This window comes from Blautia sp. JLR.GB0024, assembly GCF_037000545.1.
GTDB lineage: Bacteria > Bacillota > Clostridia > Lachnospirales > Lachnospiraceae > Blautia > Blautia celeris.
This window is the reverse complement of sequence record NZ_JBANBF010000001.1, coordinates 288,357-749,729: the sequence shown is the minus strand read 5'-3', so window position 1 is coordinate 749,729 and position 461,373 is coordinate 288,357. Positions and strand designations below refer to the sequence as shown.

General features: G+C 45.9%; 418 protein-coding genes, 1 tRNA gene, 1 other RNA gene, 10 pseudogenes, 2 riboswitches and 3 other annotated features (2 of these 435 running past the window's edge). Of the genes and pseudogenes, 95 read left to right on the top strand and 335 right to left on the bottom strand.

All coding sequences use genetic code 11. From position 1 onward, the window contains the following. Positions 1-2,447, bottom strand: the 5' portion of a protein-coding gene (locus V8Q34_RS03390; protein WP_335834801.1) for a hypothetical protein. It extends 265 nt beyond the left edge of the window; 2,447 of the gene's 2,712 nt are visible here — the first part of the coding sequence; the start codon lies at positions 2,445-2,447; its stop codon lies off the left edge, out of view. Then, complete coding sequence (locus V8Q34_RS03385) at positions 2,444-4,561, bottom strand: efflux RND transporter permease subunit (protein ID WP_335834800.1); 2,118 nt, start codon at positions 4,559-4,561, stop codon at positions 2,444-2,446. Before V8Q34_RS03385 ends, V8Q34_RS03390 begins: the two co-directional genes overlap by 4 nt. 241 nt (positions 4,562-4,802) lie before the next feature. Between V8Q34_RS03385 and V8Q34_RS03380 the strand changes: the two genes are divergently transcribed. Continuing rightward, a complete protein-coding gene (locus V8Q34_RS03380; RefSeq protein ID WP_033143403.1) occupies positions 4,803-5,405 on the top strand; it encodes a TetR/AcrR family transcriptional regulator in 603 nt (200 codons plus the stop codon). 67 nt (positions 5,406-5,472) lie between these two features. Here the strand turns inward: V8Q34_RS03380 and V8Q34_RS03375 are convergent, their stop codons facing one another. The 9 genes from V8Q34_RS03375 to V8Q34_RS03335 all read right to left on the bottom strand — a co-directional run bounded on the left by V8Q34_RS03375 (position 5,473) and on the right by V8Q34_RS03335 (position 13,584). Beyond that, positions 5,473-6,252, bottom strand: coding sequence for a GNAT family N-acetyltransferase (locus V8Q34_RS03375; protein WP_335834799.1), 780 nt, complete (start codon positions 6,250-6,252; stop codon positions 5,473-5,475). Between the two features lie 20 nt (positions 6,253-6,272). Then, positions 6,273-6,977 carry a 3'-5' exonuclease gene (locus V8Q34_RS03370; protein ID WP_227243166.1) on the bottom strand — a complete coding sequence of 235 codons (705 nt, stop codon included), beginning with the start codon at positions 6,975-6,977 and terminating at the stop codon, positions 6,273-6,275. A gap of 53 nt (positions 6,978-7,030) precedes the next feature. After that, entirely contained in the window at positions 7,031-7,501 is a 471-nt protein-coding gene (locus V8Q34_RS03365) for a hypothetical protein (protein ID WP_054353632.1), read from the bottom strand. 42 nt (positions 7,502-7,543) lie between these two features. Beyond that, complete coding sequence (locus V8Q34_RS03360; RefSeq protein ID WP_227210918.1) at positions 7,544-8,140, bottom strand: sce7726 family protein; 597 nt, start codon at positions 8,138-8,140, stop codon at positions 7,544-7,546. Between the two features lie 2 nt (positions 8,141-8,142). Next, entirely contained in the window at positions 8,143-9,132 is a 990-nt protein-coding gene (locus tag V8Q34_RS03355; protein ID WP_033143407.1) for a DUF4003 family protein, read from the bottom strand. Further along, complete coding sequence (locus V8Q34_RS03350; protein WP_225305326.1) at positions 9,129-10,031, bottom strand: damage-control phosphatase ARMT1 family protein; 903 nt, start codon at positions 10,029-10,031, stop codon at positions 9,129-9,131. The genes V8Q34_RS03355 and V8Q34_RS03350 overlap by 4 nt, the downstream gene beginning before the upstream one ends. Before the next feature lie 379 nt (positions 10,032-10,410). Next, positions 10,411-11,136 (bottom strand): alpha/beta fold hydrolase, encoded by a 726-nt coding sequence (locus tag V8Q34_RS03345; protein ID WP_227243172.1) that lies wholly within the window; start codon positions 11,134-11,136, stop codon positions 10,411-10,413. Between the two features lie 42 nt (positions 11,137-11,178). After that, the gene (locus tag V8Q34_RS03340) at positions 11,179-13,191 is read right to left on the bottom strand and encodes a M56 family metallopeptidase (protein WP_335834798.1); all 2,013 of its coding nucleotides are present in this window, start codon (positions 13,189-13,191) and stop codon (positions 11,179-11,181) included. A gap of 3 nt (positions 13,192-13,194) precedes the next feature. Then, positions 13,195-13,584 (bottom strand): BlaI/MecI/CopY family transcriptional regulator, encoded by a 390-nt coding sequence (locus V8Q34_RS03335; RefSeq protein ID WP_033140284.1) that lies wholly within the window; start codon positions 13,582-13,584, stop codon positions 13,195-13,197. 536 nt (positions 13,585-14,120) lie between these two features. Here V8Q34_RS03335 and V8Q34_RS03330 point away from each other — a divergent pair. After that, positions 14,121-15,488, top strand: a complete 1,368-nt coding sequence (locus tag V8Q34_RS03330; RefSeq protein ID WP_335834910.1) for an MATE family efflux transporter — start codon at positions 14,121-14,123, stop codon at positions 15,486-15,488. 145 nt (positions 15,489-15,633) lie between these two features. Here V8Q34_RS03330 and V8Q34_RS03325 read toward each other — a convergent pair whose 3' ends face one another. The 4 genes and pseudogenes from V8Q34_RS03325 to V8Q34_RS03310 form a co-directional block, all read right to left on the bottom strand. Continuing rightward, positions 15,634-16,275 (bottom strand): diphthine--ammonia ligase, encoded by a 642-nt coding sequence (locus tag V8Q34_RS03325; RefSeq protein WP_335834797.1) that lies wholly within the window; start codon positions 16,273-16,275, stop codon positions 15,634-15,636. Positions 16,276-16,606: 331 nt separating this feature from the next. Continuing rightward, positions 16,607-16,807 (bottom strand): annotated as a pseudogene (locus tag V8Q34_RS03320) (helix-turn-helix domain-containing protein); the annotation flags it as partial. A gap of 11 nt (positions 16,808-16,818) precedes the next feature. Continuing rightward, entirely contained in the window at positions 16,819-17,298 is a 480-nt protein-coding gene (locus V8Q34_RS03315; RefSeq protein WP_033140286.1) for a hypothetical protein, read from the bottom strand. A 259-nt stretch (positions 17,299-17,557) separates the two neighbouring features. Further along, entirely contained in the window at positions 17,558-18,082 is a 525-nt protein-coding gene (locus V8Q34_RS03310) for a DUF3877 family protein (protein ID WP_335834796.1), read from the bottom strand. Positions 18,083-18,413: 331 nt separating this feature from the next. Here V8Q34_RS03310 and dapA point away from each other — a divergent pair, with 331 nt between their 5' ends. The 3 genes from dapA (at position 18,414) to V8Q34_RS03295 (ending at position 21,144) form a co-directional block, all read left to right on the top strand. Beyond that, positions 18,414-19,376, top strand: a complete 963-nt coding sequence (dapA, locus tag V8Q34_RS03305) for a 4-hydroxy-tetrahydrodipicolinate synthase (RefSeq protein ID WP_335834795.1) — start codon at positions 18,414-18,416, stop codon at positions 19,374-19,376. Between the two features lie 29 nt (positions 19,377-19,405). After that, positions 19,406-19,684 (top strand): hypothetical protein, encoded by a 279-nt coding sequence (locus V8Q34_RS03300; protein ID WP_335834794.1) that lies wholly within the window; start codon positions 19,406-19,408, stop codon positions 19,682-19,684. A gap of 341 nt (positions 19,685-20,025) precedes the next feature. After that, positions 20,026-21,144 carry a winged helix DNA-binding domain-containing protein gene (locus tag V8Q34_RS03295; protein WP_335834793.1) on the top strand — a complete coding sequence of 373 codons (1,119 nt, stop codon included), beginning with the start codon at positions 20,026-20,028 and terminating at the stop codon, positions 21,142-21,144. Positions 21,145-21,149: 5 nt separating this feature from the next. On the opposite strand, the gene V8Q34_RS03290 is transcribed toward V8Q34_RS03295, so the two are convergent. From V8Q34_RS03290 to V8Q34_RS03170, 25 genes are all read right to left on the bottom strand, one after another. After that, the gene (locus V8Q34_RS03290) at positions 21,150-21,830 is read right to left on the bottom strand and encodes a YjjG family noncanonical pyrimidine nucleotidase (RefSeq protein ID WP_335834792.1); all 681 of its coding nucleotides are present in this window, start codon (positions 21,828-21,830) and stop codon (positions 21,150-21,152) included. A gap of 30 nt (positions 21,831-21,860) precedes the next feature. After that, positions 21,861-22,739 carry a carbon-nitrogen hydrolase family protein gene (locus tag V8Q34_RS03285; RefSeq protein WP_335834791.1) on the bottom strand — a complete coding sequence of 293 codons (879 nt, stop codon included), beginning with the start codon at positions 22,737-22,739 and terminating at the stop codon, positions 21,861-21,863. 33 nt (positions 22,740-22,772) lie between these two features. Next, positions 22,773-24,104, bottom strand: a complete 1,332-nt coding sequence (locus V8Q34_RS03280; RefSeq protein ID WP_335834790.1) for a sensor domain-containing diguanylate cyclase — start codon at positions 24,102-24,104, stop codon at positions 22,773-22,775. Between the two features lie 63 nt (positions 24,105-24,167). Continuing rightward, the gene (locus V8Q34_RS03275; protein WP_335834789.1) at positions 24,168-25,421 is read right to left on the bottom strand and encodes a hypothetical protein; all 1,254 of its coding nucleotides are present in this window, start codon (positions 25,419-25,421) and stop codon (positions 24,168-24,170) included. Between the two features lie 206 nt (positions 25,422-25,627). Next, positions 25,628-26,107: a 23S rRNA (pseudouridine(1915)-N(3))-methyltransferase RlmH gene (rlmH, locus tag V8Q34_RS03270; RefSeq protein ID WP_033140295.1), complete on the bottom strand. Its 480-nt coding sequence runs from the start codon at positions 26,105-26,107 to the stop codon at positions 25,628-25,630. Continuing rightward, positions 26,104-26,820, bottom strand: a complete 717-nt coding sequence (locus V8Q34_RS03265; protein ID WP_335834788.1) for a DNA alkylation repair protein — start codon at positions 26,818-26,820, stop codon at positions 26,104-26,106. Before V8Q34_RS03265 ends, rlmH begins: the two co-directional genes overlap by 4 nt. Positions 26,821-26,881: 61 nt before the next feature. Next, positions 26,882-28,276 (bottom strand): NADPH-dependent glutamate synthase, encoded by a 1,395-nt coding sequence (gene gltA, locus V8Q34_RS03260; RefSeq protein ID WP_103732720.1) that lies wholly within the window; start codon positions 28,274-28,276, stop codon positions 26,882-26,884. Further along, entirely contained in the window at positions 28,276-29,163 is an 888-nt protein-coding gene (locus V8Q34_RS03255; RefSeq protein ID WP_033140297.1) for a sulfide/dihydroorotate dehydrogenase-like FAD/NAD-binding protein, read from the bottom strand. The genes gltA and V8Q34_RS03255 overlap by 1 nt, the downstream gene beginning before the upstream one ends. A gap of 122 nt (positions 29,164-29,285) precedes the next feature. Continuing rightward, positions 29,286-30,413, bottom strand: a complete 1,128-nt coding sequence (locus tag V8Q34_RS03250; RefSeq protein ID WP_033140298.1) for a chitobiase/beta-hexosaminidase C-terminal domain-containing protein — start codon at positions 30,411-30,413, stop codon at positions 29,286-29,288. A gap of 33 nt (positions 30,414-30,446) precedes the next feature. Beyond that, positions 30,447-32,981 (bottom strand): FtsK/SpoIIIE family DNA translocase, encoded by a 2,535-nt coding sequence (locus V8Q34_RS03245; protein WP_033140299.1) that lies wholly within the window; start codon positions 32,979-32,981, stop codon positions 30,447-30,449. 36 nt (positions 32,982-33,017) lie between these two features. Then, complete coding sequence (locus V8Q34_RS03240; RefSeq protein ID WP_033140300.1) at positions 33,018-33,893, bottom strand: undecaprenyl-diphosphate phosphatase; 876 nt, start codon at positions 33,891-33,893, stop codon at positions 33,018-33,020. 147 nt (positions 33,894-34,040) lie between these two features. After that, positions 34,041-34,745, bottom strand: coding sequence for a ClpP family protease (locus V8Q34_RS03235; protein WP_033140301.1), 705 nt, complete (start codon positions 34,743-34,745; stop codon positions 34,041-34,043). A 122-nt stretch (positions 34,746-34,867) separates the two neighbouring features. Then, complete coding sequence (locus tag V8Q34_RS03230) at positions 34,868-35,446, bottom strand: hypothetical protein (protein WP_148391461.1); 579 nt, start codon at positions 35,444-35,446, stop codon at positions 34,868-34,870. Between the two features lie 527 nt (positions 35,447-35,973). Further along, a complete protein-coding gene (locus V8Q34_RS03225; protein WP_033140304.1) occupies positions 35,974-36,702 on the bottom strand; it encodes a YebC/PmpR family DNA-binding transcriptional regulator in 729 nt (242 codons plus the stop codon). After that, a complete protein-coding gene (locus V8Q34_RS03220; protein ID WP_033140305.1) occupies positions 36,672-38,051 on the bottom strand; it encodes a hemolysin family protein in 1,380 nt (459 codons plus the stop codon). The genes V8Q34_RS03225 and V8Q34_RS03220 overlap by 31 nt, the downstream gene beginning before the upstream one ends. Positions 38,052-38,168: 117 nt before the next feature. After that, entirely contained in the window at positions 38,169-39,401 is a 1,233-nt protein-coding gene (locus V8Q34_RS03215) for a hypothetical protein (protein WP_335834787.1), read from the bottom strand. 100 nt (positions 39,402-39,501) lie between these two features. Continuing rightward, on the bottom strand, positions 39,502-40,719 hold the full coding sequence (locus tag V8Q34_RS03210; RefSeq protein ID WP_118594088.1) for a helix-turn-helix transcriptional regulator: 1,218 nt from the start codon (positions 40,717-40,719) through the stop codon (positions 39,502-39,504). Positions 40,720-40,857: 138 nt separating this feature from the next. Continuing rightward, entirely contained in the window at positions 40,858-42,474 is a 1,617-nt protein-coding gene (locus V8Q34_RS03205) for a recombinase family protein (RefSeq protein ID WP_335834786.1), read from the bottom strand. A gap of 111 nt (positions 42,475-42,585) precedes the next feature. Then, positions 42,586-42,765, bottom strand: coding sequence for a transposon-encoded TnpW family protein (locus tag V8Q34_RS03200; protein ID WP_335834785.1), 180 nt, complete (start codon positions 42,763-42,765; stop codon positions 42,586-42,588). Further along, positions 42,762-43,616, bottom strand: coding sequence for an ATP-binding protein (locus tag V8Q34_RS03195; RefSeq protein ID WP_335834784.1), 855 nt, complete (start codon positions 43,614-43,616; stop codon positions 42,762-42,764). The genes V8Q34_RS03200 and V8Q34_RS03195 overlap by 4 nt, the downstream gene beginning before the upstream one ends. Then, on the bottom strand, positions 43,613-44,341 hold the full coding sequence (locus V8Q34_RS03190; protein ID WP_442893845.1) for a replication initiator protein A: 729 nt from the start codon (positions 44,339-44,341) through the stop codon (positions 43,613-43,615). Before V8Q34_RS03190 ends, V8Q34_RS03195 begins: the two co-directional genes overlap by 4 nt. Positions 44,342-44,345: 4 nt before the next feature. Continuing rightward, positions 44,346-44,546, bottom strand: coding sequence for a hypothetical protein (locus tag V8Q34_RS03185; protein WP_335834782.1), 201 nt, complete (start codon positions 44,544-44,546; stop codon positions 44,346-44,348). Positions 44,547-44,752: 206 nt separating this feature from the next. Beyond that, positions 44,753-46,378, bottom strand: coding sequence for a relaxase/mobilization nuclease domain-containing protein (locus V8Q34_RS03180; protein WP_335834781.1), 1,626 nt, complete (start codon positions 46,376-46,378; stop codon positions 44,753-44,755). Further along, positions 46,350-46,748 (bottom strand): plasmid mobilization protein, encoded by a 399-nt coding sequence (locus V8Q34_RS03175; protein WP_178806054.1) that lies wholly within the window; start codon positions 46,746-46,748, stop codon positions 46,350-46,352. Before V8Q34_RS03175 ends, V8Q34_RS03180 begins: the two co-directional genes overlap by 29 nt. A 739-nt stretch (positions 46,749-47,487) precedes the next feature. Continuing rightward, on the bottom strand, positions 47,488-48,372 hold the full coding sequence (locus V8Q34_RS03170) for a LysR family transcriptional regulator (RefSeq protein WP_087224612.1): 885 nt from the start codon (positions 48,370-48,372) through the stop codon (positions 47,488-47,490). A 114-nt stretch (positions 48,373-48,486) separates the two neighbouring features. Between V8Q34_RS03170 and V8Q34_RS03165 the strand changes: the two genes are divergently transcribed. Continuing rightward, positions 48,487-49,341: a DMT family transporter gene (locus V8Q34_RS03165; RefSeq protein ID WP_087224609.1), complete on the top strand. Its 855-nt coding sequence runs from the start codon at positions 48,487-48,489 to the stop codon at positions 49,339-49,341. 323 nt (positions 49,342-49,664) lie between these two features. Beyond that, positions 49,665-50,636 carry a uroporphyrinogen decarboxylase family protein gene (locus V8Q34_RS03160; protein ID WP_158587324.1) on the top strand — a complete coding sequence of 324 codons (972 nt, stop codon included), beginning with the start codon at positions 49,665-49,667 and terminating at the stop codon, positions 50,634-50,636. Here the strand turns inward: V8Q34_RS03160 and V8Q34_RS03155 are convergent. The 4 genes from V8Q34_RS03155 to V8Q34_RS03140 all read right to left on the bottom strand — a co-directional run bounded on the left by V8Q34_RS03155 (position 50,629) and on the right by V8Q34_RS03140 (position 54,511). Then, a complete protein-coding gene (locus V8Q34_RS03155; RefSeq protein WP_018594007.1) occupies positions 50,629-50,979 on the bottom strand; it encodes a type II toxin-antitoxin system PemK/MazF family toxin in 351 nt (116 codons plus the stop codon). The genes V8Q34_RS03160 and V8Q34_RS03155 overlap by 8 nt on opposite strands. Before the next feature lie 152 nt (positions 50,980-51,131). Further along, positions 51,132-52,268 (bottom strand): alanine racemase, encoded by a 1,137-nt coding sequence (alr, locus tag V8Q34_RS03150; protein ID WP_033140309.1) that lies wholly within the window; start codon positions 52,266-52,268, stop codon positions 51,132-51,134. After that, positions 52,265-53,767: an NAD(P)H-hydrate dehydratase gene (locus V8Q34_RS03145; RefSeq protein WP_335834780.1), complete on the bottom strand. Its 1,503-nt coding sequence runs from the start codon at positions 53,765-53,767 to the stop codon at positions 52,265-52,267. Before V8Q34_RS03145 ends, alr begins: the two co-directional genes overlap by 4 nt. 99 nt (positions 53,768-53,866) lie before the next feature. Next, positions 53,867-54,511 (bottom strand): redox-sensing transcriptional repressor Rex, encoded by a 645-nt coding sequence (locus V8Q34_RS03140; protein WP_033140311.1) that lies wholly within the window; start codon positions 54,509-54,511, stop codon positions 53,867-53,869. A 172-nt stretch (positions 54,512-54,683) separates the two neighbouring features. Here V8Q34_RS03140 and abc-f point away from each other — a divergent pair, with 172 nt between their 5' ends. Next, positions 54,684-56,591 carry a ribosomal protection-like ABC-F family protein gene (gene abc-f / locus V8Q34_RS03135; RefSeq protein ID WP_335834779.1) on the top strand — a complete coding sequence of 636 codons (1,908 nt, stop codon included), beginning with the start codon at positions 54,684-54,686 and terminating at the stop codon, positions 56,589-56,591. Positions 56,592-56,654: 63 nt separating this feature from the next. Here abc-f and V8Q34_RS03130 read toward each other — a convergent pair whose 3' ends face one another. From V8Q34_RS03130 to V8Q34_RS03100, 7 genes are all read right to left on the bottom strand, one after another. After that, positions 56,655-57,452 (bottom strand): ABC transporter permease subunit, encoded by a 798-nt coding sequence (locus tag V8Q34_RS03130; protein WP_181014383.1) that lies wholly within the window; start codon positions 57,450-57,452, stop codon positions 56,655-56,657. Next, on the bottom strand, positions 57,449-58,348 hold the full coding sequence (locus V8Q34_RS03125) for an ABC transporter ATP-binding protein (protein WP_033140314.1): 900 nt from the start codon (positions 58,346-58,348) through the stop codon (positions 57,449-57,451). Before V8Q34_RS03125 ends, V8Q34_RS03130 begins: the two co-directional genes overlap by 4 nt. Continuing rightward, the gene (locus V8Q34_RS03120; RefSeq protein WP_052099203.1) at positions 58,335-58,994 is read right to left on the bottom strand and encodes a TetR/AcrR family transcriptional regulator; all 660 of its coding nucleotides are present in this window, start codon (positions 58,992-58,994) and stop codon (positions 58,335-58,337) included. The genes V8Q34_RS03125 and V8Q34_RS03120 overlap by 14 nt, the downstream gene beginning before the upstream one ends. 168 nt (positions 58,995-59,162) lie before the next feature. Further along, a complete protein-coding gene (locus V8Q34_RS03115) occupies positions 59,163-60,374 on the bottom strand; it encodes an NADP-dependent isocitrate dehydrogenase (RefSeq protein WP_148391466.1) in 1,212 nt (403 codons plus the stop codon). Beyond that, positions 60,361-61,059, bottom strand: coding sequence for a GntR family transcriptional regulator (locus V8Q34_RS03110; RefSeq protein WP_033140576.1), 699 nt, complete (start codon positions 61,057-61,059; stop codon positions 60,361-60,363). Before V8Q34_RS03110 ends, V8Q34_RS03115 begins: the two co-directional genes overlap by 14 nt. 28 nt (positions 61,060-61,087) lie before the next feature. After that, positions 61,088-62,476: a 2-isopropylmalate synthase gene (locus V8Q34_RS03105; RefSeq protein ID WP_033140316.1), complete on the bottom strand. Its 1,389-nt coding sequence runs from the start codon at positions 62,474-62,476 to the stop codon at positions 61,088-61,090. A gap of 126 nt (positions 62,477-62,602) precedes the next feature. Then, positions 62,603-63,445: a S8 family peptidase gene (locus V8Q34_RS03100; RefSeq protein ID WP_033140317.1), complete on the bottom strand. Its 843-nt coding sequence runs from the start codon at positions 63,443-63,445 to the stop codon at positions 62,603-62,605. A gap of 117 nt (positions 63,446-63,562) precedes the next feature. Between V8Q34_RS03100 and V8Q34_RS03095 the strand changes: the two genes are divergently transcribed. Then, positions 63,563-65,257, top strand: a complete 1,695-nt coding sequence (locus V8Q34_RS03095; RefSeq protein WP_033140318.1) for a S8 family peptidase — start codon at positions 63,563-63,565, stop codon at positions 65,255-65,257. Positions 65,258-65,338: 81 nt separating this feature from the next. Continuing rightward, a complete protein-coding gene (locus V8Q34_RS03090; RefSeq protein ID WP_033140319.1) occupies positions 65,339-65,596 on the top strand; it encodes a hypothetical protein in 258 nt (85 codons plus the stop codon). Between the two features lie 149 nt (positions 65,597-65,745). Here the strand turns inward: V8Q34_RS03090 and V8Q34_RS03085 are convergent, their stop codons facing one another. Continuing rightward, the gene (locus tag V8Q34_RS03085) at positions 65,746-65,904 is read right to left on the bottom strand and encodes a hypothetical protein (RefSeq protein ID WP_156120822.1); all 159 of its coding nucleotides are present in this window, start codon (positions 65,902-65,904) and stop codon (positions 65,746-65,748) included. Positions 65,905-66,012: 108 nt separating this feature from the next. Here V8Q34_RS03085 and V8Q34_RS03080 point away from each other — a divergent pair, with 108 nt between their 5' ends. Then, a complete protein-coding gene (locus tag V8Q34_RS03080) occupies positions 66,013-66,345 on the top strand; it encodes a hypothetical protein (protein ID WP_335834778.1) in 333 nt (110 codons plus the stop codon). A gap of 245 nt (positions 66,346-66,590) precedes the next feature. Here the strand turns inward: V8Q34_RS03080 and V8Q34_RS03075 are convergent, their stop codons facing one another. Then, entirely contained in the window at positions 66,591-67,040 is a 450-nt protein-coding gene (locus V8Q34_RS03075) for a hypothetical protein (RefSeq protein ID WP_156120823.1), read from the bottom strand. Between the two features lie 42 nt (positions 67,041-67,082). Between V8Q34_RS03075 and V8Q34_RS03070 the strand changes: the two genes are divergently transcribed. Beyond that, positions 67,083-67,346 (top strand): hypothetical protein, encoded by a 264-nt coding sequence (locus tag V8Q34_RS03070; RefSeq protein ID WP_033140577.1) that lies wholly within the window; start codon positions 67,083-67,085, stop codon positions 67,344-67,346. Between the two features lie 59 nt (positions 67,347-67,405). Here V8Q34_RS03070 and V8Q34_RS03065 read toward each other — a convergent pair whose 3' ends face one another. From V8Q34_RS03065 to V8Q34_RS03035, 7 genes are all read right to left on the bottom strand, one after another. Beyond that, on the bottom strand, positions 67,406-68,689 hold the full coding sequence (locus V8Q34_RS03065; protein ID WP_033140321.1) for a competence/damage-inducible protein A: 1,284 nt from the start codon (positions 68,687-68,689) through the stop codon (positions 67,406-67,408). Between the two features lie 43 nt (positions 68,690-68,732). Continuing rightward, complete coding sequence (gene pgsA / locus V8Q34_RS03060; protein ID WP_033140322.1) at positions 68,733-69,275, bottom strand: CDP-diacylglycerol--glycerol-3-phosphate 3-phosphatidyltransferase; 543 nt, start codon at positions 69,273-69,275, stop codon at positions 68,733-68,735. Further along, the gene (gene rimO / locus V8Q34_RS03055; protein WP_148391469.1) at positions 69,259-70,599 is read right to left on the bottom strand and encodes a 30S ribosomal protein S12 methylthiotransferase RimO; all 1,341 of its coding nucleotides are present in this window, start codon (positions 70,597-70,599) and stop codon (positions 69,259-69,261) included. The genes pgsA and rimO overlap by 17 nt, the downstream gene beginning before the upstream one ends. 62 nt (positions 70,600-70,661) lie before the next feature. Continuing rightward, on the bottom strand, positions 70,662-70,922 hold the full coding sequence (gene rpoZ, locus V8Q34_RS03050) for a DNA-directed RNA polymerase subunit omega (protein ID WP_033140324.1): 261 nt from the start codon (positions 70,920-70,922) through the stop codon (positions 70,662-70,664). 3 nt (positions 70,923-70,925) lie between these two features. Further along, positions 70,926-71,558, bottom strand: a complete 633-nt coding sequence (gene gmk / locus V8Q34_RS03045) for a guanylate kinase (protein WP_033140325.1) — start codon at positions 71,556-71,558, stop codon at positions 70,926-70,928. Beyond that, positions 71,551-71,823, bottom strand: a complete 273-nt coding sequence (locus tag V8Q34_RS03040) for a DUF370 domain-containing protein (RefSeq protein WP_033140326.1) — start codon at positions 71,821-71,823, stop codon at positions 71,551-71,553. The genes gmk and V8Q34_RS03040 overlap by 8 nt, the downstream gene beginning before the upstream one ends. 13 nt (positions 71,824-71,836) lie before the next feature. Continuing rightward, positions 71,837-72,715 carry a YicC/YloC family endoribonuclease gene (locus V8Q34_RS03035; RefSeq protein WP_033140578.1) on the bottom strand — a complete coding sequence of 293 codons (879 nt, stop codon included), beginning with the start codon at positions 72,713-72,715 and terminating at the stop codon, positions 71,837-71,839. A gap of 207 nt (positions 72,716-72,922) precedes the next feature. Here V8Q34_RS03035 and V8Q34_RS03030 point away from each other — a divergent pair, with 207 nt between their 5' ends. Continuing rightward, the gene (locus tag V8Q34_RS03030) at positions 72,923-74,671 is read left to right on the top strand and encodes an Rqc2 family fibronectin-binding protein (RefSeq protein ID WP_054351223.1); all 1,749 of its coding nucleotides are present in this window, start codon (positions 72,923-72,925) and stop codon (positions 74,669-74,671) included. A gap of 57 nt (positions 74,672-74,728) precedes the next feature. On the opposite strand, the gene V8Q34_RS03025 is transcribed toward V8Q34_RS03030, so the two are convergent. The 17 genes from V8Q34_RS03025 to V8Q34_RS02945 all read right to left on the bottom strand — a co-directional run bounded on the left by V8Q34_RS03025 (position 74,729) and on the right by V8Q34_RS02945 (position 98,310). Further along, positions 74,729-76,351: an amidohydrolase gene (locus V8Q34_RS03025; protein ID WP_335834777.1), complete on the bottom strand. Its 1,623-nt coding sequence runs from the start codon at positions 76,349-76,351 to the stop codon at positions 74,729-74,731. Between the two features lie 16 nt (positions 76,352-76,367). Then, on the bottom strand, positions 76,368-78,062 hold the full coding sequence (locus V8Q34_RS03020) for a molecular chaperone HscC (protein ID WP_227243221.1): 1,695 nt from the start codon (positions 78,060-78,062) through the stop codon (positions 76,368-76,370). Positions 78,063-78,083: 21 nt separating this feature from the next. Next, the gene (locus V8Q34_RS03015; protein ID WP_335834776.1) at positions 78,084-81,380 is read right to left on the bottom strand and encodes a J domain-containing protein; all 3,297 of its coding nucleotides are present in this window, start codon (positions 81,378-81,380) and stop codon (positions 78,084-78,086) included. A gap of 19 nt (positions 81,381-81,399) precedes the next feature. Beyond that, positions 81,400-83,112 carry a GGDEF domain-containing protein gene (locus V8Q34_RS03010; RefSeq protein ID WP_335834775.1) on the bottom strand — a complete coding sequence of 571 codons (1,713 nt, stop codon included), beginning with the start codon at positions 83,110-83,112 and terminating at the stop codon, positions 81,400-81,402. Positions 83,113-83,268: 156 nt separating this feature from the next. Further along, entirely contained in the window at positions 83,269-83,721 is a 453-nt protein-coding gene (locus V8Q34_RS03005; protein WP_335834774.1) for a chemotaxis protein CheW, read from the bottom strand. Further along, positions 83,708-85,759 carry a chemotaxis protein CheA gene (locus tag V8Q34_RS03000; protein ID WP_335834773.1) on the bottom strand — a complete coding sequence of 684 codons (2,052 nt, stop codon included), beginning with the start codon at positions 85,757-85,759 and terminating at the stop codon, positions 83,708-83,710. Before V8Q34_RS03000 ends, V8Q34_RS03005 begins: the two co-directional genes overlap by 14 nt. Positions 85,760-85,772: 13 nt before the next feature. Next, on the bottom strand, positions 85,773-86,714 hold the full coding sequence (locus tag V8Q34_RS02995; RefSeq protein ID WP_103730953.1) for a GGDEF domain-containing response regulator: 942 nt from the start codon (positions 86,712-86,714) through the stop codon (positions 85,773-85,775). Between the two features lie 26 nt (positions 86,715-86,740). Beyond that, positions 86,741-87,217 (bottom strand): chemotaxis protein CheD, encoded by a 477-nt coding sequence (locus V8Q34_RS02990; RefSeq protein ID WP_054351218.1) that lies wholly within the window; start codon positions 87,215-87,217, stop codon positions 86,741-86,743. A gap of 1 nt (position 87,218) precedes the next feature. Continuing rightward, positions 87,219-87,833, bottom strand: a complete 615-nt coding sequence (locus tag V8Q34_RS02985; RefSeq protein WP_033140336.1) for a chemotaxis protein CheC — start codon at positions 87,831-87,833, stop codon at positions 87,219-87,221. A gap of 18 nt (positions 87,834-87,851) precedes the next feature. Beyond that, positions 87,852-89,528, bottom strand: coding sequence for a methyl-accepting chemotaxis protein (locus V8Q34_RS02980; RefSeq protein ID WP_054351240.1), 1,677 nt, complete (start codon positions 89,526-89,528; stop codon positions 87,852-87,854). A 14-nt stretch (positions 89,529-89,542) separates the two neighbouring features. After that, on the bottom strand, positions 89,543-89,914 hold the full coding sequence (locus V8Q34_RS02975) for a response regulator (RefSeq protein WP_033140337.1): 372 nt from the start codon (positions 89,912-89,914) through the stop codon (positions 89,543-89,545). Positions 89,915-89,918: 4 nt separating this feature from the next. Further along, positions 89,919-90,743 carry a CheR family methyltransferase gene (locus V8Q34_RS02970; RefSeq protein WP_033140338.1) on the bottom strand — a complete coding sequence of 275 codons (825 nt, stop codon included), beginning with the start codon at positions 90,741-90,743 and terminating at the stop codon, positions 89,919-89,921. Further along, the gene (locus tag V8Q34_RS02965; RefSeq protein ID WP_033140339.1) at positions 90,736-91,056 is read right to left on the bottom strand and encodes a hypothetical protein; all 321 of its coding nucleotides are present in this window, start codon (positions 91,054-91,056) and stop codon (positions 90,736-90,738) included. The genes V8Q34_RS02970 and V8Q34_RS02965 overlap by 8 nt, the downstream gene beginning before the upstream one ends. Further along, positions 91,044-91,439 carry a chemotaxis protein CheW gene (locus V8Q34_RS02960; protein WP_227210173.1) on the bottom strand — a complete coding sequence of 132 codons (396 nt, stop codon included), beginning with the start codon at positions 91,437-91,439 and terminating at the stop codon, positions 91,044-91,046. Before V8Q34_RS02960 ends, V8Q34_RS02965 begins: the two co-directional genes overlap by 13 nt. A gap of 233 nt (positions 91,440-91,672) precedes the next feature. Next, positions 91,673-94,087 (bottom strand): leucine--tRNA ligase, encoded by a 2,415-nt coding sequence (gene leuS / locus V8Q34_RS02955; RefSeq protein WP_148391476.1) that lies wholly within the window; start codon positions 94,085-94,087, stop codon positions 91,673-91,675. A 92-nt stretch (positions 94,088-94,179) separates the two neighbouring features. Further along, positions 94,180-94,410, bottom strand: a binding site (T-box leader). A 90-nt stretch (positions 94,411-94,500) separates the two neighbouring features. Continuing rightward, on the bottom strand, positions 94,501-96,093 hold the full coding sequence (locus V8Q34_RS02950) for a hypothetical protein (RefSeq protein ID WP_033140342.1): 1,593 nt from the start codon (positions 96,091-96,093) through the stop codon (positions 94,501-94,503). Positions 96,094-96,219: 126 nt separating this feature from the next. After that, positions 96,220-98,310: an elongation factor G gene (locus V8Q34_RS02945; RefSeq protein ID WP_033140343.1), complete on the bottom strand. Its 2,091-nt coding sequence runs from the start codon at positions 98,308-98,310 to the stop codon at positions 96,220-96,222. A gap of 268 nt (positions 98,311-98,578) precedes the next feature. Between V8Q34_RS02945 and V8Q34_RS02940 the strand changes: the two genes are divergently transcribed. The 4 genes from V8Q34_RS02940 (at position 98,579) to V8Q34_RS02925 (ending at position 103,458) form a co-directional block, all read left to right on the top strand. Further along, the gene (locus tag V8Q34_RS02940) at positions 98,579-99,676 is read left to right on the top strand and encodes a prephenate dehydrogenase (protein ID WP_335834772.1); all 1,098 of its coding nucleotides are present in this window, start codon (positions 98,579-98,581) and stop codon (positions 99,674-99,676) included. Between the two features lie 9 nt (positions 99,677-99,685). Further along, positions 99,686-100,957, top strand: a complete 1,272-nt coding sequence (gene aroA / locus V8Q34_RS02935) for a 3-phosphoshikimate 1-carboxyvinyltransferase (protein ID WP_335834771.1) — start codon at positions 99,686-99,688, stop codon at positions 100,955-100,957. Between the two features lie 24 nt (positions 100,958-100,981). After that, positions 100,982-101,548, top strand: a complete 567-nt coding sequence (locus V8Q34_RS02930) for a TetR/AcrR family transcriptional regulator (protein WP_033140346.1) — start codon at positions 100,982-100,984, stop codon at positions 101,546-101,548. Positions 101,549-101,688: 140 nt separating this feature from the next. Beyond that, the gene (locus V8Q34_RS02925) at positions 101,689-103,458 is read left to right on the top strand and encodes an oleate hydratase (protein ID WP_103732036.1); all 1,770 of its coding nucleotides are present in this window, start codon (positions 101,689-101,691) and stop codon (positions 103,456-103,458) included. Positions 103,459-103,519: 61 nt separating this feature from the next. Here V8Q34_RS02925 and V8Q34_RS02920 read toward each other — a convergent pair whose 3' ends face one another. Together V8Q34_RS02920 and V8Q34_RS02915 are read right to left on the bottom strand one after the other, a co-directional pair. Beyond that, on the bottom strand, positions 103,520-105,031 hold the full coding sequence (locus V8Q34_RS02920) for an HAL/PAL/TAL family ammonia-lyase (RefSeq protein ID WP_033140348.1): 1,512 nt from the start codon (positions 105,029-105,031) through the stop codon (positions 103,520-103,522). A gap of 75 nt (positions 105,032-105,106) precedes the next feature. Beyond that, positions 105,107-107,293 carry a BTAD domain-containing putative transcriptional regulator gene (locus V8Q34_RS02915; RefSeq protein ID WP_335834770.1) on the bottom strand — a complete coding sequence of 729 codons (2,187 nt, stop codon included), beginning with the start codon at positions 107,291-107,293 and terminating at the stop codon, positions 105,107-105,109. A gap of 141 nt (positions 107,294-107,434) precedes the next feature. On the opposite strand from V8Q34_RS02915, the gene V8Q34_RS02910 reads away from it, so the two are divergent. Genes V8Q34_RS02910 through V8Q34_RS02900 form a run of 3 tightly spaced genes read left to right on the top strand, consistent with a single transcriptional unit; the run spans position 107,435 to position 111,134 of the window. Beyond that, positions 107,435-107,926, top strand: a complete 492-nt coding sequence (locus V8Q34_RS02910; RefSeq protein WP_335834769.1) for a (2Fe-2S)-binding protein — start codon at positions 107,435-107,437, stop codon at positions 107,924-107,926. Continuing rightward, positions 107,913-110,159 (top strand): xanthine dehydrogenase family protein molybdopterin-binding subunit, encoded by a 2,247-nt coding sequence (locus V8Q34_RS02905; protein WP_335834768.1) that lies wholly within the window; start codon positions 107,913-107,915, stop codon positions 110,157-110,159. Before V8Q34_RS02910 ends, V8Q34_RS02905 begins: the two co-directional genes overlap by 14 nt. Positions 110,160-110,171: 12 nt before the next feature. Beyond that, positions 110,172-111,134: an FAD binding domain-containing protein gene (locus V8Q34_RS02900; protein WP_335834767.1), complete on the top strand. Its 963-nt coding sequence runs from the start codon at positions 110,172-110,174 to the stop codon at positions 111,132-111,134. 73 nt (positions 111,135-111,207) lie between these two features. Here V8Q34_RS02900 and V8Q34_RS02895 read toward each other — a convergent pair whose 3' ends face one another. Then, positions 111,208-112,617, bottom strand: a complete 1,410-nt coding sequence (locus V8Q34_RS02895) for a GntR family transcriptional regulator (RefSeq protein ID WP_335834766.1) — start codon at positions 112,615-112,617, stop codon at positions 111,208-111,210. A 107-nt stretch (positions 112,618-112,724) separates the two neighbouring features. Continuing rightward, on the bottom strand, positions 112,725-115,895 hold the full coding sequence (locus V8Q34_RS02890; protein WP_335834765.1) for a response regulator: 3,171 nt from the start codon (positions 115,893-115,895) through the stop codon (positions 112,725-112,727). A gap of 243 nt (positions 115,896-116,138) precedes the next feature. Here V8Q34_RS02890 and V8Q34_RS02885 point away from each other — a divergent pair, with 243 nt between their 5' ends. Continuing rightward, positions 116,139-117,005 (top strand): RNA polymerase sigma factor, encoded by an 867-nt coding sequence (locus V8Q34_RS02885; RefSeq protein WP_148391483.1) that lies wholly within the window; start codon positions 116,139-116,141, stop codon positions 117,003-117,005. Then, a complete protein-coding gene (locus V8Q34_RS02880; RefSeq protein WP_148391484.1) occupies positions 117,006-117,692 on the top strand; it encodes a DUF2461 domain-containing protein in 687 nt (228 codons plus the stop codon). 117 nt (positions 117,693-117,809) lie between these two features. On the opposite strand, the gene V8Q34_RS02875 is transcribed toward V8Q34_RS02880, so the two are convergent. The 7 genes from V8Q34_RS02875 to V8Q34_RS02845 form a co-directional block, all read right to left on the bottom strand. Further along, positions 117,810-121,160 carry a response regulator gene (locus V8Q34_RS02875; protein WP_335834764.1) on the bottom strand — a complete coding sequence of 1,117 codons (3,351 nt, stop codon included), beginning with the start codon at positions 121,158-121,160 and terminating at the stop codon, positions 117,810-117,812. Further along, entirely contained in the window at positions 121,157-122,431 is a 1,275-nt protein-coding gene (locus V8Q34_RS02870; RefSeq protein ID WP_335834908.1) for an ABC transporter substrate-binding protein, read from the bottom strand. Before V8Q34_RS02870 ends, V8Q34_RS02875 begins: the two co-directional genes overlap by 4 nt. A gap of 89 nt (positions 122,432-122,520) precedes the next feature. Further along, a complete protein-coding gene (locus V8Q34_RS02865; RefSeq protein WP_335834763.1) occupies positions 122,521-124,779 on the bottom strand; it encodes a diguanylate cyclase domain-containing protein in 2,259 nt (752 codons plus the stop codon). After that, positions 124,776-126,464, bottom strand: coding sequence for a bifunctional diguanylate cyclase/phosphodiesterase (locus V8Q34_RS02860; RefSeq protein WP_033140358.1), 1,689 nt, complete (start codon positions 126,462-126,464; stop codon positions 124,776-124,778). The genes V8Q34_RS02865 and V8Q34_RS02860 overlap by 4 nt, the downstream gene beginning before the upstream one ends. A 147-nt stretch (positions 126,465-126,611) precedes the next feature. Beyond that, the gene (locus tag V8Q34_RS02855; protein ID WP_335834762.1) at positions 126,612-128,366 is read right to left on the bottom strand and encodes an FAD-dependent oxidoreductase; all 1,755 of its coding nucleotides are present in this window, start codon (positions 128,364-128,366) and stop codon (positions 126,612-126,614) included. After that, on the bottom strand, positions 128,366-128,929 hold the full coding sequence (gene ahpC, locus V8Q34_RS02850; RefSeq protein ID WP_335834761.1) for an alkyl hydroperoxide reductase subunit C: 564 nt from the start codon (positions 128,927-128,929) through the stop codon (positions 128,366-128,368). Before ahpC ends, V8Q34_RS02855 begins: the two co-directional genes overlap by 1 nt. Positions 128,930-129,122: 193 nt before the next feature. Beyond that, entirely contained in the window at positions 129,123-129,704 is a 582-nt protein-coding gene (locus tag V8Q34_RS02845; protein ID WP_335834760.1) for a hypothetical protein, read from the bottom strand. A 108-nt stretch (positions 129,705-129,812) separates the two neighbouring features. On the opposite strand from V8Q34_RS02845, the gene V8Q34_RS27490 reads away from it, so the two are divergent. Continuing rightward, the gene (locus V8Q34_RS27490) at positions 129,813-129,971 is read left to right on the top strand and encodes a DUF6783 domain-containing protein (RefSeq protein ID WP_442893842.1); all 159 of its coding nucleotides are present in this window, start codon (positions 129,813-129,815) and stop codon (positions 129,969-129,971) included. Here the strand turns inward: V8Q34_RS27490 and V8Q34_RS02840 are convergent. The 5 genes from V8Q34_RS02840 to V8Q34_RS02820 all read right to left on the bottom strand — a co-directional run bounded on the left by V8Q34_RS02840 (position 129,961) and on the right by V8Q34_RS02820 (position 134,069). Beyond that, positions 129,961-130,932 (bottom strand): hypothetical protein, encoded by a 972-nt coding sequence (locus V8Q34_RS02840; protein WP_335834759.1) that lies wholly within the window; start codon positions 130,930-130,932, stop codon positions 129,961-129,963. The genes V8Q34_RS27490 and V8Q34_RS02840 overlap by 11 nt on opposite strands. Positions 130,933-131,173: 241 nt before the next feature. Then, positions 131,174-132,436, bottom strand: a complete 1,263-nt coding sequence (locus tag V8Q34_RS02835; protein ID WP_335834758.1) for a radical SAM/SPASM domain-containing protein — start codon at positions 132,434-132,436, stop codon at positions 131,174-131,176. 1 nt (position 132,437) lies between these two features. Further along, the gene (locus V8Q34_RS02830; protein WP_335834757.1) at positions 132,438-132,605 is read right to left on the bottom strand and encodes a hypothetical protein; all 168 of its coding nucleotides are present in this window, start codon (positions 132,603-132,605) and stop codon (positions 132,438-132,440) included. A 22-nt stretch (positions 132,606-132,627) separates the two neighbouring features. Beyond that, entirely contained in the window at positions 132,628-133,152 is a 525-nt protein-coding gene (locus V8Q34_RS02825) for a hypothetical protein (protein WP_335834756.1), read from the bottom strand. 23 nt (positions 133,153-133,175) lie between these two features. Next, on the bottom strand, positions 133,176-134,069 hold the full coding sequence (locus V8Q34_RS02820; protein WP_335834755.1) for a tetratricopeptide repeat protein: 894 nt from the start codon (positions 134,067-134,069) through the stop codon (positions 133,176-133,178). 307 nt (positions 134,070-134,376) lie between these two features. Between V8Q34_RS02820 and V8Q34_RS02815 the strand changes: the two genes are divergently transcribed. Then, a complete protein-coding gene (locus tag V8Q34_RS02815; protein ID WP_335834754.1) occupies positions 134,377-134,682 on the top strand; it encodes a helix-turn-helix domain-containing protein in 306 nt (101 codons plus the stop codon). Here V8Q34_RS02815 and V8Q34_RS02810 read toward each other — a convergent pair. Both V8Q34_RS02810 and V8Q34_RS02805 read right to left on the bottom strand, forming a co-directional pair. Then, on the bottom strand, positions 134,679-134,927 hold the full coding sequence (locus V8Q34_RS02810; RefSeq protein ID WP_335834753.1) for a hypothetical protein: 249 nt from the start codon (positions 134,925-134,927) through the stop codon (positions 134,679-134,681). The two genes, V8Q34_RS02815 and V8Q34_RS02810, sit on opposite strands and share 4 nt — an antisense overlap. Next, positions 134,927-135,271 (bottom strand): hypothetical protein, encoded by a 345-nt coding sequence (locus V8Q34_RS02805; RefSeq protein WP_335834752.1) that lies wholly within the window; start codon positions 135,269-135,271, stop codon positions 134,927-134,929. The genes V8Q34_RS02810 and V8Q34_RS02805 overlap by 1 nt, the downstream gene beginning before the upstream one ends. 187 nt (positions 135,272-135,458) lie before the next feature. Between V8Q34_RS02805 and V8Q34_RS02800 the strand changes: the two genes are divergently transcribed. Continuing rightward, the gene (locus V8Q34_RS02800; protein WP_335834751.1) at positions 135,459-136,508 is read left to right on the top strand and encodes a hypothetical protein; all 1,050 of its coding nucleotides are present in this window, start codon (positions 135,459-135,461) and stop codon (positions 136,506-136,508) included. 171 nt (positions 136,509-136,679) lie between these two features. Beyond that, the gene (locus tag V8Q34_RS02795; protein ID WP_033140363.1) at positions 136,680-137,894 is read left to right on the top strand and encodes an FprA family A-type flavoprotein; all 1,215 of its coding nucleotides are present in this window, start codon (positions 136,680-136,682) and stop codon (positions 137,892-137,894) included. Positions 137,895-137,939: 45 nt separating this feature from the next. Here V8Q34_RS02795 and V8Q34_RS02790 read toward each other — a convergent pair whose 3' ends face one another. The 8 genes from V8Q34_RS02790 to V8Q34_RS02755 form a co-directional block, all read right to left on the bottom strand. Next, entirely contained in the window at positions 137,940-138,605 is a 666-nt protein-coding gene (locus V8Q34_RS02790) for a helicase associated domain-containing protein (protein ID WP_227210162.1), read from the bottom strand. A 338-nt stretch (positions 138,606-138,943) separates the two neighbouring features. Continuing rightward, entirely contained in the window at positions 138,944-139,777 is an 834-nt protein-coding gene (locus tag V8Q34_RS02785) for a tyrosine-type recombinase/integrase (RefSeq protein WP_033140365.1), read from the bottom strand. 69 nt (positions 139,778-139,846) lie between these two features. Beyond that, positions 139,847-142,444, bottom strand: coding sequence for an ABC transporter permease (locus tag V8Q34_RS02780; protein WP_335834750.1), 2,598 nt, complete (start codon positions 142,442-142,444; stop codon positions 139,847-139,849). Positions 142,445-142,458: 14 nt separating this feature from the next. Then, on the bottom strand, positions 142,459-143,124 hold the full coding sequence (locus V8Q34_RS02775) for an ABC transporter ATP-binding protein (RefSeq protein ID WP_227210160.1): 666 nt from the start codon (positions 143,122-143,124) through the stop codon (positions 142,459-142,461). A gap of 117 nt (positions 143,125-143,241) precedes the next feature. Beyond that, positions 143,242-144,189 carry a sensor histidine kinase gene (locus V8Q34_RS02770; protein WP_335834749.1) on the bottom strand — a complete coding sequence of 316 codons (948 nt, stop codon included), beginning with the start codon at positions 144,187-144,189 and terminating at the stop codon, positions 143,242-143,244. Continuing rightward, positions 144,186-144,890: a response regulator transcription factor gene (locus V8Q34_RS02765; RefSeq protein ID WP_054351239.1), complete on the bottom strand. Its 705-nt coding sequence runs from the start codon at positions 144,888-144,890 to the stop codon at positions 144,186-144,188. Before V8Q34_RS02765 ends, V8Q34_RS02770 begins: the two co-directional genes overlap by 4 nt. A 16-nt stretch (positions 144,891-144,906) precedes the next feature. Then, a complete protein-coding gene (locus V8Q34_RS02760) occupies positions 144,907-146,823 on the bottom strand; it encodes a sensor domain-containing diguanylate cyclase (RefSeq protein WP_033140369.1) in 1,917 nt (638 codons plus the stop codon). Between the two features lie 76 nt (positions 146,824-146,899). After that, positions 146,900-149,302: a response regulator gene (locus V8Q34_RS02755; protein ID WP_148391496.1), complete on the bottom strand. Its 2,403-nt coding sequence runs from the start codon at positions 149,300-149,302 to the stop codon at positions 146,900-146,902. Between the two features lie 191 nt (positions 149,303-149,493). On the opposite strand from V8Q34_RS02755, the gene V8Q34_RS02750 reads away from it, so the two are divergent. Further along, complete coding sequence (locus V8Q34_RS02750; RefSeq protein ID WP_335834748.1) at positions 149,494-150,936, top strand: GntR family transcriptional regulator; 1,443 nt, start codon at positions 149,494-149,496, stop codon at positions 150,934-150,936. A 75-nt stretch (positions 150,937-151,011) separates the two neighbouring features. On the opposite strand, the gene V8Q34_RS02745 is transcribed toward V8Q34_RS02750, so the two are convergent. Next, a complete protein-coding gene (locus tag V8Q34_RS02745; RefSeq protein ID WP_054351191.1) occupies positions 151,012-151,335 on the bottom strand; it encodes a branched-chain amino acid transporter permease in 324 nt (107 codons plus the stop codon). Beyond that, positions 151,332-152,024 carry an AzlC family ABC transporter permease gene (locus V8Q34_RS02740; protein ID WP_033140372.1) on the bottom strand — a complete coding sequence of 231 codons (693 nt, stop codon included), beginning with the start codon at positions 152,022-152,024 and terminating at the stop codon, positions 151,332-151,334. The genes V8Q34_RS02745 and V8Q34_RS02740 overlap by 4 nt, the downstream gene beginning before the upstream one ends. A gap of 150 nt (positions 152,025-152,174) precedes the next feature. Between V8Q34_RS02740 and V8Q34_RS02735 the strand changes: the two genes are divergently transcribed. Continuing rightward, on the top strand, positions 152,175-152,726 hold the full coding sequence (locus tag V8Q34_RS02735) for a helix-turn-helix domain-containing protein (RefSeq protein WP_256138392.1): 552 nt from the start codon (positions 152,175-152,177) through the stop codon (positions 152,724-152,726). Positions 152,727-152,986: 260 nt separating this feature from the next. Here the strand turns inward: V8Q34_RS02735 and queA are convergent, their stop codons facing one another. The 16 genes from queA to V8Q34_RS02655 all read right to left on the bottom strand — a co-directional run bounded on the left by queA (position 152,987) and on the right by V8Q34_RS02655 (position 174,283). Further along, on the bottom strand, positions 152,987-154,012 hold the full coding sequence (gene queA / locus V8Q34_RS02730) for a tRNA preQ1(34) S-adenosylmethionine ribosyltransferase-isomerase QueA (protein WP_148391498.1): 1,026 nt from the start codon (positions 154,010-154,012) through the stop codon (positions 152,987-152,989). Between the two features lie 19 nt (positions 154,013-154,031). Then, a complete protein-coding gene (locus V8Q34_RS02725; protein WP_033140385.1) occupies positions 154,032-154,634 on the bottom strand; it encodes a histidine phosphatase family protein in 603 nt (200 codons plus the stop codon). A 41-nt stretch (positions 154,635-154,675) separates the two neighbouring features. Beyond that, positions 154,676-157,093, bottom strand: a complete 2,418-nt coding sequence (gene pheT, locus V8Q34_RS02720; protein ID WP_335834747.1) for a phenylalanine--tRNA ligase subunit beta — start codon at positions 157,091-157,093, stop codon at positions 154,676-154,678. A gap of 63 nt (positions 157,094-157,156) precedes the next feature. Beyond that, positions 157,157-158,176 carry a phenylalanine--tRNA ligase subunit alpha gene (gene pheS / locus V8Q34_RS02715; protein ID WP_033140387.1) on the bottom strand — a complete coding sequence of 340 codons (1,020 nt, stop codon included), beginning with the start codon at positions 158,174-158,176 and terminating at the stop codon, positions 157,157-157,159. A 49-nt stretch (positions 158,177-158,225) separates the two neighbouring features. Beyond that, positions 158,226-158,457, bottom strand: a binding site (T-box leader). Positions 158,458-158,501: 44 nt separating this feature from the next. Next, positions 158,502-159,464 carry a YihY/virulence factor BrkB family protein gene (locus V8Q34_RS02710; protein WP_335834746.1) on the bottom strand — a complete coding sequence of 321 codons (963 nt, stop codon included), beginning with the start codon at positions 159,462-159,464 and terminating at the stop codon, positions 158,502-158,504. Between the two features lie 71 nt (positions 159,465-159,535). Next, positions 159,536-160,993, bottom strand: coding sequence for a SpoIID/LytB domain-containing protein (locus tag V8Q34_RS02705; protein WP_335834745.1), 1,458 nt, complete (start codon positions 160,991-160,993; stop codon positions 159,536-159,538). An 84-nt stretch (positions 160,994-161,077) separates the two neighbouring features. Next, positions 161,078-162,646, bottom strand: a complete 1,569-nt coding sequence (locus V8Q34_RS02700) for a spermidine synthase (protein WP_033140388.1) — start codon at positions 162,644-162,646, stop codon at positions 161,078-161,080. 132 nt (positions 162,647-162,778) lie between these two features. Further along, positions 162,779-163,843, bottom strand: a complete 1,065-nt coding sequence (locus tag V8Q34_RS02695) for an aldose epimerase family protein (RefSeq protein ID WP_148391502.1) — start codon at positions 163,841-163,843, stop codon at positions 162,779-162,781. A 232-nt stretch (positions 163,844-164,075) separates the two neighbouring features. Further along, positions 164,076-164,257: non-coding RNA, 6S RNA (gene ssrS, locus V8Q34_RS02690), on the bottom strand. A gap of 55 nt (positions 164,258-164,312) precedes the next feature. Next, positions 164,313-165,083: an HD domain-containing protein gene (locus V8Q34_RS02685; RefSeq protein ID WP_148391503.1), complete on the bottom strand. Its 771-nt coding sequence runs from the start codon at positions 165,081-165,083 to the stop codon at positions 164,313-164,315. A 104-nt stretch (positions 165,084-165,187) separates the two neighbouring features. After that, complete coding sequence (locus tag V8Q34_RS02680) at positions 165,188-166,879, bottom strand: phosphoenolpyruvate carboxykinase (ATP) (protein ID WP_033140390.1); 1,692 nt, start codon at positions 166,877-166,879, stop codon at positions 165,188-165,190. 122 nt (positions 166,880-167,001) lie between these two features. Further along, positions 167,002-168,489, bottom strand: a complete 1,488-nt coding sequence (gene thrC / locus V8Q34_RS02675) for a threonine synthase (protein WP_033140391.1) — start codon at positions 168,487-168,489, stop codon at positions 167,002-167,004. Between the two features lie 21 nt (positions 168,490-168,510). After that, on the bottom strand, positions 168,511-169,341 hold the full coding sequence (locus V8Q34_RS02670; protein WP_081960216.1) for a cell wall hydrolase: 831 nt from the start codon (positions 169,339-169,341) through the stop codon (positions 168,511-168,513). A 251-nt stretch (positions 169,342-169,592) separates the two neighbouring features. Further along, positions 169,593-170,489, bottom strand: a complete 897-nt coding sequence (locus V8Q34_RS02665; RefSeq protein WP_335834744.1) for a hypothetical protein — start codon at positions 170,487-170,489, stop codon at positions 169,593-169,595. A 638-nt stretch (positions 170,490-171,127) separates the two neighbouring features. Next, complete coding sequence (locus tag V8Q34_RS02660) at positions 171,128-172,783, bottom strand: 2-isopropylmalate synthase (protein WP_335834743.1); 1,656 nt, start codon at positions 172,781-172,783, stop codon at positions 171,128-171,130. Positions 172,784-172,920: 137 nt separating this feature from the next. Continuing rightward, positions 172,921-173,184: a binding site (T-box leader), on the bottom strand. Positions 173,185-173,245: 61 nt separating this feature from the next. After that, positions 173,246-174,283 carry an SGNH/GDSL hydrolase family protein gene (locus V8Q34_RS02655; RefSeq protein ID WP_335834742.1) on the bottom strand — a complete coding sequence of 346 codons (1,038 nt, stop codon included), beginning with the start codon at positions 174,281-174,283 and terminating at the stop codon, positions 173,246-173,248. Between the two features lie 190 nt (positions 174,284-174,473). Here V8Q34_RS02655 and V8Q34_RS02650 point away from each other — a divergent pair, with 190 nt between their 5' ends. The 5 genes from V8Q34_RS02650 to V8Q34_RS02630 all read left to right on the top strand — a co-directional run bounded on the left by V8Q34_RS02650 (position 174,474) and on the right by V8Q34_RS02630 (position 177,563). Then, positions 174,474-174,866: a pyridoxamine 5'-phosphate oxidase family protein gene (locus V8Q34_RS02650; protein WP_033140396.1), complete on the top strand. Its 393-nt coding sequence runs from the start codon at positions 174,474-174,476 to the stop codon at positions 174,864-174,866. Between the two features lie 222 nt (positions 174,867-175,088). Further along, positions 175,089-175,162 (top strand) — tRNA-Pro (locus V8Q34_RS02645). 178 nt (positions 175,163-175,340) lie between these two features. Continuing rightward, positions 175,341-176,102, top strand: a complete 762-nt coding sequence (locus V8Q34_RS02640; RefSeq protein ID WP_227243320.1) for an AIM24 family protein — start codon at positions 175,341-175,343, stop codon at positions 176,100-176,102. Positions 176,103-176,443: 341 nt separating this feature from the next. Continuing rightward, the gene (locus tag V8Q34_RS02635) at positions 176,444-176,911 is read left to right on the top strand and encodes a TspO/MBR family protein (RefSeq protein WP_033140404.1); all 468 of its coding nucleotides are present in this window, start codon (positions 176,444-176,446) and stop codon (positions 176,909-176,911) included. Positions 176,912-176,921: 10 nt separating this feature from the next. Next, positions 176,922-177,563, top strand: a complete 642-nt coding sequence (locus tag V8Q34_RS02630) for a DUF3298 and DUF4163 domain-containing protein (RefSeq protein WP_148391510.1) — start codon at positions 176,922-176,924, stop codon at positions 177,561-177,563. Positions 177,564-177,601: 38 nt separating this feature from the next. On the opposite strand, the gene V8Q34_RS02625 is transcribed toward V8Q34_RS02630, so the two are convergent. From V8Q34_RS02625 to leuC, 4 genes are all read right to left on the bottom strand, one after another. Then, the gene (locus V8Q34_RS02625) at positions 177,602-178,006 is read right to left on the bottom strand and encodes a hypothetical protein (protein WP_335834741.1); all 405 of its coding nucleotides are present in this window, start codon (positions 178,004-178,006) and stop codon (positions 177,602-177,604) included. A gap of 16 nt (positions 178,007-178,022) precedes the next feature. After that, the gene (locus V8Q34_RS02620) at positions 178,023-178,496 is read right to left on the bottom strand and encodes an NUDIX domain-containing protein (protein ID WP_335834740.1); all 474 of its coding nucleotides are present in this window, start codon (positions 178,494-178,496) and stop codon (positions 178,023-178,025) included. Between the two features lie 173 nt (positions 178,497-178,669). Continuing rightward, positions 178,670-179,158, bottom strand: a complete 489-nt coding sequence (leuD, locus tag V8Q34_RS02615; RefSeq protein WP_033140407.1) for a 3-isopropylmalate dehydratase small subunit — start codon at positions 179,156-179,158, stop codon at positions 178,670-178,672. 12 nt (positions 179,159-179,170) lie between these two features. Then, positions 179,171-180,439 (bottom strand): 3-isopropylmalate dehydratase large subunit, encoded by a 1,269-nt coding sequence (gene leuC / locus V8Q34_RS02610; protein ID WP_033140408.1) that lies wholly within the window; start codon positions 180,437-180,439, stop codon positions 179,171-179,173. Positions 180,440-180,580: 141 nt separating this feature from the next. On the opposite strand from leuC, the gene V8Q34_RS02605 reads away from it, so the two are divergent. Further along, positions 180,581-181,477: a LysR family transcriptional regulator gene (locus V8Q34_RS02605; RefSeq protein ID WP_033140409.1), complete on the top strand. Its 897-nt coding sequence runs from the start codon at positions 180,581-180,583 to the stop codon at positions 181,475-181,477. 97 nt (positions 181,478-181,574) lie between these two features. Here V8Q34_RS02605 and ilvC read toward each other — a convergent pair whose 3' ends face one another. The 13 genes from ilvC to V8Q34_RS02540 form a co-directional block, all read right to left on the bottom strand. Beyond that, the gene (gene ilvC, locus V8Q34_RS02600; protein ID WP_033140410.1) at positions 181,575-182,588 is read right to left on the bottom strand and encodes a ketol-acid reductoisomerase; all 1,014 of its coding nucleotides are present in this window, start codon (positions 182,586-182,588) and stop codon (positions 181,575-181,577) included. A 71-nt stretch (positions 182,589-182,659) separates the two neighbouring features. Beyond that, positions 182,660-183,172 (bottom strand): acetolactate synthase small subunit, encoded by a 513-nt coding sequence (gene ilvN, locus V8Q34_RS02595; protein ID WP_033140411.1) that lies wholly within the window; start codon positions 183,170-183,172, stop codon positions 182,660-182,662. Between the two features lie 173 nt (positions 183,173-183,345). After that, positions 183,346-184,506: a DHHW family protein gene (locus V8Q34_RS02590; RefSeq protein WP_033140412.1), complete on the bottom strand. Its 1,161-nt coding sequence runs from the start codon at positions 184,504-184,506 to the stop codon at positions 183,346-183,348. A gap of 39 nt (positions 184,507-184,545) precedes the next feature. After that, entirely contained in the window at positions 184,546-185,937 is a 1,392-nt protein-coding gene (locus tag V8Q34_RS02585) for an MBOAT family O-acyltransferase (protein ID WP_335834739.1), read from the bottom strand. Positions 185,938-185,985: 48 nt separating this feature from the next. Further along, a complete protein-coding gene (locus tag V8Q34_RS02580; RefSeq protein WP_227243323.1) occupies positions 185,986-186,456 on the bottom strand; it encodes a DUF4358 domain-containing protein in 471 nt (156 codons plus the stop codon). Between the two features lies 1 nt (position 186,457). Next, a complete protein-coding gene (locus tag V8Q34_RS02575) occupies positions 186,458-187,237 on the bottom strand; it encodes a GDSL-type esterase/lipase family protein (RefSeq protein ID WP_146051707.1) in 780 nt (259 codons plus the stop codon). Between the two features lie 173 nt (positions 187,238-187,410). Continuing rightward, complete coding sequence (gene nikE / locus V8Q34_RS02570) at positions 187,411-189,021, bottom strand: ABC transporter ATP-binding protein (protein ID WP_335834738.1); 1,611 nt, start codon at positions 189,019-189,021, stop codon at positions 187,411-187,413. Positions 189,022-189,050: 29 nt separating this feature from the next. Next, positions 189,051-190,634, bottom strand: coding sequence for an ABC transporter substrate-binding protein (locus V8Q34_RS02565; RefSeq protein ID WP_335834737.1), 1,584 nt, complete (start codon positions 190,632-190,634; stop codon positions 189,051-189,053). A 70-nt stretch (positions 190,635-190,704) separates the two neighbouring features. After that, on the bottom strand, positions 190,705-191,523 hold the full coding sequence (locus V8Q34_RS02560) for an ABC transporter permease (RefSeq protein ID WP_335834736.1): 819 nt from the start codon (positions 191,521-191,523) through the stop codon (positions 190,705-190,707). Next, positions 191,520-192,512: an ABC transporter permease gene (locus V8Q34_RS02555; RefSeq protein ID WP_103732084.1), complete on the bottom strand. Its 993-nt coding sequence runs from the start codon at positions 192,510-192,512 to the stop codon at positions 191,520-191,522. Before V8Q34_RS02555 ends, V8Q34_RS02560 begins: the two co-directional genes overlap by 4 nt. A 186-nt stretch (positions 192,513-192,698) precedes the next feature. Next, positions 192,699-194,690 (bottom strand): oxidoreductase, encoded by a 1,992-nt coding sequence (locus tag V8Q34_RS02550; protein WP_335834735.1) that lies wholly within the window; start codon positions 194,688-194,690, stop codon positions 192,699-192,701. 74 nt (positions 194,691-194,764) lie between these two features. Next, a complete protein-coding gene (locus V8Q34_RS02545) occupies positions 194,765-195,643 on the bottom strand; it encodes a LysR family transcriptional regulator (RefSeq protein ID WP_033140419.1) in 879 nt (292 codons plus the stop codon). Positions 195,644-195,718: 75 nt separating this feature from the next. Beyond that, on the bottom strand, positions 195,719-196,450 hold the full coding sequence (locus tag V8Q34_RS02540) for a DUF3784 domain-containing protein (protein WP_335834734.1): 732 nt from the start codon (positions 196,448-196,450) through the stop codon (positions 195,719-195,721). Between the two features lie 231 nt (positions 196,451-196,681). On the opposite strand from V8Q34_RS02540, the gene V8Q34_RS02535 reads away from it, so the two are divergent. The 4 genes from V8Q34_RS02535 to V8Q34_RS02520 are packed head-to-tail and all read left to right on the top strand — an operon-like array spanning position 196,682 to position 199,676. Continuing rightward, the gene (locus V8Q34_RS02535) at positions 196,682-197,809 is read left to right on the top strand and encodes a helix-turn-helix domain-containing protein (protein WP_335834733.1); all 1,128 of its coding nucleotides are present in this window, start codon (positions 196,682-196,684) and stop codon (positions 197,807-197,809) included. Further along, positions 197,806-198,006, top strand: coding sequence for a PLDc N-terminal domain-containing protein (locus V8Q34_RS02530; RefSeq protein ID WP_033140422.1), 201 nt, complete (start codon positions 197,806-197,808; stop codon positions 198,004-198,006). The genes V8Q34_RS02535 and V8Q34_RS02530 overlap by 4 nt, the downstream gene beginning before the upstream one ends. Beyond that, entirely contained in the window at positions 198,007-198,909 is a 903-nt protein-coding gene (locus V8Q34_RS02525; RefSeq protein WP_033140423.1) for an ABC transporter ATP-binding protein, read from the top strand. It abuts the gene before it with no gap. Further along, positions 198,906-199,676: an ABC transporter permease gene (locus tag V8Q34_RS02520; RefSeq protein WP_335834732.1), complete on the top strand. Its 771-nt coding sequence runs from the start codon at positions 198,906-198,908 to the stop codon at positions 199,674-199,676. The genes V8Q34_RS02525 and V8Q34_RS02520 overlap by 4 nt, the downstream gene beginning before the upstream one ends. Before the next feature lie 64 nt (positions 199,677-199,740). On the opposite strand, the gene atpC is transcribed toward V8Q34_RS02520, so the two are convergent. From atpC to V8Q34_RS02475, 9 genes are all read right to left on the bottom strand, one after another. Then, on the bottom strand, positions 199,741-200,154 hold the full coding sequence (atpC, locus tag V8Q34_RS02515; protein WP_033140425.1) for an ATP synthase F1 subunit epsilon: 414 nt from the start codon (positions 200,152-200,154) through the stop codon (positions 199,741-199,743). A 27-nt stretch (positions 200,155-200,181) separates the two neighbouring features. Then, complete coding sequence (gene atpD / locus V8Q34_RS02510; RefSeq protein WP_033140426.1) at positions 200,182-201,570, bottom strand: F0F1 ATP synthase subunit beta; 1,389 nt, start codon at positions 201,568-201,570, stop codon at positions 200,182-200,184. A 44-nt stretch (positions 201,571-201,614) separates the two neighbouring features. Further along, on the bottom strand, positions 201,615-202,514 hold the full coding sequence (atpG, locus tag V8Q34_RS02505; protein WP_335834731.1) for an ATP synthase F1 subunit gamma: 900 nt from the start codon (positions 202,512-202,514) through the stop codon (positions 201,615-201,617). Positions 202,515-202,518: 4 nt separating this feature from the next. After that, complete coding sequence (atpA, locus tag V8Q34_RS02500) at positions 202,519-204,027, bottom strand: F0F1 ATP synthase subunit alpha (RefSeq protein ID WP_227210125.1); 1,509 nt, start codon at positions 204,025-204,027, stop codon at positions 202,519-202,521. 5 nt (positions 204,028-204,032) lie between these two features. Next, entirely contained in the window at positions 204,033-204,542 is a 510-nt protein-coding gene (atpH, locus tag V8Q34_RS02495) for an ATP synthase F1 subunit delta (RefSeq protein WP_335834730.1), read from the bottom strand. Continuing rightward, on the bottom strand, positions 204,517-205,014 hold the full coding sequence (atpF, locus tag V8Q34_RS02490) for a F0F1 ATP synthase subunit B (protein WP_033140429.1): 498 nt from the start codon (positions 205,012-205,014) through the stop codon (positions 204,517-204,519). Before atpF ends, atpH begins: the two co-directional genes overlap by 26 nt. Positions 205,015-205,033: 19 nt before the next feature. Continuing rightward, positions 205,034-205,249, bottom strand: a complete 216-nt coding sequence (atpE, locus tag V8Q34_RS02485) for an ATP synthase F0 subunit C (RefSeq protein WP_018594308.1) — start codon at positions 205,247-205,249, stop codon at positions 205,034-205,036. A 36-nt stretch (positions 205,250-205,285) separates the two neighbouring features. Further along, positions 205,286-205,954, bottom strand: a complete 669-nt coding sequence (locus V8Q34_RS02480) for a F0F1 ATP synthase subunit A (RefSeq protein WP_033140430.1) — start codon at positions 205,952-205,954, stop codon at positions 205,286-205,288. Positions 205,955-206,344: 390 nt separating this feature from the next. Beyond that, a complete protein-coding gene (locus V8Q34_RS02475; RefSeq protein ID WP_033140431.1) occupies positions 206,345-207,082 on the bottom strand; it encodes an SIR2 family NAD-dependent protein deacylase in 738 nt (245 codons plus the stop codon). A 163-nt stretch (positions 207,083-207,245) separates the two neighbouring features. Here V8Q34_RS02475 and V8Q34_RS02470 point away from each other — a divergent pair, with 163 nt between their 5' ends. Both V8Q34_RS02470 and trxA read left to right on the top strand, forming a co-directional pair. Next, positions 207,246-208,121, top strand: coding sequence for an NAD(P)/FAD-dependent oxidoreductase (locus V8Q34_RS02470; protein WP_033140432.1), 876 nt, complete (start codon positions 207,246-207,248; stop codon positions 208,119-208,121). A 93-nt stretch (positions 208,122-208,214) separates the two neighbouring features. Beyond that, positions 208,215-208,523 (top strand): thioredoxin, encoded by a 309-nt coding sequence (gene trxA / locus V8Q34_RS02465; RefSeq protein WP_033140433.1) that lies wholly within the window; start codon positions 208,215-208,217, stop codon positions 208,521-208,523. Positions 208,524-208,586: 63 nt separating this feature from the next. Here the strand turns inward: trxA and V8Q34_RS02460 are convergent, their stop codons facing one another. Then, positions 208,587-209,258 carry a Crp/Fnr family transcriptional regulator gene (locus V8Q34_RS02460; RefSeq protein ID WP_033140434.1) on the bottom strand — a complete coding sequence of 224 codons (672 nt, stop codon included), beginning with the start codon at positions 209,256-209,258 and terminating at the stop codon, positions 208,587-208,589. 86 nt (positions 209,259-209,344) lie between these two features. Here V8Q34_RS02460 and V8Q34_RS02455 point away from each other — a divergent pair, with 86 nt between their 5' ends. Further along, positions 209,345-210,037, top strand: a complete 693-nt coding sequence (locus V8Q34_RS02455) for a GDSL-type esterase/lipase family protein (protein ID WP_052099238.1) — start codon at positions 209,345-209,347, stop codon at positions 210,035-210,037. A 104-nt stretch (positions 210,038-210,141) separates the two neighbouring features. Here V8Q34_RS02455 and V8Q34_RS02450 read toward each other — a convergent pair whose 3' ends face one another. The 10 genes and pseudogenes from V8Q34_RS02450 to V8Q34_RS02405 form a co-directional block, all read right to left on the bottom strand. Next, entirely contained in the window at positions 210,142-211,560 is a 1,419-nt protein-coding gene (locus tag V8Q34_RS02450) for an MFS transporter (RefSeq protein ID WP_335834729.1), read from the bottom strand. 71 nt (positions 211,561-211,631) lie between these two features. Further along, a pseudogene (locus tag V8Q34_RS02445) lies at positions 211,632-213,161 on the bottom strand (carboxylesterase/lipase family protein). Between the two features lie 10 nt (positions 213,162-213,171). Continuing rightward, entirely contained in the window at positions 213,172-214,386 is a 1,215-nt protein-coding gene (locus V8Q34_RS02440) for a hypothetical protein (protein WP_335834728.1), read from the bottom strand. 430 nt (positions 214,387-214,816) lie between these two features. Beyond that, positions 214,817-217,132 (bottom strand): alpha-L-rhamnosidase-related protein, encoded by a 2,316-nt coding sequence (locus V8Q34_RS02435; RefSeq protein WP_335834727.1) that lies wholly within the window; start codon positions 217,130-217,132, stop codon positions 214,817-214,819. Positions 217,133-217,511: 379 nt separating this feature from the next. Beyond that, positions 217,512-218,723: a helix-turn-helix transcriptional regulator gene (locus V8Q34_RS02430; protein WP_335834726.1), complete on the bottom strand. Its 1,212-nt coding sequence runs from the start codon at positions 218,721-218,723 to the stop codon at positions 217,512-217,514. 60 nt (positions 218,724-218,783) lie between these two features. After that, positions 218,784-219,248, bottom strand: coding sequence for a low molecular weight protein-tyrosine-phosphatase (locus V8Q34_RS02425; protein ID WP_335834725.1), 465 nt, complete (start codon positions 219,246-219,248; stop codon positions 218,784-218,786). Between the two features lie 161 nt (positions 219,249-219,409). Continuing rightward, positions 219,410-219,622, bottom strand: a pseudogene (locus tag V8Q34_RS02420) (tyrosine-type recombinase/integrase); the annotation flags it as partial. A 127-nt stretch (positions 219,623-219,749) separates the two neighbouring features. Further along, positions 219,750-221,321, bottom strand: coding sequence for a recombinase family protein (locus V8Q34_RS02415; RefSeq protein WP_335834724.1), 1,572 nt, complete (start codon positions 221,319-221,321; stop codon positions 219,750-219,752). Beyond that, entirely contained in the window at positions 221,318-223,009 is a 1,692-nt protein-coding gene (locus V8Q34_RS02410) for a recombinase family protein (RefSeq protein WP_335834723.1), read from the bottom strand. The genes V8Q34_RS02415 and V8Q34_RS02410 overlap by 4 nt, the downstream gene beginning before the upstream one ends. Position 223,010: 1 nt before the next feature. After that, positions 223,011-224,546, bottom strand: a complete 1,536-nt coding sequence (locus tag V8Q34_RS02405; RefSeq protein ID WP_442893841.1) for a recombinase family protein — start codon at positions 224,544-224,546, stop codon at positions 223,011-223,013. A gap of 255 nt (positions 224,547-224,801) precedes the next feature. Between V8Q34_RS02405 and V8Q34_RS02400 the strand changes: the two genes are divergently transcribed. From V8Q34_RS02400 to V8Q34_RS02380, 5 genes are read left to right on the top strand one after another with little or no spacing between them, the layout of a single operon-like run. Then, a complete protein-coding gene (locus V8Q34_RS02400; protein ID WP_007037034.1) occupies positions 224,802-225,785 on the top strand; it encodes a DUF6017 domain-containing protein in 984 nt (327 codons plus the stop codon). Between the two features lie 31 nt (positions 225,786-225,816). Beyond that, on the top strand, positions 225,817-226,038 hold the full coding sequence (locus V8Q34_RS02395; RefSeq protein ID WP_002569164.1) for a DUF5348 domain-containing protein: 222 nt from the start codon (positions 225,817-225,819) through the stop codon (positions 226,036-226,038). A gap of 41 nt (positions 226,039-226,079) precedes the next feature. Continuing rightward, positions 226,080-226,556: a PcfB family protein gene (locus tag V8Q34_RS02390; RefSeq protein ID WP_007037035.1), complete on the top strand. Its 477-nt coding sequence runs from the start codon at positions 226,080-226,082 to the stop codon at positions 226,554-226,556. Next, a complete protein-coding gene (locus tag V8Q34_RS02385) occupies positions 226,553-228,361 on the top strand; it encodes a VirD4-like conjugal transfer protein, CD1115 family (RefSeq protein ID WP_007037036.1) in 1,809 nt (602 codons plus the stop codon). The genes V8Q34_RS02390 and V8Q34_RS02385 overlap by 4 nt, the downstream gene beginning before the upstream one ends. Beyond that, positions 228,348-228,518, top strand: coding sequence for a hypothetical protein (locus V8Q34_RS02380; RefSeq protein WP_002569167.1), 171 nt, complete (start codon positions 228,348-228,350; stop codon positions 228,516-228,518). Before V8Q34_RS02385 ends, V8Q34_RS02380 begins: the two co-directional genes overlap by 14 nt. Positions 228,519-228,718: 200 nt before the next feature. Here the strand turns inward: V8Q34_RS02380 and V8Q34_RS02375 are convergent, their stop codons facing one another. After that, positions 228,719-228,868: a hypothetical protein gene (locus tag V8Q34_RS02375; protein WP_004607952.1), complete on the bottom strand. Its 150-nt coding sequence runs from the start codon at positions 228,866-228,868 to the stop codon at positions 228,719-228,721. A gap of 61 nt (positions 228,869-228,929) precedes the next feature. Between V8Q34_RS02375 and V8Q34_RS02370 the strand changes: the two genes are divergently transcribed. The 9 genes from V8Q34_RS02370 to V8Q34_RS02330 all read left to right on the top strand — a co-directional run bounded on the left by V8Q34_RS02370 (position 228,930) and on the right by V8Q34_RS02330 (position 237,268). After that, positions 228,930-229,145, top strand: a complete 216-nt coding sequence (locus tag V8Q34_RS02370; RefSeq protein WP_002569168.1) for a Maff2 family mobile element protein — start codon at positions 228,930-228,932, stop codon at positions 229,143-229,145. Between the two features lie 19 nt (positions 229,146-229,164). Beyond that, positions 229,165-230,034, top strand: coding sequence for a VirB6/TrbL-like conjugal transfer protein, CD1112 family (locus V8Q34_RS02365; RefSeq protein WP_002584320.1), 870 nt, complete (start codon positions 229,165-229,167; stop codon positions 230,032-230,034). A 177-nt stretch (positions 230,035-230,211) separates the two neighbouring features. Then, a complete protein-coding gene (locus tag V8Q34_RS02360) occupies positions 230,212-230,613 on the top strand; it encodes a PrgI family protein (RefSeq protein WP_007037042.1) in 402 nt (133 codons plus the stop codon). After that, positions 230,564-233,002, top strand: coding sequence for a VirB4-like conjugal transfer ATPase, CD1110 family (locus V8Q34_RS02355; RefSeq protein WP_006876011.1), 2,439 nt, complete (start codon positions 230,564-230,566; stop codon positions 233,000-233,002). Before V8Q34_RS02360 ends, V8Q34_RS02355 begins: the two co-directional genes overlap by 50 nt. Beyond that, the gene (locus tag V8Q34_RS02350; protein WP_006876012.1) at positions 232,999-233,958 is read left to right on the top strand and encodes a DNA-methyltransferase; all 960 of its coding nucleotides are present in this window, start codon (positions 232,999-233,001) and stop codon (positions 233,956-233,958) included. The genes V8Q34_RS02355 and V8Q34_RS02350 overlap by 4 nt, the downstream gene beginning before the upstream one ends. 35 nt (positions 233,959-233,993) lie before the next feature. Continuing rightward, a complete protein-coding gene (locus tag V8Q34_RS02345; RefSeq protein WP_007037045.1) occupies positions 233,994-236,063 on the top strand; it encodes a C40 family peptidase in 2,070 nt (689 codons plus the stop codon). 38 nt (positions 236,064-236,101) lie between these two features. Further along, entirely contained in the window at positions 236,102-236,380 is a 279-nt protein-coding gene (locus tag V8Q34_RS02340) for a DUF4315 family protein (RefSeq protein ID WP_004607957.1), read from the top strand. After that, positions 236,373-237,083 carry a DUF4366 domain-containing protein gene (locus V8Q34_RS02335; RefSeq protein ID WP_004607958.1) on the top strand — a complete coding sequence of 237 codons (711 nt, stop codon included), beginning with the start codon at positions 236,373-236,375 and terminating at the stop codon, positions 237,081-237,083. Before V8Q34_RS02340 ends, V8Q34_RS02335 begins: the two co-directional genes overlap by 8 nt. Further along, positions 237,080-237,268, top strand: a complete 189-nt coding sequence (locus V8Q34_RS02330; protein WP_004607959.1) for a hypothetical protein — start codon at positions 237,080-237,082, stop codon at positions 237,266-237,268. Before V8Q34_RS02335 ends, V8Q34_RS02330 begins: the two co-directional genes overlap by 4 nt. 10 nt (positions 237,269-237,278) lie before the next feature. On the opposite strand, the gene V8Q34_RS02325 is transcribed toward V8Q34_RS02330, so the two are convergent. Beyond that, complete coding sequence (locus V8Q34_RS02325; RefSeq protein WP_004607960.1) at positions 237,279-238,031, bottom strand: Shedu anti-phage system protein SduA domain-containing protein; 753 nt, start codon at positions 238,029-238,031, stop codon at positions 237,279-237,281. A 78-nt stretch (positions 238,032-238,109) separates the two neighbouring features. Here V8Q34_RS02325 and V8Q34_RS02320 point away from each other — a divergent pair, with 78 nt between their 5' ends. The 5 genes from V8Q34_RS02320 (at position 238,110) to V8Q34_RS02300 (ending at position 245,288) form a co-directional block, all read left to right on the top strand. Continuing rightward, entirely contained in the window at positions 238,110-240,194 is a 2,085-nt protein-coding gene (locus V8Q34_RS02320) for a DNA topoisomerase 3 (protein ID WP_007037046.1), read from the top strand. A 239-nt stretch (positions 240,195-240,433) separates the two neighbouring features. Then, positions 240,434-243,760 carry an antirestriction protein ArdA gene (locus tag V8Q34_RS02315; RefSeq protein ID WP_006859298.1) on the top strand — a complete coding sequence of 1,109 codons (3,327 nt, stop codon included), beginning with the start codon at positions 240,434-240,436 and terminating at the stop codon, positions 243,758-243,760. Between the two features lie 3 nt (positions 243,761-243,763). After that, positions 243,764-244,717 (top strand): hypothetical protein, encoded by a 954-nt coding sequence (locus V8Q34_RS02310; protein WP_002585090.1) that lies wholly within the window; start codon positions 243,764-243,766, stop codon positions 244,715-244,717. Further along, complete coding sequence (locus V8Q34_RS02305) at positions 244,714-244,926, top strand: transposon-transfer assisting family protein (protein WP_004607965.1); 213 nt, start codon at positions 244,714-244,716, stop codon at positions 244,924-244,926. The genes V8Q34_RS02310 and V8Q34_RS02305 overlap by 4 nt, the downstream gene beginning before the upstream one ends. Continuing rightward, positions 244,923-245,288 (top strand): cysteine-rich VLP domain-containing protein, encoded by a 366-nt coding sequence (locus V8Q34_RS02300; protein ID WP_002585089.1) that lies wholly within the window; start codon positions 244,923-244,925, stop codon positions 245,286-245,288. The genes V8Q34_RS02305 and V8Q34_RS02300 overlap by 4 nt, the downstream gene beginning before the upstream one ends. A 177-nt stretch (positions 245,289-245,465) precedes the next feature. Here the strand turns inward: V8Q34_RS02300 and V8Q34_RS02295 are convergent, their stop codons facing one another. From V8Q34_RS02295 to V8Q34_RS02280, 4 genes are all read right to left on the bottom strand, one after another. Then, a complete protein-coding gene (locus V8Q34_RS02295) occupies positions 245,466-245,717 on the bottom strand; it encodes a helix-turn-helix domain-containing protein (RefSeq protein ID WP_002585088.1) in 252 nt (83 codons plus the stop codon). A gap of 63 nt (positions 245,718-245,780) precedes the next feature. After that, positions 245,781-247,127, bottom strand: coding sequence for a relaxase/mobilization nuclease domain-containing protein (locus tag V8Q34_RS02290; RefSeq protein WP_002585087.1), 1,347 nt, complete (start codon positions 247,125-247,127; stop codon positions 245,781-245,783). Continuing rightward, a complete protein-coding gene (locus tag V8Q34_RS02285; protein WP_002585086.1) occupies positions 247,088-247,417 on the bottom strand; it encodes a plasmid mobilization protein in 330 nt (109 codons plus the stop codon). Before V8Q34_RS02285 ends, V8Q34_RS02290 begins: the two co-directional genes overlap by 40 nt. Before the next feature lie 261 nt (positions 247,418-247,678). Beyond that, entirely contained in the window at positions 247,679-248,032 is a 354-nt protein-coding gene (locus V8Q34_RS02280) for a helix-turn-helix transcriptional regulator (protein ID WP_004607969.1), read from the bottom strand. Between the two features lie 381 nt (positions 248,033-248,413). Here V8Q34_RS02280 and V8Q34_RS02275 point away from each other — a divergent pair, with 381 nt between their 5' ends. The 6 genes from V8Q34_RS02275 to V8Q34_RS02250 all read left to right on the top strand — a co-directional run bounded on the left by V8Q34_RS02275 (position 248,414) and on the right by V8Q34_RS02250 (position 253,217). Next, positions 248,414-248,599 carry a cysteine-rich KTR domain-containing protein gene (locus V8Q34_RS02275; RefSeq protein WP_004607970.1) on the top strand — a complete coding sequence of 62 codons (186 nt, stop codon included), beginning with the start codon at positions 248,414-248,416 and terminating at the stop codon, positions 248,597-248,599. After that, positions 248,600-249,589, top strand: coding sequence for a 23S rRNA (adenine(2503)-C(2))-methyltransferase RlmN (rlmN, locus tag V8Q34_RS02270; RefSeq protein ID WP_004607971.1), 990 nt, complete (start codon positions 248,600-248,602; stop codon positions 249,587-249,589). A 536-nt stretch (positions 249,590-250,125) separates the two neighbouring features. Next, positions 250,126-250,557, top strand: coding sequence for an RNA polymerase sigma factor (locus V8Q34_RS02265; RefSeq protein ID WP_009255547.1), 432 nt, complete (start codon positions 250,126-250,128; stop codon positions 250,555-250,557). Then, entirely contained in the window at positions 250,538-250,798 is a 261-nt protein-coding gene (locus V8Q34_RS02260) for a helix-turn-helix domain-containing protein (protein ID WP_002590583.1), read from the top strand. The genes V8Q34_RS02265 and V8Q34_RS02260 overlap by 20 nt, the downstream gene beginning before the upstream one ends. Before the next feature lie 414 nt (positions 250,799-251,212). Further along, positions 251,213-251,440, top strand: coding sequence for a transposon-encoded TnpW family protein (locus V8Q34_RS02255; RefSeq protein WP_004607973.1), 228 nt, complete (start codon positions 251,213-251,215; stop codon positions 251,438-251,440). 100 nt (positions 251,441-251,540) lie between these two features. After that, positions 251,541-253,217: a recombinase family protein gene (locus V8Q34_RS02250; protein ID WP_002569190.1), complete on the top strand. Its 1,677-nt coding sequence runs from the start codon at positions 251,541-251,543 to the stop codon at positions 253,215-253,217. 63 nt (positions 253,218-253,280) lie between these two features. On the opposite strand, the pseudogene V8Q34_RS02245 reads toward V8Q34_RS02250, so the two are convergent. From V8Q34_RS02245 to V8Q34_RS02215, 7 genes and pseudogenes are all read right to left on the bottom strand, one after another. Then, positions 253,281-253,484 (bottom strand): annotated as a pseudogene (locus tag V8Q34_RS02245) (recombinase family protein); the annotation flags it as partial. 108 nt (positions 253,485-253,592) lie between these two features. Further along, a complete protein-coding gene (locus V8Q34_RS02240; RefSeq protein WP_015568866.1) occupies positions 253,593-253,841 on the bottom strand; it encodes a DUF6870 family protein in 249 nt (82 codons plus the stop codon). Further along, the gene (locus V8Q34_RS02235; protein ID WP_015568867.1) at positions 253,822-254,202 is read right to left on the bottom strand and encodes a type II toxin-antitoxin system PemK/MazF family toxin; all 381 of its coding nucleotides are present in this window, start codon (positions 254,200-254,202) and stop codon (positions 253,822-253,824) included. The genes V8Q34_RS02240 and V8Q34_RS02235 overlap by 20 nt, the downstream gene beginning before the upstream one ends. A gap of 580 nt (positions 254,203-254,782) precedes the next feature. Next, a complete protein-coding gene (locus V8Q34_RS02230; RefSeq protein WP_172677211.1) occupies positions 254,783-255,256 on the bottom strand; it encodes a sigma factor-like helix-turn-helix DNA-binding protein in 474 nt (157 codons plus the stop codon). A gap of 326 nt (positions 255,257-255,582) precedes the next feature. Then, positions 255,583-256,014 (bottom strand): hypothetical protein, encoded by a 432-nt coding sequence (locus V8Q34_RS02225; protein WP_055059653.1) that lies wholly within the window; start codon positions 256,012-256,014, stop codon positions 255,583-255,585. 4 nt (positions 256,015-256,018) lie between these two features. Further along, positions 256,019-256,231, bottom strand: a complete 213-nt coding sequence (locus tag V8Q34_RS02220; RefSeq protein ID WP_029732086.1) for a sporulation initiation factor Spo0A C-terminal domain-containing protein — start codon at positions 256,229-256,231, stop codon at positions 256,019-256,021. Positions 256,232-256,381: 150 nt separating this feature from the next. Beyond that, positions 256,382-256,699: a helix-turn-helix domain-containing protein gene (locus V8Q34_RS02215; RefSeq protein ID WP_008688152.1), complete on the bottom strand. Its 318-nt coding sequence runs from the start codon at positions 256,697-256,699 to the stop codon at positions 256,382-256,384. Positions 256,700-256,878: 179 nt separating this feature from the next. On the opposite strand from V8Q34_RS02215, the gene V8Q34_RS02210 reads away from it, so the two are divergent. Further along, the gene (locus V8Q34_RS02210; protein WP_008688150.1) at positions 256,879-257,085 is read left to right on the top strand and encodes a DUF6219 family protein; all 207 of its coding nucleotides are present in this window, start codon (positions 256,879-256,881) and stop codon (positions 257,083-257,085) included. 76 nt (positions 257,086-257,161) lie between these two features. Here the strand turns inward: V8Q34_RS02210 and V8Q34_RS02205 are convergent, their stop codons facing one another. The 5 genes from V8Q34_RS02205 to dinB all read right to left on the bottom strand — a co-directional run bounded on the left by V8Q34_RS02205 (position 257,162) and on the right by dinB (position 260,092). Beyond that, positions 257,162-257,533 (bottom strand): hypothetical protein, encoded by a 372-nt coding sequence (locus tag V8Q34_RS02205; protein ID WP_335834722.1) that lies wholly within the window; start codon positions 257,531-257,533, stop codon positions 257,162-257,164. Between the two features lie 9 nt (positions 257,534-257,542). Further along, positions 257,543-258,115, bottom strand: a complete 573-nt coding sequence (locus V8Q34_RS02200; protein WP_055222049.1) for a hypothetical protein — start codon at positions 258,113-258,115, stop codon at positions 257,543-257,545. Positions 258,116-258,365: 250 nt separating this feature from the next. Beyond that, positions 258,366-258,605, bottom strand: coding sequence for a hypothetical protein (locus V8Q34_RS02195; RefSeq protein WP_005344271.1), 240 nt, complete (start codon positions 258,603-258,605; stop codon positions 258,366-258,368). A 12-nt stretch (positions 258,606-258,617) separates the two neighbouring features. Then, entirely contained in the window at positions 258,618-258,830 is a 213-nt protein-coding gene (locus V8Q34_RS02190; RefSeq protein ID WP_005344268.1) for a DNA-binding protein, read from the bottom strand. A gap of 14 nt (positions 258,831-258,844) precedes the next feature. Continuing rightward, the gene (gene dinB / locus V8Q34_RS02185) at positions 258,845-260,092 is read right to left on the bottom strand and encodes a DNA polymerase IV (protein ID WP_055180586.1); all 1,248 of its coding nucleotides are present in this window, start codon (positions 260,090-260,092) and stop codon (positions 258,845-258,847) included. 194 nt (positions 260,093-260,286) lie between these two features. On the opposite strand from dinB, the gene V8Q34_RS02180 reads away from it, so the two are divergent. Both V8Q34_RS02180 and V8Q34_RS02175 read left to right on the top strand, forming a co-directional pair. Continuing rightward, entirely contained in the window at positions 260,287-261,018 is a 732-nt protein-coding gene (locus V8Q34_RS02180; RefSeq protein ID WP_024720754.1) for a helix-turn-helix domain-containing protein, read from the top strand. Positions 261,019-261,074: 56 nt separating this feature from the next. Next, positions 261,075-261,275: a helix-turn-helix transcriptional regulator gene (locus V8Q34_RS02175; protein WP_005344265.1), complete on the top strand. Its 201-nt coding sequence runs from the start codon at positions 261,075-261,077 to the stop codon at positions 261,273-261,275. Positions 261,276-261,332: 57 nt separating this feature from the next. Here the strand turns inward: V8Q34_RS02175 and V8Q34_RS02170 are convergent, their stop codons facing one another. After that, positions 261,333-261,767, bottom strand: coding sequence for a flavodoxin family protein (locus V8Q34_RS02170; RefSeq protein ID WP_024720755.1), 435 nt, complete (start codon positions 261,765-261,767; stop codon positions 261,333-261,335). Next, entirely contained in the window at positions 261,764-262,138 is a 375-nt protein-coding gene (locus V8Q34_RS02165) for an MmcQ/YjbR family DNA-binding protein (RefSeq protein WP_055222053.1), read from the bottom strand. The genes V8Q34_RS02170 and V8Q34_RS02165 overlap by 4 nt, the downstream gene beginning before the upstream one ends. 249 nt (positions 262,139-262,387) lie before the next feature. On the opposite strand from V8Q34_RS02165, the gene V8Q34_RS02160 reads away from it, so the two are divergent. Then, positions 262,388-262,711 carry a MobC family plasmid mobilization relaxosome protein gene (locus V8Q34_RS02160; protein ID WP_055222055.1) on the top strand — a complete coding sequence of 108 codons (324 nt, stop codon included), beginning with the start codon at positions 262,388-262,390 and terminating at the stop codon, positions 262,709-262,711. Continuing rightward, positions 262,678-264,057, top strand: coding sequence for a relaxase/mobilization nuclease domain-containing protein (locus V8Q34_RS02155; protein ID WP_055222057.1), 1,380 nt, complete (start codon positions 262,678-262,680; stop codon positions 264,055-264,057). Before V8Q34_RS02160 ends, V8Q34_RS02155 begins: the two co-directional genes overlap by 34 nt. 375 nt (positions 264,058-264,432) lie before the next feature. Here V8Q34_RS02155 and V8Q34_RS02150 read toward each other — a convergent pair whose 3' ends face one another. The 47 genes from V8Q34_RS02150 to V8Q34_RS01925 all read right to left on the bottom strand — a co-directional run bounded on the left by V8Q34_RS02150 (position 264,433) and on the right by V8Q34_RS01925 (position 333,887). After that, positions 264,433-264,801 (bottom strand): metal-dependent transcriptional regulator, encoded by a 369-nt coding sequence (locus V8Q34_RS02150; protein WP_335834721.1) that lies wholly within the window; start codon positions 264,799-264,801, stop codon positions 264,433-264,435. Between the two features lie 11 nt (positions 264,802-264,812). Continuing rightward, positions 264,813-266,561 (bottom strand): ABC transporter ATP-binding protein, encoded by a 1,749-nt coding sequence (locus tag V8Q34_RS02145; protein WP_015528447.1) that lies wholly within the window; start codon positions 266,559-266,561, stop codon positions 264,813-264,815. Next, positions 266,562-268,346 (bottom strand): ABC transporter ATP-binding protein, encoded by a 1,785-nt coding sequence (locus V8Q34_RS02140; protein WP_335834720.1) that lies wholly within the window; start codon positions 268,344-268,346, stop codon positions 266,562-266,564. Positions 268,347-268,472: 126 nt separating this feature from the next. After that, the gene (locus V8Q34_RS02135; RefSeq protein ID WP_054335617.1) at positions 268,473-269,939 is read right to left on the bottom strand and encodes an ABC transporter ATP-binding protein; all 1,467 of its coding nucleotides are present in this window, start codon (positions 269,937-269,939) and stop codon (positions 268,473-268,475) included. Beyond that, positions 269,936-270,688, bottom strand: coding sequence for an energy-coupling factor transporter transmembrane component T (locus V8Q34_RS02130; protein WP_055222061.1), 753 nt, complete (start codon positions 270,686-270,688; stop codon positions 269,936-269,938). The genes V8Q34_RS02135 and V8Q34_RS02130 overlap by 4 nt, the downstream gene beginning before the upstream one ends. Next, positions 270,688-271,284, bottom strand: coding sequence for an MptD family putative ECF transporter S component (locus tag V8Q34_RS02125; protein ID WP_055222062.1), 597 nt, complete (start codon positions 271,282-271,284; stop codon positions 270,688-270,690). The genes V8Q34_RS02130 and V8Q34_RS02125 overlap by 1 nt, the downstream gene beginning before the upstream one ends. A 130-nt stretch (positions 271,285-271,414) precedes the next feature. Then, a complete protein-coding gene (locus V8Q34_RS02120; RefSeq protein ID WP_015528443.1) occupies positions 271,415-272,380 on the bottom strand; it encodes a helix-turn-helix domain-containing protein in 966 nt (321 codons plus the stop codon). A gap of 299 nt (positions 272,381-272,679) precedes the next feature. Further along, on the bottom strand, positions 272,680-273,414 hold the full coding sequence (locus tag V8Q34_RS02115; RefSeq protein WP_055222064.1) for a class I SAM-dependent methyltransferase: 735 nt from the start codon (positions 273,412-273,414) through the stop codon (positions 272,680-272,682). Continuing rightward, positions 273,407-274,507, bottom strand: a complete 1,101-nt coding sequence (locus V8Q34_RS02110; RefSeq protein ID WP_335834719.1) for a Gfo/Idh/MocA family oxidoreductase — start codon at positions 274,505-274,507, stop codon at positions 273,407-273,409. The genes V8Q34_RS02115 and V8Q34_RS02110 overlap by 8 nt, the downstream gene beginning before the upstream one ends. Next, positions 274,504-275,529, bottom strand: a complete 1,026-nt coding sequence (locus V8Q34_RS02105) for an NmrA family NAD(P)-binding protein (protein ID WP_118721479.1) — start codon at positions 275,527-275,529, stop codon at positions 274,504-274,506. Before V8Q34_RS02105 ends, V8Q34_RS02110 begins: the two co-directional genes overlap by 4 nt. Further along, positions 275,519-279,325 carry an amino acid adenylation domain-containing protein gene (locus V8Q34_RS02100; RefSeq protein ID WP_055650117.1) on the bottom strand — a complete coding sequence of 1,269 codons (3,807 nt, stop codon included), beginning with the start codon at positions 279,323-279,325 and terminating at the stop codon, positions 275,519-275,521. The genes V8Q34_RS02105 and V8Q34_RS02100 overlap by 11 nt, the downstream gene beginning before the upstream one ends. Positions 279,326-279,328: 3 nt before the next feature. Beyond that, the gene (locus tag V8Q34_RS02095; protein ID WP_172682256.1) at positions 279,329-281,068 is read right to left on the bottom strand and encodes a non-ribosomal peptide synthetase; all 1,740 of its coding nucleotides are present in this window, start codon (positions 281,066-281,068) and stop codon (positions 279,329-279,331) included. Positions 281,069-281,087: 19 nt separating this feature from the next. Continuing rightward, positions 281,088-282,080: an alpha/beta hydrolase family protein gene (locus V8Q34_RS02090; protein ID WP_335834718.1), complete on the bottom strand. Its 993-nt coding sequence runs from the start codon at positions 282,078-282,080 to the stop codon at positions 281,088-281,090. A 13-nt stretch (positions 282,081-282,093) separates the two neighbouring features. Then, positions 282,094-283,527, bottom strand: coding sequence for a condensation domain-containing protein (locus tag V8Q34_RS02085; protein WP_335834717.1), 1,434 nt, complete (start codon positions 283,525-283,527; stop codon positions 282,094-282,096). Then, on the bottom strand, positions 283,527-291,200 hold the full coding sequence (locus V8Q34_RS02080) for an amino acid adenylation domain-containing protein (protein ID WP_335834716.1): 7,674 nt from the start codon (positions 291,198-291,200) through the stop codon (positions 283,527-283,529). Before V8Q34_RS02080 ends, V8Q34_RS02085 begins: the two co-directional genes overlap by 1 nt. Before the next feature lie 14 nt (positions 291,201-291,214). Continuing rightward, entirely contained in the window at positions 291,215-292,804 is a 1,590-nt protein-coding gene (locus tag V8Q34_RS02075; RefSeq protein WP_335834715.1) for a (2,3-dihydroxybenzoyl)adenylate synthase, read from the bottom strand. Between the two features lies 1 nt (position 292,805). Next, a complete protein-coding gene (locus V8Q34_RS02070; protein ID WP_055650137.1) occupies positions 292,806-293,492 on the bottom strand; it encodes a 4'-phosphopantetheinyl transferase family protein in 687 nt (228 codons plus the stop codon). Positions 293,493-293,502: 10 nt separating this feature from the next. Then, the gene (locus tag V8Q34_RS02065) at positions 293,503-294,222 is read right to left on the bottom strand and encodes a thioesterase II family protein (RefSeq protein WP_335834714.1); all 720 of its coding nucleotides are present in this window, start codon (positions 294,220-294,222) and stop codon (positions 293,503-293,505) included. An 89-nt stretch (positions 294,223-294,311) separates the two neighbouring features. Continuing rightward, positions 294,312-294,911 (bottom strand): accessory gene regulator ArgB-like protein, encoded by a 600-nt coding sequence (locus V8Q34_RS02060; RefSeq protein WP_055650139.1) that lies wholly within the window; start codon positions 294,909-294,911, stop codon positions 294,312-294,314. Beyond that, positions 294,911-295,069, bottom strand: a complete 159-nt coding sequence (locus V8Q34_RS02055; protein ID WP_055650140.1) for a cyclic lactone autoinducer peptide — start codon at positions 295,067-295,069, stop codon at positions 294,911-294,913. The genes V8Q34_RS02060 and V8Q34_RS02055 overlap by 1 nt, the downstream gene beginning before the upstream one ends. 101 nt (positions 295,070-295,170) lie before the next feature. After that, entirely contained in the window at positions 295,171-296,466 is a 1,296-nt protein-coding gene (locus V8Q34_RS02050) for a sensor histidine kinase (protein WP_117576643.1), read from the bottom strand. Beyond that, positions 296,463-297,200 carry a LytR/AlgR family response regulator transcription factor gene (locus V8Q34_RS02045; protein WP_008688094.1) on the bottom strand — a complete coding sequence of 246 codons (738 nt, stop codon included), beginning with the start codon at positions 297,198-297,200 and terminating at the stop codon, positions 296,463-296,465. The genes V8Q34_RS02050 and V8Q34_RS02045 overlap by 4 nt, the downstream gene beginning before the upstream one ends. A gap of 88 nt (positions 297,201-297,288) precedes the next feature. Then, positions 297,289-297,528 (bottom strand): helix-turn-helix domain-containing protein, encoded by a 240-nt coding sequence (locus V8Q34_RS02040; protein WP_008688092.1) that lies wholly within the window; start codon positions 297,526-297,528, stop codon positions 297,289-297,291. A 284-nt stretch (positions 297,529-297,812) separates the two neighbouring features. Continuing rightward, complete coding sequence (locus V8Q34_RS27485; RefSeq protein ID WP_024728263.1) at positions 297,813-298,019, bottom strand: PIN domain-containing protein; 207 nt, start codon at positions 298,017-298,019, stop codon at positions 297,813-297,815. Between the two features lie 27 nt (positions 298,020-298,046). Beyond that, positions 298,047-300,806, bottom strand: a complete 2,760-nt coding sequence (locus V8Q34_RS02035; protein ID WP_055057313.1) for a YodL domain-containing protein — start codon at positions 300,804-300,806, stop codon at positions 298,047-298,049. Between the two features lie 80 nt (positions 300,807-300,886). Continuing rightward, positions 300,887-307,954 (bottom strand): DEAD/DEAH box helicase family protein, encoded by a 7,068-nt coding sequence (locus V8Q34_RS02030; RefSeq protein WP_335834713.1) that lies wholly within the window; start codon positions 307,952-307,954, stop codon positions 300,887-300,889. 68 nt (positions 307,955-308,022) lie between these two features. Next, positions 308,023-309,111 carry a DUF5688 family protein gene (locus V8Q34_RS02025; RefSeq protein ID WP_147603094.1) on the bottom strand — a complete coding sequence of 363 codons (1,089 nt, stop codon included), beginning with the start codon at positions 309,109-309,111 and terminating at the stop codon, positions 308,023-308,025. Between the two features lie 6 nt (positions 309,112-309,117). Beyond that, positions 309,118-309,258: a hypothetical protein gene (locus tag V8Q34_RS02020; protein WP_005344203.1), complete on the bottom strand. Its 141-nt coding sequence runs from the start codon at positions 309,256-309,258 to the stop codon at positions 309,118-309,120. Positions 309,259-309,340: 82 nt separating this feature from the next. Beyond that, positions 309,341-315,634: a SpaA isopeptide-forming pilin-related protein gene (locus V8Q34_RS02015; protein ID WP_335834712.1), complete on the bottom strand. Its 6,294-nt coding sequence runs from the start codon at positions 315,632-315,634 to the stop codon at positions 309,341-309,343. 69 nt (positions 315,635-315,703) lie between these two features. Then, positions 315,704-317,776 (bottom strand): DNA topoisomerase 3, encoded by a 2,073-nt coding sequence (locus V8Q34_RS02010; RefSeq protein WP_335834711.1) that lies wholly within the window; start codon positions 317,774-317,776, stop codon positions 315,704-315,706. Between the two features lie 6 nt (positions 317,777-317,782). Further along, on the bottom strand, positions 317,783-319,207 hold the full coding sequence (locus V8Q34_RS02005) for a CD1107 family mobile element protein (protein ID WP_331490774.1): 1,425 nt from the start codon (positions 319,205-319,207) through the stop codon (positions 317,783-317,785). Continuing rightward, positions 319,161-319,463 carry a DUF4315 family protein gene (locus tag V8Q34_RS02000; RefSeq protein WP_008688068.1) on the bottom strand — a complete coding sequence of 101 codons (303 nt, stop codon included), beginning with the start codon at positions 319,461-319,463 and terminating at the stop codon, positions 319,161-319,163. Before V8Q34_RS02000 ends, V8Q34_RS02005 begins: the two co-directional genes overlap by 47 nt. A gap of 41 nt (positions 319,464-319,504) precedes the next feature. Next, complete coding sequence (locus tag V8Q34_RS01995) at positions 319,505-322,306, bottom strand: CD1108 family mobile element protein (RefSeq protein WP_335834906.1); 2,802 nt, start codon at positions 322,304-322,306, stop codon at positions 319,505-319,507. 145 nt (positions 322,307-322,451) lie between these two features. Continuing rightward, the gene (locus tag V8Q34_RS01990) at positions 322,452-324,908 is read right to left on the bottom strand and encodes a VirB4-like conjugal transfer ATPase, CD1110 family (protein ID WP_442893840.1); all 2,457 of its coding nucleotides are present in this window, start codon (positions 324,906-324,908) and stop codon (positions 322,452-322,454) included. Continuing rightward, positions 324,790-325,254, bottom strand: coding sequence for a PrgI family protein (locus V8Q34_RS01985; protein WP_092073132.1), 465 nt, complete (start codon positions 325,252-325,254; stop codon positions 324,790-324,792). The genes V8Q34_RS01990 and V8Q34_RS01985 overlap by 119 nt, the downstream gene beginning before the upstream one ends. 23 nt (positions 325,255-325,277) lie before the next feature. After that, positions 325,278-326,147, bottom strand: coding sequence for a VirB6/TrbL-like conjugal transfer protein, CD1112 family (locus tag V8Q34_RS01980; RefSeq protein WP_055057307.1), 870 nt, complete (start codon positions 326,145-326,147; stop codon positions 325,278-325,280). 12 nt (positions 326,148-326,159) lie between these two features. Beyond that, a complete protein-coding gene (locus tag V8Q34_RS27480) occupies positions 326,160-326,210 on the bottom strand; it encodes a hypothetical protein (RefSeq protein ID WP_235853306.1) in 51 nt (16 codons plus the stop codon). A gap of 122 nt (positions 326,211-326,332) precedes the next feature. Further along, complete coding sequence (locus tag V8Q34_RS01970; protein WP_005335872.1) at positions 326,333-328,003, bottom strand: recombinase family protein; 1,671 nt, start codon at positions 328,001-328,003, stop codon at positions 326,333-326,335. Continuing rightward, positions 328,004-328,201 (bottom strand): hypothetical protein, encoded by a 198-nt coding sequence (locus tag V8Q34_RS01965; protein ID WP_002595102.1) that lies wholly within the window; start codon positions 328,199-328,201, stop codon positions 328,004-328,006. 241 nt (positions 328,202-328,442) lie between these two features. Next, positions 328,443-329,780 (bottom strand): virulence-associated E family protein, encoded by a 1,338-nt coding sequence (locus V8Q34_RS01960; protein WP_117831474.1) that lies wholly within the window; start codon positions 329,778-329,780, stop codon positions 328,443-328,445. Then, positions 329,749-330,393, bottom strand: a complete 645-nt coding sequence (locus V8Q34_RS01955; RefSeq protein ID WP_002595104.1) for a CHC2 zinc finger domain-containing protein — start codon at positions 330,391-330,393, stop codon at positions 329,749-329,751. Before V8Q34_RS01955 ends, V8Q34_RS01960 begins: the two co-directional genes overlap by 32 nt. Before the next feature lie 66 nt (positions 330,394-330,459). Further along, the gene (gene mobQ / locus V8Q34_RS01950) at positions 330,460-332,034 is read right to left on the bottom strand and encodes a MobQ family relaxase (RefSeq protein ID WP_002595105.1); all 1,575 of its coding nucleotides are present in this window, start codon (positions 332,032-332,034) and stop codon (positions 330,460-330,462) included. A gap of 103 nt (positions 332,035-332,137) precedes the next feature. Next, positions 332,138-332,554 (bottom strand): hypothetical protein, encoded by a 417-nt coding sequence (locus V8Q34_RS01945; protein ID WP_002595106.1) that lies wholly within the window; start codon positions 332,552-332,554, stop codon positions 332,138-332,140. Between the two features lie 2 nt (positions 332,555-332,556). Next, on the bottom strand, positions 332,557-332,754 hold the full coding sequence (locus V8Q34_RS01940; RefSeq protein ID WP_002595107.1) for a helix-turn-helix transcriptional regulator: 198 nt from the start codon (positions 332,752-332,754) through the stop codon (positions 332,557-332,559). A gap of 317 nt (positions 332,755-333,071) precedes the next feature. Continuing rightward, a complete protein-coding gene (locus V8Q34_RS01935) occupies positions 333,072-333,368 on the bottom strand; it encodes a DUF3847 domain-containing protein (RefSeq protein ID WP_005335898.1) in 297 nt (98 codons plus the stop codon). Beyond that, positions 333,361-333,702 (bottom strand): DeoR family transcriptional regulator, encoded by a 342-nt coding sequence (locus tag V8Q34_RS01930; protein ID WP_005335900.1) that lies wholly within the window; start codon positions 333,700-333,702, stop codon positions 333,361-333,363. The genes V8Q34_RS01935 and V8Q34_RS01930 overlap by 8 nt, the downstream gene beginning before the upstream one ends. Continuing rightward, positions 333,699-333,887, bottom strand: coding sequence for a hypothetical protein (locus tag V8Q34_RS01925; RefSeq protein ID WP_002304353.1), 189 nt, complete (start codon positions 333,885-333,887; stop codon positions 333,699-333,701). Before V8Q34_RS01925 ends, V8Q34_RS01930 begins: the two co-directional genes overlap by 4 nt. Before the next feature lie 482 nt (positions 333,888-334,369). On the opposite strand from V8Q34_RS01925, the gene V8Q34_RS01920 reads away from it, so the two are divergent. Further along, the gene (locus tag V8Q34_RS01920; RefSeq protein WP_008372835.1) at positions 334,370-335,176 is read left to right on the top strand and encodes a helix-turn-helix domain-containing protein; all 807 of its coding nucleotides are present in this window, start codon (positions 334,370-334,372) and stop codon (positions 335,174-335,176) included. Positions 335,177-335,237: 61 nt separating this feature from the next. On the opposite strand, the gene V8Q34_RS01915 is transcribed toward V8Q34_RS01920, so the two are convergent. The 30 genes from V8Q34_RS01915 to V8Q34_RS01770 form a co-directional block, all read right to left on the bottom strand. Continuing rightward, positions 335,238-336,200: a DUF3658 domain-containing protein gene (locus V8Q34_RS01915; RefSeq protein ID WP_005335911.1), complete on the bottom strand. Its 963-nt coding sequence runs from the start codon at positions 336,198-336,200 to the stop codon at positions 335,238-335,240. Between the two features lie 29 nt (positions 336,201-336,229). Then, entirely contained in the window at positions 336,230-336,607 is a 378-nt protein-coding gene (locus V8Q34_RS01910; RefSeq protein ID WP_005335912.1) for a TnpV protein, read from the bottom strand. After that, positions 336,567-336,839, bottom strand: a complete 273-nt coding sequence (locus V8Q34_RS01905; RefSeq protein WP_002593556.1) for a helix-turn-helix domain-containing protein — start codon at positions 336,837-336,839, stop codon at positions 336,567-336,569. The genes V8Q34_RS01910 and V8Q34_RS01905 overlap by 41 nt, the downstream gene beginning before the upstream one ends. A 155-nt stretch (positions 336,840-336,994) precedes the next feature. Then, entirely contained in the window at positions 336,995-337,153 is a 159-nt protein-coding gene (locus tag V8Q34_RS01900; protein WP_118440657.1) for a Maff2 family mobile element protein, read from the bottom strand. A gap of 121 nt (positions 337,154-337,274) precedes the next feature. Next, positions 337,275-339,134 carry a VirD4-like conjugal transfer protein, CD1115 family gene (locus V8Q34_RS01895; protein ID WP_442893844.1) on the bottom strand — a complete coding sequence of 620 codons (1,860 nt, stop codon included), beginning with the start codon at positions 339,132-339,134 and terminating at the stop codon, positions 337,275-337,277. Positions 339,135-339,157: 23 nt separating this feature from the next. Further along, positions 339,158-339,649 carry a PcfB family protein gene (locus V8Q34_RS01890; protein WP_335834709.1) on the bottom strand — a complete coding sequence of 164 codons (492 nt, stop codon included), beginning with the start codon at positions 339,647-339,649 and terminating at the stop codon, positions 339,158-339,160. A gap of 82 nt (positions 339,650-339,731) precedes the next feature. Next, positions 339,732-340,526 carry an ATP-binding protein gene (locus tag V8Q34_RS01885; protein ID WP_335834708.1) on the bottom strand — a complete coding sequence of 265 codons (795 nt, stop codon included), beginning with the start codon at positions 340,524-340,526 and terminating at the stop codon, positions 339,732-339,734. Beyond that, entirely contained in the window at positions 340,526-341,344 is an 819-nt protein-coding gene (locus V8Q34_RS01880; RefSeq protein WP_335834707.1) for a replication initiator protein A, read from the bottom strand. Before V8Q34_RS01880 ends, V8Q34_RS01885 begins: the two co-directional genes overlap by 1 nt. A 10-nt stretch (positions 341,345-341,354) precedes the next feature. Then, the gene (locus V8Q34_RS01875) at positions 341,355-342,236 is read right to left on the bottom strand and encodes a replication initiator protein A (protein ID WP_335834706.1); all 882 of its coding nucleotides are present in this window, start codon (positions 342,234-342,236) and stop codon (positions 341,355-341,357) included. Then, entirely contained in the window at positions 342,229-342,621 is a 393-nt protein-coding gene (locus V8Q34_RS01870) for a hypothetical protein (RefSeq protein WP_335834705.1), read from the bottom strand. Before V8Q34_RS01870 ends, V8Q34_RS01875 begins: the two co-directional genes overlap by 8 nt. 13 nt (positions 342,622-342,634) lie before the next feature. Continuing rightward, entirely contained in the window at positions 342,635-343,033 is a 399-nt protein-coding gene (locus V8Q34_RS01865; RefSeq protein WP_005344165.1) for a single-stranded DNA-binding protein, read from the bottom strand. A gap of 13 nt (positions 343,034-343,046) precedes the next feature. Continuing rightward, positions 343,047-343,445, bottom strand: coding sequence for a hypothetical protein (locus V8Q34_RS01860; RefSeq protein WP_335834704.1), 399 nt, complete (start codon positions 343,443-343,445; stop codon positions 343,047-343,049). Positions 343,446-343,572: 127 nt separating this feature from the next. Further along, complete coding sequence (locus tag V8Q34_RS01855) at positions 343,573-343,884, bottom strand: DUF6050 family protein (RefSeq protein ID WP_096240028.1); 312 nt, start codon at positions 343,882-343,884, stop codon at positions 343,573-343,575. After that, positions 343,874-344,041, bottom strand: coding sequence for a hypothetical protein (locus tag V8Q34_RS01850; protein ID WP_167515502.1), 168 nt, complete (start codon positions 344,039-344,041; stop codon positions 343,874-343,876). The genes V8Q34_RS01855 and V8Q34_RS01850 overlap by 11 nt, the downstream gene beginning before the upstream one ends. A gap of 4 nt (positions 344,042-344,045) precedes the next feature. Then, positions 344,046-344,180: a hypothetical protein gene (locus tag V8Q34_RS01845; protein ID WP_262583413.1), complete on the bottom strand. Its 135-nt coding sequence runs from the start codon at positions 344,178-344,180 to the stop codon at positions 344,046-344,048. Continuing rightward, positions 344,177-345,082, bottom strand: coding sequence for a ParB/RepB/Spo0J family partition protein (locus V8Q34_RS01840; protein ID WP_195280347.1), 906 nt, complete (start codon positions 345,080-345,082; stop codon positions 344,177-344,179). The genes V8Q34_RS01845 and V8Q34_RS01840 overlap by 4 nt, the downstream gene beginning before the upstream one ends. Continuing rightward, positions 345,072-345,857 (bottom strand): ParA family protein, encoded by a 786-nt coding sequence (locus tag V8Q34_RS01835; protein WP_054337283.1) that lies wholly within the window; start codon positions 345,855-345,857, stop codon positions 345,072-345,074. Before V8Q34_RS01835 ends, V8Q34_RS01840 begins: the two co-directional genes overlap by 11 nt. 258 nt (positions 345,858-346,115) lie before the next feature. Continuing rightward, on the bottom strand, positions 346,116-347,177 hold the full coding sequence (locus V8Q34_RS01830; RefSeq protein WP_335834703.1) for a site-specific integrase: 1,062 nt from the start codon (positions 347,175-347,177) through the stop codon (positions 346,116-346,118). A 105-nt stretch (positions 347,178-347,282) separates the two neighbouring features. Continuing rightward, positions 347,283-347,513, bottom strand: a complete 231-nt coding sequence (locus V8Q34_RS01825) for an excisionase (protein ID WP_442893839.1) — start codon at positions 347,511-347,513, stop codon at positions 347,283-347,285. Between the two features lie 6 nt (positions 347,514-347,519). Then, entirely contained in the window at positions 347,520-347,729 is a 210-nt protein-coding gene (locus V8Q34_RS01820; RefSeq protein WP_335834702.1) for an LLM class flavin-dependent oxidoreductase, read from the bottom strand. Between the two features lie 237 nt (positions 347,730-347,966). Then, a complete protein-coding gene (locus V8Q34_RS01815) occupies positions 347,967-349,298 on the bottom strand; it encodes a virulence-associated E family protein (protein WP_335834901.1) in 1,332 nt (443 codons plus the stop codon). Beyond that, the gene (locus V8Q34_RS01810; protein WP_335834701.1) at positions 349,192-349,917 is read right to left on the bottom strand and encodes a CHC2 zinc finger domain-containing protein; all 726 of its coding nucleotides are present in this window, start codon (positions 349,915-349,917) and stop codon (positions 349,192-349,194) included. The genes V8Q34_RS01815 and V8Q34_RS01810 overlap by 107 nt, the downstream gene beginning before the upstream one ends. A 64-nt stretch (positions 349,918-349,981) precedes the next feature. Next, a complete protein-coding gene (locus V8Q34_RS01805) occupies positions 349,982-351,523 on the bottom strand; it encodes a serine/arginine repetitive matrix protein 2 (protein WP_335834699.1) in 1,542 nt (513 codons plus the stop codon). 153 nt (positions 351,524-351,676) lie between these two features. Then, entirely contained in the window at positions 351,677-352,066 is a 390-nt protein-coding gene (locus V8Q34_RS01800; protein WP_335834697.1) for an SMI1/KNR4 family protein, read from the bottom strand. A gap of 2 nt (positions 352,067-352,068) precedes the next feature. Further along, positions 352,069-353,280: an HNH/ENDO VII family nuclease gene (locus tag V8Q34_RS01795; protein WP_335834696.1), complete on the bottom strand. Its 1,212-nt coding sequence runs from the start codon at positions 353,278-353,280 to the stop codon at positions 352,069-352,071. Continuing rightward, the gene (locus V8Q34_RS01790; protein ID WP_335834695.1) at positions 353,277-355,175 is read right to left on the bottom strand and encodes a hypothetical protein; all 1,899 of its coding nucleotides are present in this window, start codon (positions 355,173-355,175) and stop codon (positions 353,277-353,279) included. The genes V8Q34_RS01795 and V8Q34_RS01790 overlap by 4 nt, the downstream gene beginning before the upstream one ends. A gap of 18 nt (positions 355,176-355,193) precedes the next feature. Next, entirely contained in the window at positions 355,194-356,357 is a 1,164-nt protein-coding gene (locus V8Q34_RS01785) for a GTPase (protein ID WP_335834694.1), read from the bottom strand. 2 nt (positions 356,358-356,359) lie between these two features. Next, positions 356,360-356,575, bottom strand: a complete 216-nt coding sequence (locus tag V8Q34_RS01780) for a hypothetical protein (protein ID WP_335834693.1) — start codon at positions 356,573-356,575, stop codon at positions 356,360-356,362. A 61-nt stretch (positions 356,576-356,636) separates the two neighbouring features. After that, positions 356,637-356,810 carry a hypothetical protein gene (locus V8Q34_RS01775; RefSeq protein ID WP_335834692.1) on the bottom strand — a complete coding sequence of 58 codons (174 nt, stop codon included), beginning with the start codon at positions 356,808-356,810 and terminating at the stop codon, positions 356,637-356,639. 214 nt (positions 356,811-357,024) lie between these two features. Beyond that, positions 357,025-357,315 (bottom strand): molecular chaperone, encoded by a 291-nt coding sequence (locus tag V8Q34_RS01770; protein WP_335834691.1) that lies wholly within the window; start codon positions 357,313-357,315, stop codon positions 357,025-357,027. Between the two features lie 387 nt (positions 357,316-357,702). Between V8Q34_RS01770 and V8Q34_RS01765 the strand changes: the two genes are divergently transcribed. Further along, positions 357,703-358,521, top strand: a complete 819-nt coding sequence (locus V8Q34_RS01765) for a helix-turn-helix domain-containing protein (protein WP_335834690.1) — start codon at positions 357,703-357,705, stop codon at positions 358,519-358,521. A gap of 162 nt (positions 358,522-358,683) precedes the next feature. On the opposite strand, the gene V8Q34_RS01760 is transcribed toward V8Q34_RS01765, so the two are convergent. The 16 genes and pseudogenes from V8Q34_RS01760 to V8Q34_RS27475 form a co-directional block, all read right to left on the bottom strand. Beyond that, positions 358,684-359,088, bottom strand: a complete 405-nt coding sequence (locus V8Q34_RS01760; protein ID WP_335834689.1) for a Preprotein translocase subunit SecB — start codon at positions 359,086-359,088, stop codon at positions 358,684-358,686. Positions 359,089-359,099: 11 nt separating this feature from the next. Then, positions 359,100-359,792 carry a hypothetical protein gene (locus tag V8Q34_RS01755; protein ID WP_335834688.1) on the bottom strand — a complete coding sequence of 231 codons (693 nt, stop codon included), beginning with the start codon at positions 359,790-359,792 and terminating at the stop codon, positions 359,100-359,102. After that, positions 359,782-360,234, bottom strand: a complete 453-nt coding sequence (locus tag V8Q34_RS01750) for a hypothetical protein (protein ID WP_335834687.1) — start codon at positions 360,232-360,234, stop codon at positions 359,782-359,784. Before V8Q34_RS01750 ends, V8Q34_RS01755 begins: the two co-directional genes overlap by 11 nt. Before the next feature lie 152 nt (positions 360,235-360,386). Beyond that, positions 360,387-360,758, bottom strand: a complete 372-nt coding sequence (locus tag V8Q34_RS01745; RefSeq protein WP_335834686.1) for a TnpV protein — start codon at positions 360,756-360,758, stop codon at positions 360,387-360,389. Between the two features lie 275 nt (positions 360,759-361,033). Beyond that, positions 361,034-361,228 (bottom strand): annotated as a pseudogene (locus V8Q34_RS01740) (integrase DNA-binding domain-containing protein); the annotation flags it as partial. A 124-nt stretch (positions 361,229-361,352) separates the two neighbouring features. After that, positions 361,353-361,541: an excisionase gene (locus V8Q34_RS01735; RefSeq protein ID WP_335834900.1), complete on the bottom strand. Its 189-nt coding sequence runs from the start codon at positions 361,539-361,541 to the stop codon at positions 361,353-361,355. A gap of 21 nt (positions 361,542-361,562) precedes the next feature. Then, positions 361,563-362,288, bottom strand: coding sequence for an amino acid ABC transporter ATP-binding protein (locus V8Q34_RS01730; protein ID WP_033140441.1), 726 nt, complete (start codon positions 362,286-362,288; stop codon positions 361,563-361,565). Next, complete coding sequence (locus V8Q34_RS01725) at positions 362,281-363,792, bottom strand: ABC transporter substrate-binding protein/permease (protein WP_335834685.1); 1,512 nt, start codon at positions 363,790-363,792, stop codon at positions 362,281-362,283. Before V8Q34_RS01725 ends, V8Q34_RS01730 begins: the two co-directional genes overlap by 8 nt. Before the next feature lie 61 nt (positions 363,793-363,853). Beyond that, positions 363,854-364,681, bottom strand: coding sequence for a sugar phosphate isomerase/epimerase family protein (locus V8Q34_RS01720; protein WP_033140599.1), 828 nt, complete (start codon positions 364,679-364,681; stop codon positions 363,854-363,856). A gap of 50 nt (positions 364,682-364,731) precedes the next feature. Then, positions 364,732-365,838: an SIS domain-containing protein gene (locus V8Q34_RS01715; RefSeq protein WP_335834684.1), complete on the bottom strand. Its 1,107-nt coding sequence runs from the start codon at positions 365,836-365,838 to the stop codon at positions 364,732-364,734. 22 nt (positions 365,839-365,860) lie between these two features. Beyond that, positions 365,861-366,727 carry a PfkB family carbohydrate kinase gene (locus V8Q34_RS01710; protein ID WP_335834683.1) on the bottom strand — a complete coding sequence of 289 codons (867 nt, stop codon included), beginning with the start codon at positions 366,725-366,727 and terminating at the stop codon, positions 365,861-365,863. A gap of 11 nt (positions 366,728-366,738) precedes the next feature. Then, the gene (locus V8Q34_RS01705) at positions 366,739-367,713 is read right to left on the bottom strand and encodes an SIS domain-containing protein (protein WP_103732692.1); all 975 of its coding nucleotides are present in this window, start codon (positions 367,711-367,713) and stop codon (positions 366,739-366,741) included. A 103-nt stretch (positions 367,714-367,816) separates the two neighbouring features. Beyond that, a complete protein-coding gene (locus V8Q34_RS01700) occupies positions 367,817-369,241 on the bottom strand; it encodes a YfcC family protein (RefSeq protein ID WP_103733091.1) in 1,425 nt (474 codons plus the stop codon). Between the two features lie 15 nt (positions 369,242-369,256). Next, a complete protein-coding gene (locus V8Q34_RS01695) occupies positions 369,257-370,807 on the bottom strand; it encodes an amidohydrolase (RefSeq protein WP_335834682.1) in 1,551 nt (516 codons plus the stop codon). Between the two features lie 224 nt (positions 370,808-371,031). After that, positions 371,032-371,493 (bottom strand): GntR family transcriptional regulator, encoded by a 462-nt coding sequence (locus V8Q34_RS01690; RefSeq protein ID WP_335834681.1) that lies wholly within the window; start codon positions 371,491-371,493, stop codon positions 371,032-371,034. A gap of 54 nt (positions 371,494-371,547) precedes the next feature. Beyond that, positions 371,548-371,721, bottom strand: a pseudogene (locus V8Q34_RS27475) (GntR family transcriptional regulator); the annotation flags it as partial. Positions 371,722-371,785: 64 nt separating this feature from the next. Between V8Q34_RS27475 and V8Q34_RS01685 the strand changes: the two are divergent. Beyond that, positions 371,786-371,902, top strand: a pseudogene (locus tag V8Q34_RS01685) (IS66 family transposase); the annotation flags it as partial. Between the two features lie 714 nt (positions 371,903-372,616). Here V8Q34_RS01685 and V8Q34_RS01680 read toward each other — a convergent pair. The 16 genes from V8Q34_RS01680 to V8Q34_RS01605 all read right to left on the bottom strand — a co-directional run bounded on the left by V8Q34_RS01680 (position 372,617) and on the right by V8Q34_RS01605 (position 392,209). Then, positions 372,617-373,330 (bottom strand): metallophosphoesterase family protein, encoded by a 714-nt coding sequence (locus V8Q34_RS01680; RefSeq protein ID WP_033140446.1) that lies wholly within the window; start codon positions 373,328-373,330, stop codon positions 372,617-372,619. Between the two features lie 41 nt (positions 373,331-373,371). After that, positions 373,372-373,536, bottom strand: a complete 165-nt coding sequence (locus tag V8Q34_RS01675) for a SymE family type I addiction module toxin (RefSeq protein ID WP_103732198.1) — start codon at positions 373,534-373,536, stop codon at positions 373,372-373,374. Positions 373,537-373,907: 371 nt separating this feature from the next. After that, positions 373,908-376,343 (bottom strand): restriction endonuclease-like protein, encoded by a 2,436-nt coding sequence (locus tag V8Q34_RS01670; RefSeq protein ID WP_335834899.1) that lies wholly within the window; start codon positions 376,341-376,343, stop codon positions 373,908-373,910. Continuing rightward, the gene (locus V8Q34_RS01665) at positions 376,318-378,087 is read right to left on the bottom strand and encodes an McrB family protein (RefSeq protein ID WP_052099248.1); all 1,770 of its coding nucleotides are present in this window, start codon (positions 378,085-378,087) and stop codon (positions 376,318-376,320) included. Before V8Q34_RS01665 ends, V8Q34_RS01670 begins: the two co-directional genes overlap by 26 nt. 41 nt (positions 378,088-378,128) lie before the next feature. Then, on the bottom strand, positions 378,129-378,704 hold the full coding sequence (locus V8Q34_RS01660; protein ID WP_033140448.1) for a hypothetical protein: 576 nt from the start codon (positions 378,702-378,704) through the stop codon (positions 378,129-378,131). 4 nt (positions 378,705-378,708) lie between these two features. Next, positions 378,709-381,966 carry a helicase-related protein gene (locus V8Q34_RS01655; RefSeq protein WP_335834680.1) on the bottom strand — a complete coding sequence of 1,086 codons (3,258 nt, stop codon included), beginning with the start codon at positions 381,964-381,966 and terminating at the stop codon, positions 378,709-378,711. Between the two features lie 3 nt (positions 381,967-381,969). After that, positions 381,970-382,620 carry an adenosylcobinamide amidohydrolase gene (locus tag V8Q34_RS01650; protein ID WP_033140450.1) on the bottom strand — a complete coding sequence of 217 codons (651 nt, stop codon included), beginning with the start codon at positions 382,618-382,620 and terminating at the stop codon, positions 381,970-381,972. A 3-nt stretch (positions 382,621-382,623) separates the two neighbouring features. Then, entirely contained in the window at positions 382,624-384,099 is a 1,476-nt protein-coding gene (locus V8Q34_RS01645) for an ATP-binding protein (protein WP_033140451.1), read from the bottom strand. A 172-nt stretch (positions 384,100-384,271) separates the two neighbouring features. Beyond that, a complete protein-coding gene (locus V8Q34_RS01640) occupies positions 384,272-385,819 on the bottom strand; it encodes a MutH/Sau3AI family endonuclease (protein WP_033140452.1) in 1,548 nt (515 codons plus the stop codon). A gap of 61 nt (positions 385,820-385,880) precedes the next feature. Continuing rightward, positions 385,881-387,266 (bottom strand): DNA (cytosine-5-)-methyltransferase, encoded by a 1,386-nt coding sequence (dcm, locus tag V8Q34_RS01635; protein ID WP_033140453.1) that lies wholly within the window; start codon positions 387,264-387,266, stop codon positions 385,881-385,883. Positions 387,267-387,349: 83 nt separating this feature from the next. Then, positions 387,350-388,777: a Sau3AI family type II restriction endonuclease gene (locus V8Q34_RS01630; RefSeq protein ID WP_033140454.1), complete on the bottom strand. Its 1,428-nt coding sequence runs from the start codon at positions 388,775-388,777 to the stop codon at positions 387,350-387,352. 1 nt (position 388,778) lies between these two features. After that, on the bottom strand, positions 388,779-389,261 hold the full coding sequence (locus V8Q34_RS01625; RefSeq protein ID WP_033140455.1) for a very short patch repair endonuclease: 483 nt from the start codon (positions 389,259-389,261) through the stop codon (positions 388,779-388,781). 31 nt (positions 389,262-389,292) lie between these two features. Next, positions 389,293-389,634, bottom strand: coding sequence for a nucleotide pyrophosphohydrolase (locus tag V8Q34_RS01620; protein ID WP_335834677.1), 342 nt, complete (start codon positions 389,632-389,634; stop codon positions 389,293-389,295). 21 nt (positions 389,635-389,655) lie between these two features. Further along, positions 389,656-391,239: a DNA/RNA helicase domain-containing protein gene (locus V8Q34_RS01615; protein ID WP_335834676.1), complete on the bottom strand. Its 1,584-nt coding sequence runs from the start codon at positions 391,237-391,239 to the stop codon at positions 389,656-389,658. 12 nt (positions 391,240-391,251) lie between these two features. Then, entirely contained in the window at positions 391,252-391,449 is a 198-nt protein-coding gene (locus V8Q34_RS01610) for a helix-turn-helix domain-containing protein (RefSeq protein ID WP_033140458.1), read from the bottom strand. A 103-nt stretch (positions 391,450-391,552) separates the two neighbouring features. Continuing rightward, positions 391,553-392,209, bottom strand: coding sequence for a TetR/AcrR family transcriptional regulator (locus tag V8Q34_RS01605; RefSeq protein WP_335834675.1), 657 nt, complete (start codon positions 392,207-392,209; stop codon positions 391,553-391,555). Positions 392,210-392,467: 258 nt separating this feature from the next. On the opposite strand from V8Q34_RS01605, the gene V8Q34_RS01600 reads away from it, so the two are divergent. Beyond that, complete coding sequence (locus tag V8Q34_RS01600; protein ID WP_226441941.1) at positions 392,468-393,514, top strand: alpha/beta hydrolase; 1,047 nt, start codon at positions 392,468-392,470, stop codon at positions 393,512-393,514. Positions 393,515-393,604: 90 nt separating this feature from the next. On the opposite strand, the gene V8Q34_RS01595 is transcribed toward V8Q34_RS01600, so the two are convergent. From V8Q34_RS01595 to V8Q34_RS01585, 3 genes are read right to left on the bottom strand one after another with little or no spacing between them, the layout of a single operon-like run. Next, entirely contained in the window at positions 393,605-394,492 is an 888-nt protein-coding gene (locus V8Q34_RS01595; RefSeq protein WP_442863163.1) for a nucleotidyltransferase domain-containing protein, read from the bottom strand. 16 nt (positions 394,493-394,508) lie between these two features. Next, positions 394,509-395,390, bottom strand: coding sequence for a radical SAM protein (locus tag V8Q34_RS01590; protein ID WP_335834673.1), 882 nt, complete (start codon positions 395,388-395,390; stop codon positions 394,509-394,511). A gap of 32 nt (positions 395,391-395,422) precedes the next feature. After that, positions 395,423-396,322 carry a radical SAM protein gene (locus V8Q34_RS01585; protein ID WP_335834671.1) on the bottom strand — a complete coding sequence of 300 codons (900 nt, stop codon included), beginning with the start codon at positions 396,320-396,322 and terminating at the stop codon, positions 395,423-395,425. 150 nt (positions 396,323-396,472) lie between these two features. On the opposite strand from V8Q34_RS01585, the gene V8Q34_RS01580 reads away from it, so the two are divergent. After that, positions 396,473-396,799 (top strand): winged helix-turn-helix transcriptional regulator, encoded by a 327-nt coding sequence (locus V8Q34_RS01580; RefSeq protein ID WP_227243363.1) that lies wholly within the window; start codon positions 396,473-396,475, stop codon positions 396,797-396,799. Between the two features lie 12 nt (positions 396,800-396,811). On the opposite strand, the gene V8Q34_RS01575 is transcribed toward V8Q34_RS01580, so the two are convergent. The 6 genes from V8Q34_RS01575 to V8Q34_RS01550 form a co-directional block, all read right to left on the bottom strand. Then, on the bottom strand, positions 396,812-398,143 hold the full coding sequence (locus tag V8Q34_RS01575; protein ID WP_335834670.1) for a sensor histidine kinase: 1,332 nt from the start codon (positions 398,141-398,143) through the stop codon (positions 396,812-396,814). Continuing rightward, positions 398,119-398,793, bottom strand: a complete 675-nt coding sequence (locus V8Q34_RS01570; protein WP_335834668.1) for a response regulator transcription factor — start codon at positions 398,791-398,793, stop codon at positions 398,119-398,121. Before V8Q34_RS01570 ends, V8Q34_RS01575 begins: the two co-directional genes overlap by 25 nt. Positions 398,794-398,840: 47 nt before the next feature. Further along, positions 398,841-399,572 carry a lantibiotic immunity ABC transporter MutG family permease subunit gene (locus V8Q34_RS01565; protein WP_335834667.1) on the bottom strand — a complete coding sequence of 244 codons (732 nt, stop codon included), beginning with the start codon at positions 399,570-399,572 and terminating at the stop codon, positions 398,841-398,843. Beyond that, positions 399,569-400,330, bottom strand: a complete 762-nt coding sequence (locus V8Q34_RS01560; protein ID WP_335834666.1) for a lantibiotic immunity ABC transporter MutE/EpiE family permease subunit — start codon at positions 400,328-400,330, stop codon at positions 399,569-399,571. The genes V8Q34_RS01565 and V8Q34_RS01560 overlap by 4 nt, the downstream gene beginning before the upstream one ends. Then, positions 400,330-401,034, bottom strand: a complete 705-nt coding sequence (locus V8Q34_RS01555; RefSeq protein ID WP_227211135.1) for a lantibiotic protection ABC transporter ATP-binding protein — start codon at positions 401,032-401,034, stop codon at positions 400,330-400,332. Before V8Q34_RS01555 ends, V8Q34_RS01560 begins: the two co-directional genes overlap by 1 nt. 216 nt (positions 401,035-401,250) lie before the next feature. After that, complete coding sequence (locus V8Q34_RS01550) at positions 401,251-401,775, bottom strand: cysteine hydrolase family protein (RefSeq protein ID WP_148391555.1); 525 nt, start codon at positions 401,773-401,775, stop codon at positions 401,251-401,253. A 319-nt stretch (positions 401,776-402,094) separates the two neighbouring features. Here V8Q34_RS01550 and V8Q34_RS01545 point away from each other — a divergent pair, with 319 nt between their 5' ends. From V8Q34_RS01545 to V8Q34_RS01530, 4 genes are read left to right on the top strand one after another with little or no spacing between them, the layout of a single operon-like run. Next, positions 402,095-402,691, top strand: coding sequence for a TetR/AcrR family transcriptional regulator (locus V8Q34_RS01545; RefSeq protein ID WP_033140467.1), 597 nt, complete (start codon positions 402,095-402,097; stop codon positions 402,689-402,691). Then, a complete protein-coding gene (locus V8Q34_RS01540) occupies positions 402,684-403,538 on the top strand; it encodes an ABC transporter ATP-binding protein (protein WP_335834898.1) in 855 nt (284 codons plus the stop codon). The genes V8Q34_RS01545 and V8Q34_RS01540 overlap by 8 nt, the downstream gene beginning before the upstream one ends. After that, positions 403,535-404,236, top strand: a complete 702-nt coding sequence (locus tag V8Q34_RS01535) for a fluoroquinolone export ABC transporter permease subunit (protein ID WP_335834664.1) — start codon at positions 403,535-403,537, stop codon at positions 404,234-404,236. Before V8Q34_RS01540 ends, V8Q34_RS01535 begins: the two co-directional genes overlap by 4 nt. Next, on the top strand, positions 404,233-404,940 hold the full coding sequence (locus V8Q34_RS01530) for a hypothetical protein (protein WP_335834663.1): 708 nt from the start codon (positions 404,233-404,235) through the stop codon (positions 404,938-404,940). Before V8Q34_RS01535 ends, V8Q34_RS01530 begins: the two co-directional genes overlap by 4 nt. 496 nt (positions 404,941-405,436) lie before the next feature. On the opposite strand, the pseudogene V8Q34_RS01525 reads toward V8Q34_RS01530, so the two are convergent. The 3 genes and pseudogenes from V8Q34_RS01525 to V8Q34_RS01515 form a co-directional block, all read right to left on the bottom strand. Continuing rightward, positions 405,437-405,850, bottom strand: a pseudogene (locus tag V8Q34_RS01525) (DUF3795 domain-containing protein). A gap of 49 nt (positions 405,851-405,899) precedes the next feature. Next, positions 405,900-406,856 carry an NAD-dependent epimerase/dehydratase family protein gene (locus tag V8Q34_RS01520; RefSeq protein ID WP_081960229.1) on the bottom strand — a complete coding sequence of 319 codons (957 nt, stop codon included), beginning with the start codon at positions 406,854-406,856 and terminating at the stop codon, positions 405,900-405,902. 59 nt (positions 406,857-406,915) lie between these two features. Continuing rightward, positions 406,916-407,128, bottom strand: a pseudogene (locus tag V8Q34_RS01515) (ACT domain-containing protein); the annotation flags it as partial. Between the two features lie 419 nt (positions 407,129-407,547). Between V8Q34_RS01515 and V8Q34_RS01510 the strand changes: the two are divergent. Together V8Q34_RS01510 and V8Q34_RS01505 are read left to right on the top strand one after the other, a co-directional pair. After that, positions 407,548-407,805, top strand: a complete 258-nt coding sequence (locus V8Q34_RS01510; RefSeq protein WP_227211102.1) for a hypothetical protein — start codon at positions 407,548-407,550, stop codon at positions 407,803-407,805. Positions 407,806-407,921: 116 nt separating this feature from the next. After that, the gene (locus V8Q34_RS01505) at positions 407,922-408,245 is read left to right on the top strand and encodes a DUF4368 domain-containing protein (protein ID WP_033140471.1); all 324 of its coding nucleotides are present in this window, start codon (positions 407,922-407,924) and stop codon (positions 408,243-408,245) included. Positions 408,246-408,403: 158 nt separating this feature from the next. Here V8Q34_RS01505 and V8Q34_RS01500 read toward each other — a convergent pair whose 3' ends face one another. The 9 genes from V8Q34_RS01500 to V8Q34_RS01460 form a co-directional block, all read right to left on the bottom strand. Continuing rightward, positions 408,404-409,894, bottom strand: coding sequence for an AAA family ATPase (locus V8Q34_RS01500; protein WP_335834661.1), 1,491 nt, complete (start codon positions 409,892-409,894; stop codon positions 408,404-408,406). Positions 409,895-410,095: 201 nt separating this feature from the next. After that, positions 410,096-411,355: an MFS transporter gene (locus tag V8Q34_RS01495; RefSeq protein ID WP_033140473.1), complete on the bottom strand. Its 1,260-nt coding sequence runs from the start codon at positions 411,353-411,355 to the stop codon at positions 410,096-410,098. 15 nt (positions 411,356-411,370) lie between these two features. Further along, positions 411,371-413,476: an acetate--CoA ligase family protein gene (locus tag V8Q34_RS01490; RefSeq protein ID WP_335834660.1), complete on the bottom strand. Its 2,106-nt coding sequence runs from the start codon at positions 413,474-413,476 to the stop codon at positions 411,371-411,373. A gap of 15 nt (positions 413,477-413,491) precedes the next feature. Beyond that, positions 413,492-414,034, bottom strand: a complete 543-nt coding sequence (locus V8Q34_RS01485) for a 2-oxoacid:acceptor oxidoreductase family protein (protein ID WP_033140475.1) — start codon at positions 414,032-414,034, stop codon at positions 413,492-413,494. Beyond that, positions 414,031-414,774, bottom strand: coding sequence for a thiamine pyrophosphate-dependent enzyme (locus V8Q34_RS01480; RefSeq protein WP_227211099.1), 744 nt, complete (start codon positions 414,772-414,774; stop codon positions 414,031-414,033). Before V8Q34_RS01480 ends, V8Q34_RS01485 begins: the two co-directional genes overlap by 4 nt. After that, a complete protein-coding gene (gene vorB / locus V8Q34_RS01475) occupies positions 414,775-415,842 on the bottom strand; it encodes a 3-methyl-2-oxobutanoate dehydrogenase subunit VorB (RefSeq protein ID WP_033140477.1) in 1,068 nt (355 codons plus the stop codon). A 21-nt stretch (positions 415,843-415,863) separates the two neighbouring features. Further along, positions 415,864-416,076: a 4Fe-4S dicluster domain-containing protein gene (locus V8Q34_RS01470; RefSeq protein ID WP_054351121.1), complete on the bottom strand. Its 213-nt coding sequence runs from the start codon at positions 416,074-416,076 to the stop codon at positions 415,864-415,866. 15 nt (positions 416,077-416,091) lie between these two features. Beyond that, entirely contained in the window at positions 416,092-417,066 is a 975-nt protein-coding gene (locus tag V8Q34_RS01465; protein ID WP_148391562.1) for a C-terminal binding protein, read from the bottom strand. Beyond that, on the bottom strand, positions 417,063-418,523 hold the full coding sequence (locus V8Q34_RS01460; RefSeq protein WP_148391563.1) for a sodium:solute symporter family protein: 1,461 nt from the start codon (positions 418,521-418,523) through the stop codon (positions 417,063-417,065). Before V8Q34_RS01460 ends, V8Q34_RS01465 begins: the two co-directional genes overlap by 4 nt. A gap of 266 nt (positions 418,524-418,789) precedes the next feature. Here V8Q34_RS01460 and V8Q34_RS01455 point away from each other — a divergent pair, with 266 nt between their 5' ends. From V8Q34_RS01455 to V8Q34_RS01445, 3 genes are all read left to right on the top strand, one after another. Beyond that, on the top strand, positions 418,790-419,473 hold the full coding sequence (locus tag V8Q34_RS01455) for a FadR/GntR family transcriptional regulator (RefSeq protein ID WP_335834658.1): 684 nt from the start codon (positions 418,790-418,792) through the stop codon (positions 419,471-419,473). A 290-nt stretch (positions 419,474-419,763) separates the two neighbouring features. Further along, positions 419,764-419,964 (top strand): cold-shock protein, encoded by a 201-nt coding sequence (locus tag V8Q34_RS01450; protein WP_033140482.1) that lies wholly within the window; start codon positions 419,764-419,766, stop codon positions 419,962-419,964. 319 nt (positions 419,965-420,283) lie between these two features. Beyond that, positions 420,284-420,874 carry a hypothetical protein gene (locus V8Q34_RS01445; protein WP_033140483.1) on the top strand — a complete coding sequence of 197 codons (591 nt, stop codon included), beginning with the start codon at positions 420,284-420,286 and terminating at the stop codon, positions 420,872-420,874. A gap of 73 nt (positions 420,875-420,947) precedes the next feature. Here V8Q34_RS01445 and V8Q34_RS01440 read toward each other — a convergent pair whose 3' ends face one another. From V8Q34_RS01440 to V8Q34_RS01390, 11 genes and pseudogenes are all read right to left on the bottom strand, one after another. Beyond that, a complete protein-coding gene (locus V8Q34_RS01440; RefSeq protein WP_227211096.1) occupies positions 420,948-421,844 on the bottom strand; it encodes a putative manganese transporter in 897 nt (298 codons plus the stop codon). 159 nt (positions 421,845-422,003) lie between these two features. After that, positions 422,004-422,771 (bottom strand): pyruvate formate-lyase-activating protein, encoded by a 768-nt coding sequence (pflA, locus tag V8Q34_RS01435; RefSeq protein ID WP_033140485.1) that lies wholly within the window; start codon positions 422,769-422,771, stop codon positions 422,004-422,006. Continuing rightward, a complete protein-coding gene (gene pflB / locus V8Q34_RS01430; protein WP_033140486.1) occupies positions 422,758-425,010 on the bottom strand; it encodes a formate C-acetyltransferase in 2,253 nt (750 codons plus the stop codon). Before pflB (V8Q34_RS01430) ends, pflA (V8Q34_RS01435) begins: the two co-directional genes overlap by 14 nt. A 92-nt stretch (positions 425,011-425,102) precedes the next feature. Next, positions 425,103-425,182: riboswitch (ZMP/ZTP riboswitch) on the bottom strand. A gap of 91 nt (positions 425,183-425,273) precedes the next feature. Beyond that, positions 425,274-426,083: a bifunctional hydroxymethylpyrimidine kinase/phosphomethylpyrimidine kinase gene (thiD, locus tag V8Q34_RS01425; RefSeq protein ID WP_335834656.1), complete on the bottom strand. Its 810-nt coding sequence runs from the start codon at positions 426,081-426,083 to the stop codon at positions 425,274-425,276. Further along, positions 426,080-426,730, bottom strand: a complete 651-nt coding sequence (locus V8Q34_RS01420; protein WP_054351115.1) for an HAD family hydrolase — start codon at positions 426,728-426,730, stop codon at positions 426,080-426,082. The genes thiD and V8Q34_RS01420 overlap by 4 nt, the downstream gene beginning before the upstream one ends. Then, positions 426,727-427,386 carry a thiamine phosphate synthase gene (gene thiE / locus V8Q34_RS01415; protein ID WP_335834653.1) on the bottom strand — a complete coding sequence of 220 codons (660 nt, stop codon included), beginning with the start codon at positions 427,384-427,386 and terminating at the stop codon, positions 426,727-426,729. Before thiE ends, V8Q34_RS01420 begins: the two co-directional genes overlap by 4 nt. Continuing rightward, on the bottom strand, positions 427,373-428,197 hold the full coding sequence (gene thiM, locus V8Q34_RS01410; RefSeq protein ID WP_335834652.1) for a hydroxyethylthiazole kinase: 825 nt from the start codon (positions 428,195-428,197) through the stop codon (positions 427,373-427,375). The genes thiE and thiM overlap by 14 nt, the downstream gene beginning before the upstream one ends. 66 nt (positions 428,198-428,263) lie before the next feature. Further along, positions 428,264-428,371, bottom strand: a riboswitch (TPP riboswitch). A 55-nt stretch (positions 428,372-428,426) separates the two neighbouring features. Continuing rightward, a complete protein-coding gene (locus V8Q34_RS01405) occupies positions 428,427-429,956 on the bottom strand; it encodes an ATP-binding cassette domain-containing protein (protein WP_335834651.1) in 1,530 nt (509 codons plus the stop codon). A 285-nt stretch (positions 429,957-430,241) separates the two neighbouring features. Then, a complete protein-coding gene (locus V8Q34_RS01400) occupies positions 430,242-431,483 on the bottom strand; it encodes a sensor domain-containing diguanylate cyclase (RefSeq protein WP_227211133.1) in 1,242 nt (413 codons plus the stop codon). A gap of 123 nt (positions 431,484-431,606) precedes the next feature. Next, positions 431,607-432,071, bottom strand: a pseudogene (locus V8Q34_RS01395) (YbaK/EbsC family protein); the annotation flags it as partial. Positions 432,072-432,086: 15 nt separating this feature from the next. Further along, positions 432,087-432,440: an arsenate reductase family protein gene (locus tag V8Q34_RS01390; RefSeq protein WP_033140491.1), complete on the bottom strand. Its 354-nt coding sequence runs from the start codon at positions 432,438-432,440 to the stop codon at positions 432,087-432,089. Positions 432,441-432,714: 274 nt separating this feature from the next. Between V8Q34_RS01390 and pflB (V8Q34_RS01385) the strand changes: the two genes are divergently transcribed. From pflB (V8Q34_RS01385) to V8Q34_RS01365, 5 genes are all read left to right on the top strand, one after another. Beyond that, entirely contained in the window at positions 432,715-434,940 is a 2,226-nt protein-coding gene (gene pflB, locus V8Q34_RS01385) for a formate C-acetyltransferase (RefSeq protein ID WP_335834649.1), read from the top strand. A 19-nt stretch (positions 434,941-434,959) separates the two neighbouring features. Next, positions 434,960-435,727, top strand: a complete 768-nt coding sequence (pflA, locus tag V8Q34_RS01380) for a pyruvate formate-lyase-activating protein (protein WP_335834647.1) — start codon at positions 434,960-434,962, stop codon at positions 435,725-435,727. Between the two features lie 151 nt (positions 435,728-435,878). Next, positions 435,879-437,312 carry a PucR family transcriptional regulator gene (locus tag V8Q34_RS01375; RefSeq protein WP_187370525.1) on the top strand — a complete coding sequence of 478 codons (1,434 nt, stop codon included), beginning with the start codon at positions 435,879-435,881 and terminating at the stop codon, positions 437,310-437,312. A 327-nt stretch (positions 437,313-437,639) separates the two neighbouring features. After that, positions 437,640-438,815: an MFS transporter gene (locus V8Q34_RS01370; RefSeq protein WP_052099259.1), complete on the top strand. Its 1,176-nt coding sequence runs from the start codon at positions 437,640-437,642 to the stop codon at positions 438,813-438,815. Between the two features lie 27 nt (positions 438,816-438,842). Beyond that, entirely contained in the window at positions 438,843-439,832 is a 990-nt protein-coding gene (locus V8Q34_RS01365; protein WP_227211092.1) for a uroporphyrinogen decarboxylase family protein, read from the top strand. A gap of 51 nt (positions 439,833-439,883) precedes the next feature. On the opposite strand, the gene V8Q34_RS01360 is transcribed toward V8Q34_RS01365, so the two are convergent. Next, the gene (locus tag V8Q34_RS01360) at positions 439,884-440,984 is read right to left on the bottom strand and encodes a DUF362 domain-containing protein (RefSeq protein WP_335834643.1); all 1,101 of its coding nucleotides are present in this window, start codon (positions 440,982-440,984) and stop codon (positions 439,884-439,886) included. A 180-nt stretch (positions 440,985-441,164) separates the two neighbouring features. On the opposite strand from V8Q34_RS01360, the gene V8Q34_RS01355 reads away from it, so the two are divergent. Beyond that, the gene (locus V8Q34_RS01355) at positions 441,165-441,953 is read left to right on the top strand and encodes an arylamine N-acetyltransferase family protein (RefSeq protein ID WP_335834642.1); all 789 of its coding nucleotides are present in this window, start codon (positions 441,165-441,167) and stop codon (positions 441,951-441,953) included. Here V8Q34_RS01355 and V8Q34_RS01350 read toward each other — a convergent pair. The 5 genes from V8Q34_RS01350 to V8Q34_RS01330 all read right to left on the bottom strand — a co-directional run bounded on the left by V8Q34_RS01350 (position 441,935) and on the right by V8Q34_RS01330 (position 446,055). Beyond that, on the bottom strand, positions 441,935-442,306 hold the full coding sequence (locus tag V8Q34_RS01350) for a hypothetical protein (RefSeq protein ID WP_052099265.1): 372 nt from the start codon (positions 442,304-442,306) through the stop codon (positions 441,935-441,937). The two genes, V8Q34_RS01355 and V8Q34_RS01350, sit on opposite strands and share 19 nt — an antisense overlap. Before the next feature lie 14 nt (positions 442,307-442,320). Further along, complete coding sequence (locus V8Q34_RS01345; RefSeq protein ID WP_330641548.1) at positions 442,321-443,568, bottom strand: Y-family DNA polymerase; 1,248 nt, start codon at positions 443,566-443,568, stop codon at positions 442,321-442,323. Positions 443,569-443,658: 90 nt separating this feature from the next. Next, on the bottom strand, positions 443,659-444,246 hold the full coding sequence (locus V8Q34_RS01340) for an SOS response-associated peptidase (RefSeq protein WP_033140616.1): 588 nt from the start codon (positions 444,244-444,246) through the stop codon (positions 443,659-443,661). 101 nt (positions 444,247-444,347) lie between these two features. Then, positions 444,348-444,566 carry a hypothetical protein gene (locus tag V8Q34_RS01335; RefSeq protein ID WP_033140498.1) on the bottom strand — a complete coding sequence of 73 codons (219 nt, stop codon included), beginning with the start codon at positions 444,564-444,566 and terminating at the stop codon, positions 444,348-444,350. A gap of 163 nt (positions 444,567-444,729) precedes the next feature. Beyond that, complete coding sequence (locus V8Q34_RS01330) at positions 444,730-446,055, bottom strand: replication-associated recombination protein A (RefSeq protein WP_103731691.1); 1,326 nt, start codon at positions 446,053-446,055, stop codon at positions 444,730-444,732. 168 nt (positions 446,056-446,223) lie between these two features. Here V8Q34_RS01330 and V8Q34_RS01325 point away from each other — a divergent pair, with 168 nt between their 5' ends. After that, the gene (locus V8Q34_RS01325) at positions 446,224-446,754 is read left to right on the top strand and encodes a sigma-70 family RNA polymerase sigma factor (protein ID WP_227211088.1); all 531 of its coding nucleotides are present in this window, start codon (positions 446,224-446,226) and stop codon (positions 446,752-446,754) included. Further along, positions 446,747-447,946 (top strand): DUF4179 domain-containing protein, encoded by a 1,200-nt coding sequence (locus V8Q34_RS01320; RefSeq protein ID WP_335834638.1) that lies wholly within the window; start codon positions 446,747-446,749, stop codon positions 447,944-447,946. Before V8Q34_RS01325 ends, V8Q34_RS01320 begins: the two co-directional genes overlap by 8 nt. Before the next feature lie 199 nt (positions 447,947-448,145). Here V8Q34_RS01320 and V8Q34_RS01315 read toward each other — a convergent pair whose 3' ends face one another. The 3 genes from V8Q34_RS01315 to rhaM all read right to left on the bottom strand — a co-directional run bounded on the left by V8Q34_RS01315 (position 448,146) and on the right by rhaM (position 449,843). After that, complete coding sequence (locus V8Q34_RS01315) at positions 448,146-448,979, bottom strand: alpha/beta hydrolase (RefSeq protein ID WP_244806266.1); 834 nt, start codon at positions 448,977-448,979, stop codon at positions 448,146-448,148. 111 nt (positions 448,980-449,090) lie between these two features. Continuing rightward, positions 449,091-449,441 (bottom strand): DUF2200 domain-containing protein, encoded by a 351-nt coding sequence (locus tag V8Q34_RS01310; RefSeq protein WP_148391579.1) that lies wholly within the window; start codon positions 449,439-449,441, stop codon positions 449,091-449,093. Between the two features lie 90 nt (positions 449,442-449,531). Beyond that, the gene (gene rhaM, locus V8Q34_RS01305; RefSeq protein ID WP_033140504.1) at positions 449,532-449,843 is read right to left on the bottom strand and encodes an L-rhamnose mutarotase; all 312 of its coding nucleotides are present in this window, start codon (positions 449,841-449,843) and stop codon (positions 449,532-449,534) included. Between the two features lie 239 nt (positions 449,844-450,082). Here rhaM and V8Q34_RS01300 point away from each other — a divergent pair, with 239 nt between their 5' ends. Further along, positions 450,083-451,075: an aldo/keto reductase gene (locus V8Q34_RS01300; protein ID WP_335834637.1), complete on the top strand. Its 993-nt coding sequence runs from the start codon at positions 450,083-450,085 to the stop codon at positions 451,073-451,075. Between the two features lie 91 nt (positions 451,076-451,166). On the opposite strand, the gene V8Q34_RS01295 is transcribed toward V8Q34_RS01300, so the two are convergent. From V8Q34_RS01295 to V8Q34_RS01285, 3 genes are read right to left on the bottom strand one after another with little or no spacing between them, the layout of a single operon-like run. Beyond that, positions 451,167-453,098 carry an ABC transporter ATP-binding protein gene (locus V8Q34_RS01295; protein ID WP_335834636.1) on the bottom strand — a complete coding sequence of 644 codons (1,932 nt, stop codon included), beginning with the start codon at positions 453,096-453,098 and terminating at the stop codon, positions 451,167-451,169. Continuing rightward, complete coding sequence (locus V8Q34_RS01290) at positions 453,098-454,861, bottom strand: ABC transporter ATP-binding protein (protein WP_033140505.1); 1,764 nt, start codon at positions 454,859-454,861, stop codon at positions 453,098-453,100. The genes V8Q34_RS01295 and V8Q34_RS01290 overlap by 1 nt, the downstream gene beginning before the upstream one ends. 13 nt (positions 454,862-454,874) lie before the next feature. After that, entirely contained in the window at positions 454,875-455,309 is a 435-nt protein-coding gene (locus V8Q34_RS01285; protein WP_148391582.1) for a MarR family winged helix-turn-helix transcriptional regulator, read from the bottom strand. Between the two features lie 231 nt (positions 455,310-455,540). Between V8Q34_RS01285 and V8Q34_RS01280 the strand changes: the two genes are divergently transcribed. Beyond that, positions 455,541-456,431, top strand: coding sequence for a LysR family transcriptional regulator (locus V8Q34_RS01280; RefSeq protein ID WP_033140619.1), 891 nt, complete (start codon positions 455,541-455,543; stop codon positions 456,429-456,431). Here V8Q34_RS01280 and V8Q34_RS01275 read toward each other — a convergent pair. The 4 genes from V8Q34_RS01275 to V8Q34_RS01260 all read right to left on the bottom strand — a co-directional run. Beyond that, the gene (locus tag V8Q34_RS01275; protein WP_335834634.1) at positions 456,428-457,978 is read right to left on the bottom strand and encodes a hydantoinase/oxoprolinase family protein; all 1,551 of its coding nucleotides are present in this window, start codon (positions 457,976-457,978) and stop codon (positions 456,428-456,430) included. The genes V8Q34_RS01280 and V8Q34_RS01275 overlap by 4 nt on opposite strands. Then, entirely contained in the window at positions 457,971-459,071 is a 1,101-nt protein-coding gene (locus tag V8Q34_RS01270; RefSeq protein ID WP_033140508.1) for a DUF917 domain-containing protein, read from the bottom strand. Before V8Q34_RS01270 ends, V8Q34_RS01275 begins: the two co-directional genes overlap by 8 nt. A gap of 98 nt (positions 459,072-459,169) precedes the next feature. Beyond that, on the bottom strand, positions 459,170-460,789 hold the full coding sequence (locus V8Q34_RS01265; protein WP_335834633.1) for a PucR family transcriptional regulator: 1,620 nt from the start codon (positions 460,787-460,789) through the stop codon (positions 459,170-459,172). Further along, on the bottom strand, positions 460,786-461,373 hold the 3' portion of the coding sequence (locus tag V8Q34_RS01260; protein ID WP_335834631.1) for an RluA family pseudouridine synthase. The gene runs 315 nt beyond the window's last position; only the last 588 of its 903 coding nucleotides appear in the window; its start codon lies off the right edge, out of view; it ends in the stop codon at positions 460,786-460,788. The genes V8Q34_RS01265 and V8Q34_RS01260 overlap by 4 nt, the downstream gene beginning before the upstream one ends.

Sequence of the window (461,373 nt, the reverse complement as noted above, 5' to 3'; positions counted from 1 at the left end):
TGCAGGGTGTTGCTGCCGGTCAGCAGTTCGCCGGTTCCTGAGGTAAGAACGGAAGCCCCTTCCCGCAGTGTGCCGCTGTTTGCGGAAAGCGTGGAGGCTCCGGAAGAAAGCTCTGTGCTTAACGCGTCAAGGCCCTGGCTGAGCTCTGAGGTGCCGCCCTGTAATGTTCCCACACCCTGTACCAGTATGGGAGCCTTTTCTTTCAGCTCGGCTGCGCCGTCCAAAAGCTGCCGGTTCGCGCCTCCCAAGTTCTGGAAACCGTCCAGAAGCGCCTGAATCCCTTTGCCTGCCTCGGGAAGTACGGAGGTCTTCTGATCCAGAAGATTCACACTGCCTGAGAGCTGGCCGATGCCTCCTTTTAACTGCTGCATGCCTGTGTTGAGAGCAGATACACTCTCCTTTAATGTCTGCATGGAAGCTGTGGGAATCTGGTCCTTTACGGCTGTGATGCCTTCCAGCTTCTTCTGGATCGACGGCAGTTCGGTGCCGCAGAGTTCATTTACTGTGGATTCGACTGTCTGATAAGAGCCTGCCATCTGTTCCATGGCCCCGATAATTCCGGAGGGATCAAACGCAGGAAGGTTCACCTCCACTGCAGGCGCCTGGATGTGCTGCAGTTCCTCTACATTTTCTGCGGACACGGATACATTGCCGAGCTGGCCTTTTGCTGCTTCCAGAGCACTTTTGACTGCCTCATCATCTGATGCGGCGATCTGCGCGTCCAAAGCGTCTCTTGCTGCCTGGAGCTGGGCGTTGGCAGCATCCTCCGCATTTTGGGCTGCGTTTTGTGCTGAAGACTGAAGCTGAGCGTTCTTCTCATCAATACTGCCGTTTACAGAATCCGTTATCATCTGTTCTGCCTGGGCAATGGCTTTTGCCGCCTCTGTCTGGATTGTGGTCAGATAAGACTGCAGAGAGCCGAGACCTGCCTTGAGGTTTTCGCCTGCCGCCATCATTTCACCCACCGGTTTGGCAATCTTTTCCTGCATAACAGAGGAAAGGCCCTCTGCCTCCCCAATCAGCTCCTGTCCGGTGCCTGTCATCTGGTCTATCAATGCCATCATGTCATTGATCTCTTCAGTATCCAGAGTATCCTTTAACTGCTGTGTTCCTGCGGCAAGTGTATCCGCAGCAAGGCGGATGTCATCCTTGGTGCTTCCTTTTCCGTCCAGAACACTGTTCAGTTGTTCAATGGCACCCTTGATCTCCGTCAGGCCCGATACAAGGGGTCTGAGTCCCTCTGCTCCGGCTGCAAGCTGCTTTTCTCCGCCGATATAGGCCGCTGTGCCGTCTGCAAGCTTTACTGCGCCGTCTGCATACTGCTTAACGCCATTCACCACTGTGCTGACACCATTTACATACTCTGTGACCTTGCCGGTCAGGACACCGTTGCTTCCCAGGTAAGTCTGGATCCCGTCATCCAACTGGTCTACGCCGTCGGTATAACTGCCGATTCCGTCAGCAAGCTGTGCGGCACCGCTGTCCAGTGTTTCGATTCCGCTTTTCAGGGTGTTGACACCATCATCAAATTCTTTGTATTTGTCATCCAGCGTGCCGGCCCCTTTGGAAAGCTCTGCGGAACCGTCTACCAGCTTCAGTGCGGCGTCCTCCAGATCATTTAAGGCATCCTTTAGTTTATCCATATCTGTGATGTCATCGGTTTTCAGTTCCTTCATAACATCTGTCAGCGCTATGGTAAAGGTGGGGTCCATGGAGAAATTCTTTACATCCGCGGACACTTCCAGGTTCTCCGGCAGATTTATACCTTCGCTGTCACTGTCTTTGTTCAATTTTTTGTCAAGGCCCAGGCTTTCTTTCAGGCCGGGCATGGCAATGCCGAGTACAATGTTTCGGTTGCCGTCTGAGATTACCTTGCCGTTATCGATCACAACATTTGAAAACGTCTCCTCAGGCAGGATCAGACCTGTCAGCATCACAAAGGGACTATAGAGTGTCTCTTCTTTTCCGTCCACCTTTACGGTCTGCTTTGCATGGTTTTCGTATTTGATCCTGATCTGCAGGTGGCCGCTTTTGCCGGCCAGATCCTCCGGGTTCATTTTCTTTCCGTCCAGGTAATACGTGAAGTTAACGGTTACGGGAAGGTCCTTTCCTGTTTTGCCCTGATAATAGATATCCTGCCCTTCGGTATTCCATGTGACAGAATTTCCGCTTTCGGTATAAGTCTCATCGCCCTTTACGTTTTTTATGTCTTTCAGATCCGTCCGGTCCTTTAATGTCTTCTTTGTACCTGCATTTTTCAGCCAGTTAGACACGGTCACGTTCTTTTCTTTCCCTGCAGCATCCGCGTTTACATAGACGGTTTCTTCCTTGGATACTTCTTTCTCATTTTCCCCTGCTGCGTAGACCGGCATGGCACCCATAACAGCAGCCATGCTCACGGCAAGTCCTGTCATCATCTTATTCTTCAGCTTTCTGTTCCTGTTCATTCCAATACTTCCTTTCCTGATGAGCACTGTTTTTTTGCCTTCTTTCCCAGAAATCCTATGGATGTCTTACAAATCACTTTGTCAAATATCATAAACATGGCCGGAAGGACCATGATAACTACTGCCATACTGATAAGAGCGCCTCTTGAAAGCAGTGTACAGATAGAACCAATCATATCCACCTTGGAGTAGCAGGCAACACCGAACGTAGCGGCGAAGAAACTGCATCCGCTGGTGACAATGGAGAGCATGCTGGCCTTATGGGCAATGGATATGGCCTCCTTCTTGCTGTGTCCTCTCTGGCGTTCCTTCTGGTACCGGCTGGTCATCAATATGGCATAATCCACAGTGGCACCCAATTGAATGGTACCTATGACAATACTTGCCACAAAGGGAAGGCTGGTTCCCTGATAGAACGGCACTGCCATATTCACAGCTATGGCAAACTCTATCACCGCCACCAGAATAACAGGGAGGGACAGGGACTTAAATACCAGCATGATGATAATGAAAATGGCAGCAATGGAGATAATATTTACATTGCGCAGGTCCACATCCGTTACATCCTGCAGATCCTTCATCAGCGGCGCCTCACCGATCACCATAGCGGAGCTGTCATAGGATTTTACGATCTTATCGATAGCCGCGATCTGCTTATTGACCGTAGGTGTGGCTGACTCATATTCGGAGCAGACAAAAGCCAGCTCGTACTTGTCACTCTGCAGCATCTTTTTGATATCCTTAGGTATCATGGAATCAGGAATGGACGGGCCGAACAGGGAGTTCATGCCGATGGTCCATTTGATGCCGTCCACCCGGTCAACCGCCTCCATCATGTCGCGTTTGTCTTTGCTGTCCATGTCCTTGTTCATAAGGATCATATGCATGGTACTCATATCAAAATCTTCCTGCAGCTTCTCATTTGCCACATTGCCCGGAAGGGATGCCGGCAGAGACTGGGCGATATTGTAATAGACCTTTGTATGGTTGTTTCCGTAGATGGCCGGGAAAAGCAGAACCAGAAAAACGACCAGCCACAATTTATAATGCTTTGTAATGAACCGGGAAGGTTTCTCAACATTTCGTATGAGCGGTCTGTGTCTTGTCTTCTCAATGGCCTTGTCAAAGATAAGGACCATGGACGGAAGCAGGGTGACACAGCATACCACACCGATCACAACACCCTTTGCCATGACAATGCCCAGGTCCCTGCCCAGGGTAAAGGTCATGCAGCAAAGAGCTGCAAATCCGGCAATGGTGGTAACCGAGCTGCCCACAATGGATTTGAAGGTATTGGAAATCGCATGCCCCATAGCCCTGTTTTTGTCTCCCGGAAAACGGAGTTTATTCTCCTCATAACTGTTCAGAAGGAAAATGGAATAATCCATGGTAACGCCAAGCTGCAGCACAGCGGTCAGTGCCTTGGTAATGTATGAAATCTCCCCCAGGAATATGTTGGTTCCCATATTGTATAAGATAGCGCAGCCGATGCTGAGCAGGAAAAGCACCGGAACCAGGAAGGATTCCGTGGAAAGCTCCAGGACCAGAAATGCCAGACATGTGGCAATGACCACATAGATGGGCAGCTCCTGCAGGGATATGTTCTTAATGTCTGTGACGATCCCTGTCATACCGCTGATAAAGCACTGCTCATCTGCCGCTTTTCTCATCTGCGTCACAGCTTCCATAGCCTCATCGGAGGATGTGGTGTTGTCAAAAAGCGCCAGCATCATGGTGGCATCTCCCCGGAAGAAGGCTTCCCGCAGGTCTTTTGGAATCATCTCCACCGGAAGACTGATATCTGCCACATCATCATACCAGAGCACATCTTTAACATGCGGTATCTCACTGAACTTATCCTCCAGCTTCTGCGCATCCTTCAGGTCCATATTTTCCACAACAACCATGGAAAATGCGCCCATTCCATACTCATCCACCAGAATATCCTGCCCCTTTACGGTTTCCAGGTGTTCCGGCAGATAACTGAGCAAATCGTAGTTAATTCTTGTTTTAGCCATACCTATTACGGATGGAACCAGCAGAAGGATTCCCAGCAGCAATATGAGAACCCGGTGTCTGGCTATCCACTTACCCGTTTTGACCAAAGAAATCATCCCCTATTCTGTTTATTTCTCGTTTTCATTTCAACCTTCATTATATATGAAAATGACCAATAGTCAATATTTAAAAGTCACAAGAATCTACGAAATAACAAAATGAATTTTGGTCATTTTTTAGATATTGACTTTTAGTCATTTCTATAGGATAATAAAACTAAAATCGAAATTCAGGTGTGATAAAAGCCGTAACTGCCAGGGTAGTGGACAGTTGCCGCATATGAAAGGTGAGAGAGCCATGGGAAAACTGGAGATAAACAAAAAGCAGAAAAAGAATGCACTTTTCCAGACAGCATTTGATCTGTTTACGAAAAAGGGTTTTGCCAAAACAACGATCTCTGATATTGTAAACCAGGCCGGTCTGGCAAAAGGAACATTCTATCTGTATTTTAAAGACAAATATGATTTGAGGGATAAGCTGATCGCCTACAAAGCCGGGCAGTTATTCGCAGATGCCCATAAGGCCCTGGCCACCAGGGAAGTTTCAGGCTTTGAAGATCAGATGATGTGGATGATGGACTATATCATTGAACGGTTTCAGAAGGAACATGCCCTTCTTCAGTTCATTGCAAAGAATCTCTCCTGGGGAATCTTCAAAAATGCCTTTGAAAGAACCGTGCCGGAGGAATCACAGAAATTTTATGAATACTATCTGGAAATGATGAAAAAAAGCGCAGTGACCTGTGAGGAACCTGAGCTTATGCTTTTTACTTTTATCGAACTGGTGGGGTCCACCTGTTACAACTGTATTTTATTTGAACAGCCCGTAACCATGGACAAATACCTGCCGTATCTTCACAAAGCCATCCACCAGATTTTTCTTGCCTATACAACAAGCTGATATGACAAAAGGGCCGGCGGCTGTCTGCATCAATGCAGTACATGCCTCCGGCCCTTCTGCCATGTATCTAAAGTGTACCGTACCATTCTCCGGCCCCGGATTCCGTACAGTACAGAATCCTATCCTGTCCATTCTCCTCCAAGACCCTGAAATGTACCAGACCGGAATATTGTTCTCTCAGCCTTTTCTCGATCTGAACCATACGGGAATCCCAGATCTCTTCATACGGCACCGGCTCAAAGCCTGCAAGCGCCGGATGATTCGTCAGGGTTTTCAGGATTCCGTACCCTATTTGGCTGTCCACCGCATTTTGGGGAACAGGCCGAAATCCAAAATCCAGATAGATCCTGGCAGCAACCCAGGTATTTGTCTGTGTGGGTATTTTGATGGAGGGATACCCCAGTTCTTTTAAGCGCTGCAGGGTATGGGAGATCAGGGCCTTTGCAATGCCCTTCCCCTGGTATTCCCTTTTTACCGCAACCCAGTGCAGCCATCCGGCACCGGAAAGGTCACGTGGCTCATAGAAGGCTGTGGCTGTGGCAACTTTTTCTCCGTCAGTGGTCTCCACAAAAAACATTCGGTTCTCCAGTTCTTTTTCCTTTCCGGCGTAATATCTCTTCCAGGCAGACTCTCCCTCTTCAGGAAGGATAAATTCTCTGGCGGAGGTCTCTATGGCGATCCAATCCTTTTTATCCCCCTCCCGGTAATACACATAACGGTACCCCTCAGGCAGAGGATAACAGGGAAGCTCAGCAAGACTTCTGCTCTCCAGAATCAGTTCGTAATACTTCAGACGCATATCATGGTTATCGGGTTTTAATGTGATTCGTTCTTCTCTGTTTTCCATACTCACTCCTTGTGCGGGAATCAAATGGCCTGACCGGACAAAATGCTGTCAATCAGCCTGGACGCCTCATTTCTGGTCAGAGTCTCCGGGTCAACCGCCGGCTTTACACCCTTCTGTTTTACCAGACGCATGAGAAAATCCAGCTGCTTTTTCGTGGCAGGCGGGCATTTCTTTGCGGTGCAGACCAGAGGGCACGGCTGAAAGACCTGCGGTTCCTTCTCTTCAAAATAATGTGCCATCGTCTGATACAGTTTGGCAGTAGCCAGCGCGTCATGATAAGCTCTGTGGGCCGCCGCATTATTGATCCGGTAATGCTCACACAGTTCTCCCAGACTTTTGGAGGGCAGATCCCTGTGGACCGTTCTGGCAATCTTCAGCGTGTCGATGCCATCCCTTTCAAAGGTATACCCGAGAGATTCCGCACTCCGTTTGACAAAACTGTAATCAAAGAGCACATTGTGCCCGATCAGGATATCCTGTCCGCAAAACTGCAGGAAATCAGGAATCACCTGCTCCCGGCCTCTTGCGTCTTCCACCATGTCATTGGTGATGCCGGTAATGCCGGTGATATTGGCCGGAATCGGCAGTCTGGGCTTTATAAATTCCATAAAGCGCTCCTGTACCTTTCCGTCACGCACCTTTAAGGCGCCTATCTCTATGATCTCATTTTCTTCTGGACTTAGACCGGTGGTTTCAATGTCAAAAGCTATGTACGACTTCAACATATCGCTCTGTGTCTTCCTCGCTTTCTCTTATGTTTTTTCTGTTCACAGTGCTGTCAGGCTCTGAATTTCCAGTCATAGAGGCCTTCCGTACGCACCATGGACTGCAGCATCTCCCGCAGAGACTCACTTTCATTGTAGACGGCGATACTCAGGGTTCCGCCGCTGATGCTTATCATGGAATTTTCCCTGGTCAGGAGAATATCAATCTGTCCCCTTCTTTTCAGAATGGTCTTTTTAATGAGCTTTACTATGGTATCGCAGTGTTTATCCTTCAGCCAGCCCTCTCTTGTACGTATGAGCGGAATATGCTCCTGCACATACATTTCAAAAGGATAGTAGCACAACAGCTTCAGCACTATGGCGATCACCTTGTCACAGAAGATCTGAAGCTGTTTGTCCTGCATATAATACTGTTCTGCTTCTTCAAATAAGGTTCCGGCTTCATCGGGAACCCTTCTGGGCAGAAAATCAATTACCCGGTAATCCTCATTGAAAAGCTGACTCATTTTCTCGTATCTTGTCATGTAACCCCTTGCTCCTTTCAGCTTTGTAATTGTATCTCTCCCCTATAAGTTATGCTTTTTCTGTTTTCTGTACTCCGTTATTTTCTCCTCTATGGTGGTATAATCCCGCTGGAACAATTCCTCGCTGATCTGCAGCGTCAGAATCTCCTGCGGAACCTTAAGCAGTATTTTGTCTATTACAAATGCCTTGCTTTTTTCCCTGTATTTCGGCATTTGGTTCAGCTCCTGTATATGGGCCAGTTCAGGGCGCCATAACAGGCCGAGTTTTCTTTTCATATCCACTTTCGGATTAGGTCCCGGCTCACGCAGAGTATAAAAATCCACAGTACCGCCCAGCTTCTCAGCCGTGAGAATCCCCCACCAGGCAGGCACATGGTCCTTTATATGGCGCGCGTGCGTGGAACCGACCACCACAAGGTTGGTATCATAATAACGGTTATAATCTCTTACCTGTCTCTGCAGCCTGACATACGTGTCCGCGTCACTTTTTATCTCAATGCCGGCAACGGCGTCCGGCAGAACCATCACGATATCCGCACGGGACTTTCCCATCTGTTTCTCTTCTATGATTCTGATCTTTCCGTACCGCTCTTCCAGAAAATCGAACAGCGGCTCCCGGATATCCCTGTCATATAACATGATCAGGAGCCGGAAGAGGACGCCGCCGCGGCTGCACTTGCTGCTGCCGCAGACGCGCAGATAGCAGCCTGCTGGGCAATGACCAGTGCCACCACACCGTTTAATGCCGCAGTCTGCATGGAATGCAGGTCAGGAACATAGTCACAGGATGCCATCATACCGGCATACATAAGCCTCTGCCTGGAGCCTACACCGAAGGCCCCGAAGCCTTTCTGCCCTTTCAGGAAGGCTTCCGCATCTGTGATATCCTGTATCAGTAAATTCCTGTCCACATCCAGAAGGGTCAGAACACCCAGCGTTGCCAGTTCATAGCCTGTACCGTATTTCAGTCCCCGCGCTTTCAGTGCGTCAAAGATTTCCAGGGCTTTTCTGCACTTCTGTTCCGCGGACCCCTCACCAAGTGCCAGAATATGACTCAGAGACTGCACCGAATTCCCGGAGAAAAAGTAGGGTTTCAATATGGAATAGCACTGCTCCATCTCCCTTTCGATACAGGAGTCATCCAGCTCGGACATGGCAAGAAGAGCGGCAAATGCACTGTCCTCCCCGGAAGTGAGGAAGGGATGGGCAGTTTTCATGCGGTTGTAAATACTGCTTGTTTTGTTTATGATCTCATCATATCCGGAAGGCTCTGCCATCTCCGCAATAGTGGCTGCTGCCACAGTCAGATATTCGGAGCCCCAGAAAAATTCTTTTAACTTCCCGTATAGTTCCAGCATCTGCGCCATCATAAGCCCGGCATCTGCATTAAGAGAAAGCATGGCAATGACAGCCAGCCTGGAAACACCTCTGAAATTGGAGAATACTCCGGTATTGGCCTTTAAAATATCGCGGCACTCCATCAGGCGCTGTGTATCCGCACGGACACCTCTTGCCGTCAGGATTCCGGAACACATGGGATAGACATAGGCGCTCTCCCAGGCAAATGCAGATTTTATAATATCCCTGTTTTCAACAAACAATTCACAGCGTTTTCTCAATTCTTCTCTCATGACCCATCCCTCCCAAGGCTTCTGTCATTGACAAACACACCTTTATACTGCTCCAGACCGAATCTGTTTACGAACCAGGAACATTTGCAGAGAAACATATAGTAAATATTCAGCCCGCTGTTATTCAGAGTCTCAAAATTACCCTGGCCCTTAGAAAGGATCACGTCTGCATGACGAATCAAATCTCGAGCCTCATCCGAAATATCCTTCAGGCTTGTGCCCGCTATTTTCGTGCCGTTGCCCATGACAGGCACAAGATCCGCAAGCCCGGTCATTTCGGCATCCTCTATGGTGGCATCATTGATGACCGGTTCTCCCCGCACGATGACCGTGATATGTATCTGCGGATACTTCTTCATGAGCTGTTCGATCAGAAGCTTGTCAAGAACAATCTCACCACAGTTATCTGTGAGATATACCAGGTTTTCTGCAGTTTTCATCTGCTCTGTGAAGCGGCTGTATTCAACAGGGTCCAGGGTCTCCTCCTCGGCTTTTGCTATCAGTTCCCGCAGTTTTTCATCGCTGACGCTTCCCATGGCTCCAAAATCAATGTAATTTCCCACCCTGGCATACAAAATTGCATGGTACACAGGGTCTTCTGCCTGAATGATCCGGCTGCGTATTCTTTCCTCTGCCTCCAGCATCATTTGGTTGTACTCTTTTTTCAACTGTTCAAAACTGTAGGCATGTCCGAAATATTTCTCATGGAGCACATTGATTTTTGCTATGAGAACCGGTGCAGTATCCTCCGGTCCGGCTGCGCCGATGATCTGAAACACCTCCCTCATGTAAGCGGATTTGATCTCCTCTGAAGCTGTGTCCTTAAGATTTTCCATCTGGCGTGTGATCAGACAGCTCATACACTGGGCGCTTAACTTTACATTTGTAGATATTTTCATAGTATCTCCGTTTCTATCTGCAGGATATAAATCCTTGTTGGTTTTTCATTGATATACGGTAACTATTCAGCCAGCTGAATAGTTACCGGTATTCGCCCATTAAAAATCGCTTCGCGATGGGGCGAATACCTGCCGCCACTACTCTTTTGCACGGTCAGCGCAGTAAATGCGCAGACCTGACTGAACAGTTACGACTACGTTCTTATTATACCCTATTGTATGGCGATTTCCAATAGTAAAAAGAATCCGGTTACGACGCACATGGAAAACAGAGACAAAAAAAGCAGGGCATTTTTATGCAAATGCCTCTGCTTTTTAAGAGGGAAACGGCCGCAGGCGGCTGCGCTTTGGCGGAGAGTCAGGCAGGCCGGACTCTTTGTCATGGCGCATCCGATGCTTCAAAAAATTCCAGAATATAAGAAGCAGTTGTATCCCACTGTTCCTCCCTTGAAATCTCTGCCGTGTTATCTTTTTTCTGCTCCCCGTAATTACCGAAACCTGCGTGGTTAGCTCCCTGAATTATGATCTCACTGCAGATTTCCGCGTTTTTGATGGAGTCCTTGTACTTCTCCCGGTTCAGAACTCCGTCCATGCTGCCGTAGATGGACAGGACCGGCAGGGCGGACAGGGTATCTGTGGGATAAGCAGCCAGCAGAACCAGCCCTTTTAAAGAATCCTCATGCTTCTGTGCATAGGAGGAAGCCATGGCACCGCCCAGAGAATGTCCGCCAATATACCAGCGTTCCATATCCGGAAAATCCCGGATCACCCTGTCTGCTGCGCCGGAATCAAAAACTGCCAGATGAAAAGGCATCTTTACCAGAACACAGCAGACGTCTTTCTGCGCAATTCTGTCAAGTAGCGGCGCATAGCTTTCGGCCTCCACCAGTCCGCCGGGATAAAAGATAAAACCTGTGCTGCTGTTTTTATCTCCGTATACAATGTAATCTTCTGAATCGGCAGATACTGCCTCTGCCTGATACTCCTTCGCATGGTAATAATCAGAAACATAGACAAAAAAGCATAGAACCATGAGCAGCACTGCAGTCAACAGACTGAAAAGTATTTTTTTCCATAACGGCCGGGGCCTTTTTTTATGCTGCATTTTCACTCTCCGATTTTAATAATTTTTGTTGATATGCCTAACTCAGAACGTCCAGAAGGTATTGCCCAATGCAGTGGCATCATCAAATCCTGACAGAACGATAAGTCCGCTTTGAGAACAGTCAAAGGTCAGCGTGTACTGCTGCCCGCGGAATACTGCAGTTGCGGAATCTGCCTCCTCAAAGACTGCTATATTGTCCATGAAGATCTGCTGATCCCCTTCCCCTTCTGTATATCTGTAAATGGAAAAATAAAAACTGTAGTCATTGATCCCGGTGATTTTTATGGTGGAATATTCTCCGTCGTTGGAATTTCTGTAATCTCCGTCAGCAGGCATGTATTGGGTCGTGACAGGCGCGAAGTCGCCCTGCGGCCAGTTCAGCCAGAACCACGAGCTTATGGTATCCCCTGCTATATCAAAACCTATGATTATATTTTCCGAATCAGATATGTACTCTTTGTGGTCCGGATTACTATCACCCATATTTCGGTAACCGCTCTGCAGAAGTCCGGCTTCCGCTTCCTTGTAGGGCTGCCCGCAGTAAAATCCCTCCATACTGACACTGCTGTTATTATCGCATTCGATCGTAATCGGGGTGCGGCCTCCGATTCCTTCTGTATCAGAATGCCACTCAACCTGAATGCCGTCTCCTTCATACCGCTGACCTGATTCACCAAACAGCATAGCCTGTGTTTGATGAAGTCCCAGATTCTGTGCCATGGAAGGCAGAGAATCCCGATTCATAAATCCGCTCAGTTCCGTGCGTTCCTCCTTTGTGGAAGCCGGATCCGCCGCCGGTGTTTCAGTGGTCCCTTCTTCCTGTTCGGGTTCGACAGGCGTATCTGCCTTTTCCTTTGTATCTGTGACGGGATTGACCGTACTAGTTCCCTTGACCACCTTCTCTTTTTTGTCTTTTTCCTCATTGCCGGCGGGTGTATCCTCATCCTTGTCAGCGCCGCTGTCAGTGGTGGCTTCCGTATCCGCATCTTTCTTTTTTTCACCGGAGTCTTTTAAGGAACAGCCGGTAAATACATTCGATGTAACTAAAATGATGGTAAAGCAGATAACAGGAAGGATTCCCCGTTTCATTTTTCCTGCCTTCATAATATTTACCATCCTTTTTTTGAATGTGAGAAGGCCGTCATTCAGACTGGTGGACAGCTCATAGGATGGTCTGCCCAGTGCTGCTGTCTTCAGAAGCAATTGGTTATACCGAAGCTTATCCTCACGGTTCCTGCCTTTCATGACTTTCTCATCACATATAAACTCTATATCACGCTCCGCCTCTTTTTTCATAAAGTAAACTGCCGGATTGAACCAATAAACCGTTGTTATGCATATCATGAGCAGTTTATACCACAGATCCCGGCTGCGGTAGTGGCATAGCTCATGCCGGAAGATCATTTCACATTCCTCTTTTGAATACTCCCGTACAGGGAGATAGAGAAAGGTATTCCTGATCCCTGCCAAAAGCGGCCCGGATAGCCTGCTGTTTGCCACAAGCTTCGGTGCTTTTTTCAGATGCATCTCTTTACACAGTTTATCATATTCAGCAATCCTCTCACGGTTCGTAAAAGGAATCCTCCAGCGGCGCAGGTACTGTCTTCCTGCTCTCAAAACAAACACTTTATATACCGCTGCTGTGCAAATACCCGCTCCCCAGATAATTGCCATGATCCATGCCACGGTATCCATAGTTATATTCTCCTGTCCCGTGCTGCCCTGCAGGTCTGCATTTTTGTCTGTATCCTTCTGCAGGTCACTGCTGCTGTTCGCGGTGTCTGCAGGAGACTGCAGATTCTCCGCGCCGGACGTATTCGTACTCCTGCTTGCTTCTGCCCGGACAATTTGTTTTGGTACTTCTATATTCAGTCCTGCGGCAGGAGATGGAAACCTGACCGGAATGAGAAGAAATACGGAAACAAACAGCCAGATAAGATATTTCCACCTGGAGGAATATTTCCTGTCCAGCAGTCTTGATACTGCCAGCACAATAAAAATGATGAAAGCTGACAAAACATTCACTTTAATTATGTGCAGCATAAACTCTGCCATAGACTATTCCCCCTTCCGCTCCAGTTCCTTCAGGAACTCCTCCAGTTCCTGTATATCTTCCTCGTGAATCTGTTTTCCCTGATAAAGAGACGCCACAAAGTTCTTCAGCGAATTTCCATACAATTTTTCCAGCACGCTTTTCCCTTCCTGCTGCTGGTATTCGCTCTGCGTCACAACCGCGCTGTAGAGATTTGTCTTCCCTTCCCTTTTTACAGAGACAAATTTCTTGCTTTCAAGCCGGGTGAGCATGGACAGGATCGTGGTGGGTGCCAGTTCTTTTTTCTGGTTTACAAAAGCCTCCACCTCCAGCCGGGTCATATCAGGATGACCGTTCCACAAAGCAAGCATCACATCCAGCTCCGAATCAGGCAGTTTCTGAATACGCTTTTTCATCTTATCACCTCCTGTACTGTCTGCAGATACCGAATCATTATATTCCGGTCAGGTTACAGAGTTTTTCTACAATTGTAGTACCTGATTTTATTTTACATTAGTAGTAGATAAATGTCAATCATCTTTTGGGGGATTCATATCCCGTGCGACAGAATATTGACAGTATAACCCTGACTGTTTATAATGAGGTAAAAGGATGAACAGAAAGGGTGGGCACAATGAAGTTATATGGGAAATTCTGTATTGACAACAGCTCCGAACAATTGTATATAACAAAACATTGTGCGGAGCCTGATAGAGTATTTATGATATTATAAAAGGCAGATTCCAAAACAGATTCATGATTTGGGATTTGTTTTTGTATGCGATTTGGGCAGGAGGCAATGTTTTGTCTGCTGCCTTTTGTATTTGAACTGTTATTGTCATACAAGCAGAGGGAGCACATTACCGTGGCTGCCCTCTGTTTTCTTATTATGCATGTTCCGGTGCCGGGAAAAGGCATGCCGGACTTATCTATGAAAGAAAGAAATGATTTGATGAGAAAAGAACAAGATCTGACAACGGGAAATGTCTCAAAAAAACTGATAAAGTTTGCTGTCCCCCTGCTGCTTGCCAATTTACTGCAGTCCTTTTACAGTATTGTGGATATGCTTGTTGTGGGAAGGTTTGTGGGGGAAACAGGACTTGCCGCGATCAGCAATGCGTCTATGATAAGTTTTATCATTAATTCCATATGTATCGGCGTTACAATGGGAGGTACTGTGCTGGTTGCCCAATACAAAGGGGCAGATGATGAAGAGGGACAGCGTGAAACTGTCGGGACATTATTTTCCCTCTCCTTCTTTGCCTCATTACTAGTCACAGTGTCAGGGCTGCTTGTTTACCGGCCGCTTTTTCAGATACTGCGTGTTCCTGCCGGGTCCATGCAGGACGCCTGCGATTATATGAGAATTATCTGCTGCGGAACAGTGTTCGTGTTTGGCTATAATGCTGTCTGCTCTGTTATGAAAGGATTGGGAGATTCCAAAAGTTCACTTTACTTTATCGCAGCCGCGGCAGTCGTTAATATCCTGCTGGACCTTCTTTTAGTGGGACCTTTCGGTATGGGGACTGCAGGCGCAGCTTATGCCACCGTTTTCTCACAGGGTATCTCCCTTGCAATATCCATATGCTGTCTGAGAAGGAAAACTTTTATCTTTCCGTTCAGGCTGAAAAATTTTGCTGTTCAGACTGAAAAAATGGCTGCTGTCTTAAAAGTCGGACTGCCCACAGCGGTACAAATGGCAGTTGTGAATATCTCTTATCTTATGATCACAGGCATGTTGAATCAATTCGGAGTGTCTGTTGCTGCAGCATCTGGGGTGGGACTGAAAGTCAATACCTTTGCAGGAATGCCCTGCTGGGCAGTCGGCCAGGCTGTAACCGCCATGGCCGGACAGAACATGGGCGCAGGCAGAACAGACCGGGTCAAAAAGACAACGGAAACCGGGCTGCGCTTAAACCTTTTGATCACGCTAATGGCAGTGGTTCTTGTACAACTATTTGCAGGACAGATCATCATGCTGTTTGAACCCCAAAATAAAGAGGTGATTGCAGACGGCATCCTTTATTTGAGGATCTGCTGCGGCATAAACAGTCTGGTTTACGCTGCATTGTATACCTTCGATTCCTTTGCTATCGGCATAGGCGCCGCTAACATTGCCATGGTAAATGCACTTTTGGATGCGGCTGTTGTCCGGCTGCCCGTAAGCTGGCTGTTGGCATTTACGGCAGGTATGGGATTCCCCGGTGTATATGTGGGACAGGCCCTGTCCCCTCTCCTGCCCTTCCTCGTCGGCTGGCTTTATTTTAAAAACAAGGGCTGGGAAAGCAAACGGCTGATACAGCCCGCGGATCATACATAAACGGAAAATCATGAATCAACCAAACAAGCCGATGTGAATTTCCGGCTTAAAAAGGGAGCGCTGCAGATGAAAGAATAGGTGCTGTCAGTGAATGCCGACAGCACCCTTTTTTAATTCTTCAGATTACATTTTTAAATTTGCCAATTCATCTAAGATCAATCACTGACCGCTCACCGAAATCAAGAATACTGCCTGTCTGTATTTCCAGCTTATGCCTGAAAATCGGCCCGTCCACTGCGATGGTATGGTATTCTCCGTTTTCTCCGCAGATATCAATGCCCCTTGCCGCCATTATCTCCAATGTTTCCGAATCTAACTGTTTTCCCAGGAGTTCTTTTGGCAGAAGCTGATTGTTTATGGATTTGATAATACAGCAATAGCCTTCTGAAATAATCTCCTGCACTATCTTCTCACGTCCCTGCTGCCACAGCGGGAATGCAGCTTTCAGGCCTGCCGCGCGGCACCGCTCTTCGCACCACCTGCGGTTATTTTCAATATCAATATCGCCGAAACCGGCCATCTCTGCCCCAAGTTCCATGGCTCTTTTCAGGCCTTTTTCAAATTCCAGATGATACTCGTCACCTCCGGAGGGACAGAGAAGCAAGGGAATCTCCAGTGCCTTTGAAAACTTTTCCAGCAGCCTGTGATCCGCACCGTGAAACCAGGAACGGTCCATATCTTTATTGACCATAACCAGCAGGCCCACCGGCTCATGTCCGGCTTTTATCAGTTTGTGAAGTGCAAGGGTACTGTCCTTGCCGCAGCTGTAAGACATAACAAATTTCATCTCTATACCTCTCTTTTTTTGATCGGCTCTTTCTTTTTTGCGCCGTTTTCTATATAATGATCTTGTACCCGGTGTATTTACTTTATGTTATACAGGAGTATTCTTATGGAAAAACAAACAAAAGACGATGAACATACATATACAATAGTGAGCCACGCAACATGTCCGAAGGACAGCAGTAAGGCTGCACATACTGTAACATATAAAAAGGCTACCTGCACACGTGTTGATGACATTATTTTGAATTTTTGCTGCAGTCGGGATGTGCAGTGTCAGGAATGTCAGCGGGATTATCTGTAATATTTTTTGCCCGGTACTCCGCCCCGGAAGTTCTGCGGTATTCTATAATATCTCCCGGCTGACAGTCCAGTACATCACAGATTGCTTCCAGCGTGGAAAAACGGATTGCCTTCACTTTTCCTGTCTTCAGGTTGGATAAATTGACATTTGATATCCCTACTTTTTCCGATAATTCATTCAGGGACATTTTGCGGTCAGCCATGACCCGGTCTAATCTTAATATAATCGCCATATGCTATGCTCCTAAAGGATTTTATCCATTTCTTTCTGCATTTCCAATCCTTCTTTTATCAGGCTGCTGAAAACCAGAAACAAGATGCCCAGAGTCAGCATTCTTCCATCTGCCAGTATAAAACTTCCGTACTGCATGATTGAAAAACCACTTGAATGATAAGTGGAAAAATGTGTGATGATAAACGCTCCGCATATAATCATCCATCCCATGATCAAAATGTTTTTTTGCAGGGATTGAATAAAAAATTGTTTTCTGGCGTAGATTCGGATCAGTGAAATGAAGATCATGCAGTCAAACAAATATGAAATAAGACTGTAGGCTGTAATTGTAATATTCTCTTCTTCCTGCAGCATTACCATTACACTGTAAAACCCGCAGACAGCAATCATACCTGTCAGGAAAATCGCAAGTATCAAAAGAAATTTTAATTTTTTTGAAAACTTCTTTTCCGTCACATTGACATCTGTTGTAAAATCGCTTTCACCCATATCTGCACCCTCCCATTTTCAAACTTTTCCGTCTTCTATTTCTAATTCCGTTATATCACACAGGATAGCTTCCGTCAATGTATTTTAATGTTTATCATTAAATAATATTCAATATTCATTATAAAGTTAATAAAAAAGCACCTCTGCATTCATAGTATATCAGCAGAGGTATTTTGTCTTTGTTTGAAATGCTTCCGCAAATCGGTGCATTTCCTGCGCCGGAAAATCCCATCGCCAAAGGCGATTCTGCATGGACAGATCAATAACTATCCTTTAACGCATCATAGGCCTGCCTTGTAAACCGATGATACTGCAGACCGAACGCATCCTGCTCCAGATAATACACGTAAGGATCTATTTCCGGATTTTGAAAAGAGATTCCCCATTCCTGTTCGTCAATCTTTTCTATAATAATATCCTGAGAGAAGGATTGGAATATCTTTATCATATCCTCCACAGTATTACCGGGTTTAAATATTTCCGCCAAAAAGGCTTTTAAAAATGGGCTGTCCTCCAGATTTTCATGGACATATTTTACCCCTGCGGATGGGACATGAATACAATACCGGCCTTTTTCCTCTGTCTCTTTTATGGTCAGTTTTCCAAGCTCCGGTTCTGCGGTCCTGCAAAATGCAGCAAGCGCCTCGGACAGATTTTCTTTTTCGGCAGGAAGCAGTTCCAGTAAGGATGCCTGCGGATAATATAGGTTCATATCTTCCTCCCGATAGCCGATCTTTATCTCACATTCTTTGATATTATCACAGATGTTTTTCTTTAAATCCATAATGTTGTGCTCCTGTTCTTTGATTTTCAGCGCGCTGCTGGAAGAAACGAAGGCCTTTTCCGGTTTCTGCGCAAACCTTCCGGGATTCTACAGACTGTCCACCACTTCCGCCGGATGTTATTGCAGACAATTCGTCTGTTCCCAACGGTTTTATACCGCTCACAGGCTTATTATATATGATATTGAAATGTATGACAATCGATATATTACCACAGCCGATTCTTACATTTATTGAAACTTAATGCCTCTGCCCGGAACTTCACTCCCATTTAATAACCAAACTGCTATAATTTCCATAATCTAAATTACAAAGGTTTGGGAGGATTCAAATTTGAAAAAGATAGTATTTAAAGGTGTGGGAACTGCTGTTGTCACTCCGATGAAGGAGGATTATTCGATTAACTATTCTGTCTTTGACGAGCTGCTGGATATGCAGATCGCAGGCAGCGCAGATGCCATCGTAGTTGCAGGTACAACAGGAGAAGGCTCCACCCTGACAGATGATGAGCATATAGAACTGGTACGCCGCGCAGTCAAACATGTCCGTGGGCGCGTTCCGGTCATAGCCGGGGCAGGAAGCAACAATACCGCACATGCCGTATACCTTTCAAAAGAATGCGAAAAAGCCGGGGCCGACGCGCTTCTCCATGTAACACCGTATTATAACAAGGCATCACAGCAGGGCTTGTTTCTGCATTTCAACGAATGTGCCAGGTCTACCCGTCTGCCGGTCATATTATATAATGTACCGTCTCGCACCGGGGTGAACATTTACCCGGCCACTTATAAACGGCTCAGCGAAACAGAAAATATAGTGGCTGTAAAAGAGGCAAGCGGCAACTTTTCCCAGATGGCCAAAATAGCCAGTCTGTGCAAAGAGGATTTGGCCATTTATTCCGGCAATGACGATCAGATCACATCTTCTCTGGCTCTTGGAGGAAAGGGTGTGATATCTGTTCTGTCCAATCTTGTTCCAAACGAGACCCATGCCATCTGCACTTCCTATTTCCGTGGAAACAGCGAAGAAAGCGATAATCTGCAGTTAAAATACCTGGAGCTCATTGAAGCGCTGTTTTTAGATGTAAATCCGATACCCGTAAAACAGGCGATGCGCGCCATGGGTTATGATGTAGGCCCCTGCAGGCTGCCGCTTTGTGATATGGACCGCACCATGGCAGAAAAACTGTACGCTGTACTGGAAAAATATGACCTGACGGAATCATCAAAACGCCAGAGTTCTGTCACGGTTCACATGCCGGGCAACACCGGTACGGTTCTAAAACATAATGTATGATTTTTTAAAATACCGAAAGGAGATTCCATATGAAGGACGCATATATTATTTTCAGAAGCCAGTATCCACAAACAAAGGAAGAAATCACAGATCTGATCAAAGAATTCTGTCAGAAACATGATTTAAAATATTGGGGGACGATTCTTACAGAGACTATAACAGTAAACATTGAGGGAGAGAGTTATACTGTGGATGTAAGGGAAGAGAAAGAAGATTCGGGAGATGTCTACTGGATCATTTATTGCCTGCGGAAAAAACATCTGTACCTGTTCCGGAATATTCTGGAGTCGAATCAGACAGTGTTTTAAAACGCTGGCTTGGTATTCTCTATTCTCTCTTGCGATTCACCTATTTTCAAAGATTCAAAAATTTATAGCCGTTCAGAAATGGACGGCTTTTTAGCTTCCGGACACAAAGTTATCTCTGACGGTGTTGCAGTCTATAAAGAAAAAGAGGTATAATATCCCTATCAGCTCCCCAGTATACTGCTTACACAAACTGGGCAGATTTATCGAAACTATACTGTCTGTATTTTCATAATTACACATAAATCGAAGGGAACTACTACATGGCCGAAATAAGCATTGAGCAAATAAGAAATTTCAGACTGGGTGCTCACCATCTGGATAAGGAGTATAAAAAAACGGATATGGAAAAGCTGACGGGTGCGTGCGGAATGCAGAATACACCTCCGGGCGCCTGGGAAACTGCTCTTTTTAACCGGATTCCTGACTGCAGTTTGACAGAAATGGAATATTTGCTTTATAAAGAGAAAACGCTTCTGCAGACCTGGAGCCTGCGGGGTATCCCTGTTGTATTTCCTGCTCTGGAAAGTGATGTATTTTTATCTGCGCTTATACCGCAGGAGGATGAGCCATGGATATATACTGCCGGAATTACTCTGGCACTTGATTTTCTGCAGATGGGTTTCCATGAATTATTTGAAATATTACAGCAGGTAATTCCACAGCTTGATCACTGTACCGTAATCAGCAAAACTTCCTTGGATCAGAACCTGGCAGAATGGATGCTGCCGTTGCTCCCGGAGAAAAAGCGCGCGCTATGGACACAGCCCTCCATGTATGGAAGTCCTGATAAACAGACCGTCGGCGGTGCCGTAGTGTCTTTTCTTCTGCGGCCCTGCGCCTTAAAAGGTCTGGTCGTTTTCGGCGGACGGCAGGGAACCAGCCCGGTTTTTACCTCTTACAAAAACTGGACCGGCTATTCGTTTACGCCAAACAAGGATGCCTGTAAAAAGTTAATGCAGAAATACCTGCACTGTTACGGCCCGGCAACACCGAATCATTTTGCAGCCTGGCTCGGATGTTCCGGTAAACAGGCACGGCGTATGTGGAAAACGGTTTCGGAAGAGACAGAACCTGTCATGGTTTTTGGCAAAAAAGCATATATCCTGTCCTCCGACAAGGAACGTCTTCTGTCTCCGGATTCACTGCAAAGAGAACTGCTGCTGCTCGGCGGACATGACCCCTTTCTCGACCAGAGAGACCGGGCGGTTCTGCAGCCCGACAAAACACTGCAGAAACAAATATGGAGATTTGTAAGCAACCCCGGTGCTGTCCTGTACCGCGGTGAGATCATTGGCATCTGGACAGGGAAAAAGAAAAATAAAGGGATGGAAATTAAGATCACCTTATGGAATACCGTTCCCGAAAAACAGAAGCTTCAAAATCTGGCAGAGGAATACACTGCCTTCCGGAATACGAACTTATCCGGCTTTGATATTATCCTTACTCCCGGCTCCATGTAAGATTCTCACAGAAATTCAACCTCATTCAGATCATGTATCAGGTAATCAATCTTTACATTTGTATTATTTTCCTTGTCCTCCGGATTATACCAGCAGCAGCGGATACCTGTATTATTTCCGCCCTGCATATCGCTGGTCAGGGAATCCCCTACAATGAGAACGTCATCTTTCTCATAAACACCTGTCTGTTTCCAAATGTGATCAAAAAACCGGATGTCCGGTTTTTCATATCCTATCTGGTCGGAAATAAAAATACCGTCAAACAGAACGTCAAGTCCTGAATTTTCAAGCTTGCGTTTCTGTGCCACATAAGTGCCATTTGTGACTGCGTACTGCTTTGCTTTTCCTTTCAGCCTTTCCAGAAGAGACTTGCTGTCATCATTAAAAAATATTTTATCGCCCAAACGCACCTGGTATTCATCGTTGAACTCTTTGATCTTGTCACAGCGGATATGTTCCTTTTGGAAAAATTCCGAAAATCTCTCCAGAAGTACCTGTTCTTTTGTGATCTCCCCGGCCTCCAGGCGTTTCCAATAACGTTTGTTTATTTCCGCATATCTGGAGATCATGGCATCCGTACATTCCTTCAGGTCAAATTTTGCAAAACACTGCCGCAGGGCATATTTCTCTGCTTTGTCAAAATTGAGCAGTGTTCCATCCACATCCCATAATATTACTTTAAACATATTAATTACTCCATTCCTATAACTTTTTCTCTATTTTCGATAACATTCTCTGATAAACGGTTCCTCAATTCCTTCTGAGACGAGCAGACCGTATTTACCGGGATGGCGAAATGCGTTTCCGTGGACTTCCGTTCTTCGATAGACTCTGATTTCATCTAAGGGAAAATCAGCTATATAGATTCCTTCCCGTTCGCCTGCCTCTATGATCAAAGTGTCCCTGGAACCCGGCTCACCTTCCCTGTATGCAATCCCGTCAAAGGCAGTTGAATGTCCATTGCAGTCAGGCTTTCCAAAGGGATAATTGACAGTAGCAATACCTGTCATATTTTCATACGCCCTTGCGCGAAGCTGGGAAATACGATTGATTTCCATGGGACAGGCATTTGGAACCAGAATGATCTCAGCACCTTTCAGCATGAGGATTCTTGCGCTTTCCGGAAATTCCCTGTCATAACAGATCATGGCGCCAATCTTTACCATTCCCTGTTCTGTATCCAGCTCTGCAGTATAAAAATCATCTCCCGCCGTCAGTCTGCACTCATCACCAAAGTCACAGGTATGAACCTTGGCATAGGTCAGAACTCTGCTGCCAAAACGGTCAAAAAGACAGAGTGTGTTGCGCGGCAGCGGTTCAAACGCTTCAAGGAATGTGATACCGATCGCCATACCCAATTTTTTGGCAAGCTCGCCGAAAGAACAGACAAAATCACTGTCAGAGGATACCGCATCTGTTTTTAATTCCTCTATATCTTCCGAAATTTTATATCCACTGCTCCACATTTCCGGAAACAGGGCAATATCAGCACCCATTTTCTTTGCTTTTTTACAGGCATCTACTCCCTTGGCTAAATTTTCTTCTAAAGAAATCCCCGGCATTAGCTGGAGTAATGCAATTTTAAGATTTTTCATATCCTTCTCCGTTTTATAATGAATCTGTTGACATTAATGATGAATCTGTCTCTTCTCCTCATACATCCGCTGGTCTGCCTGGCGAATCAGCGCCTCCGCATTTTCCTGTTCCTCAGGGTAGCGCGCATACCCGATACTCACATGGGGATGCAGGGTACATTCGGGCAGTATATATGGACGGCCAATCTCCTCTTTCAGTCGTTCTTTTAGTTTTTCATAGAATTCGTCGCCTTTTCCACCGGCAGCCAGTACCGTAAATTCATCTCCGCCGGTACGAAATGCTAAATCCTCTTCAGAGAGGCATTTTTGCATACGGGCTGCGGACTCTTTTAAAAACTTATCGCCGATATCGTGTCCAAAACGGTCATTGATCTGTTTAAACCTGTCCATATCCAGATAGTATAATACACAGGGACGATTCTGCAGGACGAATTCTTTTAAGCAGTTCATAAAATATCTGCCGTTATGCAGGCCCGTCAGCGGGTCCGTATTTACCAGCTTTGCCAGCTCCTTTTTTTGCTCTGCGCTGGTCAGTATGCCGTTGATGACCATGACTGCCAGAACGAGTATGAGACTGCAGACAATGGATTCTATCCATATGTATTCCATGGGAACCCATCCTTTTTTGGGAATTATGCTCAAATGCCATGTACCGTTTGGAACCTGAATCACATCCTCCACGGCATCTGTCACAGAAAAGTCCGCGTTCTGTATGATATTCTGCACCTTGTCTGTATCCGGATGGATCCGCCATATTTTATATTTGTATCCCTGTCCATTCAATGCCTTTAAATTTATCTCGTCAAATATCTCAGGCACATTGAGCACAACAATGCTGAATCCCCAGAATGTTTTCTGCCCATCCTCATCTGTCAGATATATGGGATTTCTCGCCACAATTCCCATGCCGCCCTGTGAAAGTTCATATGGGCCTGCCAAGGTCATTTTTCCTGTGTCCCTGGCATACTCTGCCTCTGTTTTCCTGTCAGGATCACTGAACAGGTCGCCGAAGGCTTCCTCGTTTCCCTCCAGGGGATATACATAGGTCACATTTCCATCCGGTGCCAGCTGCAGGCTTCTGATAGAGGCATCCTTTTCGTAAAGACTTTCAGCTGCCTTATCAAAATTTACCACCTCGCCATGGTTGCTGGTGACGATCACTTCCAGTGCTTTTGTGGTAAACAATTGGGAATCAATGGCATACTGCAGTTTACTGATTTCTCCCCTCAAAACATATCTGGCATTGCGCATGCTGCTGTTCTTCTGATACATGTACAGACATACCACCATGCAGACAGAAGCAAGCGCCAGAGTAACGGATATTCCTGTAATCATCCATCGTTTTTTCTTACTGTGTTTTTCCATCTTTTTCCCTTCTTCAAGGTGACATCCGGGCTGTTTCGTCTATTTATGAACTGTTGCCGTATACTAATTATTTTCCAGTTCAGCAAGAATCTCCTCAACCGTATAGTACGCACCAGTTTCATATCCCTGCGCTGCCTTTGACATATCATATACTTCATTTAATGCGCTGTTATAATCTTCCTCTGTCATTTCGACACCATTCCAATAATATTTGTAGATAAGATTGCCGTTCTCATCTACCTGAAGGCTGCTATTATCCTCCGCGCCGTAATTTCCTTCCGCGATCAGCGTCATCTGTCCATCAATGATACAATATACCAGATCATAATACCCATCCATCACCCCATCGGAATTACAGAGCAGATTTTCTCTTTCGATATATGTAAAATTTGTCCTGCGGAGATGTTTCTCATAGGTCTGTCCGTTGGCATAGGTGACGATTCTGCAGCCCGCAGCCTCGCAATTCCCTATGACTGCCAGTTCAGGGATATCATCATCATTTACATATATAAGCTGATAGCCGGCAACGCCTCCCTGTCCGTAGGTGTTATGGATATAATCCGCAAATGCCTGTTTCCAGGCTGTATCTGCTTGAGAATCATCCGGCTCATCTGTCTGGGGGATTTCTGCATAATCCGTGTCCTGATAAAAAAAATCTAAAATATTCTGAATCGTCTTTTCCATAACATCCACATTCACTTGTTCTGACAGACCAATATCCAGAGTAAACCGGCCCTCTGCGCTTCCGTAATATAATCTGGCTTCAGAATACACACCCTTTGTCCTGTCATCCGGCAGATAACTGCAGATAATGATAATATCGTCATAACCATCCTGGTTATAATCAGGAAAGGAGACAGCTTCCACTTTATGAAAGGTTTCCTCTTTTCTGGTATTGGACTGGTTCATTCCCGAAAGTACAGCAATAACCTGCTGGTTTTGGGACACCTTAAATTCAGCATCTCCATATGGCATCTGTGATGTATCAGGCAAATAAGAGGCAAATGTCACATTTCCAAGTGGTATTAGTTCTGTATCAAAAGTCTGCTCCTGGATCAGACGCTCTGCTTCTGGTTTTTCTTTTGGCTTTTCTGCCTTTGGAGCCGTTTTAACATCTTTTTTGTCCTCTTTCTTTTTATCTTCTGTTTTATCGGTATCCTTTTTTACAGGATTCTTTTTATCAATATCCGGTTCTTTTTCAGGTAATTCAGCGGCAGGCCGGGGTTTCTCTGATTTTTCTTCTTTTTTCTGGCCGCAGGCCGATAGGATACAACAGAATATCAGAGTGCAGAGTAACATCACTTTCTTTTTTCTCATGCGTTTGTCTCCGTTCTTTTTAATAAGAATTGCACATATCCCTGTTTGTCATTTCTTAGTCCATATTATACCCATAATCTGTATCGGAAACAACTACCATTTTTCGTATTATATAACTATCGTCCGGCCAAAAAAGTATCCAAATCTGAGAAAAGGAATAACAGACCGCTTAGTCTGCCATTCCTTATATGCTGACCGTTTAAAATTCATTTGTGATAAGGCTGCCCACTCATGATCCGGTAACTCCTGTAAATCTGTTCCAGCAATATTACCCGCATCAACTGATGCGGAAATGTCATTTTGGAAAAGCTGAGCGCAAAATCCGAGCGTTTCAGCACCTCTTTTCCAAGTCCGATGGAACCGCCTATGACAAAAGTGATATGGCTCTTCCCCTGTATTCCAAGACTCTCTATCTTTTGGGAGAGTTCAACAGAGTCCAGCATTTTTCCATTGATCTCCAGTGTAATGACGTAGGCATCTTCCCTGATGCATTTTAGAATGCGCTCGCCTTCTTTCTGGCGGATATTCTCCTCCACAGTCTCGCTGGCGGCATCCGGTGTTTTTTCGTCTGCCACTTCCAGGATTTCCAGCTTGCAGTATTTGCTCAGACGCTTTGTATATTCGGCAATGGCGTCACGATAGAATTTTTCTTTGATTTTTCCAACAGTAAGTATGGTGATCTTCATTTTCCTGTATCCTCCCGCTTCCATTTCAAAAGTCTGTCCTTTTCCTCTTTTGACACCCGGTAGGATTCCCTGATCTTCTGAATGGATTTATTGTGTGTAAAGGTATCCATGGTATCTGTCTGCAGAAATGCGGCGGTCTTCTCCGGAAACTTCACATAGCAGACAGAGACTGCCCAGGCTGCTGCCATCTGCACATAATAGGCATCACTGTCTAAATGGTTGCATATATCCAGCAGACGGTCAATATAATCCTCTGTCACAAAATGGTCAAGCATAGATACCAGAGCAAAACGAATCTCATATTCTCTTTCTGAGCTGAGATATCGCTCCAAAAAGGCGAACCAGTAAACAGAATCCTTTCTCATAAACTTATAAGTAATACAACTGCAGTCACAAATGGCCCAATTATTGATTTTGGGCACAAAACGCGCCAGTGCCTGCGTCTGCTCCTCCCGCTCCATTTTCGCATATCCGATCACAATACCCTGGAGCATCAGTTCTTCATAACAGCTATCATCCGCTTTCTCTAAAAAACCGGCATAGTCCTCCCCTGCGATCTTCTTTGCCATTTTCCGGAGCTTTGGCAGCCGGACCCCCATCATGGTCGTCAGGCCCGGTATCAGGGATTCCTGAAATTTTTTGTAGTCCTTATCAGCCGACTCTCTCAGTTCCTCTCTTATTGCTTCTATCATGATTTCCCTTGTGTTCTCCATTTTCCTCCATACAACTGAAAAAAGAGCCGCCACGTCCGGTGACGGCTCTTTGTATGTTTAATTAATTATTTTTTCCTTTGATGAATTCGTCGATTCCCTGTGCAGCGGATTTTCCTGCGCCCATGGCCAGGATAACCGTTGCGGCACCTGTCACGGCATCACCGCCGGCGTAAACACCGTCTTTGGTTGTCTTGCCATTTTCCTCATCAGCGATGATACATTTTCTCTTGTTTGTATCAAGGCCGATTGTGGTGGAAGAAATCAGCGGGTTCGGGGAAGTTCCCAGGGACATGATAACTGTATCCAGTTCCATCTCAAACTCAGAACCCGGAATCTCTACAGGACGTCTTCTTCCTGACGCATCCGGCTCGCCCAGTTCCATACGAACACACTTCATGCCTCTTACCCAGCCGTTTTCATCTGCCAGGATCTCTGTAGGATTGCACAGAAGGTCAAAGATAATTCCTTCTTCTTTTGCGTGATGTACTTCTTCCGCTCTTGCAGGAAGCTCTGCTTCACTTCTTCTGTATACAATATGTACCTCAGCTCCGAGACGAAGAGCTGTTCTTGCAGCATCCATTGCCACGTTGCCGCCGCCTACAACGGCTACTTTCTTGCCCATTTTAATAGGTGTGTCATGGTCGTCGCGGAAAGCTTTCATCAGGTTGCTTCTTGTCAGGTACTCATTGGCAGAGAATACACCGTTGCTTATCTCACCCGGAATGCCCATGAACATGGGAAGTCCTGCACCGGAACCGATGAATACAGCTTCAAAGCCTTCTTTTTCCATGAGCTCGTCGATCGTGGTGGATTTACCGATAATCACGTTCGTCTCAATCTTAACACCTAACGCTTTTACATTTTCAACTTCCATTTTAACTACTTTGTCTTTCGGAAGACGGAATTCAGGAATACCGTATACCAGTACACCGCCCGGCTGATGAAGTGCTTCAAAGATCGTTACATCGTAACCCATCTTAGCCAGATCTCCGGCGCAGGTAAGACCAGCAGGTCCGGCACCGATCACTGCAACCTTATGTCCGTTTTTCTCCTTCGGAGGTTCCGGTTTGATTCCGTTTTCTTTTGCCCAGTCAGCAACAAAACGCTCCAGCTTACCGATAGAAACCGGTTCGCCTTTGATACCGCGGATACACAGACCTTCACACTGTGTTTCCTGGGGGCAGACACGTCCGCAGACTGCCGGAAGGGCGCTGGACTGGCCGATCACTTTGAATGCTTCTTCAAAGTTGCCCTCTTTTACTTCTTTGATAAATCCGGGAATGTCAATGTTTACAGGACATCCCTTGACACATTTTGCATTTTTACAGGTTAAGCAGCGGGCTGCCTCTTCCATTGCTTCTTCTTTGTTATATCCATAGCAAACTTCTTCAAAGTTTGTTGCTCTCACCTTCGGGTCCTGTTCTCTTACAGGAACTTTCTTTAATACGTCACCCATTATTCGTCACCTCCGCAGTTTCCGCATCCGCCGTGATGGGTATCCCCCTCACGAAGTTTTAATAATGCTCTTCCTTCTTCTGTCTTGTACATCTGCTGTCTCTTCATTGCCAGATCCCAGTCAATCAGATGACCGTCAAATTCAGGACCGTCCACGCATGCGAATTTCACTTCACCGCCGACGATAACACGGCAGGCTCCGCACATACCGGTTCCGTCAACCATGACCGGATTCATGGAAACGATAGTGGGCAGATTCAGTTTCTTAGTTGTCAGGCAGCAGAATTTCATCATGATCATGGGGCCGATCGCAACACATTTTGTATAGGTCTTGCCTTCAGCAGTCAGGTCTTCAATTACTTTTGTTACCATTCCGTGACGTCCATATGTACCATCATCTGTGGTGATGTATAAATTTCCTGCTACTTCTTCCATTTCCTTTTCCAGGATGATCAGGTCTTTGGTCTTGGCACCTACAATGACATCAGCGTCAATGCCGTGCTCGTGCAGCCATTTTACCTGCGGATATACCGGTGCGGTTCCAACGCCGCCGGCTACAAATAAAAGTTTTTCTTTCTTTAACTCTTCCAGATCTTCATTTACAAATTCAGATGGACATCCTAACGGACCTACGAAATCTTCAAAGAAATCTCCTGTCTGCATTTTAGCGAATTTTTCGGTGGAAGCACCTACCGGCTGGAATACGATCGTAACAGTTCCTGCCTCTCTGTCATAATCACAGATGGTAAGCGGAATTCTCTCCCCTGCATCGTCTTTTTTCACGATGACGAACTGTCCGGGTTCACAGTGTTTTGCAACCCTTGGTGCGTCAACAACCATGAGATATACTATCTCATTGAGCTTTTCTGCTTTCAGAATCTTGTACATAATGTCCTCCTCACAACTCCAAATATGGTAATTCTATTGCTATAGTCGCTCTTTTTAGTATAGAGCAAAAGTAACAAAAATTCAATCCGAATTTTAGAAAAATTTCCAATTTACTTTATAAATCATTGATAAATGACATAAGTTGCACTTGCCGGACTGCTTATTTTTCCGTTTTCATCCACTAAGATGGCGGAAAATATATTCTCTCCCACAGGCATGGCAACCGGGCCTGTATATTCTGTGCTTTCGGTGGTAGGTGTTTCATTAAATTCATAATATGCGGTACATCCCTTCGGCACATATACTTTAATTGTCATGGAGTCCTCATACTGACCGGAGGCGGGTGTGATCCTGGGAGCGTCCGGCGCCTTGAATTCTATGGTGTAGGTCATAAGGCCGATGTCACTGGGAATGCCTTTGGCGTTATACGCCACATATTTCAGGGTATACTCTCCCTCCTCCTCCAACATGATCCCGCTGGCGGAGTCATACAGTTTGCTGGTGGTATCCGGGTCTTTGCCGTCCAGAGTATAATATATTTTGGTTCCGTCTTCAATCGCGCTGAAATCCACTTCCTCTTTGCTGTCATAGGTTCCGCCGTCCAGTGAGATAACCGGAAGGGTACTGATATAGGAAGAATAGCGTTCCTTTACCTCTGTGCTCTCACAGTCATCCATCAGCTCCTTGATCTTTTTGACCTCCCCCTGTTTCTCGTACAGGCGGAGCAGTTCCCCATAGGCACTGACACTGTCGGGAGCCTTGGCGATGGTTGCAATGAGAATCGCCAGCGCTTTCTCCTCCTCCTCATTTTTCAGATATATCTTTGCCTGCAGAATGTTGGCTTCTGTGCTGTCAGGCTGCAGATTCAGGGCACGTTCCAGGTATTTCAGAGCTGAGTCATAGTCCTTGTTGCTGAACTCAGACTCAGCCTGGGCCATCTGGAAATCAAAAGAATTGTACTGCTTCTGATAGAAGATCACACCTGCGCCCACAGCCAGCACACATACGCCGGCCACAGTAAAGCCCACAGCCATACGCCTTTTCTTTCTGCGCTTCATCTCCTGTTCCTGGCGTCTCTTTTCCCGGAGCGCATGCTCCTCTTTTTTCTTCTTCTCTTTTTCCTGTATCTCTCGCTGCTGGATAATCGTCTCCAGCGTATTATATTCCGGCACCCATTGAACTTCTTTGCCGCATACGGGGCAGAACAATATGCCATCTTCAAATTCTGTACCGCAGTTCGCACACTTCATGTAAATACCTCATTTCTCATCTATATCAATATTTTACAAATACTCTTCTATATACTGTTCAAATTCTTCCTGGGACATAAGGACTTTTCTGGGTTTGGTACCTTCCTCCTCGCCCACTACGCCGGCTTCACAGAGCTGGTCCATGATTCTTGCTGCCCGGTTAAAACCAATCTTAAATACACGCTGGAGCATACCGATGGAGGCCTTGTCCTTCTCAATGATGAACTTGCCGGCGTCGGTAAAGTAGGCATCCCGGTCATTTCCACCGGATGCCGCTCCTGCCTGATTGGCGGAAGCATCTTTGGCTGCTTCAATTTTGTCCTGGATCTCCTGGCTGTAGACATGGGCAGGATTCTGCTCCGCTAAGAATTTCACTACAGCCCCCACTTCCTGGTCACTGACAAAAGCGCCCTGTACACGGGCCGGCTTCTGGTAACCCTGCGGGTAAAATAACATGTCGCCTTTGCCCAGCAGTTTTTCCGCGCCGTTCATATCAATAATGGTCCGGGAATCCACACCGGAGGATACGGAGAACGCGATTCTGGAAGGCATGTTTGCCTTGATCAGGCCGGTGATGACATTGACGGAAGGCCGCTGTGTAGCGATGATCAGATGGATTCCCGCTGCACGGGCAAGCTGTGCCAGGCGGCAGATCGCATCCTCCACCTCACCGGGCGCTACCATCATAAGATCTGCCAGCTCGTCCACGATAATAACGATCTGCGGCATCTTTTCCGGCTTTCCTTCCTCTTCAATATCCTTAATTTTGTCAACTTTTGCATTGTATCCTTTTAAATCCCTGACATTGTACTCTGCAAATTTATTATAACGGTCTGTCATCTCCGCAACTGCCCAGTTCAGGGCACCTGCCGCTTTCTTGGGGTCAGTGACCACAGGGATCAGCAGATGGGGAATCCCGTTATACACACTCAGCTCCACAACCTTAGGATCTATCATGATCAGCCGTACCTCTTCCGGGGTGGCTTTGTAAAGGATACTCATAATCAATGTATTGATACATACGGATTTACCGGAGCCTGTGGCGCCTGCGATCAGCAGATGGGGCATCTTGGCAATATCGGCAATGACCGGCTGTCCTGCAATATCTTTTCCCGCCGCAAATGCCAGCTTGGATTTGCACGTGGAAAAAGCCTCGGACTGTATCAGTTCACGAAGCATAACTGCACTGTTTGTGGCATTGGGGACTTCGATTCCGACGGCGGCTTTGCCGGGAATGGGTGCCTCAATACGGATATCCGTTGCTGCCAGATTCAGTTTGATATCATCGGTCAGGCTGACAATTTTGCTGACTTTAACGCCCTGTTCCGGCTGCAGCTCATAACGCGTAACGGTCGGACCGCAGCTCACATTGGTCACTGTCACATTGACCCCGAAATTGTGCAGTGTCTCCTGCAGTTTTTTGGCTGTGCTGCGAAGATGCGTGTCAGAATCACCTTTTCCGCCGGTTCCCTTTTTCAGCAGTGAAACGGGAGGAATTTCGTATTCCTTTTTTATCTCCTGTTCCTTGTCCGCGATCTCACCCTTTATGTTTTCAATACCATCCTCGATCTCATCTTTTGAGGAACGCGTTTTTTTCGCGGAACCTGCTTTTCGGGGCTTTTCCTCCACAACAGGTTCTGCCGGTATATCTTCCACAATCTCTTCCACCTCTGCCGGCGCTGTGTCGGAACGGTGGATAGGGAAAGCATTTTCTGGTTTCAGAAGGATATCATCTGCAGGAATCTCCTCTGCCGGTTCCGTCAAAGCTGCCTCAGCCGCTGCTGCTTCCTTCCGGATAACACTTATATTTTCAGCAGCCGGATTGGCTGCAATGCTGTCTTCGTTCTTGTTTCTTCTTGTTTTCAATTTTAAAGGTTCGGATTCTTCGTTTTTCTCTCCGTGTTTTGCTCTTCTTCCTGTGACAGGTCTGTCTTTCTGCTCTGCCGCATACTGTTTTCTGCGGGCATGTCCTGCCTTCGCACTGCCGTACACGTGGGTGCTGCCCTTCTTAAGAAGCGCGAACATGGATTTTTGTGTGATCAGTATCAGAGCAATGATCATTGCAATGATAACGATCACATAAGTTCCGACCGTGCCAAACGCTTTTCCGAAGATATTGCAAAGAAGTCCTCCCAGAATACCTCCGCCGGTCTGGTACGTGGACGAAATTTTATAATAATCCATAATGGAAGTTCCGCCGAAATAGCCGTCCGTTAAAAGCTGCATCAATGCGCAGGCAGAAATGAACAGCAAAAGAAAGCCTGCCATTTTCCGGTAAGCTTTCGGATTTCTGTTATTTGATATGACAAAGGATACGGCAAGGAATAAAAAGATAGGGAATATGTAGGCCACCAGGCCGAACAGTCCGAAGAAGACTCCGCTGACTGTCTTTCCTACCAGGCCTCCCATGCCGAAATTGCTCAGTAACAGCAGGATAGAGCCTGCCAGTGTGATCCATAATATTATCTCAGTATACAGGCCGATGCCCTCGTCCTGTTTTTTCTTATTTCTGCTTCCAGAGCGGGTGCCCGTCTTTTTTCTTGTGTTGTTTTTTTTCGTCGCTGCCATTTTCCTGACTCCCCTTATAGTTCCTGCGGTTTGCACCTACAGGACAAAATTACACGTTACAGCAACAATTCCGATGATAAAACAGTAAATACTGAAATACCGGAATTTTTTGCGCTGTATCAGCCGCAGCATTGTTTTGATGCAGAAGTACCCCGCTGCTCCTGCAAGAACGGCTGCCGCCAGATATTCCCCAAACACGGGAAGTGTGACTCCCGAGCCGGGTATGTCCTTCAATTCCAGGACTGCTGCCCCCAACACAGCCGGAATGGACATGATAAATGAATATTTTACTGCAAATTTTCTGTTGAGACCGCAGAGCAGACAGGCTGCTATGGTCATACCGGACCTGGAGATTCCCGGAAATACGGCGATTCCCTGAAAAAAGCCGATAGCCAGCGCGATCCAAAAGGATACATCTTTCGGTATTTTGTCACCTGCCGGGAAGAAGTCCACCACCAAAAGCAGGATGCCGGTGATAAAAAGCCCAACCCCGGGTGCCAGCAGATTGCTGCCGGCTGTTTCCACAACATTCTGCAGAAGCAGTCCCACAATCGCAGTGGGAATTGTAGAAACCGTAATAAGCAGGATAAATTTACGATAATTGGAGGACACGATCTTCCTATAACGCCTGGCATCGTGTTCTCTTCTGTTGTGTGACCATATTTTAATATTCTGAATGATATCATAGATCATTCCGCAGCCGTCCAGGATCAGCTTCTTAATGTCCTTCCAGAACGCGATAAAAATAGCTGTCAGCGTTCCCAAATGTAAAATCACATCGAACAACACGCCTGTATCGGTATTGATGTTTAATAGATTCTGCATAATAGCCAGATGCCCGGAACTGCTCACCGGAAGGAATTCTGTGATTCCCTGCACCAGTCCAAGCAGAAGTGCCTGTAATAATGACATGTGGTCAACCTCTTCATATGTATTTTCTCCATCTGATTCCTGTGTACAGCGCACAGATGGAGTGATAAACTTTATCAAATGTTTATTTTATCATAAAATTGCATTTCACACAACTTAAAAGTCTTTACAAAATTTAAGAATTTTCGATCAGGCGTCTTTTTTCTTATTTTCTTCTATGAGTTCATACAGTTTTTCCAGAGACTGGGAAATACCGCCCACTTCATCTATGAGACCTTCTTTTACGGCCTCTTCGCCCTCCAGCATAGTGCCCACATCCTTGACAAGCTGGGTGGGATCCAGCATCAGTTCTTCGATACGCTCCTGGGTCATTTTGGAATGGGAAGAGACAAAGCCTGTGATACGGTCCTGTATCTTTTCTATGTTTTTATAAGACTGCATCACACCGATAAACATTCCGTTGCTCCGGACCGGATGGATCACCATGGTGGCAGAGGGCACAATAAAAGAGTAATCCGCAGATACAGCCATAGGCACACCGATGGAGTGACCGCCTCCAAGCACCAGGGAAACGGTCGGTTTGCTCAGGGACGCGATCATCTCCGCAATTGCCAGCCCTGCCTCCACATCTCCGCCTACCGTGTTCAGCAGGATCAGCAGGCCGTCCACATCCTTGCTGTCTTCAATGACAGCGAGCTTTGGAAGGACATGTTCGTATTTTGTTGTCTTACTGTTGTTCGGCAGGGATTCGTGGCCTTCCACCTCGCCTATGATGGACAGAAGATGGATGTGATACTGTTTTTCATTATCCGATAAATCAAGCTGCCCCATATCTTCTATCTGTTCATTCTGCTTTTCTGTTTTCTCCAGTTCATTTTTCTTTTCTTCAGACATAAAAGTACCTCCAAGATTTTATTCCTGGAGGTAGGATATGTAATTTGGTGATTATTATGCATAGCCCGGATCAGAGCAATGTGCTGCATTTTATTCTGTTGATATTGCAGGCTGTGGCAAAATTATTTCTTCTTTTTTCTCTTATCACGGGCCGGATCAAACCATAATCTGGAAGGATATCTTTTTAGATAGCGGTTAATACTGGGTTGGAAATTCATGATGATACAGCAGATATATGCCATTATAATAAAAAATGCTGTAAGCCATGTTGAAATCTGCATATTCGGATATAACAGTATATATTCCTTTGTGATCCAAAGCGCAAAGGCACCACCCAATGTGGTAAAAACAGTACCTCCGATTTTACTCAGTCCGCCAATATATTCGCCCATCATCACAGCAACCGGCATAATTATAGGCGTGAGAATACGTCTGTCTCTTCCGAAACGGATTGAATGATTGGTTAGGGGATAATGCATATACAGTTCAACAATACTGATTATAAAGCTGATAAGCCAGGCTATGAGAAGTATGTTCTGAAACACATTAAATACTGAAATGATCTTACAGGTTTTCTCTGAATGCAGGTCTTCAAATTCTATCTGCTTCTGTCTGTTGTACTCCTCCACCATCCGCTTGACTTCTTCCGGCTCATAGGCCAGTCTGTCTTTTAAATCCTCGGATTCCTTTTTATCCTGCATATGCTCACCTCCGTTCAACCTTTTACAAAGTTCTACCACCCCTGGCGAAGATGTTCCAGACATTTTTCATACACGTCTTTTGAATACTCAAATTCTACATAAGAGAATATGGAATCCACAAAGCAAAATATAACCAAAAGGGTTGCTATCAGTAATTCCCTGTCCTCCCAAATGGACTTTTTCTTTTTCCGCAATAGGATTATTTCTATAATATAAAAAATACTCAGACTGCCATAGAGGAAAAATACCACGTAATAGTACAATTTCCGGTTCCATAGCTGCCCGGTTTTCAAATAATAAAGAAGAATTGTCGGAGGAATGAAGAAAAGCAGCCCTACAATCCTTTTAAATATTTTTTTCTGTTTTGCTTCCATAGACTTCACCTGTCCAAAATGCCATTTACTGATTCGCCTATTCCTATATTGATATCATACCATTTCCGCACAATAAAGTCCAACAGATGTAAATACAAAAATACCCCTCTGCACAGTTCCCTGCACAAAGAGGTATTTTATATTCAGCGATTTTTACTCGTCCCAGTTATGCCATACATACTGTACGTCATCGTCATCCTCAAGCAGATCCAGTGTTCTCTGCAGGTTCTTCACATCCTGCTCATCGGAGAGTTCCACATAGGTCTGGGGGATCATGGCAACATCGGCTTCTGCCATGGGGATGCCCTCTTTTTCCAGGGCTTCGCGGACAGCACTGAAATCATCCGGAGCTGTGAGGACCTCAAAGCTGTCCTCCTCCTCGGAAAAGTCTTCTGCGCCTGCGTCCAAAGCGATCATCATCAGGTCGTCTGCGTCCATCTCACACTCTTCTTTGTCGATGATGATCTGGCCTTTTTTATCGAACATAAAGGATACGCATCCCGGTGTTCCGATATTGCCGTTTCCTTTTGTGAAAGCACTTCTCACATTGCTGGCTGTACGGTTCTTGTTGTCTGTCAGGGTCTCCACAATGACAGCCACACCGCTTGGGCCGTAGCCTTCGTAGGTGATGTATTCGTAGTTGTCCGCATTGGCATCGCCGGCTGCTTTCTTGATACCGCGGTCAATGGTATCGTTTGGCATGTTGTTTGCTTTTGCCTTTGCGATCACATCGCGGAGTTTACTGTTGTTTGCAGGGTCCGGGCCGCCCTCTTTTACGGCTACCACGATTTCCCTGCCGATTACGGTAAAGATTTTACCTTTTTTTGCATCATTTTTCTCTTTTTTATGTTTTATGTTTGCGAATTTTGAATGTCCTGACATTTCTCTTCTCCTTCTTTTTTGGGCAGTTTTTCCACCCTTACTTTTTGTATTGTATTATTTTCCACCCCAAGGATGGTAAATAAATATCCATTTGCCCTGACTTCCTTATCCTCCTGCATATTCGGTATATGCCCGAGTAAAGAGGTCAGATATCCATTTAATGTCTCATAGTCTTCATCCTCAAAATCAATGTCCAGCACCTCTCCCACCTCTTCCAGCGGAGTAAGTCCTTTCATCAGATAGGAGTCATCAAGCTGCTCCACAATAAAATGGTCGTCTTCGTCATATTCGTCCAGGATATTGCCCACAATCTCTTCCAGAATATCCTCCATGGTCACAATGCCTGAAGTCTGTCCGTATTCATCCACCACCACAGCCATGTGGATCTTCTTGGCCTGCATCCGTTTGAACAGATCATTGATGCTTCTGGTTTCCGGAATATAGGAGGCCTCCCGGATCAGATCCGGTATCTGGCCCACGGGCACATCCCCTTTGTTCTCAAAGGTCATCTGTTTCATGGCATCCTTCAGATGCAGAATGCCGATAATGTCATCAATATCCTCCCTGTATACCGGATATCTGGAATTGCTTCCGTTCAGCATATAGGAAAGCGCTTCTGCCAGAGGCGTATTTACCTCTATGGCGCTGACATTTTTCCGGTGAGTCATAATATCCTGGGCTTCCTTGTCGGAAAACTCCATGATATTCTGAATCATTTCCGCTTCATTTTCTTCAATCACACCCTGTTCATGGGCATCATCCACCATTGAAATGATCTCTTCTTCTGTCACATCTTCTTCGTTATGATGGGGATCCACACCCAGCAGGCGCACCAGTCCGTTGGACAGCTTCATAATCAAAAACGTAATCGGATAAAACAGCTTCACGATCAGCCGTACCAGTCCGGCTGTGCGGTAAACCCATTGATGGGGATTACAGGTAAACAGTTTCTTGGCGGAAATCACGCCCACAGCCACAAGCAGGATCAGCACCAACAGCACCACGATCACAACACAAATGCCGCGCAGTAAAGCGTCCGGTATGTAGGAAAATGCAGATACCCCGTTCAGTGCCGTATACATGTATGGAACAATCTCACGGATTCCCACATACCCGGCCAGGATACTGAGAAGCGTACCGACCGTAAGGATGGTATTGACCACCATAACCGGGTTGTTCACCACATCCAGGAGCCAGCGGGATTTTTTGTCACCCTCCTGCTGCCTTTTCTCCACTTCACTTTCGCTTACTTTCTGTATGGCAGAGCCAAATCCATATAAAATTCCGTTAATGATGATGAATAATAGAAAAACCATTACCGCCCATAAAGGACTACTCCCGTCATCCATATGATTAAAAAATTCCTTCTTTCTTCCCTCATATTTGCCCTTTTTGCAGGGCTGTCCTATATTAAGATACCATTTTCGTGCACAGCAGTCAAGAAAAAAAGAATCCCCCGAAGAGGTTCACATCATGAACTCTCCGGGCAATTCTTTTTCAACAAAGGCCGCGATCGCGGCTATATCCGCCCCGCTGGCTCCCTTTTCCATGTAAAGCGTATCCTCCCGGTTCACAGAAGGGCCTGCTGCGTCCAGATGGATCCAGCGCACGCCTTTTCTCAATATATTCCGCTGAAATGCAAGCGCTACGCTGAGATGCTTTTTCCGGCATTCCGGCCACGGCAGTTCATGGTAGATATGGTCCAGCGGCAGTGCGAATGCCGGCTCTCCCAATCCCTGGGCAGTAAAACGGAACCGTTCCCCCGTCTCCTTGTCATTGCTGAAAATACCTGTGACAAAATCCCCATATTCCGCTCTGCAGGCATAGGTAAGGGAGGACAGGTCGATCAGCCACACAGCGCCCATATTCTGGGCCCGAACCATGGCGTCAGCCAGCATGATCCGGCTTTTTCTCCGCGCGGCGCAGAGTTTATTTTGACGTCTGTCCCATACCCCCTCATCGGAGGCAGTTTCCGTAAAACTCAAAACCGCGATGATGTTTTTTCCTGTCTTGCTTCCGGCCAGGATCTCAAAAACAGACAGCATGTCCGCAGCTCCGCACAGGTCAAAACAGATATCCTCCTGGGCGTCGTGATAGGCATGGTACAGCTCCTCTTCTATTCCGTAAAAAATGCTTCTTCCGATCAAAGCCACAGCCCCCATACATGAGCCGCAGTTATAATGCAGGGTAACGGTACGCACCCCTGCCTCTTTGACCGAATCGCAGGGCACGCCAAGGGATTCGGCCAGCTCCTCTGCATATCGGGCCATCTTCTCAACATTGATATGCCGGAAAGGAAGGTTGCCCAGGGTTCTGGCATGACCGATACAGACAGCCTCCCTCTTTCCCTCTGTGACGGCGGACAGTAAATTTTCTGATGAAATAATATAAAAGATACCATCACCATAGTCACACAGCCTGTCCCTGCACTGATATACCGTAGCCGTTTCCAATTCTTCCAGCGCATTTTCGCAAAAATGGTAGGCGCCCTGATACAGACATCGTATGATCACCTTCACCAGCTCCCGCTTTCTCTGAAAGCTCAGACCGCCGGTATCCATAAATATGCAGTGGCAGCCCCTGCGCTTTCTTCCGAGCTGTTTAAACTGCCTGCACAGCGCCGGGATGCTGGCATATCTGGGAATGACAAAATCTTCCCAGACCGCACTTTCAGATTGCTCCATATACGTGATTTCCATCTCTTATCTCCCCGTGACTCATCCATAACCAAATATAACTCATTATATTTTCTAAACGCTTTGCAGGCAATGGACAAATCCCACATATCCGGTGGATTATTTACACAGTATCGGACTGCCGGTACTGCATGGGTGTCATTCCTGTGATTTTTTTGAACACACGGAAAAAGTAATGACAGTCTTCATACCCCACTCTCTCTGATATTTCCCTTATATGCAGATGCGTTTCCTTTAAATACTCCTTTGCCTTCTCCACACGCAGCCTGGTAATGTAATCCACCGGGGAATGGTGCATTTCCTTTTTAAAGATCGCGGAGAAATAATTGGGATTCATACCGTAGCGCTCTGACAGCAGATTGATGGATATCTCTTCACAGTAATGCTTTTTTATGTACTCCTCTGCCAAAAGGACCTTGTCTCTGGCCCTGGAATCCGAACGCCTGCGGCCGTTCTGGAATTCTGCGGCTATGTTCCAGATATAGTCAAATATCTCATCCATGGTGTACATTTTATCCAGCACATAATAGCTCTTCAGAAGCATATCCGCATCAATGGCGCCCCGGATCTCCGGTTCATAATACTGCATGAGAATGCTCAGGGTCCTTACCCATAGAATCCTGATATAGGACATGCCGTACTTCTTGACCATATCCTCGGAAAAAAGGGTGTGCAGCATTTTCCTGCTTTTCTCTGACTGCCCCTGCTCCAGATATTTCTCCAACATGTGAAACCTGACAGCGGGCAGCTTCTTTGTCCGGAAAATGTACTCATCCTCGTAAAAATATAAGTTGGAGCACCCATATGCGATTCTGCGCTCCAAAGCAATTCTGGCCTCCTCCAGATTCTGCAGGCAGACCCTGTCGGTCAGACTGCTGACACCTACAGTCAGATATACACCTTTCTGTTCTCCGAGAACGGTCTTCAGCCGGAGAAAAATCTGTTCAGTCTCCCTGCGCAGACTTCTCTTGTCTCCTCTCTCATAAAACACCGCGTAAATCTGGCTGGAACAGGTCAGGCTGTTGGCAGAAAGTATCCCACACTGCGCCGGCATCCTGGTGACAAGTTCCCTTGTGTAGTCTCTCAGTCTCCTTTCCTCTTCCCACCAGCTCTTGCTGCCGCACACTATGACACAGATGTCGAGAACCGCAAGATAAAATGCCAGGTCTTTGCCGCCGGAAGTCAGTTGGGAATATAAAGGATACTTCTGTCTGATAAAAGGACCTGTTTTGGGTTCATGAACCAGCAGGTTCACCTCCCGGTCCAGTTCAAAACCATACTCTGCACCTTTGGCTCCCGTATCTTTATGGATCGTTTTCATTTCACTCCCTCCTTCCCGCTCTTACAGTCACTTTATTCTATATCTATTTGCTGATGTGCGATAAAGAAGTAATAGAAGTGTAAAAAATTTTGCCGTTCCTATCCGGCGTTTCGCGATTACGTCGGATAGGTCGGGCGGTCATTCCGGCAAATCAATCTTGCCGACAAAGCTGTAATAAATCTCTATGTCCTGTCTGCGGGTGCCGTCCTCGTCATAGCTGCACTCATGGACGACGATTTTCTCAATCATTTCCCGCAAGAGGGTGGGGGTAAGTTCCTCAAAGGCAAGGTGCTTTCTCACAATCCCCATGAATTTCTCCGCGTTGACGGTGGCGGCCTGCGACTTGTCCAGTTCTTCCTGCAAACCGGCGGCGCGGTCTTTCAGTTCCCGCTGTTCCTGCTCGTAGTCTGCGGACAGTTCCATGAAACGCTCGTCGCTGATTTTCCCGCTTACGTTGTCCTCATAAAGCCGCTTGATAATGCGGCTGATTTCGGAAATGCGCTCCTGTACCTGTTCAAGCTGCTTGGTGGCTGCGGCGGTCTTTCTCCTGCCGCCGATTTCGTTCTGCTGGATAAGCAGCTTGACAAAGCGGCTCTCATGCTTGGCGGCGTATTCCGTCACTTGCCGGAGATTGGAGAGGACACCGGCGGTCAACAGGTCGGTGCGGATAAAGTGCGCCGTACAGTCGCGGGTGCGCTTTTTGTAGCTGCCGCAGATGTAGCAGTCCTGTTTCCGCTTGTCCGTCTGGTATCTCTGCTGATAGAGGACGCTGCCGCAGTCGGCGCAGAACAGCATACCGGAGAACAAGCCCACTTCATCATAGCGGTTGGGGCGTTTGCGCTGCTTGCGTAACTCCTGCACACGCTCCCATGTTTCCGCGTCGATAATCGGCTCATGGTGGCCGGGGAAAATCGCCTGCTTTTCAATGGGGTTCTCTACGCTGTGTTTCATCTTGTAAGATGGCTTTTCCGTCTTGAAGTTTACCAGACAGCCGGTGTACTCCCGGTTTTCAAGGATATGCACGACGGTATTGGTCGCCCACTTACATTCATAGCCGGGGTGGTAGCGGCGGGTGCTGCCCGTCCTGCGGTATTCCAGCGTTCCCGGCGTGGGGATTTGCTGCTCCGTAAGCATACGGGCAATCTTGGTCGGGCCGTTCCCCGCAAGGCAAAGCTGGTAAATCTTCTGCACAACGGGGGCGGTTTCCTCGTCCATGATGTAATTCTCGTCCTCGTCCATGAGGTAGCCGTAAACCGGCTTGCTTGTGATTGGTTTCCCACTCATGCCTTTGGCTCTCTTGACAGCCTTGATTTTCTTGCTCGTATCTCTCACCAGCCATTCGTTAAAAAGATTCCGCAGCGGGGTAAAATCGTTGTCCATGCCGCCGTTGTCACTGTCCACGTTGTCATTGACAGCGATAAACCGCACGCCCTTTTGGGGGAACAGCATTTCCGTATAAAATCCCACTTGCAAGTAGTTTCGCCCTAACCGGCTCATGTCCTTGACGATGACGGTGCCGACTTTCCCGGCCTCTATGTTCGCAAGCATGGCTTGGAAACCGGGGCGGTCAAAGTTCGCGCCGGAAAAGCCGTCGTCGGTGTACCAGCGCAGGTTGGTAAAGCCGTTCTGCTTGGCGTAGGTTTCCAAAATCCGCTTTTGGTTGGATATGGAATTGCTCTCGCCTTGCAACTCGTCCTCATGGGACAATCTCGGATAAAGGGCGGTAATGAGGTTTTGGGTGGCTCGTCTTAACATAAAATCCTCCGTTTCCGACAGCCAGCCCCACTATTCCGTACCTTGATTGTACCACATGGGGCGGCTGTCTGTATAGCGGTAAAATCGTCAAAGTTGATTCTTTATGATTTGTCACATTGACGGTCGTTGTGTAGCAGTTTCAGCTTTCAGCACTTTTTCCATTTTGTCGGCGGCGGTTTCGGTGCTGCTCTCCTTGAAAAAGCCGGACACAACAAGGACGGTGTTCCCCATGCGGATTTCCGTCACGCAGTCCGGGCGGCGGGCGGCGCGGTCTGCTTTTCGTTCTGTCATAGGCAGTTCTCCTTTCCTCCGGCTAACAGCGTTTTCAATCGTTCCAGCTTGCTCTGCGCTTTCCCTTTGCGGAAGTTCCCGCCGGTAAAGCGGACAGGCGGACACATCTCAATCAGCCGGTCATAAATCCGGGCGTGGGCGGTGTCCTTTGGGTGCTGTAATTCCTGCAAGGTTAGGTTGGTGGTAACGATTAGGGGCTTGCCACTGCGGTAGCGGCTGTCTATGACGTTGTAAACCTGCTCTAAGCCGTATTCCGTCCCGCGCTCCATGCCAAAATCGTCAATGATAAGCAGGTGGTAGCGGCAAAGGCGGGAAATGTACTCGTTCCTGCCCTCAAAGCTGGCGGAAAGGTCATTTAAGATAGCTGCAAAGTTCGTCATGTAGACGGGGATTTCTTTCTCCATGAGGGTGTTGGCGATACAGCCCGCAAGGTAGCTTTTGCCGGTGCCGACGCTCCCCCAGAACAGACAGCCCAGATTTTCCGCGTACTCCCGTTCCCATTCCTCCACATAGCGGCGGGCGGTGGCAGTCTGCGGGTTCTGGCCGTTGTCATTCTCGAATGTCCAGCCCCGCATGGTCTGGTCGGAAAAGCCCCGGCGTTTTAATTCCTCTACGGCGTCAAGGTGGCGGCGGCGTTCCTCGGCGGCCTGCCGTTCCTCCCGGATTTTCCGCTGGCAGTCGCACTCTGCCGGGTGGCGGTCACGCCCGAACAACGTCTTTCCCTCCGGGAAATAGGATTCTTTGGGCTTGCGGCACTTGCCGCAGTACAGTAAACCGTCCTCGCCGGTGTAGTCCTGCGGCTCCGGGGCGGCGGTCATGGTTTTAATCATTTCTGGATATGTGGCGTTCATAGGCTCTCTCCTTCCTCGCATGAGTAGTCCGGCAGGCCGGTTCCTGCTCCCTTTTTTTCATTGTCCGCCCATATCCGCAGGGCGGCGGCGTAGTTCTGGTAGGTTTTCCCGTTGGCGGCAAGGTAGCGGCTCATTTCCTCGATAAGCCGTTCCAGCCTGTCCGGGAAGTCGGCCTGCAACTCGGCGTACTCGGTTTCTGACAGATAGATATTTCCATAGCGGCCATAGGCGGGGGCGGGCGGCTCCCCACTCACTCCCATTGTTTGGCTCTCTGTAAGGTTGTTTATATTAGTTTGGTTAGGGTAAAGTTTTCTTTGTGTCATATCTAAAGTTTTCTTTACATCATCTGTAAAGTTTTCTTTAGGACTGATATAAAGTTTTTCATAGGTCATGGGTAAAGAAATCTTTAGGACTGGCGGCAGTTTCACATACAGCCGGTTGGGGGCGGAAAAGCCGCTCCGTTCCCGTTCTAAAAGCCCAGCCATATCCAGTTCCTTTAGTGCGCTCTGGACGGTCATGGTGCTTTTGTCCAGTATCTCCGCTATCTCCGCGACGGGATAGAACACATAAATCCTGCCCTCGTCGTCCTGCCAGCCGTTCTTCTGCGACAGGGTGGAACGGTCTAACAGCAGCGCATACAGCAGCTTGGCGGTCTGGGAGATGTCCATTTTCAGCAGGAAACGGGGATAAGGCAGGTAGGGCGGCAGCTTTGTTTCGGCTGTGATATATTCAGCGATAAGGGTCGCCCCCTTTCCCGGCGGGCGGCTTTGCCCTCTTGGAAACAAAAGGCGGACAGTCGATAATGGTCGCCCGGAAACTCTGCTTACAGGTGCGGCGGCACTTGCGGCAAAGGGGATTGTATGTGATACGGTTGCGCTCATTGAGGAAAAACGCCCATTCCTGCTTGCGTTTCTTACTCATTCTCGGCATAGCGGCTCCTTTCTGCCGTTCCTATCGTGGGTAAAATGTCATTCCTGCGGAATGACATGGATAGGCGGCATTTTGTGTATCGTTTCGGTGTCATTTTCAAGGTTTTTCTGCCCTGTATGCCCCTTGAAAAAGCCGGGTGGTATTGCGGATAGGGGAAGTACCGGCAGTCCGTTTTGTAGGTTCTCGGTATCAGTCCGGGGCGGTTTTTATCGGTCTAAATCCTGCCGTCTGCCGCGCTGCGGCTCATTCCGGCGTAACATCTGGTCGATATTGCCCTTGACGGTCTGAAAGTGGCGGACGCGCTCTTTCTGCTCCCGGTAGTCGTGATACAGCCCGTCTTTCTGGACGATAAGCCCCTCAATCTCGGCCTGCAACGCTTTCCGGGCTGGCAGCTTGGAAATGCCATGCTCCCGGAAATACCGGGCGGCTGCGTCGGCTATGATAAACTCGCTTTCGTGCGCCTGCCGGTAGGCTGCGCGGGCTTTCTCGGACTTCTGGGCTTTCAGCCCGTCCCGGACAGGCTTGGTCTTGGCAAAGGCCAGCACTTGGCGCTGCAACTCCTTTTTCCCGGCCAGCCGGGTTTCCAGCTTTTTCAGTTCCCCGGAAACCTCCCGCAGCCCCGCATGGGCGGCGGCAAGGGCTGTTTCCAGTTCTTCCGGGGAAGTAAAGCCGTACTCCTGGTAGGCGTTCAGCGTCGCTGCCATTTGTTTGAGGTTGTGCATGGTCGCCCACTTCTCATAGCCGCGTCCCTTGCCCTCGGACAGTTTCTTTTGAATGTCGATAAGCTGCTGCAAGCTGTCCTGTTCCGGGGCGGTTTTGGCGGCTTTTGTGGGCTGTGGACGGCCTTTCCCGGCGCGGAGGTATTCCGCTATGGCTGCGGGCTGTTCGGCGGCTCTGGCGGCGTTCTGTTCCAAAATGGCAAGGACGGCGGCGCGGTCAAAATCGTCCCCTAACTTCCGGGCGGTAATGGGCTTTGTCCTGTCTGGCGTGAGATAGGACAGCCGCCCCCGGCTCTCCTTGACGGTCACGCCGGTTTCCAGTAGCTTTTCGGAAAATCCCGCAAAAGAGGTGGACGCGGACAGGGCGGCGCGGAAAGCCTGCCGCAGCTTGTCCTTATCGGTTTCAAACTTGGTCTGCCGGGGCGTGATACCGTCCGCAATCATGGGGGCGTTCTTCTTATCAAGGGCAAGCTGCCCTTTCTTCCGCGCCCAGTATTCCCGGTCGGTCACTCTGGTTTTGCTGCCGTTCAAGAGGTCTATCTGGTAAAGCCCCTCCCGGTGGCACATCTCCATAACCTCGGCTTTGAAGTAGCGCATGGCAGCGTCGGTACAGCGGTGCTTACAGCCGTCTTTTGTGTCCGCCGGTCTGTCCATGTAGGGCAGGAACGGGACTTCCTCTATCCGCAGGCTGTTAATGACGATATGCACATGAATGTTGCCGCTGTGGTTATGCCCGTCCGGGTGGGTGCATACAAGGGCTTGGTGGCCGGGGAAATGCTCCCGGCAAAACTGTTCGCCTAATTCCTGCGCCCGGTCTACGGTCAAGCCGTTGTCCAGGCCGTCGCGGGGGTCAAAGCTGATGATGTAGTGGTGGCTCTTTACGTCCTCCCGCCGCAGGTTCTTCCCATAGCGGAGATTGGAACGCATACAGGCAACGGCAAAATCCTCCCCGCCGCAGTTCAGCGCAGACAGCCGGTAGTCCTCGCGGAGAATGAGCCGCCCGTTTTCGTCAAGGACGGGTTTCATGGTAAACTCGTCATGCTCGAACATAAGGTAACGCTCGGCGGCTCCGTAGTCGGCATTTTTAGAGTTGATATGCTTGAGTGTTGCCAACAGCGTCACCTACTTTCTGCAAGACTTCGTATTTGAGGGCGGCAAGGTCGGAAACGGCGGCGCGTACCTCGCCGGACAGGGCGTTGTAGGGTGCGCCGTACTCGTTGAGATACCGGGCTATCTGGTTTAGGTTGCCGCCGATCCGCCCGTACTCGGCGGCTAACTTCCCGACAGCGGCCAGCAGTTCATCATTGACCGCCGACACATGGACAACGGGGCGTATGGTTGCCCGCCGTATGGCCTGCCGGAGAAACTCGGACTGGCTGATACCGTAAGGGGCAAGCCGCTCTGTGAAGTCGGCGTATTCTTCCTCGGACAGCCGGGTTTTCACAACGCGGCTGCGGTGGGGCGTGTTGTATTTCTTTCGCATGGTCGTGACCTCCTTTCTTTACCGCATGAGCGCGGCGGGGATAAGCGGCGTAAGCCGCCATAGCAGGGTTTGGGGAAGGCACTCCCCAACAAGTTTCCCGCAGGGGCAAAATGAGCGGTAAGCGAATTTTGGTACTGTGGTAGAAACTTGCTCTAAGTAAGCCGCAGACTTCCCCTTATCCGGCACATAGCCCCGGCGCGGGGGCGGGAAACACTGATACCGGCGGGAAATATCAGGCTGCGGCGGGGCGGGGCTGCGGTGTGCCGTTTCCTTTTGCCGCTCATAAAGCGAATGGGACGGCGGTTTTTACCCGCTGTTCTTCCTTTCCGCTAAAGATACACTTTGAGAGGGCTTTTCTGCCCGCTGTTCGGGGATTTTTGTAAATTTTCTTTTGCCTTAGTAATCCAGAAAGCAGGAAATTGGCAACCGCCAGAAAGAAAATTTCCCTCACTTCCTACAACACCGGCAAAAGCAAAATGGACGGACATTTCCCCCTCTTTGTTCTCTAATACAGGAAAAAATCAAAAACGCCGAATGAGCGGAGAAATTTTCCCTACAATCCCTTACACGGACAGCCGCCGGATTTTGCCAACTGGACAATGAAAAAAGCAGCAAATCTTTTCAGACTTACTGCTTGTGTGCCGCTGTGGTGGGCGATGGGTATTTAATTTTTCAATGGGAGATTAAAGTGAAAACTGGAATTTACATCTTCCCAAAAATCTCTCAAAGTTATTTCATATCAGTTGAATACAAATATATTTGAATCTTCGACATGTTCAAGAAATTTTCTTGCCGCCAGAGACAGTGTTTTTCTGTCTTTCCAACAGATTGCAACATTACGCTTCGGTCTTTCTTTTATCGGACGTATAATTAAACCGTCATCAAAGCCTCTCAGGATGCGCTCATATAGCATAGACACCCCCAAGTCCTGACGAACCATTTCCATAACTGCATAGTCGTCATAAACTGTCAGTTTCAAATTCCGAGGTTGCACACCTGCATCTTTGAATGCCGCCAGTGGATATGAATACCCCAACTCATCCATAAGGATAAAAGGTTCCTTAGCAAGGTCTTTCACAGAAACAATATCTTTTTCTGCCAAAGGATGATTAGATGGCAATACCGCAAGCAATTCATCCTCATACAAAATATCATATTCCAAATCCTCTGCGGTATCTGTACTGATAAATCCCAAATCAGCTTCTCTTGCTCTGACTGCCGCTGCATTTACCTCATATCCACCCTGTAGCAGTTTGAACTCTACAGAAGGGTATTTCTCTTGAAAAGTTTTCATCAAGATGGGTAGATATAACCTGCTTACACTCGACCAAGCTGCAATGGATACAACACTACTTTCAAGACCTTCGATTTCTTTTTTCTTCCCGGAAAGGTTTTTTTCCGCCGCATAAATGGCTTGAATAAAGGGATAGAGATTTTCGCCATCTGACGTCAATTCCAGACGGTTTTTCTGTCGCAGGAGCAATGTTACCCCTAATTCCTCCTCAAGAGATAAAACTTTTTGGCTAACTGAACTTTGCGTATATCCTAATTCCTCCGCCGCTAAACTGAAACTGCCTAATTCAACAACACGACAAAACACCGTGTATTTTGATGTTTGGATCATTGTTGCAACCGCCCTCCTTGTATCGTGTTTTCTAATACACACATTATATCTATTGATTTTACAAATAGCAAGGGCGCAGCTATAATAAAAGAAAAACAAACAAGGAGTCTAACGATGAATAAACAAAAGGCAACATTTTTAGCGTTCACTGTACCGCTTGCATGGGGTACTTCCTATATTTTTATGGCTTATCTAATGGATGGGATTCCGCCGGTTACCATTGTTGCCCTCCGCACAGGAATCGCCTTTCTGGTCATGTTTGCTCTCTTTTTCCGCAGAGTGTGCCGCCCGGATCGTCAAACCTTAAAAGCAAGTGCAATATGCGGAGGATTACTGGCAACGGTTTTCCTGTGTCTTTTGTTGGGTGTACAATATACATCTGCCTCAGAAACAGGTTTTCTGCAAAGCACGACAGTCATTATTGTGCCTATTATCATGGCCGTTCTCCGCAAGCGTATGCCGGAAACTAAAATCGTGATTGGTGTTATTGCTGTTACAGCTGGTCTCCTCCTGCTCAGTGGCGGTGTTGGACAGTTTTCTATCGGAAGCGGTATCATGCTGTTTTCTGCTTTTGTGTATGCTGTTCATATTGTGGTCAGCAAATCCTTTGTGGAACGAGTAGACAGCATTTCCTTGGGCATCTGGCAAATGCTTTTTGCTTGTATCTATGCCACCATAGCAGCCTTCATTTTTGAAACGCCAGTTCTTCCTCAAACGGGAATCCAGTGGGCGAGTTTACTTGGTTTAACCTTGATTTGCTCTGCTTACGGTTTTGTCATGCAGGCTTATGTGCAGAAATTTGTCAGCGCTGAAACAACGGGATTTATGTTTTCTTTAGAACCTGTCTTTACTGCGGTATTTGCATTTGCTTTTCTGGGTGAGCGACTGAATCTGATGGGCTACATTGGTGCATTACTGATTCTACTCGGTGTCATGTGTGCAAATATTTGTTATAAACCTCAGAAATAACGAAATGGGTATTATATATAAGGACAATCTTTGACAGCAAATCCATATACTAATGCCCATTTTCTCTTTGTAAACCCGCAATTTGTCTTTTTGTTAGCACTAAATATCATTTATTTCAGCTAAAAAATTTAACTTACTGTTAAAAACGGAATAGTGGGGCGGTCTGTTCTTGACTTATTTATCTCTGCTTCTTTATGTAACATTAGCATTATACCATGGAATGCAGCAGAAAAAGTTCCAAAATCAAATTTTGAATAAATCATTGTTTTTATAAAATTCTGGTGTATAATGTAAGTAACCAATATTGGATGGGAGGTTTTTATATGACACCAAAAGAAAATTTCAGAAAATTTTTTCAGCACGAACGCGGTGAATGGTTTCCCAGTTTTTTTACAGACGCTAACCTGTCTGTCTTTATAACGGGAATGGATGAGCGTGCGCCCCATAACCAGTCCGGAAAAGATTTCTTCGGATGTACCTGGGTGTATGATCCTGTGGGAAATGCAGCCGTGCCTGACACCAGTGTTTTGCCGGTTCTGGATGATATCTGTGACTGGAGGGAAAAAGTAGTCTTCCCTGATTTGGACGCCGTAGACTGGGAGGCAAGCGCAAAGGCAGACAAGGTGGACCAGTATGACCCGGACAAATTCAATTATTCCATGCTTCTGGAAGGCCCCTTTGAACGTCTGCACACACTCATGGGCTTTGAAAACGCCCTCTGCGCCATGCTGACAGACCCGGAGGAGGTAAGCGCCTTTTTCGACCGGCTTACAGAGATGAAATGCAGAGAACTGGACATTCTGAAAAAGTACTACCTCACAGAAGCCGTATGCTTCCATGATGACTGGGGCACGCAGAAAAACATGTTCTTCTCCCCGGACATCTGGCGCAGCCTGATCAAACCGCAGATTAAAAAAATCGCAGCCCACTGTCACTCTCTCGGCATGTTCTTCGATATGCATTCCTGCGGCAAAATGGATCAGATCATAGCGGAGTTCCCGGAGATCGGCATAGATTCCTTCCAGGGACAGGGCATCAACGACATTGTGGGGGCAATGAAAAAGACAGGCAGAAGCCTGTCCTATAACATCACACCAAAGTATCAGGACCTGGAAGCCCAGGCGGCAGCAGGAAACCTGACAGAGGAGGAAGTCAGAAGCCATATCCGGGAAGAAGTTTTATCCTGTGCAAAGAACGGAATCTATACAACTGCCTTCGTCCCGGTAAAGACCTGGTGGTTCCCCATCGCCATGCAGGAGGCGAAAGCCTGCGAAAAGGAAATTTTCACTATGTAGTGGGAAGTTCCAGGCTCACGCACAGGGCATGATTGACTTTCTTCAGTATTTCCGCATCCAGATGGCATACCTTGTCTTTTAATCTTCGTTTATCAATTGTGCGAAGCTGCTCTAACAGGATCACGGAATCCTTCACGATCGCGTAGGAGGATGCGTCAATCTCTATATGGGTGGGCAGCTTCGCCTTGTTCATCTTCGATGTTATGGCCGCACAGATCACTGTGGGGCTGTGTTTATTTCCGATGTCATTCTGAATGATCAGCACCGGACGGATTCCGCCCTGCTCACTTCCGACCACCGGCCTTAAATCCGCGTAAAAAATATCACCTCGTTTGATAACCACACATTTCACACTCCGATTTTTTTCTGTTCAGATATAATTCTTCCCAATTCTCTCGTGTGTATTCCATGGTTTTTCTTGTTTTTTACTTTTCTGAAGCCAAAAGTCCTCCAAACAGCTGAAAAAACGGTGCGCAGGCACGTCCACACGGCCGGCTACTGCCCGGAAACGTACAGACGCGGCACACGTTTGTTGATGCAGCAGGCAAACTCATAATTGAAACGGCCGGATATCTCCCCCAGCTCCTCCATTGTGATGCACTCCTGCCCGTCTCTTCCGATCAAGGTCACTTCATCTAACTCTTCCGCTTCCGGAATATCTGTCACATCTGCCATGAACTGATCCATACAGACGCGTCCGATAATAGGCGCGCGTCTGCCTCGTATCAGCACGCTGCCCCTGCCTGACAGCCCTCTGCAGTACCCGTCCGCATACCCCACGGGAATCGTGGCCACCCTGGTCGGGCGTGTTGTGACAAAGGTACCGCCGTAACTGATCTCCACGCCGGGTTCCACTGTCTTTATGTATACAACTCTGCTTTTGAGAGCCATAACCGGTTTTAAAGGCACCGGCTCCTTTTCCACCTGGTCGGATGGATACAGGCCGTACAGAATAATGCCTGCCCTCACTGCATCCATGTTCGCCTCGGGAATACGGATGATGCCTGCGCTGTTGGAACAGTGCTTCAGAGGCACATGCAGCCCCTTCTCCTCCAGTGCATGGACAAATTTCAGGTATCTCTCAAGCTGCACATACGCCGGTTCCCTGTCCGTCTCATCGGCTCTGGCAAAATGTGTGAACAGACCTTCTACTTCAAGGCCGGGCATCTCTGCGATCTTCAGAATCTCCGGTACATCATGCTGTAAGTCGCGATAGCCGATACGGGTCATGCCTGTATCCAGCTTAATATGTATCTTTACTGTTTTGTTCAGCCGCTTTGCCGTGTCCGATAAATCCTCAGCCATCTTACCGGTAAAAACGGTTGGACGGAAATCGTTCTTGATAATCGTCTCGTAATCTTCCAGGAAGGTATATCCAAGGATCAGAACAGGCTTTTTGATGCCGCCCTCCCGAAGAGCAAGTCCCTCTTCCACACAGGCCACTGCAAATCCCCAAATATAGGGCAGTGATTCTATGTGTTCGGCAATGGGAAGCGCTCCGTGTCCATAGCCGTCCGCTTTGAGTACGGCTATGATCTTCGTGTCCTCATGGATATTCTTCTTCATATTTTCCAGATTATAGGAAACCGCATCCAAATCTATGGAAACGTAAATCCTGTTTGGTGTCTTCATAAAACTGCTCCTCTTTTCTTCAAGATCTCCGCTGTCTGTGTAATGATATCCCCGGCAATCATGCTGTACTCACCTTTTTGGGCGGCGGCCATATCCCCTGCCATACCGTGGAAATAAACGCCGAGAGCTGCCGCCTCCCTGGCTGAAAGTCCCTGGGACAAAAATCCCATGAGGATGCCAAAGAGCACGTCCCCGCTTCCCGCTGTTGCCATACCGCTGTTGCCGGAGGTGTTGATAAATATCTCCTCGCCGCCGTCGGAAATGACGGTACGTGAATCTTTACACACGACTGTCAGGTGATATTTCCCGGCAAAACGTTTTGTCAGGTAAAGAGGCGCTTCCTTCCACTCCTCCACAGATACCCCGGAGATTCTGGAAAACTCACCCAGATGCGGTGTCACAAGGACCGGTGCCGGATACTGGGACAGCACTTCCATTCTGCCGGCCAGCAGATTCAGGCCGTCCGCGTCGATCAGCAGAGGTTTTCTGCCCTCCGCCAGTATGGTATACAAAATATCTTCCGCCTGCTGTCCTGTGCCGAGTCCCGGTCCTACCCCGATCACATCAGCCCATGCAAGCCCTTCCCGGATCTGTTCTTTTCGGATCTCTTCATCGTCATAAAAGCTGTACATGGCCTCCGGCAGCATTGTGGTCAGTGCCTGACGGTTCTCTTCCCTGGTATGTACCTTTATCATGCCTGCGCCGGCCCTAAGAGCCGCACAGGCGGAGAGATATGCCGCGCCGCTTATATCCCGGCTGCCGGCTGCCAGGAATATTTTCCCGAAAGTTCCTTTGTTCCCGTCCGGCTTTCTCGCCGGAATCCGGCACAGATCCTTCTCCTCACAGCTCTGTATGGACAGTTCAAAATCATTCTGAGGCAGCCTGTAGATTCCGATATCAGCCGTCCTTACCTTGCCCGCGCAGGATGCGCCCGGGTAGAATAAAAGACCTGCCTTCTCATAAGCAAAGGTGACTGTCACATCAGACTTCACTGCGCAGCCCAGCACTTTCCCCGTATCAGCACTGATACCTGATGGAATGTCCACTGCCATGACCTTTGCCCCTGACCGGTTCAGAGCTTCGATGGTGTCCCTGTATTTTCCGCCCACTTCCCTGGACAGACCTACACCAAAGACAGCATCTACTATAGTAGTATATTCAGCAGGTACTGCATTCTTGACAAAGGATATATGATAATTTTCTGCAATTTTCACTTGCTTTCTCATTTCTTCTGTATAATGGTCCTTTTTTCCAAGTATACAGATATCTGCCGAGACACCTGTCATATGGAGCATACGGGCCACCGCTACGCCGTCCGCACCGTTATTTCCGGTACCGCAGAGCACCAGAACTCTTTTCAAAGGAAAATTTTCCTCCCGAAGTGCCTGACAGACACTCAGAGCTGCCCGCTCCATAAGTACCAGGGAGGGAATCCCAATCTCGTGGATCGTGTATTCATCCAATAGCTTCATCTGTCCGCCGGTTACGATTTGTTTCATATCATACACTCCTCTCTTATTCCGGTATGAATCAGGGACGTCTGTCAAACCTTCCTGCAGAGCAAAAGGCCGCCGCAAAAATTCCGCAGCAGCCTTTTCTTACTTTTTATGTTCGGTCACATAACAATTCAGGTTATAAGACAATCGCATGAGGCTCTCAGAAAGGTGTACATTTTCCACGATGACATCCTCCGGGACCTCCAGATCCAGATGTGCGAAATTCCAGATGGCTTTGATTCCGTTTTCCACCAGCAGGTTGGCTGTCTCCTCCGCGTTATTCTTAGGCAGAGTCAGCGCTGCGATCTGAACATCATTATCCTTCAGATACTGGGGAAGTTCATCCATCATAAGAATTTCGTTCCCACGGATAGAGATACCTTTCAGAACCGGATTCACATCAAATATACCCACCACTTTAAATCCGCGCTTTTCAAACTGTACATAATTGGCCAGTGCCTGTCCCAGATTGCCGGCTCCGATGATGATCATGTTGTGGGTCCTGTCGAGCCCCAGAATCTTGGCGATCTCTGTGTACAGGTACTGCACATTATAGCCGTATCCCTGCTGCCCGAATCCTCCGAAATTGTTCAGGTCCTGGCGGATCTGGGATGCGGTCACGCGCATCTTGCTGCTCAGCTCGTTTGAGGAAATACGTTCCACACCATCTTCCAAAAGTTCTCCTAAATATCTGTAATATCGGGGAAGTCTTCTGATGACTGCTTTCGATATGCATTTTTCGTCCACGACTTTACCCTCCTTATGTCTAAGTTTTCTGTTTCATATAGGAATATTATATATAATTGTTAAAATAAAGTCAAATACAATTCCAGTTATTGTTGTTTTTATCTGTTGTCAAATTCTGAATTTCCGATATAATAGGAAGGGTGAACCAAAAGATAAAGGAGATTCGTATAAAATGATACTGGCATGTCAAAACATTGAAAAATCGTTCGGAGGCATGAATCTGATCCATGATGCCTCCTTCCATATAGAAGAACGCGAAAAAGCCGCCCTGGTGGGCATCAACGGAGCAGGAAAATCCACACTGCTGCGCATCATCATGCAGGAGATTCCCGCGGACAGCGGAGAGGTAATCTTATCAAGGGGCAGGACCATCGGCTATCTGGCCCAGCATCAGGAGTTGGACAGCGCGCTCACCATCTATGACTCTCTGCTCCAGGTCAAACAGCATATTCTGGATATGGAGCTCCATATGCGCAGAACCGAAAAACAGATGAAGCACGCCCAAGGGGAGGAGCTGGACCGCCTGATGGAGACGTATTCCCGGCTGACCCATGAGTTTGAGATGGAGAACGGCTATGCGTATAAAAGTGAGCTTGTGGGCGTACTGAAGGGACTCGGCTTTCCGGAGAGTGACTTTGAAAAAGAAATCTCCACCCTGTCAGGAGGCCAGAAAACCCGTGTGGCCCTTGGCCGCCTGCTGCTGTCAAAACCGGATATCATCCTTCTGGATGAGCCTACCAACCATCTGGATATGGACTCTATCTCCTGGCTGGAGACGTACCTTTTGAATTATCCGGGAGCTGTCCTTATCGTATCCCACGACCGGTATTTTCTGGACAGGATCGTGACCAAGGTGATTGATATTGACAACGGAAAGGTAAGCTCCTTCAGCGGAAACTATTCCGCCTACAGTGAGAAAAAGGCCCAGCTTCGCAGAGATGCCTACCAGGCCTACCTCAATCAGCAGCAGGAGATCAAACACCAGGAGGAAGTCATTGCCAAATTAAAGCAGTTCAACCGGGAAAAGTCCATTAAGCGGGCTGAAAGCCGGGAAAAGATGCTGGATAAGATTGAAGTCATAGAAAAACCGACTGAGGTAAACGCGTCCATGCGTATTTACCTGAAGCCCCGCATAGAGAGCGGCATGGATGTGCTGACCGTGGAACATCTCTCTAAATCCTTTCCCTCCCTCCCGCTGTTTTCTGATTTGAACTTTTCCATCAAACGCGGGGAGCGTGTGGCCATCATCGGGAATAACGGAACCGGAAAAACGACGATACTCAAAATACTGAACGAGCTGGTCTCGGCCGACGCCGGCGTCTTCCATCTGGGAAGTAAAGTACACATCGGCTACTATGATCAGGAGCACCACGTGCTGCATATGGAGAAAACCATCTTCCAGGAGATTTCGGATGATTTTCCAAAGCTCACCAACACGGAGATCCGCAATCTTCTGGCTGCCTTTCTCTTTACCGGGGATGATGTCTTTAAGAAGATCGCATCCTTAAGCGGCGGGGAACGGGGTCGCGTATCCCTGGCAAAGCTCATGCTCTCAGAAGCCAATTTCCTGATCCTGGATGAGCCTACCAACCATCTTGACATTATGTCAAAGGAAATCCTGGAGGAGGCCCTGCGCAATTATACGGGTACGGTGCTGTATGTATCCCATGACCGTTACTTTATCAACCGTACCGCCACCAGGATCCTGGAGCTGACCAACCAGAGTATGGTAAACTATATCGGCAACTATGATTATTACATGGAGAAAAGGGAGGAGCTCACCCGCATCTATGCGCCGGGCCTTGAGGAGGAACAGGCTGCGGAATCCGTATCCGCCACGAAACTGGACTGGAAACAGCGCAAAGAAGAACAGGCACGCCAGAGAAAGCGTGAAAATGATCTGAAGAAGACAGAGGCAGAGATTGAACGCCTGGAAACCAGGGACAAAGAGATCGACAGTGAGATGGAAAAGCCTGAGGTTGCCGTCAATGTGGCTGAATGCGTCCGGCTTGCCAATGAAAAAGCTGAGATCGCAGAAAAGCTGGAAGAACTGTATGAAAAATGGGAAGAGCTGGCATAATGCCTGCTCCTCCCGTTTTTTATATCCGGCTGCTATCCCTTCGGCCGTCTGCGATTCCATCTCTTACAAAGGCAGATCCCGTTTGCTGAACCGTATGATCCCGATTCCCATAAGCAGGATTCCTGCCAGATATAAAATGCCGCACATGATCCACGCCTTCCCGTCACCTGCAGCCAGCCCGTCAATGTCAAAGAGGGTTATGGGGGTGGCGTATTTTACTTTCTCGAACTTATCCCCCACCTGTGATATCATCTGCAGGAGAATGGAATATACCACCACGGTTGTGCTGACCGCGGAGGAAGTCTTTGTCTCATTGCTGCAGCAGGATGCACAGAAACATGTCCCGCCGAAAAATACAAGGATACCCAATAATCCCACATTGATCCGAAGGAAGGCACCTGTCTCCATCTCTCCCGGAAAAAGCGCCTCACTGAAAGCAAGAATCAGGCAGGTCACATATACCACCATGACAACCAGGCAGGTCAGCATGAAGACACACTGAGTCAGCATGATCTTCCAGCGTTTCTGTGGTACTGCCAGCAGGTAGGCCATGGAACCGTTATCTACATATCTGGATACCAGTCTGTTGGATAGGATAATGATAAATACCCCGGGGAAGGCCACATACAGCATTCCGTATAAATATCCGGATACAAATTCCAGCAGCGTCTGGCCCACGTCAGCCATGCCGAATGCCGCAAACAAATCCGGCATACTGTCAGCCATCATTTTCAGGCTGTCTCCCATCTCGGGGTTAAACATCATGGTGATCATACTTCCGTATACACTGAGCACTGCAAGAAAAATGACGAGCAGCAGCCAGTTGGATTTGATCTCTTTTTTAAACAGTGTAGCATTCATGATTTTGCTGCCCCCTCTCCGTAAAAATGCATGAAGAACTCTTCCAGGCTCTGTGTGCGCACGTCGAAATCCGTGACCGTATAGGCGCCTGCTTTTTTGATAAAGGCATCCAGGTTTTTTCCAACCTTGGCCGTTACCGTTTTACTGCCGGGCTGATAGACTGCCTCCGGGAATGCGGCAGCGAATGCCTCTGCCATATCCGCCTCCCGGAAGGTGATATCGATCACCTTCTGCCGCCCCTCTTTCAGTTTCTCCATCTCCTCCACTGCAACCAGCCGTCCGTCTCGGATAATGGCAGCGCGGTCACAGGTGCGCTCAATTTCCTCAAACATATGGGAAGACATCAAAATGGTCTTTCCCTTTTTCTTCTCGGAAAGGATCAGCTCCACAAAACGGTTCTGCATCAGAGGGTCCAGCCCGCTGGTGGGTTCATCCAGGATCAGGATGCTGGCCAGCGGGTTCATAAAGGCACAGACGATTCCTATCTTCTGCTTCATGCCCTTTGACATTTTCTTCAGTTTGCCGGACGCGTTCAAGTCAAACATCTTCATCAGTTCCTGTGCCCGGCCCATATCTCTCATATTTTTCATTTTAGCCACAAAGCGGATAAACTCCATCCCTGTCATGGAATCAATAAAAGCGATCTCTCCCGGCAGATACCCAAGAGATGTCTGGATCTTATCCGACTCTTTGAAGCAGTCCATATCCAGAATGGACAGTCTGCCCTTATCCGGTTTGATGAATCCCATCAACTGCCGGATCGTGGTTGTCTTACCGGCACCGTTTGGTCCTAAAAACCCCAGTACCTCTCCCTGTTTTACAGAAAAACTAACATCAAAAACGCCGCGGTTCTGCCCATAGTCTTTCGTAATATGACTGATTTCAATCACGTTCATTTTTTTGCCTCCTTCCAACCATTTCGGTTAGATACTCTTCTTTGTATGCGATCCGCTTCAGCATTTCTGACCATTTTCTGAATTGACGCATCAATTCATCCGCATCCACCGTATCGGTATAAAACATTCTCTGGTGCAGATATCCGTCAGTGAGCCAGAGAAGCATGTTCAGTATTTCTTTGGGATCTATGTCCTCCCTGAATTTAGTCATATCCACATTCTTGAAATAATCCACGAACATGGTATCCATCTGGTTTTTCATAAAAGAGTTCATATCTTCCGATACGTCCTCCCTGGATGTAAAAAATGCCCGGACACTGAACTCCATAAGAAAGGGAAAACTGGAGAGGATACGGGCTTTTTTGTCTGCTGCATAGGCCAGCAGCTCAAAATAATCCGTTATTTCAAAAAAGTGCCGGTCTAAAAGGCGCGGTCCTACCTTCTCCATGACATACTCAAATATGTACATATACAGCTCTTTCTTATTTTTAAAATAGTAAAACAGCAGCCCTTTTGAGATGCCTGCCTTTGCAGCGATCAGGTCTGTGGATGCCCGTTTGTATTCATTGGTGCCAAACACTTCCAGTGCTGCATTGACAACCGCGTTCTTCTTCTCTTCTGAGAGACTGCTAAGTCTGTCCTCCATCCTGTGCCTCCTTTAATGCTTTACCGATTCGGTTAATACCCATTATAAGAAATTGACTAAATTTTTCAACCCCTGCCCGAGACTTTTTTTCACAAATAATAAGTCCATGTAAGCAGGGACTTGTTTCTCTCTCTTACATGGACTTTTAAATCAGCAGACGCTTATTTTTTACGCGTATAAAACATCCAGATTCTTCCTTACAGCCAGGATAAACTCACGGCTGTTCAATACAGAAGGATTCTTAATTGACGTGATGAGTGCAAGGTCTTTTGTCATCTCTCCCTTTTCGATAGTAGTGAGAGTGGCCTGTTCCAGCCGGTCGGCAAACAGGCAGAGGTCTGTATTTCCATCCAGCTCCCCGCGTTTTCTCAAAGATCCGGACCAGGCAAAGATGGTAGCCACGGAGTTGGTGGAAGTCTCTTCCCCTTTTAAATGTTTGTAATAGTGGCGCTGTACGGTTCCGTGTGCAGCTTCATACTCAAAATATCCGTGAGGGGATACCAGCACGGATGTCATCATAGCCAGAGAGCCGAAAGCGGAGGATACCATATCACTCATAACATCCCCGTCATAGTTCTTGCAGGCCCAGATAAAGCCGCCTTCGGCTTTCATCACACGTGCCACCGCGTCGTCGATCAGTGTATAGAAATATGTAATACCGGCCTTTTCAAAGGCATCCTTATATTCTTTCTCATAGATGTCCTGGAAAATATCCTTGAAGGTATGGTCATACTTTTTGGAAATGGTGTCCTTGGTGGAGAACCACAGATCCTGTTTTGTGGAGAGCGCATATTCAAAGCAGCTTCTGGCAAAGCTCTCAATGGAATCATTTAAGTTGTGCATTCCCTGTGCCACCCCGGCACCTGTGAAGTTATGCACCAGTTCTCTTGTCTCTGTTCCGTCAGCCGCGGTATATACAAGCTCCACCCTGCCCGGTCCGGGAATGACCATCTCTGTGTTTTTATAGACATCCCCGTAGGCATGTCTTGCCAGAGTGATGGGTTTCTTCCAGTTCTTTACACAGGGCTCGATTCCTTTTACCACAATAGGCGCCCTGAAAACCGTACCGTCCAGCATGGAACGAATGGTGCCGTTGGGACTTTTATACATTTCCTTTAAGTGATACTCGTCCATTCTGGCCGCGTTCGGGGTGATGGTGGCACATTTTACCGCTACTTTGTATTTCTTTGTGGCATTGGCCGCATCCACTGTCACCTGGTCGCCGGTCTCATTTCTGTACTCCAGTCCCAGATCATAATACTCTGTGTTCAGTTCCACATATGGCGCAAGCAGATCCTCTTTGATCATTTTCCAGAGGATCCTTGTCATCTCATCCCCATCCATTTCCACCAGAGGTGTTGTCATTTTAATTTTTTCCATTGTTGTCGTTCTCCTTTCCGTATTCTTCCCGCAGAATTTCTTCCAGATTAAAATGTTTCAGATTCTCAACTGTATTAAATATGTGTCTTGCAGCTACCTGTTCCGCCAGATCCGCGTTTTTGCTCTTTATGGCTTCCAGAATCTCTGTGTGCTCACTGCCTGATTTATTCAGACGCATGCGGTTCATAATGGATACCTGCCGCACACGCTGTACATATTGATGAAAATCAGACAGTGTGTGGGAAAGCATCCGGCTGCCGGACGCCTCATAGAGCAGCTTATGGAACTTGCCGTCCATTTCGCAGACCTGCTCATAGTGTTCTTTCTTTGCATGATAGTCTGACAGGACAATGGCCTCCTCCATGGCTTCCAGCTGTTCCGGTGTTATATTCTCCACGGCCATCCGGGCACAGAGCCCTTCCAGCCGGGAGCGGATCAAATAAATATCAGTCACATCCCTTGCGGATATCCCGTTGACAAAGGCTCCTTTGTTTGGCACCAGGCGTACCAGGCCCTCCAGTTCCAACTGCCGGATGGCTTCCCGGACCGGAGTTCTGCTGACTCCCAGCTCTTTCCCTATGGTACATTCCACCAATTCGTCTCCCTGCTGGTAACGGCCTTTCAGAATATCTGAACGGATCTTGTCAAACACCTGGCCCCTCAGGGACTTTTCTCTACCTGCCATTTTGCTTCCTTCCTCACATGTCATTGCCTTATAAGGTTATATTTAATCTTGCGCAGCTCTCCTCGATCACGGATATCAGCTCCTCATCCGTCAGGACAGTCACGCGTCCCTCCTCGTACTGGGCATCCACCCATGCCTTTACCATCTGCACCAGTTCGCTGTTCTTCTGCACCTGTTTCTCACCGGACAGGCGGTAATGATTGTTGATCCAGTGAGCAATGCCGGCAAGGCCCGAGGTGTTGGAAACAGCCACCTGCGGCGGACGGCCCAGGAATTTATCCGTATCAAAGATATTGTAGATCTCTTCATTCTTCAGAAGACCGTCTGCATGGATACCGGCTCTCGTCACATTGAACGCACTTCCCACAAACGGTGTTGTGGAGGGCACCTTGTATCCGATCTCTTTTTCATAGTACTCCGCAAGCTCTGTGATGACCCTTGTGTCCATGCCGTCCAGGGAGCCTTTGATCTGCGCGTACTCGAATACCATGGCTTCAAGGGGGGTATTGCCGGTTCTCTCACCAATGCCGAACAGGGAGCAGTTTACACCGCTTGCGCCGTAAAGCCACGCCGTCGTGGAATTGCTCACAGCCTTGTAGAAATCGTTGTGGCCATGGAATTCGATCAGCTCGGAAGGGATTCCGGCATGTGTCAGAATACCGTAAATAATGCCCGGAATGGAGCGTGGAATCACAGCACCCGGATAGTTCACGCCATATCCCATGGTATCACAGCAGCGCACCTTAATGGGAATGGAGTACTCCTCCATCAGTTTATTCAGTTCCAGACAGAAGGGGATCACATAGCCGTAGATATCCGCTCTTGTTATATCCTCCAGATGGCATCTGGGGCTGATTCCCGTCTCCAGGCATTCACGGATCACACTCAGGTAATGCTCCATGGCCTGCTTTCTGGTCATTTTCATTTTATAGAAAATATGGTAGTCGGAACAGCTCACCAGGATACCGGTCTCCTTCAGACCAATGTCCTTTACCAGTTCAAAATCCTTCTTGCTGGCACGGATCCAGCTCGTAACTTCCGGGAATTTATATCCCCGCTCCAGACATTTATATACGGCGTCTCTGTCCTTTTTACTGTAAAGGAAAAATTCGCTCTGGCGTATCCTGCCGTTTGGTCCGCCCAGTTTGTGTAAATAATCAAAGATAGTTACAATCTGCTCTGTGCTGTAAGGAGCTCTTGACTGCTGCCCGTCGCGGAACGTGGTGTCAGTGATCCAGATGTCATCCGGCATATGGTGGGGCACGATCCTGTCGTTAAACGCAATCTTGGGTACCTCTGTGTAGGGGAAAAGATTGTGAAATACATTCGGTGTCTGCACATCCACCAGGGGATACATATGCTCTTCCAGTTCCAGTAAATTTGTATGGTAATTCATTCTGACAGCTCTGTTTATCATATTCGTCACTCCTCATCTTAACTTCCGGTATGACCCGGCATCACATTTTCAATATGCTATCACTTTATCTTAATGAATTTCTTGTATTATTGTATACAATGATACATTGTTTGTCAACTATAATTTTCAAATCTTTTCATCATATAAAAAATGCTCTAACTGAAAAAGCCCCCAACCCTGCAGGTTGTGGGGATAGCCCAGATCTTTAGCTGTCTCCATCAGTCTTTTCTTGACTTCCAGATTGGACAGTGCGGGATTTTTTTCAAGAAGCAGCGCAATGCCGCCTGAGACCATAGGGGTTGACATGGATGTGCCGCTTTTCACTGCATAAGGCATGCTGCCGCTTCGGTTGGCACAGGAGACAATGGCGTTGCCGGGTGCCACAATATCCGGCTTGATAATGCAGTCGCAGGTGGGGCCTCTCCCTGAAATACCCTGATGGCGTACCAGCATATCGGCAGAACCAACGGTGATGACTTTCCGGCTGCTGCCGGGAGCTGTGATGCTGCCCTGCCCCGGTCCCATGTTGCCGGCGGCGGCTACAACAATAAATCCGTCATCCCAGGCGGATTCCACCGCATAGATCAGATCCCGGTGCGATTCCTTCTGGGTAGTGCCCACGGAGATATTGATGATCCTGATGTTGTATTTGATCCGGTTGGCCTTGATCCAGTCCAGTGCTTCGATTACCTGCTCCTTGTTGCCATTGCCGCTTTCATCCAGCACCTTCACTGCAATGATATCGCAGCCCGGCGCTACGCCTTTGTATTTTCCGTTCAGGGCAGCTCCGCTGCCGGCCAGGATTCCGGCCACATGCGTGCCGTGTCCATTGTCATCATAAGGAAGGGTTCTTCCGTGTACCATATCAAGAAAAGCACGGATTCGGCAGTCAAAATCTATATGAGGATAAATTCCGGTGTCCAGGATGGCGACACCTATATTTTTTCCGGTAAGCCATTTCTGCATCATTTCCCAAAGCTCCGTATATGAGTTCTTCTTTATGGTATTCAGAAAACAGCTTTACTGCCAATATTTCAGAGGGCTTCCTCATAGACTTATTAAAAACAGACAGTATGGAAATTTTATATGCCTACAATCAAAGAAATGATCTTGTCTGAGGATTATGCCGACTATATCCTCCCCATATATCCGCAGTTTCTGGAAGACTACCGGGAATTTGGGGCCCAGCTTTTCAACAACTATTATGGAATGATACACGGGCGCCTCCCTTCCTCTGATATCAGGGATTATTTTGCCAATGGTCTCTTCTATAATACCATTCCCAATCTCTACTCCCTTCTGGACACGGTCAGTCTGGAGGTTTCGGGAATCACTGCAGTCCAGAACCAGCCGGCGCTGAATCTGAAGGGGCGCGGTATCCTGATCGGCTTCATTGATACGGGGATTGATTACACACATCCCGCATTCAGACGGTCAGACGGGGGCAGCCGCATCTACGGGCTGTGGGACCAGACGATTCAGAGCGGCACGCCGCCCTTTGACATGCAGTACGGGACAGGATACACCCATGAGGACCTGGAGAATGCACTGGCGTCAGAAAATCCCCTGGAGCTTATCCCCTCACAGGATACCATCGGTCACGGGACTTTTCTGGCAGGCGCCGCCGCGGGAAGCAGCCTGCCGGACAATGACTTCATAGGAGCTGCCCCTTCCAGTATGCTGGCAGTCGTAAAACTGAAAGAAGCGAAAAATTACTTAAAAGAGCTTTTCTACCACACAAGCAGCAATCCTGTTTATCAGGAATCCGATATCATGATGGGAATCCGCTATCTTCTGCTCCTCTCCAATGAGCTGCAGGCTCCCCTGGTCATCTGTATTGGCCTTGGCTCCAACCAGGGGGCGCATTCAGGACAATCTGCCCTTGCATCGTCCCTGACTGTATCTGCCAATTACTGGGGAGTCTATTCCGTAGCCGCAGCCGGAAATGAAGCGGGCAAGGCCCATCATTTCTTTGCAGAAGCACCTGCGCCAAACACCAGCACAGCAGTAGAGATCCTGGTGCCGGAAAATACAAGGGGATTTACCGCGGAATTATGGGGCGCGCCCCCTGAAATCTATTCGGTTGGTTTTGAATCCCCTTTGGGCGAGGTCATACAGCGGCTGCCCACCCGGATCAATTATTCGGATACCATACAGTTTGTATTGGAAGATACAGAGATTTTTATTGCCTCGGAACTGATTCAGACCATATCCGGTGACCAGCTCATTTTCTTCCGCTTTTCCAATCCCACACCGGGCGCATGGAAGATCAATGTGTATTCCAGCAGCAACAATGCGGGGAACTTCCATATCTGGCTTCCGGTCGACGGGTTTATGGCGCCTGATGTAACTTTTCTGAGACCGGACCCCAACACCACCATCACTGCGCCCTCGGCGGCGGAGGTGTCCCTGACCACTTCTACTTTCAACGCATACAATAATAGCCTGTTCGTCAACTCCAGCAGGGGATTTACACGTACAGGTCTCATAAAGCCGGATATCGCAGCACCGGGAGTCAATGTGTTCGGCCCGGCGCCCGGAGGACGTTTCACAACCATGACCGGCTCCTCTGTGGCGGCGGCCATCACTGCCGGAGCCTGTGCTCTTGTGATCGAGTGGGGGGCAAAAAGAAATCCGCCCAAGATATTTAACAATGCAGAGCTGAAAGCCCTTTTTATCCGCGGCGCCAGAAGGACCCAGGTACAGCTTTACCCCAACCGTGAATGGGGATATGGGGCGTTGGATGTGTACCGGATTTTCTCTGTTTTCACGAATATTTAAAAATCTTTTCCGCAAACCTGCACCAATTCCTCCCCGGCACATATCATGTAAGTGTAATCAAAATTCTTTGGAGGATACAAAATGAGTGATTTAGCTGCTACAAACTGTGGTTGCGGATGCGATGATAACTGTGGAGGAGGATGTGGAGTTTCCCGTGGATTCGGCGGCGACTGCAGCTGTATCATCTGGATTCTTCTTCTGCTTTGCTGCTGTGGAAACGGAAACAGCGGCGGCGGATGTGGAAATGATTGCGGATGCGGCGGCTTCGGCGGCGACTGCAGCTGTATTATCATTATCCTGCTGCTCCTGTGCGGATGCGGCGGACACGGTTTCTGCTAATCAATAACAAAGCAAAAACAGATGAGAGGCTTTGGTAAAAGTTTGACTTTTCTCTGTTCCGCGGATATTGTCCTGTGACTGCAGGGCAGTCCCGGAACAGCAGTCTCATCAAAAAGAGCCGGGGTGATGAGCCCCGGCTTTTTACTTTGTCATGTTTCTTTTGCCCTGTTCTTTTCAAAATCAAGTCTTCTCTTTTCATCTGCTTCCATGGCTCTCTTTGCCGCCAGTTGTTTTTTCCTGATGCAGTCCATATCTATTTCATAAATGGTGTTGTCTTCCTCCACCAGTCTGATTTCATGCTGTTCCATGTGTATACACCCCTTTCCCTATTATACTATGGCAGAACTGTTTTTTCGTCATATCCTGTATAGAGGAAACATAAGGTTTAGAAAGCGGAAGTTTTGGAAGGAGCTAGAATGGAAGAACATAATATTCTGGACGAAATGATAGCGGAGGATCAGGTGGAAATTCTGAAAGCGGCCATGCCTTATCTTCCGGCCCAGGGCCAAAGGCTCATATCAGTATATGCCAAATTTCTGGAGTTATCCAATACCATACGTCTCTTCTCACAGCCGCAGGCGGATATGCAGATGCATGCCCAGGAGCAGTTTACGGCAGACCCTCTTGAAATGCTCACAGCCTGCAGCAAGGTATGCCGCGGACCTGCGAAGGAAAGAATTGACACGCTCATCAATACCATGGCCATGGTGCAGCTTTTTGAGCTGTCCCAGGATGTGCCGAAACAGTAAAAACGGAGGTAAATATGAATAATCAGAATTACAGGCAGAATCTCAGAAATCCTGCCGGAAAGCCGTCGGCAGACGAGCCGCCGCAGACACAGGCGGAAAGCCGGAAACAAGAACAGCCATCAAACTCCCGTCAGAACGGCCCGGGCCAGGGAGGATACCGTCCGGGCGGCCTCAGATTCCCCATCGGAAATCAGCAGCCCTATCACGCAGGACCACAGCCAGGCTCCCAGCAGGGTGGGCAGCCCTCACAAAATGGTCCTCAGCAGAGTGGGCAGGCCTCGCAAAATGGCCCTCAGCAGGCCGGCCAGACCCCACAAAATGCATTTCAGCAGGGTAACCAGACCTTCCAAAATGATTCCCGGCAGAACAGCCAGTCGTTCCAGAATGGCTCCCGCCAGAACACCCCGCCCTTCCGGAACGGTTCCCAGCAAGGTTCCCGACCTTTCCAGAATGGTTCTCAGCAGGGCAATCCGGCATTTCAGAACGGTTCCCAGCAGGGCAATCCCACTTTCCAGAACGGCTCTCAGCCCTTCCAGGGAAATGCACAGGGCGGAGCGCAGGGGGGCGGGCCAGGGGTTAATTCCCAGGCATATCAGTCTGACCCCCGCGGTAATACCCAGCAGTACCAGTCCGGGCCGCAGCAGACTTACGGACAGTACCAGCAGAATACGCAGCAGCAGGGAAATCCTCAGCAACAGGGGAATTTTCAGCAGCAGGGGAATTTTCAGGACAACTGGATGAATAACCCCAATCTGAAAGGCATGGACCCTGAGAAGCTGAAAATGCTCAATAACATAGCAAATCAGGGAAGCCAGAAGGGAATGAACGAACTGCTGCCCTTTCTCATGTCAGCAGTCTCTCAGAACAAAAGTCAATCCGGGGGACTTGATTTTTCGCGTCAGGAGATGGACACCATAATCGAGGTATTGAAAATGGGAAAACCGCCGGAAGAGGTAGCCCGCATCAACCGTATGATGCAGATCATCAAAATGATGCATTAGATGCATTAGACTATAACAGCCGCCCGGTATCAGGTACCGGGCGGCTGTCTGTATGGAGATCATTTACTGCTTTCATCATTACGGCGCTCAAAATTTTCCAGAATACATTCTCTTAGAAGGATCAGGGCATAAGTGGCTGCCTGTTCCCTGATTTTGCTGCGGTCTCCCCCGAAGTGGAATTCCTGCACCACTGTCTTTCCTTTTAAGCAGCACCCGATAAACACGGTTCCCACCGGCGCCTGCTCGGTACCGCCGTCCGGTCCTGCGAATCCGGTGATGGAGACTGCTGCATCGGAACCGGTCACAAAGCATCCGCCTTTTGCCATTTCCTTTGCACACTTCTCGCTGACGGCACCGTATTCTTTTAAGGTGCTTTTCTTAACCATAACGTATTTTCTCTTGGCACGGTTGGTATATGTGACGAATCCCTGTTTTAACACATCGGAAGCACCCGGAACATCTACGATCCTGGCAGACAGCGCACCGCCTGTACAGGACTCCACCGTAGTCAGGGAGATATCCTGGTTTCTGAGCAGATCCACAACTGCGCTTTCCAGGGATTTGTCCTCATCCGTGGTGTAAATATTGGCACCGAAACGCACCTTCAGCTCACGGACGACAGGCTTGATCAGCTTCCTGGCAGCCTTTTCATTTTCAGCCTTTGCCGTCACACGCAGGTGCACTTCCCCTGTCTTGGCATATGTGGCAATGGTGGGATTAGATTGTTTTTCGATGAGATCTTCAATATCTGTCTCCACCTGGCTCTCACCTAAGCCGCACACCTTTACCATCTCAGAGGCAATGACCTCCGGCTGCTTTTTCCTGAGATAGGGGTATATTTTTTCTTCAAACATGGGAATCAGCTCGTTTGGCGGACCGGGCAGCAGAATCAGCACTGTTCCCTTTTCCTCCATTATGATTCCCGGGGCAGTTCCGTTTTCATTGTCCACAGCAGCGGCACCTTCCGGCAGAAGTGCCTGTTTCCAGTTATTCTCCGTGATCCTGGTACCCGGATGGCTCTTTACATAGTTATCCATATAAGCCTGGATACGCTCTCTGGAATGCTTATCCTCTTTCAGCTTTTTTCCCATAACCTTAGCAGCCACTTCTTTTGTCAGGTCATCCTTCGTGGGGCCAAGGCCTCCGCAGAGGATCACCACGTCAGACCGGTCCGTCGCTGTCCGGATAGTCTCCTCCAGACGTTTGTCATTGTCCCCCACAATACTCTGATGATACATGGAAAGCCCAAGAGCGGCGCATTTTCTCGCCAGGTAGGCCCCATTCGTATTCACAATATTGCCCAGAAGCAACTCTGTTCCCACACATATCAATTCCGCTGTCATAAGTTTCTCTCCTTCCCAGGCAGCATAGCCATATTTTCTTCCTTTAATCCTGCATGCTTAAAACACTTTTATTCTTCAAGATGTAATCCACAAGAGAAATCAGGGTAAGTGCAACGGCAATCACCACGAAAATCTGGATCAGGATCTGGAATGCCTGATTCTGAATATCCATGATCATAAGAATGATCATGATCATCTGTGATACGGTCTTGAATTTGCCCCAGTAGCTGGCAGCGATCACGATGCCGTTGTCCGCAGCTACCAGACGGAAACCGCTGATGATAAACTCACGGGCTATGATCACAATGGTGATCCAGGCCGGCAGCTCACCCATACCGGTAAAGCAGATCAGCGCGGAGCAGACCAGAAGCTTGTCCGCCAGCGGGTCCATGAATTTGCCGAAGTTGGTCACCAGATTATCTCTCCTGGCCAGATAGCCGTCCAGGGTATCTGTCAGGCTGGCAACGATAAAGATGGCCAGCGCGATCCACTTTCCGGCACTTCCCGCAATATCATACATTAAAAAAGCCACAAAGAACGGAATCATAACGACTCTTGCGATCGTCAGTTTATTCGGTGTATTCATCTTTTAACTCTCCTATCAAATCATATTCCAGAGCGCCGGTCACATGCACCTTGCACAAATCTCCTGAGATAAGCTCCGTATCCGTATTGACGAAAATATATCCGTCCACACCCGGTGCATCTCCGTATGTGCGGCCCACATAGGCATTTTCATCTGCCACTTTCCCTTCGATCATAACCTCAACTTCAGAGTGGATCTTCTCCTGTCCCTTGTCCAAGGAGATCTCCTGCTGAAGCTCCATAAGCTCTGCCTGACGGTCCTTCTTGACTTCCTCATCGATCTGGTCCGGCATAATGGCCGCAGGGGTATCCTCCTCAGGCGAATAGGTAAAGACGCCAAGCCTGTCAAACTCCATCTCATCAATAAAGTCCATCAGCTCCTCATGCTCCTCTTGTGTCTCCCCCGGAAATCCGGTGATCAGAGTTGTCCGAAGCACAATATCGGGAATCTCTCTTCTGAGAGCTGTGATGATGTCCACAAGTTCCTGCCTGGTGGTACGTCTGCCCATGCGCTTCAGGATTCTGTCATTGCAGTGCTGTATGGGCAGGTCCAGATAATGACAGATCTTCGGTTCCTCCTTCATCACCCGGATCAGCTCCGGATAAATCTCCTCGGGATAACAGTAGAGCACGCGGATCCATGCAATGCCGGGGATGCGGCACAGCTTCTTTAAAAGCTTATGCAGGGTTTTCTCCCCGTACAGGTCACAGCCGTATATAGTGGTCTCCTGCGCCACTATGATCAGTTCTTTCACGCCCTGCTCTGCCATGTATTCTGCCTGCTTTATGAGCTTTTCCATGGGAACACTGCGGTATCTGCCTCTGAGCTTCGGGATAATACAGTAGGTGCAGTGCTTGTCACATCCCTCTGCGATCTTCAGGTATTCATAATAGCCGCCGGTGGTGATCATCCTCTTTGTCTCCACATCCGGCAGATAGGAGGTATCCTTGAACTCCAGATACCGCTCCCCTTCAAATGCCTTGTCAAGGGCCTCTATGATATCGTCAAAGCTGGTTGTCCCCAGGACAGCATCTACTTCCGGGATCTCCTCTATAATTTCCTCCTTGTACCGCTGCGCCAGACAACCGGTCACCAGCAGGACCCTGAGGGAACCTGTCTCCTTATACTTTGCCATTTCCAGAATATTGGAAATGCTCTCCTCCTTGGCATCATGGATGAAGGCACAGGTGTTGACAACAGCCACATCAGCCTCTGTCTCATCGTTTACGATGGTATACCCATGCTCCACAAGCATGCCCAGCATCTCCTCAGAATCCGCCAGGTTCTTGTCACATCCAAGAGATATAAATAAAACTTTCCTCATGCATACTCCTTGTCAGTAATGGTAGAAAGGACTGCCCGCATCTGGCGGCAGTCCCTGTAAATTTAGTTCTCTGTTGTCTCCTCTTCCTCCTGGAAATCATCCGGCAGGATTTTTACCTTGCCCTGATAAATCTCTTCCACTGCTGTGGACAGAGGTTTTTTGCCTGATGAGTGAACCATGGCCTCACGGCCTGCAATAAGCTGTCTGGCTCTCTTGCTGGTAGCCAGTACAACAGAGTAACGGCTGGTGACTAACGGTTCGTCCTCGATATTGCCCTCCTCGTTGATTGCGTCCATTAATTCTGTGTAAGACGGATGTATCATATCTCATTCTCCTTTCGCAAATACTGCTACTTCACTGGTTATTTTTTCTATAAAAGGCGCACTGTTTTTCACAGTGTTGTGCTGGCTTTGAATAATGCTGTGCATCCTGTCAACGCATTCTTCCAAATCGTCATTGATGAGCACATAATCATAGAGCGGCATTCCCTTGGCTTCCTCGGATGCCCTGCGAAGCCTGGATTCTATGACCTCAGGTGTTTCGGTCCCCCTGTCTGTCAGCCGCCGCTTCAGCTCCATGGCAGAAGGCGGTGTGACAAACATCAGCAGGGTATCCGGCATCTTTTCTTTCACCTTGAGTGCCCCCTGTATCTCAATTTCCAGGATCACATCCCTGCCTGCGGCAAGCTGCTTTTCCACGTATGCCTTTGGTGTACCGTAATAGTTTTCCACATACTGGGCATATTCAATCAATGCATCCTGGGAAATCAGCTCCTCAAACTCTTCTTTTGAATGGAAGAAATATTCTCTTCCATGCTCCTCACCCTCCCGCGGTGCCCTGGTGGTCGCGGAAATAGAAAGGGAGTACGTATCATACTTCTCCAGAAGCCGTTTCATAAGCGTCCCTTTACCCGCGCCGGAAAATCCGGAGACCACGGTTAAAATTCCTCTGTTATCCATCCTGTTCCCCTTTTAGATCATTTTCGTAAAACGTGCCGAAACGTTTTGCAATGGTTTCCGGCTGCAGGGCTGAGAGGATCAGCATCTCACTGTTGGTGATGATCACTGCCTTTGTCTTGCGGCCCTGCGTGGCGTCAATGGATTTGCCGGACTCTTTTGCTGACTGCACCATGCGCTTGATGGGCGCCGCGTCCGGGCTTACAACTGCCACCACTTTGTCTGTGTTCACTACATTGCCGAAACCGATATTGATTAATTTAGACATATTCCTCCTGCCTTTATTCAATATTCTGAATCTGTTCCCGGATCTTCTCTATCTCTGTCTTTAAGTCAATGGCAAGATTGGAAGTCTCCAGGTCATTGGCCTTGGATAAAATGGTATTTGCCTCACGGTTCATCTCCTGGGCAATAAAGTCAAGCTTCCTGCCGATGCCGTCCTCCTGCTCCAGTACATCCTTCATATGGGAGATATGGCTCTTTAAGCGAACGGTTTCCTCGTCCGTGCAGATCTTATCCGCAAAGAGGATCACTTCCGCCGCAATGCGGCTCTCCTCTATCTGGGTATCCTGCAGAAGTTCTGCCACCTTATTCTCCAGCTTTTCTCTGTATTCACGGAGAATCTCAGGAGAACGCGCCTCCACCTGCTCTACCTTGCTGTACATGCCGTCCAGCTTTTCCAGAATGTCATTCTTCAGATGTCCGCCCTCTTTGATCCTGGTATCCACAAACCGGCGGGCAGCCTCCCGCAGAACTTCCTCCAGGGAACTCCACAGTTCTTTTTCATCCACCGTCTGTTCTTCCATGGTGAACACCTCCGGGCAGCTTAGAAGCCTGGACGTTCTTATGTCATTTTCCAGATGAAATTCTTCACTCATCTGCTGTAAGTATTCTAAATATTGTCCTGCAATTTCCCTGTTGTATTTTACGGAAACACGGGACTGGGTGTAGTCCTCATAGGCGATGAAGAGGTCCACCTTGCCGCGCTGGAGATATTCTTTCAATACGGCACGTATGGAAGCCTCGAAACTGCTCAGCTTCTTGGGCATGCGTATATTGATATCCAGATAGCGGTGATTTACGGATTTCATTTCAACCGTAACTTTTCTTTCTTCGTCAATCACCTCGGCTCTTCCAAAGCCTGTCATGCTCTTGATCATGTCATTCTCTTTTCTGCTGTTCTTATTTGCACATAGCATAAATCTGTTACTGTCCGCAAAGCTGTATATGGCTGCTTTTTGGATAGTGACATAAACATACATGGTTATTATAAAGCAATCACAATTTCCAGTCAAATCTTTTTTTCATTTGCTTTGTGTTTCCATTTCGTATATAATCGTGATAGCGGAATCGGAAGGAGAATTTATATGGCTTTTGACGGAATTACCATTGCAAATATAGTAAAAGAATTAAATGAAACGATTGTGGGCGGCAAAATAAACAAGATCGCCCAGCCCGAGGCGGATGAGCTTATCCTCACCATAAAAAATAACAGGACACAGTACCGGCTGCTCATATCAGCCAGCGCCTCCCTGCCTCTGATCTATTTTACGGACAAGAACAAAGTAAGCCCTCTCACAGCACCGAATTTCTGTATGCTGCTGCGCAAGCATGTGGGAAGCGGCAAGATCACGGCAGTGACCCAGCCGGGACTGGAGCGTGTCATTGAGATCCGAATAGAACATTTAAATGAACTTGGAGATCTGTGCTTTAAAACCCTGGTGGTGGAGATCATGGGCAAGCACAGCAATATTATTTTCCTCAATGAGGAGCGCATGATCCTGGACAGCATCAAGCATGTATCCCTAAATATGAGCTCTGTCAGGGAGGTTCTTCCGGGAAGAGATTATTTTATTCCGCAGACTCAGGACAAGAAGAATCCCCTTGCTGTCACAGAGGAAGAATTTTATGCGGCGGTGTACGGAAAGCCTACCAATATAGCCAAGGCCATCTATACCTCTCTTACAGGGTTAAGCCCCGCAGCCGCGGAGGAGATCTGCGCCAGAGCAGGCGTACACGGAAGTGACCCTGCAGACGGGCTTTCCGGGCAGGAGAAGGAACGGGTCTTCCAGGCGTTTTCACGCTTTATGGAGGATGTAAAAGAGGGGCGCTTTACTCCCAATATTGTGTACAGCCCCTCCGGGGAACCGGTGGAATTCGGAGCTGTTCCCCTCACCCAGTATACGGATTATACAGTCAGGGAATACGATTCCATCTCCCAGGTCCTGGAGCAGTATTATGCCCAGAAAAATATCATTACCCGTATGCGTCAGAAATCCGCGGACCTGCGGAAAATAGTCCAGACCGCCCTGGACCGCAACTGGAAAAAATTCGACCTGCAGACAAAGCAGATGCAGGACACGAAAAAAATGGACAAATACAAAGTCTATGGGGAGCTGATCAACACATACGGCTATAACCTGGAGGAGGGCTGTAAATCCTTCCGGGCACTGAATTATTATACCAATGAGGAGATTACCATTCCCCTTGACCCCACCATGACCCCTCAGGAAAACTCCAAGAAATACTTTGACAGGTACAATAAGCTGAAACGTACCGCACAGGCTCTGGAGGAACAGTTAGCGGACACAGAAAGTGAAATCCGCCACCTGGAATCCATTCAGGCTGCCCTGGACATTGCCCAGCAGGAAAGCGACCTGTCCCAGATCAAGGAGGAACTGACGGAATACGGGTATATCAAGAAGCACTATACCGGCGGCAAAAAGAAAATGCAGGCCAAATCAAAACCCCTGCATTATATATCCAGCGACGGCTATCACATTTATGTGGGAAAAAATAATTACCAGAACGAAGAACTCACCTTTAAATTCGCCACAGGAGGTGACTGGTGGTTCCATGCCAAGAAAATGGCAGGCTCCCATGTGGTGGTAAAGTCCAACAATGAAGAGCTGCCTGACCGTACCTTTGAGGAGGCAGGCCGTCTGGCCGGGTATTATTCCAGCGGACGCACTGCCCCCAAAGTGGAGATTGACTATATCCAGAAAAAACACGTGAAAAAGCCAAACGGCTCCAAGCCCGGCTTTGTGGTGTATTATACCAACTACTCCCTGATCATAGAACCGGATATCACAGGCATCCGGCTGGTGGAAGACTAAAAAGGGCTGAAGGAAGGGTCTGACGGGTAATCACAGACAGAAACAAGAGATTCCGGGTCAGAGGGTGTCCCTTCGGTAAATGACATCCCCGTCCTTTATCGTTGCCAGCACCCGGATATCCCGGATCTGCATTTTGTCCTTTTCCAGCGGATTTTCAGACAGGATCACAAAATCCGCTCTCTTGCCCGGGGCGATGCTGCCTCTCTCCCGCTCTTCAAAATACTGGTATGCCGTGTTCACGGTGACTGCTTTCAGCGCATCTGTCACAGAGATGCGCTCTTTGCTGCCCAGTACTTTTCCGTTCTTTGTGCATCGGTTTACAGCGCACCATACGGTCTCCAGCATATCCGGTTCAATGACAGGGGCGTCCTGGTGGAAGGTATAGGCAATGCCCTCTTTTTCGGCGGAAGCTGCCGGACTTATATGGGAAGCCCGCTCCATGCCCAAATTATCTGCGTGGATATCTCCCCAGTGGTACACATGTCCGGCAAAGAAGGAGGGTATCATTCCCATGGCCTTCACATTTGGTATCTGGTCAAGTCCGAGAAGCTGCGCGTGTATCATAACCGGACGAATATCCGCGGGAAGCGTCTTTCCTTCCGCGGCGGCAGCTTTCTCGAAAACACGGATATACTGTCCGCAGGCAGCGTCCCCATTGCAATGGGCCAGGATCTGCATGTGTTCCTCCAGAGCACGGCGCACAAAGGCGCAGACCTCCTCATCTGTGTGTACCGGATATCCCCGGTATCCCTCTTTTTCCGGCCCTGACGTATAGGGCATTCTAAGCCAGGCTGTTCTGCCCTGAGGCGAGCCGTCCAAAAAGATTTTATATCCCCCTATTTTAAAATGTCGGAGGAATCCCTCTCTGTGTTTCCCCATAGCTTCCAGAAATTTTCCGGCACCTTTCATGTCCAGATACCCCACCACGTCCAGCTTCAGGATTCCTGACTCCACGATTTTCTGATAGAGAGGAAGCATCTCATCCACCACCAGTCCCTCCTGGATCAGGGTGATCCCATGGGAGGCGTATCTCTTTTGTGCCTTTTCCACAGCATCCATAAATTCTTCCGGTGAGGGAAGCGGAATCTTTTTCTGAAACTCCACAAAGGCGTTCTCCTCCATATATCCTGTGGGGATATAGTCCTGCACAGCAATCTTTCCTCCCGGTATTTCCTGTACCGCCCCATTTCCATCCATGGAAATGCCGAGACGCAGAAGTGCTTCTGTGTTAAAGACACCCATATGGCCGGACTGGTGGGTGATCACCAGGGGATTGTCCGGGGCTGCCTCATCCAGAAGGTGTCTGTCAGGATGGGACCTCTCCTCCAGAAAATTGTGGTCATATCCCTTTCCTGTCAGCCATTTCCCCTTCTCCACATGCCTGACAGCGATATATTCCCGCACCCGTTCCGCAATTTCCCGGAAACTTTTGGTACCATCCAGGGAAATCTGCAGTTCCCCGTTGGCGCAGGCCATAAAATGGCTGTGAGCATCCAGAAAGGCGGGCATTATGGTCCGCCCCTCCAGATCCACCCGTTCTGTGTCCGCCCCGGCACAAGCCTCCACAGCCGCTTTTCTTCCCACTGCCGCTATCCTGCCGTCCTTTACAAGTATCGCCTCCGCGTACATCTGTTTTTCCATTGTCAGGATGATTCCGTTCGCATATAGTTTCTGTCCCATTTTCATACCTCCGGGTTTATAGATTATCTTCTTCTACTTCTTCCATTACCTGCGAAAAATGTTTCGCCGCTTCTTCTATTTTACCCCGGTCTCTGGTATTTAACACCATTTCAAATTTCTGCAGCTCATATTCCATCCGCCGCCGGTTCTCACCCACAGTTTCCTCATAAAGGCGCTCCCCTTTCAGAAGCAGCAGACGATTCTCCTCCTGCTCTCTCGGATGGATCTTCAGGTAGGAGAGTTCCTTCATACGGGCTTCGATCTCGTTGTCCGTCATTTCATTTTCACGGCCCTTAATGATCCGGCGCTGCTTCTGTCCGCTGGATGTGACGCATACCTCCACCTCCAAAATCGAGTTGATGTCATAGGTGTAGGTCACATCCACACTCTCCTCCCCGGCCTTGTTCTTCGGCACCTCAATATCCAGTTCTCCTAAAAGGAGATTGTTTTCCGCATATCGGCTCTCTCCCTGCAGAACACAGATACGGACACGTTCCTGATCATCGTGCATGGTATAAAAACGCTCCGTACGGCTGGCCGGGATCACTGTATTCCGCTCTATGATCGGACAGAAATGCCCCTCATCTATCCTGCCGTCCTCCAGCCGCACAGACACCTCTGTTCCAAGCGTAAAGGCACACACATCGGTTAAAATCACTTCCCGGACTGCCTCCTGCCGTTCCTTCATGGCTCCCTGGATGGCAGCTCCCAGAGCCACCGCCTCGTCAGGATTCATGGCTGTATCAGGGAATTTTTTGAACATGCGGATAATAAAATCCCTCACAACAGGAAGTCTGGTGGCCCCGCCTACCAGCACGATCTCATCAATATCCGACAGCTTTACATGGGCATCTGACAGGCTTCTCTGTACCGGCTTCCTGATCTTTGCAAGAAGCGGTTCGCACATCTTTTCGTATTCCTTCAGGGAAATCGCAAGAGGCCTTTCCTCCCCGTCTATTCTGCAGTTCATGGTTCCTGACGCTGCCCGGCTGTAGGACAGCTTACAGGCCTCTGCCTGCTTGCGGATCTGTCCCAGGGTCTTCTGTGTCAGCGCTGTAAGCTTCAGCCCCATCTTATCCATATAATGCTGCACCAGCAGCTCTGTGAAATCCTCACCGCCCAGATAGTTGTCTCCTGCCACTGCCCGGACCTCCAAAATATTCTCGAACAGCTCCAGGATGGATACGTCAAAGGTTCCGCCGCCAAGATCGAATACCAGAAATTTTGTGTTTTTCTGTTTCTCGTACAGTCCGTAGGCAATGGCTGCGGCTGTTGGCTCGCTGATGATCCGTTCTACTTTCAGACCTGCCAGCTCCCCGGCTCTCTTCGTGGCCTTCCGGCGTTTGTCATCAAAATACGCGGGTACACTGATGACCGCCTCCTCCACGGTTTCCTGAAGGAACGCCTCCGCGTCCTCCTTCAGGGAACGCAGAACAAAGGAAGACAGATCCTGGGCCGTAAAGTCTCTTGCTCCCAGCCGGTACTTCCTGTCACTTCCCATATCGCGCTTAAAGACAGAGGCAGTCATCTGCGGATATAAAAAACCACGTTCCTTTGCTGTCTCTCCCACAAATACCTGGTCATTTTCATCCACACTCACCACGGACGGCGTTAAATGCCTGCCCAGACGGTTGGGGATAATTCTCGGCCCGTCTTCCGTAAAATATGCTGCCAGACTGTTTGTTGTACCCAAATCTATTCCAATTATCAATTCTTCTGTTCCTTTCTGTCACTACATCCTTCTGCACCCGTAATCTGCCTGTATGTTGAGAAAACCACTTTCTTTGAGTCTTGCGTAGTAGTCAAAGGCCTGCTGCCTCTCCCCCGTAAATTCACAGATCAGGGCCATGAGATGAAGGGCTTCCGCACACATTCCTCCCTGCTGCCCGCAGCAGACATCTTCACATTTTGGGGCATCCGCCATAAGCTCTGCCTGTTTGAAAGCCTCTTCCGTCCTGCCGGTAAAGAGGCAGAGAAGCCCCAGCTCGTACAGACGCTTTCTCCGGTATTTCCATTTGATCAGGGACGCCTCCCCAAACGTTGACTGCCAGACAGCCAAAAGCGCCTCTGCTGTCTTACCCGCCTTTGCCGGCTTCTTGGTTCTCATATAAATCTCAGCCGCCAGAAAACCTGCTTGGAAATATTCCGAAGAGCCGGCTTTTGCCTCCTTCAGAACACTTTTTGCCAGCTTCAGCGCCTCCCGGTTCTTTTCCAGAAGATAGCAGGTGTTGTATGCGGCCAAAAGCTTTGCCCTGCACGAATACGCTTTCTCCTTCTGGATATCCCGAAGACAGATACGCACCTTGCCGCCCTCCCTCAGTCTGTAATAAACCTGGGCCTTTCGGTACAGCACCTCCTGTTCCCTGTCATAGGCCTGCCCGATCCAGTAAAAGGCTGCGTTTAAGTTCCCGAGCCTTATATATACCTCGATGAGGGATTCTTTCGGAGAGCGTCCATTGGGAAACTGTTTCTGGTGTTTCAGGTAATATGCCTCCGCCTCAGCAAGACATCCGGTTTCCATACAGCAGTCCCCCAGATTGCCGTACACACGGACCATGTCCTCCTCTTTCAGCAGCGCTTCCGCCTTTTTCCCGGCCTCAACCGCCCTGTCATATTCCCCCATCATTCTGAGGCAGACACAGATATTGTTGTATGCATACACATTCTCAGGCTCCAGGCGCAGTGCCTCCTCAAAATCATGCACTGCCCTGCAGTAATAGGCGCAGGCCATGTGAAGTAGTCCCCGCTCCACATAGTAATATGCCTCAGGCTGCAGCTGGATCTGCCTGTCCGCATAGATAAGCGCTTTCCCGTAAAAGGCCGGGTCTTCCTTCTCCTCCAGAAGATCCCTGTAGATTTCCGCCAGCTTGCAGTTCGCCCGCCCGTTTTCCGGGTCAATCTCCAGGGCCTTTTTCAGATAGGCAGCCGCCTGCTCCATTTGTCCAAGACGATGGAAACACTCCCCGATACGGAACATGACCATATCCCCCTCGGGAAACGCCGTCTCGCAGGACATAAGTACCTCCAGTGCCTCCTGATATTTTTCCAGTTCATATAAAAAATTCCCTTTCATCCATTTAAAAAAAGGCCGGTTATCCTCTGCCAAAGCTCTGTTGATATACGCAAGCGCTGCTTTTCCGTCGCCCATATTATTCTGCAGACGGGCAGATTCCGCGTAAATCTCCGCCCGGATTTTACCACTTTCCGGATTGCCTTCCAATTGGGCAAGAAGAGAAGCTGCGTCATCCAAAACCTGTTCCGCGTCGGCTCTTGTCTCTGCCAGCCGGCTGCATGCGCGCAGGCGGAAAAGGGAGAGCTTTGGTGTGGAAATCTCTGCACTTTCTGCTTGTTTCATGATATCCAGCACATCCTCATACTGCCCTGTACTGTCAAAGACCTCTGCGGTCATCTCGTATAAGGGCGGATAAGCTGCAAATATTTTCCTGGCTTCATAAAAATCATGAATGACTCCCTGCCCGTCTTTTAAGGCCAGCAGCGCCTCCATCCGGTTCACATACCCCCAGAAATTTTCCGGTTCCAGCTCCAGAAGCCTGTCGCAGGCCTCCCGGGCCTCACGGCTTAACTTCATCCGGTTCAAAAGAAGTGCTTTCTGCAGGTAGGTATCCGCGTTCTGATCATAAAAGGCAATGGAGGTCTCCAAAAGCTTCAGCGCATGTTCATCCTGCTGCCCGGTCTGCATCCAGGCCCGGCCCATAATGTAGTAAGCCGCTGCGATCCTCTCCGGTACCCGCAGCTTCTCCTCCTCGGAAAGGGATGGCTCCTCCCTGCGGATGCTCTGTATCCAGGCATTTCCCTCCTCCTCAGACTTTTCCGGCATGCCTGCCGCAAAATAAAGCCGTTCCAGCACACTGTGGTAGCCGGTTTCATTCTTCATATCCGGCGTCACACCGGTAAGGCAGGCGATTCCCGCCTCATTCTCCTCATTTTGGAGATAACACCAGGCCAGCTCAATGTAATCCTCTGTTCCTGCTGCCTGCCGGCTGATCATTTCTTTGTACTCTGCGATCAGACGGGTGTTTATCTCTTTTAAACACTCCAGCATCTCCGGGTCCCGGGAGTTGACGCGGCTGGCACTGCTGATGCATTCCTTTGCCTTTTTGTACCGGCCTTTTCCCGCATAATATTTCCCCAGACGAAGATTTGTCACAAAGTGCTCCGGGAAACGGCTGCGTATCTTTTCATAGGCCGCAGCCGCCCGGTCCAAATCTCCATATTCCCACTGAATTCCCCCTCCGAGAATCAGGATCCTAATCTCATCCGGGTACTTTTCCAGAAGATGGGACGCCGTCTCATAAGCCTTTTCCTTTTCCCCTTTCAGCATCATGATCCTGGCCTTCTCCATCTCAGCCAGGGGATGACAGATCTCCAGTGCCTCCATGCTCTTTAACAGCTCTTCGGCGCGCTCTGTATTTCCTTCCTCCACAGCCTCATAGAGCTGAAAATAAGTGGCTGTCCAGGTATCATAATCCCCGTCATCCCTGCCCTCAAAATATTCATAGGGAAAATGTATCTCCCCGTGTATCTGGCTTAACATATACCGGACAAATTCCGCGGGCAGATGCTCCTCAAACTCTGCCTGTTCCTCCTCAATGAGAAAATGCCGGTCCAGTATCCTCCAGATATCCGGCAGAAGCCTGAAATGTACAGCCAAAAACCCGAAGAGTTTTTCCCTGACCTCCTCCGCGTCTGCCAGGCTCTGGCACACATCTGCCCGAAGCAGTTCTTTCCAGCATTCCGGGTCCATCCTCCGGGAAAAGGAGTGATAGACTGCCTCCACCTGCTCCATCCAGAGATCTGTCTCTGTCCGTGCCTCCTGCTTCTGCGTATCCTCTTTCTCAGTGCGGGAATACTGTGCTGCCGTCTCATATGCCCGGCGCAGCCTCTTAAAGCCCTCAGGATTGTCTTCCGGGTTGTTGTCCGCCAGAAGTCTCCGGTAAGCCTGCCTGATACACGCTTCGTCCTTTGATGGCTCTGTTCCCAATATGTGAAATGCTTCTTTATAATCCATATGCTCCTCCTGCCGCCCCTCACGCTTCCTCTTCTGTCCGTTCCTGCTTCATCTGCATCTTGCAGATGTACATTTTCTTATCCGCGCAGATGAACGCCTTGTCAATCCCTTCCTCTCCACTTTTTACATATCCGTAAGCAGCGGAAAAGGTAAATGCGTACTCTTTGTCAGCTTCCTTTACATCACTTAAAAAATGCCGGATGCGCTGCCTGAATATCTCATCCTTCTCCCCTTCCGCCAGAACACAGAACTCATCCCCGCCGATTCGATATGTGTGGAGCGGCTGTCCGAAATGCCGGTCCAAAAGCTGCGCAATGCGGATAATAGCCACATCACCTGCCTTGTGTCCATATGTATCATTGATCTCCTTCAGGCCGTTCAGATCCACGATCATCACGATCGGTCTCTTGTCTGCATCCTCTGTCCTGTATTTTTCCATCTGATTCTCAAAAGCGGTTCTGTTTGGCAGATTCGTAAGGATATCCAGATAAGCGATCTTTTTCAGCGTCTTGTTCTCAATGATCTGCGTCTGTTCCTCTGAGGACTGTTTGACTACAGAGTATCCCAGGGAACAGACAAAGCAGATCAGTCCCGCCTGTGTAAATCCCACATTGCTCTGCATGGTCTTCTCAAAATAAAACCGGTAAATATCCACAGCTCCGAATCCTGCAAACGCAAAGCAGGCTACAAAGACCGACAGGTCTTCGATCTTCTCCCCCCTTGCCTTTTTTCGGATACAAATACCTGCCATTCCCAGTACGATCAGCAGGAAATTTATGTGATTCACAGACACCATCCTGGTGTAATCTGTCACGTCCGCAAACTGCAGAAACTGCATGACAAAATAACAGACAACACAAAACCAGTAGAGTCCCCTCATAAACAGGCTCTTTAAAAAGCTGTCAAAGGTCAGAAGAAAACTGATGGTGAGAATGGGCATCAGTCCGAACAGCAGATAAAGAATGTTCATACTCATCAATATGTTCCCGGTGAAAAGCTGCCCCACGCCTGACTTCAGCAGAATCCATGTACTGGTCACAATGGCGAAGATTCCCAGATACCGGATTCTGCCCACAGTATGAGACTCCCTGAAGAAGAAGCTGCTCATGATCAAAAGCACGCCCATAATGAACAAAAACAGATCCACCAGAAGAGAGACAACCTTCTGCTTTGCCACCATGAAGACAAGGGACGTTTTTGTCCCCAGATATACAATCTCCTGGTTGCCGGAATAGGAGTCATACACACCCCTGGTCTCAATCCGCAGTTCCTTTCCTTCCCAGTCCTCCGGAAGGCGGGTATACTGCCAGGCACTGCCCACAGAGGAGTGTACCGGGGTACTCTGTCCATATCCGAAGGTATAGAGCAGTTCCCCGTCCAAATATATTTTGATCCGCTGATGAGAGGAGTGGAACATGATCATATTGCAGTAGGAGTCCTGTGCTTCCAGAATCCTTGTATAGGTGACAGGCTCCTCTGCTTCTGCGCTGCTGTCCAGGGGAAGTGCTACCTGCAAGGTCTTTCCGCCGTACTGCATGGTCCAGCCCTCCGCCAGGGCGTATACATTTTCATTGTCAAAGCCAATGGTATTGGACGCAGTCTCTTTATTCATCCAGATAAGAAGCACAATGACCATTGCCAGTATCAGATAAAGAGCAAATACCCGAAGTCTTTCTTTACTTTTTTCCTTCCGTTCTTCTGCCGGTCTTTCCGTATTCTGCAGATTCCTCATAGGCTGCTCCCTCCACTGCCGCTTGCGCAGTTTCTTTTCTCATGCCGCCCGGGCTTTTTATCATTATATCATAAGAAAAAACATAAAAAAACACCAACAGAGCCTGTTTTTTCTCTGTTGGTGCATCATAGGTTACGGTTCACACGGAGCCTCCCGTCATGGATAGAAGACCATACCCTCCAACGTCTTCTCCACATCAATGACGGAGAATAATTTTTGGTCGTACCGGTAAAGCCCTTTTTCTTTCCATCGGTCAGAAGCTGCCACACCCAGGGGGTTGGTTATCTTGTCCGCAGCGGTATAGGAGATGATATACGGCTCTTTGGAAAGACGGATGCCCAGAAGATATTTCTGGTGCTTTACGATCACAACAATCACCCGGCTCTCTTCTTCGCTGTCTGTCTCCGGAAGACTCTCCTCCCCTTCTATCCTTATGACAGGTATCATGGCACCTTTGTAGCTGCACACCCCGTCAAAATCCGAGGGCATGCAGGGAATCTTTGATATTTTAAAATCATAGCTGATCTCCACCACACAGGAAAAGTCCACCGCATAATTCTTCCTGCTGCCGGGAAAACAAAGAATTTCATTGATCTCATTCTCGCTCATGGACTGCCTCCTTTGTGAATTTTTCAATCAGGATTTCAATATCAAGAGCAGCACAGATCTTGCCGTTTCCCATGATACTGCATCCGCTGATGCCCGTATGTCTTCGGAAACCGGGGCCGAACAGGGCGGGAAGCTGCTTTACCACGATCCGCTTTTGTTCATACATGGAGTCAATGATGATGACTCCCTCCCGCTTGGCGCTCTTGACATACACCAGGAGGGCTGTGTCGGGATACTCTCCCTCTATCTGGTAAGCCTCTCTTAAATCCACCAGGGGGAGCATCCGGTTATCATACAGAATATACTTCCTGTCGTTTCTCAGGTGTATATAATCTCTGTTCTCCTCATAGCTCAAAAAGCGCTGCACATATCTGGAGGGAACGGAAAAACGGCATTTTCCCACCCGGAACCTGGTACACTCAATGGTGGCAAGAGACAGGGGAAGCGTGATGGTAAAGGTACTGCCTTTTCCCGCCTCACTCTGGATATACAGATGGCCTCCCGCCTCCTCCAGTATATTCTTCACCACATCAAGGCCCACACCACGTCCGGAATACTCCGTAACCTCCTCGTTGGTGGTAAAACCGGGCGTCAAAATAAGCTCCAGGATCTCCTGGGGATCATACTCCTCCTCCGGTTTTGTGATGAGATGTTTTTCTCTGGCTTTCTCCAGTATCTTTTCCAGGTCTATGCCCCTGCCGTCATCCGCGACAGAGATCATCAGCTCGCCTATGGTGTTTTCCGCATTGAAGGTAATGCTTCCTTTTGGGTTCTTGCCTGCCGCTGTCCGCTCTTTCGGATGTTCCAGGCCGTGATCCACCGCGTTTCTGATAATATGGAGCAGGGATTCCGAGACATAGTCCACTACACTTTTATCTGCTTCAATGTCTCCGCAGTTCACGATCAGTTCCGCTTCTTTTCCCTGATCCCTGCAGATATCCCTTAATATCCTCTTCAGCTTGGGAATGACCTTTGACACGGGAACCATGCGCATCTCCATGACCGTGCGCTCCATCTCCTCGATCAGGCGGTTGACCTGATAGGCAGTCCCCTCCCTGACATCATCCATTCCGTGGCTTTTTAACTCTTCGTCCAGTGTCAGCATCAGGATCAAAAGCTCTCCCGACAGGTTTTGAAGCCGGTCCAGCCGGTCTGTACGGACATTGAGGAACTCAACTTCCTTTGTCTCGGCAAGGCTGTCTGCCTTCGGGGATTTTTTGATCACCTTCGGCTCCGGCTTCTTTACCTCATCCCTTAGGACTTCATAATCCTTTACAAAAAGTCCGCGTTTGACCGCTTCCAGAACTTCCTCTTTTTTGTCGCTCTCAAACCGGATGAAAACTCCGTTTTTATTGATATATTCCGCTCCCTGCTGGGACTTTTCCAGGTCCTGGGGATAACTCTCCACACTGCTGCAGAGATTTCCGATCTGCCTCACGATCATAAACGCGCGGATATTCTCCATGCGGCAGCCCTCTTCAAAACGGATCCGTATGACGACACCGCTTTTCTTTAAGAATATCTCAGGGATTCCCACCTGCACAGGCTCTGCTCTTTTCTCTGCTTTTGCCTCTGCCTCCCCCTTTGTCTGTTCCGGGACAGCAGGCAGCTCAGCCTCAGGCTTTTCCTCCTGGCTCTTCAGGTACTCCGCTATCTTATTCTCTACCTCATTTGTATCCTTTGGGGCATAACTCTCCTCCGGCATCCGCTTTAACTCGCTCTCCACAAAATCAGATACCTTGAACAAAAGGTCAAACAAATCCGGTTTTATACGGCTGATCTCCCCCTTCTGTTCCCTGTAGTAGGAAAAAAGGTCTTCCAGTTTATGCGCCATGCCTGACAGGGCGTGAAGTCCCATCATGGCAGAGGAGCTTTTAATGGTGTGCATGATCCTGAAAACCGTATTGATATCCTTCTCTGAAAACGTCTTATTCTTGTCCGCCTCCAGCAAAACTCCGTTTAACTGTTCCATAAGCTGGCGTGTCTCTAAAAGGTACACTTCCAGCATTTCTTCCGCATCCGCATCGAAATATCCCATATCTGATCACCGCTCACCGTATGTCCTTGTACCAGACACTGCGGTTCTTTCCGTTTCGTTTGCCGTAATAAAGTGCCTTATCCGCACAGTTGACGCTGTCCTCTATCCTGTCAGGTTCCTGGTAGGTGTGAAGTCCCAAAGTCAGCGTGCAGGAGAATTCCCCGTCCGGATGGTAAATCCGGAATGCCTCCACTTCCTTTCGGATACGCTCACTGATCTCAAAAGCCTCCTCCTCCGTGACAGCGAAAAGTACAATAAGAAACTCCTCCCCGCCCCACCGGATGACCCTGTGTTCCCTGCACTGCTCCTCTAAAATGTTGGCAATGCACACAAGTGCCGCGTCCCCGGCATCGTGGCCATATGTATCATTGATCCGCTTAAAGTCATCAATGTCCGCCATAATGAGAACTTCTGTGGCTTTCTCCGCATTGTGGTCCTTCATGTCCTCCATGAGGTTGCCGACTACATACCTTCTGTTATACAGACCGGTAAGACCGTCCCGGAAGGCCATAAAGTTCAGTTTTTCCATATTGGTGAGCAGCTCTTTATTCTGTCTGTTCAGCATATCCTTCTGCTTTTTCATTTCCAGATGAGCGTGGACCCTGGACCGCAGCTCCGCAGTGGCAAATGGCTTCTTGATATAGTCGCAGGCGCCCATGGAAAAGCCCTTCACCACATCCTCGTCTTTATCCTTTGAGGTGAGAAAAAGAACCGCTGCTTCCTCCTGCCCCACTTCCTTTAATTTTCCGATCAGTTCGTATCCCTCAATATCAGGGAGCACCACATCTAAAAGAATCAAATCCGGCTGATACTGCATCGCCATATCCACAGCCTCCTGCCCATTGTGTGCCTCGCAGAGAAAAACAGGCTCATCCTTCAGTGCTGTCTGAATTTGTTTACATACCATCAGGCTGTCATCCACAGCCAGAACGATATTCTTACCATTAAAATCCATATCTGCCTCCCATAGCTTTTATCATATCATAATATTACTGTTTTTCTTCTAACCGTTTTCACCTGGACAATGCCGTCATCTGCACAAAACTCCAAGGTTCTTCCGTAATTGGCACCTGTGTCTTCCGCCAGGATACGGATACCTGCCGCGTGCAGCGCCTGCCTGACAGCGGCGGCGTTCTTCTCCCCGATATCCCAGGCGGAGCGGCCGGTACTGAACATTTTAGCCCCGCCGGCGATCTTCGCTGTCAGCCTCCGCTTATCGGCACCGTGTCTCTGCATTTCCATAACCAGTGCAGATATCCCGCTTCCGGCAAACTTATAGGGATTACTTTTTACGGTAGCGCTGTTCTCGTCCGGCAGCACGATATGGGCCATTCCGGCTATTTTTATTCTGCTGTCGTACAGGCAGATGCCCACACAGGACCCCAGTGCATAGGTGACCAGCGTCTGCCCTCTGAAGGCGATTCTGCCCTCGGCAATACCTACTGTAATTTTATCCATTTCATAACTCCTCAAGTTTCCGAAGCAGAACATGCAGAGATTCCATTTCCGGAAGGAACAGAATACGCCCCGAAAAAGTATCGGTATCCATACAGAACAAATTGTCTATCATTAAAAGTTCATCGCTTGTTCTTAAAAAACGTGACGTGGCGGCTGTGAGTATGGCGCCGCCCATATCTATGCTTATCTGGGGAACCGATACATCTATCTCTACATTCATGAGCTGTGACAGGGCTCTGATATAAGAGCCGCACATGATATTCCCCAGTTCCAGGAGCAGGGACTCCTCCATCTCCGTCAGGTTCATAAAGTCAGATACCGTGTCTCCCAGCACAAGGCGTATCACCTGACCGGTAAAGGTCTCATCCAGAAGGAAGAGAAACATACCGTTCACTTCCCCGAAGACCTCCACCATGATCCCGGCAAGCGGTACTTCCGCTTCCGTAATAATTTCCGTTATCTGTTGGAAAGGCAGTATACGCAGATTGGGCGTATCAATCTCCAACGGACAGTTCAGAAGCTGTGAAAGGGCACTGACCGCGTTTCCGGTTCCGATGTTCCCCAGCTCCTTTATAAAATCCTCAGACAGTTCCTCCAATTCCACTTCACAATCCATTCTGTTCCCCTTTATCCATCATATCTCAAATTGTTCCACCAGTTCCTTCAGCATCTGAGCCTGGGCAGACAGCTCCTCACTGGCAGCCGCACTCTCCTCAGAGGAGGCGGAATTGCCCTGCACAATATCAGAGATCAGATCCATACTTCTGCGCACCTGCATGATCGCCTCCGCCTGCTGTACGGATAGCTCAGAGATTTCATCCATCATCCGGTTCACTTCCTGTGCCTTCTCAACCGATGTCTTCAAAGACTCCGCTGTTGAGTGGACCGTATTCATTCCCACATTGACCGCCTCTGTATTCTTCTCCACCAGACCGGCTGTAAGCTTGGATGCCTCCGCTGTCTTGGATGCCAGACGGCGCACCTCCCCGGCAACCACGGAAAATCCTCTTCCGGCCTCTCCTGCTCTTGCGGCCTCCACAGACGCATTCAGAGCCAGGATATTGGTCTGGAAGGCAATATCCTCAATCTCCTTAACAATTCCGGTGATCTCCCGGGAATTGTTCTTGATCTCTTTTATGGCATCCAGCAGACTTCGCATCTGCTGGTCATTGCTCTCCAGACTGCATCCCACATTATCTGCCAGTCTGCTTGATTTGACCGCCTTGTCCGCGTTGCCGTTGATGCTCTCTGTGATCTCATTGATGCTGACAGCCAGTTCTTCAATGGAGCTGGCCTGCTGGGATGTTCCCTGCGCCAGGGCCTGGGCAGCATTGGATACCTGCTCCGCGCCTCCGGCCACCTGTTCCGCACTGCCGCTGATCTGCTGTATGGCATTGCGCAGAAGACCTCCGATCTCATCCAGAGCGTCCCCCAGAGCTACAAAGTCACCTTTGAACTTTATCTTGGTCCGGTAGTTCAGTTTTCCGTTGCCAAGGGCAGTCATACCTGTCTTAATTTCCGATACATAGATATTGAGGGCCTTCGTGGTCTCCCTGATATTTTCTGCCAGCTGTCCCAGCTCGTTATCGGAGGTATAGGACAAATCTGCCTTGAGCTTCCCGTCTGCCACAGCCTGCGCTGCCTTTTTTATCTCATTGACCGGTCCTAAAATGCTTCTCGTTATGGTAAGCCACAGAACGCAGGTGATCAGAATACAGATAAGTGCCAGTCCCAGGATCATAAACCTGACATTGGTGTTGGAGGTAAGGGAAGTGTTCAGTGTATCTTCCGCATCGTTCACACACTCACCTGTCAATTTGTTGAGCGTATCGTTCACCTTGTCCATCTTCGGCATATACTCACTTACATACAGAGCAAGCGCCTGCTCAGACTTTCCTTGTTCCAGTAGAGTTATGATCTGGTCTCTCGGAATGCCCAGCTCCCTGAACTGTTCGCCCAGTGTTCTGACCTGGGCTGTATCACTGCCGTATCCTGTCTGGAGAAACTCCAGGTCCTTTGCTTCCTCCTGGATCGCCGCTTTCGTCTCAGCCATAAGGGCATCTTCATCCACAATATCTTCCGTTGCTGCCATGATGGTCAGATTCTTTCCTACCAGATGAAGGTTGGATGCCATATTCATGGACGCCTCCACTTTGGCAAAAGGCTGGTTATACAAATCATCCATCTTCTCTGACATACTCTGTATGGTGTGCACAGACACCAAAACTGTCAGGATATATAATACAAGGATAGAGGCAAAGGCAGCGATCAGCTTTGTTCCTATCTTCAGATTCGAGAAATACTTTTTCATTGCGCCCTGTCCTTTCATTTCTCTATTGGAAAACAGCTGTCCACGATCCTTAAAAATTCATCCTTCCTGAACGGCTTCACAATAAAGTCTCTTGCCCCCATCACCACAGCCTTCTGGATCACAGCTTCCTGGCCCATGGCAGAACACATGACAACAGATGCATCGGCATCCTGTGTCAGTATCTCTTCCAGAACCTCCAGACCGGATTTTCCGGGCATGGTGATATCCAAAAGTACAAGGTCCGGGTTGTATTCGCCGAACAGTGCAAGTGCTTCCTCGCCGTCCCTGGCTTCCTCCACGTTGGTATATCCCCCTTCGGCCAAAATTTTCCGGATGGATTTCCTCATAAACATTGCGTCATCCACGATCAAGATTTTCTTTTCCATAAACTCACCTTTGCTTCTCTTTATATTTTTTATATACAGCAGGAAATACCGGCTCCAGCTGGATTTCTCCGCGATTTAAAAGTTCCGCGTGCCCGATCACCAGATATCCCTCCGGTTTCAGACCGGCCTCCAGTTTTTTCACCAGTGTCTCTTTGGCTTTCTTGTCAAAATATATCATGACATTCCTGCAGAAGATCAGATCAAACTGTTCTGTCCCGATACCGGGGGAGAGCAGATTCTGGTTTTGAAAACGGATGTTCTGTTTCAGCCGTTCATCCACACAGTAAGATTTTGTGCCTTCTGCCCGGAAATATTTATTCTTCCACTCAGCCGGCAGTGCCTCTGCTTCCTTTGCCGTATAAATTCCCTTCCGTGCCTTATCCAGCACCTGGTTGGAAATATCCGTTGCCAGGATTCTGTAATTCATCAGGTTCCCTGTCCGTTCCCTGTAATCCTGCAGGATCATGGCAATGGTATAGCACTCTTCTCCTGTGGAGCATCCTGCGCACCAGACGTTTAAAAACCCTCTGCTGTGGTTTTTGGAAAGCTCCGGCAGGATATGGTCACGCAGAATGTTAAAATGGGCCTGCTCTCTCATAAAATATGTATAGTTGGTAGTCAGACGGCTTACCATATTGGAGGCAATCGTCCCGGATGTATCTTTTTTCAAAAGCTCCATATATCTGCCGAAGGTTTCCACACCCTGCTTCTCCAGTTCTTTTGACATACGGCATTCGATCAATGTCTTTTTCTTTTCCAGATTAATACCGTAATTCTGACGCATATATTCCACTATTTCCGCAAATTCTTCTTCTTTCAGCCTAATCACTTTTTCTCTCCCATATTCCGGGTATCACTTCTGTCAATTCTTCCCGGTCAATCTCCCCTTCTCCTGCCACCTGCTCCGCAGCGATCCCCACAGCCATATCACTCTGTGTCTTCATAAGGATTCCGCATTTTGCATCTCTTTCACTTCCCAGACGGTAGTATACGGCAAGGCGGCCTTTATAGACAGAAACACCCAGTATTTCCTCGGCAGCGCCTGGGATCTTCCATATTTTCGGATTCATAAACAGGGTTTCTGTCTTTTCTTTCTCTATATACAGAACCCTGTCCCTGGTTTTCACCTCTATAATTTCCATTGTCTCTCCTTCAGGATCTCCGGCTTCAGCACATAGGCCAGCACCTCACCCTCCTGCTCTTCCGGAAGCAGAACGGCTGCCTCCAGATACCGGTTGGTCTCATTTAATGCAGGTTCTCTCAGAGAGATGAATGCTCTTCTGTCCAGGGTCCGCATTCCCAGCACTCTGTCCGCCAGAAATCCTGCCTTCTCCTCATCTGCAAGGATCAGGTATTCCTGCTGCGTTCCCCCACGGCCGGGACTGGTGAGCCCGCCAAAGTCGATCAGGACGGTTCTTCCCTTTTTTTTCGTTCTCTCACTGATTCTGTCCACCCAGGACAGGGGTATGAGATAATGCACTTCATCTGCCTGAAATTCCAGATATTCCAGCTGCTGGTCTCCCATTACGATTCCGCCTTTCCAAATGAATTTCTACTACTTCTATAATACTTTATTGTCGCAAAAAACACAATATAAATATAAAAACAGCGCAGGCTCAGATTTTTTCTTACCGCCCGCGCTATTATCTGTCAAATCTTCACAGTCACGTTTCGGTGTAAGCCCCTTTTCATGGACACTGAAACATAAAAGGGGGACGGACCGAAATCACTTCCGGCCGTCCCAAATTACAAAACGTCTTATTTCTGTACAATGTTGATTATTTTTTTCGGAACATAAATCTCTTTTACAATAGTTCCCGTCAGCTTATCGGCAACAGCCTCTTTTCCGGCAGCGATGGCCTCCTCCTTAGATGCCTCCGCGCTGATGCTGATAACAGCTCTTGTCTTGCCGTTGATCTGTACCGGCACTTCGATCTCGTCGTCCTTCATAGCCTCCTCATCTGCCTTAGGCCACTCTGCGTGGAATACAGAATCTTCATGTCCGTATGCCTCCCAGATTTCCTCTGTCAGATGGGGTGCGAAAGGAGCCAGAAGCTTTACAAAGGTCTCAATGGTCTCTCTGTCAATGCCGCCTGTCTTCTTGGCAAGCTCAATGAGTTTATTGTTGTATTCCATAAAACCGGAGATTACTGTGTTCAGGCTGAAGCTCTCCAGACGCTGTGTGATCTCAAAGACAAGTTTGTGGCGCAGCTTCACCATATCTTTTGTCTCGGATACGCCTGCTTCCAGACTGTCCATAGCCAGCTTCCAGAAACGGTTCAGGAAACGGTACACGCCGTCGATTCCTCTGTCATCCCACTCCGCATCCAGTTCCGGCGGACCTACGAACAGCTCGTAGAGGCGCAGGGAATCACAGCCATAGTCTCTTACCAGGTCATCCGGGGAAACCACATTGCCTTTTGATTTACTCATCTTAATGCCGTTCTTACCCGTGATCATACCCTGATTGAACAGTTTCTGGAACGGTTCGTCAAAGTCAATAGCTCCGATATCATACAGGAACTTGGTATAGAAACGGGAATACAGAAGGTGGAGAACCGCATGCTCCACTCCGCCGATATACATATCTACCGGCAGGTATTTGTCTGCTTTTTCTTTTGAAACCAGTGCCTCGTCATTTTTGTTGTCCACATAGCGCAGGAAATACCAAGAGGAACCTGCCCACTGTGGCATGGTGTTGGTCTCGCGTTTTGCGGCAGCTCCGCAGACAGGACAGGTGGTGTTCACCCATTCATCAATGGCTGCAAGCGGTGACTCGCCGGTGCCTGTAGGCTCATAGGATTCCACCTCAGGCAGGGTCAGCGGAAGCTGGTCTTCCGGTACCGGAACATTTCCGCAGTGCGGGCAGTGAATGATCGGAATCGGCTCACCCCAATAGCGCTGGCGGGAGAATACCCAGTCACGCAGCTTATAGTTTACGGTTTTCTTGCCAATGCCCATTTTTTCTATCATGACAGGCGCTTCTTTTTTAAGGACAGAAGACTCCATGCCGTTCCACTCGCCGGAATTGATCATGGTGCCGCTGGCCTCTGTGTAGGCCTCTGTCATATTTTCAATCTCTTTTCCGTCCTTGGCGATAACCTGGATGATCGGAATATTGAATTTTGTGGCAAACTCAAAGTCACGGTCATCATGGGCGGGTACACACATGATGGCACCTGTTCCGTAATCAGCCAGTACGTAGTCAGACAGCCAGATGGGAACCTTTGCGCCGTTTAACGGATTGACTGCATAAGTTCCTGTGAACACACCTGTCTTCTCCTTGTCCTGGAGACGGTCCACGTTGGATTTCATGGAAGCATCGTAGATATATTTCTCCACAGCCTCTTTTGTCTCCGGTGTTGCCAGGGAAGCAGCCAGCTTGTGCTCCGGTGCCAGAACCATGAAGGTTGCACCGTGAAGGGTATCCGGTCTTGTGGTGTAGACAGTGATCTTTTCGTCTCTTCCGTCCACCGGGAAATCCACCTCGGCTCCGTAGGATTTTCCGATCCAGTCAGACTGCATCTTTTTCACCTTTTCCGGCCAGTCCAGTTTATCCAGGTCGCTTAACAGACGGTCCGCATATTTTGTGATGCGGAGCATCCACTGGCGCAGGTTCTTCTTGGTCACAGTGGAACCACAGCGCTCGCAGCAGCCGTTCACAACTTCCTCATTGGCAAGGCCTGTCTTACAGGACGGACACCAGTTGATGGGGAACTCCTTCTCGTATGCCAGACCCTCTTTGAACATTTTCACAAAGATCCACTGCGTCCATTTGTAGAAGCCCGGATCTGTGGTGTTGACTTCTCTGTCCCAGTCATAGATGGCTGCAATATCGTTGATCTGTTTTTTAATGTTTGCCACATTCTGTGCTGTAGATTTTGCCGGGTGAACTCCCATCTTGATGGCATAGTTCTCAGCCGGAAGGCCGAAAGCGTCCCATCCCATGGGATGAATCAGATAATAGCCCTGCATCATCTTATAGCGGCTCCACACATCAGAGATTACATATCCTCTCCAATGTCCTACGTGAAGACCGTTTCCAGACGGATACGGGAACATGTCCAGACAGTAGTATTTTGGCTTCTGGCCGTCATCTACGTTCACTGGTTTTTCTTCCCAGTTTTTTCTCCATTTCTGTTCAATCGCCTTATGATTATAAGGTACTGCCATAATTTCATTCCTCCTGGTTTTCATTTTCATGCCCGCCCGGGCATCTTAAAGCTTTATGCCAAAGCATAGAAAAAGCCCTTTAGTCACTATACTTTAGAGACGAAAGGGCTTATTTTTCCGTGGTACCACTCTAATTCATCCGCAATGCCGGATGCACTCATTTTGATTCTGTAACGGGAACTCCCGCCCGCACTTACCTGCATGACGACTTTCAGCACGGGAACTCCGAGGCCAGTTCAAAAGCTTCTCTATACTGCCTCACACCAGCCGGCAGCTCTCTGGGATAAAGGACACTCTCTACTACTCCTCATCAAAGTCTCTCTCATATTGGCTATTTGTCATAGACTATCTGTTATTCTACCGATATCGCCAGATTTTGTCAAGACTCTATGCTGTTTCTTCCCAAAAAAATCCTATTCTTCCAGTGAGAGCACCGTACAGGCCGGCTCCCCTTCCGTGTATTCAATGGTAAGGGTATCTCCCACGTCATATTTTATAATTTCAGGATATTCTGTAACCGGAAAATCAAACACCAGATCCTTGTTCTCCAGCACCACATAGAAGTGGGAATTTCCATCCATGACGGCCTGGGCCACCCGCTTGATCTTACCGGATACGGTCTGGGAAGTGAGCGTCTCGGTGCCGGAGGAAATCCCGTTGGCAGCCAGCAGCTTCACATAGGCTTTCTCACATTCTGCCACAGTATCTCCTATGGCTACATTCTGGTATTTCTGGATATTGACCATTGCGTACTTCTTAACAAGACCTCCGCCGTCTTTCAGAGCCATAAAATATGTGGGCTCCCCGGAAATATTCAGAAGCAGCGGGAAGGCTGCCGTATATTTTAAGTTCTGTACCTGACCTTCCGCGGACTCCATAGCGGAATACTCCTCCGCGCCGGCACAGGAATAGTACCTGGTCTCCATGGTACGCTGGTTCATCAGCACAAATCCCACATTGGAGCGGTCGCCGCTGACAGAGGTAATGCCTGTGTATACCCACACGTCGTCCTCCAGCGCCAGATAATTATAGCCGTCTGTTGTTTTGAGACAGCCTTTCTGTCCCAGAACGCTGTTGAAAAATCCGTTTTTCAGCATTCCGTGATAGTTATAGAGCTGGATCAGAAGATCTGCCGGATAGGCACGGTCCACCCACTGGGGACAGTCTTTTATGTTATATTCTGTTGTCTCTCCGGTGATGGCATTACAGAGGACCACCTTGCCGATGGTCTGTCCGCCGAAAAGGCCAATGTTGAATTTCTTTACCGGACAGATCCAATAAGGAACTCCCTCATCGTTGATCTCAAAGCTGAGCTGGTCAAACATATATGTGGGATAATTGAACCGCAGATGCCTGTAAATATTTCTGTTGAAATATTCGGACTCGGAATATTTGATACCCTCATCCAGTTTCACAAGCTCTGTATTCTGGGTTGCCATATCGATCCGGATATAGGCCGGAATGCCCTCTTTCTGGTTCGTCAGCCATTTGATGGGGCTGGCGTAGACAAGAGGGGTCACCCGGTAAGGCTGTCCCTGGTAATTGATCTGTGAGTAGATATCACTGACCTCAAACTGAGAGACCATATCCACCATGCTTCCCATCTTTCTGTTTCCCAGAAGTCCTGCGGAATCTTTATCGAGAAGAGGAATCTGGTTGTAGCTGATTTCCTCAATATCTTCTGTAAAATCTCTTTCTTCGGGGATAACAATCTTCTGATACTTGTTGGCATTGATAATGGGGGATGACAGCAGGCTTCCGATGGCGTACACAACAATGATCGCTCCGATCACCAGCAGTCCGCCCTTCATCACCTTGTTCTTTTTTACGTCCCCCACACTGTGGAAGCGTTTCCTGATTCCGTATACTGCCAGTATCACCACTACAATGGCGACCAGGAAGAACCAGAATCCACTCTCGTGAATGTTGATGGCCGGCAGAGTAAAATAGTAATAGAGGAATGCCAGAACTACCACAGCAAGACCCGCCGCAATTTTTTTCTTCATACTTTTATCAAATCCTTTCTTTAGCTTAGGGAACAGTTTACCATGAGAAAAGGCGGGTTACAAGTTTTTTTCATGAAAAAGCCCCGGAAAACCGAATCTTTCAGTTTCCGGGGCAAAAATATCTGATTATTCGTTCTCTTCCGCACTTGCGCGGGCTGCAATCTCTTTCTCCTGGATATCAGAAGGAGCCTGCTCATAGCGTGAGAATTCAAAAGCGAAGTTACCGCTTCCGCCTGTCATGGAACGCAGGTCTGTGGAGTATCCATAGATGGACAGCATAGGCACATCTGCCTCCACCACGGTGCATCCCTTATGGTCCGGATCAGGATTCATGCCCAGCACACGGCCGCGGCGTTTGTTCAGATCTCCCATAACATCACCGGTGTATTTATCCGGAACGGTTACCTTCATGGATACGATCGGCTCCAGCAGAACCGGTGAGGCTTCCATGAAGCCCTTCTTAAATGCCTGGACAGCGGCTGTCTTGAACGCCATCTCAGAGGAGTCTACCGGATGATAGGAACCATCATAGAGCACAGCCTTCACACCCACTACCGGATAGGCAGCCAGAGGTCCTTTTATCACAGAGTCCTGTACACCCTTCTCCACTGCCGGGAAGTAGTTCTTGGGAACTGCGCCGCCCACTACGATCTGCTCAAATACATAAGGCTTCTCCAGATCTCCGGAAGGCTCGAATGTCATCTTAACGTGACCGTACTGACCATGTCCGCCGGACTGTTTCTTATATTTTGCTTCCACATCGGCTTTTTTGCGGATTGTCTCGCGGAACGGAACTCTCGGTTTGGAAAGTTCAATGTCCACTTTATAACGCTCTTTCAGTTTGCTCACCACAATGTCAAGGTGCTGCTCACCGATCCCGTAGATCAGTGTCTGGCGGTTGGCGGAATCATTCTCCACACGCAGAGTCAGATCTTCCTGCATCATCTTGGAGAGGGCCTGGGAAACCTTGTCATCATCGCCCTTGTTCACCGTATTATAGCGTTTGTATGTATACGGAACGGAAATCTCGGTCTTGCCGAATACGATGGGTGTGCTCTTTGTGGAAAGGGTATCTCCTGTGGCTACGGTGTTCAGTTTGGCAATGGCACCGATATCGCCTGCGTGGAGTTCCGGCACCTCAATGGGTTTGGAGCCTTCCAGCACGTACAGTTTATTTAATTTCTCTTCGGAATCCTTGGTCGCATTGTATAAGGTGTCATCGCCTTTGATAACACCGGAGCAGACCTTGACCAGGGAATATTTACCCAGGAACGGATCCACAATGGTCTTGAACACGTATGCGGATTTTGCTTTTGCAAAGTCATAGTTCGCCTGGTAAATCTCATTTGTCTTGGCATTCATGCCTGCGCATGTCTTCTGATCCGGACTTGGGAAATAGCCGCAGATATCATCCAGCAGGTTGGCAACGCCCTGCACGTTCACCGTGGAGCCCATACATACCGGGATGATGCTGCCGTCTGAAATATTCATCTTCAGGGCTGCGGAAACCTCTGCCACGGAGAATTCTTCCCCTGCAAAGTAGCGGTCCATGAATTCCTCACTGATCTCCGCTACGGATTCCATCAATGTGTCATGATACTGCTCCAGATAATCCTGCAGATACTCAGGAACCGGACATTCTTTTTTCTGGCCTCTGTCGATGTATCTTCTTCCGGCCTGTTTCACGATGTTTACATAGCCTACGAATTCTTCATTCTCACGGATCGGCATATGGATCGGCGCGATTTTCTTTCCGTACAGTTCTGTCAGGCTTTCCACTACTTTTCTGTAGCTTACATTGTCCACATCCATCTCTGTTACAAAGAACATGCGGGGAAGATTATATTTTTCACACATCTCCCAGGCTTTCTGTGTCCCTACCTGTACGCCTGCTTTACCTGAAACCACAATGATCGCTGCATCGGCTGCTGCAACTGCTTCCTCCACTTCCCCTACAAAGTCGAAATAGCCCGGGGTGTCCAGTACATTGATCTTTACTTTCCCCCATTGAATCGGAACCACAGATGTCGAAATTGAGAATTTTCTTTTAATCTCCTCTTTATCATAATCACTTACCGTGTTACCATCTGTTACCTTTCCCAAGCGGTTCGTAATACCTGACAAGTAAGCCATTGCCTCCACCAGACTTGTCTTTCCGGCACCGCCATGACCGAGCAGGACCACATTTCTTATTCTGTCGCTTCTGAAAACGTCCATATGTAATACCTCCCAATTTTTGATATGTATATATTTTACTAAAAAGATAGCAACAATTCAAGTATTTTATTCAAATTAGACAAGAAATTTTTCTCTTTTATTGGTCAAAATTACAGTGCAACGCTTTAAAGCGCAAAATCGTTGACAATTGGCGCTCCTTGTCATAAAATAATACTGTTTGGCGGACATAAAAACCCGCTGTTTATTAACGACAGAAGCTTCGCTGCAGGTTTTCTGTTGTCACAATAAGAAGAAGGAGCATATTTCAATGGAAACAACTACGATTGGCTTTATTGGTCTCGGTTTGATCGGCGGTTCCATAGCCAAAGCCATCCGGAAATTTCATCCGGAATACCAGATTCTGGCCTACAACCGGACCAGGGACACTTTGGAGGACGCCGTCTTTGACGGTATTGTGGATATTGCCTGTGATGAGCATGATTCCAAATTCGCCCTCTGTGATATCATTTTCCTATGCGCCACCGTGGACTATAATATAGAATGTCTCCCCTGGCTGAAGCAGATCATAAGGCCGGGCTGCATTCTGACTGATGTGGGAAGTGTGAAAGGTGAGATACATAAGGAGATCACCGCGCTCTCCATGGCCCCCAATTTTATCGGCGGACACCCCATGGCGGGAAGCGAGAAGACCGGCTATGAGCACTCCACAGACCATCTGATTGAAAATGCTTACTATATCCTTACTCCTTCCGAGGAGGTAGGGCTTGATAAGATAGGGGTCTACACAGAGCTTGTGACTTCCATCGGCGCCCTGCCTATGATACTGACCTGGGAGGAGCATGACTACATTACCGCCGCGGTCAGCCATCTCCCTCATGTGGTGGCAGCTGCCCTTGTGAATCTGGTGAATAAACTGGATTCCCCATCCGAACATATGAAGTCCATTGCCGCGGGGGGATTTAAGGACATTACCAGGATTGCTTCCTCCTCCCCCCATATGTGGCAGCAGATCTGCATGGAAAACCCGGATAACATTTCCCAGGTCCTGGATGAGTTCATCCGCCTGATCGTACAGGCAAAATATCTGGTGGACCAGCGGGACGGGGAAGGCCTGTATCAGATGTTTCAGGATTCCAGGGAGTACAGGGATTCCATAAGCGACACCTCCAGCGGTCCGATCAAGAAAGAGTATGCCCTCTACTGTGATATCATTGATGAGACAGGTGCCATTGCCACCATCGCTACCATCCTGTCTATGAATAATATCAGTATTAAAAATATCGGCATTATCCATAACCGTGAATTCGACGAGGGTGTATTAAAGATCGACTTCTATGATCAGGACGCCCAGAAAGAAGCTGCAGATCAGCTTGGAAAACGGAACTACATCATATATGAACGTTAGGAGCCATCCATGAAATTCAGAAAGACAGAAGCCTTAAAAGGCGAAGTTACCATACCCGGAGATAAATCCATCTCCCACCGCGCAGTTATGCTGGGAGCCATCTCCCGGGGAACCACAAGGATCACCAATTTTTTAAGAGGGGCAGACTGCCTCTCCACCATTGCCTGCTTCCGGAAAATGGGCATCTCCATTGAAGAATTCCCGGAAGAGATCCTGGTGCACGGAAACGGTCTCCACGGCCTCCATGCGCCGACAGATATTCTGGACGTGGGCAACAGCGGAACCACGGCAAGACTCATCTCCGGCATACTGGCCGGACAGTCCTTTGAGAGCACACTGACCGGAGACGCCTCCATCTGCAGGCGCCCCATGAAACGGATCATCACTCCCCTCTCCATGATGGGCGCGGATGTTAAAAGTCTTCGGGAAAACGGCTGTGCTCCCCTTGCGATCCGTGGCAGCCGGCTGCAGGGCATCCATTACGAATCCCCTGTGGCCTCCGCTCAGGTAAAATCCTGTGTTCTTCTGGCAGGGCTGTATGCGGATAAGGAGACAAGCGTCACGGAACCCTATGTCTCCAGAGACCATTCCGAACGTATGCTGGCAAGCTACGGCGCGGACATAAAAACAGAGAACTGCACCGTGACCATACAGCCGGAGCCGAAGCTTACAGGACAGGACGTCGCCGTGCCGGGAGACATCTCCTCCGCCGCTTATTTCATCGCTGCCGCCCTTTTGGTGCCGGGTTCCGAGCTGCTGATCAAAAATGTGGGCATCAATCCTACAAGAGACGGCATCCTCGACGTATGCCGCCGTATGGGCGCTGACATTGCCATCCTGAATAAGAGGGAACACGGCAGGGAGCCGGTGGCAGATCTGCTGGTCAGATACAGCGCGTTAAAAGGTACTGTCATTGAGGGGGCTGAGATTCCCACACTTATCGATGAACTTCCCGTCCTTGCCGTGCTGGCCGCCTTCGCGGAAGGCCGCACCGTCATCCGGGACGCGCAGGAACTGAAAGTCAAGGAATCCAACCGTCTGGATATTCTGGTACACCATCTAAGCGCAATGGGCGCTGACGTCACAGGAACAGAGGACGGAATGATCATCCGGGGAGGGCGGCCGCTTCACGGAGCTGTGCTTGAAAGCCATCTGGACCACCGGATCGCCATGTCCTTTGCCGTGGCCGGCATAGCGGCAAAGGGCGAGACAGAGATCCTGCAGGCAGACTGTGTGGATATCTCCTACCCGGGATTTTACAGAGATCTTCTGGAAAGATAAACACACGCAGGAAAGGAGCGGAATATGTCGCAGACTACCAAGAGGGCCCTTGCCCAGTCCCTGAAACATCTGATGGAACAAAAACCCCTGGAAAAGATAACCGTGGTGGACATTTCGGAAGACTGCGGTGTGAACCGCCAGACCTTTTACTACCACTTTCAGGATATCTATGACCTGATCGAATGGATCTACATCAATGAGGCAGAAAAACGGCTGGGGGAAAAGACCACATATGACACCTGGCAGGAAGGCTTTCTTCAAATCCTCTCCTATATACTGAACAACCGGAATTTTGTCAGGAACACATATCATTCTGTCAGCCGGGAATACCTGGAACATTTTCTCTTTCAGCAAATGTACCGCCTCCTGCTGGGCGTTATCGAGGAAAAAGCAGAGGATATGGCTGTCCGGGACGCGGACAAACAGTTCATTGCGGACTTTTACAAATACGCCTTTGTGGGTCTGGTCTGTGAATGGATCGAGAACGGCATGAAGGAAAAACCGGAGGCCATGACTGACCGCTTAAGCCTCTTAGTCCACGGCACCATCACCGGGGCGTTGGAACGGTTCCGGACAGATAAAAAACATTAATCTTTTATACACTTTATGCGCAGTGTCAAAACTTTTGACACTGCGCATTTTCTGTTTATAGCATTCTTTTCTCTCTCCGTTTATAGTAAAGACAGATAAAAAAACAAATAATGATTCCTATCAAACAAGGAGGTATTCATATGTATTACAGCAATGGAAATTATGAAGCATTCGCACACCCGGTAAAGCCTGAGGGCGTTGACCGTAAATCCGCATATCTGGTCGGTTCCGGACTGGCTTCCCTGGCAGCCGCCTGTTTTCTGGTGAGGGACGGGCAGATGAAAGGGGAACACATCCACATTCTGGAGGAGTTGTCCCTGCCCGGCGGCGCCTGTGACGGCATTCATGATGCCCAGAAAGGTTTTATCATCCGGGGCGGCCGTGAGATGGAAAACCATTTTGAGTGCCTCTGGGACCTGTTCCGCTCCATCCCTTCCCTGGAAACAGAGGATGCGTCTGTGCTGGATGAATTCTACTGGCTGAATAAAAAGGATCCAAACTACTCTCTCATGCGTGTCACCGAGAACAGAGGTGAGGATGCCCACACAGACAATAAATTCGCCCTCAGTGACAAAGCCGCCATGGAGATCATGCAGCTCTTCTTCACAAAGGATGAAGACCTGTACGACAAAAAGATAAATGATGTCTTTACAGAGGAGTTTTTCAAGTCCAACTTCTGGCTCTACTGGAGAACCATGTTTGCCTTTGAGGACTGGCACAGCGCCCTGGAGATGAAGCTGTATATCCAGCGTTTCATCCATCACATCGGCGGCCTTCCCGACCTGTCCGCCCTGAAGTTTACCAAGTATAACCAGTATGAATCCCTGATCCTCCCCATGGTAAAATATCTGGAAGCCCACGGGGTCCACTTCCAGTATGACACCAGAGTGACCAATGTGATCTTTGACATCACTCCGGAGAAAAAGGCTGCGCGGAAAATTCTGATGATCCATAATGGGCAGGAGGAGTGCATTGACCTGCTGGACGACGACCTGGTCTTCGTCACCAACGGAAGCTGCACGGAGAACTCCAGCCTGGGAGATGATGACCATGCCCCTGTGTTAAACGACACTCCCGGCGGATGCTGGGAACTGTGGAAGAACATAGCGGCCCAGGATCTCTCCTTCGGCAATCCCGACAAGTTCTGCAGTGAGACAGACAAAACCACCTGGGAATCCGCCACAGTCACCACACTGGATGACAGGATCCCGCCCTATATCCAAAAAGTCTGCAAACGTGACCCCTTCAGCGGCAAAGTGGTGACCGGAGGCATTGTGACCTGTAAGGACTCCTCCTGGCTCATGAGCTATACCCTGAACCGCCAGCCCCATTTTAAAGAACAGCCAAAAGACCAGCTTGTAGTCTGGGTCTACGGCCTGTTCACGGATGTTCCCGGGGATTATGTGAAAAAGCCCATGCGGGAATGTACCGGAAGAGAGATCACGGAGGAATGGCTGTACCATCTGGGCGTTCCCGTGGAGGAGATACCGGATATGGCAGCTAACTCCGCCCGCTGCATTCCCTGCATGATGCCCTATATCACAGCCTTCTTCATGCCCAGAACAGCAGGTGACAGACCCAAGGTAGTACCGGAAGGATGTGTGAACTTCGCATTTATCGGTCAGTTCGCGGATACAGTAAGAGATACGGTATTCACCACAGAATACTCTGTGCGGACAGCCATGGAGGCGGTCTACACCCTTCTGGATGTGGACCGGGGTGTTCCGGAAGTCTACGCCTCCTGCTATGACATCCGCGCGCTTCTGGATGCCACTTCAAAAATGCTGGACGGTAAGAAAGCTATCGAGATGAAAGTGCCCTGGATCATGAAGCTGGTGGAAAAGAAAGCCCTGCGGAAGATCTCCGGCACTGTGATCGAAGATTTGCTGAAAGAATACAACGTTATATAAGACAGGCAGGAGGCAGGTGAATCCATCACCTGCCTCCTGTTTTCCCTGCCGCTTCACAGGACTATAGCCATCCTCCTGCCTTCAGCAGTGTATTATTTTTTACCGCCTCGTAAGAATTCTGAATATCCACGGACAGCTTCCTGTCCCGATCCAGAAACGGAACGATCTTCCGGTACTCCCTGAATGCCTTTCCGGAACATTTCCCCAGCTTATAATTTCTCCTGAGATCTACCGCCTGGGCAGCGTGCATCAGCTCCATTCCCAGAATATATCTCAGATTATCCACAATCTGAAAGGACTTTTCCAATGCCAGAACCGCGTTGGAAGCATGGTCCTCAATATACCCGGACAATGCCAGGAAATCCATGGAAGAAGGATTTGCCAGAGACCGGTTCTCTGTGTCCAGAGAGGTAAACGTCTTCTGGATCGTGGAATATCCGATGACCGTCTTGCCCCCGTCAGGAGATAAAAACCGGGGAAGCCCTGTAAAATCAGGGTCAGCCAGCTTCAATATCCTGTGGCACGCACCCTTTGACATATGGTTCAGGGCTATATTCAGCATCTCTGCCTTCAGCACCAGATTCAGAGGCTCAAAATTACAGCTCACGGATACCCGCCCCTCATCAGGAAGGACACAGGGATTGTCATCCGAGTGGTTCAGATGCTGCTCAAGGCTCATCTCCAGCAGTCTGATGCATTCCAGTATGGACCCGTTTATAAAAGCGGAATCCCTGAAGCTTAAGGGGTCCTGGAGTGCCTTGCCCTCTGTGCCGTCAAAGAGATAGCTGCCCTCCAGCATAGCCAGACATTCCCGGGCGCATTCCGTCTGTTCCGGAAATCCCTTTGCCTCTGTCACACTTTTGTCAAGCTGCTGGATCTGTCCGTTCAGTCCCTCCAGGCCAATGCAGTAGATAAGATTGGAGTTGGCTGTCAGCTCTTTTACCTCTTTCAGAAGAAGGGCTGTCATGGCCGCCGCCTGAGAGTTGGAGGACACGATTCCGAGACCGTCCTTCGGGCCGAGGACCAGCGGCTTCAGTCCTTCCGTTTCCATGGCTTTCAGGCTGTCTGTGGGCCGGCCTTTATAGAGCACATCATTTTCTCCGATCATGGACATGCCGATCATGGCATTGACCGCCAGGTCAGCTTCCCCCACAGAACTCCTTCTGGGAACCAGGGGATGTATCCTCTTATTCAGGAAATCCCTGTAGCGCTCCAGCACCTCCGTGGAAAGCCCTGCACAGCCATACAGAGCTGTGTTCAGGCGGATCAGCATGACAGCCCGTATTTCCTCCTCCGTACAATACGGAGGTACGCAAAGAGAATGGGAACGCAGAAGGTTTTTATTATACTGGTCAAAATACTCATTGTAGACTTTCCTATCCTTGTTCCATCCTACCCCTCTGTTTGTCCCGTAAACAGGCGTTTCCGAGTCCACCATCCGGTATAGGACATGCTTTGCCTTTTCCGCCCGTTTCAAAGCCTCCTCTGAGATTTCCACACAGGCCCCGTCATATACCACCTCATAAATCTGGTCCAAGGTGAGGCTGTTTCCATCCAAAATAATTTTCTCCATCGTGTTCTCTCCCATTCTGCCAGCACTGCCGTGCTGTTTTTCTGAAAATATAAGATATTTCCATCTAAATTTTGTTTAAAAAATGCAGAATTGGTCAAGATATTTTCTTTCCCATAGGGATGGGATTTTTGCCTGTTCTTCTTTTTCACTAAATGCCTGTCTGCTTTCTTCCAGCCTCTTCCTGCACCTGCAGGGACAGGCGCTGCTCTTGGTGATCAGACTGATAATCCTGATGTAAAGACATCGTTCAAAGGGGTCCCTGCTGTATACAGCAGACTGCCCGGCTTTTTCCAGGTACACTGCCCCGCCCTCAAAGTCTCCCTTTCTGAATAACAGAACCGCTTCATAAGAATAGGCACTGCTTCTTTTAAACATTACGTGGAGATGTTCAAAGCTCTGCACAGCGGCTTTTATATACCGCTCCGCCATCTTGTCATTTCCTGTATCAAACAGTCCTTTCCCCATATGAAGGTAGAGCAGGGTCTTGCCGCTGATATTATGGACATTGGCGTTGATATCCAGAGATTTTCTATAGTATTCCATGGCACTGTCATAATCCTTTGTCAGCCTGCCGATCTCCCCAAGCCAGCTGTATGCCACCGCAGCATTGGCCCCCCATTCCTCTGCCCACTCTTTACTCAGGAATATCTCTGCTGCCTGAAGCAGCTCCTGACGGCCTTTTTCCATTTCCCCTTTAAGGATATAGCCAATTCCCAAAAGCCGCTTCCAGAATCCCTGTTCCGCAGATGTATCAGCCGCCCGATTCACACCCTCACGGCTCAGACAAAGCAGTTCGTCTGCCTGGTAAGTGTCCATACAGATAAATGCCTTCTGCTTCAGAATCTCTTCTGTTATGCCCTGCAGCTCCTCCAGCAGCCTGATGTATTCCCAGGATCTTTCGTAGTCCGGTATCTTCACATAAGACTGCACCAACATGGTCAGATAAAGCTCCAGCCGGTCCTTTTCAAAGCTCTCCGGGTTGACAGACTCTTTATATGCTTCCACATATTTTTCCATCTGTTCATAGATGAATGCAATCTGCTTTTTATTATTGAGGTAGGTTTCCGTATTATACATCACATCATAATTGTGCAGCACCGGAAAATACTGGTGGGCGATCGTCAGATATCTGCTCAGATATTCTTTCAGGTAAAAATCTGATTTTTCTCTGTCCTGGCTCTTAAAATAGTGGTAGCTGATCTTAGGCAGAATATCCTCATTTTTCCCCAGAAAAAACTGCTTTTCAAACCGCTTCGCCATGAGTCTGTGGAGACTCTTTTTCTTTGTCAGGCTGAGGCTTTCATATACCCTTTTCCTCTCCTCCTCAAGCGGAAAGGAATAATAAATTCTGCCGGACTCCTCCTCCTCCTGAATGATACCCCGGCGGACAAGAGATTCGATTCCCTCCACAAACAGGTCTTCCTCAATATCGGAAAAATATTTTAATTTTCTGTATTCCGCCCTGTCACAGAACATGGATATCCATTTAAGCAGGGTTTCACATATTTCTGACTGGATTTCCTGCTTGTATAACCTCGGCTTTTCTCCCTCGGGTACACTTTTCCTCTCTTTTGCGCTGCTGATTTTCTGCCACAGCCTTGTTATCTCCTCTCCGGGCACCTCATCCAGCTCCTGTTCCAATATATACTTAAGCTCCCGGTAAACCATTTCCGCACGGTTTTCCTGGCCTTCTTTTTCGTATAATCTCATGAGAAGCTGATAGTATTTTTCGCAGAACTCATCCATGGAAATGAGATTTTTGCATATCTCCTCACACAAATCCAATCTGCATTTCTCTCCGGCCAATTCCTCCTCTGCCAGGGAATAAATTTTCTCTGCAGTCTCAACTCTTTTCTGACGTATAAAACTTTCAAACTGGCTGCTCTCTTTTACTTCAAAATGATCCAAATACCAGAAATTTTCCTTACCGGAAAGGATTTCAAGATCCCCTTTCATCTCTTCCAGATCAATCCACAGATCCGCCTCCGGGTTGATCTTAAGCTGCTGCCTTCCGTCTGTGATCAGAAAATCCTTCCCAAAGGCTTTTCTGATATGATAAAGGGCATTTCTGTAGTTTCTGTTGGCCTTTTCTTCGTCATATTTGTCTCCCCAAAAGATGTCTTCCAAAATCTGCTTATTTTCATACCCTTTGGTGACCAGATAATAAAACATGCCCTCAGCTCTTCCATAAGGAAACAAATATCTTTTCTTATTTATATAAACTCTGGGGGGTCCTAAAAGAAAAACTTCTACTTTCTCCATGCCATCCTCTCCCTTTTTGTTTTGCACACTCCTTTTATTTATCATAGGCAGACAGAGGCGATTAGTCAACAACACTTTTTTAACAAAACTTCAACAAATATATTCCATAATAGAAATAAAAAAGCAGGAGGTATCCGTTCTATGAATTATTTTACTATTACTCTCACCATCAACCGGGAAACCATGGTTTTTTCCGTCACGGAGGAAGACACGCTTCTCGATGTCATCCGTGAAAAAGCAGGGCTTACGGGCACCAAACAGGGATGCGGCTGCGAACAATGCGGAGCCTGTACCGTGCTTTTAAACCACAAGGCTGTAAATTCCTGCTGTATACTGGCGCTGCAGGCAGACAATGGGGTAATTGAAACCATTGAGGGCCTGGAATCATCGGAAAAACTTCATCCCATTCAGCAGGCTTACATAGAAGAAGGTGCTATACAGTGCGGATTCTGCACACCGGGCATGATCATGTCCACAAAAGCGCTTTTGGATCAGGTTCCAAACCCTGATACTTCCCAGATTCGGAGTGCGCTCTCCGGAAATATATGCAGATGCACCGGCTATACCAAAATTGAGGCAGCCGTAAAAAATGCAGCCCGGAAATTAGAGGAGGTATCCCATGAATCCATATAAAATCGCAGCACACAAAATCCCAAGACACGAATCTGCCGCAAAAGTTACCGGAAAAGCTCTTTATACCGAAGATCTTTCCCTGCCTAAAATGGTTTACGGCATGATCATCCGAAGCCCTCACGCCCACGCACAGGTAACACACATTGATCTGACGGAAGCGGAAAAAACCGAAGGATACATAGGGGCCCTTCTTCCGTGGGAAGTTCCCGATACCTTTTATAACTGCTCCGGAACTCCTCCGTCCCCGCTGCTTATGAAGGATGAGAAGGTACTCACCACGCATCCCCTCTGTGTAGGAGACCGTATCCTGGCGATTGCAGCCCGTACGCCCCAAGCGCTTTTAAAAGCAGCGAAAGCTGTGCAGATCAGCTACAACGTTCTGCCTTCCGTACATACCATAAAGGACGCTTTAAGGAAGGATGCTGCCCCCATCCAGCCTCATATCTCCAAAAACAATATCCTGGCCGTAAGAGAAGCCTGTATGGGCGATACCCAAAAAGGCTTTGAAGAGGCTGACTATATTTTTGAGGATGACTTCCACACTCCGGCCACACAGCATGTGGCTATGGAACCTACCTCCTGTATCTGTGATTTTTCCGACGGCAGGACATTAAATATCTGGAGCAACTCCCAGACCCCTTACCAGGAACGCAGGATCCTGGCAGAACTGTTTCAGATGGAAGAAAATGACATCCGTATTGTGAAGCCTGTTATGGGCGGAGGCTTCGGCGCCAGGCAGCAGCTCCATAACCAGCCAGCCGCTGCCCTGCTGTCAAAAAAGATACGAAGGCCGGTAAAACTCATTAACACCAGGGAGGAAGAGATGTACGCCTCTGTTGTCCGCCACGAGATGCAGACACATTTAAAATTCGGTGTGACAAAACAAGGGATTTTGACTGCTTTCCAGACAGAGTTTTATCTGAACGCAGGCCCTTACACCACCCACACTCCCACCATTGTGGCTGCAGCCAGCAGAAAATTCCAGTACAGGATTCCCAACTACCTCTTTAACGGGTACACTGTAGCTACCAACGGCCCCACTGCAGGCGCCTTTAGGGGGTATGGCAATTCACAGCTCACCTTCGGGCGGGAGCTGATGATGAGCCGGATCGCCAGAAGGCTGCACCTGGATCCTGTGGATTTCCGGCTGCGCAACCACGTCAAGACCGGTGAGAAGTTCCCCGCTGCTGCCTCCGCTGTCACAAGCTGCGGTATTGAAAAATGTGCCCGCCGCTGCCAGGAGATCCGGCGGGAGATCGACGAAAAAGAAGGTCTGGCAGATAATGAGGATATCCGGCAGGCATGGGGCGTATCCTTTGCCTGCCATGGCTCCGGCCCCTCCTCCAAGGAGGGTATGAGCTCTGCCGTCATACTGGTAAGCGATGACGGCGGCATCCGCCTGATAACCGGTTCTGCCGATATCGGACAGGGCAGTGAAACCATGCTTTCCCAGATTGCCGCGGAGTGTCTGGGCATTCCCCTTTCCCATGTTAAGATCACAGCGGCTGATACAGGCATTACCCCTTACGATACAGGAACCTTCGGCAGTTCCCAGACGTATGTAAGCGGAAATGCTGTAGTGCTGGCCTGTCAGGACGTGATCCAAAAACTGACGGATGCTTTATCAGACTGTTATGACAGCGCAGATATTACGTTCGGGGAGGATAAAAAATTCCATATTCCTTCCGAAAATTTGTGTCTGACCTTAGAGGAGGCTGCCCATCAGGTAGTATTCGGTATAAAAGGAGCCGTGATCATCGGAAACTCCAGCTATAAAGCAAAAGAAAGTCCCAATCCCTTTGCTGTCTGTATGGTAAAAGCGGAATACGAAAAGAAGACCAACAGCATTATCCTGCGGCACGTGATCGAGGTGGTGGATGTGGGCACCCCCATTAATCCCCTCACAGTCATCGGCCAGATTGAGGGCGGTGTGGCACAGGGTGTGGGCTACGCTCTGACAGAGGCTTTGGAACACAGCCGCCATGCAGGCAAGGTGATCTCTTCAGACCTATTGACATACCGGGTCCCCCTCATATGCGATATGCCTGAAATCCACGGAGAATATATAGAAAATTTTGAACCCACCGGCCCTCTCGGCGCCAAAAGTGTAGGCGAGCTGACCACCGTACCCGTAGCACCTGCCATCGCAGATGCCGTATCCCAGGCATCCGGCAGAGAGATCAATAAAATACCACTGTCTGAATTTTTTTTCATAAAACCAAACAAAAAGTAAGGAGCGATGACCATGTATTATAAACCGAAGACATTGAAAGATGCGCTGTCCTGCCTCTCTTCAGAATCCCCTGTCATCCTTGCCGGCGGAACCGATCTTATGCCGCTTGTAAAAAATGACTTAAAGCCCTCCGGAAACTATATGGATATCACCCACATTCCGGACCTCTGTGCCGTGCAGAAGACATCCGAGGGCTGGTTTCTGGGTGCTGCCGTCACCATAAACGGGCTTTTGGAAAACGCTGCCCTCTGCGGTACCTATCCCGCTCTTGCCCGGGCTCTCAGCGTCACGGCATCCCCGCAGATAAGGAATATGGGAACCATAGGGGGAAATATCCTTCAGGACAGGCGCTGTCTTTATTTTAACCAGTCTGCCTGCTGGAGAAGCAGCATAGAAAAATGCTTTAAGACAGGGGGAACCCTGTGCCACCAGATTCCCAACTCGCCTGTGTGCCGCGCCCTTTATTACTCGGACCTGGCTCCTGTTCTGCTCCTCTATGAGGCTCAGGCCCGGATGATTAAAAATGGGGAAAAACAGCAGGTTCCCATAGAGACTTTCCTTCACGACCATACCGTCAGAAACGGAACCACGGAAAGGCCGGATTTTCTTCTTGAAGGTTTCTTTCTCCCCTTCCCCCGGAAGGGATACCGAAGCAGCTTTGAAAAGATCAGCATAAGAGGCTCTGTTGATTTTCCTACTGTCCATTTTGCGGGCGCCTTTCATCCGGAGACAAGGGATACACGGCTGTTTGCAGGCGCCGTGGCTGAATCTCCCGTAGAACTCAGTGATACGGAGGCTTTTATCAAAGCCAATCAAAATGCCGGCCTTGACCAGACAACGGATACGGCAGTAAAAGAACTGCTTGCCAGGGCAAGACTGATCAAAGAAGCCACCATCTCCGTAAAAGTAAAAAAAGATTCCTTTCAGAATATCCGCACTTTGCTTAAGACTTTGATCTGTCAGCCGGAACCATAAGCTCCCGAATCTTTGTATACAAAAGCAGAGGGCAGATGAAAACTTTCATCTGCCCTCTGCTTTCCATTCCGGATCATTCCTCTTTTTCTGCCGTCAGGTGTCTTTCCAGCCTGAAACGCATAATTTCCTCCTCATGCTTTAAAAGGGATTCCCATTCCAGGGAAAACGCTTCATAATCCTTTCTGACCAGTTCTTCGGCAGCCCTCTGGATCCGTTCTTCATATTCCTCATGCAGGGAACGCTCCTGCAGCCTCAGCATGGTGAAGGGATATCCCCAGGCAAGCATCTCTCTCATTTTCCCGTAACACTCCCGCACAATGGAGAGAGGACACTTTTCCTCAATGAAAAACAGGCATGTTTCAAAGGAATAAAAGCTCTTTCCCTTCCTCTGCATCTTGACAAACGCCTCCTCCAGCCAGAGTCTGTCCTCCTCGCTGGTATGCTGCAGCGTATAATAAGAGATTCGGCGTATGGTGAGAGCCAGTATCTGCAGGCTTTCCAGATACAGACGCATACTTTCCCTGATCTCCGGTCTGGAAAAGTCCATGGACCGCACGATTTTGCAGATCTGTGTTCCTTTTCCCTGATAGGATTTTGTCAGTCCCAGACTGTTCAGAAGGCTTAAAGTACGGCGCACCGTGCTGACAGATACGTCGTATATCTCCGCCATCTTAGGCAGAGACGGCAGATAATCCCCCGCAGTATACACACCCCGGTTGATATCCCTGATCACCAGAGACACCATGGTATAGCAGAGCTGCGGCCGCTGTCTGTAGATACTGCAATAAAAGGGGACCTGCTCTGCCCCTTCCGGAAATACCGCCTTTTCATGCTGCCGCAGAAACGCCTTGATATCCTTCACCGCGTCAAAATAAAACGCAGCGTACTGTTCATGCAGCCAGGTCACCACCTGTTCCCTGTTATTCTCCGTACCGGTATAGCGCGCCGCTTCTTTTTCTTCCCGGTTCACCAGATAGGGGAATCGTACATAGCCAATGATCTCCCAGTAGAAATTCAGGGCCATCCCATTGCCCATGCCGTGAAGCACCAGATAATAAAATTTCACCGGCATGGACACCGCGCCGCTTAAGGGGGATGAAAGCGCATCCATAAACCACTGCCACTCCTTTTCGCCGCATTTACGGACACCCTCCTGCCAGAGAGGCTCTAACAGGAGTTTCCCTGATTCACACAGCTCCTGGATACCTGCCTCCCTTGGAGCGAAATACTTCACCGCATTTTTCCTAAGCTCCTCCGGGGTGGTCTTGTAAATGACTTTCGCCGTTTTTCTGGCATCTACCCGGATCAATCCCTTCTTCTCAAGCAAAGTGAGCGCGTTTCTCACCGTCGCGGGAGCCATCTGGAAAACATCACAGATTCTGTTGATGGACGGCAGGCTCTCCCCGTATCTATAATATCCAAAAAGGATCCTGGCTTCATAATATTCATAAACCAGTCTGTAAATTCCACTTTCAAGCAACATAATTCTTCACCTCAATGGACTATTCTACCATAAATCCCTGCCGTCTGCAAACAGGCGGGACAGACTTAAAAACACCTCCGGGACAGTGGTGTGTGAACATGTGCCCCCTATTCTTCCTTTCTGAAGATAAAGTCATACAAGGTTTGAAAAAGCCTTGCCGGGTCTATGGGTTTTGCCAGATGGGCATTCATGCCGGCAGCCTTGCTCTTCTCAATATCATCGTCAAAGGCATTGGCTGTCATGGCAATGATCGGAATGGTCCTGGCATCCGTATTGCTGAGATGGCGGATATTGGTAGCTGTCGTCAGGCCGTCCATGAGGGGCATCCGGATATCCATCAAAATGGCATCATAATAGCCTTTCTCGGATTTGCTGAACAGCTCCAGGGCGCGCAGGCCATTCTCCGCCGTATCCACAGTAAAGCCCTTTCCCTCCAGCAGCATAACCGCGATCTCTGTGTTCAGGGGATGGTCTTCTGCCAGAAGCACACGTTTCCCTGTGAAGTTATAGTCCATGTCCGCTTCTTTTTTCTCTTCCTTCTCCTCATCCTTTTTCCCCAGTGCCCTGGAGAACGCAGAGATCAGGGAGGATTTGAACATGGGCTTGCTGATGAGCAGATTCACACCGGCCATCTTTGCCTCATGTTCAATGGAACTCCAGTCATATGCCGTCATAATGATGATTGTCACCTCAGGCCCTACAATGCTGCGGATACGCCGGGCTGTCTCAATCCCGTCCATCTCCGGCATTTTCCAGTCTATGAGTATCATGTCAAAATATTTTCCGTCATTCCACAGGTTCTTTACCCGGTTCACTGCCTTTAAGCCGCTGTCCGCCCACTCCGCAGATATTCCCATTTCCTTCAGGGTGACCATGGCGCTCTCACAGACTGCCACGTCGTCATCCACAACCAGAGTTTTGAGGTGGGAGAAATTGTAGTTCTGCTTCCTCTGGTTGTGATGCAGTTTCTCCTCCTCTGTGATTCCGAGTTTCACATCCACTGTAAATTCAGAGCCGATTCCTTTGATAGAACGGATTATGATACGCCCGTCCATCATATCCACAATGTTTTTGGATATGGCAAGCCCAAGCCCTGTCCCTCCGTAAAGGGCAGTCGTCCCTGTACTCTCCTGGGAAAATGGTTCAAATATATGGGGAATAAATTCCTCATTCATCCCCACTCCGGTGTCATTGATGACAAAGCGGAGGACCGCATCGTTTTTCGTCCTGCGCATCTGGGCCGCCGAAAAGGTCACTTTTCCGCCCTCTCCGGTAAATTTAATGGCATTGGAAAGGATATTGATGAGCACCTGCTGCAGCTTCATGGCATCTCCCATGTAATAGTCGTCCAGCACCGGGTCCACAATACACTCGTAATCCACGCCCTTGGCGGCTGCCTGGGCATGGCAGATGGAGTTGATCCCGTTTAGAAATTCCTCTGTGGGTATCTTCTCATTTTTCAGCAGCATCTTGCCGCTCTCGATTCGGCTCATATCCAGAATATCATTGATCAGGGACAGAAGGAACCGGGACGATATGCCGATCTTGGCAATGCAGTCTGCCACCTGCTCATCATCCCCTATGGACTGGGCCGCAATGGTGCTCATGCCGATGATGGCATTCATGGGTGTGCGGATCTCGTGGCTCATACGGGAGAGAAAATCCGACTTGGCCGCATTTGCCTGCTCCGCGGCAACCAGGGCTGCCGCCATCTCCTCCTTCTGCCGCTGCTCCTGGCGCACCACGTCTGTCACATCTGTTCTGGCCAGACACGCCCGCCCCAGTTCCCTGTCTATATAGAAGACCTCACAGCGCTTGACCCGCTGTTCCCCGGCTTCATTTTTCATCTCCACAATAAAGGAGTAGGATTCGTTCTCCTCAAGCTGCTCCTCCATATAGCTGTATTCCAAATGCTCCAGATAATATCTGCTGACTTCCTCCTCCATCACCTGCTCTGCCATTTCCTTTACTTCCGCCTGAAAATGCCCGCTCCTGGGAAGTATTCCGTATGCCCGTTCATCAAAGGAGATCAGATGATACCGGTCACGGCGCAGGTCAATGTCAGCGATGAGTTCAAAACCGAGATCTGTTATCTTTTTCAGAAGCTGTTCCTGCATCTTCTGCTCTGTCACGTCAAACGTATAAAAAAAGACAATGATATCACCGGACTGGGGATTCAGGTAGGAGCGGAAGCTGGTATTGCTCCAGAACACGCTTCCGTCTTTTCTTCTCCTCAGAAATTCAAATTTGTAATCCACCTTTCCCGCACTGTAGTCAGCCAGCACTTTCTCTCTGTCAAGGGCACTGCTGATCTTTTCGCCGTACTGCCAGTCCACGGCAGACTGGGCCATATTCTGCACGGTCTCCTCAAAGGTGGCTCCCACATGGGTGATGGCATCATCCAGGGCCGACACATAACTCTCCACACAGTTTTTTGTCACATTCATCCGGCCGCGGAAATTTTTCTCGGAGGATGACAGCTCTGCAAAATAAGCCATCTCCTTTTCAAACAATTCCCTGGACCTTTCCTGGTTCTGCTTTTCCTCTGTGATGTCCACAAATACACAGTAAAAATACTGCTCCCCTGACTTTTCAGTGATGAGCTGGGCCTTAATGGAAATCCATTTGACAGAACCGTCCTTACAGATCAGACGGTTTTCATTATGTATGGTACTGCCGTACTTCAACTGTTCTCTCAGCTTTCCGGCCATAATTTCCAGATCATCGGGATAAATAACAGAAGACATCCTGTTGCCCATAGCGGCAAATTCCTGCCTGGTATAGCCCAGGAACTCAAAAAGACCGTCATTCGCTTCAATGACGGAAAAGAATTCGTCAAACCTGCAGCGGAACACCGCACCCGGAATATTATTATAGATGTGCAGAAGTTCCTCATGGCTTCCTCCTGTATCTGAGAGGCAGATATTCCGAATCTTCCACTGTTCCTCCTTACGTTCCAGTGTAAAATATCCTCCCATCTGCCAGGCATATACTTCACTTTTCAGCTCCAGCCTGCAGAAAAGGCTTAAGAGCACATCACTCAAGGGCTGCTCATATATGACAGTAACTGCCGGATAAAAAGCATGCTCTGCTTTCCCGGTATCTCTGCGGATATAATCCAGCATTTCCTGTTTTCCGTGAGCATATTCTCTGTCACCGGCTCCCACAAAGCGCACGTCACTGTCCAAAAATTCCGCCGCCCTTAAAGGCTCCCCCAGCGCAAACCAGGCATTACAGAATTCTTTTACTGTCTGAGCTGCATCTATTTTCTTTCCCATTTATCCAATCCTCTCATTACAGCAGTCCTCCTGCTGTTTGTCTCTTTTGCCTGTTGGCTTTATCTTAACACTTATCCAAATCATTGTAAACTCTGCATTTCAAGCGCTGCGCCTGCACAGCCTCTTATTGCTTTTTTTCATGGCATCCCCTATCATGGTAAATGATCATGAAGTATAATTTTTTTCACTTTCCCTGTCACAAAACCTTCCGTCCCCTGTCTAACTATATAGGAGGTAAAAAATATGAACATAAAAAATAACGAAGAACTGCCACTGCTGATCGAGAAAGCAACCGCCGGTGATGAGAAATCCCTGGAAACCATTCTGTTAAGCGTACAGGACCTGGTATTCAACCTTTCCCTCAGGATGCTGGGAAGCTTTCCCGACGCCGAGGATGCCGCCCAGGAAATACTGCTGAAGGTCATCACCCATCTCTCCTCCTTCCGGAAAGAGAGTTCCTTCACCACATGGGTCTTTTCTATTGCGTCCAATCATTTGAAAAACTATAAAAATAGCATGTTTGCCCGCCACCCTTTAAGCTTTGAGTTCTACGGCTATGATATTGAAAACGGCAGCGCCCGGGATATTCCCGACCTGACCCAGGACATGGAAAAAGCCGTGCTGGCTGAGGAACTGAAAATGTCCTGTACCAATGTCATGCTGCAGTGCCTTGACACGGAAAGCCGCTGTATCTTTATCCTGGGCACCATGTTCAAAGCGGACAGCCGTATTGCGGGGGAGATTCTGGGCATCACCCCTGAGGCTTACCGGCAGAGGCTCAGACGGGTACGCCGGAAAATGGCTGATTTTCTGGAAGAATACTGCGGAGAATACGGACATGGAACATGCCGCTGCAAAGACAGGGTCAGCTATGCCATTCAAAACCACCGCCTCAATCCCTCCAGGACCGAATATACCTCCTCCGAGGAAATCCCGCAGGAGACACTTGTGGATGTAAAAAATGCCATGGAGGACATCGACGGCCTGGCGGACAGGTTCCGCTTCTGGAAGGCTTACAGATCGCCGGACCATGCAAAGCGCTTCATCCGGGATTTTCTCAGATCCACACAGATATCCATAGTCAATAACAGTGAAAGGGAGGAAGCATAGATGGACATCACCTGTATTCTTGATTATCTCACACATCTGGAACAAAATAACAGCCGTGAATGGTACCACGCCCACAAGGAGGAATACAAAACCGCAAGTGCCGGGTTCGAGGCACTGATCCGGGAACTCATTTTCCGGCTTGGCGAGACTGACAGCAGCATTCTGCACCTTGAACCGAAGGACCTGACGTTCAGGCTTACCAGGGATACCCGTTTCAGCCATGACAAATCCCCTTACAATACTGCCTTCCGGGCCCATATAGGCCCTATGGGCAAACTGCCGGTTCCGGTGGGATATTACCTTATGATAAAACCCGGCGGAAGGTCTTTTTTAGGCGGCGGACTGTTCGCTGACATGTTCAAGGACGCCACTGCCATGGTAAGAGATTACATAGCAGAACACCCTGACCAGTGGGAGGCTGTGATCACGGCTCCCGCCTTTGCAGAATCCTTCACCGTCCTCGGCACTTCACTGAAAAATGTACCGGCCGGTTACGACAAGACACATCCCCAGGCCCAATACCTGAAATACAAAAGCTGGTATCTGGAATATCCAATCAGCGACGCGCTTCTGTGCTCCGGAGAGAAGTTTACAGAACTGGCAGCCCGGGTGTTTACACAGATGCAGCCCTTCAATCGTTTTCTGAACACCGCCCTTGCGGATTTTAAAATGCCGGAAAGACCGTAACTTTGAGCTGCAATGAAAAAAGGAGAATCCCTTCTTCCGTACCACGGACAGCAGGCTCTCCTTTTTTCATACCGTGCGTATACAGGCATGCACCCCTACAGACTGTACATCCGGTTTTCAGTCTTCCTCCCCCAGATACTGATACAGCAGCTTATCCAGTGCCTCAATATCTATGGGCTTTGCAAAATGGGCATTCATACCTGCCTGGGCAGCAGCCTGTGCGTCTTCGGCAAAGGCATTGGCTGTCATGGCTATGATGGGTATCTTTATGGCATCCGCACGGTTCATCCTGCGTATGGCCTTTGTGGCCTCATAGCCGTCCATCCGCGGCATCTGGATATCCATCAGTATCATGTCATAATACCCTTCCTTGGAATCGGCCACCATCTGCACCGCTTCCTCACCGTCACACGCCTCCTCTATGACAGCTCCTGATTCCCCGATCAGTTCGCGGGCAATCTCCCTGTTGATCTCATTGTCCTCCACAAGCAGAATCCTCTTATCTGCGTAATCCACGGAAAGCACGGGACGCCTGATCTCCTGCTGCGGTTTTTCCCCGCTCAGTTCTCCGAGAAGGCCGCACAGCTTTGCATGGTAAAAGGGTTTTGCCAGGAATGCCGTGACACCGGCCTCTCTGGCCTCGCGCTCTATCTCAGACCAGTCATAGGCGGTGAGCACAATCACCGGTGTGTCTGCCCCTATGACTTTCCGGATACGGCGGGTAACCTCAACGCCGTCCATATCCGGCATCTTCCAGTCCACGATCACCAGGCCATAGGGATCTGCCGACTTCTCCGCCTGCAGCACATAGTGCACCGCAGTGTGCCCGTCCGTGACAAATTCAGCACGAAGTCCCATGTCATCCAGAAGTTCCGCCGCGTTTTCACAGATCATCCTGTCGTCATCCACCATAAGGCAGCGCACGCCGATCCATTCCCGGGGTACTTCCTCCTCCCCGTCCTCCTGGAGTTTTAAGGGAAGTGTCACCGTAAATACGGAGCCTTTCCCCGGTGTACTCTCAACCCGGATGCTGCCATTCATGAGATCCACCACGTTCTTTGTGATCGCCATTCCAAGCCCGGTTCCCGTAACCTTGCTGCTTGTGGAATCCTGGGCACGCTCAAAAGGCTGGAAAAGTCGTTCTATGAACTCCTCCTTCATGCCGATTCCTGTATCGGAACAGCAGAACACATAATTCAGATACCCCTTGCGGGCCCCGGCCTTCTGTGTCACGGTTACATGGATACTTCCCCCTGCAGGCGTATATTTTATGGCATTGGAGAGAATATTGATACATACCTGCTGGACCCGCAGGGGATCCCCTATGACCTTCTCATTTTTCAGCTTCGTAAGGCTTACTTCCATGGTCAGCCGGCCGGCATCCGCCTGGGGTTTTAAAAGCTCTGTCAGTTCTGATAAAAGCTCAGCAAAGTCAAAAGGCTCATATCTCAGAGAAAGCTTTCCGCTCTCTATCTTTGACATATCCAGCACGTCATTGATCAGACTGAGCAGATGCTTGCTGGACAATCCTATTTTTTTCAGACACTCCGCAACCCGGTCCCTGTCATTTAGATGGGCTGCAGCGATGGCGGCCATACCAACAATGGCGTTCATAGGTGTCCGGATATCATGGCTCATATTGGACAGAAACTGACTTTTTGCCCTGCTGGCAGCCATGGCATTGTCAAGGGCGCTCTGCAGTGCCTGGCGCTGCTGTTCCTCCTCATGACGCTGCTCGTCGATCCGGCGGGAGATGAGGATTGCCAGCTTATCCTCCGAATAGGGATTATCCACATGGATGATCTGTGTGGATGTCCAGTGGTAGACCTCATCCGTAAGCCTCTGCCTGGCTTCTAAGAATATCTCCTTTTTCTCCTCCAGTATCCCTCTTAAGTTCTTAAGGGCAAACCGCTTGATATAATCGTTCAGACTCTCCTCATGTATGGTGGGCAGCATATCTTCAAAAAGCTCACTGTATGTTTTCTGTTTTCCAATATTTAGCTTCAGCGCCGGGTCTATATACACAAAACCAAGCGTGTCCCGGGTAAGATTGATCCGGATGATCACAGGATAGGCATTGGAGATTGCACCCACAAGAGTCAAGCGTTCCTGAAGTTTTTCCCTCTCCTCCGCCTCTGCCCTCAGTTTTTCATCCGTTACATCGTGAAACGTTGCAATCAGAATGGGATTTTCATTTTCATCCAGGGTTCTCTCCACGATTCCACCGGCCCAGAAGTAGCTGCCGTCCTTTTTCAGCACTCTGTTTTCAAAGATATGCTTGTTGTCTCTGCCCTCAGATTCTTCTGCGGGCATGATGACCTGCTCATACTCATCCGGATGGATGATTTCCCGAAGGCTGATACCTTTCGGTGCATTATTGGGCGCATTGTCAGGGTAAGCCAAAAGCCGCAGCCCTTCCCGGTTAAGGGACATCAGGTGATAGGGCTTCTCCACGGTCATAAGCGCAACACCCTCGGGAATGGCATTGTACAGATGTCCGATGTAATTGGCCTGGCTTCTCAGCCTTTTGTTTGCCTTGTTCAGATGCCGCAGATAAAATGCCACCAAAAGGAAAATCCCGGCCAGTATGCTTATGATCAGCACCATGGAGCGCATCAGGATAACATTGGTCTGGGCGTCCACCACATGCTTTGGTATAATGGAGATCAGATACCAGTCTGTATTCAGTTTCAGAGGTGTATAGCTGAAAACCGTGTCCTCCCCCTGATAGTAAAATACCGCCCATCCGGTGCGGCGTTCCCCCAGAGACTGCCTGAACTTGGCAATACTGTCCTCCTCATTTTTGGACACGGGGAGCATGTCAAACAGATTCTGCACGGTCTTGTTGCTGTTCGGGTGAGGAGATCGTATGAGCACATCCCCCTGTGTATTGACAATATAAGAAAAACCGGCGTTGTTGTAGAAGGACAGACTGAAGCTGTCTATGATACTCTCCACCTCATACTGCTTTACAAGATATCCCGTGGTGCCATCCTGAAGGCTTACCCGGACAAACAGTTCAAAGACATTGACACCGGTAACACTGCTGATATGAGGGTCCAGAATTCCGGAAGCCATATCCGTGTCCTTAAGCTCTGTCTCCACGCTCTCATCCTTCCCCGACCCTTCAGGGAGGCAGGTGCCGTCAGACAGATACAGTTGTACCCCGTCTTCTATCTCACTGTAATTCCCTATAACTTCAGTCAGTTCTTTTGTCTGCTCCCTTTTGTATTCTTTCAGGTAACCGGCTATGGTGTCCATGGACTCATAATTTTTCTCCAGCTGAACTTTCAGTGTGCCGCATCCCTGCTGTGTACTCTCCATGATCGTGTTGATGGACTGTTCCCAGAGCTGCTTTTTGACCCCCTGCACAAAGAGAAAGGTAAGGAGCAAAAGGGCCGCGCCCACAACGAATGCAGCCAGTGCTGTCTTTTTTCTGATGCCGGAAGTTTCATTCTTCTGCTTCACTGCAATCCCCTTTCCTCTCTGTTCTGTTCATCCAGCCACTCCATGGTCTCAGAAAGCGTCTCCCCTGAAAGCAGTTTGACTGAAACCTCTTTCGTCCACTCCCATATGGGAAGTTCCAGCATACCGTCTGTTCCCAATACCGTCCTTCCTGACTGGTAACAGGGGATCAGGGGCTGGATTTCCTGGACAGATGAGGGGCTTCCCTCTTTCAGAGGACTGAAGGAGGATTGCTGGTCCGCGAATTTCTGGATATTGTCCGGCCTTGTAAAATAATCCACGAATTTTAATGCGGCCTCCATATGCTCACTGTCCGCGTTCACACTCAGCCTGGTATCCGCATTGATGACCAGAAGGGAACCATCCTCAAGCACCGGATAGGGATGCACTTCAAAGTCAAATTCCGGCTTTCTGTTCTTCACCCTTGTGGCAGCCCAGGCTCCGGTCAGCATAAACGGGGCTTCTCCTCTGACAAACTCCGTCAGATCGTCTGAGGTCTTGTTTGTCTCCAGAGCACTTGCCCCGTCAATATACCCTTTTTTGAGAAACGTCTCTGCCAGGGAAAAACCGGATGAAAGATATTCGCTGAGCATGGCCTTTCCCTGATTGAGTTCACCAAACACCTCCGCCTGGCTGCCGTCCCGGTATGCAGAATAAAATCCTTCTCCGATGGCCAGTGTCTTTAAAGAGATGTCATTGTTGGCGATCACAGGTGTGATACCCTCTTTGACAAATGCATCACAGACCTGTTCCCACTCCTCAAGATTTTCAGGGACTTCCTGCTCATGGTCCTTTAAAAGAGTCAGATTACAGTACAGCCCAAAGGCAGAAACCGTGGTGGGCAGCCAGAAAATACCCTCTTCATCTTCCATCTGGCTCCGCATGATATCCGTATAGCCGGACACAGCATCCAGAGCGGACAGATCCGCCAGTTTCCCTTCCTTCTTCAGCTCCAGCACGGCATCATGGTTCACCATAAACACATCATCCCCTTTGCCGGCATCCATTCTCTTTTTTAGAGCCTCAAAATATTCACTTCCCTTCAGACTCTCATATGACACACGGATATCCGGATTCTCATCCATGAACCCGGATATGATTTCTTCAATCACCGTAACGTTTTCAGGCTCATATTTGTTCCCGAAAAAGGTTATGGACGTCATATTTTCGGGCAGATCCTCATAATTTGTAAGCATGTTCTTTTCGCCGCATCCGCCAAGCAGAAAAACTCCGGCCAAAGCTGCTGCCGGGAACCGTGCCTGCATTCTTCTCATCATTTTATTCTGCACTCCTTTGCTTCCTATACGGTGTAACTCTGTTCACATGTATTTCATTTTAGCACAAGAGTGCGTATTGTGCAATCTTAATCCTGTTCCGCATTTTTGTAAGCAGTGATGTCATGGCAGCTCACCATTACGGCCTCCTCCCCCTTCCAGGCAACCAGGCAGGCCTCCGCAGCAGTCCAGATCTGAAACCGGGGGTTGTAAATCTCCAGCTTCTTATTGACACAGGTTTTACTGAGTTCCCGCATGGGACAGGATGGACAGGGTCTGTCCCGGCGCATGAAAACCTCATAGCACGGCAGGCCGATATCTGCATTCTCACAAAATTCCTTTGTCCTTTTGTTGATGAATAGCAGTCTGTGTGTCCCCGGGTCTATGACATAGATCCAGGCACTCTGGTTGTTCAGGAGGTTTAAAAGTCCCTCCGATTCCTGCTTCAGCGCATCTTTTACCCGGTCCTTCAGCAAAAAAATACTCAGGATCTCAGAGATGAACACTAGGGCGTCTATCTGCTCCCTGGTCCAGTAACGATTCTGCCGGCATTCGTCAAATCCCACATATCCTTTGATTACACCATTGTCACGGATGGCACACTGAAGCAGAGATTTTATCCCCTGTGACGCCAGGATATCATAATAGTATTTTGGCAGTGTACGGATATCGGGACAATAGAATATCCCCTCCTCATTGAAATTATCCAGATAATTCCCGCTCAGTTTATCCTCATAGGATACGCAGCTCAGTTTATCCTTCTGTGGTTCGACTCCCTCATTGCACCACTCATAGGTATTGGCGCAGCATCTGTCATTTTCCGTATTTTCAAATATATAGACACGGCTCACATCATACTGCTGTCCCACAATTTCCAATATGGAGGACACGGCATTTTTGATTTCGCCGGAGTCGTAGAGAATGTGGAATACGTATTCAGCCAGACGAGTGTTCTGCGTGGTACCGCCGGTGTTGGAATCGATGGTTTCGCTGACGACGGAGCGCGGTCTTGCATTTCTTGGATACTCTCCTGCTGTATTCTCATCATATATGAAGTACCTGTTCTTTCCCTCATTTTTCGCCTGATATAATGCCCGGTCAGCTTTCTGGAACAGAGTGGTGAAATCCCTGCCGTCCCGGGGCGCCAGAGAGATACCGATGCTGCAGGAGACTGCCGCCTTCCCGTCATGACCTGCCTGGATCTCATACATCTCCCGGATCATCTTCCAGGCACCTTTTTCCACATTGGTGAGATCATGCATATCTTTCAGGAATACAATGAATTCATCCCCGCCGATACGCCCCAGAATATCCGTATGACGGAATACATGCTTCATTCTTCTGGCTGCATCGCTGAGTATGGCATCCCCGAACAGATGACCCATACCGTCATTGATCTCCTTAAAATTGTCGATATCCAGAATCATCACAGCACACAGCTCATCCGAAGGCATCGTATCCAGATATCTCCTGATCTGGGACTGGACCGTCATTTTGTTATACAGGCCGGTCAGCGCATCCCGCTCCGCCCGGTTTAGAAGGGACTGGGACTGCTGTTTCTCCTGGTCGATATCCAGGATGATCCCGATTACGCGGATGGGGCTTTTGTTCTGGTCAAACTGCACCGTGAGACGCAGTTTCCACCATTGGTAACGGTGTTCCCTGTTCAGGATACGCAGTTCCTCCTCCACATAGGATTCTCCCTTCAGAATACTTAAATAAATCCTCTTCAGCTTATCAAAATCTTCCTCACAGAGAATGCTCCGTGTCTTTTCCCTGAACAGCGCCATGACCCCATTCCTGGGAATATTCCAGTTAAAAAGCTTTTCCATGTCCCTGGAATATTTTAACTGGTCCTTCACAATATCCCACTCAAAGATAATGTCATTCGTCTGGTTCATGATAATATCATAGCGCTCCAGAGTCAGGCGCAGCTCCTCCTGGGCCTCCCTCTCCTGGGTGATATCAATGATGATACAGTAAAAGGAAGGACATCCGCCGCATGGATCCTCGATGAGCTGTCCCTTGTCCAGTACCCATATGATATTACCGTTTTTGTGCCGTACACGGTACTCTATATTTTTTGTCTTTCCCAGAGCCATCTGGCGCTTTACCTCAAGGGCAGTGGGAACCCGGTCTCTCTCGTCAACCATCTCCCAGAAATGGTCATGGAACCACTCCTTTATCTCCTCCCTGGTATATCCGAACATGGATACAAATCCGTCACTTACCTGCAGAAGTGTAAGCTTCTCATCATAAAGGCACCGGAAGATACCTCCCGGCACGTTATTGGTGAGAACTTCCAGGTCCTCCGCAGCCTGTCTGAAACGCAGTGTGCTTTCGTTCACAAAAGCCTCCTCCCCTCCTGAGACCCGGCAAAATAGAGGCTTTCAAATTCACGGGCACATACAGGCCTTCCGAACAGATATCCCTGTATATAGTCAGGTGAAGCCTGCATGACCGTATCATATTCTTCCTTCGTCTCCACACCCTCCACACAGACTTTCAGGTGGATGATATGTGCCAGTTTTACAATGTATTCCAGAAATATGTATTCATAGCTGCCCTTATTCAGTCCTCTGATAAAGCTGCGGTCTATCTTGATAACATTTGCCGGAAGCTCTTTCAAATGGCTCAGGGAGGAGTATCCGGTCCCAAAATCATCTATGGCGATTCCGTACCCCATGTCATGCATATCCTTAAACTCCTGATTCAGAAAATGCAGATTGGGCACCCAGCAGCTCTCTGTCAGCTCCAGAATCAGATTCTTTGCGGATACTTTGGGAACATGCTCATTTTTCAGATATTCCAGCAGCGCATTTTCTTTGAGCTGGATATAAGACACATTGATGCTCATGGTGAAATCCGGGTCATATTTCTGCCACTCCCGGCACTGCTTTGCGCCCTCCTCCAGGACCCATTTTCCTACCTGGATGATCAGGTGGTTCTCCTCCAGAAGAGGGATGAATTCCATAGGTGAAACCTCCCCATGCTTCGGGGAGTGCCAGCGCAGCAGGGCTTCCGCCCCCACAACCCTCTGGTCTTCTGTGTCAACCTGAGGCTGGTAATACAGCTCAAATTCATTGCATCCATGATTGACACAGGCGTGCAGGCTCTCCTGCAGCTCCATGATCTTACGCTTCCTGTCATACATTTCCCGGGAGAAGAACACAAGCTGGTTCTTTCCGTTCATTTTCGCAATCTCCACTGCGTTTTCCGCGTGCCGGAACAATTTCTGGTAGGTTCTTCCGTCTCCCGGAATCATACAGGCTCCCGCGGAGATAGATATGAGCAGCGTCTGCCCGTCCACTGTGAAATGGTTTGCCACAAACATCTGGATATTCTCGTAAATCTCCCGGATGCCCTCCCTCGTCCCGCCTTCCATCAGAAAAGCGAACTCATCCCCGTCCAGGCGGTACATCTGGCAACCCGGAGGCAGAAGTTCGGAAATACGGGTGGCGATCAGGTTCAGCGCCCTGTCACCAAAAGCATAGCTGTACTTCTCATTGATATTTTTAAAGTTATCAATATCCAGCACCACAATAACGCCCTGCATATGCTTTCCGCACTTTAAGATCTGACAGATATCATGTTCAAACTGGTTTCTGTTCATAAGGCCTGTCACATTGTCGAATTTGTTCTGTTTTCCGATATTGGAAATCCTGCCCATCATAAAAAGGGGCCGGTTCTGTTCATCGGTCTTCACCTTGCCCCTACACGACACCCATATGATTTGTCCTGTTTTCTTGTAGACCCTGTACTCCATATCGTGATATTCCTTGGCACCGTCCTGTATAAGCTTAAGGTCCTCAAGCCAGAGCTTCAGATCCTCAGCCACCATGACGCTCCCCCATACAGAGACCACATCTTCCTCTATACTGCGGTCAATCTGAAAATCTTCATATGCATTTTCCGATATGTAAAAGGCCCCGTGCTGAATATCCCACATATACAGGTAGTCATCCGTTGTCTCGGACAGCAGGTCCAGAAAAACACCGGCTGAAAATTTTTCTTGTTTGATCAAATTAGGCATACCAACCTCCTGTGTACCTTAATAAATATATTATAACTTAATTTAAAAGGCATTACCAGGTGGTTTTCTGTAATATTATGGTCTTTTGTGCACCAAAACAAGAGCAGAAAACGTCCTCTCGGCATTTTCTGCTCTCCGTCATACGGTTCAGTTCCCATTCTCACTGAGAATCGCCGCAAGATCTCCGATTCCTTTTTTTCCAAAGAAAACCTTCTCATCATTGAGGATCATACAGGGCACACTCATCACCTTATACTTTTCTTTGAGTTTCGGGAAATGGGCCAGGTCGAACATCTCCGCTTCCACATATTCGGATACAGCCGCCGCTTTCTGGGCGGACATGACTGTCTCCGGGCACATGGTACAGGAGAGGGAGACCAGCACCTTTAGATTGACCGGGCGGTCCAGCTTTTCAATCTGCTCTTTGATCTCCTGCTGAATCTCCTGGCCCGGTCCGGCAACATTGTAAAGGGCAATGACAAAGGAATTAAATTCATGGCCCCCCGGCACACCGTGAAACTGGATACCGCTGCTTCTGCCGTCCGGATAACACAGCTCTATGGAGGGCAGGATTCGGCCTTCTGCCGATTCCCCGGCTTCCGCCTTTTTCCAGGTCAGCTTATCGCTCATTCCTTCCAGCTCCCGGAGAAATCCTGTGATTTCTCCTGACAGAGGTTCCTCGTTCAGCCAGGCTTTTAGAAGTACAGGCTGACTGAACTTTGCAAAGACACCCTGCAGCTGCTCTCTGACCTGGCTGCTTAAAAATCCATCGCCGCTATTCTCTGCCGCTGCAGGTGATCCTGTCTTTCCGGCGGTTTCTGCCTTTCCGGACAGCTCTTTCCTTGCAGCGATTTCTGCCTTTCCGGACAGCTCTGTCTTCGCAGCGGTTTCTGCCTTTTCCGCCTGCTGCACTTTTCTTTCGGAAACCAGTTCCGGGATGCCCAGCTTAGCATGAAGCTCAGATACCGCCTTTTCCAGGGATGCAGCAGCGGCCGCCCCATCGGACACAGCGGTCACGACCTGACGCAGGTTCTTAACACACACGTCTCCTGCTGCGTAGACACCGTCCAGATTTGTCTTCTGGTCATGATCTGTGAGCAGATACCCATGGGCATCCTTTTTTACTTCCGGTCCGATCCAGTCTGTATTCGGCACATACCCGGCAAATACAAAGACACCGAAGCCCGGGTCGTCCCCCGCTTCATGGACCCACTCTTTTTGTGTCCGGTTATTTCTGAATCTGGCGTAGGTGACTATATCTTGGCCGCCCACCTCCAAAAGCTCTGTCTCAAAGAGTACTTCTATATTCCCATAGTTTTCCAACTGGTCAGAAACCGTTCTGGCACAGGAAAATTCATTTTTCCGCACAATTATGGTAACTTTTTTCGCGTATTTGGTCAGGAAGATTCCTTCCTCCACAGCGGCAAATCCGCCGCCGATCACAAAGACATGAAGGCCTGAGAAAAATTCCCCGTCACAGGTGGCGCAGTAGGCAACACCCCTGCCCTGAAACTCCCGCTCTCCTTTAAATCCCAGCTTGCGCGGATTCGCGCCGGTTGCCAGGATTACACCGAGGGCTCTGTATTCCCCTTTTGTGGTGCGGAGAATCTTGATATCACCCGTAAGCTCCATGGCAAACACTTCCGCAGCGGCGAACTCTGCACCGAAATTCTCAGCCTGGCGGCGCATATTCTCTGTCAGCTCTTTTCCGCTTGTTTTTACAATACCCGGATAATTTACAATCTCTGCGGTTATGGTGATCTGGCCGCCGATCTCCGCTTTTTCCAGAACTAAAACTCTGTATTTTGCCCGTGCCATATACAGAGCGGCAGTCAGTCCGGCAGGACCGCCGCCTACAACCGCCAGATCATATAGATTCTCCTCTGCTTTTACAGCATTCATCAGAGCAGTCCGACCAGGTCAAGGCTCGGTTTCAGAGTTTCTGCTCCGGGCTGCCATTTTGCCGGGCAAACCTGGTCGCCGTGTTCGGCTACAAACTGGGACGCCTGAACGCGGCGGAACAGTTCATCTGCATTTCTTCCCACATTTCCGGCGATCACTTCATATGCCACGATTCTGCCTTCCGGGTTCACAATGAAGCTTCCTCTCTCCGCCATACCGTCCGCTTCAATCATTACTTCAAAATCTCTTGTCAGAGCGCCTGTGGGGTCTGCCAGCATGGGATACTTGATTTTCTTGATGGTCTTGGACGCGTCATGCCATGCCTTATGCACAAAATGGGAATCACAGGACACACTGTAGATTTCGCATCCGATTCCTTTAAATTCTTCATATTTATTTGCCAGGTCTTCCAGCTCTGTGGGGCACACAAAAGTGAAATCCGCAGGATAGAAGAAGAATACGCTCCACTTTCCAAACACATCCGCCTTGGATACTGTTTTAAAATCTCCGTCCACATAGGCCTGAACTGTAAAATCTCCGATTTCCTTGTTAATTAATGACATATACTGCCTCCTTTATGTTGTGGTTTTCTGGTTTTATTATGGTCTGCATGGTGTCAAATCATTCCCGCTGTTTTTATCTCTTTGTATAAAAAACTATATGTGGGAAGTACCATGTATAGTTAGTTATCACTAACTATGTGTCAATATAACAGACTTCTTCTCAAAAAACAAGTGGATATATCAGGAAGTTCTCCTATCTGCGGACAGCCATGACTACTGTCAGACCCAGCATGACCAGCGCTGCCATCAAAAGAGGCACCATCCCGTCATAAAAGCCGGCCCTGCTGTCCAAATGATAATATCGCACATAACAGATCAGGCTGATAACTGCCGCGATACCGGTCACCACTATAAAAACAGCCGCAATTCCCCATGTGAAGCTCTGGTAAGCGTACAGGGCATTGATCTCTGCCAGCGTGAGCATGACCCAGCCTACAATCAGTATCAGTTCTGTAGTCACAGGTCTTTGAAAGAAAAACAAAGTGACTGCCATAAGCAGAAAATAAGCCGCGATTCCGCCCCACAGCACAATACTGTCGGAGAACAGTTCCCGGCTGCGGTTTTCAACCCCCATCCCTCTTAGCATCACGACAACAGACAGGATACCGGACACCGCTGCGGGTATCAGCAGCCATCCTGACCTCATCCCCTTCACGGCATTCTCCGGCCGAAACGCCAGCATCCACCACGCCAGATAAAATACACAGCAGACAATGAGCAGTATATTTCCCAGGAATATCTGTTTCAGATACAAATCATAGCTGATCATTCCCATAGAGAATCTCCCTTCTTTTTACTTCACGTCTTTTTCAGGCTCCATATATTCTTTGGAGCCGCATTTCGGACACCGGATGATCTTTCCCTCCACTGGTTTCGCTTTAATATGTTCTCCTGTAAAACAGGCATCAATCTTGTATTCATATACAGTATACCACATTTCTGTTTATTTGAAATATTATGTATGAGAAATCACAATCTATCTCCCACAAATTGTGGCGCACAGCTTGCCGAAAGCAATTCTCAAACACACTCTAGTCTATAACGTAATGACTGTCATTTATATAATTATAATTGCAATTGACATATCGCTTTCGTGTATATCGTTCGGGATGTTCAACAGAATCATAGCAATATTCAATTCCCATTCCTGATTTATTAGAAATTGAGGATAATTCTGTATCTTTTTCTCTGAAAATGCTATTATTGACGTAACAAAGTGAACAAGTAATAGGATTTATCTCGACTATGTCAATAAACTCTTTGCCATCCTCTATAAAACATCCTACGTCAAGGACATAATTATGCGGAAAATTATCACATGACGAAATTATATCAACTAACTTCTGTGCATTTTTCAAAAGACTGGCTGGTACATTATGCTTTACAGAATGTAATGTTCTTGATGAATTACGTATTTCGTTTTTTATAACTATATGTCTGGATTCCATGTTTCCAATCGAATCTGTTTTTATATCATAACATTTTGAGAGCATGATATCCTCACTATGAGAAACACCATAAGTCTTTAATAAATCCTCTAATCTATTATCACCATTCCATAATATCGCTGAAGCGATGACCGCGGAAAAACCTTTCCGCCTGGATTTAACAAAAATCCTCTCCTCTTTATTTAATAAATCTATTATATCCTGGGATAAATTTCTTTTTAAAATATCTTTATAATTCACAGAAAATATTTTTCTTCGCGACGAAACCGTATGTTCCCAATACAGGATATGAAGAATATCCTCTTTATCCTCAAGTAATAGGGCTCCATGGTGTTTTAATATATCTAATCCATGGAACATATTTTCATATGTTGAACGTAAAACAACACGTTGTTGCTCAATGCTGACTGATTGTCCAAATTGATCTGTGACGCTTTCATTTTCCAAATCACAACACAAAAATTTATTTATCCTTCTGGCATATCTGGCTTGAATATTGAAAGATTCCTCTTTCTGCATCACAGTTAATTCCTGTAAGATAAAACAATACCACATATTTACAGACCTCCTCTCTATAAAACGATAAGGCGAAGACTTATAAAAGCCTCGCCTTATCATTAAATAAAAGTAACTGCTAATCCAGCCAAACCGTTACAAACGCAATTCTCAACATGTCATTGGGGGACACTTTTTACAAGTAGCCAGACAACTCATTCCCGCAGTACGCTTTTTACAATAAGACTTTGGGGATGTTTTTGCTTTCTGTATCACTTTCATTATTTCACCTCCTGATTATTTATTGAAAGTATGCAATTTCCAGATATTTTTTTAGTGATTCCTCTGTGAAACCACATACTGACTTTTTAAGATGAGCCTTTTGAAATTTACAGCCGCCAAAACAAAGAGGTAAGAATACACATGTATTACATTTTTCGTCCGCAAATGGATCGTTTGCTACAAACTTGGAAATATTAGTGTAATTCATACTATCCGGCTCTAAAATGTTAAAACATTTATACTCTTTTCTCCCAACTTCATCCCAGCATTTGTAAAAATCTCCCAATTCATCAATCACATAACAATTCTCTGTCTCTGCTGTGCAAAAACAGTATCGATCATCCATAACAGCAAAATCTTCTGCTGACAGGCTTCCTTCTTCGCATGTCTTCATGGTAAAGGTTTCAAATTCTTCCGTTGTCATGAAATCACTCAATTCATTGACCACATCTTTATTTAAATCTTCAACAGGTGATGGATAAATTTCTATATTGGGATTATTCAATAATGAAATTTTTTCCTTTAACTTTTTAAAATCACCATAATTATGACGATCTACATTCATTCGTACAACTACTTCTATCGGTGAGTCTTCAAATAAAGATAAGTTTTTCATTATATGATCAAAAGTTCCATTTCCATTTCTCAGTGGTCTGCTCTTATCATGATGCTCTTTTAACCCATCTAAAGTAATCTGAATCCTGGTAACACCTACTTCATCCAACATTTCAATAATGTCTTTCTTCAGTAAATATCCGTTTGTCACCATATGCATACTTAACATACAGCCCTTCTCTTTTGCAATACCTGCGATTCGCCCCGCCAATGATTGAAGCACATCTATATACAGAAGCGGCTCTCCGCCATACCAGGATATATCAAGTTTTTTAATACCCTGTTCTACAGAATTCTCGATGAATTTTATAACAGCATCCTGCACCTCCATACTCATCTTCCCCGGACGTCTGTTTTCATAACAATAGGGACAGGAAAAATTACAATCCAATGTCGGTGCAATTGTTAAAAAAAGCGTATCGTTAGAAAATTTGGTTTTATAATGAAAATATTTCAAAAAACCTTTCTCATCAAAGCTTTCTTTGATTAAAATTCCATTTTCCACTAATTGCGTCCTGATATCTGTATCCACTAAAATATCGTTTTCAAATTGTTGATACTCATCTGCTGTTAAAATAATCAATGCTTTACTAAATGTATTGTATATAACTACTTCATTATCTTTTCGCTTAAAAACGAAGTTAAAACAAGACTTCTTATAAGACATATTAATCCTCAACCCATCCGGTTCCATCACATGCTCTGCACTCTACCTTTCCTTCGCCCTGGCAGTAATAGCAGGTTTCTTTTTGAATCCTTCCGTCTCCACCACATCTGGGACATGTCATTTTACCGTCTCCGCCACAGTGCCTGCATATATGCATCTCTTTCTCCATATCTATTCCATCCTTTCCATTATCAACGAATCACTTCATCCAAAATGTGCATTAATGCCCCGTAATAGCTGTTTTCTTCTTCCTGTTTTCCTTTACTTCCGCCAAGACCACGTAATGCTCCAACGGCTCCTCCAATTGCCCCGCTGACCAGAGACATGCCCGGAGACCAATTTCCCTCTTTTCCAGCATTTTTCCATCCTTGTTTCAAGGCTGCGCCTGCAGCACTTTTTGCGTTTATCTTTTTCAAGTTTTTACTTTCGCCAAAATCTTTTGCAGATACAAAAGCTATTGTCCCCTGTCTTTTTATGCTGATTGCAATGTTATAATAATCTTTTTTGTGCTCAGGATGATATAAGATCAGACAATCATCCACACTTGAGTTTAACATTCCGCCTGATTTGATTTTTTCGCTGGCAAAAGCCACAGGAATCTGATATTGATTTGCTTTATTGCTTATTGCGTTCTGGATTGACTGCAGAGTAATCCCTGTCCCATCCGGATAACGATATGTAGGTCTGAATTCTCTTAAATCCTTTTCTTTTAGCATTTTCTTTCTCCTTTTATAAAAAACTATCCAAACAGCCTCTCACGGTCTGCCCATGCTTCTATATCATTGGTATCTACAGTGATGTTATAATTATTAACTATTTCCTGAAACCATCTCAGTTCATGTTCATTTCCATATAAATATGCACTATATAGAAAATATGCGGCCAGCTTAGCTATCTGCTGTGTCGGACTTTCACAAATCAGAATGTTTTTATAAAAATGCCCCAATCGGCTGCATGCTTCACATATTTCATCTTTGTCTCTGGCTCGATTAGCAGCTTCAACATATAGATTTTCTATAATATCATTAAATTTACTCTCCGCTTTCCGCCGTTCCTCCGGAGTATACCTGTTTTCTATAGAAAGTTTGTCTCGTTTCCACTCATAAATCTGTGCCAATCCCAGTAAACCTTTTGGATTCTTCTGTTCCGCTGCCATCTTATACCATTTAAATGCTTCATCAAAATTTTCATCACATCTGTACTCTAATCCCAATGCCGCCTGCGAATCTCCGTCACCGGCCTCCGCCGCCCTTTTATACCAATATTTATACTGTTCCCTGTCTTCTCCATAACCACCATATTCAGTATAGCCAATGGCAATTGCTGTCATAGCATCCACATTGCCCTGGTCAGCCAGCAGTGTAAGCCACCTCAAAGACTCCTCCATATCTGTACCGCGAAGAGAAACTCCCATCCAATACTGCGCTTTTTTGTCTCCTCCATATGCAGCTTTTTCATAAATCCGGATTCTTGCGGCATCCATTCGCGGAATAAGCGAGGGGTCATTGCTGTTCCACATCTCCTGAATTATATCTTTTGCCCAGGGTTCGTGATTATCATTGGCTCTCACAATATTGACAAAATCAGCGCTTACACGGTCATTCTGTTTTACAAATCTGCTCAAAATCCCCATACATTCCTCCTATCAACGTACTGTGATAAGCTTTCTTACCTCTCTTCAAACTCATTGCATGCTCTCGAATCCGGATCAACATATTTCTCTTCCACATCGCAATACCCGGATGAAGAACAATGTTTACAGTCTCCACAAGTCTCATGGTTGTACATAACTATACCCTCCTGTAAAAATTTATAAATGACTCATATTTCCGTGGTAAGTTAACTATTTTGCTATCTCGTTAAAATTATACGATAAAATCAATTATAATACAACACTAATTCGTATAAAATTAACGATATAATACAAAGGCGGTGAAATTATGATAAATGTTTTAGAGCGTATCACCTACTACAGAGAACAGAAAAACTGGAGTGAGTATCAACTTGCCGAAATGTCCGGTTTAACCCAGTCCACTATCTCATCATGGTACAGAAAAAATATGATTCCCTCCATTCCTTCTTTGGAAAAAATATGTAATGCCTTTGGTATTACACTCTCACAGTTTTTTGCATCGGATAATGAGGATTTTTCGATAACAGATCTTCAAAGAAAATTGTTAGTTGAAGCAAACCGTCTCTCTGAACAACAGCAGACTGCTCTAATTCACTTTTTTAAAACCTTTTAGTGATAAATACATTCCGCAAACAATCGGAATGCATACCTAAACCCTCTGACAAATCCGGCCTCTTCGCCTGCCGCGGCAATAGAAAAAGCTCTGTCTCTGATTTTTTTATATTCCTGCTCATCCATCTTATCTTTTTCCGCCTGCACGATTTCCAGCACCTCGTTGCGCAGCAGCAATCCTATATTGTCCTGCTCCTGCTCATCCTGTATGAATCTATCGTACAGTTTTCTTATCTCCTCGTTCATCACGCATCCTGCTTCTTTCGGAAATACACAAAAAGTTCTATATAATACAACTCTTCAAAATTTATCCTGTTCTTAAAATTGATAAGTGACAAATAAAAGGTTGTCTCCCTCATCCGAGCTGCACTGCCATAGTGCCCGGCATCTTTAGAATAGATAACACTATCATTTCTGTCACAAAAATTCACCCCCACTTCATAATCACCATCACTTTGTTCTGTTTTTATGGAATGGCTTACCATCTTTCCATAAACAGACATTTTGTCTTCTGTTTCATCATATCTGGCAGTACACCCCTCCAGACCAATACCATCCATGCCGGAAGCCTTTTTTATATAGATGTTCATTCTTACACCTCCTGATTCTATTTATATACTGTGATTTCCCTGTGTGTAAATATAGAATATTTCACATATGGTAACGGTTCATCCTTTTGGTCAATAACTGATATTCACCCATTAAAAATGCTTTATTTCTATTTTTGAAATGCATTTTACTGTTTTTATGTTATGATAAAAGAAAAAGGAGAGCAGCATGGAATTTATCACTTTAAAGATGATAAAAGAACGGCTATGTGGATCAAAACAGGAAAGGCCTGTTCTTACATCTCTGGAAACATGGAAAGATTTAAAAACGAACTGGCAGTTTATCAACATATTTTTTGGACATGATCTTTTAGATTCCTCAGAAATGCGGTTCCTAAATGACGATTATAATAAAAATCAAAATATCAGTAAGCTTATGAATGGTCACGGATATGACGGTTCTACAAAATCCGGCCTGGTTCATTTTCTGAAAAATATTTTAATAAAAATATCAAATAATAATGAACTGTTCCTCGATTTTGAAAACACTGTGGCATCGGTTCTGAAAAAATACACATTTCAATCAGATATATGTATTGAGTTTCTGTCTGATATCCTGGAAAATAAATCTTATGAAATTCCAGATTCACTCAGAAACTATCTGAAGTCCATTTACCAAAAAAATGTGTCTCGCTGCCTGGCCTGGCTACTTTTACTGGCGTTTCTGGGTCCGCAGAATATACGGGTGCTTGGTGATATATGGGTAGGTTCATCCTCAGCCTGCACTTTGCAGTCACCTGCTGTATCTTCTACGGTGTCCCGTATAGAGTTGTCGTCTTTTCAGATTTTCGCCTCCTGCGGCCGGGAGGAAACTGTGGAAACCCTGGATTTCTCAGAAAACAGCTTAGCTGTTCATCTGAATTTTGAACCGGTACGGCTCCGTCCCGAAATCCCGGACTGGGCCAGTATTGCGGCTATCATCCCTCCGACAAATTACTGCGATTATCAGTATTTTGAGTTTGATATATGTTCTTTACAACAGGATATTCAGAAAGTACAGTTGGAAATCAAACCATCCAAAAAACAATGGATGCATTTTACGTATGTTATTCAAAATATAAACAATTCATGGCAGACTGTTACACTTCCGCTGCATCTTGCAGAGCAGCGAACACTGGAAATCGTGGAGGAAATCTGTTTTGTGGTAAAAGGAGGCTATTTCAGGGATTCCCTGCATCTGTGTGGATCCTATCAGCTTAGAAATATACAATTTAAATAATCAGATATCGGAAATCTGATACACAAATCTCTGATTCTATTGATTTTTACATAAAAATGTTATATCCTTTTATAGGTTAGAAAATTCTAACATATAAAAAAATACATATTTTATCTGCCGCCGTCACACCTATGGCGGCGGGCTGTTTCTCTACGAAAGGAGCAATCACTTATGCACTGCACGCGAAAACTGAACGACACAATAAGCTGGGTTGGCGGCAATGACCGCAGGCTGGCACTTTTTGAAAATCTGTTTCCCATACCGCGGGGTGTTTCTTACAACTCCTACCTGATCACAGATGAAAAGACGGCTTTGATTGACACTGTGGATGCCTCCATCTCCCATCAGTTCCTGGAAAATATTTATTATGTCCTGGACGGACGTCCTCTGGATTATCTGGTGATCAACCATATGGAGCCGGACCACTGCGCCAACATTGAAGAGCTGCTGCTGCGTTTCCCTGACCTGAAAATTGTGGGAAATGCAAAAACTCTGGCATTTGCAAAGCAGTTTTACGATATGGATATGGAGGGAAAGACCATAACGGTGAAGGAAAACGATTCCATCTCTCTCGGCGCACACACACTTCGTTTTTATTTTGCGCCCATGGTTCACTGGCCTGAAGTCATGGTAACTTACGAGGAGAGCGAGAAGATTCTTTTCTCCGCAGACGCTTTCGGAAGCTTCGGTGCCCTGAACGGCCATCTGTTCAGCGATGAGGTGGACTTTGACAAAGACTGGCTGCCTGACGCGCGCAGGTATTACAGTAATATTGTGGGAAAATACGGGGTTCAGGTCACATCCGCGCTGAAGAAGCTGTCAGGTCTTGATATCCGTATGATCTGCCCGCTCCACGGTCCTGTCTGGAGAGAAAACCTGGAATATCTTCTGGATAAATACGCACACTGGAGCAGCTATCAGCCGGAGGAAAAGGCGGTTGCCGTATTCTACGCTTCCATGTACGGAGATACGGAAAATGCAGCCGATATCCTGGCCGCCGGACTGGCGGAGGCAGGTGTCAGAAATCTTGCCGTTTATGACATCTCCAACACCCATGTCTCCACATTGATCGCGGAGGCCTTCCGCTGCAGCCATCTGGTGATCGCGTCGCCTACTTACAACGGCGGCATCTATCCGGCAGCACTGAATCTGCTCCATGATATGAAGGCACTGAATCTGCAGAACCGCACCATCGGACTGATAGAAAACGGTACCTGGGCACCGACCAGCACCAAACAGATGAGAGCACTGCTGGAAGAAATGAAACAGATGAAGCTGCTGGAACCTGCAGTTACCATCAAATCCGCTCTTAAGGGAGATTCCATGGAAAAACTGGAGGAACTGAAAGAGAGCATTCTTGCCTCCCTGCAGTCAGTCTCCGAATAAAGAAAAAGCAACCGGGCATTCTGCCGCAAAGCAGATGCCCGGAAACTATAGTCTCCAAACCATAGAGATCCTGTCTAATGCCTGAATCTGTCCTATATCCAAATATTTCCTTCCCTTCACACCGGCTCGCCGTTCTCTCTGAACAGATATCCATTTGCCAAGTTTATCACCGTTTTCTGTCGTATACTTTAATGGAACCAATAGACTGCCATGTACCCGGTAATATTCCGCTGCCAGTGTATACCAGTAAAACCAGTCATTTCTTTTATAGCAGCTCCAGACCATGCCGCAGTGTTCCAGGTCCTGTACCTGTTTTTTTGTGAGCTTTCCGGCCTTGCGCTTTTTTCTCTGCTCTCTCACCCAGTAACCCAGCCTATACCCATCCACAGTAAAGGCAGTATGTACTTCCAGATTTCCATATTGCAGGTAATAATTCTCTGCCATATATATCCATTGCTCCCATGAAAGTCTGTTCTCCAGTTTCCATACCATGCCAATCTTCTCTAAAGCAATCACCTCATCAGTATGGATCATATTGTCATGAAGTCCGTTATAGCGGGCACGCTGCCTTTCAATCCAACGTCCCAGACTGTAGCCATCCATTGTCTTATATCTGCCAGGCACAAGCAGATTCCCCTTTTCTTCATAATAAGCCTTTGCGCATCCATACCACTCATCCCATGTTTGTTTCTTATAATTACCAGACGCCATATGATTCTCCTGACTGCCCGGGCTGTACACAATCTGCAGTCCGGTTTTCAAAAAATTTATGGCATTTTATACCTGGATACATAATGTCAATTATGTCATCAAGCGGTTCCTATCAGAAACTTTTTTCGTAACCTATAGCCACGAACTTTATAAAAAAGGACACAGAAACAACGCCGTGTTTTTTTGATCCCTGCGGCTTTATTTTTGTGCTCTTTTTTATTTTTGAGACGAATGATTCAGGTTTTTGTTGTATTTTGTTGAGCTGTTATTTTACCTGTGTTATAATAAATACCGTAAAAATCTATGTAGGTGTTTTATTATCGGAGACATAATTGACATTATGTCATGAGACATATCTGTACGCGTTCCAGGCAATCCCTGTGGAGCCTGCCGTTTTCTATCGTGTAGATCCGGGTGGTATTGATACTGCTGTGTCCAAGCAGATCAGCCAGCCGCACGATGTCCTTTTCAACCCGATAAAAAGTCCGGGCAAATAGATGGCGGAGATTATGCGGAAACACCTTACATCTGGCTACACCTGCCCTTGAACACAATCCTTTCATATCTCTCCAGATATTTTTGCGATTTAGAGGTTTTCCATTTTTTCCAATAAATACACTGCCTGTCTTGAGACAGGATTTTTTAATATACTTTGACAGTATCTTCTGTACTGTGGCAGGGATAAAAATAACACGCGTTTTATTTTTACAGCTTACTACAGCTTTTCCCTCCCGAACTGCCTCCACTGTAATATACTCCAGTTCACTGACACGGATTCCGGTACCGCATATGGTCCGCAGAACAAAAGACAGCCGTGTATTTCCAGCAGCTTTTACAAGACGCTGATATTCCTGACAGCTCAGTTCTTTTTCTTCCTTGGCAAAAATCTGTCTCTGTATTTTCAATAATTTCACACAACAATCCTGCTGTCCAATATAGCGCAGAAAACTATGAAGTGAGATCAGCATGGAATTTACACTGGCCGGTGCATACCTGTCAGTCAGATATTCTTTATAGGCAATCATCTGTTCTTTGCTGATGCTGCCTGTATTTGAAAATCTGAAAAAGGAACGGACATCCCGCAGATACTTTTCAACCGTGGCCCGGCTTTTTTCTTCTTTTGTCAGATACCGTTCAAATGACATAAGGCTGTTTGTACTGATTTTATTCATAATCTACCTCCAGAGAATAATATTCTATGTTATCATTCCCATTCTGCAGATAACCATTCCTGACTCCTTCTATTCCACCTTGTTCATCTGTTCCATGATTTTTTTCGTCTTCCAATCCTTTGATAAACGGCCGGCCAGCAGAATACAAAGCAGAACTGCCATGAAGGAAATACCAAAGAATGCCGTATAATCAAAGTGGTACCCGTGCCCGAAAGCCCTCATATCCGACTGTCCATAGAGGTATCTCAGTACCGGAACAGAAGCCAGATACGCCAGAGCCACACCGAAAACCCCAAGCATGATATTTTCGAATATCATCATACGGCGGATCATTTTCACACTCATGCCTATGGCGCGGAGCATACAGATTTCCTGGGTTCTGATTTTCATCCGGTAGCTTAGGTTGTTGGTCACATTGATCAGTACCAGGATAAAAGAGATCACCGCAATGCCCACCACATATACCATCTGTTTTCTGAAAAGCATCTCGTTTTTACGGATATCTGACATCATACTCCGGGTGGAGATTCCCTGAAACCGGCTGCCAAGCCGGATCAGCCGTCTCTCCAGTTGTTCCCGGTCATCCTCTGTCAGATTCTCTTCCCCGTCCATGTACATGCGCTGTATATGACTGTCCGGACAGAGTTTTTCCACCTGGTCATCACTGGTGATCAAAAGCGGATACACCGTGATATTACAGTCATACATGTACGCAAAAGAAACGATTGCTGCCACCTTATACGTCTTATAGCTATAACTGCCATCCGTATCTGTCAGCTGTTCATAGGCCATATGATTCGTATCAAAATCCTGACGATATTTTATCCGGATCTCATCCCCTGCCCGGTACTGCATAAGCGGAGTCCCCTCCTTATAATTGCCGGGGTACTTATTTTTCTTTTTTGTGTCATCCATATGCAGAACGGAAAGGATGACCTCATTGTCTTTCAGCCCGTTCTCGTCAAATTCTCCGTCTATGACATACTTCTTAAGCTCTGCCAGCGCGTTTTTATTATACCCATACAGGACTGATTTATAGATCTGGTCCGTACCGTCATTTCCGGCTAGGGGATAATGCCGATTTTCAAGAACCGCCTCGTTCATCTCATCATAATATGTGTCGTTCCGTTTCACCTCTTTATCATCAACCACCCGGACCGGAATCCCTGACTGTGTTTTTACACTGCGTATTCCATCCAGGGACGCAATCTCCCCGGCAGTCTCCCTGGAAACCCCATCATATGCACTTCCTATGCTGAGTGTTCCCATCTCATACTGCCCGTTTAAATAATACATTTCCGCGGTATCTTCCCGGTAGTGCTGGGCTATATTCTTCTGGTAGGCCAGGCCTGTAAACAATGTCACGCCGGCACATATAGTCAGCACTACAAATACGGAGGTCTTCTTCTCTTTCAATATATATTTATTTCCAAGAGAATACAGCGTATAGGTCCTTCCGTGTCTGTCCCCGTCCTTTTTCCAATGAAAATGCCTCATGGAAAAGACACTGTCCTTCTCCTTGTTGCCATAATTGGCGATCAGATCCGGCACCGGTTCCCGCACAATCTTCTTTCCTGTAAAATACCCCACAATACCGATGAGCAGCGCTATGGCGGCCAGACAGATTCCGATCTGCAGAAAAGGGATCACCGGAGCAAAGGATACCTTTTCATTATTCAGATAAATTTCCTGGCTGCTGTCTCCTGACAATTGGGAAATGAGCAGCGCTATGACGGCTCCCAGAATGCCTCCCACCGGAATACTGAAGAGGAATATCTCATACAATTCTGATAAAATAAGCCTTCTTAGCTGCCCGGACTGCATCCCTATGGCCCTGAGTATGCCGTAGGGGTTTCTCCTGGACATCATGGTAATCTGAAAGATACCGTAAAAAATGATCATGGTGATCACCAGCAGAACACTGATAAACTTCAGATCCGTCAGCCATAATCCCGGCAAATCTTCCCTCCCCGGACATTTCTTTACCTGCTTTTTCTCGATACCCAGTTCCCGGCAGACAGCCTCCACCTTTTTCTCATAATTTATCCCATCCTTGAAGCGGACAAATACGGAATAATTGTCTTCTCCATCAGACTTTATGGGCGCGTAGAGCATTTTCACCCCGTATTTTTTATTACTCGGCACATCGGACAATATCCCCACCAGGTCACATACTTCCGTGCTGCCGGCCTTCTCATCATATATCTCTATTTTTTCCCCGCATACAGGCTCGATTCCCATATTTAACAGCGCCCACCGCTCTGCTACAATCTCATTTTCCGCCTCCGGCAGACGCCCTTTTTCCACAACTGCTGTCAGTGTGATGTACCGGTCATCCCCTCTGTCCAGATGATTATCCGGGGAATCCTTCTGATATTCCTGATACTGCAGCTGTCTCAGCGCATACCACTCCAGCTCCGGGTCGGACGCCAGCATTTCCACCTGACTGCTGTCAATCTCAGATATACTGCAGTCTGCATCTGTAAAAAGCATTTTCCCCTGTATATTTTCCATCTTATGATTCGTATGGACCAGGATCAGAAGGGATGTGATAAGTATTATGCTCAGTACAAAACAGAAGAATAATGCCAGCGTGTTCTTCTTATAACTCTTCATAAACCGGTGCCGCAGACACATTCTGCTGTCCGTCTCTTCTCTTATTTCCATTGGTATCCCTCCCATCACATCACGATTTTTCCGTCCTCAATGCGGACAATACGGTCAGCCATCTGCGCGATCTCTGCATTGTGAGTGATCATAACCATGGTCTGGCGGTACTGTTCGCTTGTCACCTTCAGGATGCCAAGCACGTCCTGGCTGGTCCTGGAGTCAAGGTTTCCGGTGGGTTCATCTGCCAGGATCACGGAGGGCTTGATCGCCATGGCTCTTGCAATGGAGACCCGCTGCTGCTGCCCGCCGGAGAGCTGTCCCGGCAGGCTGTCACACTTTTTCTCCAGCCCCAGAATATCAATGATATCCCGGATATACTTTTTATCCACTCTCTTGTTATCCAGCTTCAGGGGCAGAATGATATTCTCCCACACATTCAGCATGGGGATCAGATTAAACTGCTGGAAGACAAATCCTATCTTTCTTCTGCGGAAAATGGTCAGCTCATCGTCACTGAGCAGCTCCAGTTGTTTTCCGTCCATGACCACGCTTCCGCTTGTGGGCACATCCAGACCGCCCAGCAGATTCAGAAGTGTGGATTTTCCGCTGCCGGAGGTCCCGACGATAGCCAGAAATTCTCCTTTTTCAACTGACAGGTTCACACCGTCCAGTGCTGCCACCTCCGACTCCCCGCTGCCGTATACTTTTCTTAAATTTTTTGCCTGTAAAATCACCATATTGTTCTCCCTCCGATAGTTTTCCCGTACAACGAAAAATAGCCTGTATCATTACAATACAGACTATACCATAAGAATATTTCCAGCCGGTGTCAGAAATATATCAGTTCTGACACATTATCCCCTGTGCAAAAATACAGAAAATGTAGAACCTTTGCCGGGTTCTGAGGAAACTTTGATATATCCCTTTTCTCTTTTGATCACTTCTCTGGCAAAATAAAGCCCAATCCCCACGCCCGGCTGTCCGGACACTGCTCTGGAACGGTAAAAACGTGTAAAGACGGATGCCTGTTCCTGCTCCGCGATCCCGATTCCCGTATCCGCCACATCCAGCCGAAGAAACATGGGATATTGGAGGACGCGCACCGATACACTGCCGCCCTTTGGCGTATACTTTACCGCATTGTCTATGATATTTCCCACAGCCTCTATGGTCCACTTCAGGTCAAACACTGCCTCTTCCGTGGAATCCTCAATCGTAAGGGTGACTCCTTTTTGCCGTGCCTTTTTGGAAAACTGTCTGTCTGCGGCAGACAAAACCTCCCGGATACAGCATTTTCGTGGTTCCAGTTCCAGGATACCGTTTTCCAGGCGCGATAATTTCACCAGGGACTCGATCAGGAAATCCAGCTTGTCCACCTGCTCTATGACAGCGTCAATCTCCTCTGCAAAATCTTCATGAACAGAGAGGTCTCCGGCTTTCCACTTTTCCTGCTGTTCTTTTAACAGCTCCCCATAAATTTTTATATTTGCAATAGGTGTGACGGTCTGATGGGATATGTCAGAGATCAGGGACTGTATCCGCTCCTTCTGCGCGGCAAGAGAAACGGAGGATAACCAGCTGTCATTTAGAAAACGCCACATGGCGCTCTCCAGCTCTGACATTTTCGTATCCTCCAGCTTTCCCTCCGAAAAGGTTCCTGCTGCCGCATCCTCCAACATTTCCTGCAGACGTTTCAGCAGTTTTTTCTCCCGTGCCCTGCACGCTGCAAGGACGAGAGCAAGCGCTGCCAGAAGACAGAGGATGATGCACACACAGATTCCTGTGCTCATAGTTGTATTCATGCTCTTTTACCCTTTTCCTGCCGCTCCCACACATAGCCGATACCATAGACTGTCCTGATATAAGCGTTTTCATGCTCTGCTTCCCGCAGTTTTCCCCGCAGCCGTTTGATCACCACCGTGAGGGCGTGTTCCTCCACATACTCTGAATCACCGGACCATATTTCATCTGTCAGTGTCTCCCTGGACAGTACCACACCGGGATTTTCCACCAGTTTTCTTAAAAGCCTCTGTTCCGTTCGGCTCAGCTCCACAGAGGTGCCGTCCACACGGAAATCCATCTTTCGGAAGTCAAAGGCATAATGCTCTGTCTGATAGGTCTCCGGGTTTTCCGTCTCTGTCTCCCTCAACTGTACTTCTATCCTTGCGCGGAGCACCATCAGGCTGAATGGTTTTGTGATATAGTCATTGGCGCCCAGCTTCAGGCCTGTGACAATATCCATCTCCATATTATTTGCTGAGATCAGGATGACCGGCACCTGGCTTTTTTGCCGAATCTCCACCAGCCAATCCAGCCCGTTACCGTCAGGCAGGTTAATATCCAGCAGGATCAAATCTATCTTCTCTTTATCAACTGCAGTTCTTCCCGCCTGGACAGAATCACACTGCAGGCAATGGTACTCCTGTCCTTTCAGCGCCAGGCGAATGCCGTTATTCAGTTTCAGATCATCTTCCACGATCAATATATTCTTTTTTGTTTCCATACCCTGTCTGTTCCTTTTACTTGTTCTCATCGTCTGCCGCTGCTATCACATATCTGTTTCTGCCCTGTCTTTTTGCCTTATATAACGCAAAGTCCGCTTTCTTGTAAAGTGTCTCAAAATCCGTTTCCTTACCCACTGCCAGGACCACGCCGATGCTGGCAGTGATGCTGACACCTCCCTCTGTCCTGTTTCTGAGTGCCCGTATCAGTTCCCCGGCATGCTCTTTTGCCATCTCTGCACCGGTGACGGACAAAAACGCAATAAATTCATCTCCTCCGATGCGGCCCACGACAGCATCCTTCCCGAACTGTCCTGCAAGAGTCCCGGAAAATTCCACAAGCACTTTATCTCCCGCCGCATGCCCCAGTCGGTCATTGACCTCTTTGAAATAGTCAATATCCAGGATAAAAAAGGCAAACAATTGATCCGGCCCCTGTTCCAGCATCCTGCGCACATGCTCCTGCGTAGCCACTTTGTTGTACAGGCCCGTCAGGGAATCCTTCTGCATCTGTTCCATCATGTACAGCTCATGCCGCTTCTGCTCATCAATATTCTGGCGGTACACCAGCATCCGCACAGAGTTATCTTCCTGCCAGCGGAAAATGTGGGCAGTGATGCGCATCCAGTAATACGTCTCTCCGTCTGTGGTGATCATGAAGTCATACTGCAGATTGTCTCTTCCGTTCTCAAAGGCTTCCAGCACGTTGTCCGGATGGAAGGTACGGATATATCCCTCCCGGTATTCCTCCTTGATCTGCTTTTGGGCAATGATGCCCAGGGCCTTATCAAAGGGTATGTCCGGCGGTGCCCCCAGACTTTCAAAATATGCGGAGGTAGCTTCACTGGCTGCCTGGTTATGGGTAATGTCAAACTCATAGATATTCTCGTAAAGCTGTTCCGTAGCCTCCTTAAACACTGCCTGGTGCACCTTCTCCGCCTTCACAGTCAGCTCTATGATTTTCTTATTATACCTGCGTATAACGGAGGTGATCGTTATAAGGACAAGTAAGATGGTTATTACCACGATCGTCATTTCCCTTAAAAGCTGCAGCGACAGTCTCTCATTAAGCTTCGTTGTATCATGGTCTATGATCAGGTACCAGCCCAGATTTTCAATAAAACGGCTGACAACATACCCGCTGCTTTTCTTTGATGAATACCACAGATTCTGGGTTCCTTCACGGCTGCCCAGAATGGTGTCCTTAAGCTTGGCAAAGGCACATCCCTCGAACAGATTGCTGTCCCCCTGAAACCTGGTATAAGTACCGGAAATCTCAACATTCCCCTCCTCATCCACCAGATAGGCATTGACACCAAAATCATTCTCATACCCCTGAAGCAGAGCCTGGAGCGAATCCACGCGGAAGCCCACGCCTACCACTCCCATTACGTCTCCGTCCCCGTCTGTGATGCGGCAGTTGATGAAGACCGTAACCTCATTACCGGCTCCCTCTACCTGGTCATTATCGATCTGTATCCCATAATCGGTGTCCTGTTCCAGGAAACTGTAGAACCATACATTTTCCGGATCTCCTTCCTGGAGGACCCGGTCCAGCCCGTTATAATAATAGTAATTTTTTGTTTTCACGGAAGCCAGGAACACAGAGTCATATCCATACTTATCCCTGTAAGTGTTCAGATAATCCCGCATGGTGTCAATGAAATCCCGGTCTCCCAAATGCTCTTCTTCCCCTTCCAGAAAATCCTTCAGCAGGCTGTCATTAGCCATGGTCAGTGAAATATTGATAGGCTTTGTAAAAATGGTGTCTATCTGATGGTAGATACCTTCAGATGTCAGTCTCGATACACTTTCAATATCCTTTCGGAAAATTCCCTGATTGGATTTGTAGCTGATAGCTGATGTCACCACAAAACCTATGACAATAACAATACAAACAAGAAAATTAGTCCGCAGCAGTACATTTTTCTTCATATAGATATCCCCTTGGCCGTTTTCTGTATCTACGTTCCATTATATCTTTGTTCTTTCATAATGGAAAGCGCTTTTTTCAGGAAAGCCATTTTTCCAGTACCAACTGCAGTTGTTCCATATCCAGGGGCTTTGCCAGATGCCCGTTCATTCCGGCTTCCCTGGTTTTCTGACGGTCATCGGCAAAGGCATTGGCAGTCATGGCGATGATCGGCATTGCCCCCACATCCTGCCGCGGAAGCCCACGAATCTTCACAGCCGCCGTACATCCATCCATGACCGGCATCTGCATATCCATGAAGATCAGGTCATAGAAGCCTTCCTCTGACTGACGCACCTTCTCAACAGCAGCTCTTCCGTTTTCTGCGGTATCCACGAAAGCGCCTGCGTCTGTGAGGATCTCTGCTACGATCTCCCGGTTCAGTTCATTATCCTCCGCAAGAAGCACATTTTTCCCTTTATAGGAACCGCGGATCACCGGCCCGGAATCCGCCTCCTGACAGTTCCCGTCCGCAAACTGCTTGAGCTTGTAGATCAGCCTGGAACAGAACAGGGGTTTTGTGATGAAGCCATTGGCCCCCGCCTCTTTCGCCTCATCCATCTGTTCTGACAGGTCGTAGGCAGAGATCATGATGATCGGAAGCTGCCGGCCGGCCTGCCTGCGGATTTTCCGGGTAGTCTCTATGCCGTCCATGTCAGGCATTTTGTAATCTATGATCACGGCAAAGTAGTCTTCTCCTGACTTCCCTGCCTGTTCTATCTTCTCAAGCGCCTCCCTGCCCTTTAAAGCCCAGTCTGTCTTCAGCCCGAACTCAGCCAGACGCTCGCAGGTATTTCTGCAGATAAACTCATCATCGTCCACGATCAGCACGGACAGTCCTTCCAGCACACGCTCATCCGTCTGCTCTTCCTGGATCTGCAGACAGACAGATACTGCAAATCTGCTGCCTTTCCCATATGTACTTTCCACATGGATGGTACCGCCCATGAGTTCCGCGATGCTCTTACAGATGGACAGCCCCAGACCGGTCCCCTGGATGGACTGGATTTTTTCATCATCCGCCCGCTCAAAGGGCTCGAAGATTCGATATAAAAATTCAGGCTTCATCCCAATTCCCGTGTCTGACACCACAAATTCATAGAAAGCCATATTCTTCTTATCCGAAAGCGTTTCTCTGATCTCCATATATACGCTGCCACGGGGCGGCGTGTATTTGACCGCATTGGACAGAAGATTCAGAACGAGCTGCTGCAGACGCTGCATATCACTGACCACGATCTCATGGGTAAGGTTATTGACATATGTTTTGAAGATAAGGTCTTTGCTGTGGATCTGCGGCTGCACCATAGTCACCACACCGTGCACCAGCTCAGCCAGATTGACTTCCTCCTCCGCAAGCACAATGCGTCCGCTCTCGATTTTGGACATATCGAGCACTTCGTTGATGAGGCTTAACAGCAGCTTAGAGGAGACTGTGATCTTCCCAAGGCAGTCCCGAATCCGCTCCGGGTCATGGATATGGGATCCGGCGATGGTTGTCATGCCAAGAATGGCATTCATAGGCGTACGGATATCGTGGCTCATTCTTGAAAGGAAGTCAGACTTTGCCATATTTGCCTTCTCAGCCTCCTCTAAAGCGTTTTGAAGGGCCACGGTCTGTTCCGTCAGTTTTTTCTGCATTTCCCTCAGCTCCGTAATGTCCGTCACATCTATAAAGATGACCAGATAGACAGGACAGCCCTTCTGCCAGCCCACACAGGCAGCATTTACCTGCAGCCAGAGCTTCTGCCCCTCCCTGTTTTTTACATACATGGTAAAATGCAGAGGCTTTCCGGCCAGAATGTTTTCTCTCTGCCCCCAGATAGCTTCCTTATTGTCCCTTATATTCCTCTGATATACACTGTTTTCCCCGCGTTCCGCTTCACTGCCGAAATATTCTGCGAAGCGGGAATTAGATTCCAGAAGGATCATGTTGAGTTCCTGATCGATCCTGTATTTCGCCACAAAACCGGGAAGGTTATCGTATGTGACGGACTGCTCCTTCTGCATCTGGATCATGTCATCAATATTGGTTATCACTGTGTATCCCACCTGATATCCGTCCACATACTCATCCGCGAACCGGACAGAGAACTGTACCCAGATATGCTCCCCGCTCTTTCTCCTCATCCTGGTTGCCAGTTTATATCCCTTTTCTCCCCGTCTTAAAGTCTCCATGACTACTCCTGTGATCCGGTCCCACTCTTCCCGGTCTGTTTCATAATACAGATCCGGCCTGTTGTGGAATACCTTCTCATATTCTTCCTTTGGCCATCCGATCATCTGGTAATAAAAATCATTTGCCCAGATGAGCGTAAAATGTTCATCCAGCAGATGCTTGCTCACACTCACCTCCAATAGCTGCATCAGTGTACTGTATTCATAATCCGCTGCTGTCTGACGTTCTATCTGCTTATAGTCTTTTTCCATATTTTCCGACATATACCTTATCCCTTCACACCTTAAGATCTCTTTACATGTGACACCTGTTTCCTGTCATCCATGTTCATGTATACCTTGTTCACGTTAACCTTATTATAGTTCACAGGAATAAAATACGCAACATTTTATGGAATTTCGTCTGTGGTGATGGTAGAATAGAGAAAAAGCCAAAGAAAAGAGGGGAATGAAACTTGTACAATGGGCAGAGTTTTTCTGATTTGATCTATCAATTCTATTCCATGCGCATACAATTCGGGTATTATACAGAGGGTGACACTCTGCCTCCCATTGAAACACTCAGCCGGGATTTCCGTGTCTCAACCTTAACCGTCAAGACAGCGCTGAAACAGCTTCGGGATGAGGGATATATCATAACCTGCGGAGGAAAAGCCACAAAAGTAAATACGTCGCATGCAGACCCTGCTTCTGCCGTCCGGTTTCTCTCTGCACGTATGGACCGTTTTGCTGACTTTTATCCGGCAAATGAAATGATTTTCTCTTCTCTGCTCACGGAAAGCTTTCGGCTTATGGAAGAGAAGGATTTTACCTGCCTTCTGGAATTGGCAGATCGGCTGGCAGCGGATGATTTAATGAGATTCTATTCATTCGCCCTTCAAAAGCTGAACAATTCCCTGGTCATGAACCTTTTATGGGAGTCCTCCCTTTACCAGGGCCTGCCTTTTCTGAAGGCAAAAAGATCTTCTGAACTATATGATTTAAATAAAATACGCAGAAGCCTGAAGAACCTCATCCGCTCCGGTAAAGAAAAGGATTTTCAAGCCGTTCACAGCGGTTTCCTGAATTTTCAGAGAACGAACAGGAAACATCTGGTTCAATTTTATGCCGAACAGACAGTCCCGGTACCAAAAGAAGAACAGACACCTTTCGTCTGGCACATATACCGGGAACGCCCGGAAATCTGCTACAGTCTGGCGTCACATATCCTGCACCAGATCTATCTCGGTCATTACCACGAGACACACTTTCTGCCTTCTTATGAAAAAATGGCAGAACTTTACGGTGTATCTGTCAGCACTGCCCGCCGGACGATCCGACTGCTCTGCCAGTTAGGCGCCGCGCAGTCTATCAACGGAAAAGGCACCCGCATTTTTTCCATGGAGGAGAGCTGGCTTCCCATGGACTGCGGCATCCCTTCCATCCGCCGCAGCCTCGCCTTTTTCATCCAGGCCCTTGAGCTGGTTAAGTATACCTGCCGGGATGTATCACAGACGTTTCTGAAAAAACTTACCAGGCAGAGTAAAAATGCACTTCTCCAGGTTTTGGAGCATGACCTTACTTTTGACCGCAGTGAGCTTACTCTTCTGCATATCGTTAAATATATTGCAGAATACCATCCATGCGCGGGGATAAGAGAAATTTATTTTAAACTATTTGAACTGATGCTCTGGGGATATCCCATAATGACCGGGTTAAAAGAGAGTGATTCACAAAGAAAATGTGTGGAATACGCAGAAATGATCATCCACACGCTGAAGACAAATGATTTTCTCTCATGTGCGGATGCGATTGGACAACTGGCTGTGTGGAAATTTTCCGCTGCGGATGACGCGCTTTGCAGATGCGGATTTGATTTTGAAGCCTTTCGCCTGCTGCCTTCCATACAGCTTATGTAGCCGCTATACCCAAAAAAGAGAGAGAACCAAAGAAACCATCTTTCGGTTCTCTCTCTTTTTTAAGAGGGGTGTGCGTTAAAATACCGCCTGCACGAAAAACATGTACAATACAGTTCCCGCGCTGATACTCAGAAGCATATTTTTCTTCCACCTGTGTACTGCGGTGATAAACAGGATGGCCAGGATTTCCGGAATCCCGTGGCTGCCTGTACCCACAAAGTCTTTCAGGCTGTAGGCAACCAGAAGACCGATAACGGCATAGGGAAAAACCGTTCCCAGATATGTAATAAACTGCGGTGGGTTTTTGCTGTCGGGAAATACCACAAAGGGCAGAAACCTGGTCAGCATCGTCCCCAATGCAACCGCTAAGATCGTGATAATACTCTGCATAACTGTCATTGCTCCACCTCCGGAATCATACTGCCTCTCAGAGCAGTAAAACACAATACGATCAGTACCATAGCCGGCAGCATAAAGTTCTGGCTGCCAAAGATAAACAGGCAGAGAAAAGAACCGCCAAGCCCCACAAGCGCCGGCAGATGTCCCTTCTTATCCTCCCACTGATTCAGGAACATGACCCAGAAAAGCGCGGTCATAATAAACTCAATCCCTTTTGTGTCAAAGTGTATCACATATCCCAGAAGCGCTCCCAGCGTTGCCCCTGAAACCCAGTAAAGCTGCCCCAGCCAGGTGACAAACAGCATAAACCAGCCTTTGTCCACATCCTCAGGGGGATTGACCGTACAATTGATGGAAAACACTTCATCACACATTCCGAAGATCAGAAACACTTTCTTCCATCCGCAGTTTTTATACCTTTTCAGCATAGGAATCCCGTAGAAGAGATAGCGGGCATTCACCATAAGCGCAAGCAAAAACGCAGAGAACGGATGAAACGCCGACAGCAGCAGATCCACTGTCACAAACTCCATAGACCCCGCATAGATAAACAGGCTCATACACATTGGATAGACAAAAGAAAAACCCTTGCTCCGCATGAGAAATCCATAGGACATTCCCAGAAAGAGAAATGCAACACAGATGGGAAGTGTGTATGGCAGCGCAGCACGAAACGCCTTTTTTTTCATAACACAGCCGCTCCTTTTCAACTTGATTTTATTGCTCTTATTTCATATAATGGATAAGAGAATAATTGACATTCGTCAGATTTACCGAACATTTCGTTATATATATCTTACGACCGTTCGATATATCTGTCAAGCAGGAAAGGAATATTTATGGAATTAGGTAAAATAATTGCTGTAAATTTGAAAGAACTCAGAAGAGAACGCAACCTGACACTGGGACAGTTGTCCAAAATGTCCGGCATCAGCAAAGCAATGCTTTCAGATATTGAAAAAGGGGACAGCAATCCAACCATTAACACCATATGGAAAATTGCAGGCGGCCTCAACGTGCCGTATACGAAACTGATCGACGGAATTGAAAAGGAAACCACGGTTGTCCGCCGTTCAGAGGCCACTATGCAGACCGGCGAAACAGACGGCTACCGGGTATACTGCTATTTCAGAAGTACACCGGTGAGAAATTTTGAGCTGTTCTATGTTGAACTGGATGGAGGCTGCGCCAACACTTCCATCGGACATACGGACAAGGCCCAGGAGTATGTTTATATCATTTCAGGCGAACTGGTGATTCATACAGAAATTATGGATTATACGCTGCATGAGGGGGAGGCCTTTGTCTTTGACTCTTCCATCAGCCACACGTATATCAATCAGCAGGAAATGCAGGTGACGTTTATGGTTGTTAATTATTATCCTCATTAAAGGATACCTCATAATTTCCGCCCGACCGTTCCGATACCCAGGCTTCCCGACATGCCCCCCCTGCGCTGCCCGTTTCAGACATCATCTGTCGTTTTTAATAACAGCCGCCGGGTTTCATAAAAAGACTGCTCCTCCAAGCGCTTTAAGTATATTATAGCCTGATTTCAAATTGAAATCAACGCTATGCAGAATATATAAGGACCCGCAAAAGCACAGTAATCCTGCACTTTTGCGGGTCCTATTTTCTCCTAAAAACTTACTTACCCGATAAACATAGCATCTCCAAACGAAAAGAACCGATACCTCTCCTTCACCGCTTCCTCATAAGCCTTCATAATATTCTCTTTCCCCGCCAAAGCCGAGACGAGCATCAGCAGTGTAGATTCCGGCAGATGGAAATTGGTGATCAGTCCGTCAATGATCTTAAACTGATACCCCGGATAGATAAAGATCTCTGTCCATCCGCTTTTTGCCTGAAGGTTTCCGTTCTCATCCGCAGCGGATTCCAGGGTTCTGCAGCTTGTAGTTCCCACGGAAATGATCCTGCCGCCGTTTTTCCTGGTTTCATTGATCAGTTCTGCCTGGTCTTCCTCCACCACATAGAATTCCGAATGCATATGATGCTTCTCCACATCATCTACTTTTACCGGGCGGAAAGTCCCAAGCCCTACATGCAGTGTGACATGGGCAATATTGACGCCCATCTGCCGTATCTCCTCAAGCAGCTCCTCCGTAAAATGAAGGCCTGCGGTAGGCGCTGCGGCACTCCCTTCCTTCTTCGCGTAAACGGTCTGGTATCTGTTTTTATCCTCCAGCTTGTGGGTGATATACGGGGGAAGAGGCATCTCACCCAGCTTATCCAGGATTTCCTCAAAAATCCCTTCATAACTGAATTTGATCAGACGGTTTCCCTCCTCCACCACATCAATGACTTCCCCTGTGAGAAGTCCGTCACCGAAACGGATAACCGTGCCCGGTTTTGCCTTTTTTCCGGGCTTTACCAGTGTCTCCCACACATTGTCGCCTTTTCTTTTCAGAAGCAGTATCTCAATCCCTGCATCGGTTCCCACCTTGCTTCCGTACAGACGGGCGGGAATGACCTTCGTGTCATTGATGACAAGGCAGTCTCCCGGGTTCAGGTACCTGGTGATATGTTTAAAATCCGTATGCTCGATCTCTCCTGTTTCCCGGTCCAGATGCAGCAGCCTGGAAGCGGAACGGTCGGCAAGAGGGTCCTGCGCGATCAGTTCCTCCGGCAGATCATAATAAAAATCTGATGTCTTCATTTTTTCTCCTTTATCCCTGTCAGCCAAATACAACATCCTCTTCCAAAAGCTCTGCCCTTCCGTCTGCGACCTCCACAATATTTACGCCGCAGTTTGGCGGAACACAGCCATGCCAAAAATTTCTGATCTCCGCATCCGGATAGACATTCTGTAAAAGTGCCCGCACGGCGCATCCGTGGGACGCAATGAGCAGTGTTTTATCCTGCAGTTTTTCCCTGCATATAAGCTCCTGGAAAAAGTCCTTTGTCCTTGTGCAGATTTCCCTGATACTCTCCCCACCCTTCGGAGGCTCATACACCTCTGTATGGTGGAAAAAATTATCCAGCATATGGGCAGGCAAAAGGGCGGAATCCCGCCCTTCCCATTCGCCGAAGGAGATTTCCCGGAGACGTTCATCGTCGTATATGGGGATATTCCTTCCGGCCAGTATCAGTTCTGCAGTCATTTTAGCCCGTTTTAACGGGCTGGTAAAGCAGAGGTCAAAGGGAATTTCTTTTAAAGCCTCCCCTGTCCGCTTTGCCAGAGTAATGCCGTTTTCATTCAAATCCGTGTCAGAGGCCCCCTGAAGCCTTCTCTGGACATTCCAGGAGGTTTCCCCGTGACGGATAATATAAAGCTTCATATTACCTGCTCTCCTAAAATTTCTGCAAACCGCGCTTTGTCTTATTTACGCAGTTCTATTCCAAGGCCCTCAAGCCCGTTTAAGATTTTCTTCATGGCTGCTGTGATCTCAGCCTCCTCCAGTGTCTTATCTTTTGCACGGAAGGTTACAGAGTATGCCAGTGACTTGAATCCGTCTTTGATCTGGCTTCCCTCATAGATATCGAAGAGTTTGTAACTCTCCAGAATCTTGCCGCCGCGCTGTACAAGTACATGCTCAATCTCTCCTGCCAGTACGTGTTTCGGCACTACCATACTGATATCGCGGCTCACTGCAGGGAATTTGGCGATTCCTTCGTATTTCCTGTCAAAAGTTGCGAACTCCAGAATAGCCGGAATCTCCAGCACTGCAACATAAGCTCTCTCGCCAATGCCGTAGGTGTCCGCTACAGCCGGGTGTACCTCACCCAGATAGCCAATCACGGTTCCCTTGTAGATGATGTCAGCCTGGCGTCCGGGATGCAGGAACGGTTTGCCTGATTTCGGGTCATATTCCTCTTTCTCATGCATTCCGATCTTATCCAGGAATTCCTCCACAACACCTTTCATGGCAAAGAAGTCACCGGCACCGTACATGCCGAGAGTGAACATCATTCTCTCCTCCGGCAGATCCTTAAGGGGCAGTTCCTTCGGCAGATATACATTGCCCAACTCATAGAGACGCACATCTTTATTTCTTCTCTTATAGTTTGTTCCCAGGGACTGGAGCATACCGTTCAGCGGTGTGGTTCTCATAATGCTGAAATCTTCGCCTAAAGGATTGGAAATGGTGATCACTTTACGAAGCTCATCCTCTGCCGGGATCAGCAGCTTGTCAAATACCTTGGGGCTTTCAAAGGAATAGCAGTATCCCTGTGAAAATCCGTTGCACTCTGCCATATCTCTCGCAACCTGCTCAATACGCAGCTTAAACGGCAGTTTGCCCGTGGTAGCTTCTCCCTTAGGAAGTGTGGTAGGAATATTGTCGTATCCGTAGAAACGTGCCACTTCCTCCGCAATGTCCGCGGTACGGAAAATATCCGCGCGGAAAGTAGGCGCTACGATCTCATTTGTCTTCTCGTCATATGCCAGCTCCACTTTTGCAAGATAGGAGAGCATTTCCTCCCTGGAAAGTTCTGTACCCAGCAGATCGTTTATTTTCTCCGGCTCAAATGCAACACGGACCGGCTCTTTCACTTTTGCATACACATCAACCATTCCGCCCACAACTTCACCGCAGCCAAACTCTTCAATCAACTGGCAGGCTCTGTCAATGGCTGCCTGCGCATTGTTGGGATCAAGGCCCTTCTCGAATTTGCCGGAGGCATCTGTCCTGAGTCCTACTTTCTTGCTGGAAAGGCGGATATTTACACCGTCAAAGCAGGCAGCCTCAAATAATACCGTACTTACGCTGTCTGTGATCATGGAGTTCTCTCCTCCCATGACACCTGCTATTCCCACCGGCTTTCTGCCGTCGCAGATCATCAGCACGGAATCATCCAGAATACGTTCCTGTCCGTCCAGTGTCACAAACTTCTCATCCTTAGAAGCGCGGCGCACAATGATCTCCTGTCCCTCAATCGTATCCATATCGTAGGCGTGCATGGGCTGTCCGTATTCTTCCATCACATAGTTGGTGATATCCACCAGATTGTTGATCGGACGGATACCGTTTGCCGCCAGGCAGCGCTGCATCCATTTTGGTGAAGGGCCGATCTTAACATTCTTTACCACCCTTGCGCAGTAACGCGGGCACAGATCCTTATCTTCCACGGTCACCTTGATGTAATCATGGGCGTCCTCCTGATTTCCTTTTACTTCCACAGCCGGAGGAATGAATTTCTTATTGAAAGTTGCTGCCGCCTCCCTTGCAATACCGATCACACTGTAACAGTCCACACGGTTTGAAGTGATCTCATATTCAAATACCACGTCATCCAAACCCAGCGCGTGAATAGCACTCTCACCGACCACAGCGTCCTCCGGGAAAATGTAAATACCGTATTCCGGAGCTTCCGGATAAAATTCCCTGGTGGAACCCAGCTCCTCAATGGAGCACATCATGCCGCAGGACTCAATGCCGCGCAGTTTCCCTTTTTTGATCAAAACACCGCCCGGTGTCTTTTTGCCGTCGTGACCGCCTGCAACACGGCCTCCGTCCAGAACGACAGGAACCTTGTCACCCTCTTTTACATTCGGCGCACCGGTCACGATCTGAACCGTCTCTGTTCCCACATTGACCTGGCAGATGATCAGCTTGTCCGCGTCCGGATGGCGTTCGATCTTCTCAATCTGTCCGATGACAATTTTATCCAAATCCGCATCCAGCTTCTCAAAGCCTTCCACTTTGGTTCCGGATAATGTCATTGCATCTGTATATTCCTGTGCCGTAACGTCCAAATCCGGCACATACATTTTAATCCATGATAAAGATGTATTCATTGTTGTTCTCCTCTATAATTATTATTCTGCCTCAGGATCTCCTGATCATTTTCTTCTCCGCGATCAGAACTGTTTCAGGAATCTGGTGTCGTTTTCGTACAGAAGTCTCATATCATCAATCTCATATTTCAGCAGTGCAATACGCTCCAGTCCCACACCAAAGGCGAAGCCTGTGTATTCTTCCGGGTCAATGCCGCACATTTCAAGAACATGAGGATGTACCATGCCGCAGCCCAGAATCTCGATCCAGCCGGAGCCTTTACAGAAACGGCAGCCTTTGCCTCCGCATTTGAAGCAGGAGACATCCACCTCTGCGCTCGGCTCTGTGAACGGGAAATGATGGGGACGGAATTTTGTCTTTGTCTCCGGTCCGAACAGCTCTTTTGCAAATTCTTCCAGCGTTCCTTTTAAGTCTGCAAAGGTAATGTGTTTGTCAATGACAAGTCCTTCAATCTGGTGGAAGGAAGGAGAATGGGTTGCATCCACCTCGTCGGAACGGAACACGCGTCCCGGTGCGATCATACGGATGGGCAGTTTTCCCTTTTCCATGGTACGCGCCTGTACCGGGGAAGTCTGGGAACGCAGGCAGATCTTATCATCAATGAAGAAGGTATCCTGTTCATCTCTTGCAGGATGTCCCTCCGGAATGTTCAGTTTTGTGAAGTTGTAGTCCATATACTCCACTTCCGGGCCTTCCACCACTTCATAGCCCATACCGATGAAGATACGCTCCACTTCCTCCAGCGCTATGGTGTTGGGATGTCTGTGGCCGATTTCCATTTTCTTAGCCGGAAGAGTAACATCGATCACTTCTGCTTTCAGTTTTTCTTCCATAACGGCTGCTTCCAGCTTTACTTTTGTGTCTTCCAGATGCTTTTCAATCTGGGCACGTGTCTCATTTACCCACTGTCCGACCTTTGGCCTGTCCTCAGCAGCTACCTCTTTCATACCCTTTAAAACTGCTGTCAGCTCTCCTTTTTTTCCAAGGAAAGCAACACGTACATCGTTTAATTTGTCCAGGGAATCCGACTCCTGGATGCGCTTTGCAGCTTCTTCCTGAATCCGCTGTAATTTTTCTTTCATGGTTATCTCCTTATGATTTTATTTCTGACAATAAAAAAAGACCCCGCCCGAAAGGGACGAAGCCTGTAAAGTCCGTGGTACCACCCTTGTTCCCATCTGTCAAAATTACAGTGGGCACTCATATCTGTTTAACGCACAGTGACGGCATTTCCTACTGCTGCTTCAGAAATGCGGCTCCGGTGGGAATCTCAATGGTTATCTGAACTGAGAGGAGCTTGCAGCCGGTGACTCCTCATCTCTGACAGAAGATAAACATCTACTGACACCTTCACAGCCTTTTTCATGTATTGTCTGTAAACCATTTTAGCCATTAATCTGCAATCTGTCAAGAAGGTTTGTCAGCTTTTCTGTCTTTTTCTTCCGATTTCTTTACAGAATCCTCTGTTTCTCCCTCTTCTTCCTCGTCATCCCTTCCTATTAACTGCTGATATTCCCTTTTAAGGGTTTCCGTTGCCACCTGATGCACCCATTTGAATTTTTCCTCAAAATAGCAGTTGATCTGTGCGCCGATCATCATGATATTCATACAGAAGTACATCCACAAAAGGATCAGTATGATGGTGGTCATGCTTCCGTACATGTTCGACGTTCCCTCATAATAATCAAAATAAAGGGAAAATCCGAAGGAAAATGCAGACCAGCTCACTGCCGTAAACACCGCCCCGGGCATCTGGCTTCGGAAGGTAGCCTTCCTGTTTGGCACAAATTTATACAGAAAAAGGAACACCACACACAGGGCCAGCAGGGTGATGGTCACTCGCATGCTGATGATCATGGACACCAGCTTGTCGAGAAACGGCAGGTGCTTGCTCAGCTCCCTCTGCAGACTGTTGCCGAAGACCTGAAGGATCAGCGTCAGTATAATGGCAATGACAAAGACAAGGGTGTAAAATACAGACCGTATTCTTGTCACAATATAATTCCTGGTCTCTTTTACCTGATAAATACAGTTGAATCCATTGGTAAGCGACTGGATTCCTTTGCCTGCGGACCACAGGGCAATGACACCGGAGAGAGGGACAACAGTCAGGGATTTCTCATACACTTCATTGACTATGCCCTGGATAAAGTTCTCAAAGCTCTCGGGGCAGATCTGCATTACCGCATTGATCACTTCCTGTCTGTTAAGGGGCGTATACCGCACAGAAGTCATGAGAAGGAGCATAAATGGGATAAAGGAAAGTATGATAAAATAAGCAGCCTGTGCAGAGTAGGCTGACACGTGGTTCTTATTCATATTTTCCATAAATCCGGTGACTGTGCGCACCACACTTTTTAGTATCTTCATTTTATCTGCACCCGCATGTAAATTCTGCATTATTTTCCCATTATAGCATGTGCCCCTTCGGATGACAAGTTTCACAGAATGCTGCTGATGTCAGCCAGCTCAACATCCTGGTAAAAGTATGCAAGTATCTCCCGGTAACCCATTCCCGCTTCTGCCATTCCTTTTGCACCGTTCTGACTCAGGCCTACGCCGTGACCGTAACCGCCGCCCTTTATCACATAACCTGTGAGGACATTATTTTCATCCCTCTGTTCCTCCAGTGTAAAATACGCGCTGGGAAGAAGATTGGAGCCCTTCACCACAGAGCCGTCCTGCCTTGTTATGGACAGTCCGTCCGGGGACAGCAGGGCACGTATATCGTACTCATTGCTGATATTGTAGACTCCCTGATCTGTGTCCAATGCCAGGCTCATGACAACACCGCTGTCTCCTGTCTTCTCCACATCAATCCCATGTATTTCCTTTACCCCCGCGTATTTTGTCTGTACGGCTTCCAGCAGGCGTTCCCGGGAAAAGGAGATGCTCCACTGATGCCACGGCTCCTGCGCATCATAACTGCAGTCCACGCTTTTTAGGTAGGAGGCAGGAGCGGAAACCTCCCACACCTCATCCGTGCTGGTTTTTCCGCTGGATGTGGAGAAATAATAGGCGGTGATCGGCTGACCATTGCTTTCCAGGATCTCTCCTTTTGTCTCATCCACAGCAGCATTGGCCTCGGCAGCCTCCCCGCCGTTTTGATAGACCTGATAGGCTACACTGTCATCCACCTGGGCCCCCAGATCCGACAGCGCGCTTTTCTGCATCTGCACACAGGCGTACGTTCTGGCGCAGACTGCCTGGGCTTTCAGAGCTTCCTTGTCGTAGGACGCCGGCATTTCACTGGGTACCACACCGTACAGATATTCCTCCAAAGGCAGAGTATTCACAAGGCGCAGACCTCCCTGCTCCTGATAGACCGTAAAATCGCCCCTGTAGGCAGGATTACCCTGCTGTCTTTCCACTGACAGCAGGGTTGCCCTGTTTTCCTCTCCGTCTGCCCGAAGCTCCAGCTTTCCATCCTTAAAAAGAGAACTGTCCGCGGTCAGCTCCAGGGTCTCACCGTCTGCATAATCCATTTCCTGGCTTCCCTGAAGATGATAACTGCCATGAAACTGCAGACTTACACTCTGGTGTGTATATCCCTTATATCCGTCTGTCATAAGCAGTACGGAAATCCTGGGTTCCTGTACAGCCGCCGCTGCCGATTCACTCTTTGGTGTTTCGGCAGGCTGACTGTCATCCTGCTCTGTATCATCAGCCTGAGGATCTGTGTCTGCAGTTTCTGCAGCACTCTCCTGTCCGTTTTCCTCTGCTTCTGCATGGTTCTGGGAGGATGCCGGCAGAGTCAGACCGGCGCTGGCCCGCTCATTTTCTTTTATCATATTTTCCTGCAGGCTCTGCGTCCGGTAACTTTCCTGTCTTCTCACTCCCGCTCTGTTTGCCTGCCATACAATCACGATTCCGATTACGGCAAGCAGTATGATCAGCATTTTCCATTTTAATTTCTGCTTCCAGTCCATATATTAATATATGAAAGAAGAAAAGATTTCATACCCTTTGGGCAATTTTCCGGCTTATCCCAGATACAGTTCCCTGTAATAATCCAGTTCTTCCCCTATGATCTCATCTAAGACTTTCATTCCCAGAAGCTCTACAGGTGCCTTGTCATCTGTCAGTATCCTGTCTTTTCCCTCATATCCGGTAAGTTCAGCCGATACGGTTTCCATCATGCCCTTTAGCTCTCCATCTGGAAGTTTTTCCGTGTTTTTCTTAAGCATTTCCGGAAGACCCGCCTCGTTGGAGGCAAAGACCTCCATATTGGTTCCGCCGTCCACAGGCACGGTGTACACATATTTGAACACAGAGGCTATGGTATCACAGAGATAGTCATTGATGGAATCCTCGGAGCTGGATTTCATATTCATATTGACCACCATCACCCCGTTCTTCTTCAGATGGCTTTCCACCTGGCTGAAAAATTCAACAGAGGACATCTGAAAAGGGATGGTGATATCCTGGTAGGCGTCCACCATGATCACATCATAGGCTTCCTCAGAGGCTGTCAGATAAGCTCTGCCATCCTCCACTGCCACTTCCACACTGTCAGGCAGCCCGAAATAGTCCGTGGCGATATCCGCTATCTTCTCATCAATCTCTGCCCCCTGGATTTTGGTTCCCGGAAAATACCGGTCACAGTAATCGGCAAAGGTACCGCTCCCAAGCCCCAGTATCATCACGTTGTTATCTTTTTTTGTGTGAATGCCTGCCATCACCGGGGCTGCCAGCGCATAGTCATAATACATGCCTGTCAGTTCCCGGTTCTTCGCCTTGATGGACTGCACGCCGAAAAGCACATTGGTGGACAGAATCGTCTGGTCTTCACTGTCTTTTACCTGCAGATAATTATAGATGGACTCATCCTCCAGTGTCACATCCTTCTCCCAGAAAGCGAAACTGAATCCCGGTGTCAGCGCTGCCAAAACGAGAAGCACGACAGCGGTTCCGATACAAAGTCCTCTTTTTCTTTTGACTGTCACAAAGTAAACCACCGCGATAGCTGCCAGAACCGCTGAAAATATCAGGAATGTGGCTGCAGTCCCCACTGCCGGAATGGTGACAAATGTAGGGAGAAAAGTACCGATAATACTGCCGATGGTGTTCAAAGCGCCCAGCTCTCCCACTGTCTTTCCGTTGTCATCCAGATTACTCACGGAAAACTTCACCAGAGACGGTGTCACGGTTCCCAGCAGTACACAGGGAAACGCGAAGATTGCCAGACAGGTAAAAAGCGCTGCCCAGACCAGAAAATTAGACTTTATAAAAACTGCCAAAAGCAGGGATATCCCCGCGATCAGATATCTGCCGGCAAACGGTATCAAAGCGATCCATATGGCAGCGATCAAAAGCCTCCGGTACAGCCTGTCCGGATCATGACGTTTGTCCGCAGAGCGTCCGCCCCACACATTTCCAATCGCCATTGCGATCATAATCACTCCGATGATAACGGTCCACACGATCTGGGAAGAACTGAAATAGGGCGCCATAAGCCTGCTTGCCCCCAGTTCCACAGCCATCACAGACATGCCGGAAAAAAACTCTGTTACATACAAGAAATATTTGTTTCTCAATAATCTGGACTCCATGTTTTGCCTCCTGTTGTCTCTTTTATTTTCCCCGCCTTCTTACGGGACAGAAAACGAGCTGCCCCAAGGCCGTCCGCACCGAAATCCGGCGCCGGCGTGCCTGCCTGCGGCAGCCCGTCTTCTTTTTTATGCCTACGCTTCAGTTACAAACTGATAAATTGTGGTCGTATCGTATTTCTCTCCGGCTTTCAGAACAGAGGACTGGAAATTAGCCTCATTGCAGGCATTGGGATAATACTGCGTCTCCATACAGAAGCCGGCACGCTTTGTATAGACACTGCCTCCCTTTCCGTTCTCGTTGTTGATGAAATTACCGATGTAGAACTGCATGCCGGGAAGATCTGTGAACACCTTCATGGTAATGCCTGTCTCATCACTGTGAGCAGCGGCTGCTTCTTTCACCTCGCCCTTCTCCCTGCAAAGTGCATAGTTATGGTCATAGCCGCCTCCGAAGATGAGCTGTTCATAGTCAGCCTCCACATCCTGTCCGATCTTCTTTGGAGAAGTAAAGTCCATGGGTGTGCCCTCCACCTTCAGGATCTCCCCTGTGGGAATAGCTTCGGAATCAGATACCGGAGTGAATTCCGGTGCATGGATCTGAACCACATGATTCAGCATGCTCTCCGCTCCGGCATTATGTCCTGCCAGGTTAAAGTAGGAATGGTTTGTCATGTTCACCACAGTATCCGCGTCTGCACTTCCCGTATAATGCATAACCAGCTCATTGTCATCTGTGAGCTTATAGGTTACATATCCGGTAAAGTTTCCGGGGAATCCCTGGTCACCGTCCGGGCTGAAGATACGGAAGGTTATGCTGTTCTCCTGCTCCTTTACTTCTTCCACATCCCATACGCGGGTACGGTAGAAATCCGGGCCGCTATGTAAATTATTTTTGTTGTCATTCTGAGCCAGCACATATTCTTTTCCGTTAATGGTGAATTTTGCTCCGCCGATACGGTTTCCGTTCCTGCCGATGGGGGAACCGAAATGAGGTTTATTCTCATAATACCCTTCCACGGTATCATAGCCAAGAACCACATCGGTCAGCTTTTTATTTTTATCCGGAACCATCACGCTGACCAGTATGGCACCGAAATCTGTAACAGATGCTGCCACACCATTTTCATTTTTCAGTTCATAGAGAAATACATCTTTTCCTTCAGGACTTTTTCCAAAGCTCTTTTTTGTCACTCCCATGTCTTCATCTCCTGTTTTTCATGATTTAATATCAATGAGTCCTGCCTGCCGGACTCCTGCGCCGAAGCGTGCGGTCATCTGCCTGCTGCGCCAACTGCGCATTCCCCTGAGGGTCCATGTTCCTATTGTTATAAACAAAAAGAGTCTGATTCTTCAGACTCTCGCATCAAATGCGGCGTTCCTGCTGCAAATGTCCACTATTCATATATATCAGCAAACCTGCTGTTATATTAATAATCCCAGGATGCCGTTTCCTACTTTCTGACTCCTAGCCTAAGCCAGGTGGGCAACCGCAACTGTTCTTCTGCCTTCCGCTGCGCAATGACGGCCTGACATCTGAACAGAAATATAGGAATCCCGTTTAAAGAAATGTAGGTTCAAAAACTGTAGGAGCATCGCACACCCCAGGATTACTTCGTATCTTTATTATACTCTAGTATATGAACTTTTTCAACAAAAATGCACACACTTAATAAATTTTTTCTTCAATATAAATATTACAGATAGAACGCACTTCTTCCATATCCGCCTTTGTCTTGGGATTCCCATAAGGAATGCGGTCTATATTCCGGTTCATGTAGTCCTGATTCTTAATGTAAAGGAAACTGGAAGGGAAGTTTAAGTCAAAGATAAAAGCCAGATAGGATATCCACATATCCATATGCGTGGTTCTCTCCCCCCGCCGGATACAGCGGTGTTCTCTTATGGCGTTCAAGATGTTTTCTGAGACAGGTTCAAGCCCTACCTGTTCTGCAGAAATGCCAAAGATGGCCTCAGCCTTCTCCGTATCCTTTACCCTGAAATTATCCAGTTTATCCGCATCCCTGATGATCCTGCAGTGCAGGAGTTCCCTTCCCTCTACTTCCTTTGGTATTTCATAGAGGGAATGACAGGCAATCGCTGTCCTGATGATAGGGTCATACCTGTCATCGCGGATAAACTGCCTGATCATGCCGTCCTCAAAGAGGACCTTTACGCCGAACTCGGCATGGTCAAACAAATTGTCGTCATAGCTGTGGAAGGTCTTCAACTGTTCAAACCGTCCGATATCGTGAAGCAGAGCTATGAGAAGAGCCAGTTCGTGGTCTTCCTTGGAAATCTTCTCTTCCCTGCAGATATAGTCCGCTGCATCCAGGACACAGAAGGTATGGACCTCCTTCAGCATGATCTTATCGTCGCTTCTGTCGTAATGATTGAGATATTGCCGGAAACTTTCTTTTGCATATTCCAAATCCATCATATATTTTCTCCGCTGCCCGAGGACCTTTGAATATCTCCGGGTATGAAACAGGAAAACGGACCGCCATCACTGACGGTCCGCAAGATTTCTATTACAAGACTGAATTATTTCAGCTCTTCAACAACTTTCTGGATTGCCTCTAAAGCGTCAGCAGGAAGTTTGTCATATCCATCTTTCTTTGTCTCAAAAGCTTTGATCTCATTGACACGGTCATTCATACGAGCTCTGAGCTGATCAACGTAGCTTGCATCATTCATATCCGGAACGAATCCTTCCCAATCGAAGATTTCGATATCGGAGAACGGTCCCCAAGGTTTGAAGTCTGCTTTCTTCTCTACGATTGCTTCCAGGATACCTAAAGTATCTTTCGGCTGTACTTTCTTGCCCATGAAATCGCCTGTGTTGATGATGTAGCAGTCTACATTTTTCTCTTCAACCAGTTTTTTGAATTTCTCGTAGTCATCAGCTAACGGATATGTTCTGAACGGGTTAGCGTAAGGAACAACAACCAGCTTATTCGGGTCAACGCCCGGTGCAAGACGCTCTGCTGAAGAACGTTTTGTAGCCAGAGTAGCGCCCATTACAGATGCTAAAGAAGCACCTTTTAATTTCACTACCGGCGGAATGGTCGGGTCTTTCATGATCCAGAAGATTGCGTTAACCGGCTCGTCGATCTTGTCAACGCGGTTCGGTGCCCACAGTTTGGATTTGATCGCACGTCCGTTACCATTTCTGATATCTTCTGTTACAAGCTGGATGTTTCCATCCTCGTCTAATGTAGCAGAGTTATTCATGGATGTCAGAAGGAACTTGTTGTCATCGCATCCTGCAGGATAATCCTGAGTTTTATCGAAGTATGTAGGCTCTAACGCTACGGAAGCACAAGTATCTGTGTTGATGATGAATGCATCATCATGCAGAACCTTGATCTCGTATTTGCCATTGTGTTTTGCATGTGTGATGGTAGATTTACCTGATCCTGACAGACCGTATACAGAAGCAACGTATTTGGAACCGTCAGCCAGTGTGTACTCTTTCTGTCCGCCGTGGCATGCTGCATAACCATTTCTGTTGGCAATTGCCCAAGCCATGGTCAGAGTACCTTTTTTGTGCTCACCGAAGTATCTCATACCAAGGATACAAGCACAGTTCTGGTCTGTGTTGAAGTAGCACAGAGTCTGCGGATCGCTTAAGCAGCTGAAGTCAACGCCCGGACGGCTTGCAGGTGCCCACTGAGGATCTGAGAAGATAAAAATATCTGCTTCTTTTCCGCCGCCTACAGGCTGGGAATTTTTATACATTTTTACATAGTCATCAGACATATACTGGAAGTTCAGCATCCAGGAGTACATGATGTTCTCTTCGCCTTCCGGAATCAGCAGGTGAGCTTTTACCATGAATTCTGGGTCCAGACCTACATATACCTCTGCATGATACATGGTTTTCCAGCGGGCTTCATAAATAGCATCCATAGCCACTTTGTCAAGAGCCGCGCAGTCAACACCTGGTTCTCCGGCAATACGGCGTGCTGCTGCATAACGTCCTGTGATAGCACCATCGTTGAATAATAAAACTTTAGCATCTCTCTCAAGACCAAACTCTTCGCCTCTATAAACAGGCATATCTGTAACGACTGTTCCAGGTGAGTTCTTCGCTAATTCATATGCCTCTTTTAATGTGTTAACCTTAACAACATTGTTGCCATAGAATGCTGCTTCAATAATGGAACGAGTTTTGCTGAAGCCAGTTTTGCCTGCTCCAATCTCGTTGATTGGGTAATATGCTTTTGTTGACATATGGTTTCCTCCTTAATCTTATCTCAAAGTCAATTTATTATCTCATGTTAGTTTTTAAAAGTCAATACTTTAACAATGTATTTTCTTGACGATTTTTTTACATTTTATAGAATTTTTATTTTTTAAATTCCGAGCACATTTTTTACTGCGGCAGGCATATCAGGAACGTCCACCACGGTATCGTGCAGAACAGGGGCTGTACGGATCTCCTCAATGGCATTGGGAACCTTCACATTTGCAATTTTGGACAATTCATCCACCAGCTCGAAATCACCCATAGCATCATATTTGCTGTCAATGGCGTTCATGACGCTTCTTGTGAATTTAAACGGACTGGCTGTGGAGGCAATGACCGTCTTGGTGCTGTCCCCGGTCTCATCTGTGTATTTTCCGTAAACACAGGCAGCAACCGCTGTATGGGTGTCAATCACGTAGCCTGTATCCTCATAAAGAGCCTTTATAGCCTGGGCAGTCTCCTCCTCTGTAGCAAAATTGCCATAGAAATCAGCAAGCTGGCCGCGCATTTCCTCTGTGATCTGATAGGTTCCGCCCTTGGTAAGCTGCTCCATCATCTCCCGGTTTTTGTCCGCATTTTCCCCTGCAATGCGGTAAATAAGCCTTTCCAGGTTGCTGGATATAAGGATATCCATGGATGGAGAGGAGGTCAGAATGAAGTCACGGTTCCTGTCATAGCTTCCGGTAGAGAAAAAGTCAAAGAGAACTTTGTTCTCATTGGAGGCACAGATCAATTTATCGATCGGCAGGCCCATATTCTTGGCATAATAAGCTGCCAGGATGTTTCCGAAGTTTCCGGTGGGCACTGTTACGTTAATTTTTTCACCATCTTTTATCTCACCGTTCTTGAAAAGGTTCACGTAAGCGTAAACATAGTACACCACCTGAGGCACCAGACGGCCGATATTGATGGAGTTGGCAGAAGAGAACTGGAAGCCTGCCTTGTCAAGCTCCTCCTCCATGGCCTTGTCATTGAACATTTTTTTCACTGCGGTCTGGGCATCATCAAAATTGCCTGTGATTCCCACCACATATGTATTATTTCCCTTCTGTGTCACCATCTGTTTTTCCTGGATGGGGCTGACACCATTCTTGGGATAAAAGACAATGATCCTTGTACCGGGCACATCTGCGAAACCGGCCATAGCTGCTTTGCCTGTATCGCCTGATGTGGCAGTGAGGATAACGATCTCATTTTTTACATGATTTTTCTTTGCGGAGGTGGTCAAAAGATGGGGCAGGATGGAAAGTGCCATATCCTTGAACGCTATGGTCGCTCCGTGAAACAGCTCCAGATAATATGCGCCGCCTGCCTTTACCAGAGGGGCTATCTCCTCTGTATCGAATTTGGAATCATAGGCTCTGGCAATACATGCCTTTAACTCTTCCTCTGTAAAATCGGTCAGAAAACGGCTCATAACCTCATAAGCGATCTCCTGGTAAGTCATCTCTGCCAATTTTTCCATGGGAATATCCAGCCTGGGAATACTTGTAGGTACGAACAGTCCGCCGTCCTTTGAGAGTCCTTTTAAAATTGCCTCGGATGCTTTTACGCATTCCCCTGTTCCTCTTGTGCTCTTGTACAAAATCTCCATCTTTTTTAAGTCCTTTCTTCTTTACGGATACGTGAAAAAGTCATGTACCCCATATTGGAATAAAAATTTTAAATCCTCTTTAAACCATTTAATATTGTGCTGTTCCGCATAAGCCTCTTCCATGAAGAACAGTGCACCCTGGGAGTAATCCTCCCCGTCTATCGCCCGGTTGACCGCTTCTCTGGTCCCCTCTGAAACGGTGACCGTATCGATTCTGCCGTCAACCGTAGGAGAAAACTGGGGACTTCCGTCCGAATTCTCCCACACCACATCGTGAATACTGTTGGGAAAATCAGGGCTTTTCACCCGGTTGAAGATCACATTTGCCACCAAAATACGGCCTTTGATATCCTCTCCGCCGGCTTCCGCCTCCACAATTTTAAGAAGCGTCTCATAATCCTGGTCCGTCATCCTGAGGAGACTCTCAGAAGCGCCGATGGAATGATTCTCCAGTTCAGCCACACTGCTGGCTGTCTCTTCACTGAAATCAAAATGTGATTCCTGCACCTTTTTTCCTGTTCTCTGCCCTACCAGCACAGCCTCACAGGAAGTGCCGAGCCGATGTACTTCGCTCTGGGTATCCTGACTTATCAGTACGCCTGAAATAATTGCGTCCAGACCGTACAGCTGTTCTTCCTCTGGCTCATCCTTATCGTTAGGCGGATCTTTGTCGTCACTCACAGATGCATATACATTATTTTTCCCGCCTGCATGAAGCCCATGGAAGGTGAATGCCACGGCAGCGATCACCACTGCCCCTGTCATAACCAGCGCACAGGTTCTCCGGCTCTTTTTAGATATCTTCCGGATCAAAAATAAAAATCCGGCCGCAATCGTACGAATAATGTCCATACCTTTTTCCTTTGCCTGTTTTCTTATCTCGAATAGACACCAGTGATACCTCTCAGTTCCGTTTCTGATGTCATGAATTATATGGATTATAAAATAATTGGGCAATGGAAGTCAATAAGCCGGGGCGTCTTTTAGCTAATCTTCACAAGATTATCTTATTTATTGATGGTTATTTTATACACTTTTTCGTGCTTTTTTCCTCTATTTCACTAAAATGTGGAAATATCTGTATCTTCTTTTATTCTATCTGCTTATGATATCCAGGCCGCACCCAGACGGTAAGTTCCGGCGCCGTCCTCAAATGTCCCTTCGCAGGAGTCATACCCGATAGCACCAAGACCGGAACGCCATTTTTCCACATCAAACCGGAAACTGTCATTTTTTATCTGTCCTGCTTTTATGGTTATCAGAATTCCTTCCGGAAAATCCAGGTTTTCTTTATCGATCAAACCTTCCTCCGTCAGTTCCTCCCAAGTGGACAGCATTACATCTATATGTCCACTTCCGCCGTCAGGCAGGCTTTCCTGTGCATTTGTCAAATAGGACCAAAAAAGATATCGAAGGGCCTCCTTCTCCTGTTTGGAAAGGTTCTCTTCCTTTGTCAGATCAAGAGCCGCTATGGTGATCTTATCATTCAGTGCCGTGTCTGCACCGTAGACTGCCTTCAGGATGTCAAGATACAGGCCGACCACATCATTTTGATGTTCCAGAACGCGGACTTTGTGAACGCCTGTGATTCCCAGCGGATAACGCTCCACAGAAGTGCTGTCAGCGGCTGCGGAAAGCGCGATGCGCATTCCCGGCCGGAGTGCCTTTGCTTCTAATTCCGTTCCTTCTTGGTCATAAAACAGGACATCACTTGTGCCAAAGTCGGCCAGTCCACCATTTTCTTCCCCATCCTGTAAAAACAGTATGGTGTTCTCATCTGCTGTTATCACTTTCCCGGTAATCTCAAACTCCCGGGCAGCCGGTTCGTTGTCCTCCCGGGATGTATTTCCCACCTCTGAAGACACATTTCCCCTCGGTTCGGTCATTTTATCACCGCCACTTTGTCTCTGTATGGAGGAACACCCTGTAAGCAGTACCAGACATAATGCCAATGTGTAAAGAAAAATACCGCCTCTCTTCTTTTCCTTTATTTTTTTCATATCCTTTCACCTCATTTTCTGAAATATGCAGCAATCGTTACCCTTCTTTTTATAAGTGTACGCTGTGTCCTGTTTTGTTGCATATGTGCGAAAATGATGTTAAAAATGATGGCATAAAAATTGATCTTTCAATTTTGAAAATGCTTATTTTGACTCATTTATCTGAGATGCCATTTCATCCAAAGTAAAAACTTGGTATCCCTCTTCCTCTGTGCCGGTATCTTCCCTTGTCTTTATACTGTTGTGGTAATCACAGAATGTTTTTACTTCTGCAAAATCCCCCTCCTCTCCTTCTTACGGTCATAACAGAACGTTTGTTCGCCTATAATATGATTATATCGAATATATGTTCGGTTGCCAAGGTACAAATAATGGACCGGTAGAAATCTGTTATTTTACCCGTCCATTATTCGCATAAAATGTTTTACCCCGTGTATTTTTACTCTAACTGATAAACTATACCTTAAAATATTTGTACACACTTTTTTATCTGTTTAGTTTTTACACACTTTTTGCCAATGTTCTACACACCATTTACACACTTTTTTTACTTTTCAAGTCCATAACTTGCCTCTGGATACCATCTAAATAATATCAGATTATCTTACCAATGGTACGCTATTTACCCATAAATTTTTTTATCTGTTATTAATAGCAGTCACCAGCGCGTCGATGGATGCCCTGATGATATCAGAATCCACTCCTGCGCCCCAGGCAAGACTGCCGTCCGGTTTGCGGATTCCCACATAGGCAATGGCCTTGGAACTGGAACTCTGCTCCAATGCATGTTCCTGATATGTTATCAGATCATACTGGAACCCGTATTCCTTTTTCAATGCGTTGCTGACTGCGTTGAGACGTCCGTTTCCGGCTGCCTCTATCGTCACCTCACGTCCGTTAAAGCTGGATGTCACCTGTGTGGTGATGCCGCCGTCCTTCTGCTGGAAATGAACACTGTGGATTTTCAGAGGAGAGGTAACGTTCTCAAATGTCTTTTTGAACAGCTCGAAAATCTGCTCAGGCAGCAGTTCCTTCTGTGTATGATCTGAGACAGCCTTGGCTGTATATCCCATGGCCTCCCGCATCTTAGCCGGCAGGTTCAGGCCGTATTTTGTTTCCAGAATATAACCTACACCGCCTTTGCCGGACTGGCTGTTAATACGGATAACGTCTGCGTCATAGTTTCTTCCCACATCTTTCGGATCAATGGGCAGATAGGGAACAGTCCAGTGTTCCGGTTTCTTTTCATCCAGCCAGTGCATGCCTTTTGCAATGGCATCCTGATGGGAACCGGAGAAAGCTGCGAAAACCAGCGCGCCGCAGTATGGGCTTCTCTCGCTTATTTTCATTCCTGTGAACTCTTCGTATTTTTCACAGATTGCACTCATATTGGTAAAGTCAAGATTCGGTTCAACACCCTGGGAATACATATTCAAGGCCAGGGTAATGATGTCCACATTACCGGTTCTCTCGCCGTTTCCGAAAAGTGTTCCCTCAATACGATCAGCTCCTGCTAAAAGTCCCATCTCAGAATCAGCCACACCACATCCTCGGTCGTTGTGCGGATGAAGGGATACGATCACGTTTTCTCTGTATTTCAGGTTCTCACACATATATTCTATCTGACTTGCGTATACATGGGACATGGAATGCTCCACTGTTACAGGCAGGTTGATGATTGGCTTTCTGTCGGCTGTGGGCTGCCAGATGTCAAGCACTGCGTTGCATACCTCAAGCGCATATTCCGGTTCAGTTCCTGTAAAGCTCTCCGGACTGTACTCGAAGCGGTAATTCTCTCCTGCTTCCTCTGTGAGCTGTTTTAAAAGTTTAGCGCCTTCTACTGCAATCTTCAGAACTTCTTCCTTTGATTTTCTGAACACCTGTTCACGCTGTGCAAGGGATGTGGAATTGTATACATGAACAATTACATTTTTGGCTCCTTTTACTGCCTCAAATGTCTTCTTGATAATATGTTCCCTGGCCTGAGTCAGAACCTGAATGGTCACATCATCCGGAATCAGGTTTTCCTCGATCAGCTTTCTGAGGAATGTATATTCTGTTTCAGAAGCAGCCGGGAATCCCACTTCTATCTCTTTAAATCCAATCTCCACCAGAAGTTTGAAAAACTCTACTTTCTGTTCCAGATTCATGGGGATGACAAGTGCCTGGTTGCCGTCACGCAGGTCAACACTGCACCAAACGGGAGCTTTGTCCACATACTCTTTTTCCGCCCACTTCATACATTTTACCGGCGGCATGAAATACTGTCTCTTGTACTTACTGCAATTTTTCATTCTCTTTTCCTCCTGACTTTTTTGGATACCTATATCTAAGCTTTAATAACAGGCGGCCTGCCCGGACTTCCAGGGATTTCTCTGGCTTCCCAAATGGTATAAAAAAAAGCCCTCCATCTTTATTACAATATGCTTGTAATAGAGACGAAAGACTACTGTCCTGCGCGGTACCACTCTACTTTATGAATATACTTCATACGCTTAATAAGATACAGATATGTACACCTTATATCTTTCCCTTCTGATAACGGCAGGGTTCCGTCTGCGCCTACTGTTTCTCAAAGAAAGTTCGGGCAGCTGCTCCAAGGGCAGTTCCAGATTCTGCGTCTGCCGCTTCACACCAGCCAGCGGCTCTCTGAAATCCGATATGAATCTGTACTAATCCTTATCTTCGCATTTGTCATATTGCAACAGCTCGTTGCTGTTGTGTTAAAGTTAAGATACCATTCCCTGCCGAAAATGTCAAGAGAGAAACGCATGTATTTTTCCAAAAACCCTCTGCGCGATCCGGTAAAATCCCAAATCATTGGGATGAATGCCATCCACAGTGCAGCACTCTCTTGCTTCCTCCCCAAACAGCTCCGCACCGTCCAGAAAATCCACCTGATATCCTCTTTCCCTGCATTTGAAAACCGTCTCCCATATAATCTGTCTGCGCTCCCTGCTCTGCAGCTCTTCTGTCTTAAATTCCGGGTTTGGCCGTGACATGACAAGCACAGGAAGCGCCGGGTTATGTGAAAGAATATATTCCAGAAACGGTTCATGTGTTTCCCTCAAAAACGCGGCATCGGGAGCATTGTAGTCGTAATCATAGACCAGATATTCTGCAGGCAGTCCGGCAATATAACGGGCAATCGGCAGATCCCCTCTGGCATTGCCTGAGAACCCAAGACAATACATGCCTGCATCCAGCCATCTTGTCACCAGCGCCGGATAGGCATTGGAGGTTCTGGAGGCACATCCGCCCTGTGTGATGGAGGAGCCATAAAAGATTATAGGCCTCCTTACTTTATGTTCAAGCGGCTTCCATATACATGCCTTATCTGAGATACCCAGGTAAAATTCCTTCACACCGTTGTAGAGGGGCAGATATACGGTTATTTCCGATTTTTCCCCTGAAAGAAGAATTTCTCCCTTTACCGCATCTTCTCCCGGTTCTGCCCTGAATGTAGCGGCATAGCTGCCGTTTACAAACACATCCATGCCCGCGCTTCCGGTCAGGGGCATATGGGACATCATAAAATCCGGCTCCAGCAGCTCCATACACAAACCCAGAATACAGGTATCTGTCTGAAATCGCAGCACACCTCCGCTGGTATGCCGGGCAAGCGCAGTAAGCTCCGGTCTGTCTATTTCTTCCAGAACACCATCGGGAAGGCGCTGCCAGGTATGGGGGCATAATCCCTCAATCTCTGCCTCTGTTTCCTTTACCTTCCTGTAATTTAAGCGTGTACTGTTTGCTTCCTGTTTAAAATTACTGTCCAGGTCTTCTATCTTCAAAGGTTCATCCTCCTGCTCTGTCTGTTATTTCATCCCACGACAGACATTTTTGAAGAGTGCGGTCATATCGTGGGGTATCCTCGCTTATTTTCGCTTATTCTTTTAAATAGCGCTTTCTTTTTCTCATGTATTTGCTATAATATTAGTATAGGCGCGTATAAATGTCAAATTTACAAAGGAGGTCTGTTTTATGCAGGAAATCTATGATTTTCTTAAGAAATGCGGGACTTATTATCTGGCAACCACAGAGGGCAGTCAACCAAGAGTCCGTCCCTTTGGAACCGTGGACATCTTTGAAGACAAACTCTATATCCAGACCGGTAAAGTAAAAAATGTTTCCCGACAGATTCTGGCTAATCCCCAAATAGAGATCTGCGCATTCGACGGCGGTCACTGGCTGCGGATCGAGGCCACTGCCGTGCTGGATGACAGGGTAGAGGCACAAAAGCACATGCTGGACGGCTACCCGAACCTGCAGGCCATGTATCAGCCCGGCGATGGCAATACACAAGTATTTTACCTGAAAGATGCCACGGCTACCTTTGCATCATTTACGGATGAACCAAGGGTGATTCATTTCTAATAGGAATCCCAGCGTTTTTGATCATTCAAATGGGGGACTGCCGATGGAAACAACTGCGGTCCTCCGTACAGAAAACAGCCATTATATCTGTACTTTTATCATGCGGCAGTCCGGTCAAAATGCGCGTTTTTTTCCTTAAAAATATTTTAATAAAAAAAATTAAACTTTTTTTCGATTTTTTCTTGCATTTTCCAAAAATTCTGTTATAATAAATAATCGTTACGGGGTATGGCGTAGCTTGGTAGCGCGCACGGCTGGGGGCCGTGAGGTCGCAGGTTCAAATCCTGTTGCCCCGATTAATAATTAAGATACTGGAGGCTGCTGTTTATGTGGTTCTCCAGTATTTTTTATTTATAAAACGAATCATTATTTTGAAGACACTTGAATACAGTTTTTACAAACTACTGGAGTTTGTAAGTAATCTATAGTATTATTACTATAATTCAAGATTTCCATATCAAGGAGGAATATTATATGTTTAAGATTGCAAATTTTACAAATAACGATGATGTAAAAATACTCTCTGAGTTAGGCCCATTTACTGTAATTGAATATCAAAAAGATTTAAGTGTTATGCCATCAGATGCTGCCATTGCATATTATAGTGCTGCCATGAATGTGCGCAAACGTCAGGTTATTTGTGATTTAAGCAAAGCCAGCATTACTTTACAAGCCGGCGCTATGCAATGGATGGTCGGCAATGTAAATGCCACCACCGGTATTAAAGGTGTTGGTGACTTATTTGGTAAGGCTGTTCGTGGCAAAGTCACCGGCGAAAGTGCTATCAAACCCGAATACACCGGAGATGGGATTTTAGTACTGGAACCTACATATCGTCATCTGTTACTTCTGGATTTAAAAGACTGGAATGAATCCATAGTTCTTGATGATGGTTTATTTTTAGCCTGTGATTCCAGACTAAAACATAAAGCAGTAATGCGCTCTAATGTTTCATCTGCCGTTGCCGGTAACGAAGGCTTGTTTAATTTAGGAATCAAAGGCTCTGGCATATTATGTTTAGAGTGCCCTTGTCCACGAGAAGAACTTGTTGAAATCAGCTTAGATAACGATGTATTAAAAGTTGATGGCAACATGGCAATTGCCTGGAGCGGTACTCTTGATTTTACAGTTGAGCGTTCCGGTAAATCTCTTATTGGATCTGCTGCTTCCGGCGAAGGATTAGTCAATGTTTATCGTGGTACCGGAAAAGTACTTCTTTCACCTGTGGGAAATTGATAAATACAACCATTCACATGCTCCCGGATATATGTCCGGGAGTATACTGTTGATATATCAAAAAATCATAAGCCGTTAACCTGAACATCCATACAATTTACAAAATATGTTCTTCTGTCTTCCATATATTCTTCCTATTGTAATTTTGACTAGTTATTTCGTATCTACCACAGCCTGTGCTCTTTCCAACAACTTTACTGAGGACGAATCGCCAATCATAGACGTCGTTTTTTCCAGCTTGGTGATACATTACACTATATTAGCTTTCAAACACTTCTCATAAGTAATCAAAAAAACGCATATGTTTTAGTAAATACCCGTACAGGGAGTACATTACAGATATGAGTAAAGAAAACAGAAGCTCTTTTGTTATCTCCATCCTGCTTCCGCTGGCCATTGGTTCTCTGTCTACCCTGATCAGCGGAAACCGTTCTATGTATGATATGATAAACAAGCCAGCCCTCAGTCCGCCGGCTTTTATATTTCCGGTTGTGTGGACAATACTTTACATTTTAATGGGAATTTCTTCCTACCTCATCTATGAATCCAATAATCCGGGCAGGCGCAGGGCGCTTAGGACATACGCTGTTCAATTGCTTTTCAATTTCTTCTGGAGCATTATTTTCTTTGGTTTCTCCCAGTATTTTCTTGCATTTATATGGCTGCTGGCGTTGATTCTTGTTATTATCGTCATGATCTGTCAGTTTTATAAGATCAGCCCCGCTGCCGCTTATTTACAAATTCCTTATCTCATCTGGTGTATATTCGCGGCGTATCTTAATTTTATGATCTATATTATGAATCGGTGAGGTGGTATATATGCAGACAGTCACGACAAATACCTTAACAGATACCATATCATATAAAAACATACCGATCGTAACATATAAAATCAACTACCCTTCCTTTACTACCACATGCAATGTGAAAGCCGCCGAGGCCATAAATGCTTACTATCTCCGACTTGCCCAGAACACCCGGGACTACTGCAGGAATGTGATATTTGCGCAGGCAGCACAGGACCTTGAATACATACAGGGCACGCGCCCGTTTAATGCTTATACTCTGGACGTTGTTTTCCAGATTACCTATAATTCCGGATGCATCACCAGCCTATATACGGATACATATACTTATACAGGCGGAGCCCACGGGCAAACAATACGCACTTCTGATACATGGGATTTCAGCAGCGGAGAAAGGCTGCGGCTCACAGATTTTTATCCTCTTACGCCTTCTTCCCTGCATCAACTGCAGGTATCCATGGAAAGCCAGATTGCCAGAAGATTAAAAGAGAATCCCGGTACTTATTTTGATGACTATAAAACGCTTTTGCATAACACATTTCGTATCAACAATTTTTATTTAGAGCCGGGAAAACTGGTTATTTATTTTCAGCAGTATGACATAGCGCCATATTCTACCGGACTGCCGGAATTTTATTTTCCAATTAATATTTGAGGCCAAACACTGACAGGAGGGCTGATGCAGCCCTCCTGTCAATTTTCCTCCTTATCTGCCGGTGACCCAACAACAAATTCCCCAATCACTGTTTTACCGTCCTGCAGATACATAGGTATACGGAAAGATTTTATTTTATTTAATTCCAAAGCCTCCTCAGGACTTTCCGGCAGGTCTCCAACCAGGTCTGTGCTTTTCACATATCCCTGTACATCATCTTCCCCTATAGCCAGCAGCAGTTCAGGATCTCCATATATAACGCCTCCAATACCATAGGTTTGCCCTTCTTCGTTCTTTGGATACCCTTCTTTTATAATCTCTTCCCGTTTTGGTATGATCAAATCCGGTTTTATGCTGTTATTTACATGTACTCCTACCCCAACCACCATAGAAATGCATAATACAGACAGCACAGAAGCGGCCGCCATTTTCCGTTTTATCACATTCTCCCTCCTTTTCTTATGCAAAATGTAACATATAATATTCAAGAATATCCTTATGCGTCTCTGCAATTGTAAGCCCCGATAATTCATCTGTCTCAAAAAAACGCAGTTCTCTGGATTCCTCACTGCAGCAAAGTCCCTGAAAATCTTTTATAAAGACCTCATAGACCGCAGTTATAATGCGCACGATATTTCCGTCCGGGTAAGCAGCTATCCTGTAAGGATAGGAAAATACATTAAGTAATTTTAGACTGTCTGCCCAAAGTCCTGTCTCTTCCCTTACCTCCCTCTGCACACATTCCTCCAGCGATTCTTCCATTTTCAGGCCACCGTCGATAAATGCCCAGCGATCTGTGTCTGTCCTGCGTTCCAGTAATACCCTTCCGTTATTTCTTATAATGCCAACTGCACCCATGTGAATCGGACGGTTGGGTTTTGGGGCATCCGGTGTGTTATAGAATTTTGTCTGATTTTTCATGTTTTTTATCATACACTTTCCTCTGCTAACTCTGTACAAAAATAATATCATATTTTCATTCCTCTTACAACCTGATTCCGCCCATCCCGAAGCAATGAATCGCAGCCATCACCTCCCCCCACGCACATAAAAAACGGCCCATCCCGCTTTTCCCGGCGAAATGGACCGTTTTATATCCTGCTCTTTTACTGCTGGCTGTTGATGTAATTGATCAGGCCTTCAGCCTTAATGATTTTCTGCATGAACTCAGGGAATGCCTGGCCTTTGAAGCTGGTTCCTTTTGTCTTGTTGGTGATGATCCCGCTGTCGAAATCCACTTCCACCTCATCTCCCGCTTCGATGTTCTGTGCCGCTTCCGGACACTCAATGATAGGCAGGCCGATATTGATAGAGTTGCGGTAGAAAATACGGGCAAAGGTCTCGGCAATGACGCAGCTTACCCCTGCTGCCTTGATGGCAATGGGTGCATGCTCACGGGAAGAACCGCAGCCGAAGTTCTTATTTGCCACAATGATATCACCCTTCTGTACCTTCTTCACGAATTCCTTGTCAATGTCCTCCATACAGTGCTGTGCCAGCTCTGCCGGATCAGAAGAATTCAGATATCTTGCCGGGATGATGACATCCGTATCCACATTGTCGCCATATTTAAAAACTGTTCCGTTTGCTTTCATGTCTTCACCCTCCTATAATCCAAGTTCTTCCGGAACGGAAATTTTGCCGGTTACTGCGCTTGCCGCAGCGACAGCCGGGCTTGCCAGATATACTTCAGAGTCCACGTGTCCCATACGTCCCACAAAGTTTCTGTTTGTGGTGGAAATGCAGCGCTCGCCCTCTGCCAGGATACCCATGTATCCGCCCAGGCACGGTCCGCAGGTCGGAGTGCTGACAACTGCGCCGGCTTCTATAAAGATCTTCAAAAGTCCTTCCTCCATTGCCTGCAGATAGATGTTCTGTGTTGCAGGAATGATAATACAGCGCACGCCCTTTTTCACTTTGCGGCCTTTTAATATCTCTGCTGCACAGCGAAGGTCTTCAATTCTGCCGTTGGTACAGGAACCGATCACGGACTGGTCAATCACCACATCCTCTGTGATCTCATCCATTGTCTTTGTATTTTCCGGCAAATGCGGGAATGCGATGGTCGGTTTCAGCTGGCTCAGATCAATGGTATATTCTTCGTCGTAAACCGCATCCGCATCTGCCTCGTAAACTTTATACGGGCGTTTGGAATGTTCTTTCATATATGCTTCCGTCTGCTCGTCAACCGGGAAGATTCCATTCTTTCCGCCTGCCTCAATTGCCATGTTGGCAATGGTGAAGCGGTCATCCATGCTCAGGTTTTTGATGCCTTCACCTACAAATTCCATGGATTTGTAAAGAGCACCGTCCACGCCGATCATGCCGATGATATGTAAGATCACGTCTTTTCCGCTGACCCATTTGGCCGGTTTGCCTACAATATTGAATCTGATGGCAGACGGTACTTTGAACCAGGCTTTTCCCGTAGCCATGCCTGCTGCCATATCGGTACTTCCCACGCCTGTGGAGAAAGCGCCCAGCGCGCCGTAGGTACAGGTATGAGAGTCCGCTCCGATCACCACGTCACCTGCCACGGTAAGGCCTTTTTCCGGAAGCAGCGCATGCTCAATGCCCATCTCTCCCACATCGAAGTAATTGGTAATTTCATTCTTACATGCGAATTCACGCACGCATTTGCAGTGTTCCGCTGATTTGATATCCTTGTTCGGAATAAAGTGGTCCATAACCAACGCGATTTTGTCTTTATCAAATACATTCTTAACGGTCATTTTATCCATCTCGTGAATTGCTACAGGAGATGTAATATCATTACCCAGTACCAAATCCAGGTCTGCCTCGATCAACTGTCCGGCTTCCACTTTGTCAAGGCCGGCTGCTGCAGCCAGAATTTTCTGTGTCATTGTCATTCCCATGGGTATTCCTCCTTGTTCTATCGATTTCATCTATTGCTATCATAGCATATCTTTTGTTATAATAGAAATACATATTAAATATATCTGCCATAACTCCTATTTATATGGTGTAAAATAAAATACAGAAGTGAGGTTTTATAAATGGAGCAGAATTTATCCCTGTACCGCGTCTTCTATACCGTAGCTAACGCGGGTAATATTTCCAAAGCCGCAGAGCAGCTCTATATCAGCCAGCCGGCGATCAGCAAATCCATCCGCAAACTGGAGCAGAGTCTGGATGTGACTTTGTTCTCCAGAAATTCCAGAGGCGTCCAGCTCACCGAGGAGGGGGAGATCCTCTACGACTATGTGCAGAAAGCCTTCTATTCCCTGCAAATGGGAGAATCCCGTATTAAGAAGATCAATGACCTGGGAATCGGGCATTTACATATCGGGGTCAGCACTACCCTCTGCAAATATATGCTGCTTCCTTATCTGCAGGAATTCATCAAGCTGCACCCACATGTGAAGATCACCATTGAATGCCAGTCCACCAACCATACCCTGCAGCTTCTGAAGGAAAACAAAATTGATCTGGGGCTTATCGGGGAACCGGAACGGCTTCACCACATACATTTTGATTCTCTCGGGGAAATTGAGGACATTTTCGTCAGCACCAGTTCCTACCTGGACAATCTGTCCCTGCGCACCAACCACAAGGACGATATCTTCCACACAGCCACTCTGATGCTGCTGGACAAGGAAAATATGACCCGTCAGTATATAGATGACTACCTCTCCATGCACCACATTGAGACAAACAACCTGCTGGAAGTGTCCACCATGGACCTGCTCATTGAATTTGCCAAGATCGGCCTGGGCGTGGCCTGTGTCATCCGCCAGTTCGTAGAAAAAGAACTGAGGGATAAGACCCTGGTGGAGATTCCCCTCCCCTTCCCGATCCACAAGCGGAATATCGGCTTCGCTTTCCTGGATAACCTGCAGCAGACCACAGCGGTAAAGGATTTCATTGATTTTTATAACAGTAAACGGCCATAATTACAGGAATAACTGCGGGGCAGCGGCCCCACGGCAAAGCCGCCGGGAAAAGGATACTTCCTTCACCCGGCGGCTGTTTTTATTTATACATTAACATTTAGTTCTCGATCAGTTTGCCTGTGTCGTTCCAGCTGTATAATTTACGCAGCTCTGCTCCGACTTCCTCTAACTGATGCTCTGCTTCTCTTCTTCTCATAGCGCCGAAGTGCATGCAGCCTGTCTGGTTCTCGGAAATCCAGTCTTTTGCAAAAGTACCGTCCTGGATATCGGACAGGATCTTCTTCATAGCTTTCTTGGTATCATCTGTGATGATCTTAGGTCCTGTGATGTAATCACCATACTCAGCAGTATTGGAGATAGAATAACGCATACCCTGGAATCCGCTTTCGTAGATCAGGTCAACGATCAGTTTCATCTCATGGATACACTCAAAGTAAGCGTTCTCCGGTGCATATCCTGCTTCTACCAATGTCTCGAAGCCGGCTTTCATCAGTGCGCATACACCGCCGCAGAGAACTGCCTGCTCGCCGAACAGGTCCGTCTCAGTCTCAACTTTGAAAGTAGTCTCCAGAACACCTGCTCTTGCTCCGCCCAGTGCTGCAGCGTAAGCCAGTGCTCTGTCTTTTGCTTTTCCTGTGTAATCCTGCTGTACAGCTACCAGACACGGAACACCTTTTCCTACCTGATACTCGCTTCTTACTGTATGACCCGGTCCCTTAGGAGCGATCATGGTAACGTCAATGTTAGCCGGCGGTTTGATCTGTCCGAAATGGATAGCAAAGCCGTGTGCGAACATGAGCATATTACCTTCTTCCAGGTTCGGCTCAACATCTTTTTTGTACATAGCTGCCTGTTTCTCATCGTTGATCAGAATCATGATGACATCAGCCTGTTTTGCAGCTTCTGCTGCTGTATAAACTTTTAATCCCTGTGCCTCTGCTTTTGCCCAGGATTTGCTGCCTTCATAAAGTCCGACAACAACATCCACACCTGATTCTTTTAAGTTCAGAGCATGTGCATGTCCCTGGCTGCCGTAACCGATGATTGCAACTTTCTTGCCCTCTAAAAGTGCCATGTTGCAATCTTCCTGATAATAAATTTTTACTGCCATTTTAATTTCCTCCTAGCATATTGTTTTATCTTAGGGAATAAAAAATCATTCTCTAGCTAACGTATGTAAAATTACTCCTCGTCTTCCTCTAAATAGAAGACATCATCAACACCTCTGGAAAGTCCGGTGATACCCGTTCTTGCCAGTTCCAGAATCTCATAGCCTTCCAGCAGGTCAATAAACGCTTCCAGCTTTGACTTGGTACCGGTAAGCTCTATGATCATGGATTCCTTGCCCACATCAATAATATTGGCACGGAAAATATCCACGATTGAAGAGATACTCGGTCGCTGCTCGGGCTCCACACGGACCTTCACCAGAATCAATTCTCTGTTGACACTCTGCCCGTCCTTCAGCACCTTCACGGTAAGTACGTCTTCAAGCTTTTCCACCTGCTTGGTGATCTGTTCCAGAATCAGTTCATCCCCTCTGCAGACAACTGTCATACGGGAATAATTCGGATCCGTTGTGATACCCACGGAAAGACTGTCGATATTATAACCGCGTCGGCTGAACAAACCGGAGACCCGGCTCAGAACACCGGCCGTATTTTCAACCAGAATAGATAAAATTCTTTTGTTCATACAGCACCTTCTCCCATGCTCTCCCGTTTTCACGGAACAGCTTAACTTTTCTTGTAATTCTATCAACTATTCAAAATTTTGTCAATGCATTTAAAGCGTTATAACTAATTAGTATGTAAATCATAACTGAAAGCTATACCGGCGAAAGCCCTGTATTTTTGCCCCTCTCCCTCTCAGCTTTCCCTCAGAACCATCTGCAGGGATGTGTCTGAAAAGAAAGTATTGGCATTGTACAGATATAAAACCTCCTGTATCTCCTCCACCTGCATCAGCTCTTCCAAATCCCCGTAATAATACCTGGGGTCTACTGCCACGATTTTCCGGTACTGGGTCGCCAGAAACGGCAGGTAACAGTTGGCATAGGAATCCTTCAGCACCAAAAGTGTCTTATCTGACTGCACAGGTGTCTCGATACGGATAAGCGGGTGGTTGCCGCCCAGAAAACAGGCGTATCCGTCTCTGGTATCCAGTTTTCCCGTATCGTAAAAACTGGCTGTCTTTTTCTGCTCATCCACATAATTGACCACCGAAGAAGGGGAACCGTCCTTTGGCAGATATACTTCCAGCTCCTCCTTCTCCCCTGAACGAAAACCGCTCTTTGCAGACAGTGTACCCTGGAATCCGCCTGTGACAGGCAGCGCGTCAAATGTGATCTCTGATCCATTGTATCCCATGGTCTTCCCTGCCTCCAGAAACGCCAGATACGCCGCCTCTGTGGTCCAGTGATGGTCTGTCTTATAATACAGTTTCTTGTCCCGGTTCTTTTTCAGGACGCCGCGCATATCCAGAACCGTGATTCCCTGCTTCTCCAGCTCTTTTCCGAGGGTGTCAAGATACCTTCCCTGATCTGCTGCCGGTGCGAAGGCAGGCAGCTTGTCAGAGAGGATTTCCACTGCATTAGGCACTATCATGGCGTACTGCTTCACTTCCCCATATCTCTTAGCGAAGTCTCCCATGGCGCTGCAGGTCTCCTTCAGGTTTTTCCCGTCGGGTTCTGTGAACTTCTCTATCAGGTATCCGTCTTTTCCCAGATAGACGCCGTTTGACTCCACTCTGCCGATCAGCCGGTCGAATCCGGCCTTCATCTCAATCCACATATCCCGCAGCAGGAACTGATCAGTGAAATACGTCTCGAACTTCTCCTCATATCTGCCGGATATGATCTGTCCCCCATTGATACCGGGTGCCTGTTCCAGCATTCTGTTCTCCTTGTCAGAAAAAGTCCTGTCTCTGGCGATCAGGCTGCCAAGAAAGAAAAAGGCTGTGACTGCGATAAATACCCAACCTGTAATGATCGCTGCCCTCCTGTGCAGGTTTTTATTTTTTTCATTCATGAACCTCTCCGTTCCGGTGGGGAATCCCCGCCTGTTTTATTAAAAACGCAGGTATAAAAAAGGATGGTAAGAGCTGTAGACCAGGCAGGCTGTCCCCAGAAGAAACAGCACGCCGTACAGCACTGCGGAGCCAACTATAGAATCGTGGAACCGGCTCTCCACCCATCGGTAAAATCCCTGCCTGCAGGCAAGTATGCACAGCAGGAAGACCACGAGGTTTGTCTTCAGATAATACAGCGCTGCCGTATCCGCAAGTCCCACGGCCCCGATTCCCACCAAATGCCCCAGATAACCGGCTGCCTCCCCCAGGGAATTGTGGGAAAACAGCATCCAGCCTATCATTACCAGCAGCATCGTATAAGTCCCTGATACCCAGCCCGGCAGTTTTTTCAGCCTGCTGCCAAGAATATATTTTTCTGCTATCAGAAGTACTCCGTAATATAACCCCCACACAGGAAAATTCAGCGCTGCCCCATGCCACATTCCGGTAAGGCACCACACGATCAGGATATTGCGGATATGCTTTCCTGTTCCCACGCGGTTGCCGCCCAGAGGTATGTAGATATAATCCCTGAACCAGCTTCCGAGAGAGATGTGCCATCTCCGCCAGAACTCAGTGACGCTTTTTGACATATACGGATAGTCAAAGTTTTCTTTTACCGTAAATCCCAGCATTCTGCTGATTCCAATGGCCATATCGGAATATCCTGAAAAATCAAAATAGATTTCCATGGTAAAGGCAAACATACCGATCCAGGCAGTGAGCACAGATATATTTCCTGCCCCTGCGCTGATCTCCCCATAAAGGGAGGCCAGTGTGTCGGCCAGCAGCACCTTTTTTGCAAGACCCAGAATAAACCTTCTGGCTCCGTAGCCAAGCTGCAATGCATTCACCCTGCGCTTCTTCATCTGCTCCTTCATGTCCTTGTACCGAACAATAGGCCCTGCGGTCATGGCAGGAAAAAATACCGCGTAGGCGGCAAAATCCGTAAATTTCTTCTCCGCCTCTGTTCTGCCATAGTAAATATCAAAGAGATAGGACAGATTCTTAAAAGTATAAAAGGACAGTCCTATGGGAAGCGCCAGCTCCCTGACTGCAATCTGTGTATGAAAAAAGCTGCCGATCAGATTCGCTGCCGCCCCGAAATATTTAAAGAAACAGAGCAGAAATACATCCACTCCCACGGCAAAGATCAGATCCTGTTTCTTCCGTCTTCCGTCATTCTCCTCTCCTCCGATCTGCAGACCCATAATATAATGAAATACCGCAGAAAATATCAGCAGAATAAGATAGACCGGGTCTCCCCAGGCATAAAACACAAGGCTGGCTGCCAGAAGGAACCAATTCCTCCCCGCGGCAGGCAGCAGGTAGTATATCAGCAGCACTGCCGGTAAAAATGCAAAGATAAAAAACAAACTGTTCAGCAACATATATATTCTCCCCTGAATCCGGACGCAGTCCGGAAATCATCCTCCCTGCTATTTGATCAATTCCAGAAATTCTTTCCTCCACTGCTGCGCATGACTTCCGGATGCGTACAGCACATAACTTCCCCTCGATTCCACCGCTGCCTCTGTAAGAAGCGCCGTCTGGGACACGCCGTATCCCTCAAAACTTTTCTTCTGCTCCTCCAGATGCTTTTCCGCACTGTCCAGCACATCCTCTGCCTCCTTCGGACTTTCCGCCTTTACGACCAGAAACTCATCCACAGACATGGGGGACTCTGCTTTATAAAAAACATATCCTTCAAGATTCCCTGCTTCCAGCCCGTAGAACCTGCGAAGCTGTCTTGCACCGCATTTTTCCAGGGAAGTTATTGTCTTATCCTGCTCCATTTTGGAAGCTATTTCCTCTATGGGAACATCCTTTGCCCAGCCTCTTGTGCATAAAAAACCAAGGTAGGCTGCCAAAAACATAAGGGTTCCCGCTTTTACCCATTTTATTTTCATCTTATAATCCCGCCGTATCCGCCAGATAGGACAGCCATGCCGGATAATAACTCTTGATCACATGGATGCCGTCCGGCTCATAAATTCCATCTTTTCCTTCTATTAAAAAAGTACAGTCCACAAAGGTATATCCATCTTCTTCACACATGGCCTGAAGTGCCTCGTTAAACGCTTCACAGTACGCATAACTCGGCGTCTCCTTCACAGCCTCTTTGGTTGCGGGCAGAATGCTGTTGATATAAACTGCAGCATCCGGAAGCCCTTCTTTCAGCCGCCCGATCTGGCGCCTGTATGCCTCAATAAACTTTTTGCTGTCCCCTTCACAGATTTCCATGTCGTTTGTTCCGAAAACAAAAAACACTGCCGAGGGACGCAGTGAGATGGCATTGTCCACCAGGTCATCTGCCTGGCTTACGCTGAGCCCTCTTTTATAGAGCACCACATCCGTGTCCAAAAAGCCGTACTCCACGATGGATTCTGAAAAAGAATCCCCCAGTATCACAGCATTCTGGAATGCCCTTTTTAATTCCACCGTATCCCGCTCTTCCCCTTGACTGCCTTCGGAACCATCCCGGCTTTCCAGGTCTTTCAGAGCATTTTCCGTATGGGAAATATCCGCCTTTTCCAGGGCGGCTACGGTCTTTCTGTTTTTTTCATAAGGAGTTTCTTCGGCGTTTTCCGCCTTTTTAAAGATAACAACAACAGCAATGATGACCATCAGCACCACTGCCACAAGAACCCAAAAACGGGTTTTAGATATGTACGCTTTGATTTTTTCCATTTTTCCCTTCAATTCCTATGTCCTTTTCCCCTATTCGACAGATTCCCCGATTCCTGTCGTTTAATAAATTATAGACGTTAAAAACTGAAAGTTCAAGGTGAATATTCCAACTTTTATATATTTAAAAAAGCTGTTACAAAATCGCCTGATTTTTGTAACAGCTTCACAATGATTTATTTTTCCTGCCCCATCATGATGATCCGGTCACTGACGTGCATGACCATGGGCAGGTCATGGGCAATGAGCATAATAGTCAGATGATGCTCCTCCTGCAGCTTTTTAAACAGATGCATGATCTGTGCCTGAATGGAGATATCCAACGAGGAAATGGGCTCATCCGCCACAATAAACTCCGGTTCCACGGACAGCGCCCTGGCAATGGCTGCCCTCTGCCGCTGTCCTCCTGACACGTCATAGGGATGGCGGAGGGCAAGGGCCGGATCAAGTTCCACCTGCTCCATTAAGGAGCGCACCCGCTCCCGCAGTTCCTGCCTGCCTCTGCACAGCTTCTGGATCCTGAGCGGTTCCCCTATGATCTCCTCCAGGGACATGTGAGGATTAAATGCTGAGGAGCTGTCCTGGAAGATCATCTGTCTTCTGTAAATGCGGGCAGTGTCCCCGTGATAGAAAATCTTTCCGCCATCCGGTTCGTAAAGCCCTACGATACACCTGGCAAGGGTGGATTTCCCGCAGCCGGAGGGACCGGCCACTCCCAGGATTTCCCCTCTGTAGACATCCAGAGAAAAATCCTCCAGGACACGGGAAACCGTATGCCTGTCCAGACGGAAATTTTTAGACAGATGCCGAATCTCGATGAGCTTTTCCGGTTCCGGCTCTTTAAGAAGAACCACCTGATCACCGGGTGTTATCTTTTCCTCTACCTGTACAGCCGGATGAGAGACATCCCCCTCCACATGGGGGTGCATATGGTTGTGCGTGCCGCCGTGGGTATGGGGCATGCCGTTGTGGAAATGTATCTTACCGTGTGTATGCCCAATGCCTTTTCCGTAATTCCGGTATCCCAGCAGTTTTATGGTATAGGGATTCTGCGCGTGATCAAAAATATCATGGACACTGCCGCTCTCCACAATCTCTCCCCGGTACATGACATATACGCTGTCCGCCACATCTTCCACCAGACCCAGGTCATGGGTGATGAAGAGAATGGCAACCCCGGTCTCTTTTCTTATCTTTGCCAAAAGCTCCATGATCTGCTGCTGGGTGTCCACATCCAGCGCAGTAGTCGGCTCATCTGCCAGCAAAAGGCCCGGGCTGCAGGCAAGGGCTATGGCGATTGCCGCCCTCTGCCGCATGCCCCCGGAAAACTGGTGGGGATACTGGGAAAACCGCTTTTCACATTGGTCAAATCCGGTGAGTTCCAATAGTTCCAGTGTTCTGGCCTTTGCCTCTTTTTTTGATATTTTCTCATGGAGAAGGATGGTCTCCATGATCTGCTTTCCGATGGAAATCGTTGGGTTCAATGACAGATAAGGGTCCTGAAACACCATGGAAATCTCCCTGCCGCGGAATTTCTGCATCTGCTTTTCCGTATATTCCAATATGTTGCTGCCCTGATACAGAATCTCGCCGCTTTCCACCCGGGTCTTATTTCCGAGAAGCTGTAAAATGGTTTTGCACAGCACGGTTTTTCCGGAGCCGGATTCCCCCACAAGGGCAGCCAGCTCTCCCTTCTTAAGCTCCAGGCTTACGTGTCTTGCGGCGCGGGTCTGCTCCTCATCCTGAAAGGTCACGGACAGATCGCGAATCTCCAATAATGTCTCCATAAGTGTTCTCTCTTTTCTATAATGAAGTGTTACATATCCCAGTCGTAAATATTCCAGAAGATACCCACACCGTGATGACCGAGAACCGTGTCCTTCGTCAGTCCGGTGATATTGTCTTTTGATACATACATGGCGTCAATATATGCGATAAAGGTATAAGGAAGGTCTTTTGACAGCTCCGCCTGGAATTCCTTATACAGCGGAAGTCTCTCCTCCTGTGTCTCCAGTTCTCTTGCCTGCTGAAGAAGTTCGTCTACTTTTGCATTGGAGTAGCTGCTGTAGTTGGCTCCTTTGTCTGTGCCGAATACTTTGTAGGTATGGTCATCCGGGTCAAAAGGACTTCCCCACCCGATCAGGTATGCATCCTGGTTTGCCCAGTCTGTCTCTGCTGTCACTTCCACTTTACAGTTCACACCGATATCCTGCAGGTTCTGCGCGCAGATATTTGACATATCAATACGCACCTGGTCTGCCTGACCGTTGGAAATGGTGAAGGCAAGCTGTTCTCCGTCTTTTTCATAATACCCGTCATCGCCCATTTTCCAGCCATTTTCTTCCAGAAGCTGTTTCGCTTTCTCCGGATCAAACTCATATTTTTCAATGTCCGGGTTGTTATAAGGTCCCATCTGCAGAGGAGAGTACGCTGCCTCCCCGTGACCTAACAGCACGCTGTCCACAATAGACTGGCGGTCAATGGCATAGCTTAAGATATTTGGCAGTTCCCTGTGTCTGCCAAAGAACTCACTTCCGAAGTTATAAAGGATTCCTCTGTAATCTGCTGTTTTCATAACATCCACAACAAATCCGTCTTCCCCCTCAAACTGCTTGGCATCTTTCGGTGTCACCTGCGCCAGATCCAGTTCCCCTGATTTTAACTGAAGGGCCCTTGCCTGGGTATCCTCCACAATCTTAAAGACTACCTTGTCAATCTTAGGTGCTCCCAGATAGAAGTCATCAAACTTTTCAAGGGTGATGCTCTGTCCCTCGTCCCAGGAAACCAGCTTGTATGGGCCGCAGCCCACAGGATTTCTGTTGAAATCATCGGTCACGATGTCTTTTCCCTCCAGCAGGTGCTTGGGCAGGATTCCGATAGTCAGGTAATCCAGCATGGCAACATTTGGTGCTTTCAGAGTAATCTTCACCGTGCTGTCATCCGGAGTCTCAATCCCTGTGATATCCTCATAGTTGGAAGCAATCTCAGAGGCATTGTCCGGGTTCATTATAGTATCCAGCGTAAACTTCACATCCGCGGAGGTAAAGGTCTCGCCGTCATGGAATTTCACGTCTTTTCTCAAATGAAAGGTATAGGTTTTGGACGCCTCATCCCACTCCCAGCTCTCTGCAAGAGCAGGTACCACTTTGTCCTCTGCATCATGGGCTGTCATACCTGCAAATATAAGGGAATTGATCTCCCCATGCTCATAGAGCGCAGGGTTAATATTGGTGTAATCACCGCTTCCGTAAACCAGCGTTTTTTCTTCCCCGCTCTTATCCGCGGCCTCTGTTTTTGTGTCTGTATCTCCTTTTGCCTTATCGTCTTTGCTCCCGCAGCCTGCAAGCAGTGAGGCTGCCATGGATGCTGCCAGCAGTAATGTCAGTATTTTCTTCTTCATGTCTGTTCTCCTTTTACGTTTATTGCCGGTTTGCCGGAATGCCCGGCAGCGGCTATAATCGGTTGCCGTTTTATAGGTTGCTGTGTTCTCTGTTGTTTCTCAGGCGGATGTACTCTCCCACATTGGTGATACACACCAGAGTGGTTACCAGGAACAGCCCGGGGATCAGAATGATCCACCAGGAGTTGGACAACAGGGCTTTCTGTGAAAGGGACATCATGCTGCCCCAGGAAATGATCTCCATGGGAAGGCCGATTCCCAGAAAACTTAAGGTGGCCTCCGTGCCGATCGCCGCGCTTACATTTGTGACGATCATGAACATGGTGGAGGATATAAAATTGGGAAACAGATGTTTCCGCAGTATGTAGAAAAACTTTCCGCCGGCCAGTCTGGACGCCAGAACAAAATCACTGTTCCGTATCTGGCGCACTTCACTTCTGACTACTTTGGAAATGTTCATCCAGCTTGTAAGTCCGATCACCACAGCAATACTGGTAGCTGTAGCTTCCCCCAGAAGTGCCTGCAGAAAGATCACAAGCAGGATGGAGGGAATACTCAAAATGATCTCTGTGAAGCGCATCAGCAAATCGTCCAGCCAGTCCGGCACAAGGCCGCTGACACAGCCGTATACAATGGCAGTCACAGAGGATATGGCAGTTGCCAGTATCCCGATATACAGGGATACTCTTCCGCCCTCCCATATCATGGAGTATATATCCCTCCCCATGGTATCCGTGCCGAAATAATGGACACTGCCGGGCGGCAGACTGACTTCTGTCAGGTTCATGTAAAAAGGATCTCCTGTCGCTAAAACTTTTCCGAACAGGCATCCGAGGACAATTATGCCCAGTACCAACAGGGAGAAAACGGGAAATTTTTTCTTTTTCATGCTGCTTTTTCCCCTCTTTCCTGCTTCATTCTGGGGTCGATCCATTCGCTGATGATCTGGCCTGCCACATTTGCCACAATAACTGCAAAGCCTGTGATAAGGCTTAATACCATCAGCATATTGTAGTCATGGTACTGGGCGCTCTCCATACTGAGCGTCCCCAGACCGGGATAGGAAAAGACACTCTCCGCGATGTAGGTTCCGCCGATGATATGGGGCACGGAAATAGCCATGATACTGATCAGGGAAGGCAGGATTTTCCTCAGGCAGTGGGTGAACATGATGCGGCATTTCCCCATGCCCTTTACCTTGCACAGAAGTACATAGTCCTCGCGGATTTCCTCCAGAAGCTTGTTTCTTACCATATATGTGTAATACCACAGATGGGATAACACCATAACCGTGACCGGCAGGATCAGATGTATCAGCCTGTCCCCCAGGGAATGTTCCCCTCCCAGGGCATAGGCGCCGCTTGTGGGCAGCACAGCCAGATTCACGCCGAAGATAAGGATCAGCACCAGTGCAACGAAAAAAGAGGGAATACAGTTGGTCACAGTCCCGATCTTACAGATGCACCTGTCGATCAGGGTATTCTCACGCATCGCACAGAAAATACCCAGCAAAACAGCGAAAAGGAAGGTGAGCACATAGGATAAGCCTCCCAGTATCAAGGTATTGGCATATACCTTCTCTATGACCGCTCCCACATCCTGCTTATATTTATATGAAATCCCGAAATCCCCGTGCAGGGCATTTTCCACCCAGCGCACGTACTGCACGGTCATAGGCTCGTTGAGGCCCAGACGCTCCCTGGCCTTCTCCTTCTGGCTCTCATTCATCCGCTCCACGCTCTCCCCGTAATAGGATTTTAAAGGGTCCCCGGGAGAAAGGCGGGCAATAAAAAATACCAGTATGGACAGCACCAGCATGGACAGCAGGATCTGTACCAGTTTCTTCAGCAAAAATTCAAACTTCTGTGGTGTATTCAATGTATTTTCCTCTTCATTCATTCCGGTAAATTGTCAGTAAAAAAGTAACGCCGCATCTGTTATTTTTTTGACTATCCATAGTATAGCAGACAAAAAATCCCCCCACAAGCCACGTGGGGGGATATAAATATATATTTTTTATTATGGCTGCCGTACGCTTTGGCAGCACGCTTGTTGATACACCTATCACATATGGTTTGCCACTTCAAATGCATCCCAGATCGCGTACATAATATTGGAAACTTTCTTCGCGTCACCCAGCAGATAGATTTCCGGCACATCAAACTGCAGGTCATTGTAGAGGGAATTCTCCTCCCTGTATCCAACAGATAAAATAACGCTGTCACAGGAAATCTCCTTCTCCTCCTCCTGAACAACACAGGATAACATTCCATCCCGGAATCCGGTCACTTTGGCGCCGGTCACCACCTCAATGCCGTTGTAGGGGATCAGGCGCTCCAGCATATCTTTGTTGGCATGGCAGAGAGGGCCGTTGACTGCCATCAGCTTATCGAGGGCTTCCACAATCGTCACTTTCTTACCCTGCTGCGCAAGCCACAGCGCTGTCTCACAGCCCACCAGACCGCCGCCTACCACTACGGTACTGCCGCCGCAGTCTTTTTCCTTTGTGAGGACCTGTGCCGCAGTGTATACATGGGCATCGTCACCCAGAGGGAACACCTTCGGGACGGAGCCTGTGGCGATGATCACAGCGTCATATTCTGCTTTTTCCACATCTTCTTTTCTGACTTCAGTATGAAGGTGTACCGGAACATCCAGTTTTTTCAGAGTGGTCTCATACCACTTTGCCAGTTCCAGATCATCTTCCTTAAAGTCAGGAGCACCGCCCGGGATCAGATTGCCTCCCAGACACCCGGTCTTCTCAAACACTTCCGGCCTGTGTCCGCGGATTGCCAGCACTCTGGCTGCCTCACAGCCGGCCACACCGCCGCCCACCACCATTACTTTTTTGCTCTTCCGTACAGGTTCATAGGCGGTCACCCGTTCCCGGGCCGCCTGGGGATTCACGGCACAGTTGATCATGGAATATTCCTGTACACGCCCCATACAGCCCTCCTGGCAGGAGATGCAGGGACGGATATCCTCTGTGCGCCCTGCCCGCAGTTTGTTCACATAGTCCGGGTCAGCCAGAAGAGGACGGCCAAGACTTACAATATCACAGGTTCCATCCTCCACAGCCTCAGAAGCCATAGCCGGATCATCCATACGTCCGGCGCAGAGCACAGGTACATCCACCACTTCCTTCACCATTTTACAGTACGGGCGGAACAGTCCTTTTTCCTGATACATGGGGGGATGATTCCACCACCAGGCATCATAGGTACCCACATCTGTATCCAGCGCATCGTATCCATAGCTGACAAGCAGTTTTGCAGCTTCCAGACCCTCCGGAATATCACGGCCCTTTTCCTCAAACTCTTCGCCCGGAAGGGCACCCTCTCTCCAGTCCTTGATCATGCTTTTTACGCTGAAACGCAGGACAACCGGGAAATCCTCCCCGCAGCGGGACTTGATCTCCTCCACCACTTCCCTTGCAAAGCGGAGCCTGTTTTCCAGGGAACCGCCGTATTCGTCCGTTCTCTGGTTGAACATGGAAATGGCAAACTGGTCCAGCAGGTATCCCTCATGGACCGCATGGACTTCAATACCGTCAAAACCGCCGCGCTTGGCATTGTATGCGCCGTCGCCGAAAGACTTTACAATGCTGCGTATTTCCTCTTTCGTCAGAGGACGGCATGTCTTATCCAGCCATCTGTGAGGAATGGCGGATGGCGCAACCGGCGGGAACTCTCCCAGGTTGGTGGGTATGGTGACACGGCCGAAGCCCCCTGACATCATGAGAAAAATCTTGCTGCCGTACGCGTGGACACGCTCTGTCATCTCCCTGCTGGTCCGGATAAAATGTACCGGATTGTAAGTGGAATTGGGACAATTGGGCATACTCTGAGTCTCCACCCGGCAGTCTGAGAACGTGACACCGGTGATGATCAGGCCGGTGCCGCCCTTTGCCCGCTCTGTGTAATAATCAATACCTCTCTGGTTGAACCCGCCCTGGGCGTCCGCCAGTCCCAGAGGGCCCATGGGGGCCAGTGCAAAACGGTTCTTTAGGGTAACCCTGCCGATCTGCACAGGGGTAAATAAATTTTTATATTTCATTGCGTCCTCCTTCGTATTTCTTTTAACAATATAATACAAAAGAACAACGCCTTTCCGCCAGCAACCTTTGCTTGTCAGGTGGAAACTTTTTGTTTTAGAAAGCAGTCAAACTGCTGTATGGTCTCATAATTTTTCGTATCTTCCTTGTAAACGCCGAACACCTCCCAGGTCATATGTTCCTCAAAGGGTATGGCGCGCATATGTTCCATACGGAAATCCTCCAGCATAAATTCCGGTATGACCGCAAGACCGATCTTCTGGCGGCAGAGTTTGTACAGGACAGCACCGTCCGATGTCTTTGCTATGATGTTGGGAGTAAATCCCTTCGCACAGCAGATGGAGGCAAAATCGTGGTACATGTGGAAATGTTCATTCATGAGGATCATGTTCTCCTCCCTCAGCATCTCCACGTTCACACTCTCCTTTTCATACAGGGGATGCCCTTCAAAGACAAGCAGCAGGATCTCCCTTCCGTCCAGTTTCCGCTGTATCATGTCGTCCCCTTCGTGTTTTCCCACAATGAAACCGTATTCCAGTCTGGAGTCCTCCAGCATGGACTTCACTTCCTCGTTGGAATACTCATTCCACTCCACCCGGATATGGGGATTCTCCCTCATAAAATTCAGGATCAGCTCAAAAGGAAGGACATTAAAAACACCGCAGGCGCATCCGATGCGAAGGACTATCTTTCTGTTCTCAAGCTGTCTTACGCCGTTTTCCAGCTCCTCCAGCTCCTGTATGATCTTCTTCGTCCTTCCATAGAGAAAATCCGCGCTCTGTGTTGGGCGCATACCCTGTTTGGTGCGCTCAAAAAGAACGGTTTCCAGTTCTGCCTCCAGGGTCCTGATGTTTTTTCCCAGTCCCTGGGGTGTGATATAAAGGCGTCTGGCAGCCCTGCTGATGCTTTTTTCCTGATAGACGGCCTCAAAACATTTCAAATCTTTTGTGTTCATGTGTTTGCCTGCCTTTTCTCTCGTGATACCCCTATTGTATAGGGAGAGAAAACACTCTGTCAACTGCAGTCTGTGTCAGTTCTGCTGTACCTTTTCCCTTATTTCCTCGTAAAGCTTCCTGGTAGCTGCCTCGTCTTTACCGTTCAGCACCACGGTTCCCTGCTCTGTGTCCAGGACCACAAAGCTGTCACAGGATGTATAGGAATACAGTTTATAATCACCGAACTCTGCGTTCTTAAAATATCCTGCCTGCAGTGTGGGACCTCCAATCCCATTTTTCCGGCTGCCGCGCTGCAGATCATCCGTGTAAGAAACAGATTTAACAGAAGCATACGGCACCTCATGATCCGGCCAGAAGGATACCTGTATCTCCAGGGATGCCTCATGCATAACCGGGGTTACATTTCCTGTAAAAAGCACAAAGGAAACCACTACCAAAATGACTGCGGTGAAAAGAAAGGACGCGTTTCTGTAAATCTTATCCCTGGCCCTGTCTTTTTCCTGAACGGCTTCCCCTTTTACTACGCACACCGTATTGCTCAGAATCTGTATGGCAGCCACCACAGCAATAATGCTGATCACAAAGGCTGCCACAGGGAACTGGTCTCCCATTATACTCCAGGCAGCCATAACAAGGGTGATCACACCCAATCCTCCGCCTACGACCCGGCACAGCCTTTTCTCATTGTATTTTTCTTTATTCCGGGACGTATTGTACCCGGCAATGAGAAAGCTCCCTTTTCCCATCAGCAGAATCACTGCTATGATTCCCGTCAGTGCTGTTAATCCCCATAATATCCATTTCATATAAATTCCTCCTTACAATGATTCCAGTTTTTCATAAGTTTTCTTACACACATTATAGCAGGTTCAAAAAAGATTGATATTCATTTGCACAGGATACATCTTTTCAGGTCTGAAGGACAGTATGCTGTGTCGGTTTCCTAACAGTTGATTTTGTATCTCAAAGTATCGCTGCAATCCATTGATAATTTTCAGTTACCTGCTTATAATCAACCATATAAGGAGGATGAAAGGATGAATATACTTAATTTTTCCGAAAACATCATTAAATTACGCCACAAAAAAGGAATCACCCAGGAAGAGCTGGCTGATTTCGTGGGTGTCACCAAAGCCTCTGTCTCAAAATGGGAGACAAAGCAGAGTCTGCCGGATATTATGCTGCTCCCCCGCCTGGCCGCCTATTTTGATGTCACAGTAGACGAACTTCTGGGATATGAGCCTAAACTCAGCAGAGAACAGATTCAGAAAATATATTTTGATTTCACGAAAGAATTCGCAGAACAGCCCTTTGAGGAGGTGATGGAGAAGAGCCGGCAATTGGTCAAAAAATACTACTCCTGTTCCCCCTTCCTTTTCCAGGTCTGTGTTCTTTGGATGAACCATGCCACCCTTGCCCCAAACCCGCAGATGCAGACAGAGATTCTGGAGGAAGCAGCCAGACTGTGTTCCCACATTATCAATGACTGCAGGGAAATCCCGCTGTGCAACGACGCCCTCCTGTTAAAAGCCAGTATTGATCTGCTCTGCGGCAGGACCCAGGAGGTGATCGACACACTGGAAGAGATACTGAATCCGTATCACTACTCCTTTCAGGGGGAAACGATCCTGGTTCAGGCCTATGCTATTGCCGGTCAGAAGGAAAAGGCCAACCGGTACAGCCAGTTCGGCATGTATACCCATCTCCTTTCCCTTGTGTCGGGAGCTGTGCAGTATCTTTCCCTCCACGCGGAGGATATGGATTCCTGTGAGGAAACCATTCACCGCATTGACTGTCTCATGAAACTCTACAGTCTGGAGAATCTGCACCACAACACAGCCGCCCAGTTCCATTATCAGACTGCTGTTATCTGCTGCATACACGGAAGGCTTGAGGAGGCTCTGGACCGCTTGAAAAAGTTTGCATCCATAACCGATTCCCTGCTGGAATGTGACAAGGTTTTCCTGCACGGAGATGAGTATTTCGATGCCATTGATCCTTATTTTGAACAGTCGGATCTGGGAGGGAACCTGGTCCGTGCTAAAAAAGTCATTGCGGACAGCGTGGTGCAGGCACTGGAAAACCCTGTGTTTCAGCCGCTTGAGAGCAGTGAAGATTACCGGAAGATCAAACAAATATTTTTAGTGAGAGGAGAATCCCTATGACAGTTTCAGAACTTTTACCATTTCTCATTCCTTTAGCCATTGCGGAACTGCTTCTGCTTTTCATCACCCTGCGCCATATTCTCACCCATAAGAATTATAAAAGGGGTTCACGTGCCCTGTGGCTGGTTGTCACAATCGTGGGGCTGGAATTTATCGGGCCGGTCCTGTACCTTCTGCTCGGAAAGGAGGACAATTAAATGGATATGCTGACCCTTTCCCATGTATCAAAATCTTTCGGGAGTAAAAAAATCATTGACGACCTGAGCTTTACCGTACCGGAACACTGTGTCTACGGATTTATCGGACAGAACGGAGCAGGTAAGACCACCACCATGAAAATGATCCTGGGACTTCTGCAGACAGACAGCGGCACGATCAAAGTAAACGGGGAAACGGTCCGCTACGGGCAGAATCGTACCAACCGCTATATGGGCTACCTGCCGGATGTCCCGGAATTTTACGGATACATGACACCCTCGGAATATCTCAGACTGTGCGGAGAGATCACAGGAATGTCATCCGCCGGAATCCGCAAAAAATCAGACGAACTGCTGCACCTGGTGGGACTGGATAAGGAAAATAAACGCATTCACGGGTTTTCCAGAGGAATGAAGCAGCGCTTAGGAATCGCCCAGGCACTTCTGAACGAACCCAAGCTGCTGATCTGCGACGAACCCACTTCTGCCCTGGACCCCCTTGGCAGAAAAGAGATCCTGGATATTCTTCTGTCCGTCAAAGACCATACCACGGTTGTCTTCTCCACACATATCCTCTCGGATGTGGAACGCATCTGTGATGAGATCGCTCTTCTCCACAACGGCCGCACCGCGCTTAAGGGGACCCTGGAGGAAATAAAGAGCAGACGAAAAGGCAACGGATTTGACATAGAATTTTACACGCCGCAGGACGCCGACGCCTTCGCAGCATCCATGTCCGGCAGCGAGAGAATAAGCGCAGTCCGCCTGTTCTTCCCGGGAAAAGATGAAAAAGACATGACACATGCCATGAAGATTCTGGCAGACAATGCGCTCTGTGTCCAGAAGGTAGAGATGCGGGAGGCCACACTGGAAAACCTGTTTATGGAGGTGATTGGGATATGAGACAACTCACAGCTTTTACTAAAAAAGAACTGCGGGAATCTCTGCGCACCGGCAGAATGCCCCTGCTTGTGATTCTCTCTGTTTTATTCGGGATCATGAATCCCCTTGTTGCCAAGCTGACGCCCTGGATGATGGAGAACTTTGCCGGTTCCCTGGAGGAAAGCGGTATGGTCCTGACAGAGATCAAGGTGGACGTATTTACATCCTGGACGCAGTTTTATAAGAATACCCCCATATATCTGATTGTTTTTATTGTCATTGCAAGCGGTATTCTGACCACGGAATATCAGAAAGGCACCCTGATCATTATCCTGACAAAAGGCATGAACCGGTGGAAACTGATCCTGTCCAAAGCCTTTTCCGCCCTTCTTCTCTGGACTGTGTGTTACTGGATCTCTTTCGGGATCACCTATGTCTATAATATGTATTTCTGGGATAACAGCATGGCATCCCATATATTTTTCGGAGCCTTCTGCCTCTATATGACAGGGCTGTGGCTGATCACGCTTATTATGCTTATGTCCTCCCTGTGCAGCACCAATTATATGGTACTGGCCGGAACCGGAGGTGTGTTTTTCGTATTCTACCTGCTGGCATGGATACCTGATATGAAAAAGTATATTCCCACACAACTGATGTCCTCTTACAGCCTGCTTCCCCAGGCAGCAGATGTGTCTGATTTCATGTGTGCTGTGGTGATCACCGGCGTTTTATCGGTGGTGAATCTGCTTCTTTCCGTACTGATTTTTAATAAAAAGCTTTTATAAGACCACCGGATCATCCATAAAAAAAGAGACGAGGAATGTTCTCCTCATCTCCTGTATAAACGTCTTATACGTCATGCTTCTTTGCTGCTTTCATACGGGCCATGGCTCTTGCAAGGGATGCCTTGGATATATAATATTCCTGCAGACTCTGCTGCTGCCTGAGCTGTTCTTCCGCGCGCTCCAGGGCATCTTTTGCACGCTTCAGGTCAATATTCTCGGGGTACTCACAGCTATCTACCAGAACAGTCACACGGTTATTGATGATCTGCGCAAACCCGTTTCCCACAATCGCTGTCTTCCACTCTTCACTGTCAGCAGGCTTAAAACGCATCTCACCGGGTACAATGGCAACCATCATATCCGCATGGTGGGCCAGAATGGAAATCTGGCCGTCCTTTGCAGGAAGCATGATACTGGTTCCTCTGCCGTGATAAAAATCTTTATCACTGGCAACGATATTCAGTCCGAATGTATTCATATACATGCACTCCTTTTCCGCCCTGCATTACTGCTCAGCTTTTGCTTTCTCCACCACCTCGTCAATGGTTCCCACATTAAAGAATGCATTCTCCGGATATTCGTCCATCTCGCCGTCCACGATCATCTTAAAGCCGCGGATCGTCTCTTTGAGAGGTACATATTTACCGGCAATTCCGGTGAACACCTCAGCCACATGGAAGGGCTGGGACAGGAATTTTTGGATCTTTCTGGCACGGGCAACTACTTTTTTGTCTTCCTCGGAAAGCTCTTCCATACCAAGGATGGCAATGATATCCTGCAGCTCTTTGTACTTCTGCAGATACTCCTGCACCCTTCTGGCCACATCATAGTGTTCTTCCCCGACCACATCAGCCTCCAGAATACGGGAGGTGGATTCCAGCGGGTCAACCGCGGGATAGATACCCTGCTCCACGATCTTTCTGGACAGAACCGTAGTGGCATCCAGATGGGCAAATGTAGTGGCCGGAGCCGGGTCAGTCAGGTCATCGGCAGGCACATAGACAGCCTGCACACTTGTAACGGAACCGTTCTTTGTGGAGGCGATCCGCTCCTGCAGCTCACCCATCTCAGTAGCCAGGGTGGGCTGGTAGCCAACGGCTGACGGCATACGTCCCAGAAGCGCTGAAACCTCAGAACCTGCCTGGGTAAAACGGAAGATATTATCAATGAACAGCAGCACGTTCTGGTGCTCCTGATCACGGAAATACTCTGCCATGGTAAGTCCGGTCTCCGCCACACGCATACGCGCTCCCGGCGGCTCATTCATCTGCCCGAATACCAGGGCTGTCTTCTCCAGTACGCCGGATTCCTTCATCTCTGTCCAAAGGTCATTTCCCTCACGGGAACGCTCACCAACACCGGTGAAAATGGAGTATCCGCCGTGCTCTGTGGCAATATTGCTGATCAACTCCTGGATCAGAACGGTCTTACCAACCCCGGCACCGCCGAACAGACCGATCTTACCGCCTTTTGCGTAAGGCGCCAGCAGGTCGATCACCTTGATACCAGTCTCCAGAATCTCGACTACTGGGCTCTGCTCCTCGAAGCTTGGGGGATCTCTGTGGATGACCCAGTGCTCCGCATTTTCAAGCTGTTCTCCGTTGTCAATGGTTTCGCCCAGCACGTTGAACAGACGTCCCAGTGTCTCTTTTCCCACCGGTACGGAAATACCTGCTCCTGTTGCCGTGACCTCCATATCTTTGCAGAGGCCGTCGCTGGAAGCCAGCATGATACAGCGCACCGTATTGTTTCCGATGTGCTGTGCCACTTCCATCACAAGCTTCTTTCCATTGTTCTCCACGGTAAGGGCATCTTTGATATACGGAAGGTTCTGGTCTTCAAATTCTACGTCTACAACAGGTCCCATGACCTGTACGATTTTTCCTTTTTCCATAACGATTGCATCTCACAGTCGTGAGGAAACCTCCTTCCTGCTCGCTAGTTTTTATTCTTCTGTGCCTTGGCTCCGCTGATGACCTCAGTGATTTCCTGGGTGATCGCAGCCTGACGCACACGATTATATTTTATTGATAAATCTTTCAGCATGTCTTTTGCACTGCTGGTAGCTGCATCCATAGCCATCATACGGGAATTATGCTCACTGGCATAGGATTCCACAAGACAGCCGTAAATGATACCGTGCAGGTAATTGGGAACAATGCTGTTCAGGACTTCTTCTGCGGAGGGAACCATCTCGATCTCCTCCTGATGAATATCTACCATCACCTGTGCCGGTGTACGGAAACTTGCTTTTTTAAGGGGAAGAAGCTGTTCCATCTCTGCCACCATATTGGCGGCATTGGCCATTCTCGTGTAAATGATATACACTTCATCCAGCTCCCCGGTCAGGTAATTGGCGATCATCTTCTCTGAGATCACCCTGGCCCGGTGCATGGTCGGCTTCTGTACTGTGAACCGGAAGTTCGTGTCAATATCCACGTTCTTCTTGTAGAAATACTGTCTTCCCACCTCTCCCAGCACAAAGAGCTGGGGATGCGCGTCATTTTCCATACATTCTTCTGCTATCTTAAACACATTGTGATTGTAAGCACCGGCAAGCCCCTTGTCTGCGGAAACGACGATGTAGCCCGTTCTGCGTTTGTCATCCGGAACATCAGCCCGCTCGTCAAAGAAACGGTTTCCTTCCGTATCCGGAGGCATATGACGGAGAACACGGCCGATCGCAGACTGCAGGGAATAAAAATACGGCTCCGTATCCGCCAGCACTTTCCTTGCTCTCTTTAACTTGGAGGAGGAAATCATGTACATGGCGTTGGTGATCTTCATCGTATCCTGGATACTGTTTATACGGCTTTGTATCTCTTTTGCACTTGCCATCTCATCACCTGCTCTTATTCTTAAATTCCTCTGCCACCTTTAAAATCTTCTCGCCCAGTTCGTCGGAGATGACTTTTTTCGTCTCGATCTCCTGTCCGATCTCCGGATGGTTTTTCTCAAAGTAAGCCAGCATATCTGTCTGGAACGGCTTCACATCCTTAATCTCCACACCGGAAAATACCTTATGTGTTGCTGTCCAGAGGGTGATAACCTGCTCATGGTTGGACAAGGGATGGCACAGAGGCTGTTTCAAAAGCTCCATCAGCGTCTTTCCGTAGGAAAGCTGTTCTTTTGTGGCATCATCCAGGTCAGACGCGAACTGTGTAAACACTTCCATCTCCCTGTACTGTGCCAGGTCAATCCTCATGCTGCCTGATGCCTTTTTCATGGCCTTTGTCTGGGCCGCGCCGCCCACACGGGATACGGAAAGACCCACATTGACAGCCGGACGGTTGCCGGCGAAAAACAGGTCACTTTCCAGGAAAATCTGTCCGTCTGTGATAGAAATAACATTGGTCGGAATATAAGCGGAAACGTCGCCTGCCTGTGTCTCAATGATAGGCAGTGCCGTGATGGAACCGCCGCCCGCTGCGTCGCTCAAACGGCTGGAACGCTCCAGCAGTCTGGAATGCAGGTAGAATACGTCGCCCGGGTAAGCCTCACGTCCCGGAGAACGCTCCAGAAGCAGGGAAAGGGCACGGTAAGCCACCGCATGCTTTGACAGGTCATCGTAGACGATCAGCACATCCTTGCCCTGGTACATAAAGTACTCTGCCAGAGCGGTTCCCGAATAGGGAACAATATACTGAAGGGGCGCACAGTCGCTTGCTGTCGCTGCAAAGACTGTGGTGTAATCCATGGCGCCGTATTTTTCCAGAGTTCCGGTCAGTTTTGCAACTGTGGAGGCCTTCTGTCCGATTGCCACGTAGATACACATGACGTCCTTGCCTTTCTGGTTCAGGATAGCGTCAATGGCAATGGAGGTCTTACCTGTCTGACGGTCGCCGATGATCAGCTCACGCTGTCCGCGGCCGATGGGGAACATGGAGTCAATGGCCAGAATACCTGTTTCCATGGGAACAGATACGGATTTACGGTCAATGATACCAGGTGCTTCCTGCTCGATGGGACGGTAATCCTCTGCCTTGATCTCTCCTTTTCCGTCAATGGGTGCGCCAAGGGCATCCACGATTCTTCCGATATAGCCTTCACCAACCGGGATACCTGCTCTTTTCTTTGTGCGGACAACTTTTGTGCCCTCTTTGATTCCCATGTCCTTGCCGAATATGATGACACCGATCTCATTTCTCTTGATATCCTGCACCATACCCTTGACACCGTTCTCAAAGGTCACGATCTCTCCGTACATCGCATGGTCTATTCCATAAACAGTCGCAATTCCGTCACCGACCCAGATTACGTTTCCCACTTCACGGACACCCGTTGTCATATCGAAATTTTCTATTTCTTCTTTCAGAATGGAGATAATCTCCTCTGAATTGATTGAACTCAAAGCGTTCACCTCCAGGTCAATTTTTGTTGTAGTGCATTGATTCTGCCCTTCAGGCTGTAATCAATCTCCCGGTCTCCTACGCGGAGGGTAAATCCGCCGACCAGGTCTTTTTCTTCCTGTAACTGAAATGCTACATCCTTTACGTGGTATTGCCTGCAGAGAAATCTTCTGATTCCTTCAAGCTGCTCCTCTGTAGGAAGTACCACATAAGACAGAGTGGCATTTAAAATATTATTTTGCTCGTTGTAATACTCCTGATATGCCTTAAAAATTTCCTGTGCCTCGCCTGCTTTGTGGTATCTGCACAGTATTTTCATAAAATTATGTATCTCTTTCGGAAAAATCCGGTCTACAGCTCTCTGCTTCGCCGCCAGGGATACAACAGGGCTTGAAAGCACTTCCGACACCTGGGGAACTTTCTCTAAAAGTTCTCTTGCGCCGGCTGCAGATTCCGGTGAAATGTTCAGCTCATACAGCACTTTCCCGTAATTATTCAGACTCTCTGTCATCTGCATCACCCGCTTCTGCTAAAAATGTGTCGTAGAGCATGCTGTTTCCCGCCTGGCTTCCGCCTGCAAGCATTTTTCTGGCTGCTTCCACGGCAAGGCCCGCGATTTCGGATTTTGCTCCTGCCAGGGCATTTTCCTTTTCCTGTTCTGCCGTTTTTCTGGCACTTTCCAGGATTCTGGCAGCCTGCTCATTCGCTTCCCGAACGGTACGCTCTGTCAGGGTCCTCGCATCCGCTTTCGCTTCCTCGATAATCTGTAAGGACTCGGCTTTTGCACCGCTTATTGCCATTTCATACTGGCCTTTCAGCTCATTCGCCTTTCCTTCTGTTGTCCTGGCATTTTCAAGCTGCTGTGCGATGAGTGTCTTTCTTTTTTCCATGATTCCCAGTATCGGTCCGATCAGGAATTTTTTCAGTAAGAGATAAAGAACTATCAGGTTAATTATGGTCCAGATAAGGCCCCAGCCTAAACTCAGCACCTGTCTTCACCTGCCTTCCTTATTTTACGAATAACAGTAATAAAGCGATAACGAAACCGTAAATAGCAGTTGCCTCTGCAAGTGCACATCCGAGTAACAGCGCTTTACTGATCTTTCCCTCTGCCTCCGGCTGTCTTGCGATCGCTTCTGTTGCTTTAGATGTTGCAAGACCGATACCTAAACCTGCTCCTAAACCTGTTAAAACTGCCATACCTGCACCAATTGCTGTTAACATATCTCTGTTCTCCTTTTCCAAATTTATTTTTAATGATTACTCTTCTATCTGCTCCTTGATAAAGAGCGAAGTTAAAAAAACAAATACATAGGCCTGAATCAGACCATCAAAAATGTCAAAATAAAAGCTGAATGGAATGGGTAAAACAACCGGTAAGATCATTTTGATCAGTTCCATTACAACAAATGATCCGATAACATTGCCGAACAACCGCATACAAAGCGATACCGGGCGGATAAATATCTCCATAATGTTAATCGGCGTAACAATGGCCATGGGTTCTGCAAAACTGTGCATGAACCGCTTAAACCCTTTCTGCTTCCATCCTGAATATTCAATCAGGAAGATGCTTATGATTGCCAGCCCTGCTGTCACGTTTAAGTCCTTTGTGGGCGGCTTAAAGCCCAGAAGACCAATTAAGTTAGCCACGCCAATATAGATGGCAGCGGTAATCAAGTAAGGAATATACTGCTTTCCTCTCTCGCCCAGAATATCCGCGAAAAAGTCATGCAGAAATCCAATAGATGATTCCAGAGCCAACTGTTTCTTACCGGGATTTTCCACCTTCAGATTTCTGACAAGAACGATGGATAATATCGTCAATGCTGCCATAATGATCCAGGTGACCACCACGGACTCCGTGACTGGTATCCCGCCAAAAATTGGGATGGTAAATACGGTCTCGCAGTTCAGCTCTTCCGTAATCCTATCCGCTATAGTTCCCGTAGGACATCCTCCCTTTCTATTTTATGATTTTTTAACTTCTCCTTTCTTATTTATTTATGATTCCAGAAAACATTACAGCTAATTTTTTCATTTGTCAATCTTTCTTTATATTTTTTTCGATGTGGCTTTCCTGTGATTTTACGGACAATTTTTCAGACATTTTTTCAATTTCTTTTATGGTTTTCTCCCTGTTTTTGGAGGGTTTTTGTGTACCAATTGGTATATGGAAAAATACAACTGATTTTTTTCATAAATACAAGTTGTTTTTTTGATTAATTTTTGTGAAATATGTTAGTGTTTTTCTAAATCCCTCATATAAAAAGCGCCTCATTCACGAAAAACGGGGCGCTTTTTTGTTAGGTTTTCACATTAATAACCTAGTTTCGTAAAAACATTTCTCGGCTCATCCCAGATGACAAGGTCTGCTCTGCTGTCTGAGTGATGATGCTCTTTATGAATGATGACCAGATTCGTTCCCTCAAAGTATTTGATATACTTGGAGAACACCTCGGAATCCAGTGTCGTTCCAAGAAGAATCAGGGTATCCGCGTTCTCAATCTCCCAGGTTGCCCTTGTCATGAGCTGGCTGTCCATCATTTCGCCAAAGAGAGCCACCTGCGGACGGATGACACGGCTGCAGTCCTCACACAGCGGTACTTTTTTGGACGCTCTTATATATTCCAGCGGATATTTCCTTCCGCAGTGGGGGCAGATATTCTCATGGATGCTTCCGTGCAGGTTGATCACATTGCGGCAGCCTGCCTTCTGGGGATATCCGTAAATATTCCCGGTAATGATACACTTCAGCTTTCCCTTCTGCTCCATCCTGGCTGCCACACGGAACGTGTCGCTGGTGTCCACATCCCCCTGGAGAACTTCGTCGCGGTAAAATTTGAAAAACTCCGCCGGCCTGTTGTTGTAGTACACACTGGTAAATATATCCTCCGGTGACACACCGTATGTCTTCTCGATCTCATACGCTTTCTCCGGTGTCTTCATTCCCATGTATCCGCACTCTGCCATCATGCCGGAACCGCTTAAAATGACTGTATAGGCGCTGGCATCAAGGATTGCCCTCAGCCTTTCAATCTTTTTTTCCTCTTCCATAAATCTTTCCTCCTCCCGGCCATTTCTTATGTTTATATTTTACCATTTTTCTCTGTTTTTATAAAGGCTTTTTTCTTATGTAACCAGGTCACCAACAAAACCTGTGTCTTTTGGTAAAATTTATGATAAGATAAGAGTAGAAAGAAAGGAAGTGCCTGAATATATGGAAAAACTGATTATCGCCGGCGCAGGACCTGCCGGAATCTCCGCTGCTCTGTACGCAGTCCGCTCCGGCATCACGCCGCTTATCATACACAAAGGTATCGGTGCTCTGGAAAAGGCAGCGAAGATTGAAAATTATTACGGACTGCCTGACCCAGTTTCCGGACAGGAGCTGTATGAGAACGGTCTGAAGCAGATCAAAGCCCTGGGAGTCCCTGTCGTGGAGGATGAAATGCTGTCTGTGGAATACGACGGCGATTACACGATCCACACCATCACGTCCACCTATCAGACCAAGGCATTGATCCTGGCAACGGGAACCAAAAGGAACACGCTTGCCCTTAAGGAAGCCCGCAGATATGAAGGCAGCGGTATCAGTTACTGTGCCATCTGCGACGGTTTTTTCTACCGCCAGAAGGATGTGGCAGTAATCGGCAACGGAGAATACGCCCTGCATGAGGCAAAGGTGCTGGAACCCATGGCTGCCAAAGTCACGATCCTCACCAACGGCATGGAACCCACTTTTGAAAAAGAAGCGCTGGGAACCATCCAGGTTGAGACAAGGAAGATCATTTCCGCCGGAGGAGAGCCCACTTTAAAATGGCTGGAACTGGAGGATTACGAAAAATTCCCGCTGGACGGACTTTTCGTGGCGCTCGGAACCGCAGGAAGCACAGATATTGCAAGAAAACTGGGCTTGATGATAGAAAACAATCATATCATGATAGAGACAGACACCAGCACTGCCCTTCCCGGACTTTTTGCAGCAGGAGACTGCACAGGCGGCCTTCTTCAGGTATCAAAAGCCGTCTATGAAGGAGCTCTTGCGGGAACAAAAGCTGTGAAGTATTTAAAAAAGCTTCCGGAAGCAGTGTGACACAGTCACAGAAAAGCGGGCCTGCATCTGATAGAATAGGCTCATAAAGATGAGAAACCAAAAATTTATGATAAAAATAAGGAGTGTATAATTATGGCAATGGTATTTGATGAGAAAAACTTTAAAAGTGAGGTATTGGATTCTGTTGTTCCTGTAATGGTAGATTTCTGGGCAACCTGGTGTATGCCCTGCCGCATGCTGGGGCCGGTTATTGAGGAGATTGCCGAGGAATCCAAAGGCGCGTATAAAGTAGGCAAAGTAAATGTGGATGAGAATCCGGGTCTGGCTTCCTCCTACGGCGTTATGAACATTCCCACGGTTCTGGTGTTCAAGAATGGAAAGGTTGTGGAAAAATCTGTGGGAGTTGTTCCAAAAGGGCAGCTTTTGAATCTTCTGAAATAAAAACAGAGATGGATGGATAAAAGGGTGCGGCTTCCTGCCGCACCCTTTTTCGTCATGCCTGCCTTACGGCAGCAGCTCATAAAGGCTGCTTTTATTTTCAATCTTGATTCCGCCGCGGAACAGGGATATATCCCCCTTTTTTACCATCTGTTTCAGGGTTCTGCTCACCGCTTCCCTGGCACTGCCGATGGCTTTTGCGATTTCCTCATGGGTCATACGGATGCTGTCATCCTTCCTCTGTGCGGATTCGTCGATGAGAAAAGCGGCGATCCTCTGAGTCAGACTTAAAAACAGCATCTGCTGCAGAGCCTCCACAACGCTTGAAAAACGCTCCGTTGCGATCTTGTAGGCATAATTCTCCACATAGATATTGTCCACCGCAAGAGCTGAAAATACAGGTGCCGGTATCAGCAGAACATCACAGTCCGCCTCTGCCTCTATCTCCACATCAAAGGTGATGGCCGACAGGGCACAGGAGGCTGTGAGCACACAGGTATCCCCTTCCCTGATCCGGTATATGGTCACCTCTTTGCCCTCGTCAGACAAAAGATACGCACGGATAACGCCCTTTAAAATAAATACGGTTCCCAGGCATTCCCTGGTGGGTGAATAGATCAGGCTTCCCGCCGGATAGTGCACTTCTCTGGAATCCCGGCACACCCTCTCCTGCTGCTCTTTTGTCAAATGTTCCCAGAAAGGTGTCTGCACCAGAACTTCTTTTATTCTATCTTCCATTTTTGTATCCTTCCCTTGCAATTCCATTTTTTAGCCCTTACAATAAGATATGCATGTGAAATATGAAAAAAGGAGAAAATTCCTTTATGAGACAAAAGAAACTTTCTGATTACCTGCTGCGCTTTGCCGTTCTTCTGGCCGTCATACTCCTCGTCCTCCGGCTGACCTGCCCTTCCCAAACGCGGATCGCCTGTGTGGGGGACAGCATAACCTACGGCGCCACGATCCGGGACAAAAGCCACGACAGTTATCCCGCACAGCTTGGAACTATGCTCGGCCGGAAATATTCCGTAAAAAATTTCGGTGCCAGCGGATACACGCTTCAGGAAAGCTGTGACAGACCTTATACGAGCCACAAGCGGTACAAAAAAAGCCTGGACTTCAAACCGGATGTGGTGCTGATCATGCTGGGGACCAACGATACAAAGCCCTATAACTGGATCAGCACAGAGGCATTTCAGGATGATTACCGGCAGTTGATCCTCTCCTACCAGGAGCTGCCATCCAGACCGGATGTCATTCTCATGACGCCTGCCTCTGTATTCCCGGAGAATTTCAATCCTGCAAAGCCCTATAAGATACGGGCCGGCGTAGCCGGCGAAGCAGCAAAAGCAGTCCGTGAGCTCGCCAAGGAACTGGGACTGCCTTTTATCGATATTCATGAGGTGACTGCCAGCCACCCCGAATTTTTCCTCCAGGACGGTGTCCATCCCAACGAACTGGGAGCCAAAGCCATTGCCCGGACTGTCTATGAGGCCCTGAAGGATTGGGGGTACTAAGCTTTCCCTCTCTTTTCATCAATATACCACATATCAGGAAGTTATTCCAGTACAGAATATTTTAACCGGTCTGCCGGCACTACTTTTTCATACGGTCAGCGCAGTCAATGCGCAGACCTGTCTGAACTGTTACGTTTTGCCATCTCTGTGCGGATCACCGGCAATTCTTTGTCCAGGCGGTAAAACAGCATAAGTACAGAGCACAGGGCCACACAGATAACGGGAATCCAGTTGTAGCAAAAGCTGATCGCGCTCTGTGCACCTGCTGACTGCACGGCTTTTGCCGCATCAAATCCGCCTGCCGCAAGAATCCAACCCATAACTGCCTGTCCAAGACCGAGTCCCAGCTTCTGGGCTGTGCTGACGCCTGCATTGCCCATTCCCACAGCCACAACACCGGTCTTCCACTCTCCGTATTCAATCGTATCTGACACCATTCCAAAGGCCATGCCGCCGGCAGCCCCTAACCCCACGCCTTTTACTGCGTTAAAGAAAATAAGTAACGGAAGGTTTGTACCGCACAGACCTGTGCCTGCGAATCCCGCCATCATAGCAATAAGACCGACCTGATAGGTTCTGTGTTTTCCGAATTTCTTCATAAATGCCGGTGTGAGGAACATGATGCCGAACTGTGCGATGGACAGCGCGTTGTTGATCGGGGTGTAGAAGCCTATATCCCCGAGAACATACTGCGCATAGTAGGCTGCCGCCACTGCGTACATGACAATGACAAAGAAAATCAGGAACATACAGACTGTCATCAGAACCCAGTATTTATTTTGGAACAGGGATTTTACGGCTTTCCTTGCAGGTACGGATTTTTCTTCTTTTTCTCCTCCTGACTGTTTTTCCATGTTTTTTACGCGTTCCTTTGTTCCGAAGAAACAGAGGATACTGGCAGCAATGACAATTATGCCTACAATCATAAAGGCTTTTGTCCATGCTTTCTGTGTGTAGATATCACCGTCTCCGAATTTGTTCAGCCAAGTGAGGAAGAAGGTGTTCATGGTGATGTTCGCCAGTGTCTGGAAAATCATGTTCATGTTGCCCAGCAGACCACGGTCAAAGTCATTCTGGGTCATAAGGTAATTCATGGAAGTATACGGTACATACATAGCTGTGTAGAATACGGCGTTTACCAGGTTATACATGATAAATATGTAGACGTATTTTATAAATCCGGTCATGGATGCCGGGATACAGAACAGCAGCAGTGTGGAAACTGCCAGCGGAATACACATGCGCACCAGCCAGATCCTGGCCTTGCCGTGTTTGGATTTGGTGTGGTCCACGATTCCGCCCATGATCAGATCGCTGATACCGTCAAATACTTTTGACAGGGCAATGATCGTGCCTGTCACACCTGCATCCACGAAGGATACATTGGTCAGATAGATCATAAAGAAGGCTGACATGATGCCGTTTACCCACGCCATACCATAGTTGCCGATACCGTAGCCGATGCGTTCGCTCCAGCCTAATTTTGCTTTGGGATCATTATGTTTTGATGCATAACTAAACATTTTCTTCTCTCCTTTTCAGGGCAGTGTTTGGTCTTTACTGCCTCAGTTGTAACGCTTCAGCCACGTTACCCTCAGTTTTCATAAAACCGCATGTCCTTCCAGAGTTCCATAAGCTTACTGAAATCCCGTATTTCTGTCCTGCTCACTCTGTCAAAGACACGGACCGGGGTGTGATATCCCGTGTATTTTGGCCAGTTCTCTTTATCGGGTTCCCCTGTTTTTATAAACCGGACCCAGGACGTGTGCATGGCTTCTATCAGCGCATCTGTGGTTTTCTTGGGTTCCCCGTCAAAGATAAATCTGCTGAAGGCAAATTCTTTTTCGGCGAACATACAGGGAAGTTCATAAGCGTGGGAGGCTCCCATCCCTGTACTTTTCCCGGATCTTGAAACAAATTCAAAGCTATACAGCCACACATCCCCGTATGCTTTCTGGGCCTGCGCTGCCTTCAGGGAAGGCATACGAAAAGCGTAGTCTGCGGCAAAATTTATAAACGGTTTTAACTGTTCCGCCGGGACTTCTCTTTGTCTGTCTGATACTTCTTTCAACTTCTATTCTTCCGGGGAAGGCTGGTAATAACGGATCATTTCCGGAAGCGCGGCGGCATGTCCGTTCTTCTCAAACATAGCAGCAGTCATGGCCCAGTTGTTTGGAAACCCCGTCTTTTCCGGATGGACGAACAGGGTTCCCTCATGCTTGTTGGTACCGATGAGAAGCTTTACTCCCTCTGCGCTGCCGCTGCGGATGGCATCAATGGGGCGTACGGGAAGCAGATCGTCCTGTATAGGGCCGGGAAGAAAGATTCCCGGGTTTTTGTACTGGTGCTTTTCTGCCACATAAGTATTGCCTTTCTGCAATTCAAAGGGATTTATGGTTCTGAGCTTCTGCAGATCCCCCACGTTCCACCCCATACCTTCCAGAAACAGATCTGTATTCTCTCCGGCTGTCCTGTGGGTGGCAATACAGTTCGGCAGGGGGCTTTGTGCGATTGCCTGGCTGAACATACCTTTTACGACGGGAGCTGCCAGCATATTGACCACAGAGGCTCCGCCGGCTGATTCTCCGGCTATGGTGATGCGGCCGGGGTCGCCGCCGAAGGCTTTTATATTTTCATGTATCCAGGTTATGGCAAGGATCTGGTCAGATACACCGCAGTTACTCTCAAAATCTTCGCAGCCGGGGTATGTGGTAAAGTCATAAAATCCCAGTACATTTAAACGATACTGAACGGAGACAAAGACAATACCTTTTTCCGCAAATGAGACACCGCTGTAAAGGGGAACGGACGCTGATCCCGTATTGTATCCGCCGCCGTGTATCCACACAAGAACCGGCAGATCCTTTCCCTCCATGGGGCGTCTTATGTTCAGGGTAAGGCAGTCTTCGCTGCCTTTTAACTGTCCTTCGTCCAGTTGGACGGCTTCTTTTCCATAGTCTCCGGCATCATAAATCCCTTGCCATGGAGCCACAGGCTGTGCTCTTTTAAAGCGCAGGCTGCCAACGGGAGGCTGTGCAAATGGGATGCCCAGATATTCCACCAGATTGTTTCTCAGATAGCCTTTTACTTTCCCGGATGTTGTATTTACCACGTATTCTTTCATTGCGGTTTCCTCATGATTTCTTCCTTAAAAGTGCCACTTTTTTCCCTGCTGCAGCTAGGTCTTCGTTACCGCCCGCTGCCTCCTGTAAGACATATGCCTTTAATCTTGGCCTGCAGTTCTTATGGGGTTCCTCGAAAAATCCGAAGTACACTTCTGCCCGGCCGCCGATCTGGTTTTTCTCTATGCCCTGCTTTTCCAGCATTCCTGTCTCGGTCAGCAGCCGGAAATTATAGATAGTCCGGACATAAGGGAGTTCTCCCGCAAGCTGCAGCAATTTACGTGTATATTCAGCCTGCATTTTTTCAAGCTTGGGATCTCCGCAGTCTGTAAAACCTGTTTCCGTTAGGATGACCTGTTTCTCTGCATCACCGTATTTGCACATGACACGGTATGCTGCGTCGTTATAATCCTTCCACAGATGGTCCGGTTCCTCAATGTGCAGGAACAGATCCGCCTCTCTTTTATCCTGGCAGGTACTCATCTGATAGGGGTGCCATGCCACCAGGTCAAAGTAATCATCCGGGTCTGTGGACCAGAATTTTCCTGACCGGATGCGGCTGTAAATCTTGTCCAGAGTCCACGCGATTCCATACATGGGCGGCAGGAAGTCCGGCAGATTTCCTCCCAGCCAGGGCGTGCTCAGCGCCGGGGAAAAGGAAACAACTTTTGCATTGGGGTTCGCTCTTCTGATGCCCTTTGCAGCAAAATACATGAGGTCAACCGCTATATCCAGCTTCTCCTCCGGGCTAAACGGCTTTGACATATCGCTGTCAAGAAATCCGTCAGGCTGCAGAAATGCATTGATGTTCCACTCGTTCCCCACCTCCCACTGGGACACCTGTGGAAACAGGGATACCATGGTAAACCAGGACTGCTCCAGCATCTCAAGTGTCTGACGGTAAAGACTGCCTTTTGTCAAATCTCTCCTTGGAACTGCATGCCCTGTATGCTGAATACATCCCTCCGGCAGAAACCACTCGTGGCTCATGCCCGTCACTTCCAGATCCAGCTCCACTGCCCTGTCCAAAAGCTCTGTATGAGCGGAAACAGCCTCCTCATCAGGTGTAAGAGGGTCCTTCAGGATCTCTGTCAGATGCATCCAGGAACGGTATGCCGTACATCCCAATGCCTTTACCAAATCCAGATATTCTGCTGCCGGTACATGGGTATCCCGCTCCCGCTGGATCAGCGGTTCCCCGATTCCGTAAAAACGTTCTGAAATCATGTGCTTTCTCCTTTGATTGTCTTGTGTTTTGATGTATTTATAATAGCAGTGGACGGGAAATTGATATACTGTTATTTTGTTGTTTTTGTAATTATTTTGTTGTAATAATGATGTTGTGTGGGGATGGGGAAAGGAGGGAGGGAGCATTTAGGGATGGACGGAAAATATATCATTATCTGGTAAAATAATAAAAACCCTTTTGCATACAGACTGCTGCTCTGGTGTTACAGCCTGTATGTAAAAGGGGTTATGTAATAATGTTATTTTTTGTTTCAATCTACATTCGGTAATTTCACAGCGTATGATTACGTCATATATGGATGCGAGGCTTGCTCTCATGTCCGTGAAGGATACGGTTTCTCCCTGTCCGTCACTGCCGCTGAGTTTGTTTTGGCGATTTATGCCTCCGCCTATAAAGGTGAGGAAATTTTCACACAGGCGCAGGCAGCACCTCTATATCTTCCGGTACCGTATACTCCACTTTACAGTTCCCATGTTCCAATTTCCATGACACCTGTATATCACCCACCGGTGTTTTTACTTTCCCTGACGCATGTGTCAGATATCCCGCTGTGGGAGCAATGCGGACTTTTCGGAATCCGGGTTTTGCGGGGCGTACCCCAAGCGTGACGCAGGGCAGTTCATATAAAATAAGAGCACCCCATCCGTGGCATTCACTCCTGGCATATGCCTCTGCTTCCACACAGGTCGTGCAATGATTTCTGACCATATTTCTCCATATCTCCCAATACTGGTTTGTATATTGATACAGTCCTGTCTTTTCCAGAGCCCGGAAGAGATAGAAACACATGGCAACGGTACACTGGGTATACTTCTTATTTTTTATGGTTTCCAACAGATTCCCGGTCCCGGTAATTGTATCTACAGTATCTGTCAAAACCGCAAACACCTGGCAGTGCTGACTGTATTCCTCGACTCCGGGGCCGTCCTGAAGCATACTATTTTTCCCTGTACAATAGGTTCTGACAGCATTCCTGACTTTTTCCGCCTTTTCCGAAAATCTGTGCGCCTCTTCCCTTCGGTCCAAAAATAACGCCAGCTTTGCAGCATGCTGAAGGCCGTAAATATATAATAGACTTTCCATTGTAATTGGTCCATTCACCCCGGCCGGAGGCATTCCTGTGGTGTCGTTCCACTCCTCTGCCCAATCAATAAAAGACCAGAAGGGAGTCTCCATATTCATTCCTCCGATTTTCCCCACATATCCCTGCGGGGTCAGATTTCTATCAAAAAAGTTTAAGATCTGATGAATTGCCGGCATGTGTTCCTCTATCAGCTTTTTGTCACCGAAATACATCATGTGGTCATAGACCATCAATATATAATAAACGGAAAATCCGGGAATCACATTGGGATTGCAGTTCGGATAGCAGCAATTCAGCAGACCGTCATACCGCTGGGAACGTTTTAAATCGTCCAGACATTTCCTGGCTAGTCTGTCATCCGCACTGACTGCATATGTGTAGAGAATCTGCTGCCTTGCATCCATTATATACTGGAGCTGCTCATAAAAAGGACAGTCCTCATAGCTTTCATGCATACACCGTCTCAGAGTTCTTTCGCTGACATCCCAAATGTCTGCTAAAGTGTTATCGGAGGTTGTAACCTCTGTCTGCACCTGCAGAGGGTATCCTGTTTCTTCGTAATGCATGCTGCAGAGTGTAAGCGGTTCCTGTCCTGTAATGATGTGCAGCCGTATAAAACGGAAGGTACGGAACCAATAAGGTTCATAAGTTTCCGGCATATCCGGACTGCCAAATCCACCCACAGAATATGTATCTTCATAGCCCTGCAGATGGCCGTTCATGTTATCTGCTCGGTCTTTTTTTACCGGAATTTTTTCCGGTCCTGTAAAACCATTTTGGACGTAAGCTTCCGAATAGAGGAATTGCACTTTGGATCCTTTTCCGTGACAAAATTCTGTTTTCAGATATCCTGTCATTTCTTCTCCTGCGTCAAGTTCTATAATTTCTTCGGTTTCTGCAGGGAATTTTAAAGTTTTTTTCCCATTTATAAAATCTTTCCAATCCTGACCGGTATATCCGGATTTTTTAACATCCATAACACCGGAAAACTGACGCTCTTTCCGGTACATAAAAGGGATAGTCCGGGGATATAAATTACCCGGGCTGATGGCTTTTGAAATCTGTTTATTGATATACGGTCTTGCCGCATCCCATAGGCTGTCATCATAGGTATCTGTCTTCCAGCCGAAGAGTTCCGGATTTCCTATGGCATTTTCATGTATGATCAGAGGAGCAAAACGTTCCTCTTCCCGAATAAATAAGACGGAATCATCTTTTTTGCATTTCCAGGATGCGTCGGCGGACAACGCATATTGTTTTCCGCTGACAGTCCGTATTTCCCCTTTCACGTAAAGGCCCGGTACCGGTGTACGGAACATTCCGTGATTACCTTTTTCCGGGTCCTGAGGATAGCGGAGAACAGAGACTGCGATTACATTTATACCATCTTTCAGATATGGCATTATGTCAATGGTATCATAAAACCATATCTGCAGATCGCCTCTGGAAGGTCCTGCTTCTATGAATTTTCCATTGATATATAGTTTATAGCGAGTGTCTGCGGATATGTGCAGGGCTGCTTCCTTTATTTTTCCGTCTATGTCTATTGATTTGCGGAAAAACACGATTCGCGGCTTTTCCTTGTCTTCCGAATTCCAGGACGGGCACCAGACCCAGTTTGAATCTTTCAGATATTCCATGGCAAACTCCTTTAGATAGTGTGATCGCCGGCAATTTGACTAATGTCTTTCTGCCTGTGATTATTCCTGTTTTGTTGATGGGAACGGGTGTGTAATATTGGGGAATATAGGTATGTATAGATTGCCGTTCCCACCGCTTCTGTTCCGTTTTTTGAAGATTCGTCGCTCCACTCGTGGTTGTCATTCCACTCATAGTGGCAGCGAATCCTCAGTTATTTTGTTGAAGATATCTTAACAGGAATCTGCAAATGGATATATCTGTATTTTGTTCTTTTTGATTTTATTTTGTTCCTATTTACTGGTGCTGTCTTTCTTTTGTTCTTTTTGCTATTCCTACGTTCTTTTGTTATTCCTCATATTTTATACAATTTTGTTTTTTCTATTTTTCTTCCAAAAATTCTGTTGGTTTATAGGATTCCCGGTACTGTCTTGGTGTCATGTTCTTTTTCGCTTTGAAAATTTTTCCAAAGTAACTTTGTGACGGAAAATTGACGTACTCTGCTATTCTCGGAATCGATTCCTCTGAATAAATCAAAAGGTTTGCAGCACGTTCAATTCTTATATCGTTCACATAGTCCTGGATACATATGCCTGTCTCTCTTTTGAAAATTCGTGATAAATAACTGCTGCTGATTCCCAGCTTACCTGCAATATCATCCAGATATACTTTTTCTTTGAAATGCTTCTTTACATAATCCTTACACTGCTCTGTATAACTGGAAGTATGGCGCTTAGTCTTCAGCTCACAGACACGTTTTGTAAGTTCCTCTATGGCATGATTCCGATAGGCAAGAATCTGCATTATATCTTTACATTCTGACCCTTTATTAATGTAATACCCGCTCATGCGATAAGCCGCATATGGCATTAATCCGCCCTCAATCGCCGCGCGAGCACACAAAGTCACACCTACAACCAGCATATTCCGCCAATGGGTCAGCTCACTGGCTCCCAGTTTTCCGACTTCCGCATCCATATCTTTTGACAAACGGACTGCCTCTTCCACATTCCCCTCACGCACCATATCCAGAAGTTTCCTCTCTTCCTGATAGGAATGGCGGTAAAAGTCTTCTTCCTCAGACTTTAAGGTAAACAAAATCTGCTCTTCCGTTTCTTGTTCTTTCGTGACCGGAACCAGATGATTGGCATCCAACAGCTGCTGATCCGTGTATTCTGCATCGCACACAATTTTTGCAAGTATGCAGACTGTCTGAAGTATTTCAGTAACCGTAAACTGGCGAAGGTTCTTCTCTGCATCTTCCGGGATACCATATGCGCGATAGAACTTGTGTCTTTCAATTTTATTAAAGAAAACCGTGCACATTGGGCCAGCCAGATAGTACGCATCTGGTGCCTTGATACAAACAAAATAGGCCTGGTAATCGTCTTTACAGATGTATGGAACTGTTTGTTTTTCTGCATTTTCTGCCAGGGAACATTGCAGTTCTGCGCAATGGTGTAAAGGATTGTGAGCAGAATTTTTCTGATATGAAATGATGTTGTTATCTTTTAAAGAAAATATACCAACGCCCTGCAGCTCTGACAGGTGCGTTAACAGGTATCGGGATTGTGGCGTTTGGCTTTTCTGCATTGTTTCAGACCTTCTTTGCTGTTTTTTGGCTGATGGCTTTTTCTGCTGCCTGCAGCCGGATCAGATTTTCTTCTGACGCCGCAAAGTCTCCAGAAAGGCCCGGCAGCCTTCTACAATATCGGAATATGTTGTTTCAAAATCCCCTGTATACCATGGGTCTGCGATGTCTCTGGGATGCTCTGAAAAATCCAGCAGGCGGCAGATCTTATGTTCCGGATCGTGGCCTGCAATGCGGTTCATGTTACGGATATTCCACGCATCCATGCCTATGAGGTAATCATATTTTGCGTAATCTGATTTTTTCATCTGCACCGCGTATTTGCCCGCTGTGGAAATGCCTACTTCACGAAGTTTGTTCCTGGTTCCGTGGTGTACGGGATTGCCGATTTCTTCTGTGCTGGTGGCAGCGGATGCGATGTAGAAACTGTTGGATAGGTTTTCTTTTTGGGTTATGTCTTTTAGGACAAATTCGGCCATGGGGGAACGGCAGATGTTGCCGTGGCAGACAAAAAGTACCTTTATCATATATTTTAAACTCCTTGTAAACGCTTGATTTTCCTTGATTTTACGCCACTTTTAGGCATTTCTACGACAGAGGCATTTTGAACATATCTTAGTATAACTACGCATAAATTCGCTTGCTTTTGCCATCATTTGTCGTAAATTCTGTCGTAAATTCAAATGATTTACGACACGCACCTTTTACGGTGCATTGTCGATTTCATAGAGGTATCATCTGCAACTTTCAGCATTTCTTCTTCCGCATCCTCAAAGCCTAAATGAGTATAGACATTGAGGGTAACTGCAATATCACTATGCCCCATAATATATTGAAGTGTCTTCGGGTTCATTCCTGACTTCGCCATATTACTACAAAAGGTGTGTCTGCACACATGTGGATGTGTCAAGTATAGGACAAAAAAAATTTTATTTTTTTCTGCCGAAGACTATCTGACGCTTCCATCAGGTAGTCCCAGCACCTTTATTATCTTCTGGTAAGTCATTCTTGTCCTGCTCAAGTTACCTCTATTCTGAAAAAATATCGTCAAAATTCCATTCGATTTCGATTTCATCCTGACTATGAACACGGATCACCTTGATAATCTCACGCAGCTTCTCTGTATCGAACTTCTGAATTCCCAAGAAATCTTTTAGTTTTATTTTATCAGAAAGTTCATTTTGTTCAAGAAGCTTTTTACTATTCTCCGCATCTTCTATCTTTCGTTTTATTTCCTCCAGCTGTACACTTATCTTTCCTGCTCTCTGCTTATACGAATCACGATCTATACGACCATCTTTGTAATCATCATAGAGTTTCATCTTTTCCGAGGTCAACTGTCGGCTCTGTTTTTGCAATTCTGCGGTATTGATCTCTTTGTCGTCGCATTGCCTGTTGGAAGATACTTTCTTTTCTTTTTCCAATATTGACGCTGCATACTGATGAACAAGCCCAAGGATATTCTCCTCCAACGGTTCCCGCCGGATCACCAGACTTCGACACACAGGATCTCCATTGGTTCGGGCATCTGAACATTTCAGCAAATGCTCTGTTTCTTTTAGCAGAGAATGCCCGCAGTTAGCACATAGCAACAATGCCGGCTGTTTTTTACGTCTTTCCAGAGTAAAATTGGTACGTGATTCCGCAACACTTCTCTTCTTTTTCGGATGCATTTCATTTGCTTTTTCAAACAATGCCCTGTCTATAATTGCCGTATGATGATTTTCCAGGCGAACCCATTCTGTTTCATCATTCAGAACTGCTTTATGACCGGTATGCATACTGCAACGTGTTTTTCCCCAGATTCTGGTTCCAATATAAATCTCATCCCGGACAATTGCCGCTACTGTCGTAGGGCTCCAGTGTTTCTTTTTGATCGTGTCAAACCTCTGGAACTGCACCTGATCCCCTCTTGATAATTTCTGCTCATCACAAGTGGCAATCGCCTGTCCGTTCAATTCCCTTGTAATATCCGCAAAACTTGTTCCTTCCGCTGCCATCCGAAAAATCATTTTCACGACTTTTGCAGCCTCTGGATCTACTTCCAGCCTTCCATCTTTTCCTTTTTTATAGCCATATCTGGCATTTACCGGAAGGCGTGTACCATTTCTCGTTCTTGTCTGCAATGCTGATGAAATTTTCTTGGACAAATCCAGGCTATACATATTGTATACCAGATTCTGCAATGCTACATTCATTCCACCAGTCATTCCGCTACTTACTGCACTGTCATAGCTGTCATTAATCGAAATAAATCGAATCTGTAGAAGTGGAAAAATATATTCAATATAAAATCCAACTTCCAAATAGTCTCTTCCAAATCTGGAAAAGTCTTTCACAACTACACAGCCGATTTCTCCGCTTTTCATGTCATCCTGCAGCTGTTGAAATCCCTGCCTTTTAAAATGAGTACCGCTGACACCGTCATCCACATATTCCAGAATATCCGACTCAACTACACCCAGCTCATCAATTACAAATGATTTTAACAGAATTCTCTGAGAAGTTACACTGTCGCTCTCTTTTTTGGCTCTGCCATCTACATTGTCATCTTCTGCAGACAAACGGATGTAAACAGCTGTTTTTCTAAGATCTGTCATCTTGACTGCGCCTCCTTCTCTTTCTTTAGTTTCTGTAAATCTGCAAACTGATCGTCATATACCAGCTTGATCTCATAATCATACTTACCATGGATAATAATTGAATCCACAAAGGCATCTGCCATTTCTTTTGTCAGCTTACGCTTTGACATATAAGTATGTATCACATTTCCCCAGCCTTCTTCAATGTGGTAATCCTGGGAATACCGAACCTGTGCCGCCAATACTGTGTCCAGACGGCTCTTGATATTCTCAATTTCATTGGAATAGATCCGAGAAAACTGTATGTATTCTTCTTCTGTAATCAAACGTTCGGAATAGTCTTCATATAAATCCGATTTACGCTTACTGATACGGCTTAGTTCCCGTCGAAGTTTTCCTACCTCTTTATCCAAAAGCAGGTACTGTGTCTGATTTTTGGAAGCTGCATTCATTTTCTGAATCATTTTTTCTGTATCCAATACGGTTTTCATATGCGTTTGGATCAGGCGAAGAACATCGCCATCCACATATTCTTTTCTGACTCTGTGCCCTTTGCATTGCTTTCCTCCGGATTTATGGTTAGTATTGGCTCCGCAGATATAAAAGAATGTGCCATTTCTTTCTCTGGACAACGTCATGCGGTTGCCACAGCCTCCGCACCATATCTTTCCTGTATAGAAATTATGGTTTCTAATAGCCCCATTGTTCTGCTGATGTTTCTTCTTATAAGCTTCCGTATATTCCTGGATTTTAGATTGTACCTGTTGAAACAACTCTCTATCTATAATCCCTTCATGCGTGTTCTCCACATGCACCCATTCACTCTCTGGTCGATTTCTCTGTTTATTTCCCTGGAAAACACTTTGCTGATATTTTCCAAATACAGAATCACCTGTGCAATGAACATCCTGAAGAACTCGTTTCACTTCATAATTGTTCCAGGGTTTTGACTCCGGAAGCGGCTTCTCACCGGTTTTATAGAATTTTCTCTGTAAAGTCGGCGATAAAACTCCATCTTTATTGAGCTGTCTTGCAATATCACTATAGTTCCTGCCATCCATATACATAGAAAATATACTTTTCAAATGTTCTGCAGCTTCTTCATCAACGATCAGCTGATGATGGTCTTCTTCTGACTTTCTGTAACCATACGGTTCCCAGGCACTTGTAAATTTTCCTTTTTTCCAAAGAGCTTTTTTTGCGCTGCTGCTCTTTTTGGCAAGGTCTTTCGAATAGAACTCATTGATAATATTCTTCAGTGGAACTGTAAGATCCACACCCTCTCTGAAGGAATCGAAATCATCTGTCACAGCCAGGAATCTTACATGAAAAAACGGAAATACTCGTTCAATATAGTTGCTGGTTTCGACATAATTTCTTCCAAGTCTGGACAAATCTTTTACAATAACACAATTGATTTTTCCATGCTTGATATCTTCCATCATCTGTACGAATCCAGGACGGTCAAAATTTGTACCTGAATAGTCTGAGTCCTTATAAACTTCCGCAACCGAAATATCTTCCGTATCTGCTACAAAGTTTTTCATCAATTCCACCTGGGTTTCTATCGTCCCTCTTTCTAATGTTTCTTCTGTTTCCATTGAAATTCTGGCATACAATCCTGCCCGGAATGGTCTTCTCACCTCTGTCTGGACGGTTGCACTGCCGACTACTGTCGGAATGTTTTTCCTACTCTTTCGTGCCATTTTATACAACCTCCTTTACCTTGACCTGCAGATTATTATCATCATCTACTACCGTATCAACTCCCATAGCCGGTAATTGATTCAGCAATGTCTGATAACAATCATCAAAATCAAAAGTGATCTCTATATTCTTTTTATCATATACTCTGATTTTCCTGATCAGTTCTACCACCACTGTGCGGGACAGTTCTTCAATATCCTGATATTTCACAAAATAATCCAGCCAGGTATTGGCATTGTCTGCTTTTTCCAGCTCACTATCCATTTCTTTCTGGATTGCACGGATACTCTCTTCCGCATTTCTAAGCCTCTTTCCATAGGCTGCATGAAGCTCTACATAGTCTTCTTTTGATACAATGCCCTCTTTCATATCCGAATAGAGCATCATCCGTAACTCCTTACAACGTTCTGTCTCCTGTTTTTTCTTCTCCAGCCTGTCCTGCAGCTTCTTCATATTGATCTCCTGAAATGGCACAGTACCAACAAATTCCAGGACTCTTTTCAGGTGCAGGATATTCTGGATATGCTGTTTCAGCATCACCAGTACGGCATCTTCCAGATCCTTTTCCGGTATTCTATGACTAGAACAGCGTTTTGTTTCTTTATTTGCGGAACATAGATAATAAGCATATTTTTTCCCTGCCACAGTAGAAACCTTTCTTGTCATAGGTGCACCACAATCCGCACATACAGCAATTCCGGATAACAGATATACTTGCTTTTGGTCAGGCGAAGTACGTGTATCCATGCCCAGAAGTCTCTGAACAATTTCAAAATCACGGTCACTCACCAATGGCTCATGATTTTTCTCAATCCGGATCCAGTCATCTTCTGGTTTCACATAAGTCTGCTTCACTTTATGGTTCGGTGTCGTCCTTTTTCCCTGCACAAGGTTTCCGATATAAACCTCGTTTTCCAGTATCCTGCGGACGGTAACGGAACTCCAAAGTGCCTGTTCTTTCTGCCGGAAGCCTGTTTCATAACGACTGCCGTTGCTGATTTTATACTCAAATGGGGAAAGAATACCCAGTTCATTTAGACGATTAGCGATCGCATCCTGACTCATTCCCTGCAGCTTCATCTTAAAAATATCCTGTACTACACTGCCTGCAGATGGATCAATCTCTAATTTATGCTTATCTGTCTTTGTCTTCCTGTATCCAAAAGCTACAAACGGAGTCACACACTCACCTTTTTTCCTCTTAATCTCAAGATTACTCCTGATCTTAATAGAAATGTCACGGCAATAAGCATCATTGATTAAATTCTTAAATGGGATAATAATTTCGTCTGCCTGATTCTTTCCCTTGAGACTGTCATAATTGTCATTGATGGCAATAAAACGCACACCAAGAGCCGGGAATAATCTCTCGATATACTTCCCGGAATCAATATATTCCCTTCCAAATCGTGATAAATCTTTTACCACTACGCAGTCTACAATCCCACGCCGGATATCTTCCAGCATTGCCTGGAATGCAGGACGATCAAAAGCTGACGTTAGATAACGATACTTTTGAAAACACTGGAAAATCAAGGTTTTTCGAGCGACGGACAAGCAGGGTATTGTACTAAAAACTGAATACGACGCAGAAGCGGCGTTTCTTACTCTCTACATGGGAGAACAGGAACGCCGCTTTTTTCATGCCCTTTGTTACGCAGTAGGGGCAGAAAAAGCCTTGCTACAAGCGGTTTTCCGGGCGCGTATCTGGCGCGGAAAGGGATTTATACCTTATCCCCCGAAACCGCGCTTCTACTGCGTAACAAATCCAAAGCAAAGGAGCTATGAACTATGGCAGTTTTCAGAGTGGAACGAAACAAGGGCTATACCGTAATGAGCAACCACCACCTACGCAACAAGGAGCTTTCCCTAAAGGCAAAGGGGCTGTTGTCGCAAATGCTGTCACTCCCCGAAGATTGGGACTACACCTTGAAAGGCTTATCCCTTATCAACCGGGAGAAGATAGACGCTATCCGCGAAGCCATTAAGGAACTTGAACGCGCCGGGTATATCGTCCGTTCAAGGGAGCGCGACGAGAAAGGACGCTTGCGGGGCGCGGACTATGTGATATTCGAGCAGCCGCAGCCGCCTACGCCGGATTTACCTACATTGGAAAATCCAACATTGGATAATCCAATGCAGGAAAAACCAACATTGGAAAAACCTACGTTGGAAAATCCAACGCAATTAAATAAAGATATACAAAGAACTGACTTACCAAAAAAAGAAAAATCAAATACAGATTTATCAAGTACCCATTCCATTCCTATCCTTTCCCCTAACCCCTCTCCTTGCAGAGAAGCGGCTGCGCCGCCGGAACGGAAAGGAACGGAAGCGGCAGCACAGAGCGCAGTTGATATATACCGGGAAATCATCAAGGACAATATCGACTACCACATTCTCAAACAGGACATGAAGTTTGACAGTGACAGGCTGGACGAGATTGTAGACCTCATGCTTGAAACCGTATGCACCGCCAGAAAGCGGGTACGGATTGCGGGGGACGACTACCCGGCAGAGCTTGTGAAGTCAAAGTTTATGAAACTAGACGGCGAGCATATCCGCTTTGTGCTTGACTGTATGCGGGAGAACACAACCAAAATCCGCAACATCAAGCAATATCTGAAAGCCGCCCTTTTCAACGCCCCGTCCACAATCGGCAACTACTACACTTCCCTTGTCGCCCATGACATGGCAAGCGGCGCACTGTCACCGAAAAAGCCGCAGTACGGCGACCCGGACTATTATTCATGCAATGAGGGCGAAAGCCTGTAACCACCCACAACCACAAAAGGAGGATTTTATTATGGCACAGAAAATGACAGGAGCATTGGTATTTGACGAGCGCACCGACCGTTACGACATCCGCTTTGACTTAAACAGCTACTACGGGGGCTTGCATTGCGGCGAGTGCTTTGACGTATTCGTGCGGGGCAAGTGGAAGCCGACCCGGATTGAGTACGGCGACAACTGGTATCTTGTGGGTATCAGAGCCGAGGACTTGAACGGGCTGCGGGTGCGTATCTGACCGCCGCCCCATAAAGAAACGCGAAAGGAGGACGCGACAAATTGCAGGACGAAGTAAACGAAAAGACCATAGCCCTTTACATCAAGACCGGGAAGCTGACCGCGCAGACGCTCCAAAAGGCAATGAAAGCCATACTGTCAAAGGGCAAAAAGCAGCTTGCAAAACCGCCACAGGGCAAGCAGAGCTTAAAGCAGCTTATGAAGCAGAACGCGGGCGTTTCCAACATTGAGATTACCGAGGGCAATATCAAAGCCTTTGAGAGTACGGCGAAAAAGTACGGTATCGACTTTGCGCTGAAAAAGGACGCGACGGAAAGCCCGCCCCGCTATCTGGTTTTCTTCAAGGGGCGGGACGCGGACGTACTGACCGCAGCCTTTAAGGAATTTTCCGCAAAAAAGCTGACACAGGAGAAAAAGCCCTCAATCCGAAAGCTGCTCTCTACCCTCAAAGAAGCTGCACAGGGCAGAAACGCGGAACGGGCAAAGGTCAAGAACAAGGACAGGGAGGTATCGCTATGAAGCCGGAAATCAAGAAGCTGCTTATCCTAAATCTCCCGTATCTGCTCTTTGTCTGGCTCTTTGATAAAGTGGGCGCGGCTGTCCGGCTCTCCCCCGGCGCGGACGCAAGCGCAAAGCTGCTACATCTTGGGGACGGTTTTACCGCCGCCTTTTCCAGTATCGCGCCGAGCTTCCACCCGGCAGACTTAGCTTTAGGCATTGCGGGGGCGGTCATTGTCCGGCTGATTATCTACACCAAAGGCAAGAACGCGAAGAAATACCGCCGCGGGACAGAATACGGTTCGGCGCGTTGGGGCGGGGCTGACGACATAAAGCCGTACACCGACCCGGTATTTGAGAACAATATCCCCTTAACGCAGACGGAACGGCTCACCATGAACAGCCGCCCGAAGCAGCCGAAATACGCAAGAAACAAAAATATCCTTGTAATCGGCGGTTCCGGCAGCGGCAAGACCCGGTTCTTTGTGAAACCGTCGCTCATGCAATGTACGTCAAAGGATTTTCCAACGTCGTATATCGTCACTGACCCGAAAGGAACACTGATTTTGGAAACCGGGAAAATGTTACAGCGGTACAAATACCGTATCAAAGTGCTAAATACGATTAACTTCAAAAAATCCATGAAATACAATCCCTTTGCCTATCTGCGGAGCGAAAAGGACATTTTGAAGTTAGTCAATACCATTATCGCCAACACCAAAGGCGACGGGGAAAAATCCGGCGAGGATTTCTGGGTGAAAGCGGAAAAGCTCTACTACACCGCGCTAATCGGCTACATCTGGTATGAAGCCCCGGAGGACGAGAAGAACTTCACGACGCTGCTTGAGATGATAAATGCGTCGGAAGCCCGCGAGGACGACGAGGATTTCCAGAACCCGGTTGACCTCATGTTTGAACGTCTGGAAGAAAAAGACCCGGAACATTTTGCAGTCAAGCAGTACAAAAAATACAAACTTGCGGCGGGCAAGACCGCAAAAAGCATACTTATCTCATGCGGCGCGAGGTTAGCCCCATTCGACATTAAGGAGCTGCGGGAGCTTATGGAAACCGACGAAATGGAGCTTGACACCATAGGCGACAGAAAGACCGCCCTTTTCGTCATCATCAGCGACACCGACGACACTTTTAACTTTGTCGTTTCAATCCTTTACACACAGCTATTCAACTTGCTTTGTGACAAGGCAGATGATGAATACGGCGGGCGGCTTCCCGTCCATGTTAGGTGCTTACTTGATGAATTTGCGAATATCGGGCAGATACCAAAGTTTGAAAAGCTCATTGCAACGATACGGAGCCGGGAAATATCCGCGTCAATCATCTTGCAGAGCCAGTCACAGCTAAAAGCCATTTACAAAGACAACGCCGATACCATAGTCGGCAACTGCGACACCACGCTTTTCTTGGGCGGCAAGGAGAAAACCACCCTTAAAGAAATATCGGAAATTTTAGGAAAAGAAACGATAGACAGCTTTAACACGTCCGAAACAAGGGGGCGGGAGCTTTCGCATGGGCTGAACTATCAGAAATTGGGAAAGCAGCTTATGACGGAAGATGAAATTGCAGTCATGGACGGAGGGAAATGTATCTTGCAGCTACGCGGGGTGCGCCCGTTCTTTTCGGACAAATTCGACATAACGAAGCACCCGAAATACAAGTACCTGTCCGACGCAGACCCGAAGAACGCCTTTGACATGGAAAAGCACCTTAAACGCCGCCCCGCCATTGTCAAGCCCGACGAGGTTTTTGACTATTACGAGCTTGACGCGGCAGACTTACAGGAGGACGCAGACCATGAGGAAACGTAGCGCAGAGGAAAAACAAAAGCAGCTTGAACGGTTTTTAATGAATGTTGCGGAAGCCGCCGACGCTGCATTATGGGAGTATTGGCGGGAAAAGGAAGCGGAACACCGCCGTTTTGCAACGGAGTATGTCACGCGCCGGGGGCTTATCCCGCAACAGTGACAGCATGGCAGACCGCCGGGGGACAGGGGAAGCTACACTTCCCCTACGCTGCCTTGCGGCAGCTACCCCTTTGTGAACTTGCGGGAAGCGAACACCTTGCTACGCAAGCTATTCACTTCCCGCAAGTCTGAAAAAAACGTCCGGCAGCACAGCGGAACACAGAAAGGAGCGATTGAAGCAATCACATCTATCCATACCGGCTACATGATACGCGCCCCCACTTTCCGGCGCAGTACACAGCGGCAGGAGCCGCACCCCTTACAACTGAATACCGCCGCGCCGCAGAACTTACGCAGCGCGGGGACAGCCGCCTTTACCAGAGGGCGGTTTTTTTGTGCGGCGGCGACCATACGCTGACCGCCTTTTGTCCGCTTGCCGGACAGCCGCAGACGCGGCAGAAAGGATATATTTATGGCATTTTTCAATAGCGCAGTAGACGTTTTGCAGACCCTTGTTGTAGCACTTGGAGCCGGGCTTGGTATCTGGGGCGTAATCAATCTGATGGAGGGCTACGGCAATGACAATCCGGGCGCAAAGAGCCAGGGCATGAAGCAGCTTATGGCGGGCGGCGGCGTTGCCCTTATCGGCATGACCCTTGTACCGCTGCTTTCCGGCTTGTTCGGTTAAGAAGCGCGGGTAAAGGCTTATGCAGAGCATACTTGACGCGATTAACGAATGGATAAAGGAAATCCTCATAGGAGCCATAAACGGTAATCTGTCAACTATGTTCGGGGACGTAAACGAAAAAGTCGGCACTATCGCCGCAGAGGTAGGGCAGACCCCGCAAGGGTGGAACGCAAATATATTCTCCATGATACAGACCCTTAGTGAAAATGTAATCGTACCCATTGCGGGGCTTGTCATTACCTACGTCCTATGCTATGAGCTTATCAGCATGGTAACGGAAAAGAACAATATGCACGACGTTGACACTTCCATGTTCTTCAAGTGGGTGTTCAAGGCGTTTGTGGCAGTCTACCTTGTGACGCACACCTTTGACATTACTATGGCGGTGTTCGATATGGCGCAGCACGTTGTTTCCGGCGCGGCGGGGGTAATCGGCGGCAGCACAGAGATTGATGTTGCCGCCGCCCTTGCTTCCATGCAGAGCGGGCTTGACGCTATGGAAATCCCCGAACTGCTCTTACTTGTCATGGAAACAAGCCTTGTGAGCTTGTGCATGAAAATCATGTCCGTACTGATAACCGTTATCCTCTACGGGCGCATGATAGAAATTTACCTTTACTGTTCGGTATCGCCTATCCCGTTTGCAACTATGACGAACCGGGAATGGGGGCAGATAGGAAACAACTACCTAAAATCCCTGTTCGCTATCGGTTTTCAAGGCTTCCTCATTATGATATGCGTCGGCATTTACGCGGTTCTGGTAAACAACATGATAATAGCGGACAATCTGCACAGCGCGATATTCTCCCTTGCAGCCTATACCGTTATCCTCTGTTTCTCCCTGTTCAAATCCGGCGCACTGGCGAAGTCGATATTCTCCGCGCATTAGCGGCGTGTCAAGGGCAGGGTGGAGATTTTCAGAGCGAAGCGGCGAAAATACGACCCGACCTTGACGCGGATAACCCCCATATAATACGGGCGGGCAAAGGGCATAGATTGACCTTTGCCTTGATTACCCTTATGGAAAATTACAGCAACACCAAACCCAGAGAAAGGAGGTTTTCACTTGGCGTATGTACCCGTACCCAAAGACTTATCCAAAGTCAAGACAAAAGTAGCTTTCAACCTTACCAAACGGCAGATTGTATGTTTTGCGGCGGCTCTCCTGTTCGGCTTGCCGCTTTTCTTTCTGCTCAAAGACAGCACAGGCACAAGCCTTGCGTCTATGGCTATGATTGCCGTCATGCTGCCCTGTTTCCTCTTTGCCATGTATGAGAAGCATGGACAGCCCCTTGAAGTGGTGGTGAAGAACATCATACGGACAAAATTCATAGCCCCCAAAGAACGACCATACAGGACAGACAACTTTTATTCCGTCTTAGAACGGCAGAGAAAACTTGAAAAGGAGGTATCAGCGATTGCAAAAGGAAACACGAAGAAACAGCGCGGCGGGAAGCACAAAGCCTAACCCGCCCCGCAAGCTCACCCGCGCCGAGAAAAAGCAGATTGCGGAAATCATCAGACAGGCAAAGGGCGACGGGAAAGCCCACACCGCGCAGCAGACAATCCCCTATATCCAGATGTACCCGGACGGTATCTGCAAGGTTACGGGACGGAAATACTCAAAGACCGTCGCCTTTGAAGATATTAACTATCAGCTTGCACAGGCAGACGACAAGACCGCCATTTTTGAGAACTGGTGCGACTTCCTCAACTACTTTGACGCTTCCGTTTCGGTGCAGCTTTCTTTCATCAATCAAGGGACGCAGCGCGGCGAAGCGGAAAAGGCGGTCAATATCCCGGCACAGGAGGACGCTTTCAATTCTATCCGCACAGAATACCGGGATATGCTGAAAAACCAGCTTGCAAAGGGCAACAACGGGCTTGTCAAAGCAAAATATATCACCTTTGCCATTGAAGCCGACAGTCTGGGCGCGGCGAAATCCCGCCTTGCCCGTATCGAAACGGACGTACTCAACAACTTTAAGCTCTTGGGCGTGTCTGCCCGCCCCATGACAGGCTATGAACGCCTTAAAATGCTGCATGGCATTTTCCACCCGGAGGGCGGGCAGTTTGCCTTTGATTTTTCATGGCTTGCCCCGTCCGGGCTTTCCACAAAGGACTTTATCGCCCCGTCCTCTTTCCGTTTTGGCGAGGGGCGTTATTTCCGCATGGGGCGCAAAATCGGCGCGGTTTCATTCCTTGAAATCCTTGCGCCGGAATTAAACGACCGTATCTTATCTGACATTCTGGACTTGGAAACGGGCGTTATCGTCAATCTGCATATCCACAGTATCGACCAGACCGAAGCCATAAAGACAATCAAGCGCAAGATTACCGACCTTGACAAAATGAAAATCGAGGAACAGAAGAAAGCGGTACGCAGCGGCTATGACATGGATATTATACCGTCCGACCTTGCCACTTTCGGCAGCGAAGCGAAGAATCTCTTACAGGACTTGCAGAGCCGGAATGAAAGAATGTTCCTCTTGACGTTCCTTGTGGTGAACATGGCGGACACGAAGCGGAAACTGGAAAATGACGTATTCGCGGCGGCGGGCATTGCACAGAAGAACAACTGCGCCTTAACCCGCCTTGACTACCAACAGGAAGCGGGGCTTATGTCCTCTGTACCGCTTGGGGAGAACCTTATCCCCATTCAAAGAGGGCTTACCACGTCAAGCACCGCTATCTTTATCCCCTTTATCACACAGGAGCTTTTCCAGACGGGCGCGGCTTTGTACTACGGCTTAAACGCCCTTAGTAACAACATGATACTCTGCGACCGCAAGCAGCTAAAGAACCCCAACGGCTTAATCTTGGGTACGCCGGGAAGCGGGAAATCCTTTGCCGCCAAACGGGAAATGACAAACGCTTTCCTCATTACCGACGACGACATAATTATCTGCGACCCGGAAGCAGAGTATTTTTCCCTTGTGCAGCGGCTTGACGGGCAAGTGATACGCTTATCCCCTACGGGCAAGGGCATTGACGGGAAGCCCCAGTATGTGAACCCTATGGATATTAACCTCAATTACAGCGAGGACGACAGCCCCCTTGCGCTGAAATCCGACTTTATCCTCTCCCTCTGCGAGCTTGTCATAGGCGGCAAGGAGGGCTTGCAGCCCGTCGATAAGACCGTCATTGACCGCGCCGTTAGGAACGTGTACCGCCCTTTCCTTGCAGACCCCGACCCGGAGAAAATGCCTATCTTGGGCGACCTCTACAACGAGCTTTTGAAGCAGCCGGAGCCGGAAGCGGCGCGTATTGCGGCGGCGTTGGAGCTGTATGTTTCCGGGAGCCTTAACGTATTCAACCACCGTACCAACGTGGAGCTGAACAACCGCCTTGTCTGCTTTGACATCAAGCAGCTTGGGAAGCAGCTCAAAAAGTTAGGTATGCTCATTGTGCAGGACCAGGTATGGAACCGCGTCACCGTCAACCGGGCAGAAAGGAAATCCACCCGGTATTTTATGGACGAATTTCATCTTCTCTTGAAAGAGGAACAGACCGCCGCCTATTCCGTTGAAATCTGGAAGCGTTTCAGAAAATGGGGCGGCATACCCACAGCCATTACGCAGAATGTCAAGGATTTGCTTGCTTCCCGCGAAGTGGAGAATATCTTTGAAAACTCTGATTTTGTCCTCATGCTCAATCAGGCGGCGGGCGACCGGGCTATCCTTGCGAAGCAGCTCAACATCTCCCCGCAGCAGATGAAATATGTCACCCACACCGAAGCGGGCGAGGGGCTTATCTTCTACGGGAACGTGGTGCTGCCCTTTGTAGACCGCTTCCCGAAAGACACCGAGCTTTACCGGGTAATGACGACGAAGCCGGAGGAAGTGGGCGAAGCATGAACGGGCTGAAAACTGACACCATCATCAACCGGGACGCGCTCTATGCCTTGCGGGAGCTTCCAGAGGAAAGCGTACACTGTTGCGTCACAAGCCCGCCCTACTATGCGCTTAGGGATTATGGGCTTGATATGCAGATTGGGCGGGAGGACACGCCGGAGCAGTACATTGACAGGCTGACCGAGGTTTTCCGCGAGCTGCGCCGGGTACTGCGTTCTGACGGTACGCTCTGGCTGAATATCGCGGACACCTACTGCGGCACAGGGAACAAGGGCTACCATGCAGACCCGAAGAACCCGAAAGGCAGAAACGGACAGCAGATTGCAAAAAACAACCGCGTTTCCGGCTGCAAACAAAAGGACTTAATCGGTATCCCTTGGCTTTTAGCTTTTGCCCTACGCGCTGACGGGTGGTATTTACGGAGCGACATTATCTGGCAGAAAGAAAACCCCATGCCGGAGAGCGTGAAAGACCGCCCTACCCGCTGCTATGAACATATCTTTCTGCTTACGAAGTCAAAGAAATATTTCTATGACGCAGCCGCCATAGCCGAGCCGTTAGCCCCCACAACGGCGGCGCGGTACCGCACCGGGCGCAGCGCGGGACAGAAATATGCGGACGAAGTACCCGGACAGGGGAAAGTACAGGGGCTTAACCGGGCGAGAAGCGGCAGCTACTACGACGAAGCCCTCATGCCGACCATGCGGAACAGGCGGGACGTGTGGCTTATCAATACCGTACCCTACAAGGGCGGGCATTTCGCCGCGTTCCCGCCAAAACTTGCCGAAACCTGTATCAAGGCGGGCTGTCCGAAAGGCGGCGTTGTGCTTGACCCCTTTTTCGGCAGCGGCACGACGGGAGCAGCCGCAAGGCAGCTTGACAGGCATTATATAGGCATTGAGATAAACGCCGAGTATTGCGCCCTTGCAAGGGCGCGGATTGGAGGGACAGAAAAATAAAACAGTATCGAGCGCGTGAGAAAGTCACGCAGAAAATGACCCGCGAGGGGGCTGTCGAGGTAAACGCCGCCACCGGGAAAAAGAAACGTATCAGCAAGCGGATAAGGGACGCGGACTTTGCAAAGACCGAAGCACCGCAGCCGCCGGAACAGGCAGCGCAGACCATACCGGGCGGCGCAGCTCCCGCGCCCACAGCCGCCGCGCCGCCGCTTCCCCATGCGCCGGGGGCAGAACGGGAACAGGACACCGCCGCAGCCGAGCGCGTCTTGGAGCGTATCGACGGGGCGCGTACCAGAAAGGCGAGCAAAAAGGCGGCGAGGAAAGCACAGGCAGAAGCCACAGCAAAAGAAAAATCTTCCCGCTTGCAGTTTACCGACGAGGAACGGGCAACGCCGGAGCTTGAAAGGTATATCCGAAAATCGGACAAAGCAGCCGACCGTCTGGACGCGGCAAAGGCGGCTATCCCCAAAGAAAAGAAACTTGTACGGGAGCGCACCTTTGATGAAGCCACCGGGAAAGGCAAGACCCGCCTACATTTTGAGGAACAGGAAAAGCCCATAGGAAGGAATAAGCCCCACAATAACCCGCTATCCCGCCCCGCACAGGAAGCGGGTATTTTCGTCCACAACAAGATACATTCCGTTGAAAAGGACAATTCCGGCGTTGAGGGGGCGCACAAATCCGAAGAACTGGCAGAGCGCGGCGCAAAGTACGGGACGCGGAAAGTCAAGGAGGGCTACCGCAGCCACAAGCTCAAACCCTACCGGGCGGCGGCAAAGGCAGAGAAAGCGGCGTTCAAGGCGAATGTGGATTTCCAGTACCATAAATCCCTACATGACAATCCGCAGATTGCGGGCAATCCCCTTTCCCGCTTCATGCAGAAGCAGCAAATCAAGCGGCAGTATGCAAAGTCGGCAAGGAAAGGCGGCGCAAAAACGGCGCAGAAAGCCGCAGAGAACACCCGCAAGGCGGCAAAAAAGACCGCCGAGGAAACAAAAAAGGCAATCGCTTTTGTAGGGCGGCACCCGGCGGGCGTATGTATCGCCGTTGCCGCGCTGCTCTTATTCATCATGGTATCGGCGGGGCTTTCCTCTTGCGGCTCCATGTTCTCCGGCTTGATGAACGGCATACTTGGGACTTCCTACACGTCGGAGGACAGCGACCTTGTGGCGACGGAAAATAATTACGCCGCAAAGGAAAACGAGCTTCAGCAGCAGATTGACAATATCGAAAGCACCCACCCCGGCTATGACGAATACCGCTATGACCTTGACAGTATCGGGCATAACCCCCATGAGTTAGCGTCCTACCTCACCGCCCTTTTACAGACCTACACCCCGCAGAGCGCACAGGCAGAACTAAACCGCGTCTTTGCCATGCAGTACACTTTGACGCTGACGGAAGAAACGGAAATCCGCTACCGCACAGAAACAAGCACAGACCCGGAAACAGGGGAAACGACCAGCGAGGAAGTACCCTACGAGTACCATATCCTCAACGTGAAGCTGACGAACAAGCCCATTTCCGAGATTGCGGAGGAACTTCTAACGCCACAGCAGCTTGAAATGTACCGCGTCTATCTGGAAACAAGCGGAAACAAGCCGCTGATTTTCGGCGGCGGCTCCCCCGATATGGGCGCGTCCGAGGATTTAAGCGGCGTACAGCTTGTAAACGGCACACGCCCCGGCAACACCGCCGTTGTAGACCTTGCGAAGCGGCAAGTCGGCAACGTAGGCGGGCGACCCTTTTGGAGCTGGTACGGATTTAACAGCCGCGTGGAATGGTGCGCCTGTTTTGTTTCATGGTGCTACAATCAAGCCGGGAAAAGCGAGCCGCGCTTTGCCGGGTGCCAGTCACAGGGCGTACCCTGGTTCCAGTCACGCGGGCAATGGGGCGCGAGGGGCTATGAGAATATCGCCCCCGGCGACGCTATCTTTTTCGACTGGGACGGGGACGGGAGCGCAGACCATGTAGGGCTTGTTATCGGGACGGACGGGGAGCGCGTCTATACCGTCGAGGGCAATTCCGGCGACGCCTGCAAGATAAAGAGCTACCCCGTCAATTACTCCTGTATCAAGGGCTACGGCTTAATGAATTGGAACTGACAACAAAAAAATGAAAATCTGAAAGGAGAAATTTATTGATGGCTATGAACAAAATTGAACGTATCGACAAGGAGATTGCAAAGACCCGCGAGAAAATCACCGAGTACCAGAATAAATTAAGGGGGCTTGAAGCGCAGAAAACCGAAGCGGAAAACCTGCAAATCGTACAGCTTGTGCGCTCCATGCGCCTTTCCCCGCATGAGCTTTCCGCTATGCTTTCCGGGGGCGGTATTCCGGGCATGGAAGCCGCGCCGGGCTACCCCGCAGAACCCGCAGACCACGACACCGAAGAAATGGAGGACACCGAGAATGAATAAGAAAATCCTTAGAACACTGACCGCACTTTGCGCCGCCCTTATGCTTTCGGGCGGCTTTTCCGTCACCGCTTTTGCACAGACCCCGGAGGGAGAGGACGACACCAACGACAGCGGCGTTGTCTACGAGGAACCCCAAAAGGAAGAACCCCTTACCCCGGACGGGAACGCGACCCTTGTAGACGATTTCGGCGGCAACAAGCAGCTTATCACCGTAACGACCAAAAACGGCAATTACTTTTATATCCTCATTGACCGGGACGACGAGGGCGAGAACACCGTACATTTCCTTAATCAAGTGGACGAAGCCGACCTCTTAGCACTTATGGAGGACGGAAGCACCGAAGCAGCCCCGCCCGCCGTTTGCAGTTGCACCGAAAAATGCGAAGCCGGAAAGGTAAATGTGAGCTGCCCCGTCTGCAAGGACAACATGACCGCTTGCAGCGGCAAGGAAGCAGAGCCGGAAACCGAGGAACCGCCGGAGCTGCCCAAAGAGAAAGGCAATGCGGGCGGGCTTGTGCTTTTCCTTGTCGTGGCACTTCTTGGCGGCGGGGGCGCGTTCTATTATTTTAAGTTTATGAAGCCGAAGCAAAACGTCAAGGGCGGCACCGACCTTGAAGATTTCGATTTTGACGACTACGACGAGGACGAGCCGGACGAGGGGGACGGGCTTTCTGATGAAGAACAGGAGGACGAGGAAGCATGACCCTGTTTACCGACAATCCCTTTGAAAAGATGATGATACAAAGACCGGGCGGGCGGCGTGACAATGCGCCGCCCGTTCCCCATTCCCCGGCTTGCGCTTCCTGTCCGTACAAAGGGCAGCTCCCTTGTGTGGGCTACTGTCTGAAACAGGTACAGGAGAAAAAGGCAAGTGAGCCGGAACGCTGAAAATGGACTTTTAATTTTCGTTTGCAACATCTATGAGATTTTCGTAATGCAAAAGTGTTATGTTATTTTCATTTTGCAGTTGGAGCTTTCTATCACGAATATTCTCAAAATCTTTACGGAGTCCGGCTATCACAGCATAGTAGATTTGATAAGGGCAATATTTGTATAATTGTCTGGGTAACTTTGTATTGGAGAATGAGTGCTTTTCCAATTCTGCTACAATTACATTCCAATTTGCAGCAATATACATTTGCCAATCCCTAACCTGTTCAATCCCTTTATTGATTACTTCCCCGAAACGAGTACCTTTTTCTTTTGTTATCCGCCCGTTGGGAGCTTCTAATTCCACAAAGACAAATTGATAACCGTCTGAACTATTACCTATGAGCAGATAATCAGCCACATAAGCCGACCCGATTTTGAACTCTGGAAAGATATAATTATCGTCATGGTGTCCTGTTCTGTAATAATGCCGTAATAAGCCAAACAAATAATTCCATGCACGATTAGAAGCTATCCAATTTAGTATAGCTCTTTCTGTTGTATCGGAAGAAGTAATCAGTTGATAAAACTCTTTTGTCGTATCATATATAGGTGTGAACCTTGAATAATGGTTGTTGGGAAATAGCGAAGTAGCACACTCAATAAAGTAATCCATTTCTTTGTTTTTACCGCGCCTGTAATGCCCGCCACGTTTTTTATTCATTGCTTCTTCCTGTTCATCAGTAGGAGCAAAAACATCGAAAGTATGTATTGATTTCATATTGTCACCTGTTTCTTATAGTAATGCTTAAAGTATAAACCAATTTCAAACCTAAAACAACCGAAAGGAGAACAGAAAATGAAACTGATTATTGCAGAAAAGCCGAGCGTGGCGCAGACTATCGCCGCCGCGCTTGGCGTTAAGGAAAAGAAAGACGGATATATCGAGGGCGGCGGCTGCCTCATTTCATGGTGCGTCGGGCATTTGGTACAGCTTGCGGAAGCTGCCGCCTACGGGGAGCAATATAAAAAATGGAGTTTTGAGAGCTTACCCATTCTGCCGGAGGAATGGCAGTACGCCGTTGACCCGGACAAGGGGAAGCAATTCAAAACCCTAAAAGAGCTTATGCACCGCGCCGACGTTTCCGAAGTGGTAAATGCGTGTGACGCGGGGCGCGAGGGAGAATTGATTTTCCGCTTTGTCTACGAAGCGGCGGGCTGCAAGAAGCCCATGCGCCGCTTGTGGATTTCCTCAATGGAGGACGGGGCAATCAAGGCGGGCTTTGCTTCCCTCAAAGACGGGCAGGAATACGACGCGCTCTTTGCGTCTGCCCTCTGCCGCGCAAAGGCTGACTGGCTTATCGGCATTAACGCCACCCGGCTTTTCTCCTGCCTGTATGGAAAGACCTTGAACGTGGGGCGCGTCCAGACCCCGACCTTAAAAATGCTCACCGACCGGGACGCGGCTATCTCCCATTTCCAGAAAGAAAAATATTATCATGTGCGCCTTGATTTATCCGGCGCGGAAGCGGCAAGCGGGAGGATTTCCGACAAGGCAGAAGCCGACGCGCTGAAAGGGGCTTGCGAAGCGGAAACGGCGGTATGCGTTTCCCTCACCAGAGAGAAGAAAACCGCAGCCCCGCCGAAGCTCTTTGACCTTACCTCTTTGCAGCGGGAAGCGAACCGCATTTTCGGCTACACCGCGAAGCAGACCCTTGACCTTGCACAATCCCTTTATGAAAAGCGGCTCCTTACTTATCCGAGGACGGACAGCAGCTTTCTTACTGACGACATGGGCGGCACCGCAGCGGGCATTATCGCGCTGCTTTGCGAAAAACTCCCCTTTATGGCGGGCGCGGACTTCACGCCGGAGGTTGTAAAGGTATTAGACAGTAAAAAAGTATCAGACCACCACGCAATCATTCCCACTATGGAGCTTGCAAAGGCTGACCCGGACGCGCTGCCGGAAAGCGAGAAGAATATCCTTACCCTTGCGGGGGCGCGTCTGCTTTTTGCCACCGCCGAGCCGCATATTTATGAAGCGGTTACGGCGGTTTTCTCATGCGCCGGGACAGACTTCACCGCAAGGGGAAAGACCGTACTTGCGGAGGGTTGGAAAGAGCTTCAACGCAGATACCGGGCGACGCTGAAAGATAAGCCCGAAGCGGAGGACGGGGAAAATGCAGACGTGACGCTGCCGAAGCTTTCCGAGGGACAGGGCTTTCCTAACCCCGCCGCAAAAGTAACGGAGCATACCACAACGCCGCCGAAGCCCCACAGCGAAGCAAGCCTTTTGTCGGCTATGGAACGCGCCGGGAACGGGGACACCGACCCGGACGCGGAACGCCGGGGGCTTGGCACTCCCGCCACCCGCGCCGCCGTCATTGAAAAACTGGTAAAGGGCGGCTTTGCGGAGCGCAAGGGGAAGCAGCTTATCCCTACCAAAAACGGGAACAGCCTTATCTGTATTCTGCCGGATATACTCACTTCCCCACAGCTTACCGCAGAATGGGAAAACAATCTGACGCAGATAGCAAAGGGAGCCGCAGACCCCGGCGAATTTCTGTCCGGCATTGAAGCTATGGCGCGGGAGCTTGTGCAGACACACGCCGCAGCACTGGACGGGAAAAAGGATTTGTTCCGGGAGGAAAAGCCCTCTGTCGGCAAATGCCCCCGTTGCGGTTCCCCCGTCCATGAGGGGAAGAAAAACTATTATTGCAGCAACAAAGAATGTGCCTTTGTCATGTGGAAGAATGACCGCTTTTTCGAGGAACGCAAGACCGCTTTTTCCGCGAAGATTGCCGCCGCGCTCCTTAAATCCGGCAAGGCGAATGTGAAGAAGCTCTACTCCCCGAAAACAGGCAAGACCTACGACGGAACTATCGTTCTGGCTGACACTGGCGGGAAATACGTCAACTACCGTATCGAAGTGCAGAAGAACTAAAAACTTGAATAGCAAGCATAGGAAGCGGGTACCCACTTCCGTAAATCCCCGTTGCGACGCTGACGCGCCGGACGGGGATTTTGCTTGTTGGGAAGTTTCCCAAACCCTCTTTTGCGGAGGGCTTCACCCTCTAAAAATTTTCAAAAATATTTGGCAGAAATGCGGGCGTACCCGTAGTAGACCATGCAGCCAAAAAATGCAGCTTATGACGCTGCCGCAGAGAAAGGAGGTTTTTCACTATGGCAAGTTTACGGGACACCGTAAAGGACTATCAAGACGAGCTTAGGGACGGTATCGCATGGGTGGCGTTCTGGAAACAGGGGCGTTCATGGAACGCGGAATATTTTCATCTTGATATGGACGATACGCTCTACCCGGAGGACAGGAGCCGGTTAGAGGAAATAAAAAGCATTGACCCCGCCGCCGTTATCTTAAACGGCTACTATTGCGGGCATTTAGGCGAGGACATGAGCCTTGACGAGCTGACCGCCGGAGTGCGTTACCACTACGAAAACAGCATGAACGACATTGACGGTTTTATCGGAGCGCATGACGACAGGCTTCCCCCGGAGGTTATCGAGGAAGCGAGGGCAGCCGCCCATGAAGCGGGGCTTCCCTTTTCCGAAAAGCCCTACCGGGACGGGGAGGATTTTAACCCCTATGTATTTGACGGGAGCATGAGCATTGAGGATTTTGAGCTTATGCACCGCATGATTGAAAAAGAAAGGAGCGAACAAATGGCAGAACCGATTTTAAGCGGCTATCTTTCCAATCTTGGGAAGTACACCGAGGGCAGACCCGCGGGCGAATGGGTGACATTCCCCACGACTGCCGAACATCTGAAAGAAGTCTTTGACCGTATCGGGATTGACTTCAAGCACTATGAGGAATGGCATTTCACAGAATTTCAATCCACTATCCCCGGCTTGACGGAGCATTTAAGCGAGTATTCCCACCCCGACGAGCTGAACTATTTAGGGAAGCTCTTGGAAATGCAGTTTGACGACGACCGGGAGAAATTCATTGCAGCCATTGAATACGGCGACCATGCCGACAGCTTACAGGACATTATCAACCTTGCACAGAACCTTGACTGCTACTGGATTTATCCGTCCGTCCACAATGAAGAAGAATACGGGCGTTATCTGGTTGATGAACTGGAAGAACCGGAACTTCCCGAAGAAGCGAAAAAGTATTTCATGTATGAGGAATACGGGCGGGACGCTTCCATTAACGACGACGGTATGTTTACCGAAAAGGGCTATATCTACAACAACCGCAACACCTTTACAGAATGGTACGACGGGCGCGACGTGCCGGAGGAATACCGGGTAACGCCGCAGCCCCCGCAGCCGGAAAGACCCGACCCGTCAAAGGTAGAAATGGACGCAGCCGCGCCGGGGCAGAGAACGGCGCAGACCGCAGAGCAGCCACAGGAGCCGCGCCCGGTTATCCCTATCGTGCTGACGAGCGAGAAGCCCGCCGAAAAGCTCAAAGAGATTACCGACCGTCTGGAACAGGGTATTGCGGAACTCTTTGACAGCGAGCGTTACCGGGAATATCTGAAAGTCATGTCAAAATTCCATAATTACAGCTTCCGAAACACCGTCCTTATCGCCATGCAGAAGCCGGACGCTTCCCTTGTGGCGGGCTTTTCCGCTTGGAAGAACAACTTTGAACGAAACGTGATGAAAGGGCAAAAGGGAATTAAAATCATTGCTCCGTCACCCTATAAAATCAAACAGGAAATGCAGAAAATCGACCCGCACACGCAGAAGCCCGTTATCGGCAAGGACGGGAAGCCCGTCACCGAGGAAAAGGAAGTCACCATACCCGCCTACAAGGTGGTATCCGTCTTTGACGTTTCCCAGACCGAGGGAAAGGAGCTGCCGGACATTGCGGTTGACGAGCTGACAGGCGACGTTGACCGCTACAAGGATTTTTTCGCAGCCCTTGAAAAGACTTCCCCCGTTCCTATCGCCTTTGAGAATATCGAGGGCGGCTCTCATGGCTACTACCACTTGGAGGACAAGCGCATTGCTATCAACGAGGGCATGAGCGAATTACAGACCTTAAAGACCGCTATTCACGAAATCGCCCATGCGAAGCTGCACGACATTGACCTCAACGCGCCAAAGGACGAGCAGCAGCCCCACGTTGACCGCCGCACCCGCGAAGTCGAAGCGGAAAGCGTCGCCTATACTGTCTGCCAACATTACGGGCTTGACACGTCGGACTACTCTTTCGGCTATGTCGCCGGGTGGAGCAGCGGGCGGGAGCTGTCCGAGCTGAAAAGCTCCCTTGAAACGATACGCAGCGCAGCCGCCGAGATTATCAATTCCATAGACGAGAACTTAGCGGAGCTGCAAAAGGCACAGGACAAGGAGCAGACCGCCGGACAGGAGCAGCCCACCAGAGAGGGACAGGAAGCCGCGCCGGAGAAGCCGGATCCGGAAGCAGCCGCACCGGGAAAATCCGGCGCACAGGAAAAAGCGGGCGCAGCCCCGAAAGAAGCCTTTACCCCGGAAACGATTTACAGAGTGCGCCGGAACCCTTACAGCGACAGCCGGGAAAACAGCTACCTCTTGCAAGCCTATGTGACACAGGAGAACGGGCGGGCGAAAATGGGCGACGTGCTTTATACGGGAACGCCGGAGAAATGCCGCGAGCTTATGGGGCAGCTCAAAAGCGGCGAGCTGACCGAGGGCGACGTGAAGCAGCTTTACGCAAAGGCACAGGAAACGGCGCAGACCGCCGGACAGGACAAAGACACCTTTTCCATTTACCAGATAAAGGGCGGGGACGAAACAAGGGATTTCCGCTTTGAGCCATACGACCGCCTGCAGGCGGCGGGAAATGTGGTTGACAGGGCGAACTATGAGCTTGTCTATTCCGCGCCCCTTGCGCCGGAAACTTCCCTTGAAGATATTTACACCTGTTTCAATATCGACCACCCCAAAGATTTTAAGGGACACAGCCTTTCCGTTTCCGACGTGGTAGTGCTTCATCAGGACGGACAGGACGCGGCGCATTTCGTTGACAGTGTAGGTTTTCGGGAAGTGCCGGAGTTTTTACAGGAGCAAAAGCAGCTTACCCCGGACGACTTGGAAACGGGCGAAACTGTCAAGACACCGAGGGGGACTTTCCATGTGACCGCCATGAGCCGGGAGCAGATAGAAGCCGCCGGATATGGCTTTCACCACCAGTCGGACGACGGAAAGTATCTGATTATGGGGAATGGGACGCGGGCGTTTGCCGTTGCCGCAGAACAGGCGCAGCGGGACAATCCCTTGAAAACCGCCGAGCAGACCACAGAGCAGAACGGGAACATGATTGACGGTATCATCAACAACACCCCCACCGTTGACGAACTGGAAGCAAAGGTAAAGGCGGGCGAGCAGATTTCCCTTGTTGACCTGGCTAACGCTGTCAAAGCCGACAAGGAGCGCGGCAAGGGAGCGAAGCCGGAAAAGAAACCCTCTATCCGGGCGCAGCTTAGAGCCGACAAGGAAAAGGCACAGAAGAAAAACGCAAAGCAGAAGTCACAGGACTTGGAAAGGAGCTGACCCATGCCGGAACAGAGCAAATTTGAAAACATGGATTTGTTTGCTTCCCTTGAAGCGATTATGAAGCAGAACACAGGCTTTTACCAGAGCGACTTAGACATTGACAAAGAGATTATCGCAAAGGCGGCGGCAAGCCCCCACAGGGAGGACAAAACACTTTTGTGGTTCTGCCGCCCGTCCGGGACGCACTGTTTCCGGGAGCGCGACGTTTTCCTCAAAGACACCGCGCCCCACAACACATGGCGTTTCTACATGGAGCAGACAAGCGACCGCGTTCTTGCCTATGCAATCGAGCTGACGGGAAAGGAGCGCGGGAAAATCAAGGGCAATCTGTACGAACTGGACTACTCTAAACATTATGAGCGCGTCAAGGAAAAGGAGCTGCCCGCCGATACGGTGAAGCTGATTTATGAGCATGGGGAAAGGGTACAGGAAGCCGGGAGATATTTTGACGGAACCCCAGACCCGCAGCTTGGGAAATTTGAACGCTTTGAAGCCGTACCCAACGACCCGGACGCGCTGCAATCGCTCTTACAGGAAGAACGGCGCAGCCGGGAGCAGCTTTCGCCGGGGGATTTCAAGGCGCATATTGCCGCTTTGCGGGACGGGCTGATTGAAACGGAAGCGCGGCGCATTGTGCGGGAAATGAAGCGGCATTACGAGCCGAACAGCCCGAACAAGACCCATTTCATGGCAGAGCTTTCCCCGGCGTTCATGCGGCTTGCAGCCACAAAGGACACTGACCGCCTTTTCTCCATGCTGCCCTACAAGACCCTTTCCTTTTCCAAAATCGAGGGCAGACATGGGACGTATGCGCTGATTGACAAGGGGGAGAACCGGGACAGGGAGATAAGGAAGCCCCGCCCCTCTATCCGGGCGCAGCTTAAAGCAGACAAGGCAAAGACCGCCCCGAAAAAGGCGGCGGCAAAAACAAAAAATCACGATATGGAGGTATGAGCATGATTAGACTGACTGTTGAAGAAACAAACCTTTTGAGCATTTACAACGAGGGCGGCAAGCGGGCTTTGATTGAGAATGTCAACGCCGCGCTGCCCTACATGGACGCGGATATGCGGGAGCTTGCAAAGCGCACCCTTTCCAAAGTGGACGCTTTGACCGAAGCGGAATTTGCAGAGCTTCCCATTTACGCCGCTGATGAAGTATGAACGGGGTTAAGCGGCTGACGCCGCCCCAGAGCCGGAAAGTCAACGCCCTTGTGCGCCGGACGTGCTGCAATTATGATAACGGGAACTGTATCTTACTGGACGACGGGGACGAGTGCGTATGTCCGCAGCTCATTTCCTATTCGCTTCTCTGCAAGTGGTTCCGGGTTGCGGTGCTTCCCGCCGACAGGCTGCTTTATGCGGAGCTTTACCAGACAGGGGATAAGAAGAAATGTACCGAGTGCGGCGCGTTCTTTGCGTCAACCTCTAACAGTGTCAAATACTGCCCCGTCTGCCGGAAACGTATCACCCGCAGACAAGCCGCCGAGCGCATGAGGAAAAGACGCGCCCCTGTTACGCAGTAGGCGCGGAAAATCCCTTGATTTACAGGGCTTTCCGGGCGTGAAAATCGGATAGGCGATACTTTATACCTTTACCCCCAAAAATGGCGTTCTACTGCGTAACATTCACGAAAACAGCACCCATAAAAAGACAGGGCGCGGAAGTCATATACTGGCTTCCGCGCCCTGTTCTTTTTTTGCCTATCTGACATTTCCCTTTTCCATTTCTTCAAGCGGGAACTGCGGGAGGGCTTCTATCAGCTTCTTTGTGATGGACTGGCGCATATCTTCGTTGATTTCCTGTTTCGTGCTTCCGTCCGGCTGTCTGACCGCTACCGTCGATAGCCTGTCGATTTCGTCCTTGTAGCACTCCACGACTTTCTCCACCGCCCATTTTTCCCCGGCAACGGCGGCGCGTATGGTTTCATATTCCGGCATTTTCTGGTTTTCCATGCTCAACGCTCCTCTGCTTTTTGATAGCCCTATCATAGCACAGCGGCGGGGATTTTGCTATCCTTATCCGCGCTCTGTTCCCTTTTCCCGTTCCGGCTGCCTGTCTGCCTGTAAAATGCTGTCAATGTTCTGCTTGATAATATCGTATTCCCGGACTTTCTTTTTCAGCTTCCCATAGTCGGCATAAAGGGCTTCTTTCTGCGCTTGGAGGGCTTCATATTCCGATTGCAGCGCGGCAAGGTTCGGGAGCTTTGCAATGCCCGCCGCTTTCAGCGACCTTGCGGCGGCTTCATGTAGGATAATCGCCTGTTCCTGTCCGGCGCGGTACTTCTCCCTGTTCCTTGCCTTGCGGTATGCGTCATAGACGGGCTTTGTCTTTTGGTAGGTGGAAACATTCTTGATAAGCACCGCCATGTCCGCAAGCCGCTTTTCCGCGTCCTTCAATGCGTCTGCCGCCTGTCCGCTTTCCGCTGCCATTTCTTCAATCCGGCTGACTAAATCCGCGTACTGTTCAATCTTATGTTCCGTCAAGAAATTCATGGTCTTTGCTGCCTGTTTCAGATTGTGGATTTTCGCCCACTGTTCATAGCCCTTACTCTGCGCCGCCTTGATACTGTTCTCAATGTCGATAAGCAGCGAAACGCCGCGCTGCTCTCTGGGGGCTTTCGCCGCCTTTGCCCGTCTGCCCGCTATCCGTTCCCTTATGGCTTCCTCTGTATAATCCGCGCCGAGGGTTTTAAGACGGGTGAAGCGTTCCTGTCCGGGGGCGCGGCATGACACATATTTCCCCGGCTTTATCTCATAGCCCGCCGCCTGTAACCGCTGCAACAATTCCTCAAAACTGGAAACTTGGGGGATAAGCGCGTCAACGGCAATCTTTAGCTTGCCTTTCCAACTTGTACCCGTCTTTTCTGCCTGGTACTCCGCATAGCTCTTTCCCTTGCTGCCCTTGCCGGGAACGACGACGGACAAGCCATTTTCCCGACACAGCTTGTCGCTCATGTTCCGTATGCCGTAATAGCTCCTTTTGTTGGAATTATATTTGCGGTGGTCTACGAAATTTACGGCGCAGAAAATAATGTGATTGTGGACGTGTCCTTTGTCAATGTGCGTCGTGAGTACATATTCATGCTGCCCCTTTGTTACCGCGTCGGCAAGCTGCTTTCCGATTTCATGGGCTTTCTGATAATCGACTTCCCCCGGCTCAAAGGACTGTATCAGATGAAAGGCTAAATTGTTCCCCTTTTGGAGTGCTTGGGACAAGGTATATTCAAATTCAATATCTGCCGTTTCATAGGAGCAGCCGAAAGAGGACACAAGCATTTTTCCGTCCGTCTTGTCCGGGTTTTCGATATAGTCAAGGGCTTTGCTTAGAGTGCTTTTAATAGGCTTAATCTTTGTAACCGCCATATCTCCGCAAGCACCCCCTTTATTTCCTCTATGTCCTCTTGGTATGCGTTCCCCGTCGCGTTTACGCGGCGTGCTATCTGGTTGACGTTGACACCGATTTTCTGTATCTCTGCGGTCATTGCCTTTATATCGGCATGGTCTATCTGAATGATATACCCGTCAATGGCAATCTTCCGCAGATATGCCGCCATGTTCCGGGTGGGTACGAGCTTCATTTTTTCCAGTATTAAATCCCGTTCCGCTTCCGTCACTCTGAATTTGATTTGCACCGTTCTTTTGCGTCCGTTCATGTATTCGCTCCTTTCCTTTCCGTTCCGAGGGTTTGGGACACTTCCCAACAAGCAATTTTCAACCGACGCGCCGCAGCGCGGGAGGGGAAAATACGGAAGTGGGTACCCGCTTCCTATGCTTGCTACGAATGTTTTTATCCCTTATGCCTTACTACGGAGCTATGCCCGGTTTTGCCAAACTTCCGCAAAAGAAAAACGCTGCAATCCTCAAAAAAAGATTACAACGCTCTCTAAACCTTATTCAATTCTGACGGACACTTCTTATCTGCCCTCTGTTTCGACTTCCGCTATCTCCTTTGCCGTTGCGCTCACAATCCGTATGCCTGTATCGCTCATACCGTCAAGAAGCGCGTCAAGCTGCCGCCGCTGCGTGTTCTTCTCTGGCGGCGTTTCCAAAAGAAACTGGTCTACGGATATATTGTAGCGGAGCATAAGCTCAAAGAAAATCTGTAAACTTGGGTGCTGCCCCTTGTTCTCAATGTTCGCAAGGTAGCGCGGCGAGATAAACATTTCGTCGCTCACTTTCTTGCGGCTCTCCTTGCGCCCTGTCCGCGCCGCCTTTATCGCTGCCCCAAAAGCCTTGAAATCGTATTTCGGTACTGGTCTTTTTGCCATAGTTATTCACCCTGTTACATTTTACTGTTCCCCTTTCTTCTTGGATATGTCTACACAATTCAATCAGTTAGCCAAAATAATTCATATGTATATGTTGACAATTAGCCGCTTTTTTTGTATAGTATTATTAAAAGGGGGAAATGTTTATGTTACATAGCATGCGTATTCGATAAGCATTGAAATCAAAAAAGATTTTTCCCATTTTCAATATGGGCTTTTTTGTCATGCTTATTTTGCGTATGCTATACAACAAAACTAACGATGTATAGACATAGTATAAAAACTATGCCTTAATTTTGTTGTAGTGTTATATGTATAAATGCAGGTCAATGCTCATGTTGAGAATTGACCTGTATTTTTTTGCACAAAAGGAGAAATATTATGCTTGAAAAATATTGGATAAAATGTCCAATTTGTAACGGAAAGACGAGGGTTCAAGTATTTTATAATACGGTATTAAGAAATTTTCCTCTTTTCTGCCCTAAATGTAAATTAACACATATCATTGATGTTGAAAAATTAGAAATCATAATCAAAAACTCTGAAAAACAAAAGGAAGGATATTAAATGAAACACTTACCTAAAAGTACACTTACGGAAATATTGAATGACCCATACGGATTTACTTACAAAGAAATGTCGGAAGTAATTGGAGAGGATAAAGCAAGAGCCTTATATGCGGAATTGTATAAACAGCCATTTCACAAAAAAAATCTATCAATATCAACAAAAAAAGTCTATAAAAGTAGCGATACTGAAAAGTATGTTTATGAATTGAAAGACAACAGGTATATCGAAACGGTTTTTATTAAACGGCGAGATGGTGGGACTGTTTGCGTAAGTACGCAAGTTGGTTGTTCTGTTGGCTGTATTTTTTGTGAGTCCGGACGCAATGGTTTCGTTCGTAATCTAACACCATCTGAAATTGTGCAACAGGTCATATTGATACGTCAAAAAGTAAATCGTATCGTTTTTATGGGAATGGGAGAACCTTTATTCAATTACGACAACTTGATTGCAGCAATCCATATTCTTCGAGATAGAAATGGACTTAACTTTCCAACCGACGGCATTACCGTATCAACAGTTGGTCCAGTTAATCAATTAAAAAAATTGCGCGAAGAACATCTAAAAATTCAGTTGACAATATCTTTACATGCAGCAACACAGGCTGCGAGAAACTGCATCATTCCTCATATGCACATGTACGCTATTGAAGATGTTGTTAAGCAAGCATTGTCCTATTCACAAAGGCATAATCGAAAAGTGGTATTTGCGTATTTGCTTTTACCAGGTATAAATGACCGTTCCTCAGATATAAGGCAACTTGCAAAATGGTTTAAGGGCAAAAATGTTATGATTAACGTGCTGCAATACAACCCGACGAGTAATTCAAAAATTAGAGCACCACAAAAACAAGAAATGGTTGCGTTCAAACATCAATTAGAGCAAACAGGACTTGAAGTTACCATGAGAGTTTCTCATGGTAGAGAGATTAAAGCAGCTTGTGGACAGTTAGCTAATACATATAATAAAGCCAAAAAACAACAAAAATAATTTAATTAAAAGAGCCAGACGCACAGACGCAGAGCCGATAATATGCAGTTTGAAATACTGCTGTTATCGGCTCTTTTTTGATTTAATTTGTGCCCCCAATAACCATATTGGAGCAAAATCAGAACTGTTGCTTGTCGTTCTTTGATTTCCGCAGCAGCTTTGAAAAACCAAAGCCGCCGTTTCTTTTTATCTTCTAATGAAATGACGCGGTATCACTGTTAAAAGCGGCGGCTAAAAGGAGGTAGCCGCCATGAAGCACATACCATATCGACAAAATCCGACGGTCATTGACACATCAAAAAAAGCCCGACCACCGCCGGGGAAAACTACGTCTATCAATATGAACTGTCTAATCATCTGAATACCGCTTACAATACCTATACGTCTGTCCGGGCTTTTCGGACAGGCGTATTTTGCTGCTCAAAAAATTTTTTGAAAAAAATCCGAAAATCTTCGGCGTTTTTTTCAAAAGGCAGTATTGCCCCGCGAAAAGGGGGAAGCACCACCAACTTTCCAACGAGAAAGGGGGTGAGAATGTGGAACCTAATCGCAGGGAGTTTATAAAACAGTGCGCTTTCCAGAAGTTTTGTAATACGGTACTGCACAATGAAGCGTGTGACGCTCACAAAGAGCTGCACAGGCATAAGGCAAGGGAGATTACCTTTTCCGACTTGACCTTAGAAGAAGCGCGGCAGCTTCATACCTTTGATGAATATTTCAAAGGGGAAATCGCCTTTGAAAGAGCCGGGAAGAAAATCACGCCGAAGCTGCTTCTTGAAGCAATCCGTACTTTGCCGGAAGAAAAGCGCAAAGCCGTACTCCTGTACTATTTCGAGGGAATGAACGACACCGAGATTGCGGAGCTGTTCGATACGTCGAGAAGCACGATACAGTACAGGCGGACAAGCTCTTTTGAGCTGCTAAAAAAATATCTGGAGGAAAATGCTGATGAATGGGACGAATGGTAACGAACCCGGCTACCCGGAAAAAGCCCTTGTTCCCTATCCTGTCATTTTGGCAGCGACAAAGGGCGACCCGGACGCTATGAAGATTGTCTTGCAGCATTTCAGCGGCTACATAGCCCGCCTCTCCATGCGGAAGCTGTACGACGAGCGCGGGAACGTCTATTTTGGCGTAGACCACGACATTCGGGAACGGCTGCAAGCAAAACTGATGATGGCTGTCCTCACCTTTAAGGCAGAGGAATAAACCGCAGCGGCGGGACGCTTTCTCTCTCCCCCTTTTCCGTTCCGCTGCTGACGCGGCAGCAAAGCCATTCTGAACCTTGACAAAGAAAGCGGCGCAAGATAACGGCGGCGCAGCATAGGGCAAATCGGATACGTTCCTTTTGCGCCGAGCCATACGGTGGGTGCGCCATGACGCTATCCGGGTGAGGTTATCCCCGCCCGGACAGCCGAGCGACCAACACCGCGCCGGAAAGCAAGTGTAGCGGCTTGCGGGCGACGACACGCAAAATATACAATGATACTTCCTTACAGCCACAGTCCGAGCGTTAAGAGCGTCGCAGGCAATGGGTAGGGCTGCATGAGAACCATGCCGGGGTGAAATTCCCATGAGGTTATGCTAATAACCGTCCGATTAAAGCCTTTGTTTTCTTGAATAGTGGACTTGCTGCTATTCATAGACTGTATTATATGTTTGCGAAAGAAAGGGGGATTTTCTTTGACGCAAAACCAGACGCCCGTTACCACAACGGAGCATAAAATCGGAAAAGTTACTTACCTTGTATGTTCGTCCGCAAGTGAACGCGCAACGGACACACTGGATAAAAAGATAAAGAAGCTCATTCGCAAGGACATGGAGCTGAACCCCGCAAACGCCCGGAAATAGGGCGTTTCTTCACATTTTATACATGACACAGGCAGCGGTATGTGGTATAATATAGACAGTACAAATACCATGCTTGTCTGTCGTCGGAAAGGAGGACAAAATGTTACAGACAGACAAGATTACCGCTTTATATTGCAGATTGAGCCAGGAAGATATGCAAGCCGGGGAAAGCGAAAGCATACAGAACCAAAAACTGATTTTACAAAAGTATGCTGACGAACACCACTTTTTCAACACACGCTTTTTTGTAGACGACGGATTTTCCGGCGTGAGCTTTGAGCGTGAGGGGCTTCAAGCCATGCTGCATGAGGTTGAAGCCGGGAACGTGGCGACCGTCATAACAAAAGACCTTTCCCGTCTGGGACGTAATTATCTGAAAACCGGCGAACTGATAGAGATTGTTTTCCCCGAATACGAAGTGCGCTACATTGCCATTAACGACGGTGTAGACACAGCGAGGGAAGATAACGAGTTTACCCCTCTGCGGAACTGGTTCAACGAGTTTTACGCCCGCGACACCTCAAAGAAAATCCGGGCTGTCAAACAGGCAAAGGCACAGAAAGGCGAGCGCGTCAACGGCGAAGCTCCTTACGGCTACCTTATCGACCCGGATAACCGCAATCATCTGATACCCGACCCGGAAACGGCACACGTCGTAAAACAGATTTTTGCAATGTATGTACGGGGCGACCGTATGTGTGAAATCCAGAACTGGCTGCGGGACAATGAGATATTGACCGTCGGGGAACTGCGCTACCGCAGGACAGGGAGCAAACGCCACCCCCGCCCACAGCTCAACGCATGGTACAACTGGCCGGATAAGACACTGTACGACATTCTGACAAGGAAAGAGTATTTAGGGCATACCATAACCGGGAAAACCTACAAGGTATCTTATAAGTCGAAAAAGACGAAAAAGAACCCGGAGGAAAAAAGGTATTTCTTCCCCAACACTCACGAACCTTTGATTGATGAAGAAACCTTTGAACTTGCACAGAAGCGGATTGCCACCCGGCAACGCCCGACAAAGGTTGATGAAATTGACCTGTTTTCCGGGCTGCTCTTTTGTGGGGACTGCGGCTACAAAATGTATGCAGTACGCGGAGCCGGGACGCTTGAACGGAAACACGCCTACACTTGCGGCAACTACCGCAACCGGGCAAGAAATGATATGCTCTGCACTACGCATTATATCCGCAAAAGCGTATTGAAAGAACTTGTCCTTGCAGACTTGCAGCGAGTAACGTCTTATGTGAAAGAGCATGAACAGGAGTTTATCGAAACCGCCAACGAGTGCAGCGCAAAGGCAGTACAAAAGACGCTGACACAGCAGCGGAAAGAACTTGACAAGGCGCAGAACCGTATTAACGAGCTGAACATCTTATTCCGCAAGCTCTACGAGGACAACGCTTTAGGGAAACTTTCAGATGAACAATTTGCTTTTCTGACTTCCGGCTATGATGAAGAAAAAAAGACGCTGACCCGGAGGATTGCGGAGCTGTCACAGGAAATCGACAACGCCACCGAGCGCAGCGCGGACGTAAAAAGGTTTGTCGCACTGGTACGCAGATACACAGCGATTGAAGAACTGACCTACGAAAACGTCCATGAATTTATTGACCGTATTCTTATTCACGAACTGGATAAGGAAACGAACACCCGCAAAATCGAAATCTTTTATAGCTTTGTCGGCAGAGTTGATACAGGCGACAAGCCTACTGAAAGTATCTCCTATTTCAGACAGATAGGAGCCGACGTAAAGAGTTATGCTATCTAACATACATCAAAAAGAGGTAAGATAACACCCTCTGCAAAAAAGGTATCGTTATCTTACCTCAACAAAATTAGAGCCTGAGTAGCCATCATCAACTCGGACTGAAACAACTTCTATATCTTTTTTGTCTTTCAGGAAATCCAGAATCAAAGCTTTCTGGTTAGAAATGCTGTTACTTTCCAGTTTTGCTGAACTGGAAATATCGCCATCTTCTTTAGATAATCTGACATAGATGGCGGCATGATAGATTTTATTGATATTCTGATACATATCTTACCTCCTTTTATTACGTCAGAAAATCCATGTAATAAAAGGGGGCTGCATAATTTGTCCTTACCGACATTCTAACACAGTCCCCTCAATCTTGCCAGTACTTTTTCAGACACTCAGAAGCATATTCTCAAATGCCTGCTCCATAGATATACCGTTATTGGCAAATCTGACTTTTACTTTCATATTACCGATCCGGACCAGATAAGGATTTCCTACTTTATTCAGGAAAATATCTCTCCGTTCCTGAAGCGATTTATTTCTGTCTGCTTTTATCATCCGTAGATCAGTCATTTCATTGATATCTACGTCACTGAAATCCTGCTCCAGATAATTTCTATATTCCTCTGCCGTCATGCCCTTCTCCTTCCATTCCCATCTGAATCTGTACTGCTTTCAGTACCCGATCCAGGCTCCACTTGTTCACTCTTCCGCATTTCTCAATAATACATTTCGTAGAAATGCTCATAACCTGTTCAGCCAGTGCCAGGCTTCCTTTTCGGATTCCCGTCATATCATATTTGCTGATAAATACATGTGTTGGCAAATACCGTTTCTTATAAATTCTTGATGTCAGCGGAACTACCGTTATGACTGAACTGTATGTATTGGCTTTATTATTACTCACTACGATCACCGGTCTTACTCCACCCTGAACAGATGTTGTAGGAAACATACCGAGATCTGCCCATAAAATATCTCCTCTGCGGATTGTCATTTGTCCTCTCTCCAATCTATTATTTTTATTTGTAAAGCATCCATAGCGCTATATTGGCTCCACAGGAATACGGCAGAGTTTCTTTCCCATAAGGAAAGCTCTGCCGCATAACCTCTATAGCCAATTTGATTATTAAACAGTGCTCGCTCGATTCTATTTATCCTCGATACCCCGAATCGTTACTCCCGCATATGCAGGAAGGGAATAATAACCTGCCCGGATGCATACTCCGGACCACAACCCGGAAACTCTCGTTTCCAGGCTCCAGCAGTTCATAGGTTTACCAGTTACAGACTTCTCAGGATCTGCAAGTGTATCGCATCTCATACATATCATCGCATCACCAGCCTGCCAGCTGGCTTCGGTCAGTGCTTTTTCGCAGCATTACAGACTGAACTAAAAATCTTTGTTTTGTCTTATAATCCTATAGCGGCATCTTCCTCGTGCTCTTTGCATGAAATGTCACGTCAGTTATTATTGGATATTCAGTTATCATGGTTCATTTTAGGAAGTCCTTTAACTTCCTCTAATTACTAAAGTCAAATGACTTTGGCAGATGCAAAAGATTTTGAAAAATTTTTTAAAAAAATTTATTCATATACATTTCACGCATCTTATTAAGAGTGGATTTCAGCTTGTATGACAGCATCTGTCTGGAAATCCCCATAATCTCCGCCATCTGTGTCTGTGTCTTGTTTTCAAAGAAAATGCCATAAATAATCATGCGTTCCTCTGAGTTCAGTTGATTGATCACTGTGTGAATATCCTGCTGTTCCATTTTTGTCAGTACACAGTGCTCCACATCACAGTTCAGATCTGGAAAATCCTCAATCATGAAGCCTTCTCCATCAATGGACTGACCGCTGTAAGGTACTTCTCTCAGCATCTTATCCACAACCTCACCCAGTTCATTCTTAATCTCAACTTTTTTTGCCTTGCTGCTTCTGTAAAAATTATTCATCGCATACGCAACTTCTTTTGTAATCTCGATCATTTCTCCATCAATATTTGCGTAATACTTTCCTTCGTAAAAATATGGGTGTTCAATATACATATCCGTTCCTCCTGAATTTGAAATCTTGTTGCTCGTTTCAAATCCAGAAGGCGGACCTCTGTTTAGGATCATGCCTGCTCCGCCTTTATCCTGCCGGGATACGCCCGCAGTTATTGGCTGAGAAATTCAGGCACGAAAAAAAGCCCCAGTAGTTTTTTCTTAACTACTGAGGCTTTCGTCTCTTTCTTGTATTCAGTTATCTATGCCTTCTTTCATCAGCATAATCATTGTATCAGGATAAAGTTCACAAAGTATCCGCAATATATTCCCATAAGTTCATATCATTATTGGAATCGTACATATTTCAGTATAAAAAGTTCACCGTGTTATTCTTCTACTTCTTTTCCATCTATATATAGTTGAAATTTATCAGGATTATTGACTACATCATAGTTCTTTCCGTATTCTACAGGTCTATATTCGGCTGTCATTACCGATTCCCCATCTTCAATATCCTCTTTCCATAAATAGATGTTCATATCAAGGCTCGTCGCATATCCCCTGTCTGTGGAGAATTTTGTCGAATAAAATGAATCATCCTTGTACATCTGCAAAAGTTCTCTTGCAAAAGCTTCTTTATCCCCGATATGTCCCCGGTTAGCGACTACGGTTAGATTTTCATCCCGATTTACGGAAAATGTTCCAACTACATCCGGTTCGCCTTCCTTATGACCAGATTCAGATTTCCCATAAATACTTCCTGCAGCAATTATCAAGATCACTGCTCCTGAAATCAATGCAATTATCTTTTTCTTCATATTTTTATTTTCCTTTTAGTTTTTTTACTGCGTAATTGATTACTTCTTCCGGTGTGGGTCTGTCTCCTTTAAGTGTCATTTTCTTCCATTCTTCCTGCACAGCCGGATCGGGATTATCAAATCCTGCATCTATGGCTATCTGCATTTCTCTGCGTACCTCTTCTGGTGTTGTGTTGTACTTTTCTGCAATCTTCTCATAAATAGTTTTCTCTCTCATTCATTTTCCTCCAATATATAAGCAGAATTACACCTTGTTCTATAGAACTAATTTAGCATATTTCTATTATCATGAAAAGACACTTTACAACTTAAAGCTGAATAAAAGGTCAAAAAAAGAAGAGCTACTCGCTCTTCCCAGTTTGTCATATCACTCTTCCAATAATGTGTGAATTACTTTGATGATTTTTTTCTGCTCTTTGATCGGAAGTTTTTCAATTTTTTCTGTCAGCTCATTGGTAACACCTGTAACTGAATGTGCCACAACATCAATCAAAAGAGTATCTGCTGAAACATCTAATGCATTTGCAATTGCAACAAAGGTATCCAATTTTGTAACTTTCAAGCCTCTCTCTATTACACTCACATGCGTTGGACTTAAATTTACTAATGCAGCCAGTTCCTCTTGCGTGAGATTTTTTGCTTCTCGTGCTGATTTGATTCGCTGTCCTACTGCTTTCAAATCCATCGTAACACCTCCTCCAGAACGAATAATCGTTCTGAATTTAGTATACTTGTGGATATCTTAAATATACAGAATCGCAAAGCCAAGTTCTAATTCTACAGAACTATATTCAAAGTTTTTCTTTGCATTTTCGTAAAAAAGCGTTATGATTGAATCAGTTAAATCAAAGGAGGTATCAAATCATGAAATCACATAAATACTGGTCCTTAGGCGCACTTTTCTGTATGTTGGGATGCATTTATTCTGGAATCAAAAAATCTATGACTGCACATAAATACTTTGCCTATTCTTCATTGCTTTGTATGGGCATGTCCATTTATTCCGGTCACAAACTGGTTTCTCCAAAGAAGAAAAAAATCACTGAATCAAATAATAGTGAGAATAGTTAAATAAAAAATTGACCTTTATTCATCAAAGACAAAGTTGCTGGAGAATATTTTTTCTCTCCAGCAACTTTCTTTATCTTTAAGCCATTGAGATACAATACTGTCCAATCAGCTTCATCCAACTATTATATTTATTCTTTTCACACACCTTTCGGCAAATTTCATTCTCCATCAATACACAGAACATCTTATCATAATCAAATGCCCAAACAGCACCATTCACATGGTTTTCCACTGCTTTCTGATCTATGCTTTTCAAGCGTGTGACCATTTTTTCAATTTCTCCATTTCCCAAGTTACCGATATTTTTGCAGATAGACCGAAAGAAATTCAACGTTGCATATTCGTCATGCCAATGGAACTCTTCTGGATTGTTTTTAATTTTACTGGCTCGCTGCTGCTCTTTGATTATCTGAGCAGCTACGCCTTTCATCGAATCTTCGTATCTCATATTATTCACCTACTCTTCCTCAACGCCCAGTGACGGTTTAAATCTTTTATCCTTTGCCTGCGGTACCACAATCTCATAAAAATAAAATCCTAAATATCCAAGTGCCTGCTTCTTCATTTTATAAAATGAAGTCCTGCCTACTCCTAACTCCTGTTGTACTTCCACGTCTGTCTTATTATAATGACTGCAAAAACAGGAATGAAGAACCTCACTGAGCATCACACCATTCGGTGCATAGAACTTTACCAGTGTCATTCCACGATAGATCATATCTGACAAGCCGTAAATGATCATCAGGTTATTCATTTCCCGGTGCATCTTTGGCACATCTAACTGATTGTTATAAATACTCAGATAACTCAACGCATATGCCATATCTTCATTGATTTTCTCCTGGCACTCCATATCCAGTTCTTCTAATACAATCTGATTTTCCAAAATCAATTTCTGATAGCTTGTCATCAGTTCTTTGATATCTGTATAATGTCTCTCCATCGTTACTTCCAGATAATCCTGCGCATGGCTTGCCATCTGGAAGGTAATCTCTTTCATTGATTTAATTGCATAATCTCTGTCTGTCATCAGTTTCAAAATCTCCTTATCATCATCACACTAACTGGCGGTCTTTCAGACCAGTTCGCTTTCCCCATGATTTTGATGGGAAGCAATTACTTACTACAACTTGCAGAAGCGGATATCCAAAAGGCATTGTGGGAGCTGCCTTTGCTGACCGGAATCCCTCTTCTTATGTAAAACCTGCAGGAATATAAAGGGAAAGTGACTATCCCTGCCGGTTAATAATCCAAATAATATCGTCTATACCAATCTCTCCTTATGCTGTTTTTCTCTCCATAAACCATTTATCCACTTCGTAAAACAAGTGGCTTTCCTGCCCCTGTATCATACAGGTGTACATCATTCCTACACCGCCTGCCTTTCTGCTGGCGCATCGCTCGATTTTCAAAATTCTGTCAATGCTATACTTTCTTCCATCCTCCCATGTAAAAAATATGGGAACCAGCTGTCCGTCTTTACGAAACTCTGCTACTACATCTACATATACTTTGTTCATGCCGACACCTCACTATAAAATCTCAATTGCTCTTGGCGATGCCGGGATTCTGCGGATATATCCATTTAACTCCAACTGCTTGATTCTGGAAAATGCTGATGATGTTGATTTCACCCCGATCAATTTTCCAAATTCCCGTACTGTCGGCGGATATCCATGCTCCTTCGTATAATCCAAAATACACTGATAACTTTCTTTCTGTTTTCTGGTTAATGCTTTTTTCAAATCTATCCCTCCAATTATCCATGAAAATAACTGTGTGGATGGATCGTGTGCGTACCAGCGTCTAAGTGGGATAAGACTTTATCCTGATACATTGCCGCTCGCTGTATACTGAAATAACCAAACCGTCGTCTGATCTCATCTACAGTACGATCCAGCTTCTCTAACTTTTCCTTTTTCTCCTGATTTCCAAATAAATCCAACTGCACGGGAATATCATCTAACACAAGATCCGCAGCTCGGATTCCCAGGCTTCTAATGGGATATTCCCATTTGTAATTATCTTTAAATAGCTGAAATGCTGCAGTTACAATCTCGTTTGTAATATTCGTTGGCTGTCGTAAATGTATCTGTCTGGAAAAACTATACAATCCATTATCTCGAACTGTAATTTCTACTGTTTTGCATTTAAATCCATGTTTCCGCAATCGTGCAGCTACACTTTCTGCCAATGCTATTTGAATGATCCATACATCCAGATCATTTTCCAGATCTCTCGGTGTTGTAGTGCTATTACCTATCGACTTTACTGGTGCTTCATATCCTTCCTTGCAAACCGGATCTTCATCCCAGCCATTTGCGAAAGCCCATAATACATTTCCTATTTTTCCAAAATGACTCTCTAACAACTTTTCGTCTGATTCCGCAAGTTGCCCGATTGTCCGGATTCCAAGTTTTTGCAATTTCTTATTTGTCTGTCTTCCGACATAAAGCAAATCTGACGCTGGAAGCTGCCATATCCTGTCTTTATAATTTTCTCGATTAAACTCTGTGATTGCATCCGGCTTTTTATAATCTGAACCAAGTTTCGCATAAATCTTATTCCAGGAAATTCCAATACTTACCGTTACACCCAATTCGTATTTAATCCGATGGCTGATTTCTCTTGCAATCGTCATTCCGCTTCCTTTCAGATTTCTGCTGTCCGATACATCCAGCCAGGCTTCATCAATTCCATATGGCTCGATCTTGTCCGTATACTCCGAATAGATTTCTCTTGCCATCTTTGAAAATCTCAAATACAAATCCATCCGTGGTGGTACAAATATGATTTTCGGACAAATCTGTTTTGCCTGCCATAATGCCATTCCGGTCTTTACACCTTTTTGCTTTGCAATATAATTTGCTGTCAGCACAATCCCATGTCTGGCTTCCGGATCGCCACCGACTGCCAGCGGCATTCCGGCAAATTCCGGATGATGCAGCATTTCTACACTGGCATAAAAACAGTTCATATCACTATGCAGGATCACACGCTCACTCAAACTTTTTACCTCCCAGCTGTTTCCTTCAACATGATGTCTTATCAATTTTTGTATGTTTAGTATATATCGACATTCCGGAGATAGTCAAGTAACATCTTGGTTGTATTTTCTCCATTTCGGAGATTATTGTTGATTTTATTTCTGACATACGGTATAATGCATATAGAAAATTCAAATAGAAATGAGGCGAACAAATGCGTGATTTCGGGGAAATATTAGCAGAAAATAGAAAAAAGAAAGGATACTCTCAATCAGATCTTGTAGACCTGCTTTCTCAGGAAGGTATTCAGGTCACTACAAAAGCAATCTCCAAATGGGAGACCAATGCACGAGAACCAGCTTTACATGTTTTCCTGACACTTTGCCAGTTACTTGATATCGAAGATATATATGAATCCTTCTTTGGAGAAAACCCATATAACATTATGAGTGGATTGAATGAAGAAGGCAGAAATAAATTGATTGAATTTGCTGATATTTTGAAAGCTTCTAAAAAGTTTTCTCCACTGTCTGCAAAAATTATCCCATTCCATCATCCTGTAGAAATTACCTGGGAACCAGTTTCTGCTGGTACTGGAAATTATCTGGAGGATTCTGTAAAAGAAACCTATGATGTAGGACACCTTGCTCCTGAGCAGACTGACTTTGGTGTACGGATTTCCGGTGACAGTATGGAGCCACTTTATCATACAGACGATGTTGCATGGATTCAGAAAAAAGATTCTCTTGCTAATGGTGAAATTGGAATCTTCTATCTCAACGGCAATACTTACATCAAGGAATTACACGATGAGCCAGATGGTGTTTATCTGATTTCTTTAAATCAAAAATATCGTCCTATCCAGGTTTTGGAATCTGACTCTTTTAAGATTTTTGGAAAAGTAATCGGGAAATGCAAAGGTGCAGAAATTCCGGGATTCCATTAAATTTCAACAGCAGGTTCATGATCCTGCTGATAACAATAAGCAAAGGAAGTGATTGAATGGCAATCAATAATACACTAAAAGATATTCGTGAAGAACGGAATCTCATTCAAGCAGATTTGGCTGAAGCCATAGGTTCCTGCAGCCAGACTATAGGCCGCATCGAACGTGGAGAACGTAATCCCTCTCTTGAGATTGCAATCCGGCTGGCACATTACCTGAAAGTGCCTGTAGAAGATATTTTTCAGGTTGAAGACTAGAAACACAACTGCCAGAAAACCGAGGAGTAAAATCCCCGGTTTTCCTTTTCTCAAAAATCAGTGTAATCCTTTTACGAAGTCCGCTGCGTTTTTCATATCTTCTTCATTCGGATGGTCTTTAGCAATACCTCCAACCAGTTTAAATGGTCCGAATGTGTCATACCCTTTACAGCCAAATTTTCCAACCACACTGGCATGTCTTTTATCCAAAATCTGCTCTATGGTTTTATAATTCGCACTCCCGCCATAAGTACAGATCAGAAATATCTTTTTGTCGTCCGGTAGATTCTTCTCTGCAAATTCCAATATCGACTGATGAAACTTTGAAAAATAGATTCCTGATGCAAACCCAATCATATCATAACTGCTCAGGTCTGCATCTGGCTGTTTCACAGCATCAATCAAATCCACCTGACATTCTTCTGCGATCCTCTTTACTAATTTTTCTGTATTTCCATGATGCACAGATGCGTATACTATCGCTGTTCTCATTTTTCTTCCTTTCTGTCTGCTCCGTCAATCAGGTCATAGCTCATATCCAAAAAGTCCAATATCTTCGCTTCACTGACTGAACCATCCAGTAAAATTGTGATCCAGTGCTGTTTGTTCATATGGTATCCTGGCAAAAATCCAAAGGTCTGAATAATCATACTTGTCATTTCCGGATCACATTTTACATCCATAATATCGACAAATTCATTTCCTTCTAATCCTAGTTTGCATTTTTCAACGCTCATGACCACAGCATACCATTTTCCATTCTTATGTCGCAACACAGCATTATCTGGTGATTGTGCCCATAAATACTCCGGCATCGTACCATACTGTTTCTTCACATATTCAAAAATTTCTTCTTTCTTCACAATCTATTCAACTCCTGATTCTCCTGATATCCTGCCCATAATCATACCATATTTTCACTTCCCGTGCTACCTGCCAAATTCTTTTGCATTTTCCCGGTTCTCCTGACTTTAACTAATAGAGGGGTAAAACAGCAAGGACAGGAAGTGAGGATACACTTCCGGGAAATCCCAATTTAGGGTACCCTGCCCTAAATTGAAAAACGTTGAAAGCAACGATACTACTGTCCTCTCAGAAAGGAGAACCCACCAATGGCTGAAAGAAAGAGAAACAAAGAAATCCATTTTTATGTCACCGAAGAAGAAAGGAAGCTTATACGCAGGAAGATGATAGAATCAAAAACCAAAAACATGGGAGCTTATCTGCGTAAGATGGCAATCGACGGTTACATCGTCAACACCGATACCACCCCACTGAAGAAACAGTATGAGGAAATGCACAAGATTGGTGTAAATATCAACCAGATTGCAAAAAAGGTAAATACCACCGGAGATCTATATCCAGAAGAAATGCAAGAATTGAAAGAGATGGTGAAAGAATTATGGCGTATCTTAAAATCTTTCCCATTAAGGTAACTGACAAGAAAGCTCTGGACTATATTACAAATCCAGATAAGACAGATGAAAAACTGTTAGTTTCCAGTTTTGGCTGTTCCCCGGAAACTGCAGATCTTGAATTTTCTATGACAAGAGAAATGGCAAAAAAGAATGGAATGGATAAAGGCGATAACCTGGCATTTCATCTGATCCAATCATTTAAACCTGGAGAAGTTGATGCCGAAAATGCCCATCGCTTAGGTCAACAATTTGCTGACGAAGTGCTGAAAGGAAAATATGAGTACGTGATCAGCACACACGTTGACAAAAATCATATTCACAATCATATCATCTTCAACGCTGCAAGCTTTGTTGATCATCACAAGTATGTTTCCAATAAGCGGAGCTACCATAAACTCTGCAGAATCAGTAATCGTATCTGCCATGAAAATGGACTTGCCACCAGCATGCCAACCGGAGAAAAAGGTAAAAGCTATAAAGAGAACATGGAATATCATCGTGGCACCAGTTGGAAAGCCAAGCTACGTGTCGCAGTTGATAAATCAATCTGGACTTCCATCAACTATGAGGAATTTCTGCAAAAGATGCAGTTAGCCGGATATGAAGTCCGGCAGGGAAAGCACCTGTCCTTCCGTGCACCGGAGCAGAAGAACTTCACTTATATGAAATCTCTCGGAAGCTATTATTCCGAAGAAAATGTTCGCATCCGTCTGGCTAAAAATCGTAGCAAAGTAAAAACTCCAAGACATCTGTCCAGAGAAGCTCGCTTGTATATCAATATCTCCACTTATGTCACAACTGGAAATCGAGAGGGATTTGAACGATGGGCAAAGCTCAATAATCTAAAAGAGGCAGCCCGCACCTTCAACTATCTTTCCGAAAATAACTTGCTGAATTATGACGATTTCAGGCAGCATGTATCTGACATTGAAGCTTCTGTGAAAGTTGCCGACCAAAGAATAGCACAAATCAACAGTGAGCTGAGCACGCAGAAAGTCATTCAGAAACACTGCGATTCTTACCGGCTTTGTCGTAAAGTAATTGAAGATTGTAAATCTGCTAAAAATCCAAAAGCATACCGCACCAAACATCAGGCAGAATACCAGCTCCACGATTCACTAAAAAAAGAGCTTCAGGATCTCGGTATCACCAAAATCCCAAGCTCTAATAAAATCCAGAAGCGGATTGAAAATCTTGAATCTGAACAGGATGCTACTGTCCGGGAAAAACAGGAATTGCAGAAAAAGCAGAAAACCCTAGAGATCATTCAGCAAAATTTCACTGTACTGCTCGATGCTCCAGAGATCAGTTCAGACTTACTTCCGGCAAAAAAGGAACCTGTTTCTGTCACAAGAGAAAAATAAGATTGCACTGGCAACTCACTCATTTTCTTCCAAATCTTCCCAAGGTTTCAAATCCTTTTCCTCCCAGGTGACACCATACGGTGCACCTCCGGAGGTATAACCAGCAATACAGAAAAATCGGTCATCTTGCAAGATCTCTTCTTTGGTCAGATTATCTCTTGCTTCTTTTTTCCGTTTTGCTCGCCTCTGTTTCCTCTTTTGTTTCGCAACAGCTGCTTTTTCTTCCGGCGTTTTCCTATGTCCTTTTGCCATAAGTGTTTCTAGTGTAATTCCACTCTGAATGTCTTTTAGTATACGAGTTTCATACCCTGTTTCACGTTTCTCAACAATTCTATAGTATGATGAACATAAAAGCTTCGGTGAATCAACATTGTACTAATACTTTTTTTCAACCGAAGTTTTCAATTTTTCAAAAGCTTCTTCACTGATTACATGTTCTATCCGACAGGCATCTCTTTCTGCAGTTTCCCGATCAACCCCGATAGCTACAAGCTGCTCCGTAAAGAACTGATGGCGTTCATAAATTTTCTCGGCAACCTCCCGCCCGGCATTAGTCAGATTGAGGTATCCATCTTCATCGACAGTCAGGAAACCGCCATTCTTTAACACACCTACTGCATGGCTGATGCTCGGTTTACTGAATCCCATGTGCCGGGCAAGATCAATGGATCGGACCATACCCTGCTTCTTTTGAAGAATCAGCACAGCCTCCAGATAATCCTCCCCGGACGCATGAATCTTCATCGGTTCCTCCTTTATGCAAGGCTCCAGCCGGAAGCCTTTTTACGGATATTTACAAAATCCTGATAAATCCCGGCTTTTGCCATAAGCTCGTCATGGGTTCCCTGTTCGCTGATCCGTCCATCAGAGATCACCAAAATCTGATCTGCCTGACGGATGGTATTCAGGCGATGTGCAATCACAAGTAATGTTTTACCCTTTACCAGCTCATTGATTGCCTCCTGGATATAGCTTTCATTATCGGTATCAACACTTGCAGTCGCTTCATCCAGAATGACAATCGGTGCGTCCTTCAAAATGCATCGGGCGATAGAGATTCTTTGCTTTTCGCCGCCGGACAGAGTAGCGCCGCCTTCACCGATGACTGTCTGGAATCCATCTGGCAGCGCCATGATAAAATCATAGCAGCGGGCTTTTTTTGCAGCCTCATAGACTTCTTCCTCGGTAGCGTCCGGTTTACCCATGCTGATATTGTTGTAAATGGTATCCTGAAACAAGTACACCCTCTGGAAAACCATGCTGATCTGTTCCATCAGTTCGGCGAGAGGTACATCCCGAATATCTGTACCACGGATTGTCACTTTGCCGGATTTCACATCCCACAGCCGCGCCAGAAGGTTCGCAATCGTGGATTTGCCACCGCCAGACGGTCCCACAAGTGCGGTCATGGTATTCTTCTGCATAGAGAAGCTGATGTTGTGCAGGACTTCCTTGTCCTGATAGGCGAAGCCCACATCGCTAAATTGTACTTCTGGCTGATCCGGCTGTGCCTGTGACAGAATATGTTGATTTCCGTTATCGGGAAGTTCGGGCTCGTCCAAAACAGCTTCAATGCGGTCTAATGCGGCATTCATCACGGTCAGTCGGGTTGCTTCTCCATAAAGAGCTTTCAGAGGTCCAAAGAGATCAAAGACAAACAGCAGCACGCCCAAAAGATAAGCCAGGGAGAGTACGCCTTCCTGATGTAAAAAAACGGATAAACCGAAGATAGCGGCAATACCCACGCCATAGAGAATGTTTAAGCCAGTGGTCCACGGTGTCATTTTCTGCTCAAACTTCGTATTGACATCCCTTGATTTTTTGAAGTTTTCCGTTAATTCGTCAGATTTTTCTCCGAGCAGATTGTAACTTTTGATAACCCCAATTCCTTCAGCAAAAGACAAGACCGCATCCGTCAAATTCTCGCTTTGGTTTTGACGCCCGACAGCCTCCTTGAAGGAAACCTTATTCATATATTTTGCAACCAGTGATGCCAGCAAGGTAATGATTACCGCAATCAGCCCAAGTCTCCAATCCAGTACGAACATAAAAACAGCTAAAACCAAAGTAGACAGCATATAGCTCATCATGTTGCCAATGGTACTCATAGAAACTTCCTCAATGAATACCATATCCGTACTGAGAACAGAGCTGATTTTTCCAATATTCCCCGATGTAAAGTAACCCATCGGCATTTTTCTTAAATGATTTCCCAACTCCATCCGTTTATCAGCAAAGATCATAAATCCAGCGGCACTTTGCAGACGGTCGCTCAAATAGTGAACCACTGTCTGAACCACTACAACAGCTAATAATCCAAGTCCGACAAACAGACAGGTCTTTCCAGTCAGCGTATTATCAGCAAACCCGGCCAAGACAATAAACGCCATGAAGATCGGCATTTTGGAGAGAATGGACTCGACAAATGCACATAGAAATGCAGCCTGAATACGGCTTTTATACCTCCCGGAGAGGTTCAGGATTCTTGAAATCAATGCAAACATTTATCTTCCCTCCTTTGCAGTAGATACTTTCCACTCGGCGCTGTCCTGAGCCGCTTTCCACAACTTTTGGTATTCTGGGCAAGCTTGAATCAGCTCCTGATGTTTTCCGGTTGCCACCATCTTTCCGTGATCCATAACGCATATTTGATCTGCGTTCATTATAGCGGGAAGTTTGTGAGCGATAACTACCAAGGTTTTTCCCTCCACCAGCTCCGCAATAGCAGCCTCCATTTTTTCCTCATTTTCTGGATCAGCATAGGCCGTGGCCTCGTCAAGCACTACAATCGGGGCATCCTTCAATATTGCCCGCGCCAGGGAAATTCGCTGGCGCTGCCCCCCGGAAAGCATTTTCCCCGCATCGCCCGCCATGGAGTGAATACCTTGCGGCAGCTTTTCCAGAAACTCCATACACCGGGCTTTCTTCGCCGCCTGCATTACTTCCTCATCGGTAGCATCCAAACGTCCAAGACGGATATTTTCCAGCAGGGAGGTGTTAAACAGGTACTGATCCTGAGCCACATAGGAAATGCGGCTGTTCAATGCCTCCAGGCTCATATCACAAAGTTTATGCCCGCCAATGGAAATGCTCCCTTTCTGCGGGTCATAGTAGTGGATCAACAGTTTTGCAAGGGTGCTCTTGCCAGAACCGGATTCACCAACTAGGGCAGTTTTTTGTCCTGCTTGTGCCACAAAGGTAATATCGTGGAGGACTTCGTTTTCCGCTATTATCGGTTTCCCATCTGGGCCAGGCTGTGTCGTCTGATACGCAAAGGAAACATGATCGTAAGAAATGTTAAAATCCTGTCCGTGGAAATCATCCTCAGCAGCTTGCAGCGGTGCCGTATTTAACATCTGTTCAAGTGCCGTGATCTTATAATTCAGATTCGGAATCGTCTCCATAAAGCCCAGTGCTTTCAGGAGAGGAATCCCAATGCTGAGGGAAAGGCAGAGGACTAAAATCAAATCAGGTAAAGTGCTTATGCCACAGAGAACAAACCATGCCCCAAGAGGCAAAGTCAGAATAACAGTGCAGGGCAGTAGACTTCCGTATATCGCCATCCAGGGCCAGGCGGCCTTATACCATGCCAAGGTATAATCCCGATAGTCCGTTACATCCTTGCGGAAGTTCTCGTAAGATTCGCTCTCCCGGTTGAAAACCTTGACAACCTCCATACCATTGATGTACTCAATGATCGTGTTGTTCATTTTCTGTGCAGACTGATAGTAGGGACCCATGCGCTTCATTCCAACAGAGTACATAATGACCATGGAGAGCAGGCTGATCGGGATAGAGGCCAAAGACATAAGAGCCAGTTTCCAGTCCGCACAAAACATAGCAACATAAATCACCAGCGGGATCAGTAAATTTGCGATACCCTCTGGGACTGAATGAGCAAGGAGCAATTCCAAGCTGTCCACATCATCGACAAACAGCTTTTTGATTGTCCCTGTCCCTTTTTCCTCCACAATGCCAAGGGGAAGTTTCTCAAACTTCTTTTGCAGAGATACCCGCAGCCGGAACAATGTGTTATATGCTGCTTTATGAGAAATTGATAATCCCCATCCATAAAAAAACGCCTGCAAAACAAGACAGATCAAACCCCCTATAACACGCAATAAAACAAATTCTGTTTCAACAGAATCGCCCATAACCAATGGCGAAATGACCTGATAGGCCAGCACAAAAGGCAGGATGCCCATAAGAACGCTGACCAGTACGACAACCGTGGCCACATACATATTTTTCTTATATGGCCCTGCGTACTCAAAGATTTTTTTGAACATAAGCCCTCCTTATATTGAGCCGTACTGTCTGTGCTTCAAAAACAAGAGGCCGCCAAAGTAAAGCGGCCTCTTATCATTATCTTTCTGTCCAGTCAAGGCGGCCCTGACATTCATAATTTCTAAAATTCACTGGCGGATTCGGAAAAAATCCAAAACCTTTTTACTGCCGGATTCGTCCAATGGATAGCTTTCTTTTACTTGCCCTTTTTCCATATGGACTACATACGAACATCCCGCCATCACCAACTCCGGATCATGCGTAATAACAAGAAGCGTTTTGCCCTGATCCGCGAGTGACTTCAAACTCCGCGCAACTTCCCGCATATGTTTGAGATCAAGCCCGCTTGTTGGTTCGTCAAACACAATGATCTCCCGGTTACTCACAATGGCAGACGCGATCGCTACCCGCTGTTTTTGCCCGCCGGAAAGAGAAAGCGGGTGCCTGTCTTTATATTCCAGCAGATCAAACTGTTTAAGGATTTTATCCACAACAGTTTCATCCTTGTTGTCCATGCTCAGAAGCACTTCATCCGCCACGCTTTCGGTAAATAGCTGATGGCTGGTATCCTGCATTACCATGTAGCAATGTTTGAGCCGGGCTTTCCAATCAAGGGTTTTCCCCTCAACCTGCAAAAAGCCACACTTCTTTTCCAGTCCGCAAATACAGCGGGCCAGAGTAGATTTTCCAGCGCCATTCAGACCGATAATGGCAATCGTTTCTCCAACAGGCAGTTCTGCACTCGGAATATGGAGGCTTTCCGGTTCCCGCTTTTTATACGCAAAGCAGAAATTTTGAAATTCCATCTGTTTAGCTGTATGCGCCTGATACTGATTCGCAGGCTTCAACTTCGAGAGAGAAAACGGCCGCAGCCCTATTTCTTTTCGAGTGCCATCCGATAAGCTGTCAAATTCAGCAGGCGTGTATTCCCGTTCAATCTCCCCATCTTTTACATACAGCACACGATCTGCAAGATCGTGAAGGTAGTAAAGGCGGTGTTCTGCGATCAGAATTGTTTTGCCCTGCTTTTTCCAGAGGCTTAGGACCTGCCGCAGGTCATCAATAGCAGCCATATCCAAATTAGAAGATGGTTCGTCCAGGACCATAATTCCCGGCAGCAATACACTTGATGAAGCACAGGCTATTTTTTGCTTTTCGCCTCCGGACAGAGCAAACACGCTTCGCCCCATCAAATCTTCAATATGATAATCGGAAACTGTCCGGTCAATCCTTTTCAGGATATCCTCCTGAGGATAGCCTAAATTTTCACAGGCAAAGGCTAATTCACTATCCGTATCCACGTTGAAAAACTGACTTTTGGGATTCTGGAATACAGATCCCACCATAGCAGCCAAGTCATAAAGCGGCGTATCTGATACGCTTTTTCCGTCCAGAAGGACATCGCCCTCTAATTTGCCCTCGTAATAATGAGGCACCAGCCCGTTTACCAAACGGGTAATCGTTGTTTTCCCACAGCCGGATTCTCCCGTAAGTAAAACAAATTCCCCTGTGTTTATGGTGAGATTGACATTTCTAATCCCTCCGCCGCTGGATTCTTCACCATAAGAAAAAGAAACATTTTGAAAATCTATCATGGCAAAATCCCTCCTGCGGAAATTATCGGGGAAGCAATCGCCCAAAACACTACAAAGCAACAAAACAAGATCAGCACCACATCGGCAAAATTGAATTTAAGCTGGCAAATGTTTGTGCGTTTGACAGGAGCGCCGAGGCCACGGGTAATTGCCGCAGCGGAAAGTTCCTCACCGATTTTCACGGAGCAGGTAATCATCGGGATCAGCTTATACTCCAATATTTTTGAAGATTTTTTCCCTCCAAGTTTAATCCCACGCATTTTCATAGCGTCACTGATTGCTTCTGACTCCTGAAAGACAGTTGGAAAGAAGCGGAACATGACCGTTAAGGGGATCGTCACTTCTTTAGGCATATGGATTCTTTCCATGCCGGAAATCAATTCACTGACCGTTGTTGTTTTCACTGCATAGGCAGCAATCGCAACACTGGGAAGGATTCGGCAGAAGAATCCTATTGTAAACAAAACAAGGAAATTCAATATCCCCGTAAGGTGCGGCAAAACATAAATTTGGACAGCATAAAAAACAGAAAACACAGCAATATAGCCCACAGCTTTTGCACATTGTTTCGAGGTAAGCAGCAATATAGCCGGAACCACACAAAGAACAAGGCGGATCAGTCCCATAGCTTCTCCGCCTGTTCCACCCATGACAAAAATGCTTATGATGAAGATGAGCAACAGTTTTGTACGCGGATCGAGCCGCAACCCTTGTTCTGTTTTTTTGCTGAGCAGAATTTCCCGCGCCATTATGCAATACCGGCACGCTGGAAGTGCTTTTTGCAAATGACTTTCCCAATCATACCTCCGACAAGGCCAAACACAAAGCAGGCAACCAGCAAAATAGGCGCAATCCACATAGGCATATATGTATTAAGGGTAGCTGCATATTCAGCGCCGTATCCTTCAGTCAGCATTACCATATAGCTTTCACGGTTCAGGAAAATGGGAGCAAAGTTGCCAAACACCCAGATGCTGAACACACCGCAGGAAAGAACTGTACTCTTTGCACTTTTGTAGTCTGCCTTTTTCAGGATCACGTCAGCCAACAGACCGCCAACAAGACCAGTTACCATAGTAAGATAGCCGTTGCCGAAGAACACCATGATTAGGCCAATCAGGAAACCCATGATTGCAGTCATCCCGAATTTTTTAGCCTTTGTAACATACAGCATATAGGGGATGCCGCCAATCAAAGGACACAGCACCGCCATCAGCGGAATAAAAATGGGGATGAAGCCAAGCATCGCCACCAGCATAACAATGACGACATAGATGACGGTGTAGATGCCGATAGTAATTAAATCTTTTCCCTCAAGCCGGGAACTTTTTTTCTGGGAACTCATACCAGTATCCTCCTATCTAAAAAATGGTGTAGTTAGCATTTTCTAACTACACCACATATAATAACAATTTACGCCTACATTTCCAACCCAAAAACGGTTTTATTCTACCCAAAATCGGTATTTTTTAATTTTAACCAATCGTATTTTCCGTTTTATAGTTTTTAGGAATTACCCCATACTTCTTTTTGAATGCCGCAGCAAAGTTACTCGGTTTTGAATAGCCTACAAATGCTGCCACCTGACTTACGTTCAAATTACTTTCTAATAGTAGACTTGCCGCCTTTTCCAATCGCTGATCTATAATATACGCATGAACCGATGTTCCAAACAGCGAGGAAAAACCCTTTGACAATTTTGAAGTACTAATATTGACTTTTCGCGCCAATTCCTCACAACTTGGTGCCAAAGCAAGCTGACTGTCAATGATTCTCTTCGCTTCTATGATGGATTCTCGGTCACTTCTGGAAATTGCTATATAAGTTGACGCAAGAATACTCAGTTCCAAAATCTCACTCAAATATACAGATAACAACTCAAAAACTTTGCTTTCCAAAAACAGGTATCCCAATCCGCCGCGATATTGCGTGAAGTCTTTCAGTTCCGCAAAAATGTGCTCCATATAGGGAGTAATACCTACTTTTGATATACCTTCCAATAGTTTTTTCTGATAAACCTCAATCTCACCAACATCAAAATAGTCATTCATAATTTTACGGAAATACGACAGTGGTACTTTTACATTTTTGAAAAGGAAATCGTTTTGTTTGGAATAGCACAGATATTCCATTTTCCCGTGTCCACGATAAATACAGGACTCACCTTTTTGTATGCTGATACTTTGTCGGCTATCTGCAATATTCCAGGAAACACCATCATTGAAGCAGAACAACATTTGAATGTATTCTTCGCTACTCACTCCCTGCACGTTCATATCTGAAAAATAATTCATTTTCCAGTCCGAAACAACTGCTCCCTGTTTCGTGACCACCTGTAAAATCTGCCCTGTCCCCATGTCTGCTGGAATATCTATGGTTATTGTCTGCGGTGAATTAGAGAGCAGATCACGATAAAGATTATTCATGTATTGGTTTGTCATGTACAAGCATTCCTCCCGAAGTTAGATAAGACTAATTAAATTTTACAACTTCCAAAGTAAAAAGTCAAATTTTGTAATCATGTAAAAAGCAGACACTACTTAATGTAAATTACAAACTTCACTTACTTCCATTTCTTTCTGCATCTCACAAGACGATAAAGTCACTTTTAAAACCCATTGTACTGACAATTTAATATTAATTCTCATTGTTCTCCCTGCACATCGCTAAATTATCTTATAAATATGGCATTTTAGGAACACCTGACAGTTCGAGAGTTAATTTTATCTGAAGTTCATATTTATCGTGCTTTTATTGCAAGTAATAATGTTTCTGATAATTTAGCTGTTCTAAAGTGCATTTTTGTCAATTGGTTTAAAATTTTTTCCACACTCTGATAATTCCACGACATTAGGCTATCTACAGTACTAACTATGTTTTTACCACAAAAAACTTTATAGGTCAATCTCCATGTCCATTGATCCATCCCCACTTGCTTTATATCAGTAATATACGTCTCATAGCGCAATCTTCCTTGAGTAGCCACCGATATTCTACTTCCTACTGGCGCAACAAGAAATTTCGGTTCTAAAAGTTCTATCAGGATTGGGACATTTATATTCAAATTTTTATCTAATTTATACAATAATTTTTCTTGTTCATCCCTTTTTAAATGTCCAAGTACTCCCATGCACATTACACCACTTATTTTATCTCGAAATGAATATTTACCTACATCTATCGGCAATAGAGAAATTCTCTCTTTAACTTCATTATGCTCCATTAATCTTGCCATAAACGCTGTTCTCATATAAGCCGATGGTTCTAAAGCAATTATTTCTTTATCACATATCATATTAGCCATCTCTATTGTTGTTTTTCCAGTTCCTGCACCTATATCCAAAATGATTCCATCTAAATCCTTAACCATATCAGCAAATTTGTTTAAAACAATTTTTTTGTTCCCTATCTGTGAAAGAGCTGATAAATCATAAAATTCTACTGTCTCTCCGTATACATTCTCAATTTCATTCAATCCCGTCATTCTCCTTTTTTATTAAATGTCTTTTTTCCAAATCATAAAATATATTTTTTATGTCACCAAAATTGTCATAATCAACGATATTCATATAGCCCACTTTCTGACATATTTCAGACCATAATTTTGATACATATATTTGATATTGCGCCATGGACATTTTTTCTGTTCTATTTTGCTTAAATAAAATCTCTAAAGCTTTCTTTACTGCATCCGGCCATATTTGTTCAAACGTTTCTTTTACTGATGGTAACATTACATTTCCTATAGTAACACCAGAGGGTATATTTACTTCCTCTTCTACATTAATACTTAGTGTTCCATATTCATCTCTTGGCATATGCAAGAAAGGAAGCCATATTACCGGACCATGGGTATTGACCAGACAGAGCCGCCCTGTGGAAAATGTCAATTCTATTCTATGATATAAATGTAATGGATGGTCTATATCGTTACGATCCACATTGGTATTCACTATAAATGTTACCGGAACCATTCCAATTATACCACTAATAACTCTGTTACCCCCTCCTGCCATAGAAGTTGTATAAGATTCTGCTACATTTCCCAATTTCCATGTAGATAAGCCTCCCAACGCACACCCCAATATATCTATTCCATCATATAATACATGTATAGCGCATTCCAAGGATGCATTTATAAGATGAGCATGTTTACTTATTATTTGTGCCGCCTCTAAAAAATCTCGAATTGGCTTGATATACCGATAAAATGGATTCAACATAAAAGCGGCACTTCCGGATTCTTTTATACAATTAACAATTTCTACCTCATGAGCAGGATGTTCTAATAATGTTGGTATCCCTTTTGCAAGTATACTTTTAGCTATATTGGCACCGTTTCCACCTCCAGCCGCATTAGGTACAACTACACATGCTGCATCAACATTTTGATTTATTTCTTTAATATCCGTATACATTGGCACATTTAGATTCTTTGAAAGAAGTCTGGATCTATCGCTTCCTTTTCCCAATATACCCATAAGCTCATATTCTTTACTTTCTGCAATAGCTTTCAAATAAATTTTCCCAAATCCTGTTCCACATACTAAAATCTGTTTTTTCTTCATATCTTTCCCTCTGATTTGAACTTATCTATTTTTTTAAGTTCATCTAACACTTGATATTTTTCAAGATAACTTGCCATTGTATAAATTCCATCCTTCCTAGGCATTTCAAATATTGCATTGGCAGTAATCGCTAATATTTCGCCAGTTAAAACACTCGGATTTTTTCCTTCAAAATAAATGCATCTACTATCATTTCCTTTATTTTGTCTTACCCATATAAAAGCTTTTTGGTTGCTATTTTTCTGTCCCATTAATGCATTTACTAAATCTTTTTTTTGACAATGCGCCTTATTTACTATTGAAAATAAACTTACAGGTGCCGCCGTATATGAATCAATATTAAGCATATATTTCCCTTGTATAATTTCTTGAATTTCTTCTGTAACATATGGCAATATAGATAATTTCGAAATTCTTGTTGGAAGATTCAGCGGACTTCTTTTCTGAGCAGGTAAAATTTTTCCATTTCGCACACATGCCATAGGAATTCCAGCTTTATAACTTTTTATTTCTTCCACATAATCGATTGCGGCAGCTTTTGAAAAATTATAGACACCTCCAATAATCATCTCTATTAAGTCATCATTGAAAGCTTCTTTAAGCACAGAAGACAACATCCATCCTGATAACCCCGGAAATATTCCCGAACCAACTATAGCGGTACCTTTCATGCTAGAATTCCTCATTTTTCTAATTAAATGAATTCCTCCTGGGTCAACATACGGAATATTCTCTGCCATTGCTCCAAGTAACATTTTTTCACTATAGTCTGCGGAAGGTCCGATTGCTCCTATTACCAAATCACTTCCTTTAAAGAATTTTCCAATATTACTTTCCTTATCAATATCAAGTTCAAATAATTGGATGTTGGGAGCCATATACATTCCTGTATCTTTTATTGTTTCTATATTCCGTACACTGACTCTTAATGAATAGCCTAACTTACTTAAAACCTTACACGCTGTCACACCAACAGTACCTGTTCCGCCAAGAATACAGATTGTTCTGCGATTATTTATCATTTTCTAGTTCCCTCATAATAATATCAAAAATGTCATTACTATTAGATTCAAATTCTCTAACGTTACCTAAAACAGCCTTTTCCCAAGATTTAATAGCAACTGAATTTCCGTCAATTATGCTTATATCTCCTAAATATAAATCACTTTCTTTTGCTTTAGATGGATTTATTAAAAAAATGCGGTTAATAATAATGTTTTCCCCCAATAGTTCACTTGCCTTAGTTATGCATAAAGAAGCCATTTCGGAAAAGGCAATAATATATTTCTTTTTAACATTTATGTCTTCATGACATCTTTCAATTATTTCTTGCCCTCCCACTCTCTTACAACTTATGTTTGAAGCGCTCAACTTTTCTATAAGAACATCTCTTATTTCATTTTCGTTATCCCCAAATATATATACAACAGTATATGAATTTCTTGTTTGATTTCCTGCATTACTATGCATTTGATTTTTTGAAGGATTTTTACAATCCGATATATACTGAGCAATCCCCATAATTGTTGGCATCGTCAACGATGCCCGTAATATTTCATCAAATCTCATGCCTTGTGCTTCTTGTATGTCATTAACTATGCGCCCAGAAATCTGAGATAATAACAAAGAATCAAGTCCATTTTCTAATAAATTATCTTCATAATCAATATAATCATTTCCAGAAATAGAGCATACGATTTTTTTGATACTTTTAGCAAGTTCTACATATTCCTTCTTTTGCGAAATTAAAGTTGCTTTTGCATTATGCTTTACCTTGATGTTCTTTTGTATACTCTCTGCCAGTCCTTTTCTGTCTATTTTGCCATTAGTAGAAAGTGGAAACCTCTCTACATTTACAAACTCTGAAGGAATCATTGCTGGTGGCAAAAAAAAGGCTAACTGCTTTCTGTATTCTTCTTTCGTATAGGAAATGCTCGATATTTTATTTTTTATAAAAGCTATCAGCACACCCTTCCCTATACTTTGATTATAAACCACGCAACAATCTTCAATATTTTGCATTCCACGTATTGCATTTTCTATTTCCGCAATTTCTATTCTATGCCCATTGATTTTTACCTGATTATCTAATCTGCCTAAAAATTCAATGTCGCCATTCTCTACATATCTTCCATTATCTCCAGTGAGATAAATCCTGTTCTTTTCTTCTTCCAGATAAACAAATTTTTCTTTTGTTAATGTTGTATCTCCTAAATAGCCTTCTGCCAAAGAATATCCTCCTATGGCAATTTGCCCCGAAACATATTCCGGACAAATTCTCAATTCCTCGTCTACAACTCCCATCCACTGTCCAAGCAAAGCTTTTCCATATAATATAGTAGGCCTTTCTTCTATTTCATCAATTTCATGATATATAGACCAAATCCCACCTTCCGTAGCGCCTCCCAAACTAATCATTTGAGCGTTGGTCATAATCTTTCTTAGTCTTCCTGGCAGACTAGTATTTATCCAATCTCCGGATAACAGTACTAATCTAACTGTCGGATAACTCTCCGATTTAGACGCAAAAGCATCTAACATTTCCGCCTGCGCTGGAACACTATTCCACAAGGTCACTTTGTATTCATTAAGTAATCTGCCCCAATGGGATGCATCTGGTCCTTTTTCTGGATTCGGTAATACTAATGTTCCACCAACTCCCAATACACTAAATATATCAAATACAGAAAGATCAAATGACAGTTCCGCAATACCAAGGATTGTATCCTCTTCCGAGATATTATACATATTTTCAATAGATATAAGAGTATTTTGTGCCGCAGTATGTGACATTACTACACCTTTAGGCTCTCCTGTAGAGCCAGAAGTAAATATTACATATGCAATAGGATTTTGGAATTCTGGATGCTTTTCTAATCGGTATTCCAAATTCTGAAGTATCATATTTACTTTTTTCTCATCCAATTCCACAATAACATTTGCTTTTGATAAAATTTTTTCTTGTCGTGCCAATGGCTGTTTTATATCAATAGGTAAATAAGAAAATCCAGCAATCAAAACACCCATTACTGCTGCAATTTGATTTACAGATTTTTTCATTCTTATCGCAACCAGTCCAGTTCTATTTTCCACAAATTCTTTTCTTAAATAACCTGCTATATATTCTGCTCTTTCCAACAATTCTCCATATGTCACTGTTTCAACAGCATCTATTACGGCAGTTTTATTAGAATTCTTTTTCGCATACTTAACAAATCTCTGTTGAATACGAGATTGATTCGTAATACCTTTATTTCGTTCGCAAATTACTTTTTTCTTACTCGCACTTGGCACTATAATTTCCAATGGATTCTTCCATTCTTCCGAATGTTTTATTCCAAGTATTCTTATTGTTTCAGTAAAAGACTCAAACATCTCCGTTACAATAGATTCTTTTATCGCACCTTTTCTTGTATCCCAGCTTATCATCAGGCCTTTTTCTTGATCTTCTGAATCTATCTCATCGACTATCTGACAATCAATCCATACTTGAGGGGTATGACTAAACCCATATTCAATAGTGCCTACAGTGCCATCAGTCTTCAAAACCCCTGTAAATACGATCGGCATTAATAATTCCTTTTCTTCAGACACTTTACTCAGTTCTCTTAGCACTTCGACACCAGAAAAAGAATTATGCTCTAAATCCTCCATCAATCTTTTTGTAATTTCTTTGACTCTTTCTATAAAACTCATATTTTGAGTTACATTTACTTCTAGCAAGTTCACTGCTGTAAAGTCTCCTACTATGGAATTAGTATTATTTCCGATAGTTGGTCTATTTTGAATTGGTAAATTGAGTGTAAAATGTTTATTCGAACTCCACCTTGAAATAACTTCTGCGTATATACCAATAAGCACCGATGAAACTGTTACTCCGTATTCTCCTGCAATTTCCTTTATACGTTTCCAGTCAGACTGATTAATATGTTTCTGAAATCGATAAAATTCATATGTATTTTCACACTTATCTGCGGCTCGTCCATCTTGTGGAAGAATTGGAGCCTCCGGCAATTTTTTCAGTCTTTCTAACCAATACATTCTATCCTGATGCCATTTTAAACTTCCTTTACGTTGTTGATTGAACATTGCATAATCTGAAAACTTATACCTTATTTTTTCTAATGAAGCTCCTTTCAAAAGTTCTCCCATTTCAGAAATCAGAAGTTGCACACTTGCAAAATCTGAAACAATTAAATCAACAAGTAGATGGAAAAAATTTCCTTCTATACGCTTCGTTATTAGCACTTTAAATAATGGAGGTTCCTCCGTATGAAAAACATATTCACTAAAATCTTCCCTAATCTTAGATAAAGTATCTACTTTTTCCCTCTCTGCCATTTTTTGTAGATTTACTATTTTAATTTCATAATCAATCTCATCTCTCTCTAAAATTTCAAATCCGACCTCTGTTACTTTCGCTCTTAGCATTTCATGCCTATTTACCAATACTTTCCAAGCTCTTGATAGTTCTTCTGCACTGTAGGAACCAAAATCAACCTCAATATATCCTTTACATCCAATTCCACCCCACTTCACAGCTTCTGTTTTTCCAACTAAATAGGCTGCTTGCACATCAGTCAAAGGATATACATTAGTTTCATAATCATTATCCGTAATAAACTCGTCTATCGTTTGTTTTTTCTTCAAAATTTCAATTATTTCTTCTTTATATTTTTTAACTTTCTCTTTAGAATTTTCTGTAAAATTCCCTTTGGAATCTTTATATTTTAATTTTCCATCAACAGTTTCAAAAGTAACGCCTTTTTTTTCAAGCTCTACTAATAATTCTCCTGCTACTTTTTTCGTGTCCTGCATTTTTTAAATTTCCCCCTCTTCTACAAATTCTGCTATATCTGTATTTTTTCTCTTATCAACCAATTTTGTTAGTGCGTTAATTGATGGATTCATAAAGACCTCTTTCATGCGTACCTCTATTCCGCAACGAGCATTAATAGCCGCAACAAATCTAGCCGCAAGCAAGCTGTCTGCACCTATCTTAAAAAGGTTCTCATCCAAATCAGCCACTTTATTTTTCAATAGCTCCTCCCAAATCATCAGTACAATATTTAATACTTTGTCAGACATTATTTCCACACTATCAGTTTTCTGATATTCTGCCAATCTTCTTCTATCAACTTTTCCATTTGCATTAAGAGGAAAATTTTCTAATCTGTTTATAGAATTCGGTATAGAATACTCAGGAAGATGTATCTTAAGATAATCTTCTATTTCACTCTCTGCAATGTACTCTCCCAAGTAAAATGCAACTAATTCTTTATGGTATTTATCCCCCTGAGCAACAACTACGGCTTCTTTTATTCTTGAAATACTTTTTAATACACTTTCAATTTCTCCCAACTCAATTCGATGTCCACGTATCTTTACTTGGGTATCCATTCGCCCTAAAAACTCTATCGTTCCATCTGCCCATCGCCTTCCCCGATCTCCTGTTCTATACCAACGTTCCCCTTTTACATCCGTAATAAACTTTTTCATTGTTAGCTCTTCATCATTAATATAGCCTTTCGCCAGACTTCCACCTCCAATTTGCAATTCACCAGGAATATCAACTCCGCACTCCACAAAATTTTCATCCGTAATCCTATATTTCTGTTTTGGTAATGCTTGCCCATAAGGAATAGAATTCCACAATTTATCTACTTTTGAAACGCAATAATAGTTGGACCAAATTCCGCCTTCTGTCGCTCCGCCCAACGCTACAAATTGCGAGTTTACTGAAGTTACTTTATACCATTTCTCCGGTAAATATAAAGGAATCCAGTCCCCTGACACTAATGCCAACCGCAATTTACCAAAATGATTATTTTCCCCCATTATCAAAAACATGTCCAATAACGCGGGGGCACTATTCCAAATAGTAATTCCATAAATCTCTATCAGATTTTTCCATACTTCTGGATCTCTAAAGTCGTCTTCATCAATTAAAACAATTGTCCCTCCAACAGTTAAAAGACCAAATATGTCAAAAACCGACAAATCAAAATCAAATGCTGATATATTTAATACGGAATCTTCCGCACCAATATTCCACATATGTAAAATTTCTTCTATTGTATTCATTGCAGCCACATGACTCATTTCTACTCCTTTAGGTTCTCCGCTAGAGCCCGATGTATAAATAATATAGGCAGTATCTTTTGAATTATTTTCAATACACCCAGTCCATGGATTCTCTTCTAAAAAGGCTTCATCCTGCAATACAAGAGCCGGCTTGACATTTTCTATGATTTTTTTCCGACGTCCTAACGGCTGCTTCATTGCAATCGGAACATACGCTGCACCTATTGCAAGAATTCCTAACAATGCAGCTACTTGTCCAATACCTCTCGGCAATATAACCACAATCTTATCATTTCTTCTTACTCCTCTTTGCCACATATAGTTTGCTGCACGCAACGCATATAAACGCAACATCTTATAAGAAACTTTCTCATTTTCATAGATAAGCGCAATTCTCTCTGGATATTTCAATGCATTTTCATAAAATTCTCCATGTAATGTTTCCTTTCTATTAGAAAACTCTCGATCGTTCATCATATACATTTCCTTTCCTCAACTATTCCACATTCTTTTTAAGCCATTTTACGACCCTCACAATAACCTCATCTTCTATAGTACCGCCTTCATCCTTTAATGGAGAACTTACCTTAGAAAGTGAATGTCCCAACCCTTTAAACAAAATTATATCTGCATTATTCCTTGCTGCCTTTGCTATTTGCACAGCTTCTACCGGAGAAATCCATCCGTCATTCAAACCATGAAGTACTAAAATAGGTAATTGGATTTTTTTTATGTCATCTAATATTCCTGCCCATGTTTCTCCAGGAGCATTTTCAGCAAATCGAATTAAAGTAGTAGGATCTGCAACTATTTCATCTGCCAATGGTATCCAATTATCTATTATGCTGAATCTTCCTTTCCCTTCTGGATCAAGTTCTTCATTAAATTTCATATTTCCCTCCTTATCCGTACCAAGAATAAGTAAATACAGAGAGAAAGAGATAGATGTGGAGTCCGGTATGCAATTCAAAAAATCCGAAATTTCTAATATGCTATCACTATTGTTATCCAACTCTTTCAACTTTTCTACTGTAAGTTCGCGCAATATATAAGAGAAATAGGAACTCCATCCTTCTGCAATACCCGACTGAAGAATCAAAGCCTGCACATTCGGAAAATCTGAAACTAAAGTTGTACAAACTCGTACTCCTTCACTCCATCCATAAAACAGAATTCCATCCACTTCAGACAAGCCAGAAACAAATCTCGTTACCTCTCTGGCATCCCGAATAATTATTTCTATATCATAATTTTCTCTTTTATCATAACGAAATACCGCATATCTAGCTTTCACAAACCCTTCGCTCAATAAATCAAAATTACGGGATACTATACCTCCCATGGATTCAACTGTAGCGTGCCGATCAGATGGACCGGAACCATGAAATAAAATAATCGTTTTCCATTGACCTTGCCTTTCTGGCAAATCTAATTCTCCTGAAATTTTCATTCCATTTTCCAAAGTAATTTCCAATTCTTTTACAAACATATTTTTATTCTCCCTAATATTTTTCCATAAATTTCTTTATATTATTTACATAAGCGCCAAAAATATCAGTAATATATTGTTTATCAAAGATGTCAATAATATAATCCCATGAAATCTTCAAATATCCCAAATCATCTCTTACATGGTGATCTAAAACCACCTGCGGTGTTTGGCTTATCGCATATTCTTCTTTGAATGAATATCTTTTTTTTGTTACCTTAGACACATTCCCCTCCAGCATACAAGTAAACACTACTGGCATAATCGCTTTTCCTGCTCTACCTGAAGAAAGCATTTTTAATATATTGCTTCCTTCAAATTTTCTATATTGAACTAACCGCCACATCTGTTCTTGAGTTGCTCGAATAGCATCCAATAAAGAATCCGTTTTTTCTTGGTATGATATTACTGCATTGTTAGTAAATTCACCCAGTATCCCATTCACATCTTCATGCAATAACTGTCTATTAAACAATGTTACATTTATGGAAAGTCCTGGAGTTTCACTATATTGTGCCAGTGTTTTCATAAAAATTGTAGAAATTACTGCAGCAGGAGTAAAATGATAGTTTTTTATTTTCTGATATAATCGTTGTGTTTCTATAAAAGAAAAATCACATTCAATTCTATCAAATCTTACATTCTGCACTTCTGCAAATTTTTTCTGGTAATTCAGTTTGGGAAAGCTCGGCATATTTTTTACTTTTTCTTTCCAGTATTCTTCAGCTTCCAAATCTCCTTTATCTGTTTTTAATCTCATGTAATTCATAAAAGAGATTCGTGGAAATTTAACATCTTTTCCATAGTACAAACTGAAAATCTCGTTCAACAGTAATTTTGCACTCCATGCATCCAAAATAATACAATCAAAATCTACATGTAAAACACTTGTCTTTCCTAATGTTTTCCCAACGCAAAAATGGAACATGGGCCATTTATAATAATTATACCTATGATGACTTCTCTCTAGCCGCTTTTGCTCTCTATCATTCCCCTCATATAATGAATAAACTGGCACAGAATAATATGGCACATTATCTAAAAAACTCGCTTTCCCCTCATGTGTTACAATCAACCGTAATGCATCATTTTTAGAAATAACCAGATTTATCATTTGCTCAAGTCGTTCAACATCCAAAGATTCTATTGTATATTCGATGTAATAATGCGCATTTATATTTCCCAACTCACACCCAGCCGTTTGTCCCACAACATAAGCTGTTTGTATTGATGTTAATGGAATCACATTTTTTTCGATCATTCGAAAGAAATCTAAAATTTGACCTTTAGCCATTTTAAGAATCCTTAATGTTTCCGGTGCCAATTGTCTGTTTTTAGATCTGTATCGAATTTTCTCCCCTTCTCCCCAAATTTGAATGCCATTCTCTCTAAGTTGCTCCAAAAACTCCAAAATATCGGTATCATTATTAAATATGTATTTACTCATTACGTTTCCTCTAATATATATCTTTCGATTTTGCTGATAGTCGGATACTCAAATAACTTGCCGATATCCATAAAACACCCTATTTTCTCCGTCATTTGGTTAGTAATTTGTATTGCCTGTATCGAATTTCCACCTATTTCAAAAAAGTTATCATTTATATCAATATTTTCAATTTTTAAAACTTCTCTCCAAATTGCGAGTAATTGCTCCTGAAGTTGAGTAAGCTGTTTACAATTATTATTCTTTTTAAAAATAGGCTTTCTATTTTTTTCTGCAACAATCAAAATTTTATGAATATCCTTTTTCCCATTTGAATTAAGCGGAATAGCATTCGTTTTAATATATTCTGTTGGAATCATATAGATCGGAAGATCTTTTTTTAACATTTCCTTATAAAACTTGTCTATCCGGTCACGATACCTTTTTTCCTCTACTAATACAGCACATATGTCTTCTATCGCATTATCCCTTTTAAAAAAAACAAACGCTTCAGTTATACCTTGAATCCTTCGTAATGCAGCTTCAATTTCGCCCAATTCTACCCGATATCCATTGATTTTTACCTGATTATCCAATCTTCCAAGAAATTCAATATTACCTTCATTCCAATACCGTCCCATATCTCCAGTACAATACAATCGTTCCCCAGTTCTATCTAAAACAACAAACTTTTCTTCTGTTTTTTCATTATCGTTTAAATACCCCTGTGCAACGCCATCTCCGGCAATATAAAGTGTTCCCGGTACCCAGTCAGGGCAATCTTCCATATTCTGATCCAGAACATAATACTTCTGGTTTGCAAGCGGTTTCCCATACGGAATACTCTTCCAATCTTCCGGCACAATCTCTGGGATCTCGAAATGATTGGACCAAATACTGCCTTCCGTCGCTCCTCCAAGTGCAACAATCTCAACATTCTGAAACAGATTACGGATTCTCCCCGGAAGTGAAACCGGAACCCAGTCGCCACTCATCATTACCAACCGCAACGATTGTGAAGTTACCTGCCTTTGATATTCCTCATATTCTGCCAGCATTTCTACAAAAGCTGGCACGCTGTTCCATACGGTAATATTCTCATGATTCAACCAGTGAATCCAATGCGCTGGATCTTTTCCATATTCCGGATCCGGAAGAACCAATTTCCCACCTGCGCCTAAAACGCCAAAAACATCATAAACAGACAGGTCAAAATGAAGATTGGAGATTCCAAACGCCGTATCCTGTTCTGTAATCTGATAGCGTGCATTGATATCCAGTATTGTATTCACTGCATTATGGTGAGTAATCATTACTCCTTTCGGCATCCCGGTTGTTCCCGACGTATAGATTACATACGCAAGGTCTCCCGCCTTATTCTCCTGTGCTTTGTATTCAGAATCGGTTTTTAATCCAGACACAGAAATACAATCCCACTCGTGCAGCCATTCGGTATCCTGATCATACGCCTGATTCTGCACAAGAATGATTCTTGTTCCACTGTCACGGAGAATCTTTTCAACTCGTTCTCTCGGATTATGGATATCTATCGGAAGATATGCGGCTCCGGCAAACAGGATTCCATAAACAGCAACTACCTGCTCCCACCCTTTTTCCATAAATACAGCTACCGTCTCTTCTTTTTTTATTCCCATGCTCTTCAACTGCCCGGAAATGTAAAACGCCTCTTCTTTTATCTCCCGATAAGTCATCCGCCTGCTGCACGTTACCAGCGCCTCCTTATCCGGAAATTTGTCTGCCGCCTCCAAGAATAATCCATCCAACGTTTTCTCTTCAAATTCAGCCGCCGTTTCATTCGCCTGACGCCGTTTTTCTGAAATTTCCGCTGTTACCAGACTTGCCGTTTTTTCCTGCATGATCTCCGGATGAACTGCTAGCGTATGAAGCAGGCCGGTATATGCCCGGAACATCTCATCCAGCATTCCCGGATAAAATAATTCGTCCACGGAATCCCAAAACAGGCATAAACAGCCATCCATTTCAACCACCTGATGATCCAGCCACACCTGCGGCGTCTGTGAAATGTTATAGTTCAGTTTTCCAAGCCACTTTCCTTCATTCCACTGCTCCACGCCAAGGCCACTGGTAAACACTACCGGCATAATAGCGCCCCGCATATTTCCAGTCTTTTTCTTTAATTCGCGCTCCAGTTCAACCGCGCCATAAGCTGTATGCTCCAGATCTTCTGTAAGCTGCTTCTGAATTGCCTTTGTCCTTTCCGCAAAATTATTCCCTGCATTCTTTATCTCCAGCAATGTCAGTGTTGTAAAATCTCCAACCAGATTGTTCACTTCCGGATGCAATTGTTTCCGGTCAAACTGCGTCAGATTAAGTGTAAAATCCTTATTACTGCTCCACAAGCGGAGAGTCTCCGCATAAGCACTCATCAAAAGAACAGAAGGCGTTACCTCCAGTCTTCCCGCCGCGTCTTTTACAGACTGCCATTCTTTCTGTGACAGTTTTGCGCTCCGGCGACAGAAACGCTGCTCTGTAATCTGGCTTTCGTTCTTTGCAAGCGGCAGATCCGGTGCGTCCGCAAAAGTCTCCACCCGGTCTTCCCAATATTTTTTATCTTTCTCATAAGCAGAGGTAGACTTTATCTGCTCCAGTCCCAGCACGTAATCCCGGAAAGACAAAGTAATCGGCATTTCCGCTTTTCCATTTCGATATACTTCTGCCCACTCATTTAAGAGATGGAACATACTCCAGCCATCAAAGATAATATTATCAAAACTGATATGGATTCTATGCTTCTGGTCCTCTATTTTAGTGATTCGCACATCAAACAGAGGCCATTCATCTGTCTGAATTACCTGATGAGACATCTCTGCCCGTTTTTCATCCAATGCCTTTTCTTTTTCTGTCACTTCCAATTGTCGGATATCCGTCACGTCAATATGATACTGGGGAGTATTCTCCAGTATGCGCTGCATACCATCCGGCTGGATAATAACACGCATCATCCCGTGCCTCTGTATCAACAGATTCCATGCCGTCTCTGCGCACTCAGTATCAAGGCCGTCTGCATCCAGTTCAAAATAACAGTGTGTTGCAACATTTCCCAATTCATACAATCCGCTTCTGCCAAGCCAGTAAGCATACTGCACATCGGTTAATGGGAACGAATGATATGCTTCCTCCAGATTCGGTTTGATCTGCAGTGTATCTTCTTCTTTCTGTTCGGACTGTTCAATAGCTTTTGCCAGAGATTTTACGGTCAGATTTTCAAAAATCGTACTGATCGTTATTTTGCAGCCGAAGGTTGTCTGTACTTCCGAGATCAACCTTGTGGCAATCAGCGAGTCTCCCCCAAGGCTAAAATAATTATCTTCAATTCCGATATTTTCATATCCAAATAATTGTTTCCAGATATCTAAAAGCTTTTCTTCTGTTTCTGTCGTTGCCTTTGAAAATCGGATAACCGCAGTTTCTTCTTTAAAATCTTCCCGCAATTGCTTCCTGTTAATCTTCCCATTGGACAATGTTGGGAGCTGCTCCATGAAATGATAGTTCTGTGGAACCATATACTCCGGCAGTTTTTCTGACAGATATTCCCTTAGTGCTCCATTATGATAGGACAGGACAGACGCCTGCTGTCTGCTGCAGCATATACATCTTCCATATCTCTCTGTCACAGCACAGTCTTCGCCCAATCCTGCCTCTGATAAACATTCTCTCCACAGCAGGCAGTCCGGGGTAACCAGCCCTGCTTCTTTTCTCTTGTCCCGAATATCCGCAAAACCATTTTCCAAAAAAGCCGCTGTAAGTTCCTGAAGGTATGTCCTTACCACAAGGTCAGTCATCAGCAATATTCCGTTTGGCTTCAGTAATTCCGCTACTTTCTTTACCGCATCCGCAGCATCAATATTTCTATGTAAAGCATTTACCGATATCACAACGTCATAACTATGCAAGGACATCTGCTGCTTATCCATGCCTTCTTCCAGATTCAGCATCTCAAACTCGACTCTCTCATATCCCGCAAGTTCTTTCTCTGCTTCCTGCAGAAAATATTTTGAAGAATCCGCATATGTATAAGCCACGCTTACATCTTCCAGTGCATTCAAAAACTGTCTTGTAATTGCAGTGTCCCTTGTACCAATTTCTATAATCTGGAGTGGCTCTTTTCTGCGTTCTTCTGCCAGAAGCCTTAATCCCTGCACCAGTCTTTCCACTGTTTCCTCGCAGCCCGGAATCCTCCGAAGCAGCATATTCGGAGCCAAAGCCGGCTCTTTCTGGTAGAATACGTCCAGCGGAACTTCATTCCCAGTAACCATATGCTTCAGATACGGCTTCAGTTTCTTAAAATACGTTTCCGCATCTCCAGCTTTTTCCGGTACAGCCACTTCCTTCCCGGTACGCGATAGTCTGCCGTCCTCTTCTCTCAGGATTCCTTCCTTCTTTAAAATTTCCAACCATCTTGCCACAGTATTCTTCTGTGTTTCCGTAATGCTCCCTTTTTCAAAAATTTCCTTTTGCGAAAGAACTTCCTTCTCTGATACAAAAATGCCTAACTCTATGAGTGTCTCCAGCATAAGCTGTACACATCTCTGGTCTGCATAGGCAAGGAAATTTTTGTATGCTGTCTTCCGTTCCTGCTGCATCTGCCAATTGCTGACATCATCCTTCAGTTCTTTCCAGCCTCCGCCAAAGATATCTGTGCCGTACAAATACGTTGTAACTTTAGAATCTTCCTGTATCGGCGCTCCGATATAAGCAGCCAGCGTTTTATTGCCATGACCATCACTAACTGTATCAACAACTGCATGAGCCACACCCGGAAACTCCTGAATCGCATGTTCAATTTCTCCCAATTCAATCCTGTGTCCACGGATCTTTACCTGATGATCTTTTCTTCCCAAAAATTCAATTATCTCATCATCCCAGATTCTTCCGAGATCACCGGTCCGATACCATCTTCCATACTGATCTGTGATAAATTTCTGCCCCGTAAGCGCAGAATCTCCCCTATATCCTTTTGCTACACCAAAACCGCCAATCCAGAGTTCGCCTTCTGCCCAGTAAGGGCAATCCCTTCCATACTCATCCACAACACGATATGCCTGATATCTGAGTGGCTTTCCATAGGGAATAGATTTCCAGTTTTTCGGCATCGGCAGGGTAACATTCTGATAATTGGACCAGATACTTGCCTCTGTAGCTCCTCCCATAGCGACAAACTGGCAATCCTCTGTCCATGCCGCAACCCTCTGCGGGAGATCCATCCCAATCCAATCTCCGGAAAGCATAACCGCCCTGATCGGCAGTTTCTGTTTCATGGATTCCGCCCGTATCAAAAGCATATCCAGAAGCACCGGCACTGAATTCCAAACGGTAATCTGATATTTCAACACTTGTTCCAGCCAGTAATCCGCATTCCTTCGCTCCTGCTCTGGAAGCAATACCAATGTTCCTCCTGCGCCTAAAATTCCAAAAACATCATATACCGACAGGTCAAAATCCATAGCTGATACAGCCAGCGCCCGATCTGCACTTGTCACATGGTACTTTTCATTAATATCCTGAACCGTATTCCATGCGCTTTCATGCGCAATCTCTACACCCTTCGGAACACCTGTAGAGCCTGACGTCATGATGATATAGGCGCTGTCCTTCGGCGACACCTCTGGCATTCTCACATTTTCCTGTCCCTCTTCCATACCTTCCATCACAAGGATTTCCGTACCTTCCGGCCAGTCCAGTTTTTCGGATAATTCCCGATTCGTGACCACATAGCGGACTCCCGTCTTCTCATGGATTAACGCTCTCCGATCTTTAGGCTGGCTTAAGCTGACCGGAAGGTATGAATTTCCGGAAAGCAAAATTCCTAATGCCGACTCGATCTGTTCTATCCCGCGCGGCAGGGTAAGTGCAACCGGGACGCCCTTAATATCCTTTTCTGAAATTCCTGCCGCCACTGCTGTTGCCCGTGCTTTTAATTCCCCATAGGATACCGATCTTCCGCTTCCCGCATCAATAAGCGCAATATCTTCCGGGCAAACTTCCGCATGGTTCATAACAGCCCAATGCAGGCATTCCACACGCTCCGGCACTCCTGTACGCGCTGTATCTTCAATTTCTCTTTTTCTTTTTTCAGGAAGCACATCAAATCTCTGATTCCAGTCCTTCTTTCCCAATTCATGCAGAAGAATCTCAAAACTCTCCAACATATCCGGGATCATATTCTCCGGGAATAACTCATCCACGCTGTCCCATGTAAGCTGTACGCCATTTTCATCTTCATAACTCTGAAAATCATTCCACACCTGCGGCGTCTGGGAAATCATATAGGAAAACTGCCCCAGTTCATTCCGGAACGTATCATTTACCAACGGCGTTCCCAGATTGCAGGCAAAAACAACCGGCGCCACTGCCGATGCGTCCCCACACATCTGCGCAATGTCTCTCTGTACTTGCACGCCGGAATATGCCGTATACTTCATATCCTCATGAAGCTGCTTCTGAATCCTGTCCAACAATTCCGCAAAAGTCGGATTTTCTTCGCAGTTAATCTCCAGCAATAACAGAGTAGTAAAATCTGCTATTACTTCCTCTAACCCCTGCTGCTCTGTTTTCCGGTTAAAAAACGGAATGTTAATAAGGAAACAATGATTCCTGCTCCATCGTTCCAGAACCACCGCATATGCAGTAAGAAGAACCATTGCCGGAGTTGTCTGGTATTTTTTTGCCCGCATTTGCAAATGATCCCATTCTTCCTTTTCGATTCTCACAATCCTGCGGTTGAACACCGTTTTTTCCACTTCTTGCGGACGTTTTGCCAATGGAAGGTCAGGGCCTTTTGGCAAATGCTCTAAACGATTCTTCCAGTATTTTTCTGCGTTTTTCCGTTCCTCCCCTTCTTCCTGTTTCTGCCGTTCTAGATAGGAAGCAAAATTCCACCCTTTTGATTCTTTCGGCAGGTTTTCCCCTCGGTAAGCAGATGCCAAATCCCTCAATAATATCTGCAGACTCTGTACATCAGCAACCAAAAGTGCCATGTCCACATGAAGGCGTGCCTTATTTTCAGGAAAAAGCGTAAGCTCTATTCCTGCTACTTCGCCTTCCTCAATCTTTAACTTCCGATGGGATAAACGTTCTCTGACAGATACTGCCATTGCCTCTGCTTCCTCAGATGACATCCGGGAAAAATCATGAACCTTTATTTTTTCACAATACGGCTTATCCAGGATTTTCTGTGTTCCATCATCCAAAAAGCAGGCGCGCAGCATAGGATGATGATACTGCAGTACATTCCATGCTTTTTCCAGACGCTCCGGATCTATATTTCCCCCATCAAACTCTAAATACGCATGACAGTCTATTCCTCCAAGAGCCTGTTCTTCATCCCTGCCAACCCAATATGCATACTGTACGTCTGTTAAAGGAAACGGCTGTTTCATATCCTTTTCCGGCGTTATCTTAGATTCTTGCGCCCGTTTTTTGCCCGCTTTTTTCTTCATGCTGCGCTGGATCAGCGCCCACCAGCCTTCAAGGGTAGGATTTTCCATCAATGAACCGAATGAAACCTTAACCCCCTGTTTTCTCCACTGGTTTACCAGACGCATGATTGTCAGGGATGAAAGCCCAAGCTCCAGCAGATTTTCGGAATCCCCCAAATCTCTGGCTACCGGCAGCTTTTGTTTGATCTGTTCCTTTATCTCTATATATTCCATGATTCTGTCTCCTTCTATTTTTCCTGCGCCATACGTTCTAATGCTTTCTTATCTATTTTTCCTACGCTGGTCAGCGGCCATGTCTCTACCCGTTCTATCTGATCCGGCATTTTATACGCCGCAACGCCTATTTCCCGCAGGAACCTGTGTATTTCCTGCAAATCGATCCCGGCTTCATCATCGGTCACAAGGAATGCACATATCCGGTTTCCAAGGGTTTCATCCATAACGCCGACAACGGCTGCCTCTTTGATTTTCGAATGCCTGCAAAGATAAGCTTCAATCTCTGAAGGCATGATCTTTTCTCCGGCGCGGTTAATCTGCTCTTTGATCCTCCCGCCCAAACGTAACCTTCCGTCTTTCGTCCACATAGCTTTATCGCCCGTCCGGTAAAATCCGTCCGACGTAAAGCTCTTTTTATTCGCTTCCTCCGCCATATAATAACCATCAATCGTATACGGGCCTCTGGATAATAATTCCCCAAAAACTCCTTCCGGTACGGCCTTATCTTCTTCATCCACAATCTTCACTTCATCCGCAGGAGACACCGGAGTTCCCTGGCATCTTGCGATCAGGGAACCTTCATCCTCCGGGCTAGTAAAGGACAGTAGCCCCTCCGCCGTACCAAATACCTGCATCAGTTTACACGGCCATTCTTCAATGATCTTATCCGCAAGGGAATCTTCCAGCATTGCGCCGCCCACCTGCAAAATCCGCAGGCTGGATATATCATAATCTTCATCCCATTCCAGCATTTCCATGCACACAGTAACCATAGCAGGAACCAATGCCGTTATCGTGACACCTTCCTCTGTAATTGCGTCAAGGATATCATCCGGGCTGGTCGCAGACGCAAGCACAACTTTTCCTCCCACGTCCAGCGTGCCTAAAAGCCCCGGGCAGCATAACGGGAAATTATGAGCTACCGGAAGAGACGCCAGATAAACGTCACTGCTATCCAGACGGCATCTCTTCGCGGACATGCGGGCATTATACATATAATCCGTATGGGTGCGCGGAATCAGTTTCGGAACCCCTGTCGTCCCGCCGGACAGCAAAAGCACCGCCGTTTCATACCCATCCACAGCCGGAAATGCTCCATTTTCTCCATACGTTTCCGCAATCATTCCACTGATATCCCCGGATTCGCTATCTACAAATATATGCCGGATACATGAATATTTCTCTTTCATCGCATTTGCCATCGGCACATATGAAAATCCCAGATATTTCTCCACCACAATATAAGCGGCCGGCTTTGCCAGTTCAATAATTCCTTCCAGTTCCGCCTCCCTGTGGGCCGGCAGCATCATGATTGGCACCGCCCCAATCTTGGAAAGCGCAAAAAACACGATCACAAAAGAAATCCTGTTCGGAAGCTGCACAAGCACTTTGTCTCCCTTTAAAATCCCTTTACGCAGAAAAGCTGCCGCAAGACAATCTGCTTTTTGCTTTAATTCCATATAACTGATCTCGTCTTCACTGTCCGTGACCGCAATTCTTTCTCCATATTTTTCCGCCCACCTATCAAGCTGTTCTCCAAATCCACATCTCTCCCAGCCTTCCAGATTCTCATATTTGCTCATATCTTTCTTATAACCCATTTTATCTGTCTCCTTTCTCATGCGCCGCCACATACGCAGCATATCCTTTGATCCTGACCGGATACAGAAACCAGTCCTGATCTTTCTTATCTTTTTCTGCAATTTTCTCGTTTCTGACAGAGAAGAAATCCATTCCTCTTCCTAATCCAATTCCAAGCGCCTTTACATATGCCTCTTTCGCCGCCCAGTACTGGAAAAACAGATCCGGTCCTTCATTTTTTACATCTTCCGCTTCTTCTGCAGTATAAAAATTTTCCGCTATCTCCCTATAGTCCGGGCACTCTGCCATCTCCTGCACATCTACTCCGATATCCATTCCGACAGCGAATACCGCCAGTATGAATTCACCCGAGTGCGAAATGTTAAAATCCACTGTCCGCTTTCCCGCAATCTTTTTATGATAAGGCTTACCCAGTTCATTGACAGAAAAATCAATCGTTTCCATATCTAAGTATCTTTTTAAGAGGATCCGCACGACAACCTTCCCGGCTATATAACGCATCCTGTCTTCAGGAAAACGGAATCTTCCGGCTTGCTCCAATTCCTGCCCACTCAGGATATATTCATGGTTCTTCCAGAAATCTGTCATTTCAGGCCAGCGGATACACCATATATGTATCTCATTTTCACGGATATAAAGTTTGTCTGCTGACAGAAATTCCTTTTCTCCGTATCGTTTAATCTCCATTTTTCATTCTCTAAAGCAGTCTCATGACCTCACTTATTACTTCGTCTTCACAATCCCTCAGATAAAAATGTCCTCCCGGAAATATCCGGTAGTTAAAATCATCGTCCGTATACTTTCCCCATTCCAAGATCGCACTCTCATCCGCTTCGTCGTCCTTTTCTCCGCCAAATGCAGAGATAGGTGTATGCAGCACTACTCCCGCTTTATCATAATACGTTTCATCCATGGTAAAATCCGCCCGCAGCATAGGCAGAAAGAAATCCAACAATTCCTGATTCTCTAGTATCTCTTTTGGCGTCCCTTCAAATCTTCCCAGTTCCCTCTTAAACGCTTCATCCGGAAGATGATAGATTGGATTTGGCTCCGGAATACTAGGAACCCGGCTGCCGGAAATAAACAGACATTTTGCAGTATATCCCGCTGCCTCCAACCGTTTTTCCAGCTCATAAGAGATCTTCCCACCCATACTGTGTCCCCATAAGGCATACGGTCCGTACACAACCTTTCTTACAGCCTCTTCCAGGTCATCTAACATAACCGACATATCTATATACGGTTTCTCCATGATCTGTTCTTCCCTTCCCGGAAGCTGAACTGGACATACCGTTACTTTCCCCTGCATCTTTTTCGCCCACTGGTTATAAGCAGAAGCACCGCCTCCCGCAAATGGCAGACAAAACAAGGTTATTTTCTCTTTACTAATATTTTCCGTATTTTTTATCAATTTCATATTCACTTTTATATTCCTCTGGCATAATGTTCTTTTTCTCTCTGTTTACCATCATTTTGTAATATGTTTTTCTCAATCACTTCTTATTTCTACCTGTAATTAGTTACATCTAACTCTTTGTCAAAAAAATTTTTGATCCATCCCAATATCAAACCGGACGCCAAAACAATATGCGCTACCATAATCCCGTTTACGATCAGGGAATATCCAATCACAGAAAAAACACCTGCTATCGCGCATTCAATAACTAAAATTACCCTCGCGCGCATCCCATAAACTTTTTTCTCTTTCGCATCCAACTTCTTGCTGCTGGCATCTACCGGCGCCATGATAAATATAACGCCAACCGCGACAAACCATATGATCCGCATTTGCCATATTACAGCCGGAGCAGACGCCAGATACAGACTGCATAGAAGGACAAGGATACCGGAAACAGCCATGCAGCCCCCTGCCTTTTCCAAATGAATCCCTCCGGCATACTGCCTTAAAACAGTAAAGGGCAATAAAAAGACTATCATCTCCATCCAATTCCCCGTTATGATGCCAAGTATGACGATGATAAGGTATATTACCACCCTGCCCAGCAGTACGCCGTAAGCATATTCATACAGCCTGCGGTCTTTCTCTTCAAGAATCCCATTCCTGCTTTGTAGTTCAAAAAGCCGACCAGCCATTTTTTTCCACACTAGAATTTCCTCATTTTCTTAACTTCTTCCGGCTCATCTTCCTGATAGTACAGCCAGTTGCACGCCAGATTTGCCGTATACGCCGTCAAGCAGAGTGCAAGACAGTTTACAGCTCCAAGCAGTTTGATTCCCATGTTTTTTCTGATTATTTTTTTCATAGTTACAAAGCCTCCTTTTTTCCGAAAGTTTACACAAAAATCGCCCTCTTTTCAATTACCGTGGCAAAAACGGTAACTTTTTGGGCGATTTTTGCACGTCCTTATTTGATTGTAAAGATCAGCTTAACAGAGAACTCCCGTTCTCCTGCCTCCACTCGCATAATTCCCGCATACTTTTTAACCAGTTTTCCAACCGTGTGCAGTCCGATCCCGTGACTGTCCGCGTCTCTTTTGGTGCTTATGTACCTGTCCTTGTCCTTTAACAGAGGGACGACATACCCATTGCAAAATTCCATGACAAGGAAATGCCCCGCATTTCCCATATACATCCTGCATTCCACATATCTGCCATCTTCTGTCTTTTCTGCCGCTTCCAGTGCGTTATCCAAAAGATTCCCTACGATCGAGATCAAATCCAACTCTTCCAGAAAATCCAGTCTGAGATCATTACCCAGAGTAATCCTATAGGATATATCCTTAGATTCTGCAAGAAATTTTCTTTCACATAGGATGCTGTTCAAGATCGGATGCTCACAATATACACTTTTTTGAAGATTCTGAATCCGGACGCCTAAATGTTCCATGATGTCCTTAACCTCTTGATTCTCTCCTTCTTCTATCAAGCCGGCTACTGTACAGATAAATTTATTTATATCGTGTAAGAATGCTCTGTTATCCTCATTAACCTTATTCATATACTGCAGATTGGCAATCTCCGCCCTGCTTTTCTGGTATAGCCGGTCCATCTTCTTCACTTCTTCTGATTTTTCTACAAACCTGTCAAATACTGTGAAAATGAAGATATTCGTCATTAACAGAAGCGAAGCTCCTACCGGAACCATAACCCTGTTCATTCCTTCAAAAGAAATATTTGAATAAAACACACATCCTAATATAATGATCGTAGCGGTTGGCAGCATGAGCAGCACAGTAAAAGTTTTATTCTCAATCGTCAGATAATCCCTTTTCCTTGTTACCTGATTAATGCATTTAATAAACAGAAATGTCATGGTACTCATCAGCAGGAGTGCTAATGTCTTTTCTGTTTCAGTCCTGAAGCCCTCGGACGCACCAGTCACGCCATATGCATTCGTAAGTGCCGCAAAGAGAAATTCGGGAATAATTGCCAGCACATAATAGCAGCATACCGTAACCAGCTTCTTCCATATATTTCCCCGGAACACAACCATAGACGCAATCATATAGATTACCGGAATCATTACCATATTAAGTATTGAGGATTCCAGGCGGTTGGTTCCGAACATTGCCAGTGCTGCGATACAATATACGAGAAATTTTTCCCAGAATCTTTCTCTTCTGTATGGGAGTATGTTCTTTTCCAAGTCCTCCAACAGATACATCTGAAGAAGACAAATCAAATAATCTCTTATTATCATACCATGCCGTTCCTTTCCCCAAGAAATGTTATCAGTGCGTCGGCAAACTGTCCTTTTCTCGACCTCGAAACATTCAACTGGATTCCAAACGGCAGCAACGCAACGTTCTTTTCCAATCCTTCCACTTTTGCCAAATTCACAATATAGCTGTTGTGTGCATACTCAAATCCCCTTCCGGCCAGACACTCATACAGATCACTTAAAGATTCCTTGCAATGCATCTCTTCTATCTTTCCCTGTCTGGCAATGTATATCGTACAGCCCCTTTTCGCCAGACAGATATATAAAATGTCTTCCGTATGGATGCGCATTATCCTTCCCGCCGATGTAACTGTCACGGAAGAATCTCCACAGCACAATTTCACTTTTAATAAAATCATAGGTATTTCCTTTTTCAGACTTCTGTCATGCAGATCCTTCATGATGTACCGGAACGGTTGTCCAACATTAATGCTGTCAGGAGTCGGTTCAAAACAGCCGGAGCAGAACACCAATATCGCTGCTTCATTATATTCCCTCAGCTTCAGTACTGTTTTATTTCCATCCAATCCAGGCATACGCATATCCATAAAAATCAGATCATGCAAAATATCCGCATCTTCCAATAATTCTTTTCCTGATTCATATTCATAAAACCGTATCTCATTCGAAGACAGAATCCCTTCCGTTTCTATGACCGTCTTTATTTTCTCCCTGTATTCTTTATCATCGTCGCAAATTGCTATTTTACACATATTCATCCTCCAGTGTTAGTTTCTTCTAACCCTTTCCCATAAAAAAACCATCTTGCAGAATCTGAATCCTAAGATTATTTGCCTGTTCCTATAACTCCGGTTCCAAATCTGCAAAGATGGGATCTTCAAAAAATTCCTGTATTGTAATATCCAATCCATCGCATATCTTTTTAATTGTAACTACGCCAGCATTCCTGCTTTGTCCATACAAAATATTTTTCAGTGTTGAAGGCGGGACGCCTGAGCGCACCGCCGCTTCATTCACTGTGATATCTTTCTGCTTAATCAGATCGTTTAACCGATATATGACCGCTGTTTTTATATCCACGGTATCGACCACCTTTTTTTCTTCTATTTTATATAAATCGGCTTTAAAAGGTCGCCCATATATAGTCTTTTTGATCTATGCACGATATTTATTTAACAGTTTTTCTTATTCTAGCAGAAATCCGCTAAATTTCTATATTTTATTAGATACATGAAACCCTGTGAGAACATTTCTGATCCTACGCAGGGTTTTCCACTTTGTTATAAAATTTTTATATTTTGCAGTATGCTGGATCGGAGTTATCATTCAACTTTCCTTCTGCTGCCGATTGTAAAAACATATTTTTACGAATAAATATTCAGCAGTTCTTCCGGAGAAAGCAGTGTAATCCAAAAGGAAAGAAAATCCTTTTTATTCCTTGTCACAATCGCATCACACTGATTCTCCTTCGTACAAGTTGCAAGTAGGCAGTCTTCAAAATCAGATACTCTCTGCAAATAAGCAGGCAGCACATCTTCGTTCGTCACTGTCAGCACTTTTGCTATGTCCAAAACGGAGCCAAGTGCCTTTCTATAAATTTATACCGTTCTTACATCCCGATCAGCTCCTCTCTCCAGCTCATCTTTTCCCTGCTTTTCTTGGATTTTTCTCTTATTGATTTCCAGTCGTTCATGAATAGATGGCTTCTTTGCCTTCGTAGTTGCTTTATTCTTTTCTGTTTGCATACTCGAAACTACCTTTTTCACAGCTTTGTCATTATCCCCTTTTGTCACATTCGCTGCTCTTGACGCTTCTACTCTGCTGTCCTGCTTTTCTGCAACCTGCCGTTCCTGCTTTTCCTGCACACTTTTTTCTTCCAGACTGCAAAAGCTCTGCAAATATGGCAGCACATGGTTCTGCATATCGGTCAGATCTTCCATACACTTCTGAAACTCTTCATTTCCCTTGTTTTTCAGATAACCAATCCAGCTTTCATCCGTAAGTTTCAGTTCATTTTGGAGTTTCAGCTGACTTAAAATACCGCCATTTCCTGTTCCAATATCTATTTTCCCTTTGAAATGTTGCATCATTTTATCGCCTTTTTCCGCATAATATATAGTAAAAAACATCTGGGCTGTTACCATCGGCTCATCCGTCCTCGGATTACGGTCTGCGTACCATTCCTTATCCTTCTGTGCAGTACGGGAATCCAGATCTGAGAGCTTCTGACAGCGTGGTTCCATCAGCTCTCGCTTTTCACAGTAATTCACATACACCATCGGCTCTGTTTCTTTGGATATATCTGGTTCGTAGGATTTCAGCCGTTCCAGCAAAACACCTGCCCACACGGACTGCTCACAGTCTTCTTCAATCACATCCTTCAGAAAGGAAATATAAGAACCAACATTTCCACTTTGCAGATCCAGCATGACTTCCTGTATGGTATCCTGCCCTGGCTCTACATGGTCCCGATAGTCATACGGATCGAAGTCTTCCGCAATCTCATCCAATGCTGCTGCCAGTTCTTCTGTTGTCATTTTTTTCGGATACATTGCCTCACGCACATCCTGAATCGGGATATATTTATAATCAGGCAATGCTTTATGAATCTTCTCCAAACCTTCACGCACCACCGGCTGATCTTTTAAAAACCGCACATTATCCAAGAAGTCGCCGTGTATCGTTGTTCCCATTACAATTAACAGTTCTGTTTCATCAAACAAGCTATCCTCCGGATCACGATAAATAATCCCCATTCCACTGCCTTTATAAGCGTTTTCCGGATCTTCTCTGTACTTCTCATAGATTGCTGCGATTTCTTTCACATCTGTGCTTTTCTCATAAGCTCCCATATCATGAATTTCATCACATTCTGCAGCATAATATTCCAGATAAGCTTCTTTCTTAGGCGGCATATTATTGAGTACATTATCAATCATGTTATAATTGGCCTCTTCCAGTTCCTCCACCTTTGCCAATGGCTTATATTCGCCCTGGCTTTTCTGAATCTCTGCCATTACAACTTCATCCATTTCTTCTACTTTCTCCATCAACCGATCATAATCTCCACGGATGCGTTCTCCAGTCCAGCCTTCGTCTTCCAAAAGTTCCTCCGCCGCTTCTTCAATAGAAATTTCATCATTCTCATAAACGCCACCATCCATCAAGCGGAAATCTTCATCGTAAAAGGAATAATCATATCCTTCTTCTGTTCTCTGAATAGCAAAGTAACGTTCTCCTACCTCATATGCCAGTTCACTAAGGACCTGTTCTTCCAGATTCAGGAAAGAATCTAGCTGTTCAAAACTGATACTGTCTACAAAATGAGCAGTTACTTTTTCCCCGTCATTCAGAACTACGATATCACTGACAGACAGGGAATGCCCACGGAAATCTTCCGGTCTATCAATGTTGAACCTTTCAAAAATATCATCCAGTGACATATTTCCTGATAATTCACCAACATAGACCAGCTTGTAATCTTCTTTTTTTATCTTCATACCATGACTTTCAATAAAACTCATATTCATAAAAGCATAGTTTTCGCCCGGTGAATCATCCCGGATCTGATAAATACCAAATACCCTTCTTGTTCCTAACAACAGGTTTGCTTCTTTCAATGACTGAATCTGTGGATATTTCTGCATTTCCCATTCCAGGTTACGGAAACGCTCCAGTTCTGTCATAGACATCTGATAATGCTCTGGTCCTCGTTCAATTTCCATACGTTCTGTGACATACATCGGTGATGAAAAATTAGTGATCAGATAGATATCTGCTCCTGCATCGTATAATTTCAGTGCTTCTTCCTGCTCAATGACACTCATAGGCTCCTGAAATGCTCCTAAATTTTCTTCTGCATAATCTAGGTTGTTATCCTTTATCCGTTCCCACATCTGCAATTCCATTCCAAACAAACCGTCGTGTGCCTGTATCATTTCTTTACTCGCATATTCACCTTTACTGCCATCACTTCCAAGGCAATAAATCTTAGAACCCATTCTGTGATAATCCAAGGCTGCTTCTTTTCTAAGTGGCACCATATCTTCTGCTGTATATCCATAGTCACGTAATTCCAGCTTACCTATGGTTGGATCCAGCAGTTCTTGAATATCCATTCTTGCGTCATCCAGCAAATCCTCTACACCTTCTTGATCTGCCTGACTCACTGCATCTGCCAGATTTCTTACCAAATTCCTAACTTTCTCTTCCTCGCCGATCAGATTCGCATATTCAAAAATCTGTTCTTTTACATCTGTTGAAAATTCTATATCTCTACGCTCTGCCTGAGCAATCCGTTCCTGCGTATATTCCTGCATTTTCTGCGTTTCTTTTCCTGTTATCATACTTCTCGCCATTCAAATTCCTCCTGTGTTCTAAAAAATGGCATAACAGGCAGAACCTTCTTCTACCAAATTATGCCATCTTTCCTGTTTATTTATTCCAGACCGAAGTCCCGTTTTCTGTTTTCCTTGCCAGTTTCACTTTCCCGCTGACTCTTTTCTTTATAAATCTGCAGTTTTTCATGGATAGAACCACGTGTCGGTCTTTCTTCTTTCTCATCTGATTCAGACACCTCTGTTTCTGCATCTTCCCGTTCATCCATATTGAGCAATGCATTTAATTCTGACAGTCGCTCCAGTTTCTGGTTCAACTCCTCTTCTTTTGGAAATGGCTTTCCAACCTCTTCTTTTGCATTTGCAAGCTGTTCATATACTGTTTCCAGTCTTTGTTGTGCTTCTGAAAGCTTCTCTGGATAACTGTCCAACAGATTGTTGATACGAGTAATATTTCCAAGTGCATCTGCTCCAAGATGAACTTTCGAGACAGCCTCATGTTTGACAGATAGAATAAATTCTTTACTCCATCCATCAAACTGAATCCTCATATTGAATCCCTGATAGTTTCCGATATCCATCGCAGCATCTACAGCTTTAATATCTTTACATACCGCCAGAAGTGCTGCTCCTGCCTCTTTCTTTTCTGTGAACTCTTTGCCGCCAATCTCCATAGTAAACTGCTCTGGATCTGTGATTTTATGCTCTGAGTAATGAGCGATGTCTGCCTTGTAGCTGTCAATGATTTCTGTCAGTTTTGCAATCTGTTGCGGAAAATTCCTTACAATATCATCTTCCAAACGATACTGGTTATTCATGTGATTGGCTTTTAAAAGTTTCAGCTTTGCCACATACACGTCCAGTGCCATCTTCTCCTTTACTGCCGGATTTCCAGTTGCCAGTGCTTTAACCTCTGCATAGGAAAGTTTCAGCATATTATCAACTGAGGCATCTACCCCTCCGCTTCTGACAACTTCTGCACGTTCCCCCAGACTTTCTACGATTTCTTTCTGCTGTTCCGTTGGTTTCAGCACCACTGTTTCATATTCTGCTTCCGGCACAGGAAGTTTTAACTGATCGGAAGTCTTGATATCTGCAATCTCCTTAAACATATTCATCAGTTCCGGAATATTATAAAATCTTGCAAATCTTGATTTTGCACGGTAGCCTGTTCCTTCCGGTGCAAGCTCAATGCTCGTGACTACCTCGCCAAAGGTGGAGGCCCAGGAATCAAACAGTCCAAGTCCCATATTTTGTAATTTGCTGTTCTGCAGATACCGCTGCATAACATATAATTCCGTCATACTATTGCTGATTGGTGTACCCGTAGCAAAGGTAATGCCTTTTCCTCCGGTAATCTCATCCAGATACTGACATTTATTGAACATATCTGCGGATTTCTGTGCTTCGTTCTGTGCAATCCCGGCTACGTTTCTCATTTTTGTATAAAGAAACGCATTTTTATAGCTGTGTGCTTCATCTACATACAAGTGATCCACTCCCAGTTCTTCAAAAGTAACTACCTGATCTTTTTTCTCTTTCTGATTCAGTTTCTCCAGCCTTGTCTGCAGTGTTTTTCTTGTCTTTTCAATCTGTTTGACGGTATAACGTCCACCATCCTGTTCATATCTTGCACTCTGGATTGCCATTTCCAGATCATCAATCTGCCTCTGAAGCATGGCTTCTTGTTTCTCATCAGAGATTGGAATACGCTCAAACTGAGAATGACCGATAATAATGGCATCATAGTTTCCCATAGCGATCCTGGCACAGAACTTTTTCCGGTTTGCCGGTTCAAAATCTTTTTTGGTTGCTACCAGAATGTTCGCCCCTGGATATAGCTGTAGGAACTCAGCTCCCCACTGCTCTGTCAGATGGTTCGGAACTACAAAAAGATTTTTCTGAGATAATCCCAGACGTTTGCTCTCCATTGCCGCCGCTACCATTTCGTAGGTCTTCCCAGCACCTACCACATGAGCAAGAAGCACATTATCACCATATAGCTGATGTGCGACTGCATTTTTCTGATGCGGTCGAAGTTCTATTTCCGGATTCATCCCTGGGAAAGTCAGATGACTTCCATCGTATTCACGGGGACGGATACTATTAAAACGTTCATTGTACACGCTTACCAGTCTTTCTCTCCTCTGCTGATCCTTAAAAATCCAATCTTGGAATGCAGCCTTTAAGGCATCCTGCTTTTGTGATGCCAACATAGTTTCTTTTTTATTCAAAACTCGCACTTCATCCCCATTTTCATTTACAACTTTATCATAGATTCTAACATCTTTTAGATTCAAGGTATCTTCCAGAATCCGGTAGGCATTTGCTCTCTCCGTTCCATACGTTGCATAGGCAAACGCATTTCTTGGACTGTCGGCGTTCTTTCCTGTAATCCTCCACTCACCATTTACCTCAGAGAATTTTACCTGTATTTCCTTCTGTGCAAGATACCTCGGTGTATGAAGCAGTTCCACCATAAAATCCTGATAATCCGAAGGTTCAATCCAGGTGGCTCCAATACGCACTTCAATCTCCGATGCTTCCAGATCTCTTGGCTGAACTGCCTCCAATGCACGCACATTCGGTGTGAATTCTGGATGATTCTCTGCAAAAGTTCTTGCAATATTTAATTTATCCCTAACATTTCCGGAGAGATATTCATCTCCGCTTTCCCACTGGTCTGTCAGTGGATTTTTGAAGATAACTCCAACCAGCTCTTCTGTGATTTTCTCTTCGGTCTTTCCGGTCAACTGTGCCATATATGGAAGATCTACTTTAGCCTTTTCATTTAGGGACAGAGCAAGTGCTTCTGTGGCTGTCTCCACACTTGTCACAGCGACCGCCTTTTTAATGGTTCGTTTGGTGAACATGTCCGCTTTCCGCTTCAATGTTCCATCTTCATTCAAGTCTTCCAGGGAACACAGCAGACAATAAGAAGAGTCATCAGAAAATGCACGTTTGTTAGCATTACTTCCAATAACTCCATACTTTGCTGTGTAGGTATCATACACCTGATTCAGTTTTTTCTGCTGTTTCTGGATTTCTTCGTCTGTGACAAATTCTTCCATCTGCATGGCGATCAGTTCACGAACGGTATCACGGATTGCAACCATGCCTTTTACACGTTCTGCAGTGGCTGCAGGCATTTTCACCTGATTCATCAAAGAATTGACACGGTAATATACCTGATCATCTACCACCGTATAGCTGTAATTTCGGACATTCGGATCTGCCGGAATACTCTCTGGCATCTCATCCAGTTCTGCCTCTATATCTACTGCCGCTACCATGCTTCCCTTGATGTGTTTTACAGCTTCTTGTAACTGTAATTCCAGAACAGCTCCTTCCATTGGAGCACAGGTTGTTTCCATACCATACGGACCGGACACTTCTTTCATCTCACCAAGAATCATTCCCGGATGCTGAACAAAATACTTGTTAATGGTAATCCCTTTTGCATCACTCTCCAAATTCACCCAGTCTGGCATCTCTTTTGTGAAACTCTCACGCTTCTGGAAAAACAAAATATCAGCACTGACTTCTGTTCCTGCATTTGCCTTAAAAGCTGTGTTCGGCAGTCGGATTGCCCCCAGCAAGTCTGCACGCTCTGCCAAATATTTCCGGACTTCCGGTGATGCCTTATCCATAGTTCCCTTTGTTGTGATCAACGCAGCTACACCACCTGGACGTAACTGATCTATAGTCTTGGCAAGAAAGTAATCATGAATCATAAAATTGTAGCGGTCATACTGACGGTCATTGACCTTATATGCACCGAATGGCACATTTCCGATTGCCACGTCAAAGAAATCATTGGGATAATCCGTCTTCTCAAAGCCTTTGATCTGGATATTGGCATCTGGATAGAGAAGTTTAGCAATTCTACCACTGATGCTGTCCAGTTCCACTCCATAGAGTTTGGACTGGTTTAGATTCTCCGGAAGCTTTCCAAAGAAGTTCCCGACTCCCATAGATGGCTCCAGGATATTTCCCTTTGTAAATCCCAGATTCTCCAACACCTGATACATACTTTCAATCACAATCGGCTGTGTATAATGAGCATTTAATGTGGAAGCTCTGGCTGCAGCATATTCTTCCGGTGTAAGGACGGTCTTTAATTCCAGATATTCTGTCTCCCATGCAGATTTTGTCTCATCAAATGCATCTGCAAGACCTCCCCAGCCGACGTACCTGGATAAGATTTCCTGTTCCTCTGGTGTCGCATTGCGGTTCTCATCCTCACATTTTTTTAACAGCTGAATAGCCATAATATTGGCTCGGAATTTCTCCTTCGGTGTTCCCTGTCCAAGTTCATCATCTGTGATATGGAAGTTCGTTGCTGGAATCAGTTCTGCTATTCCGTTAATCTCTTCCAATGATTCTTTTTCTTCCGATACCTCAACTTCTCCCGACAGTTCTTTTTCTTTTTTATCATAATCTGTCCACACACGTTTAGAAATAGCAGTAAAATAGGAAGACTCTTCCTCCATGATTTCTTCCTTGATTTCCCGTAATTTATCTAAGGTATCCGCATTTACTGTTTTGTTGTGATAATGATAATAAAGTACTTCTTGTCCAAGTTTTACATCCAGACGTTCCAATTCTTGTGTTGACATTCGCTCCCAAATATCATCTTTTTCCGTATGAATCGTGAAACCTTCTCCATCATCATGATATTCTAATGTGTATTGAAGTCGATTCTCTTCTCCCTTAACTTTGCAAGCAAAATCATAGATTTTTGTTCTGGTACCGGACATATATTCTGAATCAACTAGTCGCAGATCCGTTATATCTTCCGCTGTAAAAGTATCCTGTTCCAGCTGTTCTCCTAACATCTGCTGTGCTTCTTCCAGGTCTGCCAGTCTTTGTGCTTCCTGTCGTTCTTCGTACTTTTCCATTTCTTCCGGTGACAAATAATCATCTGTGCGGATTAACTGGCGAACACGTTCTGCAACCTTGTTCCACTTTAATAAAACTTCTACCTCTGGACTGCCAATTTTCCCTTTTGCAAGTTTTAATCCTTTTGCATCATGGGATGCGTCAGAAGCATCTGCTCCTGGTATTCCGGGTGAAGAACCACCTGTTCCATATTCATTTTTCAGGAACTCAGCTGCATCTTTCATATCATGGTGCTCCATGAAATACTCATAGATTCGGTTACGTCCTCCGGCAGTAATACCGCCTCTTCTTAACACTGCATCAATTTCATCCTGTGTGATAAAGGATAGAGCCGGTCGCTCTACCTTGAATTGCTGATCCACCCAGGAACGCTCCCTCTGGAGATCTTTATAACGCTGGAAATATTCCGGATTATGCTGAATCTCCCAGCGGTGATAATCTCCCGGATTCTCATCCATATATTTCTGCAGCCATTCAAAACGATAGACAATCGCATCTGCTTCCTCTTGATCTGTCCATGCTCCACTCACTACATCCTGCCAGTCTGAATATGATTGTTTCTTTTCCCAGTTTCTGCAAGTATCCCGAAAATGAAGTGCAAGAAGATTGGTCATTTCTTCCTGCTCCTGTTCAATGGCATTATTGGAAATCAAATTATCCACGTAATTTCCATCCTCATACATATCCCGAATTCTGTTCGCTGCTTCTTCCCACGTAACCATGCGGTCAAAGTTTCTTCTGGCAGAGTCCCCTCGCCGGATACGGATGCCATCATTGTCATACCAGATACTGATTTTCTGACCATCTATGGTAAATCCTTTGCCACCAGTTCCATATTCATCTTTCAGAAAACTCCGCATTTCTTCATTATCCAGACCTTCAATCAGTCTTGCTGTAATATGAAACAGTGTATTTTTCTGTCCGCTTCCCGTGCGGAGAATATCATTTACCACTTCATCGGAAATAAGAAAAGCGGCTGGCTGTTCCAATGCAGCTGCCGCTTTCCTTATTTCTCCTAACTGTTCCTCTTCTGTTGGGAACAGGCTTAACTGTAAATAATCTCCTGAATTACCAGCTCCTCTGCCTGTGCCTTGATCTGGTTCATGTGTCTGGTCCACGCCATTGTGTCTGCCATCTTGTCCGGTGCCGGATCTTTCTCCAGAAGTTCGATCATCAGGTTGTCTACTCTCTGCCTTGCCTGGCTGTCGATCTCCATCAGATGACTGTCCAGACGGTTCTGCAGTGTCAGAATGTTGAACCTGGCTACCTTGTGGTTTCTCAGATACTCTTTCCTCATCATTCCGTACTTCCCGATGGTTCCTCTCGTCTCTTCTAGGCTGATATCTGGAATCTGATACTCTCCGTTCTGGCTGTAACTGATCTCTCTCATAGTCTGCTTCCTCCTTTTTTTCTTCTCTATCTTCTGTGTTATCTGTGCTACTTTCACGAATTAACGCGTTAAATTCATTATAGACTACTTCTTTTTCTTTTGCAACCGTTTTCAGGTCATTTTCCAGATCATTCAGAACATATCGTCCAATCTGCATCAGGACTGGTCTGCTGATCTCGTTGACTGCACTTCCCAGATGTCCTAATACTTTCAGCTGATTGAAGTCCGTTATATGCCGAAAATCCTCTGCATCCAGATATTCCTGTGCATCCAGTCCACACCGGTTTAGTAATACATACCAGACACTATTGGTCATCAGTTCCCGAAATTCGACTTCCTGATTCTGTTCGTCCAGTTCTTCCAGAAATGTCCCTGTTACGTCCAGTCTCAGTTCTTCCAATGCATCTGGAAGCCATTCTTGCATACTCTCCTTCGCTGCCTGATGCAGACTTTCAGCAAGTCCTCCTTCTGTATCTTCCAGTGATAACTGCTCCTGCAGATAATCTGCCACCAGCTGTTCTCCTTCCACCGGAAGATTCCATAACTGAGGATCCTTTCCAAGATTCCGCACTTTATAAGTGTCCTGCACATCAAATACATACCGAAGTTTCGTTTTCGGTCCGGAAGTATTGTCAATCAAGGCAATCCCTTTGGATCCCTTTTTGATCCAGCGGTACATCTTCTGATTCCAGATTTCCATGGATGCTACGGCAGTTGCTTCCGGTCGCTGTGCATAAATTAAAAGCTGTTCTGGAAAAGTGTATTTGTACAGTCTGGATGCAGTGTTTAGGAACCGCATCCATTCCTGCGGACTGGCAGCTACATCTTTTGCCACCTCTTCCGTCAGCTGTTCCATTGCATATAATTTATTTGCCATGCGCTACTCCTTTTCATAAAATCAGGGACTGCTTAGCACAGTCCCCTTAAAATCATCGTTGTTACTCTTTATAATGCTGTGGCAAGCTCTTTTGACTTATTCTTTGGCACTTTGTCTCCCTCTTTTGCCTTGATTTCTGCCTTAGCTTTCTCCAGTCTTCCATGGATTCCACCTTTTACTTCCGCTTTTTCGGCTGCTTTTTCTTTCTCCAAACGAGCTTCCCTACGCTCAGCATTTTCCATAACTGCCGTTTTCCCATCACAAAACTGAACTTTATCGGAAAGCTGCTCCTGTCTCTCCACCTTTGTCTCATTGACTTCCTGTACCATCGCATTTAATTCCGGAACCTGAAAAATGCCGTTATCAGGAAGAATCAGCACTTCATGAATGGAAGATGGGATGACAAAGTAATCACTTCCCAGGCATTCCCCAATCTGTTTACGAATATCTTCCTGCAGTAACAGGGAAGCTCCATTCATCTTAGCTTTGTTTGTCAGACAGAACATTGGGTTTTCCATGGCTTCCATATCCATTTTTTCATTCAGCAGGTTTTCTGGTTCTTCACCAAAAATCATAGATTTGATAATCTCATTCATATCCATAAGTGTGACACCACGTTTTCGGTCTGCCACCATCGCATCCGCTTGAATCTGTTCGGCAGATACTCCCCACTCGTTCATCAGAGAAACAGTTACCGGAATACTGCTGATCCCTTCTCCATTTTCCTCCAGATTTACTGCATAATAAGCTGCAAAATCTCCGTGTTCTGTGACTACTTTATCTGCAAGAAGATCGGTATTCCATTCCTTATCACAAATTCTCACCTGTAATTTGTCCTTCATCTTTTCATAATCAAGAATATCCGGAACTCCCATATCAAAAAATTCTGCTTTTCCCTGTGCCTCAATACGCATATCAGCCACATCGCCAACACAAGAGTCTACATCTTTTCCATGAATATATTCCTGGTAGAGGGAATCCAGATAGACTGTCGGTACGATTCTCTGATCTCCGTTTGGAATCGTAATACCTGTCAACTTCAACCCGTTGTTTTTTTCTACTTCCTGCAGTTTAATTTCTGCGTCCTTATAAGACTCTGGCAGATACTCCTTTACATTGTCTTTGACATATTCATAAAATTCTTTTCTGTTCATCATACGCTTTTACCCCTTTCTGATCATGTGATGGTTCATTCTTTTTCTGCTGACCATCTGCTCGGCTTTCTTCTGATAAGCCATCATTCTCTTTAAAGTTTTCTCCTGGTTTTTTCGTGCTTCCTGTCTTTTTTCCATTGCTTTCATCATAGTTTTTTATTCCTTTCTGTGATTTTTTTGTATGAAAAAGGGAGCCTCAAATAGAAGCTCCCAATCATAACCGTTGGTTTCCTTATTTGCTTTTCTTTTTTCTGCAGATATAAAGTCCTGCCATACCTCCTGTGGAGATTACCAGAAGCAGAATCGGCAGCCAAATATTCGTGCTGTCACCTGTTTTTGGTGCATTTGATACCTTTGTCTCTTCATGGGACTGTGGTGTATCCGGTGTGTTCGGTGTTTCTGGAACTTCCGGTTTCTCATTTGTCAGATTAAAGGTAACTTCTACAACTGGTGTACTGTCATCTGCATAGGCAAATGTCACTTCATGCCTGGTCTGATCCAGTGTGTATCCGTCCAGTGTCTTTGTTTCCACCAGATAATACTTGATAGCGGTATCATATTTGCCGTTCTTAAATGTGGCACTCTCATACAGCTTACTCTCTGCATGACCGGCAGCATCTGTCTTTAAGGTTTCCAGAACTTTTCCTTTGCTGTCACGGAGTTCAAATTCTACCCCTTTCAGTGGTTCTCCTGACGATTTATCTGTCTTATTGAGAATCACTTTTCCCTTGGCAGTATCATCTTTCATAGCCACTTTCTGGATTTCTCCGGTATCTTTCACCTCAAATGTCACATCAGATGTCAGAAGATATCCTTTCGGTGCCAGCTCTTCACGTAAGGTATATTTACCGATTGGCAGTTTTTCGATATAGTGTGCTTCCTCTGTGGAAGTCCAGCTCTCTACTACCTGATCGTCTTTGTCAAGAACCGTCAGTTTTGCACCTGGAATCTCAGTTTCTCCTGTGATATCCGTCTTACTGATCTGCACTTTTGTCACATCATCTTTCATCTCATGCTTCTGAACCTCTGCTGTATTCTCTACTGTGAAAGTAATACTTTCTGCAGTGACATATCCATCTGCCGGTTTTGTCTCTGTCATGGTGTATTCCTTACCAACAACCAGTTCTTTGATCACATGGGATTCCTCCGTAGAAGTCCATTCATCTACTGTATTGCCATCTGAATCCGTCACTTTCAGGTGTGCACCTGGAAGTTCTTTACCTGTTGTCAGGTCTGTTTTGGACAACTCCACTGTGGTTGGCTGATTTTCAAAAGTAAAGTCGTAGCTTACTTCTGCCTGGTCTTCTCCGGCATATTCAAAGGTAAACTCCTGTACTTCATCTGTTGTAACAAATCCGTCCGGTGCAAAGATCTCTTTCACATAGTATTTTCCGTCTATCGGAAGATCTGCCGTAAAAGTAATCTGTCCTTTTTCATCCGTTACTCGCTGCTCGATCAGACTTTCCTTCTCAAGGAGTACCTCACCCTTTGCATTTTTGATATCTTCACTGGTATAAAGACCGAAGACACCACCTGCAAGAACACGTTCTGTATCTTTTTCTTTCTTCAGAACCGTAACCTTTACTTTCTGACGGGCATTCTGCCATTTCTCATCATAAGTGATAACTGGTGTATCCTGATCACGATAGGAAAGGTCAACATATCTCGGCTCTTTGTCCAGCACATAACCATGGGCTGTTTTTACTTCCTTCACATAGTACTTGCCAGCCGGGAGATCTCCCATCTGTGCAATACCATTAGAATCTGTGGTAATGGTTCCCACTTTTTCATCTGCTTTAAAATAATCTTCGCTGACACCATCTGCCGCTTTGATATCTTCCGCAGCAAATACATCGAAAGTTACATCTGTAAGACTTCCAGTTACATATTCAAAGAGATGCTCCACAGTACCTTTTACATTGTCCAGAAATGTCACTTTATCCAAAAACTCTCCATTTTTGTTGATGATCAGAAGTCCTGTCGGTACTTCATCTTTCATCTCTACTTTCTGAATCTCTTCGGTATCTTCCAGCGTGAACTTCACATCCATTGCTTTCAGATAACCATAAGGTGCCATTTCCTCACGAAGAGTGTATTCCTCACCAACTGTCAGTCGTTTGATCACATGTGGCTGATCTTTTACAGAAGTCCACTGATCCACAACATTTCCTTCTTTATCAAGAACGGTGAGTTTTGCCCCATCCAGTTCCACACCTGTTGTTACATCAGATTTCGTAATTTCTACTGTTGTTGGCTGGTTCTTTTTCACTGTTTTCAGTTTTACTGTCTTCACATCCTGTCCCTGGTAAGAAGCATCCAGATTCAGAACTTCATCAGAGGACACAAATCCAGCCGGTGCTTTTAACTCTTTCACATAATACTGTCCAAGTGGCAGATCCAGCGTACATACTGCAAGACCATTATTATCAGAGGTCATTTCCTGTAAGAGTGTGTCTACTTTCACGATTACTTTTCCATCTGCCTTGATATCCGCTTTGTTATAGATACCAAAGACAGCTCCTGCTACGGTTGCACCATTTTCTGCATCCTGTTTTTCTACCTGAATCGCAACTTTCTGTCGGTCATCGCCAACAGTCACTTCTTGTTCAATCACCGGTGTATCCTGATTGGCATAGACAAATGCGACTTCTGATCTGTCATGGTTCAGGACAAATCCTTCCGGTGCAGTCTCTTCTACCACATAGTAAGAACCAAGCGGCAGGTTATCAGCAACTGCTTTTCCGTCTTCCCCAGTCGTTACCGTTGTTACCAGTGCATCTTTTGCATAGATCAGCTGTCTGTTTCTGTTTTCATCTTTCTGGTAATCCGGTGTATAAATATTTTCAGCTGCATAGACATTAAATTCTGCACCCTTCAGGTATCTTTCTTCATAAACAAAATCCTTCTTGAATCCGGTCAGCATCTCACCTTTTTTATAGATCGTCAGCTTTCCTTTTACCGGATGGTTCTCGTAATCTACCGTAATAATGGCATCTCCGCTTTCAGAATCCATCTGGTATGCTGTGTTTGCATCCACTGCAATCTCTACATAATTCTTGTTGATTGTGTACCCTTCCGGTGCGTTGACTTCCTCAATCCGGTAATGTCCGATCTTCAGATTCTTCGGCATGATCAGATACCCCTGACTGTCCGTAAAATAGGACTTATGGGTTGTTGTCACTGGGTAAGTTGTTACCTGTTCCACATACTTTTTATTATCCAGGTCATATACCTTAAATTCTGTTCCTGCAATCAGGACGGATTTCTTTGTTTCATCGTCTTTTTTCACGATTTTCAGTTTTGCCTTAAACTCTTCATCCAGAAGCACTCGCCAGATCTGTGGCTCATTTGGATGATGCTCTGTGATATTCACTTCAAAATCATCAACTGGCTTGTAATTGTGCGGTGTTGTTGTCTCACGCACGATATAGCTTCCAAATGATAATGGAATACTGCAGGCATAACCTTTTTCATCTGTGAAAATCTCAGTTGCTCCATTTTCTCCACTCACTACAGGTTTTGCAGAATCAAAGTCGTAGCTTCCATCTGCTTTCTTTGTAAGGGAAGATTTCAGATAAACTGTGAATCCCGCTCCGGATAACAGATCTGCATCGGTCTTTCCATTGTTGGCTGCTTTGATGATCTGAAATGGCTGCTTAATGACCTGCTCACTGGAAGTGCACTCTCTTTTTACTTCTGCTGTCATATCTCCTTCATAACTGCATGTAAGATCATGCTCTTCTGCATCTGCTAGGTATCCGGTCGGCGGAGTAATCTCTTTGACATAATATTTGCCAAGATATAAGCCATTTACAGAAGCCTGTCCTTTGTCATCTGTTGTAAGAGAAGCTACCTGCTCTCCTGCTTTATAAATAGTTCCCGTTGCTCCATCCGGGTACACGATATCTTCACGGGCATACAGTCCATAAACTGCACCTTTCAGTGTGGCATCTCCCTGTGGTACTGCTTTTCCTGTTTCTTTATCAACTTTGAATAAATTGATCTTTGCTGTCACACGGTCATTGCTAAAGGTATGGGCAAATGATACGGTTGCTTCTTTATCATTGGTGTAAGAAAACTTGAACGTATACACATCTTCTGTATTTCTTACATAGCCTTCCGGCGCCTGATCTTCCTTTACAGAATAGGAATATCCAATCGGAAGATCTGCTGTGAATTTTGCAGTTCCATCTGCTCCAGTAGTTGCTTTCTCAATCAGTGTTCCTTTTTTCACAACAACGGTTCCGTCTGCATTTCTAATATCATCGGATGCATACAGAGCAAAAATACCGCCTTTCAGTGGTTTCTTGGTGTCTTTATCCTGTTTTACTACAGAAACATCTGCTTTCTGTCTCTCGTTGTTAAAAGTCACATCTGCAAATACAACTTCTTTGTTCTGACCAGCATAAGTTAGAGTCACTGACTTTTCTTCGCTGCCGTTATAGAAAGAGTCCGGTGCTTTTGTTTCTTTTACCACGTAGGTTCCAAGATGCAGGTTTTTCAGTGTGACAGAACCATTCTCACCTGTTGTCAGGTTTTCTTTTACAAGGTCACCTTTGCTGTACACTTTTGTACCATAAGCAGTTACGATATCTGCCCCGGCATACACGTTATACACTGCATTTTTCTGTCTGCGGTTTTCATACTGAAATACCGTTCCATTTTCACTGACCTCTGCTCCGGTCAGAACCTGTCCTTCTTTGTAAATGGTAAGCTCTGCCAGCTGTTCCTTATTTTCCACGGTTACAGCTGAGGTCTTACTTGCTACCAGTTTTACATTTGTTGCCGTTGCATTTACTACATATCCCTGTGGTGCTGTGATCTCTTTCAGATAAACAGTATCCTGTGTCTTGATGATCGTAACAGAAGATTTTCCATTCTTATCTGTTGCCGGCATCTGAGTGATCAGCTTTGTACAAGCCTCATCGCTGTATACACCGAATACTGCACCTGCAAGATTGACATCCGCTGTATCGTCTTTCTTTACGATTTCGATCGTAGCCTGTTCAATCCAGGACACCTTTAAGCTTACATATTTTTCATCAGCAACACCTTCTCCAAATACAAATGCCAGATCCTGAACACTTGCATTCGTAGTCAATTTATATGCTGAATAATCTTTTGTAATACTTCCCTTCATTTTTGCAGAAAAAGTAGCACTTACATCTCTTGTCTGTGTCAGAGGAGCTGAGAGATAAAACGTGGTTCCTCCTCCAATTGTTACGCTTGCACCTGCCGCACTTACATTTCCAGTAGATACATTATGGAGCTTTACTCCTTTTGGTAAGTCCATTGTGATTTTCTGCTGGGAAGATGCGTTGAACTGAATGTTCTCCGTTCTCTGAACATTTCCATCTACATAAGCCTTTACATCCGGCTTTGAAAATGACATCGCTACATCTGGTATTTCCGGCTTATTCACACAATAATTATAGAGTTCTTTTGCCAAAGCCTCTCCTGTAGCATTGGTTCCGTAAAATGCATCACTACTTCCGTTGGCATATGATGCAGCCATATGAATAATGATGAATCTTTTTCCTTCTGAAAAATCCGTGTGTTTATTAGCGAAAAAACTCTCGCTTCCTGCGGCATCTGTACCGTAATAACACACTTTTGCTAACGCCTGATTGTCTCCAATCTTTGTAATTGTATAATTTCCAGATCCAGGTCCTGGCTTTGCTGGCTGTACACAATACGCAATTGCTCTGACGCTTCCGTAGCTGATATAGTACGGCTCTGTCAGATAGGTTCCAAGATTATAATCTGCATATCTATACAGTGGTCCTTTTTCAATTGTTACCTGCTGTGTACTTCTTGCTGAATAAGCCGAAACTGCTTCAAATGTTGCAATCTCTCCTTCTTCCATAGCCTCAAGATCCACACCTTCGTCTCCTGCCTGTTCCAAAACATCATGAAGCTCTAACCCTGATTCTTCATCATAGGTATCCTGATTCTGTGCCTGCTCTACCAAATCATCAAATTCATCAGCGTCAATATCGGTAATCTCCGATTCTGCTTCTGAATCCTCCGCTTCTTCTGTCTGCTGTTCACTGCCAGCTGTTTCGGATTCAGTCACTGCTTCACTCCCTGCCGCCTCTGTCTGTACTTCTGTTTCTTTCTCACGCACAATCAGTTTTCGGCTGATCTGGTACTTCGGATGCTCCTGATTTACCGGTTCCACATAATAGACCGCTTTGTAAGTGTCCGCATGATCTGTCGTAAAATCCTCATTCTTTTCGTTCTTTGCTTCCTCAAATGTGACTTTGACCTTGTTATCATCCTTGATTTCCAGTCCTGTGTAGTCTGATTTCACATCAAATACACTGCCTGTTTCGATTTCATAATCTTTGGCAGTCACCACCTCATCTTCATCCAGAAGGTCTTTCACTTTCTCATAAAGTGGAGGTTTTTCCTCTGGCCGGATCTCCGCTGCATATGCCGTCATCGGAGACAGCACTGTACTAAGCATTGTCATGCCTGCCAGCAAGCCAGATACTACTTTTCTAAAATTACCTTTTTTCTTCATGCTAAGGTCCTCTCTTTCATAATATTTGTATTAAAACAGACAGTCCTTAGACTGCCTGCAATACACTACTTATCGTTGCGGAAAACTCAGATTGAACTGCACATTTCCCTCGCCGGGATCAACCATTTCCACAGTTGCTTCATACTGTCTCCCTGTTTTTCTTGATACCAGATCCTTATAATGGATTTTTCCTTTAGACAGGAACTTCTTTGCTGTCGTCTTATCCATCTTTTTCCCCTGGCTTGCAAGGAATTTATCATTCTTCCACAAGGTAAAAGCACAATTCCGGTCAGAACAGTAAAAGTTTACTTTTCCTTCCCGGACATCAGCTCCACAACGGGGACATTTGCCAATGACTTCTCCTTTTGCTTTTCCCTGAAACTGATTTTTCTTCTCTTCTGAAATTCCCTGATATCTGGCAACCAGTTCCTGCATCAGCTCTGTAATCCCATTTAGGAATTCATCTGCTGTCTCTGTATTCTGGGCAATGTGATTCAATGCCATTTCCCACTCTGCTGTCATCTTCGGAGATTTAATCTCATCCGGCAGAACCGTAATCAGTACATTGCCATCATCTGTCGGTACCAGATTTTTCTTTTCTCTTTTCACAAAGCCAGACTGAATCAGTTTTTCAATGATTGCTGCCCTTGTTGCCGGAGTACCAAGTCCTTTCTTCTCTGTATCTTCGGTCAGTTCTTCATTTCCTGCACGTTCCATAGCAGAAAGCAGGGTATCTTCTGTGTACTGTTTCGGTGGCTGTGTAAAATGCTCCGATACAAAAGAATCACAAGGACCGTAATGCTTGCCAGCCCAGATATCCAGCTCCGGCTCTTCTTTCTCAATCTTTACGCCAAAGAACTGTTTCAATTTATTTTCGATTGCCTTGAATCCTTCCTGCTTTGTTTTCTTTGCCGTGAGATAAAACGTATGATAATTACAGGTAATCTGGCATTTATGGCTTTCATAAATATAAGGATCTGCGGTTGCTGTCAGTACCCTGGCACTGATCAGATACAAAATCTTGCAGTTTCGTTCTTTCAGTTTACCTATATCTGCCTTTGCTACTTCCATGGTCGGGATAATTGCATGGTGATCAGATACTTTCTTTGAATTTAATACCTTACTCACGTCCGGCTGATATTCCAGCCCTTCGGCATAGGGCATTTTCCCAAGCAACATCTGAATCAGAGTTTCTGTGCTTTCTCCCATCTCATCTGTCAGATACTGGCTGTCTGTTCTCGGATAAGTGACAAGCTTCTGCTCATACATCTCCTGCACGGCATCCAATGTCTGCTGTGCGGTATAGCCAAACATTCTGTTTGCTTCCCTCTGAAGAGTGGTCAGATCATAGAGTTTTGGAGGGCGTACCGTCTTCTCTTTCACATCATCCTTTTCCACTTCGCACATCCGCTCCAGGCAGTCCGCAGCCACTTTATCTGCATCCTCTTTTTTCTGAAAATGCTCTGTAACCGCATCCATATCATCAAACTTGATATGAGCCATATAATATTTTTCTTTGGTAAATTCCTTGATCTTCTGATTTCGATCCACGATCATGGCAAGTGTTGGTGTCTGCACTCTTCCGACTTTCAGATTCTGGTTATACAGAACGGAAAAAAGACGGCTCGCATTGATTCCCACCAGCCAGTCTGCCTTTGCCCTGCAAAGTGCTGACTGATAGAGACTGTCATAACACGAACCGTCTTTTAATGACGCAAATCCATCTTTAATTGCCTGTTCTTCCATGGAAGAAATCCAGAGCCGCTTCATCGGCTTTTTGCATCCTGCCTGCTCATACACCAGGCGAAAGATTAACTCTCCTTCACGTCCTGCATCAGTAGCACAGATCACCTCATCTACTTTGGAATCTCTCATCAGTTTCTTTAAGATTCCGAACTGCTTCTTTGTGCCCTCCAAAATCTTGTGTTTCCAACATTCCGGCACAATCGGCAGATCCTCATATCTCCATTTTTTATATTTTTCATCGTATTCCGATGCATCGCATAATCCCACCAGATGTCCTACGCACCAGGAAACGATATAACCGTTTCCCTCCACGTAGCCATCTTTTCTTGTTCTGGCTCCAAGCACGGAAGCCAGTGCCATCGCAACCGATGGCTTTTCTGCAATCACTAATTTCATTTACTCCTACTCCTCTTCTTCATCTTCCAGTACATCATCATTGAAATCTTCATCTCTCAGGATTTCCGGTTCTGCACTTTCTTCCTGCTCATCTGCATCGTCTACTTCCCGTTTTTCTGACTCTGAATCTTCGGATTCATCTTCATCCTCTTCCATCTCATCCTCGTCATCATATTCATGCTTTGGTTTATAGACTTTGAAGTAATATCCTCCTGCCGCAGCTCCGACTGCAACCAGTACGATCAAAAGATACGTTCCAAATGAACTTTTATCTTCCGGCATCTGGATGTCATCCTCTACCTTATCTTTCTCGGATGACTCTGTCGTTTCCGGTTTTTCTTCCTCTGCTTTTTTCTCTGGTTCTGCATAAACAGTATCTACTTCCGGAAGTGTCACTGAATTAGAAAGTGTGAAGTTCATCAGATCTTTCTCACTGACTTCGGTAAGGAAATACACATTATCCTGAGATTTTGAATTATCAATAATCAGATAGAAAATCTTACCACTCTTTGTTGAAATGGTATAAAACTCTTTTGTTCCTTCCGTAGCTGTTTTTGTAACGGATTCTGCCGTCTCGCCTTCTTTATTAAGCTGTTTCTCAATACCTGTTACTGTCCGATCATCCACGGTCCCTTTTGCATCTGTCGGCTCAGAAGCCTGTGCATCCTGCGGAAGCGGAGAAGTCGTTGTTTTCTCAGTTCCCGTTGCATCTGCACTGGTCGTAGTTGCCATTGCACCATTGCTGTCACTGGAAGTTTTCTGTTTCTCTGCCTGCTTCTTTGCCCATTCATAGTAAGGATTCTGCAACACATACTTTTCAGAAGTATTTCCAGCACCGTCTGTTACCGTAATCTCAATCTGTTTTGTAGTAAAATCTTTCTGTGTCAGCTGCACTCTCAGCATTCCATCCTTCAAGTCTGTATAAGTGGTGCCATTGACTGTTACCGCAGTAATCCCGGATACTGTATCATTCCCCTGAATCGTCAGCACACCATCTGTCAGGGACGCAGAGAGTGTCGGCTTTTCCGTGTCATAACACTTAATAGAGCGATTCTGCTCATAGACCTTCCCCTCACCATCTGTCACACGCACATACACTGTCTGATTTCCAGTGATCGTGATACTTCCGCTTCCGGTTACATCCTGCCAGCTTCCATCTTTTCCTGCTTTTGCTTCAATCTTTGCTATTGAGAAACCTTCCGACATATGGCTGGCATCCACCGTAACAGCAATGGTTGTTTCTCCCTGTTTCCAGCCATCCGGTTTCTCAATCGTGATTGCAGGTGCGGTATTCTCAGCTGCATAAGCAGTCTGTGTCTGGAGCAAAGGTGTTGTCAGGCAAAGAAATGTCGTTGCTGCAAGCAAGCTCTTTTTTACCCTGCTTTTAGTAATTGTTCTCTTCTTCTGTTTCATTTTTTCCAGATTCATCATCGGCTTTTGTTTCCTCCTTCTGTATCTCTACCCTGCCGGGCAGTTCATTTTTCATTCTCTTTTTGAAAGCTTCCAATTCCGGAATACTCATATCCATCGCACGGATAATTCTTACAATTTCCAGATTTTCCGCTTCTGTTTTTGCAATCTCCGCAGCCTTGAAACGCTTTAAGTCTGCTTCATATCTGGCTTTGGATGCTTCCATTTTTTCCTTGGCTTTCTCATAGTCAGCCGTTGCTTTTTCAAGACTTTTCATCTCTTCTCCTTTCCGGGCGGCTGTTACACCGCCCTTTTTCTTTACCAGCGTCCGAATCCATAAAAATGGCTTTGCCAATATGGTGAATTGATGGACGTGTACTGCACCGGATGACCGCAATGGATCATCTGACCATTGCCTACATAGATTCCAATATGCGTTACCGGAACTCCTGCATCATAAGTGCCTGTAAAAAAGATCAAATCTCCCGGCTGTGCTTCTGACTGAGATACCGGCGTGCAAATATCATACAGTCCCTGTGCAGTCAATCTTCCTGTATTCCTTACACCAGAGTTTGTCAGACAGTAACTTACAAATCCAGAACAATCAAATCCACTTGGAGAATATCCACCCCACACATACGGTGTTCCCAGATATCTCGCTGCTTCGTTCAACAAACGCTGTGCCGCTTCACTGGTGTATTCATTGCCGCCAAAGCCTGCCCCTTCTCCAGTTTCCAGATAAAAGATAGGGTTTAAGCGCTCTCCATTTTTCAGAAGTTCAATATGAAGATGGCTTCCTGTGGAATTTCCAGTATTTCCTACAAGACCAATTTCATCATCTTTCGTGACGGATGCACCTTCTGATACACTCCGGCTGCTTAAATGTGCATACCGCAGTTCATAGCCTTTACTGTCCTTGATCACAACATAATTGCCATAGCTGTCGTTATAAGCAGAAGTTGTAACCGTTCCGGTCAGCCCTGCCATTACTTTAGTTCCCTCCGGTGCTCCGATATCCATACCATTATGAAGCTGATTTGCTCCTGAAATTGGATGAATCCGGTATCCATAATAGCTGGTCACACTGGTATACCAGTTAAAATCAACCGGTGTTGCAAACATCTGCAAGTTGCCTTTTGTATCGTTGTAGGCACTGAACAGTTCTTTCTGGAAAAATCCCAGCCTTTCCTGACAGATTGACATCAGGTTTCCACTATTTAAGGTGACATTCAGTACATCTACATCTCTGGTCCTGGTCACTTCCACTTCCTGACTTCCATTATCATCCGCCAGATAACATTCCCATGTCTGATGTCCATGTGCAGATGCTGCCGCATGACTGTCATAATAGACATCAAACTGTACACCGTATCTTGCGAAAGCTCCGGTATCTTCTACAATATATTCGACACCATTCATAACTACCTTTGTTCCCATTGGTACAAACGGATTGGAAGCATCTACCGCTAAGGTATGATTGGCAGTTGGATATGCTCCACTGGCAGTCGGTCCTCCGCTCCAAACACCACAACAGATCGGACAGTTACAATATCCACTGGTCACTACTTGTCCCAAAGATTCTCCAACTCTTACAGTTGCTGTCTCTGTCACAGTCTCATTGACTGCTTCTGTTTCTAACCGATACTGCAATGCAAAAAGAGCATCCAGTTCTGGCTTTACCTGTTCAAAGGTAAATTCTTCATACTTTGCTGACAGATAACTGATCAGGATAAACGGATCATGCTCAATAGGTCCGATGTTATATCGGTATTCCTCATGTCCCGGTTCTTCAGATTCCATGTTGTTGATCCGCTCCTGCAGATTAGCTTCCAGCTGTGTATAATACAGTTCCGCTTCCCGGATTGCCTGATCCGATGACAGATAACTGGTTCCGGTGTAAGTGATCACATTTTGTAAAAACACTGCAGAGCATGACGTGACATTCGTTATGATCAGAAACATCAATCCGATCAGAACTGCTACACTGATATACACCTTCCGGTTTTCTTTAAAGAAGTTGGTGACTTTGCCGCCAATCTTCTTGATATAATCAATCGTACCTTTTGTAGCTGTTCCTACTGTCTGTTCACTTCGCTTCGCTTTGGCATAATCCCGTTTGATCTGTTGCTTCTGAATCTGTTTTTTCAGTTTCTTCTGCTCCTGACGGGTTGCCGCCTGTGTCTGTTTCTCTTCCTGTCTTTCAAGTCTGCTTCTTTTTCTGGATGCCCTCTGTTTCCTGCGTCTGGCACTTCTCTGTTCCAGCCGGTAAACACCTTCGCCGCTTTCTTCTAACTTATGGGCACCTTCTACCGCCGCATTATCGTCTTCATTTTTGCTGATCTCACGGTGCAATGCTACGGAAGTTGCACTTCCTGCTTTCTTGACAACAGAAGCTTTTTCTGTTTTCACAGATTCCCCTTCACCAAACTTCAGGCGGGATTTTTTCTTTCCAGGAGCTTCTCCATCATTTGCCTGATAGACCTGTGCCTTCTTGGAATGCTGCTTTGCTTCCTTCTTCTTTTTGGCTTCCTCATAAGAAAACTTTTTGGCTTTTTCCTTTTGTTTCTGATGTCGGAAATTGACTCCATCCGCATCCATCTGGTTCAATTTCTCCATATCTTTATCATTTTTCACAGAAGCACCCGTTTCCTCATAAGCAAACTTCAAACGCTGTTTTTGTTTTGGCTTTTTGCTGCCACCTGTCTGATTTCTCCGGCTGTCTCCTCTGTTTTCTGAAAGATCCGCACGTTTTTCTTTCAGTCTCCCTGACTGGCTGGCTTCGGATTTTTCTGCAAGTCTGGATTCTTTTCCGACTTCAGCACGGATTCTTTTCCGGTTTTGTTGCTTTCTATTTTGTCCAAAATCCTCACTTTGGTTCTCTGTTCGCATCAGTTCCGGTGCATCCCTGGATTTTTGCACAGAGGGACGAATATTTTTCCCACTCCGTTCAGACTGGCGGGGAGACTTATCCACAAGGTGTTCTTCTTTTTCCCCCTGTTTTCTTCCCATCTGCACATCACTGGCACGGTTACTGACACGAACAGAAGATTTATCTGTCAGGTTTTCTTCTACCAGACCATCCTTTGTCATCTTCTGGACTTTCTTATCCCTGACTTTCATTCTCTGTTCTGCCACTACTTACTCCTCCTTCTTCGGATACCCTTTCCCTGCCTGCAATAAGCAGAGAAAAGCGATGCCGAAAACAGCACCGCCACTAAAAGTTAATACATATGAAATTACTCGTAACATTGTTTTCTCCTTTGATTTAACCTGCTTCAGAGGTCTCCTCTAAGCGGGTTGTCATGATTTTATAGAGGGAATTCTTCGGGAATCTGTCTACAAATGGGATAATGACATTTCCATAGAACAGAAGTCCTTCCCCCTCATTACTGTTGGTTACATAGGACAGCTGGGTTGGTGAGATATTCAGCTGCTTTGCCAGAATCTGCCTGTCTCCGGAAGCCTGGTTCAGCATATAAATAAAATCTGAATTTTCAAATATATTCTCTATCTCCCTGGAAGACAATAAATCTTTTATATTCTGGGTGATTCCAGTTGGAATACCACCCCATTTACGAAATCTCTTCCATATCTCCACACTATAAGCTGCGGTCTGCTCTTCCTTCAAAAGAAGATGGAACTCATCCACATAGTATCTGGTGGACTTATGAGCAGAACGGTTCATTGTTACCCTGTTCCAGACCTGATCCTGAATGACAAGCATCCCAATCTTTTTCAACTGTTTACCAAGTTCCTTGATATCAAAGCAGACAATACGGTTATTAATATCCACGTTTGTCTGATGGTTAAACACATTCAGAGAACCTGTAACATAGATTTCCAACGAAGTGGCCAGTCGCTGTGCTTCCGGCTCTTCCTGTTTTCTCAGAAGGTTGTATAAATCCTCCAGGATTGGCATCTTCTCCGGCACTGGATCGGCAAGATATTCCTGATATACTAACCGTACACAGCGGTCAATGATGGTCTTTTCTACCGGCTCCAGTCCATTCTTTCCTCCAACAATCAGCTCACACAAAGACAGAATAAAATCTGCTTTCAGTGACAGTGGATTATCTTCCTCGGAATAGTTCAGGTTCAGATCCATTGGATTGATATACTGGTCAGATACTGGCGAAACCCGAACTACCTGCCCATACAGTGCCTGCACAAGTGCCGAATATTCGGCTTCTGGATCACAGATAATGATATCGTCTTCCGTGATCAAAAAGCAGTTTGTAATTTCCCTCTTTGCTGAGAAAGACTTACCGGAACCTGGTGTACCAAGAATCAGTCCATTTGGGTTCTTCAGACGCTTCCGATCAACCATGATCATGTTATTGGATAATGCATTCAGTCCATAATAAAGAGCTTCCCCTTCCTGAAACAGTTCCTGTGTCGTAAACGGCACGAAGATCGCTGTTGAAGATGTGGTAAGCCCTCTCTGAATTTCAATCCGATTGACTCCCAGCGGAATACAGGACATGAGTGCTGCTTCCTGCTGATAATCCAACTGTTTTAAAGAACAGTTATATTTCTGTGCGATTCCCTGCACCTGGAAAATATTATTCTCCAGCTTCTGCCGCTTCTTTGCGGTATTCATAACCAGAACCGTCACAAGGAACATTCGCTCATTTCTGGACTGCAGATCTTCCAGCAGGTTTTTCGCCTCTTCTCCATAGGTTACAAGGTCCGATGGAAGCACGTCCATATCATAACCGGAACGTACTGCCCGCTTCTGCTCTTCGATCTTCATCTTATCCAAATCTGAAATCTTGCTCTTGATCATCTTGATCGCTGAACTCTGGTCAATAGACTGGATATGGATGTTGACATTAATACTGTCATCTACATCCAGGAAATCTGCAAGCATCCGGTCTGTCAGCTCTGGTGCAAGAATCTGCAGGTAACTTACACTTCCCATCGTTCTTCCCATCAAAAATGTCTGATTCTTGGAAAAGTTAAAGGAAGTCGGTGCAATAAAATCTTTAGTTTTTAATCCAGTTTCCGGCAGCATCTTATACTGGAACTTAAATGGTTCGATCCGATCCTGGTTGAACACATGATACAGAATCTCCAGCCTTTCCAGTCCATTCAAAGAATGTGCCTGTGCTCCCAGAACCTTAAAGTTATTTAAGATATCCGTTTCGATTCTTTCAAGCCTTGGTCTTGCCACCTTCAGGCTTTCTGCTTCGATTCCAAAAGTGATATATTTTGTCTTTACCAGACCATTATTTCCTTTGGAAAGCTGATTTTTCAGCATAGTACGGTACTCTTCACGAATGGCATTGAAGTCATCGTTCTGATCCGGAATATCGATGCTTTTCTCAAATTCTGCCACATCCACCTGCTGATTGATAAAGGACAGCTGCACACTGATGGAAGAATCAAAGTAATTTAAGAAATCACAGTAATTCTCAAATATCGTGGTCTTATCCTCATTTAAAGCAAGCTGATAATTGATGTCATAAAACTGAATTGTCTTGGAGAAAAAGGTCTTTGTCACCTGGCAGATACCATCCTGCAGCATCCGAATATACGGAATACTCTGCTGTGCAGTTGTAGGAATGTTTTTCTGTTTCCTACGGTCCCGTTCCTGTTTCTTCCTACGCTTTTCCTGTTCTCTTTCTTTTCTGCTTTTTTTGTTTTTTCTTTCCTGACGGTTTCTTTTTTCCGCCAGGGACAGACGCTCCTGCTGAGCCTCCTGCTTTGTCTTTTTTGCCATCCGGCACACCCTCCTTTTTTACAAGGGTGGAAATCTCCTGATAAAAATTTTCTGTCTTATATGGTCTTACCGCCGGACAGATAAACTTCTGTCGAATGATATTTGCCACCACTTTTTCAAAGGGAAGCCCGTCTTTTTCATACATCGCCATGAAGAAAAACGGAAGCATGACCGTTACCATCAAAATGGCAGCGATACTGGAACCGATTGGTTTTCTCATGAACAGATAAAACGGAATTCCCACAACTGCGGCAAGTGAAAAGAAAATCAACTGCCGCTTTGTCAGATTTAATGCTACTTTTGTTTTGACCTTGGTAAGGTCTTTTGGTACTGGTACATACGCCATGGTATGCGCTCCTTTCCTGCCCGTTAGTGGGCATTGAATATCGATTTGCTAAGGCTTCCGGTCTTGAATAATGAAAATGCAAGAATCACGGTATAAGCCGCTACTGAAAACATTGCTGCATGAAGGTCACTGGATATGGTCATTGCATTTACTAAAACTGCATAAATTCCCACACAGACCATCATGAAGAATCCCTGAAATGCCAGTGCGAACAAGCCTTTTAAATAGTTGTTTCCGATATTGCCCCATTCCTTATTGGTCATGGTGGCAAACGGAATTGGTGCTATGGAAGTATAAAGGTAAATTTCTATCATTCTTCCGTACAAAATAACGGTTATGATGATTGACAGAATCCGCATGGTAATACTGATCAGCAGCGTTTCCATGGATAGCAGGAACAAATCCCCTAACTCCATATCCTCCAGGGCATCCACAATTCGTGTAATTGCTTCTGTTGCATCCACCGCAGTGTTTCCTGATATCACCCCGGCGGCATTATTGACCACATGTTGGCCAACGTCAAAGACCGCCATCGTGATATTGAACGTATTTGTCACCAGATAAATGGCTACATACGCTTTGAAGATCCAGAGGAAAATGTTATAAGTCTCAAATTCATGGAAATTGTTTTTTTGTGTTACCATCGTGATCAATTCATAGCACAGGACAAAGGTGATGATCAGTCCCGCAATGGGGACGATCACCGTTTGGGATATATTCTGAATCAGATTAAAAATCCCTGCATTCCACCCCTGCGGTGTCTGTCCCACCTGCCCGGCTATGGTTCCCACCTGCTCATTGACAGACGTGAACATGTTATCCAAACATGACTTGATAAGTCCGATCAGGATATCCTTTATCGCTTCCGTAATTCTCTCAATGATGGTGTTCATCTACCACTCCTCTTAAGAGAACAATGTTGCCAGCTGTGGAATCAGGGTAGTTCCCAGCAGCATGATTCCGGCACCAGCCATCAGCTGTTTTATCCCCAATTAGGTGTAAAATTCTGCTCGATGGCGGGCGGCGGCGTACAAAAATCTATATGGTGTTTTTAAGAGAACCATCCAGGCGGGACAGGTCAGGCAGTGACCTGTTCCACCTCCGGGATGGGTTTGAGATTAAAATGAATTTCGATAGAAATGTGTCTTGTTTTATCTTCGTCAATGCGCTCATGCACGACGATTTCTTTGATTAAGCGGTTAAGGGTGGCTGCATCCAGCTCTGTGATGTTGGCGTATTCCTGAATGGCTTCCACCCATTGTTTTGCATCATTGGCAAGCTGGACTTCATCGGACAGCCGCTTTCTGCCCTCGGACACTTTTGTTTTAAGCTCCGTCTGCTCGGTCTGCGTCTTTTCCAGCATGGTGTTGAAGTTCTGCTCACTGATACGCCCTGCAATCATATCCTCATAAAGCCGCATTACCATTTTGTCCAGAACCTCAATCCGTTCCTCGTCCCTTGTAAGGGAGCGTTCCATTGCTTCCCGCTGTTCCCGCTGCTCGGCTTCACAGGTATTGGTCAGGCGGTCGGCAACCGCTTCTCCGTCCATCAGGGCAGCTCTGGCACATTCCCGGATTTTCCGCAGCACATGACTGTAAAGGGTGTCATAATCAATCCGGTGCTGGGTGCAGTGGTTCTTTCCAAAGGCATTGTAGGTCTTGCAGGAGTAAATCCGCTGGGGATGTTTTGCGTTTGTGTAGCGTATCGTCAGCGACTTCCCACACTCGCCGCATTTTATCAGTCCGGCAAACAGGCTGATTTCATTGGTCTGCCCCGGACGCTGGCGGGATTTCAGCTTGTTCTGCACAATATCAAAGCTCATGCGGTCAATCAGCGGTTCGTGCTGTCCCTCAACCACAACCCAGTCCTCCGGTTTCTTTTCCCCAATCGTGCCGATTTTGAAGCGGTAGTCTTTTTTCTGGGAAGCAATCGCCCCGGTGTAGACGGGATTCATCAAAAGGTCTTTGATAACGGAGAAGTCCCACATATACCGCCCGTTTTCCGGGTCTTTCTTTTCCCATTTGGTGCGGGTATTGCGAAGCCCCCGTTCCCGGTTCCACCATGTGGGGCAGGGGATTTTTTCTTCCTCCAGCCGTCTGCGGATATAGTTCGGACCATGACCGTTTAGGGCATATCCGAAAATCAGCCGCACAATCGGGGCGGTTTCCTCGTCAATGAGCAGATGGTTTTTGTCCTCCGGGTCTTTCCGATACCCAAACGGGGCAAGACACCCGGTAAACTGTCCTTTCTGCGCTTTCAGAAGATAAGAGGAATGGACTTTCTTGGAAATATCCTTGCTGTACATCTCGTTCAGGATATTCTTGAACGGGGCAATGTCGTTGTTATCCCGTAAGGTGTCGATACCGTCATTCATGGCGATATAGCGCACCCCGTTTCTTGGGAAAAAGTCCTCAATCAAATGCCCGGTTTGCAGATAGTTACGCCCCAGTCGGCTGAGGTCTTTCGTGATAACAAGGTTGATTTGCCTGCGCTCAATGGATCTCAACATTCTCTGTAAATCAGGACGCTCCATATTAAGACCTGTGAAGCCATCGTCCTGATAGACTGCCACAACCTCCCATCCCTGCTTTTCGCAGTATTTTTCCAGCATATCACGCTGGTTTGCGATACTGGCACTTTCGCCTTGCAGGTCATCGTCCTTTGACAGTCTGCAATAGACCGCTGCACGATAGCCCCCGGCAAGTGCCGAACCGATTGTTCTGTATTCCATTTCGTTCATCATAGCCATTTACCCACACAATCCAGACGGTATCCGGCTCTTTTGAACCTCATCTTCATTATACTTCAATTCTTTCTTTTTAGCAAGATATTCTTTTGTATTTGTCTTGCCGTATTTCTGGGAAATCAGGCTGACGAACACATCGGTGGCGTCCAGCTCCCCGTCAAATACAGTGGTCACATGAATCTCTGTTTTGTTTTTTGCCATAGGCAGTTATCCTCCATACATGAAAATAGCCAGACAGAGGGTGTCGGCAACGAAGTCCGGCAACGGGCTTCAAAAGACCTTGCAAACAATCTCAATCTGGCGGTGGTTACTATTTATACTTTTCTTTTATTTTTCTGTTGTTTTGGTTGTCATAGGGGAGAAAAGCCCGCAGTTATGGGTTTTTCCCCGGCAACCGGCTCGGCAACGGGATAGCAACGAAGTCGGCAACGGGCTGTCATTTTCAGAATGGAAGCTCCATCTGCTCCGTGACCTCCACAAAACCGTCCATAGATTTTTCGGGCGGGTTGTCGGTGTCCGTTGCCGGGATTTCACGCTCCCAGCCCTTTTGTCTGCCATATTCCGCAAACATTCTTGGATTGGAAAAGTAGTTCCACCCGGTAATGCACTGGTTCATTATCTCGTTGATTTCCCGGATTTCCCATTGCTTCGGCTCGTCAAAGGTGTGATTTAAGGCTTCCTTGTAGAGCTGCTTGGAACAGATCGTTTCCCCGGTGTACTTATCAAGGTAAGCCTGTATCATCCCGGCTTTGGTGTCCTCCGGCATAAAATCCCGCTGGTGTTCTTTGAGATACCGCTGCATGGCTGGGCTGAATGACAGCTTGTACCTGCCGCTTCGGTAAATCTCCATTGCTTCCGCCCACATCTGGCTGATATAGGCTCTGGAAGCGGCTTCGTCCTCCAAAATGTGAACCTCGGCTTGCTCCGGGTACACCATGACCGGGATAAATCGGCGGTTGCCGGAACGGTCAAGGGGGAGAAAGTCAAGGGCGTTGGAAGTACCGCCGAACACGCACTGACGGGGACGGTCTGCCGGGTGGGTTTCATAGGGTATCTTATAAACCTCTTTCTGTCGGCTTAGAAAAGACTTGATTTCCTCAATGCTCTTGGCATTGGCGGTTGCCATCATTTCCGACATTTCAATTATCCAGTGACCTTGCAGCTTGCGGTACACGTTATCATCGTCCAGCTTCCGCAAATCATCGGAAAACCACTCGTCCCGGACTGCCAGCAGACGGAAGAAGGTGGACTTGCCAGCCCCCTGACCGCCTACCAGACACAGCATGATTTCAAACTTGCTTCCGGGCTTAAATGCCCTTGTAATCGCCCCCAAAAGAAACAGCTTTAGGGCTTCATAGGTGTAATCGTCCACATCCGCCCCCAGAAAGTGCCGCAGACAGAAGCGGATGCGCTCCGTCCCGTCCCATGCAAGGCTGTTCAGAAAATCCCGGATGGGGTGGTACTTATTCTCATTCGCCACAATCCCGATGGCGGTTTCAATCTTTTTCTCACTGGTCAGCCCGTAGGTTTCCTCCAGATAGAGAAGCAGATACTTCATGTCTGTATCGGTCAGGGCTGTGCTTTCTCTGTGAAAACCGATGGGCTTTATGATGTCCTTTCGGTCGGTCAGGATGTTATAGGCGATTGCCCCGGCAAGCACCGGGTCACGCTGGAATACGGTCAGGCAGTTCCGTATGCTCTGGCGGACACCGCCTTTCTCGGTGGTTTCCAGAGTTGCCTTTACTTCCTCAACGCTCTGGGGCGGCTGCATGGCGTTCATGGTGTTTTTTAGTTCTTGCTGCGTCTGCGGCGGCAAGCTCTGCCATTCGCTGTTCAAGCTGTATCACATCCTTTCCATGTTCCGTAATCAGTGAAGCGATTTCCTCCGTATCCCCAAACAGCAGCACATCCAGCAGATATTCCACATGGGCTTGCTTCTGCAAGGCTTCCACGAACCGGGGATGAAACGCTTCCTCCGGGGAGTGCGGGGCATAGTCGGTTTTCCATACCCGTAAGAGGTGTAGATAATCGGCAAGGACACGGAAGCAATGTGCCTTTGCTTCCCGGAACTGTTCTTCCGGGGATTTCTGCCGGGGCTTGGGCTTCCTTGCCCTGCCCGGTGGCTTCCAGTCCTCATAGGCAAGCCCGAAGTCACTCGCCAACTGTGCGGCGGCTTCCTTTTTCCCCAGCCCGTACAGGGCAGCTACAAAATCAATCACATCCCCATCTGCACCACATCCGAAGCAGTGGAAACGCTTGTCCAGCTTCATGCTGGGGGTCTTATCGTTGTGGAACGGGCAGCAAGCCATCCCGTTTCTGTTTACCCGGATTCCGTAATGCTCCGCAGCCTGTCTTGTCGTAACGGACTGCTTCACAGCTTCAAATACATTCAAATCAATTCCTCCTTGTAAAAAAGAAAAGGCACTTATCATTCTCAATCTGAAAATGGCAAGTGCCTGTTAAAGTTCCATATCCTGTTGTTTGTGTTTCGTCTGCGCCGGGGCGTTTTTCTGTGCTCTCTTCTCGTCAGCCTTATCCTGCAAGACTTCTTTGAGGGGCTGCTTCTTGGGCGGCTCTTTGCTTTCCTCTGTGCCGGGTGTGGCTTTCCGTACCCAGTAGCGGATGTCCCACAGCTTCTTCAAATCTTCCTGCACCTCGGTCAACGGTACTTTCAAGTCTGCGATTTCGTCCACAAGCTTCGCCTGTTCCTGCAAAAGCTCCTTTTTCGTGCTGTCCTTATCGTCCGGGTGCTTGGCAAGGTAGGCACTGGCTTTCTCAAACCGGGCAACCTCCGGGTGTTCCAGCTTGAATTTTTCCTTAGTTTTCTTGAAAAATATCTTCTGGTATTTCTCATAAACGGGCTTACATTCCTTACAGTCCGTCCGGGCGGCAAGGATAGCGTCAATCACGTTGCTGCGGGTTTCCTTTGGCTTCATCTGCTTTCGGTAGTCGGCGGCAGATTTCCCGGACGTTTCTATAAAGTTTTCCAAATCCTCCACGGTGGAAAGTCCCTTTCTCTGGAGATAGGACAGGGCTTCGCTGACTGCCTTTAAGTCTTTGGAAGTCCCCCGGCTTTGTCCCGCCCGTGTCCAGCTGCTCCGTTCTGCCTTTCGTATCTCCATATACTTCATCAGCAGATTGGGAAGAAAGACCGCTTCCTCCGCAGCTTTTTGGGCAAGCAGTTCATTCCGCTTTTCGCTAAGCTCCGCAATCCAGCCTTTGAGATTTTTAATAAGCTGCCGGATGGACTTCATCAAACTATTGGCGGCTTTGATTTCTCGGTTCAGGTTGCCGATGTTCGTCTGAATCCCACGCTTTTCCATCTGCCGGACAGCAGCCCCTTCATGGACGGTAGGGATAATATCAAGCCCCTGTCTTTCGTAAGAACGGAGATCTACTCGTTCCGGGCGGTTGTTGGCTTCCAGATAGCGGTTTTGGATGACCTCCCATTCATGCCGCCAGATTTCGCCATATTTGCGGTCGTTCCAGTCAACCGTATCTTCCTTGTGGCTTTTCCACCTGCCGGACGGGAGCTTGATTCGTTCCCCGTTCTTATCAAGTTCATAGACCTTGCGGCTCTTGGGAAGCCATTTCCCACGCTCATCCATTGCCCGCATGGTCAGCATGACATGGGCGTGTGGGTTTCCGTCCCCTTTGTCATGGATGGCAAAATCCACGCACATTCCTTTGGAAACAAACTGCTGGCGGCAGAAATCCCGTACAAGGGCGGCGTACTGGTCGGGCGGTATCTCTCTGGGAATGGAAAGCACCCACCGCCTTGCAAGCTGGGAGTTCCATTGCTTCTCAACAGCTTCGGCAGCGTTCCAGAGGGTGTTGCGGTCTGTGTACTCCAGGGGAGCGTTTGCCGGGAGCAGGATTTCATTGTGGACGATACCACGCTTTTCCGGGTAGTGTTTTACTTCCTGGTCATATTCACAGAACAGCTTTTCGCCGCTCTGGTAAGCAGCGGCGGCAACCGCAGACTGGCGGTGGCTGCGCTGCACAATAGAGATTTCGTTGTGTGGACAGGGCATTTTGTGTTCCTCCTTTCCGTTTTTGGACATAGAAAAAGCAGGATACCTTTTCAGATTTCCTGCTTGTTGTGCCGCTGGGGGCGGCGGGTATTTAGTAATACATTTACATAGTTTTGTGCAAGTACCAAAGTCGCACAATAAATACAATTTGTCCAATAGCATAAGCCCCAATAATAGTGAAACATGGGACTACTGTCATATATCCGGTGAAAATCAAAGCAAAAATAGAAACAGCAATCGTAACATTCATTACCTTGAAGCCACTTGCCATAGCAGCATTACTAAGCGAAATATTTCTCTCGTCATTTTCCTCTATTTCCATTTCTTTGGTTTTCTTAACGAACAAGTCGCACACACCAGATACAATCAGCAAAATTCCAATGAGAGATGTACCTACTACTATTAAGTCGGGACGTGGCACAGGTATTATTTCATGTACTCCCAAACCGTATGTTAGCAATCCTCCCAGTAGAATAATCATTCCTGTAACTGTCATTAAAATCAACAACCTTTTTTTCATAATCAATCCTCCTCGTAAATAAAAATTTCTTCAATACTCATGTTGAAATATCTGGCAATCTTAAATGCCAACTGAATAGATGGGTTATAGCGTCCGTTTTCCAAAGAGCCGATGGTCTGTCGTGATACTTCCAATGCATTTGCTAAATCTTCTTGCTTTATGCCTCGTTGCTTTCGTAATTCTTCCAGGCGATTTTTCATGTCATCCTCCTCTCTTATGGAAAGTTAACTTTCCATTCTTCCATTATATCACATAGTTCTTTTATGTCAAGTTAGCTTTCCATTTGCATTATATTTTATGAAACTTATCGGCTGGGAACAGCTTGCAACGCAAGGTGTCCCCAGATGGCAAGTCCACAAAAGGGTAGCTGGCGGCAGCCAGCGCAGGGGAAGTGTAGCGTCCCCTGTTTGATTTGGAGCAGACCGTGGCTGCGGAAAATCACAGCCCTCCTGCAAGGAGCCTTCGGAGAACGCAATGCACCAACCTCTGGGTGGTGTATAATTGCGCCCTTAGTAAACTAAGGGGTTTCCGGCTTCTCCCGTTCCAGCAGTTTTTTCAATATATCTTGCGTGTCCTGCCTGTGAAAAATGAGTTTCAGCAACAGCATGACATCATCGTCCGTCAGGCGTTCCGGCTCTTGCAGAAAACTTTCCAGCATACCGCCACGAGTACAGAGCCGGTGCGTCCGTTCCTTTCGGGTAAGCTGCTTCAACTGGTGCTGCAATGCCTTTTCATCATTGATGGCTTTCCGCAGTTTCTTTTCGCTTTTCTCCAACTCCCGGTTGAGCTTTCCCAGCTTTGAGGTATCAGGCAAGGGTAGCGCCCTCCTTTCCCGGTATCAGCACATAAATCCTGTTCGGTTCTCCCACGCCCTGACGCACCCGCATGATAAGTCCGGCGGTTTCCAGTTCATTCAAAGAACGCTTGACCGTCATGAGGCTGCGGGACAGGACTGCGGCAATGGCTGTGATAGGGAAGCAGACAAAAAGAATCCCGTTCTCGTCCGCCTGCCCTCTGAAAAGCATAGCGTCCAACATCCGGCAGTACATGACCTTTGCGGTGCTGCTGACTGGAAATCCTGTCAACGCTCTGGGAAATGGCATACAGGGCGGCAATGGTGTGTCTATCGTCATAAATTCAAAATTCATTCGGTGTGTTCCTCCTTTTTCTTTGCTCGTTTGGATAAATAACGGGGGCAGTCAATCACAACCGCCCGGAAGCTCTGCTTGCACCCATGCTGGCATTTCCGGCATAATTCGTTGTAAGTGACACGCCCCCGGTCATTGAGGTAAAAGGAAAGCTCATGCTTCCGCTTTTTGCTCATTCTCGGCATGTTACGTTTCCTCCCGTTTTCGTGTATGGTTTCGGGGCGATTTTCGGCAAAATTACAGCCATAGAGCCGCTTAAAATCTCCCGAAGTCTCAGCGATAGGGTAGACTATCTCCCTATCAAATTGTCGTGTTTCGGTATCATTTCGGTGTCAGTTCGCCAGTTCTCCCCGGTGTCGTTCCTCCCCTGAATCTCACAGCGGCGTATCGCTCCCTTTGGTACGCTCGTTTCGGTCAGGGTTCCTCCATATCCCTGCCAAAAGTCATGGCGCTACATCGCCGGGGAAGCATATCCCACACAGGCTGGTCATTCGATTGGAATAATCCATCGATGAACTACCTGTATCATAGAACATTTTTGTGCCCTGTGCCGTATATCCACAAAGTAGGAATCAGGGGGAAAATCAGAAATTTCCACGATTGCGGAAAGTGTGATATAATCCAGTTAAACGGCAGAAATAAAACCACCGGAAAGGAGCGTGCGCCCATGAAAGTTGCAACAAGCATACAGGAACGCCTTTGGGAACTCCGCAAAGACAAAGGCTTAAATCTGGAAGAACTATCAAAGCTGACGGGCATTTCTAAATCAGCCCTTGGCAGTTATGAAAAAGAGGATTATAAGGAAATCAATCATGGCAACCTTATCACGCTGGCAGACTTCTATGGGGTTTCCGTCGATTATCTGCTGTGCCGGACAGAGAACAGGGAGCAGATCAACACGCCACTGACGGAGCTGCATTTGAACGATGAGATGGTGGCACTGCTGAAAAGCGGTCGGATTAACAACCGTCTGCTCTGCGAACTTGCCACCCATAAGGACTTTATCAAGTTTCTTGCGGACATTGAGATTTATGTGGACGGGATTGCCACCATGCAAATCCAAAATCTCAACTCCCTTGTTGATACCGTCCGGCATGAAATTATTGAACGGTATCGCCCCGGCGAAGATGACCCGCATTTGAAGGTGCTGCAAGCCGCACATATCAGTGATGATGAGTATTTCAGTCACATGGTTCTGGATGACCTCAACCTGATTATCCGGGATATTCGGGAATTCCACAAAAAGGACAGCGAGAGTGCGCCCCAAACTACCGTTGCCGATGAACTGAAAGAAAATCTGGAAGCGGTCGAAAATTTCAAGGGCAGTCGAGATGAAAAACTGGTTATCCTTTACTGCAAGCAGCTTGGTATCAACTATAAAAACCTGTCAGAAGAAGAATTTCGCTGGTTCATTCGTATTCTCAAAAAATCAAAGAAAATGGGAACACCTATCAGCCAGAGGAAAAAACGGTAAAGGAAAACCGCTGTTGCATGGTTTGTTGGATTCCATGTAGCAGCGGTTTGTGCTGTGGTTATTATTTCATTCGTTTTCTTAATATTCGGCGATAATTTGTTTCTCCCTTTGGTGCGTCCTGTATAATTTCCAACACACCATCTTCAAGCATTTTATCAATGCGATTGGAAATCCATACATCACTAATTCCAAGTTGATATTTTCCTAAAACATTACCTATGACAATAGCCATTTTGAATTGCTCTGGCTGTTCCGCAATTTCACGAAGAATGAAACTATCATATATATCTTCTGAAACGCTTTGCAATTTACCATTTAACATTGCACGCAAAGGTGCATTTTCATTTTGAAGTTGATTCCATTTCATAGTACAAGCTGAAAGAAATACAGGATTAGCTTTCTCTTGTAGAGTTATATAGTTTCCCCATTCGCCAGGAGAGACCTCGCCCCATGCTATTTTGGATGTCATAGTATTTTCTTTTCCATATTCCCATGTAGGTAACTTAACCAAATAAATTGTTGTCTGGCAGTTTAATGGTTGAAGTTGTTTCATAAGCCAATACATACCACAAAGCTCATCTGGATTATAGCTATACCAAATGCGAATTTCTTCCCCAGCTACATATCGTTCAATCACTGAGGTCAATGTAGTTTTAATTTTCTGTATTTTTTCTTCAACCTGATAATCTAAATCCTCTACAAAGCAGACAGACAGCATTTTCTTGAAAATATTTTTCCGCTGTTCGCCAATTCCATTATCAGAAATATCTCCCACACTAAGAGCCATATCAAAACAATAAACATCACTGCTCTTGCCTCCCAATGGAATAGCATTCTCCCAAGCAATGCGTTCTTGTTCCTGTGCTTGAAGCTGTGCCTTTTTCATTTCATCTGAAGATGGAACACTCCCGTCTTCGTGCCTCATAAATATTGAAACAGCACTTCCTCTATACTTTCCCTTGCCGTAAGTTTGGGCAATTTTCAAACTTCCACAGGCACTTTCACCAAATACAATTTCAATCATCTTATATACCTCCGATTTAATTGCTCCCGTTATGAATAAATCATCTCATACAAAACAATTTCTTCTGCCCTGTTGTGAATGTTATTGCAACGCTGCACCCATTCCATTTGTCGGGTACACTTCAATTCCTCTGTCACGCCCTCGGTAGCTTTCATCTGCTCCATGATAGTGTCTAACCGTTTTTGTGCCTGTTCATTCAGGTCTGCAAGATATGTCAACAATTCTCCGGTCAGTATCAATGTATTCAATCTGGCTGGGTGGACTTCTCTTAAATATTCCCGGTGCATTCGTCCGTACTTTCCGATAGGGCGGTGTTCCTCCGGCAGTTTCAAGCCTGGAATGTAGTAATCTCCGACAAGGATATAATCAATTCCGTTTTCCGTTATTCTTGGTTTCAATTCGCTCATGTTCCTTACCTCCTGTGGAAGCAGGCTCGTCTGGTACTAACTCAATCACATCAGTAATCTCACAATTCAGAGTTTCACAGATACGGGCTAATGTATCCATGCTGATGTGCTTTCCCTCTTTGCTCATGTTGGCAATCATATTTGTTGTCATACCAGCAGCAAGCCTTAAATCCTCTTTTCTCATATCACGCTCTAACAGTGTGTGCCAGAGTGGTTTATAGCTGATGTGCATATTGTTTTCCTGCCTTTCTATCCATACCACCGGGGCGGTTGCCCCGGCAGGAACTTTTCTCTTATTATAACACCAATCTTGTGAAATCACAATTTATTCTTGTAGCCTGCCGCTGATACCGTCTGGATTGTGCATTCCCTTTCTTTTTGTTCCCTTTAATTAGCCATGAACTGTTTGATGCCCTGGCTCTTAGCACCGGGATTGTCATTTCCATATCCTTCCAGAAGGTTTACGACACCCCACACGCCAAGACCTGCGCCGATTGCGACTACAAGAGTTTTTAAAGTTGTAATTGCACTGCTAAAAAATGCCATATACATTCACCAAAACTGACTTCTTTCAGGTGTTTACGGGAATGAAAAAACACCGACTAAAAAGCCGGCGCACCTAATGTCAGTTATTCCTTTCCTCATTATTTTTCGTTCATTCCCATGGTTATTCCGACAGCTCCACCTGAATTACCTCCACTTCTTCTTCGGGTTTCGGTGTGTACTGCGGATTTAACTCTTTCTCTACTTTGTATCGGTTTTTCTCATTTTCATCTGCAAGAAACCGATAATTTTTGTGTTTCGTGATATCATATTTGTCTGAGAAAAATGGTCTGGCACCACGAATCTGAAGGATACATTTTCCTCCATCCATGACTGCAATCTCATCTTCTGTCATCAGCTGTTTGCCTGTTTTCTGGTAATTCAATCCAAAGGACTTCTGATTACTCCTCGTTTCCGAAGTGTTATACAGGTCAATGGTTTCCTTACCCAGAAGCTCACTCATTTCCTTTAAGGTAGTTTTCTCTTTTCCTCCAAGAAATAGTGTCGTATCACAGTTACCCAGAATGGTATCTGCACTATCCTTATACATTGCCTTTAGCTGACTCTGTGACTGTAAAATAATAGAAGCAGAGATTTCCCTGCTTCGGATGGTTGCGATCAGCTTGTCAAACTGTGGAATCTGCCCGATGTTGGCAAACTCATCAGCGATGACACGCACATGAACTGGCAGTCTTCCACCATATACATCATCTGCCTTGTCGCAAAGCAGATTGAAAAGCTGTGACTGTAACATGGCAATCACAAAATTAAAGGTTGTATCTGTATCGGACATAATCAAAAACAAGGCTGTCTTCCTGTCCCCGATCTTATCCAGTTCCATTTCATCATAAGACATGATCTCACGAAGTTCTGCGATATCAAATGGTGCCAGCCTCGCACCACAGGAAATAAGAATACTTTTGGCAGTTTTGCCAGCCGCCATTTTGTATTTTTTATACTGTCTGACCGCAAAATGCTGCGAATCTCTTTCTTCCAGTTCCTGGAACATCATATCCACAGGATTCTGGTAAGTTTCATCCTCTTCACGGGTTTCGCTTTCATTCAAAAGATCAAGAAGGGTATTCAGATTCTTTTCCTCTTCATCTCCTTCATACCAGATAAAAGCAATCAATGCCGTGTACAACAGCTTCTCTGCTTTCACCCAAAAATCTTCGGAAGCTTTTTCCCCTTCGCCTTTGGTATTAACAATGATTGTTGTCACCAGCTTCAGGATATCTTTTTCAGACCGTATATAAGCAAATGGATTGTAATGAAGCGATTTGGAAAAATTGATAGTATTCAGAACCTTAATCACATATGGCTCATGAACTACTTTTCCAGATCTATCTTTCATAATATTTCCATTCTTATCTTTCTTAGGTGGACCCTTTGCTAACATCTTCCCGCACTCCTCAATCAGAGTGCCTTTCGGATCTGTAATGACCATGGAACAGTTCATCTGCATGACTGACGGCTTAACGAAAAATCGAGTTTTTCCGGAACCACTGCCGCCAATGACCACTATATTTTTATTTCTTGCATACTTTGGCTGTTTAGGTCTACTTTCCATAGTCAATGCTTCTGTTGCTGTCAATGGAATATTCATCCAGGGATCTTCCGACATATAAGGCTTGATATCCTCTGCGGTTCCCCATCTGGCTGAACCATACTCGATGCCTTTCCGTAATTTCTTTGCGTCTGCCTGTTTCTGCCAGACCAACACTTTCAGAACGACTGCAACAACAATACCTGCTAGCAGATCTTTCCAGTTATTGCTTAACACAAAACCAGCAAAAATCCGGTCTGCGTGTTCCATTGCATATAATAGTTTGTTCCCCATATCTTCTCCCGGACTGTTCCGGTAAAGAAAAAATGCCCGGTCTGCATAGAAAGCAGCCAGAGCATAAGGAATATTTGTAAGAACCAGTTCCTTTTTATCCAGGGCGGACAGCTTACCCCCGATTTTATTCTTCCACTTCTGCATCAGAGTTTTGCCGCTTTTCTTTTTCATCGACTCTGCTCCTGATGCCGGTTCTTTACTTTGTCCTTCGTCTTCTTTGGCATCATTGCCCGGTAAGCTGCAAGACGCTTATGAATGGAAGGTTTATTCGCTTTTTGAATCTGTTTCTGGGAAAACTCACGGAAAGCAGCATTGAGGGCATCCTGATCACGTCCCTTGAAGAATACCAGATAAACCGGAGGCTCTTTGCTCTTGTCTTTTTTCAGAGCATAATTGATCCCGTATTTTCTGGCATACCGTTCAAAGGACTTGATATTCTTATTTGTGATCTCGATATTGACCATCCCGGCATTCTGTTTTGCCAGCTCTTTTACCGTGATCTTTCCCTGTTTCGGCTGATTTTTCTGTGCTTTCTTCTCTACTGATTTCTGCTTCTGATGACGCAGATACGCAACAAGAACCTTTTTCAACAGGTCTGCCGTAATCTTAGTAGCCCGAATACAGAACGTGACCGTTTTCTGAGTTACCTCTTCCTGCATGCCTTTTCCCTCCTTTCAGCGATTCAACTGCTGTCCAGATCTGTAATCATGGCAATCACCCCCTTTAATGAAAAAAGACAGATTAACCGGTAATCAGGTTCTGCACCTGTACGAGTTTTTCTGTCCCTTCTTCTTTTCTCTTATCTTCTCCACCACAATAGATGGGAACACACATTTCAAGTATTCTACTGTAAATACGCTGATGGGCAGTATCCAAATCTGTGGATTTCATTTCATTCAGTCCCAGATTCGTTGTTACGATCAGCGGAAGCATTTTACAATAGCGGCTGTCTATCACATTATAGACCTGCTCCAAAGCAAACTCGGAATTTCGTTCTATTCCTAAATCATCAATAATCAGCAGCGGATAATCCACAAGATTTTGTATAATCTGATTCTTATCTGCCTGATAGCTGGTCATTTCGTTTAAGATCCTGGAAAAATTCGTCATCATGACACGTTCTCCCTGTTCCAAAAGTGCATTTGCAATACAGCCTGCAAAGAAACTTTTCCCGGTTCCAACTGGTCCCATCAAAAGCAATCCTACATTTTTTCTCTTCATATCTGTCCAGTTTTCTACATACTGCCTGGCAATTAGTATCTTCTGGTTGCTTCCATTGTCATTTTCAAATTTCCATTCCCAGAATCTTCTTTCCCGAAGTCCGACGGATTTTCTCTGATAAAGCAATCGCTGTGCTTCTTCCCGCTGCATCTTTTCATCAAGTTCTTGTCTGGCTTTCACCTCGCATTCGCACAAACAGGACACTACATGCTCAAATCCCATCAGACTGACTTTCATCTGTTTTCTTTTCCCACAGATACCACAATGAAGACATCCATCTTCGTCCACATAATCTGCTGTTACTTTATTTTCCATCACAGGCTTTCTCCTTCCTGAAATTCATATTTGTCCATTCCTTCCCTGGTTCCATCCCTTTCTGCCCAAAGACAGATTGTTGCAAAATGATTCTGATACTCTTTTCCACTGGATTTCATATAAACAGAAAGATGATCTATCCGTTTCTGGTAATCCCATGGAAATAGCGTCATCAACTCCTGCAGTTCTGCTTCCGACAGAACAACATTTTTAAATCTCCCATTTAGACTGAATTTTTCTTCCAAAGCGGGAGTATTGCCCTTACTCTTATCAGTATGATTCTTTTCAGTCTTATTTATCTTAGTATTACTTCCATCCAGATTCTTGCAGTCCGGACTTCTATTTTTTTGCGTTCCGGACTTCCAGTTTCTTGCAATCCGGATTTCCAATTCCTTGCAGTCCGGATTTCCAGTTTCTGGCGTTCCAGAAGCAAAGTATCTTACGGGCTTTCCTCTAATCCGTTTCACAAAATTTTTCACGTATATGACAGAGGGACGATTATTCCCCTGCCGATACCGTTCAATCAATCCAATCCCATGCACACTGTCAAGCTCATAAAGAAGCTTTGTCACTGTCGTATGCGACATTCGCAATAGTTCCTGCAATTCTGCGATCGTGTAAATGATATAGACATAACCATCACTATCAATCCATCCATTTTTCTTGGATAGGCTGATTCGATCAAGCAGAATTCCGTAAAGGAGCTTTGCGTCTGTGGACAGGCTTGCAAACTCTTTTTCTGTGAACAGAGCTTTTGGTATCCGAAAAAAAGAAAACTGGTCAGATTCTTCTGCTCTGAAATATTCAAAATCTGCCATAGCTTATTTCCTATTCTTCCTCATTATTAAAATCACACCCTGCTGCACTGCCTGTTCCATGACACATCTCATTAAACACAAAGTTGAAGCACATCATTAACTCACTCAGATAATAATTCCTTGCCTCTTTATTGCAGGCATACATATCCTCGATATAAACCTCCTCGTTTCCATTCATTCGTGCGATTGTTTCCAGAACTTTCATAAACTTCTTATTAGAGCAGCACTCATACTGCTCATTTACATATTTCTGAATTTCCAGCACACGTTCAGGCTTTCCTTCATAAACAGATAACACGCCAAATGCCAGATCCATGCCAAACTCATAGCCATCGGCTTCTACGGCATCAATATCAAGATTACCTTCTTCATCGTAATAGCCACGCTCTTCCATAGGAGTCAGTGGTGTCTCATATTCATCCAGATATCCCATATCTGCAATTGTTCCCAGAATATCTCTGGATGCTGCCACCATCTTGTCCATGATAATTTCTCTTTCTTCCATCTGCATATTTGCCATAATTCTGTCTAATGTCATCATTGATTCTTCCTCCATCGCATTTTCATAAATATCATTGATATAAAAGTGGTTCGCCTTTCCATCGTTTTGAACAATACGCACCAGCTTTCCAATCTTAACAAGTTCCTGTACTGCCTGATCTACGCCATATCGAGTCGTATTCAGATCTTTCTTCATTTCGCTTTTTGGATAGATAACAAACAGATCCCCGTTATGATCTACCCAGCCATTCTGCACCGCAAATTTCAAACGATCCAGAAATAAGCTGTATAAAATTTTTGCTGTATTTGATAGATTTTTGAATTCTTCCACCTGGAACAGCATCTTTGGCACCTGCAAACAATCTACCGGCATATACTCCATCTTACTCATTGATTATTTCCTCCTTCTGTTTGTACAGCACTTCGGCTGAAGTAATATTGATTTCCAGCATACCTACAAATACCTGATAGTACAGCAGGCATATCTGTTCATCCTCCCTTGCCAGATACAATCCTTCCAGTTCATCGGACGGATGTTTCATTCCATATACCGCCTGACAGATATCATGGATTTTCTCACATTCCACACTTCTAAGATGCATCTCCAAAGTGTGATTAAATCTCTGCCAGTCCTCCAGTTTTTGGTTTACTGACATCATGCACTGGAACAGTTCCGCTGCTTCACATGCTGCTGACAGCACTACATTTTTGTTATTGATACTTCCATCGGCATTTTTCATATGCCCTACCATATACGCCTGATCTACTGAAACCATCTTTTATCCTCCTCTATCTAAACGGCATTTCCTCTTCCATGCCCTCTGGGATCTCTAAGAACCCTTCCGCATCTTCTGGAAACGGTGGTCTGTCAACCATTTTTGCACCTGCGAATTCAATCCGGTTTGCATACACTTCAGTGGTATAGATCTTTTTCCCAGTATCCTTATCTTCATAATTACCTGTGACAATCTCGCCTTCCACCATGACCTTCGTTCCCTGCATCAGATAATCTCTGGCAAATTCTGCTTTCTTTGCAAAAGCCTTTACCGGAATGAAACTGACTTCATCGGAATAATTCCTTCTAACTGCCAGAACAAACTTGGCAATCTTATGAAGTCCTTTTTCATTCTCCACTTCGTTGTATCCGGGATTTCTTACCAATCGCCCGGAAATAACTGTTGTATTCATTGGCTTAACCCTCCTATGCTTTCATTGATTTGTAACAGATACCGACACATGGTCCACATTTTCCATAGGCACATCCGTAACATTCATCTTTTTCCAACTCTTCCTGCTTCATTTCATCGGCAAACATTCCTAACAGCGTTGTGTAAATCTTTTTCATTGCCAAGAACTTCACTTCTGCTTTTTCCATCTTCTCTTTGTAAAATGGAATTAGTCCACGAAGAACTGGATGGAAACGTTCATTTTCATCATCCCAGGCACAGGTTTTCATCATACAGCGTGGCTGTTTCTCATAATTTCCCAGATAATACGGACAGAACGTACAGCCTCTTTCTTTAACAATTTCCACCGGAATCACTGGCATCTGACTTTTGATTTCTTTTGTTACATGCTTACTTTCAATTCGCTCTCTCATCTTAAAAATCCTCCGAGTATATATATTTGCAAAAGGGATTTCCCCTGAATTGCTTGATTTTTGGTACAAAAAAAGAGGCAAGCTTACGATTTTATTTTCGCAAACCTGCCTCTTATCAAATATTCAATTATTTTCCGATGATATATCGTAAGAAAACGTATACCGCACGGATTACATACACTGGAATCATGATACATCCAATCAAAGCTCCAATGATGACACTTAATGCAGCCATACCAAGCGTTGCTGTGGTATCCATTCCTCTAGGGATTAGAATCAGCCGCATTTTATGTATTCCAAATGGCAATCCGGCAATAAATATCCACCAGAACCAATCCGTCTGACCACTGACTTTCATAATTGTTTTTGTCATCCAAAACCAGAATACCATAAATGCCAGCGGCAGAATTGATTTTTTAATTACGTCTTCAATCGTCACCTTTTTTCTCCTTCTGTCTGATTCCTTCCGCCACCTCCCGATTAAGGTTTGCCAATATTTCTCTAACCACAGGAGAATCCAATCGAAAAGTTTCCAAATCTTTCTCCGTAAGCTCCCTTCCGTTCGCATCATATCTTCGTACAATTTTTAAAGCCATACTTTCACTTTCTTCCTGCTGATAATCCTAATGTTTTCAACAAATGTTCAAACTTCTCTCTTTTCATCCGTTTAACACGTATCTTTTCTATCTTTTTCAGATAGGCTTGTATTCTACTTACCGTATCTTCATTGCTCATTCTTTACCCTCTCTTTCTGCCCACGATGCCAGAAGCTTAAATATAATTTCTTCCATCTGAGTCTTTGTATATGTCTCTGGAAAATATTGTTTCAATTTCTTCGCCGGAATCTGCACCTGAACTTTTTCAGTACTTTCATTCATGCAAATCTGATCAATCTCTGAATACGTCAACATCCGCTCTTTTGAAATCTGTTTCAATTCCTTTGCCTGCTTCATGGACGGTACCATATTGTGATTACTCATATACTGAAGCAATATCTGTTGTTCTTCACTTCTCAAATATGAAACTTCAACAGCTGTATTAAAGGGAAGCTTCTTCTCGTCTGCCAGTTCTAAAAGCTCTGTGATTAACTCTGTCAGATGAATATATCGAAGAATCTGTCTGGAACTATCTCCTGTATTCTGACTGACTTCTTCCGCCGCCAACTTCTTGCCAACTTGGCAAGAAGTTAAATCAGACCGTTTCCCCTGACGCTTTAACGCCTCATATTTCATTTTATAAGCAAATGCCTTTTCGCTGATCAGCAGCTCTTCTCGTTGAATGTTGGAATCTACCATGATCACCGTCGCTTCATCATCTGTAAGATCTTTGATGATAACAGGCATTTTCTCTAATCCCGCAAGTTCACATGCTCGTTTTCGCCTATGACCAGCTACCAGCTCATAACCACCGGACCCTCTCAACCGCACAATACCAGGAACCAACACGCCATATTGTGTAATGCTTTCTGATAATTCTTCCATTTTCTTATCATCTTTTACTTGAAACGGGTGATTTGGAAATGGATGAAGGCTTCCTATTGCTATCTCACAAATTCCATTGTTTGTTTCTTCGTTTGTTCCAAACAACACATCAAGTGGCTGTAAGGAAATGGGAGTTTCTCTTTTTTTAGATGGCATCTTTCAGCACCTCCTCCGTCACTCTCCGATAAGCTTCTGTAGCTTTGCCTTTCGGATCATAAGAGAAAATACTCTGTCCTTCTCTGACTGCTTCCTTCATTCTTACAGAAAATGGAATATAATTATCAAAGATATGAATTTGACTTCCATATACATTTCTGAGAAGTTCCATATTATTTCTGGCATCATTTGTATGCGCATCGACCATCGTGAACAGAATCCCACCGACTTGCAACTTCGGATTAATCTGCTTACGAACCTTACCGATCGTTTTTAACAACTGCTGCAAGCCTTTGATTGGCAGGTAGGACGCTTCAACTGGAATGAGTACTTCATCTGATGCAGCCAGCGCATTGATCGTGATCATTCCCAATGATGGCATACAGTCAATAATGACTGCATCATATTGATCCTTGATACCATATAAAATCTGTTTCAATACATATTCCCTGCTCATTGCATTTACCAACTGTACTTCCGTACCTGCCAGTCCAATGTTAGAACAGATAATGTCTATTCCCTCTGCTTGATGTCTGATATAACAGTCTGAAGGAATATCTTCATCTTTCATTACTGCATCCATAAGAGCTGTAAGTGTTTCATTACTGTCATCACAATCACGATATCCAAATCCTGCGGATACATCAGACTGTGGATCGGCATCTACAATCAACACTTTCATATTCTTTTGTGCTAATCCTACTGCTAAATTAGCAGTACATGCGGATTTTCCCGTTCCCCCTTTTTGGTTTACAATAGAAATAATTCTAGCCATTTTTCATCACCTTTCATCATCGTCAATCAAAAAGAGGACTGAATTAGACAACCGGAATCTATATTCCGTGCGAGCTAATTCAGTCCTATAATTACAATAATTCTGTTGTTTTTACTCTTGTCTTACACAAATCCATTTCCAGTCTGGATCTGTAATAATTCATATTCTGGAATGACAGCGCTGCCTTATTTTTCCCTTTTTCAGGGAGTTAAAAATAAGGACTAAATTAGTGCAACCCCTTGTATTTACTGGAGTTTTCTAACTTGTCCTTATTATAACTCGACCATGAGGTGTAACCTTTGGCATCTGAATCTTGTAGATTTTGTTGTACTTTTCACGGATATGCTGAAAATACTTTTCCCAATGAAGTGCAACCATCGGTCTGCCGTTCTTGTCCAAAAACAAAAATCCGCTGTATCCCTCAACCATAGGTTCAATCTTTGGATTTTTTCTGTTTTCAAGAATACGCTTGAAGCATTCTTTCACTTCCGGAATCATCGGCACCATTCGTGTACCACTTTCGGTTTTCGTGTCTTCAATAACATATTTCATACTTCTTGTTCTCTGAAGCTGATGATCCACGATGATTCTGTTGTTTTCAAAATCAAGATTGCTCTTAGTCAGTCCCACAAATTCCGAAATACGAAGTCCTGTCTTGAACAAAATAAAGATACCGTCGTAGTATTTGCAGAAATGCTTGTCATTCTTTACAAACTCTAAGAAATCTCTTTCCTGTTTTCGTGTAATAGCATCTCGTGTTACGCTATCATTCACGACTACAGTATTCAGTTGGAACTCAAAAGGATTCTTTATAATTAAATCATCATCAACCGCCATCTGAAAGGCAGGTCTTACAACGCCTCTGATTGTGTGAACGGAACTGTATCCTCGTCCATCCACCTGCTGCATCTTAATCAGCCACTGTTTTGCATCCGATGGCTTGATTTTATCAATACGCTTCTGACCAAATTCTTCTTTCTTGATGATATTCACCACGAATTTGTAATTTGCTCTTGTGTTGTGTCGAACACCGGTCTTTGTACCGATATATTTCTCCACAAGTTCCAGAACCGTAAAATTGCCTCCATCCGGTGTGATATTGCTGTTTAAATCCTTTTGAATTTGCTTTATTTTTTCTCTCAGGGAAATATCATCATGTTTTCCTGCCGGAACCTTATCTGCCGGAGTCAGTTTCCAACTGTACACCGTCTTTCTCTTGCCCCATCCATCCTGATACTTGTATTCATATTTCCCGTCTTTTCGCTGGCTCTCTCCATTAAATAATCTTCGACCTTTATTGTCTCGTCTTACATCTGACATTAAGTTTCTCCTTTCTATCAACCGACCGTCATAGAAAAGAGCCAAGCTATGATATCCCTATAATACCATAAACTCGGCTCTGATTCTATCTTGTATTTGCCATTTTTATATGGCAGATAATTTCTCATCAACGAATTGTTCAAATACTTTTCTCTTTATCTGAGGACGTGACCCATTCCACAGGATGAAGTCAGCATCTGGATTTTCATCTATCAGCTTTTTCAGTTTCTTATCGCCAATGCGAAAATATTTGGACGCTTCCTGCACACTTAGTGTATATTTTCGCCACAACGGAATATCATACTTATCTACATTCATTTCCTGTTCTTTCATCATAGGCAATTACCCCCTCTTAACCCAAACAATCTCATAACCTAAAACATCTGCCAGTTCCACCGCTTCCCTGTATCGCAGTGTTTCACGGTGCAGCTTGCCCGACAGGTTGGAAACACTTTTGCTCCATCCATATTTCACTGCCAATTGCTCCAATACCTCCTGCATTGTGATACCCTCACGCATAAGCTGTGATTTCACTTCATTACACACATTCATTGAAAAAATACCTCCACGAAAAAAGAGCCCTGCAAGTGACATGACAACGAAGTTCGACAACCGACCTCAAAAAACTGTCATTTTTCAAATGCGAAGCTCAATTACTATTTTTATTTTCTTTTTTATATTATCTGTTGCTTTGGTTGTCAGAGAGTAAAATTCCCTGAAAATAAAGGATTTCTTTGACACCCTATCAGGCAACTGACCGACAACACAGCCGACAATCTGACCAGCAACTTAAAATGGAAGTTCCATTTGACTGGCTTCTTCCTCTGTCAGTTTCACAAATCCATCCATGGAATTTTCTTCGGTTGTCATACTCTGGTTGTCACGTTCCCAGCCACGCTGCCTGCCATAACTGCCAAAATATCTTGGATTGGAGAATTGCTTCCATCCCTTAACACTATGGTTCATGATCTCGTTGATTTCACGAATTTCCCATTGTTGCGGTTCATTATAAGCATGATTTAACGCTTCTTTATAAAGCTGCTTCGAACACACCTGTTTTCCGGTAAATTTCTCCAGATATGCTTCTATCAGACCTGCCTTAGTGTCCTCCGGCATGAATTCTTTCTGCAATTCTTTCATATACTGTTCCGTTTCCTTTGTCAGCGTCAGCCGAATCTTTCCACTTCTATAAAGTACCATTGCTTCTGCCCATAACTGGTCAATATATTTTCGAGATTCTATTACATTCTCCAAAATATGAACTTCCGCCTTGTCCGGATACACCATGATAGGCAAGAAGCGTCGGTTACCGCTTCGGTCGAGAGGAAGAAAGTCCAGCGTATTGGAAGTACCTCCAAACACACATTGACGGAGCCTGTCCGCAGCCTGTTTATCGTAAGGTGTTTTATACGTTTCCTTTCTTCTGCTCAAAAATGATTTAATTTCTTCAATACTCTTTGCATTTGCAGTAGCAATCATTTCTGACATTTCAATAATCCAATGTCCCTGTATTTTACGAAAGACGTTTTCATCATCCATTTTCTTTAAATCATCAGAAAACCACTCATCTTTGATCGCAAGGAACTGGAAAAAGGTTGATTTTCCTGCACCCTGACCTCCTGTCAGACAAAGCATCACGTCAAATTTACATCCCGGCTTAAATGCTCTGCTGATTGCTCCCAACAGAAACAATCTCATAGCTTCATAGGAGTATTCATTGATTTCTGCTCCGAGGAAATGGTGTAAAACATATCTTATACGCTCTGTTTCATCCCACTCGAGCTGATTCAGATAATCCCTGACCGGATGATATTTATTTTTATCCGCAACAATGGAAATAGCTTTTTCAACTTTTTTCTCCACCGTCAGATTGTATTTTTCTTCCATATAGAGCAAAAGATAATTAAAATCTGTTTCATTCATCATTCTGGAAGTTTTTTTCCACCACAGCGGTTTTACGATGTCTGTTCTCTCGGTCATAATGTTATAGCGAAGCGCACCTGACAGTGCCGGATCAGACTGCAATACGGTCAGACAATTCTTGATTGTGTTTTTTACGCTGCCATTCTCGTTCAAAGTCAGGCTTCCCCTGACTTCCTCCACACTCCTGCACACCTGCATCTCCGCAACTGTCTGCATGACTGCTTCCTGTGTCTGAGATGTTAAATTCTGAAATTCGTTGTTCAAGTACAGCTATCTCCTTTCCGTATTCCATAACAATCAATGCTTTTTCTTCGGCATCACCAAATACCAAAACATCCAACAAATATTCAATGTGGGATATCTTTTGCAAAGCTTCTGCAAATCGTGGATGCCAATTTTCATTTTCTATGGAAGGTGCATACTGAACCTTCCATCGTTTCAGCAGATGATAATAATCTGACAGCACTCTAAAAACTCTGCTTTCTGCCTCTGCATATTTCTGCGCATCCGATTTTTGCTGTTTTATTGTTTTTAGCTTTCTTACAACAGATTTTGAATCATAAGAAATTCCAAAGTCCAGAGCCAGTTTTTTTGCTCCTTCCAAACTGCTAATACCATAAAGCTTAGAAACCAAATCTATCACATCTCCATCAGCTCCACAGCCGAAGCAATGAAAGCGGTTGTCCACTTTCATGCTCGGGTTTCTATCATTGTGGAAAGGGCAGATGATTTTTCCGGTACGGTCTACCCGAAATCCATAAAATTCCGCAGCCTGTCTTGTTGTGACCGACTGCTTCACTGCCTCAAATACATTCATAGCATCACTTCCTCTCAAAAGAAAAGACACCGGACATTCTCAATGTGAAAATGGCAAGTGCCTGTTAAATCTCAATATTATTTTTTCTGTTGGACTGCGTTTTCTGTCTGTCCGCTTCTCGCTGGGCAACATCAGCCTGATTTTTATGAAGCCTATCAAGAATAGAAGGTCTGACTTTTTCCTTAATCTGTTCCGTGCTGGCTTTCTTAATCTCCGGTTTCATCAGCGTGGTCTTAATCGCTGTCATTGCTGTCTGCATGGCTTTTGTGATTTTGGTTATCACTCCATCCAGTCGGGCGACAGCATACTCTTTTTCTTTTTGGGAAGCTTTGCGTTCCGGAGAGAGTACCCACGCTTTGGATTGCTCCACCATTTTTATATCCTGTTTACGTGTTTCCACACGAACAGTATCAGCTACAACCTCCACCGCCTTGTCATAGGCAATATCTGAAACTTCATCAATCAGAGCTTCTACATCATCAATCTTCAATGTCAGTTCTTCCAGCTTTTCTTCTTTTTCCAGAATAACTGCATCCTGCTTTTGTATCCTGTCAGACTGAACTGCAATAGCTGTCTGCTGACTGAAAATCGTTTCAGACTGAACCGCCATCTGCTCCTTTTGTTTAGCAATAATGAAATCCTGCTTTTCCAAATGCTTACGACCGCCGTACTCCGGTTCTTCGTCCAAATGCAGCCCATGTTTTTTACAGATTTCAAAAAGCAAGGCTCGACAGGTGGCATCGAAAACCATTTTTCTATTGTTGTGTCGGCTCACTTTTTTCTCCGGATTCGGCAAATCAAAACCAAGAGCTTCCAGCGCTTTTTCCTGTTGGGGACAAAGTTCCCCATACTGATTTTCACAATCGAAGACATGACGCTCATGGATATGGGGAGTGCTTTCATCAAGGTGCAATGCCCAGTCCAGAATGTGAACACGAGAACCAAATCGGTTTTCATATTCTGCAAAAAACTCTGTTGCGATTATCAGAAGCGTTTCTGCCGGAACGTGTTCCTCCTTCGTTCCGATTTGCAATAAAGTTTCCTCCGGACAGGTCTTTCTGTTTTTTAATAAATCTTCGGGGCTGCGATTTCGTTCCGTGTGTCGGCTCTGTGTATTTCTATCATTCTGTCCATCCGTGTAACCAGAATAAAAGCTGCGATAATAAAGCTGCTCGACTTCCTCAAAGGTGGAAGCCAGCTCAACCTCATCACTGTTCTTTTCTGCCAACTGCTTGACACCGTTGTAGCAATCCCAGTAGATGTTACGTGCTACTCGTTCCTCGTCAATGTGCTCGCTATGGCTCACATCGAAACTGCGGTCATTATGCTTAGGATTATAGACACCGTTTTTCCCGGCTCGTCCATTGTGCTTCGTTAATCTCAAACTCATTTCCTCCGTTTCTTCAAAATCCCTCGCAGGGGAATGGCAGCGAAGCTGCTTTTTAGACACATTCTTGCGACGAATACTACCCAATATGGTTTGTCGCAAGCAACAAATCTCCTTGGGCAAGGCTGCCGCCTTTGACCTGCACAGGGTGTTGCGCCCCTGTACCCAGCACAAAGGGCTGCGCCCTCTGCACTCCGCACGAAAAATAATATTCGCCATTGATCAGGTGGCTCATATAATTTTTCGATTTATTCTCGCATGACCACTGCGGTCATACTCGATTTCAAATTGACCGGTCAATTTATTTTGCAAATGAGCAAAACAAAAAGCACCAACTTTTTACGGTTGATGCCCTTTGGCTTGGTCATTTAATTATAGTGAAATGTACTCTGCAAGGGAGGATGCAATCTTTTTGGCTTTTGTATTAGCTGCTACTTCATAAACAGTTCCATCAGAGTTTTGCCAAATAACAATGCCATAAATATTTGCTTCTTCAACGACATACCACGACAACGATACTTTACCCAACTGCTTTCGCTGTTCATTGGTCACAGAAACAACATCGAGGCGAGCAGTTTTAGTTAAGCCAGTAATCTCATGACCGTCAAAGCAAGCAAGTCCAATTTCTTTCAGATACTTGCGATAATCCTTTGCAAAGGTAATGCCTAACGCAATTTCAGCTTGTCTGATTTCTTCTTCGGTTCTTCCATTAGAACCAATATAGTCTGGCATACTTTTAATTAAATCTACGATATTATCCATAATCAAATTCCTCCGTTAGCGAATACAGATTTGCCTAAGTATTCCCAAAATTCTTTTCGTGTAGTCGCAAATTCAGAGCGAACAATTTCGGACTCTTTACCGAAGATGTTAAGGATGGCTGAATTACCTTGATGCTGGCTTTCAGTCAGAACAGCAAGAGTGCCATCAGCTTTTTGTCCGATATGATGGAGCTGATAAGCCTTACCTGTTGCTGGGTCAAGAGGGGCATATCCTTTCTGCATTCTTACAAGGTTTGTTACCTCTGTTCCATCAGGAAGCTGGCTCACATAGTTCAAGTCGATATTTTGAATCAACGCAGTTTTGCCATTGACCATTATGGGCTTCAAACCTGCATTTTTATAAACCATGTACTCGTCCAAATTGTGCATCTGAGAGATAACATCAATCGGAAGATTAGAATCTGCTTGAATGAGTGCTGCTTCGTTCATAGTCAAGCCACTTCTGGTAGCTGACTTCAACAAGAACGCTTCACTGCCACCACCAACAACTGCACCACCGATTGCGCCCCACTTAAAGCCCTCGGATGCCCCCATAGCAGCAGCTTCCATTGCTTCCTTGAAATCTCCTGTCTGGATGCCTCTGACAACTCCGGCAGAAATGCCTCCAAATGCAGCAGAGGAAATTGCGAAGGTTTCTGCTGTTGTTGCAGAAGCGGCAAATATCATGCTCACAGCCGGAGCACCCGCACCTGCGGATACAACGGAAACCGTCACACAAACAAGAATTACACCAGTTCCAATAGCAACATTTTTGAGCATTGTTTCGGTGGAAACATCTTCAATTTCTTGAAGTTCCTGTACGGTTGTGGTTCCATTCTCACTCAGAGTAAAGATGTATTTTGAACCTTGGAACATTTCGTCCAGTTCAGCCAATGTGTAGCCAAAGTAGATATTTGACTGTGAGTTAAACGCAACCTCATCAAGATATTCTTTGGAAATATAGACAGCAGACACATTCTCAACGAAGTATTCCTCACTGTTGAGAGACGCAACCGTATCTCTGTAAACCAAATCCTCCACATGAGCAAGTAGTTCAACATCTTCCAAGAAATTATACTGTGGTTCTATATCTTCCCACACAACAGGTTCTGTTGTAGTAGGGTTGTCGTTTGGAGCATCCGACTGTGGTTGAACTTGTCCGCAGCCAATAAGCGCCAAAATAATGCTGAGAAGTAGAGAAATCAATCGTTTCATTGTTCAGCACCTCCCTCATTATCGTGACCAGCACTGTCTGTCTCAACAGGTTTCTTCGCTTTCTTCAACAGAGAAATACTAATAGCTATGAGAACAGCAGCACCAATAGCTATGAATACCGGCATCGGGAAAGATTTTTCATCTTGTTCCGTTGCTGGAGCGTCTGTATCACTTTCACTACTTGCTGGAAGATCAGAAACCGTAGACTCAGTTTGGTCATCATTATTTGCTGGAGGCTCTGTCGGTTTCGCAACTGCAAGCTGAATGGTTCCGTCCTCTGAAATAGTTGCTCCATCTGCAACAAGTTCATTGATTTCTGGAATTGACAACCCTGTGGTCATGTGTGCTCGGAGAACACTATTTGTACCAACATAAATTCTCTTAGTTGTCAGTTGCCCAGTATATTCGTTGCTAACAGTAATGGTATAGATGCCTTCGTCGGTATATTCGGCTCCGTCCTTTGCCGGACCGTTGAAGCGTGTATCTTCGACAAGTCCGTCGGCACTATCTTTTAGCATTTCTCTTTTAATGTTAGTTTTTAAGTACCTTGACTTCGCCAAGTCAAGACGGAAGCCATTCTCCGTCATCGAGCTATTAGTCAACTCGTTACCAGTCGCAACATCGAAAGGATAGACCATACAATTTCCGTTTCGAACAGAGAACTTGAAGAAGATACGATAGTGACCGACCTTATCAATCAGTTCATCGGTTGTAATCTCATAATCAAGGGCTACTTCGTAATCGCCTTCCTCAAACAGCTGCACCTTTGTGTCTGCACCAACTGAAGCATTTGCTTCAAGGTAATTGGTATAGATAGTAGGCTCAGCCTTCACATTGTTGTAGTCAGTATAACGGGTAATCAAAACGCCCCGACCAAAGTTCATTTTCGGTGTTTCAAAGTATTGGTCGTAACCCTCTGTATCAGCGGTGATGGTTAAATTCTCTTTGCCGTTCAATCCATCAATATTCTGATTCAGCTTGAACCAAAGCGTTACCTTATCACCAATATTTTTTAGGAACACAACGCTTCCATCATCTTTTACAACCTCATCGGTATATCCACTTACAAAGAAGTTTCCAAGCTCCCATCCGTAGTGAGCATCGCCTTTTTCAATAAGTTCCTCGCCAAAGTAACCGTCGAAATTCTTGACTCTTACTTTTTCACCAAGGCTATATGTCTGATTTGGGTCAACGGCATTGCTGTCACCGCTATTTGTATAAGCATAAAACTCATAAACTTCGGCATACTTTTTGTAGTCATACTTATCAGTATTGATAAACAAGAAATTACTGTCCTCAGTCCGAACACTAAGCTCATAAACAACGATAGCTCTGTAAAAACAGCCGTTAATCAGCTCCACATCCGTAGCAGAATAGATGGAGCTTGTACGGATAGGTGTATCGCAAAATGCATTATAGATGGTTTTCACATCAACCCAATTCTTTCTGTCCTTGGATGTTTGCAAAATAATTGCACCCTTCATAATGTCAGAGTCCAGCTTCAAATCTGCAACCTTGCTACTCTTGTCATTGACAAGATGCCACGAATCCTCATTGGCATTTAATTTGGTATCGCCGTAATTATAGAAGATACTCAAATTACCATCGGGAACCTCATAGCTCGGCACGCCGGACTTGCTATCGTTCGCAGTGACATTGCCGCTTATATGAAATGTTCCATAGGTATTTTCGGCAGCGGTTTCCTCGGATGTACCACCTTCGTGAAATTCGTAGTGGCTATCCTTGTCAAATTCATAAACCGAACCAGTCACTTCCGTTTTTTCATTGGCTGCTGATGCTACCATTGGAACGGAACTGAAAACCACAATCAATGCAACAATCAATACCGTGAATTTTCTTGCCGATAGAACCCCTCTTCTTTCTTTTCCTATCATAATTAACACCTCTTTGGCTTAATCAATAACTTTGCCATCTTTATCTCTTTTGAGTTTCAACTGGCATGTAAAAATCTCTCTAACTTCCTGTTTGCCTTTTTCCGTATTCAGATCAGCAATACTTAGTTCGCCCTTGCACATCATCACCATAATGATTATGTATGCTTCGCCCAGTGCAGCTGTCAAAGCGGCTGCGGTTGCTCCAGAGATTACACCACCAGCCACACTGCCAATGCCCGGTATAAACTTAAGCAAATTGGCAACGATTGTCTTACCCAAAACGGTAGTTCCGGCTGTGCCGATTGTTGCGGAAATAATCGCTGTGATAGTCCCTTTTTCGATTGGGACACCAAACACAGCAGTTATTCCACCTAACATAGCAATCTGCTCAGGAACGAGAACGGCGGCGTCTGAAAATGGAATTGGAACGGCGCCCGTTGCCGCTGCCGCTACTGCTGATGTTGCAACCACCGCCTGCGCCTTTCCTTTTTTTAGCTCAAGATTTGCTTTCTGAACGGCAACAAAGGTTTTCTGAACAGCTTCTGGAATTACACTATTCATAATTTCGGACAATCTATCAAGCCCATATGCCTTTGCTGTGTATTCATCGTCAATATCATAATTCTCTGCCAGAACAGGAACGATGTTGACAATCGGTAAATTTTCCTTTTCAATCTCTCGCATCAAGCTCGTTGCATCGATCTTGGAGTAGGACTGAGTTAAAACTACAATCACAGGAACATCGTATTCGCTTGTTCTCCCAAGAAACTTTTTGAGGAAATCAACTTCTGCTTGTTCAAAGCGATGTGATGGAGTGCTAATACAATACCAAATGCAATGAATAGCCTTGCTGATGTCTCCACTCCTAATGCCTTTATCAATCTCTCCCATCACTTCTTCCAATAGGGTATCAATAGCGTTTTCTCCACCAAGTTCAAGCCCAGGCGTATCATAGATAGCCAGCGGGAAATCCGGCTTCACGATTTTGCGAATTTTCTTGGTTACAGGCTTACCGATACCCGTTTCAGCCATCTTCTGATTAAACATATTGTTAATAAGCGTACTTTTACCAACGCCAGTTTTGCCAAGAATCATCACATTAAGAGTTTTTAATTCCTTATACTCTTTCTGGATAGCTGCCATTATTTTGTCAGCAACCTCATGTGCATCAAATTTTTCCATTTTTACTCCTCCAATGTGCTCTTTTTCACGATTTCGGGACCCCAGTCATCTTCATTGTGCTTGATGGGTGGGGTGCTTTTCTTGTAAAGATAATCAGAACCAACTTCAATTAACTTGGGCATGATTAAGAGCATTGCCCCAGCAAGCGTAATGCTTCCGAGTACATACCACACACCATTTCTCTTCTTGCGGTCTTTTTCAAAGTCTTTCGTTTTCATTTTCAAAATCCTCCTATGTGATAAAAATTCGTCATAATAGCCGTTGTAAATTTAGCGAATGTTAGAGGGGTGATTTAGTACCGCTATCCTGCATCTCATCTTCTTTATGTTCCTGCAACCATAAGCGAATGAGCGCAGAAACTGTAACATCATTATTAAGTGCAATCTGCTTCAAAGCCTTCCGTTCTTCTTTCGTCATCGTAATAGTCAAATTTATCATGTTCCGTTCTGCCATCTTATCTTCACCTCATAAACACTTCTATTTGTGTATCTGTGTAATAGTGTATCACAAAACGACTGGAAATTCTATGTTTCGACAGTTCTGAAACGCACACTTTTTCTAAATTATAGATGAGTTATGCGTTTATACCACTATTTAATTTTGCTGCCAATACATCAGGTCTGCACCCGATGTTTTGATCGCAATCAAGGCTCTAATGATACAGTTATCAGCTTTGCTGCCCTGATTGAAAGCCATGTTTCTTAGCATGTTCGCTGGCTGCCTTTCGGCGTTCCTCACTGTACGGGGAAAGCAGTCTGATTGACAGCCGAGACTTATCCAACAGATAGGTCATGCTGCCCTCATCGGTGCTGCATTCCAGTCGGCACAAATTCGGGTACTTCTTTGCAAAAGCAGCAAGGCGGCGTTTCAGATCAGCATTGTAGGTGAAAATACTGGCTTCACGCTCGCCCTCATTAAACAGGATAATGGTTTCTTTCTCATACTTTGATAATTTCATTTTGACTTTTCTCCTTTGTTTTTTGAAACTTGATAGTTTCTATGTAACACGGAACTGCATTGGAAAATACAGTTCCGTCGGCATTCTTTTTGTCGTTCTACCCTTGATGTTTCCTTGGAGGCATATCCCCTGTGCGGTGCTGTCCAGTCCCTCTTGCGAGAGCGCTCCCTTTCGATTATGACGGTTTATCTCATCTCGGACGATCATTCAGTTGTTTGTTCATTTCTGAACTGGGTACATCATACAACGAAAAATCGAAAATCCCGGATTCTTTCCAGTATCGAAAATTAACGCAAAAAAGCCCCATATTTTCCACTCTGGAAAATACAGGGCAATTGTCTCTTTCTATCTGATATGATAAAATGGTTGAAGCAGGGAGGGTTGCCAATGAAAAATCAATTATCTATACAGGAAAAATTAGAAGATTTACGAAAAGAACGTGGTTTGAAGCAGGACGTTGTTGCCACCGCAGTTGGAATTACCGTATCCACATTAAGCAAATATGAAAACAAAGACAACAAGGCATATAATCTTGATGTCCTCGCAAAACTTGCAAAATACTACGATGTTTCTCTGGAATGGCTTGCAGGAAATACAGAAGTCCGAGAAGTGAATGATACTGAAATTGATGCACTAAAGTTAGATGATGCAACAATCGAACTACTGAAAAGCGGTCAGTTCAATAACCGTCTTCTCTGTGAAATCATCAAGCACCCAGATTTCATCAAGTTAATGACAGATACCGAAATTTATGTAGACGGAATAGCCACCATGCAAATTAAAAATATGAATGACTGGCTCGATGCAGTCCGTCTCCAGATTATTCAGCAGAAAAATCCGGATGCAAACGACCTGTATTTAAAAGTGCTGGAAAGTTCCCACATTCAAGAGGAAGAATACTTTTTTCACACCATTCACAGTGATTGGGACAATATTGTTCGTACCATTCGTGAAGAACATCAGCACGCTGCCGAATCTGCTCCTATCGAAAGACCTATGTCCAACGATAAAAAGGTTCAACGCTTCTTACAGATGCTAAAATTCAAGAGCAATCCTATTGAAGAATTCTGGCACTTCTTCTGTGATGAAATGCAGATTCCATTTGACCACCTATCTGTTCAAGAGCATGACACCATGAGAGATGTATTCAAAAAATCAAGGCTTTTAAAGACTCTGCCAAATAGTAGAAAAAAGAGCAAAAAATAGCGCAAATATTTTGAACAATTTTAAAAATTGCTCATTTTTGACAACACGAACATATATAATGTCGAATCTGAAATAGAGATATTGTTCGACTAAAAAAGGAACTGGACTCCTCTTAGATAGAATCCAGTTCCTTTTATTTTGTCATCCTGCACTTTTACATACCTACTTGTCATCAAGCATATTGTTAATATTAAACGGTGGTAACACAACACACTCAACCTCCGGTTGTGCTGTTAATATAGATACCTGACTTCTTAAATATGGCATCAATATCGCCACACTATTTTTAGTAATAAGTGTATTTTTCAATTCATCCGTCAATTCACCCTCTGCCTCTATACTAAAAAAACCCGACAAGCCGATTTCCATAGTATATTCTTCTGGCTTCTTCCCTTTTAAGAGTAAAGTGACCCTGTAAACCTCGGTTTCATTTCTTTGCGATATATTTGATTGTATCTCCAATTCAAGCTCTTTATCATTCTTGAATCCTAATCTTTTGAACTCAATTTTATCAAAAACAATTTTATTTAACTTTAAAACGCTTTCTATTCTCTTATTATTATCCATTTTCCCACCTTTTATGCCGCAACAGCTATATTGTTCACACATGACTCAGATAATTTAAACAAATCATCCATTACAGTATACTTTGTTTTTTCTGATTTTTTTATAGTTGTCTCTGCATTCTTTATTGAATTCATTTTTTCATCATATGATGGAACTTTAGAAACCAAAGGCTTTTCCAGCTTATAATCTACCAGTTCCGTAAATTGCTCAATTCTTTCAGTCAAAACATCCAATGGTAGTTCTATATCCCAACCACTCAAATCTGCTTTTTTGTCACTTTCATAAAAATGTTTAGCCGCAAAAAATTCACCATCGAACTTCTGAGCAAAGAGTTCCATCTGTTTTGTTAATATTTTAAAACAAGCATTTTCTTCTGGTAACAAATCTTTTTCCAAAGTATCAATACTCATTTTAGTCACCGTATCTAAACAAATCTCATCACCAGAAATTATATTCCAGTATTCATTTTGTTTCAAAATTGCATCTCTCATTGGAATTTTCCCATGTATTAGATTATATACATCTGATAACGACAATTTTACTACAATGTAATTTAGCTCATCTATATCCGTACATAAAGCAATATAGTATTGCCCTTCATCTTTACACAAGAAAAAAATGGGAATATCCATATAATCCACAAGAGTCTGTTCCAAATACAAATTAACATTTTCAATTTTGAAACATAATTCCTTATTCGTCATTATTCTCCTCCATTAACTTAAATCCGCTAACGTCTGCCCCCTCATAAAGCCACCAACAAACATGTTGATCATCCGTATTTTGAGGTCCACCCACACTCTGAACATATCCAGCAGCCAATTTCTTTTTGGGATTAGGAAATTTCATTTTTTGCTCGACTATCTCTCTTTTCAAGAAGCTGGAAACACCATAATAGTGTGGATTTTTGGTAATATCTCCTTGCATACCTCTTGGTGTTTTCGGTTTCTTTCCTAACTCAAAATATGATCGAAAATCTTCCAATGAGACTTCTCGATTATCATCCGCCAGTCTTTCTACAGCTCTATATGTATATAAATCATCATATTCAAACTGTGTTGTATCTGGAAGTTCAATTTCATTGTTCAATAATTTATCTCTTAAAACAACAGGAAATTTAAGGCACAGTTCCTTATCTACTTGCATTTCTATCTTATCCTTCTCGCATTATCACACTTCATTGTAAAAGTCAAGACTTTCTTTCTATAATATAACATATATTTTTTCCAAAAGAAAGTCTTGACTGTAACTTTACATCAATACTTTTTTCTTAGCATTTCCGGTTTCTAATACTATATTCATGAAATGAATATAATCTCACTCACCACAATTTCTTCTGCACGGTTGTGAATGCTGTTCATTCTCTTAATCCATTCCCATTGGCAATTCTGCTTCAACTCCTCGGTCACAGACTCAGCTTTTTTCATCTGTTCAACAATCAAGCTATATCTGCCCTGTGCCTGCTCATTTATATCTGCAAGGTAAGTCCAGAGCCGGCAACTCAGCACTAAATCATTAAACAGTATGGGATTATTCTCTTTCAAATACTCTCGGTGCATACGCCCGTATTTTCCAATAGGACGTTCTTCCTCTGGCAGCTTCAAATCCGGTATGTAATAATCTCCAACCAGTACATAATCAATTCCATTCTTAGTAATTTTCTCTTTCATGATATTTTGCTCCTTTTACAACTTATTATTTATCATAGCTTGGCTGTTTGTCGTAAAAGTGTCGTCAATTCATTTTCTAACATTGGAAAATCCTTGATTTCTGGGCATTTTAAGGTGTATTTTTATCACTTGCCGTGGCAGACGAATAGTACTTTTATCATTTTTCTATAACTCCTTATAGGGTCTGTATTTCTTCTCAAACGCTTGATTTTACAGGATTTCTGGTCTAATCCGAAGTCCTCGTTTTTCAGAGTATTTTCTCAAATTGCTTCATGTTTTTCTTTCTCTCTCAGCGAAAGTTCCCGCTTTTTACCTTTGGGGGTTGGGTCATTCCTGTCTAAACGCCAACTATAAACATTTTTCTCTTTTCCGTCCTCATCAATATAACGGAACCGATACCTCCCGTCTGTACGCTGGTACTCACCCTCACGCAAAATCCGATTGCGGTTATCTCGTCTTTTCTCACTCATCGAATCTCTCCTTTCAAAAAAAGGAGAGCCAGACTTGCAAGATTATTGTACCACAAGTTTGACTCTCCGTATAGTTTTATCATAGGATATCGGCAATCTGCCATTCCCTTTTTTCAGAAACTTTTTATACTGCAGTTGCCTGATCCAGATACCGTTCAAATTTCTGTCTTTTTATCAATGCTCTGTTTCCGTTCCTCACATAGAAATCTTCATTGGGATGTTCGTCAATGAGCATTCTCAGTTTGCATTCTCCAATATGATAATATCCGGCAGCTTCTTCAATGGTCAACGTATATCTACACCAAACTGGAATATCTGCATAATTTTTTCCATTTTATGTCAGTATTTTCGCAAGAAATTCCTTCGTCCGTTCATTCTCTGGCCGCCCAAATAGTTCTCTTGGCGGCCGGTCCTCCAGAATCACGCCGTGATCAATGAACAACACCCTATCACTTACTTCTCTGGCAAATCCCATTTCATGTGTTACAACAATCATCGTCATTCCGCCTTCTGCCAGTTCTTTCATAACGTGAAGTACCTCCCCGACCATCTCCGGATCGAGAGCAGAAGTCGGCTCGTCAAAGAGCAGGACTTTTGGATTCATTGCCAGCGCACGTGCAATGGCCACGCGCTGTTTCTGTCCGCCGGACAGCTTATTCGGATAGGTGTCCGCCTTGGACTCTAAACCGACCTGCCTCAGCAGTTTCAATGCTTTCCCGGAGCTTTCCTCCTCGGACAGTCCCAGTACTCGCATCGGAGCCAGCATAATATTACGTTTTACTGTCATATTAGGAAAGAGGTTAAAATGCTGGAATACCATTCCCACTTCCTTGCGGTAATCATCAATCTTCAGTCCCGAATCCAGGATATCCCTGCCGTCCACTTCTATACTTCCGCCGTCAGGCTGTTCTAGGAGATTGATGCATCTCAGGAAGGTGGATTTTCCTGATCCGGACGGTCCGATCACGCAGACACACTCGCCTTTTCTGATTTCCGTACTGATATCTTTCAGTACCTGTACCTGCCCGAAACTTTTCTGCAGATGTCTGATCTTAATCACTGTCTCTCAGCCTCCTTTCAAACTTCCCGAGCAGGATTGTCAGAAGTTTTACAATAGCATAATAAATCACTCCTGCGGCGACAAGCGGAATAAACATCTGATATGTTCTGGAGGACACATAGCTAGCCGCTTTCGTAAGATCCAGAATACCCACATAGCCAAGAATAGACGTCTCTTTGATCAGCTGGACAAATTCATTTCCGAGTGCCGGGAGGATATTTTTCACTGCCTGGGGCAGGATTACAAATGACATAGTATCCGTATATGACATTCCAAGCGATCTGCCTGCCTCTGTCTGTCCTTGATCCACAGCAAGAATACCGCCGCGGATCACCTCGGAAACATAAGCTCCGCTGTTAATCCCGAAGCTGACCACAGCCGCCACATATCCCAGTCGGCTGTGGAACACTGCAAAATAAATAATCATCAGCTGCAGCACAGACGGAGTTCCGCGGATAATGTCCACATACAACGCCGCAATGCCTGCCACGATACTCTTTCGTTTCATCCGGTCGGCTCGAAGTCTCACAATCGCTACAAACAGACCGATCAAAGTCCCAACCAATGTGGAAAGTATTGAGATCAGAATCGTAATCTCCACACCACTCACATAATACTGCCAGCGGTTTTCATCTAGGAAAATAAATTTCAGTTTTCCCAGGAAACCCTGCTCTTCATCTGCGGCAGCCGTATCTTCTCCCTCACCGGAGAAATATTTTTCATACAGTTCATCATATGTGCCGTTTTCTCTTACCTTAGCCAGCCCTTCGTTAATCAGTTCAGTAAGTACGGTATTCCCTTTCTGGATGCAGAATACCGTATCTTCTTCTGTCCCCGGCACCTCCGTATATGTAATACCGGTCATCTGGTCGCAGTAAATCTCGGCCATGATTGTATCTATCACGACTGCGTCCGCTCCCTGGTTCATCAGTTCCATAACTGCGCTGGACGCCGTCTTAAAACGTTTCACATCAGCATCTTCCACCATACCGTAATCTGTATTTTCACCAGATACGATCAGATCACTCATAGAACCTTCCAGAACTGCCACTGTCTTTCCTGTCAGATCCGCGAATTCGGTAATGTCTGCACCTTCATTGCAGATGATACTCTGGGAACCGGTATAGTAAACATCTGAAAAATTTACACTTCTCTCCCGTTCCTCCGTCGGTCCCACCGCAGCTGCGATAATCTGTATATCTCCTGCTTCCATTGATCCCATCAGCGAATCAAATGGCAGGTCGTTCCAGACCAGTTCAATCCCCTGTACCTCAGCAATGGCTTCAAGCAGGTCATAATCAAATCCTGTCAGTTCTCCGTCACTGTCCCGGTATTCAAAAGGTGAATACTCGGCATTTGTTCCCACCACGATTTCTTTCGTCTGCTCCGCCGCATTCAGAGTAAACATCCCATCTGCGGGCAGTAAAACTGCGGAGCCGGCAATTGTCAGAGCTGTCAGAAGCAGGAACAGGATTCCTCTCTTTTTCTTTATAATCAATCTCACATTTGCTTCCTTTTCTCTTTGCTGCCCTGCCGGATCACAGGGCGGATTCTGTTTCTCAGTTTCAGATAATATATGGCTCGTACGCTTTTATATTCCGCAGATCCGCTGCTGCCGGATTATTGAAATAATCAAACTCCGTGATTTCCTGTCCGAGATACCCCATGTAGTTATGACGTTTCAGCGCTCTCAAGAACTCTTCGAGGTCGTGGGTCCCGTCGCCCCAGATAAGATGTCCGTACGGATTGCCATCAATAAAGTGCATATGGATAATATCTTCACCCAGAACGTCAAACCACTGGTCGATAGTCTCTCCTGCGACTCCCATAGCCGTCGTGTCGATCATTGCTTTGAGATTTGGATGGTTTACTTCATCCAGCATCCGTTTTACATCCTGCACTGTTGTAGCCAGATTGGATTCCTGCGGCCGCAAAGATTCCATTGCCAGACGTATGCCGCGCTCTTTCGCGTATTCTGCAAGCATGGACAGCATCTCTCTTGAACGTTTCCACGCTTCCTCACGTTCTTCATTCCAGTATCCCCATCCGGAATTGATGGCCATTATCTCCGCGCCCAGTTCTTCGCCTGCATCCATCGCCTTCTTAAAGTACCCAAGGCTCTTTTCAAACTGCTCTTTCTCCTGTGCGGCAAACTGATACTGATATGTACAGTTTTCCGGTGTGATGACACGGAGTGTCAGATCCCGGTCATTCAGAAGTTTTCTCACTCTTTTACAATCTGAATATTCCAGATAGCTCAGGAAAAAATGCGGTGTTCCGGGCCAGAATTCAATCGTCCGGATTCCCGCCGCTGCCTGTGCATCCAGAAAGTACTCCAGTGAATAAAACAGGTAATGGATATTCATTCCTGCAATCTGTTCTCTTTTGATCATTTTTTCCAAAGTCGTTCTCCTTTGGATCCTTCCCGGATCCTTTGTTTTTATTACTCAATCTTGCTTCCCATATATTTGTGAAATTCCGGATCTTTCGGCAGGTTCAAGTCTATCCCTCTTGCTCTTGATGCGAACACAAAAAGCATTTGCTGTGGCAGCATATACTCCAGCACAGAAAAATCAGGATCATTGATAAAATGGCAGCACAGAACATTCGCGCACTGGCCTTCCGAACAGGCAGTCTCCGGAAGATTTACCGCATAATGCCGGTATCCTTTCTCCCTGTAATAGCCGTACAATTTCTCCATTCTCATTTTTTCATATCCGTCTGCCGGAAACAGGTACAGAAAATCCGTATCCTCTGTCACTGCATTGTATATTCCATGCATAAATTCCTCTGCTTCATACCCCCTGACAGGGAATCGGCAGGTCTCGGAAAATTTCAGACACCCCTCCAGAAGTGATGCCCGCATGCTGCTTCCGGTGATCAGCATCAGATCCCTGCTATTCACAAGTTTATCCGCTGTTCTTTTACACCATCCGAAGCTTTCTTCAAGAATCCCCGGCATATTGCCGGTTACCCTGCGGAGCCGGCTGATATATTCCGCTTTCTGCATGCCGGTAATCCTGCCCGTTTTCTCAGCAGCCATAATAAAAAAAAGGAACAGTGTCAGAACGGTAGCTGTATATCCTTTGGTCGTGGCTCCGGCATCTTCATACCCGCATTCCACATAAAGAACAGCCTCTCCGTGCCGTGTAATCTCCGTCTCATACTCTCCTGTCACTGCAACCGTGCAAAATCCCTTTTCCCCCGCCGCATCAAGCGCTCGGATGACTGCTGTGCTCGTGCCCTGCTGCGAAATTCCGATCACCAGTGCTTTGTCTGAGACAACATCCATCTCTTCCATAACTGTTACTGGGTATACGGGAGTCACCCGTATACCCAGCAGTTTCTGTGCAAAGACAGAGGCTCCGACAGCTGCATTGTAGGATGAGCCGGATCCTGTCAGAATGACCTCACTGATCTCTCCGCGGATTCCCTCCCTGTCGAATATTTTCCCGCAGTCCTGCAGGACAGACGCCTGACCCTCAATAATTCTGCTCAGAATATCCGGTGTTTCACCGATATACTCCAGTGCGTCTCCATGATAGATCATCAGTCCTCTCCTCTTTTTTGTTTTATATTTCTCTTGTAATTGTCTTTCCGTATCCGAAAGCACCGTCCAATGTGCATACATGCGCGGCAAATTTGGATGCTTCTGCTAGAGACGTCCGGATTGCATCCGGTTTCTCTGCACCTTTCTTTAACTGATCGATATAGCAGTCCATGAAAGAAGTAAGGAACGAATCCCCTGCCCCCATGGTATCCACAACCTCATCGATCATTGTCGCCGGCTGTACATAAAACTGCTCTCCGTCATACATGATGCATCCCTTTGATCCTCTTGTAAGAGATACCAGTTCCGGTCCCAGAGAATACATAAATTTCAGATGTTCTTTCGCCGCGTCTTCATCGCCGTCAAAGGAACAGAATGCATATGTCACATAGGGCGCATATTTTTCGTAATAATCTTTTGAAGAATCGTCCGAGAAATCAAAGGAAATCCTGATTCCCGCCTCTTTCATCGGCTTTAACTGTGATTCTGTATAGCAATAATTTCCGGTGTGGACAAAGTCAAACTGTTTCATATACTCCAGATCAAACCGATCCAGAATATACGGTGTCTTACCTCTGACTCCGCCCTCATTGTAATCACCGAAAACGCGGTCACCCTCATTCAGAGTACATTTGGACCATCCGTTCTCTCCGACCAGCTGTTTGCATTTAACTGTTTCAATCTCAAGCTCCTGCAACACGGAAATAACAAACTCAGCAATATCGTCACTTCCAAAATATCCCATATATGCAATACGGTTTGCTCCGAACATTCTGGAATAAGCACAGAGGTTTACACAGTTTCCTCCCGGATACATCATGTGAGAATGCTCATAAATATCTACTACATTATCGCCAAATCCTAAAACATTTGTATTATATTTTGCCATCGCTATTCTCCTTAATACTCTACAACACCCATATATCTTCTCATATCAAGCGGATGTCTTCTCTTATCCTGAAGTCCTGTACGGTATGCAACAGTCATTGCATAGAATACCATCGGACAGAAATATTCGTTTACGCTCTCGTCGATCGCATCAATGCCAAGTTCGACTGCATCAATAACTTCATATTTCTTCGCATATTTCTTAAGGAATGTGAGTGCCCTTTCATCCATAACTCTTGCCTTGCCGGTTCCCATAAGCAGGATATAAAGATGATCTTCATCTGTACACTCGAACGGGCCGTGGAAATATTCGCCTGAGTGCAGGTAGCAACAATCCATCCACTGCATCTCCTGAAGAGAACAGATGGAAAATCCATATGCCTGTGAGTAGGAAGCGCCGGATCCTATGATGTAGAGGAACGGTTCATCGAAATATTTCTCTGCGAATACCCATGTACGGTTCTGTACTTTCTTCACAGCTGCGCGTACGATACCGTCAGCCTTCTCCAGTCCGTCCAGGACTGCTTCATATTTTGTATATCCAGGCTCCTGCATCTTCATCAGCTCATTTAATACTCTGATAACGATGCCCTGCGGCCTTTCTCTTTCATTTGTATCATCTTCCCAGCTGTATACGACCGAATTCATATCCTCCTGTGCGCAGATTGATTCCGGATTGTGTGTCATAGTGATGATTGCGGCGCCTCTTTCTTTTGCAAGTCTAGCAGCTTCAACGGTCTCTTTTGTATTTCCTCCATGTGAACACAGGATAACGAGTGCTCCTCTTTTCAGAAATTTTGATGGTGATACGGTCATTTCTCTTGCTGTCAGCCAGTGTGAATGCATTGTCTCTGACTCAGAATTTATAAAATAGTACCCCGGATACAGATCTACAAGAGAGCCCCCGCAGGCTGTAAGGAATACATCGTTGATCTTTCCCTGTTCCTCATAGATTTTTTTGATAAGTTCTTCCGGTCTATTGCTCATAATTCATTTCTCCTTTTCTACTTTTATAAAATATTTTTCTTAAATTGCACAAGAATTGTGCACCTTCTATATCTTCTCGCGTTCCTCCGCGATATATCATAATTTAAAGGCCTGCTGATATTGTACAGAATGCAATTGCAAGTACTGCAAGAATAATCCATACTTTCCAGATTGTCTTCCACCACTGTGCAAAGGAAACCCGGCACACCGCAAGTCCTGCCACTGTTGTTCCCGCTACAGGGCTCAGCAGATTCGTAAGCTGATTTCCGTACTGCAGTGCTGTAACTGCCGCCTCCGGATTTACGCCGTGAAGATCGCAAAGCGGTGCCAGAATCGGAATAGAAAGTGCAGCCAGTCCTGAAGAGGACGGAACAAGCAGTGTCAGCAGAGACTGAACCACATAGAGTACAGCTGCAAATACAACGTTATTCGAATTTGCCACCAGATTACTCAAAGCATTCAGAATCGTATCAATAATTTTTCCGTCCTGAGCCACTACCATAATACCGCTGCAGAAACCAATTACCATAGCGGCAAATGCGATATCCTTAACACCTGTAATAAACTCTTCCGCAATCTCTGTCTCAGTAAGTCCACCGAAGATTCCCATCAGAATCCCCATTCCAAGGAAACACATAGAAAGTTCATTCATATACCATCCAAAATTAACCAGCCCAAACACAACGATGACCATACCGATCACGAATGTTGCAAGCACCAGTTTCTGGCGAAGTGTCATATTCTGATTAAAATCAACATCTTCTCCGCCCATTTCCTTTCTCTTGTGCAGATCATCCTGAAATGTAATTGAATTTTCAGGATTTTTCTTAATTTTGATAGCACGCCATGTAACAAATGCAATGATAACTGCCATCATAATTACCCACTGGATCATACGGAAAACCAGCTGCGGATTTCCCTGAATCCCGGCAATTCCCTGTGCCACTAGCACGCAAAACGGATTCACTGTTGATGCCGCATATCCGACTGTCGCCGACAGACAGACTGTCATAAATGTAGTCATGGAATCATACCCCATTGCAAACATTATCGGCATAATCAGCAGATAGAATGGAACAAGTTCGTCCGACATACCGAATGTACTTCCTCCCAGACCGAACAGGGCCATCAGGATCGGTATGATCAGCACATCCTTTGAACCGAGTTTTTTAACAACTTTCTGAATTCCCATATTCAGCGCGTTTGTCTTTGCCATGATCTGGAACACTCCGCCAATGATAAAAACAAAAGCAAGTACCTCTACCATTGACTGAATGCCTTTTCCTGGAGCCATCAGCACCTCAGTGATTCCCTGTCGGAGACTCGTACCATCTTCTGTGATTTTTGCAACAGTATGATAGGTTCCTGCAACTGCGACTTCTCTTTCGCCTGTAGAAGTCTCCATGATCGTCCTCTCAAATTCACCGCTTGGCAGGATCCAGGTGAGGATTGCCACAACGATTATCAGGAAGAAGATCAGAGTGATTACATGAGGCATATGTATCTTGAATTTTTTCTTCTCTGCCATTACTCTCTTCTCCTTTTATTTTTTATATACCGTCTTTCCGTCCATGATTGTCATAACTACGCCTGCGCTTTTTACATTTGCAGAATCTGCGTGAAGAAAATCTCTGTCAAATACTGTAATGTCTGCAAGCTTCCCTTCTTCAAGCGTTCCGAGCTTATCTTCCATAGAAAGGTTTCTGGCTCCACCGATGGTCCATGCTTTCAGCATTTCCGATACTGTAATGGTATTTTCCGGCTGGAACGGAGTATCCAGACCATCCAGATATCCGCCGCACGAGTAATAGATTGACTCCGGCAGACTTGTGATCAGAAGAGGCAGATCCGTCGCCCCGCTTAATATCATACCAGAATCCTGCATCTTCCTGCGGTTCCAGTAATTCTTTCTTCTCTCAAATCCGATTGTTCTGCTGATATTATCAAGCAACACCTCCGCAGGATCCAGTGACATGATTTGGAAATAGAGTTCTGCTGTCACCCCCAAAGCTCCAAGTCTTTCCAGATCAACGGGATCGGTAAATTCCATGTCCGTAATGGCATGGCGGTTCTTCAACTGCTCGTCTTCCTTTTTACACTTATCATAGATCTGTGTGATCTTTCCTACTGCACCGTCTCCCTGTGCATGAAGAGACCATCTGAAATCTTCCGCATCCGCAGCAAGTACGTCCGTCTCAATCTCATCATAAAGAATATCCAGCGTGCAGGTAAACGTCTGTCCCTCATATGGCTTTTTGAGATCTCCCTTATTTGCCGCAATGGTCCCGTCCGTCATACTGTTAAATCCACTGAATCTTACCTTGTCTCCTGTAAACTTTTCTCTCATCTTTCTTGCATAAGGAAGATTCATTCTTTGTCCGACCGGCTGGGACATGAAGAAGAATCTGAGATGCAGGTCATCGGAATCTTCCATTTCCTTCAGGTAATCCGTAAATCCGTAGAAATCGTCGAACCCCATCTCCTTTACCGTTGTTACGCCCCGGGAATTCATCATTTTCATGTAGTCTGAAAATTCCTTTTCAATAAACCCACGGTCATTCAGATATTCCCTCATAATGCGGTAATAGCTTTCAGGATAACAACTCTCCGGCGTAAATCCGTAAGTCTCTCTTGCCTTCCGGTTCATAATACAGGTTGATCTGTCAGCCGCAAAAAGGATAACCGGTCTGTCCGGATACTCTGCTTCCAGCATCTTTTCACCTTCTGCCTGATTCCATTTCTCCGGAATCCAGCCATGACCCAAAATTGCGCCCTCTGACCCCTTCCCGCCCTCATAGTTCTGCAGTGTCTTCAGCCCCTGCCCATTGTCCGTCACATCAGACATATCCGCGCCGACATGAAATACTGCATATCCGGTGAAAAACGTGTGTGTGTCTGTAATCCCCGGCATAACAAATTCCTCATCAAACTGTAGGAATTCGTCTGCTTGATCTGTGATCTCCTGCGTTGGAGCCCCGGTTCCGGCTTTGACGATCACATTGTCTTTCAGACATATATAACCTTCGTATGAATCGTCTCGGACGCTGTCAAACAGGTGCTTTGCAGCTATCACCTTTGAGAATTTTTTCTCCATTTCTCGTTCCCTCCTCTCTTGCTTTTGATTATATCATCTTATAACGTTATAATACAATATGACCTTTCCGGTGCATTAGAACTTTGTTAGTAATAAATATTTTTAAAATCAATTTTTTGTAGTAAATAGACAAAAAAAGAGCTTAAAAACAGCATTTCTCATTTTGAAATGTCTCGCTTATAAGCTCTTCTCACTTTCAGATATAACCTTTATAAACTACCGGTTCAGATTGAAATCCGGTATCGTCCGCCCGCTATGATCTCATAGCTGATATACAGCGGATTTTCCTCTTTATCATTGATATAACTGGTCAGAATCATAACCGGTTCACCAGTGCTCATCTTCAGATATCCCGCAATCGACTGAGGGATCATACGCACCTCCACCGTACTGCGCCCTTTCTCGGATTCCTGTACATTGTATTCCTCGCTGAGCATGCAGGTGAACGATCCGCCTTCAAGACGTTCCGCCTGCAGATCCGGCACTCGACTTACCGGTATGTAGATATGTTCATATATAATCGGCAGATCATCCGCCGACAGGACACGTTCGATATGGTACAGGCGGGAATCATCCTGAATCTTTAGAAATTCCTTCTGCCAGTTCTCCGCATCCATGACCGTGCAGGAAATGATATGAGAGGACGGCCGTCTTCCATTTGCTATACAGGCCGCGGAAAAACTCATATTGTTATCATTTTCAATCTTCCTATAAATCCGTGGTGCTTCTACAAATGTACCCTTGCCTTGACGTTTTACTAAAACTCCTTGAACACAGAGTTCTTCAATTGTTCTTCGAACAGTAATCCTACTCACTTGATAAAGTTCTGAAAGTTGAATTTCCGTAGGAATCTGATCTCCTGGCTTATAACATCCGCTCTGTATCTGTTCTTTTATTTTCTTCATTAGCTGCATATATAATGGTTGTTGTGAATTTTTATCAAGTTCCATATACAATTGTCTCCCTTATCCTATAATAAATGCAGCCGAACGTGCTATCAAAAACTTTGCAGTGGGCCGCCGCAACTGGCTGTTTTCAAAGAGTATCCGTGGGTCAGAGGCCAGCGTAGCCGTATACAGTATCACAGAAACCGCCCTTCTGTTACAATTAATGGTTTCGGATTAGCAAAGAAGTATTTATAAAATATAAATTGACTATACGCTCTTTCTCTTCCATTAAGATATGCGATGCATAATATATAATAAAATATACATAAGCATAATACAGATTGATAGAGAGCATATCTTCCTACCATTTTCGTCAACACTTGCGAAACACAAGTCCATAATCTAACCACACGTTTATATAATCAAATTTTATCACGAATAGTAATCATTCTCAATACAATTATTTTGCACTGGAAGTACTGAAAATAATTAACAAATAATCGTCATACCAGAACGCCTTTCAAAAGTTGTAAAATCCCTTCTACCATCCAAAACCTACATAAAATAAGGAAATTTAATAAAAATGGCAATTCCTGCCATGGCAGACGAATAGTATTTTTATCATGTTTGCATTTCTCCTTATATATTAGTTTTTCCTTTATTTTACGGGGGGTACCGAATTCCCCCATTTAAGGGACACTTGCATATTAAAAGAAGATATACATTTTTGCGTTATCTCTCTTGTCCTCTACAAAGAATCAAATTATGACAACTGTTGTATTCTTTCTTTATAATCCTTAATCACCACATAAATAATATTTACCCTATATGGTCTATAAAGATTGTTTTATTTAATTCCTTTGAATATATATCCATTTCACTTAAACTGATTTTCCATAGCACTTTCCTTTCTATCATTCGCTTAATTTATAGTATTAATATTTCCGCAAAATTCTTCCACATTCTGAAACATTATCTCCAGCCTATCAATCTTCTTCTCCGTATGATAATGCCCACAATACCACTTCTGATATTCCAGCTTGTCCTCTATCCCATCTAGCCATTCTTCCGTAGACTTATCTACTTTGCTCTGGTCAACGCCTGGCAGGAACACTTCCACCGGCTCATATTTCAATGGTGTAGTATGACTCAGCACCACATCCACCTTCCACCCTAGTTTATCTAACTGAGCTTCCACATACTTCTTTATTTCCTCTGATGGCTGTTCATCTTCCCACCAGCCGTAACCGTAAATCAGCCGGAACATTTTATCAATGCTGTACGCTCCACCCATGACAATCACCTGCTTCCCATCCAAATCAAACACTTCCCCGTCTTTTGCAAACAACAGATGTGGATATTTTTCTTCATAGTAAACCGTACCGCCGTGCCAGCTTTTTTCTTTATAACTGTCTATCGTATACGGTCTCTGCTCATGATTCCCATGAATGCAGAAAAGCGTAATCGACAGAGATTCCAGAAATCTTTTCTTTAAACTATCCTGTTTCTGTCCGCTGAAATTTATCCCAGCATCTCCAAGTATAATCAATATATCTTCACGACTGGTCTTTAGCCGCTCACAAAATTCTTCTATTCGTCCAAATTGTCCGTGGGTATCACCTGTTATGTATATCATTTCCAATTCCTTTCCGGATGCCCGCCCTTGGACGGCTCCCTTTATTTAACCATATCATTTCCCTCTTCAACCAGAACTGTCACCGGAGTATCCTTTGTAAATACCCCGTCCTCCAGCCATGCTCCTTTTAACATAATCGCTGGTGTCGGCTTATAATTATATCCGGACTGCTCACAGACTTTCAATGCCCATTTATCTTTCTTCATAATTTCGGCCATCCTTTCTGTATATTTCGATAACACTGCACCATTTGCACGGTATTTTAAGACTCTTACGCAGAATTCTGTCCTTAGTGATTTAAAACTTTGACCCCATTTTTCCGGAACAGCGGTTTCACCGCATCGGTATACCCATCTCTCTGAGAAGGTTCCTTCTGGATGCTTTTGTCTCCTGACTTTTACTTGAGCGAATAATATCCATATTTTCCTGTATAATACAGACATCATTCGCTACCAGAATATCCATTATTTTTCTGAGTTGTTCCTCAGTTTGAATGACTTTATCTGGGCTATTTTCAATTACGGCATTCTGCTAAGATAAGAAATTTTTCTCGTGCTTTTTAATCCATATCATAAAGCTAGCTCAATTTGCTCATGCAGCTTTGCAGCATCCTAAATGTTGCATTCGGATGCTTGTTAAATTCTACAACATTTTCACTCTTCACGATGCTTCCATCACGAATGATATGAATCATGTCACTCTCAATCAAAACTTTCGTCTCCCCAAACTCAAATGCAGTGGATCCCTCTTCATCCAAAATTCGGGGATCTGTTCGTCTCTTTAATTCTATAAAGAAACGATAATCCGCCTCATTGCGCAAACGCAGTTCTGAGTATGTCTTTGCGGTACTCAGCAGAAAATAGTTTGTATAAGCAACCGGATTAGGTCCGCTCTCTTCCATGGTAATGATTTCCGGAAGTTCATGCCATTGTAAGACTTCAAACACATGATAATCCTTAGAACTATGTTTGCTGGCTCCGGGCAACTGTGACCGTTTTCTCTGACTGTAAGATATGAGTTCTCCGTAGTACCGAATACCGGAGCCTTTTTCATATAGCGCTACATACCGTATTGGCAGGTTCACTTTATCAAATCGACGAGTCCAGTACAACTTAGATTTCAGGAACAGCTGCAGGTGGTCCGAATCTGTAACAAGACCAATCAGCACATCTCTCTTATTCCAATCTACAGTACAAATACGCTCCTCCATACCTGCAGGAAGAGTCGCTCTTTCAAACGCTGACTCGGGTGAATCCGTAATCAGATCGTCCAGCAACTTTGTAACAAGTGAAGTTGCACTTGGAAGAAACGGCAAACCGCCAATGTTGACACTTTCTATGCTTCGGTAAAACCTATGATTCTTATATACTTCCTCCTCTGCATATGGAAACAAAATATAAGCGCCGAACATAGTTTTCTCAAAAGTAAATCTGGAATCCGGATTCTCATAAACAATAGAATCACGATAACGATGCATCGTATTGATATCATCCACTTTGGGACCTGGTTTGGTATCCGGATAAAATGAGCTGTCTGGATTCATTTCAATGCGGTACTTCGCATCAAAAACATATTTATAGGCATTCTTCGATCCTCGTTTTTCAAGTTCAAGAACATTATCCGGACGCTGATGCACTGTCTGAGTCTTTGCCTCAGAAGGATTGTAGGTAAGATAGAACCTTTCATCGATTTGGGTATTTACGAATGTTATCTTCGAAGGCTTTCCCTTGACCAAATCTACTGTGACCCCCTTCCGATCAACCTTGATAATATCCGGTGATTTCAATTCATATCGCTCTTTCAGAATGGCATAAAGCTTAATGAAACACCAATATTCATAGAGCTGCGCAGTTTCTCTTACAGACATTCGGAAGATGTCGCCACCAACAGAAATGCCATTCTGTAGCATCAGATAATACTTGTACAGTTCACGATAACCGGGAGCCATACCGAATACAAGTGACATACTTTGTGCTGCACTGTACTCAGATACATCCGCCAGAAACGAAGAGGCAAGAATACGCTGCAGTTCTCGCTTTATTCTGTATGCCTTATCCAAAATCGACCGCTCAGGTTTTTGGGTGCTCTTGATATATCTTTTCAGGAAATCATCAATGTGTCGTATGGTGGAACGCAACATGAACTTGACCAAACGGTTTTCCTGTGTATCATAGGTAATCTGCTTGCGCACAGAAAGCACACGCTCCGCCAGAATTCTTGTCCCCCCCTTTCTTATGTATTCAGGATGCTTCTGTAGCCACTTTTCAGAGTTTGAATCTGTTCTCCGTGCTTTATAATGCGGAACGACTTCGTGGATCGTTACCAGTTTGTGATGGGGAACAGCAACGATTCGATTTACCGACTGAAGATATTTGCTGCATATTGTTTCTAAAACAGTAAAAAATACGGCCGACACCTCGTTCTTTTTATGGTTCGGAACGAACACTTGATAAGTCTTCTTCATAAAGTCGAGGACACTTTCACTGATCAGGTCATTAATGTCCGCCATCATTTCTTGATAATCCTCTTTATAATTGACCTTAGTGGGATAGACTTCTATCCGAATGGAAATTACTGTCTTATTATTTGCAGCTACATTGAAATCGCAAAAACCGACATTGTTTCCGAAATTAATAACTCCGGACAATAATGATGCATCATCGTCAAGCACCCGGCAAATTCGTTCTTCAATTAGATTGCTGTTACTAAAGAATTCAAGCGCTTCTCCATTTCGAGCTTTTATGGTGACAACATAATCGGTCTGCTCAAAGAATAACGGTTTTACTTTGAATTCATGCACCGCCATTCCTTCATGGTCAAAATATTCCTCTGACATTTCCTGTACAGGAACACTGATTCGTTTTATATCTGAAGCAACGACTTTCAGGGAAGAAGACGCATCACCGTTTACCACAGCACCTGCATTCTGCTTCCCTTTCGTTTTTATTACTATATCAACATACGCTGTTCGGACCTCTAATAACTTATCAGAGCCAGTAGGAAGTGAAACCATCGTCTTCAAACCTCGTCATCATATATCCAATCTTCTTTGCGCTTTCCGGATATTTTGCAGTATATGCCATAACTCGCATCTGCTCGCCAACATTACCTGTATCTGCATCAATTCCGGAAGCAGAACCACTACAGAACTTAAAGAGATCGATCAATAAAGTTTTAACTGTAAAAGAACTGCCCTGAATCCTCGGCAGGATTTTCTGCATGATCTGGTTATCCATTGCCTGATTATATGTAAGCAGTTCTCCTGCCTTCTTATTATTCAGCATATAGAAAACAATCTCATCACGTACACGGAAGCCTACATTAGCATTTGCCTTGGCAAGAAACTTGTTCATTTCCTGAAGTTCCACGCAAACCTTCTGTACAAAATCTTCTTCCTCTGCACAATCAATAGCCAGAATCAGATACTCTGTGCACAGGAAGCTGTTAGATAATGCCTGTGGTTCAACTGTACCAACTGTACGTTTTTGTGGAATCAGATCCACATAGTTGAATTCTATGGTATTGGCACGATCCAGGACTTTCTTGCTGAATGGGAAGGTCGTTTCATCCATATTGACGGTACCGACAACATAAAGGTTATCCGGAATTCCACCTTCATACTGTGCTATGCCTTCTGTTTTGATTCTACCCTCACTCTTATAACGAGACTCGATAACTGACAAAAAATCACTCAGATAATACTCCACACGTGCCAAGTTCATCTCATCGAAACAAAGAAATACGGGCTTGTCTGGATTTTCAACAGCTGCATCAAAAGCACTGCAGACAGGACCCTGAATAAAGTGACCGTTAAGGTCTGTATGTCCGAAAAGGTCACTGCCATCGCTCCAGTCCGGCCGCACAGATACAAGCCTATAGTCAGCTCCGATGGCTTCCGCAAAGAGTTTTACCAAACGAGTCTTTCCAGTACCGGAAGTACCGGCAAGAATAACAAAAGGCTTGCTCTTCAAACTGAGGTAGAAGTTTTCAACCATGCCATCAGGGTAATCGAATCCTCGATTAAAAATATAATTTTTAATTTCAGTAACTGCCTCCTTCGAGCTAACAATAGACTTCAGACCAGGCATAGGCTTCTCTCCTTCCTTTGACTTTGGTTTTGAAGGTTGATGTAACTCGAAAAGTTCATCATAATAACTAACCAACTTTTCTGCTGCACCTAGCAGAGACTTACACAGAGCGGCATCGTTAGTGTAATCATCTTCAGTAATAATGTAGGAAATCTGAACCTTTTTTAGCTTCATAGCCTTTACTACAGTGTTATCGCGTTCATCCAATATACGAAATTCAGATTCGTTATTGCCTCCAGACACATATACGAGCATTGGATCAAGCGGGACATTAAGTAAGCCTGCATAAGTTGTAATATCGCTTGTAGAAGCAGCTGCCATTGCTAATTCAATGCTCAGACGAAACCGGAGAAAATCGTTTCCTTTTTCAGCAAATAACGACATGCTGATTTGGCTATCTTTATGCTCTTTGCGCTTCATTTGACACCATAAATAGCTTACATAAGTGCCGCTATTTTGCCATTGCGTAACCTTGTCATGTTCAAACGAACATGATTTCTCAATGATTTCCACTAGCTCTGTAAATTGCGCTCTTGCAAATTTTCCAGCCTCACTTCCAGAAACCATATAGTCCCGCTCTTCATTTGAAGAGCATTTATCAAGCTTCTTATATTGATTTCCTCCATATTTTTTTAAAAATGACAAGATTTTCAGATAGTTATCAACCATTTTGCGGTACCTCAAGTTCTAATTTTAAATTATATAGTCAATCATTGTCTAGTTGGTATGGTCAAATCTCGATACCGTTCTTTTTTCAATTCAGCCTCAACATCTTTCGACGCACTAGTAAGCGGTGTAAGCTCTCCAATCAACAAAGGAATATCCAATGCCCCATAAAGAGACAGAATCTCCTTCTCCAATTTTTCAAACGAAACGATTGCTGCTGCATCATTAGGTGAGATAATATTCAGTGTCTTTCTATTAGCGGCAAGAATCACAGCTTGTTCAATGCCTTCCTTCTTACAAACTTTCAAAGCGTCCAAAATATCAGACCCTAGACTCATCTGATGTCTGAAAGTAACCCTAATCCATGTTTTTTCTTTTATGAAATAACCCGAATCGCCATCCCATCCATGATAGTTAAAACGTTCAACCAAAATCTCATTCAAATAACGCTGCATTCCTTTAGGAGCACTCTTTCCAGCTTTGATTTTTGCATCTCGCTCAGCTGAAAAACGAACAGAAGCATCTTTCCATACATTGCTACTGATTATTTCTAATGCTTCAGATGTTTCATCTGTTAGTGTTGGTTTTGTCCATGGAGGAGCAAGTAATCGAGTTTTCATAAAATCACATCCTTCTCAAAGCCCAAAATTCCGGGCATTTTTCTAGTTCAGTATCCACGCTATAGCTTAAATCCAAGTTTTTACTATTAGGCAACATAATAGGCCTCCCCTGAAGTTCATCACTTGTACTAAGCTCTTTATCCAAAAGAAACTCTGTTATTGATTCATGCTTGATCAGAATCTGATTTCCGCCATCTTTAATCGCAAAAGCGATATCTTTTCCATGCTCATCCTGAAGGATTTCTATTCTAGAATCAGTAAAATCTATGAATTTCCATGGTATTGATGTGAGAGAAATACTCTCTTGCATACCGTCTTTAGCCGTCAGGTCAACTATCGTACCATCTGGCATCTCATATTGAACAATAATTCCATCTAGTAATTTTCCGCGAACAGGAAATATGTTATTGCACAGTGAAATCAGATTTTCTCGCATTCTGCTTGTCACAGTTACAGCCGATGTTTGTGACCATAATTCTTCCAGCGCACGTCTTTGAACAGAGTTACGAATCTCTTTTAACTCTGCTATTCCCGTAGCATCCTCATCCTTATCTTCTATAACGGCATCGCGAATCTCAGTTGCAACGATTTCTGGAAATTCTCCTATAGCCAAATTTGTCTCTTCGAGACGTCGCTGTATTCGATGGTACATCCGTGCCTCTATACTATTAGGATACCAAACATTATAAACATCAACTTTCTCAGACACTTGACCAAGTCTTGCAATACGACCAATTCTCTGCTCTAATCTAGCCGGAGTCCAAGGCACATCGACATTGATCAACACACGAGCTGCTTGCAGATTTAAGCCTTCAGATGCTGCATCCGAGCAAAATACGACCTTCATTCGTCCGGAGAACAAAAATTTTTTTATTTCAGTTTTACTGCATAGTGTTTCTGTACCGTTTTCAACAATTATAGATTTGTCACCGGTATAGATGCCGTAAGCATACTTGCTGTTAGCTCCAATACGAGCAAATTCGTGTAATAACGCATCGACAGTGTCTGTATATCTTGAAAATAAAAGAACTTTATCATCCTTCTCCAAACACCTGAGCGCGATTTGAATTGAACGCACGATCTTCAAATCGCCAGAAGCCTTCAAAAGGGTATCCACTTCTTTTAGCAACGATGATAGCGCTGTTGTTTCGATGCCAACACTCCTACGTAGAGCCACCACATCTAAATCTCCACAATCAATTTCATCTGTACCTTCAAAATCAATATTCAGCAAATCATCCAATTCAATATCGTCTGAACTTGAAAGGATACCGAATGACTGGCCAAGTGTAGAGAACTTTTTCAGATGCTCATCTAATTTGTCCTTTAGCTTGGTGATTTTTTCGTATCTACGTTCTAAACTCTTTTTACAGGATAAGAGAGAAGAAGCCATTCTCTGTTGATAACTAACTCGTACAAATCCTATTGACCTAAATTGGTCCGGGTATAAGACTTGCTCAACCTGAAAACAATCATTCGTTAAATACTGATCTAGTTTTATGTAAAACAACTGAACTCGCTCGGAATCAGTAACAGATTCTTCAATAAGATTTCTGGTTGGAAACTTGTATCCAACATTTGATAATGCTCTACGAGTATTTCTGACTGTCAGCAAATGAGCCGGATGAAGTTTGATGAATGCAGGCCTGAGTATATTCCAGTTGTTTTGCACCATTTTACCCAGTTCGTATTGATCCGCAGTATCCTTGATATCAACTATCTTCTCAACTGCAATCGTTTCTTCTTTTGTAAGACGGCTCATATCTGGTTTCATCGACGAAATTGTACTGAGAAGTAGCTTTGCAACACTGGCCGCATCTGAAATATCTGGTGTCTCAGCAATCGCGATAACTTTTAATGAAGTTGTATAATTACGTGGTTTTTGCCAAATTTTAGGCAACCCCAGTAATTTTAATATGGCATGATATTCACTTGCTTCTTTTTGCATAGGTGTAGCTGTGGCAAGTATAAGATGTGGAATCTTTCGAACCACGCTTTCTAACATAGAATACATGCGAGTCTTCTGTGAAGTTCCTGCAATAGATTTGCTTATACGCGCAGAATGAGCTTCATCAAGAATCAATAAATCAGGCAAAACGCATCCAGGTTGTGAAAATAGGTCCTTATTTTTTCCACTACCGCGAGCAAACTGTGCTGACATAAGTACAATACCTGGAGCCCTCTTCCCTAATGGATTGTCAGTACCAATACCGATGCTCTTACCAAAGCAGTCATAGTATGCCTTAGAGCTAGAATTATACAAATATGCATTTATGTGAAAGTGTTCAAAGAGTTCGTCTTGCCACTGTTTCAAAACTGATTTAGGCGTTAAAATGACTACTCTCTTGATGCCGCAATATTTTACAAGAAAGTTCATCGTTGCAGCGACTTCAAACGTTTTGCCGAGTCCCACTTCATCAGAAAATAATACACGCACAGGCCACCTTGAAAGAGCGTCAATCACAGCTCTTTCCTGATGCATATATAGTGCTGGAATATCTCCTGAAACAAAGTAATTAGCGAGCATTTTAGAAGCCGCAGAAAGAATTTCAGCAGAACCATGGCAAACTTCAACACCAGACTTAAGTGAAACATAGTCCTTACCCAACGCCTCTTTAATCATTTCTGCAGTATCTTCTGTAATATCTAATACGTCCGCTTCTTCATGTTTATTGTTCCAAAGCGTTTCAAAAAAATCCTGCTGCGTTTTCACTGCATCCCGTGCTAGCCAAGAAGTAGCGACCATTAGCTGCTCAAAATTTCCCCCAAGCCCACTACCGGTCTCATTCGGACTTCCAACAGCGACCAGTGTATCTTTATCATCTGAAAGAATTAGCGTTTTCGGGTGAAAAATACCATCACCATTAACAGCAGCAGCCTTAATTTCGAGCAACTGATCTTCAACCATCCAAGCGATAGTAGCTAATCGCTTTTTCTTCAAAGAATCCGAAATGGAATTTATTCCTTTTTTAACTTCTTCACGTACTGAAGCAATCTGCTTTGTCAAATATTCTCGTCGCAAGGATGCTTCAACAAATTCTGCAGGTACGCTATGAATCCCTATAATGAGACGCATTCTTCCTTGTTTCTGATATAACGCTTCGATTCCCTGAGAAATTGCCAGCAGAGACTCAACTGTATAAAAACTTGTTACCCTGTCATAATGTACTGATTCGCCAATGGCAGGTAATAAAAAATCTTTTAAAATCAGTTCACCTCTACCGGCATAGCTCAGTTGGATATTGATTTCTTTTAATCCCATAACTTATTTCCCAATTGCGTCCAAGATTCTGTCGCATATCTCTTCATCACCGTCTATACTGTTGCGCTTAATAGCACCCTTTGAAGACAGGTTCTCCAAAATTTTTAATACGATATCTATCTGCTTTCCAGAAAGAGTTTTTCCGCGTTTTTTCTGAGTCACAACACTTTTAAAAAATTTATTCTCCCACTCAGAAAGTGCATTGAAATCCTGTCCCTTTTTAAGTGCATGTGCCAAATCAGCTCCAGTCAACATTCCCACCATTTGTTCTTTAGTAAGTCCTGCAATTTCCATCATTTGCTGATAAACAAACTCACTATGCGATGTACCATTATTTGAATGTGAATCCTTACTATTCAATAATGCATTTAATGCCTGTCTCGCCTCTTCATAACTAGCGTTCGCTATCAGTGCCCATGTAGTTTTTGGCGGCTCAGCCTTAGAAATCAATTCAATAAGTTCTTCATCTAAAGCACCCAAAGATAATAGCGCGTCCAATTCAGAAGGTGTTGCTTTAACAAACGCAGCTGCAGTAGAAAGATCCAAACCCACAGCATAAAACGCTTCTGAGATTTCGATGATTTTCTGTCCTAAATCTACATCTACGGAATTCCAAAGGTCTTTGATTTTCTCAAGAGCTTGATATTTATCCACAGCTTATTTCATCCCTTCCGTGCGTTTAACTACCCATTCATTTCGAATTTTCAGGGCCTTGGACGCATCATAACTAAGTTTTTCCACAAGTAATCTATAAATAGCATCAGATGTTGCAAGTACTTTCTTTACATCGTCATCAACCTTCTTCTTCCATAAAGGGTGATTCTTAAACAGTAGCACCTGCAATTCTGCAGTATCGTCATCATCACTTTCAGCAAAAATATAGTCAAATGGTGCATGTATACTGCTTCCACTCTCTTTTTCAAGATAAGTAATGATAATTTCTCCTTCATCTTCCAAAGTCAGAGCCTCTTCAGTAACGATATTCTTGATGGTATCATTGATACTTGGCTTCTCGTCTCTTTCACCTTTCTTTGTAGAAGGTTTTTTTTCACCAAAATCCTCCTCACTCACTTCACCATCAACCTCATAATCGTCACGCAGCGTATTAACTATTTTCTTAAGCTCGCTCGGATTATTAATATTTCCTTTTTTGCTCACATTATTTGATGCCGTAACAATACCTTTCAAGTATTCTTTCATATGAGCGGCAACGAACATCCAGTCTTCTGATTGCTGAATACCCTGCTTATAGAAAGTTGCATCCAAAAAGTCCATATTAACTTCACCAATAATTCGGCTTGTCATCAGATGTGCTCTAAACCAAGTCTTGTCGTATTTTTCTACTAGCTGATTATGTCTATAAATATTAAATCCATAAAAACCGTTGTTATGAGTCTGAGAATCCAATGCCATCCAGCCAGTAATATGATATTTGTCTTCCGGCCCAAAAATCTCATCAATTTCGACTTTTGTTCCTTTAATGAAATTATATTTGATTGGCTCCGCATCATTAGTACCAGATTCATCAATAATGGTGATTCTATCGCCATGATCTAGATGAGCCTTAAAAGCTTCTCCCATGTAAGCTAGTATTGCACTTACCATAGGGTTTTTATTTTTTAATCTGCTTATAACAAAAGCAGTTCCATGTCCAGCTGCGCCTAAAGGGGAATTTTCAGAAGGCAGGAAATCTTCAATTTCCACGTCCCATGCATCTGACCCGGCTGGTCGTGTTCCGTAATCATTAATATCAAACGACGTATAATATTCGACATTCCCATCTACTGGTCTGGTATAGATTTCATAATAATTACCAAGGGTTGAACAGGATGTCTTAAAACCCATTCCGAAATGGCCTTTTGCACCTTCTCCTCTTTCAATATATCTAGACATATCTTCGGCAATACATACCGCTTTTTCCAGAATGGAAAATTCCATACCTTTTCCGTTATCAATGACAGTGATGCTTCCATTTCGCACGTCGATGGTTATTGCAAGTTTTTCATCCTGATAACGGGCGTCAAAGCAATTTGCAACCAATTCTCCAATGGCCTCAGGAGTCGTTTGATTTGTTGCACCAATTGTTTCCATCAAACGTGGAGAAGGATAATTTTTCACAATACGCTTGCCCATTTATCACACCTCATTTAAATAATCTTCTGTTTCTATTGATACGATATCATCCTGATGAACATCCAAGATACACGCCAGTTTAAATCTTCAATAGTCTGCACAGCTTGCCATAATTTCTTTGCAAGAAGATGCCTCATCCGTGTCATTATAATTTGGATGCTTCATAGCTTATTTAGCCTTTTTGGTGTTCTCCTAAATATTTCATCTTATTCAGTAGTTCTACAACATAAGTTCCTTTAACCCAATAATTTTGTCGGAGCATTTTTAAGCCATTAACGATCACTTTATCAGTCGCATCTTTTCCTGTTCCACGAAAAAAAATCACATTATCCAATGCTTTTGGAAGATTTGTTTGTAACATCTCAATTCCTGTTTTAGCTGTATAACGAACAGATCCATCTTTTCTCCTCATAACTGTTACTGTTAATTCACCCGTTTGTACTAAACGTTTTGCTTCTTCCCAGGATGCTCTTACCGATGACATAATTTCATCTGTCCCCAATTCCAAGATTTTGAACCCCTCAAAGGTATTCTCACCATAAATAACCTGAGTGATCATTTTCTTTCCATCGGGGCCTACTATCATTCTCGGATGTTCTTGGAATACTGGACACAACAATCTGTAATCATTAAAAAAGCTATAAACATCTGTATCTTCAAATTTTTTTTGTTCTCCATCTATAATTTGAAAATCAGAAAAATCCAAAGGACATGCAGACAATTTCAAGTCTTCTGTCCTTCCTCCATTTTTATTTAAAACAACGATCTGCCCATTTAATCCAAACTTCGCAAGCTGCTCAATCTGAGAAATCTTTTTAGTTCCTCCAAACATTTTTGCAATAATTTTCTCACCGGCTTGTTTACAACTAATGTTATTATCCACACCAAACTCACGACATAACTCATTTAATGTCATACCTTTATATCGTCTTGTATATTCTATACACTCCTTTTCGACATCATTTATACCAAAATAATGACGGTCAGATCTTTCATATGTATTATTGATTGAACTCTGTACGATAACCGTAACAAACCTTGCTCTAAAACGAAACCTAGGTGCATTAGGATATTTCGGAGATGTATCCAAATACTCCAAATTCTTATTCACAACTGTAGAAAGATTAGGATATTCTTTTTTTCTGCTTTCTTTATCTGGATATCTTTTATGAATATCAGCAATAAAATCATGTACTTTTTGCCAATCACTTGCTATAATCACTTTATCATCATCAGTACAATTATAGAAATAGAAATTCTTTACTTGAAAATCCTTATACCCTGCTGCTTTTACCGTCATCTTCGATAGATAATGATAATAAACAAATAAAATCCTCTGTGATTTATGCCAAAATTTAGATGTTTCAAAAGTCTCTTGTTCTATCGTAGGTATAGATACGGCGGTAATACTGCAAGGCTCTTTCGCATACCATAAACCGCGCGATTTTTCCTGAATACCGATAGTCTTTAACTCTACATCTTCATTGTCCACATTCAAATCCGGTATCTGTTTATTATTTGCCTTATATCCAAACACAGACTGTTCAATTACATCTCCGGCAATACCTGTCACCTTTGGATTCATAACTGTCTTATCAAAAACTCGATTGATATCCAGCTCTTCAAGTGTTTTACCTATGGTAGGAATTAGGATTCCATATACCTGTTCTTTAGTATAATGTGGAATCTCTTCCTGCAGATTTATTTCACGAATACCCATATTCTATTCACTTTCTCATATTACTTAGTTTTCAACCCATAAAAATCCTCTGCTTAAGTTGTTACTCCTGGTCGAAAATAGCATCAAGGGTTCTTTCCATATCCTCAATCAAATTTACTACCAATGCATTCCCCATCATAAAACGTCTTTTCTTAACTGGCATTTCTACAACTTCTTCATTGACCAAACAAAATTTTGTATGATCTGTTGGAAATCCTTGTATACGTTCTGTCTCCGTAGCTGTTAACAATCGGATTCTTCCTGTCTGTTTATCTTTTACAATATGCGTTGTCCTACTAAAACTCCCTTCTGATGTCAGCATGGTACGGGCAGGTTTATCATAACTATCCAACATCGCAATGGCTCCCTCAGAAAAAATATACTCATGACCATTCGATGATTTTCTAGATAGTTTTTTCCCCCCTTTCAAATACTGCCATGTTTGACGGTCTTCTTTAGGTAGCTTTCCCTTTGTTTCGTCACTTCTCGTAACCAATGGATCCGTATAATAAAGCTTTTCTTCTGAGATAAAATAGGATTCATCTACATCTCCTGTTTCCATAATATCTCCTAACGTTATCTGTGTACCATCAAATTTTGGAGTTGTCTTAACACTATATACAACTCCATCTTTCATAATCCCTGTATTTTCAAATCCAAAACTAAAATGCTCAGATAACTCTCCTATCCCATCCGGGAGTTTCGTTATCAAAATTTTTTTATTATCGACATCGTTGACAGGAAATGTTTCAGCAAAGAATCCATCCTTCAGCAAAAGTTTACCCATGCTTATTCTCTGTGCTTCTAAACTATCACTATACTTATATCCAACTTTTTCTTGAATGGTAGTACAGTATTTCATATCATCCCTATAGGCAAAAATAAAGGTACGTCTTCTACGCTGTTGATATCCATAATCTGCCGCATTGATCACACGCCATTCGACCGTATATCCCTGATCTCTAAGGCAAGCCAAAATAATCCCAAAGTCTCTTCCCCTCTGTTTCGCTGGGGATTTTAATAATCTATCAACATTTTCAAGTAATATAAATGGCGGCTGCTTTGCTTCTATAGTGTCTCGTATGGACCACCATAAGATACCTTTTTTTCCTTCTAGACCCTTTGATGTAGCCAATGATGAAGCCACCGAATAATCTTGGCAAGGAAATCCACCAACCAGAAGATTAAAATCAGGAATAGAAGACTTATCAACCTCTTCTATATCGACATTTGTAGTATCATTTCCATTAATATCGTATCTATTGCCAAATCGATATACATAACAATCATGTGCATACTGTGTCTTCTTCTCTGCTGGCTCCCACTGATTAAACCAGACAGTATCCCATTTTTCTTTTTTATTTACATCCTCCAATGTTTTTATATGGTTTAACCCACAACGGAATCCACCTACCCCTGCAAATAATTCACAAACAGTTTTTTTCATTCAAAACACCTCAATCTATTATTTTACATGTAACTATTCCGATTAATTGTATGATAAATATGGGACTTTGTAAAGATCTTTTTCTATTTTTCCAAAAATCTTTTTTCTAATTGACTCAATATGTACGAATTATTTAGCCAAAAGCATTGTTTTGGAAACTCTCTACCGTCTGGTAATTCATAGGTATCTTTAGCATTTCTTGCGTGTGGTCTGACATGACATACTGGATTATCAGATGCTTTAGGAAAATTATTATAATGTTTCCCATTTCTGACTTTTATCTCCAATCCGTCCAGCACTACTTGCTTTGTAGCTTCCCATACTGATTTGACATCACCTTCCAAATCCTTGTATGGAATATTCCAAAATTGACATCCCTTCAACCTTAATTCATTTTCTCCATTATATTTATAGACAACGAACAAAAAACGAGTCTCGCGAAGATAGTTTCCAAAAGTAGATTCATCCCATTCCTCTTCTACTAATTCTTTAAATTTAAACGTAGGAAATGACATATTTTCTCTGATTTTATTATTCTTTTCTATCCTAATCGTCTTTACAACAATATTAGCTTTTTCAAATTCTTCTGCATGATTTCCTTTAATTCCCAGGATTCTATACGCTAGCATTGCTTCCAAATTTTTTGTTTTTTTCTGGAAATCAACCTGAAATTCCTCACATAAGTCTCTGACGGTATACCCACAATATTTATTTATCTTCTCTACGACATAATCCTCAAAAGAGGCTTCCGCCATTCCTTTGATAATTGGTTCATAAGTAATCTTGCCTGGAATGACGTAATTATTCAATACATAGGTCATATAAGAATTCTTAAATGCAAATGCCCTAGGTTTTGCTAACTCGCTACTAAAAGGTTGTTTTCGTCTATCTCTTGAGCTAGACGCCTTTGGAGCTGCACCTAAATAAAGCGTATCACTCTCAGACAATTCATGTGCCTTTCCAGCCTTTATCTTTTCTTTTATGACATAAAAATCATGCTCAATTATCTTGATATCCTGTTCTGCCGGTGAAAACAATTTCACATAACCAATTTTATAATCCAATCTATTTTCAATCTCTTTTCGATACAAATAATAAATCAATAAAATCAATCTTGCCTTTTGCCACATATGGCTTTCTACAAAGGTCTCGTTAACAACTGAATAGTAATCAATCATAGTAAGAATAAGCCTCTCCTTTGCAGATATAGTTCCATTTTTATTCACCTTATATGGTGTTACTTTTAATTCTACCCCTGCTTTGTCAAAATCTGGTTTAGCATCATTATTTGCCTGATAGTGAAAATATCTTTCTTCTATTAATTCACCAAGTCCACCTTTTCTCTTTTTATTTTCATGTTTTGCTTCGTAGTTATTAATTTCTCGAACCACCATGGCTTTTGTGATATCATCGTCTTCACATACCTCTGCAAATGTTTTTCCAACCAATTTTTTTCCATATTCTTCAATTGATATGGGATCCGTCTCATCATACTCTAATATAAAATCCATTTTAAATCTCCTCATCGAAATCTATCTTCTCCATTTGTTGATCAAAGATCACTTCCTCTATCACTTGAACACATTCCTCTGGTTTTTCTAGTATATCTTTCCCCCAAAAATGAATAACCGACCATCCCAGATACAGTAATGCTTGATCTTTTTCAATATCCCTTTCCATATTACGCTGGATTTTTTTCACCCAGTAATCCGGATTTCTTCCTTTTTCCAAGCGGGGCCGTAGAACTTCCCAATCTTTCCCGTGGAAAAACTCACTGTCACAAAAAATTGCAATACGATACTTAGTTAAAACTATATCTGGTCTTCCCGGTAAATTTTTATAGTTCTTTCTATATCGGTATCCCTTTTTCCACAATGCCTTTCTTAATTTTGTTTCAATCGCTGTATCCTTGCCACGAATATGGCTCATGGTTTTATGACTTTTTTCTGTCACTTCTCCATAAAATCTAGGTTCAGTAGGTTTTTTGGTTCCCACTAAAAATCAACTCCTATTATAAAGTACAATATCATTTATCTTTTAATTCCGTATACTTTTCCTTACTTCCAAACGCCTTTTCCACCGGATATTTCTCATTATTCAATTTCACTTTTTCACGAACAATCTCATCCAAATCCAATCCGCAGGCATCTGCCATGAGGATGCAGTAATTCACTACATCAGCAAGTTCTTCTCTGATCTTATCAATCCTATCTGTGCACACCACATCTTCGGCACTCCACTGGAACACCTCCAATAGTTCAGCAGCTTCCAGACTGATTGAAATTGCCAGATCCTTAGGGTTATGGAATTGTTTCCAATCTCTGTCATCTCGGAATTTTAACACTTCGTTTATCGTATCCTGAGTCATTTTGCCATACCTCTTTTCAAATTATACTGTATCAACATATTGTGAAATATATTTTCGTAATTCCTGATCACATACATATAAATAAGAGCCTCGGATTCCTCTGGTCATAAGGACATAATATATGTGCTGTATGTATTCCTTAAGCTCCTCATATTCTACAGTCTTTTTACCATTTTGATCATAATAGTTTTGTGGCCGGATTATAATACTTTTGCTAACCGGATCATAGCCGATCTCTTCGCCAAGAATGATAAAGGCATAATTCAGATCATAACCTTGTGTTGAGTGAATACATCCCACCTCGTTAATCGCTTCGCTTGAATGAACCCATCCCTCTGTACAATGATTCCATTGTTTCTTTATACCCTGAATTTCAATATCATAAACTGTTTTGTCATTCTTGCTGATCCATTCCCAGGCATATCCGGCTGCCATTCTTACAAGCTGTACTTCTTCTTCCTTTTGGTACATCAGTTGATTAAATGCCTTAAAATCCGTCATCAGTTTAAATTCATACTTATCAAATGTTTTCTTTTCTCTGACATTGCCTGATAAAATATTTTTTACATATGCAATATAATCATTGCCGCCATTTACCCGCATCTGTGTCAACAAATTATAGTAGGATATCATACGCTTCGTCTGTTCGATTTCCATCTTCTTATGAAATCTTCTCACATCGATTCCGGATGGGCCGACTACCTGCATTTCATCATAAAAAAGTACCGGGCATTTACATTGATGTAAGATCCAATCTAATTCATCACTTTCAATTGTCAATCCGATTTTTTCACAGTTTTTCTTAAAAGCGCCCATATATGAAATATTTTTATACTGATGCAGTCGGTGCGCTTCATCTACAAGCAAAATATCATAAAACTGTTTAGTCACATCTGATGGCGATAATACATCTGATGATCTAAGACCGTAAATGCTCTTGAAAATACCTTTCAGTGTCTTTCTGAGAGATGTCTGCGGAACAACAAAGCCAATCTTTTTATCCTTAAACTCTTCACTGTCCCGTAAATACTTGAGTAAAAAGATAGCAACGATCGTCTTTCCGCTTCCCGGCCAGCCGTTTACTACAATTGTCTGCTTCCCATCTTGCTTTAAGGAACCGATTATCTCTTCTACAGCGGTTCTTTGATCATCGTTCAGTTCCTTATATGGTGAATATTTAAATAAATCAGAATTCTCCAGTTCTTCCAGAGAATGCTTTACTATTTTTTCACGCTGTAATCTTCTCCAAAGGACCTGAAACTTTTCATCATACTCTTTTTTGCTATAATATTCTTTTTCAGCCATTCCGGCATTTTTGTTGCGAACCTCGTAAAGCTCATCTGCCGCAATATACTGAATGAGTTTTGACTCATAATCTAATGTAACCGACTGATTAAATTTTGAAGAATAAATAAAATGCACCTTATCAAAAATCTTCTTATCTAAAGAATTATGATGCTGAGACATACGGTTTTTTACATGATTAGATTCTCCAATATAAGCTTGCTTTCCATTATCCAGTATATAGAGCATCGGCCAATTTGACAGATAACTTTCCTCTCCGTATATCTGGTTTTTAAAGTCGCCTTCCGTAATTTTAAACATACTCATCTTCCTTCAAATAATGTCCATAATATCATCTAATTTACAATCCAGGGTCTTGCATATCTTGATCAATACGCCCACACGAACATCTTCATCTTTCCCAAGTTTCGCCATTGCATTGGTACTGATTCCTGCAGCTTTGATCAAATCTGTTTTCAGCATTTTACGTTCTTCAAGGATTTTCCATAATTTATTGTAACTTACAGGCATTGATCTACCCCCATTTTTGTATAATCCATAAGTCATTATTCGTATTTTAACATCTTGCACAGATAAACACAATCAAAGAATTGTAAATTGCAATTTTCAATTATCATGCTTTTCCTATATCCGTCTGCTCCTGAAAATCCTGGTTTGACACCTGCAGATCAAAAGTATAACGAAGAATTTCCTCTGCAAACAAATCCATATATTTTCTCTTTTGCTGTACATTTCCGATACATGAAATATCATTCGCTATTCTGTCTGTAATGATATATATCATCCTGGCTCTGATATAGAAATCTTCCCGCACTTCCGGATAACGCCTCTTCAAAAACATTTCCACCATGGCAATGAAATCTTCCTCTGCCCTGGATATAATCTCCTGTACCCTTGTGTTCTCTTTCGCGATAATAACAGAATCTTCAAAAAACCTATTGGTACCATCAAAACGTTCCAGCAACGAATTTAAATCCTTCAGCAGAAATTCCTTACAAGCAGCTCTGTCTTCAAATGTTGCCAGTTGGTCCAGCAATTCCTTCATCGCCTTACATGAGTTGCTGCAGTAATCCTCTAATAAAGCGCAGTAAATATCACCTTTATCCCGATAATAATTATAGAAATTACCAATAGAAATACCGGCAAAACGGACAATTTCTTTCGTATTGGTATTGTAATACCCCTTTTCCGCAAAAAGCGCATAAGCAGAATCCAAAAGTTTTTTCCTGCTCTCAATAGCCCGCTGCTGTTTCTTACGCTCTGTGCCCATTTTCTTCCCTCCCGTCGAAAATATAGAATATCATTAGTATACCAGTAAGAAAGAAAAAAGTGAACCAAAATTCAGAATATATTGACATCTGCTTACAAACAAGATATAATTAAACTGAACTATAGTTCAGTATTTTAGAATAAACAATATTTATTTCATAAAAAACAGCAAATAGGAGGGCGAAAAATGGGAATATGGATTATGATCATATGCATTGTCATAGCAGTCTGGGCTATATTTCCGCCCGGTCTGGGAAAAATGCCGTTATTCTATGATAATAACGGTAAGATTCTCCCTGACAGCATATCAGAAAAAACTTATATTGATGTAGACGGAGCAAAAATCGGACTGCTCATAACCGGAAAAAGCAGGTCAAATCCCGTTTTACTCTTTCTCGGAGGTGGCCCCGGTATACCGGAATATCTTCTGGAATACCAAAATCCCTCAAAACTAGCTGATATATTTACTGTGTGTTACCTGGAATATCGTGGTACATCCATTTCTTATAATTCTCATATCAATGTTGATTCCCTGACAACCGAATGCTATCTGTCTGACGCTGCCGCTGTAACCAAATATCTAAGAAACAGGTTTTCTCAAGAGAAGATCTATCTCATGGGCCACTCCTTTGGCACCTGCATCGGGATTCAGGCAGCATTTAGACATCCTGAATTTTATCATGCTTATATTGCCATGTCCCAAATAGTTAATCAATCGGAATCTGAGATTACTGCATATCAATTTATGCTTGAACAATACCGTCAGATGAACCATGGCAGAATGGTAAAAGCCTTTGAAAAATATCAAATCGCATTCTCTGAAATGGCATATAAAGAGTATTGCCTGTCACCACTGCGAGATCATGCCATGCACAATCTTGGTGTGGGGACCATGCACACTATGAAATCTGTTATCACAGGCATTTTCTTACCCAGCCTTCGGTGCAAAGTTTATACGCCTCTTGAAAGACTCAATATCTGGCGCGGAAAGAAGTTTACAGCAGCTTCTCCGGTTGGATCTGACCGTATGGAGTTTAATGCCTATGCTGAAGTTCCCTATCTTGAAATTCCCATTTATTTCTTTGGCGGCATATACGATTATACCTGTTGTTACTCTTTACAGAAAAACTATTACGAAACAATGAAAGCCCCGCTAAAGGCTTTTTATACATTTAAGAACTCTGCCCACAGTCCTCTGTGGGAGGAACCTGTGCGCTCTATGCAAATCATAAAACGCGATATAAGAAAGGGCCAAAAGGAACTGTCCGACTCAGGCACATGCCATTTTCACATATCCCCGTCATAAACGCAGAAATGACATGGAACGTTTGATATCCCATGTCATTTCTCCAAAAAATTTTAATCAGATTACTTTTGCAATACCTTTTTTCATTTATCAATAAGCCCGAATCTGCTGATTAAGCAAATCTTCCGCCTCACAGCACAATTGCTCTATCATCTCAATATGTTCCATCATATTTTCTTCATTCAGCATCAGAGCCTGATTTGCTCGCTCACTGTAATTATATGGAGAAACCGGAAAATTTTTGATACGCTTCAGAGCTTTCTTTTCATTCAAACAATAAATCTCATTCAACGCGAAGATCACCTGATTCAGAGCAGAAACGGAACGAAACATATGACCAATCCCGTAATATATATCCTCTTTATTCATATAATTCTTTGCCAGTGTACACGAGAATTTTGCTTCAAACATAAAAAAGGACAGGAGTGCTGACTTCAATTTTTCCGGATAACATTCCGCTCTTTCTTTCAATCGTTTTAATTTTTCATTTCCATACAATACCTTTGATGATGCCAGTTCCCCGCGGTACATCACATTAAAATACGCATGCGGATGTCCTGTCTGATAATGCATGGATATATCCCCTGCATCTGTCTGTTCAACACACGCCTCTACACGTTTTATATCACGCAGAATCAGATCCACATCATATCCCTGTACGGTCAGCCACCCTCCGCAGTTAACCCAGTTTCCCCACTCTCCTTCGCTGCAGATAAGGTTTTCCCGCCTTTCATCATCCAACTTCTTAGCGATCAGATTGAGCTGTCTAAAATCGATCAAATGACTGTCATAATATATCCCCACATCAATATCCGAACTTTCTGTCGCCATACCCGTCGCCCTTGAACCGCCCAAAACAATCCCTTCCACAAAAGGCAGTCCGCTTAATTCGGAAACAACTTCCCGCAAAACATTTTCTACCATATCTTCTCCTGCTCCTGCATAAATACCGTTTATCTGCTGTCCATATTTTATCACAGATACGCTTTCTTTCCTATCCCAATGACTTTAAATTCTTTCTATACCTCTGCATTTCCTCTTCCCCCACAGTATCAAGAACATACTGCAGTTCCCCAATCACCTGTTCTCTGTCCCTGGGCAGATAAGCAGCAGTCGGATAAAAATTTGATACACTATTGGCGAACAAATGCACTCTGATCTGCAGATTCCGAATAAAGATCTGCAGTTCTTCCACGCGTTCCTTTTCACCGGCAGGCACAAATTCTCCCCTCTCGGCCATTTCATATAACTCGGTTCCCTCAAAGAGCGTCAGGGAATCTACAGAAATGAAGCGGGGATTTACCTTGCTGAAAACTTTTGCGCTGTTTACCGCATTTCGATGGCCATTTCCTTTACCGGCCAGTCCGGTCATGTAAACAAAATAGTATTCTATTCCGGCTTCATCTAATTTGCGGCACTGGTCAATAATATCTTTTGCCGTATACCCCTTATTGGCTAACCGCAGTGTATCATTATCACCTGATTCTGTTCCGATACTAAGACCATTGATTCCCAGCCTTCTCAGTGCCCTTAACTGTTTCACTTTCTTATCCTTTATGTCCCTTATATTTGCAAACATGGCCATCGTCTGACATTCTTTTAAATACTCATGCACCAGCAGCGCTCTTGTCTTCAGATTGTCAAAACTCATAACAAACGGATTGGCACCTGTCCAGAAAATTCTCCTGGCAGTGGGCTGATAAGAACTCAATTCTTTTAAATCTTCCTCCCACTCACGCAAAGGTGCCATACGAAAACATTCTTCTTTATAAAGACTGCAGAACCGGCATTTGTGATATGTACAGCCGGAAGCTGCCTGTATAATAAATGAATCGGCTTCATACGGCGGCCGCCATGTTCTGCCTGTAAAATGCATAAAATCACTTCCTTAGATTACTTTTATTGCGGTCATAAATGGCGGAGATTTTTTCGGTAATCCCTTAATTCTTCTTCCTTCACATTTTGTATGATTTCCTCGAGAACAGACAATACCCTTTTCCTGTCCCGCGGCAGATACCCCTGAATTGGGATTGCATTTGACGCCCCGCCCGCAGCAAACCATACAGGAATATTTAAATGCTCCACAAGCGTTCTCAGTTCCTTATATTTTTCAATTTCTGTTTCTTCCTGCCAATTCCCGTTTTGAATCTCCTGATAAAGCTCTGCGTTTTTATAAATCGTAAGCATGTTCGCCCCTATGACCTTTGGCTGTAACTGATTGCATATAGCTACAGTATCATATGCTCCTTTTTCTCCTTTTCCTGCACCCGAAATACCGGTGAGATAAAAGAAATTGTAGCTGATACCCGCCTTATCCAAACGCCTGCACTGTGTGAGAATATCCTGCGCTTCATAACCTTTATTCATGAACCTCAGCGCCTCATTATCCCCTGTTTCAATACCTATGGTCAGCCCATCATAACCTGCTCTCTGTAATTCCGCCAGCTCCCCGTCTGTTTTCAAAGTAATATCCGTAATTTTTGAAAAACAGCCAATACTTTTATTGTCCGGAAAATATTTGCAGATAAGAGCCGCCGTTTCCAATAACCGGGCCGCACTTAAGACAAACGGATTGGCCCCCACAAGGAAAACACGTGCTGCCCTATTATAATTCCATAAGCGAAATTGCTCCTTTGCTTCTTTTAGATCGGCTTCCACAACCTCCGGCGGCGTCATTCTGAATTTGAAGGGTAAATCGTCATATAACGTGCAGAATTTACATTTGTGATGTGTACACCCGGCTGTGACCTCTATAAGTAATGAAGATGCCTCATATGGCGGCCTCCATACTGTTCCTGTATAATGCATCTCTTGTCTCCTTTCCTATATTCTACATAGATTATATCATTGTACACGAGGATTAAAAGTACTGTACTTTTTTGTAGTACCCTGTCTAAATACTGTACGTTGATTTTTACATATCCATCTTATATAATACAGAAAAGGAGCAGAACAAATATGAAAAAAACAGAACAATCCATACAGAAATGCCTAACCATATCAACCGTTCAAAAAATACTGAGCGGCAAATGGAAAATCGAAATCCTTTATTATATCGGCCTGCAGAATGTCCGCAGATTTGGTGCGTTACGTCGTCATATAGGTGAAATAACAGAATCGTCACTGACCAAACAGCTCAGGGAATTAGAGGCTGACGGCTTTATTAACAGGTACGATTTTAAAGAGGTTCCTCCCCACGTAGAGTATACGCTGACGGACTTAGGCGAAAGTTTCATGTCGGTTCTGGAAGTGATAAAACAATGGGGTGATCTGCATTTAAAATAATTTCCTGCCGGCTTATCTGAAGCTGAATATAACCATCCCGCCTGTCTTGCAGTTGCGCAGTTCCAACTGTGCTGCATGCGTTTTTGCCACTTCTGCCGCAAACCAAAGTCCAAGGCCATTGTGTCCATCCGCCCCGCGTGCCGCATCTCCGCGCCATAAGCGCTCGGTTGCATGACGCAGCGCAGCCTTGCTGAACCCCTCTCCCTCATCACGCACAACAATCTGCCATCCGTTGTCCGTCATACTGCCTTCCAAATATACATTCTTTCCAGCCGGTGTATGTTCTATGGCATTTTGTACCACATTGCCAAGGGCACGCAGCAAATGCTCTTTCTGAATCTCCGCACCACCCTCCAGGCCGTTTTGGGCTTGCAGGCGGACTCCCTTTGTTTCCGCAATCCCTGTTGTATTCCGGCAGAGTTCCTCGAACACAGCAGGCAGGCTGGTATATGCAAATGTCTCTTCCGTGCCGGCTGCGGTTTCCAGCAGGCTGGCCACATACTGTTTTGCCCGTTCATTGCCGGACAGGATCTTTTCCACCATTTTGCGGCCGTTCTCAGAAAGCTCTTCCTCCAGCAGAAGTTCTGCATTGCCTCCCACAAGAGTGAGCGGGGTTTTCAGATCATGGGCCAGCGCTGCGATCTCTGCCTCCCGTTCCTGCTGTGCCGCCCACTGGGAGGACAGGGAACTGTACAGTGCCTCCCGCATATGCTCCATAGCATCAAGCGCCTGGTCATACTCACGGATTCCGGCATGTGGAATCACAAAATCCAGTTCCTGGGCTCCTACCTTCTCACTCACCTCACTGAACAGCTTTAACCTGGCAGCCAGGCGCCGGCGAAGCCACAGGGTATTACCCAGTACGCAGAACGCCACTGCCGCAAAAAATGTAGCAATCCACAGGTATTCAAAGGGCGGCAGCCGGTTACGCAGCACAGGGTCAGCAAACTCTGCTCTGTAATACCAGTGAAAAATCACCGTACTCCCATCCGCATAGGTATACCGCAAAGTATCGGCCTCTTGAGATTCCTCCTGCAGAAGATCTTTTAAAGCTTTCAGCTTTTTTCCTTTTACATTACATTCCAGCACTTCACCGTTTTTTCCAAATAAAGCGTACTCTGCCAGAAAATCTTCACCGGGAGAATGAAAGGTCTCCGGCTTACCGGCAAGCATTTTTTCCACCTGCTGGCTGGGAACGATTCCCCGATAAACAATACCCGTATTTTGAAACCGCGACAAACCGGAAAACCATATCATACTGCACAACAGTGTGCAGCCAAGCATGACTATGGCAAAACGTAAAAGCACAAAGGAAAGGCTTACAGAACGCTGTCTTTTTGCCATTTATACCCCACCCCCCAAACAGTTTCAATCGGACTAAGGCCGGCCGTTTTCAGCTTGGCACGGATATTTTTGATATGCTCTGCAACAGCCGACGCATCCCCCTCCGCATCAAAACCGAAAACTGCTTCATATAATTGTTCTTTGGTAAATACCTGTCCGGCATGCAGTGCCAGATGCTCACAGATGGCATATTCACTCTTGGTAAAAGGCAGTACGTGCTCACCTGCCATGGCTGCTTTCGCCTGCATATCAAAACGCACACCGCCTCGTCTCAGGGTGTGGGTTGGCTGGCGCAGTTCCCGTCTCAGATGGGCATTTACCCGCGCACACAGCTCTGCTATGCGGAAAGGCTTTTTAATATAATCATCCGCGCCAAGTCCAAAGCCCTGTATCAGGGCAGCGTCTTCGGCTCTTGCTGTCAGAAACAGTATGGGGCAGTCCACCTCTGCCCGGATACGGCTGCAAAGGGAAAAGCCATCCTCCCCGGGCATCATTACATCGAGCAGCAAAAGGTCGTACATCCGGCATCTGGCAGGCTGTACAGCAGCGGCATCTGTCTCCGTGTCAACCTGATGTCCATCCCTTTCCAGGGCAGCACGCACCAGATCCAGCATATCGGGGTCATCATCGACCACTAACAATTTCGGCATAATTACTCTCCTCATATAATAAGTTTCATTCATTTTTCCTCATTACTTTACTCCTGAGTCACTTTCCCTTCCCATCTGTCAAACCAGAGGGTGGTTAGAACCAGAATCGCTAAAGTTATAATGATAGGCAAAACCACCTCGAAAAAAACGGGTATGCCTGATACATTCATACATTCTTTTAAAAATCGAACTCCCCATTCCCACGGAATAGCGGTCCAGATTTTATCACCCATGGGATTCTCAAAGATACCTGCTAAAATGGTTCCGGATACTCCCAATAAAACAGAAACGCTGGACCCAAACCGAAAAGCAGCTGCCATGTGCAGCAGGTATAAAAACAGATTGCAGAATAAAAATATACAAAAAACCGCAAGATAAAAATCAAAATGTATTATGCTGCTATTTAAAAACCAATTGACTCCAATATAAAAACACACCTCATATAGTATCACATTTACAGCCGAAAGGAACAGCAGAAAGAACAATTTCCCCAGATACACACATTTTCGGGACTCCACCAGTCCCAGCGCATTTTGAATCCCGTTTATATTCCTGTCTAAATGAATGAAAATCGACACAGCCATGCTTGCAAAAATGGGATACCCTATCTGCAGCAAAAGGAAGAACGAACGCACATCGGGAATGATGCGGTATCCGGCAGAACCGTAGTAAAGCAAAAATAAGGCTGTGATCGCAATGGGTGTCAGCAAATGCAGCAACAGCATTGGAGTCCGTTTGATTTTTGTAAAATTGGAAAGGAACTCCCTTGTGACCGTCATTTCCGATACACCTGCCTTTCATACCAGCGGGAATAGAAAGCCGTAAGAGCGAAGGCAGCAAACAGGCTCAGCAGCACCAGCAATAAACTTTCTCCCCTATTTAAAATCAATCTTGATCCCGGTTCAGCCAACAATCCGTTTGTCAATACGCCAAAGACCGTAACCATAAATCTGGCCGGCCAACTGTATGGAAAAATCCAAAACAAAGGTGTCAGGTAGAGAAACAGCCCGCTTGCTGCACTGGCAAACAGATTGATGATCATCGAAGCGACAAATCCCGTTTTTTGTTCCAAAAATAAACAGAACGGAATCTGCCATAAGAGAGAAACCCATAATAGGCAGTAGCCCAGGATATGATACCCTGCAAGACGAACCGCGTTTACAAAACCGGACAAAATGCATTCGCAGATAATCGTGACAATCGCCAGCACCAATGATATGACCAAAAGATTCCCTGCGATCAAGATTGTTTTAGACACAAATATCTTCTTCAGGTCAATGGGCAGGCTGTATAAAGTACGGTATTGGTGCTTCTTTTCCTTATTGTTTACCAAATGGCACATAAACACAACGGACAATGCCGCAATCGGCATGGACCAATTGCAGACCATGACACTTGAAAAACCTCCCAACCCCATACCGATATACATAAATACCATGGAGGTCAAAATCAGGACCACCGGAATCACGATCGCAAGTTTCTGAAACAGGGAACGTTTATATTTCATGTTTTCTGCTTTTAAATAAATTTGTAACATCAGGACGCACGCTCCTTTCTGATAATATCCATAAATAACTGTTCCAGATCCTCATTCGCGTCAATCTTATCCTCATACAGAAGGGAGCCATTGTATATGATCCCTATGTCATCAGCAACCTGCTGTACTTCGCTTAAAATATGGCTGGATACAATGACAGATATCCCCGACTCCGCGAATGTCCGGATCATCTTTCTCAGTTCCTCAATGCCAAAAGGATCAAGCCCGTTAGTTGGCTCATCCAGGATCAGTAGCTGAGGATCATTCAGAAGTGCCAGGGCTATCCCTAATCTCTGTTTCATTCCCAGTGAAAACTCCGATGTCTTCTTATTCTCAGCATCTGCCAAATCCATTTTCTGCAGTACCTCATAACATCTGTTTTTCCCGATTCCCATCAGGGCAGCCCGCACTTTTAAATTCTCAAATGCCGTTAGATTCTCATACAGCGGAGGGGATTCGATCAGGGAACCGATAACCGATAAATCCTTCCGTTTCCAGGGGTGACCGCAGAATTGTATTTCACCCGAAGTCGGTCTTATAATCCCTGTGATCATCTTCAGCAGGGTGGATTTGCCGGCACCATTAGGCCCTAATAAGCCGTAGACTGTATTTCTCCTCACAGACAGTGACAAATCTTTTACTGCATATGTCTTTTTGAACTTTTTAGAAACATTTTGGGTTTTTATGATATACTCGGATGTCATACGCTCCTCCCTTTGACATTTATCCGCCGATTTTTCTATACTCTGTTTCATATAATTTGCCTCCTTTTTCTTTACTGATGTTATGATAGCAGGCAATTTTAAGGATTTTATAAGGAAACGGGCATTTACTCACATTTTTTTACAGAAAAAAGGCATATGCCTCTTTGACATATACCTGTTCACTTTCTATTTCTAACCATTATCAGGGCCTGCATTTTATCGGCACATTCTTTCCATGGTTTCCTGCACCGTAATGCAGCTTGCGTATCTTTTGTTCCAAATAAAATCATTGTAATATTTATACGTCTCTTCTGCAGACATATAGGCATTGTCAAACGTAGAATTGGACTCTTTTGGTACGATAATTTCAAATCCGTGTTCAAAACCGCATTTGACAGCAGCGTCTATGCAATATTCCGTCTGCAGCCCCACCACAATCATTTGCCCAACCTGCTTTTCGTTTAGATATTCCAGAAGACCGGTCTCTTTAAAAGGGCTGTTTACGGTTTTGTCAAAAATCTTCTCATTCTTACACGGCTTAAATTCTTCATATATTTCAAAACCCTCCGTTCCCCTTGTCAATGCCCGGCCGGCCCCATCGTCATGGCGGACATATATGATTTCCGTATGCGTCTCTCTTGCCGTTTTTATCAGTTTTTTTACATTAGATACAAATATATCATAGTGATATAAATCCGTGTTTGTAATAAGCTTCTGCGTATCAATCACCAGTAATACCATGTGCATCATCCCCCTAAAATATAAATCAGCTTATCCCTGCGTTTTTTATACAAATTCCATATCTATCAGCCATATCTTATCACAGACATATAGGAAAGTCATTTCTTTTCTGCCGATTCAGGCGTAATTCTACACCCCTGGGTTACTGTCCCTTGTCCGGCAACAGGCTTCACAATGTACAGACATTGGACACTCGATTCCATGTCGTACTGGCTGCCTCGGGATTTTCCAACTCTTCCATTGACAAAGCCAAATAAAAGGAATATAATCTATATGACTAAAACATATTATTTAGTCATATAGATCGGAGGATAAATCTATGCCAAAGTTCAGTGACGCGGAAAAAGAAATCATAAAGCAGAAATTGATGCAGGAAGGAGAACGGCTGTTTACTTCATATGGAATAAAAAAGGTGACCATTGACGAGATCGTACAGGCTGCCGGTATTGCCAAAGGTTCCTTTTACTCTTTTTATTCCAATAAAGAACACCTTTACATGGACATTGCCGGAAATCTGCAGTTTAAAATGTGGCGGGAAATGGATGCGTTCTTAAATGAAAACCGTTCTTTACCGCCAAGGGAGCTCTGCAAACAGTGTTTTCTTTGGATGTTCAAAGAATTACAGCGGTATCCCATGCTAAAACAAGCCAACAGTGAAACGGCTGATTATTTATACCGCAAACTGCCCCCTGAAGTGATCGAAGCACATACAAAGGATGACGGACATGAACTTATCAAGCTTCAGGAATATGGTGTTCAGTTCAAATGCGGCATTGAGATAGCGACAAAAACACTGCAGACACTTGCCATCAGTTTCCTGAATCTGCAGCAGGAAAACGCTGCTGATCAACAGACGATCATGGAACTTATTCTGGACGGTGTGTTAAAGGAGATGATAAGTGATGAAGGTGATTGATGTTCAAAATGTCTTTCTAAAATATCCATCTGCCAAATCAGATACCATTCGCGGAATCAGTTTTGCTGTTCAGCAAGGCGAGATATTTGGCTTTCTCGGTCCGTCCGGCGCAGGAAAAAGTACCATGCAGAAAATCTTAACGGGGACTCTTAGAAATTATCGCGGAAATGTTCGTGTTTTTGATACAGAGATGAAGAACAGAACAAGTGATTATTATGAAAATATCGGTGTGGATTTTGAGTTCCCCAATTTTTACAGTAAATTCACTGCTGCCGAAAATTTAAAATATTTCGCGTCCCTCTATTCCCGCAAGTCCCTGGACCCGATGGAGCTTTTAGAAAAGGTGGGTCTTCGCCATGATGCGGATAAAAAGGTAGCGGATTATTCTAAAGGCATGAAAATGCGGCTTGGTTTTGTGCGCTCCCTGCTTCATGAGCCGAAACTCCTTTTCCTGGATGAGCCTACCAGCGGTCTTGACCCGGCAAACGCCAGAATAATGAAAGACATGATCTTAGAGCAGAAAAAAATAGGAAAAACCATCATTCTCACCACCCATAACATGCACGATGCAGAGGAGCTGTGTGACCGTGTCGCCTTTATCGTTGACGGAACCATTAAAGCAATTGACTCTCCCCATGCTCTGCGGAAAAGCGGTGCCGATACCGAAGTGGAATACAGTTTTTCGGAAAACGAAAAAGAGATAAGAAATATCTGTACGCTCTCCGGTCTTGCCCATTCGCAGGATTTCCAGTCGGCGCTGAAAAAAGGCAGCCTGACAAGTATTCATTCAAAAGAACAAACACTTGAGGATATATTTATTGCGTTGACCGGAAGGGGGCTGCAATGAGACTCTTAAATGCCTTAAAAAACGATATTCGTTTTCAGATAAAATATGGTTTTTATTTTCTATATGCCTTTTTCAGCGCCGTGTACATAGCTGTGCTTTTGATCACCCCCCGGGAATATAAAAGTATAACCGCATCCCTCATCATTTTAACAGACCCCGCAATGCTCGGCCTTTTCTTTATGGGCGGGATCTGGCTGCTTGAAAAAGGGGAAGGCCTGCATGGTTTCTGGAGTGTTTCCCCTCTTCGGCCTGTGGAATATGTGTGGTCCAAATCCGTATCTCTGGCAGTTCTGTCAACGGTATCGGCTGACCTGATCGTTCTGTCTGCCATGAGAACCGGGGTGAATCTTGTGCTCTTATCCTTCAGTGTGTTCCTTGGCGCAGTTGTCTTTAATCTCATGGGATTGATGGCGGCATCCTTTGCCCGTTCAGTCAATCATTATATGATCATCGTGTTGCTTCCTGCTGTTCTGCTGTCAATGCCGCCGGTCCTCACAGCGTTTGGAATCACGCATCCGCTCTTAGAGATTTTTCCGGGAACGGCACTGTGGCATTTGATCAACCTTTCTGTCCACGGCTCCCGGAGTATCCATGGTCGGATGTGGATGAATCTTCTTATCTGGCTTGGCATCGCATTGTTTTTGGCTGACAAACGGATTGGAGCTGCTTTGGAATCAGAAGGAGGCGGAGGCACATGAAACATACAGGAAAACTTTTTAAAATCGGATTAAGACAGATAGCAAAAGACGGCATGCTGCTCGTTCTGATTCCGGCACCGTTTTTAGCCGGAATATTTTTTAAGTTTGCTATTCCATATATCAATACCATACTGATTAAAAAATTCGCCTTTTCCATCACGCCCTGGTATGGTCTGGTGGACGGTATGCTGATTTGTCTGACACCTATGTTTGTCGCAATGATATCTGCATTTTTGCTTTTAGAAGAGAGAGATGAGGGGTTAAGTGCCTTTTATCAGATTACGCCTGCAGAGGGCTGTTCCTATTTATTTGCACGTATCGGACTTCCCATGATATGGGCGTTTTTTATTACCATGGCAGTTGCTGCAGTGTTCAAACTTTCATCCCTTTCTGTTAAAGTCCTTCTGTCGAGTTCGGTTATCAGCAGTTTTACCGGTATCTTTTTAGCCATGATGGTGGTCTCCATTGCCGGAAACCGCGTTGAAGGTCTTGCGCTTTCAAAACTGATGGGGATTAGCTTTGCAGGGCTTATTTTAATATGGTTCATACCTGCTCCGTATCATTTCATAATGGCATTTCTTCCGTCTTTCTGGATTGGAAAATTGCTGCTGGACGGGGCAAGTCTCTTTTCCTTTGTGTTTGGTCTGCTGACCTGCTTTTTGTGGATTGTCTTTTTTACGAGGAGGTTTTTAAAAAGAGTTTAGGTAAAGAATTGACGAGTAAAACAAAATTAACATCTGACGGATTTGTGTCAGCTCTCTTTTTTTAAAAAAGCGCCTGCACTTTAGGATAAAGCTGATAAGGAAGTACCACACAAAACCAACTTAACGGCTGACAAACAGAGTTGCAACGAGGAACGGGCAAGGAGTCAACAGCTTCTTGCCCGTTCTTTCTGTCTTTATATGCTTGTGCTAAAAGGGCGAATGTTACGCAATAGAACGTCGTTTTCGGGGGTGGGAGTATAAAAACCCTTACCGCCTCATTTCTGCGCCAGCAAAGCCGCATAAAGCAAGGCTTTTTTGCGTCTACTTCGTAACATAAACCCATGATATTTTGAGGGCGAAAGCACTTGTTGCTTTCGCCCTCTTGATTACCTGTAAAGCAGGGACAGGCAGTATTGCCAACGACGGCGACAGCCGTTTATTTTATCGTTGACAATGCTGAATGGCTCTGCTATCTCTCCGACAAATCGGAAATCTGCTATTTCATTTTTTCTTGGCACTCGCTACATTCTCTATCGTGGATTGATATAATTCCCCCACATTTTGAACAGGTATATTTCTCTTTCTGCTGTTCCATAAATGCTTCTAATCCCTTTTGTTGTACATATTCACTGTTCTCCATAAGGCTTGCCTGATACCTTTGGTTATAGCTTTTTTCGAGATTTTTTATCAGTTTGCATGGATAATCAGAACATTCAAAGCAATAGGTCAATCTTTTATCCTTAATACATTCTTTTAACTTGCATTTACGACAATGTTCTGGTTTTCCTTGGTCGCTTTTCAAACATCCAGCACATGGTTTTTTATGAAATCAATGCTTATAACATACCTTACAGTTCATACCGCAAGGGGCAAACATTATCGTATCAATTTTTTCTGTTGACATTTTCATAAAGTCTTGCCCCTTTCCTTGTTCCAATTGCATCTCGCCAAATCGGAATTTAATCGACTTTTATAAGTCCTCTGTCAATGTAGCTCTTGACTGCCAAATCAATTGTTTCAATACAAGTGTATTTAGGCTGATACTCCAAAAGAGTTCTCGCCTTTTCAATGCTGAACACACCGCTTCTTACAATGTGATAGTATGTGTGGTCGCACTCTTCTGGACTACCCTCATACTGACACCACTCTGACCACGGAAGAAACTTGATTTTCGCTTCATGCCCAAAGTATTCATATAGATGCTTTGCAAAGCCATAAAGCGTGATATGAGTTGCTGCATCTGCATCGAAGGATTCTCCAAGTGCTTGATTTCTGTGCGTTATTGCTTTATAGAATACTTGAGCAACATCGTAACCATGTACATGATGAAGGATTTCTTGCCCGAAATTGGGGAGTGCAATTTCCTTACCGTCTGCAATGTCCTGAAACACCTTCATTGAGGTATTTCCCCATGGATTGATAATTGCCCAGCCAGGTCCCGATATTTGTCCTGGCATGATAACTGTTGACGGGAAACCATTCTGCCGATATTGTTCTTTTAGGTACATCTCACTGGCAAACTTATCTTTCCCATAATCATCCAATGGTTCCTTTCGCAAATCATCAGGGTCAAAAGGTATCGTCTCAGCCATTCCATGCGCCCAGCAAGACGAACAATATAGATAGTGAGACAGCTTTGTATTCTTAAATCCTTCGACTATTTTTCTTGTCTCCTTAATGTTAAAGTTCACCAAGTCAACAATGATGTCTGGTTCCATTGACTTCAGATTCTGAATAAAATCAACATCATTTTCTCTATCCATCTGTTCACGCTTAACCGTATGCCACGCAGGTGCATCCTCATATGGTGGTGTCATTTTTCGTGTGATGGCAACCGTATCGTACCCAGCATTCACCAGCATTGGAATCAAATAAGTTCCAATATGCCCTGATGCTCCTATAACTATAACTTTCATAAAGAAACCTCCTTGCTAAATTCATATTTTTTCATCCCGACAACTCGGAATTTGCATCATTACACAATGGTATCGCCTGCATCTCCAAGTGCCTTCAATGATTTATCATAGTTTTCTTCTTTAACGAGAATATAATCCGTATTAAAAGTAGAAACAGCAAAAATACCAATCTTATTATCTGCCAATACAGCTGAAATTTTTGACAATATACCTATGAGAGAAAAATCAAGAACACCTTGTATTCTCATCATTTTCCATCCATCATCGTACTTCCGCAAATTCCCGTTTGTCGCTCTGTTTATGATATATTTTACCATACCTCTATGAACATTTCCACCACAACCGCCCTGTTCGCCTACTCATCTTGAGCAGGCGAATATTTTTTTGCTTTTTTCGCCTCAAGCTTTGGCAAAAACGCAAAGTGTGGTGTTGTAGGTAGTAAGGAAAGAAATAATCTTTCTCAAATCTTTGGCAAAGCAGATGTTCAATCGTGGTAGAGAGAAAGAGAAAAATATTTCTCAATATCCTCAAAAACTTTGGCATTTTTCATTTTACGGTGGAGAGGGTATTGAAGGGGTTGGGGAATATCCCAACAAGCAAAATGCGGAGCATTTTTCGGAAAAGGGTACCCTTTTCCTATGCTTGCTGCGATACTTCTCACCCTTACCAAACTACAAAGGACGGGAAAGAAATGGAACGGAATATGAAAGATAAGAACAGCGATTTATTACCAAAACGGGGCAATCCGCTGAATAAAACGGTTACACACAAAATTGGCGGTACGTTCTATGAAATATCTACGGTTTGCGGCGGCGATGAACTGCTCTATGACAAAATGGAACGGCTCATAAAATCGGAAACCGTCACATCGCCTACTGACAGGGAAAAGAAAGTCCGATATAATAACGGTAGCAACCTGGTTGTCGGGCGTTCATTACAGGAGGAATGAACACATGACAACGACAAATTATCCCGACAATATTACAGCTTTATATGCCCATTTAAGCCAAGAGGACGCTTTGGACGGAGAGAGTAACTCCATAGCCAATCACTCACGAACGGTTTTTGAAACTATCCTTCGAGTATGAGGCGGAGCAGAAAGAACTGACAGAGTTTGTAAAGTCCGAGCAAGCGGCGGTCAACAGCTACGAACAGGACAAAGCCGACTTTGACAACTTCGCCGCCGTTATACGCAAGTATGTGGGAATACGAGAATTGACGCTCACCATCGTCAACGAGTTTGTGAAGAAAATCATCGTCCATGCTCCCGATAAATCCAGTGGGCACCGCCGCCAAAAGGTGGAGATTGTTTGGAACTTCATCGGGGAACTGAAACAGGACGAGGATAAACAGACGATTGAACGGCAGAGAAAAGGCAAGACGGCATAGCCTAAGCTATGCCGTCTTGCAACATGATTAAATTACTTCCTTACGGGTGTTCACTATTCCAGCAAGCGCTTTTAAAGCGTATTAATTCATAACAGATATCACCGGCATAAGATATGAAATACATGGTACCTTTCTGTTCGCTCTTAAGCAAAACTTTATTATGCCAGCAGATGTCTCACCATCTCCCCATCAAAAACTACTTTTGCCACACGGTCCACTTCTATCTGATACAGCGCATTGGCCGCCATGTGCTCTGCCGCCTGTTCCAGATCACGGATACCTGTCGTATCTGCATATTTTTCTATGACTGCGTCAACAGCCTCTGCAGTCACAACGCATTCCTTTTCCTGCAGGCCCATACGTTTCAGGACTTTTGGCAGGGCAAATTTTGAAAATATGATTTTCTTTTCCTCCGCTGTGTAATCCGGAATATCAATGACAGCAAACCTTGACATGAGCGGTGCGCTGATCTGCTCCTTATCATTGGCTGTAGCTATGGGATACACGCCGACTGTTGGAACCATACACTCAATATAGTTATCTGTAAAGCCCAGATTGTCGAGAAGGGTCAGAAGCACATCCGCCGGATTTCCATTCCCCTTTCCGGAAGACGCTTTATCCAGCTCGTTGATAATGAAGACAAGGTTGGATTCTCCCGCCATAGAAAATGCCTCCATAATGATTCCCGGTTTTGCATTTGCATAGATACGGGAGCTTCCGGTGAGCTGTTCCGGGTCGTTAATGGAACTCATATCCAAGGTGGTCCACGGCAGTTTTAAAATGCGGGCAACCGCATAGGCGATCTGGGATTTTCCCGTGCCCGCAGGGCCCACCAGCAGAATGCCGTATGCAGGGAGGGTATGTGTGCGGTTGATCTGTATGATCGTTTCCATGATCCGCTGCTTCACCCTTTCCATGCCGTAGAGCTCTTCATCCAGAATTCTGCGCGCTTCCTGAGGGTCAATGGCTTCAAAATAATTGTTTTTCCATTGAATATTCATCATAATGGAAAGTGCACGCTGCGCATGTCTGCGCTCCTCCTGGGAGACTTCATGGGAGCGTGCGACAGCAAGGTTTCTTCTGGCCCAGAGGCGTATATTATCAGGCAGAGTCTTACCCGCACAGGTCATAAAGTCCGTTATGCTCTGCAGGCTGGTGAGCTTCATGCTGTCACCGGTCTCCTCCTGGTCCTCGTCCTCAATCTCCTCTGCAGGTGCACTGCCTGCCAGTAATCTTTCAATCATGAACTGAAGAAATCCATCCTCTGCGGAGAGCTTTGTCCCTCCTCCGAAAGCAATTTCCCGAATCTTGTAGACTGCATACCCGTCTTCCATGTTCTTGCCGGACAAGCGCACATTAATGCGGTTCTCACCCAGCCAGTGAAGGAGGCTTACAAAGCGGGCGTCTACTTTGAGAATATCTGCCGGTACCGTACCGTCCTCCTCTTTGAACTCAAATACCGTCTGCTTATCCTGATCTGCAAAGACACCACAGGAATGATGTTTCCATTCCCGTTTATGATTGTCCAGAAGCAGGATGGGCTTTTGGGGTGAAGCAGCGTTCTCATTGGAACGAAATACCGTGTATGTACAATGGAACTCATTACTCTTTTTGTCGTCTGAACTGTTGCTGAAATCAAATACTGGCATATTGGCACACTCCTTTTATTTTAAAACTAAAACACGTATATGGCGCGATATGTGGCAGAGACGGCTCTGCCCGTATGTAGTATATCTATTTTTCCATCTATTTACAAGCTCCTTTATACTGAGTCAACAAAAAAAGAGCGCCATTTTCTCTTTCCAAATGACGCTCTGTGTTCCAATCCTGACTCCTCAACAATATTTTATTCAGTTTTCCTCAAATAACCGTGCCTTCTTACTCCTTCTGTAAAGTACAGCCGCACTTGTTCCTCCGACAGCCAGCAGAATGATTGTATATATAAACATAAACACATATCCTCTGTTTCCATAGTGATCCAGCCAGAACCCAAACAGGGAATGCTGGAACAAATCCGGTGAGTAAGCAAGAGCCGCGTATAAACCCATTGCCGTACCGCTGGCCTGTCTGGCAACATTTGTTTCCGGAGGCAGTGCCAGACAAATATTGGTAAATAAGGTACACACGATTCCGGTAATAAGAGACACTGCCACCAGAACCCCCAACGGAACTTTTGCAGAAAAAAGAAGAATACATATAAGAAATACAATCAGCGCGGAAGTTCCGAATATTACCATTCTGGAGACATATTTCGTCTTCGTTGCAATCTTGCCCAGAATGGGGCTGAACAACCTTCCTCCGTATAGATTCAGCACTCCCAGCACTCCGGAAAATGTCACCGCAACGCCAAACACATCGTTAAAATACGGTACAAAATAAGACGTGGTAGCCATGGTTGAAAACATACAGAACCCGCATATGATCATCATCCAAAGCCCCGGCTCCTTCATAACCAATGCCAGCTGGGAGAAAGTAAACTTCTCATTCTCATCTCCCTCCGTATTCACATCCTCTACCTTCCTGAATATGAAAATACATCCCAGGGCGGATACAAATGTAAATCCCGCATAAACCCACACAACTGTTGAAAATGCAGGGACCTGTCCCACAGATTTTTCTGCGAGATTATATACATATAAAGAAGTAAAGTTGATTACCATATAGCCGATTGACTGTGCAAAAGAAAACATGCCAACCGATTCACCAACCAGATGCTCCGGCACTATCATACGGGGCAGTTTGAAAATAGATGGGTTAAACACAAAAAATGTAGTAACACCAAACAATCCCCATATAATATACATATTAATGACTGACGGTGCCAATGCCAGCCATACACTGAGAGCCGTGGTTCCAAGCAGTGATACAATAATACATTTTTTATAATCCAGTTTATCTGTGACAAAGCCTCCTATGAGGTTAAATATCACATTTCCAAATCCATACACTGACATGATCAGTCCAAGCTGTGTGTTTGTAGCACCGGTTGCCTTCATCATGGGATCGTAAAAAATCCCTTTGATATAGGGCAGCGAATAAGACGCCGCATAGCAGATGCCTGCAATCATCAATGCCCCAGTTACCCATCCCCCAAGACCTTTTTTCTTCATACATAAACCTCCCTTTTAGGGTTTCCGGCATAACACCATTAATCCATCCGCAGCTTTTACTCCTTTTCCCTCCGGATATACAAAAACTGGATTGATATCCATCTCCACCAGTTTATCCCTGTAATCTTCTGCCAGACGGCTCACAGATACCAGGCAGTCTGCCAAAGCTTTTATGTCAAGAGGCGGCTGTCCCCGGTATCCCGCAAGCAACCTGCTGCTCTTCAGGGAACTTATCATCTCTTCTGCTTCCCAGTGATTTATGGGGGCAGGATACAGGACTGCATCCTGGAAGATCTCTGTAAAGATACCGCCCATTCCCAGAAGGATCATTGGTCCCAGATTGGGGTCACAGGTAACACCGATTATCATTTCCAGACCTTCTTCCAGCATCTCCTGAACCAGTATGCCATTGATTTTTGCATCCGGGCGCTCTTGTTCTGCACGTTCCATGATACCTTGATAGGCATTTTTTATCTCTTGTTCTCCCTGAATCCCAACACGTACTCCGCCTATTTCTGACTTGTGCAGGATATCATTGGATTCGATTTTCAAGACCACCTTTTTGCCCATTTCTGCCGCGCAGACCGCCGCTTCTTTCCAGGTAACCGTCAGTTTTTCTTTCGGACATGGAATCCCATAATCTATAAAAATCTGCTTTGACTGATGCTCGGACAGTGCGATTCTGTCTTCCTCCTGTTTGTTCTGCAGTGCGGCAATTGTACCGGTACGGTTTTCAGCAGTTTTTAAAAATGCAGTGTAATCCATCAAATGCCGTATGACCCGGTATCCGTAATGCGGCGGCGGCAGTATGGGAACACCGGCAGCTTTGAGTTTTTCAAGAACCTCTTTCTCTCTTCCGGATTCAATGAGCGGAACTACAGCGGCCGGCTTTTCCGGATGTCGAATGCAGTAACGGATCAGACCTTCCAGGTAATCGTAAATTGTGATATCACTAATTTTCTCTGTTATCTGCAGAGAGGTTACCAGCATCTCCACCTGTGGATCCTCCATCACGATTTCTGCCACCTGTTCAAAGGTATTCCCATCACTTCCACCGGTTAAATCCATGGGATTCTGCGCTGTGGCAAAGGGCGGCAGAACCTTTTTCAGCCGTTCTGTGGTCTCCTTGGAAAAATCAGGAAGTTCCAGACCGTACAGGGAACCTGCGTCCGCTGAGATTGTTGTCTCCCCTCCTGATATATTTACAAATGCCAGACTGTTTTTTTCCGGCAGTTTTGGGAGCGTTACAATTGCAGCACAGACAGAAAGAAGTTCCTCCAAATCCTCCACCCGGATAACTCCAAACTTCTTAAACAGCGCATCTGTATGCTTATCACATCCACTGAGATTTCCGGTGTGTGAGGCGGCAGCTCTGCTGCCTTTCTGGGAGCGTCCCGCTTTTAGGATAACAACCGGTTTTCTCTTTTCCACTGCTCTGTGCAGTACCTGCGCGAACTTTTCCGGCTTTTTTATTCCTTCCATATAAGCAGCTACAACTTCTGTATTCTCATCCTCCACCAGGAACTCCAGATAGTCCTCCATAGTCACAATTTTACTGTTTCCTGCGGATATCACATAGGAAAAGCTCCCCTTGGCGCTCTCCATCAGCCCCATGCAGACTTGACCGCTCTGAGATACCAGGCCGATTTTTCCTGCACTCTCCCTGGCCTGGAACAGAAAACCAAAGGCAAACACCCGGTCCACGAAATTTAAAAATCCCGCGCAGTTTGGCCCCATAACAGCAATATCCAAATCTTTTGCCTTTGCTGTCAATTCCTCCTCCATCCTGACATCTTCCGGCAGCTTTGTCTCACCGTAGCCGCTCGCAAAAACAACTGCGCCTTTTGCTCCTTGTTCAGCAGCTTCTTCCAATAATGCCGGTACTGTAGTTTTCGGTGTACAGATGACAGCAAGGTCTATTTTCCCCGGAATATCTGATATCTTCCGGTAGCAGGGAACGCCGAATACCCTGTCATTTTTCAAGCTCACAAGATACAGATCTTCCATCCGTTCCCTGCATTGTTCCAGAAACATTCTCGACGCGAAACCTGCCATCGTTTCTCTCTCCGTGGCTCCCACAATCACTATTTTCTGTGGGCGCAGCAGCTTATTCAGTTCCATTTCTTCCCCCGCTTTCTATGAATACAGTCTGTATCCTGCATCAAAAGCCGCTATATTGGCCGACAGATATTTTCCTTTGCCCTTTTTGTCGAAATAGGCGGCGATCGCAGCGGCAAGCTCCTCTTTTCCGAACATCCCTGTGGCCTTTTCCAGAACTCCCAGCATAACCAGATTGGCACCTTTGGAATTCTCTGCACCGGCAGATAATTCATTTGCCGGTACGGAAAGGGTCGTGATATCCTGCCGTGTAATTTTGTCTGCCTCCACCATATCTCTGTTATACAGCAAAATTCCTCCAGGCTTTATCATATGCTCAAACCGTTCCACGGAAGGGGCATTCATGGCAAGCAGAATGTCCAGTTCATTGCAGTAAGGACTTCCAATCTCTTCATCCGACAGCTTTACATTGCAATTGGCTGTCCCGCCACGCATCTCAGAACCATAGGAGGGATACCACGTAAGATTCTGCCCCTTCCGGAAGCCCGCTTCTGCGAGGATCAACCCAGCGGTCAATACACCCTGTCCTCCAAATCCGGCACAAATTATTTCCTTATTCATAAGCTGGCATCCTCCTTCCCAATAAATTCTCCAACAGGAAATACGGGCATAATCGTATCTTTGATATATTTCGCTGCTTTCACCGGTTCCATTGCCCAGTTTGTGGGGCAGGGAGAAAGCAGTTCCACAAGGCTGTATCCTGCTCCCTGCATTTGCTTTTCCAAAGCCCTTTTTATATACTTCTTTGCCTTTCTGATATTCGCCGCATCACAAAAGGAAGCCCTGGCCAGATAGGCGATATCCATTTTATTGAGAAGTGAAACCACATCCAGTGTGCCTCCTCCTTCTTCCATACTTTTTCCATGTATGGAAGAACTGGTTACCTGTCCCTGAAGTGAGGTGGGAGACATCTGGCCTCCGGTCATTCCAAACACACAGTTATTTAGGACAATTACAGTAATATTGTCATTTCTTCTTGCAGAATGGATTGTCTCGGCAATTCCAATAGAATAAGCAGCACCGTCTCCCAGATAGGCAATGACGGGATTTTGGGGCCTGGTAAACTTGACTCCCACTGCTGTGGGAACCGGTCTTCCATGTGCTGCCTCTATTGTGTCATATCTCCAGATATCAATGGGCATCCCTCCGCAGGCTACATCCAGTACGGCGATTGCTTCTTCCTCCCGCCCTAACTCCTGGAGCACTTCTCCGATCAAACGGATGGCAATTCCATGGCCGCATCCCGGGCAAAAAGAATGTCCGTCCGTATATGTTATTCTTTCCGGCGCCTTTACCATCATTTAAAACACCTCCCTCTCCATCTTTCCTTCTAATATCTGTACCGCTTTTTCAACAATGTCCATACTTCTCGGCACTTTTATTCCTGTCCCGTATGTATATACAGGGTATCGGCACTGCACAGACAGCTTTACATCCTCTGCCATCTGACCGGTAATACTCATCTCCACTGTCATAAACGCTCTGCAGTTTTCTCCCAAATCAGCAAATGCGTCCACAGGGTACGGAAAAATAGAAATAGGGCGGATGAGACCCAGACGGATTCCCTGTTTTCTTGCTTTTGAGACAGCTTCCTTACAGACTCTGGCACTGATTCCGTATGCAACGAGAATCAGCTCTGCGTCCTCAGTGAGAATACTCTCCCATCTCTGCTCATTCTTTTTCATTTCCTCATATTTCTCTCTCAGAAATGTATTGTAATCATCCATATAATAGAAAACATTTGTGATTTTCTTTGATTCCTGCCGGCCTTTGCATCCTTTTACAGTCCAGTCATCTCTGTCAATATCTACCTCTTCCTGCGGCGGCAGACACACAGGTTCTACCATCTGCCCGATTGCCGCGTCTGAAAGGATGATAACAGGGTGTCTGTATTTCTCAGCCAGAGGAAATGCCTGCATCATCAGATCCACACTCTCCTGAACAGATGCCGGGGCTAATACCAGAAGATGGGAATCTCCGTGTCCGTTTCCTCTTGTTACCAGCTTATAATCGCACTGTCCCTGGCTGATTTCTCCGATACCGCTTCCGAATCTGGCTACATCCACGATCACAGCCGGAATATCACCTGCGATCAGATAGGAAAGCCCTTCCTGCATCAGTGAAAAACCGGGGCCGGAAGAAGAAGTCATGGCTCTGGCGCCTGCCGCTGCTGCTCCTAATACCATATTAATGGCTGCCAGTTCTGATTCGGACTGTATAAAGGTTCCTCCTGCCTCCGGCATCCGCTGGCTTAAATATTCCAGTATCTCATTCTGGGGCGTAATGGGATAGCCGCTGTAAAAACGGCACCCGCTGCGGATCATAGCTTCAGCCAGCGCTTCATTTCCCTTCATCAATACCTTTTCCATAGACTTTTGTCCCTCCTCTTCTCACTGTACTTTCCCGGAACAGATTTCAAATACATAGTCCGGACATACCGTGTAACATGTGGCACAGGCTACGCACAGTTCCTGATTGACTTCCACGACTTCATACCCTTTTTTATTTGTTTTTCCAGATCTGCTGACTGCCCCTTTGGGACATTCCTCTATGCATCTTCCGCAGGCTTTGCAGCGGTGAAGATGAAGTATTACTTTCTCCATAATTTCCTCCTCTGTCTACAGTAAATTCTGCACCTGGCCCATTTTCCCTTCACAGTAATATCTCGCATTGTACGCTCCGATTTCCAGTGAGATCCGGTATGCCTCATCCGAATAAAAGGCTGTATGCGGTGTTAAAATCACATTGTCCCTGTGCAGAAGCGGATTCTTAGTTAAATCCGGGGTTTCACTTTCCAGAACATCAAGCGCTGCACCTTTTACCAGCCCCAAATCCAGGGCCTGTACCAAATCTGCCTCTACGACAGCTCCGCCCCTGGCTACATTGATGAGAAACGGCTGTTTTTTCATCTTACGGAACATATCCATGTTCAAAAGCCCCTCATTATCTTCTGTCAGGTTCATATGTACACTGATGATATCCGAAATTTCCAGCAGTTCATCCAGCTCTGCCCGGTTCACATTCATATTGTCCATAACCTCTTTTGACACATATGGATCATAGGCCACGATCTTCATTCCGAAACTCCGGGCTCTTTGCGCAACCGCTTTACCGATTTTGCCAAATCCGATGATTCCCAGCGTTTGCCCCTCGATTCTGTGCACTCCCATTTTCTGAATAGTTTCCATTTCCCATGCGTAGTCTTCCTCAATTCTCCTTCTCAGATAAGGGAAACGACGCTCCAGAGAAAGAATCAGAGCCAAAGTGTGGTCAGCCACTTCCTGTGTACAGTAGCCTGATACATTGGTCACAGCGATTCCCCTGCTTTTTGCATACTCTACGTCCACAAAGTTAAAGCCTGTCGTTTCCAGTGCAATAATTTTACATTTCTGCATCCTGTCAATTGCTTCTTTTCTGATAGGCGCAAAGTCTGAAATCACTGCATCTGCCTGGCTTAAAATCTCATAATAAGCATCTAAATGTTCCGGTTCATACACTGCCCTCAATATTTCCGCATCCGGGGGCAGGCAGTTGATCTCTGTCTGTAAATCTCTGTCTTTTGTTTCTGGAAATACTGTAAATACAACTTTCATTCTTCTTTACCTCCTTGTTTTCCTGCTGATTGAAATACTTTCAGTTTTGCTTTCTCTTCCGGCGTCTGTCTGCCCCAAATACTAATCGGGAAAAAGAGCAGCGCTGACACCGCAAGCCCGGGCCAGAAACTGTCTGTCTCAAAAATTTTTCCCCACTTCAGGGCATTGCCCAAAAACCAAAATAGTACGACTGCCAAAGAACAGGCCGCCGAATAAAAGGCTGCGCTGCTGTTCGCTTTCTTCCAGCACACTCCGAGAACGGTTGGAAGAAATAATCCGGCAGAATTAATCGTCAGTGCAATAAACAAAACATCAATAATATCCTGCCGGTACATTGCAAAAAGTAATGCCACAAATCCTATTCCAAAGGAACAGCACGTACTTAAATGTCTTATTTTTTTATCCGTCACATCCCGGTTGATATATCTTTGATAGATATCCTTCGTTAGATTTGTAGATGCTGTCAGCATTAAAATATCTGCTGAAGACATTATGGCAGCTATAATTCCCACCACTACAATTCCCCGCAGTCCCTGGGGAAATATATGGATGATCAAATAAGACAGCGCATTTCTGCTATCCGGCAGATCAGGCATAATAACCTTTGTACTCAGTCCTAAAAAGGTGGCTGACACCGCAATGATGAAAATTCCCGCAGCAGCCAGCAGAGAGCCTCTTCTGGATGTCTTCACATCTTTTGCCGCTATACACCGGGTATATCCATCCATATTTGTATAGAAGGAAAACAAGGTCGTTAATCCCAGTGCGATGATACTTGGCCACCCCCATGCTCCGAGATTCATATAGGAATCCGGCAATGACTGAATCGCTGATATACCGCCGTCCATATGCATAATGCTGAGCGGAACCCCGAGGATCACAATACCCAGAAGTAAGATTACGGTCTGTACCCAATCCGTGTAGGTGACCGCAAGGAGACCCCCGAAAGCAGTATAAAATGTGATCACTGCTGCAACTACAATCAATGAAACCTTTGAGTCCCATCCTGTCAGCGCACTTAATGTACTCCCTCCTGCCAGAAACTGACTCGCCACAAACCCGATCATACCCAGAATTGTACAGATGGTTGCCACCATTCTCGTTTTGGAATCGTATCTGCTTTCAATAAAATCCGGATATGTCAGTAAGTTCAATTTTGTACTCAGCCTTTTTATGGTTCCTGTAAACGTAAACGCAAAAATCACAAGACTGACTGCAATGACAACCACATACCAGACTGCCGTTATCCCCATGGAATACGCTCTCTCGGCAGTCCCCACAATAGAAGCACCTCCTATCCAGGAAGAAAGCCACAGACATGTAATGGAAAACACACCCGCTTTTCTGCCTGCCACAAAATAATCATCTGAATCCTGCTGTTTTTTACCGGAATATATACCTATAAAGAGCATACCTGCCATATAAAAAACAATAATACCGATATCCAAACCACTCAAAGGAATACCTCCTTCCGTTCACCAGCCCCGCGCGCGAACTGGTCATACCAGTTATTAAGTACATTATACACTGGTACGACCAGTTGTCAATAATTTTCAGATATCATTTTCTCTATTTGTAAAATATGCAGATTTTTGGCACGCATTTTTTGTATATTATTTACAATCTCTCCCACAACACCATTGATTTTTTTCTTATAAAATGATATTTTATTAGGTAAATGGTATTTCATGCCATCTTACGTTAAATGGTCGGAGGAAAACAAATGGAAAAAGAATCAGAACCGAAAGGTTATCAGATAATTATCAGTGAATTACAGAAAATGCTTGCAAACGGTGAATTAAAATGCGGGGATAAACTTCCCTCTGAACGAAATATGACCACTCTCTTTCATCTGAGCAGAACATCTGTCCGTGAAGCCCTTCGGGCAATGGAAATGATCGGGATTGTAGAGAAACGCCATGGGGAGGGAAATTATATTGTAAATAACGCGGAAAGTTCCCTGACAGATGTACTTTCTATTATGCTCATATTGAATGATGGAGCTCTTGATGAATTCATGGAATTTCGTAAATGGATAGAACTTGGGGCAGTCAAAAGCGTGATTGCTTCCTCTTCTGAAGAGGAAATCCTTTCTCTGGATGAAAAATTATCTGCCTATGCCGATTCATCCTCTGTCCATGAAAGGACTTTAAAAGATATTGATTTTCATAAGGCTATCGTTTGTTTATCCGGAAATCCTTTTTTTATTTCCATTTTTAATGCCATCTCTGCTCTTGCCGTCAATCATCTGGAAACCATCATACAGAGGCTTACGTCTAACGGAAAAGACAATGCAAAGGTAGATTCTATTTACCAGGAACATGAAATGATTCTAAATGCCATAAAAAAAAGAGATTATTCTATGGCGGAAAGATTTCTGGATTATCACATCCAGACTTTCACATAAAGAGTCTTCTCCGCTGTGTATCGCAGCGGCATAACTGTTCACAAGCTGCGATACACAGCATTGTGAACAGCGGCGCCTGAAACCACATGGTATAAATAGATGACGAAAATATTGGTAAAGACATTTCATTTTCCGCTTGACATTCCCCATTTTCTATGTTAATCTGTAACAAGTGTTTTGATAAAGCCTTGATTTCGCATATATCCGTAAGTCATTCTTTTATTCATGATTTACTGTTATATGCGTTTTTTGTTTTGTAAAATGCATATAAAAATTAGGAGGTATCTTTCATGAATAAAGGTACAGTAAAATGGTTTAACTCAGAAAAAGGTTTCGGATTTATTACAGGGGAAGACGGATCTGATGTGTTCGTACATTTCTCAGGAATTAATTGTGACGGTTACAAATCTCTTGAGGACGGCCAGGCCGTGACTTATGACTTGACCAGAGGAAACCGCGGCATGCAGGCCGTTAATGTGTGTGCTGCTTAAACCAGAATATCACTGCACTGTCTTATGAATACCTGGCTGTGATCCACAACAGCAGGTATTCGTAATCTGTATATCAATTAGTCAGAGCTATGATTGATGTTACAGCTAAGTCGGCGGGGTTTATTTTGTATTCCTTGCTGGCTCAACCTAAATTAACTGAATTTCACGATTCATTTATATATAAATTTTCTGCTGACAAAATTCTTATTTTCCAAAACTCTCCTATCCGTATTTATCCCCTATGCAAACTTTTATGCAATAACAATATCAAACGATCTGCATATAATAAACCAACAAATAATGTTCAGGTACACATATTATGAACAATGACCCCCGCGGTACAATCATTCAGCAGGGCAATATTATGCGCATAGATAATGCATTGATTGAAGAGGTATTCTGTTTTAATAATTCGATCGGTCATATCCTTATCTCCTATGCCGTTCCCGAGGCAAATCAGACCACTTCCATACAGACCTTACGTCTGAATATAGGCAGAAACACTGTGATTCTGAATATGTTCGGACAGCGTGTTGACGCCTGTCAGCTTCGGCAGGGTATGTGGATAAATGCCGTATTTTCCTCACGGATGACACGAAGTATCCCGCCCCAGGCCAATGCGTTTCTCCTTCTTGTCAGGAGAAATCCCCGTCCGCAGACCAATACCACGGATGGACGGATTGCTTCCATTGACCTGAGAAACAGGTTCCTCTTTACGGGAAATCCCAATGATATCAACAGCCAGATCCGGTTCACAGTCACGGACGATACTGTTATTCTGAACCGGTTTGGAAATCCCATCAGCCTTCGGGCGCTCCGCCCCGGGCAGATGGTCAGGATCAACCATGCCAATTTCCAGACGGCCAGTATTCCGCCTCAGACCACTGCCTTCCGGATACAGGTGATATAGGAAATCTTATGGACACAAAAAAAGCTGGCATCTCATACAGAAATGTCAGCTTTTTTACTGCTCGCCTTTTTCATTATAATACAATTCCCAGCATCTCTATGAGAATCCCCCAGAACACACCTGTCCCATAAAGGATTCCAATGAGTCCCAGATTCTCTTTCATTCCTTTGTTCGTTCTGCAAAGCACCAGAACGCCCACTCCGGCTCCCACCAGAAGTCCTGCCATCATCTGTCCTGCTCCCAGGATTCCTGTCAGGTAGAGCTGTGTGATGACCACAGAGGAGGCGCAATTGGGAATAAGGCCCACCAGTGCAGCCAGTAACACACCGATCATGGGTTTGCTGCTGATAAAGTAACCGATATTATGGCTGCCCACCAGCTCCACGCAGAAACCGATCCCCAGGGAAACCAGGAATATGAAAACCGTGATCTGCAGGGTGTGGAGAAAAGCAGATTTGATGATACTGCCGTTCTCACAGTGGCAGTGTTCGGATTCACACAGATCATGGATCTCTTTTTCATGGTGGTCCCTGTGTATATGTCTGTATTCTTCCCGCTCTCTTCTCTTCCTGCCGCCGAACCGCCATAATATGTCAATGGCAAATCCCGAGACAGCTCCCAGTACGATCTTCAGTCCCAGAATACGCAGGATTGTGCCTGCAGCCACGGATTCGGAGATAAAGATGGGCAGCATCTCATCTGAAGTGGAGAGAAAGATAGCCAGCAGTGTTCCTGCGGATATAACCCCGCCGGAGTAAAGACTGGCAGCGGCAGCGGAAAATCCGCACTGGGGAAACGCCCCCACAATGCCGCCTATAAGGGGACCAAAATGTCCCGACTTTCGCATAATCTGTTTCGATTTATTTTTTGTCTTATGTTCCAGGTATTCCATGACCAGATAAGTCAGGAAAAGGAAAGGAATCAGCTTCGCCGTATCCAGCAAAGCATCCAAGATCACGTCAAGTACCATTCATACAGCTCCCTTCCGCATCAGAGTTCATCACTGTGCCAGTTTCTAATCATAGCATAAAACCGGGACAAACTCAACGCCGGATTACTATATTTTACAGATATACCTAAAAACAGGCAACGGCAGCAGAAATCCCGTGTCTTTCCGCTGCCGCTCTTTTTATGCGTTTTGATAACCTGTATATTCACTTGTATGAAGCAGTCTATTTGCATTCTCCACCCGCTCTTTTGTGGGCGGTTCGATTCCCTGCAGGGGGTAGGGAATACGCATATCCTGCCATTTGAAAATCCCCAGTGTGTGATACGGCAGTACCTCAAAACGCTGTACATTGCCCAGGCTTTTAACAAACGCGTCCAGCCGTATCAGGTCTTCGTCATAATCGTTCCGCTCCGGCACAAGAACATGGCGAATCCATACAGGCTTCCGGATTTCCGCCAGATATCCGGCCATATCCAGGATATTTTCGTTGCTGCATCCTGTCAGGATCTTATGCTTTTTACTGTCGATCTCTTTTATGTCAAGAAGCAGTAAATCCGTGACTTCCATAAGGCGGTTGAATTTATGGAAAAACGGCTCGTGCCTGGAAAACGGATTCCCGGATGTATCCAGAACCGTATGCACGCCATTCTCCTTTGCCTTGGTAAAAAGCTCCAGCAGGAAATCCATCTGCAACAGCGGTTCCCCGCCGCTGACAGTGATTCCGCCCTTGTCTCCCCAGTATGCTTTATAGCGCAGTGCCTGCCCTAAAAGCTCATCTGCTGACATCATATCCATGGAACTGGTGCTCCAGGTATCCGGATTGTGGCAGAACTGGCAGCGCATTTTGCACCCCTGCAAAAAGATCACAAACCGGACACCCGGTCCATCCACGGAACCGAAGCTTTCTATGGAATGGATGGAGCCTTTTCTCAAACTAAATGCGCTCATGTGCGGAGCGGGCAATCACATCAAGCTGCTGCTCGCGTGTCAGGTCAATGAATTTCACCGCATAGCCGGATACACGGATGGTAAAGTTGGCGTATTCCTCTTTTTCCGGATGTTCCATGGCATCCACCAGCTTCTCTATGCCAAACACATTTACATTTAAGTGGTGTGCGCCCTGGTCAAAGTATCCGTCCAGTATGTGGACCAGATTGTTGATCCTCTCCTCCTCGGAATGTCCGATGGCACCCGGATTGATGGTCTGTGTGTTGGAAATTCCGTCAAGTGCCCACTCATACGGGAGCTTGGCAACAGAGTTTAAGGAAGCCAGAAGACCGTTTTTCTCAGCACCGTAGCTTGGATTAGCTCCCGGTGAAAGGGGTTCTCCTGCTTTTCTGCCGTCCGGAAGAGCGCCTGTGGCCTTGCCGTAAACCACATTGGATGTGATGGTCAGGATTGAGGTTGTAGGCTCGGAATTGCGGTAGGTGGGGTATTTTTTCAACTTCTCAAGGAATGTGTGAAGCAGCCAGACTGCAATATCATCCGCCCGGTCATCATCATTTCCGTAGCGCGGAAAATCTCCTTCTGTCTCGAAATCCACAGCCACGCCTTCCTCATCGCGTATCACCTTCACCTTGGCATACTTTACAGCAGAAAGGGAATCCACCACATGGGAAAATCCTGCGATTCCTGTTGCAAAGGTTCTGCGGACATCGGTATCGATCAGTGCCATCTCCGCTGCTTCATAGTAATACTTGTCATGCATGTACTGGATCAGGTTCAGAGTATTTACATACAGTCCTGCCAGCCAGTCCATCATGATCTCATATTTACGGATCAGCTCATCATATTCCAGATATTCGGAGGTGATCGGTTTGTATTCCGGTCCAACCTGCACTCTTGACTTCTCATCCAAACCGCCGTTGACAGCGTATAAGAGGCATTTTGCCAGGTTTGCCCGGGCACCGAAGAACTGCATCTCTTTTCCGGTCTGTGTAGCTGATACACAGCAGCAGATGGAGTAATCATCTCCCCATACAGGGCGCATCACATCATCATTCTCATACTGGATGGAACTGGTCTCCACAGAGATATAAGCAGCATATTTCTTGAAGTTTTCAGGCAGCCTGGATGAGTAGAGGACCGTCAGGTTCGGTTCCGGCGCAGGTCCCATATTCTCCAGTGTGTGAAGGATTCTGTAGTCCGTCTTTGTCACCATGGAACGGCCGTCCTGTCCCATACCTGCCACCTCCACGGTAGCCCAGACCGGGTCGCCGGAGAAGAGCTGGTTGTAAGAAGGAACGCGGGCAAATTTAACCATTCTCAGTTTCATGATAAAATGGTCAACCAGTTCCTGTGCCTCTTTCTCTGTCAGCATGCCATTTTCCAAATCCCTCTGAATATAGATATCCAGGAAGGTTCCCACACGGCCCACGCTCATGGCAGCGCCGTTCTGTGTCTTGATGGCTGCCAGATAGCCGAAATACAGCCACTGGACTGCTTCTTTGGCATTCTCGGCCGGTTTGGAGATATCGTATCCATAGCTTTGAGCCATTTTCTTCATATCGGCCAGAGCGCGGTACTGCATGGTGATTTCCTCTCTCTGACGGATGATCTCATCTGTCATGATACCGCAGCCGCAGTTATCGTAATCTTCTTTTTTCTTTTCCATCAGGAAATCAATACCGTAAAGTGCCACTCTTCTGTAGTCACCTACAATACGGCCGCGGCCGTAGGTATCCGGAAGTCCTGTGATAATCTTGTTATGACGGGCTTTTTTCATCTCCGGTGTGTACGCATCGAAAACACCCTGATTATGCGTTTTGTGATATTCTGTAAAGATTTTATGAAGTTCCGGAGCCGGTGTGTAGCCATTGGATGTGCAGGAATCTTCCGCCATTTTGATACCACCGTAAGGCATAAATGCCCTTTTCAGCGGTTTGTCGGTCTGCAGCCCCACTACCTTTTCCAGGTCTTTTAATTCTTCACTGATATAGCCCGGCCCATGGGAAGTCAGTGAGGATACGATTTCCGTATCCATATCCAGAACGCCGCCTTTTGCACGCTCCTCTTTCTGCAGTTTTGAAAGTGCAGACCAGAGTTTTTCCGTGGCTTCTGTGGGTCCTTCCAGGAAGTCCTGGTTTCCTTCATACGGCGCGTAGTTGTGCTGGATAAAGTCACGTGTGTTGACTTCTTCCTTCCAGATTCTACCTTTAAATCCATCCCATTGTTTGAAGTTATTCATCTTTGCAAGTCCTCCTTCTAAGACAATAATTGTGTCGGAAACTGTACTGTAATGTGACCGGACTCATTAAAAAAAGCCGGTCCTATCCAGACAGCTTCTGCCCAGACGGTCGGCTAAATCAACGTTATACTCCCTGTGGTTCATTCCACTTCCGCCAGTCATATAACACTTGTAGTATAAAGCATTTTTTTAAGAATTGTCAATAAAAGGAATGGAACTTTTATGTTCTTTTTAGTATACATTGCTGCAGAAAAGATTACTTATTACCGGAATGGATAGCCATTTGCAAAAGGCGGTAATCTGTACATGTGGTTCAAAGGACCACTGCCCGCACCCAGATTAAGTCCATCCTGCAGCGCACCGGTCAGATAATTTTTTGCGTTCTTAATTGCTCTTTCCAGGGCGTATCCGGCGGCAAGATTGCAGGCAATAGCCGAGGAAAGTGTACATCCTGTTCCGTGTGTATTTGGATTTTCTATCCTCTTTGAAGAGAACCAGATGTATTTTCCTTTCTCATACAGCAGGTCATCAGCTCCATCTGCCAGATGTCCGCCTTTTAAAAGGACAGCGCCGGAACCGTAACACGCTATTTTTTCTGCTGCCCGCTCCATCTCACACGGTGTACTGACAGAAAATCCGCAGAGTGCCTCCGCCTCCATAAGATTTGGTGTCACCACTGCTGCCAGAGGAAAAAGCTCTTCTTTCAGAGCTTCCTGCGCATCTTTGGACATGAGTCTGCTGCCGCTTGTGGAAATCATGACCGGGTCTAAAACTACATCCTGTACCTGGTATGTTTTCAGCTTTTCTGCAATCACACGGATAATCTTTTCATTGGGTATCATACCGATTTTTACTGCATCCGGACGAATATCCGTAAAAACACAGTCCATCTGTTTTGCCACAAACTCCGCATCTGTTTCCCGGATGCCGTATACGCCTGTTGTATTCTGTGCCGTGAGAGCTGTGATCACACTCATGGCGTACATTTTATGAACGGTTATTGTCTTAATATCCGCCTGTATCCCGGCTCCTCCGCTGCAGTCCGAACCGGCGATCGTCAATACCTTTTTCATCTGTTTTTCCCCCATTCTTCCCAGCTTTCAAGATAAATATCTGCCAGTTTCAACAGTTTTTCTCTGTCCTTTTCCGAATAAAAATCGCGTATAACTGCCACTGTAAACCCGGATTTTTTTGCTGTCTCTGCGGCAAAATATGCATCTTCAAACACCAGAGTTTCTTCTTTTTTTGTACCTAAAATCCCCATCGCCAGCTCATAAATGCGCGGATTTCTTTTGCCTGCTCCGGCCTCTGTACAGGTGAGAAGGCCGGTAAAATATCCATCAATCCCATTATTTTTAAGAGCTGCCTCGATCAGAGGTCTGTCCGTAGATGTGGCAATGCACATTCTGACATTACGGCTCTTTAAATCCTCCAGTACCTGCAGAACGCCCGGTTTTATCCGAATCACTTTTTCATAACAGTCATATATCATCCTGTTGAATTCGTCAATGATCTCATCGCGTTCCAGGCGGATCCCGTAACTGCTGCGAAAATACTCTGCGGATTCCTCCATGGTCATGGTCTCCAGCTGCTCCTTCGTATCCTCCCCGGGTCTGATCCCTTTCCGCCTCAGATAGATTTCCCCTGCCCGGTCCCACAGCCCCATAGAGTCGAACAGCGTACCGTCCGCATCGAAGACAGCCCCTTTTATTTCTCTCATTTTTCTGTCATCTCCTTCGCCAGAGCCAGCAGCTCCTCACAGGCTTTTCTGATATCCGGCTGTCCGTAGATACCGGATATGACAGACACTCCGGCGGCACCGCTTCCGGCAAGCTGCATCAGATTCTCTCTCTTGATCCCTCCGATAGCCACAACGGGAATGGATACAGCCCGGCAGATTTCCTGCAGTGTTTCCCGGGATATCACATCTGCATCCTCTTTTGTAGAGGTAGAAAATACCGCGCCGACTCCCAGATAATCCGCGCCCATTTTTTCAGCCTGCAAAGCCTGTTCCACGGTTCTTGCAGAGACGCCTATGATCTTGTCAGGGCCCAGTTTTTCCCTGGCGCTTCCCGCCTCCATATCGCTTTGTCCCACATGTACCCCGTCCGCGTCCACAGCCAGCGCAATACCCACATTGTCATTGATAATAAAGGGCACGCGGTAGCTGGCCGCCAGCGCCTTCATGTCCTTTGCCTCGCGCAGGAACTCATCATCCGGCATATCCTTTTCCCTGAGCTGCAGAAGCGTGATACCTCCGTCCAGGGACGCCTTAACCTGTTCGTAAAGTGTCATTTTCCCCACCCAGGACCGGTCCGTAATGGCATACAAAAGCAGGGCACGCCTCACCAACTCTCTCTTCTCAACGCAATTCATATTTTGCTCCTCTCTCCAGCTCCCGGCCGGTCAGTTTATATACTTCATCGATCAGGTGATTCCTGCAGCCTGCGTTGCCGCTGTTCTCCTCTACCATTTTCTCATATGCCTTCTCCCCGCACAGGCCCATGGTGATGACAGCAGCAGCCACGGCCTCCAGCTTTCTGTCAGGATTGGCAGCCAGATAGGCTGCGGTGAGGGAGCTTAACATACATCCGCAGCCAGTGATCTTTGCCATGACGGGATGCCCGTTTCTGATTATGTATGTGTTTTTTGTATCTGTCACAATATCCACTGCGCCGCTTATGGCGATCACAGCTCCTGTCCTTCCTGAAAAGTCTCTGGCCAGCGCTATGGTCTTTTCCATATTTTCCTCTGTCACAGCATCCGCTGCGTCGGCATCCACACCTTTGGAGCTGTTTCTGCCTCCGGAAATGGTCTTGATCTCAGATATATTTCCCCGGATGGCAGTAAATGGAATCTCCCTGAGCAGCTCTTCTGCTGTCTCCCGGCGGTATGTGGATGCGCCGGCTCCCACAGGGTCAAGCACAATGGGACGGCCAAAACCCGCAGCACTTTTTCCGGCCAGAAGCATGGCTTTTACAGAGCGCGGATGGAGAGTTCCCATATTGATATTTAAGCCGTCGCAGAGACGCCCCATTTCCTCTGCTTCCTCCTCCCCGTCCGACATCGTCGGGGAAGCGCCGCAGGCCAATGTAATATTGGCGCAGTCATTTGCAGTTACATAATTGGTGATGTTCTGAATCAGAGGCGATCTTTCTCTGACATTTTCCAGTATTTCTCCCAGCATTTCTGTTCTCCTCTCTGCATCCTGACAGGGCCGCCGAACACAAAAAGGGAGACGCCAACACGTCTCCCGGAATCGTCCTTCTCTCCCTACGCTGGCATTACCCATATCAGGTTAAAGGGTCGAAGTTGATTACTTCCTCTCAGCCTGCCGCTACAGGCTCCCCTGATGAATTAACTGACTATAAGGATACCACACCTGCCTGTATCTGTCAAATACTCCCTGTCTATCCTCATTTCTTCTCCAGCCCTCTGTCTGTGAGTTCATAGATGGTATCGCACACCTCCTCCATATATTTCCTGTCATGGGAGATACTGATGACTGCCCCCTCAAAATCAGCCAGCAGTTTTCGGATGACCGGCCCAGAGAGCGGTGAAAAGTTTCTGGTCGGCTCATCCAGAAGGAGCACATTGCTGCCGTCCAGGCTCATTTTCAGAAAGAACAGCTTTGCCTTCTGTCCGCCGGAAAGCTGGGAGATGCAGTGGTCCATCTCATCCGCCGTGTATTTCATACTGCCCAGATAGGTGCGTATCCTGCTGATTTCTTCTTTGTCACCCGTCTTCTCAAGAAATTCCGGCGGAGTCCTGCTGCCGTCCATTTTTTCCTCATAGTTCTGCGGCATATAAGCGGCCCGGATATCGGTACGCCCCTCCATGGTTGCAGCAATTTTTTTAAGAAGTGTTGTCTTTCCCGTACCGTTTGCCCCGGTAATGCAGATTTTTTCCGGTCCTTTTACAGTCAGATGAATCTGTGTTGAGAGCAGCCTGTCTCCAACCGCGAGTCTGTCGAGAGAATACTCCAGCACTGTCTTACCGTTTGGAATGGAGGTGCCCTTTTGAAAACGGATAAAAATGGCATCCTCTGTCTCGGGTATCTCCGTCCTGTCCTCCGCCTCCCTCTGATACCGGCGTTCCATGGCTTTTACCGCATGCATTTTCTTTTTCAAAAGCTTGCCTCCGTGAGGATTCTGCCGGCTGATATTTCTCTGGTCACTCTCCACTTTCTGCTGGATCCTGCGGAACCGTTCCTCCTGTTTTTCAGCTTCCTCCCGCTCTTTTCTTGCGATGCGTTCCTGATTGGTGAGCCCTCTTGCCCTGTTTTCCATATACGTTTTGTAGTCCATCTTTGCCACCGTGTACCTGGGCTTTGTCTTTCTGTTGATCTGCTCCAGATGAATGATGACATTGGCTGTGCGCTCGATTAATGTCTCATCATGGGAGATATAGAGGATGGGAATATGACTGCTGTTCATAAACTGTTCCATCCACTCCAAAGTCCTGATATCAATGTCATTGGACGGCTCATCCAGCAGAAGGATATGGGGATTTCCCATGAGGATTCCCGCCATCTGCAGCTTGATTTTCTCTCCGCCGGAGAGCTCTCCCATCTTCTGCTGGGAATAGTAAATATCCGCCGGTATTCCAAGCTCCCTGCTTATCTTTGACAGCTCTTTGGGGGACATATTATAAAAGTCTGATTCTTCCGTGAAATACTCCCAGATGCTTTTCTCCCGGTTCCGCTCTTCCAGCTCCTGGGGCAGATACCCTGCCTTTATGTGGTTTTTGACAATCTCCCCTGTATACTCTGCGTAGGAGTCCACCAGAGCCGGGTCATAGATAAGCTTTAAAAGGGTGGATTTTCCGTTTCCCTCCTCACCGATCATGACTGCCCTGTCCCCCTTGTTCAGTACAAAAGAAAAATCCTCCACCAGGGTTCTCATATCTTTTTTATGTGTAACAGTCAGATTCTTAATCTGCAGCATTATGCATACCTTCTTTCCTGATATAAAAAGAGCCTGCTTCTCCACCGGAAAAACAGACTCTTAAATACGCGCACCCATATCGGGTTCGCTGAAGATATCATCATAGGGATACCATTCTCCAGTCAGTCTACTCTCCGGCAACGAAAACAGACCTGCTGTGCAGGTAATGCTCTGTCTTCCATGCTCCGAATCATAAACTACTGAATCATCCTATCCCTCTTTTCTTTTTCATTCTTTAAGCAGAATACTCTGCAGATTTCATTCTATATTATGCAGTACGCCCTGTCAAGCGTCATTTTCACTGTATACCCTGAAGGAGCGTTTTCCTGCCCGCTTTGCCTCATACAAGGCCTCATCGGCACGCCGGTACATCTCCTCATAGGAAAGCTTACTGCCGGTCTGGTAAGATACACCTGCGGACAGAGTCACATTGTACTGCTCCACGCTCTCGTCCTGCAGCGTGTATGTGACAAGCTGCTGCAGCCGTTTCAGACAGACGCCCTTATCCCTGACATCCTCCAAAAATACCATAAATTCATCTCCGCCGATACGGGCACAGATATCATTTTTCCGGAAAGTGGACTGCAGGGCACAGGCTACCTGCAGAAGAATGTTGTCGCCAAAGGGATGCCCGTAGGTGTCATTAAGCATTTTAAATCCGTCCACATCCAGCATGATCATCATACAGGAGGTGGTCTGTTCCATACTTTTCAGCCGCCGTTTGATAAGCCGCTCCCCTGACCTGCGGTTGTAAATACCGGTCAGACAGTCCTTTTCCGCTCCCTGTCGATAGTAAATCTCCCGCATGGTCTGCTCATGGGTGTCCAGCATTCTGCCGATTTTTCTGTCAAAGCCGCCGTCCTTCCCCTTAAAATGTGCGATCTGGCATCTGGTCCACAGGTTATTGCCTTCCCCGTCCACCATGACCACATCCTGCTCTTCCTTGTCAAAGCTCTGTTCCTCCATGGGATAACTGTGCACAAAGAGCTTCACCTCTCCCTTTTTCTCACAGTTTTCACACATAAAAGGAATGAAATCCTTCTTCCTGGGCGGTCTTCCGAAGCGCTGCTCAAAGCAGCCATAGACATCAATGGTACAGTCTTTGCAGTGTATGTCAAAATCCACATCATTTGCCAGCGTGGTGAGTACCCTCTGCAGATGATCCCTGCGGTTCACCAGCTTCCGCAGCCTGATTTTTTCTGTAGCGTCCACGAGAAAGACGTAAAAGTAATACTTTCCGTTCTCCTCCTCCACCAGGCGTCCGTAGTCCTCCACCCACAAAACCGTTCCGTCCTGGCAGCAGATTCTGTATTCCACATAATCGTATGTGTCTGACGCGATCTGCGCCATGATCTCGCTCTCCACCCGTTCCAGATCCCCGGGATGCACCATTCCCCGGAAGGAACCGCCTGTAAGTGCCTGGAAAGCCTCCATATCCCTGCACCGGAAAAGTTTTAATACGTTCTCATTGACATAGGTGATCTTCTCGTCGCCATCAGCCTCATAGATAAAAAAGCCCCCCGGCATACGGGACAGATACTTTTTTGACGGTTCCGGCACTGACGGCGTATCTGGCACAGATGGCATTTCCGGCACTGACGGCGTTTCTGACTCAGACGGCTTTTCCGGCACAAACGGCTTTTCCGGCTGCCATCCCCGGCATACATCGATCCATTCCCGGCTGCCGGCGTATTTTTCCAACTCGCCCGGTGTCAGCTCTATGGCGCTGCTGGCACTTCCGCAGGCCGGAAATACTGTCTTAAATCTCTTCAGGGAAATATCTAAAAACACCTGTACATCAGCCGGGATCCCGAAGGGGCATACTCCGCCCACTGCATGTCCTGTCCTTGTTTCCACCTCATTGGGAGAAAGCATTTTGGCCTTTGTATGAAAATAATCCTTGAACTTTTTGTTGTCCACCCTGGCGTCCCCTGCCATCACCACAAGGACCGTCCTGCCGTCAACCAAAAAGGACAGGGTTTTGGCAATGCGTTCCGGTTCGCATCCGGCAGCCTTTGCTGCCAGCTCCACGGTAGCTGAGGACTGGGAAAATTCCATGATCCGCTCCTCCATGCCAAAACCTCTGAAATACTCCTTTACTTTTTCAATTGCCATTTCCGCACCTCTTTTTTACAGACCGAGCTTTTCCATCCACTCTTTTTCCTTAAACCCCGTGACAACAAAAGATTCTCCCACCAGCACCGGACGCTTCACCAGCATACCATCCGTGGCAAGCAGGTCAAGCTGCTGCTCCTCGCTCATTTCCGGCAGCTTATCTTTCAGTTTCAGCTCCTTGTATTTCATACCGCTGGTATTAAAAAAACGTTTCAGGGGCAGACCGCTTGCGTGATACCAGGTCTCCAGCTCCTCCCTGGTGGGATTCTCTTCTATAATATGGCGGTCCTCAAACTCTATCCCCTTCTCTATAAGCCATTTCTTTGCCTTCTGGCAGGTGCTGCATTTTGGATACTCTATAAATAACATATGTGTAATGCCTCCTTTTTATGGTTCTAGTTTATCATTATACTTTCACGCTTTCAACTACAAAAAACCTTCTTTGCCTTCTCTCTTTGTATTTTATTCAATACTTTTTTAATCCAGATTGACAACAGACTATTGGCTGTGCTATTTATATAGCATAGGTTACATTTTGTATACAATATACAATTTGGAAATATCTGGTAACCTTTTTCTTCGAGGCTGCTGCACATATTTTTGTCAGCTTTGATTCATGATTACAGCAGGAGGTAAATACTTTATGAGAACAGAATGGAAAAGCTTTACAGGCGGTGCCTGGGAAAAAGAGATCAATGTGCGGGATTTTATCCAGCAGAATTATACACCATATAAGGGAGACGGAAAGTTCCTTAAAGAGGCCACAGAGGACACCAAAGACCTGTGGCAGCAGGTTCTTGCCCTTATGAAAGAGGAGCGGGAAAAGGGCGGGGTTCTGGATATGGACACCAAAACCGTCTCCACTATCACTTCCCATGGCCCCGGATACCTGGATAAAGACAAGGAAAAGATCGTGGGCCTGCAGACAGACAAGCCGCTGAAACGCTCCATGCAGCCATACGGCGGTATCCGTATGGCAGTCAAAGCCTGCGAGGACAATGGCTACCATGTGGACCCTGAGGTTGTGGAGTATTTCACCACTCACAGAAAGACGCACAATGCCGGTGTGTTTGACGCCTACACCCCTGAAATGCGTGCCTGCCGTTCCAATCATATTATCACCGGACTACCGGATGCCTACGGCAGAGGGCGTATCATCGGCGACTACAGAAGGGCTGCCCTCTACGGTGTGGACCGCCTGATCGAGGAGAAAGAGGAAGAAAAAGCCACCACACGCAGCATTATGTATTCCGATGTTATCCGTGAGCGCGAAGAACTCTCCGAACAGATCCGCGCGCTGAAAATGTTAAAGGAACTGGCCCGCATTTACGGCTGCGACATTTCCAAACCCGCTGAGAATATTCTGGAGGCCACACAGGCACTTTACTTTGCCTACCTGGCAGCCGTGAAGGAACAGAACGGGGCAGCCATGAGCCTTGGCCGCACTTCCACGTTCCTGGATATCTACGCAGAGAGGGATTTAAGAGAAGGGACCTTCACGGAATCCCAGATTCAGGAGATCATTGACCAGTTTATCATGAAGCTCCGCCTTGTCTGCTTTGCCCGCACCCCTGACTATAACCAGATCTTCGCGGGAGACCCTACCTGGGTGACAGAATCCATCGGCGGCATGGGACTGGACGGCCGTCCTCTGGTGACAAAAATGTCCTTCCGTTACCTTCATACCCTGGACAACCTGGGTGCTGCTCCGGAACCGAACCTGACTGTTTTGTGGTCCTCCGGGCTTCCGGAAAACTTCAAGGAATACTGCGCCGAAATCTCCATCCGCCACTCTGCCATCCAGTATGAAAATGATGATATCATGCGCCCGGTACACGGGGATGACTACGGCATTGCCTGCTGTGTATCCTCCATGCGCATCGGCAAAGAGATGCAGTTCTTCGGTGCCCGTGCCAACCTGGCAAAATGTCTGCTCTATGCCATCAACGGCGGTGTAGATGAGGTTTCCGGACAGCAGGTAGGCCCAAAATTCCGCCCTGTCACATCTGAATATCTGGATTATGACGAGGTGATGGAAAAATACAGAGACATGATGAAATGGCTGGCAGGTGTCTATGTGAACGCTCTGAACATCATCCATTACATGCATGACAAATACAGCTATGAACGCCTGCAGATGGCGCTCCATGACAAGGAAGTACGCCGCTGGTTCGCCACCGGAATCGCCGGATTTTCCGTTGTGGCGGACTCTCTCTCCGCCATTAAGTATGCCAGAGTAAAGCCGGTCCGCAACGAACAGGGAATCGCTGTTGATTTTGAGATCGAAGGAGATTTCCCCAAATACGGAAACGATGATGACCGGGCAGATGAGATCGCCCAGGAGGTGCTTCATACCTTTATGCAGTATATCAAAGGCAACCATACGTACCGCGGAGGTGTCCCCACCACATCCATCCTGACGATCACCTCCAATGTGTCCTACGGCAAAAACACCGGCTCCACCCCGGACGGCAGAAAAGCCGGAGAAGCCTTCGCCCCGGGTGCCAATCCCATGCACGGACGTGATACCAACGGCGCGATCGCATCCATGGCCACGGTTGCCAAAATGCCGTTCATGGATGCCCAGGACGGTATCTCCAATACCTTCTCCATCGTACCGGATGCCCTGGGCAAAAACGGAAATGCAGAGAAAAATCTGGTGGCACTTTTGGATGGATATGCGGCAAAAGGCGGGCATCACCTGAACGTAAATGTATTCAACAGGGACACACTTCTGGACGCACAGAAACACCCGGAAAAGTATCCGCAGCTCACCATCCGTGTATCCGGTTATGCTGTAAACTTTATCAAGCTGACCAAAGAACAGCAGGATGAAGTGATCTCCAGAACCTTCCATCAGAATATATAAAGGAAAGGCAGGTGTCCACATGAAAGGATATATCCACTCTCTGGAAAGCTTCGGAACCGTGGACGGCCCGGGAGTCCGCTATGTGGTATTTTTCCAGGGCTGTCCCATGCGCTGTCTGTACTGCCACAATCCTGATACCTGGAACCCCGGGGAGGGCCGGCTCATGGACACAGAGGAGATCATAGCCTCCGTGAACCGGAACCGTGCCTTCTATTCCACGGGCGGTCTTACCGCCACAGGGGGAGAGCCGCTTCTGCAGCTTTCCTTCCTGACAGAGCTATTTGAAAAGGCAAAGGCACAGGGTATCCACACCTGCCTGGACACCTCCGGTGTTACCTTCCGAGGCGGCAGTTCAAAGTACCTTGGGAAGTTAGACCGGCTCCTAAAGTCCACGGATCTGGTCATGCTGGACATTAAGCATATCCACGATGAAGCCCACAAAAACCTGACTGGGCATTCCAACAAAGATATCCTTCAGTTCGCCGGATATCTGGATGCGCACCGGATTCCCCTCTGGGTCCGCCATGTGGCGGTTCCCGGCATTACCTGTGACCGGGAATCCCTCCGTTCCCTTGGAAAATTTCTCGGTACCCTTAAGAATCTGAAAGCCGTGGAGGTTCTTCCTTATCACTCCATGGGGAAAATCAAGTACGAGAATCTGGGACTTAAATATCCTATGGGCGATACAGAAGAGGCAACAAAAGAGGATGCCAAAAAAGCATACGAAATCATTCTGGACGGAATGGAGAGCGTGACCCATACCAGGTTCGTCTCCCATTTCACCTGACACTTTGACCCGCCGGATTTTCCTTCTCCGGCGGGTTTTTTGCCGCTTTCTCTGCCGACACCTCTCGACTTTTTCTGCAGATTGTATTATACTTTGATATAAAGCTGCATATCATCATAACCTGCTTATGCAGAACAGGGGGATTTTTATTATGAAACTGAGTATGTGGATGATAGCCAACAGGCTCAAACCGCTGAATCCTGAGTTCCAGATCAGCGATGGTTCGCCTGCTGTTTTAAAGAGTGCCCGGCGTGCCTATGCCACCAACTGCGTTTATGTGTTTCCCAGCGGAAACGACGTTATCTGCCAATGGGAAAACGACACCATCAGACTGAAAGATATACAATTTGACGAAGCCTTTGAAATCATTCAGGGCATCTTTGATTTTTATGAGGACTGGGATGCCGCCATCGTCTCAGCCGCGGAACAGGGGGATTACCAGAAGATCCTGGATGAAAGCTGGCACTGTTTCCACAATCCCATGGTCCTGCTGGACGCCAACTGCAATGTTCTTGCATACAGCCAGCAGTATAAAGAGGTTTATGTGGACGAGGAGTGGGCACACCTGATGGAATACGGCTGCAGCTCCATTGACAGCATCCGTTTTATGAGACGTGACTGCACAGACCAGAACTTTTTTAATGTGGGGGCCACCAAATATCATTTTGACAGGAAAGCACTCTCTGACTGCCTCTCATCATTTATCTATTATGACCGTGCCCAGTGCGGACGGATCACCTTGGTGGAACGAAACCGAAAGCTCAATACCGGGGACTGCCAGCTTCTGGACCATATCACACGGCTTCTTGCTGTTTCCATGGGAAAAGCAGGGCCTGCCGCGCCTCCGGATGGTGACCATTACAGTGTATTCCGAGATTTGATCAAGGGGATTTCCGTCAGTGACAGAGAGCTTGGACGGCAGTTGGAAGTCAATGACTGGTCCACAGAGGATACCTACGGCCTCTGGGTGTTTCACGGGGAAAACGGGGTTCTGGAGGAACAGGTGCTTCTTCTGGCTGCCCACATGATATCCCAGCAGCTGCCCCACTGTGAGATCTTCTGCCTGGATGGCAGCGTAGTGCTTCTCTATAATGAAAAACGGGAGACCTCTGACACTTTAAAACACCGCCTGAGCCGCCTTGTGCGCCATAACCATATGCGAGCCGGCATCAGCCTTCCGTCCTGTTTCCTAAAAGACATTCAATATCACTACAAACAGGCACTTTTTGCCCTGGAGGAAAAGCTTCCGGACAAACATTACTATGATTTTTATCCCAGGGCCATTGACTACATAATCAAAAACAGTGCCCCTGATGTCCTTCTGGCGGCCTGCCATCCGGACATCATCCGGTTTCACCGACTGGATCTGAATCAGCCCACAGAACGGGTGCGCACCATGGCGGCTTATCTGAACAATGAGCGCTCTCTTCTTCACACTTCCGAAGAACTGTTTGTCCACAGGAATACACTGGTGTACCGAATCAAAAAAATAACGGAGGAGCTTAGCTGCAATCTGGAGGAAGGTTATACCCGTGATTATATGAAGCTCTCCATCCGTATCCTGAAACTTTTCGGCTGTATTTAATGCCGCACATCTGCCGGCTGTCATCGCAGGAGTCTGTTCCCTAGACGTGTACAGACTTCTGCAATTTTTTTAGTTTTCTGCACATCTCTGCCATTTTTCTTATGCAGTACGAATAATCACCTGTTTTTCCATAAAATTTCGTATTTCCCAACTGTAGTTTTTATATCTCCTTTTTCTTATAATCTAAGTATAGTAGTTGTTCGGTAATTCTGCAGAACATTCAAACAATATATGCAGAACACTGATTTTGCTGTTATTTCCGGAAAATGCGAAACCAACTGACCGCAGCACAAAAAGAGAGAATGAAAAGAAAAAGGAGGCTTTCGTATGAGCACTACGAAAAATAAGGTTGGTCTGAAAGAGACCATAGCCATACTATCTCTATATTTTGTATCCATGGGATTTACTGTTGTGACGCCTGCTATGGCGAAACTGGCAGCAGCTTTTCCTGACAACAACTTTTCCCTGATATCCACCCTTCCCACCCTCTTCGTGGTATTTGCCACCCTATGGGCAGGTACTGTGGCAGGGAAAAAGGTAAAATACCGCACCCTGGCCCTGACCGGCTGTATTATTTTCACTGTATCCGGCACACTTCCCGCCATCGTGGGCGGTTCCTTTGCCTTTATCCTGGTGACACGCGCACTGGTAGGTATCGGCCTGGGCCTCATGGCTCCTCTTGGAAACGCACTGATCATCGGTCTGTATGAAGGCCAGAAACAGGCAGCTTACCTGGGATACGGCACACTGCTTATGAACGGCGGCGGTATTATTCTCCAGATGCTTGGCGGCGCTCTGGCTGATATCGGCTGGAAGACCACCTTCTTCGGACATCTTCTGGGCGTCATCTCCATCGTATGTCTGATCTTCCTGCCGGAACCGGAAAAAGCTCCTGTACAGCAGGAAACCGGCGGCAAACCGGCAGCAAAAGACAAAATATCACCTTTTGTATACGCCATTGCCATTTTGTTTCTGCTGTTTAATGTATTGAACTACCCTGTTATGCTGAACATGTCCCTGATGTTTGAAATGAAGGGTGCCGGCGGTGCGACCATGGCTGCAACAGCTCTGTCCCTTTACACAGTTGCCGGATGTGTGGCAGGTTTCCTGTTCGGTACGATCTTCAAGATAATGAAACGTTTCTGTCTTCCCATTGCCTTCTTCCTCTGGGCAATCGGCGCTTACTGCATTTACATAGGCAAAACCATGGTGGTCATGTCAGCAGGTACTATTTTGATCGGATTCGCATTCTCCGTGATCATGCCTGCAGCCTTCACACTGGTTGGTATGCGTACCCCGCCTTCCACAGTGGCGATCGGAACTTCCATTGTCATGGCACTTATGAACCTGGGCGGCTTCCTCAGCAGCTTCTGGCTGTCTCTGCTGAAAGCGATCTGCGGTGAAAATATTTACTCTCCGCTGCTGGTGGAAACTGTGATCATTGCGGTACTGGGCGTTGTATTTTTGATCTACAACCCTTTCCCAAAACAGGCTGAGCAGTAAAAGCACCCCTTTACAGGAGGAAACTATATGCTGACGAAAAGAGAAAATTTCCTGGAAACCATCCGGGGCGGCAGACCTGACCGTTTTGTCAACCAATATGAAGCTTTCCGGATACTTTACAATCCCGTTATGATGCACAGCCCAATGCCCGGCCCCGGGGATCTATATGTGGTGAATGACTGGGGAATCGTAAATTCATGGCCGGCCGGAACACCGGGACCTTTCCCGGTACACAAGCCGGAAACCATTGTCATCAAGGATATTACCCACTGGAGAGATTATGTCCATGCCCCCGCCACCAAATATTCGGAGGCGGAGTGGGAGCCGTTTATCAAACAGGCGGAAGAGGTGGACCGGAAAGAATATTTTGCTACCCCCTTCGTGGCGCCGGGGCTTTTTGAACAGTGCCACCACCTGGGTGAGATTCAGAACACCCTCATCAACTTCTATGAGGAGCCTGAATACATGCACGAGCTGATCGACTATCTGACGGAATACGAGCTGTCCCTTGCGGAGGAAATCTGTACGCATTTAAAACCGGATGCCCTGTTCCACCACGACGACTGGGGAAGCCAGACTTCCACCTTCATCTCACCGGAAATGTTTGAGGAATTCTACCTTCCGTCCTATAAGAAGATTTACGGGCTGTACAAATCCATGGGTGTGGAAGTGATCATACATCACTCTGATTCCTATGCGGCAACCCTGGTTCCCTACATGGTTGAGATGGGTATTGATGTATGGCAGGGAGTCATGTGCTCCAACAATATCCCGGATCTGATCGCAAAATACGGCGGGAAACTTTCTTTTATGGGCGGCATAGACAGTGCAAAAGTGGATTATGAAGGCTGGACAAGAGAAGTGATCGCAAAAGAAGTACGGCGTGCCTGCGAGGAAAACGGCAGATTGTATTTCATCCCCAATACTTCTCAGGGACTTCCCATGAGTACCTTCCCCGGTGTCTATGAGACAGTGACCGAGGAAATAGATAAATACAGCAAAGTGGTTTTTGGTTAATACCCTTTAAAAGGGCGCCCTGCAGTTCCCGCTGCAAAGGCGCCCTTCCTTTTATTCCTGTTTTTCAATATAATCTTTTAAAAATTCATAGATCTGATTCTCCGTTGGCGGACATCCCTTCAGGGAGTGCCGGAAGCATCTGGTACAATTACCGATTCCAAGCTTCCCGGATTTTTTCTGAAATCCCTGTCCGATGCAGATCTTTGTCTTCAGCTCTTTGAAAAGCCCTTCCTCCTTCAGTTGGTCCAGAGCAGGGATCAGATATCCATAACAGGCACTGCAGGATTCCACCTCCTCCACAGCGTCCTGAAGCTCCACGATTTTTCTCTTGACAGGCACATGAACGGAATGCTCCTGTTCATTGCAGGCGCGAAGCACGGCTTTTGAAAAATCAGCGCTTCCCACTCCCAGCTTCTCCGCTATTTTTATATATGGCACCTCCTCTGTTTCATAATTCAGAAGATGGCATACATAGGTGTCACAGAGCACCGGGTCGGCTGCCGCTAAAATCCTGTCCATCACCACCGGATTGCCCCCGTCCTCAAAGTCCAGGTCCCCGCAGATGTTGTCCACCACAATGAAATCCTGGCGCAATACTGTGTTCAGATGAGCAATCGGCTTGTGTAGCCCCATGGCGTGAAAATGTCTCTTCTCTTTATTGGGTATCAGCCCCTTCATGTTTTTCAGGGCACAGGTGACCTTTGTCTGACAGTGTCCCTTCAGCACAGGCACATTGATCAGAAAATCAAGGGCCAGGGCACTGTCACAGATCTGCATCTGCATTCCCGCACAGTCGCAGGATGTGGTGCTGTCCTTCTGGGTATCCACAAGCTCCACCCCGTATTGCTTTGCCAGACTGTCATATCCGCACACCTGAAAAGCCTCCGCAGTCCGGTCTCCCACCCAGGAGCCCTCCAGGATCACCAGGTTTTCATAGTTTCTCTCCTGCAGATATTCCAGGATCCCGGCAATGATCTCCGGGTGTGTGGTAGCCCCGTAGGAAGCCTCTGTGGGGGATACCAGATTGGGCTTAATACCGATGCGGCATCTTCTGTCAGGTATCCGTGTGTCCAGTTCTGCCTCTCTTAAAAGGCGCTTTGTCATCTCTTTGTAGTCTTTTCCGTGTATCATCAGAATTTCGTTTTTTTCCATTTCTCTGCCGGCTCCTTTATCGCCTCTTTTCTCTGGAAAACAGGCATTTTTTTCATTTTACTGTCACCAAAATAGTATCATAATTCCCCTGTATATGCTATACTTGTTTTATGGATTTTCCGCTGTCAAAAGCCTGCGGCAGCGGTACGTAAATACAAAAAAAGAAAAGGATTTATTACTATGTACGAAGAATTGTATGAACCCATTCCCCAGACAAAACCCTATCTGAAACGTCTGGGACTTACCGCTGTGCCGGCGGCTGACAAGGAGAATCTGGACCGGCTCATCTACGCCCACCAGCTCCATGTCCCCTTCGAGGATCTGGATGTGTGTGAATTCAAGAGAACCGCATCCCTGTCCATCTCCTCTCTGTATGAAAAGATCGTGTTGAAAAAACGGGGCGGATACTGTTATGAACTGAATGCACTTTTTGCCTCCCTGCTCACTGCCTGTGGGTATGAAGTCACACCCTGTATGGCCAGGATCATCCGGGACTGCGATGACGAGTTCATCCCCCCGATTTCCCATCGGATCAACCTTGTGCGGATAGACGGACAGCAGCATTTCTGTGACGTGGGATACGGCGGTCCCATGCCCGCTGCCTCCATGCCCCTTGTGGACGGCTTAGAGGAATGCATCAAGGGCCAGACCTTCCGTCTTGACCAGACAGATGCTTTCTGGTGGAAGCTTTCCTACTGCTCCAAAGATACGTTTTCCACTGTCATGAGCTTTTCCCCTGTTCCCTGTGAACCGGTGGATTTTGTGGCTTTAAACGCCTTTGCCTCCACCCACGAACATTCTGTCTTTCCGCGTCTGCGCATGGTGAATCTGCGGACGCGGGGAGGAAGTGTGTCCCTGATGGGAGACATTTTCACCTGTTCGGAAAACGGTGAAAAGACCGTCCGGCAGATAACGGAGGAGGAATTCCTCCCTGTGCTGGAACAGTATTTTCATCTGCATATCTCCTGATCTTCGGTACAAATCACCCCGTCTGCCGGCTGAGCAGACGGGGCATTCTTTATCATTGCCCAGCGGTGTTCCTCCAGAAAAAAGATGAGTTTTATCTCTGTCTCATATCCCTCTTCTTCTATTTTACAGACATATTCCAGTGTGGGAATGCCATTGTAGTGTTTTTCCTCCCTGCAAAGGACCCGGATGCTGCGGACCGTGTGGATCTGTCCTTCCTCATCCTGGTATTTTAAAAGCTGCAGGCTGGTATCCCCTTTGCTGGTAAACCAGCAGCCCACGGCAATGCTCTTTTGTTCTCCCCGGATACTGCCTGCATCCGCTTTCTCCATATGGATATCTGTGCCGAATGCCATAATTCTCTCTCCTCTCAGTGTTCACAGCGGTAACGTTTCTCCCTGGACATCCCGCCGCTCATATGGTCAATGGGGGATTCCAGGAACACAGCCCGCTTTACCGCATCCATACCATACCGCCTCCGTATGGTGTCCACGGCCCGGTCCAGCCGCTCCAGTTTCCCGTAATCCCTTGTGTCAAAAAGTTCCATCTGCCGCATGGCATTTTCATCCTGTATCCTGCCTGTGTGTATGCCCAGATGCCGGATGGGAAGCCCGTCCCAGAGTTCCAGAAAGAGACTGCAGGCATGGCGGTGCAGCTCCTCTGTAATGTTCGTGGGAGCCGGAAGCCGGCACTGATGAGAGGCAGTCTGAAAAAGATAATCCTTGATACTCACAGACAGCACTTCTGCCTTCTTTCCGTCCTTTCTAAGCCTGGCTCCCACCGTTTCCGCCAGAGCCAGAAGCACCAGGGATGCCTGAGACGCAGATGTCACATCCACCGGAATGGTGGTGGAATTTCCATATCCCTTGTTGGGCGGCGGCACAGCCTCCACCAGGGAAAAGTCTCTTCCGTTGGCAAAATTCCAGATAAGCTCCCCCTGCTTCTTCATGTGCCGTTTCAGTATCTCCACATCAGTCCGCGCCAGATCCCCTATGGTATAGATACCCAGATTACAGAGCTTTTTTGCCGAAGCCCTCCCCACAAAAAACAGCTCACTTACAGGAAGGGGCCACAGCTTCAGCGGAATCTCCTGCGCAAAAAGGGTGTGCGTCCTGTCAGGCTTCCTGAAATCAGAAGCCATCTTTGCCAGCAGCTTGTTCTCAGAGATACCGATATTGACGGTAAATCCCAGCTCTTCCCGGATTCTTTCACGGATACGGTCAGCCGCCTGTTCCGGGGATCCGAAAAGTTTTTGCGTGCCGCTCATATCCACGTATGCCTCGTCAATAGAATACTGCTCCACATCCGGGGAATATTCCCTCAAAAGAGTCAGCAGGGCATGGGAACTCCTGTCATAGAGGCTGTAATCGGGAGGTACAATGGTAAGGGGGCCGTACTTCTGCCTGGCCTCCCAGATCGAGTCACCGGTACGGATTCCGTATGCTTTTGCCGGCATGGATTTCGCCAGAATGATTCCATGCCTCTGGTTTACATCCCCTCCCACCGCGGAAGGAATATCCCGCAGATCCAGAACTTCTCCCCTGTATTTCCTTCTGTATACCGCCTCCCAGGACAGATAGGCGCTGTTGACATCCACATGAAATATGACCTTCTCCATTTTCATCACCTCATTACATTCTATTCATGTAAAAATTATATCAGAACATATGTTCTGTTTTAAATAGGTGATTCATGGAAAAAGGACCCGCTACTGCAGGTCCAGTGTCTGTTGCTCATATTCTGTACTATTATAAAGCATGACCGGTGTCTGCCCAAGCAGGTCTTCCGCCTTCTGTCTGCTGAAGATCCAGTCCTTAACCTGCCGTTCCTCCAGGATCAGGGGCATCCTGTCATGAATCCGGCGCATGGAGTCATTGGCCTGCGTGGTCAGGATCACAAACCGTTCTTCCTCTCCATACCGGTTATAAATGCCGGCAAAAAATAAAATTCTGCCGTCAGGTCTTGTAAATGTGTACTTTTCTTTCTTTTTATCCCACTCATAGAAATTTTTGGCCGGAATCACGCATCTCCGAAGAAGAAGGCTGTCACGAAATGTTCTCTTTTCCAGTGCTGTCTCCTGCCTTGCGTTAAAGATCACCCGGCTTTTTTCAAATCCGGGAAATCCCCACATAAGCTCCTCCCCGCACAGCTCTCCCTCTCTTCCCGTGACCACAGGTGCACTCTGGGAGGGAAATACATCCCGGCTCTTTTCTTCCAGCAGTTTTTTATCAATCTGGCGTACCAATTTTTCCATTTCCCTGATGGTATCATCATCAATATAATATCTGCCGCACATAAGCCCTCCTTTTTTCTTTCCTATCTGTAAGGATGCGCATCTGTATTTCTCTTTATTCTCCGTGTGAAAAGGAGATGCGAAAAATCGCATCTCCCCTGTTCTCACGCCTCTGTAAAGGTATACCTCTCTTTTACGCCGTTGGTCACAACTTCGTACACAACGGAACCGTCCTCACGCTCTGTCTTCTCACAGGTGGAAACTTTGCTGGTCAAACCCTTCATGTAAGTGTCCAGATCATCAGTATCCACTTCTTTGATCTGGGAATCCGGATGTCCGTCACACAGATTATAAATCTCATGAATCAGTTCATAATGTTTCATACACAATTACCTCCTTGTATTCATGGTTTCTATACATAACTGCTCTTATACACGGTCAGCGCAGTCAATGCGCAGATCTGACGGGACAGTTACTTTATACTTCTATTATAAACGAATTTCCTGATTTTTACAAAGCTTCTTTTTGATTTTTCAGTTTTTTCTTCTATTCTTCGGAATGTTCTCTCTTCCACTGCAGAACAGACTCCAAACGCGCTTTGACGATTTTTTCCTCCCCCTGTTCTGTGGGGTGGTAATAGCGTCTGTCCTTTAGAGAATCCGGCATACACTGCATGGTGCTCAGTTTCTCCTGTGTATCATGGGCATAGACATATCCCTGTCCGTAGTCCAGCTCCTTCATAAGCTTTGTGGGCGCGTTGCGCAGCTGGAGGGGAACCGGTTCTGCTCTTTTATTCTTCACATCCTCCTTGCAGTGCTCGCAGGCAGCATACAGGGCATTGGATTTCGGCGCCATGGCAAGATATGTAACTGCATGTGTCAGATGCACATCGCACTCCGGCATTCCCAGAAAATGACAGGCCTGGTATGCTGCCACTGCCACCTGCAGGGCATTGCTGTCCGCCATCCCCACATCCTCACTGGCAAAGCGTATCAGCCTCCTGGCAATATAGAGAGGATTTTCCCCGCCCTCCAGCATCCGGCACATCCAATAGATAGCCGCGTCCGGGTCACTGTTCCGCATGGATTTATGCAGGGCGGATATCAGGTTATAATGCTCCTCCCCGGTCTTGTCATACAGCAGGGATTTCCTGCTGATGCACTGCTCCATCCCTTCCCGGGTCACGGTAATGCCCTCTGCCGTGATTTCTCCGTTTAAGACCGCCATCTCCAAGGTGTTGAGGGCAGTTCTGGCATCTCCGTTTGCAAAAACAGCTATGGCCGTAAGCTGTTCCTCTGTGATACGGACATTCTGCCCGCCAAACCCTGCCGGGTTTACCAGGGCATGTTCCAAAAGCTTCACCAGATCCTTTTCCTCCAGTGCCTTCAGCACAAATACCTTACACCGTGACAAAAGAGCCGCGTTGATCTCAAAGGAAGGATTCTCCGTGGTGGCCCCGATGAGCGTAATGCTGCCCTTCTCCACATACGGGAGAAAAGCATCCTGCTGGGCTTTGTTAAAGCGGTGGATCTCGTCCACAAAAAGAACCGTGCGGATTCCCATTCTCCGGCTGGTCTCCGCATGGCTCATCACATCTTTGATCTCTTTGATGCCGCTGGTCACCGCGCTGAAATTAATAAAATCAGCTTTTGTCCTTCCCGCAATGATACTGGCCAGCGTGGTTTTCCCCACTCCGGGCGGCCCCCAGAAGATCATGGAAGAGATCTGGTCCCGCTCTATGAGCTGACGCAGCATCTTCCCCCTTCCGAGCAGATGCTCCTGCCCTACAAAATCCTCCAGACGCTCCGGCCTCAGGCGGCTTGCAAGGGGAGCCGTCTGCCCTCTGTCGTCAAATAATGTCATCTGTTCCATATCACCTGTACCTCCGTAAACGAACCGTCTTAACTCATCATTACTATCTTACCAAACATTCGTTCGTACAGCAATATTTCTTTTTTTATTGTAACCATTTATGTTATATTAAAGTCTAATCAGTATAATCATCATGCATGAATGAAAACTGACGTGGGAGGAAAATGTGTGGACAAAGAAAAAATGGCGAAAAAAGCCATGCGCGGAGATACAAAAGCCTATGGAGAGCTGATTCATCTATATCAGGAATATTTATACAGTGTCGCCTTTCTGCATGTAAAAAATGAACAGACTGCGCTGGACATGGTTTCCGAATGTATCATAAAAGGCTACGAAAACATAGGCCGTCTGCGGGAACCGAAATACTTCCGAACCTGGATGACAAGAATCCTGTTGAATGCCATAAACGACTATTACAGGAAAAACCCAGTATGCGCCGTATATGAAGACGCCTATCTGGCAATAACAGAAAGCCCGAATGCGGGAATATCGCCGGAGGAAAAAATAGATTTATACCAGGCAGTGGACGCTCTTCCGCCGCGTTACAAAACGATCATTATCCTGCAGTATTTTGAGAACCTGAAAATAAGTGAGATTGCCTTTGCCCTGGACATCCCGGAAGGCTCCGTAAAAGCTTATTCCCACAGGGCTAAGGAAAAGCTCAGACAATATCTGAAGGAGGACTACCTGTATGTGTGAAGATAACAGAATAAAAATTCCGGAAGAACTGGGCCAGGTTGTTGAGGACAGCCTGCGAAAAGTCAAGAAAATTCACAGGCGAAAGGTGTTCTGTAAAGTCTGTCTCACCGCCGGTGCCTGTGCCGCTGCCATTACGCTTCTGCTTGTATGGGGGTTCAAAAATCCTGTAATGGCCAGTAAGCTGCCTGCCATCGGACATTTGTTCTCCCAAATCGAAAAGGACGTCAGCTACAAAGGAAATTTCAGCTCCAAGGCCAATATTCTGCTGCCGGAGGATAAAGGCAGCCGGACAGACTCCCCTTATATACAGGAATCCAATGGAATCACCATCTCCGTCACTGAGACATACTGCAATAATCTGGCCGTCTACCTGGCTGTGGAGATTTATAATGAAGAAGCATTTCCCGATGACTTTATGGCTACAAAATATGATGAAAACTATATTGACGGATATGATGTACTTCGTATGGACAGCATTGACACCTTCAGTTTCGACAGTCCCAAAAGTTCTTATGAACCGTTTCAGATACAGGGGAATTATAAGGATGCGCATACCTTTATAGGAATCATACGTGCAGAGACCGGAGCTGCCAATTTCCGCCGGGAACAGGATACTGAGGTGCCGGAAACCTTCCAGTATGAACTGAATATCAGCAGTTTATCCGGCTATATTTACAGTGGCTGGGTCGAGGATACCTACATCGATCCCGTGACAGGGGAGGAAGGGATCTGCAGACACTTAGACGGACAGGAATCCAAAGTTTACAAGGGTAACTGGAACTTCAAATTTGATCTTAAAATCGACCCGGCACAGATACAGACAGTCACTTTAAATGACGTGAATGACAAAGGAGTCGGCATTAAGGAGGTTGTTAAAACGCCCTTCGAGATAACTGCCACTTACGTTCATCCGGAAGGTACGAAAGCATACGACTATGCTCTTGTCATCTGTGACGCCAACGGCGATTTCCTGGATTTCCAGGGAGAAAATACAAGAAATACATACCAGACTTATGAGCGGAATACGGATACGGTCTCAATCTTTCTCTTTGAAAACGAACAATTCTGGTCAGGGCTGGTGCAGTATTATTGGGCTGAGGACTACGAAACAAAACGGAAAACGAAAACTTTTGCGGAATATTTAGAGGAACATGCCCTTTACAGCACGCATGTGGATTTCACAGATAAGTAGGAACGGCTGTCCGCAGACGAAAACAGAAGCATGTCAGGATTCCTGTATCATCAGGTATTTCCCGGCATGCTTCTTCTTAATAGAAAAATCTTCTTATCCCTGCAGCAAATCTCTTGCTTCCGACTCATCATGGGCAACATCCCTGAGACCATAATGTTCCGGTGTTGCTCTTGCAGGAACCACCATACTGTCCTGCCAGCTATATACCGACATTCCCGCTGTTTCTTCCCAACCCTGTATTCTCTGTGGGAAGCCATTCCATGGCACGTTTGATATAAGTATCCCAGAAATCCCATTCATGAGCTCCTGCACCGCTTTCATATACTGCATTCACCCCGTTTTCTTTCAGAAAATGATACATATCCAGATTAACGTCTCTCAAGCCGTCCTGTTCTCCGCATGCTATGTACACTTCAGGAAACTCTGCATTCTCTTCTTTTATTCGCCTGACAAGATATTTGGGGTTATTCTCACTTTCAGCCACTTGATCAAGATTTCCCCAGATGCTCTCCGCGTAATCCCTTCTTTCAAGCACATTTACGGTATCGTTTGTCCTGTGGGGCAGCTCCTCTATCAGGAACGCTCCGGAAAGAGACACAATATATCCGAATGTCTCATGATACTTCAGCCCGTTTAGCAAAGCTCCGGCTCCGCCCATTGACAGCCCGCCGATAAAGGTATCTTCCCTTTTTCGTGAAAGAGGAAACATTTTCCGGGTCATCTCCACTAACTCTTTTCCCACAAACTTCCCGTAATTGTTCATGGCTTCCGGGTGATCCACATAAAAAGAGTTATCTCCTGAAGGCATGACAACCGCCAGATCGTGCTCTTCCGCATACCGCATGATCTTAGTCCCTGTCACCCAATCCATATAGTTTCCGAAGATTCCGTGGAGCAGGTAAAGCGTTTTGTATGGTTTCTCCTCTCTGGCCGGCATTCCCGGCATCTGCTGCTTGTCTGCCGGCAGGATCACATTCACCGGAACTGTACGCATTAAATTTTGTGATAATAAATTCATTTGGATAAAAGCCATGATCTGTTTTCTCCTTTTGTTAAATTTGATGTGCGGGTACTGGAACTCCTTAAATTATATCTAATTGTACCTCAAAAGTTCCCGTATGGCATTTGGAATCAGCAGAACCCCTCATGTTCTTAATATTTTATCCATTGCCTTTCCTCTTGCAAGTTCATCGATCAGTTTATCAAGGTATCTGATTTCCTGCATAAGGGGTTCCTCAATCTCCTCCACTCTGATACCGCATACGGTTCCTTTGATCAATTTTCTGTTTGGATTCATATTCGGCGCATTTTCAAAAAAGGCGGCATAAGTTATGGGATTCTCAGTCATCGCATCGATTTCGTCATGACTGTATCCTGTGAGCCAGCAGATGATTTCATCCACTTCTTCTTTCTGCCGTCCTTTTTTCAGTGCTTTATTGACCAGAAGCGGATAAATCTTTGAAAAACTCATCTGATATACTTTATCGTTATTCATTGGCGTGTCCTCCGCATTTATGATTCCCTGATTTTAGGATTTTCTGCTTCTTCCGGAGCGTGTTTAAAAAATCGCTTTCGGCAGGCTGTATCAGTCCAGATGGAACAGAGGTTTTAAGTCCACGGAAACCGGGCTGTTGTCAGGATTTGTCTCCATAATATCCGCCATAAAATCCCACCATTTCCGATTGATCACAGTGTCTGCCCCTTTTGCCCATAGTTCTTCATTATCAATTTCTATGTACCCAAATAAGGTAAGGGTCTCACGGTCCAGAAAAATAGAGTAATTCTTACCTCCATGGGTGTGGATCATCTCTCTCATTTCAGGCCAGAGTTCATTATGGCGTCTCTCATATTCCTCCTCAAAGCCGGGATATAGTTTCATTTTAAATGCTTTATACATGTTTTTTCCTCCCAATCATCACTGAAACTTTTTATCAGTTGTAAACAGGATTTCCGTAAAACAGCCCTGCAGCTGACTATCTCCATTATACTTTTCTTTCACCGGAAAAGCCATACCCATTGACAGGACTTCAGGAAATTTTTATAATAACGTTACTGTTTACACTGTGCCCGGCAATACGCTCCCCGATGCACAGATATAACAATACGCTGCTTCACACAGCGGGAAAGAAGGAAAATATGAAGACACTCTCTATTGGAAAATCAGATATATGCTCTCCATACATCGCCATGGGAACCTGGGCCATCGGCGGCGGTACCTGGTGGGGTGAAAACGATGATGCCCTCTCCATCCGTACCATTTCGGAGGCCATGGAGCATGGGATTCTCTGGTTTGATACAGCTCCGGTCTACGGCATCGGCCACAGCGAGGAGGTTGTGGGAAAAGCCCTGAAGGGAAAACGTGACAAAGTTCTGCTCTCTACCAAATGCGGACTGGAATGGGATTATGAAACACCCTGTTTCCACAAAGTCATGGAAGGCCGTAAGGTATACCGGGACCTGTCCCCCAAAGGCATCCGCAAAAATCTGGAGGACAGCCTGCGCCGCCTGCAGACAGATTATATTGATATCTACTACACCCACTGGCAGTCTCCGGACTTCGCCCTCTATCCTCTGGAAGAGACCGTAGGCGTACTGATGGATTTGAAAAAAGAAGGGAAAATCCGTGCCATCGGAGCTTCCAATGTAAACGCGGATATCATCCGCCAATACTGCCGTTTTGGGCAGCTTGATGTGATTCAGGAAAAATACAGCATTGTAGATACCCGCATTGCCTCGGAACTGGTCCCTGTATGTGAAGAAAACCAGGTGTCCATCCAGGCCTACTCTCCTCTGGAACAGGGACTGCTGACCGGTAAGGTGACTATGGATACAGTGCTCTCTTCCACAGATGTGAGAAATAAAAACCGTTTCTGGAAACCTGAAAACAGAAAGCTCATTCTTGATATGATGGAGAAATGGACGCCCCTTACGGAAAAATACGGCTGTTCCCCGGCAAACCTGGTCATTCGTTATACCGCTTCTACCATAAAAAACCTGAACATCCTGTGCGGCGCCCGGAAACCGGAACAGATTCTTGATAATGCCAAAGCCCTGGAACTGCAGTTACAGGAGGATGATATTCGCCAGATGACAACAATGCTCGATGAAGTCCGCAGTCATCTTATCTGACTTTCTTACAAAAGGGGATGTGCACCGCACATCCCCTATCCGGCTGTCAGCAAAGACCGTTACGTCAAATGCTGCCCCTTCTATCTATCCTTTATGCCGTCTCCTCCGCAAAATTCCCTGTGTACAACTGATAATACTTCCCTTTCTCCTCCATGAGCTGGTCATGGGTTCCTCTCTCGATGATTCTTCCCTGTTCCAGGACCATAATACAGTCAGAATTCCGCACCGTTGACAGCCTGTGGGCGATGACAAAGGTAGTTCTGCCTTTCATCAGCCGGTCCATACCCTGCTGCACCAGTGTCTCCGTCCTGGTATCAATGGAGGAAGTTGCTTCATCCAGTATAAGCACAGGCGGGTCAGCCACAGCGGCCCGCGCGATCGCCAAAAGCTGCCTCTGGCCCTGGCTTAAATTGGAGCCGTCCCCGGTGAGCATGGTGTCATATCCATCCGGCAGACGGCGGATGAAACCATCTGCGTTTGCCAGTTTTGCCGCTGCCCTGCACTCCTCATCCGAAGCCTTCAGGCGGCCATAGCGGATATTTTCCATTACGGTTCCTGTGAACAGGTGGGTATCCTGAAGCACCATGCCGAGAGAACGCCGCAGGTCGGATTTTCTGATCTTATTGATGTTGATATTGTCATATCTTATCTTTCCATCCTGTATATCATAGAAACGGTTGATCAGGTTGGTGATCGTCGTCTTACCTGCACCGGTGCTTCCCACAAATGCAATCTTCTGTCCCGGTGTGGCAAAAAGTTTGATATTGTGCAGCACGATCTTATCGTCATTATATCCGAAATCCACATCATTGAAGGTGACATCCCCCTCAAGCCTCTGATAGGTCACGGTCCCCTCCGCCTTGTGCGGATGCCTCCATGCCCATATACCGGTCCGCTTTTCGCTCTCTGTAAGGCTGCCGTCCGGCTGTTCTTCTGCGTTGACCAGCTCCACATAACCGTTATCCACCTCCGGCTCTGCGTCTAAAAGCCTGAAGACACGGTCCGCGCCTGCCATGGCCATAACGATGCTGTTCATCTGCTGGCTGATCTGTGTGACAGGCTGTGTAAAGTTCTTATTCAGTGACAGGAAGGATACCAGGGTTCCAAGCGTCAGCCCGGTAAATCCCTTCAGGGCCAGGACCGCGCCCAGTACGGCACAGAGCACATAGCTGATGTTGCCCAGGTTGCTGTTCACCGGCATCATGATATTGGCAAATGTGTTGGCCTTATCTGCACTGTCACGAAGCTCCTCGTTCAGCTTTCTGAAGTCCTTTACACTCTTCTCCTCATGGCAGAACACTTTTACTACCTTCTGGCCCTCCATCATTTCCTCAATATAACCATTTACCCGGCCCAGGTTCCTCTGCTGCTCACCGAAATATTTGCCGGATTTGCCGCTTAACTTTTTCGTGGTGACCATCATGATCCCGACCATCACCAGTGTCAAGAGGGTCATGGGGATATCCAACACGATCATGCTGGTAAATGTGATCACGATCGTCACCGCTGAGTTGACCACCTGGGGAATACTCTGGCTGATCAGCTGGCGGAGGGTATCCACGTCATTGGTATAGACAGACATAATATCCCCGTGGGCATGGGTATCAAAAAACTTGATGGGCAGAGACTCCATATGTGTAAACAGATCCACACGCAGGTGTCTCAAAGTACCCTGGCTGATGTATACCATGATCCGGTTGTAGGCAAATGCACACAGCACCCCCACCGCGTAGATCCCGATCAGCGTAAGAAGCGCCTTTTTCAGCGGCCCGAAATCAGGATTCGATGCTTTGGTCATGGGAATGATATATTCATCGATCAATTTCTGCATAAACAGGGTTCCGCTCAGGGTAGCCAGCGCTGTAGCTACAATACAGACCACTACCACAGCGAAAAGCCATTTATAATTTTTCATCATATATCCCAGCGTCCGCTTCAGGATCTTTCCCGCATTGTCCACCTTGGGTCTGGGACCGCGGACGTTCATGCCCGGGCCTTTTACTGTCTTTACATTTTCTGCCATTATGCTGCACCTCCTGTCTTCTTTCCGGCCTGGTCAAAGTCTCCGCCGCCTTTGATCTGTGTCTCATAAATCTCCTTATAAATATTGTTATTGGCCAGCAGATTCTCGTGTGTATCGAATCCGTTTACCCTTCCGTCATCCAGGACCAGGATTCTGTCCGCGTCCTGCACACTGGAAATCCTCTGGGCAATGATCAGCTTGGTGGTTCCCGGAATCGCCTTGGCAAAAGCATCTCTGATCTTCGCGTCTGTGGCAGTGTCCACGGCGCTGGTGGAATCATCCAGGATCAGTACCTTTGGTTTTTTCAGCAGCGCCCTGGCAATACAGAGCCTCTGTTTCTGGCCGCCGGACACGTTGGTCCCTCCCTGTTCGATGTAGGTCTCGTATTTGTCAGGGAACTGCTCAATAAATTCATCTGCACAGGCCTGGCGGCATGCTTCCACGCATTCCTCCTCAGTGGCCTGTTCATTTCCCCATCTCAGGTTATCCAGTATGGTGCCTGAGAAGAGGACATTCTTCTGAAGCACCACAGCCACCTGATTTCTCAGCTCCTCCATGTCATAGCTCCTCACATCCTTGCCGCCTACGGATACAGTCCCTCCCGTCACGTCGTAGAGACGGCTTATGAGATTCACAAGACTTGATTTTCCGCATCCGGTTCCGCCGATGATTCCCACGGTCTCCCCTGCTTTGATATGCAGGTCAATGTCTGTCAGTGTCTCTTTGCCGCTGCCGTGTTTGTAGGAAAAATTCACATGGTCAAAATCAATTCTTCCGTCCGGTATCACAGGATCAGGATTCTCCGGATTGACCAGATCCGCCTGATCATTCAGGACTTCGGCGATACGTCTGCCGCTTGCCGCACTCATAGTCACCATGACGAATATCATGGAGAGCATCATAAGGGACATGAGGATTCCCATAATATAACTGAACATGGAAGTCAGCTCACCAGTTGTCAGATCCCCCACAACAATGAATTTTGCTCCGAACCAGGAAAGCGCAATGATACAGAAATAGATGACAAACATCATTACCGGACCGTTCAGAGAAAGGAATTTCTCAGCTTTTACAAAGAGACGGTACAGATTGTCTGCAGCTTTTGTAAATTTTTCATTCTCATATTCTTCCCGCACATAGGCTTTCACCACACGGATCGCGGAGACATTTTCCTGTACACTGGCATTTAATGCATCGTATTTTTTAAATACCACATCAAATATCTTTGTCGTTCTGCTCATGACAAAGATAAGGACTGCAGCCAGAATCACAATAGCCACCACAAAGATCAGGCTCAGCCTTACATTAATGAAAAAACACATGAACATACTGCAGATCAGGGTAAAGGGAGCGCGCACCGCGATTCTCAGGATCATCTGGTACGCGTTCTGCACATTAGTCACGTCTGTTGTCATACGGGTGACCAGACCTGCTGTACTGTATTTGTCAATATTGGAAAAAGAAAAGGTCTGTATATTGTCATACATGGCTTCTCTCAGATTACAGGCCAGACCTGAGGAAGCGCTTGCCGCATAGCGGCCTGCCAGAACTCCGAAGAGCAGACTGAGCATGGCAAACACCAGCATGAGTGCACCGTACTGATACACCTTGGCAATGCTGCCGGCCTCAATCCCCTTATCAATGATTGCCGCTGTGATAAATGGTATCAGAACCTCCATCACCACTTCCAGGGCGGCATAAAGCGGTGTCAGCAGGGAAGCCTTCTTATACTGCTTCACCTGCGCAAGTAATGTCTTGATCATGTTGTAAGCCTCCTTATTGCTTTAAATTACTCAGCATTCGTCCCAGCAGTTCCGTCAAAAGCTGTTTTTCTCCCTCTGTAAAACCCCGGTACATACATTCCTCCAGGTCACGAAACCCCTGATCGATCTCGCCTTTCAGTTCATCTGCCCTCTCTGTAAGACGGATATGTTTCAGTCTCTCATCCGCAGGGTCCGGCACAAAACCTATGTATCCGGCATTTTTCAGCTTTTTCAGGAGAGATGACACGCTGGCTTTTGACAGCCCCAGGGAGATATGAAGATCCCTGGCGCAGATATCCTGGTCCGCATGGTCTGTCAGGTAGCACAGCACATTGCACTGAGCCGCCGACATCCCGTGCCTGACCATCATGGAATTACCTATGGACTCCATCGTCAGATTCAGCTTTTTCAGCAGACGCATCACATTTTCGTCCTTTACCTTCTGCATATTTTGTCTCCTTATCTGAAACAAGTTCGCTTGCTGACTGTTTCCTTACAAACTAGTTTTACACCATTTTTCCTTGTATGTGAATTAGAAAAATGTTATCATTAATAAAGTATATTAATTAATATATCTGGATTCTTTTTATTATAAGAAGCACAGCCCGCCGGACCGGTACACGCAGACACATCTGTCCGGTCTGTAACACGGGAAATGTCTGCAGAGAAAGGAATTTTTATGAATACCGTACAATTAGAATGCTATATGGCAGTGGCGGAGAATCTGAACTTTGCCAGAGCCGCCGAACAGCTTCATATAACACAGCCCGCCGTAACCCATCAGATCAATTCTTTGGAAACCGAACTGGATGTCAAACTGTTCAAGCGGACCACCAGGACAGTGGAGCTCACGTCCCCGGGATGGGTTTTTCTCGGATACGCCAGGGATATACTGGCAAAGACAGCCCAGGCCAAAAACAGACTTGCCGGACATTTTGAAGATCAGATACAGCCTTTTATCATAGGATGCCACAGCTCTTTTGAACTGACTATGCTCCCGGAGGCGCTGCGGCGGCTGACCAAGGCATATCCCCAGGTGCATCCTGACATTAAGATGGTCCCCTCTCAGGCCCTGCGAAACCTGCTGCAGGAGGAAACCCTGGATGTGATGCTGGGCTTCGGGGAGGATAAAGAAAAGAAAAAAACAGGCACTTATGTGGAACTGATCAAAGCGCCTGTAGTGTGCGTGACAGCAGATGACCACGCCCTGGCCAAAAAAGATACGGTCTCCATGGATGAACTGCACGAAGGCCGCCTGGTTCTCTGCGATCCTCACAAATCCTCCCCCGTGATCACGGAAATGCAGGGAAGCCTCATCAGCACACGGCCTCCCTCCCAGATGTTTTTCTGTGAAAATATAGAGTGTGCTCTGGCTTTTGTAAAGGCCGGCCTGGGCTTTACCATTCTGCCGGACATGCCTCTCATGAGAAGCGGGGAACTCTGTTATATTCCCGTAAAAAATGCAGCACCGGCCTCCTTTGGACTTTATTACAAAACCCTCCAGAATAATCCGGTGCTGCGCAGTTTTATACGCATTATGAAAGAATGCTCACAGGTACAGAAGCTCTAACCCAGATCTCCTGCCGCCTTTATTTTCACCCGGTTGGTATTTCCCGGATAGTAGGCAAGAGGGACATCCTCCACATCAATGATCTCCACAGTCTCCTCCACAGCGCCCGCGTCCACAGCCATAGCTATGGCCTCTTTCCTGGCCTGTGCAAGCGCCTCCTCTCTGGGAACCACATCAAAGTCCAGAAGCTTTTCATAGGTTCCGCTCACTTTAGAGATGGCAGAGCCGATGGCATTGGCTGTCTGGGCATGTTCCGGGTTTACACTGCGGCTGGTTCCCTCCAGCTCCTTTGGAAGAATGATGGAGCCGCCGCCAACCATGATGACCTCCACATCCTGACTGGATACCTTCATGGCATCAATGCCTTCCTCCACCATTTCTTTGATGACATCCATAGCTTTTTTCGCAAAATCCGGGTCAATATGGGATACCTTCTCCCTGTCTCCGATCTCGGCCATTCCAAGCCGCACGGCAATATCCGTGGCTGTCATCACATCACCGCCGAACACAAGGGCCTTTTCCGTAATGCGGTACCCCACACTGTCAGGCCCTACCGTCACCGTGCCGTCCTCTTTCTCATGTACGACAGAACCGCCGCCAAGGCCGATGGAAAATACATCCGGCATACGGAAGTTGGTCCGCACGCCTCCGATAGTCACGGCAACACTGGATTCCCGCGGAAATCCGTTCTGGATAACGCCTAAATCCGTGGTCGTACCGCCCACATCGATCACCACCGCATTCTGGATCCGGCTCAAATAACTGGCACCACGGATGGAGTTGGTGGGTCCGCAGGCCACTGTGAGGATCGGATACTTTTTGGCGTAATCCATGGTCATCAGGGTACCGTCGTTCTGGGACAAATAGAGTGCTGCGCCAGTCACGCCCTCCTCCTTCAGGCTTCTGGCAAACCCATCGGTAAACCGCTCCGCCACCCTGCAGAGCGCCGCGTTTAAGATCGTGGCATTTTCCCTCTCAATAAGGCCCATGGAACCAATCTCGCTGGATATGGAAATGCGGACATCAGGCCCCATGATCTCCCTGCAGATCTGCGCCGCCCGCAGTTCATGGTCATTGCGCACAGTGGAAAACACGCAGGAAATGGCTACAGACTCCACTTTTCCCTTTATCTTTCGGAAAAATTCTGCTGCTGCCTCCTCATCAAAAGGAGCCAGTTCCTTTCCGTCATACTCAAATCCGCCGCCTATGACTGCCACGGACTTAGCAATGGCCCTGATATCCTCTGCCCAGTCCACCATAGGGGGAATCCCCAGTGTGGCCGGCGCTCCGATGCGCAGAATGCCGATAGGCGCCAGATGCTTTCTCTCCACAATGGCATTGGTACACTGGGTAGTTCCCAGCATAGCCATGGATATCTCTTCTTTATTCACACCGGAGACCTGTAAGATCTCACGCACGGCACACACAATGCCGTCGTAGATATCCTCCGAAGTGGGATGCTTGATCTCTGCCTTTACCTGTAAATCCTCGTTGATCAGAACCGCATCCGTATTGGTTCCGCCCACATCTATTCCCAGCTTATACATCTGTGCGTCCTCCTTTGCAGCGTTCTTCCAGTGGAATATAATCCGTATCGCAGCCGAAATACCGCGGTCCCACCAGCTCCAGTCCGGCCTGGCTTCTCCACATTTCAAAGCATTTCAGCCCCACCAGCATGACTCTCTTGCCGTATTTCAGCGCATCTGTGGTGACCGGGGCAAAAGTTTCCGTGTCCACAAGGCAAATAAGGTCCGGCACGGTAGCCAGGATTTCCCCGTCCACCACTGCTGTCAGGTTCTCATTCTGGAATTCCACATAGGCCTGTCTGCCTCTATATTCCCCAATCCCTTCCAGGCACACCTTTCCGAAGTTGAATGCCCCCCTGGTCTCCCGGAGCACATCGCCGATCTTTCCTTTAAAAAGTTTGAAGCCCTCTGAAAACCGCAGGAAATTTTCCTCCGGAGTCCCCTGCTCCATATCTTTTACGCAGCGGATCGCCTCCCCCAGCCTCTGGCTTCTGGTGACGATATGCTTTACAGCATATTTTTTAAGCTCCGCGCCGCTCATACAGTACAGGGCCACAGAAACAGAACCGCCGCAGCTCATGGTCACTGACCGGGCCAGTTCTTCTGTCCATTTGTTGGTGATCGTATTGAAAATTGCGGAATTTCCTTTCTCATCTGTGAGAGCCATAGGGCTGGCGCTCATGCCGCCCATGGTAAATGTCACCATCTGCAGTTCCGGAAAAGCCCGTCCCATACCGTCCGCGTCCACCATGGGAAGCCCCATTCTGGCGGAGGCCGCGATGGGAAGCATACTGTTCACCCCACCTGCCTCAATGGGCATAAAAGCATAGACTTCTTTTCCGAAAAACTTGGAAACCATATCATAGAGCACCCGGTACTCTTTGCCGCCGATCCCCTTTTCTCCCAAAATGGTGGGGGCTCCCATCATGGCAATGGGCACTACCAGTGCGTCATCCGGCACCTCCCCGGGGTCTAACAGTGTGACCGGTCCGCATTCCCTCACCGCTCCCATAGCCACCAGCTTTCCTATGTAGGGGTCTCCGCCGCCGCCCGCGCCTAAAAGGGCAGCACCCATGGCGATATCCTCAATCTCTTCTAATCCTATTTTTCTCAAAATCCCATCTCCAATCCAGCGGCACACATATCACCTGCCGTGCGTTTTGTTTTTTTCTATTATAAACGCTTTTTCTGCCGTTGTAATTATGGATTGGGTTAAACTTCCCCGCTCTCTTTTGTCCTTTTGGACAAAGAAGAGTCACGGAGCAGGCGCAGAACTGCCGCCGCCTCATAGAGACGCCCCGCTTCCGGCATTTTCTGTATTCTGAAGCGGAAGAACTCGTGGAGCTTTCCCACCCGGTATTTGATGGTATTTTTATGTACATATAACAGGTCAGCCGTGCGGGCAATATTGCTGTCTGCATCCAGAAGAAAAGTTTCCAGTGTCTTATAAAGCTCCTCGTCCTGCTCTTCCAGTCCTTTCAGACAGGCGGTCTTCTCCAGTATTGCTTTCTCCCCTGCGTCCAGAATCTGCCTGCAGGCGCCTGCAAACTCCAGCTCACTCCCCGTCAAAATATGGCGGCAGGGAAAGATGCAGCCAGCCTCCTCCGCGTATTCTGTGCACAAAAGAAAAGCGCTGCGCACCTGTGCCGTATTTTCAAGCCCGGGGCAGCTTATGAGGCGTATCTCTTTGTCCCCCTCCTCATAGAAAGCCTCCAGGATCTGTTCCTGCTCCATTTTGGTGCGCTCCTGTCCCGTAAAGACAACGCCCTTTCCCTGATGGATGCCCGCTATGCAGATATCATAATACTGTTCCAGAAATGTGCTTGCATGCCTCACCTTCCTTTCCAGATTCCGCTCTTCCTTCTTTTTCCTGGGCAGAAGGAGGAGCATGTGGTGAATGGATTTCACATCGATCCGGAATATTTCCGCAAGCCTGCGCATTTTCACCGGTTCATCATTTAAGATGGCTTTCAAAAGCTCTCCGGTTCCCACATTGCCGTATCCTCTGCTCCAGACACCGATGAACAGCCTTACCGCCTCAGCGGCCTGCAGGCAGAGCTGGGCATGCAGTTTTTTGTCCTCACGGACAAGGAAAAGGGTAAGCCCCGCATTGTCAGCATCTTTCACCGGTGCGCAGAACACCCAGCGCCCGGAGGGAAGCCGCTCCATCTCCTTTGACGCGCCCGGTGCCTCCCCGCCGTAAAACTGCTCCAGCTCCTCCATAGAGGATTCTCCCGCCTGAGGCCACACAGCCAGATTCACAGGGCGGAAGCGGCTGTCAACTAAAAAGAGGGAACAGCGCAGCCTGTCACTCAGCATCCTGACCACAGATTCCACGGTTCTCTGGCTCTCGGGAAGATAACCGAACCGCTCTAACATCTCCCCCACAAGATAGGTATCCCGCTTCTGCTCACTGATGATGGCATGCATAACCTCTGTGATCACCTCACTGTAGCGCAGGTCCATGCGGTTTTTCGGCATACAGATAAGGACAAAGCCCAGTTCGTCCGCAAGTGCCGCAACCTCAGGAGCAATGTCCTTTAAGAAAATTCCCACATAGTATAAGATCAGCCCCACTTCCCCGCCCTCATATAGCCTCCGTATGGTGGCAAGCTGCAGCGGGACATCCTCCCTTGCGTTGATAAATCCCGTAATGGCAATCTCACCGCCGTAAAAATCGCCGGGGAACAGGTCATCATTCAGCATCTGGGGATTGGCGTATTCCAGGACAGAAATGGATGTGACCACTTTTTTAAGTCCTGACTTCCCCGCTGCCACCCTGGCACCTCCAAGGGAGGGCAGCTTTAACAGGTCTTCCACCGTAACACTCATTTTATCTCACTCCTCTTTGCCTCAAGGCACTTCTGCATATCGTCGGGAAAGGCAGCCTGTATCCGTATCTCCTCTTCGGTAAAGGGCTGGATAAGTGTCACCCGGAAGGCATGCAGGGCAGCCCGCTTCATGTGCTCCGTATTTCCTCCGTACAGACGGTCCCCCAAAAGGGGATGCCCCATCCAGGCCATATGCACCCGGATCTGGTGCGTGCGCCCTGTTGCAAGGCAGAGATGTACCAGAGCACAGTCCCTCATTTTTTCCACAACGCGGTATCTGGTCACCGCGGTCTTTCCCTGAGGGGAGACACACATGCGCATCAGTTCTCCCTCCGCTTTGTCTATCTTCTCCGTAATGATCCCCTCATCCATTTTGGGAACGCCCTCCACAAGGGCCAGATACTCTTTTTCAAATGCCCCCTGCTGTTTCTGCTTTGCCAGTCTCCCTGCTGCCGCCTGGTTTAAGGCAAACACCACAATGCCTGAGGTGTCCTTGTCAAGCCGCCCCACGCTTCTGACCCTGGCCTGCACTCCTTTTTCCCGGAAATAAAAGGCCAGCATATTGGAAAGGGAATCCGCGTAATG

Coding starts and splice junctions, on each gene's coding strand:
- V8Q34_RS03385 (WP_335834800.1), bottom strand. CDS start 4,561: ATGATTTCTTTGGTCAAAACGGGTAAGTGGATAGCCAGACACCGGGTT.
- V8Q34_RS03380 (WP_033143403.1), top strand. CDS start 4,803: ATGGGAAAACTGGAGATAAACAAAAAGCAGAAAAAGAATGCACTTTTC.
- V8Q34_RS03375 (WP_335834799.1), bottom strand. CDS start 6,252: ATGGAAAACAGAGAAGAACGAATCACATTAAAACCCGATAACCATGAT.
- V8Q34_RS03370 (WP_227243166.1), bottom strand. CDS start 6,977: ATGTTGAAGTCGTACATAGCTTTTGACATTGAAACCACCGGTCTAAGT.
- V8Q34_RS03365 (WP_054353632.1), bottom strand. CDS start 7,501: ATGACAAGATACGAGAAAATGAGTCAGCTTTTCAATGAGGATTACCGG.
- V8Q34_RS03360 (WP_227210918.1), bottom strand. CDS start 8,140: ATGTTATATGACAGGGATATCCGGGAGCCGCTGTTCGATTTTCTGGAA.
- V8Q34_RS03355 (WP_033143407.1), bottom strand. CDS start 9,132: ATGAGAGAAGAATTGAGAAAACGCTGTGAATTGTTTGTTGAAAACAGG.
- V8Q34_RS03350 (WP_225305326.1), bottom strand. CDS start 10,031: ATGAAAATATCTACAAATGTAAAGTTAAGCGCCCAGTGTATGAGCTGT.
- V8Q34_RS03345 (WP_227243172.1), bottom strand. CDS start 11,136: ATGCAGCATAAAAAAAGGCCCCGGCCGTTATGGAAAAAAATACTTTTC.
- V8Q34_RS03340 (WP_335834798.1), bottom strand. CDS start 13,191: ATGGCAGAGTTTATGCTGCACATAATTAAAGTGAATGTTTTGTCAGCT.
- V8Q34_RS03335 (WP_033140284.1), bottom strand. CDS start 13,584: ATGAAAAAGCGTATTCAGAAACTGCCTGATTCGGAGCTGGATGTGATG.
- V8Q34_RS03330 (WP_335834910.1), top strand. CDS start 14,121: ATGAGAAAAGAACAAGATCTGACAACGGGAAATGTCTCAAAAAAACTG.
- V8Q34_RS03325 (WP_335834797.1), bottom strand. CDS start 16,275: ATGAAATTTGTTATGTCTTACAGCTGCGGCAAGGACAGTACCCTTGCA.
- V8Q34_RS03315 (WP_033140286.1), bottom strand. CDS start 17,298: ATGGGTGAAAGCGATTTTACAACAGATGTCAATGTGACGGAAAAGAAG.
- V8Q34_RS03310 (WP_335834796.1), bottom strand. CDS start 18,082: ATGGATTTAAAGAAAAACATCTGTGATAATATCAAAGAATGTGAGATA.
- V8Q34_RS03300 (WP_335834794.1), top strand. CDS start 19,406: ATGAAGGACGCATATATTATTTTCAGAAGCCAGTATCCACAAACAAAG.
- V8Q34_RS03295 (WP_335834793.1), top strand. CDS start 20,026: ATGGAAAAGCTGACGGGTGCGTGCGGAATGCAGAATACACCTCCGGGC.
- V8Q34_RS03290 (WP_335834792.1), bottom strand. CDS start 21,830: ATGTTTAAAGTAATATTATGGGATGTGGATGGAACACTGCTCAATTTT.
- V8Q34_RS03285 (WP_335834791.1), bottom strand. CDS start 22,739: ATGAAAAATCTTAAAATTGCATTACTCCAGCTAATGCCGGGGATTTCT.
- V8Q34_RS03280 (WP_335834790.1), bottom strand. CDS start 24,104: ATGGAAAAACACAGTAAGAAAAAACGATGGATGATTACAGGAATATCC.
- V8Q34_RS03275 (WP_335834789.1), bottom strand. CDS start 25,421: ATGAGAAAAAAGAAAGTGATGTTACTCTGCACTCTGATATTCTGTTGT.
- rlmH (WP_033140295.1), bottom strand. CDS start 26,107: ATGAAGATCACCATACTTACTGTTGGAAAAATCAAAGAAAAATTCTAT.
- V8Q34_RS03265 (WP_335834788.1), bottom strand. CDS start 26,820: ATGGAGAACACAAGGGAAATCATGATAGAAGCAATAAGAGAGGAACTG.
- gltA (WP_103732720.1), bottom strand. CDS start 28,276: ATGGGTGACGTATTAAAGAAAGTTCCTGTAAGAGAACAGGACCCGAAG.
- V8Q34_RS03255 (WP_033140297.1), bottom strand. CDS start 29,163: ATGTACAAGATTCTGAAAGCAGAAAAGCTCAATGAGATAGTATATCTC.
- V8Q34_RS03250 (WP_033140298.1), bottom strand. CDS start 30,413: ATGAAGTGTGCGAACTGCGGTACAGAATTTGAAGATGGCATATTGTTC.
- V8Q34_RS03245 (WP_033140299.1), bottom strand. CDS start 32,981: ATGGCAGCGACGAAAAAAAACAACACAAGAAAAAAGACGGGCACCCGC.
- V8Q34_RS03240 (WP_033140300.1), bottom strand. CDS start 33,893: ATGTCATTATTACAGGCACTTCTGCTTGGACTGGTGCAGGGAATCACA.
- V8Q34_RS03235 (WP_033140301.1), bottom strand. CDS start 34,745: ATGTCTGAAGAAAAGAAAAATGAACTGGAGAAAACAGAAAAGCAGAAT.
- V8Q34_RS03230 (WP_148391461.1), bottom strand. CDS start 35,446: ATGCAGGATAAAAAGGAATCCGAGGATTTAAAAGACAGACTGGCCTAT.
- V8Q34_RS03225 (WP_033140304.1), bottom strand. CDS start 36,702: ATGTCAGGACATTCAAAATTCGCAAACATAAAACATAAAAAAGAGAAA.
- V8Q34_RS03220 (WP_033140305.1), bottom strand. CDS start 38,051: ATGGATGACGGGAGTAGTCCTTTATGGGCGGTAATGGTTTTTCTATTA.
- V8Q34_RS03215 (WP_335834787.1), bottom strand. CDS start 39,401: ATGGAAATCACGTATATGGAGCAATCTGAAAGTGCGGTCTGGGAAGAT.
- V8Q34_RS03210 (WP_118594088.1), bottom strand. CDS start 40,719: ATGAAAACGATCCATAAAGATACGGGAGCCAAAGGTGCAGAGTATGGT.
- V8Q34_RS03205 (WP_335834786.1), bottom strand. CDS start 42,474: ATGTTAAGACGAGCCACCCAAAACCTCATTACCGCCCTTTATCCGAGA.
- V8Q34_RS03200 (WP_335834785.1), bottom strand. CDS start 42,765: ATGACAGAACGAAAAGCAGACCGCGCCGCCCGCCGCCCGGACTGCGTG.
- V8Q34_RS03195 (WP_335834784.1), bottom strand. CDS start 43,616: ATGAACGCCACATATCCAGAAATGATTAAAACCATGACCGCCGCCCCG.
- V8Q34_RS03185 (WP_335834782.1), bottom strand. CDS start 44,546: ATGCCGAGAATGAGTAAGAAACGCAAGCAGGAATGGGCGTTTTTCCTC.
- V8Q34_RS03175 (WP_178806054.1), bottom strand. CDS start 46,748: ATGCGAAAGAAATACAACACGCCCCACCGCAGCCGCGTTGTGAAAACC.
- V8Q34_RS03170 (WP_087224612.1), bottom strand. CDS start 48,372: ATGATCCAAACATCAAAATACACGGTGTTTTGTCGTGTTGTTGAATTA.
- V8Q34_RS03165 (WP_087224609.1), top strand. CDS start 48,487: ATGAATAAACAAAAGGCAACATTTTTAGCGTTCACTGTACCGCTTGCA.
- V8Q34_RS03160 (WP_158587324.1), top strand. CDS start 49,665: ATGACACCAAAAGAAAATTTCAGAAAATTTTTTCAGCACGAACGCGGT.
- alr (WP_033140309.1), bottom strand. CDS start 52,268: ATGAAGACACCAAACAGGATTTACGTTTCCATAGATTTGGATGCGGTT.
- V8Q34_RS03145 (WP_335834780.1), bottom strand. CDS start 53,767: ATGAAACAAATCGTAACCGGCGGACAGATGAAGCTATTGGATGAATAC.
- abc-f (WP_335834779.1), top strand. CDS start 54,684: ATGATACTGGCATGTCAAAACATTGAAAAATCGTTCGGAGGCATGAAT.
- V8Q34_RS03130 (WP_181014383.1), bottom strand. CDS start 57,452: ATGAATGCTACACTGTTTAAAAAAGAGATCAAATCCAACTGGCTGCTG.
- V8Q34_RS03125 (WP_033140314.1), bottom strand. CDS start 58,348: ATGAACGTGATTGAAATCAGTCATATTACGAAAGACTATGGGCAGAAC.
- V8Q34_RS03120 (WP_052099203.1), bottom strand. CDS start 58,994: ATGGAGGACAGACTTAGCAGTCTCTCAGAAGAGAAGAAGAACGCGGTT.
- V8Q34_RS03115 (WP_148391466.1), bottom strand. CDS start 60,374: ATGGAAAAAATTAAAATGACAACACCTCTGGTGGAAATGGATGGGGAT.
- V8Q34_RS03110 (WP_033140576.1), bottom strand. CDS start 61,059: ATGGCAGGTAGAGAAAAGTCCCTGAGGGGCCAGGTGTTTGACAAGATC.
- V8Q34_RS03105 (WP_033140316.1), bottom strand. CDS start 62,476: ATGATAAACAGAGCTGTCAGAATGAATTACCATACAAATTTACTGGAA.
- V8Q34_RS03100 (WP_033140317.1), bottom strand. CDS start 63,445: ATGATGCAGAAATGGCTTACCGGAAAAAATATAGGTGTCGCCATCCTG.
- V8Q34_RS03095 (WP_033140318.1), top strand. CDS start 63,563: ATGCCTACAATCAAAGAAATGATCTTGTCTGAGGATTATGCCGACTAT.
- V8Q34_RS03090 (WP_033140319.1), top strand. CDS start 65,339: ATGAGTGATTTAGCTGCTACAAACTGTGGTTGCGGATGCGATGATAAC.
- V8Q34_RS03085 (WP_156120822.1), bottom strand. CDS start 65,904: ATGGAACAGCATGAAATCAGACTGGTGGAGGAAGACAACACCATTTAT.
- V8Q34_RS03080 (WP_335834778.1), top strand. CDS start 66,013: ATGGAAGAACATAATATTCTGGACGAAATGATAGCGGAGGATCAGGTG.
- V8Q34_RS03070 (WP_033140577.1), top strand. CDS start 67,083: ATGAATAACCCCAATCTGAAAGGCATGGACCCTGAGAAGCTGAAAATG.
- V8Q34_RS03065 (WP_033140321.1), bottom strand. CDS start 68,689: ATGACAGCGGAATTGATATGTGTGGGAACAGAGTTGCTTCTGGGCAAT.
- pgsA (WP_033140322.1), bottom strand. CDS start 69,275: ATGAATACACCGAATAAACTGACGATCGCAAGAGTCGTTATGATTCCG.
- rimO (WP_148391469.1), bottom strand. CDS start 70,599: ATGAGGAAAGTTTTATTTATATCTCTTGGATGTGACAAGAACCTGGCG.
- rpoZ (WP_033140324.1), bottom strand. CDS start 70,922: ATGATACATCCGTCTTACACAGAATTAATGGACGCAATCAACGAGGAG.
- gmk (WP_033140325.1), bottom strand. CDS start 71,558: ATGGATAACAGAGGAATTTTAACCGTGGTCTCCGGATTTTCCGGCGCG.
- V8Q34_RS03040 (WP_033140326.1), bottom strand. CDS start 71,823: ATGTCTAAATTAATCAATATCGGTTTCGGCAATGTAGTGAACACAGAC.
- V8Q34_RS03035 (WP_033140578.1), bottom strand. CDS start 72,715: ATGATCAAGAGCATGACAGGCTTTGGAAGAGCCGAGGTGATTGACGAA.
- V8Q34_RS03030 (WP_054351223.1), top strand. CDS start 72,923: ATGGCTTTTGACGGAATTACCATTGCAAATATAGTAAAAGAATTAAAT.
- V8Q34_RS03025 (WP_335834777.1), bottom strand. CDS start 76,351: ATGGGACAGAAACTATATGCGAACGGAATCATCCTGACAATGGAAAAA.
- V8Q34_RS03015 (WP_335834776.1), bottom strand. CDS start 81,380: ATGGATTATAAAGAAGCATTTCACATATTGGGAACAGAGCCATCAAAG.
- V8Q34_RS03010 (WP_335834775.1), bottom strand. CDS start 83,112: ATGAGGAATCTGCAGAATACGGAAAGACCGGCAGAAGAACGGAAGGAA.
- V8Q34_RS03005 (WP_335834774.1), bottom strand. CDS start 83,721: ATGAGCGAGAATGAGATCAATGAAATTCTTTGTTTTCCCGGCAGCAGG.
- V8Q34_RS03000 (WP_335834773.1), bottom strand. CDS start 85,759: ATGGGATATTTCGATGCGGATGCGGAAGAAATGCTGGAAGTGTACCTT.
- V8Q34_RS02995 (WP_103730953.1), bottom strand. CDS start 86,714: ATGGATTTTAATGGTAAGAATATCGTTCTGGCTGTGGATGACAGCCTG.
- V8Q34_RS02990 (WP_054351218.1), bottom strand. CDS start 87,217: ATGGATAAAATTACAGTAGGTATTGCCGAGGGCAGAATCGCCTTCAGA.
- V8Q34_RS02985 (WP_033140336.1), bottom strand. CDS start 87,833: ATGGATTGTGAAGTGGAATTGGAGGAACTGTCTGAGGATTTTATAAAG.
- V8Q34_RS02980 (WP_054351240.1), bottom strand. CDS start 89,528: ATGAAAAAGTATTTCTCGAATCTGAAGATAGGAACAAAGCTGATCGCT.
- V8Q34_RS02975 (WP_033140337.1), bottom strand. CDS start 89,914: ATGGAAAAGAAAATCTTGATCGTGGATGACGCAATGTTTATGAGGAAA.
- V8Q34_RS02965 (WP_033140339.1), bottom strand. CDS start 91,056: ATGGAAATTATAGAGGTGAAAACCAGGGACAGGGTTCTGTATATAGAG.
- V8Q34_RS02960 (WP_227210173.1), bottom strand. CDS start 91,439: ATGGGAGACCAGCAGCTGGAATATCTGGAATTTCAGGCAGATGAAGTG.
- leuS (WP_148391476.1), bottom strand. CDS start 94,087: ATGGCAGTACCTTATAATCATAAGGCGATTGAACAGAAATGGAGAAAA.
- V8Q34_RS02950 (WP_033140342.1), bottom strand. CDS start 96,093: ATGAAGAAAAAAATTGCGGCGGGTCTTGCTGTGGTAGTTCTGGCATTC.
- V8Q34_RS02945 (WP_033140343.1), bottom strand. CDS start 98,310: ATGGACGTTTTCAGAAGCGACAGAATAAGAAATGTGGTCCTGCTCGGT.
- V8Q34_RS02940 (WP_335834772.1), top strand. CDS start 98,579: ATGGAAACAACTACGATTGGCTTTATTGGTCTCGGTTTGATCGGCGGT.
- aroA (WP_335834771.1), top strand. CDS start 99,686: ATGAAATTCAGAAAGACAGAAGCCTTAAAAGGCGAAGTTACCATACCC.
- V8Q34_RS02930 (WP_033140346.1), top strand. CDS start 100,982: ATGTCGCAGACTACCAAGAGGGCCCTTGCCCAGTCCCTGAAACATCTG.
- V8Q34_RS02925 (WP_103732036.1), top strand. CDS start 101,689: ATGTATTACAGCAATGGAAATTATGAAGCATTCGCACACCCGGTAAAG.
- V8Q34_RS02920 (WP_033140348.1), bottom strand. CDS start 105,031: ATGGAGAAAATTATTTTGGATGGAAACAGCCTCACCTTGGACCAGATT.
- V8Q34_RS02915 (WP_335834770.1), bottom strand. CDS start 107,293: ATGGAGAAAGTAGAAGTTTTTCTTTTAGGACCCCCCAGAGTTTATATA.
- V8Q34_RS02910 (WP_335834769.1), top strand. CDS start 107,435: ATGAATTATTTTACTATTACTCTCACCATCAACCGGGAAACCATGGTT.
- V8Q34_RS02905 (WP_335834768.1), top strand. CDS start 107,913: ATGAATCCATATAAAATCGCAGCACACAAAATCCCAAGACACGAATCT.
- V8Q34_RS02900 (WP_335834767.1), top strand. CDS start 110,172: ATGTATTATAAACCGAAGACATTGAAAGATGCGCTGTCCTGCCTCTCT.
- V8Q34_RS02895 (WP_335834766.1), bottom strand. CDS start 112,617: ATGTTGCTTGAAAGTGGAATTTACAGACTGGTTTATGAATATTATGAA.
- V8Q34_RS02890 (WP_335834765.1), bottom strand. CDS start 115,895: ATGGGAAAGAAAATAGATGCAGCTCAGACAGTAAAAGAATTCTGTAAT.
- V8Q34_RS02885 (WP_148391483.1), top strand. CDS start 116,139: ATGAACATAAAAAATAACGAAGAACTGCCACTGCTGATCGAGAAAGCA.
- V8Q34_RS02880 (WP_148391484.1), top strand. CDS start 117,006: ATGGACATCACCTGTATTCTTGATTATCTCACACATCTGGAACAAAAT.
- V8Q34_RS02870 (WP_335834908.1), bottom strand. CDS start 122,431: ATGAGAAGAATGCAGGCACGGTTCCCGGCAGCAGCTTTGGCCGGAGTT.
- V8Q34_RS02860 (WP_033140358.1), bottom strand. CDS start 126,464: ATGCCTAATTTGATCAAACAAGAAAAATTTTCAGCCGGTGTTTTTCTG.
- V8Q34_RS02855 (WP_335834762.1), bottom strand. CDS start 128,366: ATGAATGCTGTAAAAGCAGAGGAGAATCTATATGATCTGGCGGTTGTA.
- ahpC (WP_335834761.1), bottom strand. CDS start 128,929: ATGTCATTAATTAACAAGGAAATCGGAGATTTTACAGTTCAGGCCTAT.
- V8Q34_RS02845 (WP_335834760.1), bottom strand. CDS start 129,704: ATGGGAATGATCAGCTATGATTTGTATCTGAAACAGATATTCCTGGGA.
- V8Q34_RS27490 (WP_442893842.1), top strand. CDS start 129,813: ATGTTCTCCTGTAAAACAGGCATCAATCTTGTATTCATATACAGTATA.
- V8Q34_RS02840 (WP_335834759.1), bottom strand. CDS start 130,932: ATGTGGTATTGTTTTATCTTACAGGAATTAACTGTGATGCAGAAAGAG.
- V8Q34_RS02835 (WP_335834758.1), bottom strand. CDS start 132,436: ATGTCTTATAAGAAGTCTTGTTTTAACTTCGTTTTTAAGCGAAAAGAT.
- V8Q34_RS02830 (WP_335834757.1), bottom strand. CDS start 132,605: ATGGAGAAAGAGATGCATATATGCAGGCACTGTGGCGGAGACGGTAAA.
- V8Q34_RS02825 (WP_335834756.1), bottom strand. CDS start 133,152: ATGCTAAAAGAAAAGGATTTAAGAGAATTCAGACCTACATATCGTTAT.
- V8Q34_RS02820 (WP_335834755.1), bottom strand. CDS start 134,069: ATGGGGATTTTGAGCAGATTTGTAAAACAGAATGACCGTGTAAGCGCT.
- V8Q34_RS02815 (WP_335834754.1), top strand. CDS start 134,377: ATGATAAATGTTTTAGAGCGTATCACCTACTACAGAGAACAGAAAAAC.
- V8Q34_RS02810 (WP_335834753.1), bottom strand. CDS start 134,927: ATGAACGAGGAGATAAGAAAACTGTACGATAGATTCATACAGGATGAG.
- V8Q34_RS02805 (WP_335834752.1), bottom strand. CDS start 135,271: ATGAACATCTATATAAAAAAGGCTTCCGGCATGGATGGTATTGGTCTG.
- V8Q34_RS02800 (WP_335834751.1), top strand. CDS start 135,459: ATGGAATTTATCACTTTAAAGATGATAAAAGAACGGCTATGTGGATCA.
- V8Q34_RS02795 (WP_033140363.1), top strand. CDS start 136,680: ATGCACTGCACGCGAAAACTGAACGACACAATAAGCTGGGTTGGCGGC.
- V8Q34_RS02790 (WP_227210162.1), bottom strand. CDS start 138,605: ATGGCGTCTGGTAATTATAAGAAACAAACATGGGATGAGTGGTATGGA.
- V8Q34_RS02785 (WP_033140365.1), bottom strand. CDS start 139,777: ATGAATAAAATCAGTACAAACAGCCTTATGTCATTTGAACGGTATCTG.
- V8Q34_RS02780 (WP_335834750.1), bottom strand. CDS start 142,444: ATGGAAATAAGAGAAGAGACGGACAGCAGAATGTGTCTGCGGCACCGG.
- V8Q34_RS02775 (WP_227210160.1), bottom strand. CDS start 143,124: ATGGTGATTTTACAGGCAAAAAATTTAAGAAAAGTATACGGCAGCGGG.
- V8Q34_RS02770 (WP_335834749.1), bottom strand. CDS start 144,189: ATGAATACAACTATGAGCACAGGAATCTGTGTGTGCATCATCCTCTGT.
- V8Q34_RS02765 (WP_054351239.1), bottom strand. CDS start 144,890: ATGGAAACAAAAAAGAATATATTGATCGTGGAAGATGATCTGAAACTG.
- V8Q34_RS02760 (WP_033140369.1), bottom strand. CDS start 146,823: ATGAAGAAAAATGTACTGCTGCGGACTAATTTTCTTGTTTGTATTGTT.
- V8Q34_RS02755 (WP_148391496.1), bottom strand. CDS start 149,302: ATGTCGGAAAATATGGAAAAAGACTATAAGCAGATAGAACGTCAGACA.
- V8Q34_RS02745 (WP_054351191.1), bottom strand. CDS start 151,335: ATGACAGTTATGCAGAGTATTATCACGATCTTAGCGGTTGCATTGGGG.
- V8Q34_RS02740 (WP_033140372.1), bottom strand. CDS start 152,024: ATGAAAAAAAAGGCGTTTCGTGCTGCGCTGCCATACACACTTCCCATC.
- V8Q34_RS02735 (WP_256138392.1), top strand. CDS start 152,175: ATGGAATTAGGTAAAATAATTGCTGTAAATTTGAAAGAACTCAGAAGA.
- queA (WP_148391498.1), bottom strand. CDS start 154,012: ATGAAGACATCAGATTTTTATTATGATCTGCCGGAGGAACTGATCGCG.
- V8Q34_RS02725 (WP_033140385.1), bottom strand. CDS start 154,634: ATGAAGCTTTATATTATCCGTCACGGGGAAACCTCCTGGAATGTCCAG.
- pheT (WP_335834747.1), bottom strand. CDS start 157,093: ATGAATACATCTTTATCATGGATTAAAATGTATGTGCCGGATTTGGAC.
- pheS (WP_033140387.1), bottom strand. CDS start 158,176: ATGAAAGAAAAATTACAGCGGATTCAGGAAGAAGCTGCAAAGCGCATC.
- V8Q34_RS02710 (WP_335834746.1), bottom strand. CDS start 159,464: ATGAAGATACTAAAAAGTGTGGTGCGCACAGTCACCGGATTTATGGAA.
- V8Q34_RS02705 (WP_335834745.1), bottom strand. CDS start 160,993: ATGCTGATCATACTGCTTGCCGTAATCGGAATCGTGATTGTATGGCAG.
- V8Q34_RS02700 (WP_033140388.1), bottom strand. CDS start 162,646: ATGGAGTCCAGATTATTGAGAAACAAATATTTCTTGTATGTAACAGAG.
- V8Q34_RS02695 (WP_148391502.1), bottom strand. CDS start 163,843: ATGGGAGTGACAAAAAAGAGCTTTGGAAAAAGTCCTGAAGGAAAAGAT.
- V8Q34_RS02685 (WP_148391503.1), bottom strand. CDS start 165,083: ATGATGGATTTGGAATATGCAAAAGAAAGTTTCCGGCAATATCTCAAT.
- V8Q34_RS02680 (WP_033140390.1), bottom strand. CDS start 166,879: ATGTCAACAAAAGCATATTACCCAATCAACGAGATTGGAGCAGGCAAA.
- thrC (WP_033140391.1), bottom strand. CDS start 168,489: ATGGAGATTTTGTACAAGAGCACAAGAGGAACAGGGGAATGCGTAAAA.
- V8Q34_RS02670 (WP_081960216.1), bottom strand. CDS start 169,341: ATGGACATTATTCGTACGATTGCGGCCGGATTTTTATTTTTGATCCGG.
- V8Q34_RS02665 (WP_335834744.1), bottom strand. CDS start 170,489: ATGAAAAAAATAAAGGAAAAGAAGAGAGGCGGTATTTTTCTTTACACA.
- V8Q34_RS02660 (WP_335834743.1), bottom strand. CDS start 172,783: ATGAAAAATTGCAGTAAGTACAAGAGACAGTATTTCATGCCGCCGGTA.
- V8Q34_RS02650 (WP_033140396.1), top strand. CDS start 174,474: ATGCAGGAAATCTATGATTTTCTTAAGAAATGCGGGACTTATTATCTG.
- V8Q34_RS02640 (WP_227243320.1), top strand. CDS start 175,341: ATGTTTAAGATTGCAAATTTTACAAATAACGATGATGTAAAAATACTC.
- V8Q34_RS02635 (WP_033140404.1), top strand. CDS start 176,444: ATGAGTAAAGAAAACAGAAGCTCTTTTGTTATCTCCATCCTGCTTCCG.
- V8Q34_RS02630 (WP_148391510.1), top strand. CDS start 176,922: ATGCAGACAGTCACGACAAATACCTTAACAGATACCATATCATATAAA.
- V8Q34_RS02620 (WP_335834740.1), bottom strand. CDS start 178,496: ATGATAAAAAACATGAAAAATCAGACAAAATTCTATAACACACCGGAT.
- leuD (WP_033140407.1), bottom strand. CDS start 179,158: ATGAAAGCAAACGGAACAGTTTTTAAATATGGCGACAATGTGGATACG.
- leuC (WP_033140408.1), bottom strand. CDS start 180,439: ATGGGAATGACAATGACACAGAAAATTCTGGCTGCAGCAGCCGGCCTT.
- V8Q34_RS02605 (WP_033140409.1), top strand. CDS start 180,581: ATGGAGCAGAATTTATCCCTGTACCGCGTCTTCTATACCGTAGCTAAC.
- ilvC (WP_033140410.1), bottom strand. CDS start 182,588: ATGGCAGTAAAAATTTATTATCAGGAAGATTGCAACATGGCACTTTTA.
- ilvN (WP_033140411.1), bottom strand. CDS start 183,172: ATGAACAAAAGAATTTTATCTATTCTGGTTGAAAATACGGCCGGTGTT.
- V8Q34_RS02590 (WP_033140412.1), bottom strand. CDS start 184,506: ATGAATGAAAAAAATAAAAACCTGCACAGGAGGGCAGCGATCATTACA.
- V8Q34_RS02585 (WP_335834739.1), bottom strand. CDS start 185,937: ATGTTGCTGAACAGTTTGTTTTTTATCTTTGCATTTTTACCGGCAGTG.
- V8Q34_RS02580 (WP_227243323.1), bottom strand. CDS start 186,456: ATGAAAATAAAATGGGTAAAAGCGGGAACCCTTATGTTTTTGGCAGCC.
- V8Q34_RS02575 (WP_146051707.1), bottom strand. CDS start 187,237: ATGGAAAAAATCAAAGCGTACATATCTAAAACCCGTTTTTGGGTTCTT.
- nikE (WP_335834738.1), bottom strand. CDS start 189,021: ATGGAGACATTATTGGAGATTCGCGATCTGTCCGTGACCTTTCAGGAT.
- V8Q34_RS02565 (WP_335834737.1), bottom strand. CDS start 190,634: ATGAAGAAGAAAATACTGACATTACTGCTGGCAGCATCCATGGCAGCC.
- V8Q34_RS02560 (WP_335834736.1), bottom strand. CDS start 191,523: ATGAAAAAGAAAAAATTTCCCGTTTTCTCCCTGTTGGTACTGGGCATA.
- V8Q34_RS02550 (WP_335834735.1), bottom strand. CDS start 194,690: ATGAAATATAAAAATTTATTTACCCCTGTGCAGATCGGCAGGGTTACC.
- V8Q34_RS02545 (WP_033140419.1), bottom strand. CDS start 195,643: ATGAACACAAAAGATTTGAAATGTTTTGAGGCCGTCTATCAGGAAAAA.
- V8Q34_RS02540 (WP_335834734.1), bottom strand. CDS start 196,450: ATGAAATGGATATTATGGGGATTAACAGCACTGACGGGAATCATAGCA.
- V8Q34_RS02535 (WP_335834733.1), top strand. CDS start 196,682: ATGAATATACTTAATTTTTCCGAAAACATCATTAAATTACGCCACAAA.
- V8Q34_RS02530 (WP_033140422.1), top strand. CDS start 197,806: ATGACAGTTTCAGAACTTTTACCATTTCTCATTCCTTTAGCCATTGCG.
- V8Q34_RS02525 (WP_033140423.1), top strand. CDS start 198,007: ATGGATATGCTGACCCTTTCCCATGTATCAAAATCTTTCGGGAGTAAA.
- V8Q34_RS02520 (WP_335834732.1), top strand. CDS start 198,906: ATGAGACAACTCACAGCTTTTACTAAAAAAGAACTGCGGGAATCTCTG.
- atpC (WP_033140425.1), bottom strand. CDS start 200,154: ATGAATACATTCGGACTGAATATCGTTGCCAGTGATAAAGATTTTTAT.
- atpD (WP_033140426.1), bottom strand. CDS start 201,570: ATGGAAAAAGGAAAAATCGTACAGGTCATGGGACCTGTTGTAGACGTA.
- atpG (WP_335834731.1), bottom strand. CDS start 202,514: ATGGCAAGTGCAAAAGAGATACAAAGCCGTATAAACAGTATCCAGGAT.
- atpH (WP_335834730.1), bottom strand. CDS start 204,542: ATGCAGATGACAGAGAGTCTGAATAATTACGGGAAAGTGCTGTATGAG.
- atpE (WP_018594308.1), bottom strand. CDS start 205,249: ATGTTAACAGCAATTGGTGCAGGTATGGCAGTTTTAACAGGTTTAGGA.
- V8Q34_RS02475 (WP_033140431.1), bottom strand. CDS start 207,082: ATGGAAGAGGAAAAAAAGATTGAAAGGCTGAGGGCAATCCTTGATGCC.
- V8Q34_RS02470 (WP_033140432.1), top strand. CDS start 207,246: ATGGAAAAACTGATTATCGCCGGCGCAGGACCTGCCGGAATCTCCGCT.
- trxA (WP_033140433.1), top strand. CDS start 208,215: ATGGCAATGGTATTTGATGAGAAAAACTTTAAAAGTGAGGTATTGGAT.
- V8Q34_RS02460 (WP_033140434.1), bottom strand. CDS start 209,258: ATGGAAGATAGAATAAAAGAAGTTCTGGTGCAGACACCTTTCTGGGAA.
- V8Q34_RS02455 (WP_052099238.1), top strand. CDS start 209,345: ATGAGACAAAAGAAACTTTCTGATTACCTGCTGCGCTTTGCCGTTCTT.
- V8Q34_RS02450 (WP_335834729.1), bottom strand. CDS start 211,560: ATGTTTAGTTATGCATCAAAACATAATGATCCCAAAGCAAAATTAGGC.
- V8Q34_RS02440 (WP_335834728.1), bottom strand. CDS start 214,386: ATGATTTCAGAACGTTTTTACGGAATCGGGGAACCGCTGATCCAGCGG.
- V8Q34_RS02435 (WP_335834727.1), bottom strand. CDS start 217,132: ATGGAATATCTGAAAGATTCAAACTGGGTCTGGTGCCCGTCCTGGAAT.
- V8Q34_RS02430 (WP_335834726.1), bottom strand. CDS start 218,723: ATGCAGAAAAGCCAAACGCCACAATCCCGATACCTGTTAACGCACCTG.
- V8Q34_RS02425 (WP_335834725.1), bottom strand. CDS start 219,248: ATGATAAAGGTACTTTTTGTCTGCCACGGCAACATCTGCCGTTCCCCC.
- V8Q34_RS02415 (WP_335834724.1), bottom strand. CDS start 221,321: ATGACAGATCTTAGAAAAACAGCTGTTTACATCCGTTTGTCTGCAGAA.
- V8Q34_RS02410 (WP_335834723.1), bottom strand. CDS start 223,009: ATGGCACGAAAGAGTAGGAAAAACATTCCGACAGTAGTCGGCAGTGCA.
- V8Q34_RS02400 (WP_007037034.1), top strand. CDS start 224,802: ATGGCAGTTTTCAGAGTGGAACGAAACAAGGGCTATACCGTAATGAGC.
- V8Q34_RS02395 (WP_002569164.1), top strand. CDS start 225,817: ATGGCACAGAAAATGACAGGAGCATTGGTATTTGACGAGCGCACCGAC.
- V8Q34_RS02385 (WP_007037036.1), top strand. CDS start 226,553: ATGAAGCCGGAAATCAAGAAGCTGCTTATCCTAAATCTCCCGTATCTG.
- V8Q34_RS02380 (WP_002569167.1), top strand. CDS start 228,348: ATGAGGAAACGTAGCGCAGAGGAAAAACAAAAGCAGCTTGAACGGTTT.
- V8Q34_RS02375 (WP_004607952.1), bottom strand. CDS start 228,868: ATGGTCGCCGCCGCACAAAAAAACCGCCCTCTGGTAAAGGCGGCTGTC.
- V8Q34_RS02370 (WP_002569168.1), top strand. CDS start 228,930: ATGGCATTTTTCAATAGCGCAGTAGACGTTTTGCAGACCCTTGTTGTA.
- V8Q34_RS02365 (WP_002584320.1), top strand. CDS start 229,165: ATGCAGAGCATACTTGACGCGATTAACGAATGGATAAAGGAAATCCTC.
- V8Q34_RS02350 (WP_006876012.1), top strand. CDS start 232,999: ATGAACGGGCTGAAAACTGACACCATCATCAACCGGGACGCGCTCTAT.
- V8Q34_RS02345 (WP_007037045.1), top strand. CDS start 233,994: ATGACCCGCGAGGGGGCTGTCGAGGTAAACGCCGCCACCGGGAAAAAG.
- V8Q34_RS02340 (WP_004607957.1), top strand. CDS start 236,102: ATGGCTATGAACAAAATTGAACGTATCGACAAGGAGATTGCAAAGACC.
- V8Q34_RS02335 (WP_004607958.1), top strand. CDS start 236,373: ATGAATAAGAAAATCCTTAGAACACTGACCGCACTTTGCGCCGCCCTT.
- V8Q34_RS02330 (WP_004607959.1), top strand. CDS start 237,080: ATGACCCTGTTTACCGACAATCCCTTTGAAAAGATGATGATACAAAGA.
- V8Q34_RS02325 (WP_004607960.1), bottom strand. CDS start 238,031: ATGAAATCAATACATACTTTCGATGTTTTTGCTCCTACTGATGAACAG.
- V8Q34_RS02320 (WP_007037046.1), top strand. CDS start 238,110: ATGAAACTGATTATTGCAGAAAAGCCGAGCGTGGCGCAGACTATCGCC.
- V8Q34_RS02315 (WP_006859298.1), top strand. CDS start 240,434: ATGGCAAGTTTACGGGACACCGTAAAGGACTATCAAGACGAGCTTAGG.
- V8Q34_RS02310 (WP_002585090.1), top strand. CDS start 243,764: ATGCCGGAACAGAGCAAATTTGAAAACATGGATTTGTTTGCTTCCCTT.
- V8Q34_RS02305 (WP_004607965.1), top strand. CDS start 244,714: ATGAGCATGATTAGACTGACTGTTGAAGAAACAAACCTTTTGAGCATT.
- V8Q34_RS02300 (WP_002585089.1), top strand. CDS start 244,923: ATGAACGGGGTTAAGCGGCTGACGCCGCCCCAGAGCCGGAAAGTCAAC.
- V8Q34_RS02295 (WP_002585088.1), bottom strand. CDS start 245,717: ATGGAAAACCAGAAAATGCCGGAATATGAAACCATACGCGCCGCCGTT.
- V8Q34_RS02290 (WP_002585087.1), bottom strand. CDS start 247,127: ATGGCGGTTACAAAGATTAAGCCTATTAAAAGCACTCTAAGCAAAGCC.
- V8Q34_RS02285 (WP_002585086.1), bottom strand. CDS start 247,417: ATGAACGGACGCAAAAGAACGGTGCAAATCAAATTCAGAGTGACGGAA.
- V8Q34_RS02280 (WP_004607969.1), bottom strand. CDS start 248,032: ATGGCAAAAAGACCAGTACCGAAATACGATTTCAAGGCTTTTGGGGCA.
- V8Q34_RS02275 (WP_004607970.1), top strand. CDS start 248,414: ATGCTTGAAAAATATTGGATAAAATGTCCAATTTGTAACGGAAAGACG.
- rlmN (WP_004607971.1), top strand. CDS start 248,600: ATGAAACACTTACCTAAAAGTACACTTACGGAAATATTGAATGACCCA.
- V8Q34_RS02260 (WP_002590583.1), top strand. CDS start 250,538: ATGAATGGGACGAATGGTAACGAACCCGGCTACCCGGAAAAAGCCCTT.
- V8Q34_RS02250 (WP_002569190.1), top strand. CDS start 251,541: ATGTTACAGACAGACAAGATTACCGCTTTATATTGCAGATTGAGCCAG.
- V8Q34_RS02240 (WP_015568866.1), bottom strand. CDS start 253,841: ATGACGGCAGAGGAATATAGAAATTATCTGGAGCAGGATTTCAGTGAC.
- V8Q34_RS02235 (WP_015568867.1), bottom strand. CDS start 254,202: ATGACAATCCGCAGAGGAGATATTTTATGGGCAGATCTCGGTATGTTT.
- V8Q34_RS02230 (WP_172677211.1), bottom strand. CDS start 255,256: ATGTATATTGAACACCCATATTTTTACGAAGGAAAGTATTACGCAAAT.
- V8Q34_RS02225 (WP_055059653.1), bottom strand. CDS start 256,014: ATGAAGAAAAAGATAATTGCATTGATTTCAGGAGCAGTGATCTTGATA.
- V8Q34_RS02220 (WP_029732086.1), bottom strand. CDS start 256,231: ATGAGAGAGAAAACTATTTATGAGAAGATTGCAGAAAAGTACAACACA.
- V8Q34_RS02215 (WP_008688152.1), bottom strand. CDS start 256,699: ATGGATTTGAAAGCAGTAGGACAGCGAATCAAATCAGCACGAGAAGCA.
- V8Q34_RS02210 (WP_008688150.1), top strand. CDS start 256,879: ATGAAATCACATAAATACTGGTCCTTAGGCGCACTTTTCTGTATGTTG.
- V8Q34_RS02205 (WP_335834722.1), bottom strand. CDS start 257,533: ATGAGATACGAAGATTCGATGAAAGGCGTAGCTGCTCAGATAATCAAA.
- V8Q34_RS02200 (WP_055222049.1), bottom strand. CDS start 258,115: ATGACAGACAGAGATTATGCAATTAAATCAATGAAAGAGATTACCTTC.
- V8Q34_RS02195 (WP_005344271.1), bottom strand. CDS start 258,605: ATGAACAAAGTATATGTAGATGTAGTAGCAGAGTTTCGTAAAGACGGA.
- V8Q34_RS02180 (WP_024720754.1), top strand. CDS start 260,287: ATGCGTGATTTCGGGGAAATATTAGCAGAAAATAGAAAAAAGAAAGGA.
- V8Q34_RS02175 (WP_005344265.1), top strand. CDS start 261,075: ATGGCAATCAATAATACACTAAAAGATATTCGTGAAGAACGGAATCTC.
- V8Q34_RS02170 (WP_024720755.1), bottom strand. CDS start 261,767: ATGAGAACAGCGATAGTATACGCATCTGTGCATCATGGAAATACAGAA.
- V8Q34_RS02160 (WP_055222055.1), top strand. CDS start 262,388: ATGGCTGAAAGAAAGAGAAACAAAGAAATCCATTTTTATGTCACCGAA.
- V8Q34_RS02155 (WP_055222057.1), top strand. CDS start 262,678: ATGGCGTATCTTAAAATCTTTCCCATTAAGGTAACTGACAAGAAAGCT.
- V8Q34_RS02150 (WP_335834721.1), bottom strand. CDS start 264,801: ATGAAGATTCATGCGTCCGGGGAGGATTATCTGGAGGCTGTGCTGATT.
- V8Q34_RS02145 (WP_015528447.1), bottom strand. CDS start 266,561: ATGTTTGCATTGATTTCAAGAATCCTGAACCTCTCCGGGAGGTATAAA.
- V8Q34_RS02140 (WP_335834720.1), bottom strand. CDS start 268,346: ATGTTCAAAAAAATCTTTGAGTACGCAGGGCCATATAAGAAAAATATG.
- V8Q34_RS02135 (WP_054335617.1), bottom strand. CDS start 269,939: ATGATAGATTTTCAAAATGTTTCTTTTTCTTATGGTGAAGAATCCAGC.
- V8Q34_RS02130 (WP_055222061.1), bottom strand. CDS start 270,688: ATGGCGCGGGAAATTCTGCTCAGCAAAAAAACAGAACAAGGGTTGCGG.
- V8Q34_RS02125 (WP_055222062.1), bottom strand. CDS start 271,284: ATGAGTTCCCAGAAAAAAAGTTCCCGGCTTGAGGGAAAAGATTTAATT.
- V8Q34_RS02120 (WP_015528443.1), bottom strand. CDS start 272,380: ATGACAAACCAATACATGAATAATCTTTATCGTGATCTGCTCTCTAAT.
- V8Q34_RS02110 (WP_335834719.1), bottom strand. CDS start 274,507: ATGAAGAAAAAACAGATTTTAGTATGTGGAACAGGATTTGGGAAAATT.
- V8Q34_RS02105 (WP_118721479.1), bottom strand. CDS start 275,529: ATGATAAATAATCGCAGAACAATCTGTATTCTTGGCGGAACAGGTACT.
- V8Q34_RS02100 (WP_055650117.1), bottom strand. CDS start 279,325: ATGCAGGACACGAAAAAAGTAGCAGGAGAATTATTAGTAGAGCTTGAA.
- V8Q34_RS02095 (WP_172682256.1), bottom strand. CDS start 281,068: ATGATGAACGATCGAGAGTTTTCTAATAGAAAGGAAACATTACATGGA.
- V8Q34_RS02090 (WP_335834718.1), bottom strand. CDS start 282,080: ATGTTTGTAAAAGAATTGGAAATTACTTTGGAAAATGGAATGAAAATT.
- V8Q34_RS02085 (WP_335834717.1), bottom strand. CDS start 283,527: ATGAGTAAATACATATTTAATAATGATACCGATATTTTGGAGTTTTTG.
- V8Q34_RS02080 (WP_335834716.1), bottom strand. CDS start 291,200: ATGGAATATATAGAGATAAAGGAACAGATCAAACAAAAGCTGCCGGTA.
- V8Q34_RS02075 (WP_335834715.1), bottom strand. CDS start 292,804: ATGGGTTATAAGAAAGATATGAGCAAATATGAGAATCTGGAAGGCTGG.
- V8Q34_RS02070 (WP_055650137.1), bottom strand. CDS start 293,492: ATGGAGATTAAACGATACGGAGAAAAGGAATTTCTGTCAGCAGACAAA.
- V8Q34_RS02065 (WP_335834714.1), bottom strand. CDS start 294,222: ATGAAATTGATAAAAAATACGGAAAATATTAGTAAAGAGAAAATAACC.
- V8Q34_RS02055 (WP_055650140.1), bottom strand. CDS start 295,069: ATGAAAAAAATAATCAGAAAAAACATGGGAATCAAACTGCTTGGAGCT.
- V8Q34_RS02050 (WP_117576643.1), bottom strand. CDS start 296,466: ATGATAATAAGAGATTATTTGATTTGTCTTCTTCAGATGTATCTGTTG.
- V8Q34_RS02045 (WP_008688094.1), bottom strand. CDS start 297,200: ATGTGTAAAATAGCAATTTGCGACGATGATAAAGAATACAGGGAGAAA.
- V8Q34_RS02035 (WP_055057313.1), bottom strand. CDS start 300,806: ATGGCGAGAAGTATGATAACAGGAAAAGAAACGCAGAAAATGCAGGAA.
- V8Q34_RS02030 (WP_335834713.1), bottom strand. CDS start 307,954: ATGGCAAATAAATTATATGCAATGGAACAGCTGACGGAAGAGGTGGCA.
- V8Q34_RS02025 (WP_147603094.1), bottom strand. CDS start 309,111: ATGATGAACAGAAAAGAATTTTATGAATATGTCAAAGACAATGTAAAG.
- V8Q34_RS02020 (WP_005344203.1), bottom strand. CDS start 309,258: ATGATGAAAGCAATGGAAAAAAGACAGGAAGCACGAAAAAACCAGGAG.
- V8Q34_RS02015 (WP_335834712.1), bottom strand. CDS start 315,634: ATGAAGAAAAAAGGTAATTTTAGAAAAGTAGTATCTGGCTTGCTGGCA.
- V8Q34_RS02010 (WP_335834711.1), bottom strand. CDS start 317,776: ATGAAATTAGTGATTGCAGAAAAGCCATCGGTTGCGATGGCACTGGCT.
- V8Q34_RS02005 (WP_331490774.1), bottom strand. CDS start 319,207: ATGATGAATCTGGAAAAAATGAAACAGAAGAAGAGAACAATTACTAAA.
- V8Q34_RS02000 (WP_008688068.1), bottom strand. CDS start 319,463: ATGAAAAGTCTTGAAAAAGCAACGGCTGACTATGAGAAAGCCAAGGAA.
- V8Q34_RS01995 (WP_335834906.1), bottom strand. CDS start 322,306: ATGAAAGTCAGGGATAAGAAAGTCCAGAAGATGACAAAGGATGGTCTG.
- V8Q34_RS01990 (WP_442893840.1), bottom strand. CDS start 324,908: ATGGCAAAAAAGACAAAGCAGGAGGCTCAGCAGGAGCGTCTGTCCCTG.
- V8Q34_RS01985 (WP_092073132.1), bottom strand. CDS start 325,254: ATGGCGTATGTACCAGTACCAAAAGACCTTACCAAGGTCAAAACAAAA.
- V8Q34_RS01980 (WP_055057307.1), bottom strand. CDS start 326,147: ATGAACACCATCATTGAGAGAATTACGGAAGCGATAAAGGATATCCTG.
- V8Q34_RS01970 (WP_005335872.1), bottom strand. CDS start 328,003: ATGGCTATGATGAACGAAATGGAATACAGAACAATCGGTTCGGCACTT.
- V8Q34_RS01965 (WP_002595102.1), bottom strand. CDS start 328,201: ATGGCAAAAAACAAAACAGAGATTCATGTGACCACTGTATTTGACGGG.
- V8Q34_RS01960 (WP_117831474.1), bottom strand. CDS start 329,780: ATGAACGCCATGCAGCCGCCCCAGAGCGTTGAGGAAGTAAAGGCAACT.
- mobQ (WP_002595105.1), bottom strand. CDS start 332,034: ATGCCCTGTCCACACAACGAAATCTCTATTGTGCAGCGCAGCCACCGC.
- V8Q34_RS01945 (WP_002595106.1), bottom strand. CDS start 332,554: ATGAAAAAAAGGTTGTTGATTTTAATGACAGTTACAGGAATGATTATT.
- V8Q34_RS01940 (WP_002595107.1), bottom strand. CDS start 332,754: ATGAAAAATCGCCTGGAAGAATTACGAAAGCAACGAGGCATAAAGCAA.
- V8Q34_RS01930 (WP_005335900.1), bottom strand. CDS start 333,702: ATGAATTTTGAATTTATGACGATAGACACACCATTGCCGCCCTGTATG.
- V8Q34_RS01925 (WP_002304353.1), bottom strand. CDS start 333,887: ATGCCGAGAATGAGCAAAAAGCGGAAGCATGAGCTTTCCTTTTACCTC.
- V8Q34_RS01920 (WP_008372835.1), top strand. CDS start 334,370: ATGAAAGTTGCAACAAGCATACAGGAACGCCTTTGGGAACTCCGCAAA.
- V8Q34_RS01915 (WP_005335911.1), bottom strand. CDS start 336,200: ATGATTGAAATTGTATTTGGTGAAAGTGCCTGTGGAAGTTTGAAAATT.
- V8Q34_RS01910 (WP_005335912.1), bottom strand. CDS start 336,607: ATGAGCGAATTGAAACCAAGAATAACGGAAAACGGAATTGATTATATC.
- V8Q34_RS01905 (WP_002593556.1), bottom strand. CDS start 336,839: ATGCACATCAGCTATAAACCACTCTGGCACACACTGTTAGAGCGTGAT.
- V8Q34_RS01900 (WP_118440657.1), bottom strand. CDS start 337,153: ATGGCATTTTTTAGCAGTGCAATTACAACTTTAAAAACTCTTGTAGTC.
- V8Q34_RS01895 (WP_442893844.1), bottom strand. CDS start 339,134: ATGCAGAAGTGGAAGAATAAAATCGGGGGTAAGCTGTCCGCCCTGGAT.
- V8Q34_RS01890 (WP_335834709.1), bottom strand. CDS start 339,649: ATGCAGGAAGAGGTAACTCAGAAAACGGTCACGTTCTGTATTCGGGCT.
- V8Q34_RS01885 (WP_335834708.1), bottom strand. CDS start 340,526: ATGGAAAATAAAGTAACAGCAGATTATGTGGACGAAGATGGATGTCTT.
- V8Q34_RS01880 (WP_335834707.1), bottom strand. CDS start 341,344: ATGGCAGATTTTGAATATTTCAGAGCAGAAGAATCTGACCAGTTTTCT.
- V8Q34_RS01875 (WP_335834706.1), bottom strand. CDS start 342,236: ATGAGTAAGATGGAGTATATGCCGGTAGATTGTTTGCAGGTGCCAAAG.
- V8Q34_RS01870 (WP_335834705.1), bottom strand. CDS start 342,621: ATGGTTTCAGTAGATCAGGCGTATATGGTAGGGCATATGAAAAATGCC.
- V8Q34_RS01865 (WP_005344165.1), bottom strand. CDS start 343,033: ATGAATACAACAGTTATTTCCGGGCGATTGGTAAGAAATCCCGGATAC.
- V8Q34_RS01860 (WP_335834704.1), bottom strand. CDS start 343,445: ATGAGAGAGCGAATTGAAAGTAAGCATGTAACAAAAGAAATCAAAAGT.
- V8Q34_RS01850 (WP_167515502.1), bottom strand. CDS start 344,041: ATGGCTTTAAAAATTGTACGAAGATATGATGCGAACGGAAGGGAGCTT.
- V8Q34_RS01845 (WP_262583413.1), bottom strand. CDS start 344,180: ATGAGCAATGAAGATACGGTAAGTAGAATACAAGCCTATCTGAAAAAG.
- V8Q34_RS01840 (WP_195280347.1), bottom strand. CDS start 345,082: ATGCCATCTAAAAAAAGAGAAACTCCCATTTCCTTACAGCCACTTGAT.
- V8Q34_RS01835 (WP_054337283.1), bottom strand. CDS start 345,857: ATGGCTAGAATTATTTCTATTGTAAACCAAAAAGGGGGAACGGGAAAA.
- V8Q34_RS01830 (WP_335834703.1), bottom strand. CDS start 347,177: ATGTCAGATGTAAGACGAGACAATAAAGGTCGAAGATTATTTAATGGA.
- V8Q34_RS01825 (WP_442893839.1), bottom strand. CDS start 347,513: ATGATGAAAGAACAGGAAATGAATGTAGATAAGTATGATATTCCGTTG.
- V8Q34_RS01820 (WP_335834702.1), bottom strand. CDS start 347,729: ATGAATGTGTGTAATGAAGTGAAATCACAGCTTATGCGTGAGGGTATC.
- V8Q34_RS01815 (WP_335834901.1), bottom strand. CDS start 349,298: ATGCAGGTGTGCAGGAGTGTGGAGGAAGTCAGGGGAAGCCTGACTTTG.
- V8Q34_RS01810 (WP_335834701.1), bottom strand. CDS start 349,917: ATGAATGTATTTGAGGCAGTGAAGCAGTCGGTCACAACAAGACAGGCT.
- V8Q34_RS01805 (WP_335834699.1), bottom strand. CDS start 351,523: ATGGCGAATATTATTTTTCGTGCGGAGTGCAGAGGGCGCAGCCCTTTG.
- V8Q34_RS01800 (WP_335834697.1), bottom strand. CDS start 352,066: ATGGATAATATCGTAGATTTAATTAAAAGTATGCCAGACTATATTGGT.
- V8Q34_RS01795 (WP_335834696.1), bottom strand. CDS start 353,280: ATGAAACGATTGATTTCTCTACTTCTCAGCATTATTTTGGCGCTTATT.
- V8Q34_RS01790 (WP_335834695.1), bottom strand. CDS start 355,175: ATGATAGGAAAAGAAAGAAGAGGGGTTCTATCGGCAAGAAAATTCACG.
- V8Q34_RS01785 (WP_335834694.1), bottom strand. CDS start 356,357: ATGGAAAAATTTGATGCACATGAGGTTGCTGACAAAATAATGGCAGCT.
- V8Q34_RS01780 (WP_335834693.1), bottom strand. CDS start 356,575: ATGAAAACGAAAGACTTTGAAAAAGACCGCAAGAAGAGAAATGGTGTG.
- V8Q34_RS01775 (WP_335834692.1), bottom strand. CDS start 356,810: ATGGCAGAACGGAACATGATAAATTTGACTATTACGATGACGAAAGAA.
- V8Q34_RS01770 (WP_335834691.1), bottom strand. CDS start 357,315: ATGAAATTATCAAAGTATGAGAAAGAAACCATTATCCTGTTTAATGAG.
- V8Q34_RS01765 (WP_335834690.1), top strand. CDS start 357,703: ATGAAAAATCAATTATCTATACAGGAAAAATTAGAAGATTTACGAAAA.
- V8Q34_RS01760 (WP_335834689.1), bottom strand. CDS start 359,088: ATGGATAATAATAAGAGAATAGAAAGCGTTTTAAAGTTAAATAAAATT.
- V8Q34_RS01755 (WP_335834688.1), bottom strand. CDS start 359,792: ATGACGAATAAGGAATTATGTTTCAAAATTGAAAATGTTAATTTGTAT.
- V8Q34_RS01750 (WP_335834687.1), bottom strand. CDS start 360,234: ATGCAAGTAGATAAGGAACTGTGCCTTAAATTTCCTGTTGTTTTAAGA.
- V8Q34_RS01745 (WP_335834686.1), bottom strand. CDS start 360,758: ATGAAAGAGAAAATTACTAAGAATGGAATTGATTATGTACTGGTTGGA.
- V8Q34_RS01720 (WP_033140599.1), bottom strand. CDS start 364,681: ATGATCAAAAGAGAACAGATTGCAGGAATGAATATCCATTACCTGTTT.
- V8Q34_RS01715 (WP_335834684.1), bottom strand. CDS start 365,838: ATGATCTATCATGGAGACGCACTGGAGTATATCGGTGAAACACCGGAT.
- V8Q34_RS01710 (WP_335834683.1), bottom strand. CDS start 366,727: ATGGCAAAATATAATACAAATGTTTTAGGATTTGGCGATAATGTAGTA.
- V8Q34_RS01705 (WP_103732692.1), bottom strand. CDS start 367,713: ATGAGCAATAGACCGGAAGAACTTATCAAAAAAATCTATGAGGAACAG.
- V8Q34_RS01700 (WP_103733091.1), bottom strand. CDS start 369,241: ATGGCAGAGAAGAAAAAATTCAAGATACATATGCCTCATGTAATCACT.
- V8Q34_RS01695 (WP_335834682.1), bottom strand. CDS start 370,807: ATGGAGAAAAAATTCTCAAAGGTGATAGCTGCAAAGCACCTGTTTGAC.
- V8Q34_RS01690 (WP_335834681.1), bottom strand. CDS start 371,493: ATGAGTTTTTCCGCGGCCTGTATAGCAAATGGAAGACGGCCGTCCTCT.
- V8Q34_RS01680 (WP_033140446.1), bottom strand. CDS start 373,330: ATGATATACATAACAGGTGATACCCACGGACAATTTGGACGAATAGAA.
- V8Q34_RS01675 (WP_103732198.1), bottom strand. CDS start 373,536: ATGAAGAAAGATAAATGGGCATTGAAAGTCTGTGAGCAGTCCGGATAT.
- V8Q34_RS01670 (WP_335834899.1), bottom strand. CDS start 376,343: ATGGTTTCACTTCCTACTGGCTCTGATAAGTTATTAGAGGTCCGAACA.
- V8Q34_RS01665 (WP_052099248.1), bottom strand. CDS start 378,087: ATGGTTGATAACTATCTGAAAATCTTGTCATTTTTAAAAAAATATGGA.
- V8Q34_RS01660 (WP_033140448.1), bottom strand. CDS start 378,704: ATGAAAACTCGATTACTTGCTCCTCCATGGACAAAACCAACACTAACA.
- V8Q34_RS01655 (WP_335834680.1), bottom strand. CDS start 381,966: ATGGGATTAAAAGAAATCAATATCCAACTGAGCTATGCCGGTAGAGGT.
- V8Q34_RS01645 (WP_033140451.1), bottom strand. CDS start 384,099: ATGGGCAAGCGTATTGTGAAAAATTATCCTTCTCCACGTTTGATGGAA.
- V8Q34_RS01640 (WP_033140452.1), bottom strand. CDS start 385,819: ATGGGTATTCGTGAAATAAATCTGCAGGAAGAGATTCCACATTATACT.
- dcm (WP_033140453.1), bottom strand. CDS start 387,266: ATGAAAAAAACTGTTTGTGAATTATTTGCAGGGGTAGGTGGATTCCGT.
- V8Q34_RS01630 (WP_033140454.1), bottom strand. CDS start 388,777: ATGGATTTTATATTAGAGTATGATGAGACGGATCCCATATCAATTGAA.
- V8Q34_RS01620 (WP_335834677.1), bottom strand. CDS start 389,634: ATGACTCAGGATACGATAAACGAAGTGTTAAAATTCCGAGATGACAGA.
- V8Q34_RS01615 (WP_335834676.1), bottom strand. CDS start 391,239: ATGTTTAAAATTACGGAAGGCGACTTTAAAAACCAGATATACGGAGAG.
- V8Q34_RS01610 (WP_033140458.1), bottom strand. CDS start 391,449: ATGCCTGTAAGTTACAATAAATTATGGAAAATCCTTGAAGAACGTAAA.
- V8Q34_RS01605 (WP_335834675.1), bottom strand. CDS start 392,209: ATGGGCACAGAGCGTAAGAAACAGCAGCGGGCTATTGAGAGCAGGAAA.
- V8Q34_RS01600 (WP_226441941.1), top strand. CDS start 392,468: ATGCCGTTATTCTATGATAATAACGGTAAGATTCTCCCTGACAGCATA.
- V8Q34_RS01590 (WP_335834673.1), bottom strand. CDS start 395,390: ATGCATTTTACAGGCAGAACATGGCGGCCGCCGTATGAAGCCGATTCA.
- V8Q34_RS01585 (WP_335834671.1), bottom strand. CDS start 396,322: ATGCATTATACAGGAACAGTATGGAGGCCGCCATATGAGGCATCTTCA.
- V8Q34_RS01580 (WP_227243363.1), top strand. CDS start 396,473: ATGAAAAAAACAGAACAATCCATACAGAAATGCCTAACCATATCAACC.
- V8Q34_RS01575 (WP_335834670.1), bottom strand. CDS start 398,143: ATGGCAAAAAGACAGCGTTCTGTAAGCCTTTCCTTTGTGCTTTTACGT.
- V8Q34_RS01570 (WP_335834668.1), bottom strand. CDS start 398,793: ATGCCGAAATTGTTAGTGGTCGATGATGACCCCGATATGCTGGATCTG.
- V8Q34_RS01565 (WP_335834667.1), bottom strand. CDS start 399,572: ATGACGGTCACAAGGGAGTTCCTTTCCAATTTTACAAAAATCAAACGG.
- V8Q34_RS01560 (WP_335834666.1), bottom strand. CDS start 400,330: ATGTTACAAATTTATTTAAAAGCAGAAAACATGAAATATAAACGTTCC.
- V8Q34_RS01555 (WP_227211135.1), bottom strand. CDS start 401,034: ATGACATCCGAGTATATCATAAAAACCCAAAATGTTTCTAAAAAGTTC.
- V8Q34_RS01550 (WP_148391555.1), bottom strand. CDS start 401,775: ATGGTATTACTGGTGATTGATACGCAGAAGCTTATTACAAACACGGAT.
- V8Q34_RS01545 (WP_033140467.1), top strand. CDS start 402,095: ATGCCAAAGTTCAGTGACGCGGAAAAAGAAATCATAAAGCAGAAATTG.
- V8Q34_RS01535 (WP_335834664.1), top strand. CDS start 403,535: ATGAGACTCTTAAATGCCTTAAAAAACGATATTCGTTTTCAGATAAAA.
- V8Q34_RS01530 (WP_335834663.1), top strand. CDS start 404,233: ATGAAACATACAGGAAAACTTTTTAAAATCGGATTAAGACAGATAGCA.
- V8Q34_RS01520 (WP_081960229.1), bottom strand. CDS start 406,856: ATGAAAGTTATAGTTATAGGAGCATCAGGGCATATTGGAACTTATTTG.
- V8Q34_RS01510 (WP_227211102.1), top strand. CDS start 407,548: ATGGAACGGAATATGAAAGATAAGAACAGCGATTTATTACCAAAACGG.
- V8Q34_RS01500 (WP_335834661.1), bottom strand. CDS start 409,894: ATGCCAGTATTTGATTTCAGCAACAGTTCAGACGACAAAAAGAGTAAT.
- V8Q34_RS01495 (WP_033140473.1), bottom strand. CDS start 411,355: ATGAAGAAAAAAGGTCTTGGGGGATGGGTAACTGGGGCATTGATGATT.
- V8Q34_RS01490 (WP_335834660.1), bottom strand. CDS start 413,476: ATGGAACTGAATAAGCTGCTGCGCCCACAGAAAATAGTGATTGTGGGA.
- V8Q34_RS01485 (WP_033140475.1), bottom strand. CDS start 414,034: ATGAATAAGGAAATAATTTGTGCCGGATTTGGAGGACAGGGTGTATTG.
- V8Q34_RS01480 (WP_227211099.1), bottom strand. CDS start 414,774: ATGATGGTAAAGGCGCCGGAAAGAATAACATATACGGACGGACATTCT.
- vorB (WP_033140477.1), bottom strand. CDS start 415,842: ATGGAAAAGGTATTGATGAAGGGAAATGAAGCGCTGGCTGAAGCTATG.
- V8Q34_RS01470 (WP_054351121.1), bottom strand. CDS start 416,076: ATGGAGAAAGTAATACTTCATCTTCACCGCTGCAAAGCCTGCGGAAGA.
- V8Q34_RS01465 (WP_148391562.1), bottom strand. CDS start 417,066: ATGAAAGTTGTATTTACAGTATTTCCAGAAACAAAAGACAGAGATTTA.
- V8Q34_RS01455 (WP_335834658.1), top strand. CDS start 418,790: ATGGAAAAAGAATCAGAACCGAAAGGTTATCAGATAATTATCAGTGAA.
- V8Q34_RS01450 (WP_033140482.1), top strand. CDS start 419,764: ATGAATAAAGGTACAGTAAAATGGTTTAACTCAGAAAAAGGTTTCGGA.
- V8Q34_RS01445 (WP_033140483.1), top strand. CDS start 420,284: ATGAACAATGACCCCCGCGGTACAATCATTCAGCAGGGCAATATTATG.
- V8Q34_RS01440 (WP_227211096.1), bottom strand. CDS start 421,844: ATGGTACTTGACGTGATCTTGGATGCTTTGCTGGATACGGCGAAGCTG.
- pflA (WP_033140485.1), bottom strand. CDS start 422,771: ATGAGCGCATTTAGTTTGAGAAAAGGCTCCATCCATTCCATAGAAAGC.
- pflB (WP_033140486.1), bottom strand. CDS start 425,010: ATGAATAACTTCAAACAATGGGATGGATTTAAAGGTAGAATCTGGAAG.
- thiD (WP_335834656.1), bottom strand. CDS start 426,083: ATGAAAAAGGTATTGACGATCGCCGGTTCGGACTGCAGCGGAGGAGCC.
- V8Q34_RS01420 (WP_054351115.1), bottom strand. CDS start 426,730: ATGAGAGAAATAAAAGGGGCTGTCTTCGATGCGGACGGTACGCTGTTC.
- thiE (WP_335834653.1), bottom strand. CDS start 427,386: ATGAATTGCGTTGAGAAGAGAGAGTTGGTGAGGCGTGCCCTGCTTTTG.
- thiM (WP_335834652.1), bottom strand. CDS start 428,197: ATGCTGGGAGAAATACTGGAAAATGTCAGAGAAAGATCGCCTCTGATT.
- V8Q34_RS01405 (WP_335834651.1), bottom strand. CDS start 429,956: ATGCTGCAGATTAAGAATCTGACTGTTACACATAAAAAAGATATGAGA.
- V8Q34_RS01400 (WP_227211133.1), bottom strand. CDS start 431,483: ATGCCGGGGGGCTTTTTTATCTATGAGGCTGATGGCGACGAGAAGATC.
- V8Q34_RS01390 (WP_033140491.1), bottom strand. CDS start 432,440: ATGTTATTTATAGAGTATCCAAAATGCAGCACCTGCCAGAAGGCAAAG.
- pflB (WP_335834649.1), top strand. CDS start 432,715: ATGAGAACAGAATGGAAAAGCTTTACAGGCGGTGCCTGGGAAAAAGAG.
- pflA (WP_335834647.1), top strand. CDS start 434,960: ATGAAAGGATATATCCACTCTCTGGAAAGCTTCGGAACCGTGGACGGC.
- V8Q34_RS01375 (WP_187370525.1), top strand. CDS start 435,879: ATGAAACTGAGTATGTGGATGATAGCCAACAGGCTCAAACCGCTGAAT.
- V8Q34_RS01370 (WP_052099259.1), top strand. CDS start 437,640: ATGAGCACTACGAAAAATAAGGTTGGTCTGAAAGAGACCATAGCCATA.
- V8Q34_RS01365 (WP_227211092.1), top strand. CDS start 438,843: ATGCTGACGAAAAGAGAAAATTTCCTGGAAACCATCCGGGGCGGCAGA.
- V8Q34_RS01360 (WP_335834643.1), bottom strand. CDS start 440,984: ATGGAAAAAAACGAAATTCTGATGATACACGGAAAAGACTACAAAGAG.
- V8Q34_RS01355 (WP_335834642.1), top strand. CDS start 441,165: ATGTACGAAGAATTGTATGAACCCATTCCCCAGACAAAACCCTATCTG.
- V8Q34_RS01350 (WP_052099265.1), bottom strand. CDS start 442,306: ATGGCATTCGGCACAGATATCCATATGGAGAAAGCGGATGCAGGCAGT.
- V8Q34_RS01345 (WP_330641548.1), bottom strand. CDS start 443,568: ATGGAGAAGGTCATATTTCATGTGGATGTCAACAGCGCCTATCTGTCC.
- V8Q34_RS01340 (WP_033140616.1), bottom strand. CDS start 444,246: ATGTGCGGCAGATATTATATTGATGATGATACCATCAGGGAAATGGAA.
- V8Q34_RS01335 (WP_033140498.1), bottom strand. CDS start 444,566: ATGAAACATTATGAACTGATTCATGAGATTTATAATCTGTGTGACGGA.
- V8Q34_RS01330 (WP_103731691.1), bottom strand. CDS start 446,055: ATGGAACAGATGACATTATTTGACGACAGAGGGCAGACGGCTCCCCTT.
- V8Q34_RS01320 (WP_335834638.1), top strand. CDS start 446,747: ATGTGTGAAGATAACAGAATAAAAATTCCGGAAGAACTGGGCCAGGTT.
- V8Q34_RS01315 (WP_244806266.1), bottom strand. CDS start 448,979: ATGGCTTTTATCCAAATGAATTTATTATCACAAAATTTAATGCGTACA.
- V8Q34_RS01310 (WP_148391579.1), bottom strand. CDS start 449,441: ATGAATAACGATAAAGTATATCAGATGAGTTTTTCAAAGATTTATCCG.
- rhaM (WP_033140504.1), bottom strand. CDS start 449,843: ATGTATAAAGCATTTAAAATGAAACTATATCCCGGCTTTGAGGAGGAA.
- V8Q34_RS01300 (WP_335834637.1), top strand. CDS start 450,083: ATGAAGACACTCTCTATTGGAAAATCAGATATATGCTCTCCATACATC.
- V8Q34_RS01295 (WP_335834636.1), bottom strand. CDS start 453,098: ATGGCAGAAAATGTAAAGACAGTAAAAGGCCCGGGCATGAACGTCCGC.
- V8Q34_RS01290 (WP_033140505.1), bottom strand. CDS start 454,861: ATGATCAAGACATTACTTGCGCAGGTGAAGCAGTATAAGAAGGCTTCC.
- V8Q34_RS01285 (WP_148391582.1), bottom strand. CDS start 455,309: ATGCAGAAGGTAAAGGACGAAAATGTGATGCGTCTGCTGAAAAAGCTG.
- V8Q34_RS01280 (WP_033140619.1), top strand. CDS start 455,541: ATGAATACCGTACAATTAGAATGCTATATGGCAGTGGCGGAGAATCTG.
- V8Q34_RS01275 (WP_335834634.1), bottom strand. CDS start 457,978: ATGTATAAGCTGGGAATAGATGTGGGCGGAACCAATACGGATGCGGTT.
- V8Q34_RS01265 (WP_335834633.1), bottom strand. CDS start 460,789: ATGAGTGTTACGGTGGAAGACCTGTTAAAGCTGCCCTCCCTTGGAGGT.